Here is a 458260-nt window from a genome sequence, read left to right on the forward strand (position 1 = left end):
GCCCGGGGGATGTCCTGAATGTGACCGTCTGGGACCATCCTGAACTCACCACGCCAGCCGGGCAGTACCGTAGCTCAAGCGATACCGGCAACTGGGTGCAGCCTGATGGCACCATGTTTTACCCCTACATCGGCAAAGTCAGCGTGGTAGGAAAAACGTTGGCAGAGATTCGTAGTGATATTACCGGGCGCTTAGCGAAGTACATTGCTGACCCGCAGGTGGACGTTAATATCGCCGCTTTCCGCTCGCAGAAGGCCTATGTCTCCGGGCAGGTGAACAAATCCGGCCAGCAGGCCATCACCAACGTGCCGCTTACCGTTCTCGATGCCATTAACGCCGCTGGCGGTCTCACCGAGGCAGCAGACTGGCGCAACGTTGTGCTGACTCATAAAGGGCAGGAGCAACGTATTTCACTGCAAGCGCTGATGCAAAATGGCGACCTGAGCCAGAACCGCCTGCTTTATCCTGGCGACATTCTGTTTGTTCCGCGTAATGACGATCTGAAAGTCTTCGTAATGGGGGAAGTGAAAAAACAGAGCACCCTCAAAATGGACTTCAGCGGCATGACGCTCACCGAAGCGCTGGGCAATGCCGAAGGTATCGACCTGACCACCTCCAACGCCAGCGGCATTTTCGTTATTCGACCATTGAAAGGCGAGGGCGGGAACAACGGCAAGATCGCCAATATCTATCAGCTTGATATGTCCGATGCGACGTCGCTGGTGATGGCAACATCATTCCGACTCCAGCCATACGATGTGGTGTACGTCACTACCGCGCCGGTTGCTCGCTGGAACCGTTTGATCAATCAGTTGCTGCCGACTATTAGCGGTGTTCGCTATATGACGGACACGGCCAGCGACCTTCACAACTGGTAATCATCATGTTTAACAAAATCTTAGTTGTCTGTGTGGGGAACATTTGTCGTTCCCCGACGGCAGAGCGTTTATTAAGGCAATTTCATCCGGCGTTAACGGTCTCTTCAGCCGGTCTTGGGGCGCTGGTGGGGAAAGGCGCGGATCCGTGTGCTATTAGCGTGGCGCAGGCGCACAACTTGTCACTGGATAATCATTGTGCCCGGCAGATCTCGGGACGCATGTGCCGGGAGTATGACCTGATCCTGACCATGGAGAAGCGCCATATCTCTGCCCTGTGTGAAATGGTACCGGAGATGCGTGGCAAAGTGATGCTTTTTGGGCACTGGGACAGCGAGCGCGAAATTCCCGATCCGTATCGTAAAAGCCGTGATGCGTTTGACGCGGTGTACGCATTACTTGAACGGTCTGCCCGCCAATGGGCTCAGGCACTGAACGCAGAGCAGGGAAAACAATGACAGAAAAAGTTAAACAGTCTGCTGCGCCGGTAACCGGCAATGATGAAATCGATATTGGTCGTCTGGTTGCAACGGTGGTGGAGGCCCGCTGGTGGGTATTAGGCATTACCACGGCTTTTGCATTGTGTGCCGCGGTCTACACACTGTTCGCCACACCCATCTACAGTGCGGACGCGCTGGTGCAAATTGAGCAAAATACCGGAAATTCACTGGTGCAGGATATTGGCTCGGCGTTGTCGAACAAACCTCCGGCCTCGGAAGCGGAAATTCAGCTCATCCAGTCGCGTCTGGTATTAGGGAAAACGGTAGACGATCTTAACCTCGATATCGCCGTTACCAAAGATACATTCCCTATTTTTGGCGCGGGCTGGGACCGGCTGATGGGCCGCCAGAACGAAACGGTTAATGTGACCACCTTCACGTTGCCAAAGGCAATGAATGAACAGACCTTCACGCTCAATGTGCTGAATGACAAAAGCTATCAACTGGTGAGTGACGGGGGTTTTAGCGCCCGGGGGCAAGTCGGCAAGGTGTTGGAACATGATGGCGTGACGATGCTCGTTGAGGCGATTCATGCCAGCCCGGAGAGCCAATTTACCGTCAGCAAATTCTCCACGCTGGGCATGATAAACACCCTGCAAAATAACCTGATGGTGACGGAAACGGGCAAAGACACCGGCGTATTGAGCCTGACCTTTACCGGCGAAGACCGCGAGCAAATCCGCCAGATCCTCGACAGTATTACCCGCAACTATCTGCAACAAAACGTGGAACGTAAATCCGAAGAGGCCGCCAAAAGTCTGGCGTTTCTGGCAAAGCAACTGCCTGAGGTACGTAACCGGCTTGACGTTGCTGAAAACAAGCTGAACGCCTTTCGTCAGGATAAAGACTCCGTGGATTTGCCGCTGGAAGCCAAAGCGGTGCTGGATTCGATGGTGAATATCGATGCGCAGCTGAATGAACTGACCTTCAAAGAAGCGGAGATTTCCAAGCTGTTCACCAAAGCGCATCCGGCGTACCGCACGCTGCTGGAAAAACGCCAGGCGCTGGAAGATGAGAAAAGTAAGCTGAACGGGCGCGTAACGGCGATGCCGAAAACGCAGCAGGAAATTGTTCGTCTGACGCGTGATGTGGAGTCCGGTCAGCAGGTCTATATGCAGTTGCTGAACAAGCAACAGGAACTGAAGATTACCGAGGCCAGTACGGTTGGCGATGTGCGCATTGTCGATCCCGCGATTGCCCAGCCTGGCGTGCTGAAGCCGAAAACGGCGCTGATTATTCTCGGCAGTATCATTCTTGGTTTGATGCTTTCTGTGGTGGGCGTACTGCTGCGTTCTCTGTTTAATCGCGGTATTGAAAGCCCCCAGGCGCTGGAAGAGCATGGTATCAGCGTGTATGCCAGTATTCCGCTATCTGAATGGCAAAAAGCGCGTGATAACGTTCAGACCATTAAAGGTGTGAAACGCTACAAGCAAAGCCAGCTGTTGGCCGTGGGGAATCCAACGGATCTCGCCATAGAAGCGGTCCGCAGCCTGCGTACCAGTCTGCACTTTGCCATGATGCAGGCGCGTAACAACGTATTGATGCTGACCGGCGTCAGCCCATCGATTGGTAAAACGTTTGTCTGCGCCAACCTGGCGGCAGTCATCAGCCAGACCAACAAACGCGTGCTGTTGATCGATTGCGACATGCGCAAAGGCTATACCCACGAACTGCTGGGGACCAATAACGTCAACGGCCTGTCTGAGATCCTGATTGGTAAGGGGGATATCTCATCCAGCGCCAAACCGACATCGATTCCGCATTTTGATCTGATCCCTCGCGGTCAAGTCCCTCCCAATCCTTCCGAGCTGTTGATGAGCGAGCGTTTCGGCGAACTGATTGCCTGGGCCAGCTCGCACTATGACCTGGTGCTGATTGACACCCCACCAATTCTGGCGGTGACCGACGCGGCGATTGTTGGCCGTCATGTCGGCACCACGCTGATGGTGGCGCGTTATGCGGTCAACACGCTGAAAGAGGTGGAAACCAGCCTGAGTCGCTTCGAGCAAAATGGCATCCAGGTGAAAGGGGTGATCCTCAACTCGATATTCCGCCGTGCCAGCGGGTATCAGGATTACGGCTACTACGAATACGAATATACGTCGGATGCGAAATAAATCACCAACCCTGCCGGATGCGGCGAAAACGCCTTATCCGGCCTACAAAAGCGTATCTATCCGGAAACGAAAATGACGACAGAAAACCCGCTAATTTCAATTTATATGCCAACCTGGAACCGCCAGCAGCTGGCCATTCGGGCGATTAAATCGGTGTTGCGCCAGGACTACCCTCACTGGGAGATGATCATTGTGGATGATTGCTCTTCATCATATGAGCAGTTGCAGCAGTTTGTTGAGGAACTCAACGATCCGCGTGTGTCGTATACGCATAATTCCACCAACTCCGGGGCCTGCGCGGTGCGTAATCAGGCCATTATGCAGGCCAACGGGCAATACATTACGGGGATTGATGATGATGATGAATGGACGCCGAACCGCCTGAGCGTGTTCCTGCAGTACCGGCATCAACTGGTCACACGGGCGTTTCTGTATGCCAATGACTATGTCTGTGAGGGCGAAGTGTATTCGCAGCCGACCAGTCTGCCGCTCTATCCGAAGTCCGTTTATTCACGCCGCAGGTTTTATAAGCGCAACATCATTGGTAATCAGGTATTTACCTGGGCATGGCGGTTTAAAGCATGCCTGTTCGATACCACGCTGAAAGCGGCGCAGGATTACGACATCTTCCTGCGCATGGTGGTGGCGTATGGCAAACCGTGGAAGGTCAAAGAGGCGACGCAGATCCTGCATGTGAATCACGGCGAGATGCGTATTACCTCATCGCCGAATAAATTCTCCGGCTACTTTCAGTTTTACCGCAAGCACAAAGGCAAATTTGACCGGGCCAGCAAGAAATATCAGTTGTTTACCCTCTATCAGATCCGCAACAAACGGATGAACTGGCGCACGCTGCTGACGCTGCTTTCTGTTCGTAACAGTAAGCGTCTGGCCGACGGACTGCGAGGACGCTAATTATGCTGGAAGATTTACGCGCGAACGGCTGGAGTCTGCGCCCCTGCTGCATGGTGGTGGCCTATCGGATTGCCCATTTTTGCTCCGTCTGGCGTAAAAAAAATATCATAAACAACCTGTGGGCCGCCCCGGTGCTGGTGATGTACCGCCTTATCACCGAATGCCTGTTTGGCTATGAAATTCAGGCTGCTGCATCAATCGGTCGTCGTTTCACCATCCATCATGGCTATGGGGTGGTTATCAATAAACACGTGGTAGCGGGGGATGATTTTACCCTACGCCACGGCGTCACTATCGGCAATCTTGGCACCAACGATCCATCCTGTCCGGTCATCGGTAACGGCGTTGAGTTGGGGGCCAATGTCACTCTGCTCGGCGACGTTGCTATTGGCGATAACGTGACGATTGGCGCGGGGAGCGTCGTGGTGGATAGCGTTCCGGACAATACGCTGGTCGTGGGCGAGAAAGCACGGGTGAAGGTAATAAAATGAAGATATTACAGTTTAATGTGCGACTCGCAGAAGGTGGGGCGGCAGGCGTGGCGTTAGATTTGCATCTTCGCGCGCTGGAAAAAGGGCTGTCGTCGCGGTTTGTCTATGGCTATGGCAAAGGCGGTAAAAAAAGCGCCAGTCATGCGAATTACCCGCAGGTTATCAAATATACGCCGCGCCTGACGTCGGTGGCGAACATTGCGCTGTTTCGTTTCGCGAACCGCGACATGTTTGGCAATCTCAACAAGTTATATCGTGAAGTTACCCGCACCTCCGGCCCGCTGGTACTGCATTTTCATGTGTTGCACAGCTACTGGTTGAACCTGGAAGAGGTGGTGACCTTTTGCCAAAAAGTGAAGGCGCATAAACCGGATATCACTTTCGTCTGGACGCTGCACGATCACTGGAGCGTGACCGGGCGCTGTGCCTTTACCGATGGCTGCGAAGGCTGGAAAACGGGCTGTCAGAAATGCCCAACGCTCAGCAACTATCCGCCGGTAAAAGTCGATAAAGCCCATCAGCAGTTGCCCGGTAAGCGGCAGATGTTCCGTGCCATGCTGGCACTGGGCTGCCAGTTTATCTCGCCCAGTCAACATGTGGCCGACGCATTCAACAGCCTGTATGGCGTGGGACGCTGCCGCGTTATCAATAATGGCATTGATGTGGCAACCGAAGCCATTCTTGCCGAACTACCCGCGATGCCTGCGGAGAGCGGTCGGCCGAAAATTGCCGTGGTGGCTCATGACCTGCGCTATGACGGCAAAACCAGTCAACAACTGGTGCGAGCGATTAGCGCGCTTGGGGACAAAATTGAGCTGCATACCTTCGGCAAATTTTCGCCATTTGCGGGAGATAACGTCATCAACCACGGTTTTGAGAGCGATAAGCGCACGTTGATGAGTGCGCTTAACCAGATGGATGGACTGGTGTTCAGCTCCCGTGTCGATAACTACCCGCTGATTTTGTGTGAAGCGCTTTCCATCGGCGTACCGGTAATTGCCACGCACAGCGATGCCGCGCAGGAAGTGCTGGCTAAATCAGGCGGTAAAACGTTCAGCGAAGCGGACGTATTGCAGCTGGTGCAGCTGAAAAAATCAGACATTGCGCAGGCGGTATTTGACACGTCCCTTACCGCGTTCAGTCAACGCAGTCGGGTGGCATACAGTGGGCAACAGATGCTGGAGGAATATGTCTCGTTCTATCAGAATCTGTAGCTATCTGGTGCTACCGCTGCTTTATCTGCTGGTTAACGTCAAACTCGCCCAGCTTGGCGAGAGCTTCCCGATAACTATCGTCACCTTCTTACCCGTTCTGCTGTTGCTGTTTGTCGAGCGCATCAATATCAAAAAATTAATGATCGCGCTGGGGGTAGGGGGCGGGCTGACGGCGTTTAACTACCTGTTCGGTCAATCACTGGATGCCAGTAAGTACGTAACGTCAGCGATGCTGTTTGTTTATACCGTGGTGATCATTGGCATGGTGTGGAGTATTCGCTTCAAAACCATTTCACCGCATAACTACATTAAGATTTTGCGTTTTTTCTGGCTGGTGGTGGGACTGGTGGTGGGGTTAGCTGCGGTTGAAATGGCACAGATAATTCTCAGCGGCGGCAGCAGTTTAATGGAAGTTATTTCGAAATATCTTATTTACAGTAACAGCTATGTTCTGAACTTTATTAAGTTTGGTGGGAAACGTACCACTGCGCTCTATTTCGAACCGGCATTCTTCGCTCTGGCGTTAATCTCAATTTGGCTCAGTATCAAACAGTTTGGTATCAAAACACCTAAGTCCGATGCTATGATTCTGGCAGGGATAATATTATCAGGATCGTTTTCAGGAGTAATGACGTTTATTTTGTTTTATCTCCTGGAGTGGGCGTTCCAGTACCTGAATAAGGATGCGATAAAAAAGAAGCTACCGCTGGCGATAATCTCATTAAGCGTGTTTTTAGTTGGGGTGATATTTGCTTTTCCGTACATCGCAACGCGGCTTGGTGATTTAGGGACTGAAGGTTCGTCATCGTATTATCGTATCGTAGGGCCATTAGTGATGGTCGGTTATTCGTTACTGAACGTTGATGGCGTAGTGAGATTTGGCTCACTTTATGAATACGTCGCGTCATTCGGAATTTTTAACGGTGCAGATGTCGGTAAAACAATAGACAATGGTTTGTATCTGCTGATTATTTATTTTTCATGGTTCGCGGTGATATTAGCCCTGTGGTACATGGGGAAGGTCATGAAAATGATGATCAATGCGTTTGGCGATAATCAGAATTATCGGGTGCAGCTTTATCTTTTTACACCGTTGTCACTGTTTTTTACAGGTTCAGTATTTAGTCCGGAATACGCATTTTTAATTGTGTGTCCGTTTATATTGCGCAAGGCGCTGAATATCGCGAGGTAACTCACATGCTGCTCAGTATCATTACCGTCGCCTTTCGCAATCTGGAAGGGATCGTCAAAACTCACGCATCGCTGGCACATCTGGCGCAAGCGGGTGATATCAGTTTTGAGTGGATTGTTGTTGATGGCGGCTCCTCGGATGGTACGTCGGCGTTTCTTGAAGGGCTCTGTGGGGAACACCGGTTACGGTTTGTCAGCGAGCCGGATAACGGCATCTATGATGCGATGAACAAAGGCATCGCGATGGCGCGCGGGCGGTTCGCGCTGTTCCTCAACTCCGGGGATATTTTGCATGCGGACGCGGCACATTTTATCCGCCAGCTAAAAATGCAGAGCGACCAAACCATGGTCATTGGCGATGCGTTGCTGGATTTCGGCAATGGCAACAAAATTAAGCGCCGGGCAAAACCGGGTTGGTATATTTATCACAGCCTGCCCGCCAGTCATCAGGCGATATTCTTTCCGCTCTCAGGACTGAATGTCTGGCATTATGATTTGCAATATAAAATATCGTCTGATTACGCGTTGGCAGCCCAATTATACAAGTCCGGTTACGCTTTTAAAAAGTTGAGCGGATTGGTATCGGAGTTTTCTATGGGCGGAGTGTCAACGACGAATAATCTGGAATTGTGTCGGGATGCCAAAAAAGTACAGCGCCAGATATTACACATGCCAGGTTTTTGGACCGGTTTGTCAGAATATTTACGTCTGCGCACAACCGCTAAAACAAAAAACTTATATGGGAAAACGTAAGGGCATATTATGCAGGACTTAAGCGGATTTAAAGTGCCTGGAGGTTTTCGCGGCGGTGGTGCTATTAAAGTGCAATTATGGTGGGCGGTGCAAGCAACATTATTTCGCTGGTCACCGCAGGTCATGTATCGCTGGCGTGCGTTTTTATTACGAATGTTTGGTGCAAAAATAGGAAAAAACGTAGTCATTCGGCCTTCAGTAAAAATTACTTATCCGTGGAAATTAACCCTGGGAGATTATGCCTGGGTGGGTGACGACGCGGTTTTATATACGTTAGGTGATATTACGATTGGCGCCCATGCGGTTATTTCGCAAAAAAGTTATTTATGCACCGGGAGTCATGATTATGCCAGTCAACATTTTGATATTAACGCCACGCCGATTGTGGTTGGCGCTAAATGCTGGTTGGCGACAGATGTCTTTGTCGCGCCTGGCGTGACGATTGGCGATGGCACCGTCGTTGGAGCACGAAGCAGCGTATTTAAATCGCTGCCAGCAAATGTTGTTTGTCGGGGAAATCCCGCAGTAGTCACGCGCGAACGCGTCGAGAAAGTTACTCCCTGAGGGGATCACTGAAGAGGTTATAACATGTCAAAAGTCGCTCTCATTACTGGCGTAACCGGGCAGGATGGTTCTTACCTGGCAGAACTCCTGCTGGAAAAAGGGTACGAAGTACACGGTATTAAGCGTCGCGCTTCATCATTCAACACCGAACGTGTGGACCACATCTACCAGGATCCGCATTCAGGCAATCCCAAATTTCATCTGCACTATGGCGATTTGACCGACTCCTCCAACCTGACCCGTATTTTACAGGAAGTCCAACCGGATGAAGTCTATAACCTGGGCGCCATGAGCCACGTTGCGGTGTCGTTTGATTCACCGGAATACACCGCAGACGTTGATGCGATCGGCACCTTGCGTTTGCTGGAGGCGATCCGCTTCCTTGGTCTGGAGAAAAAGACCCGTTTTTATCAGGCGTCCACCTCTGAACTGTATGGTCTGGTACAGGAAATTCCACAGAAAGAGAGCACGCCGTTCTATCCGCGTTCACCGTATGCTGTTGCCAAGCTGTACGCCTACTGGATCACCGTCAACTACCGCGAGTCTTACGGGATGTATGCCTGTAACGGCATTCTGTTCAACCACGAATCTCCGCGCCGCGGCGAAACCTTTGTCACTCGCAAAATTACCCGGGCGATCGCCAACATCGCTCAGGGGCTGGAGTCTTGCCTGTACCTGGGCAACATGGATTCACTGCGCGACTGGGGGCATGCCAAAGATTACGTCAGGATGCAGTGGATGATGCTGCAGCAGGATAAGCCGGAAGATTTCGTGATTGCCACCGGCGTGCAGTATTCCGTGCGCCAGTTCGTGGAAATGGCGGCCGCTCAGTTGGGGATTAAATTGCGCTTTGAAGGCGAGGGCGTGAATGAGAAAGGCATCGTGGTTTCTGTGACCGGACACGATGCGCCGGGGGTGAAACCCGGGGATGTCATGATTGCCGTTGACCCGCGCTACTTCCGTCCGGCTGAGGTGGAAACGCTGCTGGGCGATCCGGCCAAAGCACATGAAAAACTGGGCTGGAAACCGGAAATCACGCTGCGCCAGATGATCTCGGAAATGGTTGCCAACGATCTTGATGCGGCGAAGAAACATTCCCTGCTCAAGTCGCACGGTTACGAGGTCGCCATCGCGCTGGAGTACTGAGGATGAAGACACAACGTATTTTTGTGGCGGGCCATCGCGGGATGGTGGGGGCCGCCATCGTCAGACAACTGGCTCAGCGAGATAACGTAGAACTGGTGCTGCGTACCCGCGACCAGCTTAATCTGCTGGACGCCGGTGCGGTGCAGGCGTTCTTTGCCGCTGAACGTATTGACCAGGTGTATCTGGCGGCGGCAAAAGTGGGGGGGATTGTGGCGAACAATACTTATCCTGCTGATTTTATTTATGAAAATATGATGATTGAGAGCAACATTATTCATGCAGCGCATCTGCATAACGTGAATAAACTGTTGTTCCTCGGGTCATCCTGTATTTATCCCAAACAAGCTACCCAGCCAATCGCCGAAAGTGAACTGTTGCAGGGGGCACTTGAACCGACCAATGAGCCGTATGCGATTGCCAAAATTGCCGGTATCAAGCTGTGCGAATCGTATAACCGACAGTATGGCCGTGATTATCGCTCGGTGATGCCGACCAATCTGTACGGACCGCATGACAACTTTCATCCGAGTAATTCGCATGTGATCCCGGCGCTGCTGCGCCGCTTTCATGAGGCTCGCGAGCAAAATACGCCGGATGTGGTGGTGTGGGGAAGCGGGACGCCAATGCGTGAATTTCTGCATGTCGACGATATGGCGGCGGCCAGTATCCACGTGATGGAGCTGGCTCAGGAAGTGTTGCAGGAATATACCCAACCAATGCTGTCGCATATCAACGTGGGCACCGGTGTGGACTGCACCATTCGTGAACTGGCCCAGACCATCGCACAGGTTGTGGGTTACAAGGGGCGCGTGGTGTTTGACGCCAGCAAACCGGACGGCACGCCGCGCAAATTACTCGATGTTACGCGTCTGCATCAGTTGGGCTGGTATCACGAGATATCTCTGGAAGCGGGGCTTGCCAGTACATATCAGTGGTTCCTTGAAAACCAGCAGCGTTACCGGGGGTAAGCATGTTTTTACGTCATGAGGATTTTGCCACCGTTGTACGTTCAACTCCGCTGATTTCCATCGATTTGATCGTGGAAAACGCCCAAGGCGAATTTCTGCTTGGCAAGCGCCTCAATCGTCCGGCGCAGGGGTACTGGTTCGTGCCCGGCGGTCGGGTGCAAAAAGATGAACCGTTGCGCGCGGCCTTTGAGCGGCTGACTGACGCTGAGCTGGGGTTACGTTTACCGCTGTCCGCTGCAGAGTTTTACGGGGTCTGGCAGCACTTCTATGACGACAACTTTTCCGGGGAAGATTTCTCAACGCATTACATCGTGCTGGGATTTCGTCTGCGGGTGTCGGAAAACGACCTGCAACTGCCTGATGTTCAACATGACGCGTACCGCTGGCTGACAATTGAAGAGATCCTGGCCAGTGACCACGTGCACGACAACAGCCGGGCTTACTTCTGTGAGAAGAGTCAGGCCGGAGTACCCGGGCTATGAAGATCCTTGTGTATGGCATCAACTATTCGCCGGAGTTGACCGGTATCGGTAAATACACCGGTGAAATGGTGGAGTGGATGGCGCAACAGGGGCATGACGTACGGGTGATCACTGCGCCGCCTTATTATCCGCAGTGGAAGGTCAACGGTCGCTATTCATCCTGGCGCTATCGTCGTGAAGAGGGCGATGCCATCGTCTGGCGTTGTCCGCTGTATGTGCCTGAGCAGCCTTCTACGCTCAAGCGCTTGCTGCATTTAGGCAGTTTTGCCCTGAGCAGTTTCTTCCCGCTGCTGGCGCAGCGCCGCTGGAAGCCGGATCGCATCATTGGGGTAGTGCCAACGCTGTTTTGTACGCCGGGCATGCGCCTGCTGGCGAAGCTGTCCGGGGCGCGCACGCTGCTGCATATTCAGGATTACGAAGTCGATGCCATGCTGGGGCTTGGCATGGCAGGCAAAGGCAAGCGTGGCGCGGTGGCAAAACTGGCCAGCGCCTTTGAGCGCAGTGGGCTGTTGAATATGGATCATATTTCGACCATTTCTCGCTCAATGATGAATAAAGCGCAGGAGAAGGGCGTTGATGCACAGAAGGTCATTTTCTTTCCGAACTGGTCAGAAGTAGCGCGCTTTCGTGACGTGAGCGACGCCGATGCTCTGGCGTTGCGCCAGCAACTGGGCTTGCCTGATGATAAAAAAATCATTCTCTACTCAGGCAATATCGGTGAAAAGCAAGGGCTGGAAAGTGTGATTGACGCAGCGGCCCTGTTGAGCGAACAGCCCTGGATGTTTGTGATTGTCGGGCAGGGCGGAGGTAAAGCACGGCTGGAGAGTATGTCTGGCGAACGCGGCCTGAACAATGTGAAGTTCTTTCCGCTGCAATCTTATGACGCGCTGCCTGCGTTGCTCAAGATGGCGGACTGTCATCTGGTGGTACAAAAGCGCGGTGCGGCGGATGCCGTATTGCCCTCCAAACTGACCAATATCCTCGCCGTTGGTGGTAACGCGGTGATTACCGCCGAACCTGAGACCGAGTTGGGGCAGCTGTGTGACGCTCACCCAGGCATCGCGGTGTGTGTCGAGCCTGAATCAGTGAGTGCGCTGGTTGGCGGGATTCAACAGGCGTTAACCATGCCAAAGATTAACACGGTGGCACGTGAGTATGCCGAACGCACGTTGGATAAAGAAAACGTGCTGAGCCAATTTATTGCAGATATTCGGGGTACATGATGAGTCAAAACAAACTCTTTCCGGTGGTGATGGCCGGTGGCTCGGGTAGCCGTTTATGGCCTCTGTCCCGCGTACTATATCCAAAGCAGTTTCTGTGCCTGAAAGGCGATCTCACCATGCTGCAGACAACGATTTGTCGTCTGAACGGTGTGGAGTGCGAAAGCCCGGTGGTTATCTGTAATGAACAACACCGTTTCATCGTGGCGGAACAGCTACGACAACTGCACAAGCTGACTGAGAATATTATTCTCGAACCCGCCGGGCGCAATACTGCACCGGCGATAGCGCTGGCCGCGCTGGCGGCAAAACGTCAAAGTCCGGGGGAAGATCCGCTGCTGTTGGTATTGGCGGCCGATCACATGATTGCCGATGAAGAGGCATTTCGAGAGGCGGTTCGCAATGCAATGTCGTATGCCAGCGCGGGTAAGCTGGTGACGTTTGGTATCGTGCCGGACCAGCCGGAGACCGGCTACGGCTATATACGTCGCGGCGAGGTTTCGCCGACCAATACCGACGCCGTGGCTTTTGAGGTGGCGCAGTTTGTTGAAAAGCCCAATCTGGAAACCGCGCAGGCTTACGTGGCGAGCGGCGACTACTACTGGAACAGCGGCATGTTTCTGTTCCGGGCCGGGCGCTATCTGGAAGAACTGAAAAAATATCGCTCCGACATTCTTGAGGCCTGCGAAAACGCCATGAGTACGGTTGATCCCGATCTCGATTTTATCCGCGTTGATGAACAGGCGTTTCTCGCCTGCCCGGAAGAGTCTGTGGACTATGCGGTAATGGAACGTACGGCCGATGCGGTGGTGATGCCCATGAACGCAGGCTGGAGCGATGTGGGCTCCTGGTCATCGCTGTGGGAAATCAGCGCCCATACCGCTGAAGGTAATGTGCATCATGGTGACGTCATTAGCCATAAAACGGAAAATAGCTACGTGTATGCCGAGTCTGGCCTGGTGACGACCGTCGGGGTGAAGGATCTGGTGGTGGTGCAGACCAAAGATGCGGTGCTGATCGCCGATCGCAACGCGGTGCAGGACGTCAAAAAAGTGGTGGAGCAAATTAAAGCTGACGGACGTCATGAGCACCATATTCACCGTGAAGTTTACCGTCCATGGGGCAAGTACGACTCTATTGATGCCGGAGACCGTTACCAGGTGAAGCGGATTACCGTTAAACCCGGTGAGGGATTGTCCGTGCAGATGCATCATCACCGGGCTGAACATTGGGTTGTGGTGGCTGGGACCGCGAAGGTGACAATCAATGATGACATCAAACTGCTCGCTGAAAACGAGTCTGTCTATATTCCGCTGGGGGCGACCCATTGTCTGGAGAACCCGGGGAAAATCCCGCTCGATCTGATTGAAGTGCGTTCCGGATCTTATCTCGATGAGGATGATGTGGTGCGGTTTGCGGACAGATACGGGCGTACCTGATGCCGGATGCGCTGCGCTTATCCAGCCTACAACACCGTAGGCCCGATAAGCGAAGCGCGCCGGGAAATGCATTTAACACTCATTAAAAGGCTCATTAAGAGTCAGGGCCTCCTGTTGCCTGAAGAAGGGTAAATCATGACGAAATTAACCTGTTTCAAAGCCTACGATATTCGCGGCAGGCTGGGCGAAGAGCTGAATGAAGATATCGCGTGGCGTATCGGCCGCGCTTATGGCGAGTTCCTGAAGCCTAAAACGATTGTCCTCGGCGGCGATGTGCGCCTGACCAGTGAGACGCTGAAGCTGGCGCTGGCGAAAGGACTACAGGACGCGGGGGTGGATGTGCTGGATATTGGCATGTCGGGCACCGAAGAGATTTATTTTGCCACTTTCCACCTGGGCATTGACGGCGGTATTGAAGTGACCGCCAGCCATAATCCGATGGATTACAACGGCATGAAGCTGGTGCGGGAAGGGGCACGGCCCATCAGCGGAGATACCGGTCTGCGCGACGTGCAGCGCCTGGCGGAAGCCAATGACTTCCCGATGGTTGATGAGACAAAACGTGGCCGCTACCAGCGCATTACTACCCGTGATGCCTACATTGACCACCTGCTGGGTTACATCAATCCCGCCAACCTGAAACCGATGAAGCTGGTGCTCAATTCCGGTAACGGCGCGGCAGGTCCGGTGGTTGACGCTATTGAAGCCCGTTTTAAGGCGCTGGGCGTGCCGGTCGAGTTCATCAAAATTCACAACACGCCGGATGGCAACTTCCCCAACGGTATTCCCAACCCTCTGCTGCCGGAGTGTCGGGCAGACACGCGTAACGCGGTGATTGAACACGGCGCGGATATGGGGATTGCCTTCGACGGTGATTTTGACCGCTGCTTCCTGTTCGATGAAAAAGGTCAGTTCATTGAGGGCTACTACATTGTCGGCCTGCTGGCGGAAGCGTTTCTGGAGAAGAATCCGGGGGCGAAAATTATCCACGACCCACGCCTGTCCTGGAACACCGTGGATGTGGTGACGGCGGCAGGCGGTAAACCGGTGATGTCTAAAACCGGGCACGCGTTTATCAAAGAGCTGATGCGCCATGAAGATGCCATTTATGGTGGCGAAATGAGCGCGCACCACTATTTCCGCGATTTTGCCTATTGCGACAGCGGAATGATCCCGTGGCTGCTGGTGGCGGAACTGCTGTGTCTGAAAGGACAGTCGCTGGGCGAACTGGTCCGTGACCGGATGGTGGCCTACCCGGCGAGTGGTGAAATAAACAGTACGCTGGCAGAGCCGACGGCAGCGATTGCGCGCGTGGAGCAGCATTTTTCTCGTGAGGCGCTGTCGGTGGACAGAACGGACGGTATCAGCATGTCGTTTGTCGACTGGCGCTTCAATTTACGCTCTTCCAATACCGAACCGGTGGTGCGCCTGAACGTGGAATCGCGCGGAGATATTCCGTTGATGGAAGCGCGAACGCGCACTCTTCTGGCGTTACTAAATCAGTAATGCTGGTGCTTCCTTTGCCCGATTCTGGGCAAAGGGTGACTAACAGGAACCACGATGACACATCTAAAGAAGCGCGAGCGCGCCAAAACCAATGCGTCGTTAATTTCGATGGTACAACGCTTTTCAGATATCACCATCATGTTTGGCGGGTTGTGGGTAATCTGCGAATTAAGCGGTTTGCCTTTCCTGTACATGCACCTGCTGGTGGCGCTGATCACGCTGGTCGTTTTTCAGATGCTCGGTGGCATAACGGATTTTTATCGCTCCTGGCGCGGTGTCAAAATTTCCACTGAGCTGGTGCTGTTGCTGCAAAACTGGACGCTGAGTCTGATTTTTTGCGCAGGTCTGATCGCCTTTAATAACGATTTTGATAACCGTCTCGCCGTCTGGCTGGCGTGGTATCTGCTATCCAGTGTTGGCCTGGTGTTGAGCCGTTCGTTTATTCGCTACGGCGCGGGATGGTTGCGTAATCGCGGGTATAACACTCGCCGGGTGGCGGTGGCAGGGGACCTGCCCGCCGGACAAATGCTATTGGACAGCTTTCGCCATGAACCGTGGCTGGGATTTGAAGTGGCAGGGGTCTATCACGATCCTATCCCTGGAAAAAACTCCCGCGACTGGGCCGGTAATCTGCAACAACTGGTGGACGACGCCAAAGCCTCTCGTATTCATAACGTTTATATCGCCATGTCGATGAGCGATGGCGCTAGCGTCAAAAAACTGGTTCGCGAGCTGGCCGATACCACCTGTTCAGTGATCCTTATTCCTGATGTCTTTACCTTCAACATTCTGCATTCACGGATTGAAGAGATGAATGGCGTTCCGGTGGTGCCGTTGTATGACACGCCGCTCTCGGGGATTAATCGCCTGTTGAAACGCGCGGAAGATATCGTGCTGGCTTCGCTGATCCTGCTGCTTATTTCTCCGGTGCTGTGTGGCATAGCGCTACTGGTAAAACTGACCTCCAAAGGTCCGGTGATTTTCCGCCAGACCCGTTACGGCATGGATGGGAAGCCGATCAAAGTCTGGAAATTTCGCTCGATGAAAGTGATGGAAAACGACGCGGTGGTGACGCAGGCGACGCAAAACGATCCGCGCGTTACCCCTGTGGGGAATTTCCTGCGCCGAACGTCACTCGATGAACTGCCGCAGTTTATTAACGTGCTGACCGGGGGCATGTCTATTGTTGGGCCACGCCCGCATGCGGTGGCGCATAACGAACAGTACCGCCAGCTGATCGAGGGGTACATGTTACGCCATAAGGTGAAACCGGGTATTACCGGCTGGGCGCAAATCAACGGCTGGCGCGGTGAAACCGATACGCTGGAAAAAATGGAAAAACGTGTGGAGTTTGACCTCGAATACATTCGCGAGTGGAGCGTGTGGTTCGATATCAAAATTGTTTTTCTGACGGTATTCAAAGGCTTTGTCAACAAAGCGGCGTATTAACATGAGCTTACGAGAAAAAACGCTGAACGGCGCAAAGTGGTCGGCGATTGCCACGGTGATCATCATTGGTCTGGGGCTTATCCAGATGACCGTACTGGCACGGATTATTGATAACCACCAGTTCGGGTTGTTAACCGTGGCGCTGGTGATCATCGCGCTGGCAGATACGTTGTCTGACTTTGGTATCGCCAACTCAATTATTCAGCGCAAAGAGATTGGCTATCTTGAACTGACCACGCTGTACTGGCTCAACGTTGGGTTGGGTATCGTGGTATGCGTGGCGATGTTTCTACTGAGCGAGACGATTGCCAGCGTACTTAATAACCCAGAACTGGCACCGCTCATCAAAACGTTATCGCTGGCGTTTGTGGTGATACCGCACGGGCAGCAGTTTCGCGCGCTGATGCAAAAAGAGCTGGCCTTCAACAAAATTGGCATGATTGAAACCAGTTCGGTACTGGCCGGTTTTACCTTTACCGTAGTCAGCGCCCATTTCTGGCCGCTCGCACTGACGGCCATTCTCGGGTATCTGGTAAACAGTACGCTACGTACGCTGCTGTTCGGCTATTTTGGTCGCCGGATTTACCGTCCGGGGCTGCATTTTTCGCTGGCATCCGTTTCGTCGAATCTGCGTTTTGGTGCGTGGCTGACGGCAGACAGCATCATCAATTACATCAATACCAACCTTTCCACGCTGGTTTTGGCCCGCACGTTGGGAGCTGGCGTGGCGGGTGGATTCAATCTCGCCTGGAATGTGGCGGTTGTCCCCCCGATCAAACTGAACCCGATTATCACCCGCGTGCTGTTTCCGGCGTTTGCCAAAATCCAGGACGACAGTGAAAAGCTACGGGTGAATTTTTACAAGCTGCTGTCGGTGGTTGGGATTATCAACTTCCCGGCGCTACTGGGACTGATGGTGATATCGAATAACGTGGTGCCACTGGTATTTGGCGAGAAGTGGAATGGCATTATCCCCATCCTGCAACTGCTGTGCATTGTTGGGCTGCTGCGCTCGGTGGGGAACCCGATCGGTTCACTGCTGATGGCGAAGGCGCGGGTCGATATCAGCTTTAAATTCAATGTGTTCAAAACCTTTCTGTTTATTCCCGCCATTTTCATCGGTGGACATCTGGCCGGAGCGATTGGCGTGACGCTGGGCTTTTTGCTGGTCCAGGTGATTAACACCGTCCTCAGCTATTTCGTGATGATTAAACCTGTTCTTGGCTCCAGCTACCGCCAGTACATGCTCAGTCTTTGGCTGCCGTTGTATCTCTCCTTGCCAACCCTTGTAGTGGGCTATGCGCTGGGCGTAATGCTGCATGACCAGCTGTCGTTGGGCGTGTTGTTGGGGAGCCAGATAGCGGCAGGGGCGCTGGCGTTTGCGCTAATGATGGTGCTGTCGCGTCATCCGCTGGTGGTGGAAATAAAACGCCAGCTCTGTCGCAGTGAAAAAATGAAAACCTTGCTCCGTGCAGGATAAGAACAACGCTTTAAGAGGTCAAAATGAAACTATTAATTTTGGGCAACCATACCTGCGGGAACCGAGGGGATAGCGCGATCCTGCGCGGTTTGCTGGATGCCATTAACGCGTTGCGTCCCGAGACTGAAGTGGATGTTATGAGCCGTTACCCAGTGAGCTCCTCATGGTTACTGAACCGCCCGGTGATGGGCGATCCGCTGTATTCGCAGATGAAGCAACACAACAACGCAGCGGGTGTTATGGGGCGCGTGAAGAAAGTGCTGCGTCGTCGCTATCAGCACCAGGTACTGCTCTCGCGTGTTACCGACTCCGGTAATCTGCGCAATATCGCTATCGCCCAGGGCTTTACCGATTTTGTTCGTTTGTTGTCGCGCTATGACGCCATCATCCAGGTCGGCGGATCGTTCTTTGTCGATCTGTATGGTGTGCCGCAGTTTGAACATGCGTTGTGTTCGTTTATGGCAAAAAAACCGCTGTACATGATTGGTCATAGCGTGGGGCCATTCCAGGATGAGCAGTTTAATCAACTGGCGAACTACGTGTTTGGCCACTGTAATGCATTGATTTTACGTGAATCCGTCAGTCTGGATCTGATGAAGCGCAGCGCAATTACCACGGATAAAGTCGAAACAGGCGTAGATACGGCCTGGCTTGTCGACAATCATCATGAGGATTTTGAGCCAGGTTATGCGGTACAGCACTGGTTAGACATGGCGGCTAAACAGAAGACCGTTGCCATTACATTGCGCGAGCTGGCGCCTTTTGATAAGCGTCTGGGGACAACGCAGCAGGCCTATGAGCAAGCCTTTGCCGGGGTAGTGAACCGCATACTCGACGAAGGTTACCAGGTGATAGCGCTGTCAACCTGCACCGGTATTGATAGTTACAACAAAGATGATCGCATGGTGGCGTTAAACCTGCGCCAGTATGTTAACGACCCGGCCCGATATCATGTGGTGATGGATGAACTTAACGATCTGGAGATGGGGAAGATTCTGGGGGCATGCGATCTGACGGTGGGGACTCGGTTGCACTCGGCCATTATCTCGATGAATTTTATGACGCCAGCCATCGCCATTAACTACGAGCATAAATCGGCAGGGATCATGCAACAGTTGGGGTTGCCGGAGATGGCTGTCGATATTCGCCATCTGCTCGATGGCAGCCTGGAAGGAAAGGTCGCCGATACCCTCGGACAGCTACCTGAACTGAACATACGGCTTGGGGATGCTGTGACACGCGAACGCGAACGCGGGGTACGCATGGTGCAGTCGGTTTTAACGCGTATTGAGGGGGAAAAATGAAGATTGGCTTTTTCCTGCTTAAATTTCCGCTCTCTTCTGAGACCTTTGTACTCAATCAGATAACCGCATTTATCGATATGGGCTACGACGTGGAGATTGTCGCTTTGCAGAAGGGCGATCTTGAAAATACGCATGCCTCATTTAATACCTACCGGCTGGGTGAAAAAACGCGCTGGTTGCTGAATGAACCGGAAAGCAAACTGGCGAAGCTGAAATATAGGGCCGCGGCGGCTCTGCACGGTCTCACCCGCGCAGCGACCTGGAAAGCGCTTAATGTTGCACGCTATGGCGAAGAAGCGCGCAATCTGATTTTGGCGGCCATTTGCGGTGGGAATCCGCGGGGGTTTGAAGCGGATGTCTTTATTGCTCATTTTGGGCCAGCAGGCGTAACGGCCGCCAAGCTGCGTGAGCTTGGGATGATCCGCGGAAAAATCGCTACGGTATTTCACGGCGTCGATGTTTCGCATCGGGATGTGCTTACCCGCTATACCCCTGAGTATCAGCAGCTGTTTCAACGTGGAGATTTGATGTTACCCATCAGCAATCTCTGGGCCGGACGTTTAAAAAACATGGGATGCCCGCCGCATAAAATCGCGGTTTCGCGTATGGGTATCGACATGACGCGTTTTACCCCTCGCCAACTGAAAGCACCAGCTGCAGCGCTGGAAATTATCTCTGTCGCCCGGTTAACCGAGAAAAAAGGACTGCACGTCGCCATCGAAGCTTGTCGTCAGTTAAAAGAGCAGGGCGTTTCATTTCGTTATCGCATTCTGGGTATAGGCCCTTGGGAGCGTCGTTTACGCACACTGATCGAGCAATATCAACTCGATGACGTGATTGAGATGCCCGGCTTTAAGCCCAGCCATCAGGTAAAGGAGATGCTTGAGCAGGCGGATGTATTTTTGCTGCCGTCGATTACCGGAAGAGACGGCGATATGGAGGGGATCCCGGTGGCGCTGATGGAGGCGATGGCGGTAGGTATACCGGTAATTTCTACTGTCCACAGTGGGATCCCTGAGCTGGTTGAGTCGGGTAAATCTGGCTGGCTGGCACCGGAAAACGATGCGCAGGCACTGGCAGAGCGTTTAGCGGCATTTAGCCTGCTCGACAGTGAGCAGGTACAGCCGATTGTGCAGTGTGCGCGAGAAAAAATTGAAACTGAATTTAATCAGTTAGCGATCAATAAACAGTTAGCCAGTCTGCTGCAAACGATGTAAATCGAGGCCGTATGTCAGAGAACAAACTCTCACGCCGTACTTTTCTGACGGCAGGCTCTGCGCTTGTCGTACTGCATTCTCCCGTTGTCCGGGCGCTTGAATCATCGGACAGTGTCAACATTCAGAATTACAACCCAAAGGATTGGGTCGCTTCTTTCAGGCAGGCGTTCAAAGAAGGACAAACGGTAGTCGTACCCAAAGAACTGGAATGCAAGGATCTCAATACCGCTATCGTTATTCCGCCTGGCAAAACGCTACACCTGCAAGGCAGAATCAGCGGCAATGGCCGTGGTCGCTTTGTTCTGCAGGATGGATGTAAGGTGATGGGCGATCAGGGCGGGAGCCTGAGAAACGTTACTCTCGATGTGCGCGGTTCGGATTGCGTGATAAAAGGGATTGCCATGAGTGGTTTCGGGCCAGTGACGCAAATCTATATCGGCGGCAAAACACCGAGGCTGATGCGCAATCTGACTATTCAGGATATTACCGTCACGCGCGCTAACTATGGGATCCTGCGTCAGGGCTTTCATAACCGGATGGATGGCGTAAAGATTACAAACTGCCGTTTTAGCGATCTACAGGGAGATGCCATTGAGTGGAATGTGGCGATCAACGACAGCAACATCCTCATTTCTGACCATGTCATTGAACGTATTAACTGTACCAATGGCAACGTGAACTGGGGCATCGGCATCGGACTGGCGGGCAGTACCTATGACAATACCTATCCCGATGAGCTGGCGGTAAAAAACTTTGTGGTGGCGAATATCACCGGTACCGACTGTCGACAGCTAGTTCATGTAGAGAACGGCAAACATTTTATCATTCGTAATATCACTGCACGAAATATTACCCCAGATTTTAGTAAGAAAGCAGGCATTGATAATGCGACGGTCGCTATTTATGGCTGCGATAATTTCGTGATTGATAATATCAATATGGAAAATAGCGCAGGTATGCTCATTGGCTACGGTGTTATTAAAGGACGATATTTATCCATTCCGCAGAACTTTAAGTTAAATAATATCCATCTGGATAACACGAAACTTGAATATAAATTACGCGGCATTCAGATCTCATCAGGTAATGCAACGTCGTTCGTGGCCATTACCAACGTTGAGATGAAGCGAGCCACGCTTGAGTTGCACAACCAACCGCAGCATCTTTTTTTACGTAACATCAGAGTGATGCAGCAATCCGCAACAGGACCCGCGCTCAAGATGCAATTCGATCTACGCCAGGATGTGCGCGGCAAGTTTATGGCTAAGCAGGACACCTTGCTATCACTGGCGAATATCCATGCGGTAAACGAAAGCGGGCAAAGTTCAGTTGACATTGACCGGGTAAACCATCAGGTGGTGAATGTCGAAGCGGTGAATTTTCGGCTACCGGGGTAGGGGAGGTAACCCCACTATATTCTTACTGGATATCATTGGCTAAAAGATTATAATCACCCAATTACTGTTAAAGCTGGGGCTGGGCAGCATTGACTACTCAGGGAAGACGCTCATCTTTATCATATGTTTCTTGTGTTACGAACAGACAAAGTGATTTATGAACGATAAAGTTTTGCTCATCGGTGCCTCCGGATTCGTGGGGACCAGACTCCTGGAGACGGCTGTTGCGGATTTTGATATCAAGAATCTGGATAAACAGCAGAGTCATTTCTATCCGCAAATCACGCAAATCGGTGATGTTCGCGACCAACAAGTTCTGGATCAGGCGCTGTCAGGCTATGATACAGTAGTGTTGCTAGCGGCTGAACACCGTGATGATGTCAGTCCTACTTCACTCTACTATGATGTGAATGTTCAGGGGACGCGCAATGTATTGGCCGCTATGGAGAAAAATGATGTTAAGAACATCATTTTCACCAGTTCTGTTGCGGTCTATGGCCTGAACAAAACCAACCCTGATGAAAATCATCCTCACGATCCCTTCAACCACTACGGTAAAAGCAAGTGGCAAGCGGAAGAGGTTCTTCGTGAATGGCATGCTAAAGCGCCTGATGATCGTTCGCTGACTATCATTCGTCCAACTGTTATCTTTGGCGAACGCAACCGCGGCAACGTTTATAATCTGCTGAAGCAGATCGCTGGCGGTAAGTTTATGATGGTTGGGGCTGGTACGAATTATAAATCAATGGCTTATGTGGGTAATATTGTTGAGTTTATCAAGTATAAACTGAAGAATGTGACTGCTGGTTATGAGGTTTATAATTACGTTGATAAACCTGATCTGAATATGAATCAACTGGTTACCGAAGTTGAACAGAGCTTAAGTAAAAAAATCCCCTCAGCACACTTACCTTACGCTTTAGGCATGTTAGGTGGCTATTGCTTTGATATTTTGGGTAAAGTGACCGGCAAAAAATATGCTGTTAGCTCTGTGCGCGTGAAGAAGTTCTGTGCCACCACACAGTTTGATGCAACGAAAGTCCACTCATCCGGTTTTGTCGCACCTTATACATTGTCTCAGGGGCTGGATCGCACTTTGAAATACGAATTTTTGCACGATAAGAAAGATGACATTACGTTTGTCTCTGAGTGATTGTTGTTTGTAGAGTGCCAGGGGCTTAGTTAACTTCGATTTTTCGGAAATGCTATAAAACTGACGAGATGAGTTCGTTTCCGAGGAATCCGAGTTCACCTTGGCGCTGGTGAAGTGTAGAGTTTGCATTCGGTTTACCTTAACCTGGTTATTTCGTGTTAAGGATGGAGCCAGCAATACTGGCTAACGTACGGCTAAAGTCTATACTTTATCAGCCGTTAAGAGGTAGGAGAGAGAATGACTAATTTGAAAGCAGTTATCCCGGTAGCGGGCTTGGGGATGCACATGTTGCCGGCCACAAAGGCAATCCCAAAAGAGATGCTACCGATCGTTGACAAGCCGATGATTCAATACATTGTCGACGAGATTGTAGCTGCAGGCATCAAAGAAATCGTTCTGGTGACTCACGCGTCTAAGAACGCGGTTGAGAACCACTTCGACACCTCTTACGAACTCGAATCGTTGCTTGAGCAGCGTGTTAAGCGCCAGCTATTAGCCGAGGTGCAGTCTATCTGTCCGCCTGGCGTGACTATCATGAACGTTCGTCAGGCTCAGCTGCTGGGGCTGGGTCATTCAATTCTCTGTGCTCGCCCAATCGTTGGGGATAACCCGTTCGTCGTCGTGTTACCAGATGTCGTTCTTGATACCGCGAGTGCGGACCCTCTGCGTTACAACCTGGCTGCCATGGTTGCACGCTTCAATGAAACCGGGCGTAGTCAGGTACTGGCTAAACGCATGGAAGGCGATCTGTCCGAGTACTCTGTTATTCAGACCAAAGAGCCTTTAGACAACGAAGGTAAAGTCAGCCGCATCGTTGAGTTCATCGAAAAACCAGACCAACCGCAGACTCTTGATTCCGATCTGATGGCCGTAGGCCGCTATGTGCTGTCTGCTGATATTTGGGCAGAATTAGAGCATACCCAACCAGGTGCCTGGGGACGTATTCAGTTGACGGATGCCATTGCGGAATTGGCTAAAAAACAGTCTGTTGACGCTACGTTGATGACCGGCGACAGCTACGACTGTGGTAAAAAGATGGGCTACATGCAGGCGTTTGTTAAGTATGGGTTGCGGAATCTGAAAGAAGGGCAAAATTTTCATAAAAGCATAATGAAATGTTTAGAAAAAAAAATCTAATCTTTTTATATGACTAAATAAAAAGCACAGCGATAGCATATTAGTCATTATAGGTAACAAGATATTAAGTAATCGATGGCATTAACATACATATGGTTTTGTTAATGCCAGTTAAATAACAAGCATATATTATAAGATGTAATTACTAGTGGTATATGTTAATTTAAAAATTTTAGTGCACTGGTAGCTGATAAGCCAGGGGCGGTAGCTTTGTATAAAGATTTAATCATCCCATGAAAAAGAATATATTTTTTTCAATGTTAAGTACTGGGACTAACTATGTCCTCCCATTATTAATTATTCCGTATTGCATTGCTGGCTATGGTTTAGAAGGATATGGAGTTATTTCATTAGCACTTGCATTAACTTCTATTATTGCATTAATCACTCAGTTGAATTTAGAGAATATTTTTGCTTCGCTCTCAATAGAAAAATGCTGGTCAAAAGTCATTGAGATTGTCACAATAAAGTTAACTTTTTTTATTGTGTCCTCAGTGGTTATTTACTTGCTTTTGTTATTATTTATAAATGAAAGTTCTAATATTTTTTTGTTAGGGGGCTGGCCTCTGATATTTTGTGTTTTAAATGTTAATTATTTTTTTATTGCGAAACAAAATTTCAAAATTATTTTTTTATTAAATATTATATCTAAATTATGCTTTACAATCCTTGTCTTTATATTTATTTATTATAGATTACCGACATACTTAGTGGTTATGGGCATGAATGGCTGGTATATCACATCGTCTTTGATTGGATTTATTATCCTAAGGCGAGAGATAATTAATGAAAAACAGCATGAATATGTAAATGATATTTCCGTAAATAAAGTTCTCCTAACATTTAAACAGATTTTACCAGGCTTTAGTTCGTCATTAGCTAGTCTTTTTCTCACTATGTTGGTTCAACCATTTATGGCAATTGTTACAAATAACAACTATAATACAATCGCAATATATTCTATTTGCGACAAAATAATAAGAGCAGTCACTGGGTTTTTAGATTCTATAAATAATGTACTATATTCAAAAATTTCAGATTTAAATAGTATTGTTAAAAAAAATAAAATAGTGTCTGGCGTGTTACTAATATATGTTTTTATTGAAATGATTGGTGGGGTAATAACTGTAAATATATATCCATATATGACGAACTATATTTCAAAACTCAAACAATTCCCCCAAATAGAAGGGTTGCTGTTTCTTATTATACCTATTATAGTTGTAATTACTGTTGGGAATATTCTTTCTTCTTTAGTCCTATTCACTAGTGGTCTTTTTAAACAAGTAACATACGCCATTATATTATCATCAATAACATTTATGCTATTTGTTTTTATTCCTTATTCAGACAAAGGGGCAGAATATTTTCTTTTTGCATTGCTTTGTTCTGAGGGTATCTCTACATGTTTAAAGGTTTGGTTGACATGGAAAAAAACAAAATACTTCAGATAGTCCCTTTTTCAAGTAAAGGAGGGGTTGAATCGATCGCAAATAATCTTTTTTTGAATATGTCTGCTCCTTTTACTATTATTTATGGATTCACTCAAAAAAGTGAATGTGAAAGCTCACAGAAAGTGTATTTCAAAAACTTTCTATCGCTTTTTATGTTTTTACGTAAGAATCACATTAAATTGATACATAGCCATATGTTCTCATTGCGATGGATGATTTTTATTAGATTTTGCTCGATAATATTTAAGGCGAAAGTTGTTACTACGCTACACAGTGATTTTGGGATTGATGCCAACAATCCTAATCTACTAAAGAAAGGTCGAAGATTATTTATTATTAAAATACTTCACTCTATTTTTGGTGGTTTTTTATCAGATAAATGGATTGCGATATCTAGCTCTGTTCAGATTTTGTTATTGGATGTAATTAAAATAAAAGAAAATAGAGTTGTTAAAATATTCAATCCAATTGCTGCTACTACGATTGATATCAATGAATCAGGGAAACGAGAAAATATAGTGTTCGTAGGGAGAGATAGTCAAGAGAAAAATATACCCGATGTATTATATGTTTGGGATAATATTAAAAATTTGTATGATTATACCTCGCTGGTTTTAATCGGAGTTGATTCTGATTCTGAGTCTTTACGAGTTTATAACTCTCTGGAAAAAGAAAGGATTATGGCCCTTGGTTGGTTGGGCAATGAAGAAAAGAAAACTTTTTTAAATGCGTCTATTCTGCAAATAGTTCCGTCTTTTTATGAGGGTTTTTGCTTAGCGGCAGCTGAGGCATTAGAAATGAATATTCCAGTTGTTTCTTATCAATTACCTGTCCTTAGTGAGTTTGGGACCTTATTTGGTGGGGTTAATGCTGTACCTTGCTATGATAGAAATAAGTTACTTGAAGCTGTTAAGGATGAAATTAATAAGGTTAATGAAGGTTACCAAATAAATACTAAAAATATAGTTCATGATTTTTTTTCGCAGAAAAAATTTATTGAACAGCATCGTAATCTATATAAGGAAACAATAGGAAAATGAAGTTCTCGATTGAGAATTGTGTTGTTTTTATGTTAACAGCTTTTTCTGGGATTTATCTGCGCAATTTTCTAGTAAAGCCTGCATATGTGGCTTTAATATTTTCTATTGCATTGATACTTCTGTGTATCATTTATAAAAAAGTTGAAATATCGACTTTTTTAGCTTTCTTAATTTTTTCATTTGTCTTTTATTTATGGTGCACTCAAGTTTTTCTTGAGGGTGAATATGCAACTTTGATTTTCACAAGTTCAATAGTTGTCATATTATTTTTGCCAAATTTAATTAAAAGAACTTCTGGTAAAATAAAATTTGCCTTGGTTCTTGTTGTGATTTTTTATGCTATTGAAGCATTAATTCGAATTCGTAATCCTGATTATAATTACCAAAGCGATGAATTGTCTTCTGGAATATTAGATACTTTTTATATTTATAAAGTAAACAGCATAGCTTTTGAAGACTCCAATTTTGTAGCCATGGTGTTAACTTGTTACTACATACTTAGTCGTGTAGCTGGTCGTGAGAATGATGAGAAAACAAATTTAACGTCTTTATTTTTATTTATTCTGATTGTTTTGACTTTTTCGAGATCGGCATATATCGGAATTGTAATTTTTGAAGCAATGTTCTTTTATAATAACAATAAAAAATATAGATTGCTTAGTATACTAGGAATATGTCTAGTTGCACTTATTGCATTTTACTTTTTACTCGATAAAATAGAATCAGACGGTAGTTTCAAAAGTAAATTTTATATTTTTGAACTTTTCATCACATACTTAGGTAATGTTACTGTAACAAATATAATAACTGGGGTTGGATTTGGAAACACCTTTACTTACTTAGGCATTGGGCCGCATAATATATACATAGCGCTTTTCATTGAGACTGGAGTGTTAGGGTTATTTTTATATCTGTTGATTTTTTTATATCTATATTTAAAGTATACCCTTTGTAGGTTAGCCATAATGCCTATTATGATTATGGGGTTATCTTTTTCACCAATTGCATTGCCATATTTCTATGTGGTGATTTCTTGGTTGATTTATTTAGAGGTGAAAGATGGAAATTATAAAAAATAAAGTTAGTGTATTAATGCCTACCTATAATAGCGCAAAGTATATTGAATTTGCAATTGAGGACATAATAAAGCAAGACTATTCGAATTGGGAACTTATTATAATTGATGACGGTTCTAAAGATAATACAAAAGAAATTTTAGAAAAGTACAGAAGTGAGAAGATTAGAGTTTTCTTTATGCCAATGAATATGGGGATTTCAGCGGCTTTAAACAAAGGACTTCAGGAAGCTCAAGGAGAGTATATATTACGTTTTGATTCCGATGATAGATGTGATTGTGATAGAATTTCGAAGCAACTTTCTTTCTTAAAAGATCATAACCTTGATATGGTCGGAACATCAGTTAAAACCATATCAGAGAATGGCCAATTTATAAGTAAGGCTGATTACTCTGGAAATACTGACCTTTTAATAAAATTACTTCGCTATGAAACTCCAATGCTTCATATTTGGCTTGCAAAGAGGACGGTTTATATGGAAGTTGGGGACTACCGTTTAGATGGTGTGGAGGACTATGACTTTATATTAAGAGCAATCGATTTAGGTTATCAAATTTCAAATATAAAGAATTATTATGGAGTATCAATACGTAAACATGATACCAACACAGCAAGCTTACATGGATGGGATCAGAGAAGGAAATTTAATATTGCTTGGAAATTGCACAAGCAGAGAATTAAATTTGGTAAAGAACAGAGTAGTATTGAAAATTTTGAATCGTCTAATATAGGTAATAAATTACATAACATTTCAAATAATATTTTAAAAAAAGCTCTTATAGAAAATAAAATTATATTAAAATGTTTCTATTCTATAATATCAGCTTTGATTTCTCCTTATCAGTTTCAATATCTCACATTCAGGCTTATTAGTAGATTAATTAAATTTAAACATGAAAATAGCATATTTAATTCCTAGTTTAAAAAAATGTGGACCAGTTAATGTTATGTCCAGTTTGGCGATTGAACTGGCAAAAGAATATGACATTACAGTGTTAGCACTAAAAAGTGGTGATATGCTGCAAAGCCTTACTTCGGCGGGTATTACTGTAAAAGTAGTTTCAATAAAAGCCATGCTATTGGATGTAATAAGTTGTGACTATGATATTGTTCACTCTCACTGTCTTATACCTGATGTAATGTTGGGGGTGGCTTCATTTTTCAATAAAAAGAGCATAACATGCACAACAATTCACAATTTCATTGATGTGGATTATATATATAGTAAAGGATATGTTGTTGGGAAATTAATGGGGCTTTTTAATAGGCTTGCATTAAAGAGAATAAAGTTGAGAATATCTTGTTCAGAAGCGGTTAGAGATTACTGCCAAAGAAATTATGATATTAAATCATATGCTGTATGCAATGGTGTTTATAGCCAAAATGATTTCAATCATACAAAAATATCTGATAAAAAACATGTTGATTTTTATTATTTGGGTGTAATTAATACAAGAAAAAATTTAGAACCTCTTCTATGTGGGTTTAGTTTATTTCTGAATAAGGGGAATAATGATGTGCTACATATTATAGGTGATGGACCGAGTGCTGAAGAGTTAAGGAAAAAATATGAAGGGGATAACATAATCTTTCATGGCACATCAGGTGATCCAGTATCTCTTATAGAAAATTATGATTGTTATGTATCCATGTCGTTTGCAGAGGGGTGTCCTCTAGCATTTTTGGAAAGTTTGTCCCTTGGAAAAAATTATATATGTTCAGATATACCTCCACATCGCGAGATTCACAATAAAGTTCGTAGTGGCTTTCTTGTCTCTTCTTCAGATTTAAATTCTGTAATTAAGGCGTTCGAGCATGCCATTGTAATAAAGGACAGTCAGCGAGAAAATATAACTAACAGTTTTGAACAATATTTCAGCGTGAAGGTCATGTCTCAAAAATATAAGGAAGTATATAATGGTAAACTTAAAGGATAATAGCAATGGGTTTTCAGTGTTAATGTCTCTTTATATGAAAGAAAAACCTGAATATCTTGATAGATGCCTTGAGAGTCTGTTTGAACAAACTATTCATGCGAATGAAATTATAATAGTTCTTGATGGAGCGATCTCAACGGAGTTGACGGCGACAATTGAAAAATGGAAGACATTTTTACCTCTTAAAATACTGCCACTCAAAGAGAATGTTGGTTTAGGTAAGGCATTAAACTTAGGACTAAAGATATGCAGTAATGATATCATCATAAGAATGGATACTGATGATATATGCTTAGAAAACAGATTCGAAACCCAGTACAACTTTTTACTAGCAAACCCTGATATTATCATTGTGGGAAGTAATATCGAAGAGTTCACTACGGATGAGAATATAATTATTGGGAAAAGATTAGTTCCTATTACATATTCAGACATCAAGAAGTACTGTATAATTAGAAATCCATTTAATCATATGTCAGTATGTTTTAGAAAATCAGCAATTGAAAAAATCGGTGGATATCAACATCACCATTTTATGGAAGATTATAATCTTTGGTTAAGAACCATAGCAGCAGGTTTTCAGGTGGCAAATATAGAGCAGTCCCTTGTGAGGGTTAGGGTCGGAGATGATATGCTTAAGAGACGAAGTGGCCTTAAGTATGTAGTCAGTGAATATCATCTGGCTGTATTGAAGTATGATTTAAAATTGCATAGTTTATATGGTGCAGTAACGGTGTTTTTTATTAGATCTTTGCCAAGGTTAATTCCAATTTCAATATTAAGATTGTTTTATAAACATCTAAGAAAATAGATTATGTTTTTGTAATTAACCACGTTTAGCAGCACGTATTTGTTTCTGGCGCAATTTTATTATGTGTTGCAGCACGTATAGAAATATAGTTCTATTTTCTTAGTTAGCTTACTATATAATAATGAAGTGAATATATGGGAAAGATAAAATCAGCTGAGTCGCTTAGAGGTATTGCATGTCTTAGTGTCGTATTATCACATCTATCGTTGGTTTTTTACCCCCAAATGCATAACTTTTATAAAAGTAATCTCCCTGTAAGTCCTGTATTACAAGTAATACATGATTCACCTTTGTCATTTTTTTATTCTGGTACAGGGGCTGTGTTTATTTTTTTTTGTTTGAGTGGCTATGTACTTTCAGCTAGCATTGAATCCGCTCAAAATAAATTAAAAAAGATCAGGGTATCAATAATTAAACGTTATCCTAGATTAGCTATACCAGCTATATTGTCTTGTGTAATCATGTGGGTTTTAATTTGTTTTTTTGATGTGAATCTAAACAATGTCTCATTCTGGTTCTCAAACTCGGTCTATAAAAATTATGGGTTCTTTGAGAGTATTTATTATGGAGCGGTTGAGTCATTTTTATATGGTGAGGCTAAATATAATCCGGTTTTATGGACGATGCAGATTGAGTTTTTTGGATCTATTTTATTATTTACCTATCTACTTTTGAATATTTTTGAAAATGCGGTTAAATTATCTTTTGGTTTTCTTTTTTTATTGTTTTTTGATATGAATGCTATTTTTTTATTGGGTATGTTAAGCTTTATTGTTGGGGCGATAATACGTATGTCTAAGGTAACCGCCTCTCCCAGATATTCTTATTGTGTGTTATTTTTAGGTCTTTATTTTATTGGTGTTCATGATAGTAGTGTCAGTTATACTTTGTTTTATGATCTGGCTGTATCAATTAACCCAACTTATATTGCATATGTCTATCCGGTGCTTAACTTTTTGGGTGGTTTGTTGATTGTTCTTTCGGTTGTAAAATTTAATATAATGAGCCGTTTTTTTGGATCTGATTTCTTTAATTACTTAGGGAAGTTATCGTTTTCTATATACTTGATACATTTTAGTGTGATTTACATATTCACTATACCGGTTTTTAACTACTTATCACTACTCAATGTTGGCTTTTGGTATTCTTCTCTATTGGTTGTTGTTCTTACGTTTATTATTCTAATTCCATTTTCTATAATATTCGAAAAATTTGTGGACGCATTTTCAATAAAAATCTCTAATTTAATCGCACAAAAAGCATATTGACTTTAACTGTGCGAGTTTCTGCATTCCCTATTTTGATAACTTTTAAAATTAATCTTTATAGGATAATATTCACTAAAGATATTCAAGCCGTGCATACGTCGCGCGGGGACCACACCTGACAGGAGTACATAATGTCCAAACAACAGATCGGCGTCGTCGGTATGGCAGTGATGGGGCGCAACCTGGCGCTCAACATCGAAAGCCGTGGTTATACCGTCTCCATCTTCAACCGCTCCCGCGAGAAAACTGAAGAAGTTGTTGCCGAGAACCCGGGTAAGAAACTGGTTCCTTATTACACGGTGAAAGAGTTCGTCGAGTCTCTTGAAACCCCACGTCGTATCCTGTTAATGGTTAAAGCAGGCGCAGGCACAGATGCTGCTATCGATTCCCTGAAGCCGTATCTGGATAAAGGCGACATCATCATTGATGGTGGTAACACCTTCTTCCAGGACACTATCCGTCGTAACCGTGAACTGTCCGCTGAAGGTTTTAACTTCATCGGTACTGGCGTATCCGGCGGTGAAGAGGGTGCTCTTAAAGGCCCTTCCATCATGCCTGGTGGTCAGAAAGAAGCCTATGAACTGGTTGCGCCGATCCTGACCAAAATCGCAGCCGTTGCGGAAGATGGCGAGCCGTGCGTGACCTATATTGGCGCTGACGGCGCAGGCCATTACGTGAAGATGGTTCACAACGGCATCGAATATGGCGATATGCAGCTGATTGCTGAAGCCTATTCTCTGCTGAAAGGCGGTCTGAACCTGTCTAACGAAGAGCTGGCAACTACCTTCACCGAGTGGAATGAAGGCGAGCTGAGCAGTTACCTGATCGACATCACCAAAGACATCTTCACCAAAAAAGATGAAGACGGTAAATACCTTGTTGATGTGATCCTGGACGAAGCGGCGAACAAAGGTACCGGTAAATGGACCAGCCAGAGCTCTCTGGATCTGGGCGAACCGCTGTCGTTGATCACCGAATCCGTATTCGCTCGCTATATCTCTTCTCTGAAAGACCAGCGCGTTGCGGCATCTAAAGTACTGTCCGGCCCGCAGGCTCAACCGGCTGGTGATAAAGCAGAGTTTGTTGAGAAAGTTCGTCGCGCGCTGTACCTGGGTAAAATCGTCTCTTACGCGCAGGGCTTCTCTCAACTGCGTGCTGCGTCTGACGAATACAACTGGGATCTGAACTACGGTGAAATCGCGAAGATCTTCCGCGCAGGTTGCATCATTCGTGCGCAGTTCTTGCAGAAAATCACTGACGCTTATGCTGAAAACAAAGGCATTGCTAACCTGCTGCTGGCTCCGTACTTCAAAAATATCGCTGACGAATATCAACAAGCGCTGCGTGATGTAGTGGCTTACGCTGTGCAGAACGGTATTCCGGTACCGACCTTCTCTGCAGCGGTAGCCTACTACGACAGCTACCGTTCTGCGGTGCTGCCGGCTAACCTGATCCAGGCCCAGCGCGACTACTTTGGTGCACATACGTATAAACGCACCGATAAAGAAGGTGTGTTCCACACCGAATGGCTGGATTAATCTGATTTAGTCTAACTGTAAATGCAGGCCCGGAGCGCTCCTCCGGGCTTTTTTATTGCCAAAAAATGGGATTCAGTCAGGTCTGATATCCGGTGTTGTAGCAAAGCACGATATACTGGTGCAATGCAGAGCCGATGCGCGACGTTGTTTGCAGCGTGTTCACCCTCAAATGTTTAACCGGAAGAAGTTACACAGCGAATGAAGATAACTATCTCAGGAACAGGTTATGTTGGTTTGTCGAACGGTATTCTGATTGCCCAGCACCATGAAGTGGTCGCTCTGGATATCGTTCCGACGAAGGTCGAGATGCTGAATCAGAAAAAATCGCCGATCGTTGATAGAGAGATCGAAGAGTATCTGGCGACAAAACAGCTGAATTTCCGTGCAACGACCGATAAGTATGATGCTTACCGCGACGCGGACTACGTCATCATCGCTACACCGACTGATTACGATCCGAAAACGAACTACTTTAACACCTCCAGCGTCGAGTCAGTGATCCGCGATGTGGTCGAAATCAACCCAAATGCGGTGATGGTAATTAAATCAACGATTCCTGTTGGCTTTACGAACTCCATTAAAGAACAGTTAGGTATCGACAATATTTTCTTTTCGCCAGAATTCCTGCGTGAAGGCCGTGCGCTGTACGACAACCTGCATCCGTCCCGTATCGTTATTGGTGAACGCTCTGAACGCGCCGAGCGGTTTGCTGCGTTGTTGCAGGAAGGTGCGGTTAAAAAAGATATTCCGACGCTGTTTACCGACTCGACTGAAGCTGAAGCCATCAAGCTGTTTGCTAACACCTATCTGGCGTTACGTGTGGCTTACTTTAACGAGCTGGATAGCTATGCAGAAAGTCTTGGCTTGAACTCACGGCAGATTATTGAAGGTGTGTGCCTGGATCCGCGTATCGGTAATCACTACAACAATCCGTCATTCGGCTATGGTGGCTACTGTCTGCCGAAAGATACTAAGCAGTTGCTGGCGAACTACGCGTCTGTGCCGAATAACATTATTGGCGCGATCGTTGATGCGAACCGTACGCGTAAGGACTTCATTGCAGATTCTATTCTTGCGCGTAAGCCTAAGGTGGTTGGCGTGTACCGTTTGATCATGAAAAGTGGTTCCGATAATTTCCGGGCTTCATCGATTCAGGGCATCATGAAGCGCATCAAGGCAAAGGGCGTGCCCGTTATTATCTATGAACCGGTCATGGAAGAGGATGAATTTTTCCATTCCCGAGTTGTGCGTGATCTTAATGCGTTCAAAAATGAAGCAGATATTATTATTTCTAACCGCATGACGTCAGAATTAGCTGATGTTGCCGATAAAGTTTATACCCGCGATTTGTTTGGTAGTGATTAATCTCGTCTCCATAAAAAAGGCCTTATATAAGGCCTTTTTTATTTTAATCAGGTCAGTAATTAAACTTTGTAGAAATCACGGTACCAGTCAACAAAGTTCTTCACCCCATCTTTAACCGTGGTTTCAGGTTTAAAACCAATAACATCATGCAGTGCTTTAGTGTCTGCGCTGGTTTCCAGCACATCACCTGGCTGTAGCGGTAGCATATTTTTCTTCGCTTCAATACTCAGTGCATCTTCCAGAGCCTGGATATAGTCCATGAGCTCAACCGGTGAACTATTGCCGATATTGTAAACGCGATAGGGCGCAATGCTGGCTGCTGGCGTGCCTGTTTCAACGGTCCATTGTGTGTCTGCGTGTGGAATGACATCCTGCAGGCGAATGATTGCTTCTGCGATATCATCAATATAGGTAAAGTCACGCTTCATTTTTCCGTAGTTATAGACGTCAATACTCTTCCCTTCCAGCATCGCTTTGGTGAACTTGAACAGCGCCATATCAGGACGACCCCAAGGACCGTACACGGTGAAAAAACGCAACCCGGTTGTGGGCAATCCGTACAAATGGGAATAAGTATGGGCCATCAGTTCGTTGGCTTTTTTGGTTGCTGCATACAGCGACACGGGATGATCGACGGAATCATCCGTAGAGAAAGGCATTTTGCGATTCAGGCCGTAAACTGAACTGGATGAGGCATAGAGTAAATGCTGAATTTTATGATGGCGACACCCTTCCAGTATGTTCAGAAAGCCGGTGAGATTTGAGTCTGCGTAGGCATGCGGGTTTTCGAGTGAATAACGTACGCCAGCCTGTGCTGCGAGATGGATCACACGTTCAAAATACCCGGATGCGAAGAGTTCACTCATACCCTCGCGGTCGGCTAAATCAATTTTATGAAACTGGAAACCAGGCTGTGCAAGTAATCCCAGACGAGCTTGTTTAAGGCTGACGTCGTAGTAATCGTTCAGGTTATCAATACCGACTACTTGATGGCCAGCCTCAAGGAGGCGTTTGCTAACGTGGAAGCCGATGAAACCAGCGGCACCCGTAACCAGGTATTTCATGTTTATTCCTCTTTTTGGCTAAATAATAGCCAGACACCAACAGGTGCTACTAAAAAGTGGAATGATACCTTTAGATGGTAAAAAAGCTAATTGTTATATTATTTACGCCTACCATTTTTACTGGTCAGAAGGTAAGTATTCACGATATGAATTCAATAAAATGAATTGTAAAGTATAACGATTAGCGGGCATGAAACCTGTTTGTTGATGGTTTTTTGCGCATGAAGATGTTCTTTGAGTATTGACACTTTTGTTTAATCGTATCGCTATTCAGTAGTGTTTGAAATACCAATCAAAATCCCAGAAACAATTTGATTTTTTTATCATTAATCCTATGGCATTGCCTCAATTTATAGCTAAACTAATCCCAGTTTAAGTCTTTCCTTATCTAGGGTTTCTATGTCTGTAAGTGATAACAACATGTCCGGGCGCAGTCACGATCCGGAACAGATTGATCTGATTGATTTACTGGTACAGTTGTGGCGTGGGAAAGTAACAATCGTTATCGCGATTGTTATTGCCATAGTGCTTGCTGTGGGCTATTTGGCAGTTGCCAAGGAGAAATGGACCTCAACAGCCATCATCACCCAACCGGATGTTGGTCAGATAGCCACATATAACAACGCCCTCAATGTGTTGTATGATGCCAGTGCGCCTAAGGCCACTGAACTTCAGGCAAATGTGATCGGGCGATTCAGCACCTCTTTATCCGCATTGGCTGAAATGCTAGATAATCAGGAAAAACCACAGAAACTGTCAATTGAACAGTCTGTTAAAGGTCAACCGCTGCCGCTAGCGGTTTCTTATGTGGGTAACTCACCAGAAGACGCTCAGCGTCAACTGGCTGAATACATTCAACAAACAGATGAAAAGGTTGCTAAAGAGCTGGAGCTTGACCTGGTTGATAATATCAAGTTGCAAACAACCACGTTGCAAGACTCTCTGAAAACTCAGGAAGTGGTCGCGCAGGAGCAAAAAGATCTGCGAATTAAGCAAATTCAGGAAGCGCTGCGTTATGCAGAGCAGGCCGGGGTGACTAAGCCGCAAATTCAGCAGACGCAGGATGTGACGCAGGACAGTATGTTCCTGTTGGGTAGTGATGCCCTGAAATCCATGATTGAGCACGAATCTACACGTCCTTTGATATTGTCTGATAACTACTTCCAGACCAAGCAAAAGCTTTTGGATATTGAAAGTCTTAAGCTTGAAGGGGCTGAGTTACACGCCTACCGCTATGTGATGAAACCAACGTTACCGATTCGTCGTGACAGCCCGAAAAAAGCGATTACCCTCGTGCTGGCGGTTCTGCTCGGTGGGATGGTTGGTGCAGGCGTAGTGCTGGGGCGAAATGCTCTGCGTGGTTACAAAGTCAAAGCTGAGTAAGTCTAAAGCTGACAACAAAAAACCGGGCTTTGCCCGGTTTTTTTACGTCTGCAGATTACTGATGACGCTTACGTAAATTCTCAATCACCGTCGTCAGGTCGAGGTCCTGGTCTTGCAGCAGCACCAGCAGGTGATAAATCAGATCAGAAGCTTCATTTGTCAGCTCAAAACGATCGTTCACCGTCGCGGCCAGCGCGGTTTCTACGCCTTCTTCACCCACTTTCTGTGCGATGCGTTTGGTGCCGCTGGCATACAGTTTCGCGGTATAGGAGCTGGCTGGGTCAGCGGTTTTACGTTCGGCCAGCAGTTGTTCAAGCTGATACAGGAACAGCCACTGGTGGCTGGCGTCACCAAAGCAGCTTGAGGTGCCTTTATGGCAGGTTGGGCCAATCGGGTTAACCAGAACGAGCAGAGTGTCGTTGTCGCAGTCAGGCGCAATGCTCACCACATTCAGGAAGTGACCGGAGGTTTCTCCTTTGGTCCACAGGCGCTGCTTGGTCCGTGAGAAAAAGGTCACTTTGCCGCTTTCGAGCGTTTTATCCAGCGCCTCCGGGTTCATATACCCCAGCATCAATACTTCACCGGAAACCGCATGCTGCACGATGACTGGCATCAGCCCGTCGGTTTTTTCCCAGTCCAGTTCGCGGCATTGTTGCTTCGTTAACATATCCTGATCTCCACGCCCTGTGTTGCCAGGTACGCTTTTAATTCACCAATATTGATAATTTGCTTGTGGAAGACGGAGGCGGCAAGCGCGCCGTCAACGTCGGCATCCCGGAAAGCTTCCAGAAAATGTTCCATGGTGCCCGCACCGCCGGAGGCAATCAGCGGTACGTGGCAAACATCACGCACTTTTTTCAGTTGCTCCAGGTCATAACCGTTACGTACGCCGTCCTGGTTCATCATGTTCAGGACGATTTCGCCCGCGCCGCGTTTTTGGACTTCCTGCACCCAGTCCAGTGTTTCCCACTGAGTGACGCGGGTACGGCTTTCATCTCCGGTATACTGATTTACATGATATTTGCCGGTGTCGGCGTCATACCAGGTATCAATGCCCACCACGATGCACTGCACGCCAAAGCGATCAGCCAGACGGGTGATAAGTTCCGGTTCGGCCAACGCCGGGGAGTTGATGGAGATTTTGTCCGCCCCGAAGGAGAGAATGCGCGCCGCATCGTCGATGGATTTAATGCCGCCGGCTACGCAGAACGGAATATCAATCACTTCCGCCACGCGTGATACCCAGCTTTTATCCACTACGCGTCCATCGCTGGAAGCGGTGATATCGTAGAACACCAGTTCATCTGCGCCTTCATCGGCATAGCGTTTTGCCAGCGGGACAATGTCGCCAATAATCTCGTGATTACGGAACTGGACACCTTTCACCACCTGCCCATCACGGACGTCCAGACAAGGAATTATGCGTTTTGCCAGCATTGAATGGCCTCCTCAACGGTGAACTTTCCTTCCAGCAGGGCTCGTCCGACGATCACGCCGCGAACTCCGGTCCCGCGCAGGGCCGCTACGTCCTCGATTCCGCCAATGCCGCCAGATGACTGAAATGCCACCTGCGGGTATTTGGCGCACACTTCTTCATACAGCGCGACGTTTGAGCCTGCCAGCGTACCGTCGCGGGAGATATCGGTGCACAGCACGTGCTTCAGGCCGACGGGTAAATAGGTCTCAACCAGTTCTTCCAGTGAAACCCCGGAATCTTCCTGCCAGCCACTGACCGCAACTTGTTTATTACCGTGCTCGTCAATACGAACGTCCAGCGCCAGTACCAGCGCATCGGCACCAAAACGGGCAAACCAGCTTTTGACTATCTCGGGGGATTTTACCGCCGTCGAACCCACCACCACGCGTGCCACACCTGCGTCAAGAAGCGCCGCCACGTCTGCTTCCGTACGCACGCCGCCGCCAACCTGTACCGGAACATTGACGCCAGCGACCAGCGTTTTGATCAGCGGGATCTGGCGCTGCGCCGGGTCTTTCGCGCCGGTTAAATCAACCAGGTGCAGCACTTCAGCACCCTGGGCTGCATAATCCTGCAAACGGGGGAGAGGATCGTTGCCGTAATCACGTTGCTTAGCGTAATCGCCCTGATGAAGACGCACCACCGTGCCGTCGATTAAATCTAATGCCGGAATAATCATTACATCTCCAGAAAGTTTTTCAGCAACTGTGCCCCAGCCGCGCCCGAACGTTCCGGGTGAAACTGTACGCCAAAGAAATTGTCTTTTTGTACTGCCGCGGTAAACGGTTCGCCGTAATTGCACTGGGCGATGGTCCACGGGTTTACCGGCATAGCGTAGCTGTGTACAAAGTAGAAATAGGCGCCATCTCCAATGCCCTGGAACAGACGATTTCCCGCCTGCGGATAGACGCGATTCCAGCCCATATGCGGCAGCGGCAGACCGAAATCGGTCATCTTCGGGACGTCTTGCTCAATAATGCCCAGCAGGGAGACACCGTTACTCTCTTCGCTGCGACGGCCCAGCAGTTGCATACCTAAACAGATCCCCAGTACCGGTTGAGTACAGGCTTTAATCAGTTCAATCAGTTCGCGCTCGTGCAACTGGTCCATAGCCGCCTGCGCGGTGCCGACGCCCGGCAGAAATAGTTTATCGGCGCGCAGCACCACGTCCGGGTCACGGCTGACAACCGGGTCGTATCCGTGGCGTGCGACGGCGGATTTTACCGAATGCAGGTTGGCGCAGCCGGTGTCCAGAATCACCACGTTCATTACAGCACTCCTTTTGAGGAGGGCAGCGTGTCGCCTTCTACACGAATCGCCTGACGCAGCGTACGGCCAAAGGCTTTAAACAGGCTTTCCACGCGGTGGTGATCATTTTTGCCTTTGGTTTTCAGGTGCAGGGTGACGCCCATGGTGTAGGAGAGTGAACGGAAGAAGTGTTCGATCATCTCCGTGCTCAGATCGCCAACGCGCTGGTAGGTAAACTCCGCGCGGTACTCCAGGTGTGGACGGCCGGAGATATCCAGCGCGCAACGTGCCAGGCACTCATCCATCGGCAGTACAAAACCAAAACGATTGATGCCGCGTTTATCGCCTAACGCCAGCTTTAAGGCTTCGCCCAGCGCCAGACCGGTATCTTCAACGGTGTGGTGATCGTCTATATACAGATCGCCCTTGACGGCAATCTCCATGCGAAAACCGCCGTGGGTGGCGATTTGATCCAGCATGTGGTCAAAGAAGCCAACGCCAGTATTGATTTTGCTGCGGCCTTCGCGGTCCAGCCAGACTTTGACGTCAATCTGCGTTTCTTTAGTATTACGCTCAACGTGTGCGTAGCGGTCACGTTTGGTCAACTGCTCGCCGATCATCGCCCAGTTCAGGGTATCGCGATGGTAACGAAATCCGCTAATGCCCATGTTTTCAGCGAGCTGAATATCGGTCGCCCGATCACCAATGACGTAGCTGTTCGCCATATCCATGGCCTGTTCAACCAGATACTGTTCAACCAGCTTCACTTTTGGCTTACGGCAATCACACTCGTCCGCTGGCAAGTGCGGGCAGATCAATACCTCATCAAACGTTACGCCCTGAGAGGTGAAAATTTGCATCATCAGGTTATGCGGACCGTCAAAATCAGCCTGCGGGAAACTCTGGGTTCCGAGTCCATCCTGGTTAGTGATCATAACCAGCTTAAAACCTGCTTTTTGCAGTTTCAGCAAAACGGGAACAACTTCCGGCTCGAAGGCGAGTTTGTCAAAGCGATCGACCTGAAAGTCACTTGGCGGTTCGGAAATCAGGGTTCCATCACGGTCAATAAAAAGATACTTCTGGCTCATACTTGCTCCGCACGTAAGGCGTCAATGACGCGCTGGCTCTCTTCACGGGTTCCGACAGTAATTCGCAGGCAGCCGCTTAACGAAGGTTGTTTATTCTGATCTCGTAAGATAATGCCCTGATCCCACAAAGATTTAAATACGCTGCTTGATGCGGTGAAGCGCGCCAGAACATAGTTGGTTTCAGAATCGAATACCTGCTCTACACAGCGAATTGTTTTCAGGTTATCTACCAGATACTGACGCTCTTCCAGGATCTGCTCTACGCGTTTACGCATGGCGGAAATCCCTTGCGGCGTCAGCGCCTGGGCGGCGATATCTGCCACCGGCGTAGAGAGTGGGTAAGGGGCTATCACCTTTAACAGCAGATTGATAACCTCTTCATTCGCCAGCGTAAACCCGCAGCGTAAACCGGCGAGCGCAAACGCTTTGGACAACGTGCGTAATATCACCAGATGCGGATACTCAGACAGCCAGCCTGCCAGCGTGGCCTGTGGGCAAAACTCGATATAGGCCTCATCAGCGACCACAATAGCTTTACCCTGCGCCATTTCGAGCAGTGAACGCAGATCCTGCGGGTTAATTAGCTGGCCGGTTGGGTTATTAGGGCTGCATACGTAGACCACCTTCACGCCATCAAGCTTGTCCGCGATGCCTTGCAAATCAAGTTGCCAGCTATCAAGGGTTGGAACGGTGCGGCACTCAACGCCAATCGTTTCGGCGCTGACGCTGTACATGCCGTAAGTCGGCGGGCAGTACAGAATGGCATCTTTACCGGGTTCGCAAAAAGCGCGCACCAGCAGTTCGATCCCTTCATCTGCGCCGCGGCTGACCAGTACCTGCTCCGGTTTGACGTCAGCATACTGCGCGTAATTCTCAATCACTGCTTTCGGCTGGCATTCAGGGTAGCGGTTCAGCGTTTGCTGAGTGAGCTGGAACTCAACGGCGGTTGGGTACTCATTCGCGTTGAGCCAGACATCGCCGTTACCGCCGAGACGGCGGGCAGACTGATAGGGTGTTAACTCGCGAACATTCTTACGGGCTAAATCAGTGACGCTGAGAAAGTTGTCAGTGCTCATGCTTGCTCCTTCAGGGCGTTAACGCGCAGGGTGACGGCATTTTTGTGGGCAGTCAGTCGTTCAGCAGCGGCCAGTATTTCAATGGTTGAGGCCAGGGCAGAGAAACCTTGTGGGGTTAATTCCTGTACGGTCATCCGTTTCTGGAAATCAGCCAGCCCAAGGCTTGAGCAGGTCGCGGTATAGCCGTAGGTCGGAAGAACGTGGTTGGTGCCAGAAGCATAGTCGCCTGCGGATTCCGGCGACCAGTCGCCGAGGAACACCGAACCGGCGCTGGTGATCTCATCAACCAGTTCACGCGCGTTGCGAGTCTGAATAATCAGGTGTTCCGGACCGTAGGCGTTAGATATTTCAACGCACTGCGCCAGATCTTTCGCCACGATTAAGCGGCTGGCGGAGAGTGCCTGACGTGCGGTCTCAGCGCGGGAAAGCTCAGCGAGCTGGCGTTCAACGGCTTTGGCAACTCCTTCGGCAAGCGTAGCGTCTGGCGTCAGGAGAATAACCTGCGAGTCGGGGCCGTGTTCTGCCTGAGATAGCAGGTCAGAGGCAACAAAGTCCGGCGTCGCACCGCTGTCGGCGATAACCAGCACTTCGGACGGGCCAGCAGGCATGTCGATGGCCGCGCCGTCAAGACGCTGGCTGACCTGGCGTTTGGCTTCGGTCACATACGCATTGCCCGGCCCGAAGATTTTATCGACCTTAGGAATAGATTCGGTGCCCAGCGCCAGCGCGGCAATAGCCTGCGCGCCGCCTACATTAAACACCTCTTTTACGCCACACAGCTGCGCGGCGTAGAGGATTTCATCGGCAATCGGCGGCGGTGAGCACAGCACCACTTTTTTGCAACCGGCGATGCGCGCCGGGGTCGCCAGCATTAATACGGTGGAAAACAGCGGCGCCGAACCTCCAGGAATATACAGGCCCACGGAAGCGATAGGGCGGGTAACCTGCTGGCAACGCACGCCTGGCTGGGTCTCGATATCCACCGGTGGCAGGATCTGCGCGGTGTGGAAAGTATCAATATTACGCACCGCCGCCTGCATGGCTTGTTTCAGTTCGTCGCTCAGGCGACTGCTGGCTTGCTGGATTTCTTCCTCGGTCACGCGCAGCGCGCCAACCTCGGTTTTATCGAACTTTGCGCTGTATTCACGCAGCGCCCGGTCGCCGTTATTTTTGACGTTCTCAAGGATCTCGGCCACCGTACGGCTGATGCTTTCAGAGGCGGAAATCGCCGGGCGCATCAGCAGTTCGCGCTGCTGCTCAGGGCTACAGCTATTCCAGTCAATCAGGGTATTGAAGCTCATGGTCGTTACTCCATCATCGGGTGTTGCCGGATGGCGGCGCTGCCTTATCCGGCCTACAAGACCCGTAATATCAATGATTGTGACAATTCTTGTAGGCCTGATAAGCGAAGCGCCATCAGGCATCAGATCACTCCATCATCTTCTCAATCGGCAACACCAGAATTGAGCTGGCACCGAGCGCTTTCAGTTTTTCCATTGTTTCCCAGAACAGGGTTTCGCTGCTGACCATGTGCATGGCAACGCGCTGCTGGTCGCCCGCCAGAGGCAGAATGGTAGGGCGCTCAGCGCCGGGCAGCAGGGCGATGACCTCGTCCAGACGCTCGCTCGGCGCGTGCATCATGATGTATTTGGATTCACGGGCCTGAATAACCCCCTGGATACGGGTTAGCAGTTTGTCGATCAGTTGTTGCTTGGCTTCGGCCATTTCGCCGTCGCGCTGAATCAGACAGGCTTTAGAGCGGTAGATCACTTCTACTTCGCGCAGACCGTTGGCTTCAAGCGTTGCGCCGGTGGACACCAGATCGCAAATCGCATCAGCCAGACCCGCACGGGGAGCGACTTCTACTGAGCCGTTTAACAGACAAGATTTAAACGAAACTCCTTTCTGATCGAGATAACGTTTGAGCAGGTGTGGGTAAGAGGTCGCGATACGTTTACCGTTCAGCGCTGCCGGGCCATCCCAGGCTTCATCAACCGGGGTAGCCAGCGAGAGACGGCAGCCGCCGAAGTCCAGACGGCGCAGGGTAAAATAGCGAGGGTCTTCACCCTGTGCCCGGCGGTTGAGCAGTTCCTCTTCCAGAACGTTTTCCCCGATGATGCCGAGGTCAACGACACCGTCCATCACCAGACCCGGGATATCGTCATCACGCACGCGCAGAATATCGATCGGCATGTTCTCCGCCATCGCAATCAGGCGCTGGGTGTGAAGATTAATTTTAATGCCGCAACGGGCCAGTAATTCGCGTGAATCATCGCTTAAGCGGCCTGATTTCTGCATAGCTATGCGTAAACGGGTGTTGTCTAACATTCTTTATTCCTCGTTATCCTGTCTGAATCAGTTTGGGTCACGCACAAAAAAAGCCCCCGGAAGAAATCTTCCGGGGGCTTTCTCATACGCTCATGCACCGCTGGAAGATTTAAACGTCTCCCAGCACACATCGCCTGAAAGACTAGTCAGGATGATGGTGATGATGGTGTTTGAATTGAGCGCGTGTCATAAATTTTCTCGATGAATGTTTATTCATTTGATGTCTTTTAACCTAAACCACTTTAGCTACGGAAAGCAAGGGCTTTTTTTGATCATTAATTCATTTCATATTGATACTATGAATTGTCAGCCACCGTGGGCTGGCGTAGCCTTGCGTTATAGGCCAAAAGTCAGGAGAGAAGGCATGAAAAAGGTCGCAATTGTCGGGTTAGGTTGGTTAGGCATGCCGTTAGCCATGTCGCTGGCGGCGAGAGGCTGGCAGGTTACCGGCAGCAAAACCACATTGGATGGGGTGGAAGCGGCCCGCATGAGCGGTATCGAGAGTTATTCGCTGCGCCTGGAACCTGAACTGGTCTGTGAGGCTGACGATCTCGATGCACTGATGGACGCCGATGCGCTGGTTATTACGCTGCCTGCGCGTCGTAGCGGTCCCGGGGAAGCATTTTACTTGCAGGCAATGCAGGAGCTGGTCGACAGCGCGCTGGCGTATCGGATCCCACGAATTATTTTTACCAGTTCGACGTCAGTCTATGGTGACGTTCAAGGCACAGTGAAAGAGGGGACTGCGCGTAATCCGGTCACGGCGAGCGGTCGTGTCCTGAAAGAACTTGAAGACTGGTTGCACAATTTGCCAGGCACGTCGGTGGATATTTTGCGTCTGGCCGGGTTGGTCGGTCCGGGAAGACATCCTGGTCGCTTCTTCGCTGGCAAGACGGCACCTGACGGACATCATGGCGTCAATCTGGTGCATCTGGACGATGTAGTTTCTGCCATCACGTTACTGCTGCATGCGCCTAAAGGGGGACACATCTATAATATATGTGCGCCTATGCATCCGGCGCGTAACGTGTTCTATCCGCAGATGGCCCGCCAGTTGGGGATGGAGCCGCCGGAATTTCGCGGCGGTACGGATAACGGTAAAGGTAAAGTCATTGATGGCAACCGTATTTGTAATGAGCTTGGGTTTGAGTACCAGTATCCTGACCCGCTGGTGATGCCGATGGAGTGACAGGCCAGCAGAGTGCCGCTGTATACCGCCAGGGGGCGAGTATGAAACCACTGCTGGACGTTCTTATCATCCTCGATGCATTAGAAAAAGAGGGCAGTTTCGCGGCGGCGTCGGCAAAATTGTTTAAGACGCCGTCTGCGCTCAGCTACACCGTCCATAAGCTGGAAAGTGATCTTAATATTCAGCTACTCGATCGCAGCGGACACCGGGCTAAGTTCACCCGCACCGGGCAGATGCTGCTGGAAAAGGGGCGGGAGGTGCTGCACACCGTCCGCGAACTTGAAAAGCAGGCGATTAAACTTCACGAAGGCTGGGAGAATGAACTGGTTATTGGCGTAGATGATACGTTTCCCTTTTCACTGCTGGCCCCACTCATCGAATCTTTCTATCAACACCACAGCGTGACGCGCCTGAAATTTATCAATGGCGTGCTGGGCGGCTCCTGGGATGCCCTCACTCAGGGGCGGGCGGATATTATTGTCGGTGCTATGCATGAACCGCCAGCGGGGAGTGAATTTGGCTTTGCGCGGCTGGGCGCTTTGGAACAGGTGTTTGTTGTTGCGCCGCATCACCCCCTGGCGCAGGAACAGGAACCATTACATCGGCGTACTATTCGACGTTTTCGCGCCATTGTGGTGGGAGATAATGCGCATCAAGCGAACATCTCCGGCGTTCAGGTGTTGGACGATCAGGAAGCGATTACCGTTTTTGACTTCAAAACCAAGCTGGAGCTGCAAATCAGCGGTCTGGGATGTGGATATATTCCACGTTATCTGGCGCAGCGATTTTTGGACAGCGGCGCGCTGATTGAGAAGAAAGTGGTCGGACAAATTCTGTTTGAACCCGTGTGGATAGGGTGGAATGAACAGACCGCCGGGTTGGCCAGTGCCTGGTGGCGGGATGAAATTTTAGCAAATAGTGCTATCGCGGGGGTGTATGTTAAAACGGCTGCTGACAAATCAATCAGTTAAGAAAAAATATTCTTTTGTGGCCGCTTCAATCTCTTGTTATTTCTCCCCAATTTAGGGCAAAATACGCCGCTTGCAAAAAATGACATTAACCGACGTTTTAATACGCGTCGGTTATTTTTTTGCATCAAACCAATCATTCATAAAAGAGGCCGGGCTTCGTACCGGATAGATACTTACTTAAAAATCGACAGTTGTTGTCGCTGAGGATTAACAAAAAATGGGGCAATTTTTTGCTTACGCGACGGTTTTCGCCGTAATGGGGGATAACCATGTCGCATAACGCTACTCCAAACACCTCTCGCGTGGAATTACGTAAAACGCTTACGCTGGTTCCGGTTGTCATGATGGGCCTTGCCTATATGCAGCCGATGACGCTGTTCGATACATTCGGTATCGTATCAGGAATGACCGATGGTCACGTCCCGACAGCTTACGCCTTTGCACTGATCGCCATCCTCTTTACCGCACTGAGTTACGGTAAACTGGTGCGTCGCTATCCGTCTGCAGGCTCTGCCTACACTTACGCCCAGAAATCCATTAGCCCGACCGTTGGCTTTATGGTGGGTTGGTCATCACTGCTGGACTACCTGTTCGCTCCGATGATCAACATTCTGTTGGCAAAAATTTATTTTGAAGCCCTGGTGCCGTCGATACCGTCATGGATATTCGTGGTGGCGCTGGTGGCCTTCATGACCGCCTTTAACCTGCGCAGCCTTAAATCCGTTGCGAATTTCAACACCGTAATCGTGTTGTTGCAGGTGGTGCTGATTGCAGTGATCCTCGGCATGGTCGTTTATGGCGTGTTCGAAGGGGAAGGTGCTGGTACATTGGCGAGCAGCCGTCCGTTCTGGTCAGGTGATGCACACGTGATCCCGATGATCACGGGCGCTACCATCCTGTGCTTCTCGTTCACCGGTTTTGACGGTATCAGCAACCTGTCAGAAGAAACCAAAGACGCTGAGCGCGTGATCCCGCGTGCGATTTTCCTGACTGCGCTGATTGGTGGCCTGATCTTTATCGTCTCCACCTATCTGTTGCAGCTGTACTTCCCAGATATCTCGCGCTTCAAAGATCCAGACGCTTCACAGCCGGAAATCATGCTGTACGTTGCCGGTAAGTTCTTCCAGGTTGGCGCGCTGATTTTCTCTACCATTACTGTACTGGCGTCCGGTATGGCGGCGCATGCAGGCGTAGCGCGTCTGATGTACGTGATGGGGCGTGACGGCGTGTTCCCGAAAAGTTTCTTCGGTTATGTACACCCGAAATGGCGTACTCCGTCTATGAACATCATTCTGGTTGGTGCGATTGCTCTGCTGGCAATCAACTTCGACCTGGTGATGGCGACGGCGCTGATTAACTTTGGTGCGCTGGTGGCGTTTACCTTCGTTAACCTGTCGGTGATCTCCCAGTTCTGGATCCGTGAGAAGCGTAACAAGACGCTGAAAGACCACTTCCAGTATCTGTTCCTGCCGATGTGCGGTGCGCTGACCGTTGGTGCGCTGTGGGTGAATCTGGAAGAAAGCTCAATGGTTCTGGGTCTGATCTGGGCTGGTATCGGTCTGATTTACCTGGCTTGTGTGACCAAAAGCTTCCGCAACCCGGTGCCGCAGTACGACGAAGATGTCGCGTAATAACGGTATTTAGCTGAAAAAAAACGGAGACAAGTTCTCCGTTTTTTTATACGTGGGATTTATACAATCTCTTCGGCGTACTGCCAGAGTGATTTCAGCAGCATCAACTTTTCTTTGTTATCCGCATATTGCTGGCTCAATAGCTGCAATTCATTGGCGTAATTTTGCAAAAACTCCGGTGTGAATACCTGGCGGCGATGGTCCAGCCAGCGTTGCTGTTCTGCTTCGTCCAGCGTTCCCGGGAAGTTACGTGCGCGGTAATTAAACAACAGTTTTTCAATGCGCTTATCGACAAAGGAGATATCCAGCGCCGGTAAATTGCGTGGTTCGGTTTCCAGAACGATTTTCATCGCCGCACGGTCAGCATCGCTGAAAAAGCCGTTATAAAGTTGGGCATCTACGTTATCTGATGGTGTAAAGGGTTCCGCATCGGCAAAGATCGCGACCACTTTGTCGCGTATCTGCGGATTTTCACGCAGAACTTTGAGATTATCCAGACAATGCTGGCGGTTAATGCCAAGACGGTCGGCATCTTCTGGACGCAGGGTATTAGCCTGTGCCAGTACCGGGCATTTGTTGATGTGCACCAGTTTAACCGGTACGGCCGGGTTATCACCCAGATCCGCTTTAGACGTGTAAAGCCGCTCGCGCAGGGCGTCACTGTCGAGTTCGAGCAGCGGTGAAATATCACCGGCTAAGTCGACCATAATAACCGCGTTACGATTCTCCGGATGCCACGCCAACGGCGCTACCCAACTGGTGTTGCCGCGCCATGCGCCGAACATACCAGAGACATGGACCAGCGGCTTCATTTGCGGGACATCAATCAGCGCCGCCAGCTTGTGTTTATTACGATGGCTGTAGAGATAATCAAACAGACGCGGCTGGCGCGACTTCACTAATTGCGCCATTGCGATTGTGGCGTATACGTCCGCCATCGCATCGTGAGCATTGGTATGCTCAATACCGTTGGCTTTGGTCAAATGCTCCAGTCGGAAGCTGGGTAAGCCGTCGTCGTTTTCCGGCCAGTTAATGCCTTCAGGGCGCAGGGCATAGCAGGCGCGCATCACATCCAGCAGATCCCAGCGCGAATTATCGTTCTGCCAGCTCCAGGCATAGGGATCGTAGAAATTGCGATACAGGATGTTGCGCGTCACCTCATCATCGAAGCGCACGTTGTTATAACCCAGGATACAGGTTTTCGGCACGGTGAACAGGGCGTGGATGCGTGCAGCAAAAGCGGCTTCATTTTCTCCCTTTTCACGTGCTTCCTGCGGTGTGATACCCGTAATCAACACCGCCTCAGGCTGCGGCAGATAATCGTCCGCGGGTTTGCAATAAAAGACTTCTGGTTCACCGATGATGTTGAAATCATTATCTGTGCGGATAGCCGCAAATTGCGCGGGTCTGTCCAGCGCCGGATGGGTACCAAAGGTCTCGTAATCGTGGAAGAGAAAACCAGGTTGCTGCTTGCCGTCATTCATTGTTCAGTTATGTCCGGGATCAATTTAGCGCTGGTTCAAGAATACCAAAAAATAGCGAGATAATCAGCTATGGCATTATCGAAGCTGGATTGTGTACGCAATAAAATTGAGATAAACAGGACATTAATGGAATTAATTAATAAATTCCGCACTGTTAAAATGAATTAAGGAAATAAAGTATCTTGAAGTTGCGGGTTTGTAAATAATCTAACTGATAACCATTATTGTTATTTCCCTTTTCTTTGCTGTGTTCTGGAAACTTTAAAAATCTTTTATAAACAATGGGTTTTTATTTATGTCAATTCGCTGTCATGCATTGTAATGAAATGTGATTGATGTAAAAAATAAATAATCTAAACGCCATATAATTATTGGATATATCTAATAACAGGAGGTTATATGAGTATTAGTCGGCGTAATTTTTTGCGAGGCGTGGGTATAGGCTGTTCAGCCTGTGCGATAGGCAGTTTCCCGCCTGGGGCACTGGCGCGAAATTCTCCAGAGAGTATCAAAGGGAAAACATCCCTGACGCCAAGTTTGTGCGAGATGTGTTCTTTTCGCTGCCCAATTCAGGCTCAGGTGATTAATAATAAAACGGTTTTTATTCAGGGGAACCCTAATGCGCCACAGCAGGGGACACGTGTCTGTGCTCGCGGCGGCAGCGGCGTTAGCCTGGTCAACGACCCTCATCGCATTGTTAAACCCATGAAACGCACAGGACCTCGCGGGAGCGGTGACTGGCAGGTTATTAGCTGGGAACAGGCGTATAAAGAAATTGCCGAAAAAATGACGGCAATAAAAACGCAATATGGTCCCCAGGGAGTCGTCTTCTCGTCTAAATCTGGCTCGCTGTCTGGCCATTTATTTCACCTCGCGACGGCTTTCGGGTCACCGAATACCTTTACTCACGCATCAACGTGTCCTGCCGGTAAAGCCATTGCCGCTAAAGTTATGATGGGTGGCGATTTAGCCATGGATATCGCCAATACCCGTTATATGGTCTCTTTTGGCCATAACCTCTATGAAGGGATCGAGGTTGCTGATACGCATGAGCTGATGACCGCGCAGGAGAAGGGGGCGAAGATGGTCAGCTTCGATCCCCGTTTGTCCGTATTCTCCAGCAAGGCGGATGAATGGCATGCGCTCAAGCCGGGCGGCGACTTACCGGTGCTGATGGCCATGTGTCACGTCATGATCAATGAAAATCTGTATGACGCGGACTTTGTTGCGCGCTACACCACGGGGTTTGAGCAGCTGGCAGAAGCGGTACAAGAGACCACGCCAGAATGGGCGCAGCAGCTCGCGGATGTGCCTGCTGATGTCATTGTTCGGGTCACCCGCGAAATGGCCGCCTGCGCGCCTCATGCCATCGTCAGTCCGGGCCATCGCGCGACGTTTTCGCAAGAAGAAATTGATATGCGGCGCATGATTTTTACCCTCAATGTGCTGCTTGGCAATATTGAGCGTGAAGGCGGTTTGTATCAGAAAAAAGCGGCGGCAACTTACAATAAGCTGGCTGGAGAGAAGGTCGCTCCGGTGCTGGCAAAACCCGATGTCAAATTACCCAAGCCAACGGCGCAGCGTATCGATCTGGTAGCCCCGCAGTTTAAGTACATCGCGGCGGGCGGTGGTGTGGTGCAAAGCATCATTGATGCTGTGTTAAACCAGACGCCTTATCCGGTGAAGGGATGGATTATGTCCCGACACAACCCTTTCCAAACCGTAACCTGTCGACCAGATCTGGTCAAAACCGTTGAACAGCTCGACCTTGTGGTCAGTTGTGATGTCTATTTAAGCGAAAGCGCGGCGTATGCCGACTACCTTTTGCCTGAATGTACTTACCTTGAGCGCGATGAAGAAGTTTCAGACATGTCGGGTCTGAATCCAGCCTATGCCCTGCGTCAGCAGGTAGTAGAACCTATTGGTGATGCGCGTCCGAGCTGGCAAATCTGGAAAGAGCTGGCCGTGCAGTTAGGCCTTGGCCAATTCTACCCATGGCAGGATATGCAAACGCGTCAGTTATACCAGCTTAATGGCGATCATGCGCTATCTGCTGAATTGCGTCAGAAAGGGTATCGGGAGTGGGGTGTTCCGTTGCTGCTGCGTGAACCTGAAGCGGTGCGTCAGTTTGTGGAACGCTATCCGGGCGCGGTGGCGGTTGACAGCGACGGTACCTATGGCGAGCAACTGCGCTTTAAATCTCCGTCAGGAAAAATCGAACTCTATTCCGAAGAGCTGGAAACGCTCCTGCCTGGCTACGGTATTCCGCGCGCGCGCAATTTTGCGCTTAAAGGCGACAGTGAACTCTATTTTATCCAGGGAAAAGTGGCGGTGCATACCAACGGTGCGACGCAATACGTGCCACTGCTTAGCGAGTTGATGTGGGATAACGCAGTGTGGATACACCCGCAAACGGCCCGTGAAAAAGGCATCAAAAGCGGCGATGACATCTGGCTGGAAAATGCGACCGGCAAGGAAAAAGGCAAAGCGCTGGTCACCGCCGGAATTCGGCCCGATACGCTGTTTGTTTATATGGGATTTGGCGCCAAGGCGGGAGCCAAAACCGCAGCGACAACGCACGGTATCCATTGCGGTAATTTGCTTCCGCATGTTACCAGTCCGGTTTCCGGTACGGTGGTCCACACCGCTGGCGTTACGCTTCGTCGGGCATGAGAAAGGAGAACATCATGAATCAATCTACAAACCCTTATGTCATGCTGCATGACGAGAAACGCTGTATCGGCTGTCAGGCATGCACGGTTGCCTGCAAAGTTCTGAATGATGTGCCAGAGGGATTTAGCCGTCTACAGGTGCAGATCCGTTCACCCGAACATGAACCCGAGGTACTGTCCCACTTCCAGTTTGTTCGCGTTTCCTGTCAGCATTGTGAAGATGCGCCTTGCGTCAGCGTTTGTCCGACCGGTGCATCATTTCGCGACGAAAATGGCATTGTGCAAGTGGATAAGTCTCGCTGTATTGGCTGTGACTACTGCGTTGCCGCTTGTCCGTTCCATGTCCGTTATCTCAATCCGCAAACGGGAATTGCCGACAAATGTAACTTCTGCGCAGATACCCGACTCGAGAGCGGTCACTCGCCCGCCTGCGTTTCCGTTTGTCCGACGGATGCGCTGAAATTTGGTCGTCGTGACGATCCGGAAATTCAGCACTGGATAAATCAAAAAGAGGTTTATCGCCAGCAGGATACGCGTAGCGGTCCGGTGAGTGTTTATCGGCGTAAAGAGATCCATCAGGAGGGTAAAGCATGAATTCTATCTGGGGAGCAGAGCTTAACTATGCGCCGGACTACTGGCCGCTGTGGCTCATTTATGCAGGCGTTGTTGTTGTACTGATGATTGCGGGCCTGGTTATGCACGCGCTGTTACGTCGGATGCTGGCACCCAAGACGGCAACCGGAGAAGAGCACCGGGATTACCTCTATTCTCTGGCAGTCCGCCGCTGGCACTGGGGTAATGCGCTGCTTTTTATCCTGCTTTTGCTGAGTGGCCTGTTTGGGCACTTCTCTGTCGGACCGGTGGCATTGATGGTGCAGATACATACCTGGTGCGGTTTCGCCTTGTTGGCCTTCTGGGTTGGTTTTGTGCTAATCAACGCAACCAGCGGCAACGGTTGTCATTACCGGGTGAAGTTTAATGGGTTGATATCACGCTGCTTGTTGCAAACGCGCTTTTATCTGTATGGCATCATGAAGGGTGAACCACACCCGTTTGCCGCAACGGCAGAGAGTAAATTTAACCCGCTACAACAGCTGGCTTATCTGGCCATCATGTATGCGCTGGTTCCGCTGCTAATCATCAGCGGGTTGTTATGCCTCTACCCGCAGGTGATAGGGGCAGGGCCTGTGATGCTGGTGCTGCATATGGTGTTGGCGATTGTCGGCTTACTGTTCATCTGTGCACATATTTACCTGTGCACGCTGGGTGACACGCCGGGGCAAATTTTCCGCAGCATGATAGATGGCTATCATCGTCATCGTAGCCATCACGCAGAAACGGCACCGCGCAAAGGGTAACGCCAGACGCGGTCGATATCTGAAATCCTTTCCTTACAGCAAGAAAATGTGCCTTATGTCACATTTTCTTGCAATTTATCCATGTTTGTTCGCCAGAACTTCCGTAAAAAGAACGGCTATTTCTCCATTTCCTGAGGACATGCTGTTGAAACGCCGTTTGTTTATTGCCGCTTCACTATTTGCGATGAGTTTTTCGCCCGCGTACGCGACTGACGTCGCCAGTTTCGCTCCACAGCCTCCAGCAATTAATGCCGGGGCGTGGGTATTAATGGATTACACCACGGGCCAAATCCTGACAGCCGGAAATGAACACCAGCAGCGCAACCCTGCCAGCCTGACCAAGCTGATGACCGGCTATGTTGTCGATCGCGCAATCGACAGCAAGCGTATTAGTCCGACAGATATTGTCACTGTAGGACGAGATGCCTGGGCGAAAGATAATCCGGTATTCGTCGGTTCATCCTTAATGTTCCTGAAAGAAGGGGATCGCGTTTCTGTGCGGGATCTGAGTCGCGGGTTAATTGTTGATTCCGGTAATGATGCCTGTGTGGCGCTGGCGGATTACATCGCCGGAGGGCAGCCGCAGTTTGTCGCGATGATGAACAACTATGTGCAAAAGCTGAACCTGCGGGACACGCATTTTGAAACGGTACATGGTCTGGATGCGCCAGGTCAGCATAGCTCAGCTTACGATCTGGCCGTGCTGTCGAGAGCTATCATCCATGGAGAGCCGGATTTCTACCATATGTACAGTGAAAAAAGCCTTACCTGGAACGGAATTACGCAGCAAAACCGTAACGGTTTGTTGTGGGATAAAACCATGAACGTCGATGGTCTGAAGACAGGACATACCTCCGGCGCTGGATTCAACCTGATTGCTTCTGCCGTTGATGGGCAGCGCCGCCTGATTGCAGTTGTGATGGGGGCGGAGAGTGCGAAAGGGCGTGAAGACCAGGCGCGAAAACTGCTGCAATGGGGACAACAGAGCTTCGATACCGTGCAGGTATTACGTAGCGGTAAGCAGGTTGGTATTGAACGGATCTGGTACGGCGATAAAGAAAAAATTAGCCTTGGTACAGAGCAGGATTTCTGGATGGCCCTGCCTAAAGCCGAAGTCGCTAATATCAAGGCAAAATATGTTCTTGATAAGAAAGAACTGGTTGCCCCCATTGCTGCCCATCAACGTGTGGGGGAAATTGAACTCTACGATCGGGATAAACTGGTGGCGCACTGGCCTCTGGTTACGCTGGAGTCTGTCAACGAAGGCGGTGTCTTCTCGCGTTTGAGCGATTACTTCCACCACAAGGCGTAGTTTTTCCTGATGTGCCTGACTGGCAAGAGTGCGAATCTGCTCACATAATAATCACTGATTCCTTGTGGCCGTCATACCTAAAAATTACACTGTATATAAATACAGTGTAATAACGGAGGTTATATGGAGTACGAGATAAAGCAGGTTGAGAAACGCATAATTGCCGGTTTCCATATGGTTGGACCGTGGGAACAAACGGTAAAGCAGGGTTTCGAGCAGTTAATGATGTGGGTCGACGGTAAGCAGATCGTACCGCTGGAATGGATAGCTGTTTATTACGACAATCCTGACGTTGTTCCGGCGGAAAAACTGCGTTGTGATACCGTGGTGTCTGTGCCTGAAGGTTTTGAGATCCCAGAAAACAGCGAAGGGGTGATCCAGACTGAACTGGCGGGGGGCGACTATGCTATCGCCGTTGCGCGCGTTGAAAATCATGACTTCGCGACGCCGTGGTATCAGTTCTTTGAGCGCCTGCTGCAGGATTCGACGTATGCGATAGCCGCTAAACCCTGCTTTGAAGTTTATATGAACAATGGCATGGAGGACGGTTACTGGGACATTGAAATGTACGTGCCGGTACAGTCGAAGTAACTGTTTTTGGTGTAAATCAGGATGAATGTCCTGGTCATCAGGGTGATGTTTTCACTTAAAAAACAGGTACAATTCTGTTCTTTGCAATTCCCTGACGGAGTGCATGAGTGCGTGCAGATAAGTCACTGAGTCCTTTTGAAATTCGTTTGTATCGTCATTATCGTGTGGTGCATGGTGTTCGCATTGCGCTGGCGTTTCTTTTTACTTTTCTGTTGGTTCGCCTGTTGAACATTCCTGAAGGTACATGGCCTCTGATTACGCTGGTGGTAATCATGGGGCCTATTTCCTTTTGGGGGAACGTTGTCCCCAGAGCGTTTGAGCGTATTGGCGGGACAATTCTGGGTTCGGTACTTGGGCTGGTGGCCCTGCGTCTGGAACTCTTTTCACTTCCGCTAATGCTGATATGGTGCGCGGTGGCGATGTTTCTCTGCGGCTGGCTGGCACTGGGTAAAAAGCCGTATCAGGCGTTGCTGATTGGTATAACGCTTGCGGTCGTTGTGGGTGCCCCCGCTGGAGATATGACCACAGCGTTATGGCGCGGTGGCGATGTTATTCTGGGTTCATTACTGGCAATGCTGTTTACCGGTATCTGGCCGCAGCGGGCATTTATACACTGGCGAATTCAGCTGGCGCATTGCGTAACGGGGTACAATCGAGTGTATCAGGCTGCGCTATCTCCCAACCTGCTGGAGCAACCGCGACTGGAGAAGCATTTACAACAGCTTTTAAGCGATGTTGTCAAAATGCGTGGGCTCATCGTTCCTGCCAGCAAAGAAACCCACATTCAAAAATCAATCTTTGAAGCTATTCAGACGGTTAATCGTAACCTGGTCTGCATGCTTGAGCTGCAAATCAATGCGCTCTGGGCCAGCCGTACCAGCCACTTTGTCATGTTGAATGCGCATACTTTGCGTGAAACACAGCTCAGGACACAACAGGCGTTACTGACGATAACCCACGCATTGTATGAAGGTAATCCACAACCGGTGCTTGCCAATACGGAAAAACTCAATGACACCGTGGTGGAGTTACGTCAGCTTATTGCTGAGCATAAGGGCGATAATGTCGCTGAAACGCCCATTCACGGCTACGTTTGGCTAAATATGGAAATGGCGCGACAGCTGGAGTTGCTCTCTCATTTGATCTGTCGCGCGCTGCGCAAATAAAGAGCAGATGAGGGGATTGGTTCTACTGCTGCTTCGATTCAGCAACGAATAGAGGTATGATACTGAAAAAGGCTAAAACCATTGGTAACTGCAATGGCTTTACCCTCGATAATTCAGGTTTCAACCATGCATGGTCGATGCAGATGCAACTTGAAGTATGGCGGGCATGAAAGTAATGTTGACCCACTTTAGCCGTTGTTTTAACGAATCCGAATCTCACATTATCAGGGGTGTAAAAATGGAAACTACCAAGCCTTCTTTCCAGGACGTGCTGGAATTTGTTCGTCTGTTCCGTCGTAAAAACAAACTGCAACGTGAAATCCAGGACGTTGAGAAAAAGATCCGTGACAACCAGAAACGTGTTCTGCTGCTGGACAACCTGAGCGACTACATCAAGCCTGGAATGAGCGTGGAAGCGATTCAGGGCATTATCGCCAGCATGAAAAGCGATTATGAAGATCGTGTTGATGATTACATCATCAAAAACGCTGAGATCTCTAAAGAGCGCCGCGACATCTCTAAAAAGCTGAAAGCGATGGGCGAAGTGAAAAACGGCGAAGCGAAAGCCGAGTAACGATTTTATGCTTGTCCGGGTCGCTGCATAGCGGCGGCCCTTATTGCAGTTCGACCCCGCCAGTTACCATCCGCAACAAATGCTGTTCCGGCCAGTGTTCCGTTAATTTTTTCTGCGTCAGCATCCATTTAATGTAGTCCACATCATGACGCTTTCTGTCGAGCATCAGACCGACTACGCTGCCACTGTGCGCAACGTTGACACCGTATAAATCACATTCTTCTACCAGCGCTAAAAGTGAATCAAAATTTGGTTTAGGTAACAGCAACTGGCTGGCGATCGCGCTCAGCGTGGCGGCTTCACCCATCCGATAAGGATTTTGACTGATACAGGCTTCCTGTACCTTTTCCCATGCGCGTTTCAGCGCTGGAGCGCCTGCCAGTAACCCTGACTGGCGTGGAGTACGGTGATAATCAGCAGTAAGCAAGGTTTCCGGACTTTCGAGAACCAGCAGATCGAGTTGAGGCTGGGCTTCACAGGCAATTTGCGTGGAGGCGTCGTTATGATCGAACAGCGTAAGCTGGCGGAAAACGGTGCTGTCGGTAGGTTCCAGCGAAACGCAAAGCTGCGCCAGAGTGGATTCGTCTAGCTGATGCCCCAGATATTGCGCCGTGGCGATTGCCGTGGCGGCGATATCCGCTGTGCTGCTGGCCATCCCTTTAGCGACAGGAATGGTTGACTGGACATCAATTCGAATATCCTGACTCATTTGTGCAGGGTATTGCCAGTGCAGCAATAACCTCTTAACCATCGCCCGCGAAAGTGGGCGTTCATCTGTCAGCGGTGAACCTGAAGTGACCTCAACGGTGCTATACCATTCAACCGGGCAGGAGACCAATTTCTCACTGCCCAGAATCCAGCCCTGGATAAGTTCTCCGCACGATGCGGGACATTGCGCAACAGCCACGTCTTCACCTATAGTGATCAGCAATCCTCGGCGCATAGTGTCATGGCGATCGCGCTATTACCATGATTTGCCGCAATTTGCGGTGCGGCAGTATTATGCAGGAATGCCCAATGTCACAGTTTCAGATATCGCTAAACGCATAACGTCTTGCGCAATCATCAGCTCTTCATTGGTATTAATCACAGCTACTTTGACCATCGCATTTTCCGTCTGAATGAAGGTGGCATTACGCTGATTTTTTTCCTCATCAACGGCCAGCCCCAGGAAATTCAGGTTACGACAAATCGCAGCGCGCGCCCGTGCGGAGTTTTCGCCAATACCACCGGTAAATACCAGGGCATCCAGACCGCCCATCTGCATAATATAGCTACCAATGGTGGCACGAATGCGCTCAGCAAAAAGCGTCAACGCCAGCGCAGCCTGGTGATTGCCCGTATCTGCGGCATGTTCAACGTCGCGGTAGTCAGGGGAGATGCCAGAAACACCGAGCAATCCGGACTCATTGTTGAGCAATTGGTTGAGCTGCTGCGGTGTTTTGCCTTCTCGCAGGGCAATCCACGGTAAAATGGACGGATCGATATCGCCACTTCGCGTGCCCATCATCACGCCAGACTGCGGCGTAAAGCCCATTGACGTATTCACCGATTGTCCGCCTTTGATGGCGCAGATGCTGCTGCCGTTGCCCAGATGACAACAAACAACGCGCAGGGCGCTGAGTGGTACACCCAGTTTTTCAGCAAGCTGTGAGCTAACGTATTTGTGGCTGGTACCATGAAAACCATAGCGACGAATACCCAACTCTGAATAGTAACGCCAGGGCAGGGGATAGATGAAAGAAGGCTCATCAAGCGTTTGATGAAAGGCAGTGTCGAACACCGCAACGGCTGGCGTTTTGGGCAATAGCTGGCGGAATACCGCGATCCCCAACGCATTTACCGGGTTATGCAGAGGGGCCAGTTCCGCGAGTCGCTCGATTTCTGCGAGCGTTTCATCAGTTACCAGCGCAGAGTCTTTAAAGGATTCCCCGCCGTGCGCGACGCGATGGCCCACGCCGTCGATCTCTTCCAGACTGCTGATAATGTGGTGGTTGAGCAGTTTTTCCAGGAGCAACGTTACGGCTTCACGGTGATCGGCTACGGGCAAAGTCTCCTGCCATTTCTGCGCTGGTGTTTTTAGGGTGACCTGCGCATCAGACAAACCGATACGTTCAATCAACCCCTGACAGATCATTTCACCCTGCGGCATCGCCAGTAGTTGAAATTTAAGCGAGGAACTACCTGCATTAATGGCCATTATTTTGTGAGACATGAAGGTTCCTTTGCATTCAGAAAAATGAACATCTCATCGACCCCAGTATTCTCCAGCGCGCTGGTGACAAATACTTTTTGCGCGCCAGCCTGAACTAACCAACTCTCCACAAGAGAAATACGCTGCGGGTTGGCTAAATCGGCTTTGGTAACGAGGCCAATAACGGGTCGGTTCATTGGTCCGGTAAAACCGGGAGAAAATGGTGACCACGGCGCGTCAGCATTGAGTACCAGCGCAATAATGTCTGCTTCACAGGCGCTGGCCAGCAGCGCGCTGTACAGGCAGCGGTTCTCAAGATATTCGCCCGGTGTATCTATCGCTGTGGGCGACCAGACTATGGCCTGGGTCTTCTGATAGTGAAGCGCTTCTCCCCGCATGCATTGTGTGAGCGACGTTTTTCCGCACTGGCTGGGTCCGATTAGCATGATGCGTTTCATGAGATTACGTCCGGGTAATGGGACACGCGGTAAAACGCATCATTTCGCCCAGCGTTCGGGTTACCTGTTTCAGCGCGTACTCAACGGCGGAAACATCACCCGTCAGTACCACCGCACCGGTAAACCGGTCGAGAAAACCAATTTCTACCGCCCCGGATTTCGTGGCGATATCACAGGCGATGATTGAGGCTTCGCTGGGGGTAATGGTCAGAATACCGATTGCGGAAACCGCATCTGGTAATCCCAGCTTCTTGAACAAATCTTTACCTGGATTAGCAATAAGATGCGCCAGCGTGACCTGTTTGCCTGGTACATATTCCTGAATCATTCGATCCGTGGTGGGTTGTCTTTCCATTATCCCTCCACCATTTGTCGCCACATGCTTTCATGCGGGCGAGGTATGACCGAGCGGTAAACCAGCAGGCCTTTTTCACCCGCACTTTCACTGGCAACCGTCACTGCGTTATTCACATCGGATACATCGCCAGCAACGACCATGTAGCACTTACCGCCAATACCAAATGCCATATGGACGCGTACCAGCGTGACGTTGGAGGCTTTAACCGCCCGGTCGGCGGCGCAGATGCAGGCAGCAACGCTCCATGTTTCGACAATACCAACTGCCTGACGCTTATCCACGCTGTTTAGCCCGCTGATTGCGGGGAGTACGCTGGCATGAATGTTGGGGAGTACCAGACTGTCAACGAGCATATCGCCGGCAAGAGATGTTCCAGTGGCAATCGCCTGCTGTACGGCACCTACGTCACCACCGAGCATGAGTAGAAATTTTCCCGGGCAGATGGTCTTGCTGACCAGTAAATTCACATTCGCGCTTTTTAACATGGCATCACCCGCTTCCATTCCTTTGGCAATGCTGGTGAGTTCTAAAATCCCTATAGCCTGAGACATGATTAACCTCTAATTACCGTGATAGATTGCTCAGTGATTTCGCTGACAATACCGTCAATGCTGGCGTGAACAGGCGCGCCTAACGCACCGGACGGCACATCGGCAACGCATTGACCGCGAACAACGCATTCGCCTTGTTCTACACATGGGATGGCGCTGGCACCAATATGCTGGCGTAACAACAGCGTCGTTTTATCTGTGGAATAATCAGTCTCAGCCAGTGGCGCATCGTGATACCAGTCGCTAAGACCCAGTTTGGTAATAAGGCGCTTAACCGGGATCAGCCGGTACTTCGCCATTTCATCCTCAGGATTTAGCGGCCCTTCATAACGATGGTTGAGCGCCCGCAGTTCGCGTTTCAGCATGCGGTTGATGCGCATCGGTGAAATCCCAACCGGGCAGGCTACGCTTTCACACACGTTGCATTCTGAACAGGTCAGGGCCGTGAGCAGCAGCTGCGGTGTGGCCGCCTGCTGATAATTAACCGCACGAACCAACAGGTGCGGGGATAATTCATGGCCGATCAAATGTCTTGGGCACAAATCCGTACACAAACGGCACTGCTCGCAAACGGTTTTTGCTACAGAAAGCACGGTGCGTTCATCCTGCATCCGCCGCTGAATCAACGCATGAGACTTAGGCAAAACCAGCAGGCCCCCGGTGGTCTTGCTTACGGGGGTATCCAGTGAAGTAATCAGGCCGCCCATCATCGGACCACCGTTAATAAAGCCGGGATCGTCAACGGTTGCGCCACCGGCCAGCGCCAGAACGTCACGTAAAGACATTCCGATAGGGACAGTGAGTGTGATGGGATTGGCGACTGCACCGTTAACGGTCAGGGTGCGACGCGTAACGGGGTACTGCTGCTCAACTGCTCTGGCGATGTTGAGCACGGTCTGAACGTTATTGACCACCACACCGACGCTGACCGGCAGCGCGGCAGGCGGAACTCTCCGACCTGTTGCCATCCAGATGGTCAGAACCTCGTCACCAGCCGGGTAGACATCAGGCAAAATATGTAAGCGGATCCCGGCAGGTAGAAGGGGGGTTAATGCATTGATAGCACCTTGGTATTTCTCCTTGAGCGCAATAATTCCGGCACTGGCTCCCGTCGCCGTCATGGCATATTGAACGCCGCGGATAAGTCGCTCAGCCTGGACGGCCATCAACTGCTGGTCAACTTTCAGCATTGGCTCACATTCAGCCGCATTGACCAGAAAGGTATCGACCTGCGCCTGTAATTTTACGTGAGTAGGAAAGCCTGCGCCTCCGGCTCCGACAACACCCGCTGCGCGAACGCGTTCGCGAATGGTCTGTGCATCATAAAGCGTGGACTCTGCCGTCATGGCTGTCTTCATAATAATTCCTCAAGCAGTTCCTGCATGGCACTGGCATCGGCAACACGAGGATTGGTTTGCAGCGTGACGTCAGCCAGCGCGGCCTGAACCATCGATGGGATACGTTGTGACCAGACTTGCTTTCCGTCTTTAAGCGCGTCAACGAAAGAAGGTAACGCACACTGTTTTTTGAGAAGCTCAATTTGATGAATGAGCGCATTCAGCGCAGCCGTATCGTTCGCATTATCCGGGCATAAATGGCAGGCTTTAGCAAAACGGGCATAGCGCTTCGCAGCTCGCGGATCGCGGGCATTAAAATAAATGACATGGGTCAGCAGCAGCGCATTGGCAAGTCCATGCGGCAGATGAAACTGACCACCCAATTGATGGGCAATCGCATGATTGATCCCCAGTCCAGCCTGACTAAATGCCATTCCCGCGAGCGTTGATGCATTGTGCATTTTCCCCCTGGTTGCCAGACAGTCGCCTTTGCTGACGGCGACAGGCAGGTACTGGAAGACGATTTGAGCCGCTTTTTCAGCCAGTGCGTCTGTGAAGTCGCTGGCCTTAGTGGACACGTAAGCCTCCAGCGCATGCGTTAACACGTCCATGCCGGTATTCGCGGTGATGGCAGGTGGTACGCTGACAACCAACGTTGGATCAAGGATGGCCATGTCCGGGTAAAGCGCATTATTAAACAATGGATATTTAATGCCTTTATCCGGATCGCTAATCACGCAGGCACTGGTTACCTCGGAGCCTGTGCCGCTGGTGGTGGGAATTGCGACACAGGTTTCAATTTCAATACCGAACTGTCGGCTGAACCAGACGATGGCTTTTGCGGCGTCCAGTGCTGAGCCGCCACCAAAACCCATCACGACGTCCGGTCGCAGGGACTGCATTTGTGCAATCCCTTGTACTACCGTACCGATGGTGGGATCGGGGGTGATATCGCTGAAAATGCTGATGCGGTTATCCGCTGGCAGAGCGTTGCGCAGCTTTTCAATCAGGGGAGAACGCGCGAGAAAACCATCGCAAATAATCCAGATATGCTTATTCGTGAAACGCTTGAGCACATCCAGACTTCCCTGGCCGCTGTACAATCGAGTTTGCAGTGAAAAGCTATTCATAACGGCCCCATTAGCGAATAGAAAAACCGTTTGTCAGCACGCAACGACGAGAGCGTGCGAAAGTGCGCGCAGATGTTGTTCCTTCACCGGTTGGCGTCGCAATAGTGAAGGTTGTAAAACCTTCGCCACCAACGCCGATCCCGGCGTAAGAGGGGCCATTTTTCACAAAGATGGAGGTCTGAAGCGTGCGCGCGGCAAGGTTCAAACGTGACACATTTTGCGAATGCATAATGGCGGTGTGATGCAATCCCTCTTCAACTTTCAGGGCCAACGTTAATGCACTGTCAAAATCGCTCACCGTTACGACGGGGAGCATTGGCATCAATTGCTCGCTGGTAACCCACGGGTCGTCAGCCTTGACGATGCCTGTCAGTAATCGAGGTGCTTTTGCCGGAACCGGTATTCCTGCTGCTTCCAGTAAGGTTGCCGGGCTTTTACCCACCAGTTTTTTATTGGCTATGCCTTCTGGTAGACAGACAGCGCGCAGTTTGTCTACCTCTTCGCTATTGAGAAGCATCGCACCAAAAGACTGCATCTGTTGAACCAGTCGTTCGGCAACGGCATCAACAACAATCAGGCTCTTCTCAGCGATGCAGGGGAGGTTGTAATCAAAGGATGCGCCATTGATGATATCTTCCGCCGCCTTAACCAGATCGGCCGTTTCATCAACAATGCAGGGTGGATTTCCTGCGCCTGCGCCAATGACTTTTTTCCCGCTTTTCATGCCCATAGCAACAATGCCAGGGCCACCGGTAATCGCCAGAACTGCGATTTTAGGGTGCGCCATCATCTGCTGGGTAGCCTCAAAAGTGGGTTCTGTGACCGTGACGACAAGATTACGAATTCCGCAGCAACGGAAAGCAATATCTTCAATCATGGCAATCAGCTTGAGTGAAACCTTTTTAGCACCCGGATGCGGACTGAAGTAAACGCTATTCCCTGCCGCCAGCATGCTGATGCTGTTGTTAATAATGGTCTCTGTCGGGTTAGTACTGGGGGCGACAGAACCAATCACGCCAAATGGGGAATACTCGAATAACACCATGCCGCCGTCACCGGTTAACGCCGTGGTAGTGAGATCTTCGATTCCTGGAGTGTTGTCCAGCGCAGCTTTATTCTTGAGGAATTTATCCTCTTTGTTGCCCATTCCTGTTTCAGCTGCGCTCTCAGCGGCCAGTGAAGCAAGATGAGGCGTCAGTTCTTCGCGTAGGGCGTTTATGATGGCGCTGCGGGTTTTCAATGGACATTGCTGGTAACGCAGAAAAGCCTGATGCGCTGCATCGATAGCTTCGCCAACGGACGGAAAAATACCGTTACCCTGAACTTCTGCTTTTGCCGGGGCGAGTTGCTCACTCAAAATGTTACGAATAAGGGTTTCAAGTTCTGAAGTATTCATTGATGTGTTCTCACGTTAATCGCCGCAATGGCCGTTTCTGCAATGTCCATATCCTGTTCAACGCTTCCTCCGCTGATGCCAAGACCCCCGAGGAGTAAACCCTCACGCCATAATGCGTATCCGCCACCGAAGGTGACGACTTTTCCCTGCATATGGCTTTCCAGACCGTAAAGCGCAGCGCCGGGTTGCACTGCCGATGTCAGCTCATGTGTGGCGGTTTTCATCGCCACGGCAGTCCAGGCTTTTTTGGGTGCCAGTTCGCTACTCACGAGTAAAGCGTCAGGCATGCGCCAGGCCACCATTTGGGTCCCGTTCGCATCAACAATGCTTATGACGACCGGAACCTGAAGTTCTTCTGCTCTCGTCACCGCAGCGCGAGTGAGTTGGTGGAGCTCCTGAAAAGACAGAGACATAGTCGGCTCCTTTATGGCTGGTGCTTGAACGGCAGCGAGATAGCGCTCAGCCACTTTCTGAATGATGTCGTTTTGATGTGCGTCATGATCTTCTGCCCGTGCAATTGCATATAAGCAGTCGGACAGGCGATTGATATAACGCATCAGCACGTGTCTGACGGATATCTCGGTGGAGAGCTCGACCAGTCGTCTCTCTGCGCGGCGTGCCAGCGTACGGGCAAAGTGCAGTCGGCTGGCGGCTTCGCTGCGGCCAGGTAGAATAAAGCTGCGCAGGGGCGGTACTCTTCCCATTGCGGTATCGATGGCCGCTTCCAGTGCCGCAATTTCTTCTGAGCTGATGTAGCGCTGCTCTGGCGTTGGTTCTTCGCTTTCGCTTGCCAGTTCGGCGCTGAACCAAAAAAGCTGCAGCTGGATATTTTCAAGTAACTGCCGGTGTTGCGGGGTTTTCGCTGCACAAATGCACAGACTTAGCGCCGCATTCAGTTCGTCCAGCGTACCGTAGGCTTCCACGCGTGGATGCGTTTTGCTCACGCGCTGTCCGGTAAAGAGGGCTGTTGTTCCGGCATCTCCAGTGCGGGTATAAATCGCCATAGTTCCTCCTAACGAGAAAGCGTGTCGACAATGCCGACGATAGCCAGATCGATGGCCTCATTAGGGCCAGAAAAAACGTGTCTGGCGCTGGATCCGCTGCTGAGTAATACCAGTTCGCCGGTCCCTGCGCCGACAGAATCAACAGCGACTTCATCTCCACTCACAGGGGATGCAGGAAGCTCTCCGTCAGCACTTACCCGACGTACCAGCAACAGTTTTTTTCCCACCAGTGATGGGGATTTTTGCGTGGAAACCACAACGCCTGTAACCCGGGCCAGATGCATAGCTCACTCCTGCTTAATTAGTTGGACATTCCGCAGACTGACTGCTTCCTGAGCCAGAGCCGTCACGACACACCGACGGCGCAACACCAGTACGCCATCCCTTAATTGGGCGACGTCGGCATAGCTGAGAAGCTTCTCAGGATGCAAAAAGATGATTCGTCCCCGTTCGTCATTGAACTCCAGCGGCAGACGTGCGAGTTTTTTCACGGGGATTGCGGGTAACAATCGGTGTTGTAGTGAAATTTTCACGCGGACTCCGCATGCTAGTGCGTCGTGAATCGTTACCACCGACATGTTGGCTGGGCAGCCTTCGGCAATTTGCTCCAGTAATGGCAGATCCACTTGCTGGAGATGGAGCGACGAGTACTGGCAGCATACTGTCCGTGAATCGATTTCCCGTAACTGCGCGACGCTAAGAGTGAGCGTGCTTTCTGCGCGTTTTTTTAATCGGGAAACAACCTCCTCGATAATGCGTTGCAGCAGTTCGTTGTTCATCGTGAGGTCACCAGTGTGGCGAATGCCTGGGGATTATCAGCGCCTGCAGCATTGGCTTCGTCTGTATCGATATGCATTTCGAGGCGCATATCCGGCGAAACGCGTACGGCGACGTTATCGAAAATCAGTCGACGCTCATCGCCATTAATGGCGACCGAGACTTTATCACCATGGGAAACCCGCAGAATCAGAGCATCGAGCGGCGACATATGGATATGTCGTTGGGCGACGATCACCCCAGATGCTAAGTCCAGTTCAGCAAATGGGCTGACGAGACGAACACCGGGTGTGCCCTGAATATTGCCCGACATCCGCAGCGGAGCAGCAATTCCCAACGTGCGGGCGTCGGTACGAGAAATTTCGACCTGGCTGGTACTGCGCAGCGGGCCGAGTAAACGCACATTTTTTAACTGACCTTTTGGCCCCACCAGCGTGACAGTCTGCTCTGCTGCATATTGTCCTGGCTGCAGCAGCCCTTTTTTCTCACTAATGGGGTTATTGGGAAACAAGCGACCGTAATCTTCAGCGCACAGATGAATATGACGATTAGAGATCCCCAGCGGAATCGGGCGCTCGCGCATTTCATCCAGAACCTTAGCGACAGTGGTCTCCAGTTGCTGTTTATCCATTACGCTTCACCTCGTTTGCCAGAGTGAAGACAAAGCGTGCGCGGCTCGCCTTTTTGGCGAGGGCAGGCAGGATCAAGACACAAATTGCAGCTAATCAACTCTGCATCTTGCGGTGCTTCGGGTACATCATGGTCTACAAATATCTCTTCATGCGGTACGGCTGGTATGGGTTCGGGCGTTGGCTCAGGCTCCAGGACAACGCTATGCGACAGGATCCCGTCCCCGGGTCTGGAAATGACTTTGTGAGCCACCAGTCCATCTCGCTGGTCAGCGAAACTGACACCGGTGGAAATGGCCGCCTGGACGGAGGCCACATCCCCGATTATCTTGATCACCGTCCAGCCTGAGCCGTTGGTTTTTTCGAGGCCCACCAGCGTGATGGAGGCGGCTTTCGCCATGACGTCCGCGCAACTGATGGCTAATGCCAGACCACTAACTTCAAGTAATCCCAGTGATTGCTTCACGCTGTGCTCCTTGGTTGCAACGACTTATGCGGATTTAGGTAAAATGGCTTCAACGTCGCTGTGCGGACGCGGGATAACGTGGCAGGATTTCACCTCACCAACGGCGCTTGCGGCTGCGCTTCCAGCATCTACGGCTGCTTTCACCGCGCCGACATCACCGCGAACCATAACGGTGATAAGGCCAGAGCCGATTTTTTCGTAACCAACCAACTGCACGTTTGCGGATTTCACCATGGCATCAGCGGCTTCAATAGCGCCGACAAGCCCTTTTGTTTCAACCAGTCCCAGTGCGTTATTCATACTGCTTTTCTCCTGTGGGTTATGAGTGGCATTCCCGGAACGGAATGCCTTTAACCAGCCGCGCAGCGTTGTTACCAATGCTGCGGCGATCGTGGCTATTTTGTTGATACGTCAGCGTAAAAAGTGGTGCTGACGTGGGTAAGTTTTTGTAGTGCACGACCAGTTTTTCGCTGCTACAGCCAATACCGACCAGCAATGGAGACTGGCAGGCGGCCAACCATGCGTTGTGGATAACGTCAGTTGAGCTACTCTCCTGAATCACAAAGGGAATCCCTTCTTCTTCAATACCCAGCAGTACGTCATTCCAGACGTCAGCACAGTCAGCACTGGTGAAGATAACGATGGCTGGTGTGGTGAGATTACTTTCCATGAGCGAATGCCTTATGCCAGGAGAGAATCAGTCCTGTCGCAACCGCATTGCGCGGACCTTCGGTACCACGAATGTTGCCGCGCCCGGCAACCAGTCGATAATGCGCCAGAGCATCGGTGACCAGCTGTGGAACTTCAAAATCCAGAGATGAGCCGCCAACCAGTACCACAAAGGGAATATCCCGAATGTTCCCGGTCGGACTGACCTGACGTAGCGCTCTGAGTGCGTTAGTAACGAAAACGCGCTCCTTGGCGCTGCGACGAATGGCCCGTACTTTCTCCAGCGCCAGTTCACCAGGCAGTGGCACCAGTTCATCGGGTTTCACTACGCACACGCGCGCAAAAACCGTTGGTGGGAGAGGCGTAGGGAAGAACTGAACGCTGCCGTCTTCGTGGCGAAGGTGGAACAAGCTCTCAACTTTCGCCAACGGATACTTTTTAATTTCTTCAGCGAGATAACGGTCATCCAGACCCAGTTCACGGGCAATGATCATCGTGACCATATCGCCTGCGCCTGCCAGGTGCGTGGCAATAATTTCGCCCTTAGGATTGATGATAGAAGCGTCGGTTGAACCCGCGCCGAGATCCAGAATAGCCAGTGGTCGTGTTGTGCCCGGAGTTGTTAAGGCTCCCAGAATGGCAGCTTCGGCTTCGGCCCCGCCAACCTGGACGTCAATGTTGAACTTTTGCTTGATCTCCTGGGCAATCATCGCCATTTGCAGGCGGTCTGATTTCACCATGGAGGCTATGCCGACAGCCTGCTCCAGCGAGAACTCACCGGCAAGTCCACCCGTCACACTGACGGGAACCGAGGTATCGACCGCCAGCAGATCCTGAATAAAAATTTCATGACTGGGTTTGTTGGTTAATTCAGCCATCGTCTGGCGCACATGCTCCAGCATGCCGCCAATATTGGTGCCAGCTTCTCCGGTAACGTTATCCAGTTTTGGGCATTCACCAACCGCTTTCATAATCGCTTCGGCGCCCGCGGCAACGTCGACCCGTACGGTACGACCCTGAGACTGTAGCTCCAGATTTCCGGCAGGAATCGCTCGCGCTTTCACATCACCTGACGGCGTTTTCACCACCACGGCTGAACGGTTGCCGATCAGCGCCCGTGCCATCGGAACAATGTTTTTAGTCTCATCGGCATTGAGGCCAAAGACAGTTGCAATGCCGTAGGGGTTAGAAAGGGTTTCAATGACCTTTCCTGGTACAGCGACCTCAATGGCAGCCAGCATCCCCAACGGGATACGGTCGATATGAAGGACTTCATCAACGATGGGCAGGGGATGAGTCAGACGATTACTGACCAACACACCGTCGTCCTGCTGTAAAATAACGCCAGTCAACTGGTATCCGGCACGGACGGAGGCATTAATCATCGTAGCGACATCGGCGAAATCAAATGCCGATGACACCACTAGAATATAGGGCGTATCCGCCGGGCGACTGAGAAGGTCTTCCGGCGTAATAGTGACGCCCACGCCTAACCCGACGCCGCCCGGTGTTTTAGGGTTATGGCCGATCATGGTGGATTCAGTGATGATGGTTTCGGTTATTGTTTCCATCGCCACATCGCCAATGACCGGGGTGGCTTCGTTAATACGGATGAGCGAAATATCGCTGACATTGATACCGGCGTTTTTTGCCGCCAGCGTAAGGGCCTCCTGAATGCCAAACACATTACGTAATGTGCCCTTAATTCCGGTGGTTTCTGCCAGCGCGCTGCCGGTGATGCTCAGCACGCCAGACTCATCCAGAGTAGCCAGAGCGACTTCCGTTGATGAGTTGCCTATGTCAATGCCAGCTATATATCGCATGATCCTGTCCCTGAGTTAGTCGTCGCCTTTGAGTTTTTTACGCTCAACGTACAGCGCTGCCGCTTCACGAACGAAAGCTGCGCAGATTTTTGCCTGATAACGATTTTCGAGATCGTCGGCGATAGCCATCAGCTCATCTTTTGTTGAGCGGTACGGGCGCAGCGCGTTGTAGATCTCAAGAATGCGATCGTCAGGAACAGCGGTTAGCTCGGCTGCGCGCTCGAAGTTCATCGCCAGCCTGTCACGTCCGGCATCTTTGGCGATTTCCGCCTGCAGGCGCAGTGTTTCAGGGGTGATGCGCATGTCCTGCGCGGTCACTTTGTTGCTCAGAACATTTTCAAGCGTGAAGTCGTCCAGCGTTTTGTTGGTCGCAGTTTTTACCCACTCAGGATGTTTATTCGCGAGAGGGTAATCCGTGACTTTCGCGGTATGTGCTGATGAACTCGCCGCGGGCGGAGTCGCGGACTCGCCTTGCAGGCTGTTCATCCGGCTCAACACATCCCGAACCATCGATTCAATTGCGTCGGTATTCATGGAGGTATCCTTTATCAAAGCGCCACGCGCAGTTCCTGCGGGTTTTTGCCTGTCACAACGTATTTGGTCTCTTTAATGTGCAGAATGGCTGATTTGGCCTGGTACTTAGGACGGGCCATCTGGTCATTCAAAGTAGGGACCGGTTGCGGAGATTCACGCTTGGCATAACGCGCGGCGTTTTTACCGATCTGACGATAGGTTTCCAGCGTCAGAAGCGGTGCCTGAGGGAACAGCTCCAGGTTTGAAAGCGGCGGTAACCCCTGCTGGTGGATAACCGTGGTACCTTTTGACTGGATGCCGATAGAGATCCCGGAACCGCTCAGACGGTTCCCCTCAACGGCGACAAACGCCACATCGGAGGATTTAAAGCAGCGGATAACGCGCGCTTTAATGCCTTCTTCTTCAATACCGGCAATCACTTCGCGCAAGATATTCTTATGCGGGATCCCTACGATATTGACGGTTTGCGAGAGCCCGAACGCCGGCCCTACGGCAATAATCACTTCGTCCTGTTGCTGGCCTTGTTTGGCTTCACCAATCTCGGTCAGAAAGCTGTCTCCCTGTGTCGCCGCAGCCTGAGGTGCGCTTGCCGCTGTAGATGCGCGGAAAGAGACGGGTTTGTCGCTGGTCTGCATTTCAGACAACACATCTTCAATTATCTGGCGCAGCAGTTTTTCATTAATTTCCATTTTTCACCCCTTAGCCAAGCTCGTTGGGATCAAGTGCGCCAGGGATGTTTTTGATCTCTTCCCAGCGTTCGCCTTGCAGGCGATAACCTGTTGCCGGACCGGCATAGTCGTTAACATCATTGACAGCGGATAGCACCTGTCCGTCGCCAACGATAATGGCGGAGGTATGCAGGTAATCCCCGGTTAACTTGGCTTTCTGGATGTTGAGCATGTCCTGAGCGACATCGGTAAATCCGCCCTGAGCTAGGGCTTTCACTACTTCCAGACCGTTACGGTTTTTATTGATGATCTCTTGTGCAAACTTGATGTCTTCAACGATGTTACGTTCCGGCATATCTTTCGAACCGTGGGCGTAAGTCGCAGCTTCCACTTCTTCATCAGTGATTGGTGGTAATCCCATCCCGGCAAAGACGGCCTGCAGCGCACGTGCCGCTTTGTTACGAATGGCGATAACGTCTTCTTCCCGAACCGGGCGCAGACCACCGTCTACTTTCAGGTCACGCTGGAGAACGTTGTAGTCGTCAAAATCTTCAGCATCTTCGTTCGAACCCGCAAACATGTTGTCGTAGTTCGGCACCGCGGAATAACCAGAAGAAATGAAGTCAGTACCCGGCAGGAACTGCATCAGCAGACGAGCAGTACGACGCATATCCGAGTGGGTAAAGGTTTGGTCGTTGCTGGAGGCGCATTCCAGATCCAGAGAGGAACAAATCAGGTTTTCAGCCAACACTGCACGAATGCCTGACGGCACGGCGGAAGGGACACCGATGCAGCTTACTGAACCGTTTTGCAGGCCCTGTACGCCCGCAGCTTTGGTGATGTAAATGCAGCGGGCTTCCAGATAAAGCATCGATTTGCCTTCGGCGTAACCCATCTGAACTTCTGAGCCAGAGCCGGAGGTAAAGCGCATTTTCAGACCACGGGAAGCATAGGACGAGGCGAGGAAGCCTTTCGACCATGGCGTGTCATCGCCGTCGGTAAAGACGGGTTCAGTACCATAGACGGAGATGGTTTCCGCGTAGCAGGTGTGGCCTAGCATGCCGAGTTTAAGTTCGGTAGCTTCTTCCAGCGAGCACTGGGTTAATACGCCTGGGCGTCCAACCTGTGAGCCGACTAACAGCGCAATGGCGTTAAATGGCGCATAACGCGCAACGGCAACGGTTGTTTCCTGTTCGTCAAACCCGCGCCATGCGCCTTCAGCGGCATCAGCGGCAATCTGCACCGGGTTATCTTTGACGTTTGTGACGTGCGCTTGTTGAGAGGGTGTACGACGAGCGCGCATTTTCTGCATCGCCATCATCATCTCAACGACGTTCATATGGGACACCACTTCGACAATTTTTGCCGGCGTCATTGCGGTGGTCAGCGGCACTATGTCTTTGCGCTTTACGTTAGGGTCGCAAAGCATATTGGCCAGTTTGACCGAGTCCATCGCCATGACCTCTTCAGCGCGCGCCAGGTTAATGCCATAGCGGGCAATGAAATGGTCGATTAAGTCAAATTCACTGGCGGATTTACCGTCCAGTTCAGTGACTGTACCGTTGACGATTTTAATCGACGGTTTGGGGTCGTTCGGGCTTTCCATCGCAATGAAGCCTTCTTCGATCCACTCCTTAACGAAACCATCCTGATTCACAGGGCGCTTCGCCAGTGCTTCAAATCTTTTCGATCTCATGAATCAGCCTCACTGATATCAGATGTAGGACGGACGATCGTTTTTCGGCTCTGAGCCGAGGGTCCCGAGTACGGTTTTACCGATTTCACGGGCGGAGATAACGGCCTGACGAACAGCGCCAGAGTCACCCGAAATAACCAGAATGGCTTCGTTACTGAAGCTGGTGCCATGGGTAGGGGAGCTGTAGGCCACAACTTCCACGTTGGCGGATTTCAGGGCCGTATCGGCCATCAGGACACCAACAGATGCCGGCGCGCCGACGATAACGCCACAGGCACGGCCAATCGGTGCGCCAAAGGCTTTTTCCAGCGCGTAGCTGGCGCGTGCGGTGTACTGCATTTCGATGTGACCGGCTTCGTTGGCATAAACATCGCCAAAGGTGCGATCAAGTTCTTTCAGTGCGACTTCAATGCCACGTTTCACGTCGGAAACATCGTTGCCACCAAGGATAATCAGCGAGCCATGACCTGCGCCGCCTTTGGTATCACGTGGTAACTCAATACTGACGACTTCAGTATTGGTGGCTTTTACCGCTTCATCGGCGGCCATGATGTGCGGGCCTGCGCCAGTACGGGCACCAAGGATGCCAATGGAGCGATACCGTTTTTCAAGTTTCATTGCGTCCAGTAGGGCGCTGTCTACGTTGGCGATTACCAGACCGACGGTGTCGCCAATCGCGGTACCGACAAACTCCGTTAAACTGCAGCTTTTCTCTGCCATAGCCGTTTCTCGTGTTGGAGGATTATTTTCAGGGATAGCCTGCTGTTCCGGCGTTGCCACGCGAGCAATCACCTGCGCCATGATCTGTTCAACCAGCTCATTGCTGCTCATTAGCTAATTCCCTTCGGTAAGATTTTTTCTACATCGGTATGCGGGCGTGGGATGACGTGTACGGCTTTCACTTCTCCCACATTACGGGCTGCGGCGGCACCTGCATCTGTTGCTGCTTTGACTGCGCCTACATCGCCACGGACAATGACTGTTACCAGCCCCGAACCAATTTTTTCGTAGCCGACCAGCATTACATTGGCTGACTTCACCATTGCATCTGCGGCCTCTATGGCTGCAGTTAAGCCTTTGGTTTCTACCATTCCTAACGCTTCTTGTTGCATAAAGACCTCGCCTGGGTTGTCCCGATTTTCATGACTATAAAAAGAAGCGAGGAAAAAGAATGGCTGAGTTGAAAGTAAGAGTGAAAAAATAGTGGGGTTATGGTGAGATAAAATTGCCATATATTATTATAACAACTTGTTTTTGTTGGTTATTTTTAGTTTAGGCAATGTGACTATTTGGTTATGTTAATTCCATATTTACACTTTTCCGAGTGACAGTTTAAATATCATTTGCTATGCGAGAAAAATGAAATTGTGATGATCATTTGAAAATGGAATTCTGCTGTTCGCAATATTTTATTATTTTGAAAATGTACTTTTAATAGGGTAAATCCTCGTTTTACCGCCTGCTTTAATAAAGGTGATAGCAAGAATTTGCTATCACAACACGATATTTAAGGGCATGTCGCTTGCAGATTGCCAACAATTTGCCGATACAGATTTTTATAGTAAGCCTTGAAGTAATCTTCCTGCCAGCAAGGAGTCCGCTGGTAAAGACACGAACTCTGCTTAGAAGGTGTCACAATGAACGATTCACTAAGAGCGCAATGTATTGCTGAGTTTTTGGGTACCGGACTTTTTTTGTTTTTTGGTATTGGGTGCCTGAGCGCCCTGAAGGTCGCGGGTGCCAGTTTGGGATTGTGGGAGATCTGCATCATATGGGGCTTGGGGATCTCGCTTGCAGTTTACCTGACAGCCGGGATTTCTGGGGCCCATCTCAATCCTGCTATTACCATCGCACTTTGGTTGTTTGCCTGTTTTCCGGGTCGTAAGGTACTACCTTATTCTGTCGCTCAGATAGCGGGGGCCTTTGGTGGCGCTATGCTGGCCTATTTGTTGTACGGCAGCTTATTTATTGAGTATGAATCAGCCCATCAAATGGTACGCGGTAGTCTGGAAAGCCTGCAACTTGCCAGCATTTTTAGTACGTATCCTGCCGCCGCACTGAGTGTCTGGCAGGCCGCACTGGTCGAAGTGGTGATTACCTCCATTCTGATGGGGATGATTATGGCGCTAACGGATGACGGTAACGGTGTTCCCAAAGGCCCGTTAGCACCACTGCTGATTGGTATTCTGGTTGCTGTTATCGGCGCATCAACCGGTCCACTTACCGGTTTTGCGATGAACCCGGCACGTGATTTTGGTCCTAAATTGTTTGCCTGGATGGCCGGGTGGGGTGATGTTGCGATGACCGGGGGGCGTGATATCCCATATTTCATTGTGCCGATTGTGGCTCCCATCATCGGCGCCTGTGCGGGCGCAGCAATTTATCGTTATTTTATTGGCAAAAATTTACCGTGTAATTCGTGTAAGTTGGAGGAAAACGAGAGCTAGCTTCACGAAAGATGTTTATTATTGAAAGGTAAAAACTGTTTTCGTGATCCGGTTTCCTGAACGGCTTAAAAAGTCTCCCAACAATGGGAGACTTTTGTTATGTTCAATGCTGACTTTCATCAGAGCGCTGGATCGCGAGATGAAAATGAATGTGTGAATAATATGTTTTATTTATAACAATAAATTAACTGAGAGGTTTTATCATGATTTCTGCGAGTGCCCTGAACTCAGAACTCATTAATAAAATCGCACAGGATTTTGCACAGGCCACCAGTCTGGCTGTTGTGGTTGTCAATATTCACGGTGATGAAATTTCTGAGCTTTTTAATTTCACTCCTTTTTGCCAGTTGATGCGCCAGCATCCTCAGCATAGTACGCGTTGTCGTATGAGCGACCGCTGTGGAGGGTTGGAAGCCTCTAAATCCGATCAACCCTGCATTTATCGCTGCCATGCCGGACTTACCGATTTCTCAATTCCGCTGGTCATCGCGGGACACCTGGTAGGATTTGTGCTTTGTGGACAAGTACGCTTAAGTAACGATGTTGGCCTCGTTGATATTCTGAACGTCGATGACCGCTGGCAAGCCGATCCCGAACTGGTCAACGAGTTCCGTAATGTACCTGAAATGGACTATTCTCGAGTCATTGCTTCAGCGGATTTACTCAAGCTCATCGTCGAAAATTGCCTTAAGAAACAACTTAATTTTGTTGTTATCAAAGATAACCCGCAGCAGTCAGAGCCGGTACGCGCTAACCGTAGTACCAACCCTCATGACAGTAAAATGAAAAAAGCCCTGCGCTATATTGATGCACATTTATCAGACGATCTACGTCTGGAAGATGTTGCCTCTCATGTTTTCCTTAGCCCGTACTATTTCAGCAAATTGTTCAAAAAATATCAGGGTATTGGTTTTAACGCATGGGTAAACCAGCAAAGAATGGCCAGTGCCAAAGAGCTGCTTTGTCACAGTGACTGGAGTATAGCCAGCATTGCGCGTAATTTAGGCTTTTCGCAAACAAGTTATTTTTGCAAAGTTTTCCGCCAGACCTATCAGGTTACGCCGCAGGCATTTCGCCAGCAAATAAATGTCATTTCACGCGGTGAATCCGCTTAAATAGCAATATTTTGCTATTGCCGATTTTTGATATCGGGCGCTATGTTAGTCATTATAAAATGAAATGTGACAACAGCAGTCAATAAATTGTCATAGCGCAATAAAATAATGGTATTAGAGGGATAAACTGCACCAGTTTTTATTTTTGTGATGAGATACAGTGTCTGTGTGAATGATTTTCTTTATTCTTAGCTGATACTTTCATTCAAAAAGTGAACGTGTGAATAAGTGGGTTAAGGCCAGAAAATTGGCTGAATGAACTCGGAAAGATATTAAATTGAATTATTGTCATGAGGTCGTGAATTTACCTCATAACAGAGAGCTTAATTAACCAGGCTCTTGAACTGACAGGTTTGCCACATTTGTGGTAGGGAAGGGGGTGAGAATCCCCCGCAGCCCCCGCTGCTGTGATGCTGACGACCCCGTATGGACCACTGATCGCAAGATTGGGAAGGACGGGTGAGGATGACGCTAAGCCAGAAGACCTGCCTGTCAGTGACTACCAACAACTTCGGTGGGAAGTGGGTGGTTCAGATGCATACAGTCGAGAGACTGGGTATCTCTACACCCCTACCACCCTGAACAGGATCAGGGTATGGCGGCCAATTTTCACGCATTTGTTCTTGCAGGTACCGGAAGCGGCTGTGGTAAAACCACGGTGACGCTGGGCTTGTTGAGCTTGTTGAAAAAACGCGGTTTGCGCGTCCAACCTTGCAAAGTGGGTCCTGATTACCTTGATACCGGCTGGCATACAGCGGTATGCGGTACCGCTTCCCGCAATCTTGATAGCTTCATGCTTCCCGTCCCCACGCTGAACGCTCTATTCAACGAGCAGATGCAACATGCGGATATCGCCGTTATTGAAGGTGTGATGGGGCTGTATGACGGCTATGGTACCGATCCAAACTACTGCAGCACCGCCGCGATGGCTAAACAGTTAGGCTGTCCGGTCATCTTACTGGTTGATGGCAAAGCCGTTTCCACTTCAATCGCCGCAACGGTAATGGGTTTTCAGCATTTTGATCCCACCCTGAACATCGCCGGCGTTATTGTTAATCGGGTTAACAGCGAAACGCATTACCAGTTACTGAAAGTCGCAATCGAACGTTACTGCGATGTACCCGTCTTGGGCTACGTACCCCGTATGGAGGGCGTTGCCCTTCCCGAACGTCATCTGGGTTTAGTAACCGCACGTGAGTCGGTTATCAATCAGCAACCGTGGCAGGCTTTTGCCGCGACGCTGGAGCAAACCCTTGATATCGACGCGCTGCTGACACTAAGCCAGTCAACCAATCCTCCTGCTGGCGAATGGCCCGCGCTGCCTGCCGCAGACGCCGGAGCAGGGCTAACGGTTGCCATTGCCGATGACGAAGCCTTCAACTTCTACTACCCGGATAACATTACGCTGCTGGAACGTACGGGGCTAAATATTGTTCGTTTTAGCCCGTTGCACGACACCTGTTTGCCGGACTGTCAGATGATCTGGTTAGGTGGAGGATATCCTGAGCTACACGCTGCGGCGCTGGCTCGCAATGTCTCGATGCTGAATCAACTGCGAGAGGCACATCAACGTGGCGTCGCGATTTATGCAGAGTGCGGCGGGCTGATGTATCTCGGCAGTTCGCTTGAGGACAGCAACGGCGATACCTGGCTGATGGCGGATATCATTCCCGGCCACAGCAAAATGGGGAAACGTCTGACCCGATTTGGCTACTGCGAAGCGCAGGCCGCGCAGCAAACATTGTTAGCTGCAGAAGGCGAAGTGCTGCGCGGACATGAATTCCACTACTCCGATTTTACCCCTGAAACGCCAGCGGTAATGAACTGTCGCAAAGTGCGCGATGGTAAAACGCTGCAAGCCTGGTCCGGCGGCTGGCAGGTCGGAAACACCTTCGCCAGCTATCTACACGTTCATTTTGCTCAACGTCCGCAGATGCTTAACCATTGGCTGGCAGCTGCGAGGAGTGCGCTATGACGATCCTTGCGTGGTGTGTTGCCTGGCTGCTTGATTTTATCATCGGCGATCCGCAGAACTGGCCGCATCCGGTGCGCTGGATTGGCAATCTGATTTCTGCCGTGCAGCGAGTTATTCGGCGTTATTGCCATAGCGACCGTGCGCTGCGCATCGGCGGCGCGGTGATGTGGATTGTGGTGGTTGGTCTGACCTGGGCGGTGTCCTGGGGCGTGCTGGCACTGGCAGAATCTATTCATCCCTGGTTGGGGTGGGTGGTAGAGGTATGGATGATCTTTACCGTGCTGGCCGGGCGCTGCCTGGCAAAGGCCGCGCAGGATGTCGAACGTCCTCTACGTGCCGGTGACCTTGCTCAGAGTCGGGAGAAATTGTCATGGATTGTGGGGCGTGATACCTCACAGCTGCAACCGCAGCAGATCAATCGCGCGGTGGTGGAAACCGTGGCTGAAAACACCGTAGACGGCATTATCGCGCCGTTGTTCTTTCTCCTCCTCGGCGGTGCGCCCCTGGCGATGGCCTACAAAGCGGTAAACACCCTTGACTCCATGGTGGGCTACAAACATGAAAAATACCGCGCTATTGGTATGGTCAGCGCGCGTCTGGACGATGTCGCGAACTTTATTCCTGCAAGACTGAGCTGGCTGTTGCTGGGCGTGGCGGCATTTTTATGTCGTAAAGACGGCTCGCGAGCTTTACAGATTGGCTGGCGCGATCGCTACAACCACAGCAGCCCAAACTGTGCATGGTCAGAGGCATCCGTAGCCGGGGCATTAGGCATTCGGCTGGGTGGTCCTAATGACTACTTTGGCGAGCGCGTTGAGAAACCGTGGATCGGTGATGCTCAACGTGACATTTCGGTAGACGACATTTCCCATACGATTCGACTGATGTGGGTGGCATCGACGCTGGCACTGGCGCTGTTTATTGCGCTGCGGTGGCTGTGGGTCGGTGTAGCCTGAGGACAACATAATGCAATACATCCAGCAACCCCAGGCGATTGAAGCCAAAAGTTTCGACATTATTGGCGAGATCATCCGTGAAACCCGTCCGGACTATCAGTTTGCCAGTCCGTTACATGAAGCCATTATCAAGCGGGTTATTCACACGACGGCAGATTTCGACTGGCTGGACATTCTGTGGTTTTCCAGTGATGTGCTGGAGCAGTTTTGTGCGGCGCTTAGCCGTTCGAGCGTGATTTATACCGATACCACGATGGCGCTTTCCGGGATCAATAAAACGCTGCTGGCAAAATTCGGCGGTGAGTGCCGCTGCTACATCAGCGACCCGCGGGTTGTGCGTACGGCAAAAGAGCAGGGTATTACCCGGTCCATGGCGGCAGTCGACATTGCGGTGAAGGAAGAGGGGGAAAAGCTGTTTGTCTTTGGCAACGCGCCGACTGCGCTGTTCCGCCTGCTTGAGCATGATGTTGCCGTTAGCGGTGTGGTGGGTGTACCGGTCGGATTCGTTGGTGCTGAAGAGTCGAAAGATGCCCTGACCCAAAGCAATTTGCCCGCCATTGCAGCGTTAGGCCGCAAAGGGGGAAGCAATGTCGCCGCCGCTATCGTCAACGCCATGCTTTATCACATGCAGGGGGCGCGATGAGCGAGGCCTTCGATACGCCGGTGTGGCACAACGGTAAAGCGCTGCGTAAAGGGTATACCACGGGATCGTGCGCCACGGCGGCGGCAAAAGTTGCCGCGTTGATGGTATTGCGCCAACACCTCATCCATCAGGTTTCCATCGTGACGCCTTCCGGGGTGACGCTGTGCCTGAACGTGGAGTCACCGCATATCGAAGGGCAGCAGGCAATAGCGGCCATCCGCAAAGACGGTGGAGATGATGTGGACGCCACCCACGGCATGCTGATTTTTGCCCGTGTGACGTTAGACGATAGTGGCGTGATTGCCTTACAGGGCGGTGAAGGGGTCGGTACGGTAACCCGCAAAGGGATTGGCCTGCCGGTGGGCAGTTCGGCGATTAACCGTACACCTCGCCAGACCATTGAATCTGCCGTCCGCGAAGCGATTGGCCCAAATCGTGGGGCGCAGATTGAAATCTTCGCGCCAGAAGGCGAAGAACGGGCGCAAAAAACCTACAACTCTCGCCTTGGCATTCTTGGCGGCATTTCGATTATCGGCACCACGGGTATTGTCACGCCGATGTCAGAAGAGAGCTGGAAGCGTTCACTGTCGCTTGAGCTGGAAATTAAGCGGGCGGCAGGGCTGGAGCGTGTTGTACTGGTGCCGGGAAACCACGGCGAGCGTTTTGTGCGCGAGCAGATGGGTATCGACACCCAGGTTGTGGTCACCATGAGCAACTTTGTCGGTTACATGATCGAAGAAGCCGTACGTCTGGGGTTCCGACAAATCGTACTGGTGGGGCACCCCGGTAAGCTCATCAAAATCGCGGCGGGGATCTTCCACACTCATAGCCATATTGCCGATGCCCGCATGGAAACGCTGGTGGCTCACCTCGCGCTACTTGGCGCACCGCTGGAACTGCTGACGTTGGTCAGCGAGTGCGATACCACCGAAGCGGCGATGGAACATATCGAGGCGTACGGTTTCCAGCACATTTATGACCATCTGGCTCAGCGCATTTGTATGCGTGTCCTGCAAACATTGCGCTTTACCAAAAATCCACCGACCTGCGATGCCATCATGTTTTCTTTTGATAATCAGGTTCTTGGAAGTAATCGTCCGGTCGCAGAAATTGCTGAGGAGATGCAATGTTAACCGTTGTAGGGATGGGCCCCGCCGGTTTGCATTTGATGACGCCTGCCGCACGAGAAGCGGTCGCGACGGCGGATGTTCTGGTCGGTGGAAAGCGGCATTTGCAGCAATTCCCGGATTTTGCCGGTGAACAGTTTGCTCTTGGCACCAATATCCCGGAACTCCTGAGCTGGATTAGCGCGCACCAGGAGAAGCATGTTGTGGTACTGGCGTCTGGCGATCCCCTGTTTTACGGCATCGGGACGCGCATGGTGGCGCATTTTGGTATTGAGAATGTGCGGATTATTCCCGGCATTAGTGCGGTGCAGTACCTGTGCGCGCAGTCCGGTATTGATATGAACGATATGTGGCTGACCAGTAGCCATGGCCGCAGCGTCTGTTTTGATGAGCTGGCGCGACATAACAAGGTGGCGATGGTGACTGATGCGCTGTGTGGCCCGCGTGAAATCGCGCAGCAGCTCATTGCCCGAGGCAAGGGGCATCGCTGGATGGTGATTGGCGAAAACCTGGCGATGGAAAACGAACAGATCCATTTCCTGCCTGTGCGTGAAGTTAACGCTGAATATGACATGAATGCAGTGGTGATCCTTGATGAAAGATGAGCTGTTTCTGCGTGGAGAGAAAGTGCCGATGACCAAAGAAGCGGTACGCGCACTTGCCCTCTCAAAACTTGAATTACACCGCGTCAGTCACCTGATTGATATTGGTGCCGGAACCGGCAGCGTGTCGATAGAGGCGGCGTTGCAATATCCCGGATTACGTGTAACGGCCATCGAACGTAACCCGGCTGCGCTCAGGTTGCTGGATGAAAACCGCCAGCATTTTGCCTGCGCAAATATCGATATTTTTCCCGGCGTTGCTCCCATGACCATCGCGGAAAAAGCCGATGCCATTTTTATGGGCGGCAGCGGCGGCCATCTGACCGAACTGATTGACTGGTCGATGCGCCAATTGCATCCCGCAGGGCGTTTGGTGATGACGTTTATCCTCCAGGAAAACCTCAACACCGCGCTGGCACATCTGGATCATCTTGGCGTACAGGGAGTGGATTGCCTGCAGCTACAGGTTTCCTCGCTTACCACGCTTGGCAATGGTCACTATTTTAAACCGAATAACCCCGTATTTGTTATCGCCTGTCAGAAGGAAGGAAACCATGTCTGAGATTTTTGATCCCCGTAGCGTGTGGTTTGTTGGCGCAGGTCCTGGCGATCGCGAGCTGATTACCCTCAAAGGTTACCGGTTGCTGCAGCAGGCGCAGGTTGTTATCTACGCCGGATCGCTGATTAACACTGAATTGCTGGAGTATTGCCCTGCCGGTGCTGAATGTCACGACAGTGCCGAACTGCATCTGGAGCAGATCCTTGATCTGATGGAAGCCGGAGTGAAAGCGGGCAAGACCGTTGTGCGCCTGCAAACCGGCGATGTCTCGTTGTACGGTTCCGTACGCGAGCAGGGTGAGGAGCTGACCAAACGCGGGATTGACTGGCAGGTGGTGCCCGGCGTCAGCGCGTTCCTCGGCGCGGCGGCAGAGCTGGGAGTTGAGTATACCGTGCCCGAAGTTTCACAGAGCCTGATCATTACGCGCCTGGAAGGCCGCACCCCGGTACCAGAGCGTGAACAGCTGGAGTCTTTTGCCAGCCACCAGACATCAATGGCTATTTATCTTTCCGTTCAGCGCATTCATCGGGTAGCTGAGCGTCTGATTGAAGGCGGCTATCCGGCGACCACGCCCGTGGCGGTGATCTATAAAGCGACCTGGCCGGAAAGTCAGACCGTGCGCGGGACCCTGGCGGATATTGGCGACAAGGTTCGCGATGCGGGCATCCGTAAAACGGCCCTTATTCTGGTCGGTAATTTCCTGGGCTCGGAGTATCACTACTCCAAACTCTATGCGGCGGACTTTAGCCATGAATACCGTAAAGCCTGAGTCAATTGCGCTTTTTTGCCTGACTCCTGGTGGCGTTGTGCTGGCGAAACGTCTGGCAGCCATGCTGCCGGTTACCTGTTTTACCAGTGAAAAGCTGCTGGAGGAGGGGTTTATTCCCTTTGAAAACGGCTTTGCGAATACCGCCCGCGAAGCGTTTACGAATTACTCGGCGCTGATTTTTATCGGTGCGACCGGCATTGCGGTGCGCGTACTGGCCCCGCTGGTCAATGACAAATTCTGCGATCCGGCGGTGGTGGTCATTGATGAACGTGCCCAGCATGTCATCAGCCTGCTCTCCGGTCACGCGGGCGGTGCCAATGCATTGGCGCGTTATCTGGCGGGCATGTTGGGCGCTGACCCGGTTATCACTACCGCGACGGATGTGAACGATATGGCGGCACTGGATACGCTGGCATTTCAACTGAATGCCCGGATGAGTGATTTCCGTTCGGCGGTGAAAATCGTGAATCAGATGCTGGTCAGCAATAAGCGGGTTGGTCTGTGGTGGGATGACGAACTGACGCAGGATGTCAGCCATTGCGACCGGCGCGGATTTATCACGGTAACCGATCTCAACCAGCTCCCTGAACTGGATGCGTTGGTGTGCATCACCTTACGCACCAATTTACCTGACCTGCCTGTTCCGCACTGGAAGTTGGTGCCACAGCGGGTTGTGGCCGGAATTGGCTGTCGCCGTGATACGCCGTTCCCTCTGCTGGCTGCGCTGCTTGCCCGGCAACTTGAAGCTCAACAGCTCGATCCGTTGGCACTAAAAGCGATTGGCAGCATCACGCTGAAAAAGGATGAACAGGGACTTATCCAACTGGCTTCGTGCTGCCGCGTTCCTTTCGAAACCTTTACTGCTGACGCGCTGCGTGAGCATGAGCACCGTTTTCCAGCCTCATCGTTTGTTCGCAAAACGGTGGGTACAGGAAGCGTTTCCGGTCCTGCAGCTTGGCTGTTGAGCCACGGAAAACTGTTGGGCGAGACCCTGCGAGAACAGGGCGTCACTATCACTTTGGGAGTTTCACACTGATGTTAAGCGTAATTGGAATTGGCCCTGGCTCGCAGGCAATGATGACCATGGAAGCCGTTGAAGCACTGCAGGCAGCGGAAATCATCGTTGGCTATAAAACCTACACCCATCTGGTAAAAGCGTTCACGGGTGACAAGCAGGTGATCAAAACCGGAATGTGCAAAGAGATTGAACGCTGCCAGGCGGCGATCGAACTGGCACAGGCGGGTCACAACGTGGCGCTGATCAGTAGCGGTGACGCGGGGATTTACGGTATGGCCGGGCTGGTGCTCGAACTGGTCAGCAAGCAAAAGCTGGACGTTGAGGTCAGGCTCATCCCTGGCATGACCGCCAGTATTGCCGCGGCCTCTTTGCTGGGTGCGCCGCTGATGCACGATTTCTGCCACATCAGCTTAAGCGATCTGTTAACTCCGTGGCCGGTTATCGAAAAACGCATCGTTGCCGCCGGTGAAGCAGACTTTGTTATCTGTTTCTACAACCCGCGCAGTCGGGGTCGCGAAGGTCATCTGGCGCGCGCATTTGAGCTGCTTTCCGCCAGCAAAAGCGCACAAACGCCGGTGGGTATTGTGAAGTCTGCCGGACGTAAAAAGCAGGAAAAATGGTTAACCACGCTCGGTGAAATGGATTTCGAACCGGTTGATATGACCAGCCTTGTGATCGTGGGTAACAAAACAACCTATGTTCAGGACGGCCTGATGATCACACCACGAGGTTATGTGCTGTGAATTACGGTGATGTGCTGGTCATGGGCGGTACGAGCGATGCGCGCATGCTGTGCCAGCAACTGGATGCGGCAAACGTGGCCTACACCCTGTCAGTTGCAACCCCAACAGGGAAACAACTGGCGGGAGACATCAAAGGCCAGGTGCGCTGCGGGCGTCTGGAGCGCGAACAAATGATTGCCTGGCTACAGGAAAATCGGACGCGCTGGGTGATCGATGCCTCACATCCGTACGCCGAGGTGGTGAGCCGCAACATCATGAGCGCCTGCGAAGCGGCGGGCGTACTGCTGAGCCGCTACCAGCGCCCTGAGCAGTTGAGTGGTTTAACTCACCCGCACCTGTATACCGTACAAAGCATTCCGCAAGCCTGTGAGGTAGCGCGACGCTTCGGCGATCGTGTACTGCTGACGACCGGCAGTAAAGATCTGGCCATCTGGCGCGAAGGGTTGCCTGAAAAAACGCTGCTGGCGCGCGTTCTGCCTGTTCCTGAGGTCATTCAGCAATGCGCGGATCTGGGATTTGGCGTCGGTGAAATCTTCGCACTGTGCGGGCCGTTTAGCGCCGAGTTCAACGCCGCGTTTTATCGCCAGTGCCAGGCTGATGTGGTGATCACCAAAGCATCTGGCGCTGAAGGTGGTTATCAGGAAAAGGTTCAACCCTGTCTGGATGCCGGAATCCCCTGCATCGTGATTACACGTCCGGCACCGTTGGTGACGGGAGAAGAGTTACTGGAAAGTCAGGCCGCCTTTGGGGCGCGTTTAACGCGCTGGCTGGCCACTGCTTAAGGAGTTTGAGATGAAAAAGGCGCTTCTGGTGGTCAGCTTTGGCACCAGCTATCACGACACCTGCGAGAAAAATATCGTGGCCTGTGAGCGCGATCTTGCAGCTAGCTGCCCTGACCGCGACCTGTTCCGGGCGTTTACCTCCGGGATGATAATCCGCAAGCTCAAGCAGCGCGACGGCATTGAAATCGACACGCCGCTGCAGGCGCTGCAAAAACTGGCGGAGCAGGGGTATCAGGATGTAGCTATTCAGTCGCTGCACATTATTAATGGTGATGAATACGAAAAAATTGTCCGCGAAGTGCAAAGTATGCGTCCGCTGTTTTCACGCCTGACGCTCGGCGTACCGCTGCTGAGCAGCCATGAAGATTACGCACAGTTGATGCTGGCGCTGCGACAGCAGATGCCGGCGCTTGGCGAAAGTGAAAAAGTGGTCTTTATGGGACACGGTGCCAGCCACCATGCATTTGCCGCCTATGCCTGTCTCGATCATATGATGACGGCGCAGCGCTTTCCCGCGCGGGTTGGGGCGGTGGAAAGCTATCCGGAAGTGGATGTGCTGATTGAAAGTTTATCTCAGGAAGGGGTGACGGCGGTGCATCTGATGCCGCTGATGTTAGTCGCTGGCGACCATGCCATCAACGATATGGCCTCCGACGAAGATGATTCCTGGAAAACGTTGTTCAATGCAGCAGGGATACCGGCTACGCCGTGGCTTAGTGGTCTGGGTGAGAACCCAGCGGTTCGCGCCATGTTCGTGGCACATTTACAGCAGGCGCTTAATGTGGCGCTGGAGGAAGCAGCATGAGCGGAAAACTGTATGCACTGAGCACCGGGCCAGGTGCTTCCGACTTGATTACCGTGCGTGCCGCACGCACGCTGGGCGAGCTGGATATTCTCTATGCGCCTGCCGGGCGTAAAGGCGGCGACAGTCTGGCATTGTCGATTGTACGTGAGTATATCGGTGAACAGACCGAAGTCCGCTGCTGCCATTTTCCTATGAGTGCCGATAGCGCTGAAAAAGAGGCCGTCTGGGATGAAGTTGCTGCCGCGCTGGTTCAGGAAGTCGAGGCCGGTAAGCAGGTGGGGTTTATCACTCTCGGCGATGCGATGCTGTTCAGCACCTGGGTCTTTTTACTTCAGCGTATTGGTTGTCCTGACTGGCTGGAAATCGTTCCTGGCGTCACGTCTTTCGCCGCGATTGCCGCGCGTTCCAAAACGCCGCTCGCTATGGAACAGCAGTCACTGGCGGTGGTCTCCTGTACCGCACCGGAAGCGGAAATCCAGCAAGCGTTAAAACAGCATGACAGTCTGGTGTTGATGAAAGTGTACGGTCGTTTTGCGCGTATTAAAGCGCTGCTACAACAAGAGGGTTTGTTGGACTGTGCATTAATGATGTCTGAAGCCACGCTGCCGGGTGAACAGTGCTGGCGTCATCTCGATGAGGTGAGCGACGATCAGCCGCTGCCTTATTTTTCGACCATTCTGGTCAATAAACAGTGGGAGTATGCACAATGAAGCTTGAACAACAGCTAAAACAGCTGTCTTTCAGCGGGTTGGCTGCGGCGCTATTACTGATGATTGTTCCTGAACAAGCGTTCGCCATGCACATTATGGAAGGTTTCTTGCCGCCGATGTGGGCGCTGGCCTGGTGGCTGCTGTTTTTACCCTGCCTGTGGTACGGACTGGTACGTCTGCGCCAAATCGTGCAGGAGGATAACCACCAGAAGGTTTTGCTGGCCCTGTGTGGCGCTTTTATTTTTGTGCTGTCGGCGCTGAAAATTCCTTCCGTTACTGGAAGCTGCTCACATCCTACCGGTGTAGGCCTGGCGGTTATCCTGTTTGGACCGGGCGTGGTAGCCATCCTTGGTGCGATTGTCCTGCTGTTCCAGGCACTTTTGCTGGCGCACGGTGGTTTGACGACGCTCGGCGCGAACGGCATGTCGATGGCGGTAATTGGCCCGGTAGTGGGTTACATGGTGTGGAAAATGGCCTGCCGTGCAGGGCTGCGTCGTGATGTCTGCGTCTTCCTGTGCGCGATGTTGGCGGATCTCGTCACCTATTTCGTGACCTCGGTGCAGTTGGGCGTTGCGTTCCCGGATCCGTCCGCTGGCGCTACCGGCTCAATCATCAAGTTCATGGGGATTTTCTGCCTGACGCAGATCCCAATTGCGATAGCGGAAGGGTTACTTACCGTGCTGATTTACGATCAGCTAACCAAACGCCAGTTGATAACCGCACAAGGGCATTAACGATGAAAAAGACGCTGATTATATTGGGCATGGTAGTGGCGCTGGTGATCCTGCCGTTCTTTATCAACCACGGTGGGGAGTACGGCGGTTCAGATGGTGAGGCGGAAAGCCAGATTCAGGCTATTGCCCCGCATTATGAGCCCTGGTTCCAGCCGTTGTATGAACCCGCAAGCGGTGAAATTGAAAGTCTGCTGTTTACGCTCCAGGGATCGCTTGGCGCAGCCGTGATTTTCTATATCCTGGGTTACACCAAGGGCAGGCAACGCCGTGATGACCGGGCTTGACAGGCTTAGCTATCAAAGCCGTTGGGTTCATGTCTCGCCGGTGCGGAAATTTCTGCTCTGGCTGGTGATGATGATTCTGGCGTTTACTCTGCCCCCATTGGGGCAGGGTATTGAGCTTTTACTTATTGCCGCGCTGAGCTGCTGGCTGCTGCGTATTTCCTTCTGGCGCTGGTGCCGTTGGATGGCATTGCCATTTGGTTTTCTCACGGTTGGCGTGGTGACCATTTTGTTTAGCATCAGCCGCGATCCACAGACGCTGTTGGCCAGCATACCTGTGGGAAGTTACTGGTTGGGGATCAGCGCACCTGGCCTGGTAACCGCCAATGAAACCTTCTGGCGCAGCCTTGCCGCGTTGGCGGCAACCTTCTGGCTGGTACTGAATCTGCCGTTTCCGCAATTAATTATCTTACTCAAACGCGCGCACGTTCCTCGCCTGCTAACTGAGCAGATCCTGCTGACCTGGCGGTTTATTTTTATCCTGTTAGACGAGGCGCTGGCTATACACCGCGCACAAACGCTGCGTTTTGGTTATCGTAGCTTGCCGTTGGGCTACCGCTCTCTGGCAATGCTGGTGGGATTGCTGTTTACCCGCGTGTTGATCCGCTACCAGCAAATGACCACCACACTGGATATCAAACTGTATCAGGGTGATTTTCACCTGTAAGGAAAAGTATGCTTGCCACCTCAGCGCTTTGGTTTCGCTATCAGGATGACCCGATCCTCAAAGGGCTAACTCTGGATTTTTCGACGCATGCCGTCACCGGACTGGTAGGCGCTAATGGCTGCGGGAAATCCACGCTGTTTATGAACCTGAGTGGCTTATTGCGCCCACAGCAAGGCGCGGTGATGTGGCAGGGCAAACCGCTGGATTACAGCAAGCGCGGCCTGCTGGCGCTGCGTCAACAGGTGGCAACGGTATTTCAGGACCCCGATCAGCAAATCTTTTATACCGATATCGATAGCGATATCGCCTTTAGCCTGCGCAATCTTGGGGTGGATGAAGCTGAAATCGCTCGCCGCGTGGAAGATGCGCTTACGCTGGTCGACGCCCAGCATTTTCGCCATCAGCCCATTCAGTGTTTAAGCCATGGGCAAAAAAAACGCGTAGCGATTGCCGGGGCGTTGGTGTTGCAGGCGCAGTATCTGCTGCTGGATGAACCTACTGCGGGCCTTGACCCGTCAGGCCGCACGCAGATGATTGAGATAATCAAACGCATCGTTGCGCAAGGAAACCACGTCGTAATTTCCAGCCATGATATCGATCTTATCTATGAAGTCAGCGATGCGGTGTACGTTTTACGCCGGGGCGAAGTACTCACGCACGGCACGCCAGGCGACGTATTCGCCCGTACGGATCTTATTGAACAAGCGGGATTAACTCAGCCCTGGCTGGTGAAGCTGCATACAGAGTTGGGCTTCCCGCTGTGTAAAACAGAGGCTGAATTTTTTAGTTGTATGCGAGAGAACGCACTGAAGGAGGCGTCATGACGCAGGCAATAATGTTGCAGGGAACGGCATCTGATGTGGGTAAAAGCGTATTGGTCGCCGGGCTGTGTCGTATTTTTTATCAGGATGGACTGCATACCGCGCCGTTCAAATCGCAGAACATGGCGCTGAACTCTGGCATTACGCCAGAGGGAAAAGAAATGGGCCGCGCGCAAATTTTTCAGGCCGAAGCCGCAGGCATTACGCCAGATGTGCGTATGAACCCGGTGCTGCTTAAACCGACCAGCGATCGAAAAGCGCAGGTAGTGCTGATGGGTAAAGTGGCAACCGATATGGACGCGGTGAGTTACCACGAGTACAAGCCACGTCTGCGGGAACAGATCTTGTCAGTTTATAATAGCTTGGCGCAGGAGTTCGATGTGCTGGTGCTGGAAGGTGCGGGGAGCCCGGCAGAGATTAACCTGCGCGATCGCGATATCGTCAATATGGGTATGGCAGAGATGGCGCAGTGCCCTGTCGTTTTGGTGGCGGATATCGATCGTGGCGGGGTGTTCGCCTCCATTTACGGCACGCTGGCGCTGTTGCACGATCACGAACGCGCGCGGGTAAAAGGGGTGATCATCAACAAGTTTCGCGGTGATGTGACGCTACTGCACTCCGGTATCGAGCAAATTGAAGCGCTGACCGGTGTTCCGGTACTGGGCGTGATGCCATGGCTGGATGTTGATCTGGAAGATGAAGACGGCGTTGCGCTGCAAAAGGGCAAGTATTTGCGCACTGACAAACGCGATATCGACATCGCCGTAGTTCAAATACCGCACATTTCTAACTTTACTGATTTCAATGCGCTTGCTGCTCAGCCGGACGTGCGCGTGCGCTATGTTCGCCAGCCTGAAGAGCTGGCGGGGGCCGATCTGGTGATTTTGCCGGGTAGCAAAAACACCCTTGGCGATCTGGTGTGGCTGCGTGAAAGCGGGATGGCGCATGGCGTCGTGCAATTACATCGTAATAACGTACCGGTGGTTGGGATTTGTGGCGGCTATCAAATGCTCGGCGACACCATCATTGATGAAGTAGAGTCGGGCCTCGGTACGCTGCCGGGTCTGGGCTTACTTAATACAGTCACCCATTTTGCCCAGCACAAAACCACGACCCTGGTTGAGGGACAAATGTCTTCATCGCTGCCTGACTGGCTGGCGGGCACGGCGGGGTTATCCGTTCGCGGTTATGAAATTCATATGGGCGAAACAGCATTAACCGATGAATGCCGGTCGGTGATGACGTTGCACAAAGACGGCGGCAACGTTGTTGACGGCGCGGTCACTCCGGATGGCCTGGCGTTCGGCACCTATCTTCACGGTCTTTTCGACAGCGATGATTTCACCCGTGCGTTGGTCAATGGCCTGCGAGAACGTAAAGGGTTAGCTCCGCTGGATTCCACCTTCCATTACGCGCAATATAAATCGCAGCAGTTTGATCTGCTGGCGGATGCGATGCGGCAACACATCGATATTGAAAAAATTTATACCATCATGCAGCAACACCGGGAGCCAGTATGATGATTCTGGTTACTGGCGGCGCGCGAAGCGGTAAGAGTCGGCATGCGGAAGCGCTGATCGCTGATTCCCCAAACGTTTTGTATATCGCGACTTCGCAGATTTTTGATGAGGAGATGGCTGCGCGAATTCAGCATCATCGCGATGGACGTCCTGCGCACTGGCGGACAGCCGAACGTTGGCAACATCTTGATGAACTGATCACGGACACGAACGATCCTCAGGAAGCTATTCTGCTGGAATGCATCACCACGATGGTGACCAACTTGCTGTTTGCGCTGGGCGGTGAAAGCGATCCGGACAGCTGGGATTACGCGGCGATGGAGCAGTCTATCGAAGGTGAAATCCGTTCGCTGATCGCAGCCTGTCAGCGCTGCCCGGCAAAGATCGTGTTGGTCACTAACGAAGTGGGTATGGGGATTGTGCCGGAGAATCGTCTGGCGCGGCATTTTCGTGATATTGCAGGACGCGTGAACCAGCGACTGGCGGCGGCAGCGGATGAGGTCTGGCTGGTGGTATCAGGAATTGGAGTCAAAATTAAATGAGTAAGTTGTTCTGGGCAATGCTCTCTTTTATCAGTCGCTTGCCCGTTCCTGCTCGCTGGTCGCAAGGACTGGATTTCGAGCACTATTCCCGCGGTATTGTAATGTTTCCCCTGATTGGCGTCGTGTTGGGAGGGCTGACGGGGCTGGTCTTTATGGCGCTCCAGCCCTGGTGCGGTATTCCGTTGGCGGCCCTTTTTGCGGTGCTGACACTGGCATTGCTGACCGGGGGATTTCATCTGGATGGTCTGGCGGATACCTGTGACGGCATTTTTTCGGCGCGCCGACGCGAGCGGATGCTGGAAATCATGCGCGACAGTCGTCTGGGCACCCACGGTGGACTGGCGTTAATTTTCGTTTTACTGGCGAAGGTGCTGGTGGTGAGCGAACTGGCTTTGCGTGGCACGCCAATGCTGGCCGCGCTGGCAGCGGCATGTGTCGCCGGGCGAGGAACGGCGGTGTTGCTGATGTATCGGCATCGCTATGCCCGTGAAGAAGGGCTGGGCAACGTTTTTATTGGCAAAGTCACCGGGCGTCAAACCTGCGTTACGTTGGGATTAGCGGCGATCCTTGCCGCCGTGCTACTTCCTGGCATGCGCGGCGTGGCAGCGCTGGTTGTCACAATGGTGGCGGTTTTTATTCTTGGGCAGTTATTAAAACGCACGTTGGGTGGGCAAACCGGCGATACGCTGGGCGCTGCCATTGAACTTGGCGAGTTGATTTTCTTGCTGGCTCTGCTCTGAGTCAGCCCACATACTGGAACCCTTATGCAGACTTTAACCTCTTTACTCCGCACGATCCCATCACCAGACAGTGCCGCGATGCTGCGTGCACAGCAGCATATCGACGGCTTGCTTAAGCCGCCGGGAAGTTTGGGGCGACTCGAATCTCTCGCCGTACAATTGGCCGGGATGCCTGGCCTGAAGGGTGTGCCGCATGTGAACGGCAAAGCGATGCTGGTGATGTGCGCCGATCACGGCGTGTGGGATGAAGGGGTTGCCGTTTCGCCTAAAGTTGTCACGGCTATTCAGGCTGCCAATATGACGCGTGGAACGACCGGCGTCTGCGTCCTGGCCGCTCAGGCTGGGGCGAAGGTTCATGTGATAGATGTTGGGATTGATGCTGAACCTATTCCCGGTGTGGTGAATATGCGTGTGGCACGCGGTTGCGGCAATATAGCCGAAGGCCCGGCAATGAGCCGTTCGCAGGCCGAGGAGCTGTTGCTGGAAGTCATCCGCTATACCCATGAGCTGGCAAAAGACGGTGTAACGCTGTTTGGCGTCGGGGAGCTTGGTATGGCAAATACCACACCTGCGGCGGCCATTGTCAGCGTGCTGACCGGCAGTGATGCTGAGGAAGTCGTGGGTATTGGCGCTAACCTTCCTCTTTCTCGGGTGGGGAATAAGGTAGACGTTGTGCGCCGGGCAATTGCCGTCAATCAACCGGATCGCCATGACGGTGTTGATGTGCTGGCTAAGGTTGGCGGGTTTGATCTTGTCGGTATGGCGGGGGTGATGCTGGGGGCGGCCTCCTGTGGTCTGCCTGTGGTGCTGGACGGTTTTCTTTCGTATTCTGCTGCTCTGGCGGCCAGCCAGATTGCACCACAAATTAAACCCTACTTAATTCCGTCACACTTCTCCGCTGAGAAGGGCGCCCGCACCGCGCTGGCGCATCTTGAATTGGATCCTTATCTGAATATGGGGATGCGTTTGGGTGAAGGCAGTGGGGCCGCGTTGGCAATGCCGATTGTTGAAGCTGCCTGTGCTATGTACAAAAATATGGGGCAGCTCGCCGCCAGTAACATCGTGCTTCCAGATGGTAAGGAAGCGTAGTTACCGCTCAACCTGAACCTCGCCTGATGGCGAGGTTTTTTTATGCGCAAATATGTCGTAACCCACTAAAACAGATAATAAAAGCTATACTTAACGGATATCTGTTGCGACGAAGGAAAGGAAAAAGATGCGTCGTGTAAAACTGCTTTGTTCACTCATTATGCTGCTTGCGAGTCAGGGAGCGCAGGCGGTGAGTTATCCGCTGCCGCCAGAGGGTAGTCGCCTGGTGGGTAGCACTTTGACTATTACGGTTCCACCAGGAAACACCAAGCCGCTGGAGGCATTTGCCGCTCAGTACGGGCAGGGGTTGAGCAATATGCTTGAAGCCAATCCGGGCGTCGATGTTTTTCTGCCTAAATCGGGTTCAACGCTGGTTGTGCCACAGCAACTGATACTTCCGGATACCGTGCGTGAGGGGATTGTCATCAACGTCGCCGAGATGCGGCTTTACTATTATCCTGCTGGCAGCAATACGGTTGAGGTTTTACCCATTGGCATTGGTCAGGCGGGTAGAGAAACGCCGCGTAACTGGGTGACGGCGGTCGAACGTAAGCAGGAAGCACCAAGCTGGACGCCGACGCCAAATACCCGACGTGAATACGCCGCTCGCGGGGAAAGCTTGCCGGCATTTGTTCCTGCCGGACCAGAAAATCCGATGGGCCTGTATGCAATTTATATTGGCAGGCTTTATGCCATTCACGGGACAAACGCCAATTTCGGTATTGGTCTGCGGGTAAGTCAGGGGTGCATCCGTTTGCGGAATGATGACATCAAGTACCTGTTTGATACGGTGCCTGTAGGGACGCGTGTACAACTGATAGACCGACCGGTGAAATACAGCGAAGAGCCGGACGGTAGTCGCTGGGTAGAAGTACATGAGCCGCTGTCACGAAACCGTTCGGAATACGAGTCTGACAGAAAGGTGCCTTTGCCAGTCACTCCCGCTCTGCGCACCTTTATCAGCGGGAATGAGGTGGATGTGAGCCGCGGGAGCCAGGCGTTGGAAAGACGTTCCGGTATGCCGGTGAACATCAGCCTGGTACAGAAGCATTATTAATTTTCAGGGCGACCCTGTTGACCTTCAGGTCGGATGGGTCGCTTTTTTAATTTGATACTGCCCCATTTTTACCACGCCAATATGGTCAGCCATTAGCTGGGCTTCGTGTTCACTGTGGGTAACCAACAGCGCCGTTTGCCCGGCGGCGCGCAAAATATCCCGTACCTCGTTGGCAAGACGCTCACGCGTGCGCTTATCAAGGCTGGAGAAGGGTTCATCCAGCAGCAGAATTTCCGGATGTGGCGCCAACGCGCGAGCAAGGGCGATACGCTGTTGTTGCCCGCCGGAAAGCTCATGCGGATAGCGGTTGGCATGGCTGTGTAACTCCACCATTTTCAACAGCTCAGTCACTCTGGCCTGTTGTTCCTCACGCGGCATGCGACGCAATCCAAAGGCCACATTTTGCTGCGCGGTCAGATGGGGGAATAACGCATATTCCTGGAAGACCATGCCGACATGACGTTTTTCCGGTGGCAGATGAACGCCGGGACCGGCAACACGTCGCTGTGACACATAGATCTCTCCGTTTTGCAGGCGTTCAAATCCGGCAACTGCGCGTAGCACCGTGGTTTTTCCGCAGCCTGAAGCGCCCAGCAGACAGGCAATTTCACCTTTACGTACCGACATTGAAAATCCGCTCAGTACCGATTGCTGGCTGTTGCCATAAGCAACGTGTACATCCTGGAGTCGTAATGCAATTTCTGACATTGTTGCTCTCTTAACCACGGCGAGTCATTTGGTGACGCACCAACAAAATAACCGGTAGCGTGCCAGCTAAAACAATCATTAGCGCGGCGATAGCACCTTCTTCATAGGTTCCACGGGCGGCTTCCGCATACAGCAACGTTGCCAGCGTTTCAAAATTGACCGGGCGCAAAAGCAACGTTGTCGGCAGCTCTTTCATGGCATCAGCAAAAACCAGCAGGGCACTGCTGACTAACGCTGGGCGCAGCAGGGGAAAATGGACTCGTGCAAACGTCCCCGCACCATTCTCACCCAACAGACGAGACGCCTGTTCCAGCGAAGGTGGAATGCGGCCCAGACCAGAATCCAGTGCGCCAATGGCAATCGCCTGGAATCGCATGGCACAACAAATTACCAGCAGGATCCCGGCGGACATCAGCGGCAGGCCGCGAACATCCAGTAAATCTGCCAGCCAGCGGTCGACAGCCATGGCGGGGGGTAAAAAGCCAATCGCCAGAATTGTGCCGGGAACCGCATAGCCTAAAGAGGCCAGACGCATCACGCCGCGACGAAATCCCGGCATGGCGTTGTCTGCGGCGCTATGACGCGCGCTCCAGGCCACCAGCATACTGACGCAAACCACCACTAGCGTAGTTCCCGCTGCCAGCGATAGCGTATTTTGCAATGCTGACAGTAACGAAGAGGAAAGGGGGTTCTCATCACCTATACGTTTGGCGCTTTCCCACATTAAAAACAGTACCGGAGCCAGAAAACCCAGCACAACCGGCATTGAAATAACGCCACCGAGCAGCCAACCACGCCAGCCCTGCACGCGCGTTGGTTGAATTTCCCGCAGGCTGCGGCTGCTGAATCCTTGTTTTCTGCGACCATAAAATTCCAGCGTCAGAATAAGGAATATAAACATCAGCATCATGCAGGCAATTTGTGCCGCGGCAGATAAATCAGAACGCGAGATCCATGTGGTGTACACGGTAACGGTTAACGTCTGTACCCCGAGGAACTCCGATGCGCCAATATCGTTGAGCGTTTCCAGCAGTGCCAGGCTGATCCCAACGGCCAGTGCCGGACGTGCCATGGGCAAAGCAACTCGAAAAAAGGTTCCGGTCGCGCTGCATCCCAGCGTGCGTGCGGCTTCCAGTAAATGAGCCGGTTGGCTAATAAACATGGCGCGGGTTGTCAGATACACGTATGGGTACAGCACTAATCCGAGCAGGATGATTGCGCCGGAAAGTGAGCGTAAATCAGGCAGTCGGAACTGTCTTGGGCTGTCAAAACCCAATAAAAAACGGATAAAGGTTTGCAGGGGGCCAATCGGATGCAGCAGATCGAGCCACGCAAAGGCCACAATGTAGGTCGGCATCGCCAGCGGCAACAGTAACGCCCAGCTAAGAATTTTACGTCCAGGAAAATCCCATGCCGTTACCGCCCATGCGCTGCCTACGCCAATCACGCCGACCATCACCGCGACACCGGCTAATAACAGCACGGTATTTTTTAGTGCGGCAGGCAGTACATACGTCAGGAGATTATCCCAGTGAGATAAATCGGCCTGGGTAGCCTGCCAAATCAGCGCAATGATCGGTGTCAGAACGCCAAGCGCTACGCACAGCGCGCCAAGATGTAGCGGCGTTAATAATGACTGCGGCCCGGAAACCAGGCCGCGTAACGTCGGATACTGCAGAGGTTTATTGATCGAATCCAACTTTATCTACCAGCAGACTAGCTTGTTTACGATATTTAACGATTTCGGTTAACGGCGTTTTATCGACGTCGATTTCACCAATAGTTGCACTGATAACCGGATCAAGCGTCACGCCTTTCAGTACCGGGTATTCGAAGTTCGCTTTCGCATACTGCTGCTGGGCAGGTGCGGAAACCAGATATTCCATCAGCTTAACGGCATCGGCTTTATTTGGTGCGTAGCGGGCTACGGCTGCGCCACTGATGTTGACGTGTGTACCACCATTTTCAAAGGTGGGTTTAACGACTTTAATCGCATCGCCCCACTGACGTGCATCACTGCCTTCTTTGGCGTTTTTCATATGGCCGACGTAATAAGAGTTGGCGAGACCAATATCGCAAATGCCGCCGAGAATATCGCGAGCTACATCGCGGTCGCCACCGGTAGCTTTACGCGCCAGGTTAGCTTTCACACCGCGCAGCCATTCTTCGGTCTTTGCTTCACCGTGATGAGCAATCATTGCGGCGATCAGCGCTGTGTTATACGGGTGCTGTCCGGAACGAATACAAACTTTACCTTTGTACTCAGGGCTGGCGAGTTGTTCGTAATGCCAGTTATCGATTGGCAGTGACTTCTCGGCATACAGCACGCGGGCACGCATCGACAGCGCAAACCACTGATTATCTGCGCCGCGCAGATTAGCCGGAATAGCGGTTTTCAGTGCTTCTGACTCTACTGGCTGAGTTACACCCGCTTCCACTAAATCAATGAGATTACCGGCATCGACGGTCATCAGCAGGTCGGCAGGTGAATTTTTACCTTCAGCTTTAACGCGCTCAAGCATACCGTCCTTGATATAGACCGTACTGACTTTGATGCCGCTGGTTTTGGTCCAGCTATCAAGCAAAGGCTGGATCAGACCCGGTTCACGGGTGGTATAGAGCGTTAACGTTTCCTGAGCGAAAGCCGGTAGGCTAACTGAGAAGACCAGGGCAGAGGCAAGGGTGATACGGCGCAGCCCGGCGCGAGGCAGAGAATTCATCGTTTATATCCCAGAGTAATTGGAACGTACAGTGAACCGAGCGGGGGGCTCGTTCCTTTGGCTCGCGTACAATAAATGATAATCACTAGCACTTACAATAATTGCAAAGTTTAAACGATTTACATTTACATAACTTTAATCAACGTTGTGATGCGGCACGTAACCGAGGTGCAGAGCAGGCAGAGGGTGCTTATGAGAGGGGATTTTATAGCGACCTGAAAAGCAAAAAGCCTGCTTAGTTTCCTAAGCAGGCTTCTTAAATATGGCTCCTCTGACTGGGATCGCCTTTGCCAGTAACTGGCTAATAAGAAAGCTAAACCTTAATGCACTTTTTGTCAAGACCACCAGAATGACCACCAATTGTTGCGGGTTACGTCAATCTGGTATTAGCGTTTGCGGCACACTGATCATTGCTGCTAATAAATTTCTGCCTTCTAAAAATAGGCCTAATGTTGAATATTTACCGTTTGCCAAACGGCCCTCTTCAATACAATGATTTTGCTGTATTCAAACGACTTTTTACGCAGTGAAAAAGTTTAGGCGTTTTTCTGACATTGCATAACCATTATGGTCAGGTATGTTGCCAGCGTTGAATATAATGACGAGGGTAGATATGTATGAATGTGTGAGTTGCTTCTTTGCAATTAATATCACTGATTGCTATGATAGTTTCTATACTTAATATTATTTTACGTGAATAATTTGTTATTAATAAAATAAAATCCAAATCCAGGGTCAGTGAATTTTAGATCAAATCTTCCTTTATTGTACTCATTAGCTAACTCATTCTCATATAATTCTGATATTCGCCCCCAGCATTTAAATTCAATAATTTCAGCATCTTCAACCATAAATTCACGCAATGTTATCCAGTTTGATGGCGCTTCAGGCCAAGTTGAGCTGATTTCACGCAAATAGAAGTCTGCGTCATTTATGATTTCCCATAATGAATAGGTATTACCTGTGGATTCGTACTCCCATATTATATGCTGTAGTTCTGCTGCTATGCCTTTTTCATTACATGTAGAATACAAGTTATTTTTGAACGGGTTAATATCTACAATTGTAATACTATATGCTGCAAGACTGTACTTTCTGAAATCTCTCCATAAAAATGCGAAACCATGTGAGTGGAGCCTTGATGCTTTATTAACCATTCTTTGAAATGATGACTTAATTTGTTCTATGTTTTTTTCAATATCACTTACCTCGCCTCCAGAATAGATATCCTTTCCATAAATACAAAATTGATAGCCACTAAAGTCATTTGGTCTAAGTTTTCTATCGCTATAAGCTTTTGTTAAAATCGCAGGTCTTATACACTCAAGTTTAATTCCAGACTCATGTTTTACTGGTTGTAAGCAAAGAATACTCCTGTTTAGCCAAAAAATCTCATTGAATATATAATTTTTGATTAAAGTTGGCCAGTCATTAGATATGACTACATTTATCACATCCCCATCGGACATATTTGGAAAGTAAGTTTTCAAGGCATTGGTATATGCTCCCAGTTCGGTGCCGGCTTGTCTGGTTGGGTTTGGTATATTCTTGATTTCAATAATTATCCATGCCTCGTAGTCAACTGAATATAATAGAAAATCCGGACGTAGAATCTCATCTGAGAATTGTGATATATCTTGATTCTCACAAACTATTTTAGTATTTAATAATGTCTTCAAACAATAATTATAGCTGTCTGAAATTTTTTTATCAACATAAGAGTACTCTTCGTCTGAAAATGGAATTATTAAGTTAGCTAATCCTTCTGTTTTATTTAGCTCTGAACTCAACCACATTTGCATTTCGCTTTCAGATTTGAACAAATCATCCTCACTTATATATACTGAAGGTTTTGCCAATGCATTGTTATTTCTTAGTGATGCAAGGGGTGTTTATATAATATGATTTTTCTATGCGTAATCTGCAATGAAAAACTCATATGTAAATTAACCATATAAACCCGGGAGGGGGGTATTTGGTTTATTTAGTTCTATCTAGAAAATTCATATTATCATTTTTGTGTTATACACAAATCTAAGGTTTGATGATGAATTATATTATCACCCAGCCAGTATTAAGTTCTTACCTAGTTAGCTAATCCAGGCAGGAGGATATCTTTAGTAAACTCAATTTGAATTGAGTGATGTCTTCATGGTAACGGTGTTATACATAAAGTAAATATCTCTCAGTTGAGAACAAGGCAACGCCAAGTTCGCTATTTTAAAATACATTACTGGATTAAACAAATTTTTCCGAAATAAAAAAATGTTTCGACAGATGTTGATCAAAATCCTTCGCTAAACTAGAAAGAAATTTACATTTTTCTGTTATGTCGGTCAAGTCCAAATTGACAGTGTCACCGTGAGCAATTTTATTTCTTAACTCTCTTATATTGTGAAATGTTTCAACTGAGTCATCATTTAATTCGAATGCGAATCCATTGGTTAAAAAATCAGGAATTTCAAATGATTTTATATTTGAGTTTTTTTCTGATATTACTCTCAACCCGAATGCTGAGAACATTTCGCTAGGGAACCTATAATCTCCTCTTTTAAGATTATTAGTTGCAGTTTTACATACACCAATGGCGTGCCCTTTTACATCATATATTTTTCTTAATCGTCGTCGGTTTTTTTCTACTGAGCTATCATCTGAATTTATATTTTTAAGGGTTCTGCACTTGGACTTATTAATTAATTCATCTATCCCACCATGGAAAGATATTAGCTCTGATATTATTTCATAAATAAATGATTCAAAAAAACTGAAATTACTAAGTAGTGTATATTTACACAGTTTGTTTTTGTACCCTTGAGCCCGTCGCTTTAAATCAGTGTTTATATTCTTTTGTTTCTCAATGCTTATATCTCCCTTAGGCTGATAATAGTCTGCTTTGGTGATTTCATTTATAACTCCTTTTTCGAAAAGGATAATATTTCTTTTCAATACTGGAACCGCAGAACAGACCAGAACAGAAAAATCAAAAGTGTCTTGCGTTTGTTTTTTAAATTTCACATAAGATACAGACTGAGTGAAAGTTTTTTTTGAAGAGTTCATATTGTTCCTTCAGAGTATTTACACGGTCACTTGTTATTATGCTTTCGAGCACAAGATGAATAAAAGCAATTAACAACAGAGTTTTGTCAAATGTTTTGGTGCATGATTGATTATATACTTCGCGAGCCAGCCCGAGTAAAGCTTTTAAAATTCTATGAATCATTTCTGTCAGAGAAAATCAGGCCTATTAAAAGCCTAGCCATACGAAGACTAAGGTCTAAATGTGTTGCTGGTCTCGCAAATTGTACCAAAGTGTCTCACTATGCTAGTACTACTGATCTACACACTGCTCGATCAACAATGCTTTTCAATCTTTACATCTATACTACATTCGCTTTCTAACCAGACCGATATCCCTCATGTAATCCTGACAACGCTACCGCCATCAGGAACATCAGTCCTGGTTGAGTACTTGTAAATCTAAATGTGACTGAAACTCATGGATTATTCAAGAAGGCAATAAGATGTCACCTAAAGTTGAGTCTGCGCGATTATGCAGTTACGACTTGGCTTGTGCAAAACGAACCATTCACTTTAAGAGATCTTCCGACATACTGTTCATGTCCTCTGGGGAGATCGTCATGCGCAAAGCCCGATTCATCGAGCACCAGATCATCACCGTTCTGAAGTCTGTTGAAGCAGGACACACCGTCAAAGATGTCTGCCGCGAAGCGGCGTATTACAATTGGAAAGAAAACTACGGCGGTATGGAAGCCTCTGATATCAATGAGATGAAAGATCTTGAGGACGAAAACCGCCGACTCAAACAGATGTTTGCCGATCTCAGTCTGGAATGCCGGGCGCTGAAAGACATCATTGAAAAAAGCTTTAACACCAGCGATAAAGCGGGAGCTCGTCGGTTATCTGACCTCACAATTTACGATGAGCACTCGCCAGGTATGCAGGATGTTATCGCTGAACAGGACGGTGTACTTTTACCAGCCCGACGCCCGACGTGATGAACCGGTGATCCACGCGTTGACTGAGCTGGCGGAGCGCTACCCACGATACGTTTTTAAGAAGCTGTTCCAGCTACTACGCAGGCAAGGCAACACCTGGAACCACAAGTGCGTGCATCGGATTAACTGTCTGCTGAAACTGAATTTTCGTCGTAGGGGAAAGCAGCCTCTGCCGGTACGCAACCCCGCGCCACTGGCGACGCCGGAAGCGCTAAACCAGAGCTGATCCATCGATTTTATGCATGATGCACTGCTCTGGGGCAGACGCTTCAGGACCTTCAATGTGGTGGATGACTTTAACCGTGAAGCACTGGCGATAGAAATTGACCTGATTATCCCGGCCCAACGTGTTGTGAGAGTGCTGGACAGGATCGCAGCAAGCCGGGGCTATCCGCTTAAGATGCGGATGGATAATGGCCAGGAACTGATCTCAGTGGCGCTGGCGCAGTGGGCCGAAGAACATGGGGTAATGCTGGAATTTATCAAGCCGGGTAAGCCGACACAGAACGCGTTTATCGAGCGCTTTAACCGGACGTACCGGACAGAAGTCCTGGATTTTTATTTGTTCAGGACACTGAATGAAGCACGGGAAATCACGGAGCGCTGGCTGGCCGAATATAACAGCGAGCGACCTCATGAATCTCTGAATAATCTGACGCCGCAAGAATACCGGCTGATGGCTGAAACCCCGGAAGTCTCAAAAAGTGCGTGGAACTAAAACAGGCGTACTTACATGTTTGCGTTGAAATACCCTAAAATCTCCTGTTTTATATCAGCAGACACCTTACACCGTCAGAGAAAATTGTGGAAAAAATCAGCCCTGCAACAGTTCAGTTTATCAAGCTTGGTGAGGCCGGTGAATGGGAGCAGCAGTGTCTGTCGGAGGGCACGCTTCGGTTTGGTTATCATGAAACTCCGAACAGTCTTTGTGTTGAGGGGCAATGGGCCGACGTGCACGAGATATGGCTTAACATCCGCAAGGGGAAAAAAGGCAATGCGAGCAGTGACGTTAGGCAGATCAAGACCTTTTACATGGCGGACGCAGAGACGCTATTCATTACCTTCAGGGGTGGGTTTCTGTACTGGTGTCGACCCGCGGGTCCGGTTAAGGTGCTGGCGGATGGTAGTCGAGTCCGAAAAACAATGGAGGGGTGGCAGAACACCAGCATTGGGGGAGCACTGTTAACCACAGATCACCTGAGCGGTGACCTGTTAAAGGTTCAGGGATACCGGGGAACGATATGTAACGTAAGCGCACATGATTACGTTGTTCGTAAAATAAATGATGAAGATCTCCCTGCGGTATCTGATGCGAAGCAGTCTGAAGAGACTTATCTGAAGGCTATAAAAAAGCTTTGTCAGCTGCTGACCTGGCAGGATTTCGAACTATTGGTAGACCTTGTTTTTTCAACAAGCGGGTGGCGACGCACCAGTATTGTCGGTAAAACACAAAAAACGCTGGACCTTGAGCTTGAATCTCCCACCACCGGAGAGAAAGCGTTTGTACAGATTAAATCACATGCGGACGCATATGCTTTCAGCGAGTACGAAAAGCGGTTCAGAGAAACCAGTGCCTATGAACGAATGTTTTTTATCTGGCACAGCGGGTCGTTATCGGAAAATATCAAAGTCGATGGCATCACGTTAATCGGCCCAAATAAGTTAGCAGGGCTTATTCTGGACAGTGGTTTATCAAGGTGGCTTCGAAAAAAAGTTTCGTAATATTCCTGCTTTCTTGGTAACGCATCAACAGAGCATCCACGTGAAAAACCTGCAGCCTCACCTTACGCTGCGACACCATCAGCCCCCAGCCGTCAGGCTCGAAACGCATCCTTTTGCGGTTAGGCAGAGCTTGCTAGCGTGCCGGGGCGTCAGCCAGACCGCGCTACTTGGTACGCAGTGGAGCCGAAGGGGCAAGCAATGTTTGAATTTGAATGTCCGCTGTGTGCTGTGAGTTCAACGGGTAGATGCAACGCTATCCTCATAAAGTGGGAAGATGAAGTCGCAGAAAGAGCACAGCATTCGCTACTAGTGATATATTAACTTCATCCAAACGGAGTCAACACCAGAAGCAATTCTCCTAGTAGGATGGTGCGCTCGTATTCATCTTGCTCTAATCTCAATCCGTTGTGGTAAAAATCGCGAAGAAAAAGGGATTTATATGCTTGAAAGAATTCATCAAATTACTAGCGTAGGTTTATTCCAGGATATCCGTCCTGCTGGTATGTCCTTTAAAAAAATGACCTTTGTCTATGCTGATAATGGGCGTGGTAAATCCACCCTTGCGTCTATTCTGCGTTCCTACACTGAATTAAATCCAGATATTGTACGGCACAGGAAAACGATTGGGGAAACAACCCCTCAAAATATTCATCTGCAGTTTTCTCAGGGAAATCGTGCGATATTCGATAACGGCACATGGAGTGGTAAGTATTCAGATGTGCACGTCTTCGACCTAGATTTTGTTGATCGTAATGTTTACTCAGGTGGTGAAATCAGCGCTAGCCATAGAAAGCGACTGCTGAGTTTTGCGCTGGGCAGTGATGCGGTAGCAGCGAGGGCTGCTTTTATTGATGCATCAGACAAGGCAGAGGAGGCCAAGAGAGTTACGAGACTGGCAAGTGAAAAGCTGACGGTGGCCCGGGGAAATGTAACGCTAGCAAGATACATAAAGCCTGTTCAGGAAGAGAACATTCAGGAAAAAATTGCATTAGTCGAATCAGAACTGGATCTCTGCAAAAGAACAGAGACGATCCGCAACCGTACGGGCTATCTTCCGTTACCTCTTTACGCTCCTGATTTCAGTTCTTTTTTTTCCATACTTGCATCGAGTTATGACAGCCTAAGTGCGGGTGCAGAAGAGGTCGTCTGTGCGCATATTGACCATATCAATGTCGAAGGTTTTGAGCGATGGGCGAGTAGCGGCCTTGATTATATAAAAGACGAATATTGTCCTTTCTGTACGCAAAGCTTGGAGGGTGTTGGACTGATCCGGTACTACCGGGAGCGGTTTAATCTTGCATACAAAGCCTTACTTAATCAGGTTACAGGCCTAGATAACGTTGTGGCGACAACCATGCGCGTTTTCAATCTGGCCTTACTTGAGAGCAAGATTGAGCAGGCGGGGTTAGTGACTGAAAACTGGAAAGATTGTCTCCAGTTGAACGTGAGTCTCCCTGATTTAGATAAAATTAAAGCTAGTTTGGAAGGTCTTCAGTCATCTCTGAGTCGCTTAACAGAAGCCAAGAAAAGCGATCCGCTTTCAAAGACCCAAGGCGACTATGAAAAAGAAATCGCTGATGCAGTAACTGCAATCAATGATGAGCTTTCTGCCTTTAATTCGGGCGTGGAAACTGCCAATCTGGATATTCAGGCTTATAAAGAGGCGCTTGAAACCAAAAATGAAGAAACCCTGCGGGTTACATTATCCCAGCATGAAGCAACCCGACTTCGTCTATCACCTGAGGTAGTAGGTTTTATCTCTGATTATCAGACCGCTAAAACAGCTGAAGTGACGGCCTCTGAACTAAAGGAAACACGGAGGGGTGAACTGAATGCGATCATGGACTCGACCCTTGGAAAGTATCAGTCCTCAATTAATGATTTATTGATGAAGTTTGGTGCAAGCTTTCGCATCACAGAAATTAATTATAACTATGCCGGCGGTGGTGAGCCTAAATCTGAATATGCAATTGAACTTAGAGGGGAAAAGATTTCGCTAACGGGGGAGGAATACAGTTTTCGGAGCTCACTCAGTGAAGGGGACAAAAGGACGCTAGCCTTCGCATTCTTCATCTCAGTCTTGCTTCATGACGTTGATCTTGAAAGAAAAATTGTCGTGATTGATGATCCGATGTGTAGTCTGGACAATCATCGCAGGAACCACACAATCACCATCATTAAACAGATATACCTTCGCAGCTTGCAGGTAATCATCTTGGCGCACGACCTGCTCTTTATCCGTACCATGCGAGATGAGTTCCTAAAAATACCTGCTACTCAAATGCAGGACATTTCAGCCTTACGCATTGTCCACATTGCTGGTGATTTCAGTAGTTTGGACAAACTAGATGTCGATCTGGAATGTGAATCTCCCTACTATAAAAATCATCGGCTGGTGAGCGGATTTGCCGATGGTGCTCATCATCAGCTTCACGACACGGCGGTGGCAATCAGACCGCTTCTTGAGGGGTATCTGCATCGACGTTTTCCGGGGCGAATTTCACCGGGAAATCTGTTTGGAGAGGTAGTAATGCAGATTGCACAAGCACAACCGAACGATCCGTTATTCTTCGCTAAATCACTGGTACCTGAGTTGAATGAAATTAACAATTATGCTGGTCGCTATCATCATGACACGAACCCTCAGGCATCATCAGAACCCATCACGGCAGGTGAACTGATGTCTTACTCTCGACGGGCTTTGAATGTGATTTATCGCGGAAACGTATGAGAAGTTCCTGATTGGGTATCACCTCGTACTTAGAAGATCAACTGTACATTTGAAAATGAGCCCTCTCGGGGGCTCATACCGATTATAAGCACTGCCGCCGGTGCAAACGCTTCGTTATGAATATTCTCTTAAGGAACACCCATTTCCAAACGTGACATTAGAATATGGGAGCGACATGAGCAGTGCCGGTAAGGGATGTTATGTTTCATGTAAACACTTAGTCGTCATAAGCTAAACGTCTGCTTCTCGCTCACAGCGGACCTCACGGTACTTCACGCGGTCCGCTTCGTGCTGCGAGTTCAACGGGGCGATGCAACGCTATCTGGTACTGCAATGAGACCATTGACGGGACGAGTCCTTCGTAGTGTGACGTCTTGCCATGTTGATCTGCTGCCGGAGCGCGAGGCTTGTTTGCGTTCCTCGATCTACGCTTCTACTTCGGCTAAGACCCACACTACGTAGCGTCGCGTCAGATGAAGCGACGCGGAAACTCGCCGCGGTGTTCCATCTCGTAGAGCGTCGTTTCGGCTAGCACGTCGCCACAGTCGCGACAGGTACGCGCTTCTGGTCGTAGATCCACGCAGACAGCATCTTGACAGTTCCCTTTTAGGCGTCGGCAGCCGGCCAACGCAACTTTCCGCGGCCGACGCGTAGAGCATCCACTAGCCGGGTTTTGCCCGGCAACCGCCCCGAGAATAAGCTGGGCTTGGGATCAACCGCTGGCTTCTTGAAGACGGCGATCCGCTGATAGTCGGGGGTTGCCAGCCAAGTCCGCGCGTCCCCTTCGTCGGTGACGATTCGATAGAGGCCAGCGGGCGGGGAGGGCTCGGTATCGAGTAGGCGCTTGTAGCGTTCGACGGACCATTTCTGGATGCCTCCGCTGAGAGCTTCGGTTCGGAAGCGGGCCCATAACGCGGAGGTGTCGGGTGTTGGCCAGTTGCCTGCGTCGGTTTTGGCCGTAATCTCGTCGGATTCAAGCCAAGCCCGCATTTCTGCGGGCGTGACGAAGACTGGCTCAGCATCTTCGATGGCCGCCATTGCCGCACGCCGTGACGGCAGGCCTGCGCGGATCAGCATCGCCATCATTAATTGGGGGACACCGGTTTCTACCGCAGCCGCAGCACCGCCCGCCACCGTATCCGGCGACCAGCCGAAGGACATGCGCCGGGTGCGGACGGCTTCTAGCGCCCAGACTAGCCGATAGGTGAAGGCATCTTCGACCGCCCGCATGTTCTGCGGTCCGATCTTGGAGACTTCTTCCCCGGACACCCAACTACGTAGGATAGCTTTCCAGTTCGGCGGCAGCGCGTTTGCCTTGTCAGGGATGAAAGGCCGCATGAACAGCAGGCGTTCGCCGAGTCCGCCGAGAGCATCGGCGAGTTCGTTGATGTCGCCGCTCAATGCTGCACTGTCTGCCCTGTCGATGAGTTCGGCCAACTCGTCCGCCATAGCGTCGATGAGGAGGCCAGCTTCAAGCCCGACTCCCATCGCGAAATGCCCGCGTCGCGTTGGGGTGGTGGTGGCTTTCCAGATGAGACCAGCGCGTGCTTCGAATACCTTCCGGTGCAGGGAAGCGACATCCTCGTCCTCCCGAGCAATTTGGCGAGCCCAGAGTGACCCCTTGAGCGCCTCGTCTAGAAGGTTAGGTAGATCGGCGCGATCAACGTCTAGGGATTCGATCAGACCGAATACGGTGGCGTCGAGGCGTTCGACGAGCTGAGACAGGGGCTCCTCGTCGATGGTTTCCTCCTCGTCGTCCGTCTCGTCTTCATCGTCGGTGGCGGCGTCGTATACCACAGCGGCGGCAAGTCGTTCTGCCACCCCTGCTTCTTCGTCAGGTGACCTCCAAGCCTCGCGGGCGTTGGCGAGATATTCCCAGGCATCATCTCGATCCAGGACTCCCTCGCGCGATAGACGTTTAAGGATTTCGGCAACGATCTGGATAAGGCCGCTTTTAAGCGTCCTGGCCTTGGCAGAGGCGACCAGTTCCCTCCATTCTTTTTTTCGCCATTTGATTTTGTCGAACATGACATGGACGATCAGCCCCTCGACATCGACGAATGCACGTCCGGCGCGGCCGGCCACATTCGCGAACTCCTCACCTTTGATCTTCTCTGAGGCGCGATATAGCGCGGGCACGAGCAGCACGGCAGCGTTGAGATTGAGGCCCTGGGAGAGCGTCGGCGAAGCGATAATGACCTTTAGCGTTCCTTCGGTTAGGAGCAGTTCCAGTTCGCGTAGGAACGGGCTCGGCAGTCGGCCGTGATGAATGGCAACCCCCACCTTAAGGCTGGCCACGGCTGGGTGATCCTCGCCCAACCATTCCTTACCGACTTCCAGGGCGCGGGCGATCGGAGCCTCGTCTTCCAGCAACGAGTTCAGATAGCCTCGCTTGCAGAGGTCCACGACTTGTTTGCCGTAGCTCTCGACCCAGTTCGCTTGGGTAGAGAAGATCAAGGTGCGCTTGCCCTGGCTCGCGAACTCCCATGCCGCGAACAGAGCGAGGTGCGAGTTCTTGCGTGGATAGGGCTTCTTCTCCTTCCCTCGCGCTGGTTTTTCCGCGACGAATTTGTCAAGGAAGGGGCCATCGTCGTCTAGATCGAGCCGTAGCAACGCGTCCTTACCTCGCCAGGTAAGTGCGCCGAATCTCTGGCGCGTTGGGCGCCAGTCGGAACGCACAGGCTCCCCGGGTTCGTCGGAACGAATCCATGCGGTAAGGTCGTCGAGTTCGTCGCCGCTTGGCAGGATCGCGGAAAGGCAAACTATTCGGCGCTCTGCCGCATCCGTGCGCCGAAGTAGGCGCTGCACGAGCGTCTCATAGCGGATTTCGCGCTCACTAGGACCGATCATGTGGCCTTCGTCGAGGACGATCAGGCCGACATCGTCAATCAGCGTCTGGTCGCTTCTCAGAGCGAAGTCGAGTTTTTCGGGCGTCGCAATGATGATCTCCCGTGTGCGGAGGGCGTCTTCATCACCGGCGGAAAGGCCGCTGGCGCCGTAAAGAGAAGAGACACTAAACCCTAGTGGCGCGAAGGTCTTCCTGAAAGATCGTTCGGTCTGGGCCGAAAGAGCGCGCAGCGGTGTGACGATTAGCACCCGGCGTGCGGAGGATAGGGTCATTAACACGGCAATCTCTGCTACTCGTGTTTTGCCCGCGCTGGTCGGCAGGGCGACGACCAGATCGTCTGTGACGTCTGTGGAGCGCTGGGCGGCTTCGCGCTGCGATGGCCATAGCTCCACCTCTGAGGTCTTGCGGGCGTAAAGTGAAGATATAAACAACCGCCGTAGGTCGGGATATTTTTCCTCCGCACCCTTGGGTGGCTCAGTCGGCAAATTCTGGTGTAGTGAATGTTGCCACAGGTCGTCGATCAGGTGACGGCTGAGGTTCGAAATCCACCACAGAGGGACGTTCTCAGCATTGTCAGCAAGCCCGACAGCGGTAGTAAGGAGCCCTCGTGCGGCTTCGAACGGCTCGACTTCACCCGTTTCAAGCGCGAAGTCAAAAAATGCCAGGGCACGGCAGATCGTCGTATTGAGAATTGTCGACAGCACTTCGTCGACGTCAGTGTCTTCGCCCTGCAGCGTCGCCGCGATCTGCTCATCGCCGTGAGCCCCGTCATCCAACCAGTTGCGGACGAAGCCGCGAAGTTGATCGAGATCGCGCAGTATAAGGTGTCGGATCGCTATTTCACCGGGTGAGACGTTAAGGTCTTCCTCTGTCTCGTTGAAGATTGAAAAGGCGACGGCCGAGAAACCGGCTAGATGGTAGGCTGCAGCAGCAATGGTGCGGCGGAATCCGCGATCAGGGGACTCTGGATTACCATTACGCACCAGAGCTTCGAAGGCGTTGGCTGCGCGCTCAAAGGCCTTGCCAGTGAGTTTCGAAGCACCAGCCTGAGCCCGCAGTGCCATTGCGCCTCGAAGCAGGGCAAAACCGTGCTCGGCAAGATCTGTTTCGATGGTTGCGCCAAGCGGCGGAGCGTTTTGCGGCAATACGCCATCCTTACGCATCAACGACCAAGCTGCACCGCGATAGAGGAGGCGCCCGAGAATACCGTCAACTGTAGCGGCCGTCAGGAAGGTGCTTAATTCTTCAGTCGTCTCCAAGAGCTTCCGCCTCTAGGTACATTGCCGCAATGAAATCCTGATGATCTTTGATGTGAATGTTCACGACGTAGTGGTCCCTATTGACTCCAGCGGCTTCAAGGTTCTCTTTCAGGGAAGCATGAGGGCCGTTACCCGACACGGTGAAGAGCATGTGGTCGATGCGATCGGCTTGCATGGACTTAAGACCCACTTCGTCGCGAAGGTCGCGACCTAGTGCGTTATCGCCAGCGTCGTTGCTCTCCAACAGGCGATTGGCGACGAACAGCAGCGAGTCAGGCGTGCAGCGGCCATTGTCGCGGTCTAGGACCTTGCGGGCGGCGATGACCGTGGTTTTGCCAAGCTTCTGGTTACTTTTAGCTTCACCTTTCAGTAGCCAGAGCTTATTGCCTTGGTAGCCCGCGCCGATGAAGTCATCGCCGCGCATGGCCATGTTACGGCCGTCCTTGTATCGGAGCCGGCGCACGGGTACCCGCAGACCGATTTCTTCCTCCACTAGTTCCGTCGCAAGAATTTCGCCGAGGTCGCCAGAGCGGCCCTTGGGGGTATTAGGCATTGCCTCGCTGAGGATCTTGGCTGCAACCTTGTATCCTAGTCGCCCTACGTCATCGGCGATGCGTTCAAGTCGGTCGTAGTGCGAGCGAATGGTCTCAGCAAGGTCCTCGCGGATATCATCGCGGCCGCCGTCCTTCTCGACATACGTCCAGTAATACTTGCGTTCGTCATTTTCTTTAATGGACTCACACCACTTCTCATATAGGCCCACGGTGTTTCTCCCGATCAATCAGTTAGGATAACGTCAAGATTTTCCCGATTCGAAATCGGCTTATTGAAAGAATCCATCGTCAGCGCTTTCCCACGTATCTCGCAAAATGCCGTCAATCTCTTCCCGTTCAGTTTCAGTCGCGCCAATCAATGGGAAGCAGCTCAGATTTTTTTCAATCACCTACAGGCAAAGATTTCTGATAATGTACCCCATTGGAGGGGAGATGCAATGTCAGAGATTAATCCACACGATGCCGAGCAGACTTAGCTCCAGGATCGGGAAACACATCTATGAAACCTGGTATCTGGCCCGGCGGATATCTTCGATCACATTGAAGTGTTCTACAACCGGGCCCAGCGCCACAATCATCTCGGCGGTGTCAGTCCGGAGACCTTCGAACAGGCCTCGTCGTGAGGACAGAATTTGTCTACGGCCGTGGGGTCCGTCCATAGTTACTCTGTAGACACATCTAGGTTTGGTACTGGGTCTATTAAACCTCTAGTGCGCCATCGATTTCCATTGACTAATGATTCAAATTCAGTTCCATTGGAGAGGATTAGATCATCTGCATGGTCCGTAACAATTATTTGAGGTGAGAATCCATTAGCGATCTTAATTTCATTACAATAAGAAGATAACTGGCTGAATAAATTTTCCACAGCCTTAATATCGTCATCTAGGTCTCGTTCGTTTTTTCCTCGGTCGATCCTTTCTGCTGCTTTTGTTTCATTAAATGTTACCGATTCGTCTCGTCTAAAATTTGGGAAATAGACTTGAGTTGGTTGGTCTAAGAATAATATTGATGGTATCGAGCATAGATTTCCCAGCTCAGCAAAAAAACGATGTAAAGCTAAAAATAAACTAATGTGACTATATAACCAATTGGCACCACTTCCCATAGATCTTAAATAAATTTTTTCATTTTTCTCAGTTAAATGATAGAGGTCGAAAGTCTCAAAGGAAAAGTGCAAGTTAATTGGCTTGTAACTTTCTTCAAACTCAAAGTTTTTGCCTATTGTGTTCATGTAGTTATTTACTTTAGTATTTGCATTTTCAATTCCTTTTTTTATATCATAACCTTTTAATTTTTCATCTATTTTATAAATATCATTTTTAACAGTTTTAATGTTCCTGTCTAGTTCAATATCATCTCCTAAACTTATTCCCTCCAATAACATAAATAATCTTGCCTTTATTATGAGGATGTTCTCATATAGACTTTTTTGCGCAGATATTTGTTTCTCTGATGTTTCTATAACTAAGATTTGTTCATTTAGCGGTGTTATCTCATTTTTTAATTCTTCGATTTTTCGTTTTACTTCTACTAACGATGATTCAAATTTTGCCTTTATAGGTTTAATATGAGAAAGATTATGAACTACTTTAGTAATTGCATCCTGTAATTTTTTTGCACTATGTAATAACTCATTGTTTTGGGTATGGCAGAATGGACAGACAGAAGAAGCCACCTGTATTTTATCTTTCCATCCCAATTTGCTACCATTAACAAATAAACGTTTTTCTTCTTCTATATTTTTAGCAATGGAAGATGCTTGCCTTTGGAGTTTTCTTAATTCTGAAACTTTTAAGTTAAGCTGTTTTTTTAAGTTATTATAAAACTCAGTGGTTGCATTGGAGTTATAATTTATTTTCTCAGGAACTATTATTTTGTCTAATTTTTCTTTTGCATCACGTGGATTGAGCAGAATTACATTCAGTGAGATTGGTTCGCTTTCAAAACCCATTAAAGCATACAATTGATTAAGCACGGGGGAAAGGCGCTGTTTTTGCTTTGTAGAGACATGTGAATTATTTTCTTTTTCTCGAAGTAGTTTATTTAACTCTAAGGTTAGTCTTTCCTTTTCTTGCGATTGAATAAAAAATTCTTGGTCGACTAAACCGAGAAAAATTTTTGTATGTTCTATAACTTGATCCCTTTTTTCTTTTTCATCAAAACGATAGAATAATGCATGTTTGTTAGCCACAAGGTTTTGATGTTGCAGCATAAAGGAGGTAAAACTCCTAATAGATGGAGTAGGTGCCTTCCGATTAAACTTCCGATTAGACTTAGCCGTTAATGAAACATCGACATCGTCTATGTCCAGAAAGAAACCAGTAATGAATTTTTTATATCTTTCTATGTCGATATAAAGATTCGTAACAAAGTAATCAGCATTGATTATTTCCGTAGAATAATGCTCTTCCCTTCTAAAAAAAGCTTTGTTATTAATATCAGGACGCCTCGCCATTACTATATTTTGTTCGTCTATTTTTATGAAAATATAGTAAACGGCTGCACTATCAGTAATCACTCCCTTAGGAACAGTATATTCATCACTACCAAAGCAATAATCAAATATCTCTATTAATGCACTTTTACCGGTAGATGATTTACCTGTTACAATATTAACTCCTTCTTTGAAATAAACGGGATGCTTATTTCCTATTTTGTCAATGACGCCCATTTCATGGATTAATGTGTTCATTATGGTTGTACTCCCAAGAAGTCGAATATTTCCATCACTGAATGGTTGCTAAATAATTTTGCCAAATTTATGGCGCTTTTTTGTGATGTTATTGATTTGTTTTGGTTTTTTTCACTATGTAATGTAAGGCTCTCGGTGTCTATTATTAGCCAGTCGTTAATTAGACAATACTGTATGCTTTGCGCTGTGATATATTTGAATTCTTCAATTCGTTCTTGTAGGTCATAAAACTTGGCTTTATCATTAAATATTGACCACATAGTGCTTTTTTTGTTTTCCCCAAAAATAGCGCCTTGAAGCCTACTTTCAAATATTGAATGAGTACATAGCGGAATGACAATTGGCGCGAGTATTAAATTATGTTCTACTTGATTTATTGAGGAATAAAATGAAACTAAATGCTCGCTAAATCTAAAAGGGTTGTACTTCAATAGATATAATGAATCGATAATGCTACTCATAGCTCAATCTTCCATTTGATATTTTTATCATCATCGTCCATTGCATCATGGATTAGTCCGTTTTTATATTCAATTGGTGGGATTTCATTTCCCATGTTAAATGGAGTTTCATTAACTGTATTATTATATAATATCTTTGAATCTTTCAATTGGTCTTTTAAATTTAGCTGTGCCGAAGAATAATTAATAATAAAACGTTTTACAATCTGTTTTTGATATGCCTTGGTTTTTTTTGCATATAATGGATATTCATCAAGTTCTTCAATCAAAGAGTTTTGTAATTCAACCCAGTTACCTATAGCATCAGGGATCATAGCATGATGTTCGATATCTATGATTTTCTTAACAAAAAGCTTGTCCTGATATTTTTCTATCTCAAGATCGGTTGGTTCATAACCGTTGAATGGTGGGAAAGTAAACTCTTTTTTATGAAGTAGTGAAGTAAGTTCTTCACATTTTGCATTGAATAATTTACTGCTGATTTCCCATGAGGAGTTATTGGCCTGTTCATAAACAAATCCAACAAGACCCTCTAAATAGCATTCTAAATTATATTTTGGTATGCCAATTGGGCGCTTTAGAATTTTATTCTTCAAAGCTTTGAGGTCGTCGGTTTCAGTGAAAATCGACATCTTCTTAATTATTTCCATCAATTTTTTAGATGGAGATTCCATCACTGCTTTCTGCAATTTGACAATGTTTTTGGGCTTTTCTGATTCTAACTCTTCTTTAGAACGTTCTGAAAATATATCTTTAAGAATTTGAAGTCGATCTTCTGGAGAACAATAATTCCATTTTGCTAGCCGAGTTGTCGACCCAAAAGCTTGAGTAGTATGTAGGATCAAAAAACCATAATTTTCATGCTTGAAGTTGGCATCGAGCCAGTTCTTCAATGTATTCCACAAATTTTCATGATGATCTGTCAGAGGTGCCGCATAGTTCTTCGCCTCTGTCTGTGTTGATTCATCAATCTTATTGCTAACAAGACTGATATCGCCATCTTTTTCAAACCAAATGGATTGCTCGTCTTGTAGTGAAAAACACTTATCAAGTCCTATCAATACCTGATAATGAAATGCTAAAGCGGTTGTAAGCGCTGCGTTTTTGGTTTGGCTACCATTCATACACAACTCTCCCTAGAGCTCTTTCAAAGATAAGCATATTTTGCCAAAAATGTCTTGAAGTTACGAGTGTGTTCTATTGTGCCTTAACAAAAAGCCATAAGATTTAGATGAAAATCATGGTATTTACATTGACAAAATGATGCAAAACCCATTTCACCACTGCGGAGTAAGGGGCGCTATGCCCGGCTATGCAGGGGCAGTTTTTTCTCCCGTGTGCTTTCCGTTCTTCATCTCTGTTTCCGGTTAATCGTTTCCCAACACAACCCGTCCCGCAAGGGTAAATGGCACGCTGTTGCGCCCTTGCAGGCCAGAACGATGCCGGGAAAGCGAACCATCAGGCGATACGAAGACGAAAATCACACACTGACGGAGAAAAAACCATGACGATTTCCCTGCATACCACCCGGACAAGCGCCCCTAACGCCGCAGCGGCGACCAGCGTATCCCCGCTGGACCCGTCAGGCTCCTCAAAAACGAATTTTTCTAAAACCAGAACGGACATTTATCAGACCGTTACCGACAACATCATTGCAGCACTTGAAAGCGGTGTAAAACCGTGGTCCTGTCCGTGGCAACGCGTATCGGGCATGTCTGGTCTGCCATCTAATTACGCAACCGGAGCAGCCTACAGCGGTATTAATATCATGCTGTTATGGTGCAGCGCATCTAAACAAGGTTTCAGCGATTCACGCTGGATGACTTACAAGCAGGCACAGGCGGCAGGTGGACAGGTTCGCACGCGTGAACGTGGCACCACAGCCATTTTCTACACCACGCTGGAGAGGGAAAACGACGCCGGAGAAATCGACCATATCCCGATGCTGAAAACTTTCACCGTGTTTAACGTTCAGCAAATCGGCGGCTTGCCTCTGACAAAGGTAACTGTCAGCCCGGAAGCGAGATTTGCCCCGTTGCCGCAGGCTGAAAATCTGTTCAGGAAGAGCGGCGCAAACATCATTGAGAAAGGACAAAACGCCTTTTTCAGCCCATCAACTGATGAAGTCTGGTTACCGGAGCGCCATCTATTCGCTGATGCGGCTAACTTCTACGCTACCGGCCTGCATGAGCTTGTCCACTGGAGTGGGGGTAAAAAACGCCTGAACCGTGAAATGAAAGGGAAGTTTGGCAGTGCGGATTATGCAGAGGAAGAACTGGTGGCGGAGCTGGGAAGTGCCTTTCTGATGGCGGACCTAGGGATTGAGGGAGAGGTACAACATGAAAGCTACATTGCTTCCTGGCTGAAAGCACTGAAAAACGACAGGCGCTATATTTTCAAAGCGGCCAGCGCCGCCTCCAAAGCGCATCGTTATCTGATGGATAAACTCTGAGGCCGGAGCCGGACAACCGCAAGGGAATGCGGCTACATGGTTTTTAACCGGCAACGCTGCAAGGCGCAGACTGAGGCGGAACGCAGCACAGCGAGTACCGAACAGTCCGCGCCTCGCAGTGGAATAAAAAAATACACCGGCCTGGCGGTATCGCCGCCAGGCCGGTAAGGCCATCACGATGGCTCAAGTAAAAGCTTACGTAGAGCTGTCTAATGACAGACGCTTTAGTTCATCAAAGGTATAAATGCGAAACACCCGACGATGGCGTTCTTCCAGCGGGACGTGCTGATGGTTGATGATGACATGCCTGATGCTGTCAAACAGCAGTTCAAGCGCACGTTTTTTCTGCGAATCGGGTACTACATAAAATACGTAAATCCACTGTTTTTGGGTACGGGCCAGCAGGTGGCTGGCGATAATCGACTGGTAGCGGGCTCGGGTTTTCAGGCGGCGCTCGGTTTCAATGGCAATAATGTTACCGTCGGGCAGCGTCAGTAATCCGTCAGGGCGATGTTTTACCTGAAACTGGCTGAGAAAGCTGGCCCGGTCGCCGTTAATCCATCCCGAAGCGCCTTTCTTCTCCAGAATAAGTCTGGCGGCCTGATTATCAAGATGGTGCTCCAGCGTCCAGCCGGTGATTTTTGATGGTTCAAACCGCGCAGGAAAGATTTTATCATCCGGGGTTAACACCACCGCCAGCCCGTCGCTGGTGATCCCCCATAATGAAATCTTCATTGTCCGTGATTCCAGCACATGCTTCTGGATTAACCCCATTTGCTCAGTTTTTGCCAGCAGCGAATAAAGCGATTTATGATCCCGGAAACCAAATAGCAGCATCAGCGTTTTGAAATCGCTGTAGGTTTCTTCTTTCAGGAAGTTCAGCAGTTGTTTTATTTTTTCTCTGTTGCGTGTTTGGCGCTCTTGATATGTCGAAATCAGCATAACCGCTCCTTAAAAATCCAGCGGGGACAGGTGTTCTCCCTCATCAGGTTGGGGCTCTGCCGGTTTGACTTCGCTTTCGTTGAAGAAAAGATCCGGGTGCGTTGTCATTACATCCTGTATGGATGGTTTATCATCCTCGTCAAAATCCAGTGCGATTTTCACCGGTGCCGCCGATGCGGCAATATCAGGGGAAACCGAGAAGATTTTTAGCTGACGCTTTCTGATCTTTATCGGTGAAATCAGTGAGGCAGAAGGTAGCGTTTTTGTCGTAAAGATAAAGCTGACAAAATCGGGCAGGTTCAGGATCATATTACTGTCAATAAAGAAACGTTCGGCCTGGCGGATTGTGCGCTCACTGTCGATGGTCTCCGTCAGCATATTATCCGTTTTAGCCTTACGGAGTTCATCATCCACCAGAATAGTGCCTGACATTCTTGCAACCCATTCCGCCGTATCCGGGTCCATAACCCGGTAAACCAGTTTGAATTTAGCGTTCTCAACGACCGCTCCGACAACGGCGTCACCTTTCAAATCTGCCGGGCAGTCTTTTAAATCGGCAATGGACTGGTGGTCCATAATAATATGCACACCTTTATCCCGCGCCGCACCTAATCCCTCCAGTTCTGGCCTGGATAAATGGTATTTCAGTTCTGAAAGATAAATAGCAATGGGGCGGGGTATGTCTGTTACACGGTCGCGCCTTTCTGCTAACTGGTACAGGCGAACCAGCAGCATGCGCTGTGCGGTAATTATTTTGCTGTTTCGCATTGAACCGATGACGTAACAGCAACCGCCTTCATCAAATATCTTATTAAGCGAAAATCCGGTAGGGGCATTGATGGCATTGAGCAAGGCCAGTTCCTCAATCTTGCCGAAAAAGGCTTTTATCTTATCTGCAATACTTTGAACATAGTCTCCGTTATAAACTTCCCGAATGGTTGAGGCTGTATTATGGATGACAAATTGTGCGGCTATTCGGGCGGCTTTCCGGTCGTCGATCCGATAAAAGTCAGCTTCCTGTCCTTTTTCCGCCAGGCTGAAACCTGCAACGAACAATTCTTCCAGTTCATCTGGCGTAATATCTTCAATCAGGTTTAGCTGGTATTGCTGTTTTCGCAGGTCAATTAAGGCAAAGGGTTTTCCTGCATCCTCGCAGGCTTTCCGATAAAGGTGTGGAGCCCATTCATCATCCTTGGGGTCCATAACAAACACACCTTCACCGGCCAGAATACTTTGATAAAGCAATATGCCGGTGGCAACCCCTTTCCCTGCTCCAGTGGTGCCAATAATATCCGCGTGTTGTTTCTGCCAGTCTTTTAACGGGAGATACATTGGTTCGTTCTCCCTGTCCATGCCAATAAAAATGCCTTTATTCAGGTCAATATAATCCAGCGGATCATAATGCAGTGTTTCCGGCAGCAGGGACTTTACGGTGCGGACATCGGTGCGCAATTCGCGTTCAAGGGTGGTTTTTTTAACAAGATGTTTCTTTATTTTGTCCAGTTCCGGCGTGAATACGCGGCGAAGTATAATATGAAAAATAATCCCGGTCACAGTGAAAGCAATCCGTACTGACCACGCCAGTACCGTATTATCACTGGTGAGTCTGGTCTTATACAGCCACTGGAAGGATCCGATAACTATCGGGGCCAGTGTCCCAGAGAGAAAACACACCAGGGAAAAAGCAATAATCAGCTTTTTCCATAACGGGGCTTTCTGCCGTTCATCGCTTTTCATCGATGCAAAAAACGGCATCGTCAACCCCGCTAATAATGCCAGCATCAGTTGTTGCTGTTGCATAAAAGCCAGCACCGCCAGCATCCCGTTCACTATCGGGGACAGTGAAGCGGCAAGCTTATTTAAAATCATGATGCCTCCTTCGTCAGCGATTCGCCCCATGACATCGCCCCATCAATTCGCCCCACGGTGTCGGGCGAAAAGACGGGGCGAGCGTATGGGGTAAAAAAGGTGGCCGCTGTGCGGCCATGTGCAGGAAAGCATGCTTCCCTGCACGAAACGGCGTGCGCCGGTACATGCGGGCTGGACGCCCTTATTGCCCGGTGCATGGGGGTAATGTCGCGGCTGGACGCCACGCCAAAACCCCTAGGGTCAAAAGCGGCACACCGTCGCCCGCTACGCGCGACCAACCCCTTTAAGACGCGCGTTTTGCCTGTTTTTTCTCGCAAGCTCCAAAAAACGGGAACGCTGCTTTAAAGGGGTTGGTCGCGCCTGATCGGTAATATCCCCGCTGGGGCGGGAAATATTACCTGGCTTGACGGTGTGCGGGGCAAGCCCCCCACAAAAAACGGCACGTGGGCGTGCCTTTTTGCTCGCTGGGGCGGCAAAATTTTTGCGGCTCCCCCGGCCTGCTTAATTCGCTGTGGGCGAATGTTCGCAGATGGAAGCGGTGCCTGAAAATTAACAATTTCTGCGAAATTGAATTTTCTGTCCGCGTTCCACTGGCTTATTTCACGGCTTAACAATTTCTCCAAAATTGAAGCCAGAAATTAGCCAGCCTGAACCCCGCCGTCTGTCAGTCTGTGGCGCTGTGAAGCATATTGTAATTACTGGTGGTTCACACCTGTTCGCGATATATTTCACCCCGGCATTCCTGTTCAGCCTTTAATACCTCCCGGTAGGTTTCATCATCGACTTTCGTTCCCTGATTTTCGGCGTATCGTCTGAGTTTGTCAGCATCCTGTTCATTAAGACGCGAAAGATGATGTCGCAATAAACTGATCAGTCTACTTTCATAGATCTCATAGTAAAGGCCGCATCCCTGATTCGCTTCCTCAGAGAACTTTCTGTACACGGCTCCTACCGATATTCTGTCATGATGCATTGAGTGGATGTTGGAAATAAAAAGGTTTTCTTTATCCATATTTATTTCTCCCCAAAAAATGTACTAACATAATGGTCGGAGGTTTATTATCCTCTGAGCCTGCCAAATCTGGACAGGATTTTATTCACCGCCTCCGGGTCAGCACTGACACATTCTCCGAGGAAAGCTTTTCTGGCATTCAGTGTATGACCGGGTAAAAATCCGTGTTTATTCTTTTTGACGATATTAAAGAAAGTTTTTTCAGCTGAATGGCACTCACTCCCTCCACTGTTTCCGGTCGCTTTCCCGTACATACAAAGCACGACTTCGCATGGGGCCGCGGCGAAGCAATAAACAGGGGGCACAATGGCAATGCACAGCATTACCATCGCAATGGTGGCGTATTTCATGATGAAGTCCTTACCATAATTTCTGTACCAGGATATCGGTACATTTAATGTGAAAAATAAATATAGGTATCGCTACATGTCAGGCACTGAGTTGCAGGTTGATATTCAATAACACCTTTTGCGCCATGCTGGCGAAGCCAGCTTGTTGCAGTAAAGAATGCTGTGCCTGATGTTGCAGCAACAACAATACGTGTCGAATGCGCAACTGCGTAAAATACGTCGGGGGTCCAGAGTGTCTCGTTAAACTGCGTTGAGTGAACGGACAATAACCACTTCCCATTAACGACTGGGGAAGGATTAATAACGGGGTTGTCATTCCATTGCGGTAAACTGATATTCACTGACTCGCCCGATTTATCCCATTCAACAGATACCGGTGGGGGTGGTGACGAACAGCCGGTAAGCATTATTAAAAATAACAGTATATTGATGGTTTTCATTATGCTTTCATCTCCTCGAAGAAGGCATTACGGTGCAATGGCCGGAAATAGATATCATTCATTCGGCGCACGTTCCCGTCTAAATCAATACTGACAATAACATCCAGACTGTCCAGCACTTTGCGTAACATAAACGTGTAGGGCAGCCGGGCGCATTGTGGGTTTTCATAACAGCGAGTAATAAAACCGTCTACCGCTTCTATTGCTGAACCCGCATGAAGGGAAGTCATACTGCCTTCATGGCCAGAGCCGGTTATTTTGAGAAAATCCCAGGCTTCACCACCGCGTACTTCGGTTAACAATATACGGTCGGGATTCATGCGATAATTCCAGCGCAGAAGACTGGCTGGCGTCACAATCGAGCCTTTTTCATCTGCTGATTCGGATGGATAGAAGAGGTGGACATAGTTTTTATGAACAAAAAAGGTGATTTCCGGATTATCTTCAATGGTCGTAATACGCAAATGGCGAGGAATAAAACCAATCAGCATCTTCATGTAGGTTGTTTTCCCGGTACTGGTTTCCCCGGCCACTGCGATAGTTTTACCGTACTCCATGCACTTCTCCATGAAACGCGGGATATCTTTGGCGGTATACAGGCCCAATAATTCCTGGTCGTGTGTCTGAATGGTTTCTGCGCCTGTTACCCTGTTATAAAAACCGGCGTCGATGTAGCTCTGGTGGGGAATTTGTACCCGTGACGGCTTTCGGATAGTAATGGAGACGGTGTTGCGCTCACAGGCCGGAGGGACAATAACCTGACAACGTTCACCGGATTCCAGCGTGGCTGACAGCCCCGGTTTGATATCTTCAATATTGTCGCCGTGATGCTTTGCCAGGCATCTGGCGAAGTTGTAGCACCCCTCATAATCCAGCGAAACACTGTGCAGCTCCCAGGCACCATCAATTTTGGTAAATAGCTCGCCCGGGCGGTTGACGGCGATTTCTGTTAGTCCAGGATGAACAATAAAATCGCCAAAAAATCGCTGTGTATAGCGGTCGAGAGAGATGTTTTTCATGTGATATCCTTGTATCGGATACATTTGTGGAGGGAGTATGTCGAAGACGAAAGTACTGTTCGCTTATTGCCATGAACTCGGGCGCTGTTTGTCCATTGATGAAGCGCGAACGGAATTTTTTTCCAGAAAGCCGGAAGAAAGGAAGCGGTTCACTTTTTCATGTAGCGATCGCAACTGTGATGTCACCATTAGCGGTGTTAACTATCACGTCAAAGCTGAAGATGGTGAGAAATTCAAGGCTGCGCACTTCCGTTCACCTCATCCTCACAAGTTCGGATGTGAATGGCTCGAATTCACCGAGGATGCGGATCAGGAACGGCGTACAGACGAGTCAGAGGCTGATTTCACAGAACGAAAAGCAAAGCAAAAGCTGACGGACTATATCAACTGCTTTGACCCTTCAATAGATGATCCTGATGGCGAACCATCCGATCCCGTGAAGCTTGTTACGCCTGTTCACACAAGAAAAACGGTCGGGGATGATGATAAAACGGACACAAATGAAGAGCCCCGCTGGAGTCGCTACACGCGAACCAACCAGCTTCAGCGACTTATCGACACATGGCAGGAAGCGAAAGAAACGCTGCCTCAGGATGAGTTCCGGGCGTTGAGACTCAGGATCATGCACCACGATCAGGTCTATCTACATGAATATATAACGCATATACAGCGTGGATTGGCTAATCCGTATTCGGGCGTCATCTATGGTGGTGGGACCCTAATGCATCGGTATGGTCGGGGTTTTCTGATTAATTTCTTTGATAAACATGAGGGGAAGCCTGTTCGTCTGTATGTCAGTAAAGATCTGATGGCGAAAGGGCGGTTTGGTCATTATATCGATGAGATTCTGGACACTAAAAACGTCAGATATTTCCGTATATTTCTACTCAATCCGGTTGTTTCCGAGCGGGAAAACAGCACAGGAAAAAGCGTTATCAACCTTGAAATATCAAAGCTGCGTCAACTGGCGATTTACTACGAGCTGAACTCCAGCAGGGAAGATGAATCTTCATCGGTGGAGACGGAGGGGGAAAGTCCGGCGTAGCGGCCTAATGTTGTCACAAAAATGAGTATATCGGTGACGTCAGGCAGCGATATCTGCTTATGTGCCAGCCGGATATCGTCCGAGGAAAAAGGTGGTGCATCCAAAGGGCCTTCACTGATGGTGATACAGAATGTTTGCTCTTCTCCTGAGTCAATACTGAGTTCTATCAATGCGCCTCCGGCACGATAGCATGTCATGACTATTCTTCTGATTCCGGTAAGGTGTGACAGTAAGTCGTTGACGACAGCATTACTGAAATCGTCCCTTACGATGATGTCTGTCGCCGTGACACCAAACAAAAACTTTCGATTATTCACTCTTCATCCTCAGCGTGTAGATGCCTGAAAAATCAATATCCTGCCCTGTGAGCAGGTTGATGATTTCACCCTGATTTTTGTAGAGAGTCGGTGGGATATTAATGCTGTTTTCCAGCGTGGTACGTGCCATATCCGCCATAGCCTGACGGCTGTTTTCGGTATAGTCGGTATTCCGATCTTTCTGACCGGCACTGTTGGATGCCCATGCCCCAATATCAGGGATCATACCGACCAGCAATGCGCCTCCAAATCGCTCCCTGAAATGCGAGTCGATCCAGCCATCAACGCCAGCCTCGCCCAGTTCTCCGGCAGCATTCGTATCGACCAGCGGAATATCAAGGAAAGGGGGCTGGCGGGTACGCAGTTTCGTGATGATGATGAATGCGCGTCCCTGTCCATGTGTCATTCCTGTTTCTGCGCCAGTCTGGTACATCCCCGTGGCAGTGGTCCCTTTTTCAATCATCTTTGTATTACCGCTGGCGCTCCAGATGTCTTCGGCGATCGTGCAGCGGATTTTCCCAGCCCGATCTGAGACAAAACGGTAATCCAGTGAGCAGGGAATAGTGGTATTTTCAGGCACGTACAGATCGGGATCATAAGGAATTCGCCGGACCGCTGTCGGGGACGATTCCGGCTGTGGCGACGAGGTGTTTAGCGGCTGACCGGTATCAGAAGATTGTGTCCCTGACGGCTGCCCGGTAGAGGATACCTGCGCCATTTCCTGATGGCGGGTCCGTACCGGATTTCGTACCGCCGAACCTGAACTCTCCCGGCGCACCAGAAAACGGGCTTTATCTAAGTCGGGCAGTGCCTCCGATCCGTTGGGTGTCGTACTACCAGGGTTGTTGTCCGCCTGTTCTGGTGTTTTCGCGTCGATATAGTGCGTACCCAGATCGGTACGCTGCCGGGAATCGGTTCGATCTGTCGGGGCCATAGTTTCCTGAGGCTTTTCTTCACCGGGCTGCCAAAGAAGATTGTGGTATATCCAGTTACCCACCCACGCCAGTGCAATCAGGGCAACGGCAGCGAATGCCAGAAAAGCGGTGGCTTTCCCCCGCTGGCGCTTTTTCAGTTTATTGACAGTCGGCTGTATGGGATCGTTATTGTCATCATCCTGCCAGGTGTGAAGCACAGCTTCACGCTTTGCGCGGGCCTCGCGCTCAAGCGCAGCAATATCATCATCCTTCTGTGTCGGACAGGACCTGGATTCATCTGGCACAGGATGTAGATGTTCGTCGTTCATGTGTACAGTTCCTCAGCTGTTAATGGGTTGGGGTTTTTTCCACTCGCTCAACCTGCGGGGAGACTGTGGCACCATCTGCGACCTGAACCCTGCCGAAACCACGATTTTCCAGGCCGACCACAGCGCCACCGGAACGCAGGATCAGACGGGGCGTGACCTCCTGAATAACCAGTACGGTGAAGTTGCCTTTCCTGCGGACACTGCTGTTAACCACATGCTCCTGGCCGTTTAGCTCTTTCGTCAAAGAGGGAATGGATTTAGCTGGGGAAAAGCCCACGAACGTAAAGCGACCATCGTCATAGGCGAAGTCCGGAACGATACGCGTGCTATTACTCCCCGGATATTTGAGATAGTCCCAGTTTCGTGGTGTCTGCGCGGCGTTAAGAGCCTGCTGGATATCGGCCTGCTGTTGTTTCTGCTCCCGTTCCTGCGCTTTGGCTGTGACCTCACGGCCCGCTTTTTCGCGTGCTTCATCGGGATAGCGATAACTCACCTGAAAAGCAGGCTGCTGCGATGATTTTTCATCGATGACGTTTAGCTCGACGTTATACAGCCGCCGAGTAGTAACGATTAGCATGTTGGTATGCCAGTCGTGACTGTTGGGAGGAATGACCACCTGCGCTGTATTACCGTCCACTCCGGGGGCACTCTGAACCAGGGCTACTGGGCGGATACTGACCCGGTTTGCGTCTGCTGTGGCTTCCCATGCTTCCTCAAAACCTGGTTTAGCACTGATAACCGCTTCGTCATTGTCAAAGATCAGCGTGGTTACGAAACCGGGTCGGGTATTGACGACAGTGACGTTAAACGGGTTATAGACAACCTGCTGGAGACGGGCGTCGTAGCGGCTTGCTTGTGGTATTGCAGCACCCCAGGCTATACCGCACATCGCCAGTGCGAAAAAGATGATAATTTTCATTATTCAACTCCTCTGATTTCACGATCTGCCTGCCAACTGGTCACCGTAAAACCGAACGGGTTAACTTCCCGCTCTGTATCGCTCATTTCCTTACTGGGGTTGGAGTGGAATGTCAGGTGGGCATCCCAGTATTCTGTACGGGTACTGCTATCAGCGAGGCGGCGGATAGTTTTTTTGTAACGGAGGGTGGCGACTTTATCGGGGGCAGTGCCTTCGGTGATCTGATTAGACAGGATGTCGATATGTACGGTGTGGGCCTCATTCTGGTACACCTTATCCGGGGCGTCTTTTCCTGCATAAAGTGCCAGATAATCATCATTAACCTGAGGGCTGTTATAAACCTGTACCGTTGAATAATCGTCCTGTAGGGCAGGGTAAATGTAACGTTCACGCACTCTAACGTAACATGAGGTCATCGCCTTTTGATAAGCATCTTCCGCTGTCAGACTCGTTTTTGACGCTCGGGTGACGTGCTCCACCCGTCCGGTATGATTATCTACAGCGTACAGCTCAATAACTGCCTGTTTCAGCGGTAATAGCAGCACCACAATTGTGAGTGCCAGTATGGCAATGAGTAAGCCCGCGCCGCCAACCATAAATCCGGCCTTCGTGGCGCGTTTGTCCCGCTCAATCATTTTCTGCTCAAAGGTGCGGGAATCCGCAATGACTGACTGTTCACTCATGATTGTTTAACTCCGCCATAATCTGAGGCGTGTTGACCGGGATGCCGTGCCCACTAAAGGCCTGGGGATGGGGAGACTGCGCACAGCCGTAAAGCGCGCACAGTAAAATCAGCGCAATCAAGCGTTTCATGGAATGTTTCCTCAGTGGGTTGGATAGAGGGTTGTGTTAGCGTTGGGGGGATTGACGGAAATAGTATGCAAGGGATGACAAGTTTAACGATGGAATTTCTGAACGGTTGTTTCTCTTGATTTCACCAGTCGCCGGGCCTCGTTCCTGGCGATCATTTGCTCAATGGCATACTTACGTACCTGAGCAGCTCTGTATCCTGGGCCGCTGCCGGGTTTATCTGCGCTGGCATCTCTCCAGCCCTGAAAATTGTCCTGAATTGCGCGGGTTGTCTGCTTCCCGGCTCCTGCGGCTAATTTCCCTGCACCAAACGCCGCTGCGCCTATACCCACGGCGGCCAGTCCCTGCATGGAGACAGTGGCTCCCGCCCCGGCTAGCGCTCCGGCCAGTTTTGCGGAAAGGTATACCATTATTGCCGCGCAGACCCCGGCGAGACAGACCTGAGCACCTAGCTCCACAATATTAGATTGTGCAGATATTTGTGTGGCAATATCTAAGCGGGAGTTTAAATAATTAACGACCACTCGTAGCGACAATGCAGAAAATAGAACCGTTAATATGGCGGCGAAAATATTTTGCAGCCAGTTGTTAAACATGGGACGTAAAAAGCCATACATGAGACAAAAGATAAATACGGGGGCTGTGATGCTGAGCAGCAAAACCATGACCTCTGCGATCATTGCAACAAAGGCTGTAATAGTCATTAATACGAATATCCCAAGCCACACATAAAATTGAGCTGTGATGCCCTCGTCTTTTATGTACGTTGAATTATCCATGTCATGTAACGTTTTGCCTAATACCTTCGCTTTATCCCATAGGCTATCCAGTAGTTGCCATATATTATCGTTGCCGGAAAAGCCCTCTTTTAAGCCATTGATCGCGTCAATTACCCCGTCGAGATAACCGCTGACATTGGCCACAAAGGACAGGATGATGGCCATCCTTATGATGTCCCACATGACGTCCTCCATGGGGGTGGACAACTTACCTGCCAGGCTCTGGTATCCACGCCACATGATATAAAGTGTCGCTGACGTTGCCGCCAGTCCCAGCATCATGGCGGAGTATGACATCATCAGTCCCTTTGTTGCGTCGGTGACTCCCCCTATCAGGTGTTTTTCAACACCGATAAATACACCACCAGGCATATTAACCTCACTATGAATTTAGGTTGGGAGTGGGGGAATTTAACTGTTGAATCTGAAAATGAGCTTCATTGGCATTTTTACAATTTTCAGAGGCATCGCCGGTTTTCAGGCATTTTTCATACACTGTTTTCAGCTCATCGGGATGATCTTTGTACCACTGGGTCGTTTTGGTTTCGTCTCTGCAGCCGCAAATGATGAGGAATAAAATGGACAGGAACGAAAAGGTTAATAAACGCATGTGAAACTCCTTTAGCGGTTTAAATCGGGGGTTGGTGCAGTTAACTGCTGCTGGTTCCACTGTTTGAGACGCTCATCCTCCAGCACTTTTCCGCGTTTTTCTGCCGCCTTCACACTCATTTCCCACTGATCAGTGAGCGTGTTCAGCATCACTGATTTCAACTGAATACTGTTGGCAAGGTCCTGCGACTCCTTTGAGTCTTTAGAGAGTGCAATACGGTTCGAAAGGTTGTTGATCTCGCCCAGAGCCTGGCTGACCTGATCCTGGATCTCGTCAGTCTGCTCAAATTGAATTGCCTTATTGATGACCTGTTGTTTGCAGATATCGGCATAGCTTCCGGACTGCGCCGCGTTGCACGTATCAAAAACCCGGTACTTTGCGTATAGCGCATCGAACTGCCCGGCGGTGCCGCCAGAAAGTAGCAGGTCGTTGAGTGTCTGGCCCGGCTTACGCAGTTTTTCCAGATCTGATTTAAGACTCTTCGCCTGATCAACGAAATCAACAATATTCCGGACACCGGTGGCCGTTGCTAACTGGTCTTTATATGCCTGAATTTGGCTCTCATAATGCTGCGCTGTTTGTATCCAGCGTTGTGCCTCTTTCAGCCATTCGAGCTCACGTAGTGGGTCAGCATCCACCAGAACAGGGATACCTGCGTGTGCCAGCGGGTTGATGATCACACACGCAATAATTAATGCATGAAAACGCCGTTTCATCATGAATCTCCTGTGGGTTTTCAGAGTGCCTGAGCCAGGTAGGTATCCAGCCATTCATCGGGCTGCATCCCTTCACGGTACAGAGAGTCGAAGATTTCCAGGTTGTCGGCGCTGCCGCTCATGACTTTTGTGTACTTGCCGATACCGGAAAGATCGAGCGTCACACGTGCAGCAAAACGCTTTATGTCGCCGCGTCTAAATTGATTTTTTACCACTACATACTGACGGGCCTGCGGATCCAGGGCTTTCACGACGTCGAACACCTCCGGTTCAAACTTCATTCCGTCGACATAGTGTGCCCGGTCGGCACTGGGGTTAGCTGCCAGAATCTGCGTCCCACACTGCTCAATCACGGCAGGCGCAATTTCATCCCTGATGATCTCCGCCGGGGACTGGGTTCCTACAACCAGCAGCCCGTTTAGCTTACGGATAGTTTTCAGCCGGTTATAGGCAAAATCCTTAAATACCGGATCCCGTAGCCATTTCCAGAACTCATCCATGAAGATAACCAGTCGACGTCCGTCGAGTAGGCTGGTAATGCGGTACAGCAGATAAAAGGAGATCGGTGCGCAGATATTCGCATCGTCAAGGAACTCTGTGCCGTCAATGCCAAAGTTATCGCAGCGATTGATATCGAAGGTGTCTGATGCGTTATCAAATACCCAGCCAAACTCGCCACCCTGCGCCCACTGCGACAGGCGAATACTCAGGCCATTCTCCTGGGCTTCTCGGGTCGCAGGCTCCGGAAGATTCTCCAGTAAACGGGTGATCCCATGAATACGGTACTGCGGTTCATTACCGATCACCGCCAGTATGGCGTCATTTAGACGTCGCTCATTGCGGGGTGTGATAGTCGCACCGTTACGCGTACACAGCAGTTTCATCAACTGACTGATAAAACTGATATTGCGTTTCGTGGGCGACAGCGAAAATGGGTTCCACCCGGTGGGCTCGCCATGTGTAATACGGTAATAACGGCCTTGCAATGCCCGGATATTTATTTCAGCGCCACGATCCTTATCCAGATAAACGGTTGTCAGTCGTTTGGTTTTTGCGTCAGGAGAAAAACTCTCCATACGGCTATATTTCTGCTGCATGTTTTCCAGAAACGTCATGAGCATGGTTTTACCCGAACCGTTGGTACCGAGAATGCAGGTACTGGCTGGATTCTTCTCGTTGAATTCATCCTTGTCAGCCAGCGTATTGTGAAGGTTCAGATAGTAGCCATCCCCTGAGGGGGCACGCAGTAAGGCCATCGCATCCCCCCAGGGCGCATTATCGCGCTTGCCGGGATAGAAATTGTGTAGCGAAGCCAGCTCGACAAAATTCTGACTGCTCAGCTCACCCTTGCGGGGCCGCAAATGATAATTGCCGGGCAGTTGTGCCATATACCCGGCTGAAAGCGAAAGCGCGGCGGGAACCGATATAATGCCGAGGTTGTTCAGGGCATTGCTGATTTCGCTGGTATCGGCTACCAGACTATCCAGCGTGTGGGAAAACACCATGATGGAAAAATGGTGTTTTCCATACGCAATTTTTCCCGATGTCAGCAGGTCAAGTGCCACATCCAGATCCAGCCGCTGTGACACCGCATCATCATCTGAACTCATTAACAGACGTCGGGTGCGTTTGATGGCCTTCCGGGCTTCTTCCCGTGACATGCAGGTGTAGGACTGTGTGATGACATAATCGCAGGGGGCATAAAGCAGCGAATCCATCATCCCAGTCGCTGTTTCTTCAGGGAACTCTTTAACTTCCAGACCCCGGAAATACTGGGTGCCGCCGGCATGGTTTATCTGTCCAGACTCCCCGGAGAAAAACAGCGCTGCCGATCCCATGACCGAATATGCAGGAGCACGGGTGACGCGGATCCTACGCCATTGGTGCGTCAAGAGGTACTCGTAAAAAGATAACTGGGAGGAGAATACCGCCTGTTCTTCGCTGAACGTACCAAGAGAGTGTGCGGCGTAGCGTGACAGAGCGGTATCGAGGGTACCTTTAATTTCCAGCATCTCCTGCAACGCACCGTCAAGCTCTTTCAGTTTCTGGCCGTCTTTCATACGCCGGTGTCCGGCTTTTTCCAGACTGGCAAAAGGGCGGTAGCAGGCAGTCAGGAACAAGCGGTTACGGCGAAACGGGTTAGCCTCCAGCGAAGCATAATACAGACGGCTGACTTCATCAGCGTAAGAGTTGCCGGATACCTTATGTAGCGAATCGGTAAATGGCTCCCTTACGTTATGGATATAGAAGGTGATCGGCATCCCCTCGAAAGAGCGGATAAGTCCGTGCAACTGGTTATGGTCAATATTGAGCGTTTCTTCTGATTCACAATCGAACGGAGTGCCCGTCAGTTCCCAGGTACAGTAGAGGTCACTATTGGGTGAGCGGACGACATGCTGATGAATATGCGATGAATACGGAATGTATTTCCTGAGCGTGGCACTCTGATTCAGTTTCATGACGTTGAGAAACTCCGTGATATCAACAGCATCATGCTCAATGGGCATAAATGCTGTTGCGCTAAATAGACGGTTTGCCGCAGGTTTTCCTCTTGCCCTGAGCCAGACGGCTATCAGGCTGAACCGCATGGGTTCATTCCTGGTGAGTGATTTCATCAGCAGAAATTCAATCGGGAGTAGGGCAAGGAAAGCGACGGAGGTCCAGACAGCAATGATGATGGTGATACCCGTGACAGCCAGTAGAGGCACCATCGGCACGCCCCATAGTGCCGCCGGACGTTTCATTGCCTTAAGCAGCTTTGCCATAGATAACCTCTCAGCTCATCAGCAGTGCGCCGATTTCACTGCCTCCACCAATCAGGATGCCGCCAATGATGATGTAGGCGCACTGGGACAGGCTTTCGCCTTTCCAGAGTGTCTTGTAACCTACCCAGATCACGGCCACGGTAATGGTGATGGCTGCCAGACCATTAAGGCCAGTGGCGACTTTTTCCATCACAGTATTTGCGCGTTGAAAGCCGTCGGCAAAAACCGGGGGTACAGAACAGACGATGAGTGCAAATGCGGAAACAGGACTGAAAGCGGCCTTAAGTATGCGGCAAAGTGTCATTATTCTTTCTCCTCACGGGGTGACAGGGAGAGGCTCCGGCGCAATGACGGCGTAGAGATCTTTTCGAGGGCAATTTTCTTCTGGCGGAATTTTGAGGGGACGCCACGAACCACGCCCTTCGGCCAGATCACGCAGGGACGTAACTGGTCACCTGCAGGCGTAGGCTTCAGGAACGGCGGGGATGTTAATTTATCCTCGTGGGTTCCGGGTACGGCATAGTGGGGAGCTGCAGCGTAACCAATCCGTTGCACATAGCTGGTTCCGGAAAAAGCCGCTTCCGGCTGTTCTCCGGTACGGAAATTGCCGGAGTAGTAGCAGCTCAGTGCTCTTTTCAGCGAGCCGCCGCGTCGGTAACAGTCGTTGAGGATGTATTCGAAAACAGACAAATTGGTACAGGGATCAAGCAGGTCAGAGGCTGTCACACCGTAATGATGAAAATTGGTACTGGTAATTTGCATCAGCCCCACAGAGTAACGGCGGCTCTGCGCCACAAGGCGACGTATGATTCGCTCTGCTCTTTCCCGGCTGGTAGGCTGATGAGAAATGATTTTATTGTGTCTGAAGGTGCCTGAGCCCCTTGGGATAATTTCTGCGATCGCATAAGGGTTAAAATTGGACTCCACCCTTACGACGTCGAGTGCTGTGGACGGATGAATGCTGGCGGCACACTGCATGGCCACCGCCAGAAAGGCAGATGTGGAAAGCATAGTAGCCTCGGGAATGCGGGCAGCGTACATAGCTAAAGAACCATGCATGCTGAGGGAAATTTGAAGGGTTAAATGTGTGGTTTCGAGATTGTGAGCGCTTTGCGCCGGACTGCCGAAACCAAAATAAAGAATGTCATGGGATATTCTTTACAGGAATTTTGATTCGGATAAATGCTGCACTAATGTTTTTGCGGTAGATGTTTTATTTCAGCGTATCAGTTGAAAATTCCAGATCGACAAAAATATGTCACTTGGTTTTATCTGGATAGTTCTCCAATCAAAATAATAATAAACGGGTCACATCCCAATTCTGCATTCCGATTTCAACGGGTCAGCGAGAACATTCAGCGGCACACTGAATTAAGGTTGTGTGATAGCCTGATATAAATTATTAAAGAGCGGTGCTCGACCAAGGCTGAATAAATTCCTTACTGTCAGGTCGATGAGCAGAAACACTATCAGGATGGATTTAATTAATATAAATTGGAATGATAAAGTGAAAATGAAATGCTAAGAGTTTTTTGGGGATGAATTTTAGTAGTGTAGGGGGGAGGGAAGATATAATCGGTGATTGTGTTTTTACTAATAGTGAAATATAAAGACGTGCGGGGTTTTAATTCCCTGCACGTCTTGCTGTTAAAATTATCGTTTGCGTCGCTCAAGCATTTCCTGGCATTCTCTACACGTTGTTACTCCTGGGAGAGTGCGCCTCCGCTTTTCAGGAATTGGTCTGCCGCAGAACTGACAGTGATACAGGGAAGGCGTTGCTGCTGGTTTGAAACGGCTTTGCTCAATCATTTCCTCCAGACGTTGCTCATTGAATTCCTGGTCGCGATCAACTTCGTCAGGCATATCATGTCCTCCTGTCTGTCCTTCCCTGCTCGCAAAATGTGATTCGGTTACAGACAACAGTGAGTGAGGGGGGATTGGGCTCCGAGGCTAATTCTTCGGTGATCTGCATCATGATATTAAGAGCTTCATTAGCATCAGGGCTTTTTCCTTTTAACGCTTTCCATCGGCACCATATTGCGGCATCCATGGTTTCATCAGGAAGAGGTGTGCGCCCATATGGTACAGATATGCCTTGTAATCTGCGGTTGAGACAGACATCGTTAGAAGTAAGACCGAAATAATGCTTTAGTAATGCTATAGATCCACCTAACCGGATCGCCCGATTAATTTGCTGATGATACTGGGTTTCAGTACGTACTTTTTCCAGCCGTTTGCGTAAAATATCATGGTGAATTTTTACCGCAATGAATGATACGGGAGAGTGGCAGAAAGAAAATAATGCATCAAAGGGTAACTGACTGATTTCGTTAATTTCTTCAAGAGTAAATCCAAGTGCTTCAGCGTAAGATAAGTCACCTTCCTTCAATGCATATATTACATCCGTGAGTACGTAATAATTCAGCGAGGGAAACATAAGTTATCTCTCTTGTCTTAGCGGTTAGCTAATTTACGATTAATCCATTCGTCAATCTCCGACTCGAGCCAGGCTACGCTGGCTGGGCCGATTTTTATTGAGAGTGGGAAACTCTTGTCTTTCATATACAGATAGATTTGTGAACGTTTAAGACCTGTTTTTTGCTCGACTTGTCTGAGGCGTAGTAATTGATGAGATGGCATTTGTTCCTCCAGGGCTTATGGCATTGCTATCATAAAGGAACACAGAATGATGTTTAGATAAAGACCGCGAACCCGTATCACGAAAATATTGACTCGTAATACGGATCTGAGCGATATATACACTAAGGATGTACTACTTCACCGTAGTTTTATACGATAAAGGGGAGCCACGCTCCAGCGCCGTTTTTAGCGTATCACCGCTGAGATGATCGGTGATGCCATCAGCAATTGCCCATTCCTCAAATATAGACAAGAGTTTGTAAGGTTGTTTCATCAGAGGGCGTATATCATCATTATGATGACAGGCTAACCAGAACAGCCGGGATAAGGGTGTAGATATTCTCGTCGGTGATAACGTGGAGTTTTTGTCAATAGTTAGCTTTTCTATTAATCTCTCGATTTCAACACATTTGATAACGAAACAAGCATCTTGTGGCAAGTCATGCATTGGGAAGTAGCATGGAACCGTATATTCCCGCTTTTCATTCCGCCAGGAAGACTCCTTGATTATAGAGGTGGCCTCATCCGGTAAGTATTTTATCTTGCTCTGAATTTGTTCTTTCCATGATGTTTTATTGAAAAGCAAAAATAGATCATTTGCATTCGTAACAGTAATTCCAAAATTAATGGCGTAAGGATTGTTAATAGGTGGTGGTATTCTGAGTGAGTCTGCTAGATACCTTTGAATGATAATGTACTCAAATCCAAATAGGTTAGTATCAAAAATATTTCTGCGAGATGAAAAGTAATCACCTTCAGTAGATATGATAAGATTCCTATTATTTATGAAACACTGCTTATCAAGAAAACAGAGTCTCTTTAGTTCTGAATTGTCCAAAGTAGATATTTTTACCTTTTCTCCATTTTTAGCTATTTTTCGTAATATTACCGAAGACTGGAAGTAAATGGATAGATTGATTTGCCCATAAAGTGCACATCGATATATGGTACTTTCTGTAATTGAGGTGTCGAATGTCTCATTAATCACTTGCACAGCTTCGTGTATTGTTAACCAGTTTTTTGCCATAAGCTTGAGATTGCTATTCCAGGACATGAATAATTTTCCTTTATTTGTTTTTTTTGGTAATTATCTGATGCTATATGTTAATTGATTGCTATCAATGTGCGACATACTCCAGTATTTATAGGCATGCGAGGTTCAGAAAAATAAATTATCTTATTGATGTTTCTTCTTTATAACTTGTAAGTGGCTGTCATCAATGGTACAAGGGAAAGGGGCTTTATCGGTATATATCATATCCGTTAATTTCAGCCATGCTCTGTTGTCCAGAGTCAGAATACATCTAACTCTGGATACGTTTTCACCAGTGATAACTTATCCCTGTATCAAGTTTATCTGCACAGTCAATCCCGGTAGGGCTATTTCTGACGTTATTAAATTTATAATCTAAAAATATCTGCATATTTTTGTTGAAGTAGTAGCTAAAACCTATTTCTTCATAATCCAGTACTCGTGTTCGTTGGCCAGCGATTGTTTGCGTCAGGTGAGTGTAACCAATGCTGGGCTGAAATTTGTCGGTCAGCATATATTTAGCCAGGGCTTCATAGCTGAAGGCGTTGGTATTATTATTGCGAGGTTGGGGGTTGATAGCATCATTACTCTGCGTGAAAACAGTGGCCAGATAAAGTTTTTTGCTCTGGTACTTAAGCCCCTCTGCGAAAGTCCGAATATTTTTTTTGTAACCGGCATTTTGTTGCTGTGAAAATGTGGTCTCGGAAGATGACGCAGCAAAAATTGCACTGAGCTTTGGCGTAAAGAACCAGGACAGGGAAGTACCTATACCATTGCCGTTCTGTTGTCTTAAGGCTCGATTTTCGTTGTTACTTTTGAACTGGTATTGCATTGCTAATTTCACTGTCTGTTGAAAGACCGAAAGATTTTTGCGCCACGTCACAAGATTAAGGGCTCTGCCACGCATGAAGTTGTCAATGTAGTTATAAGACATTTCCCTGAATAAGGGAGAGCGGTCGGTTATTGAGGTTACGTCGTACAGCACCCCCCAGTTCCGGCCGATATCCAGGCTTCCCCAGTACGGGTTGTCTACACCCAGAAACGCTAGCCGGGTTGCATTTCTGCTGGCATCTGATGCACTAACCGTATATTCCCAGTGAGCGTAGGTTTGCCAGTTGTGGGTAAGGTCATGCTTCCCAATCAACCCAAAATAGAGATAGCTACGATCGCCATCATCTTTGATGTTATTACTGGTAAAACGTCTCGCAATAATAGTGCCATAAAAATCGAGATTTTTACCGTCCTGGTTAAGAACGTTGACCGCTAAAGAGTAGGGTGAAAAGAGTAGTGTGATTGATATAAAATAATAGCGTAGGTCATGCAATGTCATGATAAACATCCCTAAAGATGGCTCAGCATCTGAATGGTGGTAGGGTGGACAATTTACCGAGACATATGCTCATTGCTTAAATCCAATAGAATGAGATTATTATCGTTATGCTGAAACGTTTTGTTTGTGGCTAAAATAACTGATGATGCCATTAGAAATGGCGGATGCAATTTTGTTGCGGAATGCCGTTGTGCCTAATAATTTCTCCTCCTGTGGGTTGGTGATAAAAGAGGTTTCAACCAGGACAGATGGAATATAGGGTGATTTAAGTACTGCAAAAGCTGCCTGTTCTGTATGGTTTGAATGCATATGGTGGACTGGAGAAATGTGGTGAACTATATGTGATCCCAGTAAAAGACTTTCCCTGATGGTTTCAGTCTGTTCAAGATCGAAGATGATTTTGTCGAGATACTTGTCCCTGTGAATGATTTGTTTTCCAGCAATATTATCAGCAGCATTCTCACTTTTGGATAGATACCTTGCCATAGCGCTGCTGGCTCCCCGTGTTGAAAGTGCAAAAACGGAAGCTCCATGGGCTGCAGGACTAGCGAAACCATCGGCGTGAATGGACATAAATAGATCGGCTTTGTGTGCATGAGCAATCTGTACGCGATCGTATAGTGGAATAAAAGTGTCATCCGATCGCGTCTGTAGTGCATTTATACCGTGGCTATTGAGAATGGCTTTTATCTTAAAGGTAATATCCAGTACAACATGTTTTTCCAGAGAACCTTCACAACCCACTGCGCCGGAATCAATCCCCCCGTGTCCAGGATCTAGCATTATCGTAAATTTCCTGTGCCCATTTGTTGAGAGGGAGGAATGCTTATGATTTAGCTGAGGTCGTGTATGTGCGTATGTAAGCGGTATAGCCAGTGTATTGGTTGCGAGGGCCGCTAAACCAGTAAGAATAAGTCTTCGTCGGGTAATGTTGGTATTCAATGTTTCCGCCTCATATAGATTTATTTGTTATGTTATAACGTTATGAATTATTTGAGGTCGAGGACTTGAATGTTATTTTTTGTTGCTTCGGGTTACTTAATATTAATCACTGGGAAATCACGAGGCTCCCAATGTATTGATAAATTGGATTTTTAGTGCCCATCACTACCTCTCATCGCTTGAATCATGATGACATCAGGCCTCCAAGTATGATCGTAATCTGCAAGAGCACTGCTGATTAGCCCTTGTCCCATCTGTTTACTTTAAATCCTGAATTACCAAACAGGACAATGGACTCCTGCTGGAAACATATTGATATAGATCCTTTCAAAAGATAATTATTCTCATCACCATTAGTAATGTTATAACGTAACAATCAAAGATTTTCCGACATATTGAATGAGTCTGTCCATTATTTGATGACTTATTCTGGGGAGGAGTTATGTCAACTGAACATATCAAAGAAGAAAAACTCAACATTGGTGCCGTGCTGGCTGTATCACTTAGTACAGTAATTGCGATGCTGGACAGCACTATCGCAAATGTTGCCTTACCTGTTATTGGCAAAGATTTTGCTGTCTCAGAAGCTGCATCCATCCTGATAATCAATGCTTACCAGTTTGCTGTGGTCGCTTCATTGCTGGTATTTGCTGCATTGGGAGGCAAAATAGGTAACAAACGTATTTTTATTCTTGGGGTGATTTTTTTTGCGCTTTCCTCGTTAGGCTGTGCACTTTCTGAAACACTGATGATGCTGACGGCTTTTCGCGTCATTCAGGGCTTTGGGGCTGCGGCCATTCTAAGTGTGAATGCGGTGTTGATTAAAGAGATCTATCCTGCCCGGTTGTTAGGTCGTGGATTGGGGATTAATGTGATGATGGTCTCTGTTTCCGCAGCGGCGGGCCCGTCAATTGCTTCAGCTATTCTATCAGTTGCGAACTGGAACTGGTTGTTTTCTATTAATGTACCGATCGCTTGTATTTCATTGTTGCTCTGTATTGTATCGTTCAAACCGACGCAACGTACCGATAACCGGTTTGATAAAGCGGGTGCGTTGCTGGTTTTTCTGACGTTCGCTTCGTTTTCAACGATGATGCTGGGTCTGGCGAGGAACAACGTGTTAAACGTTATCCCAAGCTCGATTGTTCTTGTCGTGCTGGCAATCACTTTGTATTTGAACCAGAAAAGAAAAGCTACTGATGCCTTGATCCCGGTTGCGATTTTTCGCAATAGGACGTTTTCTCTATCGCTATTAATGTCTTTATTATCATATAGTACCCAGTTACTGGCATATGTCTCCTTACCGTTTTATTTTCATAATGTATTAAATCGCAATGTCGTTGAAATTGGCATGTTGTTAACGGCGTGGCCGCTGGCGACAATGTTGACCTCGCTGGTCGCGGGTGAACTTATCAAAAAGTACGAACCCAATCTGGTGGCATTCACTGGACTATTACTACTTTTGATAGGCACTCTGTTAATGGCATGGTTACCCGTACAACCCTCGAATCTGCAGATCCTCTACCGGGTCGCTATTTGTGGTTTTGGTTTTGGACTATTCCAGTCTCCTAATAATTTTCTCATTATGACTTCGGTTCCACATGAAAAAAGCGGTATAGCCAGCGGATTATTAGGCAGTTCACGTCTGATTGGTCAGATTCTTGGTTCTGTGCTGGTGGCGTTTTTCTTTAATAATTTTGGGCGTAATGTAACGAATATTAGTCTTTTCGCCGGGGCATTGTTCTCATTTATGTCTCTGGCGGTGAGTTATTTCCGCTTTAAATCTGCGTCTCATGATGTTGGTTTTTTAAAGAAGGTAATATAAAGTTGTCAATAAAATAATCATGTGATGCTATTAAATTACAATTCATCTAAATCATTGAGGTGCTAAGTATGCTTAATGGAAAAATATTATTCTCATTGTTCATATCATCGATAATATTATTATCCTCGGCAAGCTATGCCAATAGTAGTGAGGTGAGTAAAACGATAAATGACCAAAATATGAAAAATTCTGAGGAAATGCCCATAAAATTCAACCGTATTATTATCACCGGGAATTGCCCCTTTGGTGTAATTATGGCAAGTGATTTAGCATATAAACATGTTGTGGGCGTTGGACCTTGGGCTTTTCTGCATTCAAACATGAAACTTCTCAAGGATATGAAGCCAGATATCGACCGTATCACTACTGACTTTATTAATAAAGACTATGTTGTAAATATGGAATCCTTACTAAATTTACAACCAGATATTATTTACTATTATGGTAAAAGTCAGAATGATAATCTGGAGCGGGCAGGGATCCCCACTATTAATCTTGATGCTGGTGGTGACACGAAATTTGAGCCAGTAGTAACGCAGACTTATTGGGAAAACGAATTTAACCAGACCCTTGGTTTACCTCACAGTCACAAATTTTCGGATGCATGGAAGATAAGCCTCAATGAGGCAAAACCCTATGCCGAGAAGATCAAATCACAACATATTCGGGCATTGTATCTTGAGCAGAGTGATGGGAAAGAACTCAAGGTGAGTGGGCCGAAAACATATGGTGATACCTATCTTAAGATGGCGGGGATGGAAAACGTAGCAAGTGATCTGGTGGTAAAAGGGGATGCTGGCAGGTACATTAATGTTTCAATGGAGCAAATAATTCAGTGGGATCCTGATATTGTATTTGTGGTCTTTGGTAGCGCGAAGGATATTCTTAATAATAAAAATCCCGGGCAAGACTGGCATAATGTAAAAGCATTCAAAGATGGGAAAATATTTTCCACACCCGTAGGACTACATAATTGGGGAGGATTGTCTGCTGAGACTGCATTATTACCATTGTTTATGATTAATAAATTTAATGCTGACTATATAACAGATGCAGAATTGAAAAAAGCAACGCGTTTACACTATAAAAAAGTGTTTGATTATGAAATTCCAGACGCGCTATTAACCGATGAGCTAAGACAGCGATAATAAAATAATTCTACGCATAGTTTTTATTTTGAAAGGTTAGTTATGCAGGAAAGACAAAAATACCGCATGCTAATGTGGATTGCAATTATATTGTTACTGATTGTGGCTATGATTTCTATGTTCATAGGCCGCTATACATTATCCTTCCCTGAAATAATGACGGAGGTATTACATGATAATGGTCGCCATTGTTTGAGCGCAGGATTCTCGGTTATATGCAATCTACGGTTGCCAAGGATTATTGCCGTAATGATGGTAGGGGCAGGGCTATCAGTAGCAGGCGTGACGTATCAAGCGGTGTTGCGAAATGCGCTGGCGAGCCCGGATGTTCTCGGTACATCTTCCGCTGCAGCGTTCGGCGCAGCGCTCGGGATACTGCTAGGTTTTCCACTACAACTCAGCGCTTTTTCCTCTTTCTTTTTTGGCATTGTCAGCCTTTTGTGTGTAATGGGACTTTGCTATTTCAAGAAAAACAATGGGGAGCTCACGACTATCCTGTCGGGCATCATAGTGGCTTCGGTATTTATGTCCTTTGTATCAATCATTAAATATGTTGCCGATCCGCAGGACGAACTCCCGGCTATCGTCTTCTGGCTTATGGGGAGTTTCGCTTCTTTGGTCAAAGATCAGGTTTACGGACTCATCCCGCTATACATCATTTGTTATCTGGTTATCTACAAACTTAGATGGAAAATCAATGTGTTGTCTCTGGGAAATGATGAGGCAAAAATTGCTGGAATGAATCCACAATTGTTGAATACAGTTTTGCTAATCACAGCCTCAATTTTGGTGGCAGCATCAGTCACCATCGCTGGCGTGGTGGGTTGGGTTGGTCTGGTTATCCCGCATCTGGTTAGAACGCTGGTCGGGTACAACCATAGCAAGCTGATCCCGGCTTCGGCTGTATGTGGTGCGTTGTTTTTATTGGTCATCGACAACCTTGCCAGGACCCTGACTTACGCAGAGATCCCCATTGGAATACTTACTGCTCTGGTTGGTGCGCCTTTATTTGCTGTACTGTTCATCATGAGTAACCGATATGATCGAAGTGAATAATCTGACGTTCGCGTTCAAAAAGAGTAAAACTGCCTTTAACAATATCAGCTTCTCCATTGATGAAGGTGAAGTACTGTGCGTACTAGGACCGAATGGTGTTGGTAAAACAACATTGCTTAAAACGGTTACCGGTCTGTATCAGCCGGTTAGTGGTTCATGTCATATTGGCCGAGTGGGAAACCGGAAAGCTCATATGGCGTATGTTCCGCAGGCCAAACGTGTTCACTTTTCTTACAACGTACTCGATTTCATCTCCTTTGGATGCCCATTACGGGGCGGAATGCTGGCATCTCCTGGAGAGAGGGATATCGAAAAAGCGGCGCAAATATTGTCGGGTCTTGGTGCTTCATATCTTGCAACCAAAGATGTTAACCAGATCAGTGGTGGTGAACTACAGATGTGTTATATCGCGAAGGCGCTAGTATCAGAGCCGGACATCCTTGTACTTGATGAACCTGAATCAAATCTTGATTTTAATAACCAGTCTCTCATTATCAATTGGTTGCACACGTTGTCGCGGGAGAAAAATGTTACTATTATCCTGAATACGCACTTCATCAATCATGCAAATAACATTGCAGATAAATGTTTGCTAATGGGAAAAGATAGTTACTGTTTTGGAACAACACAGAGTATCTTACAAGAATCTCTCCTCGCCGATTATTTCCACGTTCCCGTTAAACGCTGTCATTTTGAACACAAAGGTATACAGAAAGAATCATTTATTGTTGCCTTGTAAAAGACAGTTATTACTGCGGGTAGAAGGAGGGGTAACTCGATAAATGTATATTATTTATTTTGATAAAACACAAATTAAATTTAAAGTGCGCAGGACTTATCACTTGCGATTGATCAATTTTCGAACAATTTATATGCGATAAAATAGAATTCCTTGATGTAAAAAATGGCAGTTACATGTTGTTAGCACTAACATGCAAGGTATAGTTATGATTAGAAAGTTTGTGGAGGAATATCTTGGAAAGATCTACTTAAAAAGATATTCAATTATTACGATTAACTCTCAAGATGAAATTTTCATTATTTCTAACCTGCCTCACAGGTGGGAGAAAGAGTTTATAAAAAGAAAGTTACATCTACGTAGTGGCATAATATTGAAAGCTAGGGATAAAATCACACCATTTAAATGGTCCTCTGTAAATAACAGTAATGATGAAATTAAAACTCTCTCTGATAAGTACAATATTCACAGCGGGATTTCATTTGTTATAAAAATAAATCATGATGTGGTAATTTTTACTATATATTTCAATGGTAATGACAAATCTTTTATAAAATTATACGCAGAGAAAAAGCATCAAATATTATTTGATATCATGGATATTTTTGAAAAGCATTATGAGATAATCCCTAAATATATTTTCACAGTACGAGAAACGGAAGTGATAAACCTTCTAAAATTCGGGAAGACTTATATTGAAATAGCATTTATTCTAGGTGTAAGTGAAAGGACTGTTAGATTTCATACTAATAATATACTTAGTAAATTAAATGTGACATCTGTTCGTTATGCGATATTTAAAGCGACTTCTGAAGGTTTGATATAACGAACAGTTACTTGTTAAAACATCTATCAATAATGATCGAATTATTAATAAGTTACTATTGTTTCATGATTGATAATCTTGAACTTATGTCTTGGGGATTTCCAGCTGATTTTAGTAGTAACATAGCTCGAACATAAATGGCTCTCTGAGCAACAAGTATTAAAGCGTTGAGGAAAAAAGATGTTAGGAAATTGGCCTTGAAGATTCCTCGTCCCCAATTGAGTATTAAGATAGACAATTTTGCAATGTTTTGAGGAAGGGCCTATCTCATACTAATTTTTGGAACGACGAGTTAAGCCCTAGATTGACATTCTATTTCATCTTGTTTTTTATACAATCAACAAACGGTTTAATTTTTTCTTCTTGTTCTTTGGACAATTGCGATGTATTTTTATCAGAAATACCAACAAACCGTTTCATTTTTTTACCGTGAACAAAATCATACTTAACCACAATTTGATAATGGTGGTTATCCGGAATGAATGATGAACACGAGGATACATCATCTGCAGCATACCCCCCCACAGAATAACTACTAGATAACAAGAGGAAAATATAACCATAAGCTTTCAAGTGATTTTTCCTTATCAAATACTATTTTATTTGAATCATATCGTAACATCCTGGAATTAGTTCTATATTCCTAGATGCTGTGCGATTGAATAATCTTCGGGAATATACATCTATAGGTTAATGAATAGCATTTTATTGCTATTCATCATTGTAACTCCATTGGTGTACATTATAATCCCATGAAGCATCGTTCGGTTGCTTCGTAAACTCGACAATGATTTTTTCATCTATCTTTTTACCAGTAAGTGTCACTGGGGCTTTTACGCTCGCGAGTAAAGCTTTAGTCCAGATTTTCTTATCCATATCTATTTCCTCAAAATTAACTCATCTACATTTACGAAACCATCATTTAGATGGCTGGGTTTTACATTTCCGGGTGTTATACCGAATTTTAGAAGTTGTGATTCAACATGGTCGTACATCATTTTGATACTTTTGCAATAATGATCAGGTGTATTATATTCTCCATTGTAATAATGATATGAACGTGAAGGACATCCACCATGACATAAATGAAACCACTTGCATTTAGAACATTTTTCTGTAGAGGATCTATGTCTCCATTTTATTGCTGTATCCGAATAAAAAAGATCAATGAGGGAATGTTCATTGATGTTACCATAACAAACATCCATGTTTCCCGTTAAACTAGCACAGGGATAAATATTACCAAGAGGGTCCGTTGAAAGATTAGCTTTACCGCATTGTGACATCCCAATGCATGATGAACATGAGCCTGATATTACAGAGCGTGTTGTGTGTAAAAAGCTAGATACATCAACATAATCTTCACTACCTGCTGAAAGCCAATCTTCATAAAGTAATGACCATGTTTCAAAATACTCTGCCTGCGTTAAAGCTATTTCATTGAATATATTAGTTGCACTCCCTCCCTTCATTAGGGGGATGATGTTAAGTCCAAGTTTATTGTCTCGGAGAAAAGAATATGACTCTTTAATGTTTTCTCTATTTTTTCTGTTTAATACAAGAACGCAACCTATTCTAAAACCATTTTTCCTTAGCTTTGTTACGTTCTCCAAAACACGGGAAAAACTACCTTTACCATTTTTGAATACTCTGTTTGCGTCATGTGATTCTTTTATACCATCAATGGATAAACTAACTTGGAATTTGTATTTTTTTAAAAATTCCAAATGTTCTTTTTTAATTATTGTGCCATTTGTCTGTACAATATTTGAATAAGGTATCTTATCTGCATATTCTTCCTGGAAGGCGATGGCTCTTTCATAAAATGATAACGGTGCTAGAAGTGGCTCTCCTCCATGCCAAATGAATTCAACCGACTTGTATTTGCCGATAAATCTTGCTAGTGAAAATGTCTGCTCTATTACTTTTTCTAGTGTATCTATATCCATAAATGGACGGCGTTCATCACCGTTATAGCAGTATGAACACGAGAGATTACAAACGTGGGTTGGCTTTATTACATTTATTAATTTCATATCTACCCACTCCTCATGATGTTGAACTTTCTTTTAAATTCAGAGGGAACCGCTTACACACGTAGTGCTTAGCTAAGCAGAATTGTCCTCCGATATTTCTTCGTATCGATTTTCGATTCGTTTGACGGAACCCCTTTGCCGCTACTAAAGAATTTTTCATTAGCCGAAAAATGATATGTAGAGAGGTTTCTGTATATCTCCAATAACCATGATGATCACAATGCTTTCGATAAATTAAAACTATTAAATACCTTTTTGCTAAAAATAAAACTGTCAGTTCTGACAGGTATTAGATTTAACTTTGAATAATTTCATAACGCTCATTTACACGGTAAAGTACACCATTTGTATCGTCATCGCTCCTGTTTTATTGATTGCCGAACAAAGTAAAAAAGCCGTATCAGTCTGGACTGATACGGCTTTGATTTGTTAGCATAATTAAATCACTAGTGAGATAGAGGCGTTTTTATTCCTCTCCCTAGAATATAGGGTGGTACATAGGATTTGCGGCAAATATCCAGATAATCAGACCACCACTGCATCATTGCCTTTCTTGCTTCCAGATGCTCTGCCCTGTGAATATATGCCTGGCGTACGGAGTTACGTTCCTGGTGGCTCATTTGCCGTTCAACAGCATCCTGTGACCATATACTGGATTCCATAAGGGCACTGCATGCCATTGTCCTGAAACCGTGACCACAGATTTCCATTTTCGTGTCCCAGCCCATCAGGCGTAGCGCCTTGTTCACCGTATTTTCACACATGGGTTTATACGGATTATGTTCCCCGGGGAACACGAGTGCATTATCTCCTGAGATATCTTTAATCTTTTTCAGGATCGCGATCGATTGTTGTGAGAGGGGTACGATATGAGGCCTGCGCATTTTGGCACCACGACCAGAGTAACGCACGCCTTCAATAGCTTCGCGCGTGGCGGGTATTATCCAGACCTGGTTTCCGAAATCAATTTCATGCCAGCGGGCAAAACGCAATTCACTCGAGCGTATGAATAGATGCAGTGTTAGCAGGATGGCAAGGCGGGTGAGTTCACGGCACTGCTGAAAGCTCTCAATGCTCTCAAGCAATTCTGGAAGACGCTCCAGCGGTAGAGCGGGGTAGTGACGTTTTACTGGCGGAGCCGTCACTCCGTCCAAGTTTGCTGCCGGATTAAAATCGATTAATCCATGATGCACGGCGTAGCGCATGATATTCCGGAGGTGCTGGCGTGTACGGGATGCAACTTCCAGTAGACCCTTTTCCTCAATTCCTTTTAATAAAGTGATGAAGTGACGGGGTTTCAGTTCTGAAATTGACATCGTACCAATGACCGGGAATATATGATTATTCATGCTGGCGAGCAGACGGTCGGCGGTGTTGTGTGACCATTTTTTATTGCTCTTATGCCACGCCAGTGCCACGTTTTTAAACACTTTCTTTGGTATACGAGAACTGCGTTCAGCTGCTCGCTGCTCTGCTGGATTGATGTTCAGTACCAGCATTTTGCGAATACCTTCACGTTGACTACGGGCGTCTGAGAGGGATATGACTGGGTAGGCACCGAGTGCAATACGGGATTCTTTACCCTTAATACGGTACTTGAGATACCAGTGACGTGAACCGCCAGGTTTGACCAAGAGATACAGACCGTGGGAATCGGAAACTTTAAAGGGTTTATCAGATGGTTTGAGACTGCGGATTTTGGTGTCGGTAAGAGACATATGGGGTCACTCCATAATAGAACGAACCGGACCCCAGATTTGACCACCAATTTTTCCCGATGCGGAGGATAAAATCAAAATGCATCAGGAGAAGTTTTCACGCTAAGCTGTTGTATTAAAACCATACAGGTATTAATGAAGCTGCACGAAAACAAGAATTTGGCTCCTCTGACTGGACTCGAACCAGTGACATACGGATTAACAGTCCGCCGTTCTACCGACTGAACTACAGAGGAATCGTGTGAACGAGGCGCATATTACTGACCTCACCATGAGGTGTCAACAGTAAAATTAGCACGTCATTTCAATTGGTTAATTAATCTTCAAATTCAGCGTTAATGCACATTTGGTGAGCGACAATGGCCACCTTAGCGGGTATCGCGTAACCGCTCCATGGGGTTCTGGCGGTAAAACTGAATGAAACGTTGCCATAATGCCGGAAAACGTGGTGCAAATAATTCAGGGGCACTGAAGAAATACTCCGATAGAACGGCAAAGCATTCGGCAGGATCGGTCGCTGCGTAGGCATCTATACTGCATGCGGTTTCACCGACCAGATCAATTTCATCCTGAATGTTATTCATTGCGGCATGCAGGTCGTGCTCCCAACTGGCAATATCTCGCAGAGGGATCGCCGGAATACCGCTGGCGCGGTCGCCATTACGCATATCAAGCTTATGTGCCACTTCATGGATGATCAGATTGAAGCCGGAGGCATCAAAAGAATCCTGAATGTCGAGCCAGTTGAGGATTATTGGACCTTGCTGCCAGCTTTGCCCGGACTGTACAACACGTTGATTATGTACCAGCCCAATATCGTCTTCCCATTCATCGTCCACGACAAACGGGGCAGGGTAGATGAGAACTTCATGAAACCCGTCGAGCCACTCGATCCCCAATTCCAGAACAGGCAAACAGAAAAGCAGCGCAATGCGCGCACTTTTTAGTGGATCCAGTTCAAACCCCTGAAGCGCTACCAATCTTTTTTGCTGTAAAAAGCGCTCGGCCAGGGCAATAAGCCTGGCTTGTTCTTGCTCGGTGAGATTCACCAGAAGAGGAATAGCCAGGGCGTCGTCCCACGGCCAGTCGTCACTCCGGGTTGTTTCTTGCTCTTTCCAGGGCCACTTAATCATCGTTTTGCTCGCAAACTCGTCACTTGAACGAAATTGACGGAACGGGGTCTGTTAAAATGCCAAATTACCTGGCATCATGGCAACCGCCAAAACGGAGAGATGCCAGAGCGGCTGAATGGACCGGTCTCGAAAACCGGAGTAGGGGCAACTCTACCGGGGGTTCAAATCCCCCTCTCTCCGCCACTATTCAAGCACTTGCACGCCTCGCTTTCAACGACAGTTCTCATGGATGTTTTTTTCTTTGAGTATCCTCACAAGTTTATCGTTGTAATGCCCGTGTGATAAAAAAAATACGTTTCGGATAAATAAAAAGCCCGCTTCATATGAAGCGGGCTTGCTTGTTTTTGCGTCAATTAGAATTGGTAGATCATACCAACACCTACAACATCATCAGTCGAAATACCGACTGCGTCGTAGAATGCATCATCGCCGTCAAGCAGGTTGATTTTGTAATCAACGTAGGTGGAGAAGTTTTTGTTGAAGTAGTAGTTAGCACCAATAGATACGTACTTAACCAGATCTTTGTTGTTGTTGTACTTATTGGTAATGAATCCCATGTCTTCACTCAAGTCCTTACCTTTAGACTGCAGGTAAGAAATTTCCGGACGCAGACCGAAATCAAATTGGTATTGAGCCGTTATTTCGAAGTTCTGAGTTTTGTTAGCAAAACAGTTATCACATTTGTTACTACTTCCTACTGGGGTCATATTGCGGGTTTCCGCATACATGGTTGCCAGATAGATGTCGTTAGCATCGTATTTCAGACCAACAGTCCAGGCTTCTGCTTTTTCACCATTTGCAGTGGTATCATACTGTTGTTCATTGGTACGGTCAGACGTTGAGAATGCTGCACCAGCACTGATACCCATGCCGAAGTCGTAAGTGGTGGACATACCGAAACCGTCGCCGTTCTGTTTGCGCACATTACGACCGTTGTTGGTTCCTTCCTGACCAAAGACAGAGTTTTCGCTCTCATTTGCACCTTGATACTGCAGTGCAAAATTCAGGCCCTCAACCAAGCCAAAGAAATCAGTGTTGCGGTAAGTTGCTACACCGTTGGTACGGCCTGTCATAAAGTTATCAGTGTAGGTGTATGAATCACCGCCCCATACAGGCAACATGTCGGTCCATGCTTCGATGTCATACAGCACGCCATAGTTACGGCCATAGTCGAAGGAGCCATAATCACTGAATTTCAGACCCGCAAAACCCAGACGAGTAGCGGTATTTGCATTATCATCTTCAATTTCATTTGCTTGAATGTTGTATTCCCACTGACCAAAACCGATCAGATCAGAATTAATCTGAGTTTCACCTTTAAAACCCAGACGTACATATGTAGCGTCCCCGTCCTCAGTAGTATCTTCGGAGAAGACATGACGTGCATCGACTTTACCGTACAGATCCAGTTTATTGCCGTTCTTATTATAGATTTCAGCCGCATTTGCTGCGCCTGCAGCTAATAAAGCAGGGAGAAGCAGTGCCAATACTTTTCTTTTCATTATGTATTCCCTTTGCATGATAATTAAAATGAATATGTAGTACTATCCGAGTGACTACATTTGGATACTATCTATGAAGTTCATTTAATTTAAAATATAACATGTAACAAATGTATTTAAAATATTTCAAAATGTTTCTTTTGCATCTTTATATAATTATGTGTGTGTGTTAATTACATTGGTATTCGCCATGTGAATTGTTTTTAATCAGTTAGTTATATGTGTTTATCCATTTATTTGCTATGTGCATTTTATTTGTTTTGAATATTTGTTTTTAATATTCATGTAAATTACTTTTCGATATTTTCGTCATGGATTTTATAAATACATGTGGGTTTTGTTTTTAGTGTAATAATAAAAAATGATTATGTAATGAGGCGGGCAGTGGTCTGCAATGAAAATTGTTGCTAAGGTGATTTTCTTTCTACAAAGGGAGATAGCATGAAACTGCACGACTGGCAGTCGCGATTTGAAGCCTGGTTAGCTGATAACCATTCTGGACAAGATGCTGCACATGACATCTTTCACTTTCGACGTGTGTGGATGACGGCGCAAAAGCTGAGTACAGATGCAACCGTAGACTGGCTGGTGGTGCTGACTGCGTGCTACTTCCACGATCTCATCAGTCTGCCAAAGAACCATCCTGAGCGTCATTGTTCGTCGGTACTGGCAGCCAAGGAAACACGTCGTGTTTTGATGTGCGATTTTCCGGATTTTCCACAACAGCGGTTATCGGCAGTGTGTCATGCCATTGAGGCGCACAGTTTTAGCGCCAAAATCGCGCCAGAAACCCTTGAAGCGAAAATCGTGCAGGACGCAGACCGGCTTGAGGCGCTGGGTGCAATTGGTTTAGCGCGCGTATTTGCCGTGTCAGGGGCGTTGGGGGTTGCGCTGTTTGATGCGGAAGATCCGTTTGCTCGAAAGCGTAGCCTTGACGATAAACAGTACGCGCTCGATCACTTCCAGACCAAGTTATTGACGTTGCCGTTGACGATGCAAACCGAACGAGGGCGGCATTTGGCGCAACACAATGCGGATTTTTTACTGACGTATATGGCGAAGCTGAGTGCGGAGCTAAAAGGAGAATACGAAATGCTGGATCTTGACGCGATTCAACCCTTTAAAGCGCGCTAGTCGCCAATACGGCTGAAACGTCAACCGTGCTAATTTATGTTAATCTGTCGGTTATCCATTTCTGCCGGTTAAATGTATGCAGGATAATTTTTCAGTAGCAGGCTCCATGAACCCGATGACAGATGAAAACGAGGCCGACGTGCAGGTGATGTTGGCCAAGTTGCTTGAAATATATGACGTGAAAACGCTGGTTGCTCATCTGAATGGCGTTGGCGAGAACCGCTGGAGCCCGGCCATCTTTAAGCGAGTGGTTGCTAATGAAACATGGCATCGCCTCAGCGACCGCGAGCTCATTCATCTGAATACTTTGTTGCCGAAACCACCTGCGCATCATCCGCATTATGCCTTTCGCTTTATCGATCTTTTTGCCGGTATTGGCGGCATTCGTCGCGGCTTTGAAGCGATTGGCGGGCAGTGCGTGTTTACCAGTGAGTGGAACAAGCATGCGGTGCGCACCTATAAAGCGAATAACTACTGCGATCCGCTCCAGCACCGCTTTAATGAAGATATTCGTGATATCACACTCAGCCATCATGACGGGGTGAGTGACCAGCAGGCGGCAGAACATATTCGCCAGCATGTTCCTGAACATGACGTGCTGTTGGCCGGATTCCCATGTCAGCCATTTTCTCTGGCTGGTGTATCAAAGAAAAACGCGTTAGGGCGGGCCCATGGTTTCGCCTGTGATACGCAAGGCACACTTTTTTTTGATGTAGTGCGCATTATCGATGCGCGTCGGCCAGCCATATTTGTGCTCGAAAACGTCAAAAACCTGAAGAGTCACGATCAGGGCAAAACGTTTCGCATCATTATGCAAACGCTGGACGAACTGGGTTATGACGTGGCGGATGCGGCGGATAACGGTCCGGACGATCCGAAAATTATCGATGGGCAACATTTTTTGCCTCAGCATCGCGAACGTATCGTGCTTGTCGGCTTCCGACGCGATCTGAATTTGAAATCAGACTTCACGCTGCGGGATATTGTCACGCGTTATCCGCAGCGGCGTACTACGCTTGCGGAACTGCTTGAGCCGACCGTCGATGCGAAATATATACTGACGCCGGTGCTGTGGAAATACCTCTATCGCTATGCGAAAAAGCATCAGGCGCGGGGCAATGGATTTGGCTATGGCATGGTGTATCCCGGTAACCCTGATAGCGTAACGCGCACATTATCTGCGCGTTATTATAAAGATGGGGCGGAGATCCTGATTGACCGTGGCTGGGATATGGCGCTGGGTGAAAAAGATTTTGACGATCCGCAGAATCAGCGACACCGCCCACGCAGACTTACGCCCAGAGAGTGCGCGCGTCTGATGGGGTTTGAATCTCCGCAGGGCTATCAGTTCAGGATCCCTGTGTCAGATACTCAGGCTTATCGCCAGTTTGGTAATTCGGTGGTCGTTCCGGCATTTGCGGCGGTGGCCAGGCTGCTGGAGCCGAAAATCAGGCAGGCAGTTGCTATTCGCGAGAAAGAGAACCAGCGTGGCAGACGTTCACGATAAAGCAACACGCAGTAAAAATATGCGGGCGATAGCTACCCGCGATACCGCAATTGAAAAACGCCTTGCCAGCGTGCTGACAGAGCAGGGGGTAACGTTTCGCGTGCAGGATGCGACGTTACCCGGTCGCCCCGATTTTGTGGTGGATGATTATCATTGTGTGATTTTTACTCACGGCTGTTTCTGGCACCACCACGATTGCTATTTGTTTAAAGTCCCCGCGACACGAACGGAATTCTGGCTGGAAAAAATAGGCAAAAATGTCCAGCGCGATGCGCGGGATTGTGAAAAGTTGCAGGCTCTGGGCTGGCGCGTACTGATTGTCTGGGAGTGCGCCCTGCGTGGTCGCGAAAAGCTGGACGATGAAGCGTTATCTGAACGTGTCATCGAGTGGATCTGCGGCGGTGGCGACACCGCGCAGATCGACACACTCGGTATTCATTTACTGTAACGTTTTTTCCGACGGGGTAGCAACGGCATCCGCTTTAACAGGGAACAGGTATTTCCCCAACGTTACCAGCACCACAGCAAACACGATCACGCCGAGTGCCAGCCATTCGATAGGGGCCAGTCTTTCACCCCCCAGACCGGTACCTAACAGCACGGCAACAACCGGATTGACGTAAGCATAGCTGGTGGCTAGCGCCGGGCTGACATTGCGGATAAGGAACATATACGCATTAATGGCAATAATGGAGCCAAACAGGGCCAGGTAAGCCACCGCCATAAAGCCTGAAAATGTTGGCATGGTGGTCAGTTTTTCCCCGGAGAGTAGCGATGCACACATCAGCACAATACCGGCGGCTAACATTTCAATGGCTCCGGCCATCATGCCAACGGGTAGGGTAATGCGTGAACCGTACACCGAGCCAAACGCCCAGCTTATTGAACCGATTAGGATCAAAATAGCGCCCCACGGATTGCCACTTAAATTGCCCCCGCTGTTCAGCATGATGATCCCTGCTAGCCCAATCGCTATCCCCAACCATTCCAGCTTGCGCGTTTTGATGCCAAAAAAGTGGCTAAAACACAGCGTAAATAACGGGACGGTGGCGACCACAACGGCGGCAATACCGGAAGGGACATTTTGGTGTTCTGCGACGGTGACCAGCCCATTACCTACAGCCAGCAGCAGGATACCAATTAACGCGGCGTTCAGGATTAGGCGTAAGGGGGGCAGCTTGTGCCCGCGAATAAGTAAGAAACTTGTTAATAAAATGCCCGCGGAGAGAAAACGTACGGCTGCCATCATTAACGGCGGCCAGCTTTCAACGCCAATGCGAATAACGAAGTACGTGGAACCCCAAATGATGTACAGCGCGAATAGCGCACTGAAAAGCGGTAACAATTGCCTGAAACGCATAATCCCTCACGGTGGAAATAAAAAGGTGCAACATAGTAAACGTCAAAACTATCTTACTGGCGAGATTTATAATTACGTGTTGATGTTAAAAACTTGTTGACCAGAAAGGTCAGTTTCAGCATGGCGTGTTTTACTTCATACTTATGACTGCAAAAAAATAATATTGAGGGTGAAAATTTTGGCAGGAAGTAGCTTACTGACCTTACTCGATGATATCGCCACGCTGCTGGATGATATCTCAGTGATGGGAAAACTGGCCGCGAAAAAAACCGCGGGCGTGCTGGGGGATGATCTGTCGCTTAATGCGCAGCAGGTGTCGGGCGTGCGGGCGAACCGCGAACTCCCGGTGGTCTGGAGCGTGGCGAAAGGATCGTTTGTAAACAAAGTTATTCTGGTGCCGTTGGCGCTATTGATAAGCGCATTTATTCCCTGGGCGATCACCCCCTTATTAATGGTAGGCGGGGCGTTTCTCTGTTTTGAAGGGGTGGAAAAGGTTCTGCATACCCTGGAGGCGCGGAAGCACAAAGAAACTCCGGAAGAGCGTCAGCAGCGTCTGACATCTTTGGCGGCGCAGGATCCGCTCACCTTTGAGAAAGATAAAATCAAAGGGGCAATACGTACCGACTTCATTTTGTCTGCTGAGATTGTCGCGATTACGCTGGGTATTGTAGCGGACGCACCCTTGCTGAATCAGGTGTTGGTGCTATCAGGTATCGCGTTAGTGGTGACCGTGGGCGTGTATGGCCTGGTCGGGATTATCGTTAAGCTTGATGACATTGGGTACTGGTTGGCAGAAAAGCGCAGCCTGCTTGCCCAGTCGCTGGGGAAAGGGTTGCTGGTGGTTGCCCCCTGGCTTATGAAAACACTTTCTGTGGTCGGCACACTGGCGATGTTTTTAGTGGGAGGCGGCATTGTGGTACACGGAATATCGCCGCTGCATCATGCGATTGAACATTTTGCTCAGCAGCAAAGTACATTGATTTCGCTAATGCTTCCGACCCTGCTTAACCTGGTGCTCGGCTTTATCATCGGTGGGATTGTCGTTCTGCTGGTAAAAGCTGTCGCCAGAGTGCGCGGAATTTCGCACTAATTGTTACAGGACTGATTACGCAAAACGCCTCCTTGTCATCTAAGGTGTAAAGGTTTCTCTTGATACAGGAGGCAGGTATGGTCTTTTCTGTCAGTGAGGAAGTCACCTCCAAAGAGGGTGGCCCACGTATGATCGTTACCGGGTATGCCAGCGGAATGGTGGAATGTCGCTGGTACGACGGCTTTGGCGTTAAACGGGAAGCATTCCGTGAAGATGAACTGGTGGTGCCTGGCGAGCGAAGACAGCTCTGTCAGGATGCCTGAACATTTGGCTCGACCGTAACCTGGTGATCTCTCACCCATTAGTTATATTTATCATTCCGGTGAGAATTATTTACTTGTCAGGCAAAAAAATTGCAGATAAGGTTTGGTTCACATCAGATTTTCTGGTGTAACGAATTTACAAGTGCTTCTTGCATAAGCAAGCTTGATCCCGACCCGATAAGGGCCGGGATTTTTTTCGCCCTCAGTCAGCGATTGATTTCCGACACGCTAAAATCATGGATATCAAGCTCGAACGCATCGGCCAGTTCATGCCATGTATGGTAATCACGCCCGTCAACGCTGACGCGCTCCGGGTCATCCTGGCTGCGATGAATTTCACTCTCGCAGATTTCGTTGATTGCCTTTAGCAGCGCGTCGACATCGACGCTGACTTCACGTTTGGCCGTATCGCTGTACTCTTTCGCGGTTTTCATCCTCATACCTCTCAACCGTTAAGGATACCGGGGGAGCGTACCCAAACATCAGATACGCACAACTTAAGTATAGACCGTCGATAAAACCCGCAATCGCGCGTGCACAGCGCTGCCAGAAAAAGGAATTTGTTCTACACTGGCACAAAGCCACAGGAGGAAAACTATGAAGGTGAATGATCGGGTCACAGTCAAAACGGACGGCGGTCCTCGTCGACCGGGCGTGGTACTGGCAATCGAAGAGTTTAGCGAAGGCACTATGTACCTGGTTTCGCTGGAAGACTACCCGCTCGGTATCTGGTTCTTTAATGAATCAGGTCATCAGGATGGTATCTTTGTGGAAAAAGTGGAGTGACATGAGTTCCGCTGTTTGATTCTGACTGGTGGGGTCGCCACCAGTCAGAACGTCTTAGCGCATATTCACAAAGATACCATTGGTGACGTTATCCGTAAGCCTTACAACGTGATAGATAACTTGCTTATTATGCGTTTTAATCTTTCGTTTTATATTCCCCTTATGGGATGACACCGTCTTGGCTTTGATATTCATTTGATCTGATATCTGTATTGTTCCCTGACCCTCCATCCACATACGCAGCATGCTGGATTCGGTTCGACTTAATGATAATGTTGGCAGGTTCACATCAATAGCAATATCTACTTCCTTTTTCAGAATATCGCCAAGTAGTTTATCCAGTGAGTCAGGTTTAATTGATTTAGAACTAATCAATAAATTTTTTCTGACGAGTAGATATTCATCAAAATGCACGTTGGCAATTGCCATAAACACAATAAATAATGTGCTGGGATGCTGATTAATGATTTGCTTTATTTGCTGGCTATTAGCAGGATCGTGGATAAAGCAGTCCTCATTAATAAACACCACAGCGGGTTGTTGAGAGACACAGGCGAGACTGAGTTCATCAACGTTGGAAATGTTGTTGATTTCCCTTTTTTTCACTCCCCGACTTACCAGATATCCGGTTAACCCTAGTCGGGTGTAACTGCATAAATCCATAATAATCGTTGACATGGCATACCCTCACTCAATGCGTAACGATAATTCCCCTTACCTGATTATTTCATCACAACTAAACGGAATAATAACGACCCAAGATGACGCTTTCGCTGTTTTTCAGGCGAATTTACTATCCCGTAAAGTTGCGTATAATTTGCCAGGAAACATCTTAAAGTAAAGTGAATGTTGCGTTATGTGAGTGAGGCAAAAACAAATAAGCCGCGACAGAGATATCCTGGTGGATGTTGTCACTTTTTAAATTTAGGACAATCCTTAGTAAAACAGGATAAAAATTAAGGGTTATTATTTTCCTGGCATTTCGCTGACGATATCGGCCAGTAAATTAAAAATTTCACTGAATAATCGTTCGCAGAATGGCGCAATTAATGGCATTAGCGCCGCCATTAGTGAAATACCTACGGTCAGAGTGAGAGGAAAGCCGATGACGAAAACCGACAGCTGTGGTGCCATGCGATTTAACAAACCAAGTGCGAGGTTTAGCGTGAGCAGTAGCGTCATTACCGGCAGGGCCAGCATTAGCCCGTTGAGGAAAATCAGGCTACCCGCCCGTGCCAGTGCAAGAAACGCATTGCTGTTCACCGGATTGCCGCCGATGGGCAGAGTATGAAAAGTATCTACCAGCAGCGAAATCAGCCATAAATGGCCGTTAAAGGTCAGGAACAGCAGCATGGCGAGCATGTCGATCAGTCGTGCCAGAACCGGCATATTCAGACGGCTACCGGGATCGAAGAACGTCGCGAAGGAAAGGCCCATTTGCAGGCCAATTAATTCCCCGGCGGTACGTACTGCGGCAAACGCAAATTGCATGGTGAAGCCTAATGCGATACCGATCAGGATTTGTTGCATTGCCTGCCAAAGCGCGCCAACAGAAAAGATGGGGACGTCAACGGCGGGGATCGATGGGGCGATAACGACGGTAATCATCAACCCCAGCCCCAGCTTTACCCGTTTGGGGATGGCTCGTTCACTGAGGATGGGGGACGTTGAGATGAGCGCCAGTATGCGCAGCAAAGGCCAGAAGTATAAATTCAGCCAGTGAAGCCACTCAACGCTGGACACCTGCAACATAACGTTGTCTACCCTATGATATAGGGGATATTGCTGAACAGCGTACGCACGTAGTCGAGCAGCAGGTTAAGCATCCACGGGCCAGCAACAATGATGGCAATAAACACCGCGACAATTTTGGGGATGAAGGACAGCGTCATTTCGTTAATCTGGGTCGCCGCCTGCAGAATACTGATGATAAGACCTGTGACGAGAGCGACCAACAGCAAAGGCGCGGCAAGGGCCAGGGCGACTTTCATCGCCTCTGTGCCCATCATCATGACCGATTCAGGAGTCATTTCGCGCCTCTAACTGTAAAAGCTTTGTGCCAGCGAGCCGACAAGTAGCTGCCAACCGTCTACCAACACAAACAGCATCAGCTTGAACGGCAACGCGATTGTGGCGGGCGGTACCATCATCATCCCGAGCGCCATCAACACGCTGGCGATTACCAGGTCGATAATCAGAAACGGAATAAAAATGGTAAAGCCTATCTGGAATGCTGTTTTCAGCTCACTGGTGACATAAGCGGGCAGCAAAATTCGCATCGGCACGGCTTCTGGTCCCTGTAACGGACCGCTGTTTGCTAAGCGCGCGAAGAGTGCCAGATCGGCTTCACGGGTCTGGCGCAACATAAACTCACGCAGCGGCTGGGCGCCTTTCTCCATGGCTTCCTGCATGGAGATCTTCTCTTCGCTGAACGGTTGGTATGCGTCAACGTAGATTTTATCGATCACCGGCGACATGATGAAAAAGGTCAAAAAGAGCGCCAGGCCCAGGAGCACCTGGTTAGGTGGTGCTGAGGGGGTACCCAGCGCATTTCGCAGTAGACCAAAAACGATGATGATGCGGGTGAAGCTGGTCATCATCAGCAAAATTGCAGGCAGGAACGTCAGCGAGGTGATGAACACCAGCGTCTGCACGGGCAACGTCCAGTTTTGTCCGCCGCCCGGCAACGGCTGACTGACCAGACCCGGGAGTTGGGCGAGGGCAACGGGGCTGAAAAGCCACAAGCCTGCCAGCGTAAGGGATAACAAACGGCGCATCAGGATCTCCCAGGACGCTTCAGCAAACTCTTCATCATGGCCTGGAAATCCGCAGGGGAGGCCGTTTTTTCTTCTGCATCGGCAAGTGCCGGGGGCAGGGTGTGCAGGACGTTAATCTGCGAGGCTGTGACGCCCAGTAGCAGACGGGCATCTTCGACCTCGACAATCACCACGCGCTCACGTGGACCCAGTGAGGTGCTGGCCGTGACTTTCAGCCCACGCGTACCGGCACTTTTGGGGGCAAACCCCAGACGTTTTATGACCCAGGCCGCCGCCAGGATCAAGACGATGATCCCGAGCAGCGCGCCGCTTACCTGCACCAGCGGTGAGCCGGGAACGGCGGCGGGTTGAGAAACGGTAGCCTGGGTATTCATGATTAACGGCTCAGGCGGCGCATACGTTCAGACGGGGTGATAATGTCAGTGATACGCACACCGTATTTATCCGCGACCACGACGACTTCGCCCTGGGCAATCAGATAACCGTTGATCAGAATATCCAGCGGTTCGCCTGCCAGACCATCCAGTGCGACAACCGATCCCTGCGTCAGACGCAGCAGCTCTTTGATGGTCATGCGGGTACGGCCCAGTTCGACGGTCAGCTTGACCGGAATGTCCATGATCAGGTCGATGTCCTGCAAAGCACCGCTGACGTCGCCGCCACCTAACTGCTGGAATACCGCATCGGCCGCACTTTTGGTGGGCGTGGTTTTTTGCTCGTTTAACGCGTCAGCCCACAGATCGTCCAATGCGCCAGTGTTCTCATCGGACGGATTATTCATATCACTCATTTGGGCTGTTCCTCATTCAGCGAATTCAAAATCGGGTTTATCAGATGTTCTACGCGTAACGCATACTGACCGTTTACGGTGCCATACTGGCTGGTCAGCACAGGCACGCCGTCCACATGAGCAATAATGCGGTCGGGTTTTTCAATCGGCAGTACATCGCCGGGTTTCAGTTTTAAAATCTGGGATAGCCGCAGCGGAATATCGGCAAAGTTTGCCACCAGCTCCAGCTCAGAATGCTGAACCTGACGCACCAGATTATTGCGCCAGTTCTGATCTTCATTACGTGAGTTTTCCAGCGGCGGGTTCACCAGCAGCTCACGCAACGGTTCAATCATGCTGAATGGCAGACAGATGTTAAATTCACCGGTCAGGTTGCCAATTTCAACGTGGAACGGGGTATTCACCACGATGTCGTTCGGAGAGGTAGTGATATTGGTAAATTTCACCTGCATCTCCGAACGGACGTATTCCACTTCCAGCGGGTTGATGGCCTTCCACGCGTCGCTGTAGCTTTCCAGCGCCAGCTTAAGCATGCGGTTGATAACGCGCTGTTCCGTGTGCGTAAATTCGCGGCCTTCGACTTTCGTCGGGAAACGACCGTCACCGCCAAACAGGTTGTCTACGGCGATAAATACCAGACTCGGTGAGAACACCACCAGACCCGTACCGCGCAGCGGCTTCAGGTGGATTAAGTTCAGGTTGGTCGGAACCGGTAAGTTGCGCGCAAATTCATGGTATGGCTGGATACGGATCGCACCCACGGTAATATCCGGGCTACGGCGCAACAGGTTAAATAATCCCATTCGGAACTGGCGCGCAAAGCGTTCGTTAATGATCTCCAACGCCTGTAAACGCTCACGTACCACGCGACGCTGAGTGTTGGGATCATAAGGACGAATATCGCTTTCTTTTGCGATACCTGAAATGGGTTCGTCTTTGGTTTCGCTATCGCCGTTGAGCAATGCGTCGATTTCAGCCTGAGAAAGAATACTGTCGCCCATGTCTTTACCGCAGAATAAAAGCTGTATAAAGAACGTCGGTGACAACCTGTTTCGGCTGCCCGACAACGAGCGGAGTCGCCAGAGTCTCTTTGATGGCGGTAATCAGCTGTTGCTTACCTTCCTCGGTGGCGAGTGTGGCTGCATTCTGACGAGAGAACAGCAGCAGCAGGCGGCTGCGCACTTCCGGCAGATATTCGTTAAGACGTGAACGTGTCGCCTCATCTTTCATGCGCAGCGTGATACCGATATACAGCACACGATCTGCATCACCCAGATTGACGGTAAAGGTATCCAGCGCAAAGAACACCGGGGCTGGCGGTGGAGGCGGTTCCGCTTTGACGCTGGCGGACGGCTGCTGCTGCATGCGCCAGTAGCTATAACCCGCAGTTGCGCAGGCGGCGAGGGTAATTAATACCAGCAGAGGGATCCAAATAGCGCGTTTACTTTTTTTGTTAATCGCGGAGTCAGTCATCAGATACGGGCTTCCTGTTTCGGTACAGCTTATGGGCTGATTATCCCGTGTCCTGTCCACGACAAAGCGTGGAAAAGACGCGGATAATCATGCTACCTCTGGCGTTAGGCGAAGATGTCTACTGCGCCATCGCCGCGGGCAGCGGCTTGCAGCGAGGCTGGGGTTGCCAGTATTGCGTCATCTTCAGCGGCAAAAATGTCTTGTCCTTGAGCGCGACCAGCCTGCTGTTGCTGCCCGGAAGACTGCTGATGGCCAGCGAAGCTTTCACTGCTGATGTTGCTTTGCCCCAATTGGATCCCGCTTTCAGCCAACTGCGTACGCAGCATCGGTAATGCGGCTTCCAGTGCGGCGCGCACGTGACTGTGCGGTGAAACCATTTGCAACTGCGCGAGGTTGTCGTCCAGCTTGAGGGAAATATGTACCTGACCCAGGTCCTGCGGATGCAGACGCAGCTCTGCGCTTTGCTGGCCCTGGCGCGTGAACAATGTGACGTGCTGGCTCAGCGATTGCTGCCATTCATGGCTACCTAACGGAGCGCTTAACACCGGCGCGGCCGTCGGTAACGGTTGTGCGTGTGTCTGTGGACCACTTAGCGGGGCCGCAGTCATGCCAATGCTGGTCGGTGACGGGGTGCTATCGATTTCAGCTCTGGCGTTCGCCGCCGCCGTCAGCGGGGTTAGTGCTGGATTGTTTGCCTGATTAGCACCACCGCCAGCAATTGTGACATCCGCTTTGCCTTTTTTGGCATCACCCGGCAGCAATTCGTCTGCATTATCAGTCGTCGCGCCGAGTGCAGCGCCACGTGACAACGCCGAAAGCGTGGCATCAACCGGGGCTGGTGCGCTGTCGACGGCAGGCGTAGCCAGCGGTTGTCCTGGTAGCATGGCGAACAATGCGCTCAGGTTGGCGAGATCGTCATCACTCAGCGTAGTGTTTTTTTCGTCCTGCTGAGCGACTTTGCCCAGCGTCGTCAGGGCATTAGCTTTCAGTGAAGGTGTGAGAGCGGACAACAGTTGCTGAGCGTCTGTCATGTCGGCAAGAGAAGCCTCGGTTTGTTGCTCCTGTTGCGCCAACAGATCGGTTAATTTGACCGACTGTGCGGCATCGCCATTTTTTTGCAGTAACCCTTTTTGCAGCTTACTGCTGGCCGCCTGTAAGTCGGCAAGCGACAGCGGAGCGTCTTTACCCTGCGCGTCGCCCGCACCTAATGCGCCAGCCAGCAGCGCTAAAAAATCCTCGGGTGAATCTACCGCTTTGCCTGACTGAAGACCTGCGGCTACGTCGGTGTCGGTGGTAATCAGTTGGGGTAAAGTAATCATTCGGGTTTCCTCATAGCTGCGCGCTGAGCAAATTCATCCATTTTTTTCTGGTCCAGACGGTTTTCGGCCAGTAACGCCGCCGAGGTTTGTCTGTCCTGCAACGTCTGCCACGCCTGTAATCGTTGTTTTTTGTCGCGCCAACTGTTCAAAGCCATGTCCACTTTTTGCGTCCACTGATTGAGCTGTTGGCGGTGTTGCTCAATCGCTTTTTCCAGCGTCTGAATAAATTGCTGGTAGTTAATCCAGCGATTGCTGGTAATACCCTGGCCCATATCGGTATTCAGATTGTTGCGATACTCATGCTGATAATCGATCAGCATTTTTAACTGTTCTTCCGCCTGCTGACAGCCACGACGCATCTCTCCTAATAAGACAGCGGCGTCATCTACCTCTTTTTCAGCCAGGTCTTTCAGTGTTGCTAACGCACCATTTTGTGCCATGACCTATGCTCTCCTGCTTAATCACACACCAGGGAAAATCAGTTCTAAAGCTTGTAGAGAATCTTCCCAGTCAGCCCGTTCAAAGATGCCTTGCTGTAAAAACGATTCCAGCTGTGGCCATAAGGCGATGGCTTTATCCAGCATTGGATCGCTGCCTTTGGCATACGCCCCCACGCTGACCAGATCGCGGTTACGCTGGAAGCTGGATAGCAACTGTTTAAAGTTACGCACCCGCGCATAGTGTTGTTCACTAATGAGCGCGGTCATGGCGCGGCTGATCGAAGCTTCGATATCGATGGCCGGGTAATGACCTGCTTCGGCCAGATGGCGGGACAGCACAATGTGGCCGTCCAGAATCGCGCGCGCGGAATCGGCAATCGGGTCCTGCTGGTCATCACCCTCGGTCAGTACCGTATAAAACGCGGTAACTGAACCGCCGCCGTGTATACCGTTTCCGGCCCGTTCAACCAGCGCCGGTAATTTGGCGAATACTGACGGCGGATAACCTTTGGTTGCCGGTGGCTCGCCGATCGCCAGGGCTATCTCACGTTGCGCCATCGCATAGCGGGTGAGGGAATCCATAATCAGCAATACGTGCTGTCCGCGATCGCGGAAATCTTCGGCGATGCGCGTGGCGTAGGCCGCGCCTTGCATACGTAACAGCGGCGAGACGTCTGCCGGAGCGGCAATCACCACCGAGCGTGCGCGACCGTCAGCGCCGAGAATATTTTCAATAAAATCTTTAACTTCACGGCCACGCTCGCCAATCAGGCCCACGACGATGACGTCGGCCTGGGTATAACGCGCCATCATGCCGAGCAGGACGCTTTTACCGACGCCGGAACCTGCGAAAAGCCCCATACGCTGGCCGCGACCAACGGTTAATAACGCGTTGATGGGGCGTACACCGGTATCCAGGACGTGTTCAATTGCGGTACGTTGCAGCGGGTTAAACGGCGGCGTAATCAGAGCGCCGGTTTCGGTGGTATCTGGGGCGGGCAGTCCGTCGAGCGGTTTGCCGCTACCGTCCAGCACACGACCCAGCAGAGCAGGGCCAAGCGGTAATTGCTTCCCGCTTTGCAGACCTTCTCCGGCAATGTTCTTCGCGTATACGCGTGCGCCGGGCAGAACGCCTTCGACCTCTTCGAGCGGCATCAGAAACAGACGTTGACCGTTAAAGCCTACGACTTCGCTTTCAACTTCCTGGGTTTCGTTGCCATCCTGGCGTTCAATGACGCAGGTGGCACCCAGCGGCAGCTGTAACCCCGTAGCTTCCAGCACCAGCCCGGTTGCGCGGGTCAGACGACCGTAACGACGCACCGCAGGCAGCAGCGACATTTTCTCTTCGAAGTTGTCCAGCGTATTGAGCCAGCGAGTCAGGCGAGTGGTCATTACACGACTCCCGGCGCTGCCAGACGGCAGAGTTCTTGCCAGCGTGTGGCGACGCTGGCATCCAGATCGCCTTCGTCGGCTGAGACTTTACAACCGCCGTGATGCAGCGTGGGATCACCGCGCAGCCGCCAGCCGTGCAGGCTGAGAGTGGCACCGAGCATCTCCTCAACACGCTGGAGATCGTCCGGATGTACGCGCAGCTGCGGCTTACCGCTAAACAGCGGTTCCTGTTGCAATAACTGTTGGATCTGCTTAATCAGCGCAGCGTTATCCACGATAGGCGTCTGACCAATCACCTGACGCGCAGCTTCCAGCGCCATTTGCATCAGGCGCGAGGCAATGACGCTGTCCAGTGCGTCCAGCGTATTCTGAAACTCGCTCACCAGCTGCTGCATACGGGCATGAATCGGCGCATGCTGCGCACGCGCCTGGTTCTGGCCTTGCTCCAGCCCCTGGCTCAGACCTTCCTGATAGCCTTGTTCATGACCCTTTTGTCGACCTTCCGCCAGCCCCGCGTTATACCCTTGCTCATGGGCCTGCATTTGCAGCTGTGCGAGCTGTTGTTCAAGCTGTTGCTCTGCCGAAAGCTCGGGTTCTTCCGTCTCTTCGGACAGCGGCGTTTCGCTGTGGTCGGCCAGCACGAACTCTGCCATCGGTGGGGCGAGATCGTCCGGAGTCCAGACTTTCCACGGCAGTTCGTTAGACATAGGTATCCTCGCCGCTGCCGATCACCATCTCGCCGGTTTCCGCCAGACGACGCACAATAAGCAGAATCGCTTTCTGTTCGTTTTCCACCTGCGACAAGCGCACCGGACCGCGGTTGGCAAGGTCGTCGCGCAGAATATCGGCAGCACGTTGCGACATGTTGCGCAGGAACTTCTCGCGTAGCGGCTGTTCGGCACCTTTCAGCGCAATCAGCAGCGATTCGGAATCCACTTCCTGCAGCAGGCGTTGGATACTGCGATCGTCGACGTCCACCAGGTTTTCGAACAGGAACATCTCGTCGATAATTTTCTGCGCCAGTTCGCCGTCGAACTCGCGTACGGCGGTGATAACCGCTTCTTCCTGCTGGGTTTTCATCAGGTTGATAATTTCTGCCGCCGTTCTCACGCCGCCCATTTTGCTGCGCTTGAGGTTCTGGCCATCGAGCAGACCGTTCAGTACCTCGGTCAGTTCTGCCAGCGCGGCAGGCTGTACGCCGCCGAAGGTGGCGATACGCAGCATCACGTCGTGACGTAAACGCTCGTCGAACAGCGCCAGAATATCGGCGGCCTGGCCCCGTTTGAGGTGCACCAGAATGGTGGCGATAATTTGCGGATGCTCGTCGCGGATAAGGTCGGCGGCGCTTTGCGGCTCCATAAAGTTGAGCGTTTCAATGCCGCTGGTGGTATCGCGGGTTTCCAGAATATCTTCCAGCAGGCTGGAGGCGCGTTCCTCGCCCAGCGCTTTCACCAGCACGGAGCGCAGATATTCGTTGGCATTGATATTCAGCGCGGCAAACTGTTCTGCTTCTTGCTCAAATTCGGCCAGCACTTCAGTCAACTGTTTGTTGGAGATCTGGCGTACGTTCGCCATCGCTGTACTCAGCGCCTGAACTTCGCGCGTGGAAAGGTGTTTAAACACCTCTGCCGCGCGATCTTCGCCAATGGTCATCAGCAGGATGACGCTTTTATCGGTACCGGTAAGGGCATTACTCATGATCGTTACTCATCCACTGGCGAATGACCAGCGCCACGACGCGCGGATCGTTATCTGACATTTCACGAATACGCTGGCTCATCACTTCTGCACCCAGACGCTGATTCGTACGACGCTGCTGGGTCTGTTCGTCTTTGCTGAGGCGAACTTCTACCGCTTCTTCGGTTTCCTGACGGATACGCGTTTGTTCTTGTACCGCTTTTGCTTCTTCGCTGCGGCGAACCAACTGCGGGCGAACAGCTTTGCGCCACAGGATCCAGGCAACTAGCAGAACCAGTAACCAACGACCTGCGGTCATCAACTGATCAATAAAGAACGGCTGTTTCCAGAACGGCAGCTCGCCCATGGAATCGTCGGTCGCCGTGAACGGAGAGTTCACCACGTTCAGGGTATCGCCACGTTTGTCGGAGAAGCCCATCGCTTCGCGGGTCAGATCCTCAATCTGTTTCATCTGATCGGCGGTTAGCGGCAGCGGTTTGCCGTCCGGCAACGTTTTATAGTTGACCACCACTGCAACCGAGAGACGCTGCACATCCCCGACGTTCATTTTGGTGTGGCGAATGGTACGGTCGACTTCATAGTTGCTGGTTTCATTGCGCTGCGTACTGCGTGGACCGGCATTATTGCTGTTATTTGCCGTCTGCGTGGTTTGCGCATTTTGCTGATTAGCCGGAGGGTTGGCGATTGGCGCGGTATTTGCCGGTGCTGGCTGATTAGACAATGCGCCCGGTACGCCGCCTGGCGCTCCGCTTCCGATCTGCTCGCTGACGTTTAACTGGCGTGAACGCAGCACGGCCTGGGAATCATCACCGTTTGGACGGTACTGTTCTTCGGTTTGCTCTTTATTAGCAAAATCCAGCTGCGCGGTGACCTGCGCATGTACGTTACCGTTGCCGACAATCGGCGACAGGATCGATTCGATACGACGTTGAACGCGGCCTTCGACATCGCTGGCGTATTTCAACTGCGCATCGTTAAGATCGCGGCTGCTGGTGTTCGACTGAGTTAACAGATGACCTGCCTGGTCGACCAGCGTAACGTTGCCCGGCGGTAACCCTGCGACAGCGCTGGAAACCAGATGCGTGACCGCACTGATCTGACCTTCATCCAGTGCGCGACCCGGTTCAAGATTCACGGTCACGGAGGCTGAAGGCGCTTTTTGCTCACGCACAAACAGCGACGGTTTCGGCATTGCCAGATGCACGCGGGCGCGTTTTACCGGTCCCAGCGTTTCAATGGTACGGGCTAATTCACCTTCCAGCGCACGCTGGTAGTTGACCTGCTCGCTAAACTGGCTGATACCAAACTTTTCCTGATCCAGCAGTTCAAAACCAACGGCGCCGCCTTTCGGCAGGCCTTGCTGCGCCAGACGTAAACGTAGTTCGTGGACTTTATCGGCAGGAACTTCTATAGCACCACTTCCCTCTGTAAAACGATAGGGAACGTTCATCTGCGTCAGTTGGGTGACAATCGCGCCACCATCCTGATCGGAAAGATTGCTGAACAGCGTGCGATAGTCAGGCGCTTTGGCCCACAGGACCATCGCCACGATGATAGCGACGGCAGCGGCTCCCGCCACAATCAAAGGAATTCTGGGATTCGCGCGCAGGCGGTTTAACCACTCGAGAGGTTTAAGCTGGGTTGCAGTCGATGCTGTCGCACTCATCTCGCACCTCGTGGCTTATCGTGGACGGCGTTTTTTGCAAAGTGGAACAAGACTCACTCCCGGGTCAGCAAACTCGAAAAATTGACGGTCTCATTATTTGCGGTTTCGAATTTTTCTATGCGTTAAAAACCGTGGTTTTTTATCGTTATTTAACGCCTTTATCTTATTGACTAACTGGTAATCTCAGCTACGTAAAAAATCATCCAGGGGATCAGAATGTCGGCAATACAGGGGATTGAAGGGGTCATCAGCCAGTTACAGGCCACGGCGATGTCAGCAAAAATGCAGGATATGCAGCCACAACCGACCGTGAGTTTTGCCGGACAACTGCATGCGGCGTTAGACAGAATCAGCGATGTGCAAACCGCGTCCCGTACGCAGGCGGAGAAATTTACCCTGGGTGAGCCGGGTATTGCGTTAAATGATGTGATGACCGATATGCAAAAGGCGTCGGTATCGATGCAGATGGGTATTCAGGTGCGTAACAAACTGGTGTCGGCGTATCAGGAAGTGATGTCGATGCAGGTGTAGGGACAACGTGCTGGGAATGTTTGCCGGATAAGCGCAGTGCCATCCGGCAACCAGTTACTTCTGAATCAAATAGCGGATCGTTGGACCATCCTGCTGAATATCCAGCACCGTATAGCCGTGATTACGCGCATCCAGTGGTATATTGTTGATTGACTGCGGGCAATCGCTCACCACTTCCAGAATTTCACCTTTCTTCAATTGCGGCATCGCTTCCAGCGTGGCTACAGCCGGATATGGACACGGTTCGCCGACCATATCGAGGCGATAATCAGGCACGATATTTTTCATACAGACTCCTTGGCAGGCGTCAGCCCTGCGCGACGGAAGAAACGTTTTTCCCAGCCGATAATCAGCATCAGCGCGGCAAACAACAGCAGATAGGTCACCAGCAGACCGCCGAGCGGACCGAAGGTGTTGAGCAGATTCACTTTGTCCCAGTTGGTGGCAAGCGCGGGAGCAAAATCATCCCAGTAGTAGGCCAGAATGGTCGATCCAATAACGTTGCCAAGACCAACCCACCAGTAATGCACCTGGCCTTCGACGGCGCGATACATCCAGCCGGTTTCACATCCGCCCGCTAAAACGATGCCAAAGCCAAACAGCAAGCCGCCGATCACCGCATTTGGACCCGCCCACATGATTTTAGGCTCGACGCCCAGTTGCACGTAGCTAAAGATACCGATGGCGCTGACCGCCATCCCGAAGATGATCGCTTTTGCCATATGGGTGCGACCGGAAATCCACAGGTCGCGGAAGGCGGAGGTGAAGCAGATTTGCGCCCGTTCAATCAGCAGTCCGAACCCGACGCCGAACAGCATCGCCAGACCGAGCTTGGGGTTATCCATCGCCGTGAGTAGCGCCCAGCCGATCATGCCGATAAACACCAGCATGCCCAGGCGGAAACGGCGACGGGCCTGATCCGGCTTTTGCGTTAACGGCGAAGCGGCGGAGACTTTCTGCATTTTGACCGGAATACGGAACATTGGCAGCAGGGTAAAGCGTGCACCAAACCAGGAGCCAATAGCTGTGGCCAGCGCAAAAAACCAGGCGTGTAGCGAGAACTGCGGAATGCCGGTGAAGAATGCGGCCAGGTTACAGCCCATTGCCAGCCGTGCGCCGAATCCGGCGATTGCCCCGCCGACTATCGCCTGCATAATGCGCACTCGACTGCGCGGCATGCGTAACTTGACGTTGTTGGCCCACAGTGCGGCAGCAAAACAGCCGCCGAACATACCGAGGATCATCATTCCGTCGATGCGGGTCAGGGGCGAGCCTTCGAGATGGATCAGCTTGTAGTATCCCCACTCTTCGGCGTGCACACCAAACAGTTGCAGGATTTGACCACCCCAGCGGGTGAATTCACCGGTAACGGCCCAGAAGGTTCCCGTAATGCCGAAATAATAAGTAGAGAGAATACCCGCTGCGATGACCGCAGGGGCGGGGGCCCAAAATTTAATTAACCAGGCCTGTTTGAAGTGTTGCCATGACATGCGTTGTGCCTCTGAACTCAGAAGGTATGTAACAAGAAGTGTGGATACTACACCGTTCAGAATTTTTGACTATGAGTAATAAGAGGTAACACCGTCTGGATCAATCTTTCTCAACGCTGCCGAAAGGCTGGCGACATCAGGCCTTTAATGCCACAATCCCATTTTCTTCGCATGCAGGATGAATGATGAAAAAATTAGCAATCGTTGGTGTATTTCTGGCGCTTACCGGATGCGCCGAAGTAGAAAATTATAACGACGTGGTGAAAACGCCAGCGCCAGCCGGTCTGGAAGGATACTGGCAGTCAAAAGGTCCGCAACGCAGCCTGGTGAGTCCGGAAGCGATTGCCAGCCTGGTGATAACGAAAGAGGGCGATACGCTGGATTGTCGCCAGTGGCAGCGGGTGATCGCGCTGCCGGGGAAACTGACGATGCTCTCTGGCGATCTCACCAACGTGACGGTGAAACGCGAGCTGTACGAGATCGAGCGCGAAGGCAATACGCTGGAATATGACGGTATGACGCTGCAGCGGGTGGATCGCCCGACGCAGGAATGTGCTGACGCGTTAAAGAAAACGCCGCTGGCAACACCGCTGCCATAAGCCGTACGCCCCGGTAACCATCGGTCACCGGGGTTGAGCTTTACAACACGTCTTCAATCACCCACACGCTGACGCTCCCGCCGTTACAGAAAAACGTCGCTTCGCCGTTTTCATCGGTTACCACGCTTTCTTCACGATTTCCCAGATAGTCCCGCCAGGTTTTATTGCCATAATTGGCGCCGAGATTGATGGTCTTTTCTCCGTCATCGCCGTTAGACAGCACCACCACACAGCCGGGATCCTCATCCGTACCGCTGCGGCTAAAAGCGATACAGTTAGGATGATCGAAAAAGAGCGTCTGTACCCCATGCGCGAAGCGCTGGCGTGCGAGGATCAGTTCATCAAGTTGTTCAATGATCGGCATGTCGATAGGATAGGTTTCGCCATCGCCGCCGGTGTCTTCGTAATGCGCTCCGTAGAGGTCAGGGTAAAACACCGACGGTACGCCGTTTTCGCGTAACAGGATCAGCGCATAGGCCAGCGGCTTAAACCACGGCTCGACGGGAGCTTCGAGTGCCTGCAAGGGTTGGGTGTCGTGATTGGCCACCAGCGTGACGGCATGAAACGGATCGGCCTCCACTAACGTGTCGGTAAAAATCTGGCTCATGTCGTAATCGCGGCCCTGACGGGAGGCCTCGTGGAATTTCATCTGCAAAGGGGCATCGAACAGCATGGTTTTCCCCTCCACCTGGTTAATGTAGGTTTGCAGTTTGTCGACCTCGTGGGACCAGTATTCCGCCACAATAAACAGCGGCTTGGGTGCAACCTCCTGCACGTGCTCAATCCACTCTTTGTAAAACCATGCCGGAATATGTTTCACGGCATCTAAACGAAAACCGTCACACTGGGTTTGCTCCATTACCCAACGCGCCCAGTATTTGAGCTCCTCAGTCACCGCGTGATTGCGAAAATCAATGTTTTCGCCCATCAGATAATCAAAATTACCCAACTCATCATCGACCTGATCGTTCCAGCCTTCTCCGGTGTAATCGTTAACGATTTTAAAAATCCCGTCTTCGGTTGGATTCTCGATATGGTCAATGCCGCTGAAGCATTTAAAGTCCCAAATGAATTGCGAATACTGGCCAGCGCGGGCAGGGAAGGTATAGCGCGTCCAGCCTTCGCACTCGACAATCTCATCATCTATTTGCGTGCGATCTTCGGCGTTAACGCGCTGGACGCGGATCTTTTCTTTCTCATCAGCGCCCATTTTGTGGTTAACCACCACGTCCAGCAGTACGGCAATATCATTGTGCTTAAGTGCGTCAATCGCCGCCAGCAGCTGGTTTTTATCACCGTATTTGGTGGCGACGGTTCCCTTTTGGTCAAACTCGCCCAGGTCAAACAGATCGTACGAGTCGTAGCCAACGGAATAACCGCCGGATGCGCCTTTATAGGCGGGGGGCAGCCACACCATATTGATGCCGATATCATTGAGTCCGCCTGCGCGTTCGGCAAGCTCGGGCCAGAGTTGACCCCCATCAGGGTAATACCAGTGGAAGTACTGCAATAACGTGGGATTTTTCATCTTCCGTGCTCCAGAAGTCGTTTGGCCGACCTCTGGAGTATGGAAGATAATTCAGACGAGACGGGAAATTATTGTGGCGAGGTGGGGGCGTCGGGTACCAGCAGCATACCGGAAAGACGACCATAGGCGTTATTGAGCGTCTTTTGGCGTGTCGACTGGCCGATGAGGTTGCTGAGCTCATCCAGTCGCTGCTGCAACAACGTTTTGAGTAATTGTTCGTTATCCAGCGTTTGCTTAATATACCCGGCTACTAAGTCCTGAATACTTCGCGTAATGCCCGGTGGAGTTTGCTCTTCCATGACCACTTCAATACTTTGCAGATAGGTAACTTCCTGTTCCAGTAAAAGGTCCCATTCACCGCGCTGCGCCAGTTCCAGCAGCGAGTGACTGAGTAGCGCGATGCGCTGCCAACGGTTGATAAACTCCACGGCTGAGGTCATTAACGAGACTCCTGGGACGACGCTTTCGGTGAGATCTGTTTCCAGGCATCTGCAATGTTGCCGAGTAACTCTTCGACTTCTTCAATGGCCTGACAATCATTACGCAAGTTAGCTTGCAGTAAACGGCGGATCATATAGTCATACAGCGAGGACAGGTTGGTGGCGATTTCACCGCCAGTTTCCTGATCCAGGCCTGCTTTCAGACCATTGTCGATAATGTTAATGGCTTTGCTTAAGGCCTCGCCTTTGGCGACGATATCACCCTGTTGCATAAACAGGCGAGCGCGCACGAGGGCGCTGTTCGCGCCATCAAACAACATTTCAATCAGCTGATGCGGATTGGCGCTCATTACGCCACTCTCTATGCTGACCTGTGCATAGGCTTTGGTACCGCTCGCGGTATACATGCTTACCTCGTGTTATCAGGATTTATTCATCGCCGTAAATTGTTGGCTCAGATAGTTGCTGGTGTTGTTGAGCTTGCTCATCATGGTGTCCAACTGTGTGAACTGTGCCGTGTAACGCGCAACCGTATCTTCAATGCTGGCGCTGACCGACAGATACTGCTTAGTCAGTTTTTTCAGTGTGGCGTTAATACTGTCTTGCGCATTGTCGATAATACCGTCATCAGCCAAATAGCTTTTTACTTCGGTGGCAATTTTGGTGGTAATACCGGTTTCTTTTCCATCGCCAACCAGCAGTTCACGCACGGAGGCTGTATTTTCGTTCAGCGCCTTCTTAAGCTTATCATCATCAATTTTCAGCTTGCCGGTTGCGCCGTCCTGCTTAATACCAATTTCATTTAATGTTTTGAATGCGCCATCGCTTGCACCATTAGCAAATTGTGCGCGGATACCGGTTTGAATGGTGCGAACTACGCTGTCACCAAGTAATGCACCATTACTTTTATCCTGTTCTTCTGCGCCAGGGTCAACGGCCTTGTATTTGGTCAACGTATTAAATGTATCAAGCAGAGAATTATAAGCATCCACCCAGCCTTTGATGGCTTCAGTGGCTTTCTCATTACTTTTCGTTACGGTGACACGTGCGTCAGTGACTTTTTTGGTTAGTTCCAGCGTAACACCCTGCGGAGCATCGGTTACTTTATTGCTCTGACGCTCGATATCGATACCGTTCATGGTGAGTTTAGCGTTTTGTGCTTCAACCAATTCGTCCATTTTACCAGTGCCGGCTTTACTGTCGTAGGCCAGCAGATCGTTGAGTTTGCTGTCACCATCAACCGAGATAGTCATTTTGCTATCCGTACCTTCGGCTGCAGTCAGTACAAGACGGAACTCTTTTTCATTAACTTTAACAATACTGGCTGAAATACCACTATCAGTATCGTTTATTGCTTTGCTGATATCGTCCAGTGTGGTTTTGTCTTGAGAGAGTTTGATCTCCAGCGGCTCTTTACGGCCAGGTTGTTCAATCTTAATGGTACGGCTAGCGGAACCGTTACCCAATGCATCTTTACTTGAGGATACGTTTGCTGTGCTCAAAGATTGCGCCTGAGCCAGTTGTGTGACGCTGATGGTATAAATGCCTGGTGCTGCCCCGGCCTCAGTGGATACTTTTAGATCTTCAGTGCTGCTGGTAACGGTAGTACTTCTAAATAATTCGGCTTTATTAAGTGCACTATTTGCTGTCTGGAATTTTTCCAATGAGCTTTTTAATGTGCCATAAGCTGTCAGACGAGATGTATTGTCGCTCTGTTGTTGTGTGATTGGGTTTAAGCGTTTTTTCTCAGCTATGGTCAGATTCGTTAGCAATGTATCCAGCGGCAGATTTGAACCGACGCCCAGAGAAGTAAATGAAGCCATGCCTAATTCCTTTTGATTGCAAACAGTAGTTAAGCGGGTTATCGGCAATCTGCGCGCAAAGTTTAATGATAGTTTTGTAAAAATAATGCGCAGAATAGTGGCATATAAAGAGGGTATTTCAGGGGCTAAGAAAAAAGAGAGCGGAAAGTAAAAATTTTCTAAAGTTCGAATTTAAGGTGCCGATACATGGGTTACGGTCAGAAACCGTGGGCAACAGCCCAATAACATCAAGTTGTAATTGATAAGGAAAAGATCATGGCACAAGTCATCAATACAAACAGCCTGTCGCTGTTGACCCAGAACAACCTGAACAAATCTCAGTCTTCTCTGAGTTCCGCTATCGAGCGTCTGTCTTCCGGTCTGCGTATCAACAGCGCGAAAGACGATGCTGCTGGTCAGGCGATTGCTAACCGCTTCACCTCTAACATCAAAGGCTTGACTCAGGCTTCCCGTAACGCCAACGACGGTATCTCCGTTGCTCAGACTACAGAAGGCGCACTGTCCGAAATCAACAACAACCTGCAGCGTATCCGTGAACTGTCCGTTCAGGCTACCAACGGTACCAACTCAGATTCCGACTTGAACTCCATTCAGGACGAAATTACCCAGCGTCTGAGCGAAATTGACCGCGTATCCGGTCAGACTCAGTTTAACGGTGTGAAGGTACTGGCCGCTGATCAGACCATGAAAATCCAGGTTGGTGCTAACGATGGTGAAACCATTGAAATTCAACTGGATAAAATTGATGCTAAAACTTTAGGTCTGGATAGCTTCAGTGTAGCGCCGGGTAAAGTTCCGATGTCATCGTCTGTTACTTTGAAAAGCGAAGCTGCACCTGATCTTACTAAAGTAAACCCTGCTGATGGTAAAGCTAATGGTGTCGACGCTTTCGGTGCAACTTATAAAAATATTGCACTTGATACATATTTCAATACATCTACGGCTACTGGTGATAAGACTAATGTTTTAGGTGGTGCCGATGCAGATGTTCGTCAAATTCAAGTTGAGGGACAAACATATTTTGTTGCTCAAAAAGGAAACGCAGCAGGTGGCGAGTACCAACTCCTTAAACAGAATGGTACAGGTTATGACAAGGTTACTGTTGATGGTAATGATGTGCAACTGGCGAATTTTGGTGGTCGTGTTACCGCGTTTGTAGATGATGGTTCTGGCGCCGCAAAATCTGTTGACTTAGCTGCAGGTAAAGTTGGTAAAGCGCTTGCATATAATGATGCACCGATGTCAGTATACTTTGAAGGTAAAAACCTTGACGTTCATCAAATTCAAGATAAGGATGGGGTAGCTCAAGCAAATAAATTTGTCGCAAAAACCTCCGATGGGAAATACCTTGCTGTCAATGTAGATGCCGCGACTGGCAATACAACAGTCATTACTGACCCGAATGGTAAGGCAGTTGAATGGGCTGTAAATAAAGATGGTAATTCGCAAGCCATTATGCGCGAAGGTGACAAAATTTATGCTGCCACTATTACTAATACCACGGCGGCCAAAGGTACTGAGATTTCAGCTTCAGATATGAAGGCGTTGGCAACTTCAAATCCACTGGAAAAACTGGATTCAGCGCTGGCCAAAGTTGACAAACTGCGAAGCTCTCTGGGGGCGGTGCAGAACCGTTTCGATTCTGCTATCACAAACTTGGGCAATACCGTCAACAACCTGTCTTCTGCTCGTAGCCGTATCGAAGACGCGGATTACGCGACCGAAGTATCTAACATGTCTCGCGCTCAGATCCTGCAACAGGCAGGTACCTCTGTTCTGGCACAGGCTAATCAGACCACGCAAAACGTACTCTCTTTACTGCGTTAATCCATCGATTAGCTTGTTCAGTTGTTAGAGACAATAAAGGCAGCGAAAGCTGCCTTTTTTCTATACTGGAGTCTGACGAATGCAAGAAATTACCGTTACTGAACCCCATTTTGTGACTACGTTTCAGTGCACAGGTACGCAGTGCCGCGATCATTGCTGTAAAAGCTGGAATATATATCTGGATAAGTCAACGGTGAATAAGTATCTTTCCAGCAAAGATAATTACATTAAGAGAGTTGCCAAAGAGAATATTATTCTGCTTAAAAAAGATGTTACTGCTTGGGGAGTGGTTAAACTTGTTGAGGGCTCCGGAAACTGCCCTTATCTGACAGAAGACAGTTTATGCCAGGTACAGAACACGCTGGGCGCCCATGCGTTAAGTGCCACATGTAAGACGTTTCCACGTATTAATCGTGTTTATAAAAATGATGTGAGGAAATCGTTAAACTTATCGTGTCCAGAAGTAGCCAGCCTTGTACTGACCGATCCCAACGCAATGGCTTTAAGTGAGAGTAGTATTATTGCAGCTAACTCTTATAGAGGATCTGTATTTTCTCAACAACAAAAACTTTTGAATCTATTATGCCTCAGCCTTGTTGAACAGTCGGGTAGTGATGTAAACGTAGGATTATATACGTTGATTAAGCTTTCTTTATGTATTAAGAAATTTGATAAGATTGATAATGTGGCACTATCTAAAATTGAACCAGTCTATCAAGCACTGTTGGCGCAAATACAGTCGGGAGAGTTAAGGGGAGAGTTATCAACATTTTCGACTGATAACAAAACTAAAGTTACGCTCGTGCTCTTACTTCAGGATTATTTCCGCAACCTTCCAGTGAGCCGATCAAGTGGAGTACTGAACTATTATGTTCAGTGCCTATTGAGAACTTTGATCCAGGAAGAACATCACTCTGTTGGAGAAGGAGTTGCTAAACTTGAGGCTACATGGCAGAAGGTTTACGAACAACGGGATGAGGCTGGATTCGATCTTAAAAATTTCATTTTGTATAAAATTTGGGAAAACAACTTTCCCAATCAAAAGAACGTAGACCCGCTTCGTACGTTATATATGATAAGTGTCGAATACTATTTCATCAAAATGCTGATTGCTGCAAGTGCCTTCGAAAGAACATACCTAGAGAAGGAGGACGCCATCAATATCGTCTACAGCTTCCATTCGTTAAGTCAGCATAACCCTACCGTACATGAGAATTTTCAAAAGCATATCGAGACCGTGCGCACAGGTGATGACCTGTCGATGATTCATCTCTTGACATAATTTAAACAGGGATGCGTGAATACGCATCCCTCGCAAGCTAACCATTTGATTTATGTTTGATTATTTCTGATGCGAAATAACGCCATCAGCTACATAAGTGAAATAACCCTTCTTTTATAGCCTTATTCCCCCGATAGAACCCCCTGCAGAAACGGATAATCATGCCGATAACTCATTTAACGCAGGGCTGTTTATCGTGAATTCACTGTATACCGCTGAAGGTGTAATGGATAAACACTCGCTGTGGCAGCGTTATGTACCGTTGGTGCGTCACGAAGCATTGCGCCTTCAGGTGCGTTTGCCGGCGAGCGTAGAACTGGATGACCTGCTACAAGCGGGCGGCATCGGGTTATTGAATGCCGTTGACCGATATGACGCTTTGCAAGGAACGGCATTTACCACTTACGCAGTGCAGCGTATTCGTGGAGCAATGCTGGACGAACTACGTAGCCGGGATTGGGTGCCGCGTAGCGTTCGGCGCAATGCTCGCGAAGTGGCACAGGCGATGGGACAACTGGAGCAGGAATTAGGGCGCAACGCGACGGAAACCGAGGTGGCGGCGCGTCTGGCTATTCCTGTGCAAGAGTATCGTCAGATGTTGCTCGATACCAATAACAGCCAACTCTTCTCTTATGACGAGTGGCGGGAAGAGCATGGCGATAGTATTGAGCTGGTGACGGAAGAACATCAGCAGGAAAACCCGTTACAACAGCTTCTTGAGGGTAACCTCCGCCAGCGCGTGATGGACGCGATCGAGGCGTTGCCGGAGCGCGAAAAGCTGGTGTTAACGCTGTACTACCAGGAAGAGCTGAATCTGAAAGAGATCGGCGCGGTACTGGAAGTCGGGGAGTCGCGGGTCAGCCAGTTGCACAGTCAGGCCATCAAACGTCTACGCACTAAGCTGGGTAAGCTATAGGGGTACATCATTACCCCTGAACAATGCCGCATTACGAATTGACTACCAGGAGTTCTCATGACGGTGCAGCAATCAAAAAGACGGCCTCTAAGCCGCTACCTCAAAGATTTCAAACACAGCCAGACGCATTGCGCCCATTGCTTTAAGTTGCTCGACAGGATCACGCTGGTTCGTCGCGGGCAAATTGTGAATAAAATCGCCATCGCTCGACTGGACACTTTGTTGGATGAAGCCGAGTGGGAGCAGGAGAAAAAAGAGTGGGTGGCACTGTGTCGTTTTTGCGGTGATTTGCATTGCAAAGAGCAGAGCGACTTTTTCGACATTATCGGTTTTAAACAGTTTTTATTTGAGCAGACCGAAATGAGTCACGGCACGGTACGTGAATACGTTGTCCGCCTGCGTCGCCTCGGGAATCACCTGACCGAACAAAATATCTCTCATGACCTGCTGCAGGAAGGGTTCCTCGACGAAAACCTTGCCCCGTGGCTGCCGGAAACCAGCACCAACAATTACCGCATCGCCTTACGTAAGTATGAGCAGTTCAAAGCCCATACCCATATGGGACATATGCAGAAATCCTCCTGGACAGCCAGTTCTGATATATATTAAAAACGAATAAGGTGTAACAGAGTCGTGTTTGTGGAACACAGCAAACGCTTTACACTGTAGTCATAAATGATAGTCACTAATGACAATATTCGGGGTAACTATGAAATTAGCACTTCTGGGACGTCAGGCTCTGATGGGTGTAATGGCTGTTGCACTTGTCGCTGGAATGAGCGTAAAGACTTATGCAGATGAAGGTCTGTTAAATAAAGTTAAAGAGCGTGGCACGCTGCTGGTGGGCCTGGAAGGGACCTATCCCCCGTTTAGTTTTCAGGGCGATGATGGCAAGCTGACCGGTTTCGAAGTGGAGTTCGCTGAGGAACTGGCCAAGCACCTTGGGGTGAAAGCTAATCTGAAGCCGACCAAGTGGGACGGTATGCTGGCCTCTCTTGATTCCAAGCGCATTGACGTGGTCATCAACCAGGTGACCATCTCTGACGAACGTAAGAAAAAATACGATTTCTCTACCCCGTATACGGTTTCTGGTATTCAGGCGCTGGTGAAGAAAGGTAATGAAGGTGTTATTAAGACTGCTGCCGATCTGAAAGGTAAAAAAGTCGGCGTTGGTCTGGGCACCAACTATGAAGAGTGGCTGCGCCAGAACGTGCAGGGCGTGGATATTCGTACCTATGATGATGACCCGACTAAATACCAGGATCTGCGTGTAGGCCGTATCGACGCCATTCTGGTTGACCGTCTGGCGGCGCTGGATCTGGTCAAGAAAACCAAGGATACGCTGGCTGTGACCGGTGAAGCATTCTCCCGCCAAGAGTCCGGCGTGGCGCTGCGCAAAGGCAATGAAGATCTGCTGAAAGCGGTTGATGCGGCCATTGCTGAAATGCAGAAAGACGGTACGCTGAAAGCCCTGTCTGAAAAATGGTTTGGAGCGGATGTGACGAAATAATCGGCATTCGATGAAAAAAGGCGCCTTTAACAGCGCCTTTTTTTATTTCATTGCGCCTGAGCGTGCATAATAAAAAGAACATCACAACAACGAATACCGGAGGCTGTATGCCGCTGCATAACTTAACGCGCTTTCCACGTCTGGAATTTATTGGCGCGCCAACGCCGCTCGAATATCTTCCACGCTTCTCCGATTACCTCGGGCGCGATATTTTCATCAAACGCGATGACGTCACGCCGATGGCCATGGGCGGTAATAAGCTGCGTAAGCTGGAATTCCTGGCCGCAGACGCACTGCGTGAAGGTGCTGATACGCTGATAACCGCAGGTGCCATCCAGTCTAACCACGTTCGCCAGACGGCGGCGGTAGCGGCTAAGCTTGGCCTGCACTGCGTGGCGCTGTTGGAAAATCCGATTGGCACTACTGCGGAAAACTATCTCACCAATGGCAACCGTCTGCTGCTGGACCTGTTTAATACGCAAATCGAAATGTGTGATGCGCTGACCGACCCGAATGCGCAGCTTCAGGAACTGGCGACGCGCATTGAAGCACAGGGCTTCCGCCCGTATGTGATCCCCGTTGGCGGTTCTAACGTCCTGGGCGCATTGGGTTATGTGGAAAGCGCGCTGGAAATTGCCCAGCAGTGTGAAGGGGCCGTTGCGCTTTCTTCCGTTGTGGTGGCATCGGGCAGCGCGGGAACGCACGCCGGGCTGGCCGTGGGCCTGGAACAACTGATGCCAGACGTCGAGCTTATCGGCGTGACCGTCTCGCGCAGCGTCGCCGATCAAAAGCCCAAAGTTGTAACGTTGCAGCAAGATATTGCCCGTGAACTGGAACTGACGGTCTCAGCGGATATCCTGTTATGGGACGATTATTTTGCGCCGGGCTACGGTACGCCAAACGAAGAAGGCATGGAGGCGGTAAAACTGCTGGCGCGCCTGGAAGGCATTTTGTTGGATCCGGTGTATACCGGTAAGGCGATGGCGGGTTTGATTGACGGTATCAGCCAGAAACGCTTCAAAGACGAAGGCCCAATCCTCTTTATTCATACCGGTGGGGCACCTGCACTGTTTGCCTACCATCCTCACGTGTAACAACCAGGTCGAAAAACGCTAATGCATGAAAGTATCCAACTGGTAATTGATTCTCTGCCGTATCTGCTCAAAGGCGCGGTTTTTACGCTGCAACTGAGTATCGGCGGGATGTTTTTTGGCCTCGTGCTGGGGTTTATCCTGGCGTTGATGCGTCTGTCGCCACTGCTGCCTGTGCGCTGGCTGGCGCGTTTTTATATCTCTATTTTTCGCGGAACACCGCTGATTGCCCAGCTGTTCATGATCTATTACGGTCTGCCGCAGTTTGGTATTGAGCTTGATCCCATCCCGGCGGCGATGATTGGCTTGTCGCTGAATACGGCGGCCTACGCTGCGGAAACTCTGCGTGCGGCAATCTCTTCCATCGATAAAGGGCAGTGGGAGGCAGGTGCCAGTATTGGTATGACGCGCTGGCAGACCATGCGCCGGGCAATCCTGCCGCAGGCTGCGCGCGTTGCGTTGCCGCCGCTGAGCAACAGCTTTATTAGCCTGGTGAAGGACACCTCTCTGGCCGCCACTATCCAGGTACCGGAACTGTTCCGTCAGGCGCAGCTGATTACCTCGCGTACGTTGGAAGTCTTTACGATGTATCTGGCGGCCTCGTTGATTTACTGGGTGATGGCGACGGTGCTTTCTGCGCTGCAAAACTATTTTGAAGAACAACTGAACCGCCAGGAGAGAGAGCCGAAATGAGTGCTATCGAAGTCAGAAACCTGGTCAAAAAATTTCATGGGCAAACGGTGCTGCATGGGATCGATCTTGACGTCAAACCTGGTGAAGTAGTAGCGATTATCGGGCCGAGCGGATCGGGCAAAACCACGCTGCTGCGTAGCATTAATTTGCTGGAGCAACCGGAGGCGGGCACTATTAAAGTGGGTGAGATTACCATTGATACCGCGCGTTCGTTGACCCAGCAGAAAGGACTGATTCGTCAGTTACGTCAGCACGTCGGTTTTGTGTTCCAGAACTTTAATTTGTTCCCGCATCGTACGGTGCTGGAAAACATTATTGAAGGGCCGGTGATAGTCAAAGGTGAACCAAAAGCTGAAGCGACAGCTCGTGCGCGTGAATTGCTGGCGAAAGTCGGGCTGGCGGGAAAAGAAACAAGCTTTCCGCGCCGTCTGTCCGGTGGGCAGCAGCAGCGTGTGGCGATTGCCCGGGCGCTGGCGATGCGACCAGAGGTTATTTTATTCGATGAACCTACCTCCGCGCTTGACCCTGAACTGGTTGGCGAGGTGCTTAATACCATTCGCCAGCTGGCGCAGGAAAAACGCACCATGGTAATTGTGACGCATGAAATGAGCTTTGCTCGCGACGTGGCCGACCGGGCGATATTTATGGATCAAGGACGAATAGTGGAGCAGGGACCAGCAAAATCCTTATTCACGCATCCGCAACAGCCGCGAACCCGTCAGTTTCTCGAAAAATTCCTCATGCAGTAAATAGTACAAGCAGCACTCACCGACATTGTTTATGGTGAGTGCTGCTCGCATAACTATTTATAAATATTGCTTTATTATTAATGCTTGATTCTGTTGCTTTCTCCGGCTGTTGAGTAACGCTCAAGTAATTCTTCATTTGTCCGATAATTTGCATATATAAAATACATTTATGTGTTAGCTTGTTTCATATGTTTGGATGATTATCAATCTCAGGGGCATTACCACTTAGTATGCAGGATCATGATTTCTTCACCTGGCGACGGAGCATGCTGTTACGCTTTCAGGAAATGGCGACGGCAGAGGATGTCTATACGGAATTACAACAACAGACGCAGCACTTAGAGTTCGATTTTTACGCGCTCTGTGTTCGTCATCCGGTACCTTTTACCCGACCTAAAACGTCTCTTCATACGACCTATCCCAAAGCATGGGTGGCGCATTATCAGTCCGAAAATTATTTCGCCATTGATCCGGTGCTGAAACCTGAAAACTTCAGTCAGGGGCATTTACCCTGGAACGATACTCTGTTTCGCGATGCGCAACCTTTGTGGGACGCCGCACGCAATCACGGTTTACGCAAAGGGATGACGCAATGCTTAATGTTGCCTAATCGGGCGTTGGGTTTTTTATCGGTATCGCGTGCAAGTATCCGTAACAGTCGCCTTGCGAGCGATGAAGTGGAGCTCAGGATGCAGCTTCTGGTACGGGAAAGCCTGTCTGTACTGACGCGGCTGGAAGATGACATGGTTATGGCGCCAGAAATGCGCTTTAGCAAGCGGGAAAAGGAAATATTGAAATGGACGGCGGAGGGGAAGACCTCTTCAGAGATAGCCATCATTCTGTCTATTTCTGAAAATACCGTGAACTTCCATCAGAAGAATATGCAAAAGAAATTCAATGCACCAAACAAAACGCAGATAGCCTGTTATGCCGCGGCAACCGGGCTTATCTGAGTAAATTATCGTTCTGAGTGTCAGACGCAAAACCGGCTGAGAGCATTGCTATCAGCCGGTTTCTTTTTACTGGCGGTAAGCTTGTTTAATTTGCTTAACCGTGTTGGAAAATACCGCCGCCTGTGATTGATCTTCAATCAGCGCGAGCTGTTTTTCCATTTTAAGAATCACGCGGCCTGCATCGGCTTGACCCATTGCCTGCAGCATCAGCGTTAACATGGCTTTCAGGCAGGTGACTTCATTGGCCAGTTCCTGGTTATTCTCAGCAGTGGAAAAGTCAGGCGTACTCATTTATTTTCCTCGTTATGTTTCAATGAAAAAGTGCGATGTCAAATCTTAAGGCGGCGGAGTATACCATAAGCGAGGCTAAAAATATCTGTGGTTGTTTTTTGCGCGGACCAATGTTGTGGACATTAAAATAAACAACATGTTGCAGTGCATATATTTTCTCCACATGTTGTTTATTTCGAGTATTTTCCTCGTTAATTATTGTTACAACTTTGACTGCCTATTTTGCATTCAGCGGGGGAATATGAATTTTTTGTCACTATTCTGAAACAGCTATGCAGATATAACCGTGGCAGAAGGCTGTCAGGACTGAAAGTTTCCACTCGTCGTACAATCTAATTTCCAAAAACGAGAGCAAAATCGAAAGTCGGGCGTTTTTTACATTTCAAAGTTGAGATAAAACCCGTTAACATAGGGCCGATTAACTATCGGTAGCGTTATCCCTATTCTGGAGATATTCCTTTGATCAACGTTTTTCTTGTTGATGACCACGAACTGGTGCGCGCAGGGATACGACGCATTCTGGAAGATATAAAAGGCATAAAAGTTGTCGGCGAAGCGTGCTGCGGTGAAGATGCGGTAAAATGGTGCCGCTCAAATTCCGTTGACGTTGTGCTGATGGATATGAATATGCCCGGTATTGGCGGTCTGGAAGCAACCCGCAAAATTGCGCGTTCCACGGCAGACATTAAAGTGATCATGCTGACGGTACACACCGAAAACCCATTACCTGCAAAAGTTATGCAGGCAGGGGCCGCAGGGTATCTCAGCAAAGGCGCCGCCCCCCAGGAAGTAGTGAGTGCCATTCGTTCGGTTTTTTCCGGGCAGCGTTATATTGCCTCCGATATCGCTCAGCAAATGGCGCTCAGCCAGATTGAGCCTGAGAAAACGGAAACCCCGTTTGCCAGTTTGTCTGAACGCGAGTTGCAGATTATGCTGATGATCACCAAAGGTCAGAAGGTCAATGAGATCTCAGAACAGCTGAATCTTAGTCCTAAAACGGTGAACAGCTATCGCTATCGAATGTTCAGTAAATTAAACATTCACGGCGATGTAGAGCTGACTCACCTGGCAATTCGCCATGGCCTGTGTAATGCGGAGACATTAACAAGCCAGTGACCGAGTTTGATGCCAAAGCGTTCCTGAAAACCGTGACCAGTCAGCCCGGTGTCTATCGTATGTATGATACCGCCGGGACGGTTATCTATGTCGGGAAAGCGAAAGACCTGAAAAAAAGGCTTTCCAGCTACTTCCGTAGTAATCTTGCGTCACGCAAGACCGAAGCGCTGGTCGCGCAAATCCAGCAGATTGATGTCACGGTAACGCACACTGAAACCGAAGCGTTATTGCTTGAGCACAACTACATCAAGCTGTATCAGCCGCGCTATAACGTATTGCTGCGCGATGATAAATCCTACCCTTTTATATTCCTTAGCGGCGATACCCACCCGCGCCTGGCGATGCATCGCGGGGCAAAGCATGCTAAAGGCGAGCACTTTGGACCGTTCCCTAACGGTTATGCGGTGCGTGAAACGCTGGCGCTGTTGCAGAAAATATTCCCTATCCGCCAGTGCGAAAACAGCGTTTATCGCAACCGTTCTCGACCTTGTCTGCAATATCAGATTGGCCGCTGTCTTGGTCCGTGTGTTGCGGGTCTGGTGAGTGAGGAAGAGTATGCGCAGCAGGTCGAGTATGTTCGTCTGTTCCTGTCCGGAAAAGACGATCAGGTATTAACGCAGCTGATCGCCCGCATGGAAAAGGCCAGCCAAGATCTCGAATTTGAAGAGGCTGCGCGCATTCGTGACCAAATCCAGGCCGTACGCCGCGTGACAGAAAAACAGTTTGTCTCTAATACCGGAGACGATCTGGATGTCATTGGCGTGGCGTTTGACGCCGGTATGGCCTGTGTGCACGTTCTGTTTATTCGCCAGGGTAAAGTGCTGGGCAGCCGCAGCTATTTCCCGAAAGTACCCGGTGGCACGGAACTCGGCGAGGTCGTCGAAACCTTTGTCGGGCAGTTTTATCTGCAGGGGAGCCAGATGCGTACCTTACCCGGGGAGATCCTGCTCGATTTTAATCTTAGCGATAAAACCCTGCTGGCAGACTCTCTGTCTGAACTGGCCGGACGGAAGATTAACGTGCAGACGAAACCGCGAGGAGATCGCGCGCGTTATCTGAAGCTGGCGCGAACCAACGCGGCAGTGGCACTCACCACGAAACTTTCTCAGCAGTCGACGATTACGCAACGTCTGACGGCGCTGGCCTCCGTATTGAAGTTACCCGCGGTGAAGCGTATGGAATGCTTCGACATCAGCCATACGATGGGTGAACAGACGGTAGCTTCCTGCGTGGTCTTTGATGCCAATGGCCCGCTGCGCGCAGAGTATCGCCGCTACAACATTACCGGCATTACGCCGGGAGATGATTATGCGGCGATGAATCAGGTCTTGCGTCGGCGTTACGGTAAGGCGATTGAAGAAAGTAAGATTCCGGACGTCATATTGATCGACGGCGGTAAAGGTCAGTTAGGGCAGGCGAAAGCCGTTTTTGCTGAGCTGGACGTTCCCTGGGACAAACAGCACCCACTTTTGCTGGGGGTGGCAAAAGGGGCCGATCGTAAAGCAGGCCTGGAAACGCTGTTCTTTGAGCCGGAAGGTGAGGGCTTTAGTCTGCCGCCGGATTCGCCTGCATTGCACGTTATCCAGCATATCCGCGATGAATCTCACGATCATGCGATTAGCGGGCATCGTAAAAAGCGGGCGAAGGTGAAAAGCACCAGCACGCTTGAGACCATCGAAGGTGTCGGGCCAAAGCGTCGCCAGATGTTGTTGAAATATATGGGAGGTTTGCAAGGCCTTCGTAACGCAAGTATCGAAGAAATTGCAAAAGTGCCGGGTATTTCGCAAGCTCTGGCAGAAAAGATCTTCTACTCGTTGAAACATTAGGCCCTCTGTAGCAACATAGGGGTAATTTCACTGACAACAGATAGTTATCCGTCATATGCAATTTAATATCCCTACGTTGCTCACGCTGTTTCGCGTCATCCTGATCCCATTCTTTGTATTGGCTTTTTACCTGCCATTCACCTGGGCTCCCTTTGTTTGTGCGCTGATCTTCTGTATCGCAGCGGTCACTGACTGGTTTGACGGTTTTCTGGCACGCCGCTGGAACCAAAGCACGCGTTTTGGCGCCTTCCTTGATCCGGTCGCTGATAAGGTGCTGGTGGCTATCGCGATGGTCCTGGTGACAGAGCATTACCACAGCTGGTGGGTGACGCTTCCTGCCGCAACAATGATTGCGCGTGAAATCATCATCTCTGCACTGCGTGAATGGATGGCCGAACTGGGTAAACGCAGCAGCGTAGCCGTATCCTGGATCGGTAAAGTGAAAACCACTTCGCAAATGGCTGCTCTGGCCTGGCTGCTGTGGCGTCCAAATATCTGGGTAGAGTATGCTGGGATCGCACTTTTCTTCGTCGCCGCGATACTGACTTTGTGGTCAATGTTCCAGTATTTGAGCGCTGCACGTGGAGATTTGCTTGATCAGTGATCGTTTCGACGCAAATTTCAGCAAACGATCGTCAGTGGTGAAAAATATCGTTGACTCATTGCGTCAGGTAAGTAGAATGCAACGCATCGAACGGCAGCACTGATTGCCAGACGATAACAAAATCAAGTGATTAACAAAGTTACTTGGTGATGCGGGAATAGCTCAGTTGGTAGAGCACGACCTTGCCAAGGTCGGGGTCGCGAGTTCGAGTCTCGTTTCCCGCTCCAAATTTAAGACATCGGCAATAGCGGATGTCGGCTGTAAAGCCAGAAGATTTCGGCGCGTTAGCAAAGCGGTTATGTAGCGGATTGCAAATCCGTCTAGTCCGGTTCGACTCCGGAACGCGCCTCCAATTTCTTCCCGAGCCCGGATGGTGGAATCGGTAGACACAAGGGATTTAAAATCCCTCGGCGTTCGCGCTGTGTGGGTTCAAGTCCCACTCCGGGTACCATGGGAAAGAACAGAATAATCAAAGCAATAAGCAGTGTCGTGAAACCACCTCCGGGTGGTTTTTTTGTTTTTGTGCTCCATATTCACCATTGTTTCGCCATTCAGCTTCGCCATAAAAAAGAGGGCATTACTGCCCCCCGACGACCGGAACAACTGAAATTCTTCGATTATATCTCGCCGTTTGTGAGGCGTTTTTATGACCTGAAATTTCCTGCTTCTCACTTAGCGTACCTTCAAGATCAGAAATTCCTTTGGCTTTTAGATCATGGAAAGTGAACTGGAAATCGAGGTCTGGATATTTTTCAGCAGCAAGTTTTTTAGTCTTCATCCATTGCGCATTAAAAGCATCGCGTGTGTATCGCAGACCTGATGGCTGGTGGATGACAAAAATACTCACCATCCCGCTGTTGAGAGGAATGCTGTCAGCAAGAATAACGGCATACTCCAGACGTTTTGTCCAGGCCTTGATCTGGCTAACTGCGGTTTTACTCTGCTGAATTAAAATTCCTTCGCTCAATATTTGACTCTTTTTGAGGTCAAGAATGTCTCCCTGGCGGGCGCAACATAGATATGCCAACTCCATTGCAACTTTTACGGGAATAGAAGCAACGCTATAAAGTGCATCATATTCCCTGTCGCTAATATAACGGGTCCGAGCCTGTTCTTTAAATTGCTTCACGCCATGGCAAGGATTCATCTTCACTTTTCCTCGTTCGTATGCCCACCGAAACACCCTGGACATAAATGCTTTCTCGCGGTTTGCCTGAACCCTGCTCTTAACACCTCGTTTATCCATATATTTTCTGATGTGCTCTGGCTTGATGTTATCAGGCTTCATTTTCCCGAAGACAACATTTACCTTTGAACCGTATTTTCTGTAGTCTTTACGTGTTTCAGTTGCTAACTCGTGGAAATCACCGGAATTAAAGAATTCTTCACAAAGTGCGTTGAAGTTTGTACCAACCTTTAAATCGTTTATGAAGTTTTCGTAAGCTGCCCATACCTGCGATTTTGTTAGATCAGGATTGCACAACCTGACGGTACGACCATCTGTTGTACGAAACTCATAAGCAGATTTTCCCCGTCGAACGCGAGGAGGCATCCAGTTATCCTCAGGGTTTTTGCGAGCTCTAGACATTACATATCCTTAAAGTTTGGTTCTTCTTCCTCTGGATTGCTCACTATTAACTTAAGTCCAACAGGGTTTGATACATGATCCCATGTTGTTCCTGGCCTTCCGTCCTTGCGTGGGATAAAAAATACCCCACTATCCCTCAGAGCTTTACACTGTAGGGAAGGGCGACGATAACCAGTTAATTGATAGAGGTCATCTGGAGTAAGAAAACGTTGGATTTGTCCGCTCATAGATAGTTCTCCACTTAAACCGGCTGCACCCGGTTACTTCATTCTGTAAGCACACGATGAACACCCGTGACGGGTTCCATCGTTGCAATTGCGACATAATGGATATTCTTTCGATCCCTTCCCATTTAGCTGATGAAGTATCTCTACTGGCACCATTACCGGCATTGGTACACGAATCACCATGCTTCTTAGTTCAGCAATTTCGTTTGCCTGTTCGAACACTCGCGCCTTACAGTACTCAGCTTCAGATTTCCACCATGCTACATCGGCTTTCAGTCGGCGTATGCGACGCTGTTTTAGCTTGCTCACCATATGCCATATCCCGTCATAGAAACTAACTGGCAGATCGCTAGCATCACCACGGTAATAACAACCACTTTAACTGGCGGCATCACTTCCCCTCCTGCTGTGGTGCTGCTGGCAGTGGCGCCCAGTGAGTGATAACAACATCGTCGATATCGATATCACCGTTCTGGAAAGTCCATTGCCAACTTCCAGTCTCTTTCTGCCCGAAGGTCATCCACATTGAGCGCCAACCAATCAGCCATCCTTCACCGGTTGAATCGAAAAGCAGAACCGTGTTATTGGGTGATGGAAGGCATTCATGCACGGAGAATACTTTTTCTTCCAGCGCATTGCTCCATGAGACAGCCGAGAGCTTTCCACCAAAGATTGTCATACCGGCGTTCACTGCTGGCTCTTTTCCATCCTCAAACTCAACGACGAAAGTTAGCTTACTCACGATTTCACCTCCTGCTGCGGTGCTGCTGCGAAATGCTCGACACCTTTAGCCCAAATAGCTTTGATGGTCGTCCAGCTGACTGGCACTGTTATCTCAATTCGACCGCTTCCGTCGCATGTTTCGCATTCATCATCACCAAAACACTCTGGGCAGTTTATAAATTTCGTTTCTGAAAACTCACCGGACAGCACACCCTTTGCGCCGTTCTCGGCGGTTAGTTTCTTCGGTACCATAGCCAAACCATCCGGAATCACCGGAGAGTTTCCAGCCTGAAGCATGGCGGAGCGACATGCAAACCATGCAGATTCAGCAATTGCCCCTAGGTGTTTCTTTGCAGATAAAGAGTAATTATTAGGTTGATAGTATTGCTCCCATTCTCTCCCGAACCATGAATAGAAATTATCATCAGCGTCAACTACCGGCGCTGGCGGTGCGGTGTAGAGCGGCTGACGCTCAAAACAATCTGAGGGGTTACACTCATCCTCGCTATCACAGAGTTTCCATTCACTACGGAATGGTGAACCATGCTCTTCTGTCTTTGGCGTATGCACATAGCGATATCGCCACGCCACAGGATTCGCATTCATCGCTGCAATAGCCCCATCAATAACCTTCACAGCATCAGCCATTGCGTAGCCGATATTACCGCCGTCGCTTTGTGCTGCTGCTTTGCTGAGTATTTCGCGTATCTGGTGCAGGCGATCGAGTGATACAGGACCGTGCGCCGGGTGGTTAGTTGTCATGCCGTAGCCCCTTCTTGATATTTTTCAAACCAGAACACCACTGGGTCAGATTTCATTTCAACCAATCCCATACGAACCAGCGCTTTTCCTTTCCCGGATACAAGGAACTCGCGACGACCATCGCCGATAATTCTCCGATAGTCCTCCAGGCTATTGCAGTGCTTGTGCAGATTGCATGGATGACACGCCGGAACCATATTCTCTTCAGTGTCGTTCTCCGCATGAATCATTCCGCTTCCATTCATGTGGCGCAACACTGGCTTCACATGGTCAGCATGCCACTTATCGCCAAGTTCGCATCCGCAATAAGCGCATCGTCCGCCAAACTTCATGCGTAGCTCTGCGCGTTGTTTTTTCGTCAGTGCCATCTCACTCCCCCTTCACGCCAATGCCAGCGGCGGTCTCAAGTAATTCGTCAGCGGCCTGAATTTCAGGATGTTCGTCATAATCAGGCAGGTAGCGACGGGCTACAGCTGCCAGGCTATTTAGCACCTTGCGGTGTTCTGCTATGCGCTTCTCTGCGGCTTCCAGCTTATCCTCAGCCTCTCCTGCTCTCCGCCTCCAGATGGAGCGCCATCTATGGGTGTGGTCTAAAGACTTCTGCATTTCATCTATCTCCCTAAACGCCTCTTCTCGACCAGCACAAGCGCGGGCAAGCTGCTCCTTCAGCTCGGTTGCGTATTTTATTGCTTCGTGGGCCTCCTCCTGATTTGCAATGAATCCCTGCTGTAATTCATCTTTTTCATGCTGCGCGGCTTCCAGCTCATCCAGCAGCGCCAGAACGGTGGCGGGGCTGGCAGCGGCGATGAATTTTGCTTTGCTTTCTGCATTGTCCTGACCATCGAAACCAGGCCATTTGATAATGTCTTCGCCACGTTCATGACCTAACGAACCTATGGCGTAAGTACCAGACGCCTTGTGAACGAAGGCAACCCACTCCTTACCGGATAATGCTTTTGCTAGCTTACGCAGCGCCTGTTTGTTGAGTGCTGTCATTGGGCTGCCTCCTGTTTCGATTTGCGCAGAGCTTCTTTGTAGCTGGCCTTCGCTGCTTTTTTGGTGTCGCACCACTCGCCTTCAACATCACGTCGTGGATAGCCATAAGCCGCGTCGTATGAGCAGCGAAACATTCGGCATTTTCCATCACGGCTGTATTCGACTTCAGGCAGTCGATATCCCAACAACCATTCACTGAACGGCTGGCAGCTATCAGCATCAAGATATTCTTCGTATCGAGTGCGTTTCTTTGGCTCTGGCAGTGCAGAAATTGCCGTTGCTTCACCTTTTTCTGTGACGTGATAAAGCATTCCGCCGCCTACGAAATCAGGTGCGGGACGGGAAGTAGCGAAACCATCAGATACCAGTTCTTCCCACTTCTCGTTATCCGTATGCCCTTCGCCAGCCAGGAAATAATTACGGTATGGCGTGCGGTTTCGCTCACTAATTCCCAGAGCATGCTGCATGAGTTCAATTCCTGTGCTCATAGCGCGGCTCCTTTGCGAAGTTGGGCGGCGAACTCCATGATGTAAGAGCGAGTTACGGAAACAGCAACCAACCCTTCGAGAGTTTGCGCTAAGGCATCTACTCCCTGCGCCCGCACTTCAGCCAGGAACGCGTCGGTTGCCGGGGTTTCGGCTTTCCACCAAAGCAAATGCATCTTCGGACCTTCGAAAGAACCATCAGACTCATAACCACGCAATTCTTCAGACAGGCAATCGTTCATGACTTTGATTGTCGCATTCTCCGCCGCCAGCTCCCTGCACTTGCTCTCGGCGTTAGCAAGCTGTACTGCCATGTCTGTGAGCTTCAGTTCCAGATTGTGAATAGTCGCGTCGGCTGCACGGAACTCGCGCTGGGATTCCGTTAAATTTGAGCATGCGTTCTGAATTGAGTAGGCCAAGATTGCAGTATCACGATCATCTGATTCTTCAGCTTTAACCTGCAACTGAACCGCCAGGCTGAAGAGATCAGCAATTTGAGTTTCTGTCATACGGTTATTGATCGTTTGCATTGGTATGTACCTGCTGAAGTTTGTGTTGTTTAACGAAGTGGGCCACTGCTTTTGACTGGCTGGCGATTATTTTTCTGTCACCTAGGTCGAGCGTGACGTTCTTACCGCGGTAAATTATTGCCGAGCCTATTTCCTTGCCGTCCAGCTTCACATACAGCACTTTCCCGATAATCTCTGTCGTAGGGATTGGCTGTGAAAGGCGATAGGTTTCGCGAGCTTCAGCAATGGTTTTATGTTCGTCGATTATCGACAGGGCTTCAGCCAGTGCTGTGCCTTGCAAAGTGAACACGCCTTCATCGCTGATCGTCGCCATGGCCATCACTTAGCCCCTTCATTCATGACAATATTAGTTACCGGAGTTAACTCACGCAGTTCGCGCTTAGCTTCCAGAAGGTGCATGTTGCTGCGTGTTTTTGTGTGTCTTTCAACAATGCGATCGCATTCTTTTGCCCAGCAGATAACGTCATCGCGTAATACGGTGTTCTCAATAGCCAGCGACTTACGTTGTTCCATTGACTCGCACAGTGCAACGCTGACGATATCAAGGCGGTTTGCCAGTTCGGTCATGATCCCGCGGTAAGCAACCGGAAGGAGAGGGGCGGCTTTACGGGCTGCATCGATCAGTTGCTCTCTTGTCATACGTGGTTGTAACTCAGTGACGTTCTGTGTGGTCGTCATGGTTAGTTTCTCCGTGTTATATGCGCCCTGCACGGCGCTGAATTTTGGTTGCACGAATCCCTCGCCAAAAGGCGAATAAAAGTTTGGGTTTCGTTTCAGTAAATTCCCCATGAAGAGGCACTTAGTGAAACGGGCGACTGCAATCGCCGGTTAGTTTCTCCACTCAATTGAAAGCGCGTTCCGCTGGTTTTGGATTTAACGAACTGGCACTTAATGACAAGGGACAGAACGCGCTTTCAGTTGAGTAAAAAGGGCGGTACCAAGGACTTCAAAGGTTGGTACTGGTACCGCCAAGACTCCACACAGCTTTCTTACTTCCTGGTACCACGCTGGCTACGTGATTTGGTTTGTGGTGGCTGGTGCTGATCTCCAGCTCAGTGGCTCGGTGTTTCAATATCGTAACCGCCCGTTCCATCCGCGTTCGATCAGTCCGTATGCTCGCTTAGAACGTTTCGCCTGCTTATCTTTTCTCAACCGTTTGACGGTCAGCCCCGCCATTCACCACAACGAAGAGAGCACTGCCGGTGTCCGAATTGAACGGACCTTTTCGTTGCCCATCACCGCCATCTATATAGCGGTGGCAAGAATTGAACCTGCCATTATGCCTTGCTCGTCAATGCTCTCATCGTTGTGTGCTGACCTTACAGCCAGCGTGGCTGGAATGAAGCCGCATAATGACTTTTCACCAACTAGGCAGGATCACCCTGAAAGAGCTGCCTCTTGATTCTTTCAGGCTCCCAATCTTTCCTGGTAGTCAATGCCTTCAGTTGGGCATGCAACCTTCGGTTATCGCTCCGTCGTCAGCGCCACTGTCCAGGACATTTATAAGGACCGTCTCCAAGTGGTAACTCTTCCAGTCCCGGTAAGAACCCCGCGAGATGCTTACCGGGACCGCCTTATGCTCCCTAAAAATATGGCTGCCACAAAGTGTGGGAAGTGACAGCCATTACAGGATGCCGAGGCTTCATCAGATGAATGAACAACAAATCATCCGACACGATTAATGTAGGATAACTTACCTTTTGCTGTCAATATTAAAAGTAGGAAAACTTACATGGAGGTGTAAAAATAAGCCGACATAGAAGTCGGCTTAGTTGAGTTAGAGGTCTGTAATAACTTGTCGAACGACACCAACGATTTTGCAGTTACCATTAACTTCAAGCACTCGATAGTTTGGATTCAAAGGTACGAGATACTTGATAGGACCATCGATAACAAATTTCTTCAAGGTGGCTTCAGTTGAACCCATTATTTGAGCAACAACTATCTTACCGTTAACTTCGTACGTGCTTCCGTAATCTGGGTCTACTACAACCAATGAGCCTTCAGGGATGCTAGGGGCTCCATTAGGATTAGTCATTGAGTCGCCACGAACTTTCAGAGCAAATCCCTCATCACAAAGATTTGCCGTCGTGTATACCCATTCATTAACGTCATCAGCTGTAACGGATTGTCCACTTTCAGTCCACTCACCAGCCTGTACCCACGAAAGCACGGGGATTTTTTTAATTCCGAAAATTTCAGTTGGTTTAAAACCAGATACTTCAGCTTCTGGATCACCGTTACCTGAAATTAGCCAATGAGGATTACATTTAAGAACAGCAGCTAACGCCTGGAGATTTGATCCACCAGGTTCATAGTCTCCGGATTCCCATCCGGTAACAGTTACTCTATTCACACCGACCAGCTTAGCCAGTACAGCCTGAGTGAGCTTCAGTTCTTTGCGTCTAGCGCGAATGCGTTCGTTCATCTTCATGTAGGTAATCCTACCATTTTATGATGTAGGAATCCTTGACCACATAATGTAAGATATCCTACTATCAAGTTGTTCCTTATCCTTACATTTGAGGTAAAAATGAAAAAAGATGATGTGATCTCTTACTTTGGAAGCGTCGGAAATGTCGCAAAGGCTCTTGGCATTTCACATGCATCCGTTTCCGGTTGGGGAGACGTTATTCCTAAAGGCCGCGCCTTTGAAATTCAGGCATTGACTGATGAGAAATTGAAGGTGAACCCCGCGCTTTACATAAAGCCTACCAATTCTATGGCTAAAGCATAACTACCAAAGGAAAAACAAGATGGTAGAGCAAACACTGAAAGAAGTAGTGAAAGCAATGTGTAAGGCGTACCCCGGAGGCCGTCAGGCTATGGCTGGTGCGTTAGGTATGTCAGAAACCCAGTTCAACAACAACCTGTACGAGAAAAACGGATGCCGGTTCTTTGAAGTCACCGAGTTGGAAGCGATGGAGGACATTTCCAATACGTCATTCGTTGCTGACTACTTTGCAAAGCGTCGCGGCGCACTGCTGGTGGACGTACCAAACCTGGAAGATCTGGACCGTGTTGACTTGTTTAGCCGTGCAATGCGCACAGCAGCTGCAAGAGGGCAGGTTGATCAGATTATCCAGAAGGCGCTTGAGGATGGAGTGATTGAAAAGCATGAAGCCGAAGAGATTCAGGAACATCACCGCCGTCATCTGGCAGCACGTGAAGAAGAAATTCGCGCGATTGTGGCCTTATTCAGCCGCCGTCAAAAGAAGTGACGCCAGCGAGTGTGCAGCTCCTGGCGTCGTGGCGTGTCGTATTCAGTGGAGAAACTAACGCATGAACAGTGTAACAACACAGTACCGCAGGTCGCAACTTATTGCTCGACCTATGCCGGGTGGAAAAGGTCCGGCGCAGTTCGTGTATGGGGTAATGGTATCCGGATGCTTTGAGCCTGTCTGCTACCAGTTTGCCGATTGGGTTGTAGGTGATTTCAACGGCCAGGCGGAGAAGGTCGAATGCGAGCACTCAACAGACTGTTTAAAGACAGCTACGGCGTCCCAGTCAGGGTTATCCGGTGGGAGCCAGAAACTCAACGGGTTATATACCTGCGCGACGGATACGAGCATGAGTGCTTCAGTCCTCTCGAACAGTTTCAGCGTAAATTCAGGGAAATAGAGGATCAGAATGAGCCTGTTAATGACATCCCGGCCAATAGTAATAAATCCTGACCTTGCATACAGCATTGGCCTGAATGAGGCGATTGCTTTGCAGCAGATTAATTACTGGCTGCAAGAAACCAAATCAGGCATGGAAAGTGATGGTGTTCGCTGGATTTACAACACGACAGAACAGTGGCTGGAGCAGTTCCCGTTCTGGTCTGAGTCAACTCTGAAGCGTACCTTCACCCGCCTGAAGACACTCGGTGTGCTCAAAATTGAGCAACTGAACAAGTCCCAACGCGACATGACAAACTTCTACACGATCAACTATGAAAGCGAGCTTTTAGATGAAGTCAAAGTGACCGAATCGAAGAGGTCAAAATGCACTGTTCCATCAGGTCAAAATGACACGATGGAAGAAGTCAAAGTGACACGCTCCATCAGGTCAAAACGAACCGATGTCATCAGGTCAAAATGCACTGATGATCCTACAGAGAATACAACAGAGAGTACTACAGAGATTACAGGTAAAGACTCTTGTCCGGTTGCGGTGCAACCAGACCGAGATGTGTTGATTACTGATCAGGCTAAACAGGTTTTGGTTCACCTGAACCAGGTCACGAACTCACGCTACCAGGTTTCAACCACGTCAATGCAAAACATCCGAGCACGAATCGGCGAAGGGTTCACCGTTGAAGAGTTGTCGCTGGTAGTGGATTACTGCAACGCGAAGTGGGGCGATGACCTGAAGATGTCTGATTACCTGCGACCACAGACGCTTTTCCAGCCGTCCAAGTTCCCGGGATACCTCAAGTCTGCAAATAACTGGGACAAAGCTGGCCGACCAGAACGAGTGAATGGCGAGTGGGCCCGCGAAGATGGCATCTTCAAACCAAGCTTCAAGAACACTGATTACAGCGCTATTCCACCAGGGTTCAGGGGGTAACGATGAGCATTCTGAAAACGGTCCAGATGTTTATTGCCATGAACCCCGGCTCCACGACCAGGGACATCATTGAAGGTCTGACCCAGTTCAGCCAGGACAGGCTCCAACTCGCCGTTTGCCGCCTGCATGGTTCTGGGCTGGCAACGCGTAAACGCGACGGGCGACAATTCCGTTACTACGCGGAACCGCCAGCAGATTGCCACTTCGAGGTGTTTGAACCAACTCCTGAAGTCAGCGCCCTGATGGAAACGGCGAAAGGCCTGGAGGCGAAAGGTCTCTTTCACCGTGCTGCGACGATTTACATGGAGGCTTTCAACGTATCAGCCATTGAATCAGAGCGAGCAGCAATACTGGCAGAACGTCAGCGATGCCTTGGCCTGGCTAAACCAGCGGTTATTTCCGAAGACGGATGCTATCTGGCTGGCCGATTTTCGGGAGGTCATTAATGGGCTATTCACTGATTTACGCTGATCCGCCGTGGGAATACGGAAACACCATCAGCAATGGTGCAGCGGAAAACCATTACGGCACGATGAAACTCATCGACATAAAACGCCTGCCTGTCTGGGAGCTTGCTGCGGAAGATTCCGTTCTGGCCATGTGGTTCACCGGTACACATACCCGTGAGGCGATCGAACTTGCTGAGGCATGGGGGTTTAAGGTTCGGACCATGAAGGGATTCACCTGGGTGAAGTTTAACTCACTGGCTGAGCAGCACATCAACAAAGCGCTTCAGGCTGGTGGAGTAGAGGACTTTTACGACTTCCTCGACCTGTTGAACGCTCAGACCCGAATGAACGGTGGTAACTATACCCGCGCCAATACCGAGGATCTGTTAATCGCCACCAGAGGGAAAGGTCTTGAGCGTCAGAATGCGAGCGTAAAACAGGTTATTTACAGCCCACTCAGCGAACACAGCCAGAAGCCAGCAGAAGCGCGTTACCGTCTGGAGCAATTGTACGGCGATGTATCACGCATTGAGTTGTTCAGCCGCTGTTCGGCTCCCGGCTGGCATCACTGGGGAAATCAGGCAGAAAACCCTGATGTAATCATGTTTCCTTGTTACGTTGGTAAACCTGCTCCGTTGTTGGAGGTGGCTTATGCAGGACGTTGAAGCACGTAACGCGCTTCGTAACATCGCCAGAAGATGCAACGAGGAAATAACTGCTAAACGCAAGGCTAACCCTGGCATGAATTGTGACGAAATAGCCAGGCCAATTTTTAACGGTGCCATGGGGATGGTTAAGCAGCTTGGCTTTACACCATCTCATTTGTATCTCGAAGTTGGGATTCTGAATAAGCGGATTAAGGAGCGCTGAAGTGAACAATCTTACTGTGAGACAAAGTGAAGTACTTGGTTCGATCGTGAACTATCAGCGCCGGTTCGGATTCCCTCCAACGATATGTGAACTGGCAGGGCTGATTGGTTGCTCATCACCGAACGCGGCAGCGGAGCATGTGAAGGCCATAGCGAAGAAGGGATATATCTCAGTAGCGCCTGGAGTTTCCAGAGGGATCACCGTTATTTCAGGAAATGATGAGGCAGACGCGATATCGATCATCAAGTCACTCATTAACGGTGATAGTGATTCAAAAGAACGCGCCTTGTCATGGCTGGAAGCGAGAGGCGTTCAGCAATGAAATTAACGTTGCCATTCCCGCCAACGGTTAACACCTATTATCGGGCCCCTGACCGTGGAGCGTTAAAGGGTAAGCATCTGATAAGTGAGATGGGGAGGAAGTTCAAGAAGAACGTTTATGCCTCTGTTGTTGAGCAGTTTGGCGGCATACCGAAACCAGTTAACGTCAACGTTGAGGTAAACATAGTTCTTTTCCCGCCAGATAACAGACGGCGGGATCTGGACAACTACAACAAAGCGCTGTTCGACGCACTGACGAATGCCAGAGTCTTGGAAGACGACAGTCAGGTTAAACGGATGGCAATCGAGTGGGGACCGGTAGTAAAGCCTGGAAGGGTAGAGATAACGATCAGCCGATTTGAAACCTTGGCGGGTGCAGCCGCCTGATAAGTGGAGACAGAGCATGCAACAAATGAGCATAACAGTAACGTGTCCGACCCATCATGCAGCGACAGTAGGGCAGCAGATTACCATGTCCAGCCGTGAGATTGCGAAACTGGTTGATTCCCGGCACAGCAATGTCTGCGTAACGATAGAGCGCCTCATGAATTCCGGTGTGATTGGTGGGTATGCTGCATTGCAGTACACCCATCCCCAGAACGGGCAGACATACCATCACTACGAAGTGAACAAACGAGACAGCTATGTAATCGTTGCTCAATTATCGCCGGAGTTTACCGCCCGACTTGTTGACCGCTGGCAGGAACTGGAGAGAAACGGCGGAATGATTGTTCCCCGGTCACTTCCTGAGGCCCTGCGCCTTGCTGCTGATCTGGCAGAACAGAAACAGCGCCTGAGTGAAGAACTGGCAGTAGCCGCGCCGAAAGCTGAGTTCGTCGATCGTTATGTGACTGCGACTGGTTCAATGACATTCCGGCAGGTTGCCAAGCTGCTTAACGCCAAAGAGCCGGAGTTTGCGATGTTCCTGATTGAGAACGGCATCATGTACCGGCTTAACCGTGTTCTCACACCAAAGAGCAAGCATATCGAGGCTGGGCGCTTCGAGGTGAAGACAGGAACGACAAACCAGACAAATTACGCGTTTAATCAGTCCCGCTTCACCGCCAAGGGTGTTCGCTGGATTGGTGGCCTGTGGGCAGAGCATATTGCTAAGGGGCAGGTAGCGTGAGGGCATTACTGACACCTGAAGTGGCACCGATGACCGGGGTAGTGATATTTCGCCCAGGCAGTGAACTGATGCATCTGTTCAGACGTGGGCGTGTTCTTATAGAGCCACAGGCAGAGTCAATGGCTGAGTTACCGTCTGGCATGCTGCCGGAGACTGCTCAGGAGCTTCTGAACGATCCGTTAATGCGCGATGTCTTCGAAAATCAGAAGGTCATACATCGTGCTGGTGGACTGAATTCACTTGATGCCTGGCTCGAAAGAAAACTGGAATGTCAGTACCCACACAGCGAGTGGCACGATCGTAACTACACCATCACCCGGCATGCGCCTGGCTCAATCCGCACGTGCTGGGGCTGTGACTTAAAAATTCGTGATCAGTTCACTGAAGGTCTGTCGGGCATAGCCCGTGAAAACCTGGTATCCTGGCTACTGAAGGTTGTAAACGGACAATTAGGTTTCAGTGAGAACCACATTCTGACGCTGCCGGAGTTTTGCTGGTGGATGGTCAGGAACGACCTGGCTGACGAGATACCTGAAGCCGTAGCCCATAAAGCTCTTCGTCTGAAGGAAGATACTCACCTGTCGGTAACACGTGAAAGCGATATTGTTCCGGCATTACCCGCCCAACAACTGGTACAGGAGAAAGCGAAAAAGATAGTGGCGATGAAGGTAGACCCGGAGACGCCGGAATCCTTCATGCTTAAACCCAAGCGTCGCCGCTGGGTGAATGAGAAATACACGAGATGGGTTAAGGCCCAGCCGTGCGTCTGCTGTAACAAGCAGGCTGACGACCCCCATCACCTGATTGGCCACGGGCAGGGTGGAATGGGTACAAAGGCACACGACCTGTTTGTGATTCCTCTGTGCAGAGAGCATCACGACGAGTTGCATGCTGATCCTGTGGCATTTGAATCGAAATACGGTGACCAACTGGTCCTGGTGTTTCGGGTTATAGATCGTGCGCTGGCAATCGGCGTGCTGGCGTAAGTGGAGAACGCTAAATGATTAATCCTTCTGAAGTTGGTAAATCTGGTGAAATGGTTCGTCTTCGTACTCTGGAAAGCATTTGGATACAGGGTAAGTTGCGCATGTGGGGCCGCTGGTCTTATATCGGCGGTGGTAGTGGTGGGAACATGTTTAACCAGCTTCTGGCATCCGGGAAAATCACCAAAACGGCAATTAACGAAGCACTACGCCGGATGAAGAAAGCTGGTATCAGCAAACCTGAACTGGAAGCGTTCTTCAAAGAGATTCAGGAAGGGAATAATAAAAGCGGCCTGGCGTTCTGTACCGATGAAGAAGCGCTGGCCATCAACGCTGTACTCAGCGGTGTCCTTGTGCAGTCAGGGCATAAGAAGTTATACGCTCTTATTGAAGATCGTTATATCAAGCGCCTGAGCAAAAAGGCGATGGCAAGAGACCTAAATGAAAAGCATCCTGAATGGTGTTTGCGAACCTGTGAAAGCCGGATTGATGTTTGGCTAAATGTAGCAGAATCGATGCTATACAAGCCAATGTGTGACGCATTCGGCACAAATAGCGACAGATTCTACTTGAATAGTTGCGCGGAAAGTGCTTAAATTGTGTTAAGCTCGGGACGTTAAAGCGAACTGAGCAACCAACATTAAGAACCCGCTACAGAGCGGGTTTTTTTATGGCCTAGCTTGGGAAGAATTGAGCTCCCATTGAAATGAATGCTTTATACGTTCCACAACCAAACAATATCAGTGATGCAAATCCACATAGCACAGCGGCGATATTTGTTGCGTTTCCCCATTTTTTCCAAGCGGTATCATGATCTAATGGATTTTTGCCGAAGCAAAATTGAGCTACATAGGTAAATCCTGAGCAAAAACCTGATGCAAGCACACCCCCGCAAAAAATGAGCAATGCTAAAGCGATGTTTGCTACAGCGGTTGGTTCTGATGTTTTTTCCCAAATATTTCCTAAAAAAGCTAGTAAGGCGATGGCAGCACCACCGTTGATAATAAGTATCGCTCTTGCTGCATTTGCACCAACTGTAATTACTGACTTAAATGCTTCGATTTCTACGACAGTATTAGCTTTAAAAGCTTCAACGTTAATTTGATGATTTGCTTTTAAAGTTTCTAACTGAAAGTCATGGCTCAAACCTTCATCTTCTTTAAATCCTTCGAGATATTTTAGTAGGCCATTTATATCTAATTGTTTAATGCCATCATCTCTAGCCTTTCTGATATCGCTAATGATCGTTTGAATCGTTTCTTTTCCCGTCATGGCAGTAACTCCGTTAGATAGAATAATTCATTATATCTAAATGCATCATTTTTTCACTTTCCCCTCGTTCTGAGAGGACTCACAGCAATAAGAGGGGGCTTAATGTCCGATCCTGTTTCTGGCACTACGGTCGCGGCTGGTGGCCTGATGGGAGCCAGCGTATTTGGTCTTGCAACCGGTATTGATTATGGCGTGGTATTTGGCGCATTCGCTGGTGCAGTATTTTATGTAGCGACAGCGGCAAATATCACACGAGTACGATTGATTGCTTACTTCATGACGTCATTCATTGTTGGCGTTCTTGCTGCTGGCCTGGTTGGTTCAAAGTTGTCACAGGCTACCGGGTACAGTGACAGACCATTAGACGCACTTGGTGCTGTTGTAGTGGCGGCGATGACAATCAAAGTGCTCACATTTTTCAACAGTCAGGATTTGGGAAGCCTGTTCAGTATTCTTTCGCGATTCCGTGGAGGAGGGGCAAGCAATGGTAACAAGTGATCCGTCAGCGATGGTGAATGCAGGTATTTGTGCGGTCATCGTCCTTGTCCTGATGTTCTACCAGCGTGAAGGGGCAAGACATCGCCCCGCTATATCATTGCTGGCGTACTTCGTTGTGCTGGTTTATGCCAGCGTTCCATTCCGATATTTGTTTGGCCTCTACCAGGAGTCACACTGGATGGTGGTCATCGTAAACCTTCTTATTTGCGCTGCCGTCTTATGGGCTCGTGGGAACGTAGCGCGTCTCGTTGATACGCTGAGGCATTAATGAACCAATCACAATTTCAACAGGCGGCTGGTGTAAGCGCCGGGTTAGCTTCGCGCTGGTTTCCGCACATTGACGCGGCAATGAAAGAGTTCGGCATTGTTAAGCCTGAAGACCAGGCAATGTTTATTGCTCAGTCAGGACATGAATCAGCGGGATTCTCTGCGATGGTGGAGAGCTTCAACTACACCCCAGCCGCTCTGCTGACCACCTTTGGACGCCGTATCACGAACTATCAGGCATATATGCTTGGGCGTGACAAAGAAAAAGGGCAGGTAGCCAATCAGCCAGCCATTGCAAATCTTGTGTACAGCAATCGCCTCGGTAATAAAGCATCAGGTGATGGGTGGAAATATCGTGGCCGTGGGCTGATTCAGATTACCGGTCTTGATAATTACCGCCGCTGCGGAACGGGATTAAAACTGGATTTAGTCAGTAACCCTGAATTGCTGGAAAAGGATATCAACGCTGCACGATCAGCTGCATGGTTCTACGCCACCAGCGGATGTCTGAGCTACTCCGACGATCTGGTTCGCATCACTCAGATCATTAATGGCGGACAGAACGGCATTAACGACCGCCGTGCACGTTACGCCAAAGCAAAAACTGCACTGGTATGAGGTCGCTATGGGACTTGAAATGATTATCGGCCTGGCTGTTGCTGTGCTGGCTGCAATTGCAGGTGCTTTTGGTCTGGGTAAATCACGCGGTACTAACATCGCTGAGACAAAAGCGGACCAGCAACGCACTGAAGAACGAGCAGCAGCTACTGAAGCCGTTGCAGAACGCCGGGTGGAGACAACAAAAGGAGCCATGGATGTACAGCAGACTGTTAATCATCTTCCTGATGACGATGTTGACCGTGAGTTGCGCGAAAAATTTACCCGCAAAACCTGAAGTAACGGACACGGCCTGTGACTGGGTGAATATCATCTACCTAACCGAGCACGACATTGAGGTAATGGATCGCCAGACTAAGAAAGATGTGTTGACGCATAACCGGTCTGTTCAGCGCAACTGTCCAAATAAAATCACTACGGCCTCGCAATAGCGGGGCTTTTTAACAACTGAGGTATGAGCATGACAGTAGTTCTTACAGCTAAGCAGATTGAAGACCTGGCAGCCTTCGCGAAAGATGATGGTCAGCCCCAATACACCATCACCACTGGCACAATCCCGGAATTCGAAGCGGATGATGGCGAGGTTATCCCTGAATACACAGGGCTGATCGCCTACTCAGAGTCACTTGAGCACGGTGTGTTGCAACTCGACGACTAGCGGCATTACAGCAGGCATTCACTGAGTGCCTGTGATAATGCTACATTACTCTCCCTACACTATTAGGGAGATTTACCGATGGGTGAATGGTTTAATGATAATGCAAGTGCCATTATAGCGGCTAGTGCTGCTTTATCTGGTGCAGTTATTGCGGCTATATTTGCTTTTATTAACAACACTCAAAATATTCGTGCTGCAAAACTTCAACGTAGCGAACAGTATGATTTCGAGAAATGGAAAGCCAATCGACAAATTTTTATTGAGAAGGGGGAGGAGGCTATTGGGTTGATTACCTCCCTCCTGGACGCTTTCTTGGGCGTTGTTAACGCGTCCACTTTAGATGTCGTAATGACGCATGAGCATGGAATATCTGATAGTGTAAAAAATCAATTAATAGATAATAAGTCCGGTGATAACCTAAACCGGTTAGACACTATCATTATCTCCTACTTTCCTGAGCTAATAGAAAATAAAAGCCAAATGGTTACATATTACCAGCGTGGGATTTATTCCTACATTGAGTCGGCAATGAAGAAAAAAGAAAAGAGCGCTGTTGCAATTGAGTTGTTAGATATCCAAGCGAAATTAACTGAAAGCGCTAATTTATTTAAAAATAAAATTTCTGAGATTATATCTAAGCATCTCTGAGACCGACTTCTACGTAAGGCCACCATAACAAATTTGGTGGCTTTTTTTATTGCGCTTCGCACGCGCACATCAAAGAGAGTCTTTCAGTAGTGAGCCTGGGTGATGCCGTTAGGTTGCGTTTACCTCTCGGGCGGCATTGCCGTGCGACAGGCTCACGTCTAAAAGGAAACGCACATGAAGAAATTTATCACAAAACTTATGGCCGAAATATTTTCAGTTGGTCTTGTTGTATTGTTGGCCTACTCAGTATGGGAAGGAGTTACCTCACTCACCGCCATAGCAGCAGCTGCTTATTGGATTATCATCGCACTGGCTATTTTTGTCGGCCTGATCTCATGCATCGGTATTTGGGCAATTGAAAAAGAATTAGAAGTGAATGCTGATCCTGAAAAAAGGGAAAAGCTGATAGGTAGCTTAGAGGCAACATTCAAAAAACAAGGCTTCTTAAGGAAATCACTCAACTGGATTAATTTGACTATTGTTGTATGTCTGCTTGCTTATAGTGGATGGGTTTTCACTGCTGTTACCTACGTTTTAATCTCTCTGCTTTGTAAGCTCGTTATCTCAATGGGTCGTGAAAAATTCGACAATCTGAAGCAACAAGTTCAGGGGTAAGAGCATGGAAGTTCTTATTAATGGTGTTAATTACGTCCCAGCAACGAATGTTGGCTCATCCATAGGAATAGCAATCACAACCCATAATCGTCAGGAAGTTCTTAAGCGCGCCATTGACCAGCATATGAAGCATCTTCCATCTGGTGCGCTGGTGGTTGTGATAGACGATGGCTCAAATCCTGCCGCTGTTGTACCGGCTAACGTGAAGCTGTTTCGACATGACCAATCATGCGGTATTGTCGCTTCGAAGAACGCCAGCCTGACCGCGCTAATGGATGCAGGGTGTGAGCATCTCTTCCTGTGGGATGATGACGCGTGGCCAATCGCTGATAACTGGCATCTCCCTTACATCGAATCTCCAGAGCCGCATCTGGCTTATCAGTTTCTTGACCTCGCTGGCCCACGAAAGATTAACGATATGACTGTCCTGTACAGGGATGATAAGCATATCGCTTACACCGGGCAGCGCGGTGTAATGCTGTATTACCACCGCAGTGCCATTGATAAGGTTGGCGGCTTTGATCCGGTATACGGTCGTGGCATGTACGAGCATCCCGATCTGGCGCTTCGCATTCACAACGCCGGGTTATCGACATGGGCTTTCGCTGATGTGGTTGGCTCTGAAAAGCTTATTCACTCAATGGATGAGCACGAAGAGGGCTCACGCTCCATCCCTCGTCCAGATCGCGAAGCTTTAGTGAAGCGTAACGTTGGTATTTTCAATGCGCGGCGTGATAGTGGATATACCGCTTTCACTTCTTACCGAAGTAACCCACATCTTGTTTTGACCACATTACTAACAAGTCAGCCAGATCCACAGCGCACAGGTAGAATGAAACATGATGCGGGCATTCTACAGTCGTGGGCTGATTCAGTATCTGGTGCAGTACTGGTTGTCCTGGCGGATGAACTGAAAGTATTACCTTATGGCGTAGAGTTGTGCGAAGTTCCCGAGTTGATCATGAGCCCTTACTTTGCTCGCTGGCTTCACATCTATCAATACCTGCGCTCACATCCTGAATTTGATCTGGTCTTGTGCACTGATGGTACCGATGTCGAGATGCTTAGAGAGCCCTGGGCAGAAATGCAGCCGGGTAAAATATATGTTGGGTCTGAGCATAAGACGTATTCCGATGAATGGATGAAGGCCAATCACCATGGAAAAGCATATAGCGACTTCATCGAGCAGCATCGTAATGAACCGCTGTTGAATGCTGGTCTGTTAGGTGGAAGTAGAACAGATGTGATGGAGTTTGCTCACCGTATCATTCGTCAGCACTACCTGATTGAAAGCCACCGATTCTGGAAGATGGAGACTGCACCCGCCACGCAGGTGGATATGGGCGCTTTCGGAATGGCTGCAAAGTCATTCGGTGATCGAATCGTTACCGGACCTCTGGTGCATACCATCTTTAAAACAGACGGTTTCGGTAAGGAGTTAGCTTGGTGGAAACACAAGTGAAGTTCGTAGTGGTCGGACACCATGACCGCTTTGCCTCTGCAGTTCTTCTGGCAAGCGATTTGGGAGCCCATCTTCTTCTGGATGAAGGTGAGCATGGGGCCAACTGGAATCATCGCCGAGCGCTTGAATGGGCTGCCAACCAATCATGCCGTGTTGTCGTACTTGAAGATGATGCTATGCCAGTCGCTGGATTCCGCGACAAGATTGCTGTGTGGCTTTCTCGATATCCTGATGCACTGTGTTCATTTTATCTCGGCACTGGCCGTCCACCACAGTATCAACTGGAGATAGCATCAAAGCTAATAGCAGCTGATAAGGCCAGAGCTGACTTCATAACATTGCCGCGTCTTATTCATGGCGTCTGCTACAGCGTACCTCAGCAACACATCAAGAGAGTGCTGGATAAATGGAACCACAGCAAAGCAGCAGACTATGCAGTCGGTGATGCTTACGGTGGCCCTGTTGTCTATCCATGCTACTCACTTGTTGACCACGCTGATGGACAGCCAGTAGAACCAGCCAGAGACAATCAGCCAAGAACAGAACGCCGCAGAGCATGGAGGTTACATGTCTAAGTTAAAGACACTACAACCGCGCCTGAAAGCTATCGACACTCGACGAATAAAGCCTGTCTATGGTGAGCATCGCCGCATAAGCGGTAGCGCAAGGGTAAGCCTTAAGCGTCGTATCTATGTTCGCGACGGTGGTCACTGCTGCATGTGTCAGCGAGTGGTTGACCTGCATGACAGTGAACTTGATCACCGCATAGCACTACAGTTCGGTGGTGACAACGATGAGAGCAACCTCTGGACGCTGTGCATTGATTGCCATTCAGGTAAGTCATCGCGCGAAGCATCAATGAACCAGCCTGACAGTGAGGCTCTGAAGCACTCTGTGCCGAAAGATAAATCACAATCTGGCATCGTAATTCTCTGACCAAACACCGGGGGGTATCAGTGGGTGTCAACGCCGATCGCGCTGGACACCGCGCCCCCTCTCACGCGCAGAAAATTTTCCCCTTTGGAGGGTGTTAACGTGTTAACAGGACAAAAGCGCAAATTCGCACAAGCGCTGATGTCCGGTTCATCCCAGGCTGAAGCAGCCCGAAAGGCCGGTTACTCCGAGAAAACCGCGAGGTCTCAGGGTTCCAGGCTGGCAAAAGACCCGGATATCATCGCGTTTATCAATAAAAAACGTGGTACCGAAGTCATTGCCGAGCAGGCTGTTTCTGAACCAGATGATCTGCCAAAAGTTGTTAACAGAACGGTGAAGGAATTTGATGATCCGCTTGAGTTCCTGAAAGCAGTGATGAACGACGTATCAGAAGAGACGGATGTCAGAAAAGACGCTGCAAAAGCGATGCTCCCATACCTTCACCCCAAAAAAGGAGAAGGTGGTAAAAAGGATGCGAGACATGCTGCCGCGAAGGTCGCAGCTACGGGTAGCAAGTTTGGGGCAATGGCACCCCCGAAGCTTGTTGTTAATAACAAGGGGTAATCGATGGCTCAATGGACCACGGCTTGCCCTGAATGGGAATCTCTTCTGGTTGCAAAGCAATCAATCATCCCACCACCAATTTTTCCAGACCAGGCAGAACAGGCACTTGGCATCTTCAAAGAGTTACGCGTCTCTGATTTACCAGGAAAGCCAACATTTGGTGAGTGCTCTGAGGAATGGGTATTTGACTTTGTTAATGCCATCTTCGGTGGCTATGAAGCAGAGACTGGCAAGCAGTTAATCCGCGAATATGGGCTGCTTATCTCGAAGAAGAACACAAAATCGACCATCGCAGCAGGGATTATGCTGACCGCGCTGATCCTGTGCTGGCGTGAAGATGAAGAGCACCTGATTCTCGCGCCGACAAAAGAGGTTGCAGATAACAGTTTTAAACCTGCTGCCGGGATGATACGCGCCGATGATGAGCTATCTGATATGTTCCAGATTCAGGACCATATCCGCACCATCACACACCGAGTAACGAGAAATACACTAAAAGTAGTAGCAGCTGACACCGATACTGTTTCAGGTAAAAAGTCTGGGCGCATTCTGGTTGATGAGCTTTGGTTGTTTGGCAAGAGATCTAATGCCGAAGCCATGTTTATGGAAGCACTTGGTGGTCAGGTATCTCGCAACGAAGGGTGGGTTATATTCCTGACTACGCAAAGTGATGAACCGCCTGCTGGTGTATTCAAAGAACGCCTTGATTACTGGCGAGCTGTGCGAGATGGGAAGATTAATGACCTTAAAACACTCGGCGTCCTGTATGAATTCCCTGACTCTATGGTGGAAAGTAAGGCTTACCTTGAACCAAAAAATTTCTACATCACCAATCCAAATATTGGACGTTCTGTAAGTGAAGAATGGATTGCCGATCAGCTTCTGAAGAACCAGAACAAAACAGACGGAACATTACAGCAGTTCCTTGCGAAACATCTCAATATCGAAATTGGTCTAAACCTCCGAAGTGACCGATGGGCAGGTGTTGATTTCTGGGAACCGCAAATTAGGGCGGTAACATTCAGCGATATCCTTCAGCGAGCTGAGGTTGCTACAGTTGGGATAGATGGTGGTGGCCTTGATGACCTTCTTGGTCTTTACGTTATTGGTCGTGACAAAGAAACCCGAGAGTGGATTGGATGGGGCCATGCCTGGGCGCATGAAATAGCTGTGCGCCGCCGCAAAAGCGAAGAATCCAGGTTCAACGATTTCGTTAAGGCCGGTGACCTGACTATCGTAAAACGAGTAGGACAGGATACGGAGGAAGTCGCTGAATATGTCAGCCGTATTAATGATGCGGAACTGCTGGATAAAATTGGCATTGACCCTTCTGGTGTCGGTCAGATCCTTGATGCTCTTGTTGAAGCTGAAATACCTGAAGATTCAGTGGTTGGTGTCAGCCAGGGATGGAGACTTGGTGGTGCGATTAAGACAACAGAGCGCAAGCTTGCTGAGGGTGTGCTTATTCATGGTGGACAGCCATTAATGGCCTGGTGTGTAGGCAATGCCAGGGTAGAACCTAAAGGTAACGCTATCCTTATCACCAAACAGGCTAGTGGAAAGGGGAAAATTGACCCCCTTATGGCCTTGTTTAATGCCGTTTCGCTAATGGCACTTAATCCTGAAGCGAAGAAGAAAGATTACCAGGTATTTTTTATATAAATAACACGTCAGTTAATGACCCGCCACGGCGGGTTTTTTCGTTTCTGGAGGACAGTAAATGAAGCTTGACCGCGCATGTACGATCATGACGGTGAAAGCGGTGGATGAGGACAAACGGATAATCACCGGGATTGCTTCCACACCATCACCTGACCGTGACGGCGACATTATGGACCCTGACGGTGCGAAGTTCGGTAGTGAAAACCCTTTCCTCTGGCAGCATGACAGAACCCAACCTATTGGGAACTGTTCTGCAAAGAAAGTGAAAGAGGGGCTTCAGATTACGGCGCAACTTGTTAAGCCAACACCTGACATGCCATCGCAGCTGGTGGCCAGGCTTGAAGAAGCGTGGGCATCAATCAAATCAGGTCTTGTGAAAGGCCTGTCTATCGGCTTCAAGCCAATTAAATACGCATATCTCGACTCTGGTGGCATCCATTTTCTTGAATGGGAGCTTCTTGAAGTTTCTGCAGTAACGATCCCGGCGAATGCCGAGTGTTCGATTCAAACCGTTAAGTCGTTTGACCGCCAGTTACTCGCCGCGCTCGGCAATGAGAAACCGGTAGTTAAAACCATAAATTCTGCTGGCGCTTCAGCACCGAATAAATCTTCTCAAAAAGGAAAATCAACGATGAATATCGCTGAACAGATCAAAAGTTTTGAAAACAAGCGTGCAGCGCTGGCCTCTTCACTGAACGACATCATGAGCAAAGCCGCCGATGAAGGCCGCACGCTGGATGCGGAAGAAACAGAAAGCTACGACAACACCTCTACTGAAATTAAAGCGGTCGACGAGCACCTTAAACGCCTGCGTGATATGGAAACCAGCATGGCATCAACCGCCAAGCCAGTAACTAAAGCAGCATCTGGTGAAGTTACAGTGGTGAATAACGCGCCATCCATCATCCGTGTAGAGCCTAAGCTGGAAAAAGGTATCGCATTTGCCCGTTTTGCCAAGTCTCTGGCAGCTGGTAACGGTAGCCGCTCCGAAGCGCTGCAGATTGCGAAAAACCAGTATCCTGATGACACCAAACTCCATCATGTTCTGAAAGCTGCGGTAAGTGCTGGTACCACCACAGACCCTGCCTGGGCTGGTGCACTGGTTGAATATCAGGATTACGCGCAGGATTTCGTAGAGTATCTGCGTCCTCAGACCATTATCGGACGTTTTGGCCAGGGTAACATCCCGTCCCTGCGTCAGGTGCCGTTCAATGTGCGCATTCCGGCGCAGACCTCCGGTGGTTCTGCTAACTGGGTTGGTCAGGGTAAAGCCAAGCCTCTGACCAAGTTTGACTTTGCAACCATCACCTTCGGTTTTTCCAAAGTGGCGTCTATCGCAGTTCTGACTGAAGAGCTGATCCGTTTCTCAAATCCATCTGCCGATGCTCTGGTGCGTAACGCCCTGGCTGAAGCAGTGATTGCGCGACTGGATACCGACTTCATCGACCCGGCAAAAGCGGCAGTGGCTGATGTTTCACCTGCATCTATTACCAACGGCATTACTGCGATTACGTCTACTGGCGATCCGGATACCGATGCTGCAGCAGCATTTGGTCAATTTATTACCAACAACCTGCAGCCGAATGGCGCGGTCTGGCTGATGTCCAGCACTACGGCTCTTACGCTGTCCATGCGTAAAAATGCATTGGGCCAGAAAGAGTATCCGGACATGACCATGCTGGGCGGTACATTCCAGGGGCTGCCAGTAATTGTCTCCCAGTACGTTGGCAATCAGTTGGTATTGGTTAACGCGCCGGATGTGTACCTGGCTGATGATGGCGGTGTAGCCGTTGATATGTCTCGCGAAGCTTCTCTGGAAATGCAGAGTGCTCCGACCCATGACAGCGCCACACCAACGGCAGTGGAACTGGTATCCATGTTCCAGACCAACAGCGTGGCCATTCGTGCAGAGCGCTGGATTAACTGGAAACGCCGTCGCGATGCAGCAGTAGCTGTTATCTCCGGCGTTGATTACAGCAATGGCGCTACCAGCTAAGAAGGAGGGCGGGGGAAACCCCGCCATTTCATATGGCAAAGATCAGATACCTACAGCGTACACATGACTCATTGCCAGGTGATGAGAAAATTGTGAATGACCAGTGCGCAAAGGTGCTGGTTCTGCTGCATAAAGCTGAATATGTGACTAGTAAAAAAGCTGGTGGGCCGAAAAAGAAAAAAGTTAACGCGGAGAATGGCTGATGTGGAATTCTTTGATGTGGAATCCTTTTAGACGGAAAGAGAAAGCACTACAGCAACCATCGTCTCGCGGCTGGGCTCCGATATTTTCCTTTGTCAGAGAACCTTTCGCAGGTGCCTGGCAAAGAAACATGGAAATCAGGAATGAAACCGTACTTTCCTATTATGCGGTGTTTTCCTGCATAACCCTTATTGCCAGTGACATTTCAAAGATGTCTCCAGCCATTCAGGCCAAAGATTCTAACGGCATATGGAAAGAAGTTTCGGCTACTGAATTCGACACACTAATCAGTAAACCTAACCAGTTTCAGAACACAATTCAGTTCTTTGAAACATGGATGAATTCTAAACTTTCACGCGGTAATACTTACGTGATGAAGGTAAAAAATAATACCGGGAAAATTACAGAGCTTCGCATTCTTGATCCGGATAAAGTCATCCCGTTGGTCGCTGATGACGGTTCTGTCTTTTACCAAATCAGTCCTGACCAGATTAGTGGTCTCCAGGCACAAGTAACCGTACCTGCACGCGAAATAATTCACGATCGCTTTAATTGCCTATTTCATCCTCTTATTGGCATTTCTCCCATCTACGCCTGCGGACTCGCCGCAATGCAGGGGAAGCACATTCAGGAAAGCTCGGCATTCTTCTTTAAAAATGGCGGCAAACCAAGTGGCGTTATTACTATTCCTGGCTCTGTTGATGCTGACAAAGCCACAGAAATAAAAAAAGCATGGGATGCAGGTTACACAGGGGAAAATGCAGGAAAGACTGGACTGTTATCAGGTGGCGCAGAATACAAAGCGATCACCATGTCTGCGGTAGATGCGCAGACTGTTGAGCAGCAGAAACTCTCTGCAGAAATGGTTTGTTCTGCCTTCCATGTCCCGGCATATAAGGCTGGAGTTGGCGAAATACCAAGTTCTGATAACGTTGAAGCACTTGAACAACAATATTACTCGCAGTGCCTTCAGGTACTGATTGAGTCTATCGAGTCACTCCTGAAAGAAGCTTTCGAACTGGATGCCAAAAAGCGTGTTGAGCTTGATATCGGCGCGCTGTTACGAATGGACAGTGAACGCAGAATGAAAGCGCTGGGTGATGGAGTTAAAAATACCATCCTTACTCCAAACGAAGCCCGTAAAAGTGAAAACCTTCCTCCTGTTGAAGGTGGTGATTCTCTCTTCCTTCAGCAGCAGAACTTCAGCCTGGCAGCGCTGGCCAGGCGCGACGCATCAGAAGACCCATTCGCGAAAGGGACGCAACAGACGCAGACAGCGATTGCACCTGTTGATGAAAGTGGAAAGGCGCTAAGTGAGACTGAACTTTTCGCAGCGAAAACAATGCTCAGAGGATTATTAACAAAATGAATGAACGTGAATTATCCCTGATTAAAGCGCTTGGTGAAGAGTTTGGAGCAGCCATTAAAAAAATGGCAGATGACTTTCAGCAAGCGCTGGAGAAAACAGCCAGTAATCTGGAGAAGCAACTGGAAGAGGTTCGACAGTCAATTCCAGAATTCCAACCAGTAGAAATACCAGATGTATCTAAAATGGTTGCCGATGCTGTAAGTGAAATTGAATTACCGAAGGCACCAGAACTACCAGACTTTAACCAGATTATTGCCGATGCTACCGAAAGCGCGGTGAAGCAGGCTTTTGAATCAATTCCAGTACCCAAGGATGGTAAAAGCGTCACGGTTGATGATCTGCGTCCCCTTGTCGAAGAGGTAGTGAAGGCGTTACTTCCTGAACCGGTAGATGTTGAAAAGCTCGCTCAGGATTTGTTGTCAAAGATTCCTGATCCTAAACCAGGTTCCGATGGTCGTGATGCTCTTGCAATAGAGCTTGAACCATTCATTGACGAGAAAAAAAACTATCCACGCGGTACCTATGCGACTCACAAAGGCGGACTTTGGCGCGCCCATGAAAAGACGCACGGCATGCGGGGCTGGGAATGTATTGTTGACGGTGTGTCGGGTGTTGATATCAAACAAGATAACCAGCGGACCTTCTCAATTTCTCTCGAAAGAGCAAGCGGTACTGTTGAAGTTAAGTCCTTTGACATCCCGGTAACTATCTATCGCGATGTATTCAAATCTGGTACCGAATATCAACCTGGCGATACGGTCACATGGGGTGGTTGTATGTGGCATTGCAACGAAAAAACTTGTGACAAGCCTGGTGAGACAGGATCGAAAGGATGGACGCTTGCTGTCAAGAAGGGGCGTGACCTGAGGGATAAGCAATGATTGAACTGGTGACGCTCGAAGAGGCTAAGTTGCATCTCCGTATTGACGACGATTACGGAGATTCAGACCTTACCTTAAAAATTCAGGGCGGCAGCGCAGCAATACTTTCCTACATTCATGGAAGTCGCGCGTTTGTCGTGGATGAATCAGGAAATCTTATTGATGGTGAGCCGCTTACTCGCGTTCAGACTGCTCTGTTGGTTCTGCTTGGCTATCTGGACCGTAATCGCGGCGGCGAAGAAGAAGAAAAGTTGAAACAGGGAGAGCTTCCTTTTTCTGTATCAATGCTGATTTACGACCTCCGTAAGCCGACAATTATTTAAGGGGTTGGTATGGCATGCGCAGGATGCGCCAGACGGCGCGAGTGGATTAAAAAGTGGACGAGGATTGCCTATGAACGATCAGCAGGTAAACGAACTAACGGCGGCACTGAAAGCGCTGGCAACGTCTCAACTGAAACAGGCAGAAGCGATAAACCGTCTGGCTCAGGCGGATGAAACACTGATATCTCTGATTGCAAAAACGCTCGTTGATGAAATTGATGATGAGCTGCCACCGCAGACCTATCTTGATGGTAAACCGAGGTAATCGTGGAGTTTGCTAAACTGCGTCACCGCATCACTATTCAGCGACGAACATCTGTCCAGTCACCAACCACAGGGGCAATGGAATATACCTGGAACAACATGGCAGATGTTTATGCCAGTGTGGTTTCTTCATCAGTCCGTGACTTCATTACAGCTCAAGCCGCTAACGTAAAAGTTACTGCCAGAATCACCATTCGTTTTCGAGACGATATTCAGGAGAAAGACCGCATCCTCTTCCGTGGAAAAATATACAGCGTTGAAGGGATTTTACCTGACCCGAAAAGCGGACTTGAATACCTGACACTTCCATGTTCTGAGGGGGTTAAAGATGGCTGACAGCATTGAGTTTAAGCTTGAAGGTGTAGATTCACTGCTTGGTAAGTTAGAAGCCATTACCACGGAAACTAAGCGCAAAACAGGGCGCTCCGCACTGAGGAAGGCGGGAGACGTTATCGTAACTCAGATAAAGAGAAACGCAGAGCAGCTCGACGATCCTCACACCGCACGTAGCATCGCTGATAACGCCGCGCTGCGCTGGAATGGTCGTATGTTTAAACAAACCGGTGATCTTGCCTTCAGGATAGGCATTCTTCAGGGAGCCGTATTAAAAAAGCATCCAAGCACTGCGAAAGATGCACCCACGCCTCACTGGCGTCTTCTTGAGTTTGGCACTGAAAAGATGGCAGCAAAACCGCTGGTTCGTGCTGCTGCAAATTCCAGGCTGATTGAGGTTTTCAACACCTTCTCTGTTAACTACGAAGCGGGGATTGACCGAGCCATAAAACGAGCACAGAAGAAAGGAGAGACGGCATGATTGCTCCTATTTTTCCTGTTTGCGCGTCGAGTCCTGAAGTCACTGCCTTACTCGGAAGTAATCCGGTAAGAATTTATCCTTTCGGCATTCAGGACGATAACGTTGTTTATCCATACGCCGTCTGGCAGAACGTCAGCGGTTCTCCTGAAAATTTTCTCAACCAACGACCTGATGCGGACATGTATTCGCTTCAGGTTGATATCTATGCCGATACCCCTGATGAGGCCATTGTGGTCGCTAAAGCCATGCGTAATGCGATTGAGGTAAAAGCCAACATTGTTCGCTGGGGCAATCAGACGCGAGACCCTGAGACGCTCAGGTATCGATATTCTTTCGACGTTGACTGGATAGTCAATCGATAACAAACCTTCCACAACCGGCCTTGAGCCGGTTTTTTTATACCCGGAGATAATTATGTCAGTAGTGACTCAAGGCACTCAGATGTACGTTCTGAATAACGGTGTGGTCAGCGAAGTTGAATGTATTACTTCGTTCTCACCAGGTAGTAGTCCTGCAGATCAGATTGAAGATACCTGTTTGAGTGAAACCAATACGCGTCGATATAAAAAAGGGCTTCGAACTCCTGGTCAGGCTACTGTTGCTCTCAACGCTGACCCGGCAAACGCCAGCCATGTAATGTTGAGCAACCTGGCAGAATCAAGTGATCAGTCAGATCTGACTTTCGCTATCGGATGGGCTGATGGAACGGATGAACCAACGGTAGCGACTTCTGGTGATCCAGATGCAGTAGATGGTCTTTCTCTGCCGGATACGCGTACCTGGTATGTATTCCAGGGCTATGTTTCTGATTTCCCTTTCGACTTCCAGGCTAATACGGTCGTACAAACCTCAGCAACTATTCAGCGTTCAGGGCAGGGTGTTTGGGTTCCAAAGGCCCAACCAACGAGCTAATAACCAGGCATTAATGAGCGGGGGAAACCCCGCAAATTGAGAGGAAAGAAATGAAACTGAATATGGATTCGTTAAAACAGGCAGGGGCGTTCACTGGTCGTCCTGTTGAGAAGGAAATAACCTGGAAGCAGGGAGATAAAGAGATCACAGCTACCGTTTATATCAGGCCAATGGGCTATCACGATGCGGTATCAAATGTTCTTTCAGCAGTGGGTAAGATTGATGGTGTTGCAGGGCGTATCGCTGCATCAATCTGTGATGAAAATGGCGCTCCTGTTTTCACTGTCGCCGATATCACTGGCGAAGCAGACCCTGAGCGCGGCGCACTTGATGGTGCTCTTACCGTTGCTCTGCTTGTCGCTATTCAGCAGGTTAATGACCTGGGAAAGGCGAACTCAGCGCAGAAGACGAATTCTGGTGTGAATTAGTTCTCAACGGGATAGGCGGTCGTACCATTGCTGAAGCAAAAGAACGCGTTAGTGTTACAGAGTATCGCGACTGGGTTCTTTACCGTCAAAAGTACGGAAGCCTTAACGGAATGATGCGTACCGAGTGGGCCGCTGGCCTTATTTCTTCTGTGCTGGCTAACGTCAACCGTGGAAAAGATTCCCCCTCCTTCAAAGTAACAGACTTCACACCACACATTAACGAGCCTTCCATTTCACTGGAGCAGGCTATGCAGGAGTGGACATAGCATGGCTGGTAAATCACTCGGAACGTTGACCATTGACCTGGTAGCTAAGGTTGGTGGATTTGTATCTGGTCTAAGCCAGGCAGAACGAGCATCTCAAAAATGGCGAAAACAGGTTCAGGCTGATGCAAAAGCAGCTGCGGTAGCATTTACTGGTTTTGCTACCGCGGCAAGAGCGGCTGCTATCGGCGTCGGTGTTGCCGGTTACAACCTGCTAAAAACAACGTCAAAGCAGATTACCGAAACAGACCGTTGGGCTAAGTCGCTCAATATGTCTACGCAGTCTTTGCTTGCCTGGCAGTATGCAGCTGAAAAAGCTGGCGTATCCGGCGACCAGATGGCCGATATCTTCAAGGATATTGGCGATAAAATTGGTGATGCTGTACTTAATAAATCGGGTGAAGCGGTTGATGCTCTAGATGCGCTTGGATTATCGGCTAAAAAATTAGCCGGTGAATCACCAGATAAGCAATTGCTGGCTATCAGCAATGCGCTCGGCAAGATTAAAACAAACGCTGAAAAGACCACAATCCTTGAAAGTCTTGGTAACGACCTTTCAAAGCTTCTCCCATTGCTCGATCAGGGAGGCGAAAAACTTCGCCAGTACATGGACGCGGCAAAACAGTTTGGCGTTGCTCCTGACGATGCTGATATCGAAAAGTTGGTGAAAGTAAACTCCTTGTTTGAGGACATGGAGACGCAGGTATACGGCGTAAAAATTGAGATTGCAACCGGCCTGGCCAATGTTGACCTGTCAGGATTACAGAACGCGATCACTGACATGGGGGATGTATTCAAAGATCCTCAGGTTATTCAGGGGTTGACAGACCTGGTTGGTGGTGTTGTTGACCTCGCGACATGGCTTGTTAAAGTTGGTGCTGAAGCAGGGAAGCTAATTGACTTGTACAAAGGCGGTAAGGCTGTAGGTGACAACGCAACTGTAACTGATATAGAGCGCCGCCTCAACAATCTTAAAGCTGATGTAGAAGATCAGGGATTCCTTGCCAGCTTTAACCGAATTGGTATGGACGTTGAAGGGAAAAAAGCTGAAATAGCGCAATTAGAACGCCGACTCTCCATCATGAAAGCCGGTAATAATCTTCCTCTCGCCCAGGCCACTATAGGTGCACCATCTTCATCCAGAAATGACTATTCCTTAGGTACTGGAGAAACAAACGGTAAATCGTCTCCAGATGCCGGGGCCAAGAAACTGGAATCAGCGTTTAAGTCTCTGGAAATGAGCTATCAGCGACAGATAGCGCTAATTGACACAACTGGCAAAAAGAATCAGCAGGTAACCGAGCTTGAGAAGCTGCGTTTTGATTTCACTTCTGGGAAATTAACAGGAATTAATGCAGCTCAGAAAGAGCGACTTGAGCAACTTGCTACTGAGATAGACCGTCTCAACTCACTCAAAAAAGCCAACGAAGAAAACCTGAAACTTGTCGAATTTACCGCTAATTTGCGCAAGCAAAATCAGAATGACCAGGCAGCAAATGATTCTGATTTTATCGGCGCAGATATGGGCGACAAGAGCCGCCAGCGCATGAAGGAATTGCTTGATATCCAGCGTAGCTTTCTCGACAGGCAGGCCGACCTGCAGAAACAGTACCAAAGCGGCGATATCAGCAAATCTCTTTATGACCAGGAAACAGCAGCGCTACAGCAGGCGCTTGATGAGCGTCTTGATATTCAGGAGGACTACTACAAAAAATCTGATGCTCAGATGGGTGACTGGCAAAGCGGAATAATGGATGCGTTAAATGATTATGCAGATAATTCAGCTGATTATTATCAGACAGCTGCAGATGCGATGACCTCTATTCTTGGTGGGGCAACCTCAGTTATTTCTGACAACCTTAATGATCTTGTGCACGGTGCAGAAGATTTAGGTGATTTCTTCAGTAATATTTTCTCTGGCCTTGGTGAAACAATAATTAAAACCCTTTCTGATATGGCGGCACAATGGCTGGTATATCAGGCAGTGCAATTGCTGGTAGGTAAATCCACTCAGGCAAGCGCAGCGGCATCAATGCTGGCAAACGCACAGGCATCATCCTTGCAGGCTCAGATCGCCGCTTATGCATCTACTGCGGCAATTCCTATCGTTGGTCCCGCTCTTGCCCCTGCTGCTATGGCAACGGCGGCGGCAGTGACTGCTCCGCTTGTCGCTGCAGTTGGTACTTCTGCCCTTGCAGGTATGGCGCACGATGGAATCGACAGCGTTCCTGAAACCGGGACGTGGCTCCTGCAGAAAGGTGAGCGAGTCGTTACATCACAGACCTCGGCCAAGCTTGATGAAACACTCGACAGGGTGAATCAGCAGTCCACGCAGGGGGCTAGTTTCTCACCCGTTATAAACATGAATGTGAACGGAGACCCCTCCGACACTCAGATTGCCATGATGAAACAAGCAACTACAGAAGGAGCAAAGCTTGGTTATCAAAAGGCGGCAAGTGACCTGGCAAGTGGCAAGGGGAGCATTTCAAAAGCGATGATGCGCTGGAACACTAACAGGAGAACTGGTTAATGGCTAAAACTACCAGCATTAACTATCCGAATGATTGCCTGCCTGTTCCATTGCAGGATGGGTTCGGGTTAAAGCCTGTTAGCCCATTACTGAGAACAGAACTTACATCTGGCAGGGCAAGGCAGCGCCGCCTGTACACTTCAACGCCAACTCAGGCCTCAGTGGCATGGTTGTTTACAGATCCGGAGGCTCAACTGTTTGAGGCGTGGTTCAGGGATACCATCAAAGATGGGGCTGACTGGTTCAACATGCCTCTTCGCTCACCTCTTGGCACTAACGACATGTACGTTTGCCGGTTCGTCGATATTTATGAAGGGCCGACCATTGAGGGGGGTAATTACTGGCGATATACAGCCACCCTTGAATTATGGGAACGGCCAGTTCTTGCACCTGGTTGGGCTGATTTCCCGGATTACATTATCAACAGCAGCATTATTGATATTGTGCTCAACAGGGAGTGGCCCAGACCGTGACAATTCTGAATCGTCTTTACGCCTCATCTGGTGAAGAGGTGATTATCGAAACACTCCAGATAAACATCGGTAGTGAAGTTTATTATTTATGTAAGGGGTTCGATGATATTACCGCAACCACAGAAAATGGTGATGTTGCGACATTCCAGGCTGCGGCTATTGATATTGCTCTTCCTGCCAGGAATAGTGATGGAACTCAGGACTTACATTTTGCTATCGATAACATTGATGGAGTTACTTCAACAGCGATTCGTAACGCGCTGGATAATCTCTCAGAGGCATCTTTAACCTATCGTAACTACGTTTCTACTGACCTCAGTGCACCTGCTTCAGTTCCATACACTCTGGCGATTAAGAGCGGTTCATGGACGTCTACACAGGCGCAAATAACGGCTGGCTATATGAACGTACTCGATACTGCATGGCCTCGCCACCGTTACACCCTTCCGTACTACCCTGGCCTCCGTTACATGAGTTAAGGAGAAACTATGTTCAATCCTGACAAATACCTTTCTGTTGTGTGGCAGAAGGGTGGGCGCGTTTACCCTGAGCTTGACTGTTTTGGCATCGTCAATGAAGTACGGAAAGACCTTGGATTACCTCTCTGGCCAGATTTTTCAGGGGTAACTAAAGATGACGGTGGCCTTGACCGAGAAGCTGTCAAACTGATGCGATCACTTGAGAAGTGCGAGCCTTGTGTTGGTGCCGGAGTTGCATGTTATTCCGGTTCAACCGTCACTCACGTTGGTGTCGTAGTTGAGATAAATGGTCAACTTCACGTAGCTGAATGCAATCCAGGGATTAATGTGACATTTCTCCCCATTGTGCGTTTTAAACGTCGCTTTATCAAAGTGGAGTTCTGGAAGTGACAATCAGAATTTATCCTTCACGGCTGCCTGGAGAGCCACTCGAAACTCATGAGCACGGCGCAGTAACTATCCATCAGTGGCTTGCGAAGAACGTTCAGGGCTATAAGCCTGATATGAAGCACCCGATCACCGTTGATGTTGATGGAGAGAACATACCGCCTCAGGCATGGTTTGAATTTGCTATCAAATCAGACAGTGATGTCAGAATTTACCCTGTCCCTTATGGCGCTGTAGCTCTTGCCTGGATTGCCGTTGCTGTATCAGTTGCATCAGTCGCGTATGCTCTTTTCTTTGCTCCTGGTGTTGGTGACCTTGGCGGTTATTCATCAGGAACGGGAAACCCTCTTGATGTAAATCCTGCTAAAGCGAACAACGCAAAATTAGGAGACCCGATACGCGAGTTATTTGGTCGAAGCCGTATTTATCCTGACTATGCGGTACAGCCGGTAACAAGATTTTCATCTGATGATCCAACTGTCATGACGGTTGAAATGTTCGTAGTATTGGGAAATGGGCGCTTTTCATTTGGAGATGGTGATATTCGCGTTGGATCAACCCCAACCGCCTCTCTTGGCGACGGGTTTTCCTATACGGTTTTTCAGCCTGGACAGAACGTTAGCGGTGACCGTCGAACTGAAAACTGGTTTAACTCTACTGAGGTAGGAGGAACAGCTTCTGGTTCTGGTCTTGACATGGCGCAAACTGCACCTGCCACGGAAGATGTTGTTGCTAATTCGCTAACTGTTTCCGGACCAACAATAACATTTAATGGGCTGAGCACGGATGATGGAGATGAAACAACAAATGACCTTCCAGATACATGGACAGTTGGTGCTATTGTTGAGTTAATTGTTCCTGATTCCTATGTGGTAACTAATGATGGTGCTTACAGCAGAATTACCAGTGATACGCTTGAGGAAATATCTCCTTATGTTGGGATGCCTGTAACGCTCTGGTACAACAGTATTGATTACCAACTATTCATTGCTGATTTTATACCTCACTCTGAGCCAGTCGGCGAAGATGTGATTACCGCATCAATAACCCTCGCTTACGATAGCGCTACTGGAACTCCATTCACTGGAATTCCTGAAGGTTATGTCAGGCTATCTGTTTCCCATGCCGGAAGCGAATATAAGATTCTTGATATAGATGGAAGCACTGTAACTCTAGAACGGATTATTGATGGCGGCGTTGACCCGTCATGGCCTGGATTTTCACCGCGTACAGTTCTTGATTTTGAAGCCAACGGTTTAAACGAAAACGATAGTTGGATGGGGCCTTTTCTGGCGTGCCCCGAAAATGAAGTTGTTGATATGTTCGAAGTAAACTTCTTCTTCCCAAACGGAATTTGTGGGTATAACAAAAAAGGGAACAAGCAAAACCGCGAGGTGAAGTGGGAGATTCAGTACCGACCATATAGCTCAGGTGCCGGGTGGATAAGCAAAACAGGAGCGTACAATCTTCAGAACATCAACGGACTGGGATTCACCGAACGAATCACGCTGGATGCGCCTGCGTTGGTAGAGGTAAGAGCTCGCCGCACGAACGAGCAGGGGCAGGATAATAGTCGAGATAACATGTATTGGCAATCATTGCGAGGGCGTTTGTTGTCTCGGCCAGCATCGTATTCTGGCGTAACCACAATGGCGGTTACGGTGGAAACGGGAGGTAAACTTGCAGCGCAGTCAGATCGCCGCGTAAACGTTGTAGCCACGCGAGTTTATGATTCAGGGGTGTCAAGGAGCATTTCTGGTGCTCTGTATCATATAGGTAATGAGTTGGGTCTGGCGATGGACCATGAAGCTATTGACTCACTAGAAACTACTTATTGGGCTCCTGGCAGCGAATTTTTTGACTTTGCCACTACGGATTCTGTTTCTGCACTTGAGATGCTTCAGAAGGTGACAAATGCAGGAAAAAGTTACTTCCTTCTAGCCGATGGTCTGGCATCTGTAGCAAGGGAAGGTGTGAAAACGTGGACGGGAATAATCAGCCCACAGGAGATGACTGATCCGCTTCAGACGGCTTTCGTTGCTCCGTCAGCAGATGACTATGATGGTGTTAATGTTACATATATCAACGGCACTACATGGGCTGAAGAGACGGTGCAGTGCAGAACATCAGATAACCCAACTCCGGTAAAGATTGAGGACTATACGCTTGATGGTGTTATTGACCAGGACCGCGCTTATCAGATAGGTATGCGACGTCTGATGAAGTACCGTCAGCAACGTCTGACTCATACCACGACAACAGAAATGGATGCTCTCTGTTATAGCGTTGGAGACAGGATAGTCTTCACTGATGATATTCCTGGTAGCAAAACAATAAGCACGTTGATTGAGGCTATGAGCACAATTAACGGTGTAACGACTGTAACTGTGTCAGAGCCACTTGACTGGACATTTAACAACCCACGCGCATTAATACGTTATCAGGATGGTTCTGCTTCAGATTTACTGGCAGTTACTAAGGTAAATGAATATGAACTATCAGTAACAGAACAAGCCGAATTCAGCAGAATTATACTAAACGACCCATCCATTGAAGCCCCGCGGCTGATTTTCTGTGAATCATCCCGCGTTGGATATAGCGCATTAATTTCAGAGATAGCCCCACAATCTGATGGAACCTGTCAGGTAACGGCAAAAGAATATCGCGATTCATTCTATCAGTACGATAACGCTATATATCCAGGTAATGTTGCATAAATAAAACACCTTCTATAAACCCGCTTCGGTGGGTTTTTTCGTTTATGAGGCTCATATGACGACCTACAACACTGGCAATCCGCTGGGGTCTGCTGCTGCAAAAGATTTGTACGATAACGCTCAGAACTTCGACCACCTTTCTAACGACAAAGAAAACGAATCATGGAAAGACCGATTCGGAGTTTCTAGATTGACATGGTATGGAATAGAAAAAATGAGCCAGCAGGCCATTTCCGCATTTGGCTATATCACGCTGGACAGCTTTGAAGGAGGAAACACACTGACGCTGGCAAATCAGGTGCTGAGACTTGAAGCGACAGGTGAATATTATCGTTGGGATGGAACTTTTCCAAAGGAAGTTCCAGCCGGATCTACACCAGATTCTACTGGTGGTATAGGAGTTGGTGCGTGGTTGAGCGTTGGTGATGCATCCTTAAGGCCGTTAGTTATCAGTGAGATGAAAACGGCAAAATTTGATAAGACAGATGGGTTTAACTTTTCTTCTGGTTTTACTTTAAATAACAGAAAACAAGTAGCATTTAATAGTGAAGATGGTTTTTATTACCAGTTTCTAGGATCCATTCCTGTAACTATATTACCAGGAACCACACCACAAAAAAATATTAATGGAGGGGAATGGCTGAATGTCGGGAATGGTACCGACCTTGCATACTATGGGTATGTTTCGTCTTGGGGACTTGACGATGTTACTGATGTAATTAATGGTCTATGGTTAGCTGGAAGAGAAGTTGTCATTGACATAAATTGCACAGTAAGACAATTAAAACTGGTGTCTGGATGTTCTATAAAAGGTCTTGATAGAGAACTAACAATAACATTAATTCCACCAACTTCAGTTGTCAGTGGTGAAGAGTCTGCAAACATATACCATGCACCAGGAGATGGCGATTTAAGTGATGTATCTATTTCAAACTTTACTATTAATGGTGGTAGATATTCAAATCCTGCAATTCAGTATCATCACTGCATAGGAATATGGGCATCTTCTGGTGAAGTAATTAAAAACCTTAATTTTACACACCTAAGTATGAAAAATGCTGGTGAGGACTTCATTAAACTAGTGTGCACTGATGCTGATTCTTCAATATCAGATGTAAGTGTTTACTCGTGCGATTTTAAAACTGATGATAATAAATTAGGGTTGGCTGGGTATTCAGCACCTTCTTCAGGAAATGGAATCAGAACAATAACATCGTACGATCCGTATGCTTCGTATGGAGATAAGAAAATATGCAATGTTAAAGTAATAAATTGTAAAGCTAAAAAAATAAGAACACTCACAGATTTTAAGAGAGGAACTTACTCGTCAATTTCAACTATTAATTACACTGAAGATATGTATGATTGCCATCATTCATGTGATGGCGCATTTAATATTGTTATAGATAACATAACATGTAACACCAACTCGAACTTTAATGAAGGTACCGCAACTAACTTTATTGAAATACAAGGAGAGAATGTCATTGTCACCAATGTTACTGGAAATGGAAATGATATAACTAAGCAAGGTATTTTTGTTACTGATTATGGACTTACTGAAGAGAATGGTGTGGGGCATAATTCTGTTAATGTTTCTTTAGATAATGTGAAGTTATTAAACTTATTATCAGACGGGATTAAGGTTCAAAATGGTATTAATTGCACAACCAATAACATAACAGTACAAGGTTGCAAGGGGCATCCCGTATTATTTACCTCTGGATCAGGTAGGGTAGATGATGCCGGATATAAATTAGAGGGTTACTACAACAGTTTTGATGGAGTTAATGGTTCTGGTTGGACAAACCCTCCAAAATGCCAGGGGGTAAATTTTATCAAGGGACGAGTGGTAAACGCTCAAGGACAGGATGACTTATATATCCCTGGTAATATTTTACGTGAGGCTTCAGATGAATATGGAGCTTGGAAAAACAAATATTTATCAAAAAATCTTGTCGCCAATAATTATCTTGAATTTACAGCAGGCTCTGGTTCAAATCTCAAATGGTTTGTCAACGACAGAACATATGATGAAGTGGTTTATGCGCCATCTGTTCCACCCGGAGAGCCAATGGCAGTAACAGTCTCAGATCAGAGCACAACCGCTCTTAGGGAGATATACTACCCACCACTTGAAGCACGCAAAGACGATATTTTCTATGCTAGGGTATGGGCATTAAAGGGAAGTGCTGATAACTTTTCTATTGCAGTTCAAGAGCTTGATTCAAGTAAGAATTTAATTGGTAGCACCACTTTCTATGGAATCGAAATGAGCAATGTGTTGGAGTGGAAAGAACTTGTAATGAAGCATACTGTGGTAAGCAGCAATGCTTCATACGTAATGTTTGGACTTATCCCTGCAGGTGGTTATAACACACCTGCTAACACAGGAACGACAAACCTTTCTAACCTCAGGATAGGGCGTTCGCCATTTGGTGTGTCTTGATTTTCAAGAATGCATAATACCCAGCAGTAGGAATTAATAACCCTGCTGCCGGGTAAATCATAATCATTTCTGGAGTGTAATAATGTTTAAATACAGTTGTATTTTTCATATCCCAATACCCAAGCTGGCTAAATATAAAATCCATCAAAATGAAAACACTTAAATGATACGCCATTATGTGTTTTGAGCTTTTACCAATCGCCACCAGTAAATTAGTATCTCCAGATAACGCAGCACATTTAGACAAAAAAGTAACAATGAAAATACACAGTAGAGATACTGTTGTGGTCATTAAAAAACCTGATGGATAGATACTCCAAGACATAACTGTTGGTTGAATATATTTAGCGAGATATATAAAAGATAGCGCAATGAATATAAAAAGAGATATTTGTGAATTAATTCTCTTTATTAAATTTAAACCAAACACATTCCCTATAATCATAAACATAGAAGCATAAAGAGTTTGCGCTGCAACATTTACATACTGTAACTTAGTTTCATCGTAATATGGTGATAATATTTTTATAGCTATTACACCAAAAGCTATAGATATAACGGTTAATAATAAAGGATTTACTTTTGAACTTGTATTATACGATGCGAAAGAGACAATCAATGAAGAAAGAAGATATGATGTGCAGTACGCCAATAAAAACCAGCACACTAAAAATAATGGGTTATTATGAAAGTTTTGTTTTAGTGTGTAAATGATTGTATTAAGAACACCATCTGCGAATGGGTACCCCAAATCTATATCAAATCTCTTAGATAAGCTAACGGCTATTAATCCAGTTACTATATAGGTAATTACGGAATATTTTGAAATAGATGAGAATACATGTATTGATTTCTTAATTGGATTACCACTTTTTAAAGTGATTCCTGCAATGAAAAAGAATAAAGGCATGTGAAAAAGATATGGTGACATTATATTGAAGTAATCACCAGGATAATGTCCAATAACAACAAAAACAATACCAATAAACTTCATGATATCTATAGTTTTTGATTCAAAATTATCTATTTTCATTTTCAGTCTCAAAATCATTTGTATTGTTAAAGTATAGATATAAAACTATAAAAAAGTTATCATTTCCATCACTAATCATTAGAGCACAACTTAATATAAATATAAAATATTCATCAAAAATTGTAACAAAAAAGAAATCACAAACTTGTTTATCATTCTCAAAGAGACAAAGATAGTACCATGACATGCACGTCATGCGTAACTGTAATGCTGGGATTAACTGATTAATGCTCAATAAGTTTAGTGTTAGAGAGTTACAAGTCATCACTGGATCTACTGAACTACAAAGTAAATTATAAAAATTAATCTGAAACCAGCCACATATCAACATCTTCAAACATTTCCTGAACAGTACGGCTTATCTGTTCCTTCTCATGCTTGCTGGCGTCAGTGTTGATCGCCGGCAGTGTCATCATCGGTTTAACCCGAACACCAGCATCGGGGAAGATCCGGTGAACCCCCTTAGTTAACTCGCCCAGAATGATATTTTTTGCACCGGGCAGACCATCAAAATTCCTTTTGTCATAAACGAGTTCCACGAACATTGCTTATTACCTCTTTACTGTATGGATATACAGTATATACTGTGTTTTTATCCGGTATTCAAGAGAGGGCGTAAACATGGGCTTTCCTTCACCTGCGGCAGATTACGTTGAAACAAGGATCTCCCTTGATCAGCAGCTTATCAGTCAGCCCGCAGCGACTTACTTTATGCGAGCATCACGTTCACATTTCAGGGAAGGGATAATCCAGGGGGCGCTGCTTGTTGTTGATGCGTCACTTTCTCCCTGTGATGGCTCGCTGCTGATATGCGCGATAGACGGAGAATTCAGGATCAAGCGATATCGGACTCATCCTCAGCCCCACCTGGTTAATCTGGAGAACGGGAGAAGGGAGGCGCTGCCAGCAGATGATGACGGTTACAGTTCTGCGCCCGCTATATTCGGGGTGATCACGTACATCATTAATGATGCCAGGAACGCGGAGTTTGATGACTGCCCGGTGATGTGAATAGCTTAAATTGTGCGAGGATTTTAACCTCATTTACCCGACACGTTAGGACGATGTTGAGAGCAAAAAATGGTTCACCATTGTACCTTCTTGATGGTTATAAGCTATTGATTAAGTTGATCTTAAAATCATGTGATATTGGCGAAAAAATAACGTAACTTATTGATAGTGCTTGATAACACGCGTGATTTAAAATCCCTCGGCGTTCGCGCTGTGTGGGTTCAAGTCCCACTCCGGGTACCATGGGAAAGAACAGAATAATCAAAGCAATAAGCAGTGTCGTGAAACCACCTACGGGTGGTTTTTTTGTGCCTGTTTTTTACAAGCATAGATACCTTGCGTCAAGCAACCTGCCAGAAACGTAAACTGCCCTCTATATACTCACTATTGCTAATCAATCTATCGCCGAATCGGCGCGTTAAACATAAAGCCCCCTCGGGCAGGGTTGTTGATAAACCCATCGCGGGCGGGATTATAGTTGTGGTCCTGGAAACCATTCATCAGGATGGGATCGCCAAAGCCATCCTGTATCGCCAGCTGTCTGTGGATTCGGTTTCGTGCCCTGAACGTGAAAGCGAAATCACCCGTCCCGCCAATGATGAACACACCATTACCAGCTCGAAGTGCCGCGCTCAACTCTTGCTCTCTAACAGCCTGGTTTTGTAACGCGCTGGCTGTGGCAGACGATGACGCCAGCAGCAGTAATATGAGAACGGCGCATGAAAATACCGATGGCAGTTTCATGATTAATACCTATAAAAAGCATGGCTATTAAAGTATAGCTTTATGTTGTCATCTTAACTGAAAAGAAAACCAATAATTTAAACCTGCTATCCATACTGTGTTTAAAAGTCCGGAAGAGTAGTGCCGCGCAGTTAAGAACTATAATAAAAACAGCCAACAGGTGATTACTTCTTTTTGCTGGCAGTGCTGGTTCAGGGGGCTGCTATGAGCATTTCATCTTTTCCGATAGTTATGTTCGCAGCATTGCTCACCCTTAGTGGTGCAGCATATTCGGTGGAAAAAAAGGATATCTTTTCGCAGAATGCCAGGGCTACGGATCCCATCGCATTTTCTCAACAGTCATTTAATAACCTGACGTCTTATCAGGTCATGATGCGCTCCTCGTCGCCATCCGATGAAAGCAAAATTATTCGCTATAGCTTTCAAAAGCCTGGGTACGTGCGGATGGATTTTACCCAACCGCATTCAGGTGCGGTGCTTATCTTTAATCCTGTCAGCGGTAAAGTGACGTTATGGCCATTTGGTGCGGGTACGTTGCCCATTTTGCACCTGTCACCTACTAATTCATTGATCCAGGATGAGCGCGGTCATCGGGTGGATCGCTCTGATATCGGCGTGTTGTTGGGCAATATTCGTCATCTGCAACGCGAAGGGACAACGACCACTGTTGGTAAGGAAAACCTTGCAGGACGGGCGACGACGCGCGTATCTGTGGTTGGGCCAGGAACAATGGCGGTTGATGGTGTTCACCGCTATGACGTCTGGCTGGATAATTATCATGGACTCCCTGCCAAAGTGATCAGCTATGCGCCAGATGGGCAGCGATTAGAAACCGTGCTTCTGGATGCTATGGTCATTAACATCCGTTTTCCCGCCAATTTCTTCTCGCCTTGAGGAGTCTGTATTATGGCTGACTATCAGTTTTCCACCGTCTGGCGGGTTGAGGCTTCTATTCAGGAGGTATGGGATGTTTTTTCTCATCCCGATCAGTGGCCGGAATGGTGGGAAAGTCTGGAACGCATCGTTGAGCTAAAGAAAGGCGATCTACAGGGGATTGGGGCGCTGCATCGTTATACCTGGAAAGGAGCGCTTCCTTATCGCTTAACCTTTGACATCAACGTGTTGAATATTCTGCCCTGCTCGCTGCTTGAGGGGCAAGCCAGCGGGGCGGTTGAAGGGCGAGGCGTGTGGTCTTTTTCTGCCAGTGGCGCAGAAACCATCGTCAGATATGACTGGAATGTGCGTACCACGATTCGCTGGATGAATTATCTTGCCCCGCTGGCAGCACCTGTATTTCGCTGGAATCACAATACGGTCATGCGCGAGGGGGCAAGAGGGTTAGCCCGCAAACTGGCAACGAATGTCTATATTTTCTGAACTCGCCCTCACGGCTGTACTTTTTGCCTGTCTATGGCTTACTATCTGTCGCGCAGTTTCTTATTTCATTCACAGTTAACAGGTCTGTTATTGATGAATAACCTCCATCGGCTCACCTTTTTATGTCAGCGTCTGTCTGCTGTGATGATCGCATACGGTTTTTACCTTCTTAGCCGTAGCTCAACTCTTACAACATGGACAGACAGCAATGCAACGTCGACAATTTCTCAAAAATAGCGTTCTCCTTTCCGCCGCCGGTTTAGTCGGTCCTGCGGTTATTAGCCAGACGGTTCATGCCGCTGAGCCATCCGTTGCACCAGTCGCGCGTCGGCGCTTTGTGTTATCCCAGACGTATAAACTTAACCCTCCTAAGGGGTCGAACGGCGTGGTAAAACTGTGGATCCCGCTTCCGGTAGATACCGCGTTTCAACAAATGACGGCGCTTACCTTTAGCGGAAACTACAAGCATGCGTACGTTACCACTAATAATACTTATGGCGCGAAAACGCTGTTCGCCACCTGGCCTGACTCGCAGGGCGAACTGTTGATTAACGTTGATATCGACATTGAAACCGCCGACTGGGAGCCGCTGAAGCAGGACGCGCTGAAAACCTGGCAAGCGCCGGAGCAGATTATTTATCCGCTTGATGTAAAACCGTACCTGCTACCGACGACACATACCCCAGTTGATGGGCTGGTTCTGGAAACCGCGCGTAAAATTACCGGTAATGAGCAGGATCCGCTGAAAAAAGCATGCCTGATTTACGAGTGGGTGAGTAGCCATATGGAGCGCGATAATGACGTTATTGGCTGCGGCACGGGGGATGTGGCGGAGATCTTAAAAAGCGGTAAGCTCAAAGGAAAATGCACCGACATGAGCTCCGTTTTTGTTGCTCTGGCACGGGCCAGCGGCATTCCGGCGCGCGAACTGTTTGGCATCCGTCTGGGCAAAGCCAATAAACTCGAACGTTACTCGAAAAGCGCTTTTGGCAAAGCAGACAGTGCAGGCGTCGCCGATGTGAGCGGCGGGCAACATTGCCGAGCCGAATTCTATCTGGCCGGTTACGGCTGGTTACCGTGCGATCCTGCTGATGTGACCAAAATGCGTCTGGCAGAGAAAAAATCGCATCAGGACGCCGATGTCCAGGCGGTAAACACTTACCTGTTTGGTAACTGGGAAATGAACTGGGTTGGATTTAACTACGGGCGTGATTTCGAGCTGTATCCAGCAACGGAACAGGGAGCCATGAACAACTTTGGCTATCCTTACGCTGAAGTCGATGGTGACCCGATCAATTTCTATGATCCTAAAGCGTTCTCCTACAGCTATGTCGCCACAGAACAACGCTAAAGGGGCGGGGCTCACCCTGTTGACGGCCGCTGCGGCTGCTGTCACCGCGGGCTTATGCTGCGTTGGACCGCTGCTCTATTTGTTGTTTGGTATTTCGGCGGCGAGCTTTGCTGTTTTCACCCAGTTTGAGTTTTTGCGAATTCCCCTGATGCTGGTGTCATTGGGCTTATTACTGCGCGTCTTCTGGCGGCTCTATTTTTCCAGGCGGCTGTGGTGCTCCGGATGGTTAACATTGAAGCAAGCGCGCGTTCTCTACTGGTGCGCGCTGGTGTTGATTTTGCCGGTGCTATTTTATCCAACGCTCGTTGCCTGGTTTTATGAGGTATTTGAATGAAAATCTTCACATTAGTTGCATGCTTGTTGCTGCCGCTGTGGGCTCAGGCGGCCAATCAAAAAGTGGTGCTGGATATACAAAATATGACCTGCTCGCTGTGCGTTATTTCGGTCAATCAGGCTCTACGTGAAACCGACGGTGTGATTAAAGCAAAATACTCCCTAAAAACCCGACAAGCAGAAGCGATTGTGCCAGAAGGTTTCCCAACCGATACTTTACTTAACGCGGTAGCGAAAACGGGCTATACCGCAACGCTCAACCGTATTGAACAACAGTAAACCACCTTCGGGTGGTTTTATTGTGTTTTCCCGGTATGATGCCCGGCGGCTTAGTGTTCTCTTTTGTGCGTTAACTTCCGGAATTCCCCTCGTTTCCTGTTAACCTGAACAGGCGGCAGCTATATGCCGCATATGCCCATTTTTATCTGTTATCCCTCCAGCCATGTAGGATGATCACAGGCAAGATTTTTTGACTAAGGAAAAGCGTTATGAAAACGGGACCATTAAACGAGAGCGAACTGGAATGGCTGGATGATGTACTGACTAAGTACAATACAGACAAGGCTATTCTGGATGTGTCAGAACTGGATGGTTTGCTGACGGCGGTGCTGAGTTCACCGTATGAAATTGAACCAGAGCAGTGGCTGGTCGCAATTTGGGGCGGCGCGCAGTATGTCCCTCGCTGGTCCTCCGAAAAAGAAATGACGCGTTTCATGAACCTGGCGTTTCAACATATGGCGGATACGGCCGATCGTCTGGATGAATATCCTGAGCAGTTTGAGCCGCTGTTTGGTTTGCGTGAAATTGACGAGCATGAACTGACCATCGTTGAAGAGTGGTGCTTTGGTTATATGCGCGGCGTCGCACTGTCAGACTGGTCCGCGTTACCGGACACGTTAAAACCAGCACTTGAAGCTATTGCGCTGCACGGTACGGAAGAGAACTTTGCGGTGGTTGAGAAACTAACGCCGGAAGCGTTTGAAGAGAGCGTCGATGCCATCCGCCTGGCAGCGCTGGACCTGCATGCTTACTGGATGGCGCATCCTCAGGAAACGCCGGTCAAAGTACCGGTGAAAGTGGATGCCAAAGTAGGGCGCAATGACCCTTGCCCATGTGGCAGCGGCAAGAAATATAAGCAGTGCTGTTTGCATTAACAGAAAGGGGCGAAAGCCCCTTTGTTTTAACCCACTTCTGGTAGTAATCCTGCTGCAATAGAAAACTGTACTGCTATCACCACAATGCCGCACAAAAATACCAGCGCCAGCGCCGGAGCACCGCCTGCTACGCGGTAGTTGGCCTGCGGATTATGTTTTCTGCTCTGCCAGGCCAGCATCGAGGGAATGAGCAGCGCCAGCACCGCCAGGGCAACGCCCGCATACCCTAATGCCATGACAAAACCACGCGGATAGAACAACGCGAATGCCAGCGGCGGCAGGAATGTCACCGCGCCGGTTTGCATTCTTCCCGCTACGGTATTGCGGCGCTGGAAGAGGTCGGCCAGGTAGTCAAATAATCCCAATGCAACGCCGAGGAAAGAGGTTGCCAGCGCGAGGTCGGCGAACAGATGCACCGCCAGTTCGACGTGCGGCGAAGCCACGACTTCACGCAATGCCTGCAATAAGCCGTTTAAGCCTGCGTGGTTGGCTAATAGCCCCATGAACGTTGTCGAGTTAATGCTACCAAGCGTCGCCAGTTGCCAGAAGATATAGGCGACCAGAGGAATAGCGCTACCCGTAATAAACACCCAACGCAGTTTACGGATGTTACCGTTCATATAGCTGACGATACTGGGAACACTGCCGTGAAAACCGAACGAGGTGAAGATGACCGGGATTGCGGAGAGCGCCAACCCCTGTTGCAGCGGTAGCGTAAGCAGGTTCACTTTATGAATATGCGGCATTAACAGAGCCAGCATCGCCACCAGGAAGATTATCTTGGCACTGAATAGCAGACGGTTGAACAGATCGACCAGCGAGGTCCCCACGCAAACCACGCCACCGGCAACAAAGGTGAACAGCAGTACGCCTGTCGTCGGAGATATATTTGTTCCAGTCCAGTCGCTGATGCTGGAGGCCAGCAGTTCACCTGCACCACTGATGTACGCCGCCGTCAGGGCATACATTAAAAACATCATGCTAAAGCCCGTTACCCATTGTCCGTAACGACCAAGATAACGTTTTGCCAGCGTACCCAGCCCGGTATCTGCCGGGACATGTTGATACACTTCAAGCAGCAACAGCGCGGTGTAGCACATCAACGCCCAAAGACTGACTAACAATACCAGCGTGACGCTAAACCCCACGCCTGCCGCAGCCAGCGGCATTGCCAACATACCGGCACCAATCGTGGTTCCCGCCACGATAAAAATACTACCCAGGGTTCTGTTTTTCACGCTTTCCTCTGTCCCAGAGATAATCAATGGTTATATCTGCGGCGCAGATTAAGGCAAAACGCTATTTTCGTCAAATCACCGTTACAATAACTGTACATTAATGTTTACGATTTTTTGACCATTAAGATGTATAACAAATGACATTTATCTGCTGATAAACCTGCGTTAGCGCAAAGCGACGATGTGCGGTTCACATTAGGCTACGGACTTTATTAAGGAGGTAATATGGAATCTATTCACGGTCACGAAGTGCTTAACATGATGATTGAATCTGGTGAGCAGTATTCAAATGCCAGCCTTGAAGCGGCGATTACGGCACGTTTCGGCGAGCAGGCGCGTTTTCACACTTGTTCTGCGGCGGATATGACGGCAGGTGAGTTGGTGGCGTTTTTAGCGGCGAAGGGAAAGTTTATTGCAAAAGAAGACGGCTTCTCTACGCACGAAAGCAAGATCTGCCGTCACTGATTTCAAGGGGTAATGATGGCGGGTTGCCTTCATTACCCTAAAATATTAATTCTGTGTATCAAGCGTAGCCAGTTCTTTATCGATGAAATAAAGACCTTCGCCGCTTTTTCCTGCCAGCGACAGCTTATCAATAACAGATTTAAATAATTTCTCTTCTTCATGCTGCTCGGCAACATACCATTGCAGGAAATTAAAGGTTGGATAATCCTGGTGGGTCATTGCCGCGTGTGCCAGCTCATTAATTTTCTGGGTGATTAGCTGCTCGTGTTCGTAAGTAACACGGAACAGTTCATCCAGAGAAGCATATTCAGCAAAGGGTGAAGAAACGGTATTAATACGCGGCAAGCTGCCGGTATCGGTCAGGTAGTCGAACAGACGCTGCATGTGCGTCATCTCTTCCTGGGCGTGACGGCGCAAAAACGCGGCGGCACCTTCGAAGCTGTGATAGCTGCACCACGCGCTCATCTGTTGGTAGAGCAGAGATGAATATAATTCAAGATTCATTTGCTCATTCAGTTGGTCGATCATTTCTGTTTTCAGCATGGTTCTGCTCCACAAACGTTATTATATATTGACGTGGCGCCACTATAATTTGTTATTTAATTATTTGCAAAAGGTAAAATAATAAATTTATTTATTAAAAATGCGAATGGGAATAAAACGCATTAACGATATTAAACGGAGGATATAAATAATAAAGTGGTAAAAGACCAGCAAAAATGAGCTGGTCGGAAATATTAATAATTGAAAGAAGGTGATTGGGGCACCGCGACACCATGACACTGCCAGGCGAGTGTAATTTTGGTATTTAAGCACAGAGAGCCTGCATACACGCTACAGGTTGACACCGGATGACCAAACGCTTCTGCGCTGGCATAGCCCAGGCGCTGACACTCTTTAGTGGCTGTCCCTTGGGTAACGTAGTCATCGGTGCGTGCTGTTTGTAACATGGCCTGATTATAAGTCAGGCGAACCACACCAGTGATGGCGCTGGCTTCGCTGACCTGTGCCTGTTTTGTAATTGTGCATCCTGTCAGCATGAGCGGCAAAAGCGCTAGGATAAAGGTCTTCATGAGATCGCTCTGAAAGTTCGAAGATACACTATCATGGCATACAGAGACCCTCATCAATGGCTTGAATAGCCCGAAGATCACCTGCGATTAATCACAACGAGGTCATTTGCTTGAGGTAATTCTGAACTGTTCAGACAGGAATGTGAGCGCAATTTTATTTTTTAAAACTAAATTTCATTAAATTTGAAAGTGTGATTGCAAAATAGTAATGTGGCTGAATGTTATGACTTTCAGCGGGCTACCGCAGCGCATTCAGGAGAGTATAGAATGAAAATTGCATTGATGATGGAAAACAGCCAGGCAAGCAAAAACGCCATCATCCATAACGAGCTTAAGGCCGTTGCGGATGAGAAAGGTTTTCCGGTCTATAACGTTGGGATGAGCGACGAAAATGATCATCATCTGACCTACATCCATTTAGGCATTATGGCCAGCATCCTGCTTAATTCCAAAGCTGTAGACTTTGTTGTTACAGGTTGCGGTACGGGCCAGGGGGCAATGATGTCACTGAATATCCATCCGGGTGTGGTGTGTGGCTATTGCCTTGATCCTGCAGATGCGTTCTTGTTCTCTCAGATCAACAACGGCAACGCGCTTTCTCTGGCATTCGCCAAAGGTTTTGGCTGGGGTGCTGAGCTGAATGTGCGCTATATGTTTGAAAAAGCGTTCACCGGGCGTAACGGCGAAGGCTACCCACCGGAGCGTAAAGAGCCGCAGGTGCGTAACGCCGGTATTCTGAATCAGGTGAAAGCGGCTGTGGTAAAAGAAAATTATCTGGACACGCTGCGCGCGATCGATCCTGAACTGGTGAAAACCGCTGTATCAGGCCCGCGCTTCCAGCAGTGCTTCTTTGAAAACTGCCAGGACAAAGCAATCGAAGCGTTTGTACGCGAGGTGATTGGCTAAATCCTGTGAGCCCGGCGGCGTTCACCCTCCGGGCTACCTGTTCTTGTTCGATACTGCGCTTCCTGCATCACGGGTGAGCCGCAGCGTATCCACCATACCTACCAGACAAATAATGGCAATAGCGACAAAGGCCAGCCGGAAACTGATCCCCGGAATATTGCCCAATGCCAGCTTTTCACTGACCACATCGCCAATGCGGATGCCAATAGCGGCTAAAGAAATGCCCAACCCCACCGCTAATTGTGTCGCCGTACTGAACAGCGTATTAGCGTAGCTCATTTGTGCCGCGGGGACGTCCGCGAAGGCAAGCGTGCTGACGCCGGTAAACTGAATTGAGCGGAACACACCGCCCAGATACAACACCAGCAAAATAACCCACACGGGGGTCTGCGGCGTAATTAATGCACAGGCCAGCAACGCCAAAACGTTAAGTGCACCGTTAATCAACAGCAGTTTCTTAAAGCCCAGCCAGCGTATCAACGGTGTGGTGGCAGGTTTAATCGTCAGGTTGCCGACAAATACCGCCAGTACCAGCGAGCCCGCGTGAAAAGCGTTCATGCCAAAACCTACCTGAAACATTAACGGCAGCAGAAATGGCACGGCGCTGATAGAGGCACGAAACAGCGATCCGCCATACATGGTGACGCGAAAAGTAGGCACGTTCATGGCATCAAGGCGAATCATTGGCCAGGCGGTGCGATGAAAATGATGCAGGGCAAACAGAAAGGTCACTGTTCCTAGCGCCAAAAGTCCGGCGGTCAGCCAGCCCTGAGGCTGTTGGGTTCCCAGTAACTCCATGGCATACACCAGGCTCACCATCGCAACAGAGGTTGCGATAAATCCCGTTATATCAAATGGGCGGCGCTCGTCGTCATGAATATCCGGGATAAAACGTAGCGCCAGTGCAATCGCCAGTATTCCGAGCGGTACATTAATGAAGAAGATCCAGCGCCAGTTGGCATAGCTGGTAATGAATCCGCCAAGGGGAGGGCCAATGATGGGTGCGACTAACGCGGGCCAGGTCAGGGTCGCAATAGCGGTGATCAACTGATGTTTAGGCGTGGTTCGCAATACCGCGAGTCGGCCAACCGGAACCATTAGCGCGCCACCTACACCCTGTAAGATTCGCATGGCGACAAAGCTCTCAAGGCTTTCGGACAAACCGCATAAAACTGAGGCGAGAGTAAATATCGCCAGTGCAAGGGTAAACACCTTTCGGGCGCCGAAGCGATCCGCAATCCAGCCGCTGGCGGGGATCAGTACCGCGAGGGTGATCAGATAGGCGCTGATACCTATGTTCAGGTCAACTGCGTGCACGCCAAAACTTTTCGCCATGTCGGGCAGTGCGGTGGCAATCACCGTGCCGTCAATAAACTCCATAAAGAAAGCCCCGGCAACAAGTAATGCAGCCGGGGATAGACCGCGTTTGTTCTCAACCGCTAAATGTTCACTCATGTTGTGCTTGCCATCTCAAAAGAAACTGACTGGAACTATTTTTATTTTCAGCGCATTCGGAAGGCATGCGCGGCTATCGTTTCGTTCGTTGAATGGGTACTATGACGACCTTTCTATAAGGAGCTCACTATGTCCCAAACACTGAATGCCGATCAGGAACTGCTCTCGGACGTTGTTGCCTGTCAGCTGGTTATCAAGCAGATTCTGGATGTTCTTGATGTTATTGCCCCAGTAGAAGTTCGGGAGAAAATGTCCAGCCAGCTGAAAAGCATCGACTTTTCCAGCCATCCTGCAGGTGCCGATCCGGTCACTATGCGCGCAATACAAAAAGCGGTTGCCTTGATCGAGTTGAAATTCACGCCGCAGAATGAATCTCATTAAAATAAACCGTTGTTTCAGGTTTTAGAAAGGTTTTTTTGCGCCTCGCAGAATGAGAGGTGTGAGCGTAGAGAAAATTGAGCACCAGCCGGATAAGGTGCGTCGCATCGTTATCCGGCATTAACACGATGAAAATTGAAGATTAGTGATGTTGGTAGTTCACGACGTTCAGCAGGTGCTTATCGGTTTGCGCCATGCACAGTCCCGCACGTTTAGCGCTGCGGACTTCATCAAGAATCGTCTGTAACAGCACGCCATCTTGCTGCTGCTCTTTTTCCAGATCGTGAAGAAAATCAATGGTTGTTGCATCATTCAAGGCTTCTGCTTCATTGGTTAAGCGTGATAGCTTGCTGTAGCGCTGTTGGTATTCATCCAGCGTTTTCTGAAACAGTTCTTCAAGGGAAGTTAGTTCATCACCCGGAACATCGATAGCCTTGACGATAGGGTTAGCCCCGGCACTTTTCATAAAATTAAACATACGCATCATTTGAGTCACGTTACCTTGCGCCTGGGTGCGTAGAAAGGTTGCGGTGCCAGTCAGGCTGTGTTCGTAGCACCATTCACTGAGATGCAGGTAAAGATTCGATGCGTAGAACTCGAGGTTCATTTGCGTGTTAAGTTTATGAACAATTCCAACTGCAGCCATATCAATATCCTTATTTCCAGAAAGGGGGATGTACGTTACTAACGTCAGTGCAACGGGCTGCCGCTACACCTCACCACTACGTACAATTAAAACTGTTAGCAGAATAAATCCGTTCCGCCGGTCCTTTAGTGATCACGAATTATATTCGCTCCCGATCGAGATTCAGCATAACTCCAGTCCCGACATAAGAAAATCCTTAAATCTGCGTATTTATGATTTTTTACATATTGTCATAGCAATATTAGTGATTTTTCCGCTTGTGCATATAAATGCTGTGAATATAACAGATTGATATTTATGGGGTTAAAGTGAAATATTGATAATGAAATGATGTTTCATATCACGAAATGGAATTTCACAATCATGTATTGTCTGTCGCCAGATGATTATCTGGTCTTCGGATGAAGAAATTTCACCATTGACCCGCGTCTGTGAACGCTATCTGCTGGCTAATTTTTTTTGCGCCAGATCAGTTTTGTGGAAATTAATAAAGTTAAGCGCCTGAATGATTCGACATTTATTGTTTGGTGTATTTGGAAAAATCGAGGAGTGTGTATGAAAAAGGTTGCCGTGCTACTGGCACCTGGTTTTGAAGAGGCGGAAGCCATTGTTACCATTGATATTCTGCGCCGCCTGCAGATCGAAGTTGAAACACTGGCCTACGCCGAGTCCCGTGCGGTGGTGAGCTACCATGACGTGCCGATGGTGACGGACAGCACGCTGGCTGCGCGTCAGACGGATCTTTATGATGCCGTTGTGTTACCCGGCGGGCCGCAGGGCAGCGTTAACCTTGCCGCCAGTGAGGCTGTCATCCAGTTTATCGCTCCCCATGACGAGGCAGGAAAACTCATTTGCCCGGTGTGTTCTGCGGCGGCGCGCGTGCTGGGTGGCAACGGCCTGCTGAAGGGGCGTCGCTATGTGTGTTCGGGAGATCTGTGGCAAAACGTCGCGGATGGAGAATATATTGATGCGCCGGTTGTTGAAGATGGCAATCTTATTAGCGGCAAAGGGTTAGGGCATATTTTCGATTTTGCTTTCACGCTTTCAGCGCGTCTGCTGGAAGATGACATTCCGGTTCGCGATCACGCTGACCACATTTATTACAGATGGTAATCATTGTGCTCCCGAATGCTTCGGTATTCGGGAACAAGGATTCGTTGGCTGATGTTATGGATTAATCTGCTACCCCTCTTTTTTCCCGTCGACAAAACCGCGTTTTTTTATGTCATTTCCCGCTGAATTTATGTACGCAATTACTGTAATTCTGTGGTGTGATGCCGCTCTCTTATGGAGAATCAATTTCCCGCTAAAAATACTCTCAGCACTGGCATTGATCTTATCAATAAAAGGTAATGCCTTGTTTTACGTCCGAATTACAAAAAATCGTCTGATTTTACCCTACATAAAAGAACGTTAAAGCTGGAGTTAACCATGCACAAATTCACTAAAGCGCTGGCTGCCATCGGTCTGGCTGCCATTATGTCACAATCCGCTATCGCTGAATCCATGAAGCTCGGTTTCCTGGTCAAACAGCCGGAAGAACCGTGGTTCCAGACTGAATGGAAATTTGCCGATAAAGCCGGTAAAGACCTTGGTTTTGAGGTGATTAAAATTGCCGTTCCGGATGGTGAGAAAACCCTTAACGCCATCGACAGCCTGGCTGCAAGTGGAGCAAAAGGGTTTGTGATTTGTACGCCAGACCCAAAACTGGGGCCAGCCATTATGGCTAAGGCGCGTGGCTACGATATGAAAGTCATTGCCGTCGACGACCAGTTTGCCAACGCCAAAGGTAAGCCGATGGATACCGTGCCACTGGTGATGATGGCGGCAACCAAAATTGGTGAGCGCCAGGGCCAGGAGCTGTACAAGGAGATGCAAAAACGCGGTTGGGATGTGAAATCCACCGCTGTAATGGCCATTACCGCCAACGAACTGGATACCGCACGTCGTCGTACTTCTGGTTCAATGGAAGCGCTTAAAGCCGCAGGCTTCCCGGAAAAACAGATTTACCAGGTCCCAACAAAATCGAATGACATCCCCGGCGCATTTGACGCCGCCAACTCCATGCTGGTTCAGCATCCTGAAGTCAAAAACTGGCTGATTGTCGGCATGAACGACAACACCGTGCTGGGTGGCGTACGTGCGACCGAGGGGCAGGGCTTCAAAGCACCAAACGTGATTGGTATCGGGATCAACGGCGTTGACGCGGTGAGCGAACTGTCAAAAGGCGAAGCGACCGGGTTCTACGGTTCACTGCTGCCAAGCCCGGACGTGCACGGCTACAAATCCAGTGAAATGCTCTACAACTGGGTAACGAAAGGTGCAGAGCCACCGGCATTCACTGAAGTGACAGATGTGGTGCTGATTACCCGCGATAACTTCAAAGAAGAGCTGGCGAAGAAAGGCTTAGGCGGTAAGTAACAGAAGTGCTGCGATGTTGTAGGCCGGATTAGGCGAAGCCGCCTTCCGGCGCAATGCCCGGTGGCGCTGTGCTTACCGGGCCTACGTCCGGCGGTTTTCCAGGCCGGTAAAATCCTGACTCACGGAGACGTTATGCAACAGTCTACCCCGTATCTCTCATTTCGCGGCATTGGCAAAACGTTCCCGGGCGTTAAGGCGCTGACGGATATCAGTTTCGATTGCTATGCCGGACAGGTGCATGCGCTGATGGGCGAAAATGGCGCCGGGAAATCAACACTCTTAAAAATTCTCAGCGGTAACTATGCGCCAACAACGGGATCTCTGACGATCCGCGGACAGGAAGTTTCGTTCGCGGATACCACTGCCGCACTCAACGCCGGTGTCGCCATTATTTATCAGGAACTGCATCTCGTCCCGGAAATGACCGTTGCCGAGAATATTTATTTAGGGCAGTTACCGCACAAAGGCGGGATTGTGAACCGCTCGCTGCTGAACTATGAAGCAGGAATCCAGCTGAAGCATCTGGGGATGGATATCGATCCCGATACCCCACTGAAATACCTCTCCATTGGCCAGTGGCAGATGGTGGAGATTGCAAAAGCGCTGGCGCGAAACGCCAAAATTATCGCCTTTGATGAACCAACCAGCTCCCTGTCGGCTCGCGAGATTGAGAATCTGTTTCGCGTTATCCGTGAGCTGCGCAACGAAGGACGCATCATTCTGTACGTTTCGCACCGTATGGAGGAGATTTTTGCTCTCAGCGATGCCATCACCGTGTTTAAAGATGGTCATTACGTCAAAACGTTCACGGACATGCAGCAGGTCGATCACGATGCGCTGGTGCAGGCGATGGTCGGGCGCGACCTCGGGGATATCTATGGCTGGAAATCCAGACCGTATGGCACAGAGCGTCTGCGGCTGCATGAAGTCAAAGCTCCAGGCGTGCGTACGCCAATCAGCTTATCCGTGCGAAGCGGTGAAATTGTCGGGCTGTTTGGCCTGGTGGGGGCCGGACGTAGCGAATTAATGAAAGGGCTGTTCGGCGGTACGCGTATCACGGCGGGCCAGGTATTTATTGATGAACAGCCTATCGATATCCGTAAACCAAGCCATGCCATTGAAGCGGGGATGATGCTGTGCCCGGAGGATCGTAAAGCCGAAGGGATTATTCCGGTCCATTCAGTGCGCAACAACATCAACATTAGTGCACGGCGTAAGCATGTTCTGGGGGGATGCGTGATCAACAATGGCTGGGAAGAGACCAATGCCGATCACCATATTCGTTCACTCAACATCAAAACGCCGGGAGCAGAGCAACTGATCATGAATCTCTCCGGGGGTAATCAACAGAAGGCTATTCTCGGTCGTTGGTTATCGGAAGAGATGAAAGTGATTTTGTTGGATGAGCCTACACGCGGCATTGATGTGGGCGCCAAGCATGAAATTTACAACGTGATTTATGCCCTCGCAGCGCGCGGTGTGGCCGTATTGTTTGCTTCCAGTGACCTGCCAGAAGTACTCGGTGTCGCCGACCGTATTGTGGTGATGAGAGAAGGTGAAATTGCCGGTGAGTTACTTCATGAACAGGCGGATGAGCGCCAGGCGTTGAGCCTTGCTATGCCTAAAGTCAGCCAGGCTGTAGCCTGAATAAGGAGAGTATGATGTCTTCCGTTTCTACATCGGGTTCTGGCGCAACGAAGTCGGCGCTAAATCTGGGCCGCATTTGGGACCAATACGGCATGCTGGTGGTGTTCGCCGTGCTGTTCCTGGTTTGTTCCCTCTTTGTGCCAAACTTTGCGACTTTCATCAACATGAAGGGGTTAGGGCTGGCGGTATCGATGTCGGGTATGGTTGCCTGCGGGATGCTGTTTTGCCTGGCATCCGGTGATTTCGACCTGTCTGTCGCGTCTGTAATTGCCTGTGCTGGTGTAACCACTGCCGTAGTCATTAACATGACCGAAAGTCTGTGGATTGGCGTGGCTGCCGGGCTGCTACTCGGTATTCTGTGTGGCCTGGTCAATGGGTTCGTGATTGCGCGGTTAAAAATTAACGCCCTGATCACTACTCTTGCGACAATGCAGATTGTACGTGGTCTGGCCTATATTATCTCCGACGGTAAGGCAGTCGGGATTGAAGACGAGCGTTTCTTCACACTCGGCTATGCTAACTGGTTTGGTCTGCCGGCGCCTATCTGGATCACGGTCGTTTGTTTCATTGTCTTTGGCTTACTGCTGAACAAAACCACGTTTGGGCGTAATACACTGGCCATTGGGGGCAATGAAGAGGCGGCGCGCCTGGCTGGGGTTCCGGTTGTTCGTACCAAGATTATTATCTTTATTCTTTCCGGTCTGGTATCCGCCATTGCCGGGATTATCCTCGCATCGCGTATGACCAGCGGCCAGCCAATGACCTCAATCGGTTATGAGTTGATCGTTATTTCGGCCTGCGTGTTAGGGGGCGTTTCGCTTAAAGGCGGCATCGGAAAAATCTCATATGTGGTGGCCGGGGTGTTGATCCTGGGGACGGTTGAGAATGCGATGAACCTGCTGAATATCTCTCCGTTCGCGCAGTATGTGGTACGTGGCCTCATCCTGCTGGCGGCGGTGATCTTCGACCGTTACAAGCAAAAAGCGAAGCGTACCGTTTGATGATTTAAACCCCAACTTTTTAGTCTAGCTTCTGCCCGTCGCCAGCCGCTACCCGGCTGGCGATTGTTTTTTCAAATGGCGAGCATGGTCACACTGTCTATACTTATATCCGTCATACATCATCTATATGCCGCGATCCGCGTGGCGTTCTGACCATGATGAGGAGGATAACCGGGTGACAGCATCACTGACTTTACCCCCTGAACAATCTGCAAACTGTGCTTACTTTTTTGATCTCGATGGGACACTTGCTGAGATTAAACCTTTTCCCGACCAGGTCGTTGTCCCGAAGACAATCCTGCAATGTCTACATCGGTTAGCGACGCAGAATGCGGATGCGCTGGCATTGATTTCAGGGCGCTCAATGGTTGAGCTTGACGCACTCACTACTCCGTTTCGTTTTCCGCTTGCCGGAGTGCATGGGGCAGAACGCCGTGACATCAATGGTCAAACGCACATAGTAAACCTGCCTGAAGGTATCGAACGTGAAGCCGGGGCGTTATTACACGCAGCGTTGGTGACGTTACCGGGGACAACACTTGAAACCAAAGGCATGGCCTTCGCGTTGCATTATCGCCAGGCACCCGAACACGAAGCGGCGCTGGTTACGCTGGCTGAACGCATCACGCGCAGATGGCCGCAGCTTGCTCTGCAGCACGGAAAATGTGTCGTGGAAATAAAGCCTAAGGGCAGTAATAAAGGCGACGCGATAGCTGCATTTATGCAGGAAGCGCCTTTTGCTGGCCGGATCCCTGTGTTTTTCGGTGATGATCTGACAGATGAAACAGGGTTTGCTGTAGTTAACCGCGCTGGCGGTATTTCTGTAAAGGTAGGGAGCGGGCCGACGCAGGCAACATGGCGTCTGGATGGTGTCAGGGATGTCTGGCACTGGCTGGAGAAAAATAACTCTTCGCAGCAAGAACCGAAAGCAACGAATAACAGAAGAGGTGGCTATGAGTCGTTTAGTCGTAGTATCTAATCGTATCGCCTCACCAGATGACAAAGGGAGCGCGGGTGGGCTCGCGGTCGGTGTACTGGGCGCGTTAAAAGCTGCTGGTGGTTTATGGTTTGGCTGGAGTGGTGATACAGGTAATGAGGATAAACCTTTAAAAAAGGTCACCCGTGGCAATATCACCTGGGCCTCGTTTAATTTGAGTGAGCAAGATTACGAAGAGTATTACTGCCAGTTTTCAAATGCGGTTTTATGGCCCGCGTTTCACTATCGATTGGATTTAGTTCAGTTTCAGCGCTCTGCCTGGGAAGGTTACCAACGGGTTAATGCCTTACTGGTAGATAAACTTCTGCCGTTGCTTGGCGATGACGACATTATTTGGGTTCATGATTACCATCTGTTGCCGTTTGCCTGCGAGCTACGTAAGCGCGGCGTGCGCAATCGCATCGGTTTTTTCCTGCATATTCCTTTTCCGACGCCGGAAATTTTTAATGCGCTCCCGCCACATCTGGCGCTGCTTGAGCAAATGTGTGATTTTGATTTGCTTGGTTTCCAGACCGAAAACGATCGTCAGGCTTTTCTGGACTGTCTCGCAGCCCAGACTCGGGTGTCCACGCATAAAGATAAGCAGCACCTGGCATGGGGAAAAGCGTTTCGCACTCAGGTTTATCCCATCGGTATTGAACCGGATGAGATTGCTCGACAGGCGTCCGGTCCGCTGCCACCAAAATTGGCACAGCTAAAAGCGGAGCTTAAAAATGTGCAGAATATTTTCTCCGTGGAGCGTCTGGATTACTCCAAAGGCTTGCCGGAGCGCTTTCAGGCCTATGAGGCCTTACTGGAACATTATCCGCAGCACCACGGTAAAATTCGCTATACGCAGATAGCACCGACCTCGCGTGAAGAGGTGCAGGCCTATCAGGATATTCGCCACCAACTGGAAACAGAGGCTGGGCGAATCAACGGCAAATATGGGCAACTGGGCTGGACGCCGCTTTACTATCTGAACCAGTATTTTGATCGTAAATTGCTGATGAAGATCTTCCGCTACTCTGATGTAGGGTTGGTGACCCCGTTGCGCGATGGTATGAACCTGGTGGCGAAAGAGTTTGTGGCCGCACAGGATCCTGCTAACCCTGGCGTGCTGGTTTTATCGCAATTTGCCGGGGCGGCGAACGAGCTAACCTCCGCGCTTATTGTTAATCCTTATGACCGGGATGAAGTGGCAGGCGCATTAAACCAGGCGCTGACGATGCCACTTACCGAACGTATCTCGCGCCACGCTGAAATGCTTGAGACTATCGTTAAAAACGATATCGACAACTGGCAGGCGACGTTCATTTGCGATCTTAAAACGGTCACGCCGCGTCGGAGTCAATGCCAACTGCCAGACAATATCTCTTCCTGTTCTAAACTCGCATGAAGTCGTGGCACTGTGGATTAATCTCCAGCTAGCGGAACCAGAAGAACGTCCACCTGGCTGGTATGAATCACGCTTTTCGCTGAACAGGAAGCGCGCGAAAAAAAACTGTGGTTATGGTTGCCGTAAATGACCAGATCAATGGCGTGTTTGCGGCACACATCCAGGATATGTTCATTCAGAGCCCCATAGGTAATAAAGGTATGCTCAATGGGGTATTCTGCTTCTTTGCTAAGTTTGTCGATAAAATCCTGAGTCTCTTCCTGCATCACTTCACGCAGGTCTTCCAGCATGGGGGCAGCAAACTGGTTATACAGTTCGGGGTCTGAGACCAGCGTAATCAGGCTAATTCGGGCGTTGACAGGGCGAGCGATAGAAACCGCCTTGTCTAACAACTGCTGACTTTCAGGGGTGGCGGCAACAGCAACAAGAATGTGCGAATAGCTCATAACTCGCTCCTTTTTTTCAAGAATTATGAGAGGGCTTTTCAGCTTTACTCAGCTTACCCCATACTGCAACGTTTCCCGCCTCGATAGTGTGAATGTCATCATGATTATTCATTAATTATTCTTATAAATAGAATAATCGATTCATATTAGTTGCAGATATGTTCAGGTTACTTAAGTGAAACCCACCGCTAATGAAAACAATGTGTTAATAAAAATTAAACATATATTAACATTTGAAAGGTCGTCACATCGCGGTATTAATTAATCACTCTAAATATTTAACTTATTGTTTCTAAAGAATTTAATTAAAAAAGTTTTTTGAGTTAAATATGTGATCCAGCTCGCTATTTCACGGCGTGATATTAACGGATGTGAACAAAATACTATTCGGTTTTATTGCAAGAATATTCGTACATCAGGAATTGAAATAGATGATTGCGGATTAAAAAATAAGCAAAGTAAAAGCTGCGCTGATGGATTTATGTTAAGTGTTTGGCTGGTTTATGTGATCTTGATCACATATTCTTTAAATTCGCAGCATACCTCCGTTGTATGTGTAACTGACGGCGGGTAGAGTTGCGTCGAATTAGGAAAAATCTTAGACATTTGTAAGAATTGATGTGAGCTTGTAAGGGACGCTGCCTTCTTAAAAGGGAATGTTTAGACAACGCGTAAGTGTCGTCACGCTGCTATGTATTTGACCTTTTGCTTTTTTTTACCGGGCCTTCCCGGCGACATCACGGGGTGCGGTTTTACCGCATGAAAACAATGTTGGTTATTATGGATGCAAATAATGCATACATCCGAGTTGCTGAAACACATCTATGACATCAATTTGTCATATTTATTGCTTGCACAGCGTTTGATCGTTCAGGACAAAGCATCTGCGATGTTTCGCCTTGGTATCAGCGAGGAAATGGCGGACACGTTGGCAACATTAACACTTCCTCAAATGGTCAAACTGGCCGAAACAAACCAACTGGTATGTCATTTCCGTTTCGACGATCACCAGACTGTTACTCGCCTGACGCAAGACTCCCGCGTTGACGATCTTCAGCAAATTCATACTGGTATCATGCTTTCAACACGCCTGTTAAGCGACATCGATGATGCAGCACGTAAGAAAAGGGCTTGATGATGAGCGAAAAAAGCATTGTTCAGGAAGCGCGTGATATCCAGTTAGCAATGGAATTAATCACATTGGGCGCCCGTTTGCAAATGCTGGAAAGCGAAACGCAATTAAGCCGTGGTCGATTAATCAAGCTGTACAAAGAATTACGCGGTAGTCCTCCGCCAAAAGGGATGCTCCCGTTTTCCACCGACTGGTTTATGACGTGGGAACAAAATATTCATGCGTCGATGTTTTGCAATGCATGGCAATTCCTGCTCAAAACGGGTCTCTGTAGCGGCGTGGATGCCGTGATCAAGGCGTATCGGTTATATCTTGAGCAGTGTCCGCAGCCTGAAGAAGGGCCATTGTTGGCGTTAACCCGCGCGTGGACGCTGGTGCGATTTGTCGACAGCGGATTGCTGGAGTTGTCCCAATGCAATTGCTGCGGTGGGAATTTTATCACCCACGCACACCAACCCGCAGGCAGCTTTGCCTGTAGTTTATGCCAACCGCCATCACGGGCCGTAAAAAGACGTAAACTTTCCCAGAATGCTGCCGATATTATTCCACAACTGCTGGATGAACAGATCGAACAGGCTGTTTAACTGATACGGTGTGGATGAACACTCCAGCAGCGGTAAGCGATTACCGCTGCTTTTTTTTGTCCTGACCTTACGTTAATTGCCCGACTGCGCATCCTGTCATAGTCAATTGCGAAAGGATGATGTCGTGCTTATCTTATTAGGTTACCTGGTTGTTATTGGTACAGTTTTCGGCGGTTACATGATGACCGGCGGACACCTTGGGGCACTCTATCAACCGGCTGAGCTGGTGATTATCGGTGGTGCGGGTATTGGGGCATTCATCGTCGGCAATAACGGGAAAGCCATCAAAGGGACGATGAAAGCGATCCCGTTGCTTTTCCGTCGTTCGAAATACACCAAAGCGATGTATATGGATCTGCTGGCGCTCTTGTATCGCCTGATGGCCAAGTCACGTCAACAGGGCATGTTCTCGCTTGAACGCGACATCGAAAACCCAAAAGAAAGTGAAATCTTCGCCAGCTATCCGCGCATTCTTGCGGATGCCGTGATGCTTGATTTTATTGTCGATTATCTGCGACTGATCATCAGCGGCAACATGAATACGTTTGAGATTGAAGCGCTGATGGACGAAGAAATTGAGACTCATGAGAGCGAAGCCGAAGTTCCGGCGAATAGCCTGGCGATGGTTGGCGACTCGCTACCGGCATTCGGGATCGTCGCGGCCGTTATGGGTGTTGTGCATGCGCTGGCTTCTGCCGACCGCCCGGCAGCAGAGCTGGGTGCGTTGATTGCGCATGCGATGGTGGGAACATTCCTCGGTATTTTGCTGGCCTATGGATTTATTTCTCCGCTTGCCAGCGTTCTGCGACAGAAAAGCGCTGAAACAACCAAAATGATGCAGTGCGTGAAGATAACGCTGCTCTCCAATCTGAATGGTTACGCGCCGCCGATTGCCGTTGAATTTGGTCGTAAGACACTGTACTCCAGCGAACGTCCTTCGTTTATCGAACTGGAAGAACATGTTCGTGCGGTGAGAAATCCAACTGCGCAACAGACGACCGAGGACGCATGAAAAATCAGGCCCATCCCATTATCGTTGTAAAGCGACGCAAACATAAGAATCACGGTGGTGGGGCGCACGGCTCGTGGAAAATCGCCTACGCCGATTTTATGACCGCAATGATGGCCTTCTTTCTGGTGATGTGGCTCATTTCTATTTCCAGCCCTAAAGAATTGATCCAGATTGCCGAATATTTCCGTACACCGTTGGCCACCGCAGTGACCGGGGGAAATCGTATTTCGAATAGCCAAAGCCCGATTCCAGGCGGCGGGGATGATTACACCCAGCAGCAGGGCGAGGTGAACAAGCAGCCGAATATTGATGACCTGAGAAAACGTATGGAACAGAGCCGCTTGAGCAAACTTCGCGGCGATCTCGATCAACTGATTGAATCCGATCCCAAACTGCGAGCGCTGCGTCCGCATTTAAAGATTGATTTAGTTCAGGAAGGGCTGCGGATACAGATTATCGACAGTCAGAATCGACCGATGTTTAAGACCGGTAGCGCTGAAGTTGAGCCCTACATGCGCGATATCCTGCGCGCGATTGCCCCAGTGCTCAACGGGATCCCTAACCGGATCAGCCTTTCCGGTCACACGGATGATTACCCTTACGCGAATGGTGAGAAAGGGTACAGCAACTGGGAATTGTCTGCCGATCGCGCAAATGCATCGCGTCGCGAGCTGGTTAGCGGCGGTCTGGATGATGGAAAAGTATTACGTGTGGTAGGTATGGCCGCCACGATGCGTCTGAGCGATCGCGGTCCTGAAGACGCTATCAACCGCCGTATTAGCCTGCTGGTTCTCAATAAGCAGGCAGAAGAGGCCATTTTGCATGAAAACGCTGAAAGCCAGAATGAGCCGGTAAGTGTCTTACAACGGCCAGCGGAACTCCCGCCGGTAAGCGTTCCCACATCGCCACCAGCCAATCCGAGGTGATAGCGTGAGCATGGATATTAGCGATTTTTATCAGACATTTTTTGATGAAGCTGACGAACTGTTGGCTGATATGGAGCAACACCTGCTTGATTTGGTTCCTGAAGCCCCGGATTCCGAACAGCTGAATGCCATTTTTCGTGCAGCGCACTCGATTAAAGGCGGGGCGGGCACCTTCGGCTTTACCATTTTGCAGGAAACGACCCATCTGATGGAAAACCTGCTGGATGAAGCGCGGCGTGGCGAGATGCAGCTCAATGCCGACATTATCAACCTGTTTTTGGAAACGAAAGATATTATGCAGGAACAGCTCGACGCCTATAAAAGCTCAGTGGAGCCTGATGCCGACAGTTTTGAGTACATCTGCCAGGCGTTACGGCAGTTAGCGCTCGAAGCGAAAGGTGAAACCGCACCGGCAGTTGTCAACTCAGCAAAACTTAGCGTTGTTGACAGCGCCGCGATGCAGGAAGAGGCGGTTGCAAAGCCTGAACCCGCCAGTGAAGAGAGCAAAAAACGCATTACTCTCTCGCGCCTGAAAGCCAGCGAAGTGGATTTACTGGAAGAGGAACTGGGGAATCTGGCGACCTTAACCGATGTGGTAAAAGGAAGCGACACGTTATCAGCAACGCTTGATGGCAACCTCGCAGAAGATGACATCATCGCGGTGCTTTGCTTTGTCATTGAAGCGGACCAAATTGAATTCGAAACCGTCAGCGCAGCGCCTGTGGCAACTGAAGAGGTAGCAGTTGTCACTGAGCCGCAGCCGGTTGCTGTGGCACCTGCGGTGAAAGCTACCGCCAGTGAAGCACCACATAGCCGCGCGGAACGTGAAAAACCCGCCCGCGCCAGCGAGTCGACCAGTATCCGCGTAGCGGTAGAAAAGGTTGATCAGCTTATTAACCTGGTTGGCGAGTTGGTGATCACCCAGTCGATGCTGGCCCAGCGCTCTAACGAACTGGATCCTGTCAATCATGGCGATCTCATCACCAGTATGGGTCAGTTACAACGTAACGCCCGAGATTTGCAAGAGTCGGTGATGTCGATTCGTATGATGCCAATGGAGTACGTGTTCAGCCGTTTCCCTCGTCTGGTGCGCGATCTGGCCGGTAAGCTGGGTAAACAGGTTGAGCTGACGCAGGTAGGTAGTTCAACCGAACTCGATAAGAGCCTGATTGAACGCATCATCGATCCGTTGACGCACCTGGTGCGTAACAGCCTCGACCATGGTATCGAATTGCCGGAAAAACGCCTTGAATCCGGCAAAAGCCCAATCGGCAATCTGACGCTTTCCGCGGAGCATCAGGGCGGGAATATTTGTATTGAAGTGACCGATGATGGCGCTGGCCTGAACCGCGAACGTATCCTGGCTAAAGCTGTCTCTCAGGGCATGCCGATCCACGAAAACATGAGCGATGACGAAGTGGGTATGCTGATCTTCGCGCCAGGTTTTTCGACCGCCGAACAGGTAACGGATGTTTCCGGACGCGGCGTGGGTATGGATGTGGTGAAGCGAAATATCCAGGAGATGGGCGGCCATGTCGAGATCCAGTCTAAACAGGGACAGGGGACCACTATTCGCATTCTGCTGCCGCTGACGCTGGCGATCCTCGACGGGATGTCCGTGCGTGTGGCCGATGAGGTCTTCATTCTGCCACTGAATGCCGTTATGGAATCGCTGCAACCGCGCGAAGAAGATCTCCATCCGCTGGCCGGAGGAGAGCGCGTTCTGGAAGTGCGTGGCGAATATTTACCACTGGTTGAGTTGTGGAAAGTCTTTGAGGTTGAAGGCGCTAAAACTGAAGCGACTCAGGGCATAGTGGTCATTTTACAAAGTGCAGGGCGTCGCTATGCGCTGCTGGTGGATCAGTTAATTGGTCAACACCAGGTGGTGGTCAAAAACCTGGAAAGCAACTACCGCAAAGTGCCAGGTATTTCTGCTGCAACGATCCTCGGCGACGGCAGCGTCGCGCTGATTGTCGATGTCTCTGCATTGCAGGGGTTAAACCGCGAACAACGTGTGGCGATCACAGCCGCCTGATTGAGTGAGAAGGGAATAATATGACCGGTATGAGTAATGTAACTAAACTGGCCGGCGAACCGTCAGGTCAGGAATTCCTCGTGTTTACGCTGGGGGATGAAGAGTACGGTATCGATATCCTGAAAGTGCAGGAAATCCGTGGTTATGATCAGGTGACGCGCATCGCTAACACGCCTGCGTTTATCAAAGGCGTCACAAACCTGCGTGGTGTGATTGTGCCTATCGTCGACCTGCGCGTGAAATTTAGCCAGAGCGATGTGGATTACAACGAAAACACAGTGGTGATTGTGCTGAATCTGGGTCAGCGGGTGGTTGGAATTGTGGTAGATGGCGTCTCGGATGTGCTGTCGCTGACAACGGATCAAATCCGTCCGGCACCGGAGTTTGCGGTCACGCTGTCGACGGAATATTTGACGGGATTGGGTGCGCTGGGTGACCGGATGCTGATTCTGGTCAACATTGAGAAGCTGCTGAACAGCGAAGAAATGGCGCTGCTGGATATTGCCGCTTCCCACGTCGCATAATCGCCATAACTCATCCGGCCTACAATGATTGCTGTTGCAGGCCGGATTAGCGTAGCGCATCCGGCAGATTTCCCTCTTACGCTTCCCGCTCAACCAGCTCCGGTTCTTCTTCCAGTAAACCTTCATCCTGCGCCAGCATCGCCGTTGCAATCCCGTTACCTAATACGTTGATTGCTGAACGTCCCATATCCAGGAAGTGGTCAATTCCCATCAGCAACAGGATCCCGGCGACCGGAATGTTAAAGCTCGGGATGGTTGCAGCCAGCACTACCAGTGCTGAACGCGGCACACCGGCAATCCCTTTGGACGCCAGCATCAGCGTCAGCATCAGGACGGTGATTTCTGCGAAGGAGAGGTGAATATTATAGGCCTGAGCGATAAACATGGAGGCAAATGAACAATAGACCATGGAACCGACCAGGTTAAACGAATAACCGATAGGCAGCACGAATGACACGATGTTGGGTGAGCAGCCAAATTTAGTTAATTGCTCCAGCGTTTTCGGATAAGCGGCTTCGGAACTGCTGGTGGTGAAGGCGACCAGAACCGGGTCTTTCAGCATGCTCACCAGGCGGAATACCTCTTTTTTTAGCATCACATAACCCACAGCCAGCAGAACCAGGCAGGTCAGCAAAATAGCCACATAGTAGCCGCCGATGAACGAGGCATAGTTGAGCAGAATCCCCAAACCCTGGGTAGAGATAACAGAGGAGATGGCGGCAAAAATTGCCAGCGGCGCAACGTACATCACGTAGCCGGTCACTTTGAGCATAATATGGGAAACCACATCCAGCGCCGCAACCAGCGGGGCGTTGAATTTCTCACCAAGGGATGCGCCGCCAATACCGAAGAACATTGAGAACACCACAATTTGCAGGATCTCATTGTTAGCCATCGCTTCGGCGATGCTGGTTGGAATGGTATGCGTCAGAAAACCTTTCAGGCTCATGCCGCCTACGGCCAGGCCGGTGTCGGTGGCTTCCAGCGGGATCGCCAGGTTCAACCCGCTGCCGGGTTGCTCAAGGGAAACCACAAACAGACCGACCAGGATAGACAGTATAGAAGAGCTGATAAACCAGATCATCGCTTTGCCGCCCACACGACCGATGGTGGACGTTTCTCCCAGGCGCATAATACCAACGGTCAGGGTGCTGAATACTAAAGGCGCGATCACCATTTTAATCAGGCGTAAAAAGATGTCGGTAAGAAGCGTAATGTTATCGGCCCAGGCGGTCACGACGCCGGGGGAGGCATAAGAGTGGATCACCGCACCCGACAGGATCCCCGCCAGCATGAAGATCACGATAAACAACGTGAGTTTGTTTGCATTTGCCACTAAAAAGCCCTCAGTAAGGATTTAACATTTATTGATCGGTTACTCATTTTTTATACTTATTAAGTGGTAACGAGGTATTCATCGTATAAATTGGATTAAAGCGTAAACGGATACAACTTTTTTTAATTTTTTATCCATTTTGTTGTGGTATTTACGATGCGTATGTGTGATCTCAATCACATAAAAATGCGTATTTCGGCCATTCTGACCGTGCTCACCGATGAAAATAAATGTTATTTACATGATAATTATGGTGTTTTTATGTGAATGATTTGTGGTTGCTGCGCACCCGTTTTATCTTCCCCTCGCCAGGCTTCACATCCCTTCAGGATTTCCTTTTCGCAAACGTAAAGTTATCTCAGCGAGTGCCGATAACGTTGATAACTCGTTTTCAGGAAGGTGCCTTATGTTTAACCGTATCCGCGTTGTCACAATGCTGATGATGGTGCTGGGGGTTTTCGCACTGCTACAGCTTGTTTCCGGTGGTCTGTTGTTTTCTTCATTGCAGCAGAATCAGCAAAGTTTTGTTATTTCTAACGATCTTCGACAGCAGCAAAGTGAACTTACCTCAACATGGGATCTGATGCTGCAGACACGAATCAATTTAAGCCGTTCTTCTGCGCGCATGATGATGGATGCGTCTAACCAGCAAAGCAGCGCTAAAAACGATCTGCTGAAGAATGCGAAAGCATCGCTGGCGCAGGCTGAAACGCATTACGAAAAATTTAAAAACATCACACCGTTGCCGGAAATGGCAGAAGCCAGCGGCAACGTTGAGGAAAAATATCAGCAGTACCATGCGGCCCTGGCAGAACTGGTTCAGTTTCTGGAAAGCGGCAATATGGACGCCTACTTCGCGCAGCCCACGCAGGGAATGCAAAACGCGCTCGGCGAGGCGCTGGGCAAGTACGCCAGCGTTAGCGAAAAGCTTTACGTCCAGGCATTTGATCAAAGCGCACGGGATTACCATTTCGCCCAATGGCAGCTTGGCGTGCTGGCCGTGGTGCTGGTGCTGATTCTGGTGGTGGTCTGGTATGGCATCCGTCATACCCTGCTTAATCCTCTGTCCCGTGTCATTGCCCATATCCGGGAAATCGCCAGCGGTAACCTGACCGCAACTCTCGCCGTTAGTGGCCGTAACGAAATCGGCGAGCTGGCCAGTACGGTTGATCATATGCAGCGCTCGCTGACGGAAACCGTCACTCTGGTGCGTGAAGGCTCTGATGCGATTTATTCCGGTACCAGCGAAATTGCCAGCGGGAACACCGACCTTTCATCTCGTACGGAACAGCAGGCGTCTGCACTGGAAGAGACCGCAGCCAGCATGGAACAGCTGACGGCAACCGTGAAGCAAAACGCGGACAACGCGCGTCAGGCCTCGCAACTGGCGAAAAGCGCGTCCGATACCGCGCAGCATGGCGGCAAAGTGGTTGATAGCGTGGTGAACACCATGCACGAAATCGCCGATAGCTCGAAGAAAATCGCCGACATCATCAGCGTCATCGATGGCATTGCCTTTCAGACCAATATTCTCGCACTGAACGCGGCAGTTGAAGCAGCACGCGCCGGTGAGCAAGGCCGCGGCTTTGCCGTGGTAGCGGGTGAAGTGCGTAATCTGGCAAGTCGCAGTGCGCAGGCGGCGAAAGAGATCAAAGCATTGATTGAAGATTCCGTTTCCCGGGTTGATACCGGTTCCGTACTGGTAGAAAGCGCCGGCGAAACAATGAACGATATTGTCAATGCCGTGACGCGGGTGACCGACATTATGGGCGAGATTGCCTCGGCATCTGACGAGCAAAGCCGGGGGATTGATCAGGTTGCGCTCGCGGTCTCTGAAATGGATCGCGTTACGCAGCAGAACGCCTCTTTGGTACAGGAGTCAGCTGCCGCAGCGGCCGCTCTTGAAGAACAGGCCAGTCGCTTAACGCAGTCGGTATCGACTTTCCGTCTTGCGTCACGTCCGGCCTCGACAAAACCACGCGATACACGATTACCAGCAGCCCCGAGCGCATCCTATCCGCGCCAGAGCATTGAACAAGATACGAATTGGGAAACATTTTGACTGATAGTTAAACCGCGGCCAGTGCCGCCCAATGGGAGCGTTGATGTTTAATCGTATTCGAATTTCGACCACGCTGTTTTTGATTTTAATCCTCTGCGGTGTTTTGCAGATTGGCAGTAATGGCTTGTCCTTCTGGGCATTTCGGGACGGTTTTCAGAACCTGAATCAGGTCGAACGGAGTAATCAGCAACGCGCTGCGCTGGCCCAAACCCGCGCTGTGTTATTACAGGCCAGTACGGCCCTTAATAAGGCAGGGACGCTGACCGCCCTGAGCTATCCGCCAGAGGACATCAAAACGCTGATGACCCTCGCGCGCGATAGCCTGGCGCAGTCTGAATTGATGTTTAAACGCTTTATGGCGACGTCGGATTCGACGGAGCAAGGCAAGGCGCTGTTTGGCGCAACGGAGAATAGTTTCAGCCAGTGGCACAGCGCTCTCGCGCATCAGGCCACCTGGCTTGAAAATAATCAGTTGTCAGATTTTCTGACCGCGCCGGTGCAGGCGGCTCAAGATGCTTTTGATGCGAATGTGAATGCGTGGCAGAGCAACATCGACAGCGTGTTGCAAACGGCGGGAGAGCAGAGTCAGCGCAATTACCACATGTCGGGGGTGATTTTCGCCACCATGGTGGTACTGGCGGCACTGCTCACCAGCGGTGCGCTGTTCTGGTCGCGCAAGATGATCGTTCAGCCGCTGGCGATTATTGGCAGCCATTTCGACAATATTGCCGCGGGGAACCTGGCACGACCGGTAGCGGTTTATGGGCGCAATGAGATCTCGGCCATTTTTGCCAGCCTGCAGAAGATGCAAAAGGCGTTACGCGAAACGGTAAGTGACGTTCGTCAGGGCAGCTCAGCCATGCATAGCGGTATTTCAGAAATTGCGATGGGCAATAACGATTTATCTTCGCGAACCGAACAGCAGGCGGCCGCGTTGGCGCAAACGGCGGCCAGCATGGAGCAACTGACCGCCACCGTCGGCCAGAACGCTGATAATGCGCGCCAGGCGTCAGGAATCGCCAAAAGTGCGGCAGACACAGCGCATAAAGGTGGCGAGCAGACGTCCCGGGTCGCCAGCACCATGCATGAGATTTCTGCCAGCTCGCAGAAAATCGGCGACATCATCGGCGTGATTGACAGCATTGCCTTCCAGACCAATATCCTGGCGTTGAATGCCGCGGTAGAAGCTGCTAGGGCGGGGGAGCAAGGGCGTGGTTTTGCCGTCGTCGCTGGTGAGGTGCGCAATCTGGCAAGCCGTAGCGCACAGGCGGCGAAAGAAATTAAGGGACTGATTGAGGAATCTGTCACCCGGGTGCATCAGGGCTCGCAGCTGGTGGATATGGCGTCGCGCACTATGACGGAAATTGTCAGTTCGGTGACCCGGGTTAACGACATCATGGGCGAGATTGCCTCGGCATCCGATGAACAGCGCAGAGGCATTGAGCAGGTGGCGCAGGCCGTCAGCCAGATGGACTCCGTGACGCAGCAAAACGCCGGTCTGGTGGAAGAAGCCGCATCCGCCGCCGGACAACTTGCCACGCAGGCCGATCATCTTTCTGCTTGTGTCGCATTTTTTAAACTTGAAGAGCAAACCGTAGCAAAACAAGAGTTGGCGCAGCCTCAGGTTGCGCCCGTTGTATCCTGAATGTGATTGAGAAGGCGCTATGACATCATCTCTGCCCTCCGGGCAAACGTCATTATTGTTACAGATGACACAGCGCCTCGCGCTGTCTGACGCGCATTTTCGTCGGATATGTCAATTAATCTACCAGCGTGCGGGGATCGTACTGGCCGACCATAAGCGGGACATGGTTTATAACCGCCTGGTTCGTCGACTGCGTACCCTGGGGCTGGATGACTTTGGTCGCTATCTCAGCATGCTGGAAGCTAACCAGAACAGTGCTGAGTGGCAGGCTTTTATTAACTCCCTGACTACCAACCTGACCGCGTTTTTTCGCGAAGGGCATCATTTTCCGGTGCTGTCAGATCACGCTCGTCGGCGCAGCGGTGAATACCGCGTCTGGAGCGCGGCGGCGTCAACCGGAGAAGAACCCTACAGCATTGCGATTACGCTTGCCGATACCTTAGGTATGGCACCGGGCCGCTGGCGCGTTTTTGCCAGCGACATTGATACCGAAGTGCTGGAAAAGGCCAGAAACGGCATTTACCGCCTCGATGAGCTAAAGACGCTGTCACCCCAGCAGTTGCAGCGTTATTTCATGCGCGGCACCGGGCCGCATGAAGGACTGGTACGCGTTAGGCAGGAACTGGCAGGTCATGTTGAATTTTCCAGCGTGAACTTACTGGATAAGCAGTACAACGTGCCTGGCCCTTTTGATGCCATATTTTGTCGTAACGTGATGATCTATTTCGATAAAACGACACAACAGGACATTTTGCACCGTTTTGTTCCACTTCTTAAACCTGACGGGCTGCTGTTTGCAGGTCATTCAGAAAACTTTAGCAACCTTGTGCGCGAGTTTAGCCTGCGTGGACAGACCGTGTATGCGCATGCGCCAGGTAAGGATAAAGCATGAGTAAAATCAGGGTGTTGTCGGTAGATGATTCTGCATTGATGCGTCAAATCATGACCGAAATTATTAACAGCCACAGTGATATGGAAATGGTGGCGACGGCGCCGGATCCGTTGGTCGCCCGGGATTTAATCAAAAAATACAATCCCGACGTCCTGACGCTGGACGTGGAAATGCCGCGCATGGACGGCCTCGACTTCCTGGAGAAGTTGATGCGCCTGCGTCCAATGCCTGTGGTGATGGTTTCTTCACTGACCGGCAAAGGTTCAGAGGTCACGCTGCGGGCCTTGGAACTGGGGGCGATTGATTTTGTCACCAAACCGCAACTGGGGATCCGCGAAGGGATGCTGGCGTATAGCGAGATGATTGCTGAAAAGATCCGCACCGCATCGCGCGCAAAACTGGCGGCCCATAAGCCCATGGCGGCACCGACGACCTTGAAAGCAGGGCCGTTACTCAGTTCGGAAAAGCTGCTGGTGATTGGGGCGTCAACCGGAGGAACAGAGGCAATTCGCCATGTACTCCAGCCATTGCCACTTTCAAGCCCCGGTATTCTTATTACCCAGCATATGCCGCCAGGGTTTACCCGTTCATTTGCCGAACGTCTGAACAAACTGTGCCAGATAACCGTGAAAGAGGCAGAAGACGGAGAGCGCGTACTCCCGGGGCATGCGTATATCGCGCCGGGCGACAAGCATATGGAACTGGCGCGCAGCGGCGCGAACTATCAAATCAAAATTCATGACGGTCCGCCGGTTAATCGGCATCGGCCCTCAGTGGATGTGCTGTTCCATTCGGTGGCGAAACATGCGGGGCGCAATGCCGTCGGGGTGATCCTGACCGGTATGGGCAACGATGGCGCAGCCGGAATGTTAGCGATGAATCAGGCGGGAGCCTGGACCATTGCGCAAAACGAAGCAAGTTGTGTGGTGTTCGGCATGCCGCGCGAGGCCATCAATATGGGTGGCGTAAGCGAAGTGGTCGATCTTAGCCAGGTGAGCCAGCAAATGCTGGTGAAAATTAGTGCCGGACAGGCAATACGTATTTGAATCAGGAGTTTATTTTTATGGCGGATAAAGAGCTTAAGTTTTTGGTTGTGGATGACTTTTCCACCATGCGTCGCATCGTGCGTAACCTGCTTAAAGAGCTGGGATTCAACAATGTTGAAGAGGCTGAAGACGGCGTGGATGCGCTGAACAAGCTGCAGGCTGGGGGATTCGGTTTTGTTATTTCTGACTGGAACATGCCGAACATGGATGGACTGGAACTGCTGAAAACCATCCGTGCCGATGGCGGGATGGCTTCTCTGCCGGTGCTGATGGTCACGGCAGAAGCGAAAAAAGAGAACATCATTGCGGCAGCACAGGCAGGTGCCAGTGGCTATGTCGTGAAACCGTTCACGGCGGCGACGCTGGAAGAAAAACTGAATAAAATCTTTGAGAAACTGGGCATGTGAGGGTGTGATGATGATGCAACCACAAATTAAACCTGCTGACGAACACTCTGCAGGGGACATCATCGCGCGCATCGGCAGTTTGACCCGAATGCTGCGCGACAGCCTGCGTGAACTGGGGCTGGATCAGGCCATTGCCGAAGCGGCAGAAGCGATTCCTGATGCCCGCGATCGTCTCGATTACGTTGTACAGATGACCGCGCAGGCGGCGGAGCGTGCGCTAAACAGCGTAGAAGCTTCGCAGCCGCATCAGGACGCGATGGAAAAAGGGGCCAAAGACCTGACTAAACGCTGGGATGAATGGTTCGAAAATCCGATCGAACTCTCCGACGCCCGTGAACTGGTCACCGATACCCGTCAGTTCCTTGGTGATGTACCTGGACATACCAGCTTTACCAATGCCCAGCTGCTGGACATCATGATGGCGCAGGATTTCCAGGATCTCACCGGACAGGTCATCAAGCGCATGATGGATGTTATCCAGGAAATTGAACGTCAGCTGCTGATGGTTCTGTTGGAAAACATTCCGGAACAGGGCGCTCGTCCAAAACGTGAAAACGAAAGCTTGCTTAACGGCCCGCAGGTTGACGCCTCGAAAGCCGGTGTAGTGGCAAGTCAGGATCAGGTTGACGACCTGCTGGATAGCCTCGGGTTCTGATGCGTATTTGCCGGATGTGAGGCGTGGGCCTCTCATCCGGCTTACGCGCAATTCTGCTTAAAGCCATAAATCCCGTCTTTTTTACCGCTTACTCTTCCCATTGCTGGATAGCTGTTCTGGCATCATTCTCGCCTATATCTCTATCCAGGGTCTGATGCGTGGCAGAAGAAAGCGACGACGACAAAACAGAAGCCCCCACACCCCACCGACTTGAAAAAGCGCGGGAAGAAGGGCAGATCCCCCGATCCAAAGAGCTAACCTCACTGCTTATTTTGCTGGTGGGTGTGTGCATTATCTGGATTGGTGGGGAGTCGCTTGCCCGTAGGCTGGCTGGCATGCTGTCGGCCGGATTACGTTTTGACCACAGTATGGTCAACGACCCGAATCTGATCCTCAGCCAAATCATCCTGCTGATTAAAGACGCGATGATTGCGCTGTTGCCGTTGATTACCGGCGTCGTTCTGGTGGCTTTAATTTCCCCGGTGATGCTTGGCGGCTTGATTTTCAGCGGTAAATCCCTGCAACCCAAATTCTCTAAGCTGAATCCGCTGCCGGGCATTAAGCGCATGTTTTCCGCGCAAACCGGCGCAGAACTGCTCAAAGCAATACTGAAGTCCACGTTGGTGGGAAGCGTGGCCGGATTTTATCTCTGGCATAACTGGCCGGCGATGATGCGTCTGATGGCGGAGTCACCGATTACGGCGATGGGCAATGCCCTGGATTTAGTCGGTATGTGTGCACTACTGGTGGTGCTTGGCGTTATTCCGATGGTGGGGTTCGACGTCTTTTTCCAGATCTATAGCCATGTGAAAAAACTGCGTATGTCGCGTCAGGATATCCGCGATGAATTTAAGCAAAGCGAAGGTGACCCGCACGTTAAGGGCAAAATTCGTCAAATGCAGCGCGCGGCCGCTCAGCGTCGCATGATGTCGGATGTGCCGAAAGCAGACGTTATTGTCACTAACCCTACGCACTACTCAGTGGCGTTGAAGTATGACGAGAACAAAATGAGCGCGCCGAAAGTTGTTGCGAAAGGGGCCGGGCTGGTTGCGCTGCGCATTCGTGAAATTGGCGCAGAGCACCGTGTCCCGACATTAGAAGCGCCACCACTGGCGCGTGCGCTCTATCGCCATGCTGAGATTGGTCAGCAAATACCGGGGCAATTATACGCCGCCGTTGCCGAAGTACTGGCATGGGTATGGCAGCTAAAACGCTGGCGTCTGGCTGGCGGCAAACGTCCACCACAACCTGAAAACCTTCCGGTGCCAGAAGCACTGGATTTCATGAACGAGAAGAATACTGATGGCTAATCTGGTCGCGATGCTGCGTCTGCCCAGCAACCTGAAATCCACGCAATGGCAAATCCTTGCCGGACCGATCCTCATCCTGCTGATTTTGTCGATGATGGTGCTGCCGCTGCCGGCTTTCGTCCTCGATTTGCTGTTCACATTTAACATTGCGCTGTCGATCATGGTGCTGCTGGTGGCGATGTTCACCCAGCGTACACTGGAGTTTGCCGCATTCCCGACGATTTTGCTGTTTACCACATTATTACGTCTGGCGCTGAACGTCGCGTCTACCCGTATCATTTTAATGGAAGGACACACTGGCGCGGCGGCGGCGGGGAAGGTGGTTGAAGCCTTCGGCCACTTCCTGGTGGGCGGTAACTTTGCGATCGGCATCGTGGTCTTCGTGATTCTCGTTATCATTAACTTTATGGTAATCACCAAAGGTGCAGGGCGTATCGCCGAGGTTGGCGCGCGCTTCGTTCTGGATGGTATGCCCGGCAAGCAGATGGCGATTGATGCAGATTTAAATGCCGGTCTGATTGGCGAAGATGAAGCTAAAAAACGACGCTCGGAAGTGACCCAGGAAGCGGATTTTTACGGCTCAATGGACGGTGCGAGTAAATTCGTCCGTGGAGATGCCATCGCTGGTATTTTGATCATGGTAATCAACGTGGTCGGCGGTCTGTTAGTTGGGGTGTTGCAGCATGGTATGAGCATGGGCAGCGCTGCGGAAAGTTATACCCTGCTGACCATCGGTGACGGGCTGGTGGCACAAATTCCTGCGCTGGTTATCTCTACCGCGGCGGGTGTTATCGTGACCCGCGTGAGTACCGACCAGGACGTAGGCGAACAGATGGTGACCCAACTGTTCAGCAACCCCAGCGTCATGTTGCTCAGTGCGGCGGTACTTGGACTTTTGGGTCTGGTACCGGGCATGCCGAACCTGGTGTTTCTGATGTTTACTGCCGCATTGTTGGCTCTGGCATGGTGGATGCGCGGTCGTGAGCAAAAAGCGCCAGATGAACCGCAGCCGGTGAAAATGCCGGAAAACAACTCCGTGGTGGAAGCCACATGGAACGACGTGCAGTTGGAAGATTCGCTGGGCATGGAGGTAGGTTACCGCCTGATCCCAATGGTGGACTTTCAACAGGATGGCGAGTTGCTGGGGCGAATTCGCAGTATTCGTAAGAAATTTGCCCAGGATATGGGCTTCCTGCCGCCGGTGGTACACATTCGAGACAATATGGATCTGCAGCCAGCCCGCTATCGAATTTTGATGAAAGGGGTAGAAATTGGCAGCGGTGACGCCTATCCGGGACGCTGGCTGGCCATTAACCCGGGCACTGCCGCCGGGTCGCTGCCGGGTGAGAAAACGGTCGATCCGGCGTTCGGACTGGATGCTATCTGGATTGAAAGCGCATTGAAGGAACAGGCGCAGATTCAGGGCTTTACGGTGGTTGAAGCCAGTACTGTTGTCGCTACGCATCTAAACCACCTGATTGGGCAGTTCGCCGCTGAGCTATTTGGCCGTCAGGAGGCGCAACAGCTACTGGATCGAGTGTCGCAGGAGATGCCAAAGCTGACGGAAGATCTGGTGCCGGGCGTTGTGACGCTCACCACGCTGCATAAAGTGCTGCAGAACTTGCTGGATGAGAAAGTACCGATTCGCGATATGCGCACCATTCTTGAAACGCTGGCGGAACATGCGCCGTTGCAAAACGATCCGCATGAGCTTACCGCGGTTGTCCGTGTTGCGTTAGGACGCGCCATCACTCAGCAGTGGTTCCCGGGTAATGAAGAGGTTCAGGTTATCGGTCTTGATACTCCGCTCGAGCGTTTGCTGCTGCAAGCGCTGCAGGGGGGCGGCGGCCTGGAGCCTGGGCTTGCAGACCGACTGCTGGCCCAGACTCAGGAAGCGCTGTCCCGGCAGGAAATGTTGGGCGCGCCGCCGGTCTTGCTGGTTAATCACGCGTTACGTCCGTTACTGGCGCGGTTTTTACGCCGCAGCATTCCGCAGTTGGTGGTGTTATCGAATATGGAGCTTTCCGATAACCGCCATATCCGCATGACGGCGACCATTGGAGGTAAATAATGCGTAATTTATTGTGGTTGTTGTTTTTTCCTCTGGTGGCGCAGGCCGCCGGAGAAGGGGCCTGGCAGGCAAGTGGCATGGGGATCACCTTAAATCACCGTGGCCAGTCAGCCTCGTCTGATCCTTTGGTTCCCAGCCAGCCGGTCTCAGGCTTGATGACGCTGGTGGCCTGGCGCTATGAACTGAATGGCCCCACGCCCGCAGGTTTGCGGGTGCGTTTATGTTCTCAGTCCCGTTGTGTCGAGCTGGACGGGCAAAGTGGGACCACCAACGGGTTCAATAACGTTCCGGCCATTGAACCGATGCATTTTGTCTGGGAGGTCCCCGGCGGTGGTCGCCTGATCCCCGCGTTACGCATTCAGAGCAATCAGGTGATTGTGAACTACCGTTAACCCCCTCCGTCATTCAGACCAGCAGTTGAAACTGCTGGTTGTTTCAACATTGCAGCTTCTCATTCAATTAAATAGAAACGTCGTTTTATAAAATAAGTGACGTACGTTGCCGGACTCTTTGTATTCTTGCCATTTCACGAATCCTTCTGGCAGAAATAGAAAGGTTTCACTTTCTGTTAGCTTTTACTGTGACCCTATAAGGATGCCCATTGTCAAAGCGAGGATTGCGGGGCCTCCCAAATAAAGCTGCTGCGCCGTAACAGGGGCAGGTCACAGCATTGAATCCGACATTGACAGAGGTTTAGTAAATGATTGTTTACCCGGTTAAACATAGCCCGTTATTGCGCCAGCCAGAACATTTTATTGCCAGGGATGAATTAAAAACGCTGATCAAAAAGGTGACGCATAACCTGGTCAATATTCATGACGAAACCGGTGAGTTCTTACTGCGTCTGGACGATGGACGCGTAATTGATACTAAAGGCTGGGCGGGATGGGAGTGGACACACGGCGTCGGCCTGTACGGGATGTATCAGTACTATCTGCAAACCGGCGATGAAACGATGCGCGATATCATCGATAGCTGGTTTGCCGATCGCTTTGCTGAAGGCGCAACCACTAAAAACGTGAACACCATGGCGCCATTTTTAACGTTGGCGTATCGCTATGAAGAGACGCGTAATCCAGCGTATCTGCCGTGGCTCGACAGCTGGGCTGAGTGGGCAATGCATGAGATGCCGCGTACCGAATTTGGTGGTATGCAACACATCACGCTGGCGGAAGAAAACCATCAACAGATGTGGGATGACACGCTGATGATGACGGTTTTACCGCTGGCGAAGATTGGCAAGCTACTCAATCGCCCGGACTACATCGAAGAGGCAACGTATCAGTTCCTGCTGCACGTGCAAAACCTGATGGATAAAGAAACGGGGCTGTGGTTCCACGGCTGGAGCTATGAAGGAAATCATAACTTTGCTAATGCCCGCTGGGCGCGTGGCAACAGTTGGTTAACTATCGTGATCCCGGACTTCCTCGAATTACTTGATTTACCGGAAAACAATGCTGTTCACCGCTATCTGGTACAGGTCCTGAACGCGCAAATCGCGGCGCTGGCGAAATGCCAGGATGAAAGTGGGTTGTGGCATACCTTGCTGGACGACCCGCAGTCGTATCTGGAAGCATCGGCAACTGCCGGATTTGCCTATGGGATCCTCAAAGCAGTACGTAAACGCTACGTTGGGCAAGAGTATGCGCCGGTAGCCGAAAAAGCCATTCGCGGCATTGTGCAGCATATTTCACCGGAAGGTGAACTGCTGCACACCTCGTTTGGTACCGGGATGGGACACAATCTCGATTTCTACCGCAACATCCCTCGGACCTCCATGCCTTACGGACAGGCGATGGCGATGCTGTGCCTTACCGAATACTTGCGAAAGTATTTTTGATATCGGTATTCGATGGCGATACTGCTATCGGACCTGATTGTTCAGTCGTCACTGTTTGTACCGTGTTGTCCTGCGGGGCAAACAGATGATCCATGATCTGACGCATAACCGGCGCGGCGGTGACACCATCGCTGCCGCCGTTTTCCAGAATTAACGCCACCGCGACCTTCGGGTTCTTATAGGGTGCAAATGCGGTATAGAACACGTGGTCGCGCAAGCGGACAGGGATCATCTTCGCATTGTAGGTCTGATTTTCTTTCAGGCTAAAGACCTGCGAGGTGCCGCTTTTTGCCGCAATGCCGTATGGCGCGGTGTGAAAGAACTTATAACCTGTACCATTTGGTTCATTCGCCATGCCGAACATCGCCTGACGCACCAGTCCCCAGTAGGGCGATGAGGCCGAGGCGATTTGTGATGGTGCTTCTGGAGCCTGATACGGCGTGATGGTTTTGCCGCTCTCTTCATCGAGCAGCAGGTGAGGGACGATAACCTTGCCGTTGTTAATCAGTGCGACCATGGCTTTTACCATCTGAATAGGTGTGGCAATCCAGTAGCCCTGACCGATGCCAACTGAAATAGTGTCCCCCTGATACCAGGCTTTTTTGTGCACTTTTTGCTTCCATTCGCGGCTCGGAAGCAGGCCGTTATACTCCTCATCAAGATCGATGCCGGTCGGTTTACCATAACCAAACTGGCTGAGCATGCTGTTAATCCGGTCGATCCCCATCATATACGCCACCTGATAGAAGAACGTATCGGCAGACTCTTCTATCGCTTTGGTGACATCCAGCATACCGTGGCCCGTTTTTTTCCAGTCACGGTAATGTCGCTCGGTGCCGGGTAGCGTCCAGGTAGGGGCGCCGAAGAAACTGGTCTGCGGCGTGATCACACCGTTCAGTAATGCCGACATCGCCATATACGGTTTGACCGTTGAAGCGGGAGGGTACAATCCCTGCGTGACGCGGTTGATTAATGGCAGGTCTTTATCCTGGAGTAGCTTGTTATAGTCCTGATAGCTGATGCCTTTGACAAACGGATTGGGGTCATAGCTGGGGTTTGAGACCATCGCCAGGACGGAACCGTCGTGTGGATCTTCAACCAAAACGGCGGCACGCTGGCCAGCCAACAAACTCTCAATGTATTGCTGTAAATGTAAATCCAGCGTCAGATGGATATCTTTTCCGGCAACGGGCGGCACATCTTTGATCAGGCGTACGATGCGTCCGTGGTTATCTACTTCCACCTCCTGATAACCGGTTTTTCCATGCAGTTCGTTTTCGTAATAGCGCTCAATACCTTGCTTACCGATGTTGTGATCGGCGGCGTAGTTCTCCGCCAGACCCTTTTGATCCAGTGCTTTCAGGTCGTTGTCATTGATTTTTGAAACATAACCCAGGACATGCGCCAGCGCCGCGCCATAGGGATACTGGCGGTCTTCGTAACTATTGATGTTGACGCCGCTAAAATGAAACTGGTTTACCGAAAAACGGGCGATTTCGACATCGGTTAGCGCATTTTTTAGCACCACAGGACGATAGCGGCTGCTGGCTTTCAGCTCATGGCGAAACTGGTCTATGTCATCAGGTGTGAGGTCAACGATCGGCGTGAGCTGCTGGAGTAACGCATTCATATCGCTGATTTTATACGGCGTAACGGAAATATCGTACCAGGTAACGTTGCGCACCAGCGGGATGCCATTGCGATCGTAAATCATGCCACGCGTTGGGGCGACGGGCAGCATTTTGATGTCGTTTGCATTCGACCGGGTGGTGTAATACTGGTGCTGGCAGATTTGTAAGTTATACAGATTGTAAATCAGGATGCCAAAACAGATGACTACCAGGCCAAAGGCCACCAATACACGCCGCTGGAAGAGTTTTTCTTCCGCCTCAAAATCTCTGAATGTCATTGACCCGTACCCGATTAATTCGCCGCCTAATGATACGGAGGCTTAGACGGGATGACAGGCAAAAGATGTTCCATATCTCTAGGGAAATGTGTCATTCCTTGTGGGTTGTTACAAATTACAGTGAACGTAGCCGTTTCTCGTCGGCCTGAGTGTGCTGCCTACGAGGGCGGTCATTCGGGGAAATAAAAAAACCCGCGACATAGCGCGGGCTTTCATATTACTTGAGGTGATTACATACGTTCTACGGTTTCGATACCCAGTGTATCCAGACCCAGCTTCAGGGTTTTCGCCGTCAGTTGTGCCAGCTTCAGTCGGCTGTTACGAATCTCTTCGTTTTCAGCGCTGAGAATAGGGCAGTGCTCGTAGAAGCCTGAGAACAGACCAGCAACGTCGTACAGATAAGCACACATCACGTGTGGCGTACCTTCACGCGCAACGACGGTCAACGTTTCTTCAAACTGCAACAGACGCGCCGCCAGTTGAGCCTCGCGATCTTCGCTGATAACGACCTGCGCATTTGCCAGCGCGCTTTCGTCCATATCTGCTTTACGGAACACGGACAGTACGCGGGTATAAGCGTACTGCATATATGGCGCGGTGTTACCTTCGAACGCCAGCATGTTGTCCCAGTCGAAGATGTAGTCGGTGGTACGGTTTTTGGACAGATCCGCGTATTTCACTGCGCCGATACCGACCGCATTTGCCAGTTTTTCCAGTTCGTCGGCAGGCATGTCCGGGTTCTTCTCCGCGACCAGACGACGTGCGCGCTCCAGCGCTTCATCCAGCAGATCGGCCAGTTTAACCGTGCCGCCCGCGCGGGTTTTGAACGGTTTACCGTCTTTGCCCAGCATCATACCGAACATGTGGTGTTCCAGCGGCACTGAATCCGGCACATAACCGGCTTTACGTACGATGGTCCAGGCCTGCATTAAGTGCTGATGCTGGCGAGAGTCGATGTAATAAAGAACGCGATCGGCATGCAGGGTTTCGTAACGATACTTGGCGCAGGCGATGTCGGTTGTGGTGTAAAGATAGCCGCCATCTTTCTTCTGAATGATAACGCCCATCGGTTCGCCTTCCTTGTTCTTATACTCATCAAGGAATACGACGGTAGCGCCTTCGCTTTCAACAGCCAGACCTTTCGCCTTCAGATCGGCGACGATGCCAGGTAGCATCGGGTTGTACAGGCTTTCGCCCATGACGTCGTCACGGGTCAGGGTAACGTTGAGGCGATCGTAGGTTAACTGGTTCTGCGACATGGTAATGTCGACCAGTTTGCGCCACATCTCGCGGAAGTATTCGTCACCGCCTTGCAGTTTCACAACATAACTACGGGCGCGTTCCGCGAAGGCTTCATCTTCGTCGTAATGTTTTTTCGCATCACGGTAGAAACCTTCCAGGTCAGCCAGCGCCATCTCTCCGGCATTTTCCTGCTGCTGTTTTTCCAGCCATGCGATGAGCATACCGAACTGAGTACCCCAGTCGCCGACGTGGTTAGCGCGAATAACGTTGTGACCGAGGAACTCCAGCGTACGCACCGCCGCGTCACCGATGATGGTGGAACGCAGGTGACCAACGTGCATCTCTTTCGCTACGTTAGGCGCGGAGTAGTCAACCACGACGGTTTGTTTAGCCGGTTGAGTTACGCCCAGACGATCGGAAGCCAGCGCCTGCTGAACGTGCAGCGCCAGAAATGCTGGATTGAGAAAAATATTGATAAAGCCCGGGCCTGCAATTTCAACTTTGCTGGCAATCCCGTTGAGATCCAGATGAGTCAGCACCTGCTCAGCCAGTTGTCGCGGCGCCATACCCAGTTTTTTAGCGACAGCCATCATGCCGTTAGCTTGATAGTCGCCGAACTGTACTTTTGCTGACTGACGAACCTGCGGTTCGCAATCTGCAGGTGCGCCTGCAGCAATCATGGCCTGACTGACTTTTTCTGAGAGAAGAGCCTGAATATTCACCGGAATACCTTACATTTATGAAGCGGCCTAAAATTCACCGCACCAGTTTAAGAATTAAGGGCGGGAGTATACTGCAAATGCCCGTTGCCGTCAGCATTGTGTGTACCGCCAGTAGCCTGAAATATAAACAATGCAATGGCGTAAATTTATTCATGATGTGTTCGGAGAAAACAGCGGTTGGATGGCGCAGCGCAACAGAGTAAATTAGCGACTTTGAACATGGATATGAGCTTTTAATATGGCGAACTGGCAAACCGTTGCAGAACTACAGGATATTTCTGCAGATTTACCGCATTTCACGCAGGCATTAACGGAACTTTCTACCCGTCTTGGGCTGGATATCACAGGCCTGGAAGCCGATCACATTTCCTTGCGTTGCCATCAAAATACCACCGCAGAACGCTGGCGTCGTGGGTTTGAACAGTGCGGTGAATTGTTGTCAGAAAACATCATTAACGGCAGACCTATTTGTCTTTTTAAACTGCATGAGCCGGTTTGTGTGCAACATTGGCAATTTTCCATCGTCGAACTGCCGTGGCCGGGCGAAAAACGCTACCCTCATGAAGGCTGGGAACATATTGAAATTGTTCTGCCGGGAGAGGCGGAAACGCTGAATGCGCGAGCGCTGGCGCTGCTTTCCGATCACGGTCTGAGTCAACCGGGCATTTTTGTGAAAACCAGCTCGCCAAAAGGAGAGCGTGAGCGTTTACCGAATCCGACGCTGGCGGTTAGCGATGGTAGCGTGACGATAAAATTCCATCCGTGGTCGATTGAAACCATTGTGGCAAGCGAACGTCAGGAGTGAGCATGGCTATACTGGAAATCTGCTGTTACAGCATGGAGTGCGCGCGCACGGCGCAGCAAAACGGCGCGGATCGTATTGAACTATGCTCGGCACCCAAAGAAGGGGGCTTAACGCCGTCACTGGGCGTCTTGCGTTCCGTTCGCCAGCACATTTCGATTCCCGTCAATCCCATTATTCGCCCACGTGGAGGCGACTTTTGCTACACCGAAGGTGAATTTGCTGCAATGCTGGATGATATTGCGATGGTCAGGGAACTGGGATTCTCAGGGCTGGTGACCGGCATTTTAGATGTGGATGGCAATGTCGATATGCCGCGCATGGAGAAAATAATGATTGCCGCCGGTTCGCTGCAAGTCACTTTTCATCGGGCCTTTGATATGTGTGCTAACCCACTCAATGCGCTTAAAAAATTAGCTGATTTGGGCATTGCCAGAGTACTCACTTCAGGGCAAAAATCAGATGCGGCGCAAGGTTTAACAAAAATAATGGAACTTATTGCGCAGCCCGGTGCTCCAATCATTATGGCCGGAGCGGGGGTTCGCGCCTCGAATTTGTCCCTGTTCCTTGATGCTGGAGTGCAGGAAGTCCACAGTTCTGCCGGAGTATGGCTGGCTTCACCAATGCGTTATCGCAATTCGGGGTTGTCGATGTCTTCGGATACGCAGGCGGATGAGTATTCGCGCTATGCGGTAGACGGGACGGCGGTTGCTGAAATGAAAGCAATCATTGCACACCATCAGGCCAGCTGATTTTTACCGTTGCATCATGTCGCCCAATATGATGCTTGCTCGTACCAGGCCCCTGCAATTTCAACAGGGGCCTTTTTTTCTCCTTCATATTTCAAGCCGCAGCAGCGTTGGCCGCCTCGCGCACCCCGGTCACGTAGTTATCTACGCTCCCGGGGATTTGCTGCGTTGCCGCCTTGCTGCAACTTGAACTATTTTGGAGAAACGGCGCTATACGTAACGGTCATTCGGCAATCTATTACGGCTTACGCGCAATCAATACCGCACGTAATGGGGCGGGGTAGCCTTCCACCGTTTTGCTGTGGTCGATAGGGTCGAGGAAGTCGGCCAGCGACTCGGTTACCATCCACTCGGTGCGGCGCTGCTCTTCGGTGGTGGTGACGCAGACATCGGCGATGCGCACATCAACAAAACCGCATTTTTCCAGCCAGTTTTTTAGCGCCAACGCAGATGGAATAAAGTAGACGTTACGCATCTGCGCGTAACGATCGCCCGGCACCAGTACGGTATTTTCATCACCTTCGACGACCAGCGTTTCCAGCACCAGTTCGCCATCTTTAACCAACTGATCCTTTAATTGCCACAGATGTTCCAGCGGCGATCGGCGGTGATAAAGCACGCCCATGGAGAACACAGTGTCAAAGGCGTTTAGCGCTGGAAGTTGCTCAATACCCAGCGGCAGCAGGTGAGCACGCTGGTCATTGCCCAGCAGTTTACGTACCGCCTCAAACTGGCACAGAAACAGTTGCGTAGGATCGATCCCAACCGCCAGATGCGCTCCAGCGCCAATCATGCGCCACATGTGATAGCCACTGCCACAGCCGACATCAAGAATGGTACGGCCGGTGAGATCAGACAAGTGCGGCAGAACGCGATCCCACTTCCAGTCGGAACGCCATTCGGTATCGATGTTGACGCCGTACAGCGAGTACGGTCCTTTACGCCATGGCATCAGGTTACGCATCAGGGTGTCGATGCGTTTAAGCTGGCCTTCGCTGAGCGGTTCTTTACTTTCTGCGGTAACGCTGTGTAGTAAGTCCAGACGATGCGGCGTCAGCTCGGGCAGAAACTCGACGGCGTTTGACCATTGCTTAAAAAGACCGTGCTGATCGCGCTGCCAGGCAGCGATTTGCGCCGGAAGCGTTTCCAGCCAATGGGACAGATGATTTTTGGCAATCAACTGATAAAAGTTACCAAAATCGATCATGCGCTAACCTCAGCTTTCAACGCCACCAGAGAGCCAAAGTTGAAGCACTGGAACCACAATTCGCTGTGCTCAAAGCCGGCCTGATGCAGTCGCGCTTTGTGCGTTTCTACCGAGTCGGTCAGCATCACGTTTTCCAGCATGCTGCGTTTCTGACTAATTTCCAGTTCGCTGTAGCCATTGGCCCGTTTGAAGTCGTGGTGCATGTTGAACAGCAGCTCGCCAACGTTAGCGTCTTCGAAACTGAATTTTTCAGACAGCACCAGCGCGCCGCCGGGATTCAACCCTTGATAAATCTTATCCAACAATGCCTGGCGCTCAGGTGGCTCAAGGAATTGCAGGGTAAAATTCAGCACCACCATCGAGGCGTTTTCGATAGTAATGTTGCGAATATCGCCTTCGACTACCTCAACCGGGGTCGGTGCCTTATAGGCGTCAATATGACGACGGCAGCGCTCAACCATCGCCGGGGAGTTATCGACGGCAATAATTTTGCAATTCTCGTGATGAATATTGCGACGCACCGAGAGCGTCGCCGCGCCCAGAGAACAGCCCAGATCGTAGACCTGCGTGTTGGGTTGTACGAAACGTTCGGCCAGCATGCCAATCATAGAAATGATATTGGAATAGCCAGGAACGGAACGCTGGATCATATCCGGGAAGACTTCAGCTACCCGTTCATCAAAGGTCCAGTCACCCAGACTGGCGATAGGCGCAGAAAAAAGCGTGTCGCGGTGAGACATAACGTAAAAATCCGGGAAAAATAAAGTGGCGTATTGTGCGCTAATGCAGGGAGAAAACCAACTCCCAGGGCATATACCAAAGATTCGCCAGCACCATTAGCAACAGCGAACACCAGGTTGCGCTCATGCCTGAACGGCGCCAGCGGAAGAGCCGGTGGTGGAATCCGTAATAATGCATCAGTCGTCCGGCAATCAACATCAGCCCGCAAATATGCACCATCCACGTCTCTGCGCCGTTCATTTCCATAAATAACAGCAGCACTAACGCGACGGGAATATATTCCACCGCATTACCGTGAATGCGGATAGCGCTTTGCAGTTCACTAAAACCTCCATCGCCATAGGCAACGCGATATTGCATGCGCAGGCGAACGACGTCAAAGGAGAACTTTATTAACAATAACGCACCCAATACGGCATAAAGCGCGCTTACCATACAAACTCCCTTTTAAAATGGCTGCTGGCACTGACTATGATAGGTGGCAATTTCAGAAAAGAGAAGATTGCTGTGGAATAGAGGGTGCTGATCCGATCTCTGGCAGGGCGCTGCGTAAATCTGCCCATAGCGTATTAACAAGCTCCGGAGCCTGCGCGATGTCCGGCGTATGCAAAAACAGATACGGCGTCGTGGTGCGTTGCCATAGCGATAGCTTGGTCAGCCAGACGGCAAAAAGATCGCTGTTTTGTGCCATATTATCGCTACCGATAAAGCGTACCATCGGATGGTTTGCCGTCACTACCGCATGCACCGGAACCTTCGGTTTCTTGCGCTGGGCGTCACGTATTGCTTCAGTATGCGGGATTGCGGCATGCACCGGGCGGCTGTCCAGAATCACCCGGTTTACTCCACGCTCGTGTAAACCGCGATTAAATAGCTGCTCGGCTTCGCCTTTGGCAAAAAAGTCTGGATGGCGAACTTCCACACCGTAGGTAAAGGATTTCGGGAGCGTATCGAGAAACTGCCACAGGGCAGGCAGATCGCGTGGGCCAAAAGTCGCAGGTAATTGCAGCCAGTATTGTCCAATGCGCGATTCCAGCGGCGACATGCGCGTAAAAAATTCCTGTACCAGGTCATCACAATTACGCAGCGCAGCCTGATGCGAAATGGTCGCCGGAAATTTAAAACAAAATCGAAACGCATCGGTGGTCTGTGCCTGCCAGCGGGCAACAATATCGGATTTAGGCAGCGCATACAGCGTGGTATTGCCCTCCACGCAGTTAACATGACGGGCGTTAGGGGTTAACTTACTGATTTTAATAATCCTCCCGTACTGTTCTCGTGGCTATGGGGCATCAATGGGGCAAAATCTGCCAGCTTCTGATTCAGCATTGCGATCTGCTCTGCGCTGCTGTCAGCCATCCATGCACCGTAAACATTGAACACCATCTGCGCGCTCGCATGCCCCATCTGACTGGCAATAAAACTCGGGTTTGCACCAGCAGATAATGACCAGCACGCATAGGTATGTCGTGACTGGTACGCCTTTCTGTGTCTGATCCCCGCGCGCTTTAGTGCCGCTTCCCATGAGTCGCCTACTGAATCGACCCGGTAGATAAATCCGACCTGCTTACTGCGTCTGACTACATGCGGGTTAAAGACGAATGTACACTCATGGTTCACCGAACGGCCGTACTCACGTAACTGCACTTCAATGTGATATTGCCTGCCCAGCCTTGTCATTTCAGCCTGATTTTTCAGGATACTGATTGCGGGCTGGATAAGATGCACTACTCGATCTGTGCTTGCCTCGGTTTTCGGTAGAGTGAACTCACCAAGTTTCGTATAATTACGCCTGACGGTAATTGTTCCCGCCTTCAGGTCGATATCTTCCCAGGCCAGGGAGACCAGTTCCCCGTGACGCATTCCTGTGTACACTGCTAATGACCACAGGTTTTTCGTCTGCTGATGCCGGCATGCATCTATCAGGCGAATAAATTCATCACGAGACAGAGGATCTGGTTCTGCCCTGGCTTTTTTCAGAGGCTTAATTCCCTCGAATGGGTTCACCTCTAAGTAACCGTGATCCGCAGCAAACTGAAACATTCCGGCCATTGTCGTCATGTAATAGTTCACGGTAACAACGCTTCGCCCTTTTGCCGGGACTTTGTTTTTCGTCGGATTCTGGTAACCAGTTAGCAAATCTTTCCTGAGATACAGCAATTCCTCTTTGGTTACTGCTGATACCAAGCGATTACCTCCGATCCTCGGCACCATATTCCTTGCGACAGACTCATAGCGATTGAATGCGTTCGCGCAGATTTCCATCCGTTTCAGATCCAGCCATTTTTCTTCAAGTTCTTTCACTGTAATGTCTTTTTTACTTACACCAAAAGCCTTGAGGTTAGGGGAGTCAGGAAACTGGGTTGCATAATCAAAGGTTCCTGTGCGGATGGCAAAACATACTGATGTCCGCAGTTCCCCGGCTATCTTCCTGTTCTTAGCGGTGTCAGGGACACCGAGACTTTCCCTGACACGCTTACCTTTAAAATTAAACCAGATGCGTAAAGTGCCACCGTGGTTTTCGACGCCTGTTGGATATGTGACTTTATCCATTGGTGTTACCTCCAGACGCCCAAGAGCGATACGAGCTTACCTTTTTCATGGCATCAAATCACCCTGGCTGCTTGCATTTCATTGAAGCGACCCAGGCATCTACAGCCTTTCTGTTATACATGCACTCACTGGACGGTTTTGGATTCCCGTCAGGCGAGACGTGGATATATTCCCTCCCAACCATCCAGCACTCTTTTCTGGCACGGAGGATGGTTCCGGGTTTGAGCCCGGTAACCGCGATCAGAACGCTTTCACAAACCCAATCGTTGGGAGCTAACTGGAAAATATTGCTCATAATTATTTCTCCATTATCCCGGCTGCACCCGGGGAAAACTTTAGCTGTTGCTGGTGGTTGGGATTAGTTTCTGCCAAATCTCTGAAACATATTTCGCCTGGTGGCGGGCATCAGCCAGTGCGTTATGTGCAACCCCATCAAATGGCATATCACGCTTAGGATCGAAACCTACAACTCTGCCCAATGTGACGATGGTTCTGACGTCGTGATCATTCCAAAATTGCCACGGGCAAACCTGGCCGGCACGCTCATATGCGCCGCGCAATATAACGTTGTCGAAAGTAGCTCCATTGCCCCAAACTTTTAAATATTTAGGGTTATCAGAATGCCGATTAATGAAATGGCTCAGTTCAGATAGGGCAGATGATATCGGCATCGCATCATCAACACAGATTGCTGATCGTGCTTCTGAGCTTTGTCTTAACCACCACAGAATAGTGTCACCATCCGGCACCGCTCCCTGCTCCATAGCGCTTTCAAGATTAATAGCGGTGTAAAACTCCTGACCCAGTTCACCACTTTGCGGATCGAAGAATACGGCACCAATGGAGACGATAGGGGCATTCGGTTTTTTGCCCATGGATTCGAGGTCGATCATTAAATTGTTCACGTTATACATTCTCCTGCTGCGGTGCTGCTGCGAAATGTTCGACACCTTTAGCCCAAATAGCTTTGATGGTCGTCCATGTGACAGGAACGGTGATTTCAATTCTTCCGCTTCCGTCGCAGGTTTCGCAATCATCATCACCAAAACACTCTGGGCAGTTTATAAATTTCGTTTCTGAAAACTCACCGGACAGCACTCTTTTTGCGCCGTTCTCAGCGGTTAGTTTCTTCGGGACCAGCACGTAACCATCCTGAGTTACCGGAGAGTTGCCAGCCTGAAGCATGGCGGCGCGGCAAGCATCATACGATTCACGCATCGCGTCTTTGACCCAACCAAGTGGCTTATCACCGCGAATTGCCAGCCATTCATCGAACGTTGGCACTACCGGCGCTGGAGGGGCGGCATAGAGTGGGGTCACCTTTACGCTATCCCAGGATAAATCCCTTGCTCGCTCCTCGTCATTGGTAACATGCCATTGATTTAGGTGGAACCATCGCCACGCCACAGGCTCAGAACCAAACGCCGAAATAGCCTCATCAATCACCTTCAATACATCAGCGAGAATGTAAGCTCTGTTCCCGCCGTTTGAGTACTGGGTATCATGTTGCAGGTGCTCGCGTATCTGGTGCAGGCGATCGACAGATACAGGACCGTGCACCGGGTGGTTTGTGCTTTTAGTCATTCCATGCCTCCAGCTCGTTCTGGATTTCCTCGTCGACCTCGTCATTTGTGGCATCTTCGTTCAGATAGTCGCGCGCCTCTTTGAGATACTGTTCACGGCGTTCGTGGTACCAGGCAGAGAACTCCGGCGACCACCCTCGATTAGCCCCCTGAAAATCTACCATCGCATTATCCTCTGCCATACGCTCGACCATGCAGTCGGCAGTTGTCAGGGCGCATTCCCGGATGTAACTGCGAAGGTGGTGCTTACGCCAGTACGGACTGTATTTTGAATCGCAGCGGCTTTTAAATTCGACAGTCCAGCGACGGATGCAACGTGCGTTCAGTGATTTACTCATTGTGTTGCTCCCTGTCTGGCTCTATTCAATAACTGGTTAAACATCATGGTTAGGCTGTTACTGCACCCAAATGGCATATCGTTAACACGGTATGTTGGAATGCCCTTGCGAACACCAGACTTCACGATCCTGCCAGTGGTAAAGAGTTGCGATAACGAACCAGCGATCGAAGCTGTTTTTTTGTTTAAACCCTTAGCTATTTCAGCGCTGGTGGCGTTGGGGTGAGCCTGGAGATATTCAAATACGGTCATGGCGTTTTACCTTTACGTTCCTGTTCCAGTTGCACCAGAGACTCTTTTAATGCTGCGAACGTAGCATCCAGTCTTGTGGCGACTTCGCGCATAAGCGGTGCATGCTTTGGTGGCAGTTCAGCAACGGAGGCAAAAGCCTCCGCAACGAGTTCTTTTACCTTCATGCGGCGCATTGGCGCAGCTCCGCCAGTTCGTTAAAGCGGTTCATGAACAGGCCATAGGCTTGACCAGGACGGAGAGGGATAACCTGAACGAGATCAGAGCAGGGAATACCTTCGAGAATTTCCCACTTCGAACCGTCATCGATTTCCAGATCACGGCGCTCGGTGGCTAACATGGTTAGATCGGCATATTTCACGACAGCAGCTTGTTCGAGAGAGATACCGAATTTAAAGCGGATAAGACCATCAACATAAGTTTCCATGCGTTGGTAGTCAGGTAACAGGGCTTTGAGCGGGGCAGGAATATCCTGGCAATATGCCTCCGCAGCGTCGTGCATCAGCGCTTCAAAGGCGAACTCTGGCGGCACAATCTGGCTTACAAGCACAGAGTGCTGGGCCACGCTGTAGAACTCTGGAAGATGCCCAGCGAATCGACAGATGTTGGAAAGAGCAGTCGCGATATCCTCAACATCGATATCGTCGATTGTGGCGGTCAGGTAGTTAAATTTTTTACCGGATAATGTCTGAATGTAGCTCATGGTTTTCTCCATATTGGCGCGCTGCACCGCGCAGATTTTGGTTGCACGAATCCCTCGCCGGTTGGCGATAATTAATGGAATTACGCTTCAATAAATCCCCGCGGCGCCGGGGATTTAATGCAGAGCAATTAGGCTTTAAAGTTACCGATGAAAGTTTCCACTGATTCACCTTCGAACTTGCTGATCAGCAAATCGCGGAATTCGTTGGCGATCTCTTCTTCCTGGGCTTCAAGTTGGACGATGCGCAAAACAAAGCAGGGTTCATCGCTGGTCAGCAGGCTGTTACGCAAGTTAAAGCGGCGTTCGCCCAGACCTTCATACGGCACACATTTGAACTCAAACGCCACAGGCATTACGTCTTTGCTGCTTGCTTCAACGCTTTGCATCAGCGATTTTTTACCAGCGAAATCACCAGTTTCATGGTCCTGCTGTGTTGCTTGCTGAATAGTGATACGACGCACAGCCTGAGCCGCCTGTGAAATCTGCATCGTATTGCCATCAGCATCAAACGCCAGCAGGTAATCGCTCCAGTCTTCCAGCCATTCAGCGATTTGCTTTTGCTTCAGACGTTGACCATCGATCTGCAGTAACGCGCGGAACGGGGCGGTTTTCTTCAGGGTGATTGAAGCAACGTTATCGGCGTGACCTGGATTATCCAGGGTGCCGATGTTGAACACTGAACGGGCGGTCATGTTGTCAGCGTCAATGAAGCAACGAGCTGGCTCACTGTCGCTGGCGTAACCTTTAGAATAACGTGCGAAGTCGTCAATACTGGTTGTGGTCATTGCGCCACGAAAGCGGAAACGCTCCAGAGAAAAGCGCTCGAGGCTTTCAACGCCAGTACCCTCTGGTAGTAATGCGGTCGGGCAAGCCAGGCCCTGAATATCATTCAGGTGATAACCGGAAAGAACCAGGTCTTTGACCTGCTTGAAGGTACCGCTGTCTAACTGAGACATAAAAATTCCTTATTAACTGATGATCAAAGTGGTATCAGTGAGTTTGTTGTTGCGGATCACTGAGCCGCTTTAAGCTTTCCATCCACCGCGCCAGTGATCCCGAACAGCTGACCCTGATCTTCCTGCAGGATGGTTAGCTTCCCGCCTTTGTTGACCCACATCGGGGTTTCGGTTGTGTCCTCTTCTGAGGCTTTACCACGCGGTGTTGGGGTGCTGTAGTTCAGCTTGTGCTTGATCTTGACGCGCTTCTCTTCAACGGAATTACCCATGCGCTCAAAATCAAATGTGAGGACTACTTTGCCTTTGTTGCCGTTGTTCAGAACGCCAAGCGCGGTGGTATTAAGTGCTGCCGCGATTTTGTTCATGAACACGCCGGCATCCAGTTCGCCAAGAAAATCTGGCACTACGGTCATGCGGTCATTACTCATAGTTTTACCCTCGTTAAGGCGGCTGCAACCGCCGAACTTTCTCCATACACAACAGAGAAGGGCACCTGCATTTGTAGGCGACTGCAACCGCCATCCTCTTGCCCGGGTGGATTGGGTTATGAGCCCGTCGCCCGGTGATGCCCTTTTCTGTTGTGCCCTGAAAAAGGCTGGCGGTTACCGGACAAGTGGGAAAACACCGGGCCGCCAGAACAGGGAGTTACTTGTTATTGCTTTGGCCTGCTTTTAACCACATCAGGCGCGGTGGTAGGTATCTTCGGGCGGGGTGCTAAGGGGGTGATTAGCCCTTGCCCTTAACACTCCTGCAGGTTTTGGTATTCCTGGCTTGGGTATCGCCACCAGCTATAGGAATTTGACTACGAGTTGCGGTTAATCAGACCGCGCCTCTGTTCCCCCTCCCGAAGACACCTGTCAGCGAATCATCCGGTTATTCATACGTCACCGGCGGCAACATCGTGGGCGTCCTGCCTATCCGCTGTTGATGAATTGAATATACCTATGAGTAATTTTTGTGTAAATACCTTTTGGTATATTTTTATTTACCTTAATAACAACTAATTGCTTTTAATTGAATTTTATTTAAGGAGGTGATGCGTGTTATGCTCAAAAAAACACCAGAGAGGGCTTGGTATGGAACGTGACGAACTGGAAGAAGACCGTGCGGCATTCATAGCTGGCGAGATTGGCGGCGCAGTTGTCGAATTGATAATCGGCGGAGTAGTTATTAACCGTGATGCGATTGTCGATTGTTTGGAAAGAAAACGACGTGCGGTGGGAAATGTGATCCACAAAGGTGTTCTGCGAGACGCCGCTGCGATGGTGAGAAAAGGGCAATAAAAACCCGGCTCAGTGGCCGGGTTATATGTTATTTCATAAAGTGTTAGGTCTGTATCAACTATCCAAAGATAGCAACTACAGTTTATTGTAAGCTATTGATTCATGGAGCAGAGCTTTACCCATGATATACAGTTGATCCTGATTTTCTTCAGTTATATACCAGTCTTTGTACACTGGATTATCGGACAGGACTGCAAGCTGCAAGCCCTGCATTTGTAATCGCTTCACATGGAAGTGTTGTCCGAAAACGAACGCATAAACACCGTCCACCTTGAAATTTCTTATCGAAATATCGAAAAACAACCTGTCACCAGATTGGATGGTTGGGCACATGCTGTCGCCATCTACAGTCATTACTTTAACTTCATCCTGAGAACGATTCCCGAAGAGTGAACGAGCGTGCTCAGTGGTGAACTCAATAGCGTGTAGAACCTCAACAAACTCAGAAATCATGAAAGACCCTGGACCAGCACTCACAGTAAGATCGAGAACTTCTACACGATAGGTGTCGATATTGCGGGTGGGTACATCAATATCCATATTTGAGGTTGGGCCTAGACCATCCAACCATCCTCTGCTGATTTTCAGCGCATCCTCGATCTGACGAGCCGCCTGTTCACCAATATTCCGCTTATTAGGTTTACCAACAGGGTAAAGCATCCGAGAGACAACAGTCGGATCAAGCCCTGCATTTTCAGCAAACTCTTTCTGTGTTTTATAGCGAGTTACCAACTCCTGCAGTTTGAGGCGTCGCAACTCGAAGATGTCAGGCGATTCATTTTTCATAATTCCATCTTACTTAAATTTACTTCAAGGTAAATGACCTGCGAGTATTGACATGTATTTACTTAAAGGTATATTTAATTTCCAAACATAGGAGGCGTGATGGAAACGTTAAGAAATTACCTAAACGCTTTGTCGCTCGAAAAACAGAGAGAATTTGCAGCACGATGCGAAACCTCTCTTGAGTACCTGCGTAAAGCCATTAGCAAAAAGCAAAAGTTGGGAGCTGCTCTATCTGTTTCTATCGAAACACAATCTGGCGGCTCAGTTAGTAGAAAAAATCTTCACCCGGATGATTGGGAAAAGATTTGGCCTGAACTGGAGCATAAAAAATCAGCGGCATGAAAGTAACCACAGAATTAAGGGGTTAACCGTGGGTAACGAACCAATTTGGAAAGTCGAACGTCAGCCAGCCTGGCTGGTGGTCGCGATTAAAAAGACGATTACCGATCTGCCTGGCGGGTATGCCGAGGCCGCGGAATGGTTGGGTGTGACAGAGAACGCATTATTTAACCGCCTTCGTGTTGACGGCGACCAGATATTCCCGCTGGGCTGGGCAATGGTTTTACAACGTGCTGGTGGCTCAACTCATATAGCTGATGCCGTTGCGCGCCATTCTCAGGGCGTATTTGTACCGCTGGCAGATGTTGATGATCTGGATAACGCCGATATCAACCAGCGCCTGATGGAATCCATCGAATGGATAGGCCGTCATTCTAATTTTGTACGTAAAGCCACGGCTGATGGGGTGATTGACGCAGATGAGCGAGCTCAGATTGAGGAAAACAGCTATCAGGTTATCGCGAAGTTCCAGGAGCACGTAACACTTCTTTATCGAGTTTTTTGTGTCGCTGAAAAGAGTGACGCCCGCGAGTGTGCAGCTCCGGGCGCCTTGGCGAACAACTCTTCGAGTATGGAGAAATAATCCGCATGAGCAGTTTAACGGCTTTTAACCGTCTACCGCAACTCAGGATGATCCAGGTTTCGGGTACTCCGTTGTTTCGGTATGAACGCAGATTATCAAACCGCTGGGTTCCGTGTAACCACAGTAGGGCGGTTTCAATTGTGGGGGTCTACAACCGGAGGGCAAAACGCCTGTGCGCGAACTTAACCGAAGGTTCAAAGACCACCGCGGAGTGCCAGTCCGTGTTATCCGCTGGGAGCCAGAAACACAGCGCGTTATCTATCTGCGTGATGGCTACCCGCACGAATGCTTCAGCCCACTTGAGCATTTCAGGCAAAAGTTCAGGGAGATAACGGACGATCATGAGCACTAAATTAACCGGCTACGTATGGGATGGTTGCGCGGCGTCGGGCATGAAGTTGTCTAGTGTCGCGATCATGGCTCGCCTCGCTGATTTCAGCAGCGATGAGGGCGTGTGCTGGCCGTCCATTGAAACTATTGCTCGCCAGCTTGGCGCAGGGCCGAGCACTATCAGAACGGCAATCGCAAAGCTTGAAAAAGATGGCTGGCTCACGCGTACACAGCGCCGTAATGGTAACCGTAATGCTTCGAACGTGTACCGCCTGAATGTGACGAAACTTCAGGCTGCCGCATTTTCTCAACTGTCAGATTCTGACACGTCAAAATCTGACGCATCAAAATTTGACGCCTCAAAAACTGACCCGTCGAAATCTGGCAAAAACGGCGGTTTTGACCCGTCAGAATCTGGCGGGGATCCGTCAGTAAAATCAACACAAGATCCACAAGTAACTTCAAAACCCTCTTGTCCGGTTGCGGCGCAACCAGACCCTGAAGTTGTGATTACCGACCAGGCAATTTTGGTTCTGACCCATTTGAACCAGATCAGCGGATCCAGGTATCAGAAATCCAAAACATCCCTGGAGAACATCCGCGCCCGGCTGCGTGAGGGATACAGCGTTGCAGACCTGCAACTCGTTATCGACCTGAAGCATGAGCACTGGCACGAGAACGACGAGCAGTACCAGTACATGCGGCCGGAAACGCTGTTTGGCCCGAAAAAGTTCGAGAGCTATCTGCAAAGTGCTACCCGCTGGGATCAGAAGGGACGGCCTAAACGCGCTGAATGGGGTGCGAAAAAGCGCGATGTGATGGCTTTTGGTCCGGTTGATACAACGATTCCAGAGGGGTTCAGAGGATGACGTTAAATAAATATTGCCATTCGCTGGCGGCACTACGTAGCCAACCAGCCCACGAATTGAAAGAAGTTGGCGATCAGTGGCGAACACCGGATCTGCTTTTTTGGGGGATCAACGCGCTATTTGGTCCATTAGTTTTGGACTTGTTTGCTGACGATGACAACGCGAAGTGCCCGGCATGGTACACCGCCGAAGATAATGCGCTGACACGGGACTGGTCTGAACGTCTTGCTGAACTGGGTGGCGCTGGTTATGGCAACCCACCATATAGCCGTTCGCAGTACCACGAGAAACAGGCGATCACTGGCATGACGCACATCATGAACTACGCAGCAACCCAGCGCGAAAAGGGTGGGCGTTATGTATTCCTGATAAAAGCTGCGCCGAGCGAAACGTGGTGGCCGGAAGATGCCGATCACATCGTATTCATCCGTGGGCGCATTGGGTTCGATCTGCCTGTGTGGTTTGTACCTGCTGACGAAAAACAGAAACCCACCAGCGCGTTTTTTGCCGGTGCTATAGCTGTCTTCGATAAGTCATGGCGTGGTGAGCGGTTCAGCTATATCAACCGCACAGAACTGGAGGCAAAAGGTCGGGCGTTTATGGCTTTGGCGCAATTTGCCGCCAGCAAGTCTCAATCTGCAACTGCCACACCAACTGCAGCTGATAAGCCAGAAGTAGAGTTGCCACTCACCCAGAAAGATATTTTTGATGTCAGCGGTGTAGAGGCGTGGGCATGCGTTAGAGCTGCGTTCGGCGATAAAGAAGAATATACATTCAGTGAATCGAAGTTTGGGCATACCTGGGCGGCGGATTCTGTCGAAGCACCGGAATTTACTCAGGTATCACCATTAACGATAGATAAAGCGAAGCTGCTTATTCGAGATAGTATTTTGTTCGGTGTGGATGCGTGGCTTTTGTCGATTAAATCGGGTGATGCTTCTACATGGTTAGATATTTCTCAACGTATTCGGACTGTTGCCCTTGAGGCATCTGGTGAATACGGCATGAACAGCACTGATTTTATTGCTGCCATGGGGAGCCTGGATGTTTCCAGTTGGTTCAATATTCGCCAGATCCGCGCGCACATCCGTGAGAAGGCGAAACCAGTAGCCGATCCGCTTCCCGAGTCCCGTATCTGGCCGCTGGAGGTTGGAATTGTATTCGATCAGGTGGATGGCGCTGACATGCTGGATGAATCACAGCAGAACAAGCTGAAAGCCAACATCAATCAACTCTGGCTAGAACGAACGGCCACCAGCGAAATAATCACAATTGCGCGTGGTCTTGTCGGCAGCATGCGGGGGGTAACACATGCGTGAGATTATCGTTGATAACTTTGCTGGTGGCGGTGGCGCATCAACGGGTATTGAACTGGCGATCGGGCGCAGCGTGGATATTGCGATCAACCACGACGAAAACGCCATTGCGATGCACAAGACGAACCACCCGGACACACTGCATTATTGTGAATCCGTATTTGACGTGGATCCGGTAGCTGCCACCGGCGGTAATCCTGTCGGCCTTGCATGGTTTAGCCCGGACTGCCGACACTTCTCGAAGGCAAAAGGCGCAAAGCCTGTGAAAAAAGAGATACGCGGTCTGGCCTGGATTGTTCTGCGTTGGGCACTGGCGAAGCGACCGCGCGTGATGATGCTGGAGAACGTGGAGGAGTTTAAAACGTGGGGTCCGTTAATTGACATCCCACCTAAACCTGATTTGTCGGAAGCCCTTATGGGGGATTTTATTGGCCCGGTTTACCCTGGCAATAGTCGCCCAGATCCGGCACGAGCAGGTGAAACATTTGAGGCATTTGTCGGCATGCTGTCCACTGGCATTCCTACTGATCACCCGGCACTGGCTGAGGTTTGTGAGTTTCTGTCTATTGAAAAAGGTAGCGAACAGGCTCAAAAGCTGGTGGATGGGCTCGGATATGATGTTGATTATCGCGAACTGCGCGCGTGTGATTACGGCGCGCCGACAATCCGCAAACGCTTCTTCATGGTCATGCGCTGCGATGGTTGCCCAATCCAGTGGCCTGTTGTCACCCATGGGGATCCTAAGTCTCTGGAGGTGCAGAGCGGCAGGCTGATGCCATGGCGTACCGCTGCGGAATGTATCGACTGGAATGTTCCGGCCCTGTCCATTTTCGACCGCAAAAAACCGCTGGCGGAGAACACTCTGAAGCGGATCGCGCGTGGCATACAGCGCTTTGTTATCGAAAGTGCGTCGCCGTTTATCGTGAAGTGTAACCACACGAGCTCTAAAAATGCGTATGACGCTTTTCGCGGGCAGTCGCTGAATGAGCCATTACAGACCATTACTAAAAAACTCGGCTACGCGTTAGCCGTTCCACACCTGACAAAATTCCGCACTGGCGCAACCGGGCAGCCCGTTACCGAACCTGTCCCGACGGTAACCGCTGGCACATCAAAACGTCCAGGTGGGAATGGGCATGCACTCGGGATTGTTGAGGCTGCACTGACGCCATTCCTGGCGGGTAATGGTGGTAGTGAATACCAGGCTAAACCGCGCCCGCTGGATAAACCTGCTCATACCATTCTGAAGCAATCCCGCGCCTGTCTTGTTGCGCCAGTGATAGCCCGCCAGTTTGGGGCCAGCGTCGGCCACCGGGCAGACGAACCGAGCGCAACCATCACCGCTGGCGGTGGCGGTAAATCTCAACTGGTAACGCCTACGCTGATTCAGATGGGGTATGGCGAACGACCTGGACAAGAACCGCGAGTGCTGCGACTGGATAACCCGCTGGGGACCGTTACTGCAGGTGGAAATAAATTCGCGACGGTGAGCGCGTTCCTGGCAAAACACTACGGCGGTAACTATACGGGACCGGGTGTCAGTATGGATGAACCCGCGCACTCAGTAACCACTGTCGACCATCATGCAGTAGTTGCCTCTCATCTGGTGAAACTGCGTGGAACGTGCCGCGACGGGCAACGCCTTGATGTGCCCATGCCAACAATCACCGCTGGTGGCCAACACGTGGGTGAGGTACGCACATTTCTCGAGACGTATTGCGGGGAAAGTGACGATGAATGGCTGGTAACGATCGATGGGGTTAAATACCAGATCGTTGATATCGGAATGCGCATGTTGCAGCCGCATGAACTCTACAAAGCGCAGGGCTTCCCGGATGGATACGTTATTGATCAGGACTACCGTGGAAATCGCTACGCAAAAGATAAGCAGGTAGCCCGCTGCGGTAATGCGGTACCACCACCATTCGCCAGGGCGCTGGTGGAGGCAAATCTTCCGGAACTGTGTGCAGTGCAACAACAGGAGGTGGCATGAAACTTGTACTCCCGTTCCCTCCGAGCGTGAACACTTACTGGCGCGCCCCTAACAAGGGGCCGCTGGCCGGTCGTCACCTCATTAGCGCTGATGGTCGTAAATACCAGAGCGCTGCCTGCGTGGCGATCATTGAGCAATTACGACGTCTCCCGAAGCCATCGACTGAACTGGCAGCGGTAGAAATCACTCTGTACCCGCCGGATGCGCGCCGCCGGGATATCGATAATTACAACAAAGCCCTGTTTGACGCGCTGACGCATGCGGGTGTCTGGGAAGATGACAGCCAGATTAAGCGCATGCTGGTGGAATGGGGACCCGTAGTGCCGAAAGGTCGGGTAGAGATAACGATCAGCAGATATGAACCGGCGGGTGCAGCCGCCTGATATGGAGAAAAGTATGAGCCAGTTAATCGTGAATGGTGTAGTAACAATGTCCAGCCGTGATATTGCGGATCTGGTTCAGAGTAAACACAGTGACGTGAAACGCTCGGCTGAGCGTCTTGTTGCTGCGGGAATTTTAACCGCGCCGTTGGCGCAGTTCGATTTTGAGCATAACGGCAATGTTTACCAGGAGTATCGTTTTAACAAACGCGACTCTCTGGTGATTGTTGCCAGACTGTCACCAGAATTTACCGCTGCGGTTGTTGATCGGTGGCAGGAACTGGAAGAAGGGCAGAGTGTCAGTGTTCCCCGCTCATTGCCGGAAGCGCTTCGCCTGGCTGCTGATTTAGCCGAGCAGAAAGAGCAACTGACCATCCAGCTGGCAGCTGCGGCGCCAAAAGTGGAGTTTGTTGATCGTTATTGCTCTGCAAAAGGCTCCATGTCATTCCGGCAGGTAGCCAAATTGCTCAACGCAAAAGAAACTGAGTTCCGCCTGTTCCTTATTGAACGCAATATCCTGTATCGCCTCGGCGGCACACTTACCCCTATGGCGCAGCACATTTCCGCGGGAAGATTTGAAGTTAAGACGGGAACATCGAGCACATCCAATCACGCATTTAGCCAGACGCGTTTCACTGCCAAGGGAGTACGCTGGATTGGTGGTTTGTGGGCTGAACATATTGCAGGGGGACAGGCGGCGTGAGGGCTTTGTTAACTCCTGAAGTAGCCCATCGTATGGGGATTGTGTTGTTTCGTCCCGGCGCGGAACTGATGCACCTCTTCATGCGTGGTCGCGTTCTGCTCGAGCCTGAACCAGAAGAAATGGCGTCATTCAGTACCGGGGCTGTTCCGGCAGCCATTCAGCCGCTGGCTGATGATCCGGTAATGCGGCAGGTCTTCGGGAATGAGCGGGTTATTCAGCGTGCCGGTGGGCTTCCTTCCCTTGAGCAGTGGCTGAGTTCTCGGTTTGAATGCCAGTGGCCACATTCATCGTGGCACGACAAGAACTTCACAACAATGCGGCACTCACCAGGAAGTATTCGCCTGTGCTGGCATTGTGATCACACTTTGTCCGGGCAGTATACCGAACAGCTTGCAGGTATAGCGGCCGGTAACCTGGTATCCTGGATTCTGGAAGTCATTCGGCGTGATTCTGGTTTTCCCGAGTCGCATGTACTGACGCTTCCTGAACTGTGCTGGTGGATGGTCAGGAACGACCTGGCTGATGTAATACCGGAAAGCGTTGCGCACAAGGGGCTACGCCTTCCGGATGAAAACATCCGCTCTGTCATGAGGGAAAGCGACATTGTGCCTTCCGCTTCTGCAACCAGCCTCGTGCAGGAGAAGGCGAAGAAGATCCTCACGCTCTCTGTTGATCCGGAGTCTCCAGAATCTTCCATGCTCAGGCCAAAGCGACGCCGCTGGATAAATGAGACGTACACCCGCTGGGTTAAAACACAACCCTGTGAGTGTTGCCGACGGCCAGCAGATGATCCGCACCATATCGTAGGGCACGGTTTGGGTGGTACAGCAACAAAAGCCCATGACCTCTTCGTGATCCCTCTGTGCAGAGAGTGCCACGACGAGTTACACGCCGATGTACCGGCATTCGAGCATAAGCATGGTACGCAGCTTGAGTTGCTACTGCGTTTTATGGATCGGGCGCTGGCGATCGGCGTAATTGCGAAAGCTTAAACGTATGGAGACCGTATGAACCTGGATAATGTACTGAAATTTTTTGCGCCGAAAGGTATGCACATATCAGATACCAGCAGAGCGACAGCCAGTGAACAACTGACGGTTACTGATGTAATGGCTGCACTGGGGATGACTCAGGCCGATGCGGGGATCGGCCTGGCAATGTTTCTGGGCAAAGCTGGTATCAGCAGCCAGGACAGGGAGGCGTCAATAGCTTGGCTAACGGAGTACGCGAAAGAGCATGCGCCCATGGCCATTCGTAAAGCGTCAGGGAAAAAGTTTCCCCTCTGCATGCGTATCCTTGCCCGGTTTGCCTATAACGATTATTCATCATCAGCAGCTGATAGCGTGGCATGTCAAAAATGTAGTGGTAAAGGGTTGCTTACAACCACTAAAACCGTGATTAAAAGCCATTACACAATGCGATTGTCACAATTGGCCAAAGACCTGAGACAGTCACCATCTGACTTTGAGGTAAAGCGCGATGTAACTGACACTGATCAAACGTTATGTTCCCGCTGCCATGGCACCGGAAAGTTAAGTAAGCGATGTCAGTGCGGCGGCACAGGTAAGACGATTGACCGTAAAGCGACAGAACAGCAGGGCGTACCGGTTTACAAAGAATGTAAGCGCTGCGAAGGGCGGGGATACAGCAGGCCAAAATCATCGGTTGCCTATCGAGGTGTTTTTTCTGAGTTGCCGAGTCTGCCTGATCGAACGTGGCGTTATAGCTGGAAACCATTTTATGAAAGCCTGGTGACCAAATGTTTCCAGGAGGAGAGCTATTCAAGCTCTCAACTGAACCGGGTGACTAAAAGTGAAGATGTGATAAATATCGCGTAATTTAGCGTCATGATGTTTGCAATGTTGCCGTTTTTGTGTATATTTGACATTAACGATGGGCATTGTATGTTCAGAGTTAAGAAACCCGCCACCGAGCGGGTTTTTTTCTGCACTAGGCCATTCAATCTACGTCAAAATCAATGTGTTACAATAGCCGCAAGCAAAACGACAACACAAAGGCGGCATAATGAAATTAACATCTGTTCATATCGAAATTCTGAGTCGCGCAAGCGCTCTTGGACCACGTGAAACAATTCAATCTTCTGATCTTCCTCACATTCCAGCGGAAGCGGTGAATTTTGCTATTTCTGATCTCGCTGAGTTGGGTCTGGTAAATGCTGTGCAGAGTACGTCTGATTGTGACGACAGCTTGATAGTGAATAGAATTACGTCTAAAGGGAATAGCTATTTAATTGATCTTGAGTCTTAACTATCTGATTAATAAATAGGTACACCACATTTATTAAGGCTGCCTTCTGGTGGCCTTTTTCATATTCAGGGCTCACTGACGGGCGGCTCATAACCCAATCCGACAGGCGCTTGCGCAGAGCCCGTTCTGATTCAGGCTCACGGGAATCATCCTCGATACGCATTGTTGATAAATCCAGCCCGTGAAGCCTGACCCTTTCATCACACACAGCGCCATCCGAAAAATCGGAGGTGAGGCTATGACCAGAATGAGCACCATTTACAGCAGACTTTCATATGGATCAGGAACCACGCTTGCCGGCTGCGGTGTATCAGCGAAGGCATATGCCGAAACAGCTAAAACAGCAAAAGAGGTGTCCTGGATGTTGGCCGACAGAATTGCAGGGTTAAGCCTGAGCGACTGGGCAATTATTGTCGGTATCGCATGCACCGTTATCACCTGCGCAGTGAACTGGTATTTCCGCTGGAAAGAACGGGAGGATCGGCGCAATGGCTATGCCACCAAAGCTGAAGAATAAACTGAGTGCAGCGGTCGTTGGTTTGATTCTTGCGGGGGCTTCCGCGCCCGTGATTCTCGATCAGTTTCTGGATGAGAAAGAGGGTAACAGCCTGACAGCATATCGCGACGGCGGCGGAATCTGGACTATTTGCCGTGGCGCCACGGTGGTTGATGGTAAGCCAGTAGTTCAGGGCATGAAGCTGTCTGCCCAGAAATGCGCCAAGGTGAACGCCATAGAACGCGACAAGGCGCTGGCGTGGGTTGAGCGAAATATCAAAGTACCACTGACCGAACCACAGAAAGCCGGGATCGCGTCTTTCTGCCCATATAACATCGGCCCCGGAAAATGTTTCCCGTCTACGTTCTATAAGCGAATAAATGCTGGCGACCGTAAAGGTGCTTGTGAAGCGATCCGCTGGTGGATTAAAGACGGCGGCCGCGACTGTCGTCTGACCAAAGGCCAGAAAAATGGCTGCTATGGCCAGGTAGAACGACGAGACCAGGAAAGCGCACTGACGTGCTGGGGGCTGGGACAATGAAAATTAATCCCGTTCTGATCGTTATTATCGTTATTGCGGGCCTGTCACTCGCTCTCATAAAGAGTTGTGCAGATGTCACAAGCATAAAAAGTGATAACGACGTTCTTAGAAGTGACAACGTTCTGCAGGGCAAGTTGATAGCAACTCAGGCTCTTAATTTCAATCGATTCAATCAGGTTGCTGAACATGCCAACAGGCTTAACTCTCTGATCAATACCAGCACCGAAGAAACCGTAATCGAATACCGGGAGATTCTCCGCCGTGAAAAAACCTGTGATCTGCCTGTTCCTGCTGACATTGCTGGTGGGTTGCTCGAATACGCGCACCGTTTACGTGCCAGCGCAATGCACGCCGATTCCGGCAAATCTGACGCAGCCGATGCTAGTACCGTTGCCACCAGCTCAATGACATATTGTCAAGCTGTGCTGTGGATTAAGCCGCTGCTGTCCGTTATCGAGAAGGGTAATAATAATTTTAGAGGAATAAGAGAAATTGAAGGGGAAAGAAAATCAAAATCCATCCCCTAGTAGGTATAAAACGTTATTTATCCTCATCCGAGAATAAAAATTGATCCAAAATTAAAGAGCTAACGGGGCTTGAGATAAGATTTCGCTAACCTCTGCAGAACTCAGTTCCCATTGGCGATCTAGGGCATTAATTTTTTTACAAGCTTCGATCAGCGCCTTGTAGTGATGCACTGTATGTAAATGAGTATTATTAAGAGGAAGTTTTTGTTCAGGGAAGCGATCAATTTTCTGAAATGCTTCGATTATACCTTCGTATTCATACTCGTTGTTTCCATCGAAACCAGGCAATTGAATCTGATCACCAACAATATTCAAGCGGTGTTTCTTCTTAAGCTCATCTTGCTCTGTTGAGCTAAGCAAACGGTACGATTTAGAAAGCCCCCTATAGGCATACAGTAATTCGACTACAAAATCTCGCTCAGCCTTTCCTGAACCTTCGGAGAATGCTCCAGAATATTTTGCGTCAAGAATCCAGTCTTGACCGGAAGTGATCGCATATTTGACGATTTCCGGGTCAAAGTCAGTATCGATGTCAAGATGAATGGCAATGTCACAAAGTAATGCGGTGTTGATTTTATCTTTAATATCCATGAGTTACCTCTCTAAGTGAAATGTTATTTTTACTCGTGTTTTTCAATTGAGTCCATGGGCATCCTCACACAAATAAATACTTTTGGCATGGGAGAAGTTATCCAGAAAGTGTTGCACTTGGGTGATGAGATATGATTCAACAGGTAACCCTACCTCATGGGCTCTGTGGGTCCTTTCCGGCGATCCGGCCTGTTACGGGGCGGCGACCTCGCAGATTCTCGCTATTTATGAAAATTTTCAGGCATTTGCCGTTTCCGTTCTTCTTCTCGCTAATTCATTGTTTTAACTGTAAACACCCCCTGAAAAGAAAGGAAATGATAAGCCTTAAAAACGGCTAAATAGCAGAGGGCGTTTCCTTTCTCTGTTTTTGTGTATGGAGTGAGCTATGGAGGTCAACAAAAAGCGTCTTTCTGAAATATTTGGAGTCAGCGTGCGAACCATTCAGAACTGGCAGGATCAGGGAATGCCTGTAGCACGTGGCGGTGGAAAAGGTAATGAGGTTCTCTATGAATCTTCCGCGGCTATCGAATGGTATTCCGCACGCGATGCGGCGATTGAGAATGAGAAATTACGCAAGGAGGTGGAAGACCTTCGTCTTGCATCGGAATCCGACCTTCAGCCAGGTACGATTGACTATGAGCGTCACCGCCTCACCCGAGCGCAGGCAGATGCCCAGGAACTAAAAAATGCAAAAGATTCCGCTGAGGTGGTGGAAACCGCATTCTGCACGTTCGTGCTGTCGCGGATGGCCGGAGAAGTAGCCAGCATTCTTGATGGAGTTCCTCTGTCGGTTCAGCGGCGCTTCCCGGAGCTGGAAAACCGACATATTGATTTCCTCAAGAAGGACATCATTAAAGCCATGAACAAAGCAGCTGCGCTGGATGAAATAATACCGGGGTTGCTGAGTGAATATATCGAACAGTCAGGTTAAGGGGCTGCAGCACTCTGCGCGCGCGGGTCTACTTTCGCTGTACCGGCCTGAGCCGCAAACGGCGGTTGAATGGGCAGACGATAATTACTATCTCCCCAAAGAGTCGGCCTACCAGGAAGGACGCTGGGAAACGTTGCCGTTTCAACGCGCGATCATGAATGCGATGGGTAACGATTACATACGTGAGGTCAACGTTGTTAAGTCTGCCCGTGTTGGCTATTCAAAAATGTTGCTGGGTGTTTATGCGTATTTTATTCAGCACAAGCAGCGAAATTCCCTTATCTGGCTGCCTACTGATGGTGACGCCGAAAACTTTATGAAGTCGCATGTTGAGCCGACGATTCGCGATATTCCGTCACTTCTGGCGCTGGCCCCCTGGTATGGAAAAAAGCACCGGGACAATACGCTCAGTATGAAACGCTTCTCCAACGGTCGCGGGTTCTGGTGTCTGGGTGGTAAAGCGGCGAAAAACTATCGTGAGAAATCGGTCGATGTCGCCGGTTACGATGAACTGGCGGCATTCGATGAAGATATTGAGAAAGAGGGTTCCCCGACGTTCCTGGGTGATAAACGTATTGAGGGCTCTGTCTGGCCTAAATCTATTCGTGGTTCAACGCCAAAAACAAAGGGGACCTGCCAGATTGAGCGTGCTGCCAGCGAATCCGGGCATTTCATGCGTTTTCATGTTCCCTGTCCGCACTGTGGTGAAGAGCAGTACCTGAAGTTCGGCGACAAAGTAACCCCGTTCGGGTTCAAATGGACACCTGGCGATCCCTCCAGCGTCTTTTACCTGTGTGAACATAATGCCTGCGTCATTAAGCAGCAGGAGCTGGATTTCAGTGAAGCTCGTTACATCTGTGACACCACCGGGATCTGGACGCGTGATGGTTTATCCTGGTTTTCATCAACAGGCACCGAAATCGACCCGCCAGACAGCGTGACGTTTCACATCTGGACGGCATACAGCCCGTTTACCACCTGGGTACAGATCGTTAAAGACTGGCTAAAAACGAAAGGGGATACCGGAAAGCGTAAAACCTTCGTGAACACCACTCTGGGCGAAACATGGGAGCCTAAAATTGGTGAACGGCCTGACGCGGAGCTCATGGCCGAACGCAAAGAGTTTTTTGGGGCATCCGTACCGGATCGTGTTGCTTATCTGACAGCCGGGATTGACTCACAGCTGGATCGATATGAAATGCGCGTCTGGGGATGGGGACCCGGAGAGGAAAGCTGGCTGATTGACCGGCAAATCATTATGGGCCGTCATGATGATGAAGCGACCCTCGTCAGGGTGGACGAGGCGATTAACAAAACCTACCCCCGAAAGAATGGCGTGGAAATGTCGGTATCCCGTATCTGCTGGGATATCGGCGGTATTGACCCCACCATTGTCTACAATCGCTCAAAAAAGCATGGCCTGTTTCGCGTGATCCCGATTAAAGGGGCTTCCGTTTACGGCAAGCCCGTCGCGAATATGCCGCGTAAACGCAACAAGAACGGCGTTTATCTTACGGAAGTGGGTACTGATACCGCAAAGGAGCAGATTTATAACCGCTTCACACTTCAGCCGGAAGGGAGTGATCCTCTTGCCGGTGCCGTGCATTTCCCTAATAACCCCGAAATTTATGATCTGGCTGAGGCACAGCAGCTTACTGCTGAGGAGCAGGTTGAAAAATGGGTGGACGGGCGTAAGAAAATCGTCTGGGACAGCAAAAAGCGACGAAATGAGGCGCTGGACTGCTTCGTGTATGCGCTGGCGGCCCTGCGGATCAGTATTTCGCGATGGCAACTGAATCTTGATTCACTGCTCGCGAGCCTGCTGGAGGAAGAGGGGGGGCGGACCAATAACAAAACCCTGGCTGATTATGCCCGGGCATTATCTGGAGATGAATAATGGCGACACAGACTGATCTGGATGCCGCCCGTGCAGCGTTGCATGACCTCATGATGGGAAAGCGGGTGGCAACGGTGCAAAAAGACGGCCGGCGGGTTGAGTTCACTGCGACTTCAGTCAGTGACCTGAAGAAATACATTGCCGAACTTGAGTCACAGGTTGGCACCACTCCACGACGCCGGGGACCGGCAGGATTTTACGCATGAAAACACCTGCTTTGTTAGGACCGGACGGTAAAACCGCTCTGCGGGATTATGCCGGATATCATGGCGGTGCTGGTGGCTTTGGCGGTCAGCTCCGCGCCTGGAATCCACCGAGTGAAAGCGCAGATGCTGCGTTATTGCCTAATTTTTCCCGTGGTAACGCGCGCGCTGACGATCTGGTCCGCAATAACGGTTATGCGGCAAACGCGGTACAGCTCCATCAGGACCACATTGTCGGATCGTTTTTCCGGCTCAGTTATCGCCCCAGCTGGCGTTTTCTGGGCATTGGAGAGGAAGAGGCCCGGGCGTTCTCCCGTGAAGTTGAGGCGGCCTGGAAAGAATTTGCGGAGGATGATTGCTGCTGCATTGATGCGGAACGTAAGCGTACATTCACCATGATGATCCGCGAGGGTGTTTCCATGCATGCGTTTAACGGTGAGTTATGTGCACAGGCCACCTGGGACAGTGATTCCACGCGTCTTTTCCGCACACAGTTCAAAATGGTTAGCCCAAAACGCATCAGCAACCCCAATAACGCCGGAGACACGCGAAACTGCCGGGCAGGTGTCAGAACAAATGACAGTGGCGCCGCGCTGGGATATTACGTCAGCGAGGATGGCTATCCGGGGTGGATGGCGCAGAAGTGGACCTACATCCCGCGTGAACTGCCAGGCGGGCGGCCTTCCTTTATCCACGTGTTTGAACCTCTGGAAGATGGGCAGACACGCGGTGCCAACGTGTTTTACAGCGTCATGGAGCAAATGAAAATGCTCGATACGCTGCAGAATACGCAGCTCCAGAGCGCGATTGTCAAGGCGATGTATGCCGCCACGATTGAAAGTGGGCTGGATACGCAAACCGCGATGGACTTTATTCTCGGCTCAGACAGTAAAGAGCAGCAAAGCAAGATGACCGGCTGGCTGGGGGAGATGGCCTCGTACTATACCGCGGCGCCGGTTCGTCTCGGGGGCGCGAAGGTGCCGCATCTGATGCCGGGCGACTCCCTGAATCTTCAGTCAGCGCAGGACACTGACAACGGCTATTCGACGTTTGAACAATCTCTGCTGCGCTACATTGCTGCAGGGCTGGGGGTGTCGTATGAGCAACTCTCTCGCAACTATTCGCAGATGAGTTATTCCACCGCCCGCGCCAGTGCTAACGAGTCCTGGGCGTACTTTATGGGGCGTCGCAAATTTGTTGCCTCCCGCCAGGCCTGTCAGATGTTTTTATGCTGGCTGGAAGAGGCCATTGTCCGCCGCGTGGTGACATTACCGTCTAAAGCCCGGTTCAGTTTTCAGGAGGCGAGAAGCGCCTGGGGAAATGCAGACTGGATCGGCTCCGGGAGAATGGCCATTGACGGTCTGAAGGAGGTGCAGGAGGCTGTCATGCTCATTGAGGCGGGGCTGAGCACCTATGAGAAGGAATGCGCCAAACGCGGGGAAGATTATCAGGAAATCTTTGCCCAGCAGGTTCGCGAAACGATGGAGCGCCGCGCGGCGGGACTTAAACCGCCAGCGTGGGCGGCTTCGGCCTTTGAGTCTGGACTGAAAAAATCGAATGAGGAGGGGACCGATGACGCCAGAGCTGCGTAATCTCCCGCACATTGCCAGTATGGCCTTCAATGAGCCACTTTTACTTGAACCCGCCTATGCGCGGGTTTTCTTTTGCGCGCTCGCTGGTCAGTTAGGTATCACCCGTCTGACCGACACTGTGTCGGGCGTTACGCTTGGCGCAGAGCAGATGGCTGAACCGCTGGCACTCTTTGGTGATGATGAGGACATGGGGCCAAAGCCGGCGCGAAGCTACCAGGTCACTGATGGTATCGCGGTGCTGCCGGTTTCCGGGACGCTGGTCAGTAAAACCCGCTCACTCCAGCCGTATTCGGGGATGACGGGGTACAACGGCATCATCGCCCGCCTCCAGCAGGCAATCAGCGATCCGGGTGTAGACGGCATTCTTCTGGATATGGATACGCCAGGTGGAATGGTGGCGGGTGCCTTTGACTGTGCGGACATCATCGTCCGCATGCGGGATATCAAACCCATATGGGCGTTAGCCAACGATATGAACTGCAGCGCTGGCCAGCTGATTGCCAGTGCGGCATCGCGTCGGCTTGTGACGCAGACGGCCAGAACGGGATCCATCGGGGTCATGATGGCCCACAGCAATTACGGCGCTGCCCTTAAAACCAGCGGCGTTGAGGTCACGCTGATTTACAGCGGCGATCACAAGGTGGACGGGAACCCCTACGAGAAATTACCCAAAGAGGTACGTGCAGATTTTCAGGCGCGTATCGACGCTACCCGGCAGATGTTCGCTGAAAAGGTGGCAGGTTATACCGGCATGTCGGTTCAGGCCGTTCTTGATACTGAAGCAGCTGTGTTTTCAGGCCAGGAATCAGTAGACAACGGCCTGGCGGAGCAGCTGGTCAACAACATGGATGCGCTGAACGTTATGCGCGATGCAATTAATAAACGAACGATGATTTCCCGAGGAGGAAGCATGAAAGGTACTACTGCATCCGCAGATACCACTCAACCAGCAGCATCTGCTGACCAGACCGTGACCACCGTTGACGCGCCTGCTGTGGTCGTTACTGACCCTGCCGCGGGCGCAATTGTTGATATCAGCAGCCAGGTGGCAGCGGCGGTCGCAGCCGAAAACGGTCGCATTATGGGGATCCTGAACTGTGAAGAGGCGAAAGGGCGTGAATCACAGGCGCGTGCGCTGGCAGAAACGCCGGGAATGACCGTGGAAAGTGCCCAGCGCATTCTTGCCGCAGCACCTCAGAGTGCTCTGGCGCGCACGGATACTGCGCTGGATCGTCTGATGGAAACCGCACCCGGCACCGTCACGGCAGGTAACGCTTCTGCTGAGGCGGGTGACGATTTGTTAAATACGCCTGTTTAAGAGGTCAACATGTCTAACACTGAACAATTTACGCACAATCAGCCCCTCGGGAACAGTGATCCGGCGCATACCGGTTATGCACCCGGTGAACTGACGAAAGCAGTACCGGCGATGACGCCTCTGATGCTGGATGCCACTTCCGGCAAGCTGACCGTCTGGGATGGCCAGCATGCTGGGGCTGCCTGTGGCATTCTGGCTGTTTCCTCGGACCAGAGCAGCACTGAGCTGGCATTCTATAAGTCCGGCTCTTTCCGTATTGAAGATGTGCTCTGGCCGGATGCGGTGACAGATGAACACATCAAACGCAACGCATTCGCAGGTACAGCCATCAGTATCGTCTGACATCCGACTTAACACTAACCATCATCCACAGAAGCCGCCTTCGCGGCTTTTTTTTACGGGAAACATCTATGTCAATTTACACAACTGCCCAACTGCTGGCGGTCAATGAGAAGAAATTCAAATTCGATCCGCTTTTCCTGCGTATTTTCTTCCGTGAAAGCTACCCCTTCAGCACCGAGAAGGTGTATCTGTCGCAAATCCCGGGCATGGTCAACATGGCGCTGTACGTCTCTCCTGTTATTTCCGGCAAGGTTATCCGCTCCCGTGGTGGCGCAACATCAGAGTTTACGCCGGGTTACGTCAAGCCCAAGCACGAGGTAAACCCGCAGATGACGCTGCGCCGCCTGCCGGATGAAGACCCGCAAAATCTGGCTGACCCGGCCTACCGCCGCCGTCGCATAATCCTGCAGAACATGAAGGATGAAGAACTGGCGATTGCTCAGGTGGAAGAGAAACAGGCTGTGGCTGCTGTTCTCAACGGTAAATACACCATGACCGGCGAAGCGTTTGAACCGGTTGAGGTGGATATGGGACGCAGTGCCGGAAACAACATCATCCAGGCAGGTGCTGCGGCCTGGAGCACCCGCGACAAAGAAACCTATGACCCTACTGACGATATTGAAACCTATGCGCTGAACGCCAGCGGCGTGGTCAATATTATCGTCTTTGATCCGAAGGGCTGGGCGTTGTTCCGTTCATTCAAAGCGGTAAAAGAGAAGCTCGACACCCGTCGCGGTTCTAACTCTGAACTGGAAACGGCGCTGAAAGATCTGGGGGAAGCGGTCTCCTATAAGGGAATGTATGGCGATGTGGCCATTGTCGTCTATTCCGGGCAATACATTGAAGACGACACCAAAAAGAACTACCTGCCGGATTTGAGCATGGTGCTGGGTAATACCCAGGCGCGCGGTTTGCGCACCTACGGCTGCATTCAGGATGTTGATGCCCAGCGTGAAGGCATTAACGCTTCCACGCGTTATCCGAAAAACTGGGTACAGACAGGCGATCCGGCGCGTGAGTTCACCATGATCCAGTCTGCACCACTGATGCTGCTGGCTGACCCGGATGCGTTCGTGTCTGTCAAACTCGCCTGATGTCCATTCTGTGGCCCTGCGGGGCCCTGTTCCGGAGTTGTTCTTATGACAGAAAAAGAAAAGTTGATTGCGCGGCTTAATGAGCTTGGCGCGCAGCTTGGTCGGGAAGTGAATACCAGTGGCACCATTCAGGAGCTCTCTATGCGCATTGCGGAGCTGGAGGAAGAACTGGATGAAGGCACGGATACCGATAGTGTTGAAAATGGTGGCATGAGTGATGGTAGTGCATCCACCGGCGCCGTAGACCCCGTGCCGCCAGTGGATACTGCATTAAGCGGTAGAACAGATGACGCGCTGACGGCAGTCGAAACGCTGGTCACGCTGCACATTGAGGCGCTGCACGCGACCCGCGATGAACGGGTATCTATTGTGGAGGCGGGGACCGTGATCCGCGTGACAGAAGCGGATGCGGACAGCCTGGTTGCACTTGGGCTGGTCCGCGAGCACTAACAGGGGGCTGTGTGGCTGATTTCGATAACCTTTTTGATGCTGCAATAACACAGGCCGATGACACTATTCGGCAGGTTATGGGGACTTCTGCAACGGTAACGTCCGGCGCTATTTCTGGCGTCACGTTGAGTGGTGTTTTCGATGATCCGGAAAATATCGGTTACGCCACACCCGGCATCCGTGTCGAGGGGACCAGCCCGTCGCTGTTTGTGAAATCAGCAACGATTGTGCAGCTGGCGCGGCTGGATACGCTGGATATTAACGGAAAACCTTTCTGGGTTGATCGTATTGGCCCTGATGACTGCGGATCCTGCCATGTCTGGCTCGGTACGGGTTCTCCTCCCACAGCAACCCGACGCCGTTAAGGGGAAACTATGTCTTTAAAAGGGCTTGAACAGGCTATAGCAAACCTGAACAGCATCAGCAATACGGCGGTTCCGCGTGCCTCAGCGCAGGCTGTTAACCGTGTCGCCACCCGGGCAGTCAGTAGAAGCGTTGCCGTTGTCTCGAAAGATACGCGGGTGCCACGCAAGCTGGTAAAACAACGCGCCAGGATAAAACGCGCCACGGCGAAAAAGCCGATGGCAATGATTCGCGTGAACCGGGGCAACCTGCCCGCGATAAAGCTCGGTACCGCCAGCGTACGGTTATCCCGCAGAAAACGGGACAAAAAAGGGGCCAATAGCGTGTTGCGAATTGGCCCTTTTCGTTTCCCTGGTGGTTTTATTCAACAACTGAAGAATGGCCGATGGCATGTGATGCGACGGACATCCAGACCCCGCTACCCGATTGAAGTGGTCAGCATTCCACTGGCAGCGCCACTGACGACCGCATTTAAAGATGAGCTGCCGAAGCTCATGGAATCGGATATGCCCAAAGAACTTCGGGCATCCCTTAAAAACCAACTCAGGCTGATTCTGAAACGATGAAACACACTGATATTAGAAAGGCCATTATTGATGCGCTGGAGAGCCATATTGGTAAAGACGCACTCTATTTTGACGGACGTCCAGCGGTACTGGAGGAGGGGAATTTTCCGGCGGTCGCTGTCTTCCTGACGGATGCCGGGTATACCGGCGAAGAACTGGATGCTGATATCTGGCAGGCCACGCTGCATATCGAAATCTTTTTACCGGCGCAGGCACCCGATTCCGAGCTCGATGACTGGATGGAGTCACGTATTTATCCGGTGCTTGGCAATGTGCCAGGACTTTCTCTGCTGATCAATAACATGGTGCAGCAGGGGTATGACTACCAGCGCGATGACGATCTTGGGCTGTGGAGTTCGGCTGATCTGAAATATTCCATTACTTACGAAATGTGAGGACGTAATGACTACACCAAACCCACTGGCGCCGGTAAAGGGTGCCACCACCACGCTCTGGATTTATTCCGGATCGGGTAACCCCTTCGCCAACCCATTATCGGATGTTGACTGGACGCGCCTGGCAAAGATTAAAGACCTGCAGCCCGGTGAACTGACTGCCGAATCAAACGACGACACCTATCTGGACGACGAAGATGCCGACTGGACTGCTACCGCGCAGGGGCAGAAATCGGCGGGGGAGGCCAGTTTTACGCTGGCCTGGAAACCTGCCGAGAGCGGGCAGCAGGATCTGGTTCGCTGGTTTGATGACGGTACCGTGCTGGCGTACAAAATCAAATACCCGAATGGCGCCATCGATGTGTTCCGTGGCTGGGTAAGCAGCCTGGGTAAAACGGTGACGGCAAAAGACACCATTACCCGTTCTGTCAAAATCAGCAACAACGGCAAACCAGGCCTTGCTGAAGACAGCGCTGCTGCAGCGATTGCCGTAACCGGCGTCAGCCTGGATAAATCGACCACCACCGTTGCGGTTGCTGCCACCACCACGCTGAATGTCACCGTGGCGCCAGCCAGCGCAAGCGATCAATCTTTCCGGGCCACCACCACGGATGCAGGTAAAGCCACAGTGACTGTCGCCGGTACGGTTCTGACAGTAACCGGCATTGCCGCCGGAACCGCCGACATTATCGTGATGACCAACGACGGGCTTTTTGTCGCGACCTGTAAAGTCACCGTTTCCTGACTTCCGGGGCTGTGGCCCCGCTTTCTGGAGTAACCCATGTTTTTAAAAAGTGAGCCGTTCGAACGCAACGGTAAGACCGTCACGCTCTACGAACTGTCGGCGCTGCAGCGTATTGAGCATCTTGAACACCTGAAGACGCTGGAAAGTATCACCGATGCCGACATGCAGGCGGCGATGGATATGACGATTAAATCCGGCGCACTGCTGGTGGCCATGTCTTTATGGCATGGACATCCCCTGAAAGGGACGCACAAAACACCGAAAGAAGACGTTGAGCAGATCCAGAATGAAGTGCTGATGACCTGGCCGCTGGAGATTGTTTCCGCTGCAGAGTACAGCGTGAAGCTGTTATCCGGCATGGTGCCGCTGCAGGAAGCGAATGATCCAGAGGATATCGCTGTGACTGATCTGGTCAGTCTGGAAAAGTCCTCGCCAGCGAGCTGACATTCGTCCTGAAACTGGCGCGTGAATTTCGCCGCCCGGACTGGCGCGCCATGCTTGCTGGTATGTCGTCAACGGAATACGCCGACTGGCGAACGTTCTACCAGGACAATTTTTTTAATGATGCGCAACTGGATGCACATTTTTCCTCGCTGATGCATATCGTCATTACCGCGCTTGACCCCAAAACCACATCAACCCCTGCCAGCTTCAGCCTGCTTTCACCTTCTGCGGAGGATATTGCCGATGATGAACCTGGTGACGCTGTGCTGATGGCAAAGGCCGAGGGCATTTCAGGAGGTGTTCGCTATGGCCCAGACGGCAGTGGGTGACCTGGTCGTTAACCTTGACGTTAATTCGTCAAAGTTCAACGAGCAGATGGAGTACGTAAAAAGGCAGTTTAAGCAGACGGGTGACGCAGCGAATGACTCTGCTCTGAAGGTGCAGCAGTCATTTACCCGCCAGGAGAGCGCGGCGAAGAAGGCCGGTATTTCAGTCGGCCAGTACAACGCGGCGATGCGTATGCTGCCTGCGCAGTTTACGGATATCGCCACTCAGCTGGCCGGAGGGCAGAGTCCGTGGCTTATCCTGCTGCAGCAGGGCGGTCAGGTGAAAGACTCCTTCGGCGGTATTATTCCGACCTTTCGGGCGCTGCTGGGCACCATATCGCCGGTGATGGTAGGCGTTGGCGCGCTGGCTGCCGCCACTGGCGCGGTGGTTTACGCCTGGTATCAGGGCTCGTCCACGCTGTCTGATTTCAACAAAACGCTGGTTCTGTCCGGTAATACTGCCGGGCTGACCTCAAACCGCATGCTGGTGCTGGCGAAATCCGGCGAGCAGGCGGGACTCACGTTTAACCAGACCAGCAGCGCGCTGACGGAGCTGGTTAACGCCGGAGTGCGTGCCGGTGCCCGGTTCGATGAGATGAGTCAGGCGGTAGCGAAATTTACCGATGCGTCGGGTGTGCCGGTCGATAAGGTGGCGGCGGCATTCGGCAAACTGACGAACGATCCGACCTCTGGTCTGATTGCCATGGCGCAGCAGTTCCACAACGTTACCGCGGAACAGATTGCTTATGTGGCGCAACTGCAACGCGCCGGTGATGAAGCAGGGGCGCTGCAGGCAGCTAATGATGCGGCGACGAACGGTTTTCGTGAGCAGACAAAGAGCCTGCGCGACAATATGGGGTCGATTGAGTCTGCTGCCGACAGCCTGAAGCGTGCCTTTAAATCGATGTGGGATGCGGCGCTCGATATCGGGCGGCCTGACACCACGCAGGAGATGGTTGCCAAAGCGGAAGCGGCCTTTAAGCGGGCGGATGAAATCTGGAATCTGCGTAAAGGTGATGGTTATGTCAATGATGATGCGCGTGCCAGCTACTGGAACGATCGGGAGTCTGCCCGCCTTGCACTGGAAATGGCGCAGCAGCAGGCCAGCGTGGCAAAGGCCACTGAGGATAACGCCGCCCGCGAGGCGGTGATTGAATCTGACCGCCAGAAGTATGCCGCGCAGGCGCAGTCGAATTATGCAAAGACGCAGACTGCGCTGGAGAAGTACACGGCCCGTCAGAATGAACTGAACAAGGCGCTTAAAGACGGACGGATCCTCCAGGCTGACTACAACATCAATCTGGAAGCTGCGAAAAAAGAATACGACGACTCGCTGAAGAAACCCAAAGCCCCTTCAGCGGTAAAAACACCTGCAGGTGTAAAAAGTGTCGATACTGCCAGCGCGCAGACGCTGGAGCTGGAGGCGCAGTTACGCACTCTGCAGGAGCACAAGAGCATCACGGATACCATCAGCCAGCAGCGGCAGGAATTGTGGAAACAACAATCCCGCTTTTCGGTGCTGGAAGAGTCCGCCAAAAAGCGCGCGCTGACCGCCGATGAAAAATCGGTGCTGGCGAACAAAGACGAGGTACTGGCGCGGGCCGAAGTGAATGCCCGGCTGGGCGATCAGATTGTTGCCCAGGAACGGTTAAACCGCCTGCAGGACAGCTCGCAGAAGTACGTTACCCAGATTGGTGAGAAAACCCGGGCGCTTGTGGCCGGGGGCAGCATGAGCAGTCGCGGCGCGCAGCGGCAAAACGAAGAGGCACAGCTGCGGCAGGGCTGGATGAATGCCGGCGGTACGGACACCGATCAGGGTTATCAGAATGAACTGGATGCACTGAAGAAATATTATGCCGCACAGGACGAGCTCCGCGGCAACTGGCAGGCCGGGGCGAAATCAGCGTGGGCTGACTATGCCGATTCAGCAGCTGATGCCTATGGCTCGATGAAGTCTGCTGCTTCAGCCACATTCGATGGTATCAGCCAGAATATGGCCGATATGCTGACGACAGGGAAAGCAAACTGGGCAGATTTCACCCGTTCCACGTTGTCGATGCTGACGCAGATCCTGATGAAGCAGGCCATGACCGGCCTGGTCAGTTCTGCCACGTCAGCGCTGGGTTTTGCTGGTGGTGGTTATACCGGGTCCGGCGGCAAGTATGAGCCTGCAGGTGTGGTGCACCGTGGAGAGTTTGTCTTTACGCAGGAAGCCACCAACCGAATCGGTGTCGGCAACCTTTATCGCATGATGCGCGGCTATGCGACTGGTGGTCTGGTCGGGGGGAGTGGCGGTGGCGTTGCTTCTCCTTTTGGTGTCAGCGTGTATGCGCCGGTTTCGGTTACAACAGGCCAGGGGGATTCCGGTCAGCAGAAAGGAAACGGCGATGCGCTGGGGAAAGCCTATCAGCAGGTGATCAACAGTTCCATCAGGGAAGGTATCACCAGAGAAATCCGACCCGGAGGCATTATCTGGAATGCAACAAAACAGAGGTAAGCAATGGCGATCGAGCATTTTGCGTGGCGGATTAAAGCATCCAGCCAGCCGACCCTGAAAAGTAAGGATACCGTCCGCACGGCACAGTTTGGTGATGGCTATAAGCAAGTATCAGGTGCCGGGATGAATGATGAAACGCTCAGCTATGAGTTTTCATTTACCGGCGAACCGGGAACCGTCAAGGATATCTATGCTTTTCTGCGGCGCCATAAGACGAAATCATTTTCGTTTACCCCACCAGGCGGTGATCTGGCTCTGTGGCGAGTTGAGGCAGACAGCCTGCAGCGCGTCACCAAAAGTAAAACGGTGGAAACCGTATCAGCCACCTTTGAACAGGCGTTTGCACCATGAGCTTAAACAGTGATTATCAGAAACTTGAGCCGGGCAATGTTGTCCGGCTTTTTGATGTCGATGGCACCGCATTTGGTGTTTCCGACGTTCTCCGCTTCCACGCCCACAATATTGCTCACACTCCCGATGAAATTGCCGCTGCTGGTGGAGATGAAAATAAGCTACCGGCGAAATCGATCTGGTGGCAGGGGCAGGAATATAAAGCCTGGCCCTGCCAGATCGAGGGTATTGAGACGGCGACCGACGGGACCAGCGCGCAGCCGACGCTGTCGGTCGCTAACCTGGACAGTTCCATTACGGCGCTGTGTCTTGCTTATGATGACCTGCTGCAGGCAAAGGTCACGATTCATGACACGCTGGCGCAGTATCTGGATGCGAAAAACTATCCGGAGGGCAACCCGTCAGCGGATCCGCAGCAGGAAAAGCTGAAGGTGTTTTACATTGACGCCAAGAGCACTGAAACCAATGAGGTGGTGGCGTTTACGTTATCCAGTCCAATGGACCTGCAGGGGCTGATGATCCCGACGCGCCAGCTACATTCGCTTTGTACCTGGTGTATCCGTAACAAATACCGCTCAGGTGATGGATGTGACTATGCCGGAACGCGTTATTTCGACAAGCACAACAACCCGGTTAACGATCCGTCACTCGATGAATGCCCCGGTACGCTCACTGCGTGCAAGTTGAGGCATGGCGAGGGGAACGAGTTGCCGTTCGGTGGTTTCCCTGGCACATCCCTGATCAGGAGCTGATATGCGTCAGAAAATTATCGATGCCATTATGGCGCATGCTGCTGCTGAATATCCGCGCGAATGCTGCGGCGTGGTGGTGCAAAAAAGCAGGGTGCAGCGGTACATTCCCTGCCGTAATCTGGCAACCGATCCGACAGAGCATTTCCACCTGTCACCGGAGGATTACGCCACTGCCGAAGACTGGGGAACAGTGATTGCCATTGTCCACAGCCACCCGGATGCCACGACGCAGGCGAGCGAACTGGATAAGGCACAGTGTGACGCTACGTTACTTCCGTGGCACATCGTCAGCTGGCCGGAGGGGGATCTGCGTACCATTCAGCCGCGGGGCGAGCTGCCGCTACTGGAGCGCCCGTTTGTGCTCGGTCACTTCGATTGCTGGGGGCTGGTGATGAGTTATTTCCGGCAAACGCACGGCATTGAGCTGACGGATTACCGCGTGGATTATCCCTGGTGGGAGGATAGTTACCCCGAAAACTTCTACCACGATTGCTGGTATGAATGCGGATTCCGTGAATTCAGTGGCGTACCGCAGCCAGGTGATATGGTTATCATGCAGGTCCAGGCTAATAAGTGGAACCATGCAGGGATCCTGCTGGAGGGCAATATGTTACTCCACCATCTTTACGGACATTTGAGCCAGCGTGTGCCGTATGGGGGATACTGGCAGGAACGGACGATGAAGGTACTTCGCTATAAGACTCTAGCTTAAGCCCATTTAGGTGGGCTGTTCCCCTGGAATTTCCACCCCAAATCCATCCACATCCCAAGTCTTTTCCCAGACTTCGTAACCTAACTCTTTTAGGCGACTAAAAGTTTTTTTGAAAACAGTGTTGAAATCATCGTCACTAAGTCCGTCCAACTCAAGATCGCTGAGATGAATATGGAATGTGGAATGACCAATCCGTACCTTTTTGTTGATCTCTGAAAAAGTCCTTTTGAATATTATTTCAGAGAGTTCATCCCTCGCTTTTTCAACAAGTTGAATTGCATCTTGAGCAGAAATTACTTCATCTTCACGTAATTCGCTAAGGAAGCTGTTGTCGAGACGTTGAACTATTTCAGCATTCATAGAGCGGTTATTGGATTTTGCTGCATCTTCAATTTTTTCTTTTAATTCAATTGGTAATCTTATTCTTAGTTGAGGATCTTCTCTGCTCATTTGGTTGCCTCACTCAAAAAGTTCACATTATGTAAATTATGCCCCACGGTGGGGTTGACATCAATGACGCACGGTGTGACACTTTATGTGTCCCACCGTGGGGCATGATTGGAGGGGCTATGGAAAAAGCAAAAGATATGTACCAGCGAAAGGTTCGATTTCCTGAAGATGTTCGGTTGGCGATAGAGAGAAATGGGGAAGAAGAGTGCCGGCAGTTCAATACTGAGCTCATCTATCAGTTGAGGAAAGCGTACGGATTAGAAGGGGGGAAGAGTGAACAAGCATAAAAACAGTGGAACCCAGGAGTGCGCGAACACCCTGGGCTTCTTATCGAAGAAATCCTTGGCAGGAAATATCGACATGAACAGTGTAACGAAAGAAGAGCTGAACTTCCATGGCATTTCTCTGCAGCCAGTTCCTGATATCGATGGCATCTGGCTGACCGCTAATCAGATTGGTTACGCGCTTCAATATGCAGACGATAAAGCTGTTCAGCGAATTTTTGCTCGTCATATTGATGAGTTTACAGAAAAAATGACAAGGGTGGTCAAGTTGACCACCCCTGGTGGGCATCAGGAAACTAGGGTTTTTTCTCTACGTGGCGCACACATGGTCGCTATGTTTGCCAGAACTCCGGTTGCTAAAGAATTCCGACGCTGGGTGTTAGATACTCTGGATCGTGAGGTGTCTATAAACATTCCAGTATCGAAGATGCTCAGCGATCGAGAAATACACGCCCACAATGCAAACGCAATGTTCGATTATTTCGAGATTATGTGTGAAGCATGGTTTAACCAGATAGAGCCAGCATTGAGGGCTATCGAATCACCTTTGGCCGGTCGCCTTCATGATCGTTTTAATGACGGAGCTGCCTTCATGTACATGATTAAGGATTATGCTGATCGGCAACTTCAACAGGGAGAGCGAGCGAGGATTTATTGAATTTTGCAGCGATGCAAATAAAAACGCCATCGGCGGCAACCGATGGCATCTATAACTTGCATAGTGGAGAAATTATGCAGCAAACAAATATGTCTACAGCTACTGTAGCAAATGCGTTTCATCATGTCACCATGTCCAGCCGCGAGATCGCAGAGTTAACAGGGAAGCAGCATCAGCATGTTAAACGTGACATCGAGAATATGCTCGCTGACCTTAGCGAAGATGTGTCCAGTTTTGGACGCATCTACCTGGACACCATGAATCGCCAGCAGATGGAGTACGACCTTGATCGCCGTCATGTAGAATGCCTCCTGACCGGGTATAGCGCCTCCTTGCGAATGAAGGTAATTGACCGCTTGCATGAGCGAGAAGTTGGAACTTCAGCTGTTCCAGCGCCTCTATCTCAGAATGAGATTATTGCTGCAATCGCAATGGCGAACGTAGAGCAGGATAAACGCATACATGCTTTGGAACAGCAGGTTGATGATATGGCGCAGGGCGCTATCCCTGCCGGGTATCAAGGGTATTCTTACCTTGTTGAGAAGACGGGCCTGAGTGATAAGAAGTGTCGCCAATTGGTGTCAGCCTATGATATCAACCATAAAACGGTGCCACACGTTGCCCCGAATGGCGCAGTCACTCGTATGACAGTTATTAATGAACATGAATTCATGGATGCTTTTAGCGGAATGCTTGCTGAGACCGAAATTCGTGGTTCCTTCCATCATCACGCCAAAATGGGGCGCTTTATGCTCGCGGGTGAGGTGCGTTCCTGATGCAAGCGTTACAGCGAGTCAGCGCCCCAGTTTATGTGGTTTCTCGTTATGGCAAAACGTTCCGCTGCTTTACTCGGAACACCGCAATTAAGCGACTTGCTCATTACATGACTCAGCGGATGTTCTATCGCGCAGGTATTAAGACCCGAGCAGTGACGAGAATTGATCGTGATGATGTGGCCATCCACTACATCAACAAACCAACTCAGCGTTACTGGGATGCGCAGGCGAAATGCGAAAGGCGAATTAGAAAGCTCCTTTCCAGAAAGTAATAGCAACCGCTTAACTGATCTATAAAACCAACCCGCTTAACTGCGGGTTTCTTCGTTACCCCGATCCCTGTTACTCTTTTGGCAAATTGATCAAAGGTGATAGGGATATGAAAAAGGCCATATTATTTGTTTCGTTGTTGGGGTTGTTCGGGTGTAGCGCTTCTTCTTTGCAGGAAGGAGAACCGATTTATACTGGCCATTCTTCAAAGAGTGCAGCGCAATTTAGTAAATGCTTGTCACCAAAATGGCAGGACTTACACCCGCAAGCAACGAGCATTGAAACGGAAACTGGGTATAGGATATCGGCTGCCGATGATTTATTCGGAGTTTTATCAATGGCGATTATACAAGGAGACGACAAAGGCGGCTCTAATGTGAAAGTGTATGCAGCCAGTAGGGGCATTGGCGATCCATGGAGTAAAGCTGCTCGCTCTTGCCTCTAAGAAATTTCTAATCGCTAAAGCCACTTTATGTGGCTTTTTTTATTGGGGTTTATATGCAAGAAGTCATGACAAGAATTGAACTAGGTGGAGATCTAGGCAAATCATTTGGGAAAATACATAACAGGCTAATAAGAACTACTGCCGAATCAATAAATGCTTTATCAAAAACAATTCCCGGTTTTGAAAAATACCTTAATACCAGCAAAATGCGTGGGTTAACGTATGCGGTATTTAAAGGTAAAAAAAACCTTGGGATGGATGATTTAGGTTTCCCCGTTACGGGAGAGGTTATTCGAATTGTTCCCGTGGTGATCGGAAGTAAAAAAGCAGGTTTACTGCAAACAATTCTGGGAGCCGTTCTTGTTGTTGCTGGGGCGTTGGGCGCAACACTAGGGCAGGCATGGGGTGGGGCTGCGTGGGGGCCAGCAGCCATGAAAATAGGCGCGGCGATGATGCTGGGCGGTATTGTGCAGATGCTATCCCCACAACCTGCCGGGCTTGCCAGTAAACAGGATGCTGATAATCAGGCTTCCTATGCCTTTGGTGGCGTGACGAACACTGCAGCTCAGGGTAATCCTGTTCCTCTTCTATATGGCCGACGGCTTATAGGTGGTGCAATTATTTCTGCGGGTATCTACGTCGAAGACAAGCAGTAGTAAATATCATTTCTAATAACCACCTTCGGGTGGTTTTTTTATGGGTGAAATATGGCGCCGAAAAAAATCACAGGGCGAAAAGGTGGCGGCTCTAAAAGCCGAACGCCGACGGAGCAACCGGATGATCTCCAGTCTGTCGCAAAGGCAAAATTGCTAGTGGCGCTGGGTGAAGGTGAATTTGCTGGTGGTTTGACCGGAAAAGACATCTACCTCGATGGGACTCCACTGGAGAACGCCGACGGTTCGACAAACTTTGGCGGTCTGGTCTGGGACTTTCGCCCAGGTACTCAGGCTCAACAATACATCCAGGGGATTCCGGGCTCAGAGAACGAAATCAGCATGGGGGTTGAGATATCAAGTGCTACCGCTTGGACCCGTACTTTCACAAATACGCTGCTTTCTGCTGTGCGCCTGCGCATTAAGTGGCCCTCAATTTACAAGCAAGAGGATGATGGTGATTTGGTGGGATACACCATCAATTACGCCATCGATCTGCAGACCGACGGCGGCTCATGGAAAACCGTTCTCGATACTCGGGTATCGGGCAAAACAACCACAGGCTATGAACGAAGCCACCGTATTGATTTACCGCAGGCTGGCAGCACATGGACATTGCGCCTCCGTAAAACTACAGCTGATGCGCACAGCGCCAAAATAGGCGACACCATGACACTGCAGAGCTACACGGAAGTAATCGACGCCAAATTGCGTTATCCAAATACCGCGCTGCTCTACATCGAGTTTGATTCGAGCCAGTTTAACGGATCCATTCCGCAGATTTCATGCAAGCCTAGTGGGCGGGTGATTCGTGTACCGGATAACTACGACCCGGAAACCAGAAGCTATCTCGGCACCTGGACCGGCGCTTTTAAATGGGCCTGGACAGATAACCCTGCATGGGTGTTTTACGATCTGGTGTTGAACGACCGTTTCGGTCTGGGCAATCGCCTGACAGCTGCCAACATCGATAAATGGTCACTCTATGAAGTGGCGCAGTATTGCGACCAGATGGTGCCCGATGGAAAAGGCGGCAGCGGGACCGAGCCACGTTATACCTGTAACGTTTATGTGCAGGACCGGAACGACGCTTACACCGTGCTACGTGATTTCGCGGCTATATTCCGGGGGATGACGTACTGGGGGGGCGATCAAATTGTTGCGCTGGCCGACATGCCGCGGGATATCGACTTTTCCTACACACGCGCAAACGTGGTCGACGGCTTGTTTACCTACGCCAGCAGCACCACCAAAACCCGTTACACCACCGCGCTGGTTTCCTGGTCTGACCCTGATAACGCCTACGCCGACGCCATGGAGCCGGTATTCGAGCAGCAGCTCGTTGCGCGCTACGGCTTTAATCAGCTGGAAATGACAGCCATCGGATGTACCAGGCAATCAGAAGCGAACCGAAAGGGGCGCTGGGGTATTCTCACCAACAATAAGGATCGCGTTGTTTCGTTTGATGTTGGCCTGGACGGAAACATTCCGCAGCCGGGATACATCATCGCCGTGTCAGACGAGCTTCTGTCCGGCAAAGTTATGGGTGGCCGCATCAGTGCTGTTAACGGTCGCGTGATAAAACTTGACCGCGTAGCTGATGCAGCAGCAGGCGATCGCCTTATTATCAATCTTCCCTCCGGTGCGTCACAGAGCAGGACTATTCAGGCGATTAATGGGGAATCAGTCACAGTCACCACGGCATATAGTGAGACACCACAGGCCGAAGCTGTATGGGTGGTTGAGTCAGACGGGCTCTACGCCCAGCAGTATCGTGTTGTCAGTGTCTCCGATAACAATGATGGTACTTTCTCTATTACCGGCGCATGGCACGACCCGGATAAATATGCCCGTATCGATACCGGAGCCATCATTGACCAGCGGCCGGTGAGTGTGATCCCGCCGGGTAATCAGTCGCCGCCGGCTAACATTGTGATCAGTTCGTTTTCAGTGGTTCAGCAGAATATCAGCGTTGAGACCATGCGGGTGAGCTGGGACCAGGCGCAGAACGCCATCGCCTACGAGGCACAGTGGCGCCGCAATGATGGTAACTGGGTAAACGTGCCGCGCAGCTCCACCACATCCTTCGATGTATCGGGTATTTATGCCGGGCGTTACCTGGTGCGTGTACGTGCTATTAACGCTTCTGAAATATCCTCTGGCTGGGGATATTCCGAAGAAAAAACGCTGACGGGTAAGGTGGGAAATCCGCCAAAACCTGTCGGCTTTGCGACAACGCCGATCAACTGGGGGATTCGCCTGAACTGGGGATTCCCGGCTAATACCGGGGACACACTGAAAACGGAAATTCAGTACACCGCGAACAGTGATTTCTCTAATCCTCTATTGCTGTCGGATGTGCCTTATCCGTCAGCCGAATACACCCAACTGGGACTGAAGGCGGGACAGGAGTTCTGGTACCGCTCGCAGCTGGTTGACAGAACGGGTAATGAATCAGGCTGGACCGACTGGGTTCGTGGAGAATCCAACGCGAATGCTGACGACTACCTGGGAGATATTGCTGATGACTTCCTGACGTCTGCCGATGGTGACCGCCTGACAAGCGACATTGATACCAATCTGGAAGCTGCGTTGCAGAATGCGCTGGCCAACCATGGAACGGTGGAACACCAGTGGGCGCAGTACGGCGAGATACGCGCGGATATTCTGGTGGTTAAAACGACCATTGCGCAGGTCGATAAGGCCATGGCTGAAATGTCGACGCAGGTGCAGGCGCAGTTCAATGATGTGACTGCCGCGCTGGAGGACAAGCTTACTGCCGTGGTTCATGCTACCGGAGCATCTGCAATTTATACCCTCAAAACCGGAGTCCGGATTAACGGCGTGATGTATAACGCCGGAATGTCGATTGCGGTGCTGGCGGAATCGGGCAAGCCGGTAGTCACCCGTGTCGGGTTTAACGCCAATCAGTTCGTCCTGATGAGTGGCAGCGGCGATACGCAATATTCACCGTTTGCGGTGGTCAATGGTCAGGTCTTTATCAGCGATGCGTTTATTCAGTATAGTCAAATCACTCTGGCAAAAATTGGCGAACTGCGCTCCGCTAATTATGTTCAGGGACAAACAGGCACCATTATGAAATCAGACGGAACGTTTGAAATGAATGGGGCTGTTGCCGGGGAGGGGGCAACGAAAATGACAAATCTGAATTACAGCGTTAAAGATGGCAATGGCGTTCTCCGCGTGCAGATTGGCAAATTAACAGGGGTATTCTGATGACATGGGGAATTCAGACATGGGACGCTAACGGTGTCCCGAATAACTATGGCATTAAACCTGTAACCGTGGTGGGCATCATCGATCTTGCTTTAGGTCAGAAAACGGGAAGCTACCAGTTCAACATCGAGCCCGGTTTAAAGGTCGGTTTTGCGGTTGGTACTCTGGAGGATAAAGGGACAATAAGTTACACAGATAAAAGAAATATTATTGCATCTGGAAACACCATAACAATACAGCCTTCAGGTAGTGATGGGATTAATGATTACCCGGCAGTCAAAGTGCAGTTAATCGTTTTTGCGGAGACTGCGTAGATGGCTAAATATGGCGCATTGATTTCATTACCTAACGGGAACCCTTTTATCACGCCTGATTCCACACCAATGACGCTTTACCGAAAAGTAACGGTAAACTCAACTTTTGGGGGGAATTTTAACAGTGCTTCGGCGTCCGTGACTATCGACGGTCAGAAGGGAGGGATTGCATTTGCAAGAACCAGCGCCCCGGCGAAGATATCAGCTTCAAAAAGTGGCAATACGTTCAGTGTTGATGCCTCTAATTACAGGGGGGCGGCTTTTGTCCTTGAGGCCTATTTTTTTGCCATATATCCGCTTACCCTTCCGGCCTGGGGTGTGGCTATATGGGATGCCGAAGGGACGCTGGTACTTACGAACGAGTCCCGGGTATTAAGCGACCTTACAACTATTGGTTCACCAGGTGCTGTAAGTGGTGGGCTTAACATTGATACATACATGGCAGGCAAATGGGCCGTAAATCCGATGGGGCTGGGATCTGTCATCCTCCATGCGGGTTCTGCACCAGGTGGACAGCCAATATTTCAGTCTGTTGATGTGGGGACGGGTTGCCATGACGACACTGGTGGTACAAGAATTAGGGGGCAAAGTTCAACCACTGCAAGTGGTTCCTCTATCGGATCAACGAATAGCGGAATTGTGATAACGGCGATAAATACAGCTGCATATGATTAAACTGATCGATTTAAACGATCAATTTTAGAATATTGATCTATTAAAACTATTTTTATTATTCAATGCTATTGGTTATTTTTTTGTTTAAATAATTAACTCTGGTATTGAAATGAAAAATATAATTATTCCAGTTATTGTCTGCCTGGTGCTTTCAGCGTGTTCAGGACCTGTTCTGGAGAAACAGAAACCGGTTTGTCAGGCAGAGTTTGCGCCTGGCGGGCTGACCCAGTCAATACAGATTTACGGTGTACGAAAGATTGCTAATCAGACTGAGTACAGGGCCGGTTATCCCTTTAACTGGCGATGGGTAAATAAAAATAACTTTACCCGTTCAAATTGCCCTCAATGAAATACCAAAAATAACCCGCTCCGGCGGGTTTTTTATTATCTGAATTCAGGAGATATCCATGTCAGCAGGAACTTTAACCCTGACGAATAACTCTGCTGCTGTCGCTGGCAACGGGACCGCGTTTACCACCGAGGTGGCGGCCGGAGATTTTATTGTTGTCACTGTCGGAGGTGTTCCCTATACGCTCCCGATTAAATCAGTGGAAAGCGGTACAGCGTTGACGCTGGTAAGCAATTTCACCGGGCCAACACAATCTGGCGCTGCCTGGTCAGCTGTTCCCCGTGTGGCGCTGAATATGGTTACCGCAGCGCTGGTGGCACAAAGTGCGGAAGCCCTGCGAGGCCTGAACTACGACAAACAGAACTGGCAACTGATATTCAGCAGTAGCGGAGATGCCACGGTTAAATTGCCTGATGGCACTTCATTCACCGGACCAGCCTGGGGAGGGATTGCTACAACGTTAAATAATATAAATGCGGCATTGGGCAATAAGCTGGACAAACAACAGAACCTGAAAGATTTGGAAGACAAAGCCGCCTCTCGTTTAAATCTTGGGCTGGGTAGTGCCGCGGTGCTGAACTCCGGTTCTGCACTCAATCAGGTGTTAACGGTCACTAATTCCGGTGAAAAAACTTTTGGTCTTGGGGCATTGTATCCGGATAACCTCACGAACACTTCTCTGGGTAGTAATGCCCTTGGTTTTTTCAGACAGAGTGGCGCAAGCGGTTATGACTGGTATGGTGACTGGGGGGGTGGGATAACATTTGCGTATTCACTACCCTCCAAGTTTACTATGTTTGTTTCCCAGGCTGGCATAGTTTCGTTCAGCATGATTTCCGCTGGGGGAGTTGAGACCTGGCGCGCTAAAGTTCTCACGAACAGGAACACCACAGTAGATTCAGGGGGGTTCATTAAGACCGCTTCGCCGATCGTCAAAGTGTTTCATAATGGTCAGTCTGAGGTAAATGATGAATCAGAAGGGTGCGTGGTGGAGCGGCTTTCTGTCGGGCAATATCTTATCACTGGCTGCATTGGATTAAATTCTGATGCTGCGTGGGGTGGAACGGATGGCGGTTTCGAAATCCCGGTCGACAGAAACAAGCAACCCCGCATCTGGCTGGACTACAAAGTTAATGCTGATGGCTCGGTATTGATCAGGACCTATCACCGGGTTTATCCGTCCGCTCCGTCGTTTGCTCAGAACAGAATAGGGAATACCGATATTAACGGTGTGTTTACTGAGACAGTTGCTGATGGCGAACTTGTCGACATTCCTGCAGATTCGTTTGTGTCCGTGCGTGTGGAAATGCCGGAAGACAGCATCTGGAACCAGAGGCAGAAAGAAACACGGGAGGCTCAGGAAAAAGCTGAACGCGAGCGCCAGCAAAATCAGCAGGGTGCTCAGTCTTAAAAATGGCAGTTGCCGTAGTCACGTCGTATGCAACGTAACTGCGGCAGGCAACAGAGTGTTCATGCCCGCATTGCCTGCGATGAAGATAGCAAAGATGGTGATTGCCGTCTTTCATTATCGCCAAAGTCGCTTACCCTGCCTGACTGCTTCCATAATTGCAGCGCCAGTATGCTCGTATTCAGGAAGAGCCAGAACACGCCAGTTTTTTTGCACGAACACCAGAAGACAACAGCGCTCATCCACTGTCCCTTTAATGGCAAAGTTACGCAGATTGCCAGGGGGGACTGGGAGCTTTTCACCGGGTTTTGGGAAGTAAATCCTGACGCCGGATATGATTAAGTTGTCCATAGTTCATTCGCTCACTAGCCACATATCAGCTTCTTCAAACATTTCCTGAACAGTACGGCTTATCTGTTCCTTCTCATGCTTGCTGGCGTCAGTGTTGATCGCCGGCAGTGTCATCATCGGTTTAACCCTGACATCAGCGTCAGGGAAAATCCGGTGAACCCTCTTACTCAATTCGCCCAGAATGATATCTTTTGCACCGGGCAGACCATCAAAATTCCTTTTGTCATAAACGAGTTCCACGAACATTGCTTATTGCCTCTTTACTGGATGGATATACAGTATATATACTGTGTTTTTATCCGGTATTCAAGAGAGGGCGTAAACATGGGCTTTCCTTCACCAGCTACCGACTATATAGAGCAGCGGGTTACGCCAGCCAGTGTCTGCATGACTCCCGACAGTCGCATCCTCGAGACGTCGGCGGGTTATGCGCTCATCGTCCCGGTCACGCGCCCACAGCAGGGTGATGCGCTGTTGATTCTGTCCGGAGGTCGGACGCAGTTTGCGAAGCTTAGGGGGAAAGCGTTAATCACGGATGACGGCGAAGCGATCGAAGGTGATGCAGCTGAAGAGGCTGAGGTTATGAGGCGGGTGACGCACTTTATCAACAGCACTGATGCTGCGATATCTCTTGAGGCGGCATTGGCGCAGTTTTGAGACATATGTACGATAGAAAAATTCCGAAGATTGGCAATAGATCTCTTTATATTTGCATTCAAATTTTGTTTATTATGTATTTACATAACGTAAATTTATAAAATTTAATAAAAACAACTCAGATTGCTTATTTTTAAAGACGCATTTAATATATATGTTATAAATTGCAAAGCTCATTAAGGGATTCCCCAGTGAATATTGATAAAATGAAGATCCAGCATGCCGAGATTATCCATAAAATTAGCCGCCTCAGGGAGCTTAGCCGGGCGGGTGTGACGGCTCATGCGCAAGAAATCGCTCAAACCATTATCAGTATGAGTTCTGTGATTAAAGTACACCTTTCTGCCGAAGATCAGTTTTTATATCCTTATCTGGAAAAGGTGAACGATCAAAAGCTAAAAACAATGAGCGTAAATTTTCAGCGCGAGATGGCTGATATTGTTGCCGAGTATGAAAAGTTTTCCCGTCGCTGGAATACGGCAAATAAGCTTATCAATTGTGACGAGGCATTTCGCCGCGACGCGAATGTAGTGTTGCGCAAGGTGCATGAACGAATGCAGCGCGAGGATCATAATTTTTATCCGCTGGTAGAGCAGCTTTAAAAAAGGGCGGCAATGGTTCATCCAATACGGGAATTTGGTTTCCCGTATCCAGAAAGGTATGAAAAGGACTTGGTAAAAGCTGGCACTACTCCGAAACTAACCACATATCGGATTCTTCAAACATTTCCTCCAGCATGCAGTTCAGCTTCTCCCGATCGCTTTTGCTGGCATCGCTGTTTAAGCCGTTCGCCTGCATCGGCTTAACCTTCACTTCTGCATCCGGAAAGATCCGGTGCACTCGCTTTGTTAACTCATTCAGAATTATTTCTCTGGCACCTGTTAATCCTTCAACATTCCGTTTGTCGTACACCAACTCAACGAACATACCGCCTCCAAAGCAACAATGATTTTGCACGCAATTTATACTGTTTATTTATACAGCGTCAACGGTTGGGCACGTAGCTTTTTAAGGAAGGTTTTTGGGGCATGTATGGGGCATAAATGCCAGTTTTGGGGCATGGTTGGGACATTTTAACTCATATGAACTTAACCGAATTTCATATGGAGGCGTCTTATAATGCACTGATTAACCTAAAGAAAACACATGCTCTTGGGCGTTCTTTAGTGATTTTAAAAATTACCGCGTCACGCAGTTAAAGTGGCGGGCATACTCTTCAAGGCTGGTGATCCCCAGACGCACCCATTTTGGATGCGACCACTGGGGTAAACCGATATAAATCATAGCGCTTGCAGAATCTCCTCCACGCTGCGAACGCGCGCAATGCGCGGGAAAATGTGGGTCATGCTGGCCTGGTGTTGCTCAGCACTGGCGGCGCTACAGGCATCCTCTGCAATGATAAGACTGAAACCCAGCTCCCACGCATTTCGCGCCGTCGACTCAACGCCAATGTTCGTCGAGATGCCGCACAGGACGATGGTATCAACACCCCGGCGACGCAGCTGCAATTCCAGATCGGTGCCATAGAAGGCTCCCCACTGGCGTTTAGTCACTTCGATATCGCTGGCGCATTTCCCCAAAGCAGCCGGGTAATGCCACCAGTTTTCAGGTAACGCTTTTGCCGGAGACTGAGCATCTACGGGTTGTTTCAGCGCTTCGGCGTAATCGTCAGACCAGCCGACGCGCACCATTACCACCGGGGAACCGTGGGCACGGAATTTTTCCGCCAACTGCGCGGCGCGGGTAACCACATCATGTGCCGTATGAGGGCCGCCAGCGAAAGGCAGGATCCCTTCCTGTAAATCAATTACGACAAGGGCGGTTGTTTTAGCGTTCAATTCCAGCATGGTCACTCCAGTAATAAAAGAATTCCGTTACACCTTAATCGCGAATCAGTGTGAAAGGGGCGACAATTTTTGTTATTTTTTGTGAGATTACGCAATGCCCGTCCAGGAAACAGGCGTACAGTCAGTACCGGACTGAGAGTCTATCCCAGTAGGCTCTTATCGTGCGGCAGAATTTCCAGTATAATAGCCGCCTTTTTTCATTCAGTTGTGACATTCAGCTAAAGCTGCGACTTCGTCATCTGCGAGACAGGTGACAATCCGCCTGCGGCAAAGTTAAGGGATATCTCATGCGTACAGAATATTGCGGACAGCTACGTCTGTCCCACGAGGGGCAGCAGGTGACTCTGTGTGGTTGGGTCAACCGTCGTCGTGATCTTGGTAGCCTGATCTTTATCGATATGCGCGACCGCGAAGGTATCGTGCAGGTATTTTTCGATCCGGACCGTGCGGACGCGTTAAAGCTGGCCTCCGAACTGCGTAATGAGTTCTGCATCCAGGTTACGGGCACCGTGCGTGCGCGTGACGCGAAAAACGTCAACGCCGATATGGCGACGGGCGAAATTGAAGTACTGGCCTCCGATCTGACCATCATCAACCGTTCAGACTCGCTGCCGTTGGACTCTAACCACGTCAACACCGAAGAAGCGCGACTGAAGTATCGCTATTTAGATCTGCGTCGCCCTGAAATGGCGCAGCGCCTGAAAACGCGTGCCAAAATCACCAGTCTGGTGCGTCGTTTTATGGACGACCACGGCTTCCTCGACATCGAAACACCGATGCTGACCAAAGCGACGCCGGAAGGCGCGCGCGATTACCTGGTACCTTCTCGCGTACATAAAGGTAAATTCTACGCGCTGCCGCAATCACCTCAGTTGTTTAAACAGCTGCTGATGATGTCTGGCTTTGACCGCTACTATCAGATCGTTAAATGCTTCCGTGATGAAGACTTACGTGCTGACCGTCAGCCTGAATTTACCCAGATCGACGTTGAGACTTCCTTCATGACCGCACCGCAGGTGCGTGAAGTGATGGAAGCGCTGGTGCGTAATCTGTGGCTGGAAGTGAAAGGTGTCGATCTGGGTGATTTCCCGATCATGACCTTTGCCGAAGCTGAGCGTCGTTACGGTTCCGATAAACCAGACCTGCGTAACCCGATGGAGCTGGTTGACGTCGCCGATCTGGTGAAAGACGTTGAGTTCGCAGTGTTCTCTGGCCCGGCAAACGATGCGAAAGGCCGCGTAGCTGCTCTGCGTGTACCGGGCGGTGCTGCACTGAGCCGTAAGCAGATCGACGATTACGGTAACTTTATCAAGATTTACGGCGCGAAAGGCCTGGCTTACATCAAAGTCACCGAACGTGCGAAAGGTCTGGAAGGTATTACCAGCCCAGTTGCTAAGTTCCTGAACGCAGAAATTGTGGAAGCGATTCTGGCACGTACCGGTGCACAAGACGGCGACATGATTTTCTTCGGTGCCGACAACAAGAAAGTAGTTGCCGACGCGATGGGCGCGCTGCGTCTGAAACTGGGTAAAGATCTGAGCATTACCGACGAAGCCAAATGGGCGCCGCTGTGGGTTATCGACTTCCCAATGTTCGAAGACGATGGTGAAGGCGGACTGACCGCAATGCACCACCCGTTCACCGCGCCGAAAGATATGACGGCCGCTGAGCTGAAAGCTGCGCCGGAAGACGCGGTTGCCAACGCGTACGATATGGTCATCAACGGCTACGAAGTAGGCGGCGGTTCCGTGCGTATTCACAACGGCGACATGCAGCAAACCGTATTCGGTATTCTTGGCATTAATGAGCAAGAACAGCGTGAGAAATTCGGCTTCCTGCTGGATGCACTAAAATATGGTACACCGCCGCATGCGGGCCTGGCGTTTGGTCTGGACCGTCTGACTATGCTGTTGACCGGTACTGACAACATTCGTGACGTTATTGCTTTCCCGAAAACCACGGCTGCAGCGTGTCTGATGACTGAAGCGCCAAGCTTTGCCAACGAAGCTGCGCTGGCGGAACTGAGCATTCAGGTTGTTAAGAAGGCCGAGAATAACTGATATGACATATAAACAGCCTGTCTCGGTGTTAGTCGTGATTTATGCAAAGGACACCGGGAGAGTGCTGATGTTACAGCGACGCGACGATCCTGATTTCTGGCAGTCGGTCACCGGCAGCCTTGAAGAAGGTGAAACCGCGTCGCAAGCCGCTATGCGCGAAGTAAAGGAAGAGGTCGCCATTGATGTTGCATCTGAGCAACTGACCTTAATTGACTGTCAGCGCACGGTGGAGTTTGAGATTTTTAGCCATTTACGTCATCGCTATGCACCGGGAATTGAACGTAATACTGAATCCTGGTTTTGCCTGGCACTTCCCTCAGAACGAGAGATCGTGTTCACCGAACATCTGACCTATCGTTGGGTTAATGCGGTTGAAGCCGCCCAATTAACCAAGTCGTGGAGTAACCGGCAGGCGATTGAAGAGTTTGTAATTAACGTCGCCTGAAAAGGCGCGCTTTTTGGAGATATTATTTATGGCAGGTCATAGTAAATGGGCCAACACCAGACACCGTAAAGCAGCGCAGGATGCTAAACGCGGTAAAATTTTCACCAAAATAATTCGTGAGCTGGTGACGGCGGCTAAACTGGGCGGCGGCGATCCGGATGCTAACCCGCGTCTGCGTGCAGCGGTTGATAAAGCGCTGGCTAACAACATGACCCGTGACACCCTGAACCGTGCAATCGCGCGCGGTGTGGGTGGTGATGAAGATTCCAACATGGAAACCATCATCTATGAAGGTTACGGTCCTGGCGGTACAGCCGTTATGATTGAATGTCTGTCTGACAACCGTAACCGTACCGTTGCGGAAGTGCGTCACGCATTCACGAAAACGGGTGGTAACCTCGGTACCGACGGTTCCGTGGCTTATCTGTTCAGCAAAAAAGGCGTGATCTCCTTTGAACAGGGCGACGAAGACGCCATCATGGAAGCGGCGCTGGAAGCAGGTGCTGAAGACGTTGTGACCTTCGACGACGGCGCAATTGACGTTTACACCGCGTGGGAAGAGATGGGCAAAGTGCGTGACGCGCTGGAAGCGGCTGGTCTGAAAGCGGACGCAGCTGAAGTGTCTATGATCCCATCCACCAAAGCGGATATGGATGCAGAAACAGCGCCGAAGCTGATGCGTCTGATCGATATGCTGGAAGACTGCGACGACGTGCAGGAAGTTTACCACAACGGTGAAATCTCCGATGAGGTTGCTGCCACCTTAGAATGATGTGGTTAAGCCATAAAATAACAGGAGATGCGTGATGTCTATTATTCTCGGCATTGACCCGGGGTCTCGCATCACCGGTTATGGCGTTATTCGTCAGGTCGGCAGGCAGCTGACCTACCTCGGCAGCGGCTGCATTCGCACCAAAGTCGACGATCTTCCGTCACGTCTGAAGTTGATTTACGCGGGCGTGACGGAAATCATCACCCAGTTTCAGCCGGACTATTTTGCCATTGAGCAGGTTTTTATGGCGAAGAACGCCGACTCGGCGCTAAAGCTGGGACAGGCTCGCGGCGTGGCAATCGTTGCGGCGACCAATCAGGATCTACCGGTCTTTGAATACGCGGCCCGCCAGGTAAAACAGACCGTGGTGGGGATCGGTAGCGCGGAAAAAAGCCAGGTCCAGCATATGGTACGCACGCTGCTAAAACTCCCGGCGAATCCGCAAGCAGATGCCGCGGATGCACTGGCGATTGCCATTACCCACTGCCATGTCAGTCAGAACGCCATGCAAATGAGCGAGTCGAGGCTGAATTTGGCGCGAGGTCGATTACGTTAGTGACAAATGAGGCTGGATATCTATCCAGCCTTTTTTTATGATAGCGCATTACCTTTTAGCCCTTAACGCAGGAGCGTCACGTGATAGGCAGACTCAGAGGCATCATTATTGAAAAACAACCCCCGCTGGTCCTTCTGGAAACGGGCGGGGTAGGCTATGAAGTGCATATGCCGATGACCTGTTTCTACGAGTTGCCGGAAGCCGGGCAAGAAGCGATTATTTTCACCCATTTTGTGGTGCGAGAAGATGCTCAGCTATTGTATGGCTTTAACAACAAGCAAGAGCGCACGCTGTTTAAAGAGTTAATCAAAACCAATGGCGTGGGGCCGAAGCTGGCGCTGGCGATCCTCTCCGGTATGTCTGCTCAGCAGTTCGTTAATGCCGTGGAGCGCGAAGAGCTGGGCGCGCTGGTGAAATTACCGGGTATTGGTAAGAAAACCGCAGAACGCCTGATTGTAGAAATGAAAGACCGCTTTAAAGGTTTGCATGGTGATCTCTTTACACCAGCAGCGGATCTGGTCCTGACTTCTCCGGCTAGCCCGACAACGGACGACGCCGAGCAGGAAGCGGTTGCTGCGCTGGTGGCGTTGGGCTATAAACCACAGGAAGCCAGCCGCATGGTGAGCAAAATTGCCCGCCCTGATGCCAGCAGTGAAACCCTGATTCGTGAAGCGCTTCGCGCGGCATTGTGAGGTAACGGATGATTGAAGCAGATCGCCTGATTTCGGCTGTCAGCACTACCCCTGAAGATCTGGTGGATCGTGCGATTCGCCCAAAATTGCTGGAAGAGTATATTGGCCAGCCTCAGGTTCGTTCGCAAATGGAGATTTTTATCCAGGCGGCGAAGCTGCGCGGTGATGCTCTCGATCACCTGCTGATTTTCGGTCCTCCTGGTCTTGGTAAAACTACGCTTGCCAATATTGTCGCCAATGAAATGGGCGTTAACCTGCGTACCACGTCCGGTCCGGTACTGGAAAAAGCGGGTGACCTGGCGGCAATGCTTACCAACCTTGAACCCCACGATGTGCTGTTTATCGATGAAATTCACCGTCTGTCACCGGTGGTGGAAGAGGTGTTGTATCCGGCGATGGAAGATTATCAGCTGGATATCATGATTGGTGAAGGACCGGCTGCCCGTTCGATTAAGATCGATCTGCCGCCGTTCACGCTAATCGGGGCGACGACGCGCGCCGGGTCGTTAACCTCTCCGCTGCGTGACCGTTTTGGTATTGTGCAGCGCCTGGAGTTCTATCAGGTGGCAGACCTGCAGCACATTGTTGGGCGTAGCGCACGCTTTATGGGCCTGGAAATGAGCGATGAAGGCGCGCTGGAAGTGGCACGCCGCGCCCGCGGTACGCCGCGTATCGCCAACCGTTTATTACGCCGGGTACGCGATTTCGCTGAAGTGAAGCATGACGGCACGATTTCGGCTGATATTGCCTCCCAGGCGCTGGATATGCTCAATGTGGATGCGGAAGGATTCGATTATATGGACCGTAAGCTGCTGCTGGCGGTTATCGATAAATTCTTTGGCGGACCGGTAGGACTGGATAACCTGGCAGCGGCGATTGGGGAAGAGCGTGAAACCATTGAGGACGTGCTGGAGCCGTATCTGATTCAGCAAGGTTTTCTACAACGTACGCCGCGTGGACGTATGGCAACCGTGCGCGCCTGGAACCATTTTGGCATTACACCGCCACAGATGCCTTAATGCCTGATGTCGCGACGCTCATCAGGCCTGGGCGATTTTGTGGGCCCGGTAAGCGCAGCGCCACCGGGCAACGCATGCTTAGCTCGCTTGCTTTTTCATCATGCTGAAAATAAACAGCAGCGCGGCGCACAGCACCACGGAAGGACCTGCCGGGGTGTCATAGAAGGCCGAGAAGGTCAGCCCGCCTGTAACCGCTATCATTCCCACTCCAACGGCAACCCCTGCCATCTGCTCCGGCGTACGGGCAAAGCGACGGGCGGTCGCCGCAGGGATGATAAGCAGTGAGGTGATAATCAGCGCCCCGACAAACTTCATCGCCACGCCAATCGTTAACGCCGTAACCAGCATCAGCAGCAGCTTCACGCGTTGCAGTTTCACGCCATCGACAAATGCCAGATCCGGACTGATGGTCATCGACAGCAGGTTACGCCACTGCCAGAACAGAATCGCCAGAACAATAACCACGCCGATGGCGATGGAGATAAGATCTTCAGGCGTTACGGCGAGCAAATCACCAAACAGGTAAGCCATCAGATCCACACGGATGTTGGACATCAGGCTGACAACAACCAGCCCCAATGACAACGCGCTGTGCGCCATAATACCCAGCAAGGTATCGATCGCAAGGTGAGGGCGCTTCTCCAGCCATACCAGACCGCCAGCCAGCAACAGGGTGACGGCGATAACCGCATAGAAAGGGTTTACGTCCAGCAGCAGGCCAAAGGCGACCCCCAGCAGCGAAGCGTGGGCCAGCGTATCACCGAAATAAGACATTCGACGCCAGACTACAAACGAGCCGAGTGGGCCAGCGGCACAGGCCAGCATGATCCCAGCTAACCAGCCGGGTAATAACAATTCAATCATGAGTGACCATTTCCCCGGCGTAAGACGATACGACCCTGTAAATCGTGGCGGTGATTGTGATTATGACGGTAAATTCCGAGTTGTTCGGCGCCGCGTTGCCCGAACATTGAGATGAATTCCGGGTGCATAGAAACCACTTCAGGCGCACCGGAACAGCAAATATGATGGTTCAGGCACAGTACCTCATCGGTTTTGGCCATCACCAGATGCAGGTCATGGGAAACCATCAGTACGGCGCAATCCAGTTCACGTCGCAACTGGTCGATAAGGTCGTACAGTGCGACCTGCCCATTGACATCCACGCCCTGGGTTGGTTCATCGAGCACCAGTAGCTGAGGTTTATTCAATAAAGCACGGGCCAACAGGACGCGTTGTGTTTCCCCGCCAGAGAGCTTTTGCATCGGTGCATCCATCAGATGCCCGGCTTGAACGCGCTTCAGTGCCGGAAGGATATCCTCTTTTTTGGTACCGGGACGTAAGCGCATAAACCGATTTACCGTCAGTGGCAGCGTAGTATCGAGGTACAGTTTTTGCGGTACATAGCCAATCCGCAATTGACCATTACGCTTGATTACTCCCTCATCAGCCGCTACCAGCCCTAATACAACGCGCACCAGCGTAGACTTCCCGGCGCCATTTGGGCCGAGAAGCGTTAAAATTTTACCGGGTCGAAGTTCAAGCGATACGTCAGACAGGACGCGGCGTTGACCATAAGAGACCGAGACATTTTCCAGTGAAACCAAAGTCGTCATATCAATTTTAGTCTTGCAGAAGTTATAGAATGTTATAATATCACATTTCTTACATTCATTACGATGATTGGTCGCATTATGTTACATAAAAATACGCTTCTTTTCGCAGCATTATCCGCTGCTCTTTGGGGTAGTGCAACACAGGCAGCAAATGCCGCTGTGGTGGCCTCGCTCAAGCCGCTGGGGTTTATTGCTTCAGCCATTGCAGACGGGGTAACAGACACTGAGGTTCTCCTGCCTGACGGGGCTTCCGAACATGACTATTCACTGCGTCCATCAGACGTAAAACGCTTACAGGGCGCGGACTTAGTTGTTTGGATTGGACCTGAGATGGAAGCGTTTATGGAAAAGTCAGTCAAGAATATTCCTAACGCGAAACAGGTAACGATTGCGCAGCTCAATGACGTGAAACCGTTACTCTTGAAAGGTGCTGATGACGACGATGACGATCATGGACACAATGATGCTGGCAGTGAAAAAAGTGACGAGCATCACCATCATGGCGATTACAACATGCATCTTTGGTTTTCCCCAGAGATAGCGCGGGCCTCAGCGGTTGCAATCCATGAAAAATTAGTGGAACTTATGCCGCAAAGTCGAGCCAAACTTGACGCCAACCTGAAGGATTTTGAGGCACAATTAGCCGCAACCGATAAGCAGGTAGGTAACGAGCTCGCACCGCTCAAGGGAAAAGGTTATTTCGTTTTTCATGACGCCTATGGCTACTACGAGAAACATTACGGACTAACACCGCTTGGTCACTTTACCGTGAACCCTGAGATTCAACCTGGTGCGCAGCGTTTACATGAAATAAGAACACAGTTGGTTGAGCAAAAAGCAACCTGCGTTTTTGCTGAGCCACAGTTCAGGCCAGCGGTCGTTGAAGCCGTCGCGAGAGGGACATCCGTTCGAATGGGAACGTTGGATCCGCTCGGAACGAATATCAAACTGGGTAAAACAAGCTATTCAGCGTTTTTGAACCAATTAGCCAACCAGTATGCGAGCTGCCTGAAAGGAGATTAATGAGGAAGTGAATACGTGCAACAGATAGCCCGCTCTGTCGCTCTGGCATTTAATAATCTGCCGCGACCCCATCGCGTTATGCTGGGGTCGCTTACCGTACTGACATTGGCCGTCGCCGTCTGGCGGCCTTATGTTTACCATCCCGATTCAGCACCCATCGTTAAAACTATCGAGCTGGAAAAAAGCGAAATTCGTTCACTGTTGCCTGAGGCCAGTGAACCTATCGATCAGGCCGCGCAGGAAGACGAAGCCATTCCGCAGGATGAACTGGATGACAAAACGTCTGGTGAAGCCGGCGTGCATGAGTATGTCGTCTCCACAGGCGATACGCTGAGCAGTATTCTGAATCAGTACGGCATCGATATGGGCGACATCAGTCAGCTCGCTGCTTCCGATAAAGAACTACGCAATCTGAAAATTGGTCAGCAGTTATCCTGGACCTTAAGCGCGGAAGGTGACCTGCAGCGTCTGACCTGGGAAGTGTCCCGCCGTGAAACCCGCACTTACGATCGTACTGCGACAGGTTTCAAAATGAGCAGCGAAATGCAGCAGGGCGATTGGGTTAACAGCCGTATCAAAGGCACGGTGGGCGGAAGCTTCGTCGCCAGCGCCAAAGAGGCCGGACTGACCAGCTCTGAAATCAGCGCGGTGATTAAGGCCATGCAGTGGCAGATGGATTTCCGCAAACTGAAAAAAGGCGATGAGTTCTCAGTGCTGATGTCTCGCGAAATGCTGGACGGTAAGCGCGAGCAAAGCCAGCTGCTGGGCGTGCGTTTACGTTCTGAAGGCAAAGACTATTACGCCATCCGTGCTGAAGACGGTAAGTTCTATGACCGTAACGGTACCGGGCTGGCGAAAGGCTTCATGCGTTTCCCGACGGCGAAACAGTTCCGCATCTCCTCGAACTTTAACCCGCGTCGCCTGAATCCGGTGACTGGACGCGTAGCGCCGCACAAAGGTGTCGACTTTGCGATGCCGCAGGGGACGCCGGTACTGTCGGTAGGCGATGGTGAAGTGGTTGTAGCGAAGCGTAGCGGCGCTGCCGGATACTATGTTGCGGTTCGTCATGGTCGCACCTACACCACCCGTTATATGCACCTGCGTAAGCTGTTGGTGAAACCAGGTCAAAAAGTGAAACGTGGCGATCGTATCGCGCTGTCAGGTAACACGGGGCGTTCAACTGGTCCCCATCTGCACTACGAAGTGTGGATCAACCAGCAGGCCGTGAACCCTCTGACGGCTAAACTGCCGCGTACAGAAGGTCTGACCGGCTCGGATCGCACCGATTATCTGGCGCAGGTGAAAGAAGTTATGCCTCAGCTACGTTTTGATTAATTAGCACACTGATAAAGCCGGTACGCGATGCGTGCCGGCTTTTTTATTTTGTACGGCGCACGGTGCGCCGCTACACTATCAGCAGATTTACTTTTCGCGGCACCAGACACTGGAAGAGCATGGAAACGAAAAAAAAGAATATTGAGTATATCCCTGAGTTTCATAAATCATTTCGCCATCCGCGCTACTGGGGCGCCTGGCTGGGTGTAGCGGCGATAGCTGGGATTGCGTTAACGCCAGCGTCATTTCGCGATCCTATTCTGGCAAAGCTCGGACGGATGGTTGGACGCTTGGGAAAAAGCTCACGTCGCAGAGCGCTGATCAATTTATCCCTTTGTTTTCCTGAACGCAGCGAAGCTGAGCGCGAAGCCATTGTTGATGAGATGTTCGCGACCGCCCCTCAGGCGATGGTCATGATGGCGGAACTCGCCCTGCGCGGGCCGGAGAAAATTCAGAATCGGGTTGACTGGCAGGGCCTTGAAATCATCGAAGAGATGCGCCGCAACGATGAAAAAGTGATTTTTCTCGTTCCTCATGGCTGGGGCGTAGATATCCCGGCGATGCTGATGGCTTCCCAGGGACAGAAAATGGCAGCAATGTTCCACAATCAGGGAAACCCGGTATTTGATTACGTCTGGAACACGGTACGCCGTCGTTTCGGAGGTCGATTACATGCGCGTAATGATGGCATCAAACCGTTTATTCAGTCTGTACGACAGGGATATTGGGGATACTACCTCCCGGATCAGGACCACGGGCCTGAGCACAGCGAGTTTGTCGATTTTTTTGCTACCTATAAAGCAACGTTACCGGCAATTGGTCGCTTGATGAAGGTCTGCCACGCGCGTGTCGTGCCGCTGTTTCCGGTGTATGACGGTAAAACTCACCGCCTGACGATTAAGGTCCGTCCTCCGATGGATGACATCCTGACAGCGGATGACCACACCATTGCCAGACGAATGAACGAAGAGGTGGAGATTTTTGTCACGCCTCATGTCGAACAATACACCTGGATACTGAAACTGCTTAAGACGCGTAAACCCGGCGAGATTGAGCCCTATAAGCGCAAAGATCTCTATCCGAAGAAATAAAAAAAAGCCTCTCAAACGAGAGGCTTTTTTACATCAAACTCTGGTGTTACTCGACGGTCAGGATACGCGTGGTGTTAGTTGAGCCAATGGTGCTCATCACATCGCCCTGTGTCACGATCACCAGATCGCCGGAAACCAGATAGCCTTTATCGCGCAGCAGGTTCACTGCTTCATTGGCGGCAACGACGCCATCTGTTTCGCTGTCAAAGTGAACCGGGGTGACACCGCGATACAGAGAGGTCAGATTCAACGTACGTTCATGACGAGACATCGCGAAAATTGGCAGACCGGAACTGATACGAGAAGTCATCAGCGCAGTACGACCAGACTCCGTCATAGCGATGATAGCGGTGACCCCTTTCAGGTGGTTAGCAGCGTACATCGCTGACATCGCAATCGCTTCTTCAACGTTATCAAACTGCACGTCAAGGCGGTGTTTAGAGACGTTGATGCTTGGGATCTTCTCTGCACCCAGGCACACGCGCGCCATTGCCGCGACGGTTTCCGCCGGGTACTGACCTGCTGCTGTTTCGGCAGAGAGCATTACGGCATCGGTGCCGTCGAGGACGGCGTTAGCCACGTCCATCACTTCCGCACGAGTCGGCATTGGGTTGGTAATCATCGACTCCATCATCTGTGTGGCGGTGATGACCGCACGGTTCAGCTGACGCGCACGGCGAATCAACGCTTTCTGAATACCTACCAGCTCAGGGTCACCGATTTCAACACCCAGGTCGCCACGGGCTACCATCACTACGTCAGAAGCCAGGATGATGTCATCCATCGCATTCTGGTCGCAGACGGCTTCTGCACGTTCTACCTTGGCGACAATTTTCGCATCGCAACCGGCGTCGCGCGCCAGACGGCGGGCATAGTTTAGATCTTCGCCGCAGCGCGGGAAGGAGACAGCCAAATAGTCAACGCTGATTTGCGCAGCGGTAATGATGTCGGCTTTGTCTTTTTCGGTCAGGGCTTCAGCAGAGAGACCGCCGCCCAGTTTGTTGATGCCCTTGTTATTGGACAGCGGGCCACCGACAGTGACTTCGGTGAAGACTTTCATGCCCTGAACTTCCAGCACTTTAAGCTGTACGCGACCGTCGTCGAGCAGCAGGATATCGCCAGGCACGACGTCTGCAGGCAGTCCCTTATAATCAATGCCGACTTTTTCTTTGTCGCCTTCGCCTTTACCGAGGTTGGCGTCTAACAGGAACTTGTCGCCAACATTAAGAAAAACTTTACCTTCTTTAAAGGTAGATACGCGGATTTTAGGTCCCTGCAGGTCACCCAAAATAGCTACATGACGTCCCAGTTTTGCGGCAATTTCACGGACCTTATCCGCCCGCAGTTTGTGATCTTCTGGAGAGCCGTGGGAAAAGTTCATACGTACGACGTTCGCACCCGCGGCGATAATCTTCTCAAGGTTGTTATCGCGGTCAGTTGCCGGGCCTAACGTGGTAACGATTTTGGTTCTGCGAAGCCTTCTGGACATGTAATACTCCGTTGACTGAAACAACTAGGTGTTGCGTGAACATTAATCCGGCCGTTCTCAAACATTAACGGTAAAATGAACGACCCGGATGATAAAAGGGTAGAACATTGTTATTGCTTTTAGCGGTCATCACTCTTGATGAGTAATTCTTTATCAAAACGCGATTCCTTAAGCGCTTCCTTGACACGCTTCAAGTTATCTCTAAATTTTGCCCCTCGGCGCAAAGTAAATCCTGTAGCCAGCACATCTATCACGGTCAGTTGAGCAAGTCGAGAGACCATGGGCATATAAATGTCAGTATCTTCCGGCACATCGAGGGTAATAGCCAGCGTGGCTTCACGCGCCAGTGGCGTCCCGGGAGAGGTGAGGGCGATAACCATAGCGTCGTTTTCCCTTGCTAACTGCGCCAGTTCAACCAGACTTTTGGTTCTTCCGGTATGAGAAATAAGCACAATGACGTCGTCGTCGCTACAATTCATACAACTCATCCGTTGCAGGACAATGTCGTCGGAATAGATTACCGGTACGTTAAAGCGGAAAAATTTGTTCATCGCGTCGTGTGCGACCGCGGCGGAAGAACCTAAACCAAAGAAGGCGATTTTCTTCGCCTGGGTTAACAAATCTACCGCCCGGTTTACCGCCGCGTTATCCAGCGACTGACGAACGTGGTCAAGGCTTGCCATCGCCGATTCGAAGATTTTCCCCGTATAAGATTCTACGCTGTCATCCTCATCCACATTGCGATTAACATAAGGGGTACCATTTGCCAGACTTTGTGCCAGATGCAGTTTAAAATCAGGGAAGCCGCGCGTATCCATGCTACGACAGAAACGGTTCACCGTCGGTTCGCTGACGTTGGCTTCTACAGCAAGCGCAGCGATGCTTGAGTGAATTGCCCGCTCGGGAGAGGCAAGAATAATGTCGGCGACTTTACGCTCTGACTTGCTCAAATGTTCCAGTTTTAACTGGATTTTTTCCAGCATATTCATGATGTAGGTAGACTCATGGGTCATGGGCAAAAACGATTTCAACGATAAGGAGAAATCGAGCGGTAACTCTGGTAGATAGTACCCCTGCTAGTGCAGCAACGGGGCAAAATGGACAAAATAGTTGTTGTTTTTTTTCATTACATGATCGGAGTCGGATTTTCATACTTCTTCATGGGTACGAAAAAGACGACTTTTTTATCCATTTTGATGGGTTATACGCCAATAAAGCGGCTGTTCGCGGTAACAGCACGGCTGGATAAGCGTTTACGGTTTCCGGATTCACGTAAAAGCAGTACAGTGCACTGTAATAAAATTACAACCAGTGTCTGGCAAAAGCACCAGGCACTTAATTGAGGAGAATGACATGGCGGTAACGCAAACAGCCCAGGCATGTGATCTGGTCATTTTCGGCGCGAAGGGCGACCTGGCGCGACGGAAATTGCTGCCTTCCCTGTATCAACTGGAAAAGGCCGGCCAGATTAACCCGGATACCCGCATCATTGGGGTTGGGCGTGCCGACTGGGACAAAGCAGCCTATACCAAGGTTGTGCGCGAAGCGCTCGAAACCTTCATGAAAGAAAAAATTGATGAAAGGTTGTGGGAAACCCTCAGCGGTCGTCTTGAGTTTTGTAACCTGGACGTCAACGACACCGCCGCGTTTAAGCGTCTGGGCAAAATGCTGGATCAAAAATCGCGTACCACCATCAACTATTTCGCAATGCCGCCAAGCACCTTTGGCGCGATCTGCAAAGGTCTGGGTGAAGCAAAGCTGAATGCTAAGCCTGCCCGCGTGGTGATGGAAAAACCGCTGGGCACGTCACTGGCAACATCCCGTGAAATCAACGATCAGGTTGGCGAGTATTTCGAAGAGTGCCAGGTTTACCGCATCGACCACTATCTCGGCAAAGAGACGGTACTGAACCTGTTGGCACTGCGTTTTGCCAACTCCCTGTTTGTGAATAACTGGGATAACCGCACTATCGACCACGTAGAAATTACCGTGGCGGAAGAAGTGGGCATTGAAGGGCGCTGGGGCTACTTTGACCAGGCCGGTCAAATGCGCGACATGATCCAGAACCACCTGCTGCAGATCCTGTGCATGATCGCGATGTCTCCGCCGTCCGATCTGAGCGCAGACAGCATCCGTGATGAAAAAGTGAAAGTACTGAAATCACTGCGTCGTATCGATCGTTCGAACGTACGTGAAAAGACAGTTCGTGGTCAGTACACCGCCGGTTTTGCCCAGGGCAAAAAAGTTCCGGGATACCTGGAAGAAGAAGGCGCGAACAAGAGCAGCAACACGGAAACGTTTGTGGCGATCCGTGTGGATATCGATAACTGGCGCTGGGCGGGGGTACCGTTCTACCTGCGTACCGGTAAGCGTTTACCGACCAAGTGCTCTGAAGTGGTGGTTTACTTCAAAACGCCTGAGCTGAACCTGTTCAGAGAATCCTGGCAGGACCTGCCGCAGAACAAGCTGACTATCCGTTTGCAGCCTGATGAAGGTGTCGATATCCAGGTACTGAACAAAGTGCCGGGACTGGATCACAAGCATAACCTGCAAATTACCAAACTTGACCTGAGCTACTCCGAAACCTTCAACCAAACGCATCTGGCCGACGCTTATGAGCGCCTGCTGCTTGAAACGATGCGCGGCATTCAGGCGCTGTTTGTGCGTCGAGATGAAGTTGAAGAAGCATGGAAGTGGGTCGATTCTATTACCGAAGCCTGGGCAATGGACAACGATGCACCGAAGCCGTATCAGGCCGGGACCTGGGGACCAGTTGCCTCTGTGGCCATGATTACCCGTGATGGTCGTTCCTGGAACGAATTCGAGTAAAATATCATCTAGCCCATAGGTGTTATTTTACCGGTAACATGATCTAACACAGATTGTAGAATAATTTTTGCACTTTTAAGCTCCGCGTGGATTCACCCGCGGGGCTTTTTTTATTACACTGCCTGAAACGATTTTGCCCCTGAGCTACGGCTAACAAGCGATTCAGCTGTTTTTAACCCAACTGAAAAACATTGTTGATCCAACGCTCTGACAGATAAATTTTAGGAGCCTCTATGAATCCGAATTTGTTACGCGTAACAAAACGTATTGTCGAACGTTCTCGCGACACGCGTTCCGCCTACCTTGCCCGTATTGAACAAGCGAAATCGACTACCGTTCATCGTTCACAGCTGGCGTGCGGTAACCTGGCGCATGGTTTTGCTGCCTGCCAGCCGGATGACAAGGCCTCGCTGAAAAGCATGCTGCGTAACAATATCGCGATCATTACCTCCTATAACGACATGCTTTCCGCACATCAGCCGTACGAACATTATCCGGACATCATTCGTAAAGCGCTGCATGAAGCCAATGCGGTAGGCCAGGTCGCTGGCGGTGTTCCTGCGATGTGCGACGGTGTGACCCAGGGACAGGATGGGATGGAGCTTTCGTTACTGAGTCGCGAAGTGATTGCGATGTCGGCTGCTGTCGGCCTCTCACACAATATGTTCGACGGCGCGTTATTCCTTGGCGTGTGCGACAAAATTGTCCCGGGTCTGGTGATGGCGGCACTGTCATTTGGTCATCTGCCTTCGATCTTTATTCCCTCCGGTCCGATGGCGAGCGGTCTGGCGAACAAAGAAAAAGTGCGTATCCGTCAGCTGTATGCTGAAGGCAAAGTCGATCGCATGGCGCTGCTTGAATCCGAAGCGGCGTCTTATCACGCACCGGGGACCTGTACGTTCTATGGCACGGCAAACACCAACCAGATGGTGGTGGAGTTTATGGGGATGCAACTGCCAGGGTCCTCATTCGTACACCCGGATGCCCCGCTGCGCGAAGCGTTGACCGCCGCGGCTGCTCGTCAGGTAACGCGTCTGACCGGCAACGGCAATGAATGGATGCCGATCGGTAAAATGATCGATGAAAAAGTAGTGGTGAACGGTATTGTCGCGCTGCTGGCGACCGGGGGGTCAACCAACCATACAATGCACCTGGTTGCGATGGCGCGTGCAGCCGGGATTCTGATTAACTGGGACGACTTCTCCGATCTGTCCGATATCGTGCCGTTGATGGCGCGTCTGTATCCGAATGGTCCGGCAGATATTAACCACTTCCAGGCAGCGGGTGGCGTGCCGGTGTTAATGCGCGAACTGCTGAACGCGGGTCTGCTGCATGAAGATGTGAACACCGTTGCCGGGTTTGGTTTATCGCGTTACACCATGGAACCCTGGCTCAACGATGGTGAGCTGGACTGGCGTGAAGGGGCGGCGAAGTCGCTGGACAGCAATGTGATTGCTACCATCGATCAGCCATTCTCCCACCACGGCGGTACCAAAGTGCTGAGCGGTAACCTCGGACGTGCTGTGATGAAAACGTCGGCGGTTCCGGTAGAAAATCAGGTAATTGAAGCGCCCGCGGTTGTTTTTGAAAGTCAGCATGATGTATTGCCGGCCTTCGATGCGGGACTGCTCGACCGTGATTGCGTAGTCGTTGTGCGCCATCAGGGACCAAAAGCAAACGGAATGCCAGAATTACATAAACTCATGCCGCCACTTGGTGTATTATTGGACCGTTGTTTCAAAATTGCGTTAGTTACCGATGGACGACTTTCAGGTGCTTCAGGTAAAGTGCCTTCAGCAATCCATGTAACCCCAGAAGCCTATGATGGCGGGCTACTGGCAAAAGTACGCGATGGCGACATCATTCGTGTGAATGGACAGACAGGTGAATTGACGCTGCTGGTTGATGAAGAGGAACTTGCTTCTCGTCAGCCTCACATTCCTGACCTCAGCGCATCGCGCGTGGGCACAGGCCGTGAAATGTTCAGCGCGTTGCGTGAAAAGCTGTCCGGTGCGGAACAGGGCGCAACCTGTATCACTTTTTAAGACTTATTTTGTAATCAGGCGAGAGAAAACTCTGATGAAAAACTGGAAGACAAGTGCAGAAGCAATCCTGACCACTGGCCCGGTTGTACCGGTTATCGTGGTTAATAAACTGGAACACGCAGTGCCGATGGCAAAAGCGCTGGTTGCAGGCGGCGTGCGCGTTCTGGAAGTGACCTTACGTACCGCATGTGCGATGGATGCCATTCGCGCGATCGCAAAAGAAGTTCCGGACGCTATCGTTGGTGCAGGTACTGTACTGAATCCGCAACAGCTGGCTGAAGTGACCGAAGCCGGTGCGCAGTTTGCTATCAGCCCGGGCCTGACCGAGCCGCTGCTGAAAGCCGCAACGGAAGGCACTATTCCGCTGATCCCTGGTATCAGCACCGTGTCTGAACTGATGCTGGGTATGGACTACGGTTTGAAAGAGTTCAAATTCTTCCCTGCTGAAGCAAATGGCGGTACCAAAGCGCTGCAGGCAATTGCGGGTCCGTTCTCTCAGGTGCGTTTCTGCCCAACCGGCGGTATCTCTCCGGCGAACTACCGTGACTACCTGGCACTGAAAAGCGTGCTGTGCATCGGTGGTTCCTGGCTGGTTCCGGCGGATGCGCTGGAAGCGGGTGATTACGATCGTATTACCAAGCTGGCTCGTGAAGCAGTAGAAGGCGCGAAGCAGTAAGCCGTTAATGCGTAAACCGTAGGTCGGATACGGCATCAATGCTTTATCCGGCCTACGGGTCTGGTTTTTATCCTGCAACTTTCACCTGTGCGGCTGCGTCTTTCGCGCGTATCACCGCATCTTCAATGTTCTGTGCTGTGGCCAGCACAACGCCCAGACGACGGCTTCCGTCGATTTCCGGCTTGCCAAAGAAACGCACTTGCATACCCACACCTACAGCGGCTTGCACGTTATCAAATGTGATATTCTTGCTGGTAAGTTGCGGCAGAATAACGGCGGAAGCAGAAGGTCCATACTGGCGGATTTCGCCAACGGGCAGACCGAGAAATGCACGTACGTGCAGGGCAAACTCAGACAGATCCTGCGAAATTAAGGTCACCATACCCGTGTCGTGAGGGCGAGGGGAGACTTCGCTGAAAATCACCTCATCACCGCAGACAAACAGCTCCACGCCAAACAGTCCGTGACCGCCCAGCGCCAGTACCACCTTGCGGGCAATCTCCTGCGCGCGCGCCAGCGCCAGGTCACTCATCTGCTGCGGCTGCCAGGACTCGCGATAATCGCCATCTTCCTGGCGATGACCTACCGGCGCGCAGAAATGCACACCATCAACGGCGCTGACGGTTAGCAGGGTGATTTCAAAATCAAAATTCACTACGCCTTCGACGATAACGCGTCCGGCGCCTGCCCGGCCTCCCTGTTGAGCATAGTTCCACGCCTCGGTGAGTTGATCGGCTGAACGGATAAAGCTCTGCCCCTTGCCGGAAGAACTCATTACCGGCTTCACAATGCAGGGATAGCCGATTTCGGCAACGGCCTCACGAAAACGTGTTTCGGTGTCTGCAAAACGGAAAGATGATGTGGGTAAAGACAATTCTTCGGCGGCGAGGCGACGGATTCCTTCCCGGTTCATGGTCAGTTGGGTCGCTCGTGCGCAAGGCACAACGTGTTGACCTTCCTGTTCCAGTTTGATCAGCATATCCGTGGCAATCGCCTCTATTTCCGGCACGATGTAATGTGGTTTTTCACGTTCGACAAGCTGGCGTAATGCCTCGCCATCCAGCATGTTAATTACATAGGAGCGATGGGCAACGTGCATGGCTGGCGCGTCGGGGTAACGATCCACGGCAATGACTTCCACACCCAGGCGTTGGCATTCAATCGCCACTTCTTTACCCAGTTCACCTGAACCTAATAACATCACTCGCGTTGCTGCGGGACGCAGCGCTGTGCCTAATAACGTCATAAATTAATCCCCTGTTTTATCTGGGCGCAGTATATACGAAAACGTTTGCGTCTGTCTTTATTACCAGGTTGATTTCAGGGCTTAAAAAGAATATACTGTACATAAATACAGGTAATTTAAGAGGCTGCAAAAATGGCGGTTGAAGTTAAATACGTAGTCATTCGGGAAGGTGAGGAAAAAATGTCGTTTACCAGCAAAAAGGAAGCCGATGCGTATGACAAAATGCTGGATACAGCAGATCTGCTCGACACATGGCTGGAGCAATCGCCGGTAGCGCTCGAAGACGAGCAGCGTGAAGCTCTTTCCCTGTGGCTGGCTGAGCAAAAAGATGTGCTGAGCGCCATTCTGAAAAACGGCAAGCTGCCTTCGCCACAGGCTGTCGAAAACGATGCACACACTGAGGATGATACTCAGGCTGCCTGAAACGACTTGCGCTCCTGACGTTTTGTACCATGCTTTTCCCTGAATCATTGTGCAATCTCTGACGTTATTTCACGTTGCCGCAGGCAACCTGAAGGACGAAGGGGAGATTAAGGAGAAAAGAATGTATAAAAAAAGAGCGTTATTGAGCCTGCTGTTATTGTCTGCCAGCGTATCGGTATTTGCGGCAAATATGGAAAGCAAGAATGTTCAGTTCCCCAAGTGCGAAGGACTGGATGCTGACGGTATTGCGGCAAGCGTGAAACGTGACTATCAGCAAAATCGCATCGCGCGCTGGGCTGACGATCAAAAACTCGTCGGGCAAGCCGACCCTGTCGCCTGGGTCAACACGCCCGATATTACGGGCAAAGACGGGAAATGGTCAGTTCCCCTGACGGTTCGCGGTAAAAGCGCGGATATTCACTATCAGGTAAAAGTCGACTGCAAAGCCGGAACGGCGGAGTATCAGCCGCAGTAACGCAGGTATTTGCACATCTTTTGATGACCTGAACACTTCCTGACATCCCCTCGGGTACGCTTTGATGATTATTCGTCTGTACTTGAGGGGCAAAATGGCTAATTGGCTGAATCAACTACAATCTCTTCTTGGGCAAAAAGGATCCTCCACGTCATCTTCTGGCGAGCAAGGGCTGAGTAAACTTCTGGTTCCAGGCGCGTTAGGCGGTCTGGCAGGATTACTGGTTGCCAACAAATCTTCACGTAAATTACTGAGTAAATACGGCACCAGCGCGCTTCTGGTGGGCGGCGGTGCGGTTGCTGGTACCGTGTTATGGAACAAATACAAAGATAAAGTTCGCGCTGCGCATCAGGATGAGCCGCAGTTCGGTGTACATAGCTCACCGCTGGATGAGCGAACCGAGCGTCTGATCCTGGCGCTGGTTTTTGCGGCGAAAAGCGACGGTCATATTGATGCTAAAGAACGAGCGGCCATTGAGCAGCAGCTTCGTGAAGCGGGCGTGGAAGAGCAGGGCCGCGTTCTGATTGAACGAGCCATTGAACAACCGTTAGATCCCCAGCGCCTGGCGCAAGGGATCCGCAACGAAGAAGAAGCGCTAGAAATTTACTTCCTGAGCTGTGCGGCGATTGATATCGACCACTTTATGGAGCGTAGCTATCTCAATGCGCTGGGCGATGCGTTGAAGATCCCGCAGGATGTTCGTGAAGGCATTGAACAGGATCTCAAAGAACAAAAACAGGCTTTACCGGGTTAATTACTAACCGCTAAGGCGCATGTTTCGCTTGCATCATTGCTGTCTTTTGCCACCCTTATAGGATGTTTAAGCAAAAGAACAATGACATGCTACCAAAAGCTTCTCGTATTCCCCGCGCCATGACGCAGCATGGCGATACTCGTGTTGATAATTATTACTGGCTGCGAGATGACACCCGCTCACAGCCAGAAGTGCTGGATTATCTGCAACAAGAAAATGCGTATGGCCGCCAGGTTATGGCCTCGCAGCAGGCTTTGCAGGATCGCGTCCTGAAAGAAATTATCGACCGTATCCCGCCTCAGGATGCTTCCGCCCCCTATGTGAAGAATGGTTATCGCTACCGGCATATTTATGAACCGGGGTGCGAATATGCTATTTATCAGCGTCAGTCTGCTTTCAATGAAGAGTGGGATGATTGGGATACTCTGTTGGATGGGAACCAGCGCGCGGCACACAGCGAGTTTTATACGCTGGGAGGACTGGCGATATCTCCGGATAACACCATCATGGCGCTGGCAGAAGATTATCTCTCTCGCCGGCAATATGGCGTGCGTTTTCGCAACCTGCAAAGCGGCAACTGGTATCCGGAAGTGCTGGAAAACGTCGAAGCGGATCTGGTCTGGGCGAATGATTCTCAGACTTTCTATTACGTGCGCAAGCACGAGACAACGTTATTGCCGTATCAGGTGTGGCGACATACGGTCGGCTCGCCATCGTCACTGGATGAGCTGGTGTATGAAGAAGCCGATGATATGTTTTATGTCAGCCTGCATAAAACCACCTCGCTACACTATGTGGTTATTCATATCGCCAGCGCGACCACCAGTGAGGTTTTACTGCTTGACGCAGAACTGGCGGATGCCGAACCGTTGGTCTTTTTAGCGCGACGCAAAGACCATGAATACAGTCTCGATCACTATCAACACAATTTTTATCTGCGCTCCAACCGTCAAGGGAAAAATTTCGGCCTGTATCGTACCCGCGTTCGTGATGAGCAAGCCTGGGAGACGCTGATCCCTCCGCGCGACAACGTGATGCTCGAGGGCTTTACGCTATTCACTGACTGGCTGGTGGTAGAAGAGCGTCAGCGCGGCTTAACCAGCCTACGACAGATTAATCGTAAAACGCGCGAAGTGGTCGGGATCGCCTTTGACGATCCGGCTTATGTGACCTGGCTTGCCTATAATCCAGAGCCGGAGACATCGCGCCTGCGCTATGGCTATTCCTCCATGACCACCCCGGACACGTTGTTTGAACTGGATATGGACACCGGGGAACGTCGTGTGCTTAAGCAGACGGAGGTCCCCGGATTTGATGCAGCGAATTACCGTAGCGAACACCTATGGATAAGCGCGCGTGATGGCACCGAGGTTCCGGTTTCGCTGGTTTATCATCAAAAGTATTTCCTGAAAGGAAAAAATCCGTTACTCGTTTATGGATATGGCTCATATGGCGCCAGCATGGACGCCGATTTCAGCAGCAGCCGTTTGAGCTTACTGGATCGCGGCTTTGTTTATGCTATTGCCCATGTGCGTGGTGGTGGTGAATTAGGACAACAGTGGTACGAGGACGGTAAGTTTCTGCACAAGAAAAATACTTTTAATGATTACCTCGACGTCTGTGATGCGTTGCTAAAAATGGGCTATGGCGCGCCTGAGTTATGTTATGGCATGGGCGGAAGCGCCGGAGGCATGTTAATGGGCGTCGCCATTAATGAGCGCCCGGAACGCTTCCATGGTGTTATTGCTCAGGTGCCGTTTGTCGATGTGGTAACCACAATGCTCGATGAATCAATTCCCCTGACGACCGGTGAGTTTGAAGAGTGGGGGAATCCGCAGGACGAAGAGTATTACACCTATATGAAAAGCTACAGCCCGTATGACAATGTAACCGCGCAGGCATACCCACATCTGCTGGTCACGACGGGATTACACGATTCCCAGGTGCAATACTGGGAGCCAGCAAAATGGGTGGCAAAACTGCGTGAGCTGAAAACGGACGATCGTTTGCTGCTACTTTGCACGGATATGGATTCCGGACACGGCGGTAAATCCGGGCGTTTTAAATCTTACGAAGGCGTGGCCCTTGAGTACGCTTTTTTGATTGGACTGGCGCAGGGCACGCTGCCTGCTCAGGCGTGATCCAAATAGTGTTTTAGCGTTAATCGCAGTTCCGGGCTCATATTGTCAAGGTTATTAAATAACCAGCGCAGATAGCCCGGATCGCGTTCAGCTACTTCTGATACCGGTTTTCCGCGGTACTTACCAAAAGTGAAAGTAGTGAGTAACGCGGGACGGCCGGTAATATCGACCATTTGATCGGCTGTCCAGCCTGACGTCTGCATGATGTCGATCAGCAGTGCCGCAGTAATGTAGCAATCGTACAGGGCGCGGTGATGGTGGAGACCTGCTGGCGTCTGGACGCTCAGCTTGCGCGATTTATACAGCGCCATGTTGCTGTATTTGATCCCCGGCCACAACCGACGGGAGAGCTTCATGGTGCAAATCCATTCCCCGGGCATATCGGGCAATACGCGGCGGTCAAAGCTGGCATTGTGCGCCACGTACCATTCGCTGCCGTAATACTGTGGGATGACGTCTTCAATCCATGGCTTATCGGCCACCATTGCTTCAGTAATGCGATGGATAGCCATCGCCTGTGGGCTGATGGGGCGGTCGGGGCGTACCAGGTGGCTCATGGGGTTGACTATTTTTCCATCAACCACGTCGACAGAAGCAATTTCAACAATGCCTCCCTGTAGACCACAGGTTTCTGTATCTATTATGCGCAACATGCCATGCTCCTGACCCAAAACGACTAGCGTAATGGAATGATATCACCTTGCCAACCCCGTGGCGTGCGTTGGCCGGTTAACAGTAACGAACCGCTGTCTGCGCGAACAATCAATCGACCTCGTTCATCCCATAACGCACTGCTACCCCGCGCATTGGCCATTAATACCGCGATGGCGAATTTATGTGAGAAACTTTGTAGGCGAGATGTAGAGGAGAGCAGTTCCGGTTCACTGACTGACTGGCAGCTGGTGAACAGCGAATAGGCCGGGTCGATATCAATGCCTTCCGGTTGGCTATCTACAACGCTGATGGCATTTCGCTGTCTGGCAATACAGGCCCCGTGGCTCTGATGGAAGGTTAGTGGCGAAGTCATCCAGGGAGAGAAAAGTGCAATGCCTTTCACGAACCGGTTGTTATGTTCTACCGGTAGTCCCGCAATTATCGTCATGCGATAAGTCGCGGCGGCATGTGCGAGAGGTTCTAACAGCGCTTCATCGGGTGGGGCCGGAAGCGCGTCATTCTCATCAACACAACCCAGCAATGAGAGGGAAGGGAAGACCAGCAATTCACATTGGCATTGAGCTGCCGCATGAATGAATTGCAGGTGATGCGCGACATGTTCGGTAACTGAGGTGTGAAGAGGTTCGTATTGTGCTGCTGCGATTTTCCAGTATGACATAATGATTTCCTTTTCATAGTGTCTACAACCATCCTTAATGTGTGGATTAAGAATATGCTTATACTGTAGCAGGCGTCATGTAAGGAATCGTAACGTAATATAAGTTTTATTTAACTTTAGGCTCGTAAGGTAAACGTGAAAGCGAAACGGATGCCAGGCGGTGCGCGATGAGTCTTTCGCGGAACCAGTCGCGTAAATGCTCTGGCTGTTCGCGTTCAACAACTTCTGCAACAACGGGCATATTGTATCGCTCCTTAAATGCCACTCCAGCCGCAGCCAGATCGACATTGACCTTATCCATTTCCGCTTGCTCAAGTTTGGCCAGATTGATGTTCATGGGCTTCTCCTTTTCTCTGTCTTTCGGCGCGCAAAGTTACTAAGAGTGTGCGTTAATGGCAAGACAGAAATGATGATTCTCGACTCGACCATTGTAGAAGGTTATTCTCTACAGGTTAGACATAACAAAAAGGAATAGTTGAAATGGCTTCATCTGCATCTATGCTTCGCAACGCGCTCATCGTACTCGCCAGCGTTCTGGCAACACCTGCGGCATTGGCGCATGCCCACCTCACAAAACAAAGTCCGGCGGCTAACGCTGAAGTTGCGGCATCTCCTCAGGCGTTGACGCTGAATTTTTCTGAAGGCGTAGAGCCGGGATTCAGCGGTGCAACGCTGACCGGTCCTAACAAAGAACAGATCAAAACGGGCAAGGCATCGCGCAGTGAGCAGGACAAAACGCAGCTGATTGTTCCGCTTGATCAAACGCTTGAAGCAGGAAAATATACGGTCGACTGGCACGTTGTCTCCGTGGATGGTCACAAGACGAAGGGGCAATATACCTTTAGCGTGAAATAACCAATGCTGGCATTTACCTGGGTTGCGCTACGGTTTATCCATTTTACCGCTTTGATGCTGGTGTTCGGCTGTGCGCTTTACGGCGCATGGCTGGCCCCCGTTTCGGTTCGTCGTTTAATGATGCGTCGTTTTTTACGTCTGCAACGGCATGCTGCGACGTGGAGCTTTATCAGCGCGACGCTGATGCTGGCGATTCAGGGTGGGTTAATGGGCTCAGGCTGGCGGGATGTTGTCTCTACTGATGTTTGGCTCGCCGTGTTGCAAACGCAATTTGGCGGCGTCTGGTTATGGCAGATTATCCTCGCGTTGGTCACGCTGGTGGTGACCATCATGGTGCCACGCAGTATGCCGCGACTGCTGTTAATGCTGACAATTGCGCAGTTTATTTTGCTGGCTGGCGTCGGACATGCGACGCTGCACAGCGGTATCCCTGGCGCAATCCAACAGGTTAACCACGCCTTACATTTGGTATGCGCTGCCGCCTGGTTCGGCGGTTTGCTGCCCGTACTTTACTGTATGCGAATGGCGCAAGGTCGCTGGCGGGAACAGGCCATCAGTACCATGATGCGCTTCTCACGCTATGGGCATCTTTTCGTTATCGGTGTTTTACTAACCGGTATTATGAATGCGCTGTTTATTGTCGGTTTTTCTGTTCCCTGGCACATGGCTTACGGGCGACTGCTTTTGTTAAAAGGTGCCCTGGTCATGTTAATGGTGGCGATTGCGCTGGTGAATCGGTATGTTCTGGTACCACGTATGCGGCAGGATAACCGCGGCATGACTCTCTATTTTATTTGGATGACCAAGCTGGAATGGGGTATAGGAGCCGTTGTGCTGGCGATTGTCAGCTTGTTTGCAACCCTTGAACCTTTCTGATTAATGGACTGGCGAAACGCATGAAAAAAATCATTATCTCTTTATTACTCCTGGCAAGCTCCGGAGCCGCGCTGGCTGCGCCGCAAGTCATTACCGTCAGCCGTTTTGAGGTTGGCAAAGATAAGTGGGCGTTTAATCGGGAAGAGGTGATGCTGACCTGCCGTCCAGGTAACGCGCTGTATGTCATCAATCCCAGTACGCTGGTGCAATACCCGTTGAATGATGTCGCCAGACAGCAGGTGGAGAGCGGAAAAGTCACGGCAAAGCCGATCGAGATTATCCAGAACGATGATCCGGCGAAACCGGGCGAAAAAATGAGCCTGGCACCGTTTGTAGAGCGTGCAGAAAAGCTCTGCTAATTGTCAGATGTAGCGCTCTGATTTCCAATAAAAAACCGCAAGCATCTCGCAGGAGAACTTGCGGTTTTTGCGTTTGGATGCGTAACAAACGTCCTTTTTTTCCGGCCACTTTAGTCGCGGACTGGAAAACCTGGCGCTGTCATCTATTCTTAAATGGCAGGGTAACTTAGCCTGCATTAATGCCAACTTTTAGCGCACGGCTCTCTCCCAAGAGCCATTTCCCTGGACCGAATACAGGAATCGTATTCGGTCTCTTTTTATGTGGCGAATGCGATGCCATCCAGGGCAAAACACGGCGTATTGCATGCTGTATTCTCCATAAACCATACCATACTCCTGCCCACGATCGTCCAGGCTTTTTTACCAACATTGCTAAAATTATAATCAGGTACCCTTGTACTCTGGAGGCGACATGGGACGACCTGGCAATATCTATCAACGAATCGACGGTACGCAGTGGCGTCACGTCTGGGTGGTTGGGGATATCCACGGATGCTTCTCGATGCTGATGGCTAAGCTGCGCCAGTACCGTTTTGATCCCTGGCAGGATTTGCTGGTTTCAGTGGGGGATGTTATCGACCGTGGACCAGACAGTTTGCGTTGTCTGAAACTACTGCGTAAACGCTGGATTGTCGCGGTCAGGGGAAATCATGAACAGATGGCGCTGGACGCGCTGGCGACGGGGGATCAATTCATGTGGTTTATGAATGGTGGCTCGTGGTTCGAGCAGGCGGAGCAACCGGCAGCGAAATTTGCTCTTGAAGCGTGTTGGCAGTTACCCTGGATACTGGAGCTGCATTGTCAGAACGGTATACACGTTATTGCTCATGCCGATTACCCGGATGATGATTATCAGTGGCTAAAAGAGATCGATTTACAGCGCGTGCTGTGGGACCGTTCGAGGCTGATGAACAGTGGTTGTGCGATTCAGGGCGCGGATCACTTCTGGTTTGGCCACACGCCGCTGCGCCATCGGCTGGATCGCGAGAATTTACACTATATTGATACCGGTGCTGTATTTGGCGGCGAGTTAACGCTGGTACAACTGCAATAATCAAAAATCGCTGTATTCCTGGGCCGGATGCCAGAAACTGTCGATGTAGTCGTCCGCAGGTAAACATCCGCCGTTACGAATACGTTGATCGTCCATCGATATCAGGCACTGCTGCTCAGTTTTGTAGACATCAACCACGATATCTTCACAACCGCCATCCAGATAGCACACAAAAAGAACCAGCGTGAACATTCCATCCTCAAATGGTAAAGCCATACCTGTAGTGTAGAAGATGTTGATAGATGAGGGAAATTAACCAAGAAATAACCCGTCTGGCGACGGGTTCTTTTTGAATCAGGCAAGGCGCATGATCCAGGCATCTGACTTACGATCGTAGTGTTCGCGAAATAGTACTGAATGTTCTCCGTTCAACAGGGCCGGGACGCTGGTTTCGGCATCCCAGGCATCCAGTTGCATACATAAATCCGGATCGGATTTACACGGAATGGTTAACGTTCGGTCCCCCGGCGATTCGCCATGTAACTCGGCGTCGTCGATTTCAAAAGCGCCAATGCGCACACTGGTTTTCATCATCGTGCTCTCCGTTAATTTGCTGGTTGTGGTACGACCAGTTAGGACGTCCATTTTTCAGCGTAGTCAACGTTAGCAAAAGCGCCAGTAAAAACGTGCGTTATCCCGTAAAGAGTTTGCCATCCCGGACAAGATCGCGCGGGTAGCTATTCTTCAGTCGCGATCCAATGCGTTTTGCCAGACCGATCGGCTGATGCTGGAACGTAACCAGTACGTCATCAGTCGTCGGTGCGGTTTGCGGGTAAACATCTCTACCGCGATACCACTCTTCCGCTTCGGCAAGGGTCAGTTCGAATGCATGGCTGTGGTTCGGGTCGGCGAGGGCGATAACGGCCTCATGCTGCCAGCGATACCCTTTATTGTGGGTTTCGGCCAGTTTGATCCCAAGTCGAGAAAAGCGAACCTTGCCAATCAGAGGTTCAATTTCAGTCGGGAACAGCCAGATCTCTTTATCGCGCTGCCACAGGCGCAAATTATCTTCCCACTGCAGTCCACAAGCGCTCGCGGCTTGCGTGACAAGCGCAGACTCGCGCCCTTTAAGCGGGCTAAACGGGAAGTTACCGACTTTGTACTTCGGCGCAGGTAGTGCAGGGATTGCAGCTATTTTGCGCAAACGCGCAACGAAGAAACCTTCGCAATCGTAAATCTGCGGGAATACATGCAGGAATCCTTCCGGCGTCAGGGCGCGTTCGGCCTGCGGAAATAAATCGCCCAGAGGTAAAAACTCGACGGCATCAGGGTAGGTCTCAATCAACCACTGCATGATATTTTCATTTTCGTCACGATTAAGCGTACAGGTCGAGTAAACCAGTGTGCCACCGGGACGCAGGGCGTGGAAGGCGCTGTCGAGTAATTCGCGCTGGGTCGCGGCAATTTCCAGATTACTTTCTACAGACCAGTTTTTTAGCGCATCGGGGTCTTTACGCACCACACCTTCACCGGAACACGGTGCGTCGAGCAATATGGCATCAAATGACTCCGGCAACGCAGCGCCAAATACGCGTCCGTCAAAATGGGTCAGGGCGACGTTGGCTATCCCGCAACGGCTGATATTGGCATGCAGGACTTTGACGCGACTGGCAGAAAATTCATTCGCCAGAATGGCGCCTCGATTATTCATTTTTGCGGCAATTTGCGTGGTTTTGGAGCCGGGGGCTGCCGCAACATCCATTACGCGTTCCGGGGTATTGCCTTCGGCGAACAGTGCTGCGACTGGCAGCATTGAACTGGCTTCCTGAATATAAAACAGGCCGCTTAAATGTTCTGCGGTGCTGCCGAGCGGCACTGACTCTTCATCATCGCGCTCGATCCAAAAGCCTTCAGCACACCAGGGAACCGGGGTGAGAGACCAGTTGTAAGGTGCTGTCAGCGCGAGGAAATCGGCAACGGAGATTTTCAGCGTATTGACGCGAATGCTGCGGCGCAACGGGCGCTGACAGGCAGCGAGAAATTCATCGAATGAGAGCGTGGAAGGCATTGCTTCACGCATTTGAGTCAGAAAGGCGTCGGGAAAATAAGCCACTTGGTACCACCGGCAAAAAAACAGGTGCGCAGTGTAGCATAAGTGCTCCGGCGCGAGTACGCCGGAGCAAGTGGAGAGGTTATCGTGGCAGGGCGGTTCCCCATTCACGCCACTCTTTAGGTTCACTTTCCAGCAACAGGAAGTGTTTACCTGCCTGCGCTTTCGGAGCCAACGGTGTACCCGGTGGAGTCGCGAAGGCGATGCCGCCGCGGATGAACTGATTGAAGGTACCGGTCTTCACGACACCGCCGGTCAGGCCGAAGTCGAGATTGTAGCCGGATGCCAGCCAGAACACGGAGTTGTTGCGTACCAGATGCTGATAGCGTTGGCTAATGCGCATGGCAACCATCACACGATCGGAAAGCGAGCCCAGCGTCAGCCCGGTGACGGTCCCCACTTCAATACCTCTGAACAAAACCGGGGTTCCGATATTCAGCGAACCTGCTTCTGGTGCTTCAACCACAATACTCAGACCATCGAGGTAACGAGAGTCGGTAATGGTGGCTTCCTGCAGCTCAAAATCACGGCGCGGATTACCGCGTCCTGGTTCAACGTTGATATACGGCTGCAGGATTGTATCCAGATGCTCCACGCCCGCTGCCGAAATTTGCGGGGTGATCACGGAGAAACGGGTACCGCTTCGCGCAAAGGTTTGTACGTATTCCGGGTACAGAACCGCTTTTGCCTGAACTTCGTTACGGGCGGTGATCAGCTCAAGCGTCTGGATCTGTCCGATATCGATTCCCAGGTAGCGAATCGGCATGCCTGCAGCGAGTTTACCGGCATCGAACGCATGCAGCGTTATCTGGCCGCCGACCGCACGCGCGGCGGTTTCCGAAGCATACAGAATACGCTTGTCGCCTTTACGTTGGCTGGCGCTGGCACCGCTTAAATTATCGAAGCTAATCGCCCCTTTAAGCGCGCGTGAAAGGGGAGATGCCTGTACGGTTAATCCGCTGCCGTTAAGCTGAACTTTTGCTCCGCCTTCGGCCCAGAACACGCTGTTGCTGGTCAACAGGTTGCGATATTCCGGTTTGATATGCAGATCGATATCAAACGCATCGGCGCGAGGACGAACGCTAATCACTTCACCGACCTCGAATTTGCGGTAAAGCACCACCGAACCGGCCTGCACATCAGGTAGCGTTTCGGCGCTCAGGCTGACCGTAGTGGTTGGCAGATCGCTCAGGCTGTTTTCAATCGCTTTCTCCAGGTTAGCGTAAAGCGGGTAGCTTTTTTTCATTTCGCCCTTAGTTCCGGGCAAAATACGAATGCCGCCGCTGAGCCACTCACTGGCGCTGGCGCCAAGGAACTCCACGCCATCAAGTCCAACTTTGACATCCACGCGGCTGTTCACCACGAACTTACTGTCACCTTGCACCAGGTCACGATGCTGTGGTTCAACAGCAACGGTAAATGAGACGCCTTTGCTGGAAAGCGTACGCTCAATCACCTGACCGACCTGTACGCCGTGAAGAATTAGCGGCTGGCCAGCATCAATACCGTAACTCTCCGGCGCGGTCAGCGTAAACGTCATGACGCCTGGGTCGTGTAACAACGACTTCTCAGCGGGAATAACGACAAACTGGTTACGCGGCTCGCCTTCGCCAGGTACCAGCTCGAAAGTTTTACCTGTTAGCAGCGAACTGAGATTCACATCGCTTAACGATAATTTAGGGCTGTGTAACTCAATGCGTGTGTTGTCACGCAGCAGCGTTACGACGCTGGGATCGACCGTCATTTCGCCGGTGACTTTGCCGCCTGGGTTTAAATCCAGTTTTGTGAGCTGACCGACTTCTAATCCTTGATACATCAGCGATGTTGAGCCTGCTTTGAGTCCATCTCCGTTGGGTAAATCAAGCTTGACGATTACTCCGCGCTGGCTGTGCGCGAGATCCTGATATAGACCAAACGTGTCGTCTGCCGCAGCAGGTTTTGAGTCTTCGGGTGAATCAAAAGCAATGGCACCGTTGACCAGCGCCGCCAGACTCTCCAGTTTTACCTTCGCACCGCTAAGGCTGACATCCGCATTTACACCGGAGACGTTCCAGAAGCGGCTGCCTTTTTTCACCAGATTGGTGAAGCGACGTTCAATCAATACATCGATGGTTACGCCCTGATGGTTCGGGTTGATGGTGTAGTCATAGACCCTGCCAACCGGAATCTTACGGAAATAAACCAGCGAACCGCTATTAAGCGATCCGAGATCAGGGGCGCGCAGATGCAGCATTAAATCGCCATTATCCAGACGATACTTGGGCTGGGTGTCGAGGGCGACGAAATGATCCTCGGCCTCGCCAGTACCGGGCATCATGCCGATATAGTTGCCACCAACCAGCGCATCCAGACCAGAAACCCCAGCCAGCGACGCCTTCGGCGTGACCAGCCAGAACTGGGTATCTTTGCGCAGAGCATCTTTCATGCTCGATTTGATGCTGACGCGGACTTCAATTTTGCGCAGATCTTTGCTGAGGTTGATATCCTGCACCGTGCCCACTTCAACGCCCTGATAACGAACGGGAGTACGGCCTGGCACAATGCCGTCAGCAGACATAAAGTCGATGGTCACGGTATTGCCGCGATCTTCATAGCTTCCCCAGATAAGCCATCCTGCGATCATCAGCGCGATGAACGGCAGCAGCCAGAACGGGGAGATACGGCGTTTTGTTTTAATCTGCGCTTCAGTCTGCGAAGCGGGCGTTTCCTGACTCATGTGCATCCCAAAGTAAGCGGCTGTCCAGCCATTCCACAGCAAGAATAGTCAATATTACCGCTGCGCCGAAATAAAACGCAGCCGGTCCCATAGTAAAAGCAAGTATCTGATCGCGATTTATCAGCGACATGGTTAACGCGATAACAAAGAGATCGAGCATCGACCAGCGGCCAATCCAGGTCACCATACGCAGTAGTTTTATACGGGTGCGCAACCCTTGTTCACAATTAAAGTGGATGCTGAATAGCAACGTAAACATCACAATCACTTTGGTGAATGGCACTAATATACTGGCGATAAACACGATCGCCGCTACGCCGACATTACTGTTTGCCAAAGACATTATGCCTGACAGGATTGTGTCTTCCTGCCGGCCGCCGTTGACATAAATTATCGAGATGGGCAGCAGGTTAGCGGGCAAAAGCAGGACAATCGAGGCCAGCAGTGCCGCCCAACACTTTTGGATACTTTGATTTCTGCGCCAGCGCAACGGAATATGGCAGCGAGGGCAGCGACCGCGAGCATCCGGATAACCTGTAAAATGGCAGCCGAGGCAGACGCGGAGCTTTTCATCGGGCCGACGAGCCGGTCTTTGCGGGTAGAAACGGTCCCAAAGCTGCTCAACGTTAAGATGCGACAGCGTCAAAATACTGAGGATCACCAGCGCAATAAAAGCAAACAGCCCCACGCCAGGCTGCAAAAAAGCATAGTCCTGAACCTTGATTGATGCGACGCCGATACCCACCAGGTAAATATCGAGCATCACCCACTCTTTGAGCCTTTCCAGCATCAGCAGCACCGGGCGCAGGTTCATCCCAAGAATATTACCAAACCACAGATAAGCGATTGAGGTCACGAGAATTAGTGGCGCACCAGCGACGCAAAAAAGCACGAAGGAGGCGGTGAGGGGATCACCTTGTCGGGTCATTTGCCAGATGCCTTGCATCACATTGGCATCAATGCGCACACCTAATAAATAGATGTGCAGGAGTGGCTCTCCCCAGGCAAAGGGCATCAGCAGCAACATGGTGAAAGCCATTGCCGCCAGTCGCGTTAACGACCAGTCGCGTCCGTCACGAATTTTTGCCTGGCAGCGTGGGCAAAAGGCACTTTGGTGCGAACGCATTTTAGGCAAGCTAAATATCAGGTCACATTCAGGGCAGCGATGATAATGTGCACGAGGTAGTGCCTCACCGATGGACCTGATGGCTATTTTTTTAGTTGGCGTGATGCGTGGTGTCGTTAAGGCCATGTATCGCGAATCAAATTGTTGAAGTAATGTTATCTTAACTCATGACGGGAATGATCTTGAGCATTAACGCATTTAATGTTTATTTTAGTAGGCTGCAGTTTTAAGTAAGACAACTAAGTGATTATATAATGAACAAAATAGAGCTATACACGGATCTGAACCGTGATTTTCAGGCATTGATGGCAGGTGAAACCAGTTTTCTGGCAACGCTGGCAAATACCAGCGCATTGTTGTACGAGCGTCTTGCAGAAGTGAATTGGGCCGGTTTTTACCTGCTTGAGGACGATACGCTGGTGCTTGGTCCCTTCCAGGGCAAAATTGCCTGCGTGCGGATCCCGGTAGGGCGCGGTGTGTGCGGTACCGCAGTGGCGCAGAACCAGGTTCAGCGTATTGAGGACGTACATGCTTTTGATGGGCACATCGCCTGTGATGCCGCCAGCAACGCTGAAATCGTCCTGCCGATCGCTGTCGACAATCAGATAATCGGCGTGCTGGATATTGATAGCACGGCATTTGGCCGCTTTACTGAAGAAGATGAACAAGGTCTGCGTACGCTTGTGGCACAGCTTGAAACCGTGCTTGCAACGACGGATTACAAAAAATTCTTTGCGCGCGTCGCAGGATAATCAACGGATAACGTAGCAATTACTGATGACGTCATTATAATGTCGCCTGTTCATGCCTGCGCTTGTTGGCTACGTCCGTTGTAATCAGGAAATTTCATGGAAAATCAACCTAAGTTGAATAGCAGTAAAGAAGTCATCGCGTTTCTGGCCGAACGCTTCCCGCAGTGTTTTAGTGCGGAAGGCGAAGCGCGCCCACTGAAAATTGGCATTTTTCAGGATCTGGTAGAGCGTGTTGAGGGTGAAATGAACCTCAGCAAGACTCAGCTCCGTTCTGCCTTACGTCTCTATACTTCAAGCTGGCGCTATCTGTATGGCGTTAAATTGGGCGCAACGCGTGTTGATCTCGACGGCAACCCTTGTGGTGAGCTGGATGAACAACATGTTGAACATGCTCGCAAACAGCTGGAAGAAGCTAAAGCCCGTGTTCAGGCGCAACGCGCAGAGCAACAGGCGAAAAAACGCGAAGCGGCTGCTGCCGCCGGTGAAAAAGAAGACGCCCCGCGTCGCGAGCGTAAGCCGCGTCCTGCACCGCGTCGTAAAGAAGGTGCTGAGCGTAAACCTCGCGCTGAAAAACCAGCAGCAAAAGCACCGCGTGCTCCTCGCGAAGAACAGCATACCCCGGTATCTGATATTTCAGTACTGACGGTAGGGCAGTCTCTGAAGGTGAAAGCAGGAAATAATGCGATGGATGCCACCGTATTAGAAATCACCAAAGATGGCGTCCGTGTACAGCTGAATTCGGGTATGTCTTTGATTGTACGCGCAGAACACCTGGTGTTCTGAAACGGAGGCCAGGCCTGGCATGAACACTTTTTTTAGGCTTACTGCGTTAGCTGGTCTGCTTGCATTAGCAGGCCAGGCACTTGCTGTGGAAGACATCACGCGTGCCGATCAAATCCCCGTGTTAAAGGAAGAAACCCAGCATGCGACGGTAAGCGAACGTGTGACGTCGCGTTTTACGCGATCACACTATCGCCAGTTCGATCTGGATCAGGCGTTTTCGGCAAAAATTTTTGACCGCTATTTGAATTTGCTCGACTACAGCCACAACGTGCTGCTGGCGAGCGATATCGAACAGTATGCAAAAAAGAAAACGGTCCTCGGCGATGAACTGCGTACCGGCAAGCTGGATGTCTTTTACGATCTCTATAATCTGGCGCAAAAACGCCGATTTGAACGTTATCAGTACGCATTAAGCGTACTGGCACGTCCAATGGATTTCACCGGTAACGACACCTTTAACCTCGACCGAAGCAAAGCGCCGTGGCCGAAGAGCGAAGCAGAGCTTAATGCGCTGTGGGACGGCAAGGTTAAATTTGACGAACTCAGCCTGAAGCTGACCGGTAAAACCGATGCGGAAATCCGCGAAACGCTGACGCGCCGCTACAAATTTGCGATTCGCCGTCTGGCGCAGACCAACAGCGAAGATGTGTTCTCACTGGCGATGACAGCGTTCGCCCGTGAAATCGACCCGCATACTAACTATCTCTCTCCGCGCAATACCGAGCAGTTCAATACTGAAATGAGCTTGTCTTTGGAAGGTATTGGCGCGGTTCTGCAGATGGATGATGACTACACCGTCATTAACTCCATGGTGGCAGGTGGTCCGGCAGCCAAGAGCAAAGCGATCAGCGTTGGCGATCGTATTGTCGGCGTCGGGCAGACGGGCAAGGGCATGGTCGATGTGATTGGCTGGCGTCTGGATGATGTCGTAGCACTGATCAAAGGACCTAAAGGCAGCAAGGTGCGCCTTGAAATTCTGCCTGCCGGTAAAGGTACCAAGACGCGCACCGTGACGCTAACGCGTGAACGTATCCGTCTCGAAGACCGTGCCGTTAAAATGTCCGTGAAAACCGTTGGCAAAGAAAAAGTCGGCGTACTGGATATTCCTGGCTTCTATGTTGGCCTGACGGATGATGTCAAAGTCCAGCTGCAGAAACTGGAAAAACAGAACGTCAGCAGCATCATCATCGATCTGCGTACCAACGGCGGTGGAGCACTGACTGAAGCGGTTTCGCTTTCCGGTCTGTTCATTCCATCCGGCCCGGTGGTTCAGGTTCGTGACAATAACGGTAAAGTGCGTGAAGACAGCGATACCGACGGCGTTGTGTACTACAAAGGCCCGCTGGTGGTATTGGTCGATCGCTTCAGCGCCTCAGCATCAGAGATTTTCGCTGCGGCAATGCAGGATTATGGCCGAGCACTGATCGTTGGTGAACCAACCTTCGGTAAAGGCACAGTTCAGCAGTATCGCTCCCTGAACCGTATTTACGATCAGATGCTGCGTCCGGAATGGCCAGCGCTGGGTTCTGTTCAGTACACGATCCAGAAATTCTACCGCGTAAACGGTGGCAGCACGCAGCGTAAGGGTGTTACGCCAGATATCATCATGCCGACAGGTAATGAAGAAACTGAAACCGGCGAGAAGTTTGAAGATAACGCGCTGCCGTGGGACAGCATTGATGCGGCGACCTACACCAGGTCAGATAATCTGACGCCGTTCGGACCTGAATTGCTGAAAGAGCACAATGCACGTATTGCGAACGATCCTGAGTTCCAGTACATCATGAAGGACATTGCGCGATTCAATGCGATGAAGGATAAGCGCAGCATCGCTTCTCTGAATTACGCTCAGCGTGAGAAAGAGAATAACGAAGATGACGCAATGCGTCTGGCGCGTATTAACGATCGGTTCAAGCGAGAAGGCAAACCGTTGCTGAAGAAACTGGACGATCTGCCGAAGGATTACCAGGAGCCGGATCCGTATCTGGATGAAACGGTAAAAATCGCGCTCGACCTGGCGCATCTTGAAAAAGAAAAGCCAGCGGAACAGCCCGCGAACAGTCAATAACCTCAAACAGGCACAAGAAATTGTGCCTGTTTTTTTAACAAGCGCATGAAGACGTCAGTCTGATACGATAAAATGTAAAGTTGTGTCTTTCTGGTGACTTAGCACCCATGGATGCTTGAAAATAGCCATAAGACCCATACGATATGGGTAATCGCATAGTGCGTTTTGTTAAATTGAGGTTAAAAGAAAATTATGATGCGAATCGCGCTCTTCCTGCTGACGAACCTGGCTGTGATGGTCGTTTTCGGGCTGGTATTGAGCCTGACAGGGATTCAGTCAAGCAGCGTTCAAGGCTTGTTGATCATGGCACTGCTGTTTGGTTTTGGTGGTTCCTTCATTTCGCTGCTGATGTCCAAATGGATGGCGTTAAAGTCCGTTGGCGGAGAAGTGATCGAACAGCCTCGCAATGAAAGAGAACGCTGGCTGATGAATACAGTCGCGAATCAGGCCCGCCAGGCAGGGATCGCTATGCCGCAGGTTGCTATCTACCATGCGCCAGATATTAACGCGTTTGCTACCGGTGCGCGCCGGGATGCCTCGCTGGTGGCTGTAAGTACTGGCCTGTTGCAAAACATGAGTCCGGATGAAGCCGAAGCGGTTATCGCGCATGAGATCAGCCACATTGCTAATGGCGATATGGTTACCATGACGTTAATTCAGGGTGTGGTGAACACTTTCGTTATCTTTATCTCACGTATTCTGGCGCAGATTGCCGCTGGGTTTATGGGAGGCAACCGCGATGAGGGAGAGGGTAGCAACGGTAACCCGTTAATCTACTTTGCGGTAGCGACGGTACTGGAGCTGGTATTTGGTATTCTGGCGAGCATTATTACGATGTGGTTCTCACGTCATCGTGAATTCCATGCGGATGCAGGCTCAGCGAAACTGGTGGGTCGTGAAAAAATGATCGCCGCGCTACAGCGCCTGAAAACCAGCTATGAGCCGCAGGAAGCGACCAGCATGATGGCGTTCTGCATCAACGGTAAATCCAAATCGTTGAGTGAGCTGTTTATGACTCACCCGCCGTTGGACAAACGTATTGAAGCGCTGCGCAGCGGTGAATACCTGAAATAAATGGCAGCAGACTTAAAATAAAAAGCGCGTCGACAGACGCGCTTTTTTTATGCCTGAACTCGCGGTTGTGTGATACGTAAGCCACTCACGATTGCGGCTAGCGAAGCCAGAATACCCGCTGTTATCAGCGAAACGTGTGTTCCGCTGTCGCCAAACTGATTTAGCATCAGCGCAACCAGTGCGGCCCCGGTACTCTGGCCCAGTAAACGCGCCGTTCCAAGCATACCGCTCGCGCCTCCGCTACGATCACGCGGCGCGGAGGTGATGATGGTGTGATTATTCGGTGACTGGAACAAGCCAAAACCCGCACCGCACAAAATCATTGGCCAGATGATATTAAAATCAGAAGGTGATGCGGGCAGCAACACCAGCGAAAACAGCCCACACGCCATTACTGCCATGCCCAGCGCGCCCAGCAGACCCGCATGAACACGTTCAATCAAATATCCCGCCAGTGGGGCCATCACCATGGTTGCCAGTGGCCACGGCGTCAGCAGCAGGCCCGTTTCAACCTCGCTGCGCCCGAGAACCGTTTGCATGAAAAATGGGAGAGAAACCATCGCCAGCATCTGTGCGCTGAATGAACAGATTGAAGTACAAATAGAGAGTGAAAACAGCGGAATGCGCAGCAGATCAACCGGTAGTAACGGTACTGGCAATGCGAGTTGGCGGCGGATAAAGAAAAACCCTACCACGAGAAGCCCCACAAGTTCAGCACCAATCAGTTTTAGCGACTGTCCCTGCGCAAATCCGCTGAGTGCCGTGATTAACAAACCGAATGTTAAGGCGTTCATCACTGCGCTGGGCAGATCGAAGCGCGGTTTATTGCTACGTGATGAATTGGGTGGCAAAAAACGCATAGCCAGTAGCAGGGCGATGATCCCCAGTGGAACGTTAATCAGGAATAGCCATTTCCACGAGGCAATAGAAAGAATAGCCGCCGCAATAGTCGGACCCGCTGCCGAGGATACAGCCACGATAAAGGAGTTAATACCCATTCCGCGGCCAAGCTGGCGCTGAGGATAAATGAGTCGGATCAATGCCGTATTAACGCTCATCAGCGCAGCGCCGCCAAACCCCTGAGCCACGCGCGCTAACGTCAGCATATGCAGCGAGTCTGACAAGGCACAAAACAGCGACGCCAACAGAAACACGACCAGACCACACTTATAAATGCGTCGGTAGCCAAACATATCACCTAAAAAAGAGAGCGATAACAGCGAAACAACGATCGCAATTTGGTAGGCGTTCACAATCCAGATTGAGCTGGCGGGTGAGGCCTGAAGATCGGTGGCGATAGTGGGGAGGGCAACATTCGCTATTGCGCCGTCGAGTACTGCCATAGAGATGCCAATAACAATGGTTAAAATTGCACCATATCGCTGGGGCAATGGCAGACCATCGGTCTGAGTTTTTTCCATAGGAAGTCAATATTGTCGGAATTTATGATGAGAATAATAATTTTAGCATTGATATTCAGGCGTTAGGTCGCAGATTTGTAACTAAGTAAGCAAAGAGCGATTGCGAGGGCTGATACGTGAAATTATAATAAAAACCGGTTCTGATTTTTATAAAACACTCGAAAGGGGTGATAAATGGCAATCGCAGATCTGGATAAACAACCCGATTCTGTATCTTCCGTGCTGAAGGTTTTTGGCATCCTGCAGGCGCTGGGTGAAGAGCGCGAAATTGGTATTACCGAGTTGTCGCAACGCGTCATGATGTCGAAAAGCACCGTTTATCGCTTTTTGCAGACCATGAAAACGCTGGGCTATGTGGCACAAGAAGGGGAGTCTGAGAAATACTCACTGACCCTGAAACTATTCGAGCTGGGTGCTCGCGCGTTACAAAACGTCGATCTTATCCGTAGCGCTGATATTCAGATGCGCGAACTTTCGCGCCTGACCAAAGAAACAGTACACCTTGGCGCACTGGATGAAGACAGCATCGTCTACATTCATAAAATCGATTCCATGTACAATCTGCGCATGTATTCTCGCGTAGGTCGCCGTAATCCACTGTACAGCACGGCTATCGGTAAAGTTCTGCTGGCATGGCGTGACCGCGATGAAGTGAAGCAAATTCTGGACGGTATTGAGTACAAACGCAGCACCGACCGTACTATTACCAATACTGATGAGCTGCTGGTACTGCTGGATAAAGTCCGTGAGCAGGGCTACGGTGAAGACAACGAAGAACAGGAAGAAGGTCTGCGCTGCATCGGTGTGCCGGTGTTTGACCGTTTCGGTGTGGTGATTGCAGGCTTGAGTATTTCATTCCCGACGCTGCGTTTCTCAGAGGAACGTTTGCACGAGTATGTGGCGATGCTGCATACGGCTGCGCGTAAAATTTCAGAACAAATGGGTTATAACGATTATCCGTTCTAATCTGGCGTAATAGCGTCAACTTAAAAACCCCAGATATTTTTGTATCTGGGGTTTTTTATGAACAGTCATAACGTTAGTTGGTGCAAATAACGTAGCGTATGTATTGTTGCTATATTAACCGTTATCAATAATGACCGTACTTTTTCTTAACAAAGGGCAATCCGACAGGCCAATGATACCGCTGTTTGTGTGGACGTATTGTGCGGTGCTGGTTCCGCGGGCGGTCAGATATTGGCATTGCAAGCCCAGACCCGCTGCATTCTCCTTACTTCCAATCAAAATTCCGTAGCCGCTCAGTAATAAACCGATCCAAACCAGAGCTAACAACACAATAGCGCGGATTATCAGACGCATTACAACCTCTTATCTTTTCTCGTTATTATTAGATTAGCCTGTACATGGGATGAAACAAGTGAATCATTCCTAAAAAGATTGAATGCCGATACAGTTAACGCTGGGTTTAGGTAACGCATGATAATTTATAGACATAAGATGTAGATTCGAAGAGTGGAGCTGGAGTGAAAAAAATTCGCTGGGTAGTGCTGATAGTTGTCGTGCTGGTATGCATACTGATGTGGGCGCAAGTGTTCAACATCTTGTGCGATCAGGATGTACAATTTTTCAGCGGTATTTGTGCCATCAATAAATTTATTCCCTGGTAAGCGCATTTTTGCCACAGTTGATTACCTTCTTGTGCGGCAGTGGTAAACTACGCTGTCTACATTGAGGTGGTGAAATGAACGAAGTTTTGAATTCTGGCGCGTTGGGTTTGGCGTCTTTGGCTGTATCGGTGGTGATTCTGGTTGTCGGGCTTGTACTGTGGTTTTTCGTCAATCGGGCAAGTTCGCGTACTAATGAGCAGATTGAGTTGCTTGAAGCATTGTTAGATCAGCAAAAAAGACAGAACGCATTGCTCCGTCGCCTTTGCGAAGCTAACGAACCTGAAAAAGCAGCAGAGCCTGCTGCGGTCACAGCGAAGGATGAAGATGATGACATCATCCGCCTGGTAGCTGAGCGGTAAAAACGGTATGACAGGGTGAGGATCTGTTGCTTTTGTTCTCAGATGTTTCATCCTGTCACCAACGTGCCAGATTATTTTCTTCTGTACATGTCGTGTAATTAGCACTCTGATACGCGTGTAAACTCAGTATTTTCAGATGCTCCAACCAATTAATATCTTATCCCCGGTCTGATATAAATATAATTTCCCATACGATAAAAATATGATTATGTCATTTTTGTGATAGCGATCGTTTTATTAACAGCGAAACGTTTCTCTTACTTTTTTTGTGCATTGTCATCATTCTTTCATTATTTTGGTGCAAAAGCAGAAGGCGGATCTCATTTTTACGCTTGTGACATTTTATGCATTACTAAGCATAAAAAATGATATCCGGCACATCCTGTAACAGCTAATCTGGAACAACAGAAACTATTGAGCTATGGTAGAAATGTCCCGGCTATGGTGCAAGCCAGGCGGGGGATGGGGTGAGCGGCGGGAATATAACACTACTCGGTGTGGCGCATAACTGTGCAGTTGCTGTTTGATGAACGACGGGATTTGTGCGACCGATCGAGACACGTTTAAAAATGGCTTGCCATTATTAACGTTGTATGTGATAACACGTTTTGGGTTAAACGAGGTACAGTTCTGTTTATGTGTGGCATTTTCAGTAAAGAAGTCCTGAGTAAACACGTTGACGTTGAATACCGCTTCTCTGCCGAACCTTATATTAGTGCCTCAAGCAGTAATGTCTCAGTTTTATCTATGTTATGCCTGCGGGCGAAGAAAATACTCTAAGGAATTTTGCAAATGGCAAAGATTAAAGGTCAAGTTAAGTGGTTCAACGAGTCTAAAGGTTTTGGTTTCATTACTCCGGCTGATGGCAGCAAAGACGTGTTCGTACACTTCTCCGCTATCCAGGGTAACGGCTTCAAAACTCTGGCTGAAGGCCAGAACGTTGAGTTCGAAATTCAGGACGGCCAGAAAGGTCCGGCTGCTGTTAACGTAACAGCTATCTGATCGACACCACTGATTTGAAGCGCATATGCGCAACCATCTCAGATATAAAGCCTCGCCTATGCGGGGCTTTTTAATTCAAAATACGTCTAAATATTTCTAAATGCCCTTCCATTAGCGCTTTGTTGCAAAGGCGTGATGTTCGTAGCATAGTTTTCCCCGCTTTCTTACGACATTTCTCGTTAAATCAGACACCTGAAAAACTATCTTGCTGGAGACCAGGTGAAAAAGAAAAACGACGGCGACGCGCGCAATTTTACTCCCGTACGTTTTGCCCTGCTTTGTGTGGCAATATTATTGAGTCTGGGATTGCTGCTGGGTCGGGTTGCGTGGCTGCAAATTGTCACGCCGACGAGTCTGGTGAAACAGGAAGACATGCGTTCGTTACGTGAGGTAACTATTGCCTCGCCGCGCGGGATGATTACCGACAGAGAAGGGCGACCGCTGGCGGTAAGTGTTCCGGTTAACGCCGTATGGGCCGATCCTAAGACCATCATCAGCAAGGGTGGCGTGGGTTACAACGAACGCTGGCAGGCTCTGGCAAGGACTTTGCATTTGTCACTGAGTACGCTGGCGGAACGCGTTAACAGTAATCCTGGCGGACGTTTTATTTATCTGGCACGACAAATTTCCCCTCAGCAGGCTGAGTGGGTAGATGATCTTAATCTCCCGGGCATCAACCTGCGCGAGGAATCCCGCCGGTTCTATCCCGCAGGCCACGTAGCGGCGAATCTCATTGGTTTTACCAACATTGATGGACAAGGCATTGAAGGGCTGGAAAAGAGCTTTAATAACCAGCTGATGGGTAAACCTGGCTCCCGTCTGGTACGTAAAGACAAATTTGGCCATGTCATTGAGAATATCACCGAAGTTACGCCTGTTCCTGCACACGAATTACAGCTCAGCATCGATGAGCGTCTGCAGACGGTCACCGAAGATGCGTTGGACAATGCCGTTACGTGGAATAAAGCAGAATCAGGAGCCGCAGTGCTGGTCAACATTGCTACCGGTGAAATACTGTCCATGGCGAGCTTTCCTGACTTCAACCCCAATAATCGTGATGGCGCGGTACTGGATGATTTTCGTAACCGTGCAATTAGCGATACGTTTGAACCCGGTTCAACCGTTAAACCGCTGGTGATCATGACTGCACTCCAGCAGGGGATTGTACAACCCGACAGCGTGATTGATACCCATCCTTTTTACCTTGATGGGCATCGTATTCGCGACGTCGGATTTTACCCGGAACTGTCGCTGACCGGAATTTTGCAGAAATCGAGCGATACCGGCGTGTCGCACCTTTCATTGGCTATGCCTGTCCAAAAATTGCTGGATACCTATAAGAGCTTTGGTTTTGGCGATCCAACCGGACTGGGATTAACCGGTGAAAGCAGCGGTTTAATGCCTCAACGCCGCTACTGGAGCGATTTGGATCGCGCGACCTTTGCATTTGGTTATGGATTAATGGTAACGCCGCTGCAGTTGGCGCACGTATATGCAACCATTGGTAGTTTTGGTATCTATCGGCCCCTTTCGATTACCCGTATTGACCCGCCGGTAATCGGTACCCGAGTGATGCCGGAGGCGCTGGTTCACCAGGTTGAACATATGATGGAAAGCGTTGCGTTACCTGGTGGTGGGGGAACTAAAGCCGCGGTCAGGGATTATCGCGTGGCGGTTAAAACAGGAACGGCAAAGAAAATTGGTGATGACGGTAAGTATGTCGATAAATACGTGGCCTACACGGCAGGCGTTGCGCCAGCGAGCGACCCGAAATTTGCACTGGTGGTCGTCATCAATAATCCGCAAAACGGTGCTTATTATGGTGGGGCTGTCTCTGCGCCTGTCTTCAGCCAGATAATGGGTGATGTCCTGCGTCTGGAGAACGTTAAACCGGATGGCATGCCTGCTGACTCCGATCATCTGCTGGTGATGCACGGCAGCAACGTATCCTCGCCGTCGCTGTAAGTTATTTTCCCAGGGCGCAATTCGCGTTACACTTGCGCCCTTAAGTCACCTGCCGGAGTTGTCATGTCGTTTTCCTGTCCTCTTTGCCACCAGCCTCTTACTCAAGCGAATAACAGTTTTGTCTGCCCCGGGCGGCACCAGTTTGACGTGGCGAAAGAAGGGTATGTCAACTTACTGCCGGTTCAGCATAAACGATCGCGCGATCCGGGTGACAGCGCTGAGATGATGCAGGCGCGACGGGCATTTCTTGATGCCGGGCACTATCAACCATTGCGTGATGCGATTGTGAATGTGCTGAAAGAGAAGTCGACTTCAGAAGATGCAGCGATCCTGGATATTGGCTGTGGGGAAGGGTATTACACCCATGCGTTTGCCGACGCGCTGACGGGTTGTACAACCTTTGGTCTTGACGTCTCCAAAGTGGCAATTAAAGCTGCAGCCAGACGCTATCCGCAGGTGACCTTTTGCGTTGCCTCCAGCCATCGTCTGCCGTTCGCAGATGAGTCAATGGATGCCATCATCAGGATCTACGCGCCCTGTAAAGCGCAAGAGCTGGCACGCGTGGTTAAACCGGGGGGATGGGTTATCACCGCCACGCCGGGACCGCGTCATTTAATGGAACTGAAAGGGCTTATTTATGATGAGGTGCGTTTGCATGCGCCGCACACAGAGCAACTGGACGGTTTTGTTCTGCAACAGAGTATTGCGCTGGGGTATCAGATGCAGCTTCAGGGCAGCGAGGCCGTTGCGTTACTGCAAATGACGCCGTTCGCCTGGCGGGCAAAGCCGGAGGTGTGGAAAACGTTAGCGGAGAAAACGACGTTTGACTGCCAGACCGATTTTAGCATTCATGTCTGGCAGCGTCTGAATTAACCGTGGAAGTGTGCCCAGAGGATCTGGGCACCGATACCAATCAGCACCACCCCACCCAAAATTTCTGCTCGTTTGCCCAGCATCGGGCCAATGAAACGACCAATCATCATGCCGAGCGTGGACATAATCAATGTGGCGCAGCCGATGGCCAGCGCGGTGGCAATAATATTGACCTGCAGGAAAGCCAGACCCACCCCGACGGCCATTGCGTCGAGACTGGTGGCAATGGCGGTGGTAACCAACAGCCAGAAACCATGACGGCGCTGCGGTTCTTCCTCTTCATCCCCGTTGTCGCGAAAACCTTCGATTATCATTCGCCCGCCTAAAAAGATCAGCAGAATGAAGGCGATCCAGTGGTTCCACTCCAGCACGAATTTGCTGGCCAACATACCCATGCCCCAGCCAATCAGCGGCGTAAGCGTTTCAACTGCGCCGAATATCAGACCTGTGCGCAATGCTTCAGAAAATTTGGGTTTATGCAGTGTGGCGCCTTTGCCAATTGATGCAGCGAAAGCATCCATCGACATGCCGAAAGCGAGAAGAACGGTAGCGGTGAGATTCATAACAGCGTCCTGACCGGGGTATCCATAAAACACATCACTGCCCCCAGTAACCATGCATACAGGCCGGAATCACTGTAAATACAGCGCCATTCAGATATGCATTGCAGTTGATGTGCCTATGGTCTCGCCTGACTGAACCTGTAAATTCAGTCCGTACGCGCCACGTTTTTCAACGAGTATGTTGACACGTACATTTCCGGAGTCTGGAAATCGGCTACTCCCCAACGACGGGCGCAACCTTAACATATTTTGAGAATATAAAACAAGAAACGCAGAAATAATATTTGACTTCTAATTGAAAACGATTTTCATTTAGATTTATTTATAAATAAAACGTTAAAATAAATAACATTGTGGACAGTTAAATATAGCCTTGGCTATGTTTGTTTTTATACTGATATATAAAAACATAGTTCAGGCTATATTTATAACTTATTGATTTGAAATTAAAAGTTTATATATTTTCTCAAGATCGTCTATATTTCGTACGCGGATTAACAATCTTCGATGTTCTAATTGCATCACTAATACACCGTCTTCAGATAAATTCATCTCTTTAATGCGGTTATATTCAATCCAGACGTTGGCGAAGAAAAAACCTTTCTGCTTGAAGATGATTTTTGGCGTACGGATCCAGAACAGATACAACCCCATCAATACCAGTGCACATAATAACCATGTGGTAAATTGCGCGCCGTGGCTGGTGATGTTGTTGTAGATAAGAATAGCTACCAAGCCAAGGAAAATAACGCTGTCGACTCTGCTGCGGGGAAGCAGGGCAACAGTAAGCAGAGTAGGGCCATTACGGCGGGGCATGATGAACTGATCGTAAATGGCATACGCCAGCAGCGAAAAGATGAATAGAACCAGCACCAGGTCCGTGATAGTCATGAATCCTCAACCCTCTAAATAGAAAAACCGGGGGCAAGCCCCCGGTGATGTACAACAGTCTTACAGGCCGAGCAGTCCGACAGCGTAGCCCGCGATACCGATGACGAAGAAGCCAACGATGATCCACAGCGGGTTCACTTTTTTACGCAGCAGCCACATACAGGCGAATGTCAGCAGCAGAGGAACCAGACCCGGCATCAGCTGGTCAAGGATCGTCTGCACGGTGGTAACACGAGTCTGACCATCCTGACCGGTGATAGTGGAAACCACCAGCGGGATGTTTACGTGCGTCCACTTGTTAACCAATGCTCCCATGACAAACAGGCCGAGGATTGACGCCCCCTCGGTCAGTTTCTGCAGGAAGCCGCCGCCCATATCTTTAACGATATCGACACCTTTACGGTAGCCATATGCCACACCGTAATAACGGGTTGCCAGACGAACCAGGTTAAACAGGATGAAGAACAGCAGTGGCCCCAGCAGGCTGCCGCTCATCGCAATACCTGCGCCGAGTGCGGCGAAGACCGGACGTACGGTACCCCAGAAGATCGGGTCACCGACGCCTGCCAGCGGACCCATCAGACCAACTTTGATACCGTTGATGGCACCATCGTCAATCTCTGCGCCGTTTGCACGCTGTTCTTCCATTGCCAGCGTAACGCCCAGTACTGGAGCCGCTACGTATGGATGGGTGTTAAAGAATTCCAGGTGACGCTTAATCGCTTGCTTACGTGCATCGTTGTTTTCCGGGTACAAGCGGCGGATAGCCGGTACCATGGAGAAACAGAAACCCAGCGCCTGCATACGTTCGAAGTTCCATGAACCCTGAAACAGGTTAGAACGAATGAACACGCCACGAATGTCACTCGGAGTGAGTTTTTTCTCGGTGGTAGTTTTAGTCATATCAACCATTTCGCTCACCTGCTAGTCCAGTTCGTTATCGAGATCGTTATTGCCAGCCGCCGCAGCAGGTGCACCGGCTACGCGGTTATATTTCGGGCTCAGCTGAATGTAGAGGATGGCCATAACTGCGCCAATCACACCCAGAGCAACCAGGTTGAAGTTAGTAAATGCCGCGGTGACGAAGCCGAGGTAGAAGAATGGCATCAGATAGCCTGCGCGCATCATGTTGATGACCATCGCATAACCAACCACTACGATCATACCGCCTGCGATGTTCAGACCACCGGTTACGACTTCCGGAATGGCGTTAAGCATGCTCTGAACTTCACTGGTACCAACAGAAATCGCAACGATTACCGCCGGGATAGCGATGCGCATAGCCTGCAGGAACAGAGAGGATACGTGCAGCCAGGAGAGCGCAGTCAGGTTACCGTTTTCGGCTGCCTTATCCGCTGCGTGCTGGAATGCTACGGTGATTGTACGAACGATAATGGTCAGTACTTGGCCTGCTGCTGCCAGTGGGATAGCCAGCGCGATACCGGCACCAATGCTTTGGTGACCCGCGATAACCAGAACGGTAGAGATAATTGAGGCCAGTGCGGCATCTGGTGCAACCGCAGCACCGATGTTCATCCAGCCCAGGGCGATCATTTCCAGGGTACCACCGATGATGATACCGGTTTTCATATCCCCGAGAACGGCACCAATCAGCGTACAGGCCACCAACGGACGGTGGAACTGAAATTCATCGAGTACCGACTCCATACCCGCGATACATGCGACGATGAACACCAGCACAATCTGAAGAGTGGTAATCTCCATTGTACTTCTCCTATTGCTATACAGACTTAAGTGTGAAAACTAAGTAAATGCCAGGGAATTATTTCACCTTGGCAATCAAATCCATCATTTTCAGTTTCTGATCGGTAGAAACCTTACGGGCCTCAAGCTCAATACCGCGTTCGTTGAGTTTCTTGAAGGCTTCGATGTCTTTGTCATCGACAGAAATTGCGTTGTTTACCTGCGTTTTACCCTGACGGAAAGCCATACCGCCAATGTTCACGGAGGTAATTTTCACACCACCTTCAACGATACGTTCTACGTCGGTTGGGTTGGTGAACAACAGCATCACACGCTCACCTGCATATTTCGGGTTGTTGTAGACGCGGATCATTTTCGCGACATCAACCACATGCGCCGTCACACCCGGAGGTGCTACCTGAGTCAGCAGCGTTTTACGCACGGTATCGGCGGCAACTTCATCACTGACGACGATAATGCGCGTTACGTTGGTTTCTTTGGTCCAGCGAGTTGCCACCTGACCATGGATTAAGCGGTCATCAATACGCGCCAGGCCGATCTGCATATAATCGTTCGGACCCATCGGTTTCGCGGGGGTTGCTGCTTTAGGTGCCGCGACGGGGGCAGGAGCGGCTTTTTCCACCGGTTTTGCTTTCAGCGCTTTCACGCCTTCGCTACCGGTTTCAACGGCCAGTGCCACTAATTCATCAAAGCTTGGGTTGTCATCACGCGCCATGAAGGTCTCAACCAGCATGGGAATGTTCACACCGGCGATTACTTCGTAATGCTCTTTATCGACGACAATGCGGCTCGCAGCGTTAAACGGGCTGCCTCCCCATGTGTCAACGAGAAACAGCACGCCTTTACTGGTATCGAGTTTTGCCAACTGAGCGTTGTACTTTTCGATCAGCGTTTCAGCATTTTCGCCTGGAACGAAATCGATCCAGCCGACGTTTTCCTGCTCGCCTAACAGCATCTCTGCCGTCTTAAGTAACTGCTCTGCAGCCCAACCATGTGTGCCTATTACAATAGCAATGGTCACTTGCTACCTCCTTTATTATCGTTAACACATCAACGTGAAGATGTATTTGAATCGTCGTCCGCAATCGAATCGATTCAGATAAGGGTTACAAAGAAAAACCTATGATTTTCGTGAATTATTTTAGATATCGAAAAAAATATTTTATGTGATGAAGATCCGTAATTTAACTTCCGATTAAAAGAAATTTCGAAGGGTAAAATATCTCCGAAACAACTTATTGCAAAGGAAGGTAAATCTTTGCTAAAAACAGCTTCTCTCTGTTATGTTTAGCATCTGTTTAATTACTCAGGAGTATAGGGCAGTAGCCCACCATATGGATCGTCACCGACGTCATTTCACCTTCAGGCCGTATCAAGCCTGTCAGATTGGCACTTTTTGCCACAAATTTTCTCTGCATATCGCTTTAACGCCTGAGATCCTCAGCGCGCAGTTTGGTCATTCCTTAAGCAGGAGCTTGTCATGGAATTATTAATGGACCCGCAGATTTGGGTGGGTTTGCTCACGCTTGTCGTTCTCGAAATTGTTCTGGGTATTGATAACCTGGTCTTCATTGCGATCCTGGCTGATAAGCTGCCGCCGAAACAGCGTGATAAAGCGCGTTTAATCGGTTTGTCACTGGCACTGATTATGCGTCTGGGCTTGTTGTCCGTGATTTCGTGGATGGTGACGCTGACAAAGCCGCTGTTCACGGTAATGGACTATGCGTTCTCGGGGCGCGATCTGATTATGCTGCTGGGGGGTATCTTCCTCTTGTTCAAGGCTACGACAGAGCTGCATGAGCGGCTGGAAAACCGTGAACATGATACCGGGCAGACGAAAGGGTATGCGAGCTTTTGGGTGGTCGTAACGCAGATTGTCATCCTCGATGCGGTGTTCTCGCTGGATGCCGTGATTACGGCGGTCGGCATGGTCAACCATCTGCCAGTGATGATGGCGGCAGTAGTGATTGCCATGGCCGTGATGCTGCTGGCCTCTAAGCCGCTGACACGATTTGTGAACCAACACCCGACGGTGGTGGTGCTGTGTCTGAGCTTCCTGTTGATGATTGGTCTGAGCCTGGTTGCCGAAGGGTTTGGCTTCCATATTCCGAAAGGCTATCTGTATGCGGCGATAGGTTTCTCGATCATCATCGAGCTGTTTAACCAGATTGCCCGTCGTAACTTTATTCGCCACCAGTCGACGCTGCCATTGCGTGCGCGTACTGCCGATGCAATCCTGCGTCTGATGGGCGGTAAACGTCAGGCCAGCACGCAGATGGAATCTGACAATCCGGTGCCGGTTCCCGTCCCGGAAGGCGCATTTGTAGAAGAAGAACGCTATATGATTAACGGCGTCCTCTCTCTGGCGTCGCGTTCATTACGCGGCATTATGACGCCTCGTGGCGAAATCAGCTGGGTTGATGCCGACCTGAGCGTGGCGGAAATTCGTGAGCAGTTGCTTTCGTCTCCTCATAGCCTGTTCCCGGTATGCCGTGGCGAACTGGACGAAATCATCGGTATTGTGCGTGCTAAAGAGCTGCTGGTGGCGCTGGAAGACGGTGTGGATGTGGCGGCGATTGCCTCTGCCTCTCCGGCTATTGTTGTTCCGGAAACGCTGGACCCGATCAATCTGTTAGGCGTACTGCGTCGTGCCCGCGGTAGCTTCGTTATCGTCACTAACGAGTTTGGCGTAGTACAGGGTCTGGTCACGCCGCTGGACGTATTAGAAGCCATTGCCGGTGAATTCCCGGATGCCGATGAAACACCTGAAATTATTGCTGATGCAGGTGGTTGGTTGGTCAAAGGCGGTACCGATCTGCATGCGTTGCAACAGGCGCTGGACGTGGATACGTTAGTGAATGAAGACGAAGACATCGCCACGGTAGCAGGTTTAGTCATTGCGGCTAACGGCCATATTCCACGTGTCGGTGATGTTATCGAAGTTGCACCGCTGAGCATTACGATTGTCGAAGCGAATGACTATCGTGTGGATTTAGTTCGCATTGTTAAAGAACAACCCGCTCACGACGAAGACGAGTAATCGGGTTTAGCGAAACGGCATGACGGGCATACTGTGTCGCCCGTTATGTCGGGTGGGCGGCGGCGTGCTGCCCGCCAGCCATTTTGGGAAATCACGCAGCGGCATTGGCTTTGCGTACAAAAAACCTTGCAACAAATGTACGCCGTGTCGGCGCAAATGCTGAGCCTGCGCCTGGGTTTCAACGCCTTCCGCCACCAGTTCTATATTCAATTTTTTCCCCAAAGCGATAATGATGTCTGTGACGGTTGAGTTCACGGCGTCTGTTCCTATGGCCGAAGTAAATGATTTATCGATCTTCAGCACATCCGGGCGTAGTTTTTCCAGCCAGGAGAGCGAGCTGTTGCCGGTACCGAAATCATCAATCGCCAGTTTTACGCCAAGCCGATTTAATTCGCGTACGACCCGATAATCCACATCCAGTAACGCATCTCGTTCGGTAAGTTCGATGACTAACTGCTGAATGGGATGCTGGCTAAACCAATACTGGTTGAGATCTTTTAACAGCGTGCCATGGCGAAAATGGCTGGCGGCGACATTAATCCCAATATGAAACTGACTGCTCATCGGGAAAACGTGTCTTTGCTGAATGGTTTCTGCGATGACATGACGGGTTAGCGGCACAATCAGGTTGTGCTCCTCAGCGATGGGAATAAACACTTCCGGAGAGATCCAACCCTGGCGTGGGTTATTCCAGCGTAGAAGAATCTCCACGCCCATGCATTGCTGGGTTTGCGCATTAAGCAGCGGCTGGCAAAATAGCTCGAATTCCCGAGCAGCAAGGGCCAGATTAATCTCCCAGGAAAAACTCATTCTGCTGGCGGTCGCCAGCCATGCCACGTAACCCACTAATAAACTTAGGATCACCGCCAGCGGCAGCTGTGTTGGCAGATGTTTAATCGCCAGTTCACTGGGACCGGGGCCGGTGACGCTAATGGTAAACGGGAAATGTTGAGATGACAGCTGGTAGCGTTTTTCATCATTTAGCTTAGGCAGAGTATCGACCACACCCTGATCATACAGTAGATGCCGATTACCAACGGTTAAGCTGGCATCGGTGATCTGCGGCGGCTGGGGTTCAAGCAACATAGACGACAATAAATCAATATTGACGATTTCCAGCACGCCATCTTCACCATCGGCAGAGGATGGATACCATTGCGTCAGAATCGGGCTGCCTTTTATCAGCGAATGGTCAGTAGACAGCAGCAGTTGCGGTTCCCGGCTGGGTAATTCGGACTGTAGTTGACGAATGGGGACATTGCGATACCCAAAAATGCTGGAGCAGTAGAGGATCCCGCGTTGAATCAGATTAATAGAACGCACCGTTTGCAGTCTTGCGGCATGTTTGCTTAAGGGTAAACGCGCTACTGAGCAGGGGAGGCCAATTAACGGCAGCAATACATCACGTCCGGTCTGCAAGGGTAAAAGCACGTCATCCAGTTCTTCAACAGCATGGTTGGCAAAGGTGACGATATTTCGGTGATTTAAATTACGCTCCGAAATAAATCGGACAGTTAATGTGAGGATGAGCGTCAGTAGTGCACATACTGTGCAGACGATTAAGCGATTCCGGCGATAATTTTTAATGATCCGTTGTGCTGTTTGCATGCGGGCCGCCCGATAAGCCGTTGGTCACAGAAGCCAACAGCAACAGAGCAAGTGTAGTGGGGAAAATTACAGTAGACGAGGGAGAGGGGGCAAATTCGCCCATCCGTCGCAGATGGGCGAAAATTAAGTATTAGTCACATTGAACTTTGATTGCCAGGCCACCGCGTGACGTTTCGCGGTATTTGGCGTTCATGTCTTTACCTGTTTCGTACATGGTCTCAATGACTTTATCCAGCGAGACGCGCGGCGCGCTGGTACGGCGCATTGCCATACGCGCAGCGTTGATCGCCTTCACTGAAGCAATGGCGTTACGCTCAATGCACGGAACCTGTACCTGACCGGCAACCGGATCGCAGGTTAAGCCGAGGTTATGTTCCATGCCGATTTCGGCAGCAACACACACCTGCTCAGGGCTCGCGCCCAACAGTTCAGCCAGACCAGCGGCAGCCATGGAGCAGGCTACGCCCACTTCACCCTGACAACCTACTTCTGCACCAGAGATTGAGGCGTTCATTTTGTACAACGCGCCAATTGCACCGGCCGCCAGGAAATAGCGGGTATAGATATCTGGGCTGACGGACTCGATGAAATGATCGTAATAGGCCAGTACCGCAGGCACGATACCGCAGGCACCGTTGGTTGGCGCTGTCACTACGCGACCGCCCGCGGCGTTTTCTTCGTTAACGGCCAGCGCGAACATGTTCACCCAGTCGATCACGTTCATCGGATCGTTGGACAGCTTATCGCTGGAAACCAGCATACGACGCAGAGCTGAAGCACGACGAGGAACGCGCAGCGGACCCGGCAACACACCTTCGGTGTTCATGCCACGATCGATACAGGCCTGCATGGTTTGCCAGACGTGGCCAAAGTACTCTTCAATCTCTTTTTTGCTGTGCAGAGCAAGTTCGTTCTGCATCGCCATGCCAGAGAGAGACAGGCCGGTGCTGTTGCAGTACTCCAGCATTTCAGTCGCGGATTTGAACGGATAAGGCACGCTGACCTCGCCCGCGGCATCCTGACCAAAATGTTCTTCATCAACGATGAATCCACCGCCGATTGAGTAGTAGGTTTTGCTATAAATGACGGTTTCGCCATTGTACGCATGGATCTGCATTCCGTTTTCATGCAGCGGCAGGTTGCCGTTGTGAAAACGCATCCCGTCATTCTGCGGGAAATCCACTTCGTGCTGACCTTGCGCAAGCAGCAGGCGTCCACGCGTTTCTACGTCGCGGATAAATCCGGGGATGCTATCAATATCCACGGTAGCAGGCTCATTGCCCGCCAGACCCATAATAATGGCGATATCGGTGTGGTGACCTTTACCCGTGAGCGACAGTGAACCATACACGTCGACGGCGACACGAGTAACGCTGTCCAGTAATCCTTTTTCGACCAGGTCATCGACGAACTGTTTACCCGCCTTCATAGGCCCTACGGTATGGGAAGATGAGGGACCAATCCCCACCTTAAACATGTCGAATAGACTAATCACGATAATACTCCTACAGGGCGACTGGGCTTTCCAGTAACGATGTTATAACTGCGCATAGTGTAAGAGGGAACGCGGCGATCGGCTTAACTATTCACATGAATTAAACTAATAGATAACCGCGGTTTTACTAATGTTGTGACCTGAGTTTCAAGTTGTCTATGGCGCGCGTAAAGATAAGTATAGTCAGGGCTTGACGCCAATTTGCAGCGCCAGCTCACGAATTATTCCGGCAGTCATTCCCCAGACGAAATATTGCTCATACCAGGAAAGCCATACGCGATGTGAATCGCCACGACGGTAAATATCCAACGGGTGGTAACGACCTAAATGCAGGGCCTGGGCCAGCGGCATTTCGAACACTGCTGAAACTTCATCTTCACTGGCGCGATACGGCAGATTAGGCGGGATAATGCCTACCACTGGGGTGACCTGGAAACCGGTCACGCTGTCGACCGGCGGCAGAACGCCGATCACTTCTACGCATGAAGGTGGGATCGCCACCTCCTCCTGTGCCTCGCGAAGGGCGGCGGCAATTAACGAGGCATCACTGCTATCCACCGCCCCACCGGGGAAGGCGACCTGTCCGGCGTGCTTGCGCAGGTGAACGGAACGTTGGGTTAACAACAATCCCGGCTGTGGACGACGCACGACGGGGATCAGTACGGCGGCCTGGCGCTGGTTTAACGCGGCATGATTGACCTGCGGGCGCAGGAGTTGAAAGCGCGATAAGAAATCATCAAGCGTCAGGCTGCTGTATTCCACGTCTCAGTTCTCCAGTTGGTGCAAAATACGATTCACTTTATCAAATGTTTCCTGATATTCAGCGTCTTCCTGACTGTCCGCCACTATGCCGCCGCCAGCGGAACAATAAATTTGTCCGTTTGTGGCTGTCAGCGTGCGAATGGTGATGCTGGTATCCATATTGCCGCAGAAACTCAGATAACCGATGCTGCCACACCAGGCATTACGTCTTTGTGGCTCCAGTTCGTCAATAATTTCCATCGCCCGCACTTTCGGCGCACCGGTAATAGAGCCGCCGGGGAAGGCTGCGCGTAGCAGATCGGTGGCGTGTAATGACTCTGGCAGACGTGCGGTAATGGTGCTGACCAAATGATGAACGGCAGGGAACGGTTCGACGACAAACAGCTCCGGAACCTGTACCGAACCCGGTACGGCAACGCGGCCAATATCATTACGCATCAAATCGACGATCATCAGGTTCTCCGCACGATCCTTCGGCGAATTCGCCAGCCGCCGGGCCTGCTCACGATCGGCATCGGCATCTTCAAGCCTGGGCAACGTACCTTTAATAGGACGCGTCTGGATATGCTGGTTCTCCAGCAGAATAAAACGTTCCGGCGAAAGACTGAGGATAACGCCTTCCTCAAGACGAATAAACGCGCTGAACGGGGCGCGGTTAGCGTGATTGAGTTTGACAAATGCCTGCCACTCATCCCCCTCGTAATGCGCCTGAAAACGCTGCGCGAGGTTGACCTGGTAACAATCGCCGCTGTGCAGATAGCCCTGTACCTGGCGGAATTTTTCGCCGTACTGGGCGCGGCTCATATTGGACTGCCACGCCGAGGTCAATATAAACGGCTCACGCGTTGGCGGCTGTTGCGCGTCCAGCCATTTCAGGCGAGCCTCGACATCGGTATGGCTGAGTAGGGATACGGTCTGCAACTGGTGATCGACAATCAACGCCCAGTCGTAAATGCCAACGGCCATATCCGGTAGCGTAATATCGCGCTCAGCAATAGTCGGCAGAGATTCAAAGCGTCGGCCGAGGTCGTAGCCAAACAGACCTAACGCGCCGCCCTGAAACGGCAGATCCGGGTGATACTCGGGGTGAATCTTGTGTGCAGCTAGCGCGGAATGTAATACCGTCATTGGATCATCAAGCGAGCGCGTGATTGCGTGCCCGTTCTGCACTACGGTCTCTTCAGCACGTGTAACCAACGTGGTGACGGGGTCCGCCACCAGAATATCAAAGCGGTTATGCGGATGGTCGGCTTGACCTGAATGCAACAGCATCGCCCAGGGCAGATGGCTTAATGTCGAAAAATAGCGTTCAGCGGCGTCCTGACGCCAGGGTAATGTGATTACTGCGGGAGATAACGTCTTCATCAGTCCTGACTCGTTGCTACTCTACTGGCTAACTGCCCGGTAGCATGAAATAATTAGCGCAGACAATTTAGCAGGAGTTAACAATGTTTGCAGGTTTACCTTCACTCAGTCATGAGCAGCAGCAAAAAGCGGTTGAACGTATTCAGGAGCTGATGTCGCAGGGGATGAGCAGCGGACAAGCCATTGCTCTGGTTGCTGAAGAGTTACGCGCCAGTCATACCGGCGAGCGGATCGTGGCGCGTTTTGAAGATGAAGACGAATAACGCCGCTTAAACTGCAGCGATTATCTTAATCTCAACTTTGTATTTCGGGTTCATCAATCCGGCCTGAACGGTACAACGTACCGGCGCGTGGCCAGCAACGACCCACGCGTCCCAGGCTTTGTTCATGGCGGCAAAATCGTTTTTGTCTGCCAAAAATAGGGTGGCATCAAGAATACGTGACTTGTTGCTGCCTTGTTTTTCCAGCACCGCATCAATTTGCGCCAGCGTATTTGCCGTCTGCTCAAAGGCGTCTGCATCCAGATTTTCCGGCACGCCGGTGTAATACAGCGTGTTGTTGTGGATTACCACGTCGGACCAACGCGCTTCGGCATCAATGCGCACAATCGTCATAAATCATTCCTCATTTACGTTTTTTCATAATAGCTTTGGGTTGCGCCAAGACTGCCATAATGTTGTGCCCACGTCACCTCTTCAACTGGCGAAAGACCCGCTGGCCTGACATAATCCCTGTTCAAATGAACAGGGGGCAGTGTGACGGACGATTTTGCAGCAGACGGTCAGTTGGCTAAAGCGATACCGGGTTTTAAACCGCGAGAACCACAGCGGCAGATGGCCATCGCCGTCAGTCATGCCATCGAAAAATCACAACCGCTGGTGGTAGAAGCCGGAACCGGAACGGGTAAAACCTACGCTTATCTTGCCCCAGCGCTGCGTGCAGGAAAGAAGGTCATTGTCTCCACGGGCTCGAAGGCGTTGCAGGATCAGCTATACAGCCGCGACCTCCCGACCGTCGCGAAAGCACTGAAGTTCACCGGTAAACTGGCGCTGCTGAAAGGGCGTTCAAACTATCTGTGCCTTGAGCGTCTCGAACAGCAGGCGCTGGCGGGTGGCGACTTGCCGGTACAAACATTAAGCGACGTCATTCTGCTGCGCTCCTGGTCAAATCAAACCCTTGATGGGGACATCAGCACCTGCGTCAGCGTGGCGGAAGACTCTCAGGCCTGGCCGCTGGTGACCAGCACTAATGACAACTGTCTGGGCAGCGACTGCCCGCTGTATAAAGAGTGTTTTGTCGTTAAAGCGCGTAAAAAAGCGATGGATGCGGATGTCGTCGTGGTTAACCATCATCTGTTTCTCGCCGATATGGTGGTAAAAGAGAGCGGGTTTGGCGAACTGATCCCGGAAGCTGATGTGATGATCTTCGATGAAGCGCATCAGTTACCGGATATCGCCAGCCAGTACTTTGGTCAATCGCTCTCCAGTCGCCAGCTGTTAGACCTGGCGAAAGACATCACCATTGCCTATCGCACCGAGCTGAAAGACACTCAGCAGCTGCAAAAATGCGCCGATCGCCTTGCACAAAGCGCTCAGGACTTCCGCTTGCAGCTTGGTGAGCCGGGCTATCGCGGAAATCTGCGGGAACTGCTGGCCGACCTGCGCGTACAGCGCGCGTTTTTGCTGCTCGATGACACGCTGGAGCTGTGTTATGACGTGGCGAAGCTGTCTCTCGGGCGTTCGGCATTGCTGGATGCCGCGTTTGAGCGCGCCACGCTTTATCGTGCGCGTCTGAAGCGCCTGAAAGAGATCAATCAGCCAGGCTTCAGCTACTGGTATGAATGCACCTCCCGCCATTTCACCCTCGCGCTGACACCGCTTACGGTGGCGGATAAATTCAAAGAGGTGATGGAACAAAAGCCGGGCTGCTGGATTTTTACTTCCGCGACGCTGTCGGTAAACGACGATCTTCATCATTTCACCGCACGACTGGGTATTGAAGATGCCGAGTCGATGCTGCTGCCAAGCCCATTTGATTACACGCGCCAGGCGCTGCTGTGCGTGCCGCGTAATCTCCCGCAAACCAACCAGCCGGGGGCTGCGCGCCAGTTAGCATCCATGCTGCGACCTATTATCGAAGCGAACAACGGCCGCTGTTTTATGCTGTGCACTTCGCACGCGATGATGCGCGATCTGGCGGAACAATTCCGCGCTACGATGACGCTTCCCGTACTGCTGCAGGGCGAAACCAGCAAAGGACAACTGCTACAGCAGTTTGTCAGCGCAGGTAATGCGCTATTGGTTGCCACCAGCAGCTTCTGGGAGGGCGTGGACGTGCGCGGCGATACGCTGTCGCTGGTGATAATCGATAAACTGCCATTTACCTCGCCGGACGACCCGCTGTTAAAAGCCCGAATGGAGGATTGTCGACTGCGCGGCGGCGATCCGTTTGAAGACGTCCAGTTGCCGGATGCGGTAATCACCCTGAAGCAGGGTGTAGGGCGTCTGATACGTGATGCTGACGATCGCGGCGTGCTGGTGATTTGCGACAATCGTCTGGTTATGCGGCCATACGGCGCCACCTTCCTGGCGAGTCTTCCTCCTGCGCCGCGGACGCGTGACATCGCTCGCGCGGTTCGCTTTCTTGCCATACCAACGACTGAGTAATTTGTTACGGAGTGTGGTAAGATGCGCGCCAAATTTATTGATCTGATCACAAACACCCATGCGAATTCTGGCTATCGATACCGCCACAGAGGCGTGCTCTGTTGCCCTGTGGAATGGCGGTACTATCAAGGCTCTCTTTGAGCTTTGCCCACGAGAACACACCCAACGAATTTTACCGATGGTTCAGGAAATCCTGGCCGCTGGCGATCTCACGTTAACCGATATCGACGCCCTGGCGTTTGGTCGCGGTCCCGGCAGTTTCACCGGCGTGCGTATCGGTATTGGCATTGCTCAGGGGCTGGCGTTAGGCGCAAACTTACCGATGATCGGCGTCTCCACCCTGGCGACCATGGCACAGGGCGCCTGGCGTAAGTCGGGCGCGACTCGCGTACTGGCGGCGATTGACGCGCGAATGGGCGAAGTCTACTGGGCCGAATACCAGCGTGATGACAACGGTAACTGGCACGGTGAAAAAACCGAAGCGGTGTTAACCCCCGAGCAGGTACATGAGCGTTTATTGCAGCTGTCTGGCGACTGGGTGACGGTCGGGACGGGCTGGCCGGCATGGCCTGAGCTTGGTAAAGACAGCGGGCTGACGCTCAGCGATGGTGACGTGCTGCTTCCAGCGGCTGAAGACATGCTGCCCGTCGCCACGCAAATGCTGGCTGCGGGTGAGACCGTAGCGGTCGAACACGCTGAACCGGTTTATTTACGTAACACCGTGGCGTGGAAGAAACTTCCCGGTAAAGAATGAATCTTAGTAGTAGAACCCCGGCTAAGACGTACAGTCGTCAGTAAACAGCATTGTGATTATGCCGGGGCTGGCGCTAAGAAAAGGGAGTCGCAATATGGCGGTGCAAAAGCAGTTATTGAAAGGTGTGTTGGCGGGGGCCTTAGCGTTAATGCTTAGCGGCTGCGTCACCATCCCGGATGCGATTAAAGGTTCGAGCCCGATGCCGCAGCAGGATCTGGTGCGGGTGATGAATGCGCCGCAGCTGTATGTCGGACAGGAAGCGCGTTTCGGTGGCAAAGTGGTGGATATTCAGAACCAGCAGGGAAAATCCCGTCTGGAAATTGCCACCGTTCCGCTCGATAGCGGTGCTCGCCCCGTGCTGGGTGAAGCCTCTCGTGGGCGGATTTATGCTGATGTAAATGGCTTTCTCGACCCGGTAGATTTCCGTGGTCAGTTGGTCACCGTCGTCGGCCCGATAAGCGGTACGGTGGACGGAAAAATCGGTAATACGCCGTATAAATTCATGCTGATGCAGGTAACTGGTTATAAACGTTGGCATATTACTCAGCAGATTGTCATGCCGCCTCAGCCTATCGACCCCTGGTTCTACGGTGCGCGTGGCTGGCCTTACGGCGGCTACGGCGGATGGGGCTGGTACAATCCCGGCCCGGCACAGGTTCAGACCATAGTAACAGAGTAACTCTTTGTTTTATTGGTAAAAGAAATAGCGGCTCGTCCGCTGTTTCTGCATTAACGTGGATATAAGAAAAATAAATAGTGACGTGCTTCGCAACCTTGTCGTTGTGTAATAAACAAACTGGTACGCTGAGTTAATATTATGTTAACAGTTTGTTTATTGCCTGGGGTTGTGATGACGACGAATACGCATTTTAGAGGTGATGTATTGAAAAAGGTTTGGCTTAACCGTTATCCCGCTGGTGTTCCTGCGGAGATCAATCCTGACCGTTATCAATCCCTGGTGGAACTCTTTGAACACTCAGTAAGACGCTATGCCGATCAGCCCGCGTTTGTAAACATGGGGGAGGTGATGACCTTCCGCAAGCTTGAAGAGCGTAGCCGTGCGTTTGCCGCTTATTTACAACAGGGGCTCGGGCTGAAAAAGGGCGATCGCGTCGCGCTGATGATGCCGAATCTGCTGCAATATCCGGTCGCACTGTTTGGGATTTTACGTGCCGGCATGATCGTCGTGAACGTGAACCCGTTGTATACGCCTCGCGAGCTGGAACATCAGCTCAACGATAGCGGCGCGTCGGCGATAGTCATCGTGTCCAACTTTGCCCATACGCTGGAAAAAGTGGTCGACAAAACGTCGGTGCAACACGTGATCCTGACGCGTATGGGCGATCAGCTGTCGACCGCCAAAGGAACGCTGGTTAACTTTGTCGTGAAGTACATCAAGCGCCTGGTGCCGAAGTATCACCTGCCGGATGCCATCTCGTTTCGCAGTGCGCTGCAAAACGGCTATCGCATGCAGTATGTGAAACCCGAAGTGGTGTCGGAAGATCTGGCGTTCCTGCAATATACCGGCGGGACAACCGGCGTGGCGAAAGGCGCGATGCTCACGCACCGCAACATGCTGGCTAACCTGGAGCAGGTTAACGCCACCTACGGCCCGTTGCTGCATCCGGGCAAAGAACTGGTGGTAACGGCTCTACCGCTGTATCACATTTTTGCGCTGACGATGAACTGCCTGCTGTTTATTGAGCTGGGTGGTCAAAACCTGCTGATTACTAACCCGCGTGATATCCCAGGACTGGTCAAAGAACTGGCGAAGTATCCGTTTACCGCGATGACCGGCGTAAATACGCTGTTTAACGCGCTGCTGAATAACAAAGAGTTTCAGCAACTGGACTTCTCGTCACTGCACCTTTCAGCAGGTGGCGGAATGCCGGTTCAACAGGCGGTAGCTGAACGTTGGGTGAAGCTGACGGGGCAGTATCTTCTCGAAGGTTATGGCCTGACGGAGTGCGCGCCGCTGGTGAGTGTCAACCCTCACGATATTGACTACCACAGCGGAAGTATCGGTTTACCGGTTCCCTCCACTGAGGTCAAGCTGGTGGACGACGACGACAACGAAGTGCCGCCGGGAGAACCGGGTGAGCTGTGTGTGAAAGGTCCACAGGTGATGCTGGGCTACTGGCAGCGACCAGACGCCACTGACGAAATCATCAAAGACGGCTGGCTGCACACCGGCGATATTGCGGTGATGGATGATGAAGGCTTCCTGCGTATTGTCGATCGTAAGAAAGATATGATCCTGGTGTCCGGCTTTAACGTCTACCCTAATGAAATTGAAGACGTGGTTATGCAACACCCTGGCGTGCAGGAAGTGGCTGCTGTTGGGGTTCCGTCCGGCAGCAGCGGTGAAGCGGTGAAAATTTTCGTGGTGAAGAAAGATGCCTCGTTAACCGATGACGCGCTGGTCACTTTCTGTCGTCGTCACCTGACGGGCTATAAAGTACCAAAGCTGGTGGAGTTTCGCGATGAGTTGCCGAAATCTAACGTTGGTAAAATTTTGCGACGAGAATTACGTGACGAAGCGCGTGCCAAAGTGGACAATAAAGGCTGAGCGTTAAGTCAGCCAGTAGAAAACGCCGGGAAATCCGGCGTTTTTTTTGGCGCAAACCTAAGAGAGCACGATTTGAATTATCAAATGATCACCACGGACGACGCGTTGGCCACGCTGTGCGAAGCCGTCCGTGAATTTCCGGCGATAGCCCTGGATACAGAATTTGTTCGCACGCGTACCTATTATCCGCAGTTGGGGCTGATCCAGCTGTTTGATGGCAAACACGTTGCTCTGATTGATCCGCAGGGGATCACCGACTGGTCGCCGCTGCGCGATATTCTGCGTGATACTGCCATCACCAAATTCCTGCATGCAGGTAGCGAAGATCTGGAAGTGTTTCTCAACGCTTTTGGCGAACTGCCGCAGCCGTTGATTGATACACAAATTCTGGCTGCTTTTTGCGGTCGTCCGCTGTCGTGGGGGTTTGCCGCGATGGTGGAAGAGTTTACGGGGGTGGCGCTGGACAAAAGCGAATCCCGCACCGACTGGCTGGCCAGACCGCTGACCGAGCGTCAGTGTGAGTACGCGGCGGCTGATGTCTGGTATCTATTACCGATCACCACAAAACTGATGGTTGAAACTGAAGCCAGCGGCTGGCTGCCAGCCGCACTGGACGAATGTCGCTTAATGCAGCAGCGTCGCCAGGAGGTTCTGGCGCCTGAAGACGCATGGCGCGATATCACTAACGCCTGGCAGTTGCGTACTCGTCAGTTGGCCTGCCTGCAACTGCTTGCCGACTGGCGACTGCGTAAAGCGCGTGAGCGCGATCTGGCGGTGAACTTTGTGGTGCGTGAAGAACACCTGTGGGCGGTCGCTCGTTATATGCCAGGGAGTCTGGGTGAACTGGACAGCCTCGGCCTTTCCGGTAGTGAAATTCGCTTACACGGCAAAACGCTGATTTCTCTGGTAGAAAAAGCGCAGGCTTTACCGGAAGAATCACTGCCACAGCCGCTGCTGAATTTGATGGATATGCCTGGATACCGCAAAGCGTTTAAAGCTATCAAGGCGCTGGTTGCCGAGGTAAGTACTGAGCATAATCTTAGCGTCGAACTGCTGGCTTCACGCCGTCAAATCAACCAGCTACTCAACTGGCACTGGAAATTAAAGCCGCAGCAGACCCTGCCGGAGTTGGTTTCCGGTTGGCGTGGCGAACTGATGTCCGATCGTCTCAACGCGCTGCTGCAGGAATATCCGCAGTAAGTCACCAGGCTCGCCGGGTTGCGCCATTGCTAACCCGGCCTGCGCAACGCTACAAATCAAGCACCAGGCGCTTACCTTTGGCGCGTGAGCAGCAAATAAGTATGCTTTGCTGGCTAGCTTTTTCGTCGTCGCTGAAATACTGATCGCGGTGATCCGCTTCCCCTTCAAGAATCGTCGTTTCACAGGTGCCGCAAACACCTTCCCGGCACAGGCACTCAACGCGCGCGGCTTTGTTATTTTCGATAACCTGCAAAATGGTCATCTCTTCCGGGACCACAAACTCGCGTCCGGAACGCGCCAGAACTAGGGTAAAGGCATCACCGCTTTTATCTTCCAGCGCAAATTGTTCGAAATGTAGCGTATTGCTGTCAAGTCTATGGAGGGAAGCCGCTTCTCTGACGGCATCGTTGAGCACTGCTGGCCCGCAGGTGTAAATATGTGTGCCGGGTTCGACATCGGCCAGCAGGCGAGATAAATCAAGGCGGGTCCCTGCGCTTGACAGATGCAGATGAATACGATCGACGCTGGGGTGTTGCAGGAGTTCGTCATAAAACGCGCAGTTGTCTTGACTGGGAGAGCAATAATGCAGTTGCCATTGCGCCTTAGAATGTTCCAGCTCCGGGATATGCGATAAAAACGGTGTGATGCCGATACCTCCAGCAATCAACAGATGTTGTTGTGCCTGAGGGGCGAGGGCGAACAGATTGTTTGGTGTGGAGATCGTGAGCGTGTCGCCGGGTTTCACGTTTTGATGCAGATATCGTGAGCCGCCTTTGGATGCTTCCTCCAGTCGTACGGCGATTTGCCAGGCGCTCGTATCAAAGGGTGAACTCATCAGCGAGTAAGCATTGCTGTACAGATTCTCGCCATCGCGCATCTGCACGATAATATGGCTGCCACCCTGAAACGCGGGCAACGGCTCGCCTGATGTCGCCGTTAAGGTAAAGCGTTTTACCTGCGCGGTAATCGTCTCAATCCGGCTGACCCGGACTTCTTGCATTTGATAATCAGACATTGCGGCACTCCCTAAAAAATCTGTCCGGCGCGGGTTAACGATGCGCCGGAACCTGTCGTTACAGCCTCTGGTTATTCCTGAAACACCTGCGCGACCAGATTATGGAAATGGGCAATGCCATGTTCGGAGATACCGCTGCCGCTGGTGTCGGCCATAATGCGGCCCTGACCGCGATACCCGCGCGATTTCAACCCTTTTTGGACGCTTTCAACCAGACGTAAATCTTCAGGGCGGAAGACGTTGCGATACCATTCGATCAGTTGTTTCTGCTCTTCGGTCAGATCTTCGTTGGTGAAGTAGATGTCATAGTTTTGCAGCGTAGTTTCTGCATCCACTGGAAATTCGTAGATAACGGTCATCATGCCTTTGATTGGCGTAACGTTGAGCATGGTGCACGGCCACAGCCAGAAACCGTGGAAGGCGGCATCAACACCTTCTTCGAACTTAAATGACTGCTCTGACGGTTTGGCGAAACCGTATTGTAGCGTCCAGTTGCCGTGCATAGTATGCCAGTAACGATCAACCTGAACCGAGTCGGAAAAACCAGGGTGAGCCGGGCCGCAGTGGTAGCACTCCAGATAGTTATCGACAATATTCTTCCAGTTGGCTGGAGTTCGGGTCGTAAAGCGCGCCGCCAGCTTCAGGTCATGCACATCAGGGCAGGCTTCGATAACTTTGTCTGCAAGACCTGGGAGTTGTTCTTCTACGCTGCCCGCGTTCGGATCCATGTTGATAAACACGAATCCGGCATATTCCTCCAGCCGTACCGGGGTGAGATGTGCTTTCTCACTGTCGAAGTTGGCAACGTTTTCGCAGTTACGTGCATGCGCCAGGTTACCGTCAAGCTTGAATGCCCAGGCGTGGTAAGGGCAGGTAATCACATTTTTCGCTTTCCCTTCGCCGCTCAACAGCTGATGACCACGATGCGGGCAAACGTTGTAGAACGCGCGCAGCACGTTATCGCGACCACGTACCAGCACGATGTTCTCGCCAATCACTTCCCGGGTTACATAGTCATTGGGTTTCGCCAGTTCGCTACTGTGGGCGACGCAAATCCAGCTCTTAGCGAACACTTTCTCCTGCTCGTGCTCGAAGGCCTGATGGTCGGTATAGAACCGGGCAGGGATAGTCCAGGCGTCCTGTGGGTTGGCACAGAAATTTTGCGGCAGAATAAACTCAGGGCTCAGATTGCTCATTGGAATACCTTTAATTTGTGAGTAAGAGGATTTTTTACTGGCGCTTAATTGTCGCCTTTGAGTAATGTCGCGGCCGGTGGTGCGACGGGGACGTCCACTGGCGTTTCGGGGAGATGGCCTTCAATTTGATGTGCAGGAACGTGGGCATAGTCCTGCCGTACCCAACGAAGAAAACCGCCAACCTTCACCAACAGAATGGCGAGGAAGGGAAGTGCGGTCAGAACCACCGTGGTCTTCATGGTTTCCAGGGACGCGCCGGTGAACAAAATCGATAATGGGATCAGGGTGATGACCACGCACCAGAACAGACGTAAGCTACGTTGCGGATCTTCCCCTTCCTGCAGGTTACGCGTGCTGGTGGCCGCCATGGTGTAGGCGACGGCATCCATATGCGAGGCGAGAAAAATAATCATGATCGCCAGATACGCCACCAGGAACAGTTTCCCGGCAGGCAACGACATCAACACTTGCTGTACGGCTGTTTCGCCGCCTAACGTGGCCATAACCTGCGGTACGTCGATCACACCGTTCACAAATTGGTGAATGGAGTAGCTTTCCATCACGCCAAAGAAGAACCAGCAGCCAACGGTACTACCCAGGATTAACGCCCAGATAACCTCTTTGATTTTGCGACCTCGGGATACGCGAGTGACAAACATTGCCACGCCAGGGGTGTAGGAGATCCACCACAGCCAATAGAACACCGTCCAGTTGCGGGTGAACTCACCGTTGCCTAGCGGGTCGGTGAACAGACTCATCTGCAAAAAGTTTTGTGTCGTCAGACCGATGGCGTTAATGATGTTGTTGGTGATGAACTCGGTCGGGCCGACAATCAGCACCAGCAGCGGCAGTAAAAACGCCCCCCAGCCCACCATTTTGCTCAGACGTTGCAAACCGTTGTTGATGCCAATCCAGGAGCTCAGACAGAAAATGCCGCCAGAGAACAGGATAACAAACGCCTGTACTGTGAAGTTATCCGGTAAACCCGTGAGAGCAGATAAACCACGGGTAAAGGTGGCGGCGGTGACAACCAGAGAGATGGTTAACGCGCCAACTGTGGCGATCAGGAACATCAAATCAACCAGCCGGCCCCAGACGCCCTGCGGATGCACGCCGGTGATAGCGGCGATTATTCCGGACAGGCTCAGCCCTTTGTTTTTCCGCACATGAAAGTGGTAGGCCATGGTTAATGAAGCCAGCGTATAGGTCGCCCAGGCGCTGATTCCCCAATGGAAAAAAGAGTAGGGTAAGCTGTATTCCAGTGCTTTTTGCGAGTGCGGAGCGATATTCAGACCCGGGGTCTGGTAATAATAGGCCCACTCAGCAACGCCCCAGTAGAGCGTGGAGGAACCTAGTCCGGCACAAATAAACATAAACAGCCAGGACAGCGTGCTGTATTCCGCTTTTCCTTCTCCCAGACGAATATTGCCGTATTTGCTGGTGGCCAGCCAGACGACCAGACCCATCGCCATCAGAACGAGGATCTGCACGGCGGAACCCAGCATCCGGGTAACGCCGTTAAAAAGGGTATTTGCGACTTGTGCAGACTGCTGAGGGAAGAGACTAAGTGTGGCGGCGATGAAAAGAATAGCCACCAGACTGATGGCTATCAGCGGCATGTCTTTTTTCTTAACGTTGCTCAACATGGGATCTCCTGGGCACAGTTGCCCGCGTATGGCATTAGCCTGTCGTTGTTATCATGCTGTAGGGAATCAGTGATTTTGTATTTAATAATTTTATTATTTGTTCTTTACATGAATTAAACAATTACTCGATGCGTGAAGCAATAAAACACAGAACGGAAATAATAAAAGGTGAATTGGCGCAGGTTATTGGCGCCATAAAAAGCATAAAAAAGCCGCGTCAGTGACGCGGCTCATATTCCGTGGTTTGACCTCTAACGCAATGCCCGAGAGATGGCCTCGCCAACCTGTTGGGTGGTGGCATTGCCTTTCATATCCGGTGTTTTCGGGCCGCTGGCAATAACCTGCTCAATTGCAGCCAGAATACCGTCGTGTGCGGCTTTATAGTTAGCATCACCGTTGCCAAGGAAGTCGAGCATCATGGCGCCAGCCCAGATAGTCGCTATAGGGTTGGCGATGTTCTTGCCGTAGATATCGGGGGCCGAACCGTGTACTGGCTCGAACAGAGACGGGAAGGTGCGTTCCGGGTTTAAGTTGGCTGAAGGCGCAATGCCAATCGTTCCGGTACAGGCTGGACCCAGATCGGAAAGGATGTCGCCAAACAGGTTGGAGGCAACCACCACGTCAAAACGCTCCGGCTGCATCACAAAGCGGGCGCAGAGTATATCAATATGCTGTTTATCCCAACGGATCTCGGGATAGTGAGCCGCCATTGCTTCTACACGCTCGTCCCAGTACGGCATGCTGATGGCCAGGCCGTTGGATTTGGTCGCCGAGGTCAGGGTTTTACGCGGGCGATTTTGTGCCAGCTCGAAAGCGTAACGCAAAATTCGATCGACGCCGCGACGGGTGAAGACCGACTCCTGGATAACCACTTCGTGTTCTGTACCTTCGCTTACGCGTCCGCCGAGTGAAGAGTATTCTCCCTCGGTGTTCTCGCGCACCACATAGAAATCAATGTCTCCAGGCTGCTTGCCAGCCAGCGGGCAAGGTACGCCTGGAAACAGACGTACCGGGCGCAGGTTGACATACTGGTCGAATTCGCGGCGAAACTTAAGCAGCGAGCCCCATAATGAGATGTGGTCCGGCACGGTGTCCGGCCAGCCAACGGCACCAAAATAGATAGCATCGAAGGATTGTAACTGTTCATGCCAGTCATCCGGCATCATCTTTCCGTGATGGGTGTAGTACTCGCAGCTGGCCCATTCCATTTGCTCAAAGCTGAGTGACAACCCCCAACGCTCGGCGGCTGCCTGCAACACCTGAATGCCTTCAGGCAGGACTTCTTTACCAATGCCATCTCCGGGGATAGCGGCAATACGACAGGTTTTCTTCATAGCAGCTCTCACTTGTACGCCATCAAAATTGACTTTCCCCGTATCCTATAATTGACTGATTAATAGTTAATCCCCCTAACTGGTGAAACATAAAACACAGATCATGAATAATCTGCCGCTGCTAAATGATTTACGCGTCTTTATGCTGGTTGCACGTCGTGCGGGATTTGCCGCCGTTGCCGAAGAGCTGGGCGTATCTCCGGCTTTTATCAGTAAGCGCGTTGCCCTGTTGGAGCAAACGCTGAACGTGGTGCTGTTGCACCGAACAACGCGGCGCGTAACCATCACGGAAGAGGGGGAACGGATTTACGAATGGGCACAGCGGATCCTGCAGGATGTCGATCAGATGATGGACGAGCTGTCCGATGCCAGGCAGATCCCGCAGGGGATGCTACGAATTATCAGTAGCTTTGGTTTTGGCCGCCGGGTGGTCGCTCCGGCGCTGTCTGCGCTGGCAAAAGAGTACCCGCAGTTAGAACTGAGGTTCGATGTTGAAGACCGTCTGGTAGATATGGTCAATGAGGGCGTCGATCTCGATATTCGTATCGGGGATGATATCGCGCCGAACCTGATTGCCCGCAAGCTGGCGACTAACTATCGTATTCTGTGCGCCTCGCCGGAGTTTGTGGCGCAGCATGGAGTGCCGAAACAACTGAACGATCTTTCTACTTTTCCCTGCCTGGTTATTAAAGAACGCGACCATCCGTTTGGTATCTGGCAAATGCGTAATAAAGAGGGCGCACACTCAATAAAGGTTACGGGGCCGCTGTCGTCTAACCATGGTGAAGTGGTACATCAATGGTGTCTGGATGGGCAGGGAATTGCTTTGCGTTCGTGGTGGGACGTTTGCGACAACATTGCCAGCGGACATCTGGTGCATATATTGCCTGAGTATTATCAACCCGCCAATATATGGGCGGTTTATGTCTCCCGGCTGGCGACGTCGGCAAAAATCCGTATTACGGTTGAGTATTTGCGCCGCTATTTTGCCGAAAACTACCCAAAGTTTACTTTGGAATAAATGCTCAATAGGTTAGTCAGAGACAGAAAATAAAAAAGGCAGAATAATCTGCCTTTTTCGTAACCATGATTTAGCGACAAAAGAGCTTATTTAGACTCTTCTGCTTCAGGTAATGTCACGTTAAGTTCGAGGATCGAAATATCGCCGTCTTTTTGTTCAAGTTGTACCGTGACCATTTCGGGATCAATTTGTACATACTTACAGATAACGTCGAGAATATCCTTACGCAGCTGCGGTAAATAATGTGGCTCGGCGTCACTACGACGACGTTCCGCAACAATAATCTGCAGTCGCTCTTTAGCGATGTTCGCTGTGCTCTTTTTCCGCGAGAGAAAAAAATCCAGTAATGCCATAACTTATCCTCCGAACAGGCGTTTGAGGAAACCTTTCTTCTCTTCTTCAATGAAGCGGAAAGGACGTTCTTCTCCCAACAGACGGTCTACGGTATCAGCATAGGCTTTACCGGCATCAGCATTGATGTCGAGAATAACCGGCTCACCCTGGTTAGACGCGCGCAGGACTGACTGATCTTCAGGAATCACTCCAACCAGCTTGATTCGCAGAATTTCCAGTACGTCTTCCATGCTCAGCATGTCACCTTTATTAACGCGGCCAGGGTTGTAGCGCGTCAGCAACAAATGCTCTTTAATTGGATCTTCACCGTTTTCCGCGCGACGAGATTTCGACGCCAGAATACCCAGTATACGGTCAGAGTCACGTACAGAGGAGACTTCCGGGTTGGTGGTAATAATCGCTTCATCGGCAAAATACAGGGCCATCAGCGCACCGGTTTCAATACCCGCCGGAGAGTCGCAGACGATGAAGTCGAATTCCATCGTTTTCAGATCGTCCAGAACTTTCGCGACGCCTTCACGCGTCAGCGCGTCTTTATCGCGAGTTTGTGAGGCCGGAAGAATAAAGAGATTTTCGGTACGCTTATCTTTGATTAGCGCCTGATTTAACGACGCATCGCCCTGAATAACGTTGACGAAGTCGTAAACGACGCGGCGTTCACAACCCATAATCAGATCAAGATTACGCAGGCCGATATCAAAATCAATAACGACAGTTTTCTTTCCCTTCTGGGCCAAACCTGTAGCGATGGCCGCGCTGGAGGTGGTTTTGCCAACGCCCCCTTTACCCGAAGTAACAACAATAATGCGTGCCATAGAAATTCCTTGTTAAAAAGGGATCAATTCAACGGTTGAACTGTCAAAGCGTTCTCTGCTAATTGCAGACGTGCCGCTTTGCCATAAAATTCTGCTGGGATTTTATCACTCAGCCAATAAACACCTGCGATAGACACCAGTTCTGCCGTCAGATGGGTACAAAAAATTTGCGCTTCCCGGTCACCGCTTGCGCCTGCCAACGCACGGCCTCTCATCATTCCATAAACATGAATATTGCCATCAGCGATAAGCTCTGCGCCTGCACTGACGTGGCTTGTAACAATCAGATCACATTGTGGTGCATAAATGCGCTGACCGGAACGAACCGGCACATTTATTAATCGTGTTTTTGTGATGGGAGTAACGTTTTGTGGCGGAGCGACGGGAGCCGGGGCCTCAACGGGCGCAGGACGAATAGCTTTTTCTTTACCTTCAGTTAGTAAAGGAAGACCCATTTCGTCGATTTCAGCCTTGAGTCTGGCGTCTTTGCATCCGCTAACGCCGATAATGCGCAATCCGGTAGACGCGACAACCTTCTGCAGCGCTGACCAGTTTACCGGGCTTTCAAGACCACTCACGTTAACCACTACGGGAGCATGTTTTAAAAAAGCAGGTGCCTGCGCGATTTTGTCTTCCAACGCCTGACGAATAACCTCGGGTTCTGCTTCATGTAAATGAACCACTGATAAGGTGAAGCTACTGCCTTTAAGCTCGATTGGCGTGTTTGACATCCTGGCCTTACTCAATTTGCTATTTATCATCCCCAGCGCGGGGTGATATTCCGAAGACTATAAGGCATGTTATAGTCAGTATTATATTGAGGCAAGCCACCATTCCGTGAATTCAGAGTAAAAGATATGTTTTGTGTGATCTACCGAAGCAGTAAACGTGACCAGACCTATTTATATGTCGAAAAAAAAGACGATTTCTCGCGAGTTCCTGAAGAACTGATGAAAGGATTTGGTCAGCCGACGCTGGCAATGATGTTGCCGCTTGATGGCCGTAAAAAGCTGGTTAATGCCGATCTGGAAAAAGTAAAACAGGCACTCACCGAGCAGGGCTATTATTTACAAATACCACCGCCGCCAGAAGATTTACTTAAACAGCATCTGGCCGCGACGAAACAAAATACACCAGACGATAAACGTTAAACTGCATCCGGCAGCAGCACGCCCCATCGATGCAGTACCTGAAATTGATAACTACGTTAGGGGAAAGTAATGTATCAACATCATAACTGGCATGGTGCTCTGCTGGATTATCCGGTGAGTAAGGTGGTTTGTGTAGGGAGTAACTATGCTAATCATATTAAAGAGATGGGCGGAAGTACCCCGGAAGAGCCGGTGCTGTTTATTAAACCGGAAACCGCGCTGTGCGATTTACGCCAGCCGCTGGTGATCCCATCTGATATGGGTTCGGTTCACCATGAAGTTGAGCTGGCTGTGCTAATTGGCGCGACCCTACGTCAGGCGACGGAAGAACATGTGCGCAAAGCCATCGCAGGCTATGGCGTCGCGTTGGATCTGACCCTGCGTGATATTCAGGGCAAAATGAAGAAGGCGGGGCAACCGTGGGAAAAAGCGAAGGGCTTTGATAACTCTTGCCCGCTGTCAGGGTTTATTCCGGTAGCGGAATTTAATGGTGATCCTCAGGATACGATGCTCGGGTTAACGGTTAACGGTGAGCAGCGCCAGCACGGCACCACGGCGGATATGATCCATCAAATCGTTCCTTTGATTGCCTACATGAGTCGTTTCTTTACCCTCAAAGCGGGCGATGTTGTGTTGACGGGGACGCCAGCGGGCGTTGGGCCGTTAAACAGCGGTGATGAGCTGGCTATCAGTTTTCATGGTCAAACGCTGACGACACGCGTGCTGTAATCTCTTCTTGCCGCCTTTTCGGGCGGCAAAACTTGCATCAGCGTGCCAGACTGGTTATAAGGTGCAGCTTTATTGCAATAGCGGATACCCTGATGAGCGACATACCTTTCTGGCAAAGTAAAACCCTGGATGAAATGACCGATGCCGAGTGGGAGTCATTATGTGACGGGTGTGGTCAATGCTGCCTGCATAAGCTGATGGATGAAGACACCGACGAAATCTATTTTACTAACGTCGCGTGTAAGCAGCTCAATATCAAAACCTGTCAGTGCCGTAATTACGAACGCCGATTCGAGTACGAGCCTGACTGTATCAAACTGACGCGCGATAATCTGCCTACCTTTGAATGGCTGCCGATGACCTGTGCGTATCGTCTGCTAGCGGAAGGTAAAGGGCTGCCGGAGTGGCATCCACTGCTGACGGGATCAAAAGCGGCGATGCACGGTGAACGTATTTCAGTACGTCATATTGCGGTGAAAGAATCGGAAGTGCGTGACTGGCAGGATCATATTTTGAACAAACCTTCATGGGCGGACTAAGCCGCCCATCGATTAGCAGGCGTTAAGGCTTAAGACTTTTTCGCCTGATACATCTCATCGCCATGGTTGTCATCTTCAACCCAGAAATTGATGTTGAATTGCGCATCGTCGCTTAATTCAACGCGATGCCAGTACTGCGGCGGACTGGTCGCAAACTGACCGGCATTAATCACCACTTTCACTTCAGGTTCTTTTGCGTCTTCATTGGCAAAGCCGTAATACGTTACCGTACCTTCCATCACACAAAGCTGGCCAAAAACGCCTGCTGCAGTGTTATGGTGAGAAAGCAGTGCTGCTGGGACGTTGTCTTTTGTGAAGAAGGGAGTAGAGCGTTTAACTTTCCAGTTTGCCGGGATGCGTAAATGGGACATAAGACATCTCCTTGGTGTGGCATCTATAAGATGTATTTAATATACATCTTATAGATGCCAGCAGGCAATGAATTTAAGGCAAAAAAAAACGCTCCCGAAGGAGCGTCTCTGTTAGCGACCGAAGAGGTCACGTTTTTTCGGTTTGAACGGCTGTGCTATCACTACCAGCACGGCGACCACCAGGTAGGCGGCGAAGATCCCCAACAGCCACTGCGGCATTTCCAGGGTTAAAAAAGACCACTGGCGCTCAGCACAGTCACCGGACGCTAAAAACACCTGCGGCAGCCATTTGTCCAGTGGCAGCCAGCTTGGGAAGCGTGCGGCAAAATCACAGGTCATAAACGGGGATGGGTGCAGCTGAATCATGGTGTGCTCATACGCTAACTGAAGTCCGCGCCAGGCACTGTAAATCCAGATTATCATCGCCACATAGCGCAGCGGTGTTTTTGGTGCGATAGCACCCACCAGCCCTGCCCCCATCACGCCAAATAATGCGCTACGTTCGTAAATACACAACACGCAAGGTTTTAGCAGCATGACGTGCTGGAACCACAGCGCGACGAGCTCCAGCGCAAAGGCGGTTAACGCCAACAATAACCATGCCCCACGACCTCGGGAGCACTGGTTTAAAAATCGCAACATAATCATTTCCCTGCAACATGCGTAGAGACCGCAGTTTAAACCAATTCACTTTATGCGCCACTAGCGGGAATTGAAAATTTGCGTAATCGGATATTTATCATGCAAAAAGTCAAACCGGGCAGTGATTCGCCCGGTTAATTGTTATGAAAGTGTAGCTAACCAGCCCGTTTGAGTCATCCACTCGGTCACCGGAACTAACGTGAACTCGACGCAAAGCAGGCCGACGAGCGTCAGGACGAGAGTATAAGGCAGAGCCATCCACACCATGCGACCATAAGAGAGGCGAATCAACGGCGCCAGTGCAGAGGTCAGCAGGAACAGGAATGCAGCCTGGCCGTTTGGCGTGGCCACCGAAGGCAGGTTGGTCCCGGTATTGATCGCTACCGCCAACAGCTCAAATTGGTTAAGGCTGATGGTCCCATGTTCCATCGCGGCTTTGGCTTCATTGATATAAATCGTACCAACAAAAACGTTATCAGAGATCGAAGACAGCAGGCCGTTGAAGAGATAAAACAGCGTCAGTTGTGCATGTTCAGACGACTGCAAAACAAACTGAATAATCGGCGAAAAGAGCTGTTGATCGATAATCACCGCGACAATAGAGAAGAACACGGTCAGCAGCGCGGTGAAGGGTAGCGACTCGGTAAAGGCTTTACCTATCGCATGTTCGTCGGTGACGCCGGTCAACGAGGTTGCCAGAATGATGACCGACAAACCGATCAATCCGACTTCTGCCAGATGCAGTGCCAAAGCAACGACCAGCCAGACGCCAATAATCGCCTGCACAATCAGTTTGATTTTGTCCTGGCGGGTACGTTGTTGGCGGCTTTGATCGTCAAACTGTTGCAGGACATCACGGACGGTCTCCGGCAGCGTTTCGCCATAGCCAAACCAGCGCAATTTCTCGACCAGCACACAAGTTAACAGGCCGCAAATCAGTACCGGGACGGTAACTGGCGACATACGCAGGAAGAAGTCGCCAAAATGCCAGCCAGCCGCTTTGGCGATAATCAGGTTTTGTGGCTCACCCACCATGGTCATCACGCCGCCTAACGCCGTACCGACCCCCGCGTGCATCATCAGGCTACGCAGAAAACCGCGGAACTGCTCAAGAACGACCTTATTGTGCTGATCGATATGGCTGTCATCGAGCATGTTGTTGTCTTCCGCGCGAGAAGAAGCAACGCGATGGTAGATACCATAAAAACCGACCGCAACGCTGATTACCACGGCAACGACGGTCAACGCATCGAGGAACGCAGAGAGAAAAGCGGCTGCAACACAAAAAGACAGTGACAGCAGCGTCTTGGAGCGAATAGTGAGCAGCAGACGAGTGAAAATAAACAGTAATAGCTGCTTCATAAAGTAGATGCCTGCCACCATAAACATCAGCAGCAATAACACCTCAAGATTTGCGGCAACCTCTTCACGCACATGCGTGGCGCTGGTCATACCAATAATGACAGCTTCAATAGCCAACAGCCCGCCTGGCAGCAGTGGGTAACATTTTAACGCCATCGCCAGCGTGAAAATGAACTCGGCCACCAGCAACCAGCCGGCAATAAAAGGGTTGATGAAAAAAATAATCGGGTTAACGACTAAGAAGACAAGCAGTGCAAGTTTGTACCAGTCTGGTGATTGACCTAAAAAATTGCGCCACATAGCGCGGCCCCATGATAGCTCCATGGTGATTTCCCTACCTTTAAAAATGAAATCATGTTTTTATGTTTGACCGCAAAGCTTAGCGGGAGGAGGGAGCACAGGCAAGCTATTCACGAGACTGGTAAGGTTGGCTGTGCTGTAGCGTTATTTGGAAAATGAAGCCTTGATCCACTTTTTCTTCATTGCGTCAGCTATCAGCTAAGATACCCATCTGGTATGATGTGTGTAACTATGTTTTGCTGTGTAATGGAATTTTTACTATGGTCATTAAGGCGCAAAGCCCGGCTGGGTTCGCGGAAGAGTACATCATTGAAAGTATCTGGAATAACCGCTTCCCACCTGGCACTATTTTGCCCGCTGAACGTGAACTCTCCGAACTTATTGGGGTGACACGTACCACGCTACGCGAAGTATTGCAGCGGTTGGCGCGAGATGGCTGGTTGACCATTCAACACGGCAAACCGACGAAGGTGAATAACTTCTGGGAAACCTCCGGGCTGAATATTCTTGAAACGCTGGCGCGTCTCGATCACGAGAGTGTCCCGCAGTTGATTGATAATCTGCTGTCCGTGCGTACCAATATTTCGACGATCTTTGTTCGCACTGCATTTCGCCAGCATCCTGATAAAGCACAGGAGGTTCTGGCGACGGCAAATCAGGTGGCCGACCACGCTGACGCATTTGCCGATCTGGACTATAACATTTTCCGCGGCCTGGCATTTGCCTCCGGCAATCCGATTTACGGTTTGATCCTCAACGGTATGAAAGGATTATATACCCGCATTGGTCGTCATTATTTTGCCAATCCGGAAGCGCGCGCGCTGGCGCTGAGCTTCTACCGTAAACTGTCAGAACTCTGCGAGCAGGGCGCTCATGAGCAGGTGTATGAAACGGTGCGTCGCTATGGTCACGACAGTGGCGAAATTTGGCATCGCATGCAAAAGAGCCTGCCGGGCGATTTGGCGATTCAGGGACGTTAATCGCTCAAAGCCGGATGGCGACGCCAAAGCGTCTTATCCGGCCTACAATACGTGCACTTCGTAGGCCGGATTAGGTGTTTACACCGCCTCCGGCAATAAGATTTACAGACCGTTCATCCTTGGCGGGCAACGCTCCAACAGTTCCACGCTGCCATCTTCATTCTGTTGCTCCAGCATCACGTCAAAACCCCAAAGCCGGTGTACGTGCTTGAGCACTTCTTTGCGTCCTTTATCCAGCGGTGCGCGGTTATGCGGAATATAGCGTAAGGTGAGCGAACGGTCGCCACGCAGATCGACATTCCAGATTTGAATATTCGGCTCCAGGTTGCTGAGGTTGTATTGCGACGACAACCTGTTGCGGATCTCACGATATCCTTCCTCGTTATGAATCGCTGAAATCTCCAGATAGTTGTGACGATCGTCATCCAGCACGGTGAACAGACGGAAATCACGCATCACCTTTGGTGACAGGAACTGGCTGATAAAGCTCTCATCTTTGAAATCGCGCATCGCAAAATGCAGGGTTTCCAGCCAGTCAGAACCCGCTATGTCCGGGAACCAGTATTTGTCCTCCTCGGTCGGCGACTGACAAATACGTTTGATATCCTGGAACATGGCAAACCCCAGGGCATAAGGGTTTATCCCGCTATACCACGGGCTGTTGTAGGGCGGCTGAAATACCACATTGGTATGGCTATGCAGAAACTCCAGCATAAACCGTTCGGTGACTTTACCTTCATCATAAAGGTGGTTCAGGATGGTGTAATGCCAGAAAGTGGCCCAGCCCTCGTTCATCACCTGCGTCTGTTTCTGCGGATAAAAATACTGGCTGACCTTGCGTACAATGCGCAGGACTTCACGTTGCCAGGACTCCAGCAGCGGGGCGCTCTTCTCCATGAAGTACAGCAGGTTCTCCTGTGGCTCAGAGGGATAACGCCGGGCTTCCGCCACGGTTTTCTCTTCCTCTTTCTTCGGCAGCGTGCGCCACAACATATTCACCTGGCTTTGCAGATACTCTTCACGGCTTTTCTGACGGGCTTTCTCTTCCTGTAGGGAAATTTTTTGCGGGCGTTTGTAACGGTCAACGCCGTAGTTCATCAGCGCATGGCAGGAGTCGAGCAGCTTTTCGACTTCATCCACGCCGTAACGCTCTTCACACTGGGTAATATAGTTTCGCGCGAAGATCAGGTAATCGACAATGGAACTGGCATCCGTCCAGCTTCGGAACAGGTAGTTGTTTTTGAAAAAGGAGTTGTGTCCGTAGCAGGCATGCGCCATCACCAGCGCCTGCATAGTGATGGTGTTCTCCTCCATCAGATACGCGATGCATGGGTTGGAGTTGATAACGATCTCATAGGCCAGCCCCTGCTGACCATGCTTATACAAGCGCTCGGTTTCAATAAACTTTTTACCAAACGACCAGTGAGGATAGTTGATCGGCATCCCGACGCTGGAATAAGCGTCCATCATCTGTTCGGAGGTGATCACCTCGATTTGGTGCGGGTAGGTATCCAGTCTGTAGAGTTTCGCCACGCGGTCTATCTCTGCCAGATAGACATCCAGCAGATCAAACGTCCAGTCGGGTCCATCGCTTAACCGTGTGCTGTCCTTGTTCATGGAATCAATCGTAGCCATTCGCGCACCCTCATTGTTGGCGGCACCCTCTGTCTGGAGTACCTCATGTCAAGCATAGATCATGGTGTTAAAAAACGTGCTGCGGCAGAAATTTTTTCTTTGCGATTTCACGTTAGCGAGGCGTCGAAAAATGGCATGGCCGCAAAATTTTATGCTGGATAAAAATAACGCACAGCAGGAGATGCCAAAGCGGAGAGTCCCCAGCCATCACCGCTATATGTGAGGTAAGTCACCATAAAAAAGCCATATGTTGAATAATATTTTCAACTGAGTTATCAAGATGTAATTAGATGATTGTTCTTTTACTGTTAACGGAGTGGCTATGCGAGTTGTCATACTGGGAAGTGGTGTCGTTGGCGTGACCAGCGCCTGGTACTTAAGTCAGGCTGGACACGATGTCACCGTCATTGATCGTGAGCCCGGTCCGGCACTGGAAACCAGTGCGGCGAACGCGGGGCAAATCTCTCCAGGTTATGCAGCACCATGGGCGGCACCAGGCGTACCGCTAAAAGCAATTAAGTGGATGTTTCAGCGCCACGCTCCGCTGGCCGTCCGTCTTGACGGAACCCAGTTCCAGTTGAAATGGATGTGGCAGATGCTGCGCAACTGCGACACCAGCCACTACATGGAAAATAAAGGACGCATGGTGCGACTGGCGGAATACAGCCGTGATTGCCTGAAAGCGCTGCGCGCCTCTACCGGTATCGAGTACGAGGGGCGCCAGGGCGGAACCCTGCAACTTTTCCGTACCGCTCAACAGTATGAGAACGCTACCCGCGACATCGCCGTGCTAGAAGATGCGGGCGTGCCATATCAACTGCTGGAAGCAAACCGTCTGGCGGAAGTCGAACCCGCACTGGCAGAAGTGGCGCACAAGCTGACCGGCGGTCTGCGTTTACCGAATGATGAAACCGGCGACTGCCAGCTGTTTACCCAGCGTCTGGCGCAGATGGCGGAGCAGGCAGGCGTTAAGTTTCGCTTTAATACCCCGGTCGATAAGCTGCTGAGCGATGGTGAGCAGATTTATGGCGTCCAGTGCGGCGAAGAGATAGTTAAAGCCGATGCCTATGTGATGGCGTTTGGTTCGTACTCCACGGCAATGCTGAAAGGGATCGTTGATATCCCGGTCTATCCGCTCAAAGGCTATTCGTTGACCATTCCGGTGGCGCAAGACGACGGTGCGCCGGTTTCTACTATCCTTGATGAAACCTACAAAATCGCTATTACCCGCTTTGACAATCGTATTCGCGTTGGCGGCATGGCGGAGATTGTCGGCTTTAATACAGAACTGCTACAACCTCGTCGTGAAACGCTGGAAATGGTCGTACGCGATCTCTTCCCGCGCGGCGGTCATGTGGAGCAGGCAACCTTCTGGACCGGACTGCGTCCGATGACGCCGGACGGAACGCCGGTGGTGGGGCGCACCCGCTTTAAGAATCTGCTGCTCAATACCGGCCACGGCACGCTGGGTTGGACCATGGCCTGCGGCTCCGGTCAGCTGCTGAGCGATATCCTTTCTGGCCGCACGCCAGCCATACCTTATGACGATCTGAGCGTGGCGCGTTACAGTCCGGGGTTTACCCCCTCCCGTCCACGGCATTTACATGGCGCACATAACTGATAAGGACGTGAGATGACCCGCCCGATACTGGCCAGCATTGACCTGCAGGCGTTGAAACAAAATCTGACCATTACCCGCCAGGCCGCGCCGGACGCTCGCGTCTGGTCGGTGGTGAAAGCCAATGCGTACGGACACGGCATTGAACGCGTCTGGAATGCGCTAGGCACAACCGATGGTTTTGCCATGCTCAATCTTGAAGAGGCGATAACCCTGCGCGAGCGCGGATGGAAAGGCCCGATACTCATGCTGGAGGGTTTTTTCCACGCCGAAGACCTGACGGTATATGACAATTATCGACTCACCACCTGTGTACACAGTAACTGGCAGCTAAAAGCATTGCAGAATGCGCGCCTGAAGGCGCCGCTCGATGTTTACCTGAAGGTGAATAGTGGTATGAACCGCCTTGGTTTTTTACCGGAAAGAGTTCCCACGGTCTGGCAACAGCTGCGGGCTATGCCCAACGTCGGCGAAATGACGCTGATGTCGCATTTTGCCGATGCAGAGCACCCGGAAGGTATCCAGGAGGCTATGGCGCGTATTGCGCAGGCGACTGAAGGGCTGGAGTGCAGACGGTCACTATCGAATTCGGCCGCCACGCTGTGGCACCCTGAAGCGCATTATGACTGGGTTCGTCCGGGCATTATTTTGTATGGTGCGTCGCCTTCGGGACAATGGCGGGACATCGCCAATACCGGCCTGAAGCCAGTGATGACGCTGAGCAGTGAGATCATCGGCATACAAACGCTGAAAGCTGGCGATCGGGTGGGCTACGGTGGACGTTACACTGCCAGCGGTGAGCAGCGCATTGGCATTGTAGCGACCGGCTATGCAGACGGTTATCCACGCCATGCGCCAAGCGGAACGCCTGTGCTGGTGGATGGTGTACGTACCGGGACGGTGGGGACAGTCTCAATGGATATGTTGGCGGTAGATCTGACACCGTGCCCGCAGGCAGGGATCGGGACGCCGGTAGAGCTGTGGGGCAAAGAGATTAAAATTGACGATGTGGCCACCGCCGCAGGTACGGTAGGCTACGAGTTAATGTGTTCTCTGGCGCTGCGCGTGCCAGTTGTGACGGTGTAACTTTATATAGCATTGCCTGATGCTGCTGCGTTTATCAGGTCTTCAGAGTCAGTGCATTTTGTAGGCCGGGTAAGGCGCAGCCGCCACCCGGCAAAACATCCGCTTTACTCATCCTCATCTTCAGCAACGCGAACACCGACCTTCAGCACTGCATTATCTTCCTTCTCGGCCACAGTCCAGATCATACCCGCGAATTCCACCTGGTCACCGACGACCGGCGCGGCACCAAGCAGATGCTGGACAATTTCACCCAGCGTTTGCTGCTTATCACGATACTCGGTGCCATCATCCAGGCCATAAATCAGTGCCACATCGGCATATTTTGCGCTGGCTTCAAGAATAAAATCACCGAAGAAGCGCTGGTCTAACGACACAGGTGGCGACTGGCTGAACAGCTTGCCAAGAGCCGGGAGATCGCGCTCGCGGCCAATAACACACAATACATCGCCTTCGCGAAGACGCGTACTGCCGGAGGGGTGAAACAGCACGTTGTCACGAAACAGGGCGGCTATTCGCGTTTCTTCCGGCATATGCAGGTCGCGCAGTGCGGCGCCCACACACCACTTATCCGCGCTGAGCTGATAAACAAACTGCTCCCACGGGTTATCCGGATGAATATCCAGACCAATGCGCGACACGGGCCAGCCGACGGGAGGGACCACCACTTTGGCTTTTTTAGCAGCCCATGAAAGCGACGTTCCCTGAAACAGCAACGAGATAAGTACCACGAAGAAGGCGACGTTAAAGAACAGGCGCGCGTTCTCCAGACCCGCCATCATTGGGAAGACGGCGAGGATGATGGGTACCGCACCGCGCAGACCCACCCAACTGATGAAAATGCGCTCGCGCAGATTAAAGCCACGAAACGGCAGCAGTCCCGCGAAGACCGAAAGCGGGCGGGCAATGAATATCATCCACGCAGACAAAATCAGTGCCGGGATTGCGATAGGCAGCAGGTCGGATGGCGTAACCAGCAGTCCGAGCACCAGGAACATGGCGATTTGCGCCAGCCAGGCCAGACCGTCGAAGTTTTGCAGAATGCCAAACCGGTTGCGAATAGGGCGATTACCCAGCAGGAAACCACACAGATAAACCGCCAGAATACCGCTGCCTTCCAGCGCAGTGGTCAGGGCAAAAATCAGGATCCCACCGCTTAACGCCAATAGCGGATACAGTCCGGCAGGCAGCGAAATGCGGTTAATCATCTGCTGGAGCATATATCCACCGCCAAGACCGATAATGATGCCTAAGCCAAACTGCTGGATAATGTGCACCGCGAACATCCAGCTTAAACCGGTCTCGTGGTTTTGGATCATGGCGATGAGCGTGATGGTCAAAAACACGGCCATCGGGTCATTACTGCCGGATTCAATTTCCAGCGTAGAGCCAACGCGTTCGTTAAGCCCCTTACCGCCAAGCAGGGAAAAGACCGCCGCGGCGTCGGTTGAACCAACAATCGCGCCAATCAGGAGTCCTTCGATAAGATCCAGATGAAACAGCCACGCGGCCATCATGCCAGTGAGTCCGGAAGTAATCAGCACACCGACCGTCGCCAACGATAGCGCCGGGCCTAACGCAACGCGAAAAGAGCTGGCCTGGGTGCGCATCCCGCCGTCGAGCAGGATAACTGCCAGTGCCAGGTTACTCACCATGTAGGCGAATGGATAGTTATCGAAAGGTATGCCGCCTATACCATCTACGCCCGCTAACATACCGATAGCGAGAAATATCACCAGAATTGGGATACCGAGGCGTGATGAGAATGAACTGAGTAAGATACTGCAGGTGACGAGAACGGAACCCAAAATAAAAAGGCTAATAATTGCTGCGGCATCCAACGTTCGGTTACTCCTGAATTACGCTGTTTCGTATTAGTAAACCCTACCATAATAACGACAGAAACAGCGTTTTGCTTAGCCCCATTAGCTGCTTTTTTTACGATTTTAGTACCGGATGCCCACTTAAGGTGAGCTGAGTGCCGTTTTTATCATTTTTCAGCACCGCATTGGCTCCCAAAGGCAGGGTGACAGTGCGTTGTTCATGGCCAAAATCGAGGCCGCAGATCAACGGTACTGACAATCTGGCGCGCAGAAAATCACAAACTGAATCAAGATTGTAACCAGCGTCGTAATCATTTGGCGCGCTGCCGCTAAAACTGCCGAGGATAATGGCGTTTTGCTGGGCCAGTATTCCGGCGTGGTACAGCTGTAGCAGCATACGCTCGATACGGAATGGATGTTCGTTAATGTCTTCCAGCACCAAAATGCCGTTTTTGATAGTCGGCATCCACGGCGTACCCATCAGCGAAATGATCATCGCCAGATTTCCGCCCCACACTGTACCTTCAGTTGCGCACTGCGGACCGTCACCCTGCCATTCGAGGGTAAATTGGGCATTACGCAAAGCCTGCCAGAAATGGTGCTCGGTGAATGCGTTCATTTCTTCGGCGCCGAAGTTCGCCGCCAGCATCGGGCCGCTGAAGCTAATCACATTCCCCTGTGCCAGCAGACCACACTGGATCGCCGTAAAATCGCTGTGTCCGCACAGCAGTAGCGGATCTTGTTGCTGGCGGGCTGCCAGCCCCTGCCAGTCAATTTCTTCCAGTAAACGACTCGCGCCATAGCCGCCGCGTACCGCCATCACAATGGTATCGGGGGTTTTCAGATTAACGAGCGAGTTCACATCAGCAAGCCTTTCTGCCTCTGTCCCCGCAAAACGCTGGCAGCGGCGCGCAATGACCGATGAATTGTCGACCTGATGACCGGCCTCAGTAAGACGCGCAAGCCCACGTAAGGCAGCCTGCTGATTGATACAGTAGCCCGACGGGGCAATTAAGTGAAACCGGGACATGGCATTTCCTTGCTACAACTAAAACCAAATGTATATCATGCCGCGTAGGTATGTCGTTGTCACCTCAGCGACAGGTTCCGGCTATAAGGATAGATGACGTGAAATTGAGATGGTTTGCTTTTTTGGTTGTATTACTTGCGGGCTGTAGTTCAAAACAGGATTACAAAAACCCGCCGTGGAATGCTGAAGTTCCGGTTAAACGCGCAATGCAATGGATGCCGATCAGTGAAAAAGCCGGTGCGGCCTGGGGTGTCAGTCCACAATTGATTACCGCTATTATCGCCATTGAATCAGGCGGAAATCCGAATGCGGTCAGTAAGTCCAATGCGATTGGTCTGATGCAGTTGAAAGCCTCAACTTCAGGACGCGATGTTTATCGCCGCATGGGTTGGAGCGGAGAGCCGTCGACCAGCGAGTTGAAAAACCCCGAACGCAATATCTCCATGGGGGCCGCATACCTGAGTATTCTCGAAACCGGGCCGCTGGCCGGGATTGAAGATCCGCAGGTGATGCAGTATGCGCTGGTAGTATCGTACGCCAACGGTGCGGGTGCACTGCTACGCACGTTCTCCTCCGACAGGAAAAAAGCGATCAATAAAATCAACGACCTCAGCCCGGATGAATTTATTGAACATGTAGCGGACAATCATCCGGCGCCGCAGGCCCCGCGCTATATCTGGAAGCTTCAACAAGCGCTGGATGTGATGTAGTTCGTGTGAGTTTATTCGCGCACCTTATTCGACTTTTCCCGGGCCTCGCGTTCAAGGGAAAAAATAATCCGCTGTAAGTTCCGCTCCACCGCCGGGCCGACGTTGAGAAAACGAAAGCTCAGGCGGGGAGTGGTAATCGTTTCGTTTTTCCCATCGATAACCTTGCGCTCACTAATGGAAATAAGCTGGGCGTCAACGTGATACACCCCCCATTGCTCCATATTTAGTTCAACCTGCGCGAAGCGCATACCTTCTGCCAACCCCTCTGGTTTTGCCGTTTCTAACAGCCCGCCCATACCGCCAAGCGATAAATCGAATAAGCGAAAACACAGCGTACTGTTGTCCGGCATTTTTGCCGTGCAGCGATAGGGAGGGTGCAGCGGAGCGCCGATGCGGAAATATTCCCGACGCTGCACAAACCACAGAGAAGGCGGCAAGGATGAAATAAAGGCCGGCAGTTGCTGATACTCGCCTTTTTTCAGCTGTGGCAGGGTGAATTCTACTTTGGCTCCCTGCGTTTCGGCGATAATTGAGATCTGGCTGGCCCGCTGTACGGCCTGGTTTTCATATTCCTGGCTGCCAAAATCCATGATCAGTTCATCGGGACTGACGGTCAGAATTTTGCTGATGAACTGGCCGCCTGACCAGGAGATACGCAGTGGAACCTGCTGCGACTTTAAGTCCCGAAGTACACCTAACACCGCTAACGGATTTTGCTTCAGGAACTGCTCATTGTAGTTACTCACACCTAATGACTCCTGGATGCCTGGTTTGTCGTTGGGTTATCGGCATTAATCGACGGAACTTAATACAAATGGATGAAATTTTTTACCAAACCCAATGAATTAAGTCTGAGTGATAAAAGCATGTCGCGATGGCTTGCCTATACTTTAAGTGCTGGCGCAGGAATGTCTTGCGCGTGCGTTCACTGGAAAGAGGGCCTGAAAATGGGAATTATTGCCTGGATTATTTTTGGTCTGATTGCGGGGGTTATCGCCAAACTGATTATGCCGGGGCGTGATGGCGGTGGGTTTATCCTGACCTGTATTCTCGGTATTGTCGGTGCTGTGGTCGGTGGATGGTTGGCAACGATGTTTGGTATTGGCGGCGATGTCAGCGGATTTAATCTCCATAGCTTCCTGGTGGCCGTGGTCGGCGCGATTGTTGTGCTGGGTGTCTTCCGGCTTGTACGGCGAGATTAATCGAACGGCCCCTGTGGGGGCCGTTTCTCTATGTCGTTAAATCAGAACTGATACTCAATCCCAGCCCAGTAATTACGGCCTTCTTCGATAAATCCTTCGCTGTACACGTATCGTGTATCGAACAGGTTATTGACTGAAGCGTTGACGCTAAACCCGTGACCGATGGCGTAGTCGGCGCGTAAATGGGTAATGGCGAAACCTGCGGCTTTCTGCGAGCCGTCGCTATTGCTATAGCTCGATGAGCGGGCCTCTTCAGACAGCGTAATGCTCAGCGGATCCCACGGTTTCAGCGTCATCCATGCGGTGAGGGTTTGCGTCGGCAAATCGGTTATTTTGCCGATGTCGCTGCGTTTGACATCCGCATGAATCAGGCCATAGCTCAGCCCAACATCCAGCATATCAAAGACTTTACCTTTAACGCCGGCATCCAGACCGGTGTAATCCACCCGGCCGCTGTTCTGATTCTGGATGGTATCGGCATCAATATTGTGTGAAAGAATGGCATCGCTGATGCGGTTGTAATAGACGCTGGCTTCGAATCCCCAGTCTTTGCCAAGTGAACCATTCCAGGTCAGATCCACGCTGCGGGCGCGTTCCGGTTTAAGCTGCGGATTGACCAGCGCCACCTGGTTATAGGCCGGTTTCGAGGTGGTGTAGCGCTCTTTCAAAGTCGGGAAACGTGTTCTGTCAGAGTAGGACAGCGCTAATGTGTCTGAATTTTCAAAGTGATATTTGGTCATCATCTGCCAGTTGAAGGCCGACTGATTGTTGTCATCATAGTGGGTGACGCTACCATTTTTTTCGTGCTTCATGCCTTCCAGACTGTCGCGCCAGTCATAGCTTATTCCAGCTACTACATCGACGTTATCCGCCGCTGCCCACTGGTATTCGCTGGCAACGGACCAGGTGCGGTCTTCGTAACGGTCGTAAGCTGCATTCGGAGCGCCTTTCTCGCGGTGAACATCATCTTTCCAGTTCACGGCGAAAGAGAGCAGGTCGTTTTCTCGCATTTCCGCAGCGAGCTGCAGGCCAGCGCCATCGCTGTAGTCTGAATAATGACTGTAGTTGCCTTTCTTGTTTTTCAGATCGGCAAGTGAGTTGTACATCATCAGCGTATTTTCAAAGGTGTCGCGATACAGACGGCTTTTCAGGGTGAAACGATCGCCCAGATGGGTGGTGCCCTGATAGTAATAGCTTTCTTTATCGTACTGTGGCCATTGCCAGTAGCGTGATTTCTGACTGCTGGCTCCAGCGTACGGCGGGTTATCTTTTTCACCGTCCTGATTAATATAGGTCAGCACATATTCGTCATTACCACGTGGGGTAAAGCCCAGCTTCACGATACCGCGTTTGTCATCGGCGGAGGAGTTAATCATCTTGCCGTTGCTGCCCGCAATAGGGTTGTCCACACCGTGCGGTAAGCCAAGGAAATCCTGCTTCAACTGACTGCCGCTGAGCTGGATATAGCCGAGATCATTGCTGGCGCCAAATGAAGCGTGCATATCGTGGGCATTGTCTTTGCTACGACTCCAGCCCTGGCGATAGCCAATGCTGCCTTCAATCGGTTTGGTAGGCTTTTGGGTGGTGATATTGATGGCGCCGCCCATCTGGTTCGGCCCTTGTAACAGTGACGAGTAGCCTTTGGAGACTTCAACCGAAGCGATATCGGAGGTCAGAAAACGGCCTAAATCGAGGTTGCCATCATAGGGGATGTATACCGGCACGCCGTCAAAATAGACGGGAACCTGACGGCTGTCAAAACCGCGGACTTTCACCTGCTGTTCATTGCGGTTGCCTGACTTTTGCAGCACGACGCCGGGGACAACGCTCAGTGCCTGCGCCACGTTTTGCTTATCCAGTTGCTGCATCGTTTCCTGGCCGAGAACCGTAGTGGTTGCGGCGGAGGCCGGACTTGACCAGACGGTCATGGTTTCGCTTTCCTGCCCAGCAAAAGCACTGTGCGCGAAAGCAAACGACAGGGCTGTGTAAAGACAACTTTTGTTGAAATTCATTATTTTTAGTCCATTTATTAATGTTATATGCCACGTGCGTCCGGGCTCAGGCTAACTTTGATATCCGCGGGCGGAGCGTAGTAAGGCGCGGAAGTGATGAAAAGTCTGATGCCACAGTCGAGATAACTCGCCAGCGAGGCGAGGGTAATGCCGCCAGTCAGCGCCAGCGTGCAATGGGGGGCCAGAGAAGGGGCCTGGCGAACAATTTCTGTTGCTTGCTCAGGGGTAAATTTGTCGAGTTGCAGGACATCGGGCGCGGCGCGTAGCGCGGCTAATGCCTCATCTGGCGTATCTGCCTCAACCACAATCTTTTTTTCTGGCGCATGGCGGCGTAAGCGCGCAATCGCACCTGACCAGTCGTTTGGGTTGGTAAGAAAATGGCGGTGATTAGCAAACAGCAGTACCGTTTCGGCGCATCCTCCGCGATGGATAATGCCTCCCGCGGCGAGTATTGCCTGAGTCGCCAACAAACGCGTGCCGGGAATGGCTTTGCGGGTACAGGCAATCTGCCCATCAGGATAGCGTTGGCGCAGTTGGCTCAACATGCTCTCAAGATAGCCCGAAACCCCACAGCTCCACTCCAGGACATTTTGTACCGCTTTCCAGCCCTGGTGCAGCGCCGCCGCATTACCATGTGCGCGAATCAATCGCTGTCCTGCACTTACCTGTTCACCATCGGCCACCATGTCGCTGACGGTCAGCCCTAATGAGGTGAGCATTTGTCTGGCAACGGCGGTGCCGCTAACGCATCCGCCCTGGCGATGATAAAACGCCATAACGCCCGGCTGTGCGCCGATCCCCAACGCGCGGGTAGTCAGATCGCCGCCCTGAATATCTTCCAGCAGCAGCGCGTCGGTTTGCGCCTGCGAAAAGTAGATCATCGCAGCGCCTCCCGCGGCACGCTGTCCCACCAGATAAGCGCCCAGTCACGGCTGGCGGGGGCAATCGTGCGTGGATCCTGCTGTTGATACCAGGTTTCCAGACGTTCGACCTCATCGGCGCTCAGTTCACCCATACTCCAGCGCACGTTTTCCAGAAAACGCGTCCAGGTGCTGTTGTCCTGCTGGCAGTTGGGCCCGCGGATAAAATCAACATGCGCGTGGATCCCCATCTGATACAGGACATTAAGCGCATAGATATAGTTGGGGAGCTCAATCACTTCGCGGCCCAGTGCACGCTGAATGGTGGGGGAAACGAAAGATGAACTGACGAGATGAGTGGTGTAAACCCGCAGTCGGGCCTGATTATTCAGTTTGGTCATCGCCTGGCGCATATCGGCAACCAGCGTAGAGCGCGAGGCGACGGCGATATCGCACTGGGGTAAATCATCCCAGTGTTCCTCCCAGGCCCGCTGCACCCACTGCACGTGACGGGCGTTCATTTGCGCAGCGCGGCGGGCAGCTACGCTAAGCATGCCCTGGCTGTAATCTACGCCGTAAATTATTGGCATCTTTTTAGCGAGCGCCAGCGAGACCGTACCGGGACCGCAACCCATGTCAAACAGCGACTCCGCCCCTTTCAGGTCGATTTTCCCCAGCAGTTGCAGCAGATAGCTGTCGGTTAATGAGGCGCAATTTTCCGCCATTTTTTCCGCACGTTTATCCCAGTGCTCCGGCTTTTTCTCGGTTCTGTTCGCCAGCTGTAACTGTTTACGGTAAAGATCGGCAAAATCAATGTCGTCAATGAGCATTCTTATTCCTTAGTTATGTGAGCCAAAGAGATGGTGAGCGATTTGTGACGGTGTAACGCGATACAGTTCCGCCAGGCGATCGGTGGCGAGCTGATGTTCAGGAAGTCCTTGTGACACTTCGCCATCCGGTTCAACGCGTACCACGCTGTCGGCAATTGCCCGGGCGTGCAACGGATGATGCGTCGACATCAGCAGGGCCATACCCGAATTTTTCAGCGTCACCAGCGTGTCGAGCAGACGGATCTGATGCCCAAAATCCAGGCTGGAAGCGGGTTCATCCAGCAACAAAAGGCGTGGGCGTTGCGCCAGCGCGCGGGCAATCAACACCAGTTGCCGTTCTCCGCCGCTCAGCGTGTTCCAGCGCCGGGGTGCCAGATGAGAAATTCCCAGCATCGTCATCTGCTGGTGCGCATTTTCACGCTCTTTAGCGCCGGGAACCGCAAATGCCGCCAATTGCGGGGCCAGCCCCATCATCACCATGTCCAGCGCAGTGAAGGCAAACGCGCCGTCATGTGCCTGAGGAACCCAGGCGATAGCGGCGGCGCGTTGCCGATCGCTGAGATGATTTATGGCGACGCCATCAAGCAGAATGTCACCGTGAAGCGTCGAAAGAACGCCGAGAATGGTGCGCATCAGAGTGGTTTTTCCACTGCCGTTGGCCCCAATCAAACAACAGACGGAGCCGGGCGAAACCTGAAATGAGACATCGCGTAACACGGGCTGGTGACTGTGGTATCCCAGCGACGCATGGCGGAGGGTCAGAAGCGTCATGGGCGATTTCCCCGTAGCAAAAGCAACAAAAAGAACGGTGCGCCAATAAATGCCGTCAGGATCCCCAGCGGGATTTCTGTGCTGCTCAGCGTGCGGGCAAGAGTATCGGTGAGCAGCAGTAAAATGGCGCCGATCCCCATGGAAACTGGCAGCAACTGCTGGTGGTTATTGCCACTGAGGAGTCTGCCGATGTGCGGTACAACCAGCCCAATCCAGCCGATAATGCCCGCGATGGCGACGGTAGAGGCGGTGATTAACGTTGCGCAGACGATCAGTCCCAGCCGCAATCGCGAGACGTTGATCCCAAGCGATCGTGCTTCATCATCCGACAGGGTGAGCAGGTTCATGCGCCAGCGCAGCAGCAATAGCGGGACCATTCCTGCGATGATCAGCGGTGCCGAGAACCACAGATCGTGCAAAGTGATCGTCGATAAACCGCCAAGCAGCCAGAAGGTGATAGACGGGAGTTGGGTATACGGGTCGGCCAGCGTTTTGATGAGCGAAATTCCCGCGCCGCATACCGTGCCCAGCGCAATCCCGACCAGCACCAGCGTTAACACCGGGTCGTGACGCTTGACTCGCCGGGTAATCAACCAGACACCGGCGACCACGAATAAACCGCCCATGAACGCATACAGCTGAATGAACAGGATCGGTAAACCTAACAGGATTGCTAAACAGGCACCTAAACCCGCACCCGCCGCCACGCCGAGAATATCCGGCGAGACCAGTGGGTTGCGGAACATGCCCTGATAGGTGGTTCCTGCGCCCGCCAGCGCCGCGCCGAGCAGCAATGCAGCCAGTATGCGTGGCAGGCGGATTTGCCAGAAAACGATTTTGTCCTGCATTGGAACGCCATCTGTACCGGCCACGAGATTCAGAACCTGCTGTGCATCCAGGCGATACGCGCCTGATACCGCAGCGACGATCGCGCAAAGCACCACCGCAGCAATCATCAGAAAACCGAGGGTTGATGTTTTCATCAGACTGCCACCAACCTTTGATACTGTGCGTCGCTTAGCGTGGTGTGCCAGAACAATTCACTGTAGTTCTGCATATCGGTTTTAAAGCTCGCTTCAACCTGTGGATCAAGCCAGGCGTGCAGGCGGCGTAACCCCAGTAAACGGTTGATGCCAGGAGGTGCATCCAGCCAGCCAAACGGCAGACCGCTGAGAAACAGAATGCGCCGGTCAGCAACCGCTTTGACCCCTTGCCAGACCGGATCTTCTCGTAGGAACTGCGCTGTCACTGCATCCTGCACCAGGATAATATCCGGCTGCCAGCTGAGCAGATTTTCCATTGAGACCTGTGTGAGCCCCTGTCGTCCGGGGATGTGCGCCACATTGTGCAACCCCAGTAGTTCTGCTGCTTCGGTATGCAGAGAACCTTGTAAACCAGTCTCCAGTCCTCTGGCACCGCGCGCGGCATAAAAACGCAGATTCGCCGCGGGTGAATGCGAGAAAGCTATTGCATCATCGATAAATCGACGGGCCAGCGCGGCCTGCATTGCGGTTCGCGAGACGACGCCCAATACTTCACCGACTGCGCGTAACTGTTCTGGGGTATGGCGCAATTCGCCGTTAATCAGCAGCCAGGGAATGTGTGTTTGTGCGCTCACTTGTCTGGCTTGAGAAAGCCAGGTTTCATCGGCATTACCGCAGTCAATAACCAGGTCAGGTTTAAGCGCCAGGAGTACTTCAAGCGAGAGCGTGCTGGCGCGCCCCGCCAGCCTGCCGAGTTTCGGCAAAGTCCGAATGTTATCGTTAAACGGGATGGCGGTCTGGCGAGAGAAATCAAAGGAGGAAAGCCCCACCAGTTTTTCCGGTGCGACGGCCAGCAGCAGCATGTCAGCAGGCGCGCCCGCGCTGACCACGCGTTGGGTCGTTTCTGGCTTCGGAGAGTCTCCAATGGCCACAGTCAGCGAGGTTTGAGCAAACGCGGGAAGATGGCGTAGCAGCAGTGCAGATGCCACGAGTTGGGCAAACATCCGTCTTGTCAGTGGCATTATTGTTATCCTGAAGGTTACAAAATCGCTATATATTTACATATACAGCGAATAAAAACATGTTCAGAATCAATTTCTCACGGATGAAAACCCCGGATACCCCATAAGGGCTAGAGGCCATAGAGACAGCTGGAAGGGGGAAATATAAGAAAGAAAAATCCGCGACGAAGCGCGGATTCAGGAAGTAAAACGGCTCAGGCTATGATGTTATGGCGTCGGTTGAGTCTGTTTTTTAGACTCGACTGGCGCAGTACTTGCCGGGGTAGGTCGCGACGCGGGTACGTTGTCACAGGGCTTTTCTTTGGCGCAAATCAGGTCGAGCATTTTCAGCGTTACGCCGTTGGTCCAGCCGAAACCATCCTGCAACGGATACTCACCGCCGCCACCGCCGGTTCCAGTGGTGCTCACGTCATACTTCTCAACCAGCTTTTTCTCGCGATCGTAGGTGTGTTGAACATTGGTGAGGAATCGCCAGGTCACGTCCATGGCGACAGTATCCTGACCGTAATTCTGTAACCCGGATGCTGCGACCCACTGGAGCGGGGCCCAGCCATTGGGGGCATCCCACTGCTGGCCGCTTTTCACCGACGTGGTAGTAAGGCCGCCCGGTTGCAGCAGATGTGCCTGGGTGGCCGTGGCGACTTTACTGGCGCGATCTTTTGCCGCTGCATTGACATATAGCGGGAACAGGGCGGCAGCCGTGAGCTGGTTGCGTACTTTGTGGCTTTTCAGATCGTAGTCGGCATACCAGCCTTCCTTGTCGTTCCACAGGTACTTCTCGATCCCTTTTTGTCGGGCATTAGCGTAGCCATCGTACTGCGCCGCTTTGGCATCATCACCAGCAGCCTTGCTGGCGAGGGCGATCATTTTTTCCATTTTGTACATCAGCGCATTGAGATCGACCGGAACGATGCTGGTGGTACGCAGAGTGCCCAGCTGATTAGGATTGTCCATCCAGCGGGAACTAAAATCCCAGCCGGACGCGGCAGCTGAACGCAGGTCGCGGTAGATTTCTGTGGCCGGGCGGTTCGGGTTGCTTTTAGCGGTGGCGATATCCTCTACCCACGACTCTGGCCGGGGCGAATCGCGCTCATCCCAGTAGCGGTTCAAAATGGTGCCGTCATCCAGTTTAACCACGCGCTTATTTTGCTGACCGGGCTGCAGTGTTTCGACGCCTTCCATCCAGTAGCTGTACTCTTTGAGCATCTGCGGGAGGTATTTTTTCAGCGCGTCATTCCCGTCGTGCTGCGCCAGTAGTTCAACCATAAAGGCAAAGAACGGCGGTTGCGAACGACTCAGGTAGTAGGTGCGGTTGCCGTTAGGAATGTGTCCCCAGGAATCAATCTCGTAAGCGAAGTTTGCCACCATGTCCGAGACCTTATCCCAGTGATTGCTCTCGGCAAGCCCCAGCATGGTGAAATAGCTGTCCCAATAATATATTTCGCGAAAACGCCCGCCAGGTACCACATACGGTTCCGGGAGCGGCAGCAGCGAATCCCATTTTTCAGCGTCGGTTGTCGAACGGGTGAGTACCGGCCACAGGCCGTCAATATGTTCGCGTAATGATTGCCCGGCCGGGGGCACGTATTTCTCGCCGTCTTTCGGCAACGTAAAATTCACCTCGACAAAATGGCGTAAGTCGAATCCGGACTGGTTTTTCTGCATCCGGTAATCGGCAAGGATCATTAATGGATCGCTGTTTGGCACCGCGTCCGCAAAGGTTTTCTGGTCAGGAAACAGTTTGGCTGTTTGTACATCGTTAAACAGGGGGCCAAGCAGAATATCAGGCGGCGCAGGCGTAGCGGCTGGTGCGTCCTCGGCGTTGACGGTAAAAGAGGAAAGGGCAAAAAAGGTGCTTGCGAGCGTCAGTTTTATTGCAACAGAGAGCAGGCCAGGATGGCGAGTTGCTGGCGTTATCATCGGTTAATCTCCTTAGCGGCGTGCCGAAGTAGCGGCATTTACCATGAGAAAACCTTAGTTCAGGAATGACCGTTGCGCGTGATCGGCTCCCCATTTTGCGAATAAACAGACATTTCCCGGCGTGAATAGAGAAGAAGCACACCCTTTGTTGGAAAGGGTGTGCTTCGGAATCAGTTTGCGCGGGTTATCCGCTGTGTGACACAGTCAATGGTCAGAGTATCGCCCATCTTGATGCTATCGAGAGTCTCGCCTTGCTGACACATCCAGCACAGACCCATTTCACGAGCGATAATCGCCGGATGTGAGGCTTCGCTGCCGTCCCGCAGGCAGATACCTTTGATGGTCTTCGGATCGAGTTGCAGGACCGTAGACGGATAAATGACATCAGCGACCAGGATAGTGGGGCGCAAGAACGCGGGAATTTGCGCGCTCTCCCCCGTCAAATGCTGCAGTGAACGAGACAGCAAATCTTCAATATCAATGTATCGCGCCTGCAGATAAGGATCATCGAGCTGTAAATACTGCTGGCTGAGATCGCTCAGCACCTGATGCCAGGCCCAGGCGGCGCTGCACTGCTTTTCGCGCATTACATCGCAGGCCATTTCAAACAGTTCAGGATCGTCCAACAGCGTATGGTGCCCGGAGAAGATGGCGGCGATATCTGCGGAATATCGTTCTTCAGCAAGTGCGGTGAGTTCGCTCAGATCGTTCAGCGTACTTTGGATGGCGGTCTGTAATCGCTGCTGCTCAGCCTGGAGTGATGCGGCTGGCTGCGGGTTTACCTCGGGCGAGAACGGCGTGTGACAGAATGCCGTCCCCGTGACTTTTGAGGGAGCCTGAGTTGCCTTGTTATCAGCATTAGCGGACTCGAGCGATTCACCAAAATTCTCTGCTGCCAGCTGTTTAAATGCGGCCAGCGCATCCTCTGCCTGTTCGCCTTTGGCAATCAGGCGTAGCGTGTCATTACAGCGTACCTGCAGCAGAGCTATCTGATTAAGGCTATCAGGAACCACACACTTGCCGTTTTTCTCCAGCCATATGTCGGCGTTAAAACCAGACAACGCGGAAACCAGTCGCGAAGCCGGTCGAACGTGGATGCCGTTAGGGTTTTTCACCACAATGGCAACAGAACGGGCATCTGCATCGGGAGACAGTGCAGCAGATGCGGGTTTCGCTGCGGATGGCGAAGGTAAACCCAGTTGCTCACATTTGGCGTCGAGGGCGTTCATGGCATCACGGATGACCCGATCGATATCAGCACCCGCGGCGGCGCTAACCGTCGCGGCCAGTGTGCCTTCAACCAGTGGTGCTGCGCACAAACGCACTTTGGCGGAAATGCCTGGGTCGAGCAGTTCCAGCGCGGTTTCCGCACTCAGTAATGCACTACCGATATCCATCATCACCAGCACGTGGTCCGTATCGGCCACGGACTCGATGGCTTCCATCACCTTGATCGGATCGGTGCCAATCGGATTCTCAGGATCATCAATGCCTGCGGCAATGGCGATTTTGCAATCACCGCCCATTAACATCTGCCGGGCCAGCGTCCCGACGCCTTCGCCCAGTTGGGCGCTGTGAGAAACAATAACCAGGTTTACCATCGCTTTATCCTTACTCTCTGGACGCCTGAGCCAGCATTTGCATCATAAACATCACCGATGTTGCGCCGGGATCCTGATGCCCAATACTGCGCTCACCAAGATAGCTGGCACGGCCTTTGCGAGCCTGCATGGTGATGGTGCTTTGTGCTGCGGCTTCCGCTTGCTGGCTTGCCGCTTCCAGCGCTGCCTGTACGCTTAACTTTTGCTCGCAGGACTGACGTAAAGATTCGACCACCGGTAGCCAGACGTCGCACATGGTTTTGTCGCCAGGTTCAGCCTTACCGCGGCTAATCACGCCTTCTGCGCCATCACGCATCATTTGATACAGCTCTTCAAGCGTTAGGCTTTGATGAGCCTGAGTCACCTGGGCGGCGCGAATAAAAAAGGTGCCAAACAGCGGTCCACTGGCCCCGCCGACGCTTGAGAGCAGCACCATACCGGTGTTTTTCAAAATAAAGCCGATGTCTTTGTCTGCGATGGACGGCAGCTTTTCAACGACTTTGCTGAAACCACGATGCATGTTCAGACCGTGGTCGGCATCGCCGATCTCCCGGTCAAGTCCGGTGAGAAAATCACTTTCTGTGGTGAAGATCTCGCCGCAGCGATAGAGCCAGTTAACAATTTGCATTCTGTTGAGGGACATCATGAATCTCCTTATTTACCCCAGTTGAGAGCAGGGGTGTGTACCGGTGCATCCCATAAGCTCAGCGTTTCGTCATCTACCTGTAACAGGGTGATCGAGAAACCGGTCATATCCAGAGAGGTACAGTAAGAACCGATCAGGTTGCGCTTAATGACGATGCCTGCATCCTGACAACGGCTTTCCAGGCGGTTATACACGCCGAAGAGTTCAGACAACGGCGTCGCGCCGAGATTATTGACCAGCGCAATAACGCGATCGCCACTTTGTAACGCACGCTTGCTTTCTTTACCTTCCTGCCACGCGCCCTGGACGTTGTCCCAGTGGCGGAGTGTACGGCTGTAGTTACCGTTTTCCAGCAGGGTATCGAACATTTCATCAACGGTCTGATCGAGAGAGGTGAAGGGGCGACGGTCAATGCCGGGTTCCCCGTGGATACCTACGCCAAACTCCATTTCGTTATCCTGCAGCGTGAACGACGGTTGTCCAGCGGCTGGAACGGTACAGGCGCCAATGGCTATGCCAATGGAGTGGCCCTGGTTATTCAGCTTACGGCCCAACGCCGCACAGGCTTCCAGCGAATCACCGCGTTCGGCGGCCGCGCCGACCAGTTTTTCGATCAATACGGTATTCGCCACGCCACGTCGACCGGCGGTATACAAACTGTCTTTCACCGCCACGTCGTCATCCACCACCATGGTGGTGACTTTGACACCGCTTTCATGCAGCAGCTCGGTGGCGGTTTCGAAATTAAGAATGTCGCCGGTGTAATTTTTGATTATCAGCAGCACGCCTTCGCCACCGTCAATTTGCATGGCGCATTCGAACATTTTATCGGGTGTGGGCGAGGTAAAAATCTCACCTGGACAGGCGCCAGAGAGCATGCCCTGACCAATGTAGCCGCAGTGCATAGGTTCGTGTCCGCTGCCGCCACCGGAAAGCAGTGCCACTTTGCCCATCACCGGCGCATCTGCGCGGGTGACATATACCGGATCCTGATGCAGTGCCAGGGAAGGATACGCTTTCGCTAGTCCGGCGAGTTGTTCATTCAGTACGTCTTCAACACGGTTGATCAATTTTTTCATTATTTATGCTCCGCAGACAGTCCTGGATGGCTGCCAAATTCGGGCAGGCATCTGATGTAGGGTATCGGTTAGTTCAACGTCACGGCGACCGCTCGCTGCCGATAAGGTAATTTTGCACACGGGTAGTCAAAAGAAAATTGATGTGATTGGTGTTTCAATACGGAACATTAGCATCTTTTAATGTTCCATATTGAAACGTGGTGGTGCATAAAACAGCGAAAATGAGAGATCGGGCAGTATTTAATGGGGAAAGACTACGTGCAGGATTTTGCTAAAAAAAACCACCTGCCAGGCAGGTGGTTTATGCGAGGGAAAATTATCGGTATTAGCCCGGATAAATTCCGCGATCTTTACGTGCTAGCAGAATGCGTTCGCAGGCAACAATGTAGGCTGCGGTACGCAGGGAGCAGGATTTCTCAGCTGCTTTTTCCCATACGTGCACCATCGCATCAGTCATGATTTTGTCCATGCGATTGTTGATCTCTTCTTCACTCCAGAAGAAGCTTGCCATGTCCTGGACCCATTCGAAGTAGCTGACGGTTACGCCGCCTGCATTACATACGACGTCAGGTACCACGATGATACCGCGGCTTGCCAGCATATCATCGGCATCCGGGTAAGTCGGGCCGTTAGCGCCCTCAAGTACCAGTTTGCAGGTCAGCATTTCTGCACGCTGACGGGTAATCTGTCCTTCCAGCGCGGCAGGGATAAGGATATCCATCTCCACGCTCCAGAAGGCTTCGCTGGCGATGGTTTCAGCGCCTGGGAAACCGGCAATCTGTTTGTGCTCTAACTGCCAGGCAGACAGCGCGGTCATGTCGATACCCGTGGAGTTAAACAGCGTTGCGGTGTGATCCTGAATAGCGACGACACGCGCACCCGCTGCGGCGAACAGGCGGGCGGCTTCGCTGCCGACGTTACCGAAACCTTGTACCGCCACGCGAGCGCCTTCAACTTCAATGTTCGCACGACGCGCGACTTCCAGACCGCTGACGAAAACGCCGCGACCGGTGGCTTTATCACGGCCTAACGAGCCGCCAAGGTGAATAGGTTTACCGGTGACCACACTGGTCACGGTGGTGCCGTGGTTCATGGAGTAGGTATCCATCATCCAGGCCATGACTTTTCCGTTAGTACCTACATCCGGCGCAGGAATGTCTTTCTGCGGCCCAATGATAATGCCGATTTCGCTGGTATAACGGCGGGTTAAACGCTCCAGTTCACCTTCAGAAAGTGAGAACGGATCGACGCGCACACCGCCTTTGGCTCCGCCGTACGGCAGATTCAACGCTGCGCATTTGATGGTCATCCATGCAGACAGGGCCATCACTTCATTAAGATCAACATCAGGATGATAACGCACACCGCCTTTGCCCGGACCGCGGGAAAGGTTATGTTGCACGCGATACCCTTCAAAATGACGGATAGTGCCGTCATCCATCTGCACCGGGATATCGACAATCAGCGCGCGTTTTGGGTGGCGCAGGGTGTCCACCCAATGGGAAAGTTCGCCCAGGTAAGGGGCCACACGCTCGATTTGTTGCAGGTAGGTATTCCAGGCAGATGTGCTGCTATCTGAAGCGTAAGATAACTTATCCATGATAAACCTTAGTTATAAAAGTAATATGTTCTTAATTTGGCCGTGGTATACAGTGAATCTCACCATATAAACCTAAATTTAACATTTTTTTCATAGAACAACCTGCCTGGCTAACAAGGATTATCGGTATGAGTAGTGTGGGTTTTGGCTTGGTGGTGAATAGTTATTCTTTATTTTTGCTGTCATCGCAGTTGTTTTGCAGTTTATTTAGTTTAATATGCATAACTTGTAAAAATCGCAATTTGTCAGATTTATGACGCACCTCTAAAAGTAAACAATATGATAATAAAATGTGTTTGCTTTATTGCTGTTAAGCTGGGCGTCAGTAGGTCACGGCGATGGTGACAGTATCGGCATAGTTGTCTGGCGTGTAGTTCGCGCTGGGAACGGTGGCGTAAACCGGGTAGGTAGTCGTTGTCCCCGTGCCGCTGCCCGCAACGGTATTGAGCGATGTATTGCCCCACACCATACCGGAAGGACCTGGCGTCGAACTAAGCTGGTAGGGGACTTTATCCGTATTTGACCCCGTGCCTGCCATCACGCCGCTGCCTGCCGTATTGCCGTTGGAGGGTTGAAGTCCGATGGTATAAGGCGTGTTATTGGAACAGGCTACGCCTACGTTATTTGACGCCGTGAGATTACGACCCGTTCCGCTGGTGGGAGCAAAGCTGATGTTAGTCGCGGAGGTGATATTACACTGTTTGCTGACAGCAGCTGTGACGGTGAAAGGAAACCTGGCGGCAACGGTATCACCACAGGTGGTCGGCGGGAAAAGTAATCCGGGATTGAGGGTGACAAGGGCTGTTGCCGTCGTATAGTTATCCTGATAGTTTCCGGGGACGGCTGAAGTTTGTGGCGTGACGATCTGCGCCGATACCGTGAGTGAACCTGTCACTGGCGTCAAATTCAGCAGGTTAAGCTGTACCATGGGAAAAGTGGTTCCCGACTGATACTGGCTGCCCCAGACTTTGGTGCGCCCGCTATCCTGGTAAAGCTGGTATGCCAGCGTTCTGGCGGGGTTTCCGCTTAACGACATATTTCGCGGTGTCACCTGGCCACTGACGGCCGAGGCGCCAATATTAAAACAGAGATTGATCCCTGCCAGCACGTCACCAAGCTCTTTGGTGCAAGTGTAACTGAACGTCATTGATGACGTTGCGCCTGTCGCAGACAGTGGATTGACCGAACCTAAATTTATGGCTTGCACATTGCTCACCGAACAGGTTACCGCATGGCTAATTGCCGGACAAAAAAGTACGGCAGCGATGAGTAGCAGATGTCTTAACCTCATGAGCGCACTCCTGTTAGTGTGGGCGACAAACCAGTGGACCTATTTGCACAATCCCCTTTGCTGACGCGGGATAGTCAAATTGCACGCGACAACTACCGATGTCCGTATCAACGCGCAGCGTGTTGTGCTGCTCCAGGGTGTCGAACCATGTCATTCCATCAAAGCCAACGACAGACGATTGTCCTTTTCCGTTGATGGCGTAAGCCATGCTGCCTTCAGGAATTGGCTTACCCTGATTGTCGACGAGGATAATCTGCGCAGCGCGGACGGGGGTGATGCCAAAGCTAACCAAAGTACCGGAACGATCGGCTGGCGTGGCATTCGTCTCAACGCGTGCGATCCGCATATTGGCAGGGAGATCCATCGGGTCAATACTGATCAGGTTTTTTTGATAACTGTTCAACGGGGTGACCAACAGTAGTCCCTGGTCATCGCTGCGGCCAATCAGGTTATTTTGCAATTTGACTGGAACATCAGGCACGCCGTCAGTTGAGACGACGGCAAAACCATTATTGATTTCTCTTGCTGCAAACAGGCCGCCTCCCATGGTCACCAGCGATCCGGTTGCGCCTGCATAACCGTAATGGTTATCCGGTAAACGGCTGAATCCCGCGTACGCTTTACCATAACGTCCCAGATATCCCACTTCGCCCTGGCCACTTTGCCGGGAAGCCTGCTGACTGGCAGCCAGATTCCAGCCCCAGCCGCCGTCGGCAGGGGGCGTCAGGCTGGCGTTGAGCTGGTAACCGGTTTCGTCGTTGGTACGTTGTAGGGTGCTGCTGGCGCTCAGATTGTTGTCGGTCGTGATGGTTACCATCAGATAGAGGCTACGATCGCGGTTGTCGTCAATGTTCTGGTTGAATCCGGCATTCAGTGAGATGTTGTCGGTGAGAGATTTAAACCAGCTGGCATTGGCGTAGCGCACCGCATTTTCGTGTGGATAACGAAACTGCAAATAGCTCAGGCTGATATTTCCAGCTGCTTCCAGCGAATAACCAATAACCGTGTTGCTGTTAAGCGTGGGGGGCGGCTCACCGTAATGGGTGGCGACATCGCGATAATCGCCGGAAGTTGCCGTGGTACTGGTACTGAAATTAAACCGTTCGCCGGACCAACGGTAACCAAAACTGTACAAAAACCCGTTCTTTCCTGAGTCGGAACTTGCGGCAAGTGAGGTCGAAAACGTGCCGCTGCGGGTTCCTGGGATCCAGTCGTTACTGAAGCCCGCGTTAATCAGTCCATCGCTGGTTTCCGCGTGAGTCCCGGCGGTGAACGTATTGCTAAACCCGCGACGCCACGTAGCGCTCAATACCGGTACGCTGGCATAATCAAAAGAGGAGTAACCATAATTTTCGCGTACCGTGCCTAATTCTGCCGACCAGGCGGTTAATCCTTCCCGCAGGAGTTGCTGATCGTTGTAGAACGAGAAATTTTGTACGCTCGTTCTGCCCAACGCATCTGTCATCATCACCTGACCCGTTCCCGCGCCGCTGATGTTAGGCATTGTGTTGATCTGAAAGCTACCTGCGGGGACTTCTCCGTTGTAGTACCTGACGCCGTCGACGTACAGCTCAACGTTTGACGGTAACGTCGCGGATCCCAGATATGCTGGAAGCGGGGTGGTTGGCATATAGGGCTGCAACCCAAAATCGGTGCCTATCTGAATGCCGCCGATTCGCGTCGGTCGGGACCAGATGAGTGAACTTGTCAGGGCATCGCCAACGGTTAACGCCAACATCGAATCAGGAAATGACATACGCCAGCTGGTATCAAGGCGCTCAACGCTGTTATCGGCATATTCCTCGGTAGAGTACTGCGTCAACTGGGTGGTGCTGAGCACGCCGGCCGCATTGAAGGCGCGAATTTCGCTGAAGGTATTGATTGCGCTTTCATCCCCCTGTTGCGTATAGATATCATAATTGAGCAGCGCCCCGGGTGATGTTGTTGCCGTTGGCACGGTTTCGGTGGGCGAGTTAAGCTGCGTGGTCGCAAGATCGAGTGAACTGAGTGGCGCAGTAAGCGAGAGCGTTTGCAACTGAACGTTGTAGTCAATAGTTAGCTGGGGGATATCGTTCAGGCAGACGGCGTTAGTGGCGTCTGGAGCAAAGCGAAAACCCATTTTACGCAGAGTATCTGCTCCTGCATAAAGCTTTCCATTATCGTAGCCAAAATGTACCAGCCCAACGGGATTCCCATTTAAGGTGACGTCGAGATACAAATCGACTCCCGTAATCTGTGAGGCGCTATTAATAACACCATTTTCGTTCTGGTTATTATTCAGCGTTTGTGCGCAAACCATTCCCGATATTAATACTCCATTGAGAAAGCAATATTTCACCAGAAGCCAGGATCTGTTACAGATCTTGTACTGTTTTTTGGCCATTGATTGTGACTTCAACTTTCCCGCCGTAATGATTATTCCTGGCTGACGGGGAGACTATCCAGCGCATTGTTGATCCGGGTAAAACGTAGCCTAATAGTCCGGGTGTAATGACTTTTTTAGTACCGTCAGGGCTTATAAATGTTGCAGCAGATAACTGAGCATGCCCATTTCCCTGATTACTGACTTCAATAAATTTTTTGCCATCCAGTTGCTGTAATTTCCATTGCAGTTTTGCCTGCGTTTGTGCCGCTGATGTTGGTTGAATGAAAACGGGAACAGAATAATGCAGCACAAACTGAAGCTTGTTTTTTTCTACTTTTGCAGGCGGTAACTCATCTATCGATAAACGATAAGCGTCTTCGGCATGTGCCGAGGGAGGGTTTGTGCGAATAACACGAATCAACTGACGTTCTCCAGGGGCTAATGCTAACATCGGCGGGCTAATCACCAGTCCCTGAGAGGGAGAAAGTTTGTCGTCATAAGCGCTTTGACTCCAGCGAAAAACCCGAACCTGGGCATTGAGCACATTTTCACCCGCGTTACTCAGCCAGATACCATCGGCATTTTGCGTCGCTTGCAACGTTAACGTGACCGGGGCTATTTGCAGTCCGCTGGCGGTGGCAAGATTGATGCTCGCACCCATCCCTAGCAGGCATGCGCAGGCACACTGCTTTACAGGCAGTTTTACTCTCATATGGCTTCCTGAAGTTAGTAGTTAACGTTAACCGTTACCGTGTCGGCATAGTCGTCAGGAGTGAAGTTGGCGCTCGGTGCGGTGGCATAAACAGTATACGTTTGCGCCAGACCTGTACCCGTCGCCGCTACCCCATTTCCAGGTGCGGTGTCGGTGGCGGTATTCCCCCACACCGGACCTGTTGCTGACGTACGATTTAGCTGATAGGGCACTTTATCGGTATTGGTGGCAGCGTTAGCTACGGAGGACATGGCGCCAGAACCCGTTGTCGTCCCTCCATTGGCAGCCGATGGTGCCAGGCCGATAAAATAGGGCGTGGTTTTTGAGCAATTAATTGAAATAGTGTTGCTTGCACTGGTATTTGTCGCCGTGGTATTCACCGGACCAAGTGTAATATTTGAAGCCGAACCGGCAGTCACGGTACAGGCCTTTTGAATCGTCATCAGCACCTGAAATGTTCCGTTAACGGTTGCTGCATTTGCCACAGAAATAATGGAAAAGGCGCAGCAACAAAGAATTAAGCGTTTGTCTAAGACTAGAGCCATATCCTTTACCTTTTTCAAATAACCACATTTATTACTTTAGAAAAACAATAATGTGGCACAAGAAGACATAATTTAACCCTAGAATAAGTATTAGACGTACGCCAGTTGTTCTAATAAATTTTACTTAGGAAAAAGGTGATGTCGTCTGCAAAAAAATAATACCAATGGGTTAGTATATTGTTTTGTTTTTATGCTATGGCCGGGGTTAAGTCAGGAGGATCGAGGGCAACATATTCCTTGGATGGTACTCAAAATAACCACCCAAAAAATGAGAGTTGTATGATTTATCTTACACGTATTACGTGTAGGTTACGGGCTGTGGAAAATGACCTTATAACCTTGTTCATTCCAGTGTTGGAGCAGTTCATTTTGTCTGCGGGTTGACGTAATACCTGTCCAGACAAAAAGGGTTTGCCCAGGGAAAAGTTCAGGTCTTGGCGATTCAATGGGTTCAGCCAGAACGGCAATATGCCAACCAGATTGCGATAAGCGCCAGGCTTCGAGCCACAGACGGGTTCTGTCTTCAACATCCCAGGCCATCAGGAGGGCATCCTTTCCTGACTTGCGCCGCGTTTCAGACAGCAGTGTGGCAACATATTCAATCAATGCGCCATCAAGCATGCTGTTCATTATGCGGGATGTATTATGGTCAAGTATCAGCCGTTGACGTACGGGAAGATAAACGTGATCGATCAGCGCATCTACGGGGTGAACGCGACCGAGTGCGGTAATTTTAGCTCGCAGCTTCGGTGGATGCGCCATGCGAAGAATGCTCATCATCTCTTCTTGTGATTGATTCCAGTCGTCGTCAGCTTGACGGGTACTGGTTTCCAGCAATGCCTTAACTTTCCCAACAGGTATGCCATTGCTAATCCAACGTTTTATTTCTTCAATACGCTGAATATCTTCTTCATCAAAGAGTCGGTGGCCGCCTTCACTGCGTTGAGGTTTGAGTAAACCGTAACGTCGTTGCCATGCCCGAAGGGTGACAGGATTTATCCCGCAACGTTCTGCGACATCCCCAATGCTGTAATAAGCCATAGTTCCCCCGGGCACTCCTGATTCTCCGTCACCGATATGCGGTTCCTGTTACTTTGTACAACATGCATCAAATTGTACAAAACATACAGAGGATTCTAGCAAAATTAAGATTTACTTTACTATCACGCAGGGAGTAAATGCTGAATTTTTATGTTCAGCATGAGGGCGGTTGTGGTGATTGTTTATTTATAACAATGCGTTAGTTATTTTGACGCTGAGAAATCATTTTTCTCTGGCCATGCAACAGACGGAATACCATTCAGGCAGGCTTGTGCAAAAAGGTTACCCTGGAAGATTTCAATACCTGCGGACTCAAGCCACATCCACTCTTCAGGTTTTTCAACGCCGACTGCGGAAATCATGATTTCCAATGAAGTGCAACATTTGATAATTGCCTGAATGATGGCCTGTCTTGGTCCACTTTTATGCACATCCGTGATCAGCTCGCGGCTTATCTTAATTCGGTCGGGTTGAAAACGAGACAGAAGCTGAAGCCCGGCAAAACCTGCCCCAAAATGATCTATCGCCACACAGATCCCCGCAGCCTTGAGTGACTTTACGGCCTGCGCGAACGTATCAAAGCGCGATATAACTTCGCTTTCGGTAAACTCTACAATGATTTGTTCAGGCACCAGTCCGTGCGCCGCGATTTCGTTTATCAGAAAGCTGACTGCATCGGGTTTGTTTACCAGGGTCATGGGGAGCAGATTGACTGACAGCATTTTGTCGTTAAGTCCCAGCGCGCTTGCCATTGCAAAAGCAGTCTTTTTGCTCTGCAGATCCGCGGTATACAGTTCTTCAGGATTTAAGTTGCCAAAATAAATTGCGGGCGTTTCACCGTCTCTACCACGAATAAGTGCTTCCAGAGCAATGACGCGCTGCGACATAGGATCGATAATGGGTTGAAAAGCAAAGCTGAAATCGATATTGGACTGGAGTGTGCTTTCATCCAGGAGAGTACAAGAGTTGTCGGCAATAAAACTCCAGTAATCAGGCGCAGGTATTTCAAAATAACTCGATTTTTCCGTCGCAAGGACAAATGTGCGGAAAAACTGTAATGCCCGGTCATCATAGGTGAGCTGAAATTTTGATGTTCCCTTGTTAAGTACCGCTTGCAGGACGTCATTGCGTTCATGTTTTTGTAAATCAAATAACTCCATCCCCACCTTTCCGAATCTTCTCGCAGGCGCGTAATCGCACATCAGCTCAACGATATTGTGGTGCCGTGGATCGTTACATATACAACGATAAATCTCTTTTACCTGCTCCTCAGGTCCTTCAAGCAGTTGGAAAAAGTGGCGGCCATTAAAGAGTAAAATCCCCGTAACATCGGATCGCCGGTTTTTTAGATTTGCGGCTGTCACCATATCCTCAAGCGCTCTGAGGGGGGCGTCATCACGTAGATGGCTACGGTAAATAATGGTCGTGAGCATGGACAGTCCGGGATCAAGGGAAGGGAAGAGATATGGACAGTATCAAACAAACCAGCTTATGTCCTGATTTTAATACATTATTCTAACTTTATTTTTACAAACAAAGACCCTCAAACAGATCGAATTCATTCGTTAAACGAAGTGAATTGTACAACTGAATTTGATTTTATGTAAATTGATATTTATCTAACTTACTGATTGTATTGATTTAGCACTTTTTGATAAAAATTGATGGCTCGCGTTGTACACATTTTTGGTACAACTTTGCTACTGTTATAAAACTTAATATTCACCAGCATTTTGTTACAGGAGCATGACATGCAGCAGCATACCGTTCGCACTGATACTGCAAGCGCGATTTCTCGTTACTTTGCGAAGGCGCATCTGCCAACTCAACAGGAAACATTGGGAGAAATCGTCACTGAGATACTCAAGGATGGACGAAATCTGAACCGCAAATCACTTTGCACCAAGCTTCTGTGTCGTCTTGAAAAAGCATCCGGGGAGAAAGAACAGAAACACTACAATGCGTTAATTGGCCTGCTTTTTGAATAAAATAAACCCCTTACTTATAGGGGTAAGTAGTGAAGGAGTTATGAAGAAAACTGATAGTGAACGCCTGAAACATGAAATTACAGGTTTGGCTGTGCTAGAAATTTTGCGAATGCATACAGACGTTTCGTTAGCTGCAGTGATTAAGCAATTGCGACTTATGCAGGCCAGTGAAATAGATGGCACACGCAAGCAATTAATTGACAGCGTTATCAATGATTTTACAAACATTAATCCGGGGAAGATAAGTAGAAAACCGGATAAAACCAGAGATGAGAGTGCTTTCAGTGCCAGCAAAAACCCTAAATTACATTAAAGATAATCTTCCAGACTATACAAGCGAGGTTACCATGCTTCATGAAATTAATGTCCACAGTGTAATGACGGATAAAGCTTTATCAAGTTACTTCCATAATGCAGGTGAGCTATTAGCAGATGAGTCTGTGGTATTGGGACAGGCGGTAACAAATGTAATTCTGGCAGGTGATAATGTTAATAATAAAAACATCATTTTAAGCCTGATTAGTTCTCTGGAATCAACAGTTGACGTTGTCCAGGCAGATGTTATCAGAAAAACCCTGGAAATAGTGCTGCGCTACACAGCTGACGACGTCTAAAAAGTCTTCATATTAATATAATATGTACTGTACCTTTGTTATATGCTGAAAGCACTCATGCTGAGCATTTTTTTGATTAAGACTATACATAGCACCCTCTCTAGAACAATTGTGATTTTTCATTGAGGCCATAATGATGAACATCGTTCAGGAACATACTGGAAACGCAGATTTATGGATTGATGATATTTTTATCAGGCAAGGGCTAAAGAATATTCTTGCAGATATTGTTTTCGAAGATTATAAGACGCATCTGGTTTTTTTCACTGCCAATCACTTTGAGGCGGTAAAAAGGCAAAATTACGATCTGAAAACGCATCGTCTGGTACTGCTGATTGATGGTCATCTGTACAGATATCTCAATGATTTATCACTTTACAGACTGCCAATAGATGTTAGCGTTGCCACATTCAAACAATTTATTATTGATATTACTCGTTCTGGCGGTATACACGACAATCAGTCGGAACTAAATATTTCTCTGACTGCGCGAGATAAATATATTTTAACGCAGTTAGGGGAGGGGCGAACTATTTTTGAGATATCCGCTTTGTTGAATCTACATTTAAAAACGATTTACCAGGCCAGGCAGAATCTGATCAAGAAGCTTGGTTGTTCTGGGCTGATTGATTTTCAGGGAATACTGCGAGCGAAAATATTCCTCAACTGGCTGGAACATGCCTGAGTAAATCGACAGTTCGTACTTACTGTTGGGGGATACGACAGGGCCAATGGCCCTGTCCGATATATTTTAAACTTCGCTACTCTGTCACCAGTTCATTTCCCATCTTCTGCTGATGATGCTTTTTGCTCAACGAGAAATAGCCAAATATTAGCGTTATTACCACAATGCTGGCCATAATCAGGAAGATTTCCTGATAGCCCACTTTATCAAACAACTTACCGACAGGCAGTGACAGCACGATAATGCCAATGGAACTGGCGATATTGAAGCCAATGAGATATATCGTTGATGACAGGCGTTTGTCAAAATTCGCTACGCTGAATTTAAACACTGAAATAACAAACAGTGGAACTTCCAGCGCATGAAGCATTTTAATCAAGGAGATAATATAGATATCGGTGAACAGTGCTGAACCCAGGATTCGACAGGTCATGATTGTGCCACCCAGCAGCAATGCGGATTTAGGCCCGATGCGGTTAATCAGGAATGGAACCAGCGCCATACCGACGGCTTCCATAAAGACCTGTACCGAGTTGAGATAGCCGTATACGCGTGGTGCCAGTTCGGGATCGTCAAATAAGCTGGCGTAAAACACCGGGAACATCTGCTGATCGTAGATGCTATAGAACGACCAAGTGCCGACGACAAAGATAACGAAAAACCAGAACTGCGTATCTTTAAAGATAGTGAGAAAATCATTTCGGGTCAGCGCGTTGGGTTCAGGAGCGCGCGTTTTTACAGAAGATGGGGCGGGTGAGTTGGTTTTGAACAACACGTTAATCAACAGGAATAACACCCCCATTACCGATACGCACCAGAAGTTAATGTGTGGGTTGATGCTGAAGAAGATACCGCCAACAAAAGTCCCTGCGGCGTAGCCAAGCGATCCCCACAAGCGGGCGGTGCCGAATTCAAAGTTGAATTTGCGGCTCACTTTTTCGACGAAGCTTTCTACCAGACCACAACCCGCGAGGTAGCCAAGGCCAAAGAAAATGGCTCCCAGCGTCATACCAAGCTTGAAGTTGGAGGTCAGCAGCGGTTCGTAAACATAAATCAGGAACGGGCCGCTGAGCGTGATGACTATCCCCATCAGCCAGATAAGGTGTTTACGGGTGCCGAGCTTATCCTGCAGAAAACCGTAGACCAGCATAAACAGCATGCTAAAGAACTGGTTTACGGCATACAGCATTCCCAGCTCCGTTCCGGACAGGCCAAGTTTATTTTTTAGCCATATCGCATAAAAAGACCACCACAACGACCAGGCGGCAAAGAAAAAGAGCAGATACCCGGATGAGTATCGATATTTGTCATTACTGAACGGCATATTTATCTTCATGATTTTTCCAATCCAGATCAGGTCATTGTAAGGTCTTTCTGATACGACGTAACGAGTGCGCTTTATTACGGGGTAATCGTTCTCCGTAGCGACGGTTGTGACTGAATAAAGCTGCTCAGGTGTTGGCTGTCGGGAAACGCGCTTAGCGCGCCACGCCGGGTGGTCGCCAGAGCACCACAAGCGCTGGCCTGCTCGATAAGTGGAAGTAGCGTTGACGTCGATGTGGGCCAGCCTTCCTCGGCGAGTGCCGCCAGCAGCCCGGCCATAAAGGCGTCACCGGCGCCGGTAGTATCGATACTTTCGACGTTATAGCCGCTTAAAGTTAGCCTGCTGTTTTGCCAGAAAGCGATAGCGCCGTCGGCACCACGGGTGACGATTTTCAGGCGTGCAGGAAAATCAACCAGACGTTCGCAGGCGCTACTGAGACAGTTGGTCTGTGTTAGCCACAGCAGCTCTTCTTCCGACATCTTCAGAATGTCGCTCCGCCGGGCAAACTCGTTGACAAGGTCAAACATCTGCATCTCGTTGCTCCACATCTGCGGACGCAGATTGATGTCAAAGCTCAGAGTACCGCCGGTCTGTCGCAATGCGGCCATAGCCTGGGCGAGGGTGGCGCGGCAGTCAGGGGCAACCAGCGCCAGCGAACAGAAGTGCAGAATATCGGCGCCAAAGTCGGGTAGTCTCGCCGGGCTGAGAAATTGATCGGCAGACGGATTGACCAAAAACTCAAACTGCCGCTCGCCGTTGGGAGCCAGTGAAACCAGTACGGTACTGGTGTGCTGATGTGCATCAAACTCCAGACTTCCTGTATCCACCTGCGCTGTTTCCAGCGTCTGATGCAGAAATCGACCAAAAGTGTCATTGCCCACACGGCCAATAAAACCGCTGGCGCGGCCAAGGCGAGCCACGCCGATTGCCACATTGAAGGGAGCGCCTCCCGCGCAGGCTTCAAACTGCATATTGTCGCGCGGCAATAAATCCACCACAGCGTCTCCGAGCGTCCAGATAGTCATTATTTTTCCCCAAAGCAGTAAGACGGATGTTTATTTGGCGCTGAGCGGCCAGGCATGCCCTTGATTAAAAATGGCGTGTCCGTTCAGGCTGAATAAGGTCAGTTGGCGATCGTCCGGTTCAGGATAAATACGACTGCTAAGGGTATATTCACCGTGATTGACAAATACCTCTACCGAGGAGCTGTCGATAAATAAGCGCAGATCCAGCCGGTCACCAACTGGCAGCGGCACGCTGCGATAACCAGAGAGACTATGCTGCGGGTAGCGGCGATCCAGCACCAGACGCTGTGCCTGAGCATCGACGTAGACCCGTAGTCCATCACCCAGCGCGATACCATATTCTTCAGCACTGCTGCGGGCGATATCGAGACTCAGTTCGACTTCAATAGCGTGCGCCTGCTCCTCTACCATCAGGGTGCGATTGTGTAGTTCGCTGACCGGCCAGACATGAAGCTCACCGCGTAATAATTCCAGCTCTTTCACCGGGTTCATACGCAGCCGCTGATCGGTATCGAGCGTCACCTCGCGGGGGAGGGTAAGCATGCCCGCCCAGCCGTCGGCTTGTTCTGGCATTGGCGATTCCCACATCGACAGCCAGCCAATCACGATGCGGCGCCCATCCGGGGTGGTAAATGACTGGGGGGCGTAAAAATCATGCCCGTGATCCATCTCCTGGAAGGCGTGGGTGACGTGAAAATGGAGATTATCCTGCCATTCGCCGACCATATAGCCGCTCTGGAACAGGTTACGGTAATCGTATCCGTCTGCGGCGATGCCCTGCGGCGAGAACATGAAGACGAGCTTATCGTTGAGTGGGAAGAGGTCTGGGCACTCCCACATGTAGCCCATGCCGTCATCGGCCCTGCCGAGCGTGCTGGCAAACTGCCAGTGCTGTAGATCTTGCGAGCGATAGAGCTGCACTTCGCCCACGTCATCGACCCGGGCGCCCACCACCATGTACCAGTTGTCTCCCTCTTGCCAGACTTTCGGATCGCGAAAATGGTGTACGCCTCGTGGGGTATCCAGAATCATGCCCTGGCGTTCAAAGTGAATTCCATCGGTGCTGGTGGCCAGGCACTGTACCTGATACAGGTTTTCCTCTTTCGCCTCGCCGTCAAACTTATGTCCGGTGTAGATCAGAGCCAGCTTATTGCCTTCAACCACCGCTGAACCGGAAAAACAGCCGTCTTTATCTTCCGGCCCTTCTGGTGCCAGTGCGATGGGTAAGTGCTCCCAGTTCACCATATCGCGGCTGCGCGCATGGCCCCAGTGCATTGGTCCCCAGACCGGCTGCCACGGATAGTGCTGATAGAACGCATGGTAGTAACCATCGAACCAGGACAGACCGTTGGGATCGTTCATCCAACCCGTTGGTGGCGCCAGGTGATAGCGTGGATACCAGCGCGGGTTTACAAGGTCTTTCTGCTGGCTTAAGGCTTCGTTGGCTTTGGAAAGTAGTGACGTCATTTGCTTGTCCCTGTAAGTGAATTGATCAAAAGATAACGTTAACATTCTCGGTTTTCTCGTAGATTTGATGGTAATATCGATGTTAATCACAAAAGTTAACGTTAACATTTTGCGGGCGTTATCGAGATCGCATTTTCAGACCCCGGCAAAGTGAACATCGGCGAAGGAGAGGGTATGGCATCTTTAAAGGATGTGGCGCAGCGGGCTAACGTCTCGTTAATGACCGTATCGCGGGCGATTAACGAGCCCGAACGACTACGGCCTGAAACCTATAAAAAGGTGATGGAAGCGGTAGATGCGCTGGGGTATGTCTCCGATCTCTCCGCTAAAAAAATTCGTGGCGCGAAAACCACGGCTAACACGATTGGGGTGCTGGCGTTGGACACCATGACTACGCCATTTTCCGTGGAGATAACGCTCTCTATCGAAGAGACCGCGCGGGCGCACGGTTGGAATAGCTTTGTGGTGAATATGTTCAGCAATGACAAGCCAGAGAAAATGGTTGATCTGCTGTTGGCGCATCGCCCGGACGGTATTATCTACACCGCGATGGGACTGCGCCAGGTACCGGTACCGGAAAAGCTGCATAAGTATCGCTGCGTGCTGGCGAACTGTGAAAGCACAAGCGGCCCTTTCCCCACCTATATTCCCGATGATGAACAAGGGCAATATCTTGGCGTGAAAGCTCTGTTGGCCGCAGGCTATCGCCGACTGCTGTGTATCCACCTACCGAAAGGAATTGTGGCGACCGATCGCCGTCGGGCGGGAATGGAGAGGGCTTGTCGTGAAGCGGGTGTCGACCCTGATGCAATGTTCCACCACTATCTTCCGCCGGGCGAGCGCCACCATATTGATGCGGCGGAGATTGCCGGGCATTACCTGAGCGGCGCGCGCCCGATGTTCGATGCGGTGGTGTGCGGTAACGACCGCGTGGCTTTTGTTATCTACCAGCTCTTGCTGGGGCGAGGGCTGCGCATTCCGCAGGACGTCGCTGTGCTGGGCTATGACAATATGGTGGGCACCGGCGAGCTATTTTTGCCGCCGCTCTCAACGGTACAGCTGCCGCACTATGAAATCGGGCGTCTTAGCGCGCTGCATCTTATCCAGGGGCTCGATCACCGGGATACCGTGCGGGTAGACAGCCCCTGGCTTCCGCGCGCCTCAATATGATTAACCTAACTGCTTCGTTTCATCAACCGGAGGGATGTGTGAATTATGTGGGGGGAGGGCGCTAATTTGCTGGTGGATGTTACAAAACTGAAACGTGGGGGTACTGCTAAGTCACGGTTTAGCGCGCAAGGCTCAAAGTTGGGGCGTGTATTAAGCTCTCGTCGTAATTTAGGGTTTCAATAAAATAACCGTTATTTATTAATGTTAACGTATCAATACATCGTAACTTACGAAACGTTTAGATTTTAGTTCGTACTTACCCATCTATCGCTCTTCTCTGCTCATTCTGCTTCTGTAACTTCAGCGGGACGCACAAGCGTCCACCACATTAACCACATGCAATAGTTCAGCTCAGTGACATCGGATTCTACGGCGGTTATAGGCTTTTACGTCCCTTTTTTAGCCTACAGATAAACCGTGAAAATTGTGATCCCGTACTCAGATAGTGCATTCCGTGGTTGCCTTTTAACCACAGACTTTTATTGTATTCTCATTGTATACAATTAAAATACAGGATGGTGAGTATGAAAGTGATTGATACCCATAACCATGTTTGGCATTGCCAGGGAGAGCATTTTGCCTGGATCACAGACGATCTGGCGGCAATTCGCCGTGATTTTCTTATTGACGATTTGCAGGCCGTATTGGCTGAAAACCACATCGAAGGCGCCATTTTAGTACAAGCCATCCCTTCAATTGAGGAGACCGAATGGCTGCTGGAAATAGCTGAGCATCACGATGAAGTAAAAGGTGTTGTGGGATGGGTGGATATAAACCACGGGGCTGGGATCGCAGAGGATTTGCAGAGACTGCAGAGAAAATCCCGCTATCTGAAAGGGATCCGCTATATGTCTCAGGGCTTGCCTGAGAGCCATTTAGTGACCCCGCAATTTATCCAGGGGGTACGTTGCGTTGGAGAGCAGGGGCTGGTGTATGAACTGCTGGTTACGCACCAACAGCTGGAGGCGGCAAGCCAGCTTATCTCTGCTTGTCCGGAAGTGACCTTTGTTATCGAACATGCGGCAAAACCCGCAGTTCGCGACGGAGAAATTACCCGCTGGCGTGAACAGTTAATGTTGATTGGTGAGGCTTACAGCAATGTTTTTTGCAAACTATCAGGCCTGGTCACGGAAGCAGATTATGCCCGCTGGACGGGACCTGGGCAGGCGAGCCAGGAGCTTGAACCTTATTTTAGCTCGGTTTTTGCCGCATTTGGTGATGAGCGAGTGATGTATGGATCCGACTGGCCTGTTTCTCTACTGGCATTACCGTATGCCGACACTTTAGGGCTTTACCAGAACTACCTGCAATCTCACCAGGCTCTTTCCAGCGATAACTTTTTTTATCGCGTGGCAGAGAAGGTTTACTCATTAAAGTAACAGGGGGGCACTTATGGAAGTCGTTCAATATATCCTCGGATTTGGCCCGGCAGTGGTCATTCCAATGATTATGTTTTTATTTGCCGTGCTATTTGGCGCGAAACTTGCCGATGCGGCGAAAAATGCAATGACGGTAGGTATTGGGTTTCTCGGTCTTTCGTTGCTGATCGGTTTTATGGTGACATCACTCAGCAGTTCGACAGAAGCGATGGTAAAAAACCTCAATCTTCATTATGAAGTATTGGATCTGGGCTGGCCGTTAATTAGCGCCTTCAGTCTGGCTGCGCTTTCTCTACCGATTGTTTATGCGTTATGTTTTGCCACTAATTTGTTGATGATTTCAACCAATACCACCAAAACCCTTAACGTTGATTTTTGGAATTACTGGCACTTTGTATTTGCCGGAATCATCGTTGAACAGGTGACGGGTTCATTTTGGATGGGGATTTTTGCAAGTTGGATCACATTTATTATTACGCTAAAAATCGCCGATTACATTGCCCCACATGTGCAGAAATTCTGTGACACGCCAAACGTGACCATTACTCAGGCGGAGATCGTCGCATGGGCCCCGCTGGCATTTTTAATGGACCGTGTAATTGATCGCATTCCGTTGATTAACAAAATTGACCTTAATCTCAGCAAAATTGAAGCCAAACTAGGGTTTTTTGGTAGTCCGTTAGCGATGGGGGCCATTCTGGGGGTGATCATCGGTATGCTTGGCGCGCTACCGTTCAGCGATATTATTAAGAGTGGAATGAATTTTGCTGCGGTCATGGTGTTATTACCGACGATGGCGGGAGTGCTGGTCAGTGGTCTGGTACCGATTACTGAAATTGCTTCTGAATGGGTAAAGAAACGTTTTCCAACAAAGTCACTTTATTTTGGTATCAGCGGTGAAATTGCTTTTAAAAATCCTGCGGTATTGTCTGTAGGTATTTTGATGGTGCCACTCACGATTCTGATTAGTACTATTTTGCCTTTTAATACCATGATGCCATTCGCTGATATTCCTTATCTGCCGATATTTGTTGTCTTTGGTACGGTTGCATGCAACGGAAACATGTTCCGTGGATTAATTAATGGCATTGTCATCGTGTGTGGGATCCTGTGGTTTGGTTCGGATCTCGCTGTAGTGTCGCAGGCTTTGGCCGAAAAGGCACAATTGAATGTGCCAAAAGAGATGATGGCCTCATCAATCGATGGTGGCTCACACGCTATATCTTATATCTTCTACAAAATGTTCGAGCTGTTAAAAGGAATGAATCCTGCGCTCTTGTGTCTTTTTTCTATCGTAGTGACCGGGATTATTATTTATGTGCTGAAGTTGATTTTTAATATTAATAATAAATCAACAGCAGCGACCTCATTAACTGCAAACAAAGTTGACTAAGAATACTGATAAACATCAGGGGAATATTATGATTACTCAGAATACAATTAAAAGTGTAGAGCTTAGTGTACCTTCTTTAACCTTCGGCGCAGCCAGCCTGGCTAATTTATTCAGAACGCTGAGCAATAACGAAGCCATGGACATTGTTGATAAGGCAATTCAGGTTGGCTGGCGCTACTTTGATACTGCACCACATTATGGCAGCGGACTTTCTGAACTGCGTTTAGGTCTGGGATTACGTGGACTGGAGCGTAGCGAATATGTTTTGTCCACCAAGGTTGGTCGCCTGCTGCAATCCCGGAAACAAGAGCCAGGCCTTGAAGCAGGGGAATTTTTTTATGATGAGAACCCTTTTAACCGACAGGCTGATTACTCCTATGAGGGCATCATGCGCTCATACGAAAACTCTATCCAGCGGCTGGGAACCCGTTATATCGACATTCTCTATGTACACGATCTCGGCACTTATACCTACGGCAATACGGAACTGGAACGCCAACATTTTAAAACCTTCTGCGAGTCAGGGCAGAAGGCTTTAGAAGAGCTAAAGCGCAATGGTGATATCAAAGCCTGGGGCGCAGGCGCGAATGAAGAGGCAATCCTGATGGAGGTGATGGATAACGCTGCCCCGGATATCTTAATGCTCGCCAACCGCTACAACCTGCTGGAAACAGACCGCCAGGCGTTCTTTGCTAAATGTGAAAGCAACAATGTTTCGGTGGCAGTTGCCGCACCTTTCGCTACTGGAGTTTTAGTCGCGAAAGATAAATCGAAGGCGTTGTATGAATACGGTTCCGCGCCAGCGCAGGTTATTGAAAAAGTAAATGCGATAGAAGCGCTATGCGCAAAACATGCCGTACCGATTGGTGCTGCGGCGCTGCAATTCCCATTAAGAAACCAAAATGTGGTCACTGTAACCTGCGGCGTTCAATCCGTAGAACAAGCGTTGACTAATTTTGCCTGGGCTAACTGGGATATTCCGCAGGAATTGTGGGATGAACTGGCCAGCATTGGTATTCAGTAAGCATCATTTGTAACTTTGCGAAAAAATTAACAGATATTGAGGATGTAATGAAAATAGTTAAAGCCGAAATCTTTATGGTTGATTTGAAACCTAAAGTAAAACGTGTCGATGCGATTCAGTCTTTTGTCTCCCAAGAGACGCCGATTATTCGTTTAACAACATCGAGTGGAGAAATTGGTGAGGGCTATACCTACACAATTGGCACCGGCGGCTCATCTGTGGTTGCGCTGTTACGAGATCACCTGTTACCGAAATTGATTGGTCAGGATGCGACGATGATTGAGGGCATCTGGGAATCATTGCTGTTCTCAACTCACGCGACCTCGGTTGGCGCCATTACGTCTCTGGCACTGGCAGCCATTGATACCGCATTATGGGATTTGAAGTGTAAGCGCATGAATTTGCCGCTGTATAAAGTCGCAGGTGGTGCGAAGTCGCGCATGAAGTTATACACCACCGAAGGGGGCTGGCTGCATTTAAGCACTCAGGAATTAGTTGATGATGCGCTGGCTGTTAAGGCGCAGGGATTCTGCGGTTCTAAAATCAAAATTGGTTCTGAAAGTCCGGTGCGTGATATCGAGCGTTTGACTGCTGTACGTGAAGCGGTGGGGGATGAGTACGTGATCATGACTGATTGCAACCAGGCGTTTAAATTCTCGGAAGCCAAACAGCGCGCAGCGTTGTTGGAGCATATTAATCTTTCATGGATTGAAGAGCCGTTTCTGGCGCATGATGTTGATTCTCATCAAAAATTGTGTGAGTCAACCACCATTCCTGTCGCGGTGGGTGAGTCCATTTATTCTATCCAGCACTTCAAAGAGTATTTACAGAATAATGCCGCAGATATTATTCAGGTTGATGTGGCTCGTATTGGTGGTATTACACCATGGCTTAAAGTTGCACATATGGCGGAATGCTTTAATAAAATTGTCTGTCCGCATTTCTTGATGGAATTGCATATATCATTATGTTGCGCCATTACTAATAGCCGTTGGTTGGAATATATTCCACAGCTCGATAGTGTTACTCTGAATAAAGTGAATATTCGCGAAGGATATGCTTTCCCACCAGAAGAACCTGGTTTGGGTATTCAGTGGGACTGGCAGAAAATACAGGCTGATACTGTTGTTTACCATGTCATTGAATAAAACAATTTTTATTTTCTCAGGAATATATTATGTCTGAAAATCATGCTCAATTTCACGGTGCATGGTGCCCATCAATTACGCCTTTTGATCAACAAGGAAATATTGATTTATCGGCACTGCAGCAGCATTTGCGACGTTTGGAAGAGGCTGGGACTCATGTCGTATTGCTAATGGGAAGTATTGGGGAGTTCACCGCATTAACGCTGGATGAACGACTGATGCTTATCCGTGAGGCACGGAAAATGTCATCGCTGCCGCTGGTGGCAAATATCTCAGCTACCTGTATGGCGGATATGATACGTCTGTCAGAAGAGGCCTGGCATTGCGGGTATCAAGCAGTGATGATTCTACCTCACTACTATTTTCAACAAACGCCGACCCAACTATTGGCATACTACCGCGGTCTGGGGCAGCGCCTGAATGGAAAATGGTTCGCATACAACTTTCCTGCCCGAACTGGATGCGACCTGGACGCGGTACTGGTAGCGCAATTAGCGGCAGAATTTCCCAATTTTGTGGGTGTTAAAGATACTGTTGATTGTCTCTCTCATACTCGCGCAATTATTCAGTCAGTCGCGTCCGTTAGAGACGATTTTGTTGTTCTGTCCGGTTATGATGAATATCTTATCCCAAATCTCCTGGCTGGTGGCGCGGGAGTTATTTCAGGATTAAATAATATTTGTCCCGAACTTTTTGTGCAGGCAATTAAAGCCTGGGATGGAAATGATCTTACCCAGCTTACTGGCATACAGCGTGAGATAAGCCGACTTTCTGCTATTTATAATATTGGTAATGATTTTGTTACTACAATTAAAACCGCGGTGGCTCATAAGTTTCAGTATTCTGGAGAGAAATCAAGAAGCTTTGCGGGGGAACTAACTCGTCAGGAATCGCAACAGATTGACATAATGTTCAGTATCCAATAATCAAAAATCAATAACAGCATACATTATGCTACGGCAATGCTGTATTGCTGTTATACCTCTCTGTTATAAGGTATAGAATATGTCTTATAGAATGATATTAAATGAAACCTCATATTTTGGCGTGGGTTCAATTAACGCTATCGTTGATGAAGTTAAAAAGCGAGGTTTTAAAAAAGCGCTGGTAGTTACTGACCACGATCTTATCCAGTTTAATGTAGCGACCAAGGTACTTGATATTCTTGATAGCGCAGGGTTGCCTTACCAAATTTTTGATAAGGTCATACCTAACCCTACGATTGACGTCGTGCAGCAAGGTGTTGAGGCATTTCGTCAGGCGGGGGCAGATTACCTGGTCGCTATTGGCGGCGGTTCACCGCAGGATACGTGCAAAGCGGTAGGGATAATCATTAACAACCCTGAGTTTGCCGATGTCCGCAGCCTCGAAGGTGGGGCTGACACTAAAAATGCCGCTGTACCGATGATTGCCATTCCAACGACCGCGGGTACGGCAGCTGAGGTGACTATTAACTATGTGATTACCGATGTAGAGAACCGACGTAAGTTCGTTTGCTACGATCCTCATGCTATTCCGGTCGTTGCCATTATTGATGCTGACATGATGGCCAGCATGCCGCCCAGTTTAAAAGCGGCAACCGGTGTTGACGCACTGACTCATGCAATCGAAGGATATATTACGAAAGGGGCATGGGAATTAACCGATACGCTTCATTTAAAGGCGATTGAGATGATAGGGCGTTCGCTACGCGGTTCGATACAGGGAGTCGCCCAGGACGCTGAAGGCATGGCGGTGGGGCAGTATATTGCCGGGATGGGCTTTTCTAATGTCGGATTGGGCCTGGTGCATGGGATGGCCCATCCTCTGGGTGCATTCTATGGTACGCCACACGGCGTCGCCAATGCAGTGCTATTGCCGCATATCATGGCATACAACGCCGAGTTTACAGGAGACAAATATCGCCAAATTGCACAGGCTTTGGGCAATACTCAGGCCATGGTGATGCCGATCGAAGAGGCGCGTCAGGCGGCCGTTGAAGCCGTGGCACAGCTTAACCGCGACGTAAATATTCCCGCCCGACTGCGCGATATCGGCATGAAATATGAAGATATCGATGCTCTGGCAGCCGCGGCAATGGCGGACGTCTGTACAGGTGGAAACCCTCGAGATACTTGTATTGAAGAGATTAAGGCGTTGTACCGACAACTCTACTAATTTTTAACTTTCCACATGACCGGTAGAAATACCGGTCATGTTATATGCATAGCCTATTTAAAGCTGGAGAACAGGCGGTTGTAGGAGTTGTTGACGTGATGGGCAATGGCCTCACGGGTTTGTTCTATATCGCGGGCAATAATACCGGCGCAAATTTTCAAATGTTCTTTGGATGAATCAATAATTGAATCATTTTTCATTTTGTCTGAACGCAGCATGCGTAACCGGTCATACATGAAGGTCAGCGTTTTAGTCACAATAGCGTTGTGGCAATCGGATAGCATTTGTTCATGTAGCTCGTTATCAGCTTCGAGTAATAAAGACACATTCGAATCATGAAAACCGACTTCAATTTTATCTTTAATTGTCTGGTAGCGTTGCGGGTCCTGGTTCTCCCATGACAAATTCAATACCATAATTTCAATGTCTTTTCGGATCTGGAAAATATCACGTATTTCACTGAGCGTAATGGGTTTAATGGTTTTCGTTTTATTTTTGGAAGGCTCAATCCAGCCTTCAGTCATCAGGCGAAACAAAGCTTCGCGCAGCGGCGTACGGCTGACATTAAGTTCCTGACATAGCTCATTTTCTGAGATAGCCCCCACCAACTCATTGGCGATGATTTTGGCCTTCAATTGATGATATGTTTTTTCGCTGATGTTCATAGTCTGGCTTTAATGAGGGTCATAATCATGTTTAATGAGATACAAATTAGCCCCTTGTCACTATGAAATCAATGGGTAAGCCCGGTTGTACAACGAATTAGCTCGTGTTTCAACGACTCAGTCAGCAGCACTAACAGCTGCCAGCGCGTCCACATCCTTCTGCAGATGATGTTTTTTTACTCAGCGTGAAGAAACCAAATACCGGCGTTCATACCACGATACTGGCCATCATTAAGAAACTCTCCTGACAATCCACCTTTGCAAACTCAACGTTGAATTTGGCTTAGTGGAAGAGATAGCCGTTAGCCAGTTTGATGAGGATGTATGTAGGTGGTCTTTTGGCCGCCATGTCTCTGGCATTTACTCCTGATGAGGAGCGCTTTTTGTCCCTAAAAATTGTCCAATGCGACTAATGGTCAAATAAATTGTCGATTTCTCTAAAAAAAATGATCAGCGTGCCGATACACTGACAGGATATGTCAGCATTTTATATATAATTCATGTCAGGAAAACAGAAAAGTAGGTGCTTATGGCTGATTCAGCAAGGAGTTGCTCAGCAGAACGTTTAGTCGATATCCTAATAGAGCTGCAAACTTGTGGCGTAGTGAATCGCTATCAGTTGATGAAGAAATTTAATATCACTGAACGAACGGTCTATCGTGATCTTAATATGCTTTCCTCCTTTATTGAGGGGTGTGGTGGAGGAGAGTATCGATTGATACCGATTCGCGCGCAGAATAATAGCGCCTATGCCCTTCATGACCCACTGGCAAAGCTGCTGGACGCCGACGCGGTTTTTCCTGATAGAGATGAGGATTTTTGGCTTAGCTTAGAAAAACGAGCGGTAGAACAGCATGTTAGAGTTCAGTTTGGTCGCCCTGAACATTCAGTCAGAAATGATTTGCGAAAGTATTTTAACTTATTAGAAAAAGCGATTCAGAAAAACAGTGTCTGTCATATTTTATATAAAGACAAAACGCGCACCGTTCACCCTTATAAATTAGTTAACCAGAAAAATATTTGGTATCTGCAGGCGACCGAGGACGGAAAGCTAAAGTCTTTTTCGTTAAGTAAAATTCGGTGGTTGGATATCCGGAAAGAGCATTTTACGGTCGATACACCCACACTGTCATTAATTGATGAGCATCGCGATCCTTGGGTAAGTGAAGAGACGTTTGAGGTGCGGGTGCGTATTAAACACAGCATTGCTGGCTACTTCGCAAGACGAGATTTACTGCCTCAGCAAGAATTAGTGCGTGAAGAGAATGATGGCGTGACTTTGCTTTGCAAGGCAGCACATCAGAATCAAATTATTCCATTAATTCTATTCTGGTTACCGAATATAGAAATTCTGGAACCTGAATGGTTGAAAACAACGGTCATCAACATACTGCATAACTACATCACTGGCGATCGCGACTCTGTTCCTGTTCTGGAATGTGATGCGTAGCGGGTAACAACGACTTATTGCACAGGAGATTTTTATTTATGGCATTACCTTTCATTATTCTGGGCGTCGCGGCAGCGGCAACGGCGTTTGGTGGCAAAAAAGCTTATGATGGCTACCAGAAAAAATCAGAAGCCGACGATGTTTTAGATCGCGCGCAACGTCGCTTTGATAAGCATAAAGAGAGCTTTGATCTGGCGAATGAAACAACGTCGAAAAAACTGGCCGAGCTGGGTGAAAAAGAACTGAAGATCGGTAAAGATTTCAATGAATTTAAAACGATTGCCGACGATCTGTTGGCGCGTATGGCTAAGGATGGGCATAAAGATCTTCGTCTGAAAGTACCGCAGCACAACATCAATAAAATTCAGAGTCTGGCGATTTCCGCCACGGAATATCTGACGACGGTCGTCGGTGCCGGGGTGTCCGGTGCTGCCGCTGGTTTTGCCGTGTACAGCGGCGTGATGGCGTTTGCCGCAGCGTCTACCGGTACGCCGATTGCCGCCCTGTCTGGTGCGGCGGCGTATAACGCCACAATGGCGGCTATTGGCGGCGGTTCTCTGGCCGCAGGCGGCTGGGGAATGGCGGGCGGTGCGATGGTACTTGGCGGCGCGGTAGTGGCTCCGTTGATTGCTATCGCAGGCTGGGCTTACGATAGCCATGCCGAAAAGGCGCTTAACAATGCTTATCAAAGCTCCCGTGAAGTGACAGCTGCGGTGGAAAAAATGAATGCGGCTGAAGCGCAGCTGACGAAGGTGCAGCAGTATGTAAATAGCATTTATGAATCAATAACCCGTATGCATAGCGTCTTTGTTCAACACTACTTTGAACCGCTGAAAGCGATGCATGCCATCATTGTTGAACGTCATGAGAAGAATATAACCACCGAGATTAGTGAGTCGGAAGAGATCATGGCGATTATCGACCATGGTTATGAATTAGCCGCCATCATGACCGACGTGATCACCACGCCGCTGTTCAAGCCGGTGACGCAGGAAAACGGTGAAGCCGTTATCGAAGATGGCGTGATCCAACTGCAGACCGACAGCAACGGTATGAACCTGCTGAACAAAGAGATTCTGGACGAAAAACTGGCGGTTTCTGCTTCTGAGTTTGACGCATTTTCTTCTCGTATTTAATCGACGCGCCGGGCGAATCTGCCCGGCATTGCTATGGGCGAGCACAATGAACACAGCCAGGTTTGACTGGGGTGAAGAGTTACATCAGACGGTGGTTAAGAGTCTGACCACCTCTTTTGGGTTGGATTTTCTCTTGCTGGAGGATAAACACGGCGGCGATGTGAATACCATTCATAACGCTCGCGAGGGAGTGTATGCCACCGATGCCGAGCGTCAACGGTACGAGCAACGTGAAGGGTATGATTCTCATCATTACCATAGCCACGAAAACTACATTGCCACCAACCGGGCGGGAAAAAAGGCGCACGAGGCCGGTACGTTGACCGATACCTACACCGGTGAGAAATTTGCGGCTAATGATAAAAAGAACCTCGACCATATTATTGCCGCCCATGAAATTCACAACGATCCCGGGCGTATCCTTGCCGAATGTGATGGTGCCGATCTGGCTAATGATTCATCAAATCTGACCTTCACGAATGAGTCGCTGAATAAGGCGAAGAAGGCGAAAACGATGGATGCCTTCGTGCAAACGCTACAAGAACAGCATGCTGTGACCACGCAGGAAATTGCCCGTTTACGCAGCCAGCCAATGCTTTCCGAGCAAGAGCAAAAACAGCTGAATAAGCTGGAAAATAAAGCCGCCGCCGATTTTGAACGGATGAAAGAGGCCGACAAAAAGGCGCGGGCAAAATACAACAGTACGATCAATCAGGAATATTATACCAGCAGTAAGTTTGCGAAGAATGTCGCCACCGCCACAATGAACAATGCGTTTCGCATGGGAACGCGACAGATGTTGGGACTGATTCTGGCTGAGACCTGGTTTGAGTTCCGTGAGCGTATTCCCGTGATGTTTGAGAAGCATCGTCATTCATTCGATGCCGGAGACTTCCTGCAAGATGCGGCGGAGGCATTACGCGCAGTCTGGCAGCGAGTGCAGGGTAAATTCAGCACTTTCCTGACGTCCTTTAAAGACGGTGCCATCGGTGGCGTGCTCTCCAGCATTACAACGACGCTGTTCAATATCTTCTTTACGACTAAGAAGATGATGGTGCGCCTGATTCGTGAGATGTGGAACAATTTGGTACAGGCCTTTAAAGTTATGGTCTTTAACCCTGAAGGGTTAGCGCCGGGGCAGCTCGCTAAAGCGGTAAGCAAGCTGGTGGCTGCGGGTGTGGCCGTGGCTGCTGGTGTGGTGGTTAACGAAGCTTTAGCCAAGATGCTCGTCTTTCCTTTTGGTCCGGAACTGGCCGCTTTCTGCGGTGCGCTGGCGACAGGTATTCTGACGCTGGTAATGAACTACTTCCTGGAACACAGCGCATTGATGAAAAGGGTCTGGGCGTTTCTGGATACGTTTAAAGATAAGTATCAGAAAGCACTAGAGTATTATCAGCAGGTGAATGCTGAACTCGATCGTTATCTACTGGAGCTTTCGGCGTTAGAGTTTGCTATTGATTCGTCAGCGTTATCGCGTTTCTCGCTGCATCTTAACGCGGTGAACAGTGAAATTGAGCGTGGTTTGTTGCTGCGAGCAGAGGTTGAGCGCCGAAATATTGCGCTACCGTTTGAAGCAGGGAATACCCGCTCTGTGCGTAGCTGGTTAAGTAAACTATGACGCTCACGCCCGCGTTTCCCTGTAACCAGTGTGGCGCTTGTTGTCGCCACGTCGATCGCGCCAGTGAAACGCAATTTCTTGATCGCGGTGACGGCATTTGTCGTCACTATCAGATGGAGACAAAGCTGTGCGCGATTTATGAAACACGTCCGCTTATTTGCCAGGTAGAAAAGCAGTATCAGCTTAACTACCGACAGCAATTTAGCTGGCAGGAGTTCATTACGCTTAATCGTGAAGCGTGTTTAATTCTGGAGAAAATGTAGGGCGGTGTGCTTCACGAAGGGGTCAGGGTCAATATGTACTCATTATGGAGTTGGCTCGCTTTCGTAATGCGAAGGTCGTAGGTTCGACTCCTATTATCGTGCCATTTAAATCAATAGGTTACAGTTTATTATTTGCATATAATCTTACTGTCTTCTCTCCCGCGTACTTACTGGCGTACTTATTTAGCATGGCATAGCTGAGTGTCATGTTCCCGTTCTCAAATAAATTCAGACCCTACAAACTATTCCCTTCATAGGCTACTAAGAAGCCAATCCAACAGAAGTATCTAACTGAAAACTCATTGCGTTTACATGAAAGTGGTCAAATGCTTGATATACCTCATTGGACGTCACATGATCTGTGCCGCCCTGTACGGACAGGGCTATCTCGTTTGCAATGTCCAAACGAGGTAGCTGAGGCTAAATTGGGGCATATGCGTGGCGGCGTTGAAGGTATTAGGATTTACTGACACATAAAAGTGATGGTGAAAAAATGTTGCCTATCAGATATGCATTTTGAAGTTTTGATACATGCATTCGTTTCTCTGGTTCAGAGCTATCGTAGATGGCTTTAGTAAAAAAATCATCAGGCATTGTGTCAGCTGATTTCTTTCTCAGTCGTGCTTCAGAAAGCCTTACGGTGCCAGAATCTAGCATCACGTATTCAAACGCAATGGTACGCTGGACGCTACTTTTCCCAACGCCATGCTCTCCTGTTTCCGTAACGACACCAGAAAAATCAACCTCACCGGATCCGTCTTTATAAATCTGAACGTATACACTGCCATTGAATTTCACCCCATGAGGTAATTCTGGCATCGAGATCGTCGATACACAGTTGATGCTTATCCCATTATTGGGTGCCCAGTCAGCGATTCCTGTCGCGCGAACAGCAATTGCTGAAACAAACGCAATTGCTGAGACGCTTATCAGTGTTTTTTTCTTATTAATTTTCATGGATATAGATATCCTTGCAACCTGCAAATTTAGTTTGTTCTTTGTTATTCCAGGTGCAGCGGGACAAAAATACGCGTCCTTTTTCACCGTAGGTGTATAGATCGTCAGGCTGGAAGAAGTAGGTCGCACCCTGAATGCACGGAAGGTAAGTGTTTGTTAACAATCTGGCTTTTTCGAGTTTGACGGACATCATTTCTGGGGAGTTGTTATAAAAAGTATACACAGGGCACTGATCAATCTTACCGAGTTTCCAAGTCTTTATAGCTGAAATCATATCAGAAGCACCATTTTGTAATGGGTAAAAGGCTATAACCAGTGAACTCAGCAACAAAGTCATTACCAAAATCCAGATTTTTGCCGATACTTGCGTTTTTTTTATTTGCACCGATGCCTTAACATTTAATGAATTGATTTCACGGTAGTTATCAGTCTCTCTGATAGATATAGAGTCATCAGGAACCAAGAAGCCCACCCGGGGTATAGTCTGAATGACTTCCTGATTACAGCCGAGATCGTGGAGTCCTCTTCGTATAAATGAAATGTACTGGCTCAGAGAGTTATTCGAGGCCTGAAACCCATTCTTATCCCAAACATTAACTAAAAGATCCTCACGGGAAACGACCTTGCCTCGTTGCTCAAGCAGGAACGAAAAAATACGATTCGCCGTGATGGAAAGTACAACCGAATTTTCGGGTGATGAAAGACTGGCAAGGACACCATCATCAGTTCTGAATGTTACTTCGTTGTAAATTTGGTAAAGCATATGTGTATTCATCTGCATATGATTGTTCCTCTCTATTTTAGCTGATATTTCACGTTTTGACATTGTGCTCTATCACGCATACGCATTTTGCAGTTAGATATTTTATAAAACTATTTCTTCTATTGCTTTATCAGAATATCTACCTATATGACATAACATTACTTCTATAGATTCCTGGGTAAGGTGTTGTTGTATTATTATTTTCGTCTCAAACCCTCCCAGTAACGAGGCTCTTCGTGAAGGTTCTGTCAATTAATTTTGAGAACATCATGAAGGGCATTATCAGGATTTACTCATGATGGATAGGCAAACATTCATGGTCATCACGCATGATACTTTTCTTCGTCAGTCTATTTTCGCTTTAATGAAACAAATTTGTTGTGAAAATAGAATATGTTTCATTGATGTCGATTCATTTAACTCGCTTGGAGAACTGAATGACACCCTATATCACTTTTCCAAAGAGGATGAAATTCGAACGATTTTGATCTCTCGCGGGTTATGGATCTCTAAGGTTATCTCATCTCAAATTGATTTATCTGTGTATGATGATTTAAACAAATGGCGACACCTTATAACGATAGCTAAACTAAAATCGGTGAGTAATGTAATTGAAAAAATTGAATTCTTCAAGGACTTCAAAGGAATGAGCCAATGTGAAGTTAAAACAATTCAATCATTAAAACTTTCAGAGAGTATTTTCTTGGCTGCAAAAAAATCAGGCGTAAGTTATAAAAACTTTTTGAGAAGTACACTCGCTATAGCAAAGAGGTATAATCTTAAAAACACCGCCAACCTGCACTTCTTTGTTTACAGGTTTAATAAATAGGATTACTCTCAAAAAAGTTTTTCCAGGGTGGTAATCCCCCCTGGAGCTTTTTAATCATGAAGCTATTAGTTAACGACATGCTGAAAATATATATCGATAATATGTACTCACCAGAATGTATACTTCCGCTAACCAATAAAATGTCGTGTAACACCATTTAAAATTCAGCACGATAATCTTTAAATATTTATTTTTATAGATGATGTATCTATAAATAACGAATTATTCATTATATATACCCTAGAAGAGGGGCGGCAAGTAAAATCACTCACGAAACGCCTGAGCTAAAAATCAGGCACTGATAATTTTGGCCCAAATTCACCTGTGAAGTAATCGCGAAAGAAAATGGGCTGTTAAAAGCGAGTGAGATGATGAACAAAGTATTTAAGGTTATCTGGAGCGTAGCCCGCTCGTGTGCCGTTGTTGTTTCCGAACTGGCACGTGGAAACGTACAATCAAGCAGTTCTTCGCTTATTACGGAAGAACAATACAGCGCAGAATTCCAGAATGCATATGTTTTTCGAATGGCACCTGTCGCTTTATTAATGCTTGCACTTTTTCCAGCGAAATCACAGGCAACAGATTATGTAGTAGACTCCATGACCCCACAAGATGCCATAGAGATAACAGTGAGTGGACGGGATAATACATTGTCAGGTAGCTTTTCGAATGTTTCGTATGGTAATAGTGGTTACACCAATATGACTCTGGGTGAGGCTTATGATAAAGGTCTTCTAGGTACTAATAGTGAGTATGTTAAGAATAACAACATATTTAACATCGGCTCGCAAAGCAAAGTAATTGACTTTATAGATCCAGTTACCGGGAATACGACATCAATAGCGGTCTACGATAATGATGCGATGGTCATTAACTCTCTCGCCGACTTTAATGTTACGATTTCAAATGCCGTGGGTGCTAACGGCCAGTATATAGATCGTAATCTATACAACGTTAATAGTGGAGCCACTCTTGATGTCAATGTTGGAAGTCAGGATGCCAACTGGATTAATGATAGGGAAAACTTATTTAGCGCTGTTTTCAAAAGTTCAAATACGAGTAGCATAAATAAAGCATCAGTTTTTAATGTTTCCAGTGAGTCTGGTGACAAAGCAGAGCTTAATTACCATTCTAAAACAATAGCCCAGTTAGGTAATGATTACAACAATCACAGTGGTGGCACGGCTATTGCGTACCCAGTGATTGACGAATTTACAGGTGAGTTCACCAGCAAACTTGGGCCACAAAATGTGACAAATGTGGAGGAGTTTAAAGCTTACAACGCTGCGTTAATCGCAGCGATTGAAAAAGGTGAGCTCTCAATGACCAGTGCAGAGTACAACGCTGAACTGAATTTGGCGCGAACTACCGGGTCTATCCCTATTTATGCGAATGAGGATGGGATTGCGTCTGATGATGCAGTTAGAGGAACGGTTAATCGTGATACCGTCTCCTACATCCACGGAACCGGCAAAGATGCCGTTATTAACATTGATAAAGACGCTAATCTGCAACTTTTTTGGTCTGATGCATCGCTGGTTAACCTGGAAAATGGTGCAACCTTAATCAATGAGGGCACACTAGGGTCGAATAACAATACGCTTCGTGGGGCCTATGTCGTCGCCGTTCACAGTGGTTCTGTATTTGAGAACAACGGGGTTGTTGATGCAGGGACTAACCCTGACATGGCTGAAAAATTGGGTTCGAGCGCAGCATTAGTCGCAGCAGGCCAGCACACGGCTATCCTGGCAAACGGCACATCCACTGTTAATAACAATGCCACTGGCGTGATTAACCTGGCAACGAGCTCTTCTCAATACAGTAATAAAGGTGTCCTACTCTCTTCGTCTGCGGTGCTGACAAATGACGGCACGATAAATGTCGCATCAACCGCGCAGACGAATACCACTGGCACACCGGTCACAACAGGTGTTGAGGCCGGCCAGCAATCAACATTTAACCATAACGGCATGTTGTACATCGGCCGGGAGGCTCAACGTGAGGGGACGGATGCGACTAACGACCTTCGTATTTCGGGAGACTCCATCGGTGTTCTGTTATCAGGCAGTGCGACGTATAACGGCGATAGGGCCTCAAAAATTGTAATTGGTTCTCAGACAACGAACGCAACAGCCATCGTTGTTAAAAATACCGCGACGTTAAATCAAAATGGCACGATAGAGATCAACGGCGATCTGCCCGGCGAATCCTCGATTGCGAACGTGGGGATCAACGTAAAATCAGGTACCGGTGAAAACCGGGTCGTGAACAACGGCGTAATCAATCAAAACGGGCAAAACAGTATCGGTATTGATGTGGAAGCCGGAGGAAAAATCACGCACGCGGGTGTCATTAACGTCAACTCCGGTGTAGATGAGGGGACGCATTACGCGAACTACGGTATCCGGGCGAGTGGTGAGGATGCCCTCGCCGTGGTATCAGGCGACGTCAATCTCAATGGCGATTATGCCATCGGTGTTCAGGCGCGTGATAAAGGCACCATCACCCTGGTGGATGACGGAACGGTGACCTTCAATGAAGGGAGTCACCAGACGGGGTATTACATCTACGGTGCCGGATCGTCAATTATCGATAATGCCACGAGTAATCAAACGGTTTCGACGACAGATTCGACACTTTATCGCGTCGATGGCGGCGCTGCGTTTGATGGTTCTAGTACCAATAAGTCACAAATGAATGCAACGGGTGATAACTCCACCATTATCCTTACGACGGATGCAGGTAGCAGTTTTAACTCCGGCAAGCTGGCGTTAAGCATTATGGGTGAAGGCTCAACTGGCGTTCGTATTGAAGGCGGTGCTACGGGGACAATCACGGCGGATGCCGATATTGTTAAAGTCGCCGGTAAGGGCACAACGGCGGGCATTGTTGACGGAAACTACTATGGCCTGGATGGTGAAGTCGTTGAAGCCAAAAAAGGTGAGTCGGTATTAACCAGCTATGCCACCCTTGAAACGGCCAACACCGCTGACGGCGCTTTCGGCTATATCGCTCGTAATGGTGGTACGCTGAACCATAAAGGCACTATTGATTTTGATCAGTCGGACAGTACCGGAGTGCTGATTTCCGGCGGTACGCTTAACAACGACGGCGATATTCAGGTGAATGGCGTGGCGGTCAATATTCAGGGCGCAGATTCCGTGGTGAACAATAGCGCGACCGTTTCTGCAACCGATGGCACCGCGGCGTATCTGGTCGAGAGCGACGCAACGCTTAACCTGACCGGTGAAGGGCAAACTTCCGCTGACGGCACGGCGCACGCCATTCTGTTGGCAAGCGGGGCGAAAGGGCTGGTCGTTGATGGCGCAACCATCACGATGGCCGCGGGCGGCAGCGGTAACGCCATTGAAAACCAGGCCAACCTTGCCGGTATTCAACTCAAAGAGACCCACATTACCGTCGGAAACGGCGTTGGTGTGCATACCGGGGCTTCCATGGATCGGATCAACTCTGGCACCATCAACGTCACTGGCAGCGGCACAGGTATCCTGTTTGAAAGTATGGACGGTTCGCAAACCGATCAGACCCTGGATATGTCCGACTCGCGCGATCTGGTCATCAACGTCCAGCAGGCGGGTGGTAAAGGGATCGTCACCAATTCCTCCGCAGACCTGAAAACCGGTGCCAGCGTCAACGTGCTGGACAGCGATGGCGCAGAGGCGCTGGTTGTCGGCGGGACCACGAAAAATATTGAACAGTCGGGCGAGCTGACGTCAGTTTCCACTTCGCATGCGGTGGTCGATGCAGATAACGGCTCTCTGGAAAGCTTCCTTAATAAAGGGGTGATCCGCGCGCTGGATGCTTCGCAAAAAGCGCTGGAAATCGTTAAAGGGAAGGGCATTGCCTTTACCAATGCCGCGGAAGCCAGCATCACCGGGATGGTAAATTTACTGAGTGGCGATAACACCGTCACGCTGGAGTCCGGCAGTACGGCAACCGATATCACCACCGGTAACGGCAGCGATCTCTTCTTGCTGAAAGACATCAAGGCGACGGAAACCTCGCTCTTCACCAGCCTGAATGGTGGAGAAGGTGAAGACACGCTCCGGTTGCAGAACGCACAGTACACTCTGAACAGTGCCGACGCCATTACCGGCATGGAGCATATCGATCTGACCAGCAACTCCGTGTTTACCGTCAATAACGTCGACTTCGTCCTGGGTGACGCAAAAGATGATGCAGCGAATACGGGTTACAGCATTGATACGAACAGTACGCTGCAACTGAACGCGACCGGCGATATGGCGTTCAACAGCCACCTCTCGGGAACCGGGACCGTGTCTGTGGATGCGTCCGGCAAGGCGTTTGATTTTACCGCCAACAATGCCGCAGACGGTTTCCAGGGCACGCTTGCGCTGCAAAACAGCACCTTTGAACTGGCCGGGTTAAATACTCAGGCCCTGGCTAAAGCGACGCTGAGCGCGGGTGAAGGCAGCCTCACGCATGTCGGCAAGGGCGAACAGAATATCGGCGGGCTGGCGTTTAACGGGGGCACGGTGAGTTTCGACGGTGTTACGCCGGGCAAAACGCAAGCGGATGGTACGATCCATGCGGGTAAAATGGATCTGAGTGGTCGCGGGACCGTTCAGGTGGATACCGGCAGCGTCAGCAATGATCATCCACAGGCGGATACGACGCTCTCCCTGCTTGAGCAGGACGACGCACAGGAGTTGATCAAACTGGCTACCTCTGACTCCGCTGTGCAGGGTGGTGCGGGCAACCTGACGTTAACCGACAAAGACGGCAACGTTATCAGCGATGGCGTGGTGGCTGACATTGAGCAGAATGGCGACGTGGTGGCCAAAGGCACTTACGATTACCGCCTGACCGGTGGCGAAAACGACGACGGGCTGTATATCAACTACGGGCTGACGCAGGTCGAACTGCTGGCGTCCGGCAGTAACGCACTGGTGCTGGATGCTAACGGTAAAACAGGTAATGCCGCTGACCTCAGCGCCCGCGTCACCGGTTCAGGAGACCTGGCCTTCGACAGTGCCAGAGGCCAGACCGTGTCACTTTCCAATATGGATAACGACTACACCGGCATCACCGATGTGCGTAGCGGCAACCTGCTGATGAATAACAACGACGTGCTGGGGCAGACCAGCGAACTGCGTCTGGCATCTGACACTGGTTTTGATATGAACGGCTACAGCCAGACGGTCGGTAAACTGACGGCCGCTGTCGATTCTTTGCTGAATATCCATGGTGGCAGCCTGACGATTGCGGATGGCGGTGAGGCGAACGGCACCTTAACAGGTAGCGGCGCGCTCAACCTGAACGGAGGAACGCTGACTGTCACGGGTGAAAACAGCACTATGACCGCGAAAACCACGATTGCCGAAGGGGCCACGGCGTTGCTGAACTCTACGCTGGGCCTCGGCACCGGCGACATCGTGGCGGCCGGTACGCTGGCGTTAAGCAATGCCGCAGGCGTACTGTACAACGCCATCAGCGATAACGGCAGTGTCGAACTGACCGACAGCGATGTGGTGCTGGCCGGTAACAACAGCGAGTTTACCGGAACCTTTGACATTGATGGTGGATCGCAGCTTACCGCGTCCGTGGCTGAACATCTGGGCGATGCGGCGGTGAAAAACGCCGGTTCCCTGGTGCTCAACAGCGCCAGTAGCTGGGACCTGAACAACATTGTTTCCGGTGCGGGCAGCGTTACCAAGCTCGGCAGTGGCACCATCACCGTGGGCGAGAATGCCGAGTGGACCGGTGCCACACACATTGAGCAGGGGGGCCTGCAGCTGGGCAGCGAGATTGCTTCAGTGGTGCTGAGCAGCAAGCAGGTCAATATCGCAGGACAGGGAACGTTATCCGGGTTTGGCGGCGTGGCAGGTGATATCAACAACGCTGGTCTGCTTCAGGTTGGCACCGCTGAGAGTATAGGTACGCACACATTTACGGTGGGCGGAAACGTCACCAACAACGGTACGATGGCCACCGGTGTGTCCGGTCAACAAGCCGGTAACCAACTGGTGATTAAGGGTAACTATGCGGGCAACGATGGGCTGCTGTCACTTAACACCGCGCTTGGCGACGATAAATCCGTCACCGATAAGCTGGTGGTGGAAGGCGATACCTCCGGCAACACGTATGTCACGGTGACAAACGCCGGGGGCAAAGGGGCGGCGACCATCAACGGTATTGAAGTTATTACCGTTGAGGGGGCGTCCGACGGTGATTTCACCCAGAAAGGCCGTATTGTTGCCGGGGCGTATGACTACACCCTGAACCGCGGTACCGGTGAAAACAGCAGTAACTGGTATCTGAACAGCAGCAAAACGGACCCGGGCACGGATCCGGGTGATAAAGAAACGCCGGATCTGCGTCCGGAAGGCGGCAGCTACACCGCAAACCTGGCGGCGGCTAACACCCTGTTTGTGACCCGTCTGCACGATCGCCTGGGTGAAACACAGTTCATCGACGCGTTAACCGGCGAGCAAAAAGTCACCAGCATGTGGATGCGTCACGTGGGCGGCCACAACAACTGGCGTGATGGCAGCGGGCAGCTCAAAACGCAGAGCAACCGTTACGCCGTTCAACTGGGCGGTGATGTGGCGCAGTGGAGCCAGAGTGGTCTTGACCGCTGGCATCTTGGTCTGATGGCCGGTTACGGCAACGACCACAGCAATACCCACACGTCACGTACGCAGTATGGTTCGAAAGGGTCTGTGAACGGCTATTCCGCCGGGGTTTACTCAACCTGGTATGCCAACGACGAGACGCACAGCGGGCTGTATGTCGATACCTGGGCACAGTACAACTGGTTTAACAACAGCGTGAAGGGTGAAGGTCTGCAGGGCGAATCCTATAAATCGAAAGGGGTGAACGCCTCGGTGGAAACCGGCTACACCTGGAAAATGGGGGAATACCAGACGCGTGAAGGTTCGACCAACGAATGGTATATCCAGCCGCAGGCACAGGCCGTGTGGATGGGCGTGAAAGCCGACGATCACCGTGAAAGCAACGGCACCCGCATCACCAGCAGCGGTGACGGTAATGTGCAAACGCGTCTTGGTGTGAAAACCTGGATCAAAGGCCACAGCCAGCTCGATAACGGTAAAGCGCGTGAGTTCCAGCCGTTTGCCGAAGTTAATTGGCTGCACAATACCCGTGATTTCAGCACCCGGATGGACGGCGTTAACGTCAGCCAGGCCGGAACGAAAAACCTGGGTGAGGTGAAAGTGGGTGTCGAAGGGCAGGTCAGCCCACGTTTCAACCTGTGGGGCAATGTCGGCGTGCAGGTGGGTGATAAAGGCTATAATGACAGTGCGGCAATGATCGGCGCGAAATGGAACTTCTGATAATCGTCTCCTGACCTTTTTGCCAGGCAACCAGTGGTTTGCCTGGCAATCCTGCTGGTTGGACTGACCCCACGCTCGTAGACAAATTCTTTCCTCACGACGGGGCCTGTTCAATAAGTTGAGACATTATGAAATGAAAAATCCACGCAATTGCGTGGATTTTATAGGGTTTTGCGATTCTCATGAGATTCGTTGGAACCTCATGAGACAGCAGATTTTATTTAGACGTTGAACAGGAAGTTCATGATATCGCCATCTTTGACGATATAGTCCTTACCTTCGGCACGCATTTTCCCAGCTTCTTTCGCACCTTGCTCACCTTTATAGGTGATGAAATCTTCAAACGCGATGGTTTGTGCGCGGATAAAGCCTTTCTCGAAGTCGGTATGGATTTTACCGGCTGCCTGCGGAGCCGTGGCACCGACAGGAATGGTCCATGCACGGACTTCTTTCACGCCAGCGGTGAAGTAGGTCTGCAGGTTCAGCAATTCGTAGCCAGCACGGATAACGCGGTTCAGGCCCGGCTCTTCCAGACCCATTTCAGCCATGAATTCTTCACGGTCAGCATCATCGAGTTCTGCGATGTCAGCTTCAACGGCTGCGCAAACGGCAACCACAACAGAACCTTCGGCAGCCGCGATTTCGCGCACTTTATCGAGGTACGGGTTATTTTCAAAACCGTCTTCGTTGACGTTGGCGATGTACATTGTTGGCTTCAGCGTCAGGAAACTCAGGTATTTGATAGCCGCTTTGTCTTCGTCAGTCAGCGTTTTCAGCGCGCGCAGCATGCCAGCGTTTTCCAGCTGTGGCAGGCATTTTTCCAGCGCAGCCAGTTCTGCTTTAGCGTCTTTGTCGCCGCCTTTGGCCTTTTTCTGCACGCGATGGATAGCGCGCTCACAGGTGTCGAGGTCGGACAACGCCAGCTCGGTATTGATAACTTCAATGTCGTCAGCCGGATCCACTTTGTTATTAACGTGGATGATGTTGTCGTTTTCAAAGCAACGCACCACGTGGCCGATAGCTTCGGTTTCACGGATGTTGGTCAGGAACTGGTTACCCAGACCTTCACCTTTGGACGCACCTTTTACCAGACCGGCGATGTCGACGAATTCCATCGTTGTTGGCAGGATACGCTGCGGTTTGACGATTTCGGCCAGCTGATCCAGACGCGGATCGGGCATCGGGACAACACCGGTGTTCGGCTCGATAGTACAGAACGGGAAGTTTGCCGCTTCAATACCCGCTTTTGTGAGCGCGTTGAACAGGGTGGATTTGCCTACGTTTGGCAAACCGACGATACCGCATTTGAATCCCATGTTTAAATCACCTTAATCTTTTGATATTCAACCTGTTATGGAAAACAGATTGTAGAAATGTAAATAACTTTGCCTATTATACACAGCACGCGAGAAAAATGCCCCACATCGCTACTTATTGCGCTTTAAAGGTGTGTAACCGGCTCGTTGCTTTGGTCAGGCCATCTTTGAACAAAATCTCGGTACAACGTACCGCTTCGTCAATTGCTTCATCAATTAACTTCTGTTCTGAAACAGGTGGTTTGCCTAAAACAAA

At 50.1% G+C, this 458260-nt stretch carries 483 protein-coding genes, 6 tRNA genes, 6 pseudogenes, 1 riboswitch and 1 other annotated feature (2 of these 497 cut by a window edge); of the genes and pseudogenes, 289 read left to right on the forward strand and 206 right to left on the reverse strand.

The genetic code is table 11. From position 1 onward, the window contains the following. The 31 genes from SK35_RS08830 to ugd form a co-directional block, all read left to right on the forward strand. Positions 1 to 878, forward strand: partial view of a polysaccharide export protein gene (locus SK35_RS08830; protein WP_003834266.1) — the 3' portion only. 262 nt of this gene lie to the left of the window's left edge; 878 of the gene's 1140 nt are visible here — the last part of the coding sequence; the start codon falls outside the window, past its left edge; the stop codon is at positions 876 to 878. A gap of 5 nt (positions 879 to 883) precedes the next feature. Continuing rightward, positions 884 to 1333, forward strand: coding sequence for a low molecular weight protein-tyrosine-phosphatase Wzb (wzb, locus tag SK35_RS08835; protein WP_032949610.1), 450 nt, complete (start codon positions 884 to 886; stop codon positions 1331 to 1333). Beyond that, complete coding sequence (gene wzc, locus SK35_RS08840) at positions 1330 to 3492, forward strand: tyrosine-protein kinase Wzc (RefSeq protein ID WP_048215955.1); 2163 nt, start codon at positions 1330 to 1332, stop codon at positions 3490 to 3492. Before wzb ends, wzc begins: the two co-directional genes overlap by 4 nt. Positions 3493 to 3564: 72 nt before the next feature. Continuing rightward, complete coding sequence (gene wcaA / locus SK35_RS08845) at positions 3565 to 4407, forward strand: colanic acid biosynthesis glycosyltransferase WcaA (RefSeq protein ID WP_000206145.1); 843 nt, start codon at positions 3565 to 3567, stop codon at positions 4405 to 4407. 2 nt (positions 4408 to 4409) lie between these two features. Further along, positions 4410 to 4898: a colanic acid biosynthesis acetyltransferase WcaB gene (gene wcaB / locus SK35_RS08850; protein WP_048215956.1), complete on the forward strand. Its 489-nt coding sequence runs from the start codon at positions 4410 to 4412 to the stop codon at positions 4896 to 4898. Then, a complete protein-coding gene (gene wcaC, locus SK35_RS08855; protein WP_048215957.1) occupies positions 4895 to 6112 on the forward strand; it encodes a colanic acid biosynthesis glycosyltransferase WcaC in 1218 nt (405 codons plus the stop codon). The genes wcaB and wcaC overlap by 4 nt, the downstream gene beginning before the upstream one ends. After that, positions 6087 to 7304 (forward strand): colanic acid polymerase WcaD, encoded by a 1218-nt coding sequence (gene wcaD, locus SK35_RS08860; protein ID WP_020996654.1) that lies wholly within the window; start codon positions 6087 to 6089, stop codon positions 7302 to 7304. The genes wcaC and wcaD overlap by 26 nt, the downstream gene beginning before the upstream one ends. Before the next feature lie 5 nt (positions 7305 to 7309). Next, on the forward strand, positions 7310 to 8056 hold the full coding sequence (gene wcaE / locus SK35_RS08865) for a colanic acid biosynthesis glycosyltransferase WcaE (RefSeq protein WP_048215958.1): 747 nt from the start codon (positions 7310 to 7312) through the stop codon (positions 8054 to 8056). 9 nt (positions 8057 to 8065) lie between these two features. Further along, positions 8066 to 8620 (forward strand): colanic acid biosynthesis acetyltransferase WcaF, encoded by a 555-nt coding sequence (gene wcaF / locus SK35_RS08870; RefSeq protein ID WP_001153539.1) that lies wholly within the window; start codon positions 8066 to 8068, stop codon positions 8618 to 8620. A 24-nt stretch (positions 8621 to 8644) separates the two neighbouring features. After that, positions 8645 to 9766, forward strand: a complete 1122-nt coding sequence (gmd, locus tag SK35_RS08875; RefSeq protein WP_003036748.1) for a GDP-mannose 4,6-dehydratase — start codon at positions 8645 to 8647, stop codon at positions 9764 to 9766. Between the two features lie 2 nt (positions 9767 to 9768). Next, positions 9769 to 10734, forward strand: a complete 966-nt coding sequence (gene fcl / locus SK35_RS08880) for a GDP-L-fucose synthase (RefSeq protein ID WP_048215959.1) — start codon at positions 9769 to 9771, stop codon at positions 10732 to 10734. A gap of 2 nt (positions 10735 to 10736) precedes the next feature. After that, on the forward strand, positions 10737 to 11216 hold the full coding sequence (locus SK35_RS08885) for a GDP-mannose mannosyl hydrolase (RefSeq protein WP_048215960.1): 480 nt from the start codon (positions 10737 to 10739) through the stop codon (positions 11214 to 11216). Further along, positions 11213 to 12439: a colanic acid biosynthesis fucosyltransferase WcaI gene (wcaI, locus tag SK35_RS08890; protein WP_048215961.1), complete on the forward strand. Its 1227-nt coding sequence runs from the start codon at positions 11213 to 11215 to the stop codon at positions 12437 to 12439. The genes SK35_RS08885 and wcaI overlap by 4 nt, the downstream gene beginning before the upstream one ends. Beyond that, complete coding sequence (cpsB, locus tag SK35_RS08895) at positions 12439 to 13875, forward strand: mannose-1-phosphate guanyltransferase (protein ID WP_048216412.1); 1437 nt, start codon at positions 12439 to 12441, stop codon at positions 13873 to 13875. The genes wcaI and cpsB overlap by 1 nt, the downstream gene beginning before the upstream one ends. Positions 13876 to 14010: 135 nt before the next feature. Further along, positions 14011 to 15381: a colanic acid biosynthesis phosphomannomutase CpsG gene (cpsG, locus tag SK35_RS08900; RefSeq protein WP_048215962.1), complete on the forward strand. Its 1371-nt coding sequence runs from the start codon at positions 14011 to 14013 to the stop codon at positions 15379 to 15381. A 54-nt stretch (positions 15382 to 15435) separates the two neighbouring features. Beyond that, positions 15436 to 16830, forward strand: coding sequence for an undecaprenyl-phosphate glucose phosphotransferase (wcaJ, locus tag SK35_RS08905; RefSeq protein WP_008785190.1), 1395 nt, complete (start codon positions 15436 to 15438; stop codon positions 16828 to 16830). A gap of 1 nt (position 16831) precedes the next feature. Further along, complete coding sequence (gene wzxC, locus SK35_RS08910; RefSeq protein WP_048215963.1) at positions 16832 to 18310, forward strand: colanic acid undecaprenyl disphosphate flippase WzxC; 1479 nt, start codon at positions 16832 to 16834, stop codon at positions 18308 to 18310. A 23-nt stretch (positions 18311 to 18333) separates the two neighbouring features. Continuing rightward, the gene (wcaK, locus tag SK35_RS08915) at positions 18334 to 19614 is read left to right on the forward strand and encodes a colanic acid biosynthesis pyruvyl transferase WcaK (RefSeq protein WP_048215964.1); all 1281 of its coding nucleotides are present in this window, start codon (positions 18334 to 18336) and stop codon (positions 19612 to 19614) included. After that, the gene (wcaL, locus tag SK35_RS08920; protein ID WP_048215965.1) at positions 19611 to 20831 is read left to right on the forward strand and encodes a colanic acid biosynthesis glycosyltransferase WcaL; all 1221 of its coding nucleotides are present in this window, start codon (positions 19611 to 19613) and stop codon (positions 20829 to 20831) included. Before wcaK ends, wcaL begins: the two co-directional genes overlap by 4 nt. Positions 20832 to 20842: 11 nt before the next feature. Continuing rightward, the gene (gene wcaM / locus SK35_RS08925; protein ID WP_048215966.1) at positions 20843 to 22228 is read left to right on the forward strand and encodes a colanic acid biosynthesis protein WcaM; all 1386 of its coding nucleotides are present in this window, start codon (positions 20843 to 20845) and stop codon (positions 22226 to 22228) included. A 157-nt stretch (positions 22229 to 22385) separates the two neighbouring features. Then, a complete protein-coding gene (locus SK35_RS08930; protein WP_048215967.1) occupies positions 22386 to 23381 on the forward strand; it encodes an SDR family oxidoreductase in 996 nt (331 codons plus the stop codon). A gap of 237 nt (positions 23382 to 23618) precedes the next feature. Continuing rightward, the gene (gene galF, locus SK35_RS08935) at positions 23619 to 24518 is read left to right on the forward strand and encodes a GalU regulator GalF (protein ID WP_048215968.1); all 900 of its coding nucleotides are present in this window, start codon (positions 23619 to 23621) and stop codon (positions 24516 to 24518) included. A 233-nt stretch (positions 24519 to 24751) separates the two neighbouring features. Further along, positions 24752 to 25972, forward strand: coding sequence for an oligosaccharide flippase family protein (locus tag SK35_RS08940; protein ID WP_048215969.1), 1221 nt, complete (start codon positions 24752 to 24754; stop codon positions 25970 to 25972). Continuing rightward, complete coding sequence (locus tag SK35_RS08945; RefSeq protein ID WP_048215970.1) at positions 25945 to 27012, forward strand: glycosyltransferase family 4 protein; 1068 nt, start codon at positions 25945 to 25947, stop codon at positions 27010 to 27012. The genes SK35_RS08940 and SK35_RS08945 overlap by 28 nt, the downstream gene beginning before the upstream one ends. After that, the gene (locus SK35_RS08950) at positions 27009 to 28091 is read left to right on the forward strand and encodes a hypothetical protein (protein WP_048215971.1); all 1083 of its coding nucleotides are present in this window, start codon (positions 27009 to 27011) and stop codon (positions 28089 to 28091) included. The genes SK35_RS08945 and SK35_RS08950 overlap by 4 nt, the downstream gene beginning before the upstream one ends. Beyond that, entirely contained in the window at positions 28072 to 29007 is a 936-nt protein-coding gene (locus tag SK35_RS08955) for a glycosyltransferase family 2 protein (RefSeq protein WP_048215972.1), read from the forward strand. Before SK35_RS08950 ends, SK35_RS08955 begins: the two co-directional genes overlap by 20 nt. Beyond that, positions 28982 to 30025 (forward strand): glycosyltransferase family 4 protein, encoded by a 1044-nt coding sequence (locus SK35_RS08960; RefSeq protein ID WP_082193821.1) that lies wholly within the window; start codon positions 28982 to 28984, stop codon positions 30023 to 30025. Before SK35_RS08955 ends, SK35_RS08960 begins: the two co-directional genes overlap by 26 nt. Next, on the forward strand, positions 30006 to 30836 hold the full coding sequence (locus tag SK35_RS08965) for a glycosyltransferase (protein ID WP_048215974.1): 831 nt from the start codon (positions 30006 to 30008) through the stop codon (positions 30834 to 30836). Before SK35_RS08960 ends, SK35_RS08965 begins: the two co-directional genes overlap by 20 nt. A gap of 134 nt (positions 30837 to 30970) precedes the next feature. Next, positions 30971 to 32104, forward strand: coding sequence for an acyltransferase family protein (locus tag SK35_RS08970; RefSeq protein WP_048215975.1), 1134 nt, complete (start codon positions 30971 to 30973; stop codon positions 32102 to 32104). 131 nt (positions 32105 to 32235) lie between these two features. Next, on the forward strand, positions 32236 to 33642 hold the full coding sequence (gene gndA / locus SK35_RS08975) for an NADP-dependent phosphogluconate dehydrogenase (RefSeq protein WP_048215976.1): 1407 nt from the start codon (positions 32236 to 32238) through the stop codon (positions 33640 to 33642). Between the two features lie 198 nt (positions 33643 to 33840). Then, positions 33841 to 35007 carry a UDP-glucose 6-dehydrogenase gene (gene ugd, locus SK35_RS08980; RefSeq protein ID WP_048215977.1) on the forward strand — a complete coding sequence of 389 codons (1167 nt, stop codon included), beginning with the start codon at positions 33841 to 33843 and terminating at the stop codon, positions 35005 to 35007. 59 nt (positions 35008 to 35066) lie between these two features. On the opposite strand, the gene SK35_RS08985 is transcribed toward ugd, so the two are convergent. Next, on the reverse strand, positions 35067 to 36071 hold the full coding sequence (locus SK35_RS08985) for an NAD-dependent epimerase (protein ID WP_048215978.1): 1005 nt from the start codon (positions 36069 to 36071) through the stop codon (positions 35067 to 35069). A gap of 399 nt (positions 36072 to 36470) precedes the next feature. On the opposite strand from SK35_RS08985, the gene wzzB reads away from it, so the two are divergent. Continuing rightward, positions 36471 to 37454 carry an LPS O-antigen chain length determinant protein WzzB gene (gene wzzB, locus SK35_RS08990; protein ID WP_048215979.1) on the forward strand — a complete coding sequence of 328 codons (984 nt, stop codon included), beginning with the start codon at positions 36471 to 36473 and terminating at the stop codon, positions 37452 to 37454. Between the two features lie 55 nt (positions 37455 to 37509). On the opposite strand, the gene hisIE is transcribed toward wzzB, so the two are convergent. From hisIE to hisL, 9 genes are all read right to left on the reverse strand, one after another. Further along, complete coding sequence (hisIE, locus tag SK35_RS08995) at positions 37510 to 38121, reverse strand: bifunctional phosphoribosyl-AMP cyclohydrolase/phosphoribosyl-ATP diphosphatase HisIE (protein ID WP_048215980.1); 612 nt, start codon at positions 38119 to 38121, stop codon at positions 37510 to 37512. Then, positions 38115 to 38891: an imidazole glycerol phosphate synthase subunit HisF gene (gene hisF / locus SK35_RS09000; protein WP_000880132.1), complete on the reverse strand. Its 777-nt coding sequence runs from the start codon at positions 38889 to 38891 to the stop codon at positions 38115 to 38117. The genes hisIE and hisF overlap by 7 nt, the downstream gene beginning before the upstream one ends. Further along, positions 38873 to 39610 carry a 1-(5-phosphoribosyl)-5-[(5-phosphoribosylamino)methylideneamino]imidazole-4-carboxamide isomerase gene (gene hisA, locus SK35_RS09005; RefSeq protein ID WP_008785166.1) on the reverse strand — a complete coding sequence of 246 codons (738 nt, stop codon included), beginning with the start codon at positions 39608 to 39610 and terminating at the stop codon, positions 38873 to 38875. Before hisA ends, hisF begins: the two co-directional genes overlap by 19 nt. Beyond that, on the reverse strand, positions 39610 to 40200 hold the full coding sequence (gene hisH, locus SK35_RS09010) for an imidazole glycerol phosphate synthase subunit HisH (protein ID WP_048215981.1): 591 nt from the start codon (positions 40198 to 40200) through the stop codon (positions 39610 to 39612). Before hisH ends, hisA begins: the two co-directional genes overlap by 1 nt. Next, positions 40200 to 41267 (reverse strand): bifunctional histidinol-phosphatase/imidazoleglycerol-phosphate dehydratase HisB, encoded by a 1068-nt coding sequence (hisB, locus tag SK35_RS09015; protein ID WP_048215982.1) that lies wholly within the window; start codon positions 41265 to 41267, stop codon positions 40200 to 40202. Before hisB ends, hisH begins: the two co-directional genes overlap by 1 nt. After that, a complete protein-coding gene (gene hisC, locus SK35_RS09020; protein WP_048215983.1) occupies positions 41264 to 42343 on the reverse strand; it encodes a histidinol-phosphate transaminase in 1080 nt (359 codons plus the stop codon). Before hisC ends, hisB begins: the two co-directional genes overlap by 4 nt. Continuing rightward, positions 42340 to 43644, reverse strand: coding sequence for a histidinol dehydrogenase (gene hisD, locus SK35_RS09025; RefSeq protein ID WP_048215984.1), 1305 nt, complete (start codon positions 43642 to 43644; stop codon positions 42340 to 42342). Before hisD ends, hisC begins: the two co-directional genes overlap by 4 nt. A 127-nt stretch (positions 43645 to 43771) precedes the next feature. Beyond that, positions 43772 to 44671, reverse strand: coding sequence for an ATP phosphoribosyltransferase (gene hisG, locus SK35_RS09030; RefSeq protein ID WP_003834191.1), 900 nt, complete (start codon positions 44669 to 44671; stop codon positions 43772 to 43774). 44 nt (positions 44672 to 44715) lie between these two features. Beyond that, positions 44716 to 44838, reverse strand: a sequence feature (His leader region). Next, positions 44814 to 44861 carry a his operon leader peptide gene (hisL, locus tag SK35_RS09035; RefSeq protein WP_100250077.1) on the reverse strand — a complete coding sequence of 16 codons (48 nt, stop codon included), beginning with the start codon at positions 44859 to 44861 and terminating at the stop codon, positions 44814 to 44816. Its footprint overlaps the feature before it by 25 nt. Positions 44862 to 45035: 174 nt before the next feature. On the opposite strand from hisL, the gene SK35_RS09040 reads away from it, so the two are divergent. From SK35_RS09040 to plaP, 4 genes and pseudogenes are all read left to right on the forward strand, one after another. After that, positions 45036 to 45860: an SDR family oxidoreductase gene (locus SK35_RS09040; protein ID WP_048215985.1), complete on the forward strand. Its 825-nt coding sequence runs from the start codon at positions 45036 to 45038 to the stop codon at positions 45858 to 45860. 41 nt (positions 45861 to 45901) lie between these two features. Beyond that, positions 45902 to 46886, forward strand: a pseudogene (locus SK35_RS09045) (LysR substrate-binding domain-containing protein). A gap of 162 nt (positions 46887 to 47048) precedes the next feature. Then, positions 47049 to 47111, forward strand: coding sequence for a membrane protein YoeI (yoeI, locus tag SK35_RS27125; protein WP_099045591.1), 63 nt, complete (start codon positions 47049 to 47051; stop codon positions 47109 to 47111). Then, positions 47101 to 48462 carry a putrescine/proton symporter PlaP gene (gene plaP / locus SK35_RS09055; protein ID WP_003834188.1) on the forward strand — a complete coding sequence of 454 codons (1362 nt, stop codon included), beginning with the start codon at positions 47101 to 47103 and terminating at the stop codon, positions 48460 to 48462. The genes yoeI and plaP overlap by 11 nt, the downstream gene beginning before the upstream one ends. A 59-nt stretch (positions 48463 to 48521) precedes the next feature. Here the strand turns inward: plaP and sbcB are convergent, their stop codons facing one another. After that, complete coding sequence (gene sbcB / locus SK35_RS09060) at positions 48522 to 49946, reverse strand: exodeoxyribonuclease I (protein ID WP_048215987.1); 1425 nt, start codon at positions 49944 to 49946, stop codon at positions 48522 to 48524. Positions 49947 to 50345: 399 nt separating this feature from the next. On the opposite strand from sbcB, the gene phsA reads away from it, so the two are divergent. From phsA to SK35_RS09095, 7 genes are all read left to right on the forward strand, one after another. Continuing rightward, positions 50346 to 52619, forward strand: a complete 2274-nt coding sequence (gene phsA / locus SK35_RS09065) for a thiosulfate reductase PhsA (protein WP_008785159.1) — start codon at positions 50346 to 50348, stop codon at positions 52617 to 52619. 14 nt (positions 52620 to 52633) lie between these two features. Further along, a complete protein-coding gene (phsB, locus tag SK35_RS09070; RefSeq protein WP_048215988.1) occupies positions 52634 to 53212 on the forward strand; it encodes a thiosulfate reductase electron transport protein PhsB in 579 nt (192 codons plus the stop codon). Beyond that, positions 53209 to 53976, forward strand: a complete 768-nt coding sequence (phsC, locus tag SK35_RS09075; protein ID WP_048215989.1) for a thiosulfate reductase cytochrome B subunit — start codon at positions 53209 to 53211, stop codon at positions 53974 to 53976. The genes phsB and phsC overlap by 4 nt, the downstream gene beginning before the upstream one ends. A gap of 139 nt (positions 53977 to 54115) precedes the next feature. After that, the gene (gene dacD / locus SK35_RS09080) at positions 54116 to 55288 is read left to right on the forward strand and encodes a serine-type D-Ala-D-Ala carboxypeptidase DacD (RefSeq protein ID WP_048215990.1); all 1173 of its coding nucleotides are present in this window, start codon (positions 54116 to 54118) and stop codon (positions 55286 to 55288) included. 123 nt (positions 55289 to 55411) lie between these two features. Then, on the forward strand, positions 55412 to 55879 hold the full coding sequence (sbmC, locus tag SK35_RS09085; RefSeq protein WP_008785156.1) for a DNA gyrase inhibitor SbmC: 468 nt from the start codon (positions 55412 to 55414) through the stop codon (positions 55877 to 55879). Positions 55880 to 55986: 107 nt separating this feature from the next. Further along, positions 55987 to 57045: an FUSC family protein gene (locus SK35_RS09090; protein ID WP_048215991.1), complete on the forward strand. Its 1059-nt coding sequence runs from the start codon at positions 55987 to 55989 to the stop codon at positions 57043 to 57045. A 238-nt stretch (positions 57046 to 57283) separates the two neighbouring features. Continuing rightward, positions 57284 to 57619: a DUF496 family protein gene (locus SK35_RS09095; RefSeq protein WP_003834176.1), complete on the forward strand. Its 336-nt coding sequence runs from the start codon at positions 57284 to 57286 to the stop codon at positions 57617 to 57619. A 40-nt stretch (positions 57620 to 57659) separates the two neighbouring features. Here SK35_RS09095 and SK35_RS09100 read toward each other — a convergent pair whose 3' ends face one another. From SK35_RS09100 to pduA, 21 genes are all read right to left on the reverse strand, one after another. Next, positions 57660 to 58526, reverse strand: coding sequence for a GHMP family kinase ATP-binding protein (locus SK35_RS09100; protein WP_048216413.1), 867 nt, complete (start codon positions 58524 to 58526; stop codon positions 57660 to 57662). Positions 58527 to 58619: 93 nt separating this feature from the next. Next, on the reverse strand, positions 58620 to 59834 hold the full coding sequence (locus SK35_RS09105; RefSeq protein WP_048215992.1) for an acetate/propionate family kinase: 1215 nt from the start codon (positions 59832 to 59834) through the stop codon (positions 58620 to 58622). Beyond that, positions 59819 to 60271 carry a propanediol utilization protein PduV gene (gene pduV / locus SK35_RS09110; protein ID WP_048215993.1) on the reverse strand — a complete coding sequence of 151 codons (453 nt, stop codon included), beginning with the start codon at positions 60269 to 60271 and terminating at the stop codon, positions 59819 to 59821. The genes SK35_RS09105 and pduV overlap by 16 nt, the downstream gene beginning before the upstream one ends. Positions 60272 to 60275: 4 nt before the next feature. Then, positions 60276 to 60626 carry a propanediol utilization microcompartment protein PduU gene (gene pduU, locus SK35_RS09115; RefSeq protein WP_008785151.1) on the reverse strand — a complete coding sequence of 117 codons (351 nt, stop codon included), beginning with the start codon at positions 60624 to 60626 and terminating at the stop codon, positions 60276 to 60278. Further along, on the reverse strand, positions 60626 to 61180 hold the full coding sequence (pduT, locus tag SK35_RS09120) for a propanediol utilization microcompartment protein PduT (protein ID WP_003030201.1): 555 nt from the start codon (positions 61178 to 61180) through the stop codon (positions 60626 to 60628). The genes pduU and pduT overlap by 1 nt, the downstream gene beginning before the upstream one ends. A 2-nt stretch (positions 61181 to 61182) precedes the next feature. Next, on the reverse strand, positions 61183 to 62538 hold the full coding sequence (gene pduS, locus SK35_RS09125) for a cobalamin reductase PduS (RefSeq protein ID WP_048215994.1): 1356 nt from the start codon (positions 62536 to 62538) through the stop codon (positions 61183 to 61185). Continuing rightward, positions 62535 to 63647, reverse strand: a complete 1113-nt coding sequence (locus SK35_RS09130) for a 1-propanol dehydrogenase PduQ (RefSeq protein ID WP_048215995.1) — start codon at positions 63645 to 63647, stop codon at positions 62535 to 62537. Before SK35_RS09130 ends, pduS begins: the two co-directional genes overlap by 4 nt. A gap of 10 nt (positions 63648 to 63657) precedes the next feature. Then, entirely contained in the window at positions 63658 to 65043 is a 1386-nt protein-coding gene (gene pduP / locus SK35_RS09135; protein WP_048215996.1) for a CoA-acylating propionaldehyde dehydrogenase PduP, read from the reverse strand. Further along, positions 65040 to 66047 (reverse strand): two-domain cob(I)yrinic acid a,c-diamide adenosyltransferase PduO, encoded by a 1008-nt coding sequence (pduO, locus tag SK35_RS09140; protein WP_048215997.1) that lies wholly within the window; start codon positions 66045 to 66047, stop codon positions 65040 to 65042. The genes pduP and pduO overlap by 4 nt, the downstream gene beginning before the upstream one ends. An 8-nt stretch (positions 66048 to 66055) precedes the next feature. Further along, the gene (locus SK35_RS09145; RefSeq protein ID WP_003030211.1) at positions 66056 to 66331 is read right to left on the reverse strand and encodes a EutN/CcmL family microcompartment protein; all 276 of its coding nucleotides are present in this window, start codon (positions 66329 to 66331) and stop codon (positions 66056 to 66058) included. A 3-nt stretch (positions 66332 to 66334) separates the two neighbouring features. Further along, positions 66335 to 66826 (reverse strand): microcompartment protein PduM, encoded by a 492-nt coding sequence (gene pduM, locus SK35_RS09150; RefSeq protein WP_048215998.1) that lies wholly within the window; start codon positions 66824 to 66826, stop codon positions 66335 to 66337. Continuing rightward, positions 66823 to 67455 (reverse strand): phosphate propanoyltransferase, encoded by a 633-nt coding sequence (locus SK35_RS09155; protein WP_048215999.1) that lies wholly within the window; start codon positions 67453 to 67455, stop codon positions 66823 to 66825. Before SK35_RS09155 ends, pduM begins: the two co-directional genes overlap by 4 nt. Next, positions 67455 to 67919, reverse strand: a complete 465-nt coding sequence (locus tag SK35_RS09160) for a BMC domain-containing protein (protein ID WP_032943897.1) — start codon at positions 67917 to 67919, stop codon at positions 67455 to 67457. The genes SK35_RS09155 and SK35_RS09160 overlap by 1 nt, the downstream gene beginning before the upstream one ends. A 24-nt stretch (positions 67920 to 67943) precedes the next feature. After that, complete coding sequence (pduJ, locus tag SK35_RS09165) at positions 67944 to 68219, reverse strand: propanediol utilization microcompartment protein PduJ (protein WP_001057752.1); 276 nt, start codon at positions 68217 to 68219, stop codon at positions 67944 to 67946. A gap of 19 nt (positions 68220 to 68238) precedes the next feature. Further along, positions 68239 to 68589, reverse strand: a complete 351-nt coding sequence (locus tag SK35_RS09170; RefSeq protein ID WP_048216000.1) for a glycerol dehydratase reactivase beta/small subunit family protein — start codon at positions 68587 to 68589, stop codon at positions 68239 to 68241. Continuing rightward, positions 68579 to 70411 carry a diol dehydratase reactivase subunit alpha gene (locus SK35_RS09175; RefSeq protein ID WP_048216001.1) on the reverse strand — a complete coding sequence of 611 codons (1833 nt, stop codon included), beginning with the start codon at positions 70409 to 70411 and terminating at the stop codon, positions 68579 to 68581. The genes SK35_RS09170 and SK35_RS09175 overlap by 11 nt, the downstream gene beginning before the upstream one ends. 15 nt (positions 70412 to 70426) lie before the next feature. Continuing rightward, positions 70427 to 70945: a propanediol dehydratase small subunit PduE gene (gene pduE / locus SK35_RS09180; protein ID WP_003030243.1), complete on the reverse strand. Its 519-nt coding sequence runs from the start codon at positions 70943 to 70945 to the stop codon at positions 70427 to 70429. A gap of 14 nt (positions 70946 to 70959) precedes the next feature. Continuing rightward, the gene (pduD, locus tag SK35_RS09185; RefSeq protein WP_003834131.1) at positions 70960 to 71634 is read right to left on the reverse strand and encodes a propanediol dehydratase medium subunit PduD; all 675 of its coding nucleotides are present in this window, start codon (positions 71632 to 71634) and stop codon (positions 70960 to 70962) included. 10 nt (positions 71635 to 71644) lie between these two features. Continuing rightward, entirely contained in the window at positions 71645 to 73309 is a 1665-nt protein-coding gene (gene pduC, locus SK35_RS09190) for a propanediol dehydratase large subunit PduC (protein WP_003030249.1), read from the reverse strand. A gap of 18 nt (positions 73310 to 73327) precedes the next feature. Then, the gene (gene pduB, locus SK35_RS09195) at positions 73328 to 74140 is read right to left on the reverse strand and encodes a propanediol utilization microcompartment protein PduB (RefSeq protein WP_048216002.1); all 813 of its coding nucleotides are present in this window, start codon (positions 74138 to 74140) and stop codon (positions 73328 to 73330) included. Continuing rightward, positions 74140 to 74421: a propanediol utilization microcompartment protein PduA gene (gene pduA / locus SK35_RS09200; protein WP_003030255.1), complete on the reverse strand. Its 282-nt coding sequence runs from the start codon at positions 74419 to 74421 to the stop codon at positions 74140 to 74142. Before pduA ends, pduB begins: the two co-directional genes overlap by 1 nt. Positions 74422 to 74946: 525 nt before the next feature. Here pduA and pduF point away from each other — a divergent pair. The 23 genes from pduF (at position 74947) to ldtA (ending at position 95011) form a co-directional block, all read left to right on the forward strand. Next, entirely contained in the window at positions 74947 to 75756 is an 810-nt protein-coding gene (pduF, locus tag SK35_RS09205) for a propanediol diffusion facilitator PduF (protein WP_003030258.1), read from the forward strand. 203 nt (positions 75757 to 75959) lie between these two features. Continuing rightward, positions 75960 to 76871, forward strand: a complete 912-nt coding sequence (pocR, locus tag SK35_RS09210) for a transcriptional regulator PocR (protein ID WP_003834122.1) — start codon at positions 75960 to 75962, stop codon at positions 76869 to 76871. A gap of 332 nt (positions 76872 to 77203) precedes the next feature. Next, positions 77204 to 77378, forward strand: a riboswitch (cobalamin riboswitch). Positions 77379 to 77466: 88 nt separating this feature from the next. Beyond that, complete coding sequence (locus SK35_RS09215) at positions 77467 to 78846, forward strand: cobyrinate a,c-diamide synthase (RefSeq protein ID WP_048216003.1); 1380 nt, start codon at positions 77467 to 77469, stop codon at positions 78844 to 78846. Further along, positions 78843 to 79802: an adenosylcobinamide-phosphate synthase CbiB gene (gene cbiB, locus SK35_RS09220; protein ID WP_048216004.1), complete on the forward strand. Its 960-nt coding sequence runs from the start codon at positions 78843 to 78845 to the stop codon at positions 79800 to 79802. Before SK35_RS09215 ends, cbiB begins: the two co-directional genes overlap by 4 nt. Positions 79803 to 79812: 10 nt before the next feature. Continuing rightward, positions 79813 to 80445 carry a cobalt-precorrin-8 methylmutase gene (locus tag SK35_RS09225; protein WP_008785140.1) on the forward strand — a complete coding sequence of 211 codons (633 nt, stop codon included), beginning with the start codon at positions 79813 to 79815 and terminating at the stop codon, positions 80443 to 80445. Then, a complete protein-coding gene (gene cbiD / locus SK35_RS09230) occupies positions 80442 to 81578 on the forward strand; it encodes a cobalt-precorrin-5B (C(1))-methyltransferase CbiD (protein WP_048216005.1) in 1137 nt (378 codons plus the stop codon). The genes SK35_RS09225 and cbiD overlap by 4 nt, the downstream gene beginning before the upstream one ends. Continuing rightward, positions 81572 to 82177 (forward strand): cobalt-precorrin-7 (C(5))-methyltransferase, encoded by a 606-nt coding sequence (locus SK35_RS09235; RefSeq protein WP_048216006.1) that lies wholly within the window; start codon positions 81572 to 81574, stop codon positions 82175 to 82177. Before cbiD ends, SK35_RS09235 begins: the two co-directional genes overlap by 7 nt. Continuing rightward, complete coding sequence (locus tag SK35_RS09240; protein WP_048216007.1) at positions 82167 to 82736, forward strand: decarboxylating cobalt-precorrin-6B (C(15))-methyltransferase; 570 nt, start codon at positions 82167 to 82169, stop codon at positions 82734 to 82736. The genes SK35_RS09235 and SK35_RS09240 overlap by 11 nt, the downstream gene beginning before the upstream one ends. Beyond that, entirely contained in the window at positions 82729 to 83502 is a 774-nt protein-coding gene (locus SK35_RS09245; protein WP_003030275.1) for a cobalt-precorrin-4 methyltransferase, read from the forward strand. The genes SK35_RS09240 and SK35_RS09245 overlap by 8 nt, the downstream gene beginning before the upstream one ends. Beyond that, positions 83483 to 84538, forward strand: coding sequence for a cobalt-precorrin 5A hydrolase (cbiG, locus tag SK35_RS09250; protein WP_003834107.1), 1056 nt, complete (start codon positions 83483 to 83485; stop codon positions 84536 to 84538). Before SK35_RS09245 ends, cbiG begins: the two co-directional genes overlap by 20 nt. Continuing rightward, positions 84538 to 85263 (forward strand): precorrin-3B C(17)-methyltransferase, encoded by a 726-nt coding sequence (locus SK35_RS09255; RefSeq protein ID WP_003030278.1) that lies wholly within the window; start codon positions 84538 to 84540, stop codon positions 85261 to 85263. Before cbiG ends, SK35_RS09255 begins: the two co-directional genes overlap by 1 nt. Continuing rightward, a complete protein-coding gene (locus SK35_RS09260) occupies positions 85260 to 86045 on the forward strand; it encodes a cobalt-precorrin-6A reductase (protein WP_048216008.1) in 786 nt (261 codons plus the stop codon). The genes SK35_RS09255 and SK35_RS09260 overlap by 4 nt, the downstream gene beginning before the upstream one ends. A 10-nt stretch (positions 86046 to 86055) precedes the next feature. Continuing rightward, positions 86056 to 86850, forward strand: coding sequence for a sirohydrochlorin cobaltochelatase (gene cbiK, locus SK35_RS09265; protein WP_048216009.1), 795 nt, complete (start codon positions 86056 to 86058; stop codon positions 86848 to 86850). Then, positions 86847 to 87560 (forward strand): cobalt-factor II C(20)-methyltransferase, encoded by a 714-nt coding sequence (locus tag SK35_RS09270; protein ID WP_048216010.1) that lies wholly within the window; start codon positions 86847 to 86849, stop codon positions 87558 to 87560. Before cbiK ends, SK35_RS09270 begins: the two co-directional genes overlap by 4 nt. Then, positions 87557 to 88294, forward strand: coding sequence for a cobalt ECF transporter S component CbiM (gene cbiM / locus SK35_RS09275; protein ID WP_003834098.1), 738 nt, complete (start codon positions 87557 to 87559; stop codon positions 88292 to 88294). Before SK35_RS09270 ends, cbiM begins: the two co-directional genes overlap by 4 nt. A 2-nt stretch (positions 88295 to 88296) precedes the next feature. Next, positions 88297 to 88578, forward strand: coding sequence for an energy-coupling factor ABC transporter substrate-binding protein (locus SK35_RS09280; protein WP_003030289.1), 282 nt, complete (start codon positions 88297 to 88299; stop codon positions 88576 to 88578). Further along, positions 88565 to 89242 (forward strand): energy-coupling factor ABC transporter transmembrane protein, encoded by a 678-nt coding sequence (locus tag SK35_RS09285; protein WP_003834087.1) that lies wholly within the window; start codon positions 88565 to 88567, stop codon positions 89240 to 89242. Before SK35_RS09280 ends, SK35_RS09285 begins: the two co-directional genes overlap by 14 nt. A gap of 8 nt (positions 89243 to 89250) precedes the next feature. Continuing rightward, positions 89251 to 90066 carry an energy-coupling factor ABC transporter ATP-binding protein gene (locus tag SK35_RS09290; protein WP_003839037.1) on the forward strand — a complete coding sequence of 272 codons (816 nt, stop codon included), beginning with the start codon at positions 89251 to 89253 and terminating at the stop codon, positions 90064 to 90066. Further along, complete coding sequence (locus SK35_RS09295) at positions 90063 to 91583, forward strand: cobyric acid synthase (protein WP_048216011.1); 1521 nt, start codon at positions 90063 to 90065, stop codon at positions 91581 to 91583. The genes SK35_RS09290 and SK35_RS09295 overlap by 4 nt, the downstream gene beginning before the upstream one ends. Further along, positions 91580 to 92125 (forward strand): bifunctional adenosylcobinamide kinase/adenosylcobinamide-phosphate guanylyltransferase, encoded by a 546-nt coding sequence (gene cobU / locus SK35_RS09300; protein ID WP_048216012.1) that lies wholly within the window; start codon positions 91580 to 91582, stop codon positions 92123 to 92125. The genes SK35_RS09295 and cobU overlap by 4 nt, the downstream gene beginning before the upstream one ends. Further along, the gene (gene cobS, locus SK35_RS09305) at positions 92122 to 92865 is read left to right on the forward strand and encodes an adenosylcobinamide-GDP ribazoletransferase (RefSeq protein ID WP_048216013.1); all 744 of its coding nucleotides are present in this window, start codon (positions 92122 to 92124) and stop codon (positions 92863 to 92865) included. The genes cobU and cobS overlap by 4 nt, the downstream gene beginning before the upstream one ends. Positions 92866 to 92889: 24 nt before the next feature. After that, entirely contained in the window at positions 92890 to 93954 is a 1065-nt protein-coding gene (gene cobT, locus SK35_RS09310; RefSeq protein ID WP_048216014.1) for a nicotinate-nucleotide--dimethylbenzimidazole phosphoribosyltransferase, read from the forward strand. Positions 93955 to 94081: 127 nt separating this feature from the next. Beyond that, a complete protein-coding gene (gene ldtA, locus SK35_RS09315) occupies positions 94082 to 95011 on the forward strand; it encodes a L,D-transpeptidase (protein ID WP_048216015.1) in 930 nt (309 codons plus the stop codon). 24 nt (positions 95012 to 95035) lie between these two features. Here the strand turns inward: ldtA and SK35_RS09320 are convergent, their stop codons facing one another. The 5 genes from SK35_RS09320 to SK35_RS09340 form a co-directional block, all read right to left on the reverse strand. Further along, positions 95036 to 95719, reverse strand: coding sequence for an ABC transporter ATP-binding protein (locus SK35_RS09320; RefSeq protein ID WP_048216016.1), 684 nt, complete (start codon positions 95717 to 95719; stop codon positions 95036 to 95038). Between the two features lie 10 nt (positions 95720 to 95729). Next, complete coding sequence (locus SK35_RS09325) at positions 95730 to 97418, reverse strand: ABC transporter permease (RefSeq protein ID WP_048216017.1); 1689 nt, start codon at positions 97416 to 97418, stop codon at positions 95730 to 95732. Continuing rightward, positions 97402 to 98439 (reverse strand): extracellular solute-binding protein, encoded by a 1038-nt coding sequence (locus SK35_RS09330; RefSeq protein WP_003834073.1) that lies wholly within the window; start codon positions 98437 to 98439, stop codon positions 97402 to 97404. The genes SK35_RS09325 and SK35_RS09330 overlap by 17 nt, the downstream gene beginning before the upstream one ends. A gap of 689 nt (positions 98440 to 99128) precedes the next feature. Continuing rightward, positions 99129 to 100298 (reverse strand): hypothetical protein, encoded by a 1170-nt coding sequence (locus SK35_RS09335; protein ID WP_131028749.1) that lies wholly within the window; start codon positions 100296 to 100298, stop codon positions 99129 to 99131. A 379-nt stretch (positions 100299 to 100677) separates the two neighbouring features. Continuing rightward, positions 100678 to 101496, reverse strand: a complete 819-nt coding sequence (locus SK35_RS09340) for a HEPN domain-containing protein (protein WP_048216019.1) — start codon at positions 101494 to 101496, stop codon at positions 100678 to 100680. Between the two features lie 581 nt (positions 101497 to 102077). Here SK35_RS09340 and SK35_RS09345 point away from each other — a divergent pair. The 3 genes and pseudogenes from SK35_RS09345 to SK35_RS09355 all read left to right on the forward strand — a co-directional run bounded on the left by SK35_RS09345 (position 102078) and on the right by SK35_RS09355 (position 106908). Then, positions 102078 to 103173, forward strand: a pseudogene (locus SK35_RS09345) (IS3 family transposase). 86 nt (positions 103174 to 103259) lie between these two features. Further along, positions 103260 to 104177, forward strand: coding sequence for a hypothetical protein (locus SK35_RS09350; protein WP_048216020.1), 918 nt, complete (start codon positions 103260 to 103262; stop codon positions 104175 to 104177). A 439-nt stretch (positions 104178 to 104616) separates the two neighbouring features. Next, the gene (locus SK35_RS09355) at positions 104617 to 106908 is read left to right on the forward strand and encodes an AAA family ATPase (protein WP_048216021.1); all 2292 of its coding nucleotides are present in this window, start codon (positions 104617 to 104619) and stop codon (positions 106906 to 106908) included. 606 nt (positions 106909 to 107514) lie between these two features. On the opposite strand, the gene SK35_RS09365 is transcribed toward SK35_RS09355, so the two are convergent. Genes SK35_RS09365 through SK35_RS27130 form a run of 3 tightly spaced genes read right to left on the reverse strand, consistent with a single transcriptional unit; the run spans position 107515 to position 111958 of the window. Beyond that, positions 107515 to 111015, reverse strand: a complete 3501-nt coding sequence (locus tag SK35_RS09365; protein WP_048216022.1) for a DEAD/DEAH box helicase — start codon at positions 111013 to 111015, stop codon at positions 107515 to 107517. After that, positions 111002 to 111778, reverse strand: coding sequence for a Hachiman antiphage defense system protein HamA (locus SK35_RS09370; protein ID WP_048216023.1), 777 nt, complete (start codon positions 111776 to 111778; stop codon positions 111002 to 111004). Before SK35_RS09370 ends, SK35_RS09365 begins: the two co-directional genes overlap by 14 nt. Positions 111779 to 111838: 60 nt before the next feature. After that, positions 111839 to 111958, reverse strand: a complete 120-nt coding sequence (locus tag SK35_RS27130) for a DinI-like family protein (RefSeq protein ID WP_117045396.1) — start codon at positions 111956 to 111958, stop codon at positions 111839 to 111841. A 91-nt stretch (positions 111959 to 112049) separates the two neighbouring features. Here SK35_RS27130 and SK35_RS09375 point away from each other — a divergent pair. After that, positions 112050 to 112192 (forward strand): annotated as a pseudogene (locus SK35_RS09375) (IS3 family transposase); the annotation flags it as partial. Positions 112193 to 112230: 38 nt separating this feature from the next. Here the strand turns inward: SK35_RS09375 and SK35_RS09380 are convergent. From SK35_RS09380 to SK35_RS09390, 3 genes are read right to left on the reverse strand one after another with little or no spacing between them, the layout of a single operon-like run. Beyond that, on the reverse strand, positions 112231 to 114264 hold the full coding sequence (locus tag SK35_RS09380; protein ID WP_048216024.1) for a DUF3732 domain-containing protein: 2034 nt from the start codon (positions 114262 to 114264) through the stop codon (positions 112231 to 112233). After that, a complete protein-coding gene (locus SK35_RS09385; RefSeq protein ID WP_048216025.1) occupies positions 114264 to 114725 on the reverse strand; it encodes a three component ABC system middle component in 462 nt (153 codons plus the stop codon). The genes SK35_RS09380 and SK35_RS09385 overlap by 1 nt, the downstream gene beginning before the upstream one ends. Continuing rightward, on the reverse strand, positions 114722 to 115849 hold the full coding sequence (locus SK35_RS09390; protein WP_048216026.1) for a hypothetical protein: 1128 nt from the start codon (positions 115847 to 115849) through the stop codon (positions 114722 to 114724). The genes SK35_RS09385 and SK35_RS09390 overlap by 4 nt, the downstream gene beginning before the upstream one ends. Positions 115850 to 116229: 380 nt before the next feature. Between SK35_RS09390 and SK35_RS09395 the strand changes: the two genes are divergently transcribed. Then, entirely contained in the window at positions 116230 to 117177 is a 948-nt protein-coding gene (locus SK35_RS09395; protein WP_048216027.1) for an ArdC family protein, read from the forward strand. A 195-nt stretch (positions 117178 to 117372) separates the two neighbouring features. On the opposite strand, the gene mobC is transcribed toward SK35_RS09395, so the two are convergent. The 6 genes from mobC to virB11 form a co-directional block, all read right to left on the reverse strand. Then, positions 117373 to 118119 (reverse strand): MobC family replication-relaxation protein, encoded by a 747-nt coding sequence (gene mobC, locus SK35_RS09400; RefSeq protein ID WP_048216028.1) that lies wholly within the window; start codon positions 118117 to 118119, stop codon positions 117373 to 117375. Between the two features lie 9 nt (positions 118120 to 118128). Further along, positions 118129 to 119988: a type IV secretory system conjugative DNA transfer family protein gene (locus tag SK35_RS09405; protein ID WP_048216029.1), complete on the reverse strand. Its 1860-nt coding sequence runs from the start codon at positions 119986 to 119988 to the stop codon at positions 118129 to 118131. A gap of 706 nt (positions 119989 to 120694) precedes the next feature. Next, positions 120695 to 121000: a hypothetical protein gene (locus tag SK35_RS09410; RefSeq protein WP_048216030.1), complete on the reverse strand. Its 306-nt coding sequence runs from the start codon at positions 120998 to 121000 to the stop codon at positions 120695 to 120697. Positions 121001 to 121047: 47 nt separating this feature from the next. Further along, positions 121048 to 121350: a TrbM/KikA/MpfK family conjugal transfer protein gene (locus SK35_RS09415; protein ID WP_048216031.1), complete on the reverse strand. Its 303-nt coding sequence runs from the start codon at positions 121348 to 121350 to the stop codon at positions 121048 to 121050. 44 nt (positions 121351 to 121394) lie between these two features. Continuing rightward, the gene (locus SK35_RS09420) at positions 121395 to 121790 is read right to left on the reverse strand and encodes a cag pathogenicity island Cag12 family protein (RefSeq protein WP_391488179.1); all 396 of its coding nucleotides are present in this window, start codon (positions 121788 to 121790) and stop codon (positions 121395 to 121397) included. Then, positions 121790 to 122809, reverse strand: a complete 1020-nt coding sequence (virB11, locus tag SK35_RS09425; protein ID WP_048216033.1) for a P-type DNA transfer ATPase VirB11 — start codon at positions 122807 to 122809, stop codon at positions 121790 to 121792. Before virB11 ends, SK35_RS09420 begins: the two co-directional genes overlap by 1 nt. A gap of 37 nt (positions 122810 to 122846) precedes the next feature. Here virB11 and SK35_RS09430 point away from each other — a divergent pair, with 37 nt between their 5' ends. Then, positions 122847 to 123854, forward strand: coding sequence for a hypothetical protein (locus SK35_RS09430; protein WP_048216034.1), 1008 nt, complete (start codon positions 122847 to 122849; stop codon positions 123852 to 123854). Here the strand turns inward: SK35_RS09430 and SK35_RS09435 are convergent. The 17 genes from SK35_RS09435 to amiA all read right to left on the reverse strand — a co-directional run bounded on the left by SK35_RS09435 (position 123785) and on the right by amiA (position 137958). Next, entirely contained in the window at positions 123785 to 124171 is a 387-nt protein-coding gene (locus SK35_RS09435; protein WP_075551246.1) for a hypothetical protein, read from the reverse strand. The genes SK35_RS09430 and SK35_RS09435 overlap by 70 nt on opposite strands. Beyond that, entirely contained in the window at positions 124164 to 125414 is a 1251-nt protein-coding gene (gene virB10 / locus SK35_RS09440; RefSeq protein ID WP_048216035.1) for a VirB10/TraB/TrbI family type IV secretion system protein, read from the reverse strand. The genes SK35_RS09435 and virB10 overlap by 8 nt, the downstream gene beginning before the upstream one ends. Positions 125415 to 125433: 19 nt before the next feature. Continuing rightward, positions 125434 to 126336, reverse strand: a complete 903-nt coding sequence (gene virB9 / locus SK35_RS09445) for a P-type conjugative transfer protein VirB9 (protein ID WP_187426985.1) — start codon at positions 126334 to 126336, stop codon at positions 125434 to 125436. Then, complete coding sequence (locus SK35_RS09450) at positions 126333 to 127016, reverse strand: virB8 family protein (RefSeq protein ID WP_048216037.1); 684 nt, start codon at positions 127014 to 127016, stop codon at positions 126333 to 126335. The genes virB9 and SK35_RS09450 overlap by 4 nt, the downstream gene beginning before the upstream one ends. Further along, on the reverse strand, positions 127009 to 127146 hold the full coding sequence (locus SK35_RS09455) for a hypothetical protein (protein WP_048216038.1): 138 nt from the start codon (positions 127144 to 127146) through the stop codon (positions 127009 to 127011). The genes SK35_RS09450 and SK35_RS09455 overlap by 8 nt, the downstream gene beginning before the upstream one ends. Positions 127147 to 127229: 83 nt before the next feature. Continuing rightward, positions 127230 to 128294 carry a type IV secretion system protein gene (locus SK35_RS09460; protein WP_048216039.1) on the reverse strand — a complete coding sequence of 355 codons (1065 nt, stop codon included), beginning with the start codon at positions 128292 to 128294 and terminating at the stop codon, positions 127230 to 127232. Between the two features lie 10 nt (positions 128295 to 128304). Beyond that, on the reverse strand, positions 128305 to 128532 hold the full coding sequence (locus SK35_RS09465; RefSeq protein ID WP_048216040.1) for an EexN family lipoprotein: 228 nt from the start codon (positions 128530 to 128532) through the stop codon (positions 128305 to 128307). 11 nt (positions 128533 to 128543) lie between these two features. After that, positions 128544 to 129248: a type IV secretion system protein gene (locus tag SK35_RS09470; protein ID WP_048216041.1), complete on the reverse strand. Its 705-nt coding sequence runs from the start codon at positions 129246 to 129248 to the stop codon at positions 128544 to 128546. A 20-nt stretch (positions 129249 to 129268) separates the two neighbouring features. Then, a complete protein-coding gene (locus SK35_RS09475) occupies positions 129269 to 132013 on the reverse strand; it encodes a VirB3 family type IV secretion system protein (protein ID WP_048216042.1) in 2745 nt (914 codons plus the stop codon). A gap of 10 nt (positions 132014 to 132023) precedes the next feature. Next, positions 132024 to 132317, reverse strand: coding sequence for a TrbC/VirB2 family protein (locus SK35_RS09480; RefSeq protein WP_048216043.1), 294 nt, complete (start codon positions 132315 to 132317; stop codon positions 132024 to 132026). Beyond that, on the reverse strand, positions 132317 to 133024 hold the full coding sequence (locus SK35_RS09485) for a lytic transglycosylase domain-containing protein (protein WP_048216044.1): 708 nt from the start codon (positions 133022 to 133024) through the stop codon (positions 132317 to 132319). The genes SK35_RS09480 and SK35_RS09485 overlap by 1 nt, the downstream gene beginning before the upstream one ends. A gap of 642 nt (positions 133025 to 133666) precedes the next feature. After that, on the reverse strand, positions 133667 to 133876 hold the full coding sequence (locus tag SK35_RS09490) for a TraR/DksA family transcriptional regulator (RefSeq protein WP_044711713.1): 210 nt from the start codon (positions 133874 to 133876) through the stop codon (positions 133667 to 133669). Between the two features lies 1 nt (position 133877). Then, entirely contained in the window at positions 133878 to 134450 is a 573-nt protein-coding gene (locus SK35_RS09495; protein WP_048216045.1) for a DUF2857 domain-containing protein, read from the reverse strand. Between the two features lie 17 nt (positions 134451 to 134467). Further along, positions 134468 to 134653: an AlpA family transcriptional regulator gene (locus SK35_RS09500; RefSeq protein WP_044711720.1), complete on the reverse strand. Its 186-nt coding sequence runs from the start codon at positions 134651 to 134653 to the stop codon at positions 134468 to 134470. Positions 134654 to 134786: 133 nt separating this feature from the next. Next, positions 134787 to 135707 (reverse strand): hypothetical protein, encoded by a 921-nt coding sequence (locus SK35_RS09505; protein WP_048216046.1) that lies wholly within the window; start codon positions 135705 to 135707, stop codon positions 134787 to 134789. A gap of 268 nt (positions 135708 to 135975) precedes the next feature. Further along, positions 135976 to 137016, reverse strand: a complete 1041-nt coding sequence (locus tag SK35_RS09510; protein WP_048216047.1) for a porin — start codon at positions 137014 to 137016, stop codon at positions 135976 to 135978. A gap of 105 nt (positions 137017 to 137121) precedes the next feature. Then, the gene (amiA, locus tag SK35_RS09515) at positions 137122 to 137958 is read right to left on the reverse strand and encodes an N-acetylmuramoyl-L-alanine amidase AmiA (protein ID WP_048216048.1); all 837 of its coding nucleotides are present in this window, start codon (positions 137956 to 137958) and stop codon (positions 137122 to 137124) included. A 442-nt stretch (positions 137959 to 138400) separates the two neighbouring features. Between amiA and SK35_RS09520 the strand changes: the two genes are divergently transcribed. The 5 genes from SK35_RS09520 to SK35_RS09540 all read left to right on the forward strand — a co-directional run bounded on the left by SK35_RS09520 (position 138401) and on the right by SK35_RS09540 (position 143552). After that, on the forward strand, positions 138401 to 139783 hold the full coding sequence (locus SK35_RS09520; RefSeq protein ID WP_048216049.1) for an MFS transporter: 1383 nt from the start codon (positions 138401 to 138403) through the stop codon (positions 139781 to 139783). Between the two features lie 68 nt (positions 139784 to 139851). After that, complete coding sequence (locus tag SK35_RS09525; RefSeq protein ID WP_048216050.1) at positions 139852 to 140931, forward strand: ABC transporter substrate-binding protein; 1080 nt, start codon at positions 139852 to 139854, stop codon at positions 140929 to 140931. A gap of 42 nt (positions 140932 to 140973) precedes the next feature. Further along, positions 140974 to 141987 (forward strand): FecCD family ABC transporter permease, encoded by a 1014-nt coding sequence (locus SK35_RS09530; RefSeq protein WP_048216051.1) that lies wholly within the window; start codon positions 140974 to 140976, stop codon positions 141985 to 141987. Next, positions 141971 to 142726: an ABC transporter ATP-binding protein gene (locus tag SK35_RS09535; RefSeq protein ID WP_048216052.1), complete on the forward strand. Its 756-nt coding sequence runs from the start codon at positions 141971 to 141973 to the stop codon at positions 142724 to 142726. The genes SK35_RS09530 and SK35_RS09535 overlap by 17 nt, the downstream gene beginning before the upstream one ends. 208 nt (positions 142727 to 142934) lie before the next feature. Then, the gene (locus tag SK35_RS09540) at positions 142935 to 143552 is read left to right on the forward strand and encodes a helix-turn-helix transcriptional regulator (protein ID WP_048216053.1); all 618 of its coding nucleotides are present in this window, start codon (positions 142935 to 142937) and stop codon (positions 143550 to 143552) included. Between the two features lie 312 nt (positions 143553 to 143864). On the opposite strand, the gene SK35_RS09545 is transcribed toward SK35_RS09540, so the two are convergent. The 6 genes from SK35_RS09545 to mtfA all read right to left on the reverse strand — a co-directional run bounded on the left by SK35_RS09545 (position 143865) and on the right by mtfA (position 148439). After that, positions 143865 to 144125, reverse strand: a complete 261-nt coding sequence (locus tag SK35_RS09545) for a hypothetical protein (protein WP_048216054.1) — start codon at positions 144123 to 144125, stop codon at positions 143865 to 143867. Between the two features lie 138 nt (positions 144126 to 144263). Next, the gene (gene dynB, locus SK35_RS09550) at positions 144264 to 144428 is read right to left on the reverse strand and encodes a dynobactin A family peptide antibiotic (protein WP_156174794.1); all 165 of its coding nucleotides are present in this window, start codon (positions 144426 to 144428) and stop codon (positions 144264 to 144266) included. 2 nt (positions 144429 to 144430) lie between these two features. Then, positions 144431 to 145588: a dynobactin maturation radical SAM/SPASM protein DynA gene (dynA, locus tag SK35_RS09555; RefSeq protein WP_075551248.1), complete on the reverse strand. Its 1158-nt coding sequence runs from the start codon at positions 145586 to 145588 to the stop codon at positions 144431 to 144433. 446 nt (positions 145589 to 146034) lie between these two features. Next, a complete protein-coding gene (locus SK35_RS09560; RefSeq protein WP_048216055.1) occupies positions 146035 to 147306 on the reverse strand; it encodes a tyrosine-type recombinase/integrase in 1272 nt (423 codons plus the stop codon). A 160-nt stretch (positions 147307 to 147466) separates the two neighbouring features. After that, positions 147467 to 147542, reverse strand: a tRNA-Asn gene (locus SK35_RS09565). A gap of 132 nt (positions 147543 to 147674) precedes the next feature. Further along, positions 147675 to 148439, reverse strand: a complete 765-nt coding sequence (mtfA, locus tag SK35_RS09570) for a DgsA anti-repressor MtfA (protein ID WP_032943883.1) — start codon at positions 148437 to 148439, stop codon at positions 147675 to 147677. Positions 148440 to 148532: 93 nt separating this feature from the next. On the opposite strand from mtfA, the gene SK35_RS09575 reads away from it, so the two are divergent. Further along, positions 148533 to 148622: transfer RNA gene (locus SK35_RS09575), tRNA-Ser, on the forward strand. A 170-nt stretch (positions 148623 to 148792) separates the two neighbouring features. Here SK35_RS09575 and ompC read toward each other — a convergent pair. Continuing rightward, the gene (gene ompC / locus SK35_RS09580) at positions 148793 to 149941 is read right to left on the reverse strand and encodes a porin OmpC (protein ID WP_048216056.1); all 1149 of its coding nucleotides are present in this window, start codon (positions 149939 to 149941) and stop codon (positions 148793 to 148795) included. A gap of 441 nt (positions 149942 to 150382) precedes the next feature. Between ompC and SK35_RS09585 the strand changes: the two genes are divergently transcribed. From SK35_RS09585 to SK35_RS09595, 3 genes are all read left to right on the forward strand, one after another. Further along, positions 150383 to 151075, forward strand: a complete 693-nt coding sequence (locus SK35_RS09585; RefSeq protein ID WP_048216057.1) for a phosphohydrolase — start codon at positions 150383 to 150385, stop codon at positions 151073 to 151075. Between the two features lie 76 nt (positions 151076 to 151151). Next, positions 151152 to 152582: a DNA cytosine methyltransferase gene (locus SK35_RS09590; protein ID WP_008785123.1), complete on the forward strand. Its 1431-nt coding sequence runs from the start codon at positions 151152 to 151154 to the stop codon at positions 152580 to 152582. Then, complete coding sequence (locus SK35_RS09595) at positions 152563 to 153030, forward strand: very short patch repair endonuclease (RefSeq protein WP_003839067.1); 468 nt, start codon at positions 152563 to 152565, stop codon at positions 153028 to 153030. Before SK35_RS09590 ends, SK35_RS09595 begins: the two co-directional genes overlap by 20 nt. Here the strand turns inward: SK35_RS09595 and yedA are convergent. Beyond that, on the reverse strand, positions 153022 to 153942 hold the full coding sequence (yedA, locus tag SK35_RS09600) for a drug/metabolite exporter YedA (RefSeq protein ID WP_003834062.1): 921 nt from the start codon (positions 153940 to 153942) through the stop codon (positions 153022 to 153024). The genes SK35_RS09595 and yedA overlap by 9 nt on opposite strands. Positions 153943 to 154117: 175 nt before the next feature. Here yedA and SK35_RS09605 point away from each other — a divergent pair, with 175 nt between their 5' ends. Both SK35_RS09605 and SK35_RS09610 read left to right on the forward strand, forming a co-directional pair. Next, positions 154118 to 155032, forward strand: a complete 915-nt coding sequence (locus SK35_RS09605) for a DUF808 domain-containing protein (protein ID WP_172111214.1) — start codon at positions 154118 to 154120, stop codon at positions 155030 to 155032. A gap of 77 nt (positions 155033 to 155109) precedes the next feature. Next, entirely contained in the window at positions 155110 to 155295 is a 186-nt protein-coding gene (locus SK35_RS09610) for a YodC family protein (protein ID WP_003030415.1), read from the forward strand. A gap of 206 nt (positions 155296 to 155501) precedes the next feature. Here SK35_RS09610 and yodD read toward each other — a convergent pair whose 3' ends face one another. Further along, positions 155502 to 155729, reverse strand: coding sequence for a YodD family peroxide/acid resistance protein (gene yodD, locus SK35_RS09615; RefSeq protein ID WP_003030417.1), 228 nt, complete (start codon positions 155727 to 155729; stop codon positions 155502 to 155504). Between the two features lie 163 nt (positions 155730 to 155892). Here yodD and dsrB point away from each other — a divergent pair, with 163 nt between their 5' ends. Then, positions 155893 to 156081 carry a protein DsrB gene (gene dsrB, locus SK35_RS09620; RefSeq protein WP_003030419.1) on the forward strand — a complete coding sequence of 63 codons (189 nt, stop codon included), beginning with the start codon at positions 155893 to 155895 and terminating at the stop codon, positions 156079 to 156081. 54 nt (positions 156082 to 156135) lie between these two features. Here the strand turns inward: dsrB and rcsA are convergent, their stop codons facing one another. The 14 genes and pseudogenes from rcsA to fliF all read right to left on the reverse strand — a co-directional run bounded on the left by rcsA (position 156136) and on the right by fliF (position 167636). Further along, the gene (gene rcsA, locus SK35_RS09625; RefSeq protein ID WP_003030421.1) at positions 156136 to 156759 is read right to left on the reverse strand and encodes a transcriptional regulator RcsA; all 624 of its coding nucleotides are present in this window, start codon (positions 156757 to 156759) and stop codon (positions 156136 to 156138) included. A 278-nt stretch (positions 156760 to 157037) separates the two neighbouring features. Next, positions 157038 to 157833, reverse strand: a pseudogene (fliR, locus tag SK35_RS09630) (flagellar biosynthetic protein FliR). An 8-nt stretch (positions 157834 to 157841) separates the two neighbouring features. Further along, positions 157842 to 158111, reverse strand: a complete 270-nt coding sequence (gene fliQ, locus SK35_RS09635; protein ID WP_003030425.1) for a flagellar biosynthesis protein FliQ — start codon at positions 158109 to 158111, stop codon at positions 157842 to 157844. A 9-nt stretch (positions 158112 to 158120) separates the two neighbouring features. Further along, positions 158121 to 158858 carry a flagellar type III secretion system pore protein FliP gene (fliP, locus tag SK35_RS09640; protein ID WP_003834056.1) on the reverse strand — a complete coding sequence of 246 codons (738 nt, stop codon included), beginning with the start codon at positions 158856 to 158858 and terminating at the stop codon, positions 158121 to 158123. Then, positions 158858 to 159235, reverse strand: coding sequence for a flagellar biosynthetic protein FliO (fliO, locus tag SK35_RS09645; protein ID WP_156174795.1), 378 nt, complete (start codon positions 159233 to 159235; stop codon positions 158858 to 158860). The genes fliP and fliO overlap by 1 nt, the downstream gene beginning before the upstream one ends. After that, positions 159235 to 159648, reverse strand: a complete 414-nt coding sequence (gene fliN, locus SK35_RS09650; RefSeq protein WP_003030433.1) for a flagellar motor switch protein FliN — start codon at positions 159646 to 159648, stop codon at positions 159235 to 159237. Before fliN ends, fliO begins: the two co-directional genes overlap by 1 nt. Then, positions 159645 to 160649: a flagellar motor switch protein FliM gene (gene fliM / locus SK35_RS09655; RefSeq protein ID WP_003030434.1), complete on the reverse strand. Its 1005-nt coding sequence runs from the start codon at positions 160647 to 160649 to the stop codon at positions 159645 to 159647. The genes fliN and fliM overlap by 4 nt, the downstream gene beginning before the upstream one ends. Positions 160650 to 160653: 4 nt before the next feature. After that, positions 160654 to 161121: a flagellar basal body-associated protein FliL gene (gene fliL, locus SK35_RS09660; RefSeq protein WP_003834054.1), complete on the reverse strand. Its 468-nt coding sequence runs from the start codon at positions 161119 to 161121 to the stop codon at positions 160654 to 160656. Between the two features lie 104 nt (positions 161122 to 161225). Further along, on the reverse strand, positions 161226 to 162440 hold the full coding sequence (gene fliK, locus SK35_RS09665; RefSeq protein ID WP_048216060.1) for a flagellar hook length control protein FliK: 1215 nt from the start codon (positions 162438 to 162440) through the stop codon (positions 161226 to 161228). Next, positions 162437 to 162880: a flagellar export protein FliJ gene (fliJ, locus tag SK35_RS09670; RefSeq protein ID WP_048216061.1), complete on the reverse strand. Its 444-nt coding sequence runs from the start codon at positions 162878 to 162880 to the stop codon at positions 162437 to 162439. Before fliJ ends, fliK begins: the two co-directional genes overlap by 4 nt. Before the next feature lie 21 nt (positions 162881 to 162901). Beyond that, positions 162902 to 164272 (reverse strand): flagellar protein export ATPase FliI, encoded by a 1371-nt coding sequence (gene fliI, locus SK35_RS09675; RefSeq protein WP_048216062.1) that lies wholly within the window; start codon positions 164270 to 164272, stop codon positions 162902 to 162904. Then, the gene (fliH, locus tag SK35_RS09680) at positions 164272 to 164979 is read right to left on the reverse strand and encodes a flagellar assembly protein FliH (RefSeq protein ID WP_003834049.1); all 708 of its coding nucleotides are present in this window, start codon (positions 164977 to 164979) and stop codon (positions 164272 to 164274) included. The genes fliI and fliH overlap by 1 nt, the downstream gene beginning before the upstream one ends. Next, positions 164972 to 165970: a flagellar motor switch protein FliG gene (fliG, locus tag SK35_RS09685; RefSeq protein ID WP_003030443.1), complete on the reverse strand. Its 999-nt coding sequence runs from the start codon at positions 165968 to 165970 to the stop codon at positions 164972 to 164974. Before fliG ends, fliH begins: the two co-directional genes overlap by 8 nt. Beyond that, the gene (fliF, locus tag SK35_RS09690; RefSeq protein WP_008785112.1) at positions 165963 to 167636 is read right to left on the reverse strand and encodes a flagellar basal-body MS-ring/collar protein FliF; all 1674 of its coding nucleotides are present in this window, start codon (positions 167634 to 167636) and stop codon (positions 165963 to 165965) included. Before fliF ends, fliG begins: the two co-directional genes overlap by 8 nt. 216 nt (positions 167637 to 167852) lie before the next feature. On the opposite strand from fliF, the gene fliE reads away from it, so the two are divergent. Further along, positions 167853 to 168167 carry a flagellar hook-basal body complex protein FliE gene (gene fliE / locus SK35_RS09695; protein WP_003030448.1) on the forward strand — a complete coding sequence of 105 codons (315 nt, stop codon included), beginning with the start codon at positions 167853 to 167855 and terminating at the stop codon, positions 168165 to 168167. A 54-nt stretch (positions 168168 to 168221) separates the two neighbouring features. On the opposite strand, the gene yedF is transcribed toward fliE, so the two are convergent. Then, positions 168222 to 168455 (reverse strand): sulfurtransferase-like selenium metabolism protein YedF, encoded by a 234-nt coding sequence (yedF, locus tag SK35_RS09700; RefSeq protein ID WP_000790504.1) that lies wholly within the window; start codon positions 168453 to 168455, stop codon positions 168222 to 168224. After that, entirely contained in the window at positions 168452 to 169657 is a 1206-nt protein-coding gene (gene yedE, locus SK35_RS09705) for a selenium metabolism membrane protein YedE/FdhT (protein ID WP_048216063.1), read from the reverse strand. Before yedE ends, yedF begins: the two co-directional genes overlap by 4 nt. A 185-nt stretch (positions 169658 to 169842) precedes the next feature. On the opposite strand from yedE, the gene yedD reads away from it, so the two are divergent. Next, the gene (gene yedD, locus SK35_RS09710; protein ID WP_003030454.1) at positions 169843 to 170256 is read left to right on the forward strand and encodes a lipoprotein YedD; all 414 of its coding nucleotides are present in this window, start codon (positions 169843 to 169845) and stop codon (positions 170254 to 170256) included. A 40-nt stretch (positions 170257 to 170296) separates the two neighbouring features. On the opposite strand, the gene amyA is transcribed toward yedD, so the two are convergent. From amyA to fliD, 4 genes are all read right to left on the reverse strand, one after another. Further along, on the reverse strand, positions 170297 to 171784 hold the full coding sequence (gene amyA / locus SK35_RS09715; RefSeq protein WP_048216064.1) for an alpha-amylase: 1488 nt from the start codon (positions 171782 to 171784) through the stop codon (positions 170297 to 170299). 68 nt (positions 171785 to 171852) lie between these two features. Next, positions 171853 to 172224 (reverse strand): flagella biosynthesis regulatory protein FliT, encoded by a 372-nt coding sequence (gene fliT, locus SK35_RS09720; protein ID WP_008785101.1) that lies wholly within the window; start codon positions 172222 to 172224, stop codon positions 171853 to 171855. Then, positions 172224 to 172631, reverse strand: a complete 408-nt coding sequence (gene fliS, locus SK35_RS09725; protein ID WP_048216065.1) for a flagellar export chaperone FliS — start codon at positions 172629 to 172631, stop codon at positions 172224 to 172226. Before fliS ends, fliT begins: the two co-directional genes overlap by 1 nt. 15 nt (positions 172632 to 172646) lie before the next feature. Then, entirely contained in the window at positions 172647 to 174047 is a 1401-nt protein-coding gene (gene fliD, locus SK35_RS09730; RefSeq protein WP_048216066.1) for a flagellar filament capping protein FliD, read from the reverse strand. A gap of 255 nt (positions 174048 to 174302) precedes the next feature. On the opposite strand from fliD, the gene SK35_RS09735 reads away from it, so the two are divergent. The 9 genes from SK35_RS09735 to sdiA all read left to right on the forward strand — a co-directional run bounded on the left by SK35_RS09735 (position 174303) and on the right by sdiA (position 183068). Continuing rightward, entirely contained in the window at positions 174303 to 175874 is a 1572-nt protein-coding gene (locus SK35_RS09735) for a flagellin N-terminal helical domain-containing protein (RefSeq protein WP_048216067.1), read from the forward strand. 79 nt (positions 175875 to 175953) lie between these two features. Beyond that, positions 175954 to 177156: a flagellin lysine-N-methylase gene (gene fliB / locus SK35_RS09740; RefSeq protein ID WP_048216068.1), complete on the forward strand. Its 1203-nt coding sequence runs from the start codon at positions 175954 to 175956 to the stop codon at positions 177154 to 177156. 196 nt (positions 177157 to 177352) lie between these two features. Beyond that, complete coding sequence (locus tag SK35_RS09745) at positions 177353 to 178072, forward strand: RNA polymerase sigma factor FliA (RefSeq protein WP_003030465.1); 720 nt, start codon at positions 177353 to 177355, stop codon at positions 178070 to 178072. A gap of 57 nt (positions 178073 to 178129) precedes the next feature. After that, the gene (gene fliZ / locus SK35_RS09750; RefSeq protein ID WP_003030467.1) at positions 178130 to 178681 is read left to right on the forward strand and encodes a flagella biosynthesis regulatory protein FliZ; all 552 of its coding nucleotides are present in this window, start codon (positions 178130 to 178132) and stop codon (positions 178679 to 178681) included. Positions 178682 to 178781: 100 nt separating this feature from the next. Further along, positions 178782 to 179582 carry a cystine ABC transporter substrate-binding protein gene (gene tcyJ / locus SK35_RS09755; RefSeq protein WP_003030469.1) on the forward strand — a complete coding sequence of 267 codons (801 nt, stop codon included), beginning with the start codon at positions 178782 to 178784 and terminating at the stop codon, positions 179580 to 179582. A 107-nt stretch (positions 179583 to 179689) separates the two neighbouring features. Beyond that, a complete protein-coding gene (dcyD, locus tag SK35_RS09760) occupies positions 179690 to 180676 on the forward strand; it encodes a D-cysteine desulfhydrase (protein ID WP_048216069.1) in 987 nt (328 codons plus the stop codon). 21 nt (positions 180677 to 180697) lie between these two features. Then, the gene (gene tcyL, locus SK35_RS09765) at positions 180698 to 181366 is read left to right on the forward strand and encodes a cystine ABC transporter permease (protein WP_003030474.1); all 669 of its coding nucleotides are present in this window, start codon (positions 180698 to 180700) and stop codon (positions 181364 to 181366) included. Further along, positions 181363 to 182115, forward strand: coding sequence for an L-cystine ABC transporter ATP-binding protein TcyN (gene tcyN, locus SK35_RS09770; RefSeq protein WP_048216070.1), 753 nt, complete (start codon positions 181363 to 181365; stop codon positions 182113 to 182115). Before tcyL ends, tcyN begins: the two co-directional genes overlap by 4 nt. Before the next feature lie 230 nt (positions 182116 to 182345). Beyond that, positions 182346 to 183068, forward strand: coding sequence for a transcriptional regulator SdiA (gene sdiA / locus SK35_RS09775; RefSeq protein ID WP_008785095.1), 723 nt, complete (start codon positions 182346 to 182348; stop codon positions 183066 to 183068). Between the two features lie 66 nt (positions 183069 to 183134). Here the strand turns inward: sdiA and SK35_RS09780 are convergent, their stop codons facing one another. Then, positions 183135 to 183359, reverse strand: coding sequence for a DUF2594 family protein (locus tag SK35_RS09780; RefSeq protein WP_003030482.1), 225 nt, complete (start codon positions 183357 to 183359; stop codon positions 183135 to 183137). A gap of 19 nt (positions 183360 to 183378) precedes the next feature. Beyond that, positions 183379 to 183522, reverse strand: coding sequence for a hypothetical protein (locus SK35_RS27135; protein ID WP_418219448.1), 144 nt, complete (start codon positions 183520 to 183522; stop codon positions 183379 to 183381). Between the two features lie 296 nt (positions 183523 to 183818). On the opposite strand from SK35_RS27135, the gene uvrY reads away from it, so the two are divergent. From uvrY to SK35_RS09810, 6 genes are all read left to right on the forward strand, one after another. Then, a complete protein-coding gene (uvrY, locus tag SK35_RS09785) occupies positions 183819 to 184475 on the forward strand; it encodes a UvrY/SirA/GacA family response regulator transcription factor (RefSeq protein WP_003834023.1) in 657 nt (218 codons plus the stop codon). A gap of 59 nt (positions 184476 to 184534) precedes the next feature. Continuing rightward, positions 184535 to 186301: an excinuclease ABC subunit UvrC gene (gene uvrC / locus SK35_RS09790; protein ID WP_442781150.1), complete on the forward strand. Its 1767-nt coding sequence runs from the start codon at positions 184535 to 184537 to the stop codon at positions 186299 to 186301. A 55-nt stretch (positions 186302 to 186356) separates the two neighbouring features. After that, a complete protein-coding gene (gene pgsA, locus SK35_RS09795) occupies positions 186357 to 186905 on the forward strand; it encodes a CDP-diacylglycerol--glycerol-3-phosphate 3-phosphatidyltransferase (protein WP_003030490.1) in 549 nt (182 codons plus the stop codon). Between the two features lie 151 nt (positions 186906 to 187056). Beyond that, positions 187057 to 187132: transfer RNA gene (locus tag SK35_RS09800), tRNA-Gly, on the forward strand. A 51-nt stretch (positions 187133 to 187183) separates the two neighbouring features. Further along, positions 187184 to 187257, forward strand: a tRNA-Cys gene (locus SK35_RS09805). A 12-nt stretch (positions 187258 to 187269) separates the two neighbouring features. Further along, positions 187270 to 187356, forward strand: a tRNA-Leu gene (locus tag SK35_RS09810). A gap of 126 nt (positions 187357 to 187482) precedes the next feature. Here SK35_RS09810 and SK35_RS09815 read toward each other — a convergent pair. From SK35_RS09815 to SK35_RS09865, 11 genes are all read right to left on the reverse strand, one after another. Beyond that, on the reverse strand, positions 187483 to 188493 hold the full coding sequence (locus SK35_RS09815) for a tyrosine-type recombinase/integrase (protein WP_048216072.1): 1011 nt from the start codon (positions 188491 to 188493) through the stop codon (positions 187483 to 187485). Continuing rightward, positions 188493 to 188720, reverse strand: a complete 228-nt coding sequence (locus SK35_RS09820; protein WP_065944714.1) for a DUF4224 domain-containing protein — start codon at positions 188718 to 188720, stop codon at positions 188493 to 188495. The genes SK35_RS09815 and SK35_RS09820 overlap by 1 nt, the downstream gene beginning before the upstream one ends. Positions 188721 to 189111: 391 nt before the next feature. Then, complete coding sequence (locus SK35_RS09825; protein ID WP_251365193.1) at positions 189112 to 189399, reverse strand: DUF551 domain-containing protein; 288 nt, start codon at positions 189397 to 189399, stop codon at positions 189112 to 189114. 59 nt (positions 189400 to 189458) lie between these two features. Then, positions 189459 to 190205 (reverse strand): hypothetical protein, encoded by a 747-nt coding sequence (locus SK35_RS09830; RefSeq protein ID WP_048216074.1) that lies wholly within the window; start codon positions 190203 to 190205, stop codon positions 189459 to 189461. Beyond that, positions 190202 to 190573, reverse strand: coding sequence for an HNH endonuclease (locus SK35_RS09835; protein WP_048216075.1), 372 nt, complete (start codon positions 190571 to 190573; stop codon positions 190202 to 190204). The genes SK35_RS09830 and SK35_RS09835 overlap by 4 nt, the downstream gene beginning before the upstream one ends. 1 nt (position 190574) lies before the next feature. Further along, entirely contained in the window at positions 190575 to 191201 is a 627-nt protein-coding gene (locus SK35_RS09840; RefSeq protein ID WP_048216076.1) for an ead/Ea22-like family protein, read from the reverse strand. Continuing rightward, positions 191198 to 191689, reverse strand: a complete 492-nt coding sequence (locus tag SK35_RS09845; RefSeq protein ID WP_048216077.1) for a hypothetical protein — start codon at positions 191687 to 191689, stop codon at positions 191198 to 191200. Before SK35_RS09845 ends, SK35_RS09840 begins: the two co-directional genes overlap by 4 nt. Then, positions 191686 to 192216 carry a hypothetical protein gene (locus SK35_RS26830; protein WP_251365186.1) on the reverse strand — a complete coding sequence of 177 codons (531 nt, stop codon included), beginning with the start codon at positions 192214 to 192216 and terminating at the stop codon, positions 191686 to 191688. Before SK35_RS26830 ends, SK35_RS09845 begins: the two co-directional genes overlap by 4 nt. Further along, positions 192200 to 192535, reverse strand: coding sequence for a hypothetical protein (locus SK35_RS09855; RefSeq protein WP_048216078.1), 336 nt, complete (start codon positions 192533 to 192535; stop codon positions 192200 to 192202). The genes SK35_RS26830 and SK35_RS09855 overlap by 17 nt, the downstream gene beginning before the upstream one ends. Continuing rightward, a complete protein-coding gene (locus SK35_RS09860; protein WP_251365187.1) occupies positions 192535 to 192894 on the reverse strand; it encodes a hypothetical protein in 360 nt (119 codons plus the stop codon). The genes SK35_RS09855 and SK35_RS09860 overlap by 1 nt, the downstream gene beginning before the upstream one ends. Positions 192895 to 193993: 1099 nt before the next feature. After that, entirely contained in the window at positions 193994 to 194650 is a 657-nt protein-coding gene (locus SK35_RS09865; protein ID WP_003834000.1) for a LexA family protein, read from the reverse strand. A gap of 99 nt (positions 194651 to 194749) precedes the next feature. Between SK35_RS09865 and SK35_RS09870 the strand changes: the two genes are divergently transcribed. The 12 genes from SK35_RS09870 (at position 194750) to SK35_RS09925 (ending at position 201115) form a co-directional block, all read left to right on the forward strand. Further along, a complete protein-coding gene (locus SK35_RS09870; protein WP_048216079.1) occupies positions 194750 to 194953 on the forward strand; it encodes a Cro/CI family transcriptional regulator in 204 nt (67 codons plus the stop codon). Between the two features lie 19 nt (positions 194954 to 194972). Then, positions 194973 to 195437 (forward strand): YmfL family putative regulatory protein, encoded by a 465-nt coding sequence (locus SK35_RS09875; protein ID WP_048216080.1) that lies wholly within the window; start codon positions 194973 to 194975, stop codon positions 195435 to 195437. 240 nt (positions 195438 to 195677) lie between these two features. After that, positions 195678 to 195890: a DUF4222 domain-containing protein gene (locus SK35_RS09880; protein WP_075551249.1), complete on the forward strand. Its 213-nt coding sequence runs from the start codon at positions 195678 to 195680 to the stop codon at positions 195888 to 195890. Next, a complete protein-coding gene (locus SK35_RS09885) occupies positions 195847 to 196767 on the forward strand; it encodes a conserved phage C-terminal domain-containing protein (RefSeq protein WP_048216082.1) in 921 nt (306 codons plus the stop codon). The genes SK35_RS09880 and SK35_RS09885 overlap by 44 nt, the downstream gene beginning before the upstream one ends. 2 nt (positions 196768 to 196769) lie before the next feature. Further along, positions 196770 to 197213: a hypothetical protein gene (locus SK35_RS09890; RefSeq protein WP_048216083.1), complete on the forward strand. Its 444-nt coding sequence runs from the start codon at positions 196770 to 196772 to the stop codon at positions 197211 to 197213. Further along, positions 197213 to 197881, forward strand: a complete 669-nt coding sequence (locus SK35_RS09895) for an MT-A70 family methyltransferase (protein WP_048216084.1) — start codon at positions 197213 to 197215, stop codon at positions 197879 to 197881. The genes SK35_RS09890 and SK35_RS09895 overlap by 1 nt, the downstream gene beginning before the upstream one ends. Further along, positions 197868 to 198086 (forward strand): hypothetical protein, encoded by a 219-nt coding sequence (locus tag SK35_RS09900; protein WP_003833987.1) that lies wholly within the window; start codon positions 197868 to 197870, stop codon positions 198084 to 198086. Before SK35_RS09895 ends, SK35_RS09900 begins: the two co-directional genes overlap by 14 nt. Before the next feature lies 1 nt (position 198087). Then, a complete protein-coding gene (locus tag SK35_RS09905; protein WP_048216085.1) occupies positions 198088 to 198408 on the forward strand; it encodes a LexA family transcriptional regulator in 321 nt (106 codons plus the stop codon). Beyond that, the gene (locus tag SK35_RS09910) at positions 198405 to 198794 is read left to right on the forward strand and encodes a RusA family crossover junction endodeoxyribonuclease (protein WP_048216086.1); all 390 of its coding nucleotides are present in this window, start codon (positions 198405 to 198407) and stop codon (positions 198792 to 198794) included. The genes SK35_RS09905 and SK35_RS09910 overlap by 4 nt, the downstream gene beginning before the upstream one ends. A gap of 25 nt (positions 198795 to 198819) precedes the next feature. Further along, complete coding sequence (locus tag SK35_RS09915) at positions 198820 to 199536, forward strand: phage antirepressor KilAC domain-containing protein (protein ID WP_048216418.1); 717 nt, start codon at positions 198820 to 198822, stop codon at positions 199534 to 199536. Continuing rightward, on the forward strand, positions 199533 to 200522 hold the full coding sequence (locus SK35_RS09920; protein WP_048216087.1) for a DUF968 domain-containing protein: 990 nt from the start codon (positions 199533 to 199535) through the stop codon (positions 200520 to 200522). Before SK35_RS09915 ends, SK35_RS09920 begins: the two co-directional genes overlap by 4 nt. Before the next feature lie 14 nt (positions 200523 to 200536). Beyond that, positions 200537 to 201115, forward strand: a complete 579-nt coding sequence (locus tag SK35_RS09925; RefSeq protein ID WP_048216088.1) for a DUF1133 family protein — start codon at positions 200537 to 200539, stop codon at positions 201113 to 201115. Positions 201116 to 201194: 79 nt separating this feature from the next. Here the strand turns inward: SK35_RS09925 and SK35_RS09930 are convergent, their stop codons facing one another. Next, positions 201195 to 201791 (reverse strand): hypothetical protein, encoded by a 597-nt coding sequence (locus SK35_RS09930; protein WP_048216089.1) that lies wholly within the window; start codon positions 201789 to 201791, stop codon positions 201195 to 201197. A gap of 102 nt (positions 201792 to 201893) precedes the next feature. On the opposite strand from SK35_RS09930, the gene SK35_RS09935 reads away from it, so the two are divergent. From SK35_RS09935 to SK35_RS10075, 30 genes are all read left to right on the forward strand, one after another. Continuing rightward, the gene (locus SK35_RS09935; RefSeq protein ID WP_008323296.1) at positions 201894 to 202289 is read left to right on the forward strand and encodes a phage holin family protein; all 396 of its coding nucleotides are present in this window, start codon (positions 201894 to 201896) and stop codon (positions 202287 to 202289) included. Further along, positions 202276 to 202557 (forward strand): phage holin family protein, encoded by a 282-nt coding sequence (locus SK35_RS09940; RefSeq protein WP_008323297.1) that lies wholly within the window; start codon positions 202276 to 202278, stop codon positions 202555 to 202557. Before SK35_RS09935 ends, SK35_RS09940 begins: the two co-directional genes overlap by 14 nt. Continuing rightward, on the forward strand, positions 202557 to 203174 hold the full coding sequence (locus SK35_RS09945) for a glycoside hydrolase family 19 protein (protein ID WP_048216090.1): 618 nt from the start codon (positions 202557 to 202559) through the stop codon (positions 203172 to 203174). The genes SK35_RS09940 and SK35_RS09945 overlap by 1 nt, the downstream gene beginning before the upstream one ends. 7 nt (positions 203175 to 203181) lie before the next feature. Continuing rightward, positions 203182 to 203451, forward strand: a complete 270-nt coding sequence (locus SK35_RS09950; protein WP_048216091.1) for a hypothetical protein — start codon at positions 203182 to 203184, stop codon at positions 203449 to 203451. Beyond that, a complete protein-coding gene (locus tag SK35_RS26835; protein ID WP_032934485.1) occupies positions 203408 to 203605 on the forward strand; it encodes a hypothetical protein in 198 nt (65 codons plus the stop codon). The genes SK35_RS09950 and SK35_RS26835 overlap by 44 nt, the downstream gene beginning before the upstream one ends. 29 nt (positions 203606 to 203634) lie before the next feature. After that, a complete protein-coding gene (locus tag SK35_RS09955) occupies positions 203635 to 203832 on the forward strand; it encodes a hypothetical protein (RefSeq protein WP_048216092.1) in 198 nt (65 codons plus the stop codon). Between the two features lie 78 nt (positions 203833 to 203910). Then, complete coding sequence (locus tag SK35_RS09960; protein WP_048216093.1) at positions 203911 to 204480, forward strand: hypothetical protein; 570 nt, start codon at positions 203911 to 203913, stop codon at positions 204478 to 204480. Between the two features lie 174 nt (positions 204481 to 204654). Then, on the forward strand, positions 204655 to 205095 hold the full coding sequence (locus SK35_RS09965) for a hypothetical protein (RefSeq protein WP_048216094.1): 441 nt from the start codon (positions 204655 to 204657) through the stop codon (positions 205093 to 205095). Positions 205096 to 205099: 4 nt separating this feature from the next. Then, the gene (locus SK35_RS09970; RefSeq protein ID WP_048216095.1) at positions 205100 to 206557 is read left to right on the forward strand and encodes a glycosyltransferase family 2 protein; all 1458 of its coding nucleotides are present in this window, start codon (positions 205100 to 205102) and stop codon (positions 206555 to 206557) included. Continuing rightward, positions 206539 to 207132 (forward strand): hypothetical protein, encoded by a 594-nt coding sequence (locus SK35_RS09975; RefSeq protein WP_048216096.1) that lies wholly within the window; start codon positions 206539 to 206541, stop codon positions 207130 to 207132. The genes SK35_RS09970 and SK35_RS09975 overlap by 19 nt, the downstream gene beginning before the upstream one ends. After that, a complete protein-coding gene (locus SK35_RS09980; RefSeq protein WP_048216097.1) occupies positions 207125 to 207493 on the forward strand; it encodes an HNH endonuclease in 369 nt (122 codons plus the stop codon). The genes SK35_RS09975 and SK35_RS09980 overlap by 8 nt, the downstream gene beginning before the upstream one ends. A gap of 99 nt (positions 207494 to 207592) precedes the next feature. Further along, entirely contained in the window at positions 207593 to 208054 is a 462-nt protein-coding gene (locus SK35_RS09985; protein ID WP_053065171.1) for a terminase small subunit, read from the forward strand. A 3-nt stretch (positions 208055 to 208057) separates the two neighbouring features. Next, the gene (locus tag SK35_RS09990) at positions 208058 to 209716 is read left to right on the forward strand and encodes a terminase large subunit (RefSeq protein ID WP_048216098.1); all 1659 of its coding nucleotides are present in this window, start codon (positions 208058 to 208060) and stop codon (positions 209714 to 209716) included. 58 nt (positions 209717 to 209774) lie between these two features. Next, on the forward strand, positions 209775 to 211712 hold the full coding sequence (locus SK35_RS09995) for a phage major capsid protein (RefSeq protein WP_048216099.1): 1938 nt from the start codon (positions 209775 to 209777) through the stop codon (positions 211710 to 211712). A 217-nt stretch (positions 211713 to 211929) separates the two neighbouring features. After that, positions 211930 to 213282 carry a phage portal protein gene (locus tag SK35_RS10000; protein WP_048216420.1) on the forward strand — a complete coding sequence of 451 codons (1353 nt, stop codon included), beginning with the start codon at positions 211930 to 211932 and terminating at the stop codon, positions 213280 to 213282. Then, the gene (locus SK35_RS10005) at positions 213279 to 214163 is read left to right on the forward strand and encodes a hypothetical protein (RefSeq protein WP_048216100.1); all 885 of its coding nucleotides are present in this window, start codon (positions 213279 to 213281) and stop codon (positions 214161 to 214163) included. Before SK35_RS10000 ends, SK35_RS10005 begins: the two co-directional genes overlap by 4 nt. Next, on the forward strand, positions 214160 to 214486 hold the full coding sequence (locus SK35_RS10010) for a head-tail connector protein (RefSeq protein WP_048216101.1): 327 nt from the start codon (positions 214160 to 214162) through the stop codon (positions 214484 to 214486). The genes SK35_RS10005 and SK35_RS10010 overlap by 4 nt, the downstream gene beginning before the upstream one ends. Positions 214487 to 214556: 70 nt before the next feature. After that, a complete protein-coding gene (locus SK35_RS10015) occupies positions 214557 to 214751 on the forward strand; it encodes a hypothetical protein (RefSeq protein WP_048216102.1) in 195 nt (64 codons plus the stop codon). Positions 214752 to 214753: 2 nt separating this feature from the next. Next, on the forward strand, positions 214754 to 215086 hold the full coding sequence (locus tag SK35_RS10020; protein ID WP_048216103.1) for a phage head closure protein: 333 nt from the start codon (positions 214754 to 214756) through the stop codon (positions 215084 to 215086). After that, a complete protein-coding gene (locus tag SK35_RS10025; RefSeq protein ID WP_048216104.1) occupies positions 215079 to 215564 on the forward strand; it encodes an HK97-gp10 family putative phage morphogenesis protein in 486 nt (161 codons plus the stop codon). The genes SK35_RS10020 and SK35_RS10025 overlap by 8 nt, the downstream gene beginning before the upstream one ends. Beyond that, the gene (locus SK35_RS10030; protein WP_048216105.1) at positions 215561 to 215926 is read left to right on the forward strand and encodes a DUF3168 domain-containing protein; all 366 of its coding nucleotides are present in this window, start codon (positions 215561 to 215563) and stop codon (positions 215924 to 215926) included. Before SK35_RS10025 ends, SK35_RS10030 begins: the two co-directional genes overlap by 4 nt. Before the next feature lie 52 nt (positions 215927 to 215978). Beyond that, positions 215979 to 216476 carry a phage tail tube protein gene (locus SK35_RS10035; protein ID WP_048216106.1) on the forward strand — a complete coding sequence of 166 codons (498 nt, stop codon included), beginning with the start codon at positions 215979 to 215981 and terminating at the stop codon, positions 216474 to 216476. Between the two features lie 50 nt (positions 216477 to 216526). Then, entirely contained in the window at positions 216527 to 216904 is a 378-nt protein-coding gene (locus tag SK35_RS10040) for a phage tail assembly chaperone family protein, TAC (protein ID WP_042063953.1), read from the forward strand. Positions 216905 to 217014: 110 nt separating this feature from the next. Next, positions 217015 to 217170, forward strand: a complete 156-nt coding sequence (locus SK35_RS26845) for a phage tail assembly protein T (RefSeq protein ID WP_003833939.1) — start codon at positions 217015 to 217017, stop codon at positions 217168 to 217170. A 1-nt stretch (position 217171) separates the two neighbouring features. Further along, entirely contained in the window at positions 217172 to 219697 is a 2526-nt protein-coding gene (locus SK35_RS10050; protein WP_048216107.1) for a phage tail tape measure protein, read from the forward strand. After that, on the forward strand, positions 219697 to 220170 hold the full coding sequence (locus SK35_RS10055; protein WP_048216108.1) for a hypothetical protein: 474 nt from the start codon (positions 219697 to 219699) through the stop codon (positions 220168 to 220170). The genes SK35_RS10050 and SK35_RS10055 overlap by 1 nt, the downstream gene beginning before the upstream one ends. Continuing rightward, on the forward strand, positions 220167 to 220649 hold the full coding sequence (locus SK35_RS10060; RefSeq protein ID WP_048216109.1) for a DUF1833 family protein: 483 nt from the start codon (positions 220167 to 220169) through the stop codon (positions 220647 to 220649). The genes SK35_RS10055 and SK35_RS10060 overlap by 4 nt, the downstream gene beginning before the upstream one ends. Positions 220650 to 220658: 9 nt before the next feature. Then, positions 220659 to 221039 carry a hypothetical protein gene (locus SK35_RS10065; RefSeq protein ID WP_048216110.1) on the forward strand — a complete coding sequence of 127 codons (381 nt, stop codon included), beginning with the start codon at positions 220659 to 220661 and terminating at the stop codon, positions 221037 to 221039. Continuing rightward, the gene (locus SK35_RS10070; protein ID WP_048216111.1) at positions 221036 to 223753 is read left to right on the forward strand and encodes a host specificity factor TipJ family phage tail protein; all 2718 of its coding nucleotides are present in this window, start codon (positions 221036 to 221038) and stop codon (positions 223751 to 223753) included. The genes SK35_RS10065 and SK35_RS10070 overlap by 4 nt, the downstream gene beginning before the upstream one ends. A 55-nt stretch (positions 223754 to 223808) precedes the next feature. After that, positions 223809 to 226202 carry a hypothetical protein gene (locus SK35_RS10075; RefSeq protein WP_053071039.1) on the forward strand — a complete coding sequence of 798 codons (2394 nt, stop codon included), beginning with the start codon at positions 223809 to 223811 and terminating at the stop codon, positions 226200 to 226202. On the opposite strand, the gene SK35_RS10080 is transcribed toward SK35_RS10075, so the two are convergent. Then, positions 226168 to 227235 (reverse strand): acyltransferase family protein, encoded by a 1068-nt coding sequence (locus SK35_RS10080; protein WP_075551251.1) that lies wholly within the window; start codon positions 227233 to 227235, stop codon positions 226168 to 226170. The two genes, SK35_RS10075 and SK35_RS10080, sit on opposite strands and share 35 nt — an antisense overlap. Positions 227236 to 227537: 302 nt before the next feature. Next, positions 227538 to 227780, reverse strand: coding sequence for a DinI-like family protein (locus SK35_RS10085; protein ID WP_048216112.1), 243 nt, complete (start codon positions 227778 to 227780; stop codon positions 227538 to 227540). A 76-nt stretch (positions 227781 to 227856) separates the two neighbouring features. Here SK35_RS10085 and SK35_RS10090 point away from each other — a divergent pair, with 76 nt between their 5' ends. After that, complete coding sequence (locus SK35_RS10090) at positions 227857 to 228246, forward strand: HumD family translesion DNA polymerase (RefSeq protein ID WP_047357985.1); 390 nt, start codon at positions 227857 to 227859, stop codon at positions 228244 to 228246. Positions 228247 to 228645: 399 nt separating this feature from the next. Here the strand turns inward: SK35_RS10090 and SK35_RS27055 are convergent, their stop codons facing one another. After that, positions 228646 to 228990 carry a hypothetical protein gene (locus tag SK35_RS27055; RefSeq protein WP_003833919.1) on the reverse strand — a complete coding sequence of 115 codons (345 nt, stop codon included), beginning with the start codon at positions 228988 to 228990 and terminating at the stop codon, positions 228646 to 228648. A gap of 204 nt (positions 228991 to 229194) precedes the next feature. On the opposite strand from SK35_RS27055, the gene SK35_RS10100 reads away from it, so the two are divergent. The 6 genes from SK35_RS10100 to SK35_RS10125 all read left to right on the forward strand — a co-directional run bounded on the left by SK35_RS10100 (position 229195) and on the right by SK35_RS10125 (position 233205). Further along, positions 229195 to 229884, forward strand: coding sequence for a LolA family protein (locus SK35_RS10100; RefSeq protein ID WP_048216113.1), 690 nt, complete (start codon positions 229195 to 229197; stop codon positions 229882 to 229884). A gap of 12 nt (positions 229885 to 229896) precedes the next feature. Beyond that, a complete protein-coding gene (locus tag SK35_RS10105; RefSeq protein WP_048216114.1) occupies positions 229897 to 230367 on the forward strand; it encodes an SRPBCC family protein in 471 nt (156 codons plus the stop codon). Positions 230368 to 230575: 208 nt separating this feature from the next. Then, positions 230576 to 231718: a transglutaminase-like domain-containing protein gene (locus SK35_RS10110; protein WP_048216115.1), complete on the forward strand. Its 1143-nt coding sequence runs from the start codon at positions 230576 to 230578 to the stop codon at positions 231716 to 231718. Next, positions 231696 to 232052, forward strand: coding sequence for a mercuric transporter MerT family protein (locus tag SK35_RS10115; RefSeq protein WP_048216116.1), 357 nt, complete (start codon positions 231696 to 231698; stop codon positions 232050 to 232052). Before SK35_RS10110 ends, SK35_RS10115 begins: the two co-directional genes overlap by 23 nt. Beyond that, entirely contained in the window at positions 232049 to 232330 is a 282-nt protein-coding gene (locus SK35_RS10120; RefSeq protein WP_048216117.1) for a heavy-metal-associated domain-containing protein, read from the forward strand. The genes SK35_RS10115 and SK35_RS10120 overlap by 4 nt, the downstream gene beginning before the upstream one ends. Positions 232331 to 232539: 209 nt before the next feature. After that, entirely contained in the window at positions 232540 to 233205 is a 666-nt protein-coding gene (locus tag SK35_RS10125) for a YecA/YgfB family protein (RefSeq protein WP_003034581.1), read from the forward strand. 26 nt (positions 233206 to 233231) lie between these two features. Here the strand turns inward: SK35_RS10125 and tyrP are convergent, their stop codons facing one another. Continuing rightward, a complete protein-coding gene (gene tyrP / locus SK35_RS10130) occupies positions 233232 to 234443 on the reverse strand; it encodes a tyrosine transporter TyrP (RefSeq protein ID WP_003833907.1) in 1212 nt (403 codons plus the stop codon). 225 nt (positions 234444 to 234668) lie between these two features. On the opposite strand from tyrP, the gene SK35_RS10135 reads away from it, so the two are divergent. Then, positions 234669 to 234908 (forward strand): YecH family metal-binding protein, encoded by a 240-nt coding sequence (locus tag SK35_RS10135; RefSeq protein WP_003034586.1) that lies wholly within the window; start codon positions 234669 to 234671, stop codon positions 234906 to 234908. A 45-nt stretch (positions 234909 to 234953) separates the two neighbouring features. Here the strand turns inward: SK35_RS10135 and ftnA are convergent, their stop codons facing one another. Both ftnA and yecR read right to left on the reverse strand, forming a co-directional pair. Continuing rightward, positions 234954 to 235451 carry a non-heme ferritin gene (ftnA, locus tag SK35_RS10140; protein WP_003034588.1) on the reverse strand — a complete coding sequence of 166 codons (498 nt, stop codon included), beginning with the start codon at positions 235449 to 235451 and terminating at the stop codon, positions 234954 to 234956. Positions 235452 to 235645: 194 nt separating this feature from the next. Beyond that, positions 235646 to 235981 carry a YecR family lipoprotein gene (gene yecR, locus SK35_RS10145; RefSeq protein WP_048216118.1) on the reverse strand — a complete coding sequence of 112 codons (336 nt, stop codon included), beginning with the start codon at positions 235979 to 235981 and terminating at the stop codon, positions 235646 to 235648. Between the two features lie 267 nt (positions 235982 to 236248). Here yecR and SK35_RS10150 point away from each other — a divergent pair, with 267 nt between their 5' ends. After that, the gene (locus tag SK35_RS10150) at positions 236249 to 236887 is read left to right on the forward strand and encodes an RpiB/LacA/LacB family sugar-phosphate isomerase (RefSeq protein ID WP_003034591.1); all 639 of its coding nucleotides are present in this window, start codon (positions 236249 to 236251) and stop codon (positions 236885 to 236887) included. A gap of 33 nt (positions 236888 to 236920) precedes the next feature. On the opposite strand, the gene SK35_RS10155 is transcribed toward SK35_RS10150, so the two are convergent. Continuing rightward, on the reverse strand, positions 236921 to 238342 hold the full coding sequence (locus SK35_RS10155; RefSeq protein WP_048216119.1) for an MFS transporter: 1422 nt from the start codon (positions 238340 to 238342) through the stop codon (positions 236921 to 236923). A 129-nt stretch (positions 238343 to 238471) separates the two neighbouring features. On the opposite strand from SK35_RS10155, the gene SK35_RS10160 reads away from it, so the two are divergent. After that, positions 238472 to 238723, forward strand: a complete 252-nt coding sequence (locus SK35_RS10160; protein ID WP_003034595.1) for a DUF2766 family protein — start codon at positions 238472 to 238474, stop codon at positions 238721 to 238723. A gap of 139 nt (positions 238724 to 238862) precedes the next feature. On the opposite strand, the gene SK35_RS10165 is transcribed toward SK35_RS10160, so the two are convergent. Then, on the reverse strand, positions 238863 to 239366 hold the full coding sequence (locus SK35_RS10165) for a non-heme ferritin-like protein (protein ID WP_003034597.1): 504 nt from the start codon (positions 239364 to 239366) through the stop codon (positions 238863 to 238865). Between the two features lie 555 nt (positions 239367 to 239921). Between SK35_RS10165 and SK35_RS10170 the strand changes: the two genes are divergently transcribed. From SK35_RS10170 to otsA, 6 genes are all read left to right on the forward strand, one after another. Continuing rightward, entirely contained in the window at positions 239922 to 240479 is a 558-nt protein-coding gene (locus SK35_RS10170) for a DJ-1/PfpI family protein (RefSeq protein WP_048216120.1), read from the forward strand. A 318-nt stretch (positions 240480 to 240797) separates the two neighbouring features. Further along, positions 240798 to 241787 (forward strand): arabinose ABC transporter substrate-binding protein, encoded by a 990-nt coding sequence (locus tag SK35_RS10175; protein ID WP_003833897.1) that lies wholly within the window; start codon positions 240798 to 240800, stop codon positions 241785 to 241787. 132 nt (positions 241788 to 241919) lie between these two features. Further along, entirely contained in the window at positions 241920 to 243434 is a 1515-nt protein-coding gene (gene araG, locus SK35_RS10180) for an arabinose ABC transporter ATP-binding protein AraG (RefSeq protein ID WP_003839135.1), read from the forward strand. Positions 243435 to 243448: 14 nt separating this feature from the next. Then, on the forward strand, positions 243449 to 244435 hold the full coding sequence (araH, locus tag SK35_RS10185) for an L-arabinose ABC transporter permease AraH (RefSeq protein ID WP_008785075.1): 987 nt from the start codon (positions 243449 to 243451) through the stop codon (positions 244433 to 244435). 127 nt (positions 244436 to 244562) lie between these two features. Next, positions 244563 to 245414: a trehalose-phosphatase gene (otsB, locus tag SK35_RS10190; protein ID WP_196239027.1), complete on the forward strand. Its 852-nt coding sequence runs from the start codon at positions 244563 to 244565 to the stop codon at positions 245412 to 245414. Next, on the forward strand, positions 245389 to 246810 hold the full coding sequence (gene otsA, locus SK35_RS10195; protein WP_008785073.1) for an alpha,alpha-trehalose-phosphate synthase: 1422 nt from the start codon (positions 245389 to 245391) through the stop codon (positions 246808 to 246810). Before otsB ends, otsA begins: the two co-directional genes overlap by 26 nt. A gap of 17 nt (positions 246811 to 246827) precedes the next feature. Here the strand turns inward: otsA and uspC are convergent, their stop codons facing one another. Next, positions 246828 to 247256 carry a universal stress protein UspC gene (gene uspC / locus SK35_RS10200; protein WP_032943802.1) on the reverse strand — a complete coding sequence of 143 codons (429 nt, stop codon included), beginning with the start codon at positions 247254 to 247256 and terminating at the stop codon, positions 246828 to 246830. Between the two features lie 793 nt (positions 247257 to 248049). Between uspC and flhD the strand changes: the two genes are divergently transcribed. From flhD to cheW, 6 genes are all read left to right on the forward strand, one after another. Beyond that, the gene (flhD, locus tag SK35_RS10205) at positions 248050 to 248391 is read left to right on the forward strand and encodes a flagellar transcriptional regulator FlhD (protein WP_003034622.1); all 342 of its coding nucleotides are present in this window, start codon (positions 248050 to 248052) and stop codon (positions 248389 to 248391) included. After that, entirely contained in the window at positions 248388 to 248972 is a 585-nt protein-coding gene (flhC, locus tag SK35_RS10210; protein ID WP_008785071.1) for a flagellar transcriptional regulator FlhC, read from the forward strand. Before flhD ends, flhC begins: the two co-directional genes overlap by 4 nt. Positions 248973 to 249096: 124 nt before the next feature. After that, positions 249097 to 249984: a flagellar motor stator protein MotA gene (motA, locus tag SK35_RS10215; protein WP_003034628.1), complete on the forward strand. Its 888-nt coding sequence runs from the start codon at positions 249097 to 249099 to the stop codon at positions 249982 to 249984. Next, complete coding sequence (gene motB, locus SK35_RS10220; protein WP_003034631.1) at positions 249981 to 250910, forward strand: flagellar motor protein MotB; 930 nt, start codon at positions 249981 to 249983, stop codon at positions 250908 to 250910. The genes motA and motB overlap by 4 nt, the downstream gene beginning before the upstream one ends. Before the next feature lie 4 nt (positions 250911 to 250914). Then, positions 250915 to 252945 (forward strand): chemotaxis protein CheA, encoded by a 2031-nt coding sequence (gene cheA, locus SK35_RS10225; protein WP_048216121.1) that lies wholly within the window; start codon positions 250915 to 250917, stop codon positions 252943 to 252945. 20 nt (positions 252946 to 252965) lie between these two features. Continuing rightward, positions 252966 to 253469, forward strand: coding sequence for a chemotaxis protein CheW (gene cheW / locus SK35_RS10230; RefSeq protein ID WP_003034638.1), 504 nt, complete (start codon positions 252966 to 252968; stop codon positions 253467 to 253469). Positions 253470 to 253545: 76 nt separating this feature from the next. Here the strand turns inward: cheW and SK35_RS10235 are convergent, their stop codons facing one another. Then, positions 253546 to 254805, reverse strand: a complete 1260-nt coding sequence (locus tag SK35_RS10235) for a dicarboxylate/amino acid:cation symporter (protein WP_003833882.1) — start codon at positions 254803 to 254805, stop codon at positions 253546 to 253548. 406 nt (positions 254806 to 255211) lie between these two features. Here SK35_RS10235 and tar point away from each other — a divergent pair, with 406 nt between their 5' ends. The 10 genes from tar (at position 255212) to bglB (ending at position 266733) form a co-directional block, all read left to right on the forward strand. Then, on the forward strand, positions 255212 to 256867 hold the full coding sequence (gene tar, locus SK35_RS10240) for a methyl-accepting chemotaxis protein II (protein ID WP_032941955.1): 1656 nt from the start codon (positions 255212 to 255214) through the stop codon (positions 256865 to 256867). Between the two features lie 43 nt (positions 256868 to 256910). Then, positions 256911 to 258512 (forward strand): methyl-accepting chemotaxis protein IV, encoded by a 1602-nt coding sequence (gene tap, locus SK35_RS10245; RefSeq protein WP_048216122.1) that lies wholly within the window; start codon positions 256911 to 256913, stop codon positions 258510 to 258512. A gap of 19 nt (positions 258513 to 258531) precedes the next feature. Then, positions 258532 to 259404 carry a protein-glutamate O-methyltransferase CheR gene (gene cheR, locus SK35_RS10250; protein ID WP_032943796.1) on the forward strand — a complete coding sequence of 291 codons (873 nt, stop codon included), beginning with the start codon at positions 258532 to 258534 and terminating at the stop codon, positions 259402 to 259404. After that, positions 259401 to 260450 carry a protein-glutamate methylesterase/protein-glutamine glutaminase gene (locus SK35_RS10255; protein WP_003833872.1) on the forward strand — a complete coding sequence of 350 codons (1050 nt, stop codon included), beginning with the start codon at positions 259401 to 259403 and terminating at the stop codon, positions 260448 to 260450. Before cheR ends, SK35_RS10255 begins: the two co-directional genes overlap by 4 nt. Positions 260451 to 260467: 17 nt before the next feature. After that, positions 260468 to 260857, forward strand: a complete 390-nt coding sequence (gene cheY / locus SK35_RS10260; RefSeq protein WP_003034656.1) for a chemotaxis response regulator CheY — start codon at positions 260468 to 260470, stop codon at positions 260855 to 260857. Between the two features lie 10 nt (positions 260858 to 260867). Beyond that, positions 260868 to 261512 (forward strand): protein phosphatase CheZ, encoded by a 645-nt coding sequence (gene cheZ / locus SK35_RS10265; protein ID WP_003034659.1) that lies wholly within the window; start codon positions 260868 to 260870, stop codon positions 261510 to 261512. Positions 261513 to 261670: 158 nt separating this feature from the next. Continuing rightward, positions 261671 to 262822 (forward strand): flagellar biosynthesis protein FlhB, encoded by a 1152-nt coding sequence (gene flhB / locus SK35_RS10270; protein WP_048216123.1) that lies wholly within the window; start codon positions 261671 to 261673, stop codon positions 262820 to 262822. Continuing rightward, positions 262815 to 264893, forward strand: a complete 2079-nt coding sequence (gene flhA, locus SK35_RS10275; RefSeq protein ID WP_003833865.1) for a flagellar biosynthesis protein FlhA — start codon at positions 262815 to 262817, stop codon at positions 264891 to 264893. Before flhB ends, flhA begins: the two co-directional genes overlap by 8 nt. Further along, a complete protein-coding gene (gene flhE, locus SK35_RS10280) occupies positions 264893 to 265285 on the forward strand; it encodes a flagellar protein FlhE (protein ID WP_008785064.1) in 393 nt (130 codons plus the stop codon). Before flhA ends, flhE begins: the two co-directional genes overlap by 1 nt. 308 nt (positions 265286 to 265593) lie before the next feature. Next, positions 265594 to 266733 (forward strand): beta-galactosidase BglB, encoded by a 1140-nt coding sequence (gene bglB, locus SK35_RS10285; RefSeq protein ID WP_008785063.1) that lies wholly within the window; start codon positions 265594 to 265596, stop codon positions 266731 to 266733. Here the strand turns inward: bglB and mrdA are convergent. Together mrdA and argS are read right to left on the reverse strand one after the other, a co-directional pair. Beyond that, on the reverse strand, positions 266705 to 268642 hold the full coding sequence (gene mrdA / locus SK35_RS10290; protein WP_048216124.1) for a penicillin-binding protein 2: 1938 nt from the start codon (positions 268640 to 268642) through the stop codon (positions 266705 to 266707). The two genes, bglB and mrdA, sit on opposite strands and share 29 nt — an antisense overlap. Positions 268643 to 268872: 230 nt before the next feature. After that, complete coding sequence (gene argS, locus SK35_RS10295) at positions 268873 to 270606, reverse strand: arginine--tRNA ligase (RefSeq protein ID WP_048216125.1); 1734 nt, start codon at positions 270604 to 270606, stop codon at positions 268873 to 268875. A gap of 238 nt (positions 270607 to 270844) precedes the next feature. Here argS and SK35_RS10300 point away from each other — a divergent pair, with 238 nt between their 5' ends. Together SK35_RS10300 and cutC are read left to right on the forward strand one after the other, a co-directional pair. Next, the gene (locus SK35_RS10300) at positions 270845 to 271411 is read left to right on the forward strand and encodes a VOC family protein (protein ID WP_003833855.1); all 567 of its coding nucleotides are present in this window, start codon (positions 270845 to 270847) and stop codon (positions 271409 to 271411) included. Positions 271412 to 271413: 2 nt separating this feature from the next. Next, positions 271414 to 272160 (forward strand): copper homeostasis protein CutC, encoded by a 747-nt coding sequence (gene cutC, locus SK35_RS10305; protein ID WP_048216126.1) that lies wholly within the window; start codon positions 271414 to 271416, stop codon positions 272158 to 272160. Between the two features lie 235 nt (positions 272161 to 272395). On the opposite strand, the gene cmoB is transcribed toward cutC, so the two are convergent. The 14 genes from cmoB to SK35_RS10375 form a co-directional block, all read right to left on the reverse strand. Further along, on the reverse strand, positions 272396 to 273364 hold the full coding sequence (gene cmoB / locus SK35_RS10310; RefSeq protein ID WP_048216127.1) for a tRNA 5-methoxyuridine(34)/uridine 5-oxyacetic acid(34) synthase CmoB: 969 nt from the start codon (positions 273362 to 273364) through the stop codon (positions 272396 to 272398). Further along, positions 273361 to 274104 carry a carboxy-S-adenosyl-L-methionine synthase CmoA gene (cmoA, locus tag SK35_RS10315; protein WP_003034686.1) on the reverse strand — a complete coding sequence of 248 codons (744 nt, stop codon included), beginning with the start codon at positions 274102 to 274104 and terminating at the stop codon, positions 273361 to 273363. Before cmoA ends, cmoB begins: the two co-directional genes overlap by 4 nt. 40 nt (positions 274105 to 274144) lie before the next feature. Further along, the gene (locus SK35_RS10320; protein ID WP_003833847.1) at positions 274145 to 274540 is read right to left on the reverse strand and encodes an MAPEG family protein; all 396 of its coding nucleotides are present in this window, start codon (positions 274538 to 274540) and stop codon (positions 274145 to 274147) included. Positions 274541 to 274592: 52 nt separating this feature from the next. Continuing rightward, positions 274593 to 275366 (reverse strand): DUF72 domain-containing protein, encoded by a 774-nt coding sequence (locus SK35_RS10325; protein ID WP_048216128.1) that lies wholly within the window; start codon positions 275364 to 275366, stop codon positions 274593 to 274595. Next, positions 275345 to 276658, reverse strand: a complete 1314-nt coding sequence (locus SK35_RS10330) for a tyrosine-type recombinase/integrase (RefSeq protein ID WP_048216129.1) — start codon at positions 276656 to 276658, stop codon at positions 275345 to 275347. The genes SK35_RS10325 and SK35_RS10330 overlap by 22 nt, the downstream gene beginning before the upstream one ends. A 58-nt stretch (positions 276659 to 276716) precedes the next feature. After that, positions 276717 to 276953, reverse strand: coding sequence for an excisionase family protein (locus SK35_RS10335; RefSeq protein WP_046669980.1), 237 nt, complete (start codon positions 276951 to 276953; stop codon positions 276717 to 276719). Positions 276954 to 276993: 40 nt separating this feature from the next. After that, the gene (locus tag SK35_RS10340) at positions 276994 to 277563 is read right to left on the reverse strand and encodes a 3'-5' exonuclease (protein ID WP_048216422.1); all 570 of its coding nucleotides are present in this window, start codon (positions 277561 to 277563) and stop codon (positions 276994 to 276996) included. A gap of 1 nt (position 277564) precedes the next feature. After that, positions 277565 to 278242, reverse strand: a complete 678-nt coding sequence (locus SK35_RS10345; RefSeq protein ID WP_048216130.1) for a hypothetical protein — start codon at positions 278240 to 278242, stop codon at positions 277565 to 277567. Then, entirely contained in the window at positions 278235 to 278579 is a 345-nt protein-coding gene (locus tag SK35_RS10350; RefSeq protein WP_048216131.1) for a hypothetical protein, read from the reverse strand. The genes SK35_RS10345 and SK35_RS10350 overlap by 8 nt, the downstream gene beginning before the upstream one ends. Further along, a complete protein-coding gene (locus SK35_RS10355) occupies positions 278576 to 278830 on the reverse strand; it encodes a hypothetical protein (RefSeq protein ID WP_048216132.1) in 255 nt (84 codons plus the stop codon). The genes SK35_RS10350 and SK35_RS10355 overlap by 4 nt, the downstream gene beginning before the upstream one ends. After that, positions 278827 to 279003, reverse strand: a complete 177-nt coding sequence (locus tag SK35_RS10360; RefSeq protein WP_001253786.1) for a hypothetical protein — start codon at positions 279001 to 279003, stop codon at positions 278827 to 278829. The genes SK35_RS10355 and SK35_RS10360 overlap by 4 nt, the downstream gene beginning before the upstream one ends. Beyond that, positions 278991 to 279530 carry a hypothetical protein gene (locus SK35_RS10365; RefSeq protein ID WP_048216133.1) on the reverse strand — a complete coding sequence of 180 codons (540 nt, stop codon included), beginning with the start codon at positions 279528 to 279530 and terminating at the stop codon, positions 278991 to 278993. Before SK35_RS10365 ends, SK35_RS10360 begins: the two co-directional genes overlap by 13 nt. Positions 279531 to 279658: 128 nt before the next feature. Beyond that, complete coding sequence (locus tag SK35_RS10370; protein ID WP_048216134.1) at positions 279659 to 280486, reverse strand: YfdQ family protein; 828 nt, start codon at positions 280484 to 280486, stop codon at positions 279659 to 279661. Between the two features lie 56 nt (positions 280487 to 280542). Then, the gene (locus tag SK35_RS10375; RefSeq protein WP_001515608.1) at positions 280543 to 280914 is read right to left on the reverse strand and encodes a hypothetical protein; all 372 of its coding nucleotides are present in this window, start codon (positions 280912 to 280914) and stop codon (positions 280543 to 280545) included. 648 nt (positions 280915 to 281562) lie between these two features. On the opposite strand from SK35_RS10375, the gene SK35_RS10380 reads away from it, so the two are divergent. Further along, a complete protein-coding gene (locus SK35_RS10380) occupies positions 281563 to 281769 on the forward strand; it encodes a hypothetical protein (RefSeq protein WP_003839207.1) in 207 nt (68 codons plus the stop codon). Between the two features lie 75 nt (positions 281770 to 281844). Here the strand turns inward: SK35_RS10380 and SK35_RS10385 are convergent, their stop codons facing one another. After that, positions 281845 to 282555, reverse strand: coding sequence for a LexA family transcriptional regulator (locus SK35_RS10385; protein WP_048216135.1), 711 nt, complete (start codon positions 282553 to 282555; stop codon positions 281845 to 281847). 99 nt (positions 282556 to 282654) lie between these two features. Between SK35_RS10385 and SK35_RS10390 the strand changes: the two genes are divergently transcribed. The 14 genes from SK35_RS10390 (at position 282655) to SK35_RS10455 (ending at position 292900) form a co-directional block, all read left to right on the forward strand. Continuing rightward, the gene (locus SK35_RS10390; RefSeq protein ID WP_003839211.1) at positions 282655 to 282897 is read left to right on the forward strand and encodes an antirepressor protein Cro; all 243 of its coding nucleotides are present in this window, start codon (positions 282655 to 282657) and stop codon (positions 282895 to 282897) included. A gap of 28 nt (positions 282898 to 282925) precedes the next feature. Further along, positions 282926 to 283477: a YmfL family putative regulatory protein gene (locus tag SK35_RS10395; RefSeq protein ID WP_048216423.1), complete on the forward strand. Its 552-nt coding sequence runs from the start codon at positions 282926 to 282928 to the stop codon at positions 283475 to 283477. A gap of 172 nt (positions 283478 to 283649) precedes the next feature. Then, positions 283650 to 283829, forward strand: coding sequence for a DUF4222 domain-containing protein (locus SK35_RS10400; RefSeq protein ID WP_003034732.1), 180 nt, complete (start codon positions 283650 to 283652; stop codon positions 283827 to 283829). Then, entirely contained in the window at positions 283819 to 284676 is an 858-nt protein-coding gene (locus tag SK35_RS10405) for a conserved phage C-terminal domain-containing protein (RefSeq protein ID WP_048216136.1), read from the forward strand. Before SK35_RS10400 ends, SK35_RS10405 begins: the two co-directional genes overlap by 11 nt. After that, positions 284673 to 285995: a phage N-6-adenine-methyltransferase gene (locus tag SK35_RS10410; protein ID WP_048216137.1), complete on the forward strand. Its 1323-nt coding sequence runs from the start codon at positions 284673 to 284675 to the stop codon at positions 285993 to 285995. Before SK35_RS10405 ends, SK35_RS10410 begins: the two co-directional genes overlap by 4 nt. After that, positions 285988 to 287985 carry a DNA cytosine methyltransferase gene (locus tag SK35_RS10415; protein WP_048216138.1) on the forward strand — a complete coding sequence of 666 codons (1998 nt, stop codon included), beginning with the start codon at positions 285988 to 285990 and terminating at the stop codon, positions 287983 to 287985. Before SK35_RS10410 ends, SK35_RS10415 begins: the two co-directional genes overlap by 8 nt. Further along, positions 287982 to 288368, forward strand: a complete 387-nt coding sequence (locus SK35_RS10420) for a RusA family crossover junction endodeoxyribonuclease (RefSeq protein WP_003034741.1) — start codon at positions 287982 to 287984, stop codon at positions 288366 to 288368. Before SK35_RS10415 ends, SK35_RS10420 begins: the two co-directional genes overlap by 4 nt. A gap of 13 nt (positions 288369 to 288381) precedes the next feature. Continuing rightward, positions 288382 to 289068: a phage regulatory protein/antirepressor Ant gene (locus tag SK35_RS10425; RefSeq protein WP_003034743.1), complete on the forward strand. Its 687-nt coding sequence runs from the start codon at positions 288382 to 288384 to the stop codon at positions 289066 to 289068. Continuing rightward, the gene (locus tag SK35_RS10430; protein ID WP_048216139.1) at positions 289065 to 290060 is read left to right on the forward strand and encodes a DUF968 domain-containing protein; all 996 of its coding nucleotides are present in this window, start codon (positions 289065 to 289067) and stop codon (positions 290058 to 290060) included. Before SK35_RS10425 ends, SK35_RS10430 begins: the two co-directional genes overlap by 4 nt. A gap of 15 nt (positions 290061 to 290075) precedes the next feature. After that, the gene (locus tag SK35_RS10435) at positions 290076 to 290906 is read left to right on the forward strand and encodes an antitermination protein (protein ID WP_048216140.1); all 831 of its coding nucleotides are present in this window, start codon (positions 290076 to 290078) and stop codon (positions 290904 to 290906) included. A 187-nt stretch (positions 290907 to 291093) separates the two neighbouring features. Then, positions 291094 to 291336: a hypothetical protein gene (locus tag SK35_RS10440; RefSeq protein ID WP_075551253.1), complete on the forward strand. Its 243-nt coding sequence runs from the start codon at positions 291094 to 291096 to the stop codon at positions 291334 to 291336. A gap of 238 nt (positions 291337 to 291574) precedes the next feature. Further along, complete coding sequence (locus SK35_RS10445) at positions 291575 to 291853, forward strand: phage holin (protein ID WP_016150433.1); 279 nt, start codon at positions 291575 to 291577, stop codon at positions 291851 to 291853. After that, positions 291825 to 292373, forward strand: coding sequence for a lysozyme (locus tag SK35_RS10450; protein WP_048216142.1), 549 nt, complete (start codon positions 291825 to 291827; stop codon positions 292371 to 292373). Before SK35_RS10445 ends, SK35_RS10450 begins: the two co-directional genes overlap by 29 nt. Then, positions 292370 to 292900, forward strand: coding sequence for a hypothetical protein (locus SK35_RS10455; protein WP_048216143.1), 531 nt, complete (start codon positions 292370 to 292372; stop codon positions 292898 to 292900). Before SK35_RS10450 ends, SK35_RS10455 begins: the two co-directional genes overlap by 4 nt. 51 nt (positions 292901 to 292951) lie before the next feature. Here SK35_RS10455 and SK35_RS10460 read toward each other — a convergent pair whose 3' ends face one another. Then, positions 292952 to 293491: a YfbU family protein gene (locus SK35_RS10460; RefSeq protein WP_048216144.1), complete on the reverse strand. Its 540-nt coding sequence runs from the start codon at positions 293489 to 293491 to the stop codon at positions 292952 to 292954. A gap of 385 nt (positions 293492 to 293876) precedes the next feature. Here SK35_RS10460 and SK35_RS10465 point away from each other — a divergent pair, with 385 nt between their 5' ends. The 18 genes from SK35_RS10465 to SK35_RS10550 all read left to right on the forward strand — a co-directional run bounded on the left by SK35_RS10465 (position 293877) and on the right by SK35_RS10550 (position 308469). Then, a complete protein-coding gene (locus tag SK35_RS10465) occupies positions 293877 to 294422 on the forward strand; it encodes a terminase small subunit (RefSeq protein WP_000453624.1) in 546 nt (181 codons plus the stop codon). Further along, positions 294397 to 296319: a phage terminase large subunit family protein gene (locus tag SK35_RS10470; RefSeq protein WP_048216145.1), complete on the forward strand. Its 1923-nt coding sequence runs from the start codon at positions 294397 to 294399 to the stop codon at positions 296317 to 296319. The genes SK35_RS10465 and SK35_RS10470 overlap by 26 nt, the downstream gene beginning before the upstream one ends. Further along, positions 296319 to 296525 (forward strand): phage head-tail joining protein, encoded by a 207-nt coding sequence (locus tag SK35_RS10475; protein WP_003034782.1) that lies wholly within the window; start codon positions 296319 to 296321, stop codon positions 296523 to 296525. The genes SK35_RS10470 and SK35_RS10475 overlap by 1 nt, the downstream gene beginning before the upstream one ends. Beyond that, the gene (locus tag SK35_RS10480) at positions 296522 to 298114 is read left to right on the forward strand and encodes a phage portal protein (protein WP_048216146.1); all 1593 of its coding nucleotides are present in this window, start codon (positions 296522 to 296524) and stop codon (positions 298112 to 298114) included. The genes SK35_RS10475 and SK35_RS10480 overlap by 4 nt, the downstream gene beginning before the upstream one ends. Continuing rightward, positions 298095 to 299432 (forward strand): S49 family peptidase, encoded by a 1338-nt coding sequence (locus SK35_RS10485; protein WP_048216147.1) that lies wholly within the window; start codon positions 298095 to 298097, stop codon positions 299430 to 299432. Before SK35_RS10480 ends, SK35_RS10485 begins: the two co-directional genes overlap by 20 nt. A 9-nt stretch (positions 299433 to 299441) precedes the next feature. Next, positions 299442 to 299774: a head decoration protein gene (locus SK35_RS10490; protein WP_048216148.1), complete on the forward strand. Its 333-nt coding sequence runs from the start codon at positions 299442 to 299444 to the stop codon at positions 299772 to 299774. 68 nt (positions 299775 to 299842) lie between these two features. Next, positions 299843 to 300868, forward strand: a complete 1026-nt coding sequence (locus SK35_RS10495; RefSeq protein WP_003034798.1) for a major capsid protein — start codon at positions 299843 to 299845, stop codon at positions 300866 to 300868. 45 nt (positions 300869 to 300913) lie between these two features. Then, entirely contained in the window at positions 300914 to 301318 is a 405-nt protein-coding gene (gene gpFI / locus SK35_RS10500) for a DNA-packaging protein FI (protein ID WP_048216149.1), read from the forward strand. Between the two features lie 11 nt (positions 301319 to 301329). After that, the gene (locus SK35_RS10505; RefSeq protein WP_048216150.1) at positions 301330 to 301683 is read left to right on the forward strand and encodes a head-tail joining protein; all 354 of its coding nucleotides are present in this window, start codon (positions 301330 to 301332) and stop codon (positions 301681 to 301683) included. A 9-nt stretch (positions 301684 to 301692) separates the two neighbouring features. Beyond that, the gene (locus SK35_RS10510) at positions 301693 to 302247 is read left to right on the forward strand and encodes a phage tail protein (RefSeq protein WP_003034808.1); all 555 of its coding nucleotides are present in this window, start codon (positions 301693 to 301695) and stop codon (positions 302245 to 302247) included. Continuing rightward, positions 302244 to 302642 carry a phage minor tail U family protein gene (locus tag SK35_RS10515; protein ID WP_048216151.1) on the forward strand — a complete coding sequence of 133 codons (399 nt, stop codon included), beginning with the start codon at positions 302244 to 302246 and terminating at the stop codon, positions 302640 to 302642. Before SK35_RS10510 ends, SK35_RS10515 begins: the two co-directional genes overlap by 4 nt. Before the next feature lie 7 nt (positions 302643 to 302649). Beyond that, a complete protein-coding gene (locus SK35_RS10520; RefSeq protein WP_048216152.1) occupies positions 302650 to 303387 on the forward strand; it encodes a phage tail protein in 738 nt (245 codons plus the stop codon). 36 nt (positions 303388 to 303423) lie between these two features. Then, the gene (gene gpG / locus SK35_RS10525) at positions 303424 to 303831 is read left to right on the forward strand and encodes a phage tail assembly chaperone G (RefSeq protein WP_048216153.1); all 408 of its coding nucleotides are present in this window, start codon (positions 303424 to 303426) and stop codon (positions 303829 to 303831) included. 50 nt (positions 303832 to 303881) lie between these two features. Beyond that, a complete protein-coding gene (locus SK35_RS10530; RefSeq protein WP_003034817.1) occupies positions 303882 to 304160 on the forward strand; it encodes a phage tail assembly protein T in 279 nt (92 codons plus the stop codon). Then, positions 304138 to 306654, forward strand: a complete 2517-nt coding sequence (locus SK35_RS10535) for a phage tail tape measure protein (RefSeq protein WP_048216154.1) — start codon at positions 304138 to 304140, stop codon at positions 306652 to 306654. Before SK35_RS10530 ends, SK35_RS10535 begins: the two co-directional genes overlap by 23 nt. Before the next feature lie 3 nt (positions 306655 to 306657). Further along, positions 306658 to 307005, forward strand: coding sequence for a phage tail protein (locus SK35_RS10540; RefSeq protein ID WP_048216155.1), 348 nt, complete (start codon positions 306658 to 306660; stop codon positions 307003 to 307005). Beyond that, a complete protein-coding gene (locus SK35_RS10545) occupies positions 307002 to 307757 on the forward strand; it encodes a phage minor tail protein L (protein ID WP_048216156.1) in 756 nt (251 codons plus the stop codon). The genes SK35_RS10540 and SK35_RS10545 overlap by 4 nt, the downstream gene beginning before the upstream one ends. Before the next feature lies 1 nt (position 307758). Next, positions 307759 to 308469: a C40 family peptidase gene (locus SK35_RS10550; protein WP_048216157.1), complete on the forward strand. Its 711-nt coding sequence runs from the start codon at positions 307759 to 307761 to the stop codon at positions 308467 to 308469. A gap of 6 nt (positions 308470 to 308475) precedes the next feature. Here the strand turns inward: SK35_RS10550 and SK35_RS10555 are convergent, their stop codons facing one another. Then, positions 308476 to 308919 (reverse strand): Arc family DNA-binding protein, encoded by a 444-nt coding sequence (locus tag SK35_RS10555; protein ID WP_048216158.1) that lies wholly within the window; start codon positions 308917 to 308919, stop codon positions 308476 to 308478. A 119-nt stretch (positions 308920 to 309038) separates the two neighbouring features. Between SK35_RS10555 and SK35_RS10560 the strand changes: the two genes are divergently transcribed. The 11 genes from SK35_RS10560 (at position 309039) to SK35_RS10605 (ending at position 317991) form a co-directional block, all read left to right on the forward strand. Further along, positions 309039 to 309206 (forward strand): Arc family DNA binding domain-containing protein, encoded by a 168-nt coding sequence (locus tag SK35_RS10560; protein ID WP_075551264.1) that lies wholly within the window; start codon positions 309039 to 309041, stop codon positions 309204 to 309206. Then, complete coding sequence (locus tag SK35_RS10565) at positions 309193 to 309861, forward strand: BRO-N domain-containing protein (protein WP_048216160.1); 669 nt, start codon at positions 309193 to 309195, stop codon at positions 309859 to 309861. Before SK35_RS10560 ends, SK35_RS10565 begins: the two co-directional genes overlap by 14 nt. Positions 309862 to 309935: 74 nt before the next feature. Then, complete coding sequence (locus tag SK35_RS10570; protein WP_082193846.1) at positions 309936 to 310637, forward strand: Rha family transcriptional regulator; 702 nt, start codon at positions 309936 to 309938, stop codon at positions 310635 to 310637. Next, complete coding sequence (locus tag SK35_RS10575; protein ID WP_048216161.1) at positions 310637 to 310909, forward strand: hypothetical protein; 273 nt, start codon at positions 310637 to 310639, stop codon at positions 310907 to 310909. Before SK35_RS10570 ends, SK35_RS10575 begins: the two co-directional genes overlap by 1 nt. Before the next feature lie 107 nt (positions 310910 to 311016). Then, positions 311017 to 311352 carry a hypothetical protein gene (locus tag SK35_RS10580; RefSeq protein ID WP_048216162.1) on the forward strand — a complete coding sequence of 112 codons (336 nt, stop codon included), beginning with the start codon at positions 311017 to 311019 and terminating at the stop codon, positions 311350 to 311352. A 53-nt stretch (positions 311353 to 311405) separates the two neighbouring features. Beyond that, positions 311406 to 312008, forward strand: a complete 603-nt coding sequence (locus SK35_RS10585) for a tail assembly protein (protein WP_048216425.1) — start codon at positions 311406 to 311408, stop codon at positions 312006 to 312008. A gap of 51 nt (positions 312009 to 312059) precedes the next feature. Continuing rightward, on the forward strand, positions 312060 to 315242 hold the full coding sequence (locus tag SK35_RS10590; RefSeq protein ID WP_048216163.1) for a host specificity protein J: 3183 nt from the start codon (positions 312060 to 312062) through the stop codon (positions 315240 to 315242). After that, the gene (locus SK35_RS10595; RefSeq protein ID WP_048216164.1) at positions 315242 to 315556 is read left to right on the forward strand and encodes a hypothetical protein; all 315 of its coding nucleotides are present in this window, start codon (positions 315242 to 315244) and stop codon (positions 315554 to 315556) included. Before SK35_RS10590 ends, SK35_RS10595 begins: the two co-directional genes overlap by 1 nt. After that, positions 315557 to 316231: a hypothetical protein gene (locus tag SK35_RS10600; protein ID WP_048216165.1), complete on the forward strand. Its 675-nt coding sequence runs from the start codon at positions 315557 to 315559 to the stop codon at positions 316229 to 316231. A gap of 109 nt (positions 316232 to 316340) precedes the next feature. Beyond that, positions 316341 to 316580: a phage exclusion lipoprotein Cor gene (gene cor, locus SK35_RS26850; RefSeq protein WP_075551254.1), complete on the forward strand. Its 240-nt coding sequence runs from the start codon at positions 316341 to 316343 to the stop codon at positions 316578 to 316580. Positions 316581 to 316638: 58 nt separating this feature from the next. Further along, complete coding sequence (locus SK35_RS10605; RefSeq protein WP_048216166.1) at positions 316639 to 317991, forward strand: phage tail fiber protein; 1353 nt, start codon at positions 316639 to 316641, stop codon at positions 317989 to 317991. A 351-nt stretch (positions 317992 to 318342) separates the two neighbouring features. Here SK35_RS10605 and SK35_RS10610 read toward each other — a convergent pair whose 3' ends face one another. After that, positions 318343 to 318585 (reverse strand): DinI family protein, encoded by a 243-nt coding sequence (locus tag SK35_RS10610; protein WP_048216168.1) that lies wholly within the window; start codon positions 318583 to 318585, stop codon positions 318343 to 318345. A 78-nt stretch (positions 318586 to 318663) separates the two neighbouring features. On the opposite strand from SK35_RS10610, the gene SK35_RS10615 reads away from it, so the two are divergent. Then, positions 318664 to 318996: a hypothetical protein gene (locus SK35_RS10615; protein WP_048216169.1), complete on the forward strand. Its 333-nt coding sequence runs from the start codon at positions 318664 to 318666 to the stop codon at positions 318994 to 318996. 191 nt (positions 318997 to 319187) lie between these two features. Further along, a complete protein-coding gene (locus tag SK35_RS10620; protein ID WP_048216170.1) occupies positions 319188 to 319598 on the forward strand; it encodes a hemerythrin domain-containing protein in 411 nt (136 codons plus the stop codon). Between the two features lie 85 nt (positions 319599 to 319683). Here the strand turns inward: SK35_RS10620 and SK35_RS10625 are convergent, their stop codons facing one another. From SK35_RS10625 to SK35_RS10630, 3 genes and pseudogenes are all read right to left on the reverse strand, one after another. Then, a complete protein-coding gene (locus tag SK35_RS10625) occupies positions 319684 to 319923 on the reverse strand; it encodes a DinI family protein (protein ID WP_048216171.1) in 240 nt (79 codons plus the stop codon). 261 nt (positions 319924 to 320184) lie between these two features. After that, a pseudogene (locus SK35_RS26855) lies at positions 320185 to 320280 on the reverse strand (hypothetical protein); the annotation flags it as partial. Next, on the reverse strand, positions 320277 to 320843 hold the full coding sequence (locus SK35_RS10630) for a hydrolase (protein ID WP_048216172.1): 567 nt from the start codon (positions 320841 to 320843) through the stop codon (positions 320277 to 320279). The pseudogene SK35_RS26855 and the gene SK35_RS10630, both read right to left, overlap by 4 nt. Positions 320844 to 321130: 287 nt before the next feature. On the opposite strand from SK35_RS10630, the gene aspS reads away from it, so the two are divergent. From aspS to ruvB, 6 genes are all read left to right on the forward strand, one after another. Continuing rightward, entirely contained in the window at positions 321131 to 322903 is a 1773-nt protein-coding gene (aspS, locus tag SK35_RS10635; protein WP_048216173.1) for an aspartate--tRNA ligase, read from the forward strand. Position 322904: 1 nt separating this feature from the next. Continuing rightward, complete coding sequence (nudB, locus tag SK35_RS10640; protein WP_003034863.1) at positions 322905 to 323348, forward strand: dihydroneopterin triphosphate diphosphatase; 444 nt, start codon at positions 322905 to 322907, stop codon at positions 323346 to 323348. Between the two features lie 28 nt (positions 323349 to 323376). Next, positions 323377 to 324120, forward strand: a complete 744-nt coding sequence (locus SK35_RS10645) for a YebC/PmpR family DNA-binding transcriptional regulator (protein WP_003833836.1) — start codon at positions 323377 to 323379, stop codon at positions 324118 to 324120. A 34-nt stretch (positions 324121 to 324154) separates the two neighbouring features. Further along, complete coding sequence (gene ruvC / locus SK35_RS10650; RefSeq protein WP_003034867.1) at positions 324155 to 324676, forward strand: crossover junction endodeoxyribonuclease RuvC; 522 nt, start codon at positions 324155 to 324157, stop codon at positions 324674 to 324676. A gap of 80 nt (positions 324677 to 324756) precedes the next feature. Next, positions 324757 to 325368, forward strand: coding sequence for a Holliday junction branch migration protein RuvA (gene ruvA, locus SK35_RS10655; RefSeq protein WP_003034869.1), 612 nt, complete (start codon positions 324757 to 324759; stop codon positions 325366 to 325368). Positions 325369 to 325376: 8 nt separating this feature from the next. Then, positions 325377 to 326387 carry a Holliday junction branch migration DNA helicase RuvB gene (gene ruvB, locus SK35_RS10660; protein ID WP_048216174.1) on the forward strand — a complete coding sequence of 337 codons (1011 nt, stop codon included), beginning with the start codon at positions 325377 to 325379 and terminating at the stop codon, positions 326385 to 326387. Between the two features lie 78 nt (positions 326388 to 326465). Here the strand turns inward: ruvB and znuB are convergent, their stop codons facing one another. Continuing rightward, on the reverse strand, positions 326466 to 327251 hold the full coding sequence (znuB, locus tag SK35_RS10665) for a zinc ABC transporter permease subunit ZnuB (RefSeq protein WP_003034874.1): 786 nt from the start codon (positions 327249 to 327251) through the stop codon (positions 326466 to 326468). Then, positions 327248 to 328003: a zinc ABC transporter ATP-binding protein ZnuC gene (gene znuC, locus SK35_RS10670; protein WP_048216175.1), complete on the reverse strand. Its 756-nt coding sequence runs from the start codon at positions 328001 to 328003 to the stop codon at positions 327248 to 327250. The genes znuB and znuC overlap by 4 nt, the downstream gene beginning before the upstream one ends. Before the next feature lie 78 nt (positions 328004 to 328081). On the opposite strand from znuC, the gene znuA reads away from it, so the two are divergent. From znuA to lpxM, 3 genes are all read left to right on the forward strand, one after another. Then, positions 328082 to 329026, forward strand: a complete 945-nt coding sequence (gene znuA, locus SK35_RS10675) for a zinc ABC transporter substrate-binding protein ZnuA (protein ID WP_048216426.1) — start codon at positions 328082 to 328084, stop codon at positions 329024 to 329026. A gap of 15 nt (positions 329027 to 329041) precedes the next feature. After that, the gene (gene mepM / locus SK35_RS10680; RefSeq protein ID WP_003833825.1) at positions 329042 to 330361 is read left to right on the forward strand and encodes a murein DD-endopeptidase MepM; all 1320 of its coding nucleotides are present in this window, start codon (positions 329042 to 329044) and stop codon (positions 330359 to 330361) included. 119 nt (positions 330362 to 330480) lie between these two features. Then, entirely contained in the window at positions 330481 to 331452 is a 972-nt protein-coding gene (gene lpxM, locus SK35_RS10685; RefSeq protein ID WP_048216176.1) for a lauroyl-Kdo(2)-lipid IV(A) myristoyltransferase, read from the forward strand. A gap of 46 nt (positions 331453 to 331498) precedes the next feature. Here the strand turns inward: lpxM and pyk are convergent, their stop codons facing one another. Both pyk and SK35_RS10695 read right to left on the reverse strand, forming a co-directional pair. Next, positions 331499 to 332941, reverse strand: a complete 1443-nt coding sequence (pyk, locus tag SK35_RS10690; RefSeq protein WP_003034890.1) for a pyruvate kinase — start codon at positions 332939 to 332941, stop codon at positions 331499 to 331501. A 119-nt stretch (positions 332942 to 333060) separates the two neighbouring features. Further along, positions 333061 to 333930, reverse strand: coding sequence for a MurR/RpiR family transcriptional regulator (locus SK35_RS10695; protein ID WP_003034893.1), 870 nt, complete (start codon positions 333928 to 333930; stop codon positions 333061 to 333063). Positions 333931 to 334294: 364 nt separating this feature from the next. Between SK35_RS10695 and zwf the strand changes: the two genes are divergently transcribed. From zwf to kdgA, 3 genes are all read left to right on the forward strand, one after another. Continuing rightward, positions 334295 to 335770: a glucose-6-phosphate dehydrogenase gene (zwf, locus tag SK35_RS10700; RefSeq protein ID WP_048216177.1), complete on the forward strand. Its 1476-nt coding sequence runs from the start codon at positions 334295 to 334297 to the stop codon at positions 335768 to 335770. Positions 335771 to 336003: 233 nt separating this feature from the next. Further along, positions 336004 to 337815, forward strand: a complete 1812-nt coding sequence (edd, locus tag SK35_RS10705; RefSeq protein ID WP_008785050.1) for a phosphogluconate dehydratase — start codon at positions 336004 to 336006, stop codon at positions 337813 to 337815. Between the two features lie 34 nt (positions 337816 to 337849). Beyond that, the gene (gene kdgA, locus SK35_RS10710) at positions 337850 to 338491 is read left to right on the forward strand and encodes a bifunctional 4-hydroxy-2-oxoglutarate aldolase/2-dehydro-3-deoxy-phosphogluconate aldolase (protein ID WP_003034901.1); all 642 of its coding nucleotides are present in this window, start codon (positions 337850 to 337852) and stop codon (positions 338489 to 338491) included. A 67-nt stretch (positions 338492 to 338558) separates the two neighbouring features. On the opposite strand, the gene purT is transcribed toward kdgA, so the two are convergent. Continuing rightward, a complete protein-coding gene (purT, locus tag SK35_RS10715) occupies positions 338559 to 339737 on the reverse strand; it encodes a formate-dependent phosphoribosylglycinamide formyltransferase (protein WP_048216178.1) in 1179 nt (392 codons plus the stop codon). A 132-nt stretch (positions 339738 to 339869) separates the two neighbouring features. On the opposite strand from purT, the gene yebG reads away from it, so the two are divergent. The 4 genes from yebG (at position 339870) to ptrB (ending at position 343530) form a co-directional block, all read left to right on the forward strand. Further along, positions 339870 to 340160, forward strand: a complete 291-nt coding sequence (gene yebG / locus SK35_RS10720; RefSeq protein WP_032943780.1) for a DNA damage-inducible protein YebG — start codon at positions 339870 to 339872, stop codon at positions 340158 to 340160. Positions 340161 to 340281: 121 nt separating this feature from the next. Beyond that, the gene (gene yebF, locus SK35_RS10725; RefSeq protein WP_020996626.1) at positions 340282 to 340635 is read left to right on the forward strand and encodes a protein YebF; all 354 of its coding nucleotides are present in this window, start codon (positions 340282 to 340284) and stop codon (positions 340633 to 340635) included. Between the two features lie 94 nt (positions 340636 to 340729). Next, complete coding sequence (locus SK35_RS10730; RefSeq protein ID WP_048216179.1) at positions 340730 to 341389, forward strand: tellurite resistance TerB family protein; 660 nt, start codon at positions 340730 to 340732, stop codon at positions 341387 to 341389. An 86-nt stretch (positions 341390 to 341475) separates the two neighbouring features. Continuing rightward, positions 341476 to 343530 (forward strand): oligopeptidase B, encoded by a 2055-nt coding sequence (gene ptrB, locus SK35_RS10735; protein ID WP_187426981.1) that lies wholly within the window; start codon positions 341476 to 341478, stop codon positions 343528 to 343530. Here ptrB and exoX read toward each other — a convergent pair. From exoX to SK35_RS10750, 3 genes are all read right to left on the reverse strand, one after another. After that, complete coding sequence (exoX, locus tag SK35_RS10740; RefSeq protein WP_003833802.1) at positions 343521 to 344183, reverse strand: exodeoxyribonuclease X; 663 nt, start codon at positions 344181 to 344183, stop codon at positions 343521 to 343523. The two genes, ptrB and exoX, sit on opposite strands and share 10 nt — an antisense overlap. A gap of 23 nt (positions 344184 to 344206) precedes the next feature. Beyond that, positions 344207 to 344863 carry a carbon-nitrogen hydrolase family protein gene (locus tag SK35_RS10745; protein WP_008785043.1) on the reverse strand — a complete coding sequence of 219 codons (657 nt, stop codon included), beginning with the start codon at positions 344861 to 344863 and terminating at the stop codon, positions 344207 to 344209. Positions 344864 to 344969: 106 nt separating this feature from the next. Then, positions 344970 to 345200, reverse strand: coding sequence for a DNA polymerase III subunit theta (locus SK35_RS10750; protein ID WP_003034925.1), 231 nt, complete (start codon positions 345198 to 345200; stop codon positions 344970 to 344972). A 143-nt stretch (positions 345201 to 345343) separates the two neighbouring features. On the opposite strand from SK35_RS10750, the gene yobA reads away from it, so the two are divergent. The 4 genes from yobA to pphA all read left to right on the forward strand — a co-directional run bounded on the left by yobA (position 345344) and on the right by pphA (position 348007). Then, positions 345344 to 345718, forward strand: a complete 375-nt coding sequence (gene yobA, locus SK35_RS10755; RefSeq protein ID WP_003833799.1) for a CopC domain-containing protein YobA — start codon at positions 345344 to 345346, stop codon at positions 345716 to 345718. A gap of 3 nt (positions 345719 to 345721) precedes the next feature. Further along, on the forward strand, positions 345722 to 346594 hold the full coding sequence (gene copD, locus SK35_RS10760; RefSeq protein WP_008785042.1) for a copper homeostasis membrane protein CopD: 873 nt from the start codon (positions 345722 to 345724) through the stop codon (positions 346592 to 346594). A 20-nt stretch (positions 346595 to 346614) separates the two neighbouring features. After that, positions 346615 to 346953 (forward strand): YebY family protein, encoded by a 339-nt coding sequence (locus tag SK35_RS10765; RefSeq protein ID WP_048216181.1) that lies wholly within the window; start codon positions 346615 to 346617, stop codon positions 346951 to 346953. A 412-nt stretch (positions 346954 to 347365) separates the two neighbouring features. Beyond that, positions 347366 to 348007 carry a protein-serine/threonine phosphatase gene (pphA, locus tag SK35_RS10770; RefSeq protein WP_048216182.1) on the forward strand — a complete coding sequence of 214 codons (642 nt, stop codon included), beginning with the start codon at positions 347366 to 347368 and terminating at the stop codon, positions 348005 to 348007. Here pphA and SK35_RS10775 read toward each other — a convergent pair whose 3' ends face one another. The 5 genes from SK35_RS10775 to yebS form a co-directional block, all read right to left on the reverse strand. After that, a complete protein-coding gene (locus SK35_RS10775) occupies positions 348008 to 348199 on the reverse strand; it encodes a YebW family protein (RefSeq protein ID WP_003034941.1) in 192 nt (63 codons plus the stop codon). 102 nt (positions 348200 to 348301) lie between these two features. Continuing rightward, the gene (locus tag SK35_RS10780; RefSeq protein WP_165612495.1) at positions 348302 to 348538 is read right to left on the reverse strand and encodes a YebV family protein; all 237 of its coding nucleotides are present in this window, start codon (positions 348536 to 348538) and stop codon (positions 348302 to 348304) included. 100 nt (positions 348539 to 348638) lie between these two features. After that, positions 348639 to 350027 (reverse strand): 16S rRNA (cytosine(1407)-C(5))-methyltransferase RsmF, encoded by a 1389-nt coding sequence (gene rsmF / locus SK35_RS10785; protein WP_048216427.1) that lies wholly within the window; start codon positions 350025 to 350027, stop codon positions 348639 to 348641. A gap of 112 nt (positions 350028 to 350139) precedes the next feature. After that, positions 350140 to 352773 (reverse strand): PqiB family protein, encoded by a 2634-nt coding sequence (locus SK35_RS10790; RefSeq protein WP_048216184.1) that lies wholly within the window; start codon positions 352771 to 352773, stop codon positions 350140 to 350142. Next, positions 352742 to 354025, reverse strand: coding sequence for a membrane integrity lipid transport subunit YebS (yebS, locus tag SK35_RS10795; protein WP_048216185.1), 1284 nt, complete (start codon positions 354023 to 354025; stop codon positions 352742 to 352744). The genes SK35_RS10790 and yebS overlap by 32 nt, the downstream gene beginning before the upstream one ends. Before the next feature lie 128 nt (positions 354026 to 354153). Between yebS and SK35_RS10800 the strand changes: the two genes are divergently transcribed. From SK35_RS10800 to htpX, 4 genes are all read left to right on the forward strand, one after another. Next, positions 354154 to 354651 carry a GAF domain-containing protein gene (locus tag SK35_RS10800; protein WP_003833782.1) on the forward strand — a complete coding sequence of 166 codons (498 nt, stop codon included), beginning with the start codon at positions 354154 to 354156 and terminating at the stop codon, positions 354649 to 354651. A gap of 96 nt (positions 354652 to 354747) precedes the next feature. Next, positions 354748 to 355434, forward strand: a complete 687-nt coding sequence (proQ, locus tag SK35_RS10805; protein ID WP_003833781.1) for an RNA chaperone ProQ — start codon at positions 354748 to 354750, stop codon at positions 355432 to 355434. Between the two features lie 19 nt (positions 355435 to 355453). Next, positions 355454 to 357502 (forward strand): carboxy terminal-processing peptidase, encoded by a 2049-nt coding sequence (gene prc, locus SK35_RS10810; RefSeq protein ID WP_008785035.1) that lies wholly within the window; start codon positions 355454 to 355456, stop codon positions 357500 to 357502. 192 nt (positions 357503 to 357694) lie between these two features. After that, positions 357695 to 358576, forward strand: a complete 882-nt coding sequence (gene htpX / locus SK35_RS10815) for a protease HtpX (RefSeq protein WP_003034964.1) — start codon at positions 357695 to 357697, stop codon at positions 358574 to 358576. 47 nt (positions 358577 to 358623) lie between these two features. Here htpX and SK35_RS10820 read toward each other — a convergent pair whose 3' ends face one another. Next, positions 358624 to 359997, reverse strand: a complete 1374-nt coding sequence (locus SK35_RS10820) for an MFS transporter (RefSeq protein WP_048216186.1) — start codon at positions 359995 to 359997, stop codon at positions 358624 to 358626. A gap of 174 nt (positions 359998 to 360171) precedes the next feature. Here SK35_RS10820 and kdgR point away from each other — a divergent pair, with 174 nt between their 5' ends. Further along, positions 360172 to 360963: a DNA-binding transcriptional regulator KdgR gene (kdgR, locus tag SK35_RS10825; protein WP_003833778.1), complete on the forward strand. Its 792-nt coding sequence runs from the start codon at positions 360172 to 360174 to the stop codon at positions 360961 to 360963. A gap of 114 nt (positions 360964 to 361077) precedes the next feature. Here the strand turns inward: kdgR and SK35_RS10830 are convergent, their stop codons facing one another. Beyond that, on the reverse strand, positions 361078 to 361317 hold the full coding sequence (locus tag SK35_RS10830; RefSeq protein WP_003034975.1) for a YobH family protein: 240 nt from the start codon (positions 361315 to 361317) through the stop codon (positions 361078 to 361080). A gap of 164 nt (positions 361318 to 361481) precedes the next feature. Between SK35_RS10830 and mgrB the strand changes: the two genes are divergently transcribed. From mgrB to rlmA, 6 genes are all read left to right on the forward strand, one after another. Beyond that, positions 361482 to 361625: a PhoP/PhoQ regulator MgrB gene (gene mgrB, locus SK35_RS10835; RefSeq protein ID WP_048216187.1), complete on the forward strand. Its 144-nt coding sequence runs from the start codon at positions 361482 to 361484 to the stop codon at positions 361623 to 361625. 74 nt (positions 361626 to 361699) lie between these two features. Beyond that, positions 361700 to 361984, forward strand: a complete 285-nt coding sequence (locus tag SK35_RS10840; protein ID WP_048216188.1) for a YebO family protein — start codon at positions 361700 to 361702, stop codon at positions 361982 to 361984. 636 nt (positions 361985 to 362620) lie between these two features. Further along, the gene (locus SK35_RS10845; protein WP_003034983.1) at positions 362621 to 362764 is read left to right on the forward strand and encodes a DUF2627 domain-containing protein; all 144 of its coding nucleotides are present in this window, start codon (positions 362621 to 362623) and stop codon (positions 362762 to 362764) included. Positions 362765 to 362776: 12 nt separating this feature from the next. After that, positions 362777 to 362986, forward strand: coding sequence for a transcription antiterminator/RNA stability regulator CspE (cspE, locus tag SK35_RS10850; protein WP_001062678.1), 210 nt, complete (start codon positions 362777 to 362779; stop codon positions 362984 to 362986). A gap of 219 nt (positions 362987 to 363205) precedes the next feature. Beyond that, the gene (gene ftsI / locus SK35_RS10855; RefSeq protein WP_003833773.1) at positions 363206 to 364951 is read left to right on the forward strand and encodes a peptidoglycan glycosyltransferase FtsI; all 1746 of its coding nucleotides are present in this window, start codon (positions 363206 to 363208) and stop codon (positions 364949 to 364951) included. Between the two features lie 63 nt (positions 364952 to 365014). Next, the gene (gene rlmA, locus SK35_RS10860) at positions 365015 to 365824 is read left to right on the forward strand and encodes a 23S rRNA (guanine(745)-N(1))-methyltransferase (RefSeq protein WP_048216189.1); all 810 of its coding nucleotides are present in this window, start codon (positions 365015 to 365017) and stop codon (positions 365822 to 365824) included. Here the strand turns inward: rlmA and mntP are convergent. From mntP to manX, 5 genes are all read right to left on the reverse strand, one after another. Beyond that, positions 365821 to 366387 carry a manganese efflux pump MntP gene (gene mntP, locus SK35_RS10865; RefSeq protein WP_003021013.1) on the reverse strand — a complete coding sequence of 189 codons (567 nt, stop codon included), beginning with the start codon at positions 366385 to 366387 and terminating at the stop codon, positions 365821 to 365823. The genes rlmA and mntP overlap by 4 nt on opposite strands. A gap of 432 nt (positions 366388 to 366819) precedes the next feature. Continuing rightward, entirely contained in the window at positions 366820 to 367278 is a 459-nt protein-coding gene (locus SK35_RS10870) for a DUF986 family protein (protein WP_048216190.1), read from the reverse strand. Between the two features lie 60 nt (positions 367279 to 367338). After that, positions 367339 to 368190, reverse strand: coding sequence for a PTS mannose transporter subunit IID (locus SK35_RS10875; RefSeq protein WP_003833769.1), 852 nt, complete (start codon positions 368188 to 368190; stop codon positions 367339 to 367341). A gap of 12 nt (positions 368191 to 368202) precedes the next feature. Further along, positions 368203 to 369003, reverse strand: a complete 801-nt coding sequence (locus SK35_RS10880; protein WP_003021004.1) for a PTS mannose/fructose/sorbose transporter subunit IIC — start codon at positions 369001 to 369003, stop codon at positions 368203 to 368205. A gap of 58 nt (positions 369004 to 369061) precedes the next feature. After that, positions 369062 to 370024 (reverse strand): PTS mannose transporter subunit IIAB, encoded by a 963-nt coding sequence (gene manX, locus SK35_RS10885; protein WP_003833768.1) that lies wholly within the window; start codon positions 370022 to 370024, stop codon positions 369062 to 369064. Between the two features lie 313 nt (positions 370025 to 370337). Between manX and SK35_RS27140 the strand changes: the two genes are divergently transcribed. Together SK35_RS27140 and yoaE are read left to right on the forward strand one after the other, a co-directional pair. Beyond that, positions 370338 to 370496, forward strand: a complete 159-nt coding sequence (locus SK35_RS27140) for a protein YoaL (RefSeq protein WP_370766360.1) — start codon at positions 370338 to 370340, stop codon at positions 370494 to 370496. After that, a complete protein-coding gene (gene yoaE, locus SK35_RS10890; protein WP_048216191.1) occupies positions 370484 to 372043 on the forward strand; it encodes a CNNM family cation transport protein YoaE in 1560 nt (519 codons plus the stop codon). Before SK35_RS27140 ends, yoaE begins: the two co-directional genes overlap by 13 nt. 6 nt (positions 372044 to 372049) lie before the next feature. Here yoaE and SK35_RS10895 read toward each other — a convergent pair whose 3' ends face one another. The 4 genes from SK35_RS10895 to pabB form a co-directional block, all read right to left on the reverse strand. Further along, entirely contained in the window at positions 372050 to 373651 is a 1602-nt protein-coding gene (locus SK35_RS10895; RefSeq protein ID WP_048216192.1) for an EAL domain-containing protein, read from the reverse strand. A gap of 130 nt (positions 373652 to 373781) precedes the next feature. Next, a complete protein-coding gene (gene sdaA, locus SK35_RS10900; protein WP_003833765.1) occupies positions 373782 to 375146 on the reverse strand; it encodes an L-serine ammonia-lyase in 1365 nt (454 codons plus the stop codon). A gap of 183 nt (positions 375147 to 375329) precedes the next feature. Beyond that, positions 375330 to 375908: a CoA pyrophosphatase gene (locus tag SK35_RS10905; protein WP_003020991.1), complete on the reverse strand. Its 579-nt coding sequence runs from the start codon at positions 375906 to 375908 to the stop codon at positions 375330 to 375332. Between the two features lie 3 nt (positions 375909 to 375911). Next, complete coding sequence (gene pabB / locus SK35_RS10910) at positions 375912 to 377273, reverse strand: aminodeoxychorismate synthase component 1 (RefSeq protein WP_048216193.1); 1362 nt, start codon at positions 377271 to 377273, stop codon at positions 375912 to 375914. A gap of 83 nt (positions 377274 to 377356) precedes the next feature. Between pabB and SK35_RS10915 the strand changes: the two genes are divergently transcribed. Then, entirely contained in the window at positions 377357 to 377536 is a 180-nt protein-coding gene (locus SK35_RS10915) for a YoaH family protein (RefSeq protein WP_003020986.1), read from the forward strand. Positions 377537 to 377542: 6 nt separating this feature from the next. Here SK35_RS10915 and SK35_RS10920 read toward each other — a convergent pair whose 3' ends face one another. Continuing rightward, the gene (locus SK35_RS10920) at positions 377543 to 377887 is read right to left on the reverse strand and encodes a RidA family protein (protein ID WP_003020984.1); all 345 of its coding nucleotides are present in this window, start codon (positions 377885 to 377887) and stop codon (positions 377543 to 377545) included. Between the two features lie 141 nt (positions 377888 to 378028). Here SK35_RS10920 and SK35_RS10925 point away from each other — a divergent pair, with 141 nt between their 5' ends. From SK35_RS10925 to rnd, 5 genes are all read left to right on the forward strand, one after another. Next, positions 378029 to 379939: an ATP-dependent DNA helicase gene (locus tag SK35_RS10925; RefSeq protein ID WP_048216194.1), complete on the forward strand. Its 1911-nt coding sequence runs from the start codon at positions 378029 to 378031 to the stop codon at positions 379937 to 379939. 58 nt (positions 379940 to 379997) lie between these two features. Continuing rightward, entirely contained in the window at positions 379998 to 380693 is a 696-nt protein-coding gene (tsaB, locus tag SK35_RS10930) for a tRNA (adenosine(37)-N6)-threonylcarbamoyltransferase complex dimerization subunit type 1 TsaB (RefSeq protein WP_048216195.1), read from the forward strand. A gap of 94 nt (positions 380694 to 380787) precedes the next feature. Next, complete coding sequence (locus tag SK35_RS10935) at positions 380788 to 381372, forward strand: Slp family lipoprotein (protein WP_003020975.1); 585 nt, start codon at positions 380788 to 380790, stop codon at positions 381370 to 381372. A 204-nt stretch (positions 381373 to 381576) separates the two neighbouring features. Beyond that, on the forward strand, positions 381577 to 383262 hold the full coding sequence (fadD, locus tag SK35_RS10940) for a long-chain-fatty-acid--CoA ligase FadD (RefSeq protein ID WP_125362605.1): 1686 nt from the start codon (positions 381577 to 381579) through the stop codon (positions 383260 to 383262). A gap of 84 nt (positions 383263 to 383346) precedes the next feature. Continuing rightward, a complete protein-coding gene (rnd, locus tag SK35_RS10945; protein WP_048216197.1) occupies positions 383347 to 384462 on the forward strand; it encodes a ribonuclease D in 1116 nt (371 codons plus the stop codon). Between the two features lie 49 nt (positions 384463 to 384511). On the opposite strand, the gene SK35_RS10950 is transcribed toward rnd, so the two are convergent. The 4 genes from SK35_RS10950 to SK35_RS10965 all read right to left on the reverse strand — a co-directional run bounded on the left by SK35_RS10950 (position 384512) and on the right by SK35_RS10965 (position 389653). Further along, on the reverse strand, positions 384512 to 385477 hold the full coding sequence (locus SK35_RS10950; protein WP_048216198.1) for a PDR/VanB family oxidoreductase: 966 nt from the start codon (positions 385475 to 385477) through the stop codon (positions 384512 to 384514). A gap of 71 nt (positions 385478 to 385548) precedes the next feature. Beyond that, positions 385549 to 386673 (reverse strand): carnitine monooxygenase, oxygenase subunit YeaW, encoded by a 1125-nt coding sequence (yeaW, locus tag SK35_RS10955; RefSeq protein ID WP_048216199.1) that lies wholly within the window; start codon positions 386671 to 386673, stop codon positions 385549 to 385551. Positions 386674 to 386717: 44 nt separating this feature from the next. Continuing rightward, a complete protein-coding gene (locus SK35_RS10960) occupies positions 386718 to 388319 on the reverse strand; it encodes a BCCT family transporter (protein ID WP_048216200.1) in 1602 nt (533 codons plus the stop codon). A 251-nt stretch (positions 388320 to 388570) separates the two neighbouring features. Then, positions 388571 to 389653 (reverse strand): tartrate dehydrogenase, encoded by a 1083-nt coding sequence (locus SK35_RS10965; protein ID WP_048216201.1) that lies wholly within the window; start codon positions 389651 to 389653, stop codon positions 388571 to 388573. A 103-nt stretch (positions 389654 to 389756) separates the two neighbouring features. On the opposite strand from SK35_RS10965, the gene SK35_RS10970 reads away from it, so the two are divergent. After that, positions 389757 to 390674 carry a LysR family transcriptional regulator gene (locus SK35_RS10970; protein ID WP_003833741.1) on the forward strand — a complete coding sequence of 306 codons (918 nt, stop codon included), beginning with the start codon at positions 389757 to 389759 and terminating at the stop codon, positions 390672 to 390674. Between the two features lie 86 nt (positions 390675 to 390760). Here the strand turns inward: SK35_RS10970 and minE are convergent, their stop codons facing one another. The 3 genes from minE to minC are packed head-to-tail and all read right to left on the reverse strand — an operon-like array spanning position 390761 to position 392574. Beyond that, positions 390761 to 391027, reverse strand: a complete 267-nt coding sequence (minE, locus tag SK35_RS10975) for a cell division topological specificity factor MinE (protein ID WP_003833739.1) — start codon at positions 391025 to 391027, stop codon at positions 390761 to 390763. A gap of 3 nt (positions 391028 to 391030) precedes the next feature. Then, on the reverse strand, positions 391031 to 391843 hold the full coding sequence (gene minD, locus SK35_RS10980) for a septum site-determining protein MinD (RefSeq protein ID WP_003020956.1): 813 nt from the start codon (positions 391841 to 391843) through the stop codon (positions 391031 to 391033). A 23-nt stretch (positions 391844 to 391866) separates the two neighbouring features. Then, the gene (gene minC, locus SK35_RS10985; protein WP_003833736.1) at positions 391867 to 392574 is read right to left on the reverse strand and encodes a septum site-determining protein MinC; all 708 of its coding nucleotides are present in this window, start codon (positions 392572 to 392574) and stop codon (positions 391867 to 391869) included. A gap of 126 nt (positions 392575 to 392700) precedes the next feature. Here minC and SK35_RS10990 point away from each other — a divergent pair, with 126 nt between their 5' ends. From SK35_RS10990 to SK35_RS11000, 3 genes are all read left to right on the forward strand, one after another. Continuing rightward, a complete protein-coding gene (locus SK35_RS10990) occupies positions 392701 to 392994 on the forward strand; it encodes a YcgL domain-containing protein (RefSeq protein WP_003833735.1) in 294 nt (97 codons plus the stop codon). A gap of 69 nt (positions 392995 to 393063) precedes the next feature. After that, a complete protein-coding gene (locus SK35_RS10995; RefSeq protein WP_048216202.1) occupies positions 393064 to 393723 on the forward strand; it encodes a fumarylacetoacetate hydrolase family protein in 660 nt (219 codons plus the stop codon). Between the two features lie 92 nt (positions 393724 to 393815). Next, positions 393816 to 394262 (forward strand): YcgN family cysteine cluster protein, encoded by a 447-nt coding sequence (locus tag SK35_RS11000; protein WP_003020944.1) that lies wholly within the window; start codon positions 393816 to 393818, stop codon positions 394260 to 394262. 29 nt (positions 394263 to 394291) lie between these two features. Here SK35_RS11000 and SK35_RS11005 read toward each other — a convergent pair whose 3' ends face one another. The 3 genes from SK35_RS11005 to nhaB form a co-directional block, all read right to left on the reverse strand. Continuing rightward, entirely contained in the window at positions 394292 to 394633 is a 342-nt protein-coding gene (locus tag SK35_RS11005) for a DUF1971 domain-containing protein (RefSeq protein ID WP_003020940.1), read from the reverse strand. Positions 394634 to 394744: 111 nt separating this feature from the next. Next, positions 394745 to 395275, reverse strand: coding sequence for a disulfide bond formation protein DsbB (gene dsbB, locus SK35_RS11010; protein WP_003844060.1), 531 nt, complete (start codon positions 395273 to 395275; stop codon positions 394745 to 394747). Between the two features lie 141 nt (positions 395276 to 395416). Next, a complete protein-coding gene (gene nhaB, locus SK35_RS11015) occupies positions 395417 to 396961 on the reverse strand; it encodes a Na(+)/H(+) antiporter NhaB (protein WP_008785014.1) in 1545 nt (514 codons plus the stop codon). Positions 396962 to 397197: 236 nt separating this feature from the next. On the opposite strand from nhaB, the gene fadR reads away from it, so the two are divergent. Next, positions 397198 to 397917, forward strand: coding sequence for a fatty acid metabolism transcriptional regulator FadR (gene fadR, locus SK35_RS11020; RefSeq protein WP_003833559.1), 720 nt, complete (start codon positions 397198 to 397200; stop codon positions 397915 to 397917). A gap of 102 nt (positions 397918 to 398019) precedes the next feature. Here fadR and SK35_RS11025 read toward each other — a convergent pair whose 3' ends face one another. After that, positions 398020 to 399552, reverse strand: coding sequence for a SpoVR family protein (locus tag SK35_RS11025; RefSeq protein ID WP_048216203.1), 1533 nt, complete (start codon positions 399550 to 399552; stop codon positions 398020 to 398022). Between the two features lie 322 nt (positions 399553 to 399874). Between SK35_RS11025 and SK35_RS11030 the strand changes: the two genes are divergently transcribed. After that, entirely contained in the window at positions 399875 to 401173 is a 1299-nt protein-coding gene (locus SK35_RS11030; RefSeq protein ID WP_003833553.1) for a D-amino acid dehydrogenase, read from the forward strand. 12 nt (positions 401174 to 401185) lie between these two features. Continuing rightward, positions 401186 to 402256 carry a catabolic alanine racemase DadX gene (gene dadX / locus SK35_RS11035; RefSeq protein WP_003833552.1) on the forward strand — a complete coding sequence of 357 codons (1071 nt, stop codon included), beginning with the start codon at positions 401186 to 401188 and terminating at the stop codon, positions 402254 to 402256. Positions 402257 to 402426: 170 nt separating this feature from the next. Here dadX and SK35_RS11040 read toward each other — a convergent pair. Beyond that, positions 402427 to 404094 (reverse strand): annotated as a pseudogene (locus SK35_RS11040) (potassium/proton antiporter); the annotation flags it as partial. A 97-nt stretch (positions 404095 to 404191) separates the two neighbouring features. Then, positions 404192 to 405106: a muramoyltetrapeptide carboxypeptidase gene (gene ldcA, locus SK35_RS11045; protein ID WP_048216204.1), complete on the reverse strand. Its 915-nt coding sequence runs from the start codon at positions 405104 to 405106 to the stop codon at positions 404192 to 404194. Between the two features lie 98 nt (positions 405107 to 405204). Here ldcA and emtA point away from each other — a divergent pair, with 98 nt between their 5' ends. Next, positions 405205 to 405816 carry a membrane-bound lytic murein transglycosylase EmtA gene (gene emtA, locus SK35_RS11050; RefSeq protein ID WP_016153365.1) on the forward strand — a complete coding sequence of 204 codons (612 nt, stop codon included), beginning with the start codon at positions 405205 to 405207 and terminating at the stop codon, positions 405814 to 405816. Positions 405817 to 405827: 11 nt separating this feature from the next. On the opposite strand, the gene ycgR is transcribed toward emtA, so the two are convergent. Next, a complete protein-coding gene (ycgR, locus tag SK35_RS11055) occupies positions 405828 to 406562 on the reverse strand; it encodes a flagellar brake protein YcgR (protein ID WP_048216205.1) in 735 nt (244 codons plus the stop codon). 201 nt (positions 406563 to 406763) lie between these two features. Between ycgR and SK35_RS11060 the strand changes: the two genes are divergently transcribed. Continuing rightward, positions 406764 to 407018 carry a GlsB/YeaQ/YmgE family stress response membrane protein gene (locus SK35_RS11060; RefSeq protein ID WP_048212573.1) on the forward strand — a complete coding sequence of 85 codons (255 nt, stop codon included), beginning with the start codon at positions 406764 to 406766 and terminating at the stop codon, positions 407016 to 407018. Between the two features lie 41 nt (positions 407019 to 407059). Here the strand turns inward: SK35_RS11060 and SK35_RS11065 are convergent, their stop codons facing one another. From SK35_RS11065 to SK35_RS11145, 17 genes are all read right to left on the reverse strand, one after another. Further along, positions 407060 to 409030, reverse strand: a complete 1971-nt coding sequence (locus tag SK35_RS11065; RefSeq protein WP_048216206.1) for a TonB-dependent receptor plug domain-containing protein — start codon at positions 409028 to 409030, stop codon at positions 407060 to 407062. 23 nt (positions 409031 to 409053) lie between these two features. Beyond that, a complete protein-coding gene (gene modD, locus SK35_RS11070) occupies positions 409054 to 409911 on the reverse strand; it encodes a ModD protein (RefSeq protein WP_048216207.1) in 858 nt (285 codons plus the stop codon). Then, a complete protein-coding gene (locus SK35_RS11075) occupies positions 409908 to 410720 on the reverse strand; it encodes a class I SAM-dependent methyltransferase (protein WP_032943738.1) in 813 nt (270 codons plus the stop codon). Before SK35_RS11075 ends, modD begins: the two co-directional genes overlap by 4 nt. A 9-nt stretch (positions 410721 to 410729) precedes the next feature. Next, positions 410730 to 411491, reverse strand: coding sequence for an ABC transporter ATP-binding protein (locus SK35_RS11080; RefSeq protein WP_048216208.1), 762 nt, complete (start codon positions 411489 to 411491; stop codon positions 410730 to 410732). Then, positions 411488 to 412447, reverse strand: a complete 960-nt coding sequence (locus SK35_RS11085; protein ID WP_414973911.1) for a FecCD family ABC transporter permease — start codon at positions 412445 to 412447, stop codon at positions 411488 to 411490. Before SK35_RS11085 ends, SK35_RS11080 begins: the two co-directional genes overlap by 4 nt. Before the next feature lie 26 nt (positions 412448 to 412473). Further along, the gene (locus SK35_RS11090; protein WP_048216210.1) at positions 412474 to 413496 is read right to left on the reverse strand and encodes an ABC transporter substrate-binding protein; all 1023 of its coding nucleotides are present in this window, start codon (positions 413494 to 413496) and stop codon (positions 412474 to 412476) included. 207 nt (positions 413497 to 413703) lie between these two features. After that, complete coding sequence (locus SK35_RS11095) at positions 413704 to 415416, reverse strand: alpha,alpha-trehalase (protein ID WP_048216211.1); 1713 nt, start codon at positions 415414 to 415416, stop codon at positions 413704 to 413706. 170 nt (positions 415417 to 415586) lie between these two features. Beyond that, entirely contained in the window at positions 415587 to 417017 is a 1431-nt protein-coding gene (dhaM, locus tag SK35_RS11100; protein ID WP_048216212.1) for a dihydroxyacetone kinase phosphoryl donor subunit DhaM, read from the reverse strand. Positions 417018 to 417027: 10 nt separating this feature from the next. Then, the gene (gene dhaL / locus SK35_RS11105) at positions 417028 to 417660 is read right to left on the reverse strand and encodes a dihydroxyacetone kinase subunit DhaL (protein WP_048216213.1); all 633 of its coding nucleotides are present in this window, start codon (positions 417658 to 417660) and stop codon (positions 417028 to 417030) included. A gap of 11 nt (positions 417661 to 417671) precedes the next feature. Continuing rightward, on the reverse strand, positions 417672 to 418742 hold the full coding sequence (dhaK, locus tag SK35_RS11110) for a dihydroxyacetone kinase subunit DhaK (RefSeq protein ID WP_048216214.1): 1071 nt from the start codon (positions 418740 to 418742) through the stop codon (positions 417672 to 417674). Positions 418743 to 419067: 325 nt separating this feature from the next. Then, the gene (locus SK35_RS11115) at positions 419068 to 420342 is read right to left on the reverse strand and encodes a Glu/Leu/Phe/Val family dehydrogenase (protein ID WP_020996616.1); all 1275 of its coding nucleotides are present in this window, start codon (positions 420340 to 420342) and stop codon (positions 419068 to 419070) included. Positions 420343 to 420664: 322 nt separating this feature from the next. Next, entirely contained in the window at positions 420665 to 421633 is a 969-nt protein-coding gene (locus SK35_RS11120) for a Csu type fimbrial protein (RefSeq protein ID WP_048216215.1), read from the reverse strand. A 13-nt stretch (positions 421634 to 421646) separates the two neighbouring features. Beyond that, positions 421647 to 423932, reverse strand: coding sequence for a fimbria/pilus outer membrane usher protein (locus SK35_RS11125; RefSeq protein ID WP_048216216.1), 2286 nt, complete (start codon positions 423930 to 423932; stop codon positions 421647 to 421649). A 55-nt stretch (positions 423933 to 423987) separates the two neighbouring features. Beyond that, positions 423988 to 424710 (reverse strand): fimbrial biogenesis chaperone, encoded by a 723-nt coding sequence (locus SK35_RS11130; protein ID WP_048216217.1) that lies wholly within the window; start codon positions 424708 to 424710, stop codon positions 423988 to 423990. 14 nt (positions 424711 to 424724) lie between these two features. Continuing rightward, the gene (locus SK35_RS11135; RefSeq protein WP_003833507.1) at positions 424725 to 425255 is read right to left on the reverse strand and encodes a Csu type fimbrial protein; all 531 of its coding nucleotides are present in this window, start codon (positions 425253 to 425255) and stop codon (positions 424725 to 424727) included. A gap of 309 nt (positions 425256 to 425564) precedes the next feature. Further along, positions 425565 to 426296, reverse strand: coding sequence for a MerR family transcriptional regulator (locus SK35_RS11140; RefSeq protein WP_048216218.1), 732 nt, complete (start codon positions 426294 to 426296; stop codon positions 425565 to 425567). A 203-nt stretch (positions 426297 to 426499) separates the two neighbouring features. Next, a complete protein-coding gene (locus SK35_RS11145; RefSeq protein WP_048216219.1) occupies positions 426500 to 427729 on the reverse strand; it encodes a diguanylate phosphodiesterase in 1230 nt (409 codons plus the stop codon). A gap of 318 nt (positions 427730 to 428047) precedes the next feature. Between SK35_RS11145 and ycgZ the strand changes: the two genes are divergently transcribed. From ycgZ to SK35_RS11165, 4 genes are all read left to right on the forward strand, one after another. Then, positions 428048 to 428284, forward strand: coding sequence for a regulatory protein YcgZ (ycgZ, locus tag SK35_RS11150; protein WP_003833500.1), 237 nt, complete (start codon positions 428048 to 428050; stop codon positions 428282 to 428284). A gap of 40 nt (positions 428285 to 428324) precedes the next feature. After that, on the forward strand, positions 428325 to 428597 hold the full coding sequence (locus SK35_RS11155; RefSeq protein ID WP_008784991.1) for a hypothetical protein: 273 nt from the start codon (positions 428325 to 428327) through the stop codon (positions 428595 to 428597). A gap of 34 nt (positions 428598 to 428631) precedes the next feature. Continuing rightward, positions 428632 to 428898, forward strand: a complete 267-nt coding sequence (locus tag SK35_RS11160; RefSeq protein WP_008784990.1) for a biofilm development regulator YmgB/AriR family protein — start codon at positions 428632 to 428634, stop codon at positions 428896 to 428898. A gap of 133 nt (positions 428899 to 429031) precedes the next feature. Next, a complete protein-coding gene (locus SK35_RS11165) occupies positions 429032 to 429583 on the forward strand; it encodes a LuxR C-terminal-related transcriptional regulator (RefSeq protein ID WP_048216220.1) in 552 nt (183 codons plus the stop codon). A 76-nt stretch (positions 429584 to 429659) separates the two neighbouring features. Here SK35_RS11165 and SK35_RS11170 read toward each other — a convergent pair whose 3' ends face one another. The 3 genes from SK35_RS11170 to SK35_RS11180 all read right to left on the reverse strand — a co-directional run bounded on the left by SK35_RS11170 (position 429660) and on the right by SK35_RS11180 (position 433399). Continuing rightward, entirely contained in the window at positions 429660 to 430919 is a 1260-nt protein-coding gene (locus tag SK35_RS11170) for an MFS transporter (RefSeq protein WP_048216221.1), read from the reverse strand. 65 nt (positions 430920 to 430984) lie between these two features. Then, on the reverse strand, positions 430985 to 431932 hold the full coding sequence (locus SK35_RS11175) for an aminoimidazole riboside kinase (protein ID WP_048216222.1): 948 nt from the start codon (positions 431930 to 431932) through the stop codon (positions 430985 to 430987). Positions 431933 to 431962: 30 nt separating this feature from the next. Then, entirely contained in the window at positions 431963 to 433399 is a 1437-nt protein-coding gene (locus SK35_RS11180) for a glycoside hydrolase family 32 protein (RefSeq protein ID WP_048216223.1), read from the reverse strand. A gap of 174 nt (positions 433400 to 433573) precedes the next feature. On the opposite strand from SK35_RS11180, the gene SK35_RS11185 reads away from it, so the two are divergent. The 7 genes from SK35_RS11185 to fucO all read left to right on the forward strand — a co-directional run bounded on the left by SK35_RS11185 (position 433574) and on the right by fucO (position 441670). Next, the gene (locus tag SK35_RS11185) at positions 433574 to 434569 is read left to right on the forward strand and encodes a LacI family DNA-binding transcriptional regulator (RefSeq protein WP_048216224.1); all 996 of its coding nucleotides are present in this window, start codon (positions 433574 to 433576) and stop codon (positions 434567 to 434569) included. Positions 434570 to 435093: 524 nt separating this feature from the next. After that, positions 435094 to 435948, forward strand: a complete 855-nt coding sequence (locus tag SK35_RS11190) for an amidohydrolase family protein (RefSeq protein ID WP_053071041.1) — start codon at positions 435094 to 435096, stop codon at positions 435946 to 435948. 13 nt (positions 435949 to 435961) lie between these two features. Next, entirely contained in the window at positions 435962 to 437341 is a 1380-nt protein-coding gene (locus SK35_RS11195; protein WP_053071042.1) for a PTS transporter subunit IIC, read from the forward strand. A gap of 28 nt (positions 437342 to 437369) precedes the next feature. After that, the gene (locus SK35_RS11200) at positions 437370 to 438365 is read left to right on the forward strand and encodes an aldo/keto reductase (protein ID WP_048216225.1); all 996 of its coding nucleotides are present in this window, start codon (positions 437370 to 437372) and stop codon (positions 438363 to 438365) included. A gap of 47 nt (positions 438366 to 438412) precedes the next feature. Continuing rightward, positions 438413 to 439513 carry a mandelate racemase/muconate lactonizing enzyme family protein gene (locus tag SK35_RS11205; RefSeq protein WP_048216226.1) on the forward strand — a complete coding sequence of 367 codons (1101 nt, stop codon included), beginning with the start codon at positions 438413 to 438415 and terminating at the stop codon, positions 439511 to 439513. A gap of 29 nt (positions 439514 to 439542) precedes the next feature. Next, a complete protein-coding gene (locus tag SK35_RS11210; protein WP_048216227.1) occupies positions 439543 to 440439 on the forward strand; it encodes a dihydrodipicolinate synthase family protein in 897 nt (298 codons plus the stop codon). Between the two features lie 79 nt (positions 440440 to 440518). After that, positions 440519 to 441670 (forward strand): lactaldehyde reductase, encoded by a 1152-nt coding sequence (fucO, locus tag SK35_RS11215; RefSeq protein WP_048216228.1) that lies wholly within the window; start codon positions 440519 to 440521, stop codon positions 441668 to 441670. Positions 441671 to 441723: 53 nt separating this feature from the next. Here fucO and SK35_RS11220 read toward each other — a convergent pair whose 3' ends face one another. Then, positions 441724 to 442335 carry a GntR family transcriptional regulator gene (locus tag SK35_RS11220; protein WP_048216229.1) on the reverse strand — a complete coding sequence of 204 codons (612 nt, stop codon included), beginning with the start codon at positions 442333 to 442335 and terminating at the stop codon, positions 441724 to 441726. A gap of 529 nt (positions 442336 to 442864) precedes the next feature. On the opposite strand from SK35_RS11220, the gene SK35_RS11225 reads away from it, so the two are divergent. The 5 genes from SK35_RS11225 to SK35_RS11245 all read left to right on the forward strand — a co-directional run bounded on the left by SK35_RS11225 (position 442865) and on the right by SK35_RS11245 (position 446904). After that, positions 442865 to 443785, forward strand: coding sequence for a helix-turn-helix transcriptional regulator (locus SK35_RS11225; RefSeq protein WP_048216230.1), 921 nt, complete (start codon positions 442865 to 442867; stop codon positions 443783 to 443785). 38 nt (positions 443786 to 443823) lie between these two features. Beyond that, positions 443824 to 444921 carry a hypothetical protein gene (locus SK35_RS11230; protein ID WP_048216231.1) on the forward strand — a complete coding sequence of 366 codons (1098 nt, stop codon included), beginning with the start codon at positions 443824 to 443826 and terminating at the stop codon, positions 444919 to 444921. 46 nt (positions 444922 to 444967) lie between these two features. Continuing rightward, positions 444968 to 446539, forward strand: a complete 1572-nt coding sequence (locus SK35_RS11235) for an ATP--cob(I)alamin adenosyltransferase (RefSeq protein ID WP_048216232.1) — start codon at positions 444968 to 444970, stop codon at positions 446537 to 446539. Continuing rightward, positions 446536 to 446802, forward strand: coding sequence for a YkgJ family cysteine cluster protein (locus tag SK35_RS11240; protein WP_048216233.1), 267 nt, complete (start codon positions 446536 to 446538; stop codon positions 446800 to 446802). The genes SK35_RS11235 and SK35_RS11240 overlap by 4 nt, the downstream gene beginning before the upstream one ends. Further along, positions 446803 to 446904: transfer RNA gene (locus SK35_RS11245), tRNA-Thr, on the forward strand. 354 nt (positions 446905 to 447258) lie between these two features. Here the strand turns inward: SK35_RS11245 and SK35_RS11250 are convergent. Both SK35_RS11250 and SK35_RS11255 read right to left on the reverse strand, forming a co-directional pair. Beyond that, a complete protein-coding gene (locus tag SK35_RS11250; protein ID WP_048216234.1) occupies positions 447259 to 447759 on the reverse strand; it encodes a hypothetical protein in 501 nt (166 codons plus the stop codon). Then, positions 447749 to 448540 carry a winged helix-turn-helix domain-containing protein gene (locus SK35_RS11255; protein ID WP_231504598.1) on the reverse strand — a complete coding sequence of 264 codons (792 nt, stop codon included), beginning with the start codon at positions 448538 to 448540 and terminating at the stop codon, positions 447749 to 447751. Before SK35_RS11255 ends, SK35_RS11250 begins: the two co-directional genes overlap by 11 nt. Positions 448541 to 448817: 277 nt before the next feature. Here SK35_RS11255 and SK35_RS11260 point away from each other — a divergent pair, with 277 nt between their 5' ends. Both SK35_RS11260 and SK35_RS11265 read left to right on the forward strand, forming a co-directional pair. Further along, positions 448818 to 449351 (forward strand): hypothetical protein, encoded by a 534-nt coding sequence (locus SK35_RS11260; protein WP_048216235.1) that lies wholly within the window; start codon positions 448818 to 448820, stop codon positions 449349 to 449351. Between the two features lie 371 nt (positions 449352 to 449722). Then, positions 449723 to 456688 (forward strand): autotransporter outer membrane beta-barrel domain-containing protein, encoded by a 6966-nt coding sequence (locus SK35_RS11265; RefSeq protein WP_048216431.1) that lies wholly within the window; start codon positions 449723 to 449725, stop codon positions 456686 to 456688. 221 nt (positions 456689 to 456909) lie between these two features. Here the strand turns inward: SK35_RS11265 and ychF are convergent, their stop codons facing one another. Together ychF and pth are read right to left on the reverse strand one after the other, a co-directional pair. After that, positions 456910 to 458004: a redox-regulated ATPase YchF gene (gene ychF / locus SK35_RS11270; RefSeq protein WP_003020818.1), complete on the reverse strand. Its 1095-nt coding sequence runs from the start codon at positions 458002 to 458004 to the stop codon at positions 456910 to 456912. Positions 458005 to 458119: 115 nt separating this feature from the next. Continuing rightward, positions 458120 to 458260 carry the 3' portion of an aminoacyl-tRNA hydrolase gene (gene pth, locus SK35_RS11275; RefSeq protein ID WP_048216236.1) on the reverse strand. 444 nt of this gene lie beyond the right edge of the window, so 141 of the gene's 585 nt are visible here — the last part of the coding sequence; the start codon falls outside the window, past its right edge; the stop codon is at positions 458120 to 458122.

This window comes from Citrobacter sp. MGH105, from assembly GCF_001037485.2.
Classification (GTDB): Bacteria; Pseudomonadota; Gammaproteobacteria; order Enterobacterales; family Enterobacteriaceae; genus Citrobacter; species Citrobacter portucalensis.

Excerpts from the sequence above, each read along its gene's own strand:
- uspC (WP_032943802.1), bottom strand. The coding sequence starts at position 247,256 with ATGAGCTATTCGCACATTCTTGTTGCTGTTGCCGCCACCCCTGAAAGT.
- minC (WP_003833736.1), bottom strand. The coding sequence starts at position 392,574 with ATGTCAAACACGCCAATCGAGCTTAAAGGCAGTAGCTTCACCTTATCA.
- fliN (WP_003030433.1), bottom strand. The coding sequence starts at position 159,648 with ATGAGTGATATGAATAATCCGTCCGATGAGAACACTGGCGCATTGGAC.
- pduM (WP_048215998.1), bottom strand. The coding sequence starts at position 66,826 with ATGAACAACGAACTGCTGCAACGCATTATCGAGGAGGTTGTTTCCCGA.
- SK35_RS09895 (WP_048216084.1), top strand. The coding sequence starts at position 197,213 with ATGGGCTATTCACTGATTTACGCTGATCCGCCGTGGGAATACGGAAAC.
- SK35_RS09505 (WP_048216046.1), bottom strand. The coding sequence starts at position 135,707 with ATGTCCTGGAATAGCAATCTCAAGCTTATGGCAAAAAACTGGTTAACA.
- SK35_RS11000 (WP_003020944.1), top strand. The coding sequence starts at position 393,816 with ATGAGCGACATACCTTTCTGGCAAAGTAAAACCCTGGATGAAATGACC.
- SK35_RS11260 (WP_048216235.1), top strand. The coding sequence starts at position 448,818 with ATGATGGATAGGCAAACATTCATGGTCATCACGCATGATACTTTTCTT.
- SK35_RS10630 (WP_048216172.1), bottom strand. The coding sequence starts at position 320,843 with ATGCTGGAATTGAACGCTAAAACAACCGCCCTTGTCGTAATTGATTTA.
- SK35_RS11230 (WP_048216231.1), top strand. The coding sequence starts at position 443,824 with ATGGCATTACCTTTCATTATTCTGGGCGTCGCGGCAGCGGCAACGGCG.
- SK35_RS11130 (WP_048216217.1), bottom strand. The coding sequence starts at position 424,710 with ATGAGAGTAAAACTGCCTGTAAAGCAGTGTGCCTGCGCATGCCTGCTA.
- SK35_RS10840 (WP_048216188.1), top strand. The coding sequence starts at position 361,700 with ATGAACGAAGTTTTGAATTCTGGCGCGTTGGGTTTGGCGTCTTTGGCT.
- SK35_RS09915 (WP_048216418.1), top strand. The coding sequence starts at position 198,820 with ATGAGCATAACAGTAACGTGTCCGACCCATCATGCAGCGACAGTAGGG.
- SK35_RS11115 (WP_020996616.1), bottom strand. The coding sequence starts at position 420,342 with ATGGATAAGTTATCTTACGCTTCAGATAGCAGCACATCTGCCTGGAAT.
- SK35_RS10485 (WP_048216147.1), top strand. The coding sequence starts at position 298,095 with ATGACGCCAGAGCTGCGTAATCTCCCGCACATTGCCAGTATGGCCTTC.
- pyk (WP_003034890.1), bottom strand. The coding sequence starts at position 332,941 with ATGTCCAGAAGGCTTCGCAGAACCAAAATCGTTACCACGTTAGGCCCG.
- SK35_RS10880 (WP_003021004.1), bottom strand. The coding sequence starts at position 369,003 with ATGGAGATTACCACTCTTCAGATTGTGCTGGTGTTCATCGTCGCATGT.
- dynA (WP_075551248.1), bottom strand. The coding sequence starts at position 145,588 with ATGAAATTAATAAATGTAATAAAGCCAACCCACGTTTGTAATCTCTCG.
- SK35_RS09465 (WP_048216040.1), bottom strand. The coding sequence starts at position 128,532 with ATGCGTTTATTAACCTTTTCGTTCCTGTCCATTTTATTCCTCATCATT.
- SK35_RS10010 (WP_048216101.1), top strand. The coding sequence starts at position 214,160 with ATGATTGAACTGGTGACGCTCGAAGAGGCTAAGTTGCATCTCCGTATT.
- SK35_RS09900 (WP_003833987.1), top strand. The coding sequence starts at position 197,868 with ATGCAGGACGTTGAAGCACGTAACGCGCTTCGTAACATCGCCAGAAGA.
- rnd (WP_048216197.1), top strand. The coding sequence starts at position 383,347 with ATGATCACCACGGACGACGCGTTGGCCACGCTGTGCGAAGCCGTCCGT.
- SK35_RS10600 (WP_048216165.1), top strand. The coding sequence starts at position 315,557 with ATGGCTAAATATGGCGCATTGATTTCATTACCTAACGGGAACCCTTTT.
- SK35_RS11125 (WP_048216216.1), bottom strand. The coding sequence starts at position 423,932 with ATGGTTTGCGCACAAACGCTGAATAATAACCAGAACGAAAATGGTGTT.
- znuA (WP_048216426.1), top strand. The coding sequence starts at position 328,082 with ATGTTACATAAAAATACGCTTCTTTTCGCAGCATTATCCGCTGCTCTT.
- SK35_RS11240 (WP_048216233.1), top strand. The coding sequence starts at position 446,536 with ATGACGCTCACGCCCGCGTTTCCCTGTAACCAGTGTGGCGCTTGTTGT.
- SK35_RS10155 (WP_048216119.1), bottom strand. The coding sequence starts at position 238,342 with ATGAGTGAACATTTAGCGGTTGAGAACAAACGCGGTCTATCCCCGGCT.
- SK35_RS09880 (WP_075551249.1), top strand. The coding sequence starts at position 195,678 with ATGCGAGCACTCAACAGACTGTTTAAAGACAGCTACGGCGTCCCAGTC.
- SK35_RS11200 (WP_048216225.1), top strand. The coding sequence starts at position 437,370 with ATGATTACTCAGAATACAATTAAAAGTGTAGAGCTTAGTGTACCTTCT.
- tsaB (WP_048216195.1), top strand. The coding sequence starts at position 379,998 with ATGCGAATTCTGGCTATCGATACCGCCACAGAGGCGTGCTCTGTTGCC.
- SK35_RS10075 (WP_053071039.1), top strand. The coding sequence starts at position 223,809 with ATGACGACCTACAACACTGGCAATCCGCTGGGGTCTGCTGCTGCAAAA.
- cbiG (WP_003834107.1), top strand. The coding sequence starts at position 83,483 with ATGAATACCGTAAAGCCTGAGTCAATTGCGCTTTTTTGCCTGACTCCT.
- yeaW (WP_048216199.1), bottom strand. The coding sequence starts at position 386,673 with ATGAGCAATCTGAGCCCTGAGTTTATTCTGCCGCAAAATTTCTGTGCC.
- SK35_RS09820 (WP_065944714.1), bottom strand. The coding sequence starts at position 188,720 with ATGAGCGGACAAATCCAACGTTTTCTTACTCCAGATGACCTCTATCAA.
- SK35_RS09950 (WP_048216091.1), top strand. The coding sequence starts at position 203,182 with ATGGGACTTGAAATGATTATCGGCCTGGCTGTTGCTGTGCTGGCTGCA.
- yoaE (WP_048216191.1), top strand. The coding sequence starts at position 370,484 with ATGGAATTATTAATGGACCCGCAGATTTGGGTGGGTTTGCTCACGCTT.
- SK35_RS09925 (WP_048216088.1), top strand. The coding sequence starts at position 200,537 with ATGATTAATCCTTCTGAAGTTGGTAAATCTGGTGAAATGGTTCGTCTT.
- SK35_RS10595 (WP_048216164.1), top strand. The coding sequence starts at position 315,242 with ATGACATGGGGAATTCAGACATGGGACGCTAACGGTGTCCCGAATAAC.
- fliD (WP_048216066.1), bottom strand. The coding sequence starts at position 174,047 with ATGGCTTCATTTACTTCTCTGGGCGTCGGTTCAAATCTGCCGCTGGAT.
- SK35_RS10410 (WP_048216137.1), top strand. The coding sequence starts at position 284,673 with ATGACGTTAAATAAATATTGCCATTCGCTGGCGGCACTACGTAGCCAA.
- phsA (WP_008785159.1), top strand. The coding sequence starts at position 50,346 with ATGAGTATTAGTCGGCGTAATTTTTTGCGAGGCGTGGGTATAGGCTGT.
- SK35_RS10490 (WP_048216148.1), top strand. The coding sequence starts at position 299,442 with ATGTCTAACACTGAACAATTTACGCACAATCAGCCCCTCGGGAACAGT.
- SK35_RS11030 (WP_003833553.1), top strand. The coding sequence starts at position 399,875 with ATGCGAGTTGTCATACTGGGAAGTGGTGTCGTTGGCGTGACCAGCGCC.
- SK35_RS09955 (WP_048216092.1), top strand. The coding sequence starts at position 203,635 with ATGACAGTAGTTCTTACAGCTAAGCAGATTGAAGACCTGGCAGCCTTC.
- gmd (WP_003036748.1), top strand. The coding sequence starts at position 8,645 with ATGTCAAAAGTCGCTCTCATTACTGGCGTAACCGGGCAGGATGGTTCT.
- SK35_RS10065 (WP_048216110.1), top strand. The coding sequence starts at position 220,659 with ATGTTCAATCCTGACAAATACCTTTCTGTTGTGTGGCAGAAGGGTGGG.
- SK35_RS09560 (WP_048216055.1), bottom strand. The coding sequence starts at position 147,306 with ATGTCTCTTACCGACACCAAAATCCGCAGTCTCAAACCATCTGATAAA.
- SK35_RS10110 (WP_048216115.1), top strand. The coding sequence starts at position 230,576 with ATGCAACGTCGACAATTTCTCAAAAATAGCGTTCTCCTTTCCGCCGCC.
- SK35_RS09520 (WP_048216049.1), top strand. The coding sequence starts at position 138,401 with ATGTCAACTGAACATATCAAAGAAGAAAAACTCAACATTGGTGCCGTG.
- cheR (WP_032943796.1), top strand. The coding sequence starts at position 258,532 with ATGACATCATCTCTGCCCTCCGGGCAAACGTCATTATTGTTACAGATG.
- SK35_RS10765 (WP_048216181.1), top strand. The coding sequence starts at position 346,615 with ATGAAAAAAATCATTATCTCTTTATTACTCCTGGCAAGCTCCGGAGCC.
- SK35_RS10560 (WP_075551264.1), top strand. The coding sequence starts at position 309,039 with ATGGAAAAAGCAAAAGATATGTACCAGCGAAAGGTTCGATTTCCTGAA.
- araG (WP_003839135.1), top strand. The coding sequence starts at position 241,920 with ATGCAACAGTCTACCCCGTATCTCTCATTTCGCGGCATTGGCAAAACG.
- dadX (WP_003833552.1), top strand. The coding sequence starts at position 401,186 with ATGACCCGCCCGATACTGGCCAGCATTGACCTGCAGGCGTTGAAACAA.
- SK35_RS10745 (WP_008785043.1), bottom strand. The coding sequence starts at position 344,863 with ATGTCATACTGGAAAATCGCAGCAGCACAATACGAACCTCTTCACACC.
- SK35_RS10090 (WP_047357985.1), top strand. The coding sequence starts at position 227,857 with ATGGGCTTTCCTTCACCTGCGGCAGATTACGTTGAAACAAGGATCTCC.
- SK35_RS10915 (WP_003020986.1), top strand. The coding sequence starts at position 377,357 with ATGTTTGCAGGTTTACCTTCACTCAGTCATGAGCAGCAGCAAAAAGCG.
- ychF (WP_003020818.1), bottom strand. The coding sequence starts at position 458,004 with ATGGGATTCAAATGCGGTATCGTCGGTTTGCCAAACGTAGGCAAATCC.
- fliZ (WP_003030467.1), top strand. The coding sequence starts at position 178,130 with ATGACGGTGCAGCAATCAAAAAGACGGCCTCTAAGCCGCTACCTCAAA.
- pduF (WP_003030258.1), top strand. The coding sequence starts at position 74,947 with ATGAACGATTCACTAAGAGCGCAATGTATTGCTGAGTTTTTGGGTACC.
- SK35_RS09215 (WP_048216003.1), top strand. The coding sequence starts at position 77,467 with ATGGCGGCCAATTTTCACGCATTTGTTCTTGCAGGTACCGGAAGCGGC.
- cbiB (WP_048216004.1), top strand. The coding sequence starts at position 78,843 with ATGACGATCCTTGCGTGGTGTGTTGCCTGGCTGCTTGATTTTATCATC.
- SK35_RS10520 (WP_048216152.1), top strand. The coding sequence starts at position 302,650 with ATGACTACACCAAACCCACTGGCGCCGGTAAAGGGTGCCACCACCACG.
- copD (WP_008785042.1), top strand. The coding sequence starts at position 345,722 with ATGCTGGCATTTACCTGGGTTGCGCTACGGTTTATCCATTTTACCGCT.
- SK35_RS10545 (WP_048216156.1), top strand. The coding sequence starts at position 307,002 with ATGAGCTTAAACAGTGATTATCAGAAACTTGAGCCGGGCAATGTTGTC.
- minD (WP_003020956.1), bottom strand. The coding sequence starts at position 391,843 with ATGGCACGCATTATTGTTGTTACTTCGGGTAAAGGGGGCGTTGGCAAA.
- yedE (WP_048216063.1), bottom strand. The coding sequence starts at position 169,657 with ATGTCATGGCAACACTTCAAACAGGCCTGGTTAATTAAATTTTGGGCC.
- flhA (WP_003833865.1), top strand. The coding sequence starts at position 262,815 with ATGGCTAATCTGGTCGCGATGCTGCGTCTGCCCAGCAACCTGAAATCC.
- SK35_RS09330 (WP_003834073.1), bottom strand. The coding sequence starts at position 98,439 with ATGAATTCTCTGCCTCGCGCCGGGCTGCGCCGTATCACCCTTGCCTCT.
- SK35_RS10875 (WP_003833769.1), bottom strand. The coding sequence starts at position 368,190 with ATGGTTGATATGACTAAAACTACCACCGAGAAAAAACTCACTCCGAGT.
- SK35_RS11155 (WP_008784991.1), top strand. The coding sequence starts at position 428,325 with ATGAAGAAAACTGATAGTGAACGCCTGAAACATGAAATTACAGGTTTG.
- SK35_RS10055 (WP_048216108.1), top strand. The coding sequence starts at position 219,697 with ATGGCTAAAACTACCAGCATTAACTATCCGAATGATTGCCTGCCTGTT.
- SK35_RS08930 (WP_048215967.1), top strand. The coding sequence starts at position 22,386 with ATGAACGATAAAGTTTTGCTCATCGGTGCCTCCGGATTCGTGGGGACC.
- fliG (WP_003030443.1), bottom strand. The coding sequence starts at position 165,970 with ATGAGTAATGCCCTTACCGGTACCGATAAAAGCGTCATCCTGCTGATG.
- SK35_RS10480 (WP_048216146.1), top strand. The coding sequence starts at position 296,522 with ATGAAAACACCTGCTTTGTTAGGACCGGACGGTAAAACCGCTCTGCGG.
- SK35_RS10590 (WP_048216163.1), top strand. The coding sequence starts at position 312,060 with ATGGCGCCGAAAAAAATCACAGGGCGAAAAGGTGGCGGCTCTAAAAGC.
- SK35_RS10345 (WP_048216130.1), bottom strand. The coding sequence starts at position 278,242 with ATGACTAAAAGCACAAACCACCCGGTGCACGGTCCTGTATCTGTCGAT.
- uvrC (WP_442781150.1), top strand. The coding sequence starts at position 184,535 with ATGTATGATACCGCCGGGACGGTTATCTATGTCGGGAAAGCGAAAGAC.
- SK35_RS10580 (WP_048216162.1), top strand. The coding sequence starts at position 311,017 with ATGAAAAAGGCCATATTATTTGTTTCGTTGTTGGGGTTGTTCGGGTGT.
- SK35_RS09420 (WP_391488179.1), bottom strand. The coding sequence starts at position 121,790 with ATGAAAACCATCAATATACTGTTATTTTTAATAATGCTTACCGGCTGT.
- SK35_RS10035 (WP_048216106.1), top strand. The coding sequence starts at position 215,979 with ATGTCAGTAGTGACTCAAGGCACTCAGATGTACGTTCTGAATAACGGT.
- SK35_RS09385 (WP_048216025.1), bottom strand. The coding sequence starts at position 114,725 with ATGAGTAGCATTATCGATTCATTATATCTATTGAAGTACAACCCTTTT.
- SK35_RS09280 (WP_003030289.1), top strand. The coding sequence starts at position 88,297 with ATGAAAAAGACGCTGATTATATTGGGCATGGTAGTGGCGCTGGTGATC.
- SK35_RS10455 (WP_048216143.1), top strand. The coding sequence starts at position 292,370 with ATGAAAATTAATCCCGTTCTGATCGTTATTATCGTTATTGCGGGCCTG.
- SK35_RS09495 (WP_048216045.1), bottom strand. The coding sequence starts at position 134,450 with ATGTTTCCCTCGCTGAATTATTACGTACTCACGGATGTAATATATGCA.
- SK35_RS10820 (WP_048216186.1), bottom strand. The coding sequence starts at position 359,997 with ATGGAAAAAACTCAGACCGATGGTCTGCCATTGCCCCAGCGATATGGT.
- SK35_RS09885 (WP_048216082.1), top strand. The coding sequence starts at position 195,847 with ATGAGCCTGTTAATGACATCCCGGCCAATAGTAATAAATCCTGACCTT.
- SK35_RS09320 (WP_048216016.1), bottom strand. The coding sequence starts at position 95,719 with ATGTCAGAAATTGCATTACGACTCCAGGATGTACACGTTGCTTATGGC.
- SK35_RS10540 (WP_048216155.1), top strand. The coding sequence starts at position 306,658 with ATGGCGATCGAGCATTTTGCGTGGCGGATTAAAGCATCCAGCCAGCCG.
- SK35_RS08950 (WP_048215971.1), top strand. The coding sequence starts at position 27,009 with ATGAAGTTCTCGATTGAGAATTGTGTTGTTTTTATGTTAACAGCTTTT.
- SK35_RS09415 (WP_048216031.1), bottom strand. The coding sequence starts at position 121,350 with ATGAAATACGCCACCATTGCGATGGTAATGCTGTGCATTGCCATTGTG.
- fliE (WP_003030448.1), top strand. The coding sequence starts at position 167,853 with ATGTCGGCAATACAGGGGATTGAAGGGGTCATCAGCCAGTTACAGGCC.
- SK35_RS09145 (WP_003030211.1), bottom strand. The coding sequence starts at position 66,331 with ATGCATCTGGCCCGGGTTACAGGCGTTGTGGTTTCCACGCAAAAATCC.
- SK35_RS10025 (WP_048216104.1), top strand. The coding sequence starts at position 215,079 with ATGGCTGACAGCATTGAGTTTAAGCTTGAAGGTGTAGATTCACTGCTT.
- SK35_RS11220 (WP_048216229.1), bottom strand. The coding sequence starts at position 442,335 with ATGAACATCAGCGAAAAAACATATCATCAATTGAAGGCCAAAATCATC.
- SK35_RS09535 (WP_048216052.1), top strand. The coding sequence starts at position 141,971 with ATGATCGAAGTGAATAATCTGACGTTCGCGTTCAAAAAGAGTAAAACT.
- fucO (WP_048216228.1), top strand. The coding sequence starts at position 440,519 with ATGTCTTATAGAATGATATTAAATGAAACCTCATATTTTGGCGTGGGT.
- dynB (WP_156174794.1), bottom strand. The coding sequence starts at position 144,428 with ATGGATAAGAAAATCTGGACTAAAGCTTTACTCGCGAGCGTAAAAGCC.
- cspE (WP_001062678.1), top strand. The coding sequence starts at position 362,777 with ATGGCAAAGATTAAAGGTCAAGTTAAGTGGTTCAACGAGTCTAAAGGT.
- SK35_RS10170 (WP_048216120.1), top strand. The coding sequence starts at position 239,922 with ATGAAAAAGGTTGCCGTGCTACTGGCACCTGGTTTTGAAGAGGCGGAA.
- SK35_RS10475 (WP_003034782.1), top strand. The coding sequence starts at position 296,319 with ATGGCGACACAGACTGATCTGGATGCCGCCCGTGCAGCGTTGCATGAC.
- SK35_RS10135 (WP_003034586.1), top strand. The coding sequence starts at position 234,669 with ATGGAATCTATTCACGGTCACGAAGTGCTTAACATGATGATTGAATCT.
- SK35_RS09960 (WP_048216093.1), top strand. The coding sequence starts at position 203,911 with ATGGGTGAATGGTTTAATGATAATGCAAGTGCCATTATAGCGGCTAGT.
- phsB (WP_048215988.1), top strand. The coding sequence starts at position 52,634 with ATGAATCAATCTACAAACCCTTATGTCATGCTGCATGACGAGAAACGC.
- SK35_RS11140 (WP_048216218.1), bottom strand. The coding sequence starts at position 426,296 with ATGGCTTATTACAGCATTGGGGATGTCGCAGAACGTTGCGGGATAAAT.
- SK35_RS11205 (WP_048216226.1), top strand. The coding sequence starts at position 438,413 with ATGAAAATAGTTAAAGCCGAAATCTTTATGGTTGATTTGAAACCTAAA.
- phsC (WP_048215989.1), top strand. The coding sequence starts at position 53,209 with ATGAATTCTATCTGGGGAGCAGAGCTTAACTATGCGCCGGACTACTGG.
- SK35_RS11025 (WP_048216203.1), bottom strand. The coding sequence starts at position 399,552 with ATGGCTACGATTGATTCCATGAACAAGGACAGCACACGGTTAAGCGAT.
- SK35_RS26845 (WP_003833939.1), top strand. The coding sequence starts at position 217,015 with ATGATGCGTACCGAGTGGGCCGCTGGCCTTATTTCTTCTGTGCTGGCT.
- fliH (WP_003834049.1), bottom strand. The coding sequence starts at position 164,979 with ATGTCTAACGAACTGCCGTGGAAAGTCTGGACTCCGGACGATCTCGCC.
- pduD (WP_003834131.1), bottom strand. The coding sequence starts at position 71,634 with ATGGAAATTAATGAAAAACTGCTGCGCCAGATAATTGAAGATGTGTTG.
- SK35_RS10830 (WP_003034975.1), bottom strand. The coding sequence starts at position 361,317 with ATGCGTCTGATAATCCGCGCTATTGTGTTGTTAGCTCTGGTTTGGATC.
- SK35_RS09835 (WP_048216075.1), bottom strand. The coding sequence starts at position 190,573 with ATGGCACTGACGAAAAAACAACGCGCAGAGCTACGCATGAAGTTTGGC.
- SK35_RS10150 (WP_003034591.1), top strand. The coding sequence starts at position 236,249 with ATGAAAATTGCATTGATGATGGAAAACAGCCAGGCAAGCAAAAACGCC.
- SK35_RS09485 (WP_048216044.1), bottom strand. The coding sequence starts at position 133,024 with ATGCTTTCCACATCTGCCTTTCTGGCGGTGGCCATGCAGTGTGCCGCC.
- SK35_RS10645 (WP_003833836.1), top strand. The coding sequence starts at position 323,377 with ATGGCAGGTCATAGTAAATGGGCCAACACCAGACACCGTAAAGCAGCG.
- pduB (WP_048216002.1), bottom strand. The coding sequence starts at position 74,140 with ATGAGCAGCAATGAGCTGGTTGAACAGATCATGGCGCAGGTGATTGCT.
- fadR (WP_003833559.1), top strand. The coding sequence starts at position 397,198 with ATGGTCATTAAGGCGCAAAGCCCGGCTGGGTTCGCGGAAGAGTACATC.
- gndA (WP_048215976.1), top strand. The coding sequence starts at position 32,236 with ATGTCCAAACAACAGATCGGCGTCGTCGGTATGGCAGTGATGGGGCGC.
- rsmF (WP_048216427.1), bottom strand. The coding sequence starts at position 350,027 with ATGCGTGAAGCAATGCCTTCCACGCTCTCATTCGATGAATTTCTCGCT.
- tcyN (WP_048216070.1), top strand. The coding sequence starts at position 181,363 with ATGAGTGCTATCGAAGTCAGAAACCTGGTCAAAAAATTTCATGGGCAA.
- fliP (WP_003834056.1), bottom strand. The coding sequence starts at position 158,858 with ATGCGCCGTTTGTTATCCCTTACGCTGGCAGGCTTGTGGCTTTTCAGC.
- SK35_RS09245 (WP_003030275.1), top strand. The coding sequence starts at position 82,729 with ATGTCTGAGATTTTTGATCCCCGTAGCGTGTGGTTTGTTGGCGCAGGT.
- ycgZ (WP_003833500.1), top strand. The coding sequence starts at position 428,048 with ATGCAGCAGCATACCGTTCGCACTGATACTGCAAGCGCGATTTCTCGT.
- SK35_RS09255 (WP_003030278.1), top strand. The coding sequence starts at position 84,538 with ATGTTAAGCGTAATTGGAATTGGCCCTGGCTCGCAGGCAATGATGACC.
- SK35_RS09355 (WP_048216021.1), top strand. The coding sequence starts at position 104,617 with ATGCTTGAAAGAATTCATCAAATTACTAGCGTAGGTTTATTCCAGGAT.
- SK35_RS11065 (WP_048216206.1), bottom strand. The coding sequence starts at position 409,030 with ATGAATTTCAACAAAAGTTGTCTTTACACAGCCCTGTCGTTTGCTTTC.
- otsB (WP_196239027.1), top strand. The coding sequence starts at position 244,563 with ATGCCGCGATCCGCGTGGCGTTCTGACCATGATGAGGAGGATAACCGG.
- edd (WP_008785050.1), top strand. The coding sequence starts at position 336,004 with ATGAATCCGAATTTGTTACGCGTAACAAAACGTATTGTCGAACGTTCT.
- fliS (WP_048216065.1), bottom strand. The coding sequence starts at position 172,631 with ATGTATACCGCGAGCGGTACCAAAGCCTATGCACAGGTCAGCATAGAG.
- SK35_RS09875 (WP_048216080.1), top strand. The coding sequence starts at position 194,973 with ATGGTAGAGCAAACACTGAAAGAAGTAGTGAAAGCAATGTGTAAGGCG.
- SK35_RS09500 (WP_044711720.1), bottom strand. The coding sequence starts at position 134,653 with ATGCCATCTCATCAATTACTACGCCTCAGACAAGTCGAGCAAAAAACA.
- SK35_RS10385 (WP_048216135.1), bottom strand. The coding sequence starts at position 282,555 with ATGAAAAATGAATCGCCTGACATCTTCGAGTTGCGACGCCTCAAACTG.
- hisB (WP_048215982.1), bottom strand. The coding sequence starts at position 41,267 with ATGAGCCAGAAGTATCTTTTTATTGACCGTGATGGAACCCTGATTTCC.
- SK35_RS10115 (WP_048216116.1), top strand. The coding sequence starts at position 231,696 with ATGTCGCCACAGAACAACGCTAAAGGGGCGGGGCTCACCCTGTTGACG.
- SK35_RS26830 (WP_251365186.1), bottom strand. The coding sequence starts at position 192,216 with ATGCAAACGATCAATAACCGTATGACAGAAACTCAAATTGCTGATCTC.
- SK35_RS10445 (WP_016150433.1), top strand. The coding sequence starts at position 291,575 with ATGACCAGAATGAGCACCATTTACAGCAGACTTTCATATGGATCAGGA.
- tap (WP_048216122.1), top strand. The coding sequence starts at position 256,911 with ATGTTTAATCGTATTCGAATTTCGACCACGCTGTTTTTGATTTTAATC.
- SK35_RS09845 (WP_048216077.1), bottom strand. The coding sequence starts at position 191,689 with ATGAGCACAGGAATTGAACTCATGCAGCATGCTCTGGGAATTAGTGAG.
- SK35_RS09910 (WP_048216086.1), top strand. The coding sequence starts at position 198,405 with ATGAAATTAACGTTGCCATTCCCGCCAACGGTTAACACCTATTATCGG.
- SK35_RS09455 (WP_048216038.1), bottom strand. The coding sequence starts at position 127,146 with ATGAAACGCTTGATTGCGCTGATTTTACTGTGCGCGCTTTACGGCTGT.
- SK35_RS10360 (WP_001253786.1), bottom strand. The coding sequence starts at position 279,003 with ATGCGCCGCATGAAGGTAAAAGAACTCGTTGCGGAGGCTTTTGCCTCC.
- SK35_RS10040 (WP_042063953.1), top strand. The coding sequence starts at position 216,527 with ATGAAACTGAATATGGATTCGTTAAAACAGGCAGGGGCGTTCACTGGT.
- SK35_RS10450 (WP_048216142.1), top strand. The coding sequence starts at position 291,825 with ATGGCTATGCCACCAAAGCTGAAGAATAAACTGAGTGCAGCGGTCGTT.
- mtfA (WP_032943883.1), bottom strand. The coding sequence starts at position 148,439 with ATGATTAAGTGGCCCTGGAAAGAGCAAGAAACAACCCGGAGTGACGAC.
- SK35_RS10845 (WP_003034983.1), top strand. The coding sequence starts at position 362,621 with ATGTGTGGCATTTTCAGTAAAGAAGTCCTGAGTAAACACGTTGACGTT.
- SK35_RS08985 (WP_048215978.1), bottom strand. The coding sequence starts at position 36,071 with ATGAAATACCTGGTTACGGGTGCCGCTGGTTTCATCGGCTTCCACGTT.
- cbiM (WP_003834098.1), top strand. The coding sequence starts at position 87,557 with ATGAAGCTTGAACAACAGCTAAAACAGCTGTCTTTCAGCGGGTTGGCT.
- SK35_RS10990 (WP_003833735.1), top strand. The coding sequence starts at position 392,701 with ATGTTTTGTGTGATCTACCGAAGCAGTAAACGTGACCAGACCTATTTA.
- pduO (WP_048215997.1), bottom strand. The coding sequence starts at position 66,047 with ATGGCGATTTATACCCGCACTGGAGATGCCGGAACAACAGCCCTCTTT.
- ugd (WP_048215977.1), top strand. The coding sequence starts at position 33,841 with ATGAAGATAACTATCTCAGGAACAGGTTATGTTGGTTTGTCGAACGGT.
- SK35_RS09040 (WP_048215985.1), top strand. The coding sequence starts at position 45,036 with ATGAAAAAGGTCGCAATTGTCGGGTTAGGTTGGTTAGGCATGCCGTTA.
- pduV (WP_048215993.1), bottom strand. The coding sequence starts at position 60,271 with ATGAAACGCATCATGCTAATCGGACCCAGCCAGTGCGGAAAAACGTCG.
- gpFI (WP_048216149.1), top strand. The coding sequence starts at position 300,914 with ATGACAGAAAAAGAAAAGTTGATTGCGCGGCTTAATGAGCTTGGCGCG.
- pphA (WP_048216182.1), top strand. The coding sequence starts at position 347,366 with ATGGGACGACCTGGCAATATCTATCAACGAATCGACGGTACGCAGTGG.
- SK35_RS10695 (WP_003034893.1), bottom strand. The coding sequence starts at position 333,930 with ATGAATATGCTGGAAAAAATCCAGTTAAAACTGGAACATTTGAGCAAG.
- SK35_RS10730 (WP_048216179.1), top strand. The coding sequence starts at position 340,730 with ATGGCTAATTGGCTGAATCAACTACAATCTCTTCTTGGGCAAAAAGGA.
- dacD (WP_048215990.1), top strand. The coding sequence starts at position 54,116 with ATGCTGTTGAAACGCCGTTTGTTTATTGCCGCTTCACTATTTGCGATG.
- SK35_RS09290 (WP_003839037.1), top strand. The coding sequence starts at position 89,251 with ATGCTTGCCACCTCAGCGCTTTGGTTTCGCTATCAGGATGACCCGATC.
- SK35_RS09940 (WP_008323297.1), top strand. The coding sequence starts at position 202,276 with ATGGTAACAAGTGATCCGTCAGCGATGGTGAATGCAGGTATTTGTGCG.
- SK35_RS10995 (WP_048216202.1), top strand. The coding sequence starts at position 393,064 with ATGTATCAACATCATAACTGGCATGGTGCTCTGCTGGATTATCCGGTG.
- ruvB (WP_048216174.1), top strand. The coding sequence starts at position 325,377 with ATGATTGAAGCAGATCGCCTGATTTCGGCTGTCAGCACTACCCCTGAA.
- SK35_RS09890 (WP_048216083.1), top strand. The coding sequence starts at position 196,770 with ATGAGCATTCTGAAAACGGTCCAGATGTTTATTGCCATGAACCCCGGC.
- SK35_RS10790 (WP_048216184.1), bottom strand. The coding sequence starts at position 352,773 with ATGAGTCAGGAAACGCCCGCTTCGCAGACTGAAGCGCAGATTAAAACA.
- SK35_RS09855 (WP_048216078.1), bottom strand. The coding sequence starts at position 192,535 with ATGGCCATGGCGACGATCAGCGATGAAGGCGTGTTCACTTTGCAAGGC.
- wcaC (WP_048215957.1), top strand. The coding sequence starts at position 4,895 with ATGAAGATATTACAGTTTAATGTGCGACTCGCAGAAGGTGGGGCGGCA.
- cheW (WP_003034638.1), top strand. The coding sequence starts at position 252,966 with ATGACCGGTATGAGTAATGTAACTAAACTGGCCGGCGAACCGTCAGGT.
- SK35_RS10105 (WP_048216114.1), top strand. The coding sequence starts at position 229,897 with ATGGCTGACTATCAGTTTTCCACCGTCTGGCGGGTTGAGGCTTCTATT.
- SK35_RS09475 (WP_048216042.1), bottom strand. The coding sequence starts at position 132,013 with ATGGCAAAGCTGCTTAAGGCAATGAAACGTCCGGCGGCACTATGGGGC.
- SK35_RS10165 (WP_003034597.1), bottom strand. The coding sequence starts at position 239,366 with ATGGCTGCAGTTGGAATTGTTCATAAACTTAACACGCAAATGAACCTC.
- dsbB (WP_003844060.1), bottom strand. The coding sequence starts at position 395,275 with ATGTTGCGATTTTTAAACCAGTGCTCCCGAGGTCGTGGGGCATGGTTA.
- SK35_RS11235 (WP_048216232.1), top strand. The coding sequence starts at position 444,968 with ATGAACACAGCCAGGTTTGACTGGGGTGAAGAGTTACATCAGACGGTG.
- wzb (WP_032949610.1), top strand. The coding sequence starts at position 884 with ATGTTTAACAAAATCTTAGTTGTCTGTGTGGGGAACATTTGTCGTTCC.
- SK35_RS11185 (WP_048216224.1), top strand. The coding sequence starts at position 433,574 with ATGGCATCTTTAAAGGATGTGGCGCAGCGGGCTAACGTCTCGTTAATG.
- hisC (WP_048215983.1), bottom strand. The coding sequence starts at position 42,343 with ATGAGCACTGACAACTTTCTCAGCGTCACTGATTTAGCCCGTAAGAAT.
- nudB (WP_003034863.1), top strand. The coding sequence starts at position 322,905 with ATGACATATAAACAGCCTGTCTCGGTGTTAGTCGTGATTTATGCAAAG.
- SK35_RS10895 (WP_048216192.1), bottom strand. The coding sequence starts at position 373,651 with ATGCAAACAGCACAACGGATCATTAAAAATTATCGCCGGAATCGCTTA.
- SK35_RS08955 (WP_048215972.1), top strand. The coding sequence starts at position 28,072 with ATGGAAATTATAAAAAATAAAGTTAGTGTATTAATGCCTACCTATAAT.
- lpxM (WP_048216176.1), top strand. The coding sequence starts at position 330,481 with ATGGAAACGAAAAAAAAGAATATTGAGTATATCCCTGAGTTTCATAAA.
- SK35_RS11060 (WP_048212573.1), top strand. The coding sequence starts at position 406,764 with ATGGGAATTATTGCCTGGATTATTTTTGGTCTGATTGCGGGGGTTATC.
- SK35_RS09450 (WP_048216037.1), bottom strand. The coding sequence starts at position 127,016 with ATGAGTGAACAGTCAGTCATTGCGGATTCCCGCACCTTTGAGCAGAAA.
- SK35_RS11005 (WP_003020940.1), bottom strand. The coding sequence starts at position 394,633 with ATGTCCCATTTACGCATCCCGGCAAACTGGAAAGTTAAACGCTCTACT.
- SK35_RS10160 (WP_003034595.1), top strand. The coding sequence starts at position 238,472 with ATGTCCCAAACACTGAATGCCGATCAGGAACTGCTCTCGGACGTTGTT.
- rlmA (WP_048216189.1), top strand. The coding sequence starts at position 365,015 with ATGTCGTTTTCCTGTCCTCTTTGCCACCAGCCTCTTACTCAAGCGAAT.
- SK35_RS09965 (WP_048216094.1), top strand. The coding sequence starts at position 204,655 with ATGAAGAAATTTATCACAAAACTTATGGCCGAAATATTTTCAGTTGGT.
- pduE (WP_003030243.1), bottom strand. The coding sequence starts at position 70,945 with ATGAATACCGACGCAATTGAATCGATGGTTCGGGATGTGTTGAGCCGG.
- tcyL (WP_003030474.1), top strand. The coding sequence starts at position 180,698 with ATGCATGAAAGTATCCAACTGGTAATTGATTCTCTGCCGTATCTGCTC.
- SK35_RS10460 (WP_048216144.1), bottom strand. The coding sequence starts at position 293,491 with ATGGATATTAAAGATAAAATCAACACCGCATTACTTTGTGACATTGCC.
- SK35_RS09105 (WP_048215992.1), bottom strand. The coding sequence starts at position 59,834 with ATGTCTCACAAAATAATGGCCATTAATGCAGGTAGTTCCTCGCTTAAA.
- hisF (WP_000880132.1), bottom strand. The coding sequence starts at position 38,891 with ATGCTGGCAAAACGCATAATTCCTTGTCTGGACGTCCGTGATGGGCAG.
- wzc (WP_048215955.1), top strand. The coding sequence starts at position 1,330 with ATGACAGAAAAAGTTAAACAGTCTGCTGCGCCGGTAACCGGCAATGAT.
- SK35_RS10370 (WP_048216134.1), bottom strand. The coding sequence starts at position 280,486 with ATGTCTCAGTTAGACAGCGGTACCTTCAAGCAGGTCAAAGACCTGGTT.
- yobA (WP_003833799.1), top strand. The coding sequence starts at position 345,344 with ATGGCTTCATCTGCATCTATGCTTCGCAACGCGCTCATCGTACTCGCC.
- sbmC (WP_008785156.1), top strand. The coding sequence starts at position 55,412 with ATGGAGTACGAGATAAAGCAGGTTGAGAAACGCATAATTGCCGGTTTC.
- SK35_RS10800 (WP_003833782.1), top strand. The coding sequence starts at position 354,154 with ATGAACAAAATAGAGCTATACACGGATCTGAACCGTGATTTTCAGGCA.
- cheZ (WP_003034659.1), top strand. The coding sequence starts at position 260,868 with ATGATGCAACCACAAATTAAACCTGCTGACGAACACTCTGCAGGGGAC.
- SK35_RS11175 (WP_048216222.1), bottom strand. The coding sequence starts at position 431,932 with ATGACTATCTGGACGCTCGGAGACGCTGTGGTGGATTTATTGCCGCGC.
- SK35_RS09780 (WP_003030482.1), bottom strand. The coding sequence starts at position 183,359 with ATGAGTACGCCTGACTTTTCCACTGCTGAGAATAACCAGGAACTGGCC.
- SK35_RS09395 (WP_048216027.1), top strand. The coding sequence starts at position 116,230 with ATGACGATTTCCCTGCATACCACCCGGACAAGCGCCCCTAACGCCGCA.
- SK35_RS11165 (WP_048216220.1), top strand. The coding sequence starts at position 429,032 with ATGATGAACATCGTTCAGGAACATACTGGAAACGCAGATTTATGGATT.
- dsrB (WP_003030419.1), top strand. The coding sequence starts at position 155,893 with ATGAAGGTGAATGATCGGGTCACAGTCAAAACGGACGGCGGTCCTCGT.
- ptrB (WP_187426981.1), top strand. The coding sequence starts at position 341,476 with ATGCTACCAAAAGCTTCTCGTATTCCCCGCGCCATGACGCAGCATGGC.
- SK35_RS09995 (WP_048216099.1), top strand. The coding sequence starts at position 209,775 with ATGAAGCTTGACCGCGCATGTACGATCATGACGGTGAAAGCGGTGGAT.
- SK35_RS09735 (WP_048216067.1), top strand. The coding sequence starts at position 174,303 with ATGGCACAAGTCATCAATACAAACAGCCTGTCGCTGTTGACCCAGAAC.
- cpsG (WP_048215962.1), top strand. The coding sequence starts at position 14,011 with ATGACGAAATTAACCTGTTTCAAAGCCTACGATATTCGCGGCAGGCTG.
- yebG (WP_032943780.1), top strand. The coding sequence starts at position 339,870 with ATGGCGGTTGAAGTTAAATACGTAGTCATTCGGGAAGGTGAGGAAAAA.
- SK35_RS10535 (WP_048216154.1), top strand. The coding sequence starts at position 304,138 with ATGGCCCAGACGGCAGTGGGTGACCTGGTCGTTAACCTTGACGTTAAT.
- SK35_RS10750 (WP_003034925.1), bottom strand. The coding sequence starts at position 345,200 with ATGAACATCAATCTGGCCAAACTTGAGCAAGCGGAAATGGATAAGGTC.
- hisIE (WP_048215980.1), bottom strand. The coding sequence starts at position 38,121 with ATGTTAACGAAGCAACAATGCCGCGAACTGGACTGGGAAAAAACCGAC.
- hisH (WP_048215981.1), bottom strand. The coding sequence starts at position 40,200 with ATGAACGTGGTGATTCTGGACACCGGCTGCGCCAACCTGCATTCGGTA.
- SK35_RS09225 (WP_008785140.1), top strand. The coding sequence starts at position 79,813 with ATGCAATACATCCAGCAACCCCAGGCGATTGAAGCCAAAAGTTTCGAC.
- minE (WP_003833739.1), bottom strand. The coding sequence starts at position 391,027 with ATGGCATTACTGGATTTTTTTCTCTCGCGGAAAAAGAGCACAGCGAAC.
- SK35_RS11120 (WP_048216215.1), bottom strand. The coding sequence starts at position 421,633 with ATGAGGTTAAGACATCTGCTACTCATCGCTGCCGTACTTTTTTGTCCG.
- SK35_RS10625 (WP_048216171.1), bottom strand. The coding sequence starts at position 319,923 with ATGTTCGTTGAGTTGGTGTACGACAAACGGAATGTTGAAGGATTAACA.
- SK35_RS10330 (WP_048216129.1), bottom strand. The coding sequence starts at position 276,658 with ATGGATAAAGTCACATATCCAACAGGCGTCGAAAACCACGGTGGCACT.
- SK35_RS10575 (WP_048216161.1), top strand. The coding sequence starts at position 310,637 with ATGCAAGCGTTACAGCGAGTCAGCGCCCCAGTTTATGTGGTTTCTCGT.
- SK35_RS10320 (WP_003833847.1), bottom strand. The coding sequence starts at position 274,540 with ATGGTAAGCGCGCTTTATGCCGTATTGGGTGCGTTATTGTTAATAAAG.
- SK35_RS10365 (WP_048216133.1), bottom strand. The coding sequence starts at position 279,530 with ATGAGCTACATTCAGACATTATCCGGTAAAAAATTTAACTACCTGACC.
- pduJ (WP_001057752.1), bottom strand. The coding sequence starts at position 68,219 with ATGAATAACGCACTGGGACTGGTTGAAACAAAAGGGCTTGTCGGCGCT.
- yedA (WP_003834062.1), bottom strand. The coding sequence starts at position 153,942 with ATGCGTTTCAGGCAATTGTTACCGCTTTTCAGTGCGCTATTCGCGCTG.
- wcaE (WP_048215958.1), top strand. The coding sequence starts at position 7,310 with ATGCTGCTCAGTATCATTACCGTCGCCTTTCGCAATCTGGAAGGGATC.
- pocR (WP_003834122.1), top strand. The coding sequence starts at position 75,960 with ATGATTTCTGCGAGTGCCCTGAACTCAGAACTCATTAATAAAATCGCA.
- wcaF (WP_001153539.1), top strand. The coding sequence starts at position 8,066 with ATGCAGGACTTAAGCGGATTTAAAGTGCCTGGAGGTTTTCGCGGCGGT.
- dhaK (WP_048216214.1), bottom strand. The coding sequence starts at position 418,742 with ATGAAAAAATTGATCAACCGTGTTGAAGACGTACTGAATGAACAACTC.
- dcyD (WP_048216069.1), top strand. The coding sequence starts at position 179,690 with ATGCCGCTGCATAACTTAACGCGCTTTCCACGTCTGGAATTTATTGGC.
- SK35_RS10960 (WP_048216200.1), bottom strand. The coding sequence starts at position 388,319 with ATGTTGAGCAACGTTAAGAAAAAAGACATGCCGCTGATAGCCATCAGT.
- dhaL (WP_048216213.1), bottom strand. The coding sequence starts at position 417,660 with ATGTCCCTCAACAGAATGCAAATTGTTAACTGGCTCTATCGCTGCGGC.
- fliL (WP_003834054.1), bottom strand. The coding sequence starts at position 161,121 with ATGACTGACTCCGCGATTAACAAAAAAAGTAAACGCGCTATTTGGATC.
- znuC (WP_048216175.1), bottom strand. The coding sequence starts at position 328,003 with ATGACGACTTTGGTTTCACTGGAAAATGTCTCGGTCTCTTATGGTCAA.
- SK35_RS09980 (WP_048216097.1), top strand. The coding sequence starts at position 207,125 with ATGTCTAAGTTAAAGACACTACAACCGCGCCTGAAAGCTATCGACACT.
- SK35_RS09175 (WP_048216001.1), bottom strand. The coding sequence starts at position 70,411 with ATGCGATATATAGCTGGCATTGACATAGGCAACTCATCAACGGAAGTC.
- motB (WP_003034631.1), top strand. The coding sequence starts at position 249,981 with ATGAAAAATCAGGCCCATCCCATTATCGTTGTAAAGCGACGCAAACAT.
- sbcB (WP_048215987.1), bottom strand. The coding sequence starts at position 49,946 with ATGAATGACGGCAAGCAGCAACCTGGTTTTCTCTTCCACGATTACGAG.
- SK35_RS11075 (WP_032943738.1), bottom strand. The coding sequence starts at position 410,720 with ATGCTCATTGACGACATTGATTTTGCCGATCTTTACCGTAAACAGTTA.
- yebS (WP_048216185.1), bottom strand. The coding sequence starts at position 354,025 with ATGGCCTTAACGACACCACGCATCACGCCAACTAAAAAAATAGCCATC.
- SK35_RS10390 (WP_003839211.1), top strand. The coding sequence starts at position 282,655 with ATGGAAACGTTAAGAAATTACCTAAACGCTTTGTCGCTCGAAAAACAG.
- SK35_RS11255 (WP_231504598.1), bottom strand. The coding sequence starts at position 448,540 with ATGCAGATGAATACACATATGCTTTACCAAATTTACAACGAAGTAACA.
- virB11 (WP_048216033.1), bottom strand. The coding sequence starts at position 122,809 with ATGAAAAACATCTCTCTCGACCGCTATACACAGCGATTTTTTGGCGAT.
- SK35_RS10050 (WP_048216107.1), top strand. The coding sequence starts at position 217,172 with ATGGCTGGTAAATCACTCGGAACGTTGACCATTGACCTGGTAGCTAAG.
- znuB (WP_003034874.1), bottom strand. The coding sequence starts at position 327,251 with ATGATTGAATTGTTATTACCCGGCTGGTTAGCTGGGATCATGCTGGCC.
- SK35_RS08885 (WP_048215960.1), top strand. The coding sequence starts at position 10,737 with ATGTTTTTACGTCATGAGGATTTTGCCACCGTTGTACGTTCAACTCCG.
- SK35_RS10380 (WP_003839207.1), top strand. The coding sequence starts at position 281,563 with ATGGAACGTGACGAACTGGAAGAAGACCGTGCGGCATTCATAGCTGGC.
- fliQ (WP_003030425.1), bottom strand. The coding sequence starts at position 158,111 with ATGACTCCTGAATCGGTCATGATGATGGGCACAGAGGCGATGAAAGTC.
- SK35_RS27055 (WP_003833919.1), bottom strand. The coding sequence starts at position 228,990 with ATGAAACTGCCATCGGTATTTTCATGCGCCGTTCTCATATTACTGCTG.
- SK35_RS10175 (WP_003833897.1), top strand. The coding sequence starts at position 240,798 with ATGCACAAATTCACTAAAGCGCTGGCTGCCATCGGTCTGGCTGCCATT.
- SK35_RS10255 (WP_003833872.1), top strand. The coding sequence starts at position 259,401 with ATGAGTAAAATCAGGGTGTTGTCGGTAGATGATTCTGCATTGATGCGT.
- cor (WP_075551254.1), top strand. The coding sequence starts at position 316,341 with ATGAAAAATATAATTATTCCAGTTATTGTCTGCCTGGTGCTTTCAGCG.
- pduS (WP_048215994.1), bottom strand. The coding sequence starts at position 62,538 with ATGAAGACAGCCATGACGGCAGAGTCCACGCTTTATGATGCACAGACC.
- pabB (WP_048216193.1), bottom strand. The coding sequence starts at position 377,273 with ATGAAGACGTTATCTCCCGCAGTAATCACATTACCCTGGCGTCAGGAC.
- prc (WP_008785035.1), top strand. The coding sequence starts at position 355,454 with ATGAACACTTTTTTTAGGCTTACTGCGTTAGCTGGTCTGCTTGCATTA.
- SK35_RS09460 (WP_048216039.1), bottom strand. The coding sequence starts at position 128,294 with ATGCCTGGTGGTGTATTTATCGGTGTTGAAAAACACCTGATAGGGGGA.
- SK35_RS26835 (WP_032934485.1), top strand. The coding sequence starts at position 203,408 with ATGTTGACCGTGAGTTGCGCGAAAAATTTACCCGCAAAACCTGAAGTA.
- SK35_RS09240 (WP_048216007.1), top strand. The coding sequence starts at position 82,167 with ATGAAAGATGAGCTGTTTCTGCGTGGAGAGAAAGTGCCGATGACCAAA.
- SK35_RS09380 (WP_048216024.1), bottom strand. The coding sequence starts at position 114,264 with ATGAACACATTAATCCATGAAATGGGCGTCATTGACAAAATAGGAAAT.
- SK35_RS09095 (WP_003834176.1), top strand. The coding sequence starts at position 57,284 with ATGGAAACTACCAAGCCTTCTTTCCAGGACGTGCTGGAATTTGTTCGT.
- SK35_RS09930 (WP_048216089.1), bottom strand. The coding sequence starts at position 201,791 with ATGACGGGAAAAGAAACGATTCAAACGATCATTAGCGATATCAGAAAG.
- pduC (WP_003030249.1), bottom strand. The coding sequence starts at position 73,309 with ATGAGATCGAAAAGATTTGAAGCACTGGCGAAGCGCCCTGTGAATCAG.
- fliF (WP_008785112.1), bottom strand. The coding sequence starts at position 167,636 with ATGAGTGCGACAGCATCGACTGCAACCCAGCTTAAACCTCTCGAGTGG.
- SK35_RS08940 (WP_048215969.1), top strand. The coding sequence starts at position 24,752 with ATGAAAAAGAATATATTTTTTTCAATGTTAAGTACTGGGACTAACTAT.
- ftnA (WP_003034588.1), bottom strand. The coding sequence starts at position 235,451 with ATGCTGAAAACAGAAATGATCGACCAACTGAATGAGCAAATGAATCTT.
- SK35_RS09830 (WP_048216074.1), bottom strand. The coding sequence starts at position 190,205 with ATGACAACTAACCACCCGGCGCACGGTCCTGTATCACTCGATCGCCTG.
- SK35_RS09405 (WP_048216029.1), bottom strand. The coding sequence starts at position 119,988 with ATGATTTTAAATAAGCTTGCCGCTTCACTGTCCCCGATAGTGAACGGG.
- wzxC (WP_048215963.1), top strand. The coding sequence starts at position 16,832 with ATGAGCTTACGAGAAAAAACGCTGAACGGCGCAAAGTGGTCGGCGATT.
- SK35_RS10920 (WP_003020984.1), bottom strand. The coding sequence starts at position 377,887 with ATGACGATTGTGCGCATTGATGCCGAAGCGCGTTGGTCCGACGTGGTA.
- SK35_RS10080 (WP_075551251.1), bottom strand. The coding sequence starts at position 227,235 with ATGAAAATAGATAATTTTGAATCAAAAACTATAGATATCATGAAGTTT.
- SK35_RS10425 (WP_003034743.1), top strand. The coding sequence starts at position 288,382 with ATGAGCCAGTTAATCGTGAATGGTGTAGTAACAATGTCCAGCCGTGAT.
- amyA (WP_048216064.1), bottom strand. The coding sequence starts at position 171,784 with ATGAAAAATCCCACGTTATTGCAGTACTTCCACTGGTATTACCCTGAT.
- aspS (WP_048216173.1), top strand. The coding sequence starts at position 321,131 with ATGCGTACAGAATATTGCGGACAGCTACGTCTGTCCCACGAGGGGCAG.
- wcaD (WP_020996654.1), top strand. The coding sequence starts at position 6,087 with ATGTCTCGTTCTATCAGAATCTGTAGCTATCTGGTGCTACCGCTGCTT.
- mobC (WP_048216028.1), bottom strand. The coding sequence starts at position 118,119 with ATGCTGATTTCGACATATCAAGAGCGCCAAACACGCAACAGAGAAAAA.
- SK35_RS09130 (WP_048215995.1), bottom strand. The coding sequence starts at position 63,647 with ATGAATAGCTTTTCACTGCAAACTCGATTGTACAGCGGCCAGGGAAGT.
- SK35_RS11160 (WP_008784990.1), top strand. The coding sequence starts at position 428,632 with ATGCTTCATGAAATTAATGTCCACAGTGTAATGACGGATAAAGCTTTA.
- SK35_RS09990 (WP_048216098.1), top strand. The coding sequence starts at position 208,058 with ATGGCTCAATGGACCACGGCTTGCCCTGAATGGGAATCTCTTCTGGTT.
- SK35_RS09525 (WP_048216050.1), top strand. The coding sequence starts at position 139,852 with ATGCTTAATGGAAAAATATTATTCTCATTGTTCATATCATCGATAATA.
- zwf (WP_048216177.1), top strand. The coding sequence starts at position 334,295 with ATGGCGGTAACGCAAACAGCCCAGGCATGTGATCTGGTCATTTTCGGC.
- tcyJ (WP_003030469.1), top strand. The coding sequence starts at position 178,782 with ATGAAATTAGCACTTCTGGGACGTCAGGCTCTGATGGGTGTAATGGCT.
- SK35_RS10030 (WP_048216105.1), top strand. The coding sequence starts at position 215,561 with ATGATTGCTCCTATTTTTCCTGTTTGCGCGTCGAGTCCTGAAGTCACT.
- SK35_RS10950 (WP_048216198.1), bottom strand. The coding sequence starts at position 385,477 with ATGTCTGATTATCAAATGCAAGAAGTCCGGGTCAGCCGGATTGAGACG.
- SK35_RS11090 (WP_048216210.1), bottom strand. The coding sequence starts at position 413,496 with ATGCCACTGACAAGACGGATGTTTGCCCAACTCGTGGCATCTGCACTG.
- ompC (WP_048216056.1), bottom strand. The coding sequence starts at position 149,941 with ATGAAAAGAAAAGTATTGGCACTGCTTCTCCCTGCTTTATTAGCTGCA.
- SK35_RS09480 (WP_048216043.1), bottom strand. The coding sequence starts at position 132,317 with ATGACACTTTGCCGCATACTTAAGGCCGCTTTCAGTCCTGTTTCCGCA.
- bglB (WP_008785063.1), top strand. The coding sequence starts at position 265,594 with ATGATTGTTTACCCGGTTAAACATAGCCCGTTATTGCGCCAGCCAGAA.
- SK35_RS10335 (WP_046669980.1), bottom strand. The coding sequence starts at position 276,953 with ATGAGCAATATTTTCCAGTTAGCTCCCAACGATTGGGTTTGTGAAAGC.
- SK35_RS09285 (WP_003834087.1), top strand. The coding sequence starts at position 88,565 with ATGACCGGGCTTGACAGGCTTAGCTATCAAAGCCGTTGGGTTCATGTC.
- SK35_RS09510 (WP_048216047.1), bottom strand. The coding sequence starts at position 137,016 with ATGACATTGCATGACCTACGCTATTATTTTATATCAATCACACTACTC.
- proQ (WP_003833781.1), top strand. The coding sequence starts at position 354,748 with ATGGAAAATCAACCTAAGTTGAATAGCAGTAAAGAAGTCATCGCGTTT.
- SK35_RS09860 (WP_251365187.1), bottom strand. The coding sequence starts at position 192,894 with ATGACGACCACACAGAACGTCACTGAGTTACAACCACGTATGACAAGA.
- cmoA (WP_003034686.1), bottom strand. The coding sequence starts at position 274,104 with ATGTCTCACCGCGACACGCTTTTTTCTGCGCCTATCGCCAGTCTGGGT.
- SK35_RS10350 (WP_048216131.1), bottom strand. The coding sequence starts at position 278,579 with ATGAGTAAATCACTGAACGCACGTTGCATCCGTCGCTGGACTGTCGAA.
- SK35_RS09170 (WP_048216000.1), bottom strand. The coding sequence starts at position 68,589 with ATGGAAAGTAATCTCACCACACCAGCCATCGTTATCTTCACCAGTGCT.
- galF (WP_048215968.1), top strand. The coding sequence starts at position 23,619 with ATGACTAATTTGAAAGCAGTTATCCCGGTAGCGGGCTTGGGGATGCAC.
- SK35_RS10125 (WP_003034581.1), top strand. The coding sequence starts at position 232,540 with ATGAAAACGGGACCATTAAACGAGAGCGAACTGGAATGGCTGGATGAT.
- ldcA (WP_048216204.1), bottom strand. The coding sequence starts at position 405,106 with ATGTCCCGGTTTCACTTAATTGCCCCGTCGGGCTACTGTATCAATCAG.
- SK35_RS10435 (WP_048216140.1), top strand. The coding sequence starts at position 290,076 with ATGAACCTGGATAATGTACTGAAATTTTTTGCGCCGAAAGGTATGCAC.
- SK35_RS10570 (WP_082193846.1), top strand. The coding sequence starts at position 309,936 with ATGCAGCAAACAAATATGTCTACAGCTACTGTAGCAAATGCGTTTCAT.
- plaP (WP_003834188.1), top strand. The coding sequence starts at position 47,101 with ATGTCGCATAACGCTACTCCAAACACCTCTCGCGTGGAATTACGTAAA.
- otsA (WP_008785073.1), top strand. The coding sequence starts at position 245,389 with ATGAGTCGTTTAGTCGTAGTATCTAATCGTATCGCCTCACCAGATGAC.
- fliT (WP_008785101.1), bottom strand. The coding sequence starts at position 172,224 with ATGACCTCAGCCGTGGAGTTTATCAACCGTTGGCAGCGCATCGCGCTA.
- SK35_RS10000 (WP_048216420.1), top strand. The coding sequence starts at position 211,930 with ATGTGGAATCCTTTTAGACGGAAAGAGAAAGCACTACAGCAACCATCG.
- SK35_RS08970 (WP_048215975.1), top strand. The coding sequence starts at position 30,971 with ATGGGAAAGATAAAATCAGCTGAGTCGCTTAGAGGTATTGCATGTCTT.
- SK35_RS11145 (WP_048216219.1), bottom strand. The coding sequence starts at position 427,729 with ATGCTCACGACCATTATTTACCGTAGCCATCTACGTGATGACGCCCCC.
- virB10 (WP_048216035.1), bottom strand. The coding sequence starts at position 125,414 with ATGAACGACGAACATCTACATCCTGTGCCAGATGAATCCAGGTCCTGT.
- cheY (WP_003034656.1), top strand. The coding sequence starts at position 260,468 with ATGGCGGATAAAGAGCTTAAGTTTTTGGTTGTGGATGACTTTTCCACC.
- SK35_RS10510 (WP_003034808.1), top strand. The coding sequence starts at position 301,693 with ATGTCTTTAAAAGGGCTTGAACAGGCTATAGCAAACCTGAACAGCATC.
- cobT (WP_048216014.1), top strand. The coding sequence starts at position 92,890 with ATGCAGACTTTAACCTCTTTACTCCGCACGATCCCATCACCAGACAGT.
- SK35_RS09270 (WP_048216010.1), top strand. The coding sequence starts at position 86,847 with ATGAGCGGAAAACTGTATGCACTGAGCACCGGGCCAGGTGCTTCCGAC.
- mntP (WP_003021013.1), bottom strand. The coding sequence starts at position 366,387 with ATGAATCTCACCGCTACCGTTCTTCTCGCTTTCGGCATGTCGATGGAT.
- cobS (WP_048216013.1), top strand. The coding sequence starts at position 92,122 with ATGAGTAAGTTGTTCTGGGCAATGCTCTCTTTTATCAGTCGCTTGCCC.
- SK35_RS11180 (WP_048216223.1), bottom strand. The coding sequence starts at position 433,399 with ATGACGTCACTACTTTCCAAAGCCAACGAAGCCTTAAGCCAGCAGAAA.
- SK35_RS10015 (WP_048216102.1), top strand. The coding sequence starts at position 214,557 with ATGAACGATCAGCAGGTAAACGAACTAACGGCGGCACTGAAAGCGCTG.
- SK35_RS09585 (WP_048216057.1), top strand. The coding sequence starts at position 150,383 with ATGAAACTGCACGACTGGCAGTCGCGATTTGAAGCCTGGTTAGCTGAT.
- wcaA (WP_000206145.1), top strand. The coding sequence starts at position 3,565 with ATGACGACAGAAAACCCGCTAATTTCAATTTATATGCCAACCTGGAAC.
- wcaL (WP_048215965.1), top strand. The coding sequence starts at position 19,611 with ATGAAGATTGGCTTTTTCCTGCTTAAATTTCCGCTCTCTTCTGAGACC.
- SK35_RS10935 (WP_003020975.1), top strand. The coding sequence starts at position 380,788 with ATGGCGGTGCAAAAGCAGTTATTGAAAGGTGTGTTGGCGGGGGCCTTA.
- fliJ (WP_048216061.1), bottom strand. The coding sequence starts at position 162,880 with ATGGCACAAAATGGTGCGTTAGCAACACTGAAAGACCTGGCTGAAAAA.
- SK35_RS10775 (WP_003034941.1), bottom strand. The coding sequence starts at position 348,199 with ATGTTCACGCTGGTTCTTTTTGTGTGCTATCTGGATGGCGGTTGTGAA.
- yebF (WP_020996626.1), top strand. The coding sequence starts at position 340,282 with ATGTATAAAAAAAGAGCGTTATTGAGCCTGCTGTTATTGTCTGCCAGC.
- SK35_RS10515 (WP_048216151.1), top strand. The coding sequence starts at position 302,244 with ATGAAACACACTGATATTAGAAAGGCCATTATTGATGCGCTGGAGAGC.
- cmoB (WP_048216127.1), bottom strand. The coding sequence starts at position 273,364 with ATGATCGATTTTGGTAACTTTTATCAGTTGATTGCCAAAAATCATCTG.
- wcaM (WP_048215966.1), top strand. The coding sequence starts at position 20,843 with ATGTCAGAGAACAAACTCTCACGCCGTACTTTTCTGACGGCAGGCTCT.
- purT (WP_048216178.1), bottom strand. The coding sequence starts at position 339,737 with ATGACGTTATTAGGCACAGCGCTGCGTCCCGCAGCAACGCGAGTGATG.
- SK35_RS09340 (WP_048216019.1), bottom strand. The coding sequence starts at position 101,496 with ATGAACTCTTCAAAAAAAACTTTCACTCAGTCTGTATCTTATGTGAAA.
- SK35_RS11225 (WP_048216230.1), top strand. The coding sequence starts at position 442,865 with ATGGCTGATTCAGCAAGGAGTTGCTCAGCAGAACGTTTAGTCGATATC.
- SK35_RS08960 (WP_082193821.1), top strand. The coding sequence starts at position 28,982 with ATGAAAATAGCATATTTAATTCCTAGTTTAAAAAAATGTGGACCAGTT.
- fliK (WP_048216060.1), bottom strand. The coding sequence starts at position 162,440 with ATGATTACTTTACCCCAACTGATTACCACCGACACCGACGTAGCCGCA.
- wcaI (WP_048215961.1), top strand. The coding sequence starts at position 11,213 with ATGAAGATCCTTGTGTATGGCATCAACTATTCGCCGGAGTTGACCGGT.
- SK35_RS09295 (WP_048216011.1), top strand. The coding sequence starts at position 90,063 with ATGACGCAGGCAATAATGTTGCAGGGAACGGCATCTGATGTGGGTAAA.
- SK35_RS10780 (WP_165612495.1), bottom strand. The coding sequence starts at position 348,538 with ATGAAAACCAGTGTGCGCATTGGCGCTTTTGAAATCGACGACGCCGAG.
- SK35_RS09935 (WP_008323296.1), top strand. The coding sequence starts at position 201,894 with ATGTCCGATCCTGTTTCTGGCACTACGGTCGCGGCTGGTGGCCTGATG.
- pduP (WP_048215996.1), bottom strand. The coding sequence starts at position 65,043 with ATGAATACTTCAGAACTTGAAACCCTTATTCGTAACATTTTGAGTGAG.
- SK35_RS27140 (WP_370766360.1), top strand. The coding sequence starts at position 370,338 with ATGGATCGTCACCGACGTCATTTCACCTTCAGGCCGTATCAAGCCTGT.
- SK35_RS09840 (WP_048216076.1), bottom strand. The coding sequence starts at position 191,201 with ATGACAGCACTCAACAAACAGGCGCTGCGTAAGCTAGCAAAAGCATTA.
- SK35_RS09815 (WP_048216072.1), bottom strand. The coding sequence starts at position 188,493 with ATGTCTAGAGCTCGCAAAAACCCTGAGGATAACTGGATGCCTCCTCGC.
- SK35_RS10375 (WP_001515608.1), bottom strand. The coding sequence starts at position 280,914 with ATGAGTAATGACCGCATGACCGTAGTGCCAGATTTTCTTGGCGAACTG.
- cutC (WP_048216126.1), top strand. The coding sequence starts at position 271,414 with ATGGCTATACTGGAAATCTGCTGTTACAGCATGGAGTGCGCGCGCACG.
- kdgR (WP_003833778.1), top strand. The coding sequence starts at position 360,172 with ATGGCAATCGCAGATCTGGATAAACAACCCGATTCTGTATCTTCCGTG.
- SK35_RS09870 (WP_048216079.1), top strand. The coding sequence starts at position 194,750 with ATGAAAAAAGATGATGTGATCTCTTACTTTGGAAGCGTCGGAAATGTC.
- hisA (WP_008785166.1), bottom strand. The coding sequence starts at position 39,610 with ATGATTATTCCGGCATTAGATTTAATCGACGGCACGGTGGTGCGTCTT.
- SK35_RS10610 (WP_048216168.1), bottom strand. The coding sequence starts at position 318,585 with ATGTTCGTGGAACTCGTTTATGACAAAAGGAATTTTGATGGTCTGCCC.
- mrdA (WP_048216124.1), bottom strand. The coding sequence starts at position 268,642 with ATGACATTCAGAGATTTTGAGGCGGAAGAAAAACTCTTCCAGCGGCGT.
- hisG (WP_003834191.1), bottom strand. The coding sequence starts at position 44,671 with ATGTTAGACAACACCCGTTTACGCATAGCTATGCAGAAATCAGGCCGC.
- SK35_RS09155 (WP_048215999.1), bottom strand. The coding sequence starts at position 67,455 with ATGGATAAACAGCAACTGGAGACCACTGTCGCTAAGGTTCTGGATGAA.
- SK35_RS11135 (WP_003833507.1), bottom strand. The coding sequence starts at position 425,255 with ATGGCTCTAGTCTTAGACAAACGCTTAATTCTTTGTTGCTGCGCCTTT.
- modD (WP_048216207.1), bottom strand. The coding sequence starts at position 409,911 with ATGATCTACTTTTCGCAGGCGCAAACCGACGCGCTGCTGCTGGAAGAT.
- SK35_RS09865 (WP_003834000.1), bottom strand. The coding sequence starts at position 194,650 with ATGAAGATGAACGAACGCATTCGCGCTAGACGCAAAGAACTGAAGCTC.
- SK35_RS10585 (WP_048216425.1), top strand. The coding sequence starts at position 311,406 with ATGCAAGAAGTCATGACAAGAATTGAACTAGGTGGAGATCTAGGCAAA.
- sdiA (WP_008785095.1), top strand. The coding sequence starts at position 182,346 with ATGCAGGATCATGATTTCTTCACCTGGCGACGGAGCATGCTGTTACGC.
- SK35_RS10440 (WP_075551253.1), top strand. The coding sequence starts at position 291,094 with ATGAAATTAACATCTGTTCATATCGAAATTCTGAGTCGCGCAAGCGCT.
- SK35_RS10005 (WP_048216100.1), top strand. The coding sequence starts at position 213,279 with ATGAATGAACGTGAATTATCCCTGATTAAAGCGCTTGGTGAAGAGTTT.
- cpsB (WP_048216412.1), top strand. The coding sequence starts at position 12,439 with ATGAGTCAAAACAAACTCTTTCCGGTGGTGATGGCCGGTGGCTCGGGT.
- SK35_RS09430 (WP_048216034.1), top strand. The coding sequence starts at position 122,847 with ATGTCGAAGACGAAAGTACTGTTCGCTTATTGCCATGAACTCGGGCGC.
- SK35_RS09590 (WP_008785123.1), top strand. The coding sequence starts at position 151,152 with ATGCAGGATAATTTTTCAGTAGCAGGCTCCATGAACCCGATGACAGAT.
- SK35_RS10965 (WP_048216201.1), bottom strand. The coding sequence starts at position 389,653 with ATGAAGAAAACCTGTCGTATTGCCGCTATCCCCGGAGATGGCATTGGT.
- SK35_RS10100 (WP_048216113.1), top strand. The coding sequence starts at position 229,195 with ATGAGCATTTCATCTTTTCCGATAGTTATGTTCGCAGCATTGCTCACC.
- SK35_RS08945 (WP_048215970.1), top strand. The coding sequence starts at position 25,945 with ATGGAAAAAAACAAAATACTTCAGATAGTCCCTTTTTCAAGTAAAGGA.
- SK35_RS10870 (WP_048216190.1), bottom strand. The coding sequence starts at position 367,278 with ATGACTATCACGGACCTGGTGCTGGTTCTATTCATCTTTTCGCTGCTG.
- SK35_RS08965 (WP_048215974.1), top strand. The coding sequence starts at position 30,006 with ATGGTAAACTTAAAGGATAATAGCAATGGGTTTTCAGTGTTAATGTCT.
- dhaM (WP_048216212.1), bottom strand. The coding sequence starts at position 417,017 with ATGGTAAACCTGGTTATTGTTTCTCACAGCGCCCAACTGGGCGAAGGC.
- SK35_RS10970 (WP_003833741.1), top strand. The coding sequence starts at position 389,757 with ATGAATAATCTGCCGCTGCTAAATGATTTACGCGTCTTTATGCTGGTT.
- pgsA (WP_003030490.1), top strand. The coding sequence starts at position 186,357 with ATGCAATTTAATATCCCTACGTTGCTCACGCTGTTTCGCGTCATCCTG.
- ruvC (WP_003034867.1), top strand. The coding sequence starts at position 324,155 with ATGTCTATTATTCTCGGCATTGACCCGGGGTCTCGCATCACCGGTTAT.
- SK35_RS10355 (WP_048216132.1), bottom strand. The coding sequence starts at position 278,830 with ATGACCGTATTTGAATATCTCCAGGCTCACCCCAACGCCACCAGCGCT.
- SK35_RS10085 (WP_048216112.1), bottom strand. The coding sequence starts at position 227,780 with ATGTTCGTGGAACTCGTTTATGACAAAAGGAATTTTGATGGTCTGCCC.
- SK35_RS10550 (WP_048216157.1), top strand. The coding sequence starts at position 307,759 with ATGCGTCAGAAAATTATCGATGCCATTATGGCGCATGCTGCTGCTGAA.
- flhE (WP_008785064.1), top strand. The coding sequence starts at position 264,893 with ATGCGTAATTTATTGTGGTTGTTGTTTTTTCCTCTGGTGGCGCAGGCC.
- SK35_RS11095 (WP_048216211.1), bottom strand. The coding sequence starts at position 415,416 with ATGATAACGCCAGCAACTCGCCATCCTGGCCTGCTCTCTGTTGCAATA.
- SK35_RS09470 (WP_048216041.1), bottom strand. The coding sequence starts at position 129,248 with ATGAAACGGCGTTTTCATGCATTAATTATTGCGTGTGTGATCATCAAC.
- ldtA (WP_048216015.1), top strand. The coding sequence starts at position 94,082 with ATGCGTCGTGTAAAACTGCTTTGTTCACTCATTATGCTGCTTGCGAGT.
- SK35_RS09235 (WP_048216006.1), top strand. The coding sequence starts at position 81,572 with ATGTTAACCGTTGTAGGGATGGGCCCCGCCGGTTTGCATTTGATGACG.
- SK35_RS09540 (WP_048216053.1), top strand. The coding sequence starts at position 142,935 with ATGATTAGAAAGTTTGTGGAGGAATATCTTGGAAAGATCTACTTAAAA.
- SK35_RS10615 (WP_048216169.1), top strand. The coding sequence starts at position 318,664 with ATGGGCTTTCCTTCACCAGCTACCGACTATATAGAGCAGCGGGTTACG.
- SK35_RS11250 (WP_048216234.1), bottom strand. The coding sequence starts at position 447,759 with ATGAAAATTAATAAGAAAAAAACACTGATAAGCGTCTCAGCAATTGCG.
- yedF (WP_000790504.1), bottom strand. The coding sequence starts at position 168,455 with ATGAAAAATATCGTGCCTGATTATCGCCTCGATATGGTCGGCGAACCG.
- SK35_RS11170 (WP_048216221.1), bottom strand. The coding sequence starts at position 430,919 with ATGAAGATAAATATGCCGTTCAGTAATGACAAATATCGATACTCATCC.
- pduT (WP_003030201.1), bottom strand. The coding sequence starts at position 61,180 with ATGTCTCAGGCTATAGGGATTTTAGAACTCACCAGCATTGCCAAAGGA.
- SK35_RS11210 (WP_048216227.1), top strand. The coding sequence starts at position 439,543 with ATGTCTGAAAATCATGCTCAATTTCACGGTGCATGGTGCCCATCAATT.
- SK35_RS11265 (WP_048216431.1), top strand. The coding sequence starts at position 449,723 with ATGAACAAAGTATTTAAGGTTATCTGGAGCGTAGCCCGCTCGTGTGCC.
- wcaB (WP_048215956.1), top strand. The coding sequence starts at position 4,410 with ATGCTGGAAGATTTACGCGCGAACGGCTGGAGTCTGCGCCCCTGCTGC.
- fliB (WP_048216068.1), top strand. The coding sequence starts at position 175,954 with ATGCAAGAAATTACCGTTACTGAACCCCATTTTGTGACTACGTTTCAG.
- rcsA (WP_003030421.1), bottom strand. The coding sequence starts at position 156,759 with ATGTCAACGATTATTATGGATTTATGCAGTTACACCCGACTAGGGTTA.
- SK35_RS10555 (WP_048216158.1), bottom strand. The coding sequence starts at position 308,919 with ATGAGCAGAGAAGATCCTCAACTAAGAATAAGATTACCAATTGAATTA.
- SK35_RS11080 (WP_048216208.1), bottom strand. The coding sequence starts at position 411,491 with ATGACGCTTCTGACCCTCCGCCATGCGTCGCTGGGATACCACAGTCAC.
- fcl (WP_048215959.1), top strand. The coding sequence starts at position 9,769 with ATGAAGACACAACGTATTTTTGTGGCGGGCCATCGCGGGATGGTGGGG.
- fliI (WP_048216062.1), bottom strand. The coding sequence starts at position 164,272 with ATGACCACTCGCCTGACTCGCTGGCTCAATACGCTGGACAACTTCGAA.
- yecR (WP_048216118.1), bottom strand. The coding sequence starts at position 235,981 with ATGAAGACCTTTATCCTAGCGCTTTTGCCGCTCATGCTGACAGGATGC.
- cbiK (WP_048216009.1), top strand. The coding sequence starts at position 86,056 with ATGAAAAAGGCGCTTCTGGTGGTCAGCTTTGGCACCAGCTATCACGAC.
- SK35_RS10120 (WP_048216117.1), top strand. The coding sequence starts at position 232,049 with ATGAAAATCTTCACATTAGTTGCATGCTTGTTGCTGCCGCTGTGGGCT.
- htpX (WP_003034964.1), top strand. The coding sequence starts at position 357,695 with ATGATGCGAATCGCGCTCTTCCTGCTGACGAACCTGGCTGTGATGGTC.
- cbiD (WP_048216005.1), top strand. The coding sequence starts at position 80,442 with ATGAGCGAGGCCTTCGATACGCCGGTGTGGCACAACGGTAAAGCGCTG.
- SK35_RS09410 (WP_048216030.1), bottom strand. The coding sequence starts at position 121,000 with ATGGATAAAGAAAACCTTTTTATTTCCAACATCCACTCAATGCATCAT.
- tar (WP_032941955.1), top strand. The coding sequence starts at position 255,212 with ATGTTTAACCGTATCCGCGTTGTCACAATGCTGATGATGGTGCTGGGG.
- nhaB (WP_008785014.1), bottom strand. The coding sequence starts at position 396,961 with ATGGAGCTATCATGGGGCCGCGCTATGTGGCGCAATTTTTTAGGTCAA.
- SK35_RS09610 (WP_003030415.1), top strand. The coding sequence starts at position 155,110 with ATGGTCTTTTCTGTCAGTGAGGAAGTCACCTCCAAAGAGGGTGGCCCA.
- SK35_RS10300 (WP_003833855.1), top strand. The coding sequence starts at position 270,845 with ATGGCGAACTGGCAAACCGTTGCAGAACTACAGGATATTTCTGCAGAT.
- kdgA (WP_003034901.1), top strand. The coding sequence starts at position 337,850 with ATGAAAAACTGGAAGACAAGTGCAGAAGCAATCCTGACCACTGGCCCG.
- SK35_RS10465 (WP_000453624.1), top strand. The coding sequence starts at position 293,877 with ATGGAGGTCAACAAAAAGCGTCTTTCTGAAATATTTGGAGTCAGCGTG.
- exoX (WP_003833802.1), bottom strand. The coding sequence starts at position 344,183 with ATGTTGCGCATAATAGATACAGAAACCTGTGGTCTACAGGGAGGCATT.
- SK35_RS09825 (WP_251365193.1), bottom strand. The coding sequence starts at position 189,399 with ATGACAATCTTTGGTGGAAAGCTCTCGGCTGTCTCATGGAGCAATGCG.
- SK35_RS11190 (WP_053071041.1), top strand. The coding sequence starts at position 435,094 with ATGAAAGTGATTGATACCCATAACCATGTTTGGCATTGCCAGGGAGAG.
- hisD (WP_048215984.1), bottom strand. The coding sequence starts at position 43,644 with ATGAGCTTCAATACCCTGATTGACTGGAATAGCTGTAGCCCTGAGCAG.
- wcaK (WP_048215964.1), top strand. The coding sequence starts at position 18,334 with ATGAAACTATTAATTTTGGGCAACCATACCTGCGGGAACCGAGGGGAT.
- araH (WP_008785075.1), top strand. The coding sequence starts at position 243,449 with ATGTCTTCCGTTTCTACATCGGGTTCTGGCGCAACGAAGTCGGCGCTA.
- flhD (WP_003034622.1), top strand. The coding sequence starts at position 248,050 with ATGCATACATCCGAGTTGCTGAAACACATCTATGACATCAATTTGTCA.
- SK35_RS10530 (WP_003034817.1), top strand. The coding sequence starts at position 303,882 with ATGCTTGCTGGTATGTCGTCAACGGAATACGCCGACTGGCGAACGTTC.
- SK35_RS09970 (WP_048216095.1), top strand. The coding sequence starts at position 205,100 with ATGGAAGTTCTTATTAATGGTGTTAATTACGTCCCAGCAACGAATGTT.
- SK35_RS10495 (WP_003034798.1), top strand. The coding sequence starts at position 299,843 with ATGTCAATTTACACAACTGCCCAACTGCTGGCGGTCAATGAGAAGAAA.
- SK35_RS10420 (WP_003034741.1), top strand. The coding sequence starts at position 287,982 with ATGAAACTTGTACTCCCGTTCCCTCCGAGCGTGAACACTTACTGGCGC.
- SK35_RS09490 (WP_044711713.1), bottom strand. The coding sequence starts at position 133,876 with ATGCCTGACGAAGTTGATCGCGACCAGGAATTCAATGAGCAACGTCTG.
- wcaJ (WP_008785190.1), top strand. The coding sequence starts at position 15,436 with ATGACACATCTAAAGAAGCGCGAGCGCGCCAAAACCAATGCGTCGTTA.
- SK35_RS10605 (WP_048216166.1), top strand. The coding sequence starts at position 316,639 with ATGTCAGCAGGAACTTTAACCCTGACGAATAACTCTGCTGCTGTCGCT.
- wzzB (WP_048215979.1), top strand. The coding sequence starts at position 36,471 with ATGTCTGTAAGTGATAACAACATGTCCGGGCGCAGTCACGATCCGGAA.
- cobU (WP_048216012.1), top strand. The coding sequence starts at position 91,580 with ATGATGATTCTGGTTACTGGCGGCGCGCGAAGCGGTAAGAGTCGGCAT.
- SK35_RS11085 (WP_414973911.1), bottom strand. The coding sequence starts at position 412,447 with ATGATTGCTGCGGTGGTGCTTTGCGCGATCGTCGCTGCGGTATCAGGC.
- SK35_RS10415 (WP_048216138.1), top strand. The coding sequence starts at position 285,988 with ATGCGTGAGATTATCGTTGATAACTTTGCTGGTGGCGGTGGCGCATCA.
- yodD (WP_003030417.1), bottom strand. The coding sequence starts at position 155,729 with ATGAAAACCGCGAAAGAGTACAGCGATACGGCCAAACGTGAAGTCAGC.
- SK35_RS09945 (WP_048216090.1), top strand. The coding sequence starts at position 202,557 with ATGAACCAATCACAATTTCAACAGGCGGCTGGTGTAAGCGCCGGGTTA.
- SK35_RS09390 (WP_048216026.1), bottom strand. The coding sequence starts at position 115,849 with ATGAATGGTAGCCAAACCAAAAACGCAGCGCTTACAACCGCTTTAGCA.
- fliM (WP_003030434.1), bottom strand. The coding sequence starts at position 160,649 with ATGGGCGACAGTATTCTTTCTCAGGCTGAAATCGACGCATTGCTCAAC.
- yedD (WP_003030454.1), top strand. The coding sequence starts at position 169,843 with ATGAAAAAATTAGCAATCGTTGGTGTATTTCTGGCGCTTACCGGATGC.
- pduA (WP_003030255.1), bottom strand. The coding sequence starts at position 74,421 with ATGCAACAAGAAGCGTTAGGAATGGTAGAAACCAAAGGCTTAACTGCA.
- SK35_RS09530 (WP_048216051.1), top strand. The coding sequence starts at position 140,974 with ATGCAGGAAAGACAAAAATACCGCATGCTAATGTGGATTGCAATTATA.
- SK35_RS11195 (WP_053071042.1), top strand. The coding sequence starts at position 435,962 with ATGGAAGTCGTTCAATATATCCTCGGATTTGGCCCGGCAGTGGTCATT.
- gpG (WP_048216153.1), top strand. The coding sequence starts at position 303,424 with ATGTTTTTAAAAAGTGAGCCGTTCGAACGCAACGGTAAGACCGTCACG.
- pduU (WP_008785151.1), bottom strand. The coding sequence starts at position 60,626 with ATGGAAAGACAACCCACCACGGATCGAATGATTCAGGAATATGTACCA.
- SK35_RS10405 (WP_048216136.1), top strand. The coding sequence starts at position 283,819 with ATGAGCACTAAATTAACCGGCTACGTATGGGATGGTTGCGCGGCGTCG.